The sequence below is a fragment of the Rhodococcus pseudokoreensis genome (genome assembly GCF_017068395.1).
In the GTDB taxonomy this organism is placed as follows: Bacteria; Actinomycetota; Actinomycetes; order Mycobacteriales; family Mycobacteriaceae; genus Rhodococcus_F; species Rhodococcus_F pseudokoreensis.
This window is the reverse complement of record NZ_CP070619.1, coordinates 5,443,140-5,904,512: the sequence shown is the minus strand read 5'-3', so window position 1 is coordinate 5,904,512 and position 461,373 is coordinate 5,443,140. Positions and strand designations below refer to the sequence as shown.

The following is a 461,373-nucleotide window of genomic DNA, read 5'->3' as shown; positions in this document are numbered from 1 at the left end:
ACAACGCTGTGCGCGGGGTGCAGGAGACGATGGCCGCCCAGTCCGCGTCCACCGCGGTCGACCCACCCGACTACCTGCTCGGGCGCATCCTCGAAGCCCTGCCCGGCACCGCCTCGGCACCCGCGCCGGTGGCTCTCGACGAGGTTCGTGCCCGCAGACGCAGGCGTCTCCTCGGCGCTCTCAGTGCGGCGGCCGCGGTGATCGTCCTCGCCGTCGGTGGCATCACCGTCGCCCAGCAGTTGCAGAGCGACGAAACCCAACCCGTGCCCGCGCAGATCCTCGCCGCCGACGACGTTCGCACGGCGGCAGCGCCGATCGCCGGTGGCGGTTCGGCGACCGTCGTGTACTCCAAAGACGTCGACGCCGGACTGCTGGTCATGAACGACGTCCCACCGCCCGAGCCCGGTTCGGTCTATCAGATGTGGCTGCTCGGGCCGTCCCACGAACCGGTGTCCGCCGGGATCATGGAGGCCGACGACGTGGCACCGTCGACGACCGCGGTCGTGAACGACATCGATCAGTCGACGGCGCTCGGGTTCAGTGTGGAACCGCCCGGCGGTTCCACCCAGCCCACGGGCGACATCTTCGCGACGGTGAACCTCACCTGACACGTGAGTGGCAAAGTGTGCTCCCGCACGCTTTGCCACTCACGTGGGGGTCAGGCGTTGGCGGCTTTGTATTCGCGGCGGCGGCGGTGCAGGATCGGTTCGGTGTAGCCGGAGGGCTGCGCGGTGCCGTCGAGGATGAGTTCCTTCGCGGCCTGGAACGCGATGTTGGTGTCGAAGTCCGGGGCCAGCGGCCGATACGTCGGATCACCCTCGTTCTGCCGGTCCACCACCGGCGCCATCCGCTGCAGCGAGGCGACGACCTGGTCGGCGGTCACCACATCGTGCCGGATCCAGTTCGCCAGCAACTGGCTGGAGATGCGCAGGGTGGCGCGGTCCTCCATCAGCGCGACGTCGTGGATGTCGGGGACCTTGGAGCAGCCGACGCCGGCGTCGATCCACCGGACCACGTAGCCGAGGATGGACTGGCAGTTGTTGTCGAGTTCCCCCTGCTTCTGCTGCTCGGTCCAGTCGGTGTTCGGGGCGAGGGGGATGGTGAGGATCTGCTCGAGGGTGGCCCGCGGCGCCCCCTTGAGCCGGTCCTGGACGGCGAACACGTCGACCTGGTGGTAGTGGGTGGCGTGCAGGGTGGCCCCGGTCGGGGACGGCACCCACGCGGTGTTCGCGCCGGCCTTCGGGTGGCCGATCTTCTGCTCGAGCATCTCGGCCATCAGTTCGGTCATCGCCCACATGCCCTTGCCGATCTGCGCCTTCCCCTGCAGGCCGGCGGCCAGTCCGACATCGACGTTCCAGTCCTCGTAGGCGGTGATCCAGGTCTGCTGCTTCATGGCGGCCTTGCGGATCATCGCCCCGGCCTCCATCGAGGTGTGGATCTCGTCGCCGGTGCGGTCGAGGAACCCGGTGTTGATGAACACCACCCGCTCGGCGGCTTCGTGGATGCAGGCGGCGAGGTTGACGGTGGTGCGCCGTTCCTCGTCCATGATCCCCACCTTCAACGTGTTGGCGGGCAGGTTCAGGACCTGTTCGACGCGGCCGAACAGTTCGGTGGTGAACGCGACCTCGTCGGGGCCGTGCTGTTTGGGTTTGACGATGTAGATCGATCCGGTGCGGGAGTTGTCCAGCGGCCCCGACGCCTCCGACCGGGTGAGGCCGTGGATGGCGCAGAGGGAGGTGAGCAGGGCGTCGAGGATGCCCTCGGGGACCTCGGTGCCGTCCGGGTGCAGGATCGCCGGGGTGGTCATCAGGTGCCCGACGTTGCGGACGAACAGCAGCGACCGCCCGTGCAACGTCAGGTCGGTGCCGTCGGGGGCGGTGTAGGTGCGGTCCGGGTTCAGCCGGCGGGTGAACGCCTTCCCGTCCTTGGTCAGCTCCTCGGTCAGGTCACCGCGGTTCAGGCCCAGCCAGTTGCGGTAGCCGATGACCTTGTCGTCGGCGTCGACGGCGGCGACGGAGTCCTCGAAGTCCATGATGGTGGTGACCGCGGATTCGAGGACGACGTCCTTGATCCCGGCCCGGTCCGTCTGGCCGATCGGGGAGGTGGGGTCGATCTGGATGTCGGCGTGCAGGCCGTGGTTGCGCAGCAGCACGCTGGTGGGGGTGGCCGGGTCGCCGAGGTAGCCGACGAACTTGCCGGGGTCGGCCAGGGCGGTGACGGTGCCGTCCGCCAACTCCACCCGCAGGGTGTCCCCGTCGACGCGGTAGCCGGTGGCGTCGGCGTGCGAGCCGCCGGTGAGGGGGGCGGCGGTGTCGAGGAAGGTGCGGGCCCAGGCGATGACCTTGTCGCCGCGGACCTTGTTGTAGGAGGTGCCCGGCTGCGCGCCGCCGTCCTCACCGATGGCGTTGGTGCCGTACAGGGCGTCGTACAGCGACCCCCAGCGGGCGTTGGACGCGTTCAGGGCGAAGCGGGCGTTGAGGACCGGGACCACCAGCTGCGGGCCGGCGGTCGAGGTGATCTCGGTGTCCACGTTCGCCGTGGACACCTCGAACGGGGCCGGGGCGGGCACCAGGTAGCCGATCGAGGCCAGGAACTGCCGGTACTCGGCCGGGTCGGGGGTGCCGGTGTGGTCGCGGTGCCAGCGGTCGATCTGCGCCTGCAGCTCGTCGCGGGTGGCGAGCAGGGCCCGGTTCTTCGGCGCCAGGTCCTCGAACACCTTCACCGCACCCGACCAGAAACCGTCGACGTCGATCCCAGTCCCCGGCAACGCCTCCTCGTTCACGAAGTCGTAGAGCACCTTCGCGACCTGCAGACCGCCGACCTCAACACGCTCAGTCATGAAATGACTCACCTTCCGCACTTGGCAAAACTTCCACGATGCGAAAACACAGTTTCGTATCTTGACATAGAGAAAACCGTGTCCATCGAGTTCTGTCAATAGCGGACGGCCGTACGGTTACAACTTCACATCCGTTCAGTGGTCTTCCTCGCCGATTCGGTGGACGTGGATCAGGTTGGTCGAGCCGATGGTGCCCGGCGGCGATCCCGCGACGATGACGACCAGATCGCCCCGCTGGTACCGGCCCAGGCCGAGGAGCGCGTGGTCGACCTGGTGGATCATCTCGTCGGTCGATGCGACGGGGTCGACGAGGAACGTCTCGGTCCCCCACGTCAGCGCGAGTTGAGCACGCACTTCCGGGAGCGGGGTGAACGCCAGCAACGGCAACGGTGTGTGCAGGCGCGCCATCCGGCGCACCGTGTCGCCCGACTGGGTGAACGCGACGAGGGCCGCGGCGCCCAATCGTTCCCCGATGTCGCGGGCCGCGTAGGACAGGACCCCGCCCTTCGTGCGCGGCACGTGCCCCAGCGGCGGAACGTGCGTGGACTTCTCCTCCACCGCGCTGATGATGCGGCCCATGGTGCGGACCGTCTCCATCACATGCTTGCCGACGGAAGTTTCGCCCGACAGCATCACTGCGTCGGCACCGTCGAGAACGGCATTGGCCACGTCGGACGCCTCGGCGCGGGTCGGCCGCGAATTCTCGATCATCGATTCCAGCATCTGCGTCGCGACGATCACGGGTTTCGCGTTCTCGCGGGCGACCTGGATGGCTCGCTTCTGCGCGAGCGGCACCTGTTCGAGGGGCAGTTCGACGCCCAGGTCGCCGCGGGCGACCATCACCGCATCGAATGCGAGCACGATCGCGTCGAGGTTGTCGATGGCCTCCGGTTTCTCGAGTTTCGCGATCACGGGGACCCTGCGGCCGACCCGGTCCATCACGGCATGGACGAGTTCGATGTCGGCCGCCGACCGCACGAACGACAGGGCGATGAGGTCGACACCGAGACGCAGTGCGAACTCGAGGTCGGCGATGTCCTTGTCCGACAGGGCCGGAACGGACACGTCCATCCCCGGCAGCGACACCCCCTTGTTGTTGCTGACCGGACCGCCCTCGGTGACCCGGCACACCACGTCGTTGCCGTCGACGCCGGTGACTATCAGTCCGATCTTGCCGTCGTCGACGAGCAACCGGTCGCCCGGCCTGGCGTCCTCGGCCAACTGCTTGTAGGTGGTCGACACGCGGTCGTGAGTGCCCTCGCATTCGTCGACGGTGATCCGCACGACGTCGCCGTCGGCCCAGACGGTGCGGCCTTCCGCGAAGCGCCCCAACCTGATCTTGGGCCCCTGGAGGTCGGCGAGGATGCCCACCGCCCGGCCGGTGCAACCGGATGCGTCGCGCACCCGGTGGTAGTTCGCTTCGTGATCGGTATGGTCGCCGTGGCTGAAGTTGAGCCGGGCGATGTCCATTCCACAGTCGACGAGTTCGCGGATGCGATCGCCGGTGGCCGTCGCGGGCCCGAGGGTGCAGACGATCTTCGCGCGCCGGGCCGACGCAGTGCCCTGCCGGCCGACCACCAGGATATCTTCGGAAACTGTTGCTGTCATAGGATTTTCGATTCCGTTCTAGGCGCTGCCGGTGTCGGCGTAGGAGACGGCGGCGGCGCGGACGTCGTCGATGCGGTACTTCGTGGCGGCTTCGACGGCCTTGGAGCGGTCGAGGGTGCCTTCGCCGGCGAGGGCGGACAGGACGGCGACGACGATGGATTCGGCGTCGACGTTGAAGTACCGGCGGGCGGCGGGGCGGGTGTCGGAGAACCCGAACCCGTCGGTGCCGAGGGTGGTGTACGACCCGGGCACCCACTGGCGGATCTGGTCGGCGACGGCGCGCATCCAGTCCGACGCCGCCACGAACGGGCCGGCCGCATCCGACAGCGCCTGGGTGACATACGGCAGCGGGGCGTCGGTGCCCGGATCCCGCAGCGCCTGCTGTTCGCGTTCGATGCCCTCGCGGCGCAGTTCACCCCAGGAGGTGACCGACCACACGTCGGCGGCCACACCCCACTCGTCGGCGAGCAGTTCCTGCGCCCGCAGACCCTCGGGCATGGTGACACCGGAGACCAGGATCTGGGCCCTGGGCGTGGAGCCTGCGGAATGCCCGTTGGACTGCGCGGAGCCTGCGGAGTGCCCGTTCAATGGGGCGGAGCTGCCCGATGCCGCGGACTTCTTGAACAGGTACATGCCCTTGAGGAGGCCCTCGACGTTCAGGTTCTCCGGTTCGGCGGGCTGGGAGTAGGGCTCGTTGTAGAGGGTGATGTAGTAGAAGATGTCCTCACCACCGAACCCGTCCACACCCTCGGTGCCGCCGTACATGCGGCGCAGTCCGTCCTTGACGATGTGCGCGATCTCGTAGGAGAACGCCGGATCGTAGGCCACCGCGGCGGGGTTGGTCGAGGCCAGCAGCAGCGAGTGCCCGTCGGCGTGCTGCAACCCTTCGCCGGTGAGGGTGGTGCGGCCGGCGGTGGCACCGAGCACGAAGCCGCGGGCCATCTGATCCGCGGCCGCCCACAGGCCGTCGCCGGTGCGCTGGAACCCGAACATCGAGTAGAAGATGTACAGCGGGATCATCGGCTCACCGTGGGTGGCGTAGGAGGTACCGACCGCGGTGAACGAGGCCGTCGAGCCGGCCTCGTTGATGCCCTCGTGCAGGATCTGCCCGATCTCGGACTCCTTGTACGCCAGCATCAGCTCCGCATCCACCGCGGTGTACAGCTGCCCGTTGCGGTTGTAGATCTTGAGCGAGGGGAACCAGGAGTCCATCCCGAAGGTGCGGGCCTCGTCCGGGATGATCGGCACGATCCGCTTCCCGATCTCCTTGTCCCGCAGCAGCTCCTTCATGATCCGCACCAACGCCATGGTGGTCGCGACCTGCTGCTTGCCGGAACCCTTCCGGACCACGTCGTAGGTGGAGTCCGCCGGCTGCGGCAACGGCGCCGGCGAGGTCCGCCGCTCAGGTAGGAACCCACCCAAGGCTTTGCGGCGGTCCAGCATGTACTGGATCTCCGGGGCGTCGGGGCCGGGGTGGTAGTACGGCGGCATCTTCGGGTCCTTCTCCAACTCGGCGTCGGAGATCGGGATCCGCTGCAAATCCCGGAAATTCTTCAGATCGTCGAGGGTCAGCTTCTTCATCTGGTGGGTGGCGTTGCGGCCCTCGAAGTGCTTGCCCAGGGTGTAGCCCTTGATGGTGTGCGCCAGGATCACCGTCGGCTGACCCTTGTGCGCCATCGCCGCCGCGTAGGCGGCGTAGATCTTGCGGTAGTCGTGGCCGCCGCGTTTGAGGTTCCAGATGTCCTGATCGGACAGGTTCGCCACCAGTTCCTTGGTCCGCGGGTCCCTCCCGAAGAAGTGCTCCCGCACGTACCCGCCGTCGTTGGCCTTGTACGTCTGGTAGTCCCCGTCCGGGGTGACGTTCATCAGGTTCACCAGGGCACCGTCGCGGTCCGCGTGCAGCAGGGCGTCCCACTCGCGGCCCCAGACCACCTTGATCACGTTCCAGCCGGCGCCGCGGAAGAACGACTCCAACTCCTGGATGATCTTGCCGTTGCCGCGGACCGGGCCGTCGAGGCGCTGCAGGTTGCAGTTCACCACGAACGTCAAATTGTCGAGGCCTTCGGTGGCCGCCACATGTGCGAGACCGCGGGATTCGGGTTCGTCCATCTCGCCGTCACCCAAAAACGCCCACACGTGCTGGTCGGCGGTGTCCTTGATGCCACGGTCGTGCAGGTAGTGGTTGAACCGGGCCTGGTAGATCGCGTTCATCGGGCCCAACCCCATCGACACGGTCGGGAACTCCCAGAAATCCGGGAGCAGGCGGGGGTGCGGGTACGACGGCAGCCCGCCGCCCTGGTCGGCGTGCGAGTGTTCCTGCCGGAACCCGTCCATCCGCTCCGCCGGGATCCGCCCCTCCAGGAAGGCGCGGGCGTAGATGCCGGGGGAGGCGTGGCCCTGGATGAAGATCTGATCGCCGCCACCGGGGTGGTCCTTGCCGCGGAAGAAGTGGTTGAACCCCACCTCGTACAGGGCCGCCGACGACGCGTACGTCGAGATGTGGCCACCGACACCGACCCCGGGGCGCTGCGCGCGGGTCACCATCACCGCCGCGTTCCACCGGATGAACGCCCGGTACCGGCGCTCGACCTCCTCATCACCGGGGAACCACGGCTCGTTCTCCGTCGGGATGGTGTTCACATAATCGGTCGACGTCAACGCCGGCAGCGCGACGTGCTTCTCCCCGGCCCGCTCGAGCATCCGCAACATCAGATACCGGGCACGAGTCGGACCGGACCGGTCCAACAAACCATCGAACGATTCCAACCACTCCGTGGTCTCATCCGGATCGATATCCGGCAGATACGACGCAACACCCTCACGGATGACGCGGGAGCCCGCGCGGGGGCGGTCGGCGGACGTGCTGGACTGTTCGAGCAAGGGATACTCCATCGTTGCGGGCGCGGGGTCGGGCGCCTGGGTGTCTGCCCGGGGTGAGGGCGGTGTGCATGATTAGGGCTTCGCGAGCGGCCATCCCGTGATCCGCTTGGGGCGCGGGGGCGCGTACGTGCGCACCTTCGAGGTCGAGAGTCCCAACCCTACAAGAGATTCCGCCAATTTCACAGCGGCACTGACTCCGTCGACCACCGGCACGCCGGTGCGTTCGCGGATTCGGTCGTCGAGTCCGGCCATGCCGCCGCAGCCGAGGCAGATCACCTCGGCCTTGTCTTCGCGCACGGCCGCTTCGGCCTCGTCGACGATCGCCTCGATCGTGCGTTCGGGGTCGGTTTCCAGTGCGAGGACGGGCAGACCGCTGGCACGCACGCTCGCGCACTTGGTGTCGAGGCCGGCGAGGCGGAGCCGGTCTTCGATGAGCGGGACGGTGCGGTCGAGGGTGGTGACCACGGAGTACTTGTGCCCCAGCATCATCGCGATGCTCGCGGAGGCCTCGGTGATGTCGACGACGGGTACGTCGAGCAGTTCCTGCAGACCCTCCCGGCCGTGTTCGCCGTATCCGGCCTGGATCACCGCGTCGTAGGGTTCGGGGTACGACCGCACCCGGTCCATCACCGCGATCGCGGCGAGATAGCTCTCGAAGTTCCCTTCGACGGATTCGGCACCGATCTCCGGTGTGAGCCCGACGATCTCGGTTCCGGGTGCTGCCGCGGCCTCGGCCTGCTTGGCGATGGCGTCCGTGATGGACGTGGTGGTGTTGACGTTGACGACGAGAATGCGCATCGAAATCTCCTGTCAGTGGTCGCCGTGGCCGCTGTCCACGGCGATCGACTCGCCGGAGACGTCCACGTACTGCCGGGTGCGGTCGCCGACGACGGCGTAGATGGCTGCCGCCAGGCCCGCTCCGATGAACCACGAGAAGGGGGCGAAAAGATGGAAGGCGGGGACGATCGCGAACAGGGTGCTGACGGTGGCGGCGGGTACGAGGGCGTACACCGCTCGCAGGTTGAATCCCTTGCGGTAGTAGTAGGTTCCGGTCGGGCTGTCCGAGTAGAGGGCGGGCACGTCGACCTTCGTGCGGCGGATGAACCAGTAGTCGACGAAGATGATGCCGAACAGCGGTCCGAGGACGGCGCCGAGGCCACCGAGAAAGTAGTTGATCACCACCGGGCTGTCGTAGAGGTTCCAGGGCAGCAGGACAACGCCGATGCAGGCGCTGATGATGCCGGCCTTGCGGAAGCTGATCTTCTCGGGGGCGAGGTTCGACAGGACGTACGACGGTGCGACGAAGTTCGCCATGACGTTGACGGCCATCGTGACGATGACGAGGGAGAGGCAGGCCAGCGACAGGAACAGGGTGTTCGGGATCGCCGCGACGATGTCGGTGGGGCTGTCGATGATCGTCCCGTCGATCTGGAACTGGGCGCCGCACAGGATGAACGCGATGACGGCGAACGCGAGAACGTTGACGAACAGGCCCCAGAAGTTGCCGCGCACGACGGCGGTCTTGGACGGGGAGCGTCGCGAGAAGTCGCAGAAGTTGAGGATCAGGGTGCCGTAGATCGACATCCACAGGGCCGCGCCCGCGAAGACCTGCCGCCACATCTCCCCACCCGAGGCGGGCTTGTCGGATGCCCAGGCGACGGAGAAGTCGGTGCGGAACAGCATCCACAGTGCCAGGGAGCCGACGGTGACCAGGATCAGCGGGCCCGCCAGGCTCTCGAACTTGCGGACGGCCTCCATCCCGTAGACGAGGACGACGATCTGAATGGCCCAGATCCCGATGAAGCAGATCCATCCGAGGCTGGACAGTCCGAGGATCGAGTTCTGGTCGAAGCGGCCGAGGGACGGGGCCACCGCGACGAGGAAGATCCGGAAGACGATCGACGCGAGGTAGGTCTGGATTCCGAACCAGACGATCGCGATGATCGCGCGGACGACCGCCGGTATCTGGGCGCCGCGGATGCCGAAGCTGATCCGGCTCATCACGGGAAAGGGCACGCCCGTCTTCTGCCCCATGAATCCGGCGTAGGTCATGGCGACGCAGACGATGACCGCGCCGATCATGAGCGACAGGATCATGTGGCCGCCGCCGAGCCCGAGTGCGAACAGGCCGATGGCGAACGAGTAGTTGGCGATGTTGTGTACGTCGTTGGTCCACAGCGTGAAGATGCTGTAGGAACCCCAGCGACGGCCTGCGGCCTTCGTCGGTGCCAGGTCCGCGTTGTAGAGCTTCGGACTCGTCGTCGTGTGACGGCCGGCGGCGGCAGTGTGGTCGACGGTGGTGGTGTGCCGCGAGACTGTGTCGTCTATGAGCATGTGCCTGTCCTTGCGTGGCGGCGAACGAACTTCCGTATCACGGAAAGCTTGTTCCATTGGTCCCTCCAAGTGTGAGCCAGGCAACAGTGGCCGGTCAATGATTTCCGCAGGATATATCTTGGTCGCGCACCGCCTCGAACACGACAAACCCGCTGTCGCACTGAATATTTCGATTCCAGTGCGGCAACGGGCGGGGTCGCGGCAGGGTCAGGCCAGTCCGCGGCTGAGCAGCCGTCCGCGGGGCGCCTCGTCGAGGTCGATCCGTTTTCCGGCCAGCCAGGTACTGCGCACGACGCCGGCGAGGGCACGCCGGTCGTACGCGGAGACGGGATTCTTGTGCTGCAGGGCGGCCACGTCGACGACGAAGGCCTCCTCCGGCGCGAACACCGCGAAGTCCGCCGCGTACCCGAGCGCGATATGCCCTTTCGTGTTCAGCCCGACCTGCTCGGCGGGGTTCTCCGCCATCCACCGGACCACGTCGTTGAGGCTGTGTCCCCGCCGCTTGGCCTCCGACCACACCGCGGACAGCGACACCTGCAGCGAGGCGATGCCGCCCCACGCGACACCGAAGTCGCCGATGTCGAATCGTTTGAGGTCGACCGTGCACGGGGAGTGGTCGGTGACGACGCAGTCGATCACGCCGTCGGCGAGGCCCTGCCACAGCAGTTCCCGGTTCCCGGCCTCACGGATCGGTGGGCAGCATTTGAATTGCGTTGCTCCCGAGGGGATTTCCTCGGAGACGAACGACAGGTAGTGCGGGCACGTCTCCACCGTGAGTTTCACGCCGTCCTTGCGGGCCGACGCGATCATCGGCAGCGCGTCGGAGCTGGACAGGTGCAGGATGTGCACCCGGCACCCGGTCCACCGCGCCAGCTCGATGACCTCCGCGATGGCGAGATTCTCGGCGCCCCGCGGCCGCGAGTCGAGGAAGTCGGCATAGTTCTCGCCGCCCGGTGACGTCGCGCGGTCGATCGCGTGTGCGTCCTCCGCATGCACGATCATCATCGCGCCGAAACTCGCGATCTCCTTCAGCGCCAGTTCGAGCTCCGCCGGATCCAACGGCGGGAACTCGTCGACGCCGGAGTGCAGCAGGAAGCACTTGAACCCGAACACGCCCGCGTCGTGCAGGGCACGCAGGTCCGGGACGTTGCCCGGCACGGCGCCACCCCAGAACCCGACGTCGACGTACGCCTGATCGGACGCGACCCGTCGTTTGACGTCCAGCGCCGCGGCGTCGACGGTCGGCGGGATGCTGTTGAGCGGCATGTCGACGATCGTGGTCACGCCGCCTGCGGCCGCCGCTCGGGTCGCGCTCGCGAAACCCTCCCATTCGGTGCGGCCCGGCTCGTTGACGTGCACGTGGGTATCGACGAGACCCGGTATCAGCACCTCGTCGTCGCCCAGTTCGACGACGACCTCGGCGTCGAGTTGGGCACCGAACGGTTCGATGACGACGATCCTGCCGTCGCGCACGCCCACGCTGCGCGCGACCTCCCCCGCCGCGGTGATCACCCGCGGGGCGCGGAACAGCAGATCGAGCGGATCAGACATCGTCGTCACGACCTGCGCCCGCGACACCACGCACCGCTGCCGCCACGGCCGGGGCGACGGCCGCGTCGAACACGCTCGGCACGATGTAGGTGGGGTTGAGCTCCGACGGGGACACCGAATCGGAGATCGCCCGGGCGGCGGCGATGAGCATGTCGTCGGTGATCTCGACGGCGTGCGCGTCGAGCAGACCCCGGAACACACCCGGGAATGCGAGCACGTTGTTGATCTGGTTCGGGGAGTCGGACCGGCCGGTCGCGACGACGGCGGCGTGTTTGCCCGCCGCGACGGGATCGACCTCGGGCACCGGGTTGGCCAGCGCGAACACGACCGACCGCTCCGCCATCGTCTCGATGTCGGACCCCGTCAGGATGTCCGGAGCCGACACACCGATGAACACGTCGGCGCCGGCCAGGGCGTTCTGCAGCGACCCGGACCGGGCCTCGGGATTGGTGTTGTTCGCGATCCAGGAGCGGAACGAGTCGGACGTGTCGTCGGGCGAGAGGATTCCGTTCCGCCCGCACGCCACGATGTTCGTCGCACCCTGCGCGACCAGCAGGCGGATGATGGCGTGCCCGGCGGCGCCGACACCGGAGACCACGATCTTCACCGTGTCGAGGCTCTTCTCGACCACCCGCAGCGCGTTGGTCAGCGCGGCGAGGACCACGATGGCCGTGCCGTGCTGGTCGTCGTGGAACACCGGGATATCCAGCATCTCGCGGAGCCGGGCCTCGATCTCGAAGCAACGCGGGGCGGAGATGTCCTCCAGGTTGATTCCGCCGTACACCGGGGCGAGCGCGCGGACGATCTCGACGATCGCGTCCGTGTCCTGGGTGTCGAGGCACACCGGCCACGCGTCGACGTCCGCGAACTGCTTGAACAGCGCCGCCTTGCCCTCCATCACGGGAATCGACGCGGCGGCACCGATGTTGCCCAGCCCCAGCACCGCCGAACCGTCGGAGACGACGGCCACGGTGTTGCGTTTGATCGTCAGCCGTCGTACGTCCTCGGGGTTCTCGGCGATCGCGGTGCAGACCCGGGCGACACCGGGGGTGTACGCGCGGGACAGGTCGTCGCGGTGCTTGAGCGGAACCTTCGGCACCACTTCGAGTTTCCCGCCGAGGTGGAGCAGGAACGTGCGGTCGCTGACCTTGCCCACGACGACGCCGGGCACGTCTGCGATCGCGGACGCGATCTGCTCGGCGTGCTCGACGTCGGACGCGTCGCAGGTCACGTCGATGACCATGTGGTCGGGGTGGCTCTCGACCACGTCCAGCGCGGTCATGGCGCCCTTCACGGAGGCAACCGCCCCCGCGAGGGTCGACGTGGTGCCCGCGCCGACCGGGGCCGTGACGCGGACGGTGATGGAGTAACCGGGACTGGGATTGGGCATGGGTGTTTCCTCGGGTTCGTCGAAGGAGTAGGGAGTGCGCTCGGTCAGCGGGGCGCCTGATCGGCGACGAGCGCCTGATGGGTCTGCGGAAGCGCGTCCCACCAGGTGCGTCGCGTCTCCGCCAGTGCCGTCTCGTCGAGATCGCCGAACAGCCGCAGCCGGGACAGACCACCGTCGGGGTAGACGTCGAGTCGCAGGTGGGTGGCCGCGGCGGCGGCGTCCAGCACGAACCGGTGCCGCGTGTCGGGTTGCACGGCGGTGCGCGCCAGCAGTTCGGTCCACGCGCCCTCGTCCGCGATGTCGGCGGTGCGCGCGTCGGCGGTGCTCAGCCGCACCCAGCCCGGCGCGTTCCCCACGTAGTAGCTGGTGTCGATCTCGACGTGCCGGGGACGGCCCGCCGCGGCGAGCGAGAACACGGCGAAGTCGTTGCCGCCCCCGCGACGCCGGGAGTTCTCCCAGCCCTCCCCCATGTTCCGGGCCCGGCCGGGAAGGATGATGTTGGCGGGCGAGGCGTAGAACGCGTCGGAGCAGCCGACGAGGCGGCCACCGTTCTCCGCGGCCAGCAGGTCCACGGTCCCGTCCAGGAACCGGGGGTCGGGCACGACCTCACCGTGTACGCGCAGACGCGCGACGCCGCCGTCGGGGTAGATCGAGAGGCGTACGTGCGTCCAGCGGTGCCGGTCGGCGACCGGATACGTGTTCTCCTTGTGTCCCTCGGCCGGGGACTTCTCGACGATGGTCTGCCAGTCGGCCTTCATGACGTCCTCGATGGAGGGGTAGCCCTCGATCGACGCCGCCTCGATGGAGACGAAGGGCGGGTAGTTGCCCTTGAAGTACGCGGTGTCCACGACGACGCCGTGGATGATGCCGGCGGAACCGAGGCGGACGATCGCGTAGTCGTGGCCGTCGTCGCGGCGGCGACGGGTCTCCCAGCCGTCGTAGACCTTGCCCTTGTGCCCGAAGTCCGCGGGATCGAAGAACGGAGCCTCCGCCTTGATGAGGTTCTCCCGCTGGGCGAACAGTTCGTCGTTGGCGGCGGAGACACTCCCGCCGAGGGCTCGGGAGGCGAGGTCGGGCAGGACAGTGAAATCGGAAGTCATGATTCTCCTCGTGTGCTGAGTGTTGCGAGTTCGTCGGACGATGCGGCGATCGTGCGGCCGATCCGGCGCAGGAGTTCCGCGGCATGTCCGATCGATCGGTGAAGGTCCGGTTCCAGGTCCGCGAGCGCGTAGGCCGCGGAGATGCCGGAGCTGTGTAATTGCATGTCGCTGAGCTGGTTTCGACCGCAGACGGCGAGGACGGGAAGTCCCGCCGCCCGCGCCTCGGTCGCGACGCCGATCGGGGCCTTGCCGTGCAGGCTCTGCGCGTCCAGCGACCCCTCGCCGGTGATGACGAGGTCGGCGGCGGCGAGCCGCCCGCGGAAGTCGACGAGACCGAGGACCGTGTCGATGCCGGGCCGGATGTCCGCACCCAGAACCGAGATCGCGCCGAACGCCGCCCCGCCCGCGGCGCCCGCCCCCGCGGCCCGGGTGTCGTCACGGCCCGTCGCGGCGCGCACGACCTGCGCCCACCGGGTCATCGCGTCCTCGAGAACGACGAATTGTCCGGCCGCCGCGCCCTTCTGGCCCGCGTACACGGCGGTGGCGCCGCTCGGGCCGAGGAGCGGGTTGTCGACGTCGCAGGCGAGCCGGAAATGCGCCGCCCGCGCCGCCGGGTGCAGGCCGGTGAGGTCGACCCGGGCGGCGTGGCGCAGTGCCGCCCCGCCCGGTGCGACGTCCCTGCCGTCGGCGTCGAGAACACGCACGCCGAGAGCCTGCAACAAGCCGGCACCGCCGTCGGTTGACGCGCTGCCCCCGAGACCGACGATGATCTCGCGGGCTCCCCCCTCCAGTGCGTGCCTGACGACGGTGCCGAGTCCGAATGTACTGGCGCCCAGAGGGTCCGGAGCGCCGCCGGGGAGCAGGACCAGGCCCACCGCCGACGCCAGCTCCACCACCGCGGTCGAACCCCGCACCGCGTACGACGAGGTCACGGGCAGCCCCGTCGGTCCCGTCGTGTCGACCGGTACCGGGGTCCACCCCGCGGCGACCGCGGCCGCGACCGTGCCGTCGCCGCCGTCCGCCACCGGAACGCGATCGATCACCCAGGACGGAGCACCGGCGGCGAGCCCGTCGGCCAGAGCGTCCGCGACTTCCGCTGCGGTGAGGGACCCCTTGAACTTGTCGGGTGCGACCAGTACACGTGTCACGGTGTCCCCTAGTCCAGCAGCATGAGGGCTGTGGGCGCGTGCTCCCAGCTCTCCGCCAGATCCTCGAACTCCGCGACGTTGTCGAGTTCGGTGCCCATCGCGATGTTGGTGACCCGCTCGAGGAAGACCTCGACCACCACCGGGACCTTGTGCTCGCGGGCGAGTTCACGGGCCTTCTCGAGGGCGCCGGCGATCTCGCCGGGCTCGGTGACCCGCAGCGCCTTGCAGCCCAGGCCTTCGGCGACCTTGACGTGGTCGACGCCGTACCCCTTCGGCACCGCGGGCAGCGTCTCGTGCTCGCTGCGCTCCTGGGTGTTGATGTTGTCGAAGCCCAGTTGCACGCAGAAGTCCATGTCGAACGCGCGCTGCGCCTGACGGATCAGTCCCAGGTAGGAGTTGTTCACCACCACGTGGATGTACGGCAGGTTGAACTGCGCGCCCACCGCCAGTTCTTCGATCATGAACTGGAAGTCGTAGTCGCCCGACAGCGCCACCACCGACGTCTCCGGCTCCGCGGCAACAACTCCCAGTGCGGCCGGGATCGTCCAGCCGAGCGGGCCCGCCTGCCCGCAGTTGATCCAGTTGCGCGCCTTGTAGACGTGCAGGAACTGGCCGCCGGCGATCTGCGAGAGCCCGATCGTACTGACGTACCTCGTGTCGCGGCCGAAGACGCGGTTCATCTCCTCGTACACCCGCTGCGGTTTGACGGGCACGTCGTCGAAGTGGGTCTTGCGCTGCATGGTCCGCTTCCGGGTGGCGCAGTCCTCCACCCACGTGCTGCGGTCTGCCAGCGTTCCCGCGGCCTTGCGCTCCTTCGCGACGGCGACGAACAGTTCCAGCGCCGCCTTCGCGTCGGAGACGATCCCGTAGTCGGGCGCGAACACGCGACCGATCTGGGTGGGCTCGATGTCGACGTGAACGAACTTGCGTCCCTTGCGGTAGGTGTCGAGGCCACCCGTGTGCCGGTTGGCCCAGCGGTTGCCGATGCCGAGGACGAAGTCGGATGCCAGCATGGTGGCGTTGCCGTACCGGTGCGCGGTCTGCAGTCCGACCATGCCGGCGGCGAGACGGTGGTCGTCCGGGATCGTGCCCCAGCCCATCAGTGTCGGCACCACCGGAACGTCCAGCAGTTCGGCCAATTCCACGAGCAGGTCCGCGGCGTCGGCGTTGATGATGCCGCCGCCCGCGACGATCAGCGGGCGCTCGGCGGCGCCCAGCATGTCGAGCGCCTTCTCCGCCTGCGCACGGGACGCGGCCGGCTTGTACACGGGCAGCGGCTGGTACGTATCGGGATCGAACTCGATCTCCGCCAACTGCACGTCGATCGGCAGGTCGATGAGCACCGGCCCCGGCCGACCGGACCGCATCAGGTGAAATGCCTGCGCGAACGCGCCCGGAACCTGGGCCGGTTCGAGCACCGTCATCGCCATCTTCGTGACCGGACCCGCGATCGACGCGATGTCGACGGCCTGGAAGTCTTCCTTGTGCAGGCGCGCGACCGGGGCCTGACCGGTGATCGCGAGGATCGGGATCGAGTCCGCCATCGCCGAGTACAGGCCGGTGATCATGTCGGTGCCTGCGGGTCCGGAGGTGCCGATGCAGATCCCGATGTTCCCGGCCTTGGCGCGGGTGAATCCCTCGGCCATGTGCGAGGCACCCTCGACGTGGCGGGCGAGGACGTGCTTGATCCCGCCGTGGTCACGCATGGCCGAGTAGAACGGGTTGATCGCCGCACCGGGGAGGCCGAACGCCTGGGTGGCGCCTTCGAGTTCCAGAATCTTGACCGCTGCGTCAGCGGCGCGCATACGAGGCATATCACTTCTCCATCGAGGATTACGAGTTGGATCGGGTTACTGGGAGGGGCGGCCGGACAGCCGCTCCACTCCGCGCAGCAGGCCCGAATGGTCGAGGCCGCCATCGCCGTTCGCACGGGCGGAGGCCATCAGCTGGGCGACGACGGCGCCGAGGGGTGTCACGACACCGGCCTCACGGGCGGCGCTGGTCACGATGCCGAGGTCCTTGTGGTGCAGGTCGATGCGGAATCCGGGTTCGAACGACCGGTCCAGCATCTTCTGCGCCTTCTGGTTGAGGACGGCCGATCCGGCCAGCCCGCCACCGAGTACCTCGACGGCGGCCGCGGTGTCGACGCCGTAGGCCTCGAGGAAGATGATCGCCTCGGCGAGGAGTTGGATGTTGCCGGCGACGATCAACTGGTTCGCGGCCTTCACCGTCTGCCCGGAGCCGTTCGGGCCCACGCGGACCACGGTCTTCCCGACGACGTCGAGGATCGGCTTCGCGGCGGCGAAGTCCTCGTCCTTACCGCCGACCATGATCGACAGGGCCGCGTTCTTCGCGCCTGCCTCACCACCCGAAACCGGGGCGTCGATCAGCCGGAAGCCACGCTCGGCCGCCTGCGCGGCGAGTGCGGTGGTGACGTCGGGCCGGATGCTGGAGAAGTCGATGATCAGGGCGCCAGCCGGGGCATGCGCGAACACACCGTCCTCACCGGCGAGTACGGCCTGGACGTCCGGCGAGTCGGGGACCATGACGGCGACGACGTCGGCACCGGCGACGGCCTTGGCGATGGAGTCGGCCGCGGTGCCCCCGGCCTCGACGAGTGCCGAGGTGCGCTCGGGCGAGCGGTTGTATCCGACCACCTGGTGGCCGGCCTTGGTGAGATGAACGGCCATGGGGCTGCCCATGATTCCGAGTCCGATGAATGCGATTGTGCTCACGAGTCTCCTCGATTCCGTCGAAGTGTGGTGGTGGGTGTCAGCGGCCGGCGCGGGTCGCGCGCTGCTCGCGGGGCAGCCAGTCGAACGTGTCGGGCCGTGTCGCCTTGTATTCGAGGCCGACGTAGCCGCGGTAGCCGTGCCCGGCCAGTCGCTTCAGGTAGCCGTCGATGTCGAGGGTTCCGGTGCCGGGTTCGCCGCGGCCCGGCGCGTCCGCGATCTGCACGTGCCCGATCCGGTCGGCGTAGGTGTCGATCGCGGCGCCGACGTCGTCGCCGTTGACCTCGAGGTGGTAGAGGTCCGCGAGGAGCCGGAGCGAATCGACACCGTGCTCGGCCTTCACCCGGTCGATCACGGCGATCGCCTCGGCCGCGGTCTTCAGCGGGTACGCCGGTGTGCCGCTGACCGGTTCGACGAGCACGACCGCACCGATACGATCTGCCGCCTTGCCCGCCTGGGCGAGGTTCTCGGTGGCCGTGTCGTCCTGGATCTTCGGATCCGTGCCGTCGATACGATTACCATACAGGGCGTTGAAAGCTTTGGTGCCCAGCCGTTCTCCGATACCGACGGTGACGTCGATGTTGTCGCGGAACGCCGACGCCTGCGCCGGGTCGGACAGCAGTCCGCGATCCCCCGCCGGCATGTTGCCCGCCGCGAAGTTCAATCCGGTGAGCTGCACTCCGGCGTTCCCGATCGCGGCCACGAAGGCATCGACGTCGCTGTCCTTCGGTACGGCGGTGTCGAACGGCCACCAGAATTCGACGGCGTCGAATCCGGCGTCCCGGGCGGCCTGCGGGCGCTGCAGGAGCGGCACGTCGGTCAGCAGGATCGAGCAGTTCAGGGTGTAGGCAATGTTGTCCATCGGCTGTTCTTTCGCTTTCGGGGTGTTCAGGAGACGGTGGTGTTGTCGGGCTCGGGCAGGCCGCGGTAGCGTCGCCAGCCGCCGTGATCGGTGATCTCGGTGAGCTCACCGGCCTTGCTCTCGAGCAGACCCGGTCGCAGCCCCACCGCGAGAACCGAACGGCCGTCGGACAATTCGATCACGGTGAGCTCGAGTTCCTCGGGCTCCTCGGGGAGGAAGTCGGTGCGGATGTCGCCGATCGGCACGTCGTAGAGTTCGCCCTCGATCGAGGCGCCGCCGGTCTCCGTCAGCAGGAGGGCCGGGAATTCGTCGCGTACGGAGAAGAATCGGTAGTTCGGCGCGGTCCGTACCGTGCCGAGGAACGTGTGCGCAGACACGTTGTGATGCAGGTTTCCGCCACGCATCGCTCCACCGTTGCAGAACAATTCGGCCATCTTGTCAGCTCCTTCTTCCATGGGCAGTTGCCGTCGTTACAGGCGTGTCTGCCAGTTCGATCGCGACCTGAAGCAGCGCTTCGCGGAGTCGCTTGGTGTTGGCGTCGAGTCCTTCACGCACCAGGTCCTGGGTGACCGGCCACGGGGTGTCGCTGATGACGTCGTGATCGGTGACCAGGGCGATGCAGGTGTAGGACATGCCGAGTTCCCGGGCCAGCGCAGCTTCGGGATACGGGGTCATGCTGATCAGGTCCCAGCCCTGGGCGGCGTACCAGCGGGATTCGGCGCGGGTCGAGAACCGGGGGCCGCGGATCGCGACCATCACGCCGCCGTCGTTGACCACCCAGCCGCTCCTGCGGAGCGTCGAGACCACCGCCTGCCGTCCGCGGACGCAGAACGGGTCCGCGAAGGAGATGTGGACGTCGTCGTCGTGGAACGTGTCGTCGGTGCGGCCGGTGCGGTCGACCAACTGGTCGGGGACGACGACCGATCCGACACCGATCGCCGGTCGCAGCGAGCCGGACGGGGTGGGAGCGAGGATCGTCCGGACTCCCAGGCTGTGCAGTGCCCAGATGTTCGCGCGGGCGTTGATGCGGTGGGGCGGGATGTTGCGGTGCCGCCCGGTGCGGGTCAGGTAGGCGAGCCGGCGGCCCCCGGAGGATCCCAGGACGATGTTGTCGGAGGTGGGACCGTACGGGGTGTCGACCGAGACCTGCTCGGCGTCGTCGAGCAGACCGTGATATCCCCAGGTACCGAGGAGCCCGACGGTGGGCTGGGTGTCAGGCATGGTGGTTCACCGTTCCTTCCGGGGTCCTGCTGACGGTCAGCGCTTCGGGCTTCTCGATCGCCGGCTGGGCCGGGGTGGTGGCGAGGTGTTCCTGCCCGGGGTGCGGGTGGGCGACGACGTCGTCCGGGTCGTCGGGCGTGATCGTCCCGTCGAGAACCGCCCGCATCTTGTCCTTGTCGAGCAGGCCCTCCCAGTTCGCGACGACGAACGTGGCCATGCAATTGCCGAACAGGTTGGTGAAGACCCGCATGGAGTCCATCAACCGGTCGGCACCGAGGAGCAGCGCGACGGCGGCCACGGGGAAAGCGCCGATCGCGGCGGCGGTGGCCGAGAGTGCGACGAACGCGGAGCCCGGCACGCCTGCCATGCCCTTCGAGCTGAGGATGAGGATGCCCATGATGGCGAGCTGCTCCCCGAATCCGAGGTCGACGCCCACAGCCTGCGCGAGGAACATCATCGCGAGCGACAGGTAGATGGCGGCACCGTCGAGGTTGAACGAGTACCCGGTGGGAATCACCAGTCCGACGACGGCGCGGTCGCAGCCGGCGTTGTCGAGCTTCTTGATGATGCGCGGCATGACGGCCTCGGACGACCCCGTGCCCAGCGCGAGCATGAACTCTTCCCGGCAGTACTTGACGAACTTCCAGGGATTGACGCCGGTCAGGAGCCTGACCACGGTGGCGAGAACGATGATGAAGAACAGGGCCGCGCCGTACGCCGAGAGCACCAGGATCCCGAAGGACTTGAGCGAACCGGCACCGTAGTTGCCGACCGTGTAGGCCATCGCACCGAAGGCGCCGAGCGGCGCCAGATACATGATGTAGCCGACGATGCGGAAGATGACGTGCAGCGACTGGTCGATCACGTCCATCAGGACCGGCGGGGCGGACTCACTGAAGGACGCGAGGGCGACGCCGAAGAGGATCGAGAACAGCAGCACCTGGAGCAGGCTGTTCGTGGCGAACGCGTCGAACACGCTGGTCGGAATGATGTGCATGACGAACTCGACGCCGCCGGGCATGTGACCGCCCTGCGTCTTCTCGTCCAGCGCGGAGGTGTCCAGCGTGGCCGGGTCGATATTGAGGCCACTGCCCGGCTGCACGAGGTTGCCGACCAGCAGGCCGAGCCCCAGCGCGCAGATCGTCGCGCCCATGAACCAGAGCAGCGCTTTGGCGCCGATCTGGCCGAGCGCCTTCATGCTGCCGACCTTCGCGATGCCGGTGACGATCACCAGGAAGATCAGTGGGGCGACCACCATTTTGATGAGCTTGATGAAGCCCTCGCCCAGTGGGGCCAGGTGATGCGAAAACTCGGGGAACAGGATGCCGGTGGCGATGCCCAGGGCAATTCCGATCAGGACCTGGACGAACAGCGATCTGTACCAACGCTGCTTCTTGGGTTTTGCAGCGATTTCGACTTCAGACACGGGGCCCTCCCTCGGGGCTTGGTGTTTTCCATATTATGGAAGTTGTATTTCGTATCTCGATATAGTGAACGCCGTCACACCGTGTTTTGTCAACCGATGTAGCGAAGGAATCGGCGCGATCCGCCGCAACCGCGCTATCGTCATACGGAGCGCCCTTTCCGCCTGACGGAAAGAATGGGGGGCTCCCGGGGGAGGCACCCCGAGGCAGTCAGAGGATGGAGCCAGACATGACGAACGGTCAGAACGCGGCCGGCGGCGTGCAGTCGGTCGAGCGTGCATTCGACATACTCGAGATCATGGCGAGCGCCGGTGGATCCATCGGCGTCAGCGAACTCGCCGAACTGGCCGGACTCCCCCTCCCGACGATCCACCGGCTGATCCGCACACTGATGAACCGCGGGTACGTCCGGCAGCTGCCCACCCGCCGGTACGCGCTCGGCCCCAAGCTCATTCGGCTCGGCGAGAGCGCCACCCAACTGATCGGCGCATGGTCACGACCGCACCTGTCCGAACTGGTGCGAGGCACCGGCGAGACCGCGAACATGGCCGTCCTCGACGGCACCATGGCCGTCTACGTCGCGCAGGTGCCGTCCGAACACTCGATGCGCATGTTCACCGAGGTCGGCCGCCGCGTCTACCCGCACTGCACCGGCGTCGGCAAGGCCATCCTCATGCAACTGTCGAACGACGCCGTGCGCTCACTGGTCGGCCGGACCGGCATGACGACGTACACCGAGAACTCACTGACGGACCCCGACCTGCTGATCGCCGACCTCGAACTGAGCCGAAACCGCGGATTCGCCATCGACGAGGGTGAGCAGGAGATCGGCGTCCGCTGCTTCTCGGTGCCGGTGCCGAACGCTCCGACACCCACCGCCATCTCCGTCTCCGGGCCCGCCGCCCGCGTCACCCTCGAGTCGGCCGACCACATCGTGCCGCTGCTCAAACGCGTCGCGAAGGAACTCGGCACCGAGTTCGACAAGAACGCGGCGCTCTAGGCGGGGTTTCGCCGTGGTGGGGCGCAGTGGTCGGGCCGGACAGGCGAGGGCCAGAAAATATACTTCGCTGCATTAAATCGAACAATTGATGAACGAGGGCAGTTTGCAGTAATTGCTCACTGTTGTCTCGGCCCCACACTTTGTGGACGTTTGGCTTTGTGGTGTGGACGATCGGTCCTGTATCGATAACGCATTTTCGGAACTATCAAAGGATGACATCTACAAATATCGCGCCTGAAACGCTGCCCCGACGACGCTCCGATCGCACTGGGTGGGCGGGGGTACTCATCCTCATGGCCACCAGCTTTACGCTGGTGGTCGCCGAATTTCTCCCGCCAAGTCTGCTGACACAGATAGCGGCATCACTTAACCTCACTGAGGGTCAAGCGGGACAAACGGTCACCGCGACTGCGTTTATGGGCTTTTTGGTCGCCCCCGTTGTCGGCATGATGTTTCCCCGGCTGGACCGTCGAGCGCTTTTAACTTGGGTTGCCCTTATCGCCGCAGTGTCCAACATAATGGTAGCCATCTCCCCCAACCTCGTGTTATTGCTCATTGCTCGCTTGATCCTTGGGGCCGCAATCAGCGGATTTTGGGCTATGTCGCTCGCGATGGTTTCCCGGCTCGTGGCACCGGAACGGCTGGGCCGAGGTCTTATGCTCGTGAACGGCGGCACCACCGTGGCCACAGTGGCCGGAGTGCCTCTAGGTGTCTATCTTGGCTCCGTGTTTGACTGGCGCGTGGTGTTCGTCGGTGTTGCCGCAGTGTCGGTGCTGGTCGCTGTGCTGTTGCGGGCCGTGTTGCCTGCAATCCCCCCTGCCACCACCACGGGATTCCGTGAGCTGGCGGACACCCTCAAAGTGCCCGGCCTGTCCTTGGGTCTGGTAGGTCATGTACTCACCGTCCTCGGCCACTTCGCCGCGTTCACCTACATTCGGTTGGCGTTCGAGCAAGTGCCCGGCATCGGCGCGGGCGGAATCGCTGGGTTGTTGGCGGCATTCGGTATCGGAGGCCTTGCCGGAAACGTCGTCGTCGGGCTGCTCGTAGATAAACATCTCAACCTGATGCGAGTGGTTGTACCTGCCTTTATCGGCTTTGGAATCGCTACGGTCGCGCTCTTCCCCGGACATTTCTGGGCAGTAACGGTGGGCTCGACAGCGTGGGGCATTGGATTTGGAGCTTGGTTGCTGGTGGTCAGTACATGGATCGGGCGGCTCGCCCACGATCGGATGGAGTCGGTAGGCGGGCTGATCGTGACCGGATTCCAGATTGCGATCACGCTAGGCGCTGGACTTGGTGGCGTGATTGCCGACAATGCCGGAGTCCAGGTGACGTTGATTGCCGCTGCAATTGCCGCTCTCGTGGGTGGAAGCATTTTCCGAATGGCCAGGACGGTTGCTGTAGCAGTCTGAAGGCGCAATCGCTACACGGCAGGAATTACGAGGGACCGTTGTTGTCCGCGCCAGAGAGCGGGCGCGGACCCGGTCTGCCGGCGAAAGGCGCGCCTGAAACCTGCCTCAGATTCGTACCCGAGGCGATGCGCTGTTTCTGCGATGCTGAGCCCGTCACGGATCAGAAGCATTTTGCTGGTCTCGATTCGAACTTCGGTCAAATACGATGCTGGAGTTTGACCTACCAGAGCGGTGAAGCGCTCCGCGAAGGCTGATCGAGACATGGTCGCTACCTGAGCCAGGCGTTTGACGGTCCAGGCATCCCCAGGGCTTGCATGCATCGCATCGAGTGCGCGAGCAATGAACGGGTCCGACACTTGGTGCAGCCAGCGCTCGGGAGCGCAGCCAAGCTCCACCCAGAGCCGGATTGCGGCAGAGACGATGGTTGTGGAGATGAGGCTGCACACCACCGAATCGCCTGCGCGACTGAAATCGGAAGCATTCGCTTGTCCGCTGAGCATCCCCTCGATGAGCATCGCCATATTCGGTTCGCGGACAGAAAACTCCCTCACCAGCAGAGTGTTGGGGAAAGAACCGAGAGTCTGAGCTGAGCCGCCGGACGGCAGAAACCACGCGTTGATGATGTTCGACTCGTCCGTAGCGCGGATCTCAGCTCGGTGCGCCCGGGGGTAGACGACTAGGTCACCGGTGGAAATCTCGGTTCGTTCCAGCCCAACCTGGAGTGCTGCAGTTCCTGCAGATATGTAAGAGAATCCCGCAGAGTCGTGCATCCACGCGACTCGTTCACCGGGCGTCAGCGACTCACGCTGTGCAGCCTGAACGGGCCAGTCCAGCGAGGCCAATGCGCGATCCAAGGCCCCTATCTGCCGAGGCTCGTTGTCTACTATTTTGAACACGCTAGAGCAACTTTCCAGTCGTCGGAGACTATTCCCTGGCGGCCTATTCAGCGGATGTGAGCCGCGCGATCGCCCGAGTTTTGAAGCCGTCCGCAGTGGGTCCGGATCACCCCGAGTATCAAGCGGACGCGCCCAGGCACGGCGATACCCTCGGGGGTTTTGAGCGTGCGCACATTAATTGTGCACAAATAGATAGTGTACACCTCATACCGCGAGCGGATGAACCGAAGGCGGCTCTCAGATCGCGTGTTCCGGACTGCGCAGGTTCAGACACGCCGACGCGTCGAACAATCAGCCGGCAGGGAAACTTGGGTAGGGCCGGACCACCGATCAACAAAGGTTGACGCGGTTCCTGTCATCAACTAAAGTTGATGGCTGTGAGGGACGATCCGAACCCGGCCACCGCGTTCGCTGCCGTCGTCGCGCTGCGGCGGCAGGCCGATCAGCTCGAGCGCGACGCCGTCACCGACGCACTGTCCGCCGGCTGGACCTGGGCGGACATCGGTCAGGCGCTCGGCGTCTCGGGTCAGGCGGCGCACAAGCGCCTCGGCCCGGGGCGATCCGCCGACAAGAAGACGAGGGGACCACGATGAAATTCGCCCGGGCCTGGCGCGACATGCGCACGATGAAGGCACTGTTCTCCGAGACGGAGGCCGAAGCCGACCGGCTCGGCGACCGCGAGCCCGGTCTCGAGCACCTGCTCCTCGCGTCGTTCGCACTGCCGGACGGAACGACGGCCCGGGTGTTCGACCGTCTCGGATCGAACCGGGACGCACTGCGCGAGGCGATCATTCACGTGCACGGCGAGGCCCTCACGGCGGCAGGCATGACCGACGTGGGTGCCACCACCAGCGCGCTGAGCCGCCCCCGCACCGGTCCGCTGCGGCTGACCGAACCGGCTCAGGGCGCGTTCCGCAACGCGGTGGCTCTCGCGAAATCGGAACGCCGGCCGATCGTCGGCGCCGACATCGTCGCGGCCGTGGCCACCATCACGCACGGCACCGCGGCGCGGGCACTGGAATCGCTGGGGCTCGTCCGATCCACAGTCGTCGACGCCGCGCGGGCGGAATCGGCACGATGAGCAGACGGCCCAGGATCGGTGATCGCCGCCTGCGCGGATAGGCTCGACACGTGGTTCTTCCCAGCGCGACTTCGGTGTCACCGGCAGATGTTCTCGGTTCCATGCGGGACGTCATCGACGGTCCGCTGCCCGACATCGCCGTCCGCTTCTCCAAATTCCTCGCCGACATCTGGCCGCACACCGCGCTGGTGATCTTCACCCGGGAATGCACGGGGCGTCCTCGCAAGGTCAGCGGCGACCCCGCGGTGGTCGAGCGGGTCACCATCGCCGAACTGGACGCGTTGCGCACCCGGATGACGGAAGGCACGCCGTTCGACGACCAGACCGTGGTGGCCGGCTCGAAGCGGAAGGTGTGGGCACTGCTCGACGCGACCGGCACTCTCCTCCTCGTTCTGCCGAAGCAACGGCAGCAGATCCGGGAGGTCCCGCTGGTGGCGGGCGCCTTCGGTGTCGTCGCCGTGTCGATCCGGCATCAGGTCGCGCAGGCGAGCCCCGCGTACCTGGCGGAATCGCGGGCCGCGTCGAGCGAGCGGGCCAGGACCATCGTGGAGTTGACGGACCTGCACGCCGCGACGCTCGAATCCATCCTGTCCACCCTGCGGTCCAACGACCTCGACGACCGGCGGTCGCGGATCACGGCGAGCGAGACGGCGTCGTCGGCGCTGATCACCCTGCGGTCCGCGGGCGAGTCCGACCGGATTCTCGCGGAGGAAGCTGTCACCACGGCGTTCGCCCGGTTGCAGGGCGAACTGCGACCACTGCTCCAGCACCGGCCCGTGCGCGTCGACTACGTCGATCCGCCGGTGGACGGTCGCGCGCTACCCGGTGAGGTGGCCAGCGCCGCGCGGGCCGTCGTGCGCAGCGCCGTCCTGGCGTTCGCGACCCAGTCCACCCTGGAGCGCATCCGCATCGCCTGGGACTGCGACGGCTCCAACCTCCTCGTCGAAGTCCGCGACGACGCCGAGGGCGCACTCGACACCGACGCGCTGGTGCGGCAACTGTCCGGACGGGTGCACACGCTCGGTGGCCGGATCGACGTCGAGTCGGTCGACGGGTGGGGGTCCCGGGTGGCGGTCGCGATCCCCCTCGACGTCCCTGCGGCACGACCCGACGAACAGCAACTGGGCGACCTCAACCCCCGCGAACTCGAAGTGCTGGGTCACCTGGCCACGGGTAAGAGGAACAAGGCGATCGCCGACAGCCTCGGCATCAGCGAGAGCACGGTCAAATTCCACGTCGCGGGCGTGCTGAAGAAACTCGGTGTCGCGTCCCGGGGCGAGGCGGGCGCGATCGCCCTCGAGGCCGGCGTCCGCGCCGACACCACCGGCAGGCACTGACCCCAGGTGAGTGGCGAAGTGTGCGGGAGCACGCTTTGCCACTCACGTCAGGTAATGCGGTCGGGGTGGGTGTAGAGGTTCATGGTGGTGCCGCGGAGGAATCCGATCAGGGTGAGTCCGGTGTCGTGGGCGAGGTCGATCGCCAGCGACGACGGCGCGGACACCGCGGCGAGGATCGGGATGCCGGCCATCACCGCCTTCTGCGCCAACTCGAACGACGCCCGACCACTGACCAGCAGCACCGTCCCGCGCAGCGGCACCCGATCCTGCTCGGTGGCCCACCCGATCAGCTTGTCGACCGCATTGTGCCTGCCGACGTCCTCCCGGACCGTCAGCAGTTCCCCGGACCGGGTGAACAACCCCGCCGCATGCAGACCCCCGGTGGTGTCGAACACCTTCTGCGCCGCCCGCAACCGGTCCGGCAACTCCGCGATCGTCGCCGCCGCCACCCGCACCGTGTCCGTGGCGGGGGAATGCCGGGTGCGTTGCCGGATCGCATCGAGGGACGCCTTCCCGCACACCCCGCACGACGAGGTGGTGTAGAAGTTGCGTTCGATGCCCATGTCGGGCAGGAACACCCCCGGCGCCAGGTCCACGTCGAGGACGTTGTAGGTGTTGACGCCGTGTTCGTCGACACTGTTGCAGTACCGGATCGACGCAATGTCGCCGCGCCCGGTGATGATGCCCTCGGTCAGCAGGAACCCCTGCGCCAACTCCACATCCGAACCGGGGGTCCGCATCGTCACCGCCAACGGGGTGCCGTTCACCCGGATCTCGAGGGGTTCCTCCACCACCACGGTGTCCGGCCGGGTCGAGTGCCGGGTGTCGGTGATCCGGGTGACCGGGGTCCGGGTCGTCACCCGCCCCACCGGTCAGCCCCGCCTCTGCAGGCGGATGGTGACCGCCTTCGACACCGGCGTGTTCGACTTGCGGGCGACGTGGTCGAGCGGGATCAGCGGATTCGTCTCCGGGTAGTAGGCGGCCACGTTCCCGACCGGCGTCGGGTAGGGCACCAACCGGAAATCCTCCGCCCGCCGCTCCTCCACGCTGCCGTCGGCCGTCGTCCATTCGGAGATCAGGTCCACCCGATCCCCCGCCGCGTACCCGAACGACTCCAGGTCCTCGGCGCTGATGAACAGCACCCGCCGTCCGCCCTTGACGCCGCGGTAACGGTCGTCGAGACCGTAGATGGTGGTGTTGTACTGATCGTGCGACCGCATCGTCTGCAGGATCAGCTTCCCCTCGGGCACCGGCACCCACGACAACTCACTGACCGTGAAATTGGCCTTCCCCGTGTTCGTTACGAACCGGCGCTCGTCCCGGGGTGGGTGCGGCAACCCGAACCCGTCCGGCCCACGCACCTTCCGGTTGAAGTCCTCGAACCCCGGGATCACCCGGGCAATGGAATCGCGGATCCGGTCGTAGTCGGCGGTGAACTCCGCCCACGGCACCGCATGCCCCGGCCCGAACAACGCCAGCGCGATCCCGCAGACGATCGCGACCTCACTACGCAACAGGTCACTCGCCGGGGGCAGGCTGCCACGCGAGAGGTGCACCATCGACATCGAATCCTCGACACTGACCTGCTGCTTCTTACCGGCCTGGACGTCCTTGTCGGTGCGGCCCAGCGACGGCAGGATCAGCGCGGACTGCCCGGTCACGAGGTGGGAGCGGTTCAGTTTCGTCGACACCTGCACCGTCAACGCACACCGGCGAAGCGCCGCCTCTGTGGTCTCGGTGTCCGGGGTCGCGGAGACGAAGTTGCCGCCCATCCCGACAAACACCGACGCCCTGCCGTCGCGCATCGCCCGGATCGAATCGACCGCGTCGAACCCGTGCCGACGCGGGGACCGGATGCCGAATTCGGTATCCAGGGCGGTCAGGAACGATTCGGGCATCTTCTCCCAGATGCCCATCGTCCGGTCACCCTGCACGTTGGAGTGCCCGCGCACCGGGCACACCCCGGCCCCCGGTTTGCCGATCATCCCCTGCAGCAGCAGCAGGTTCACCGCGTCCTGGATGGTCGCGACCCCGTGGGTCTGCTGGGTCAATCCCATCGCCCAGCAGATGATGGTCTTCTTCGACGCGATCAACGCGTCCGCGGTGGCCCGGATCTGCTCGAGCGTCAACCCCGTGGCCTGCACTACCGTGCCCAGATCGACCCGCCGCAGGTGCGCCGCGCACTCCTCGAACCCGGCGGTGTGCCGGTCGATGAACTCCCGATCCAGCACGGTGCCCGGTGCCGCGTCCTCGGCCTCGAGCAGCAACCGGCCCAACCCCTGGAACAACGCCTGGTCGCCGCCGATCCGGATCTGCAGGAACTCGTCCGCGATCGCCACCCCGTCCCCGACCACCCCGTGCACCTTCTGCGGGTCCTTGAACCGCAGCAACCCCGCCTCCGGGAGCGGGTTGATCGCGATGACTCTCGCGCCGTTGCCCTTCGCTTTCTCCAGCGTCGAGAGCATCCGCGGATGATTCGTCCCCGGGTTCTGGCCGGCGATCAAAATCAGGTCGGCGTTCTCGATGTCGGGAACCGACACCGACCCCTTCCCGATCCCGATCGTCTCCACCAACGCCGACCCCGAGGATTCGTGGCACATGTTCGAACAGTCCGGCAGGTTGTTCGTCCCGAACGCCCGGATCATCAGCTGATACAGGAACGCCGCCTCGTTCGACGTGCGCCCGGACGTGTAGAACACCGCCTCATCCGGCGACGCCAGACCGCGCAGTTCCCCGGCGATCAACGAAAACGCCGCATCCCACCCGATCGGCTCGTAATGCGTGGCCCCCGGCAGCAGGACCATCGGATGCGTCAACCGGCCCTGCTGCCCCAGCCAGAACTCGCTGCGACCCAGCAGATCCGCCACCGAATGCTCCGCGAAGAACTCCGGCGTCACCGTCCGGGTGGTGGCCTCCTCCGCGACCGCCTTCGCGCCGTTCTCACAGAACTCCGCATGCTTGCGGTGCCCCGGAGTCTCCGGCCACGCACAGCCCGGGCAATCGAACCCCTGCCGCTGATTCAGCTTCATCAGGGTCCGGACCGTCCGCACCGGACCCATCTGCTCCAGCCCGCGCTTGAGTGAGACCAACACCGCAGGAACACCTGCCGCATAGGACTTCTCGTGCGTGACGACGACGTCGCCCTCGTCGAAGGTGTACCTGTCGGTGATGTCGGTCATGGTCTCAGTTTCCTCGGGCTATCCACTCGGCGAGATGCGGGGCCTCGGTACCGATCGTGGTGCCGTCCCCGTGCCCGGTATGGACCACGGTCTCCTCGGGCAGCGCGAACAACCGGTCCCGGATCGATCCGATGATCGTCGGGAAATCCGAGTACGACCGACCCGTGGCACCCGGGCCGCCGGAGAACAGGGTGTCCCCGGAGAACAACGCCCCCACCTCGGGCAGGTACAGGCACACCGACCCCGGCGAATGCCCGGGTGCGTGGATCACCTGAATGTCGGTGCCCGCGATCGCGATCCGCTGCCCGTCCTCGAGACTCCAGTACTTCTCGCCCGGGTGGGTCATCTTCCACAGCACGTCATCACCCGGGTGCAACAACACCGGGGCGTGCAACCGCTCGGCCAGTTCCGGGGCCACGGTCACGTGATCGTTGTGCCCGTGCGTGCAGATCACCGCGTTCACGTGCCGGCCGCCGACCGCGTCGATGATCGGCTGCGCGGCATGCGCGGCGTCGACGATCACCACATCGGTGTCGTCCCCGACCAGCCAGATGTTGTTGTCGACACTCCATTCACCGCCGTCGAGGGCGAAGGTGCCCTCGGTGACGACCCGCTCGATCCGCAACGGCCCGCTCACAGCACGACCACCGAGCGCAGCACCTCACCGGCATGCATCCGGTGGAACGCCTGCTCCACCTCGTCGATCTTGATGCGCTCGGTGACGAACTTCTCCAGCGGCAACCGGCCCTGCTGGAACAGGTCCACCAGCATCGGGAAGTCGCGCTCCGGCAGGCAGTCGCCGTACCAGGACGACTTCAACGACCCGCCGCGGGAGAAGAAGTCGATCAACGGCATCTCCAACGTCATGTCGGGGGTCGGGACTCCGACCAGCACCACGGTGCCGGCCAGGTCGCGGGCGTAGAACGCCTGCTTCCACGTCTCCGGGCGACCGACCGCGTCGATCACCACGTCCGCACCGAACCCGCCGGTCAACTCCTGCACCGCCTCGACCGCGTCGACGTTGCCGCCGTTGATCGTGTGCGTCGCCCCCAGGTCCTTCGCCCATGCGAGCTTCGTCTCGTCCCGGTCGATCGCGATGATCTTGCTCGCCCCGGCCAGGCGGGCACCCATGATCGCCGCATCCCCGACCCCGCCGCAGCCGATCACGGCCACCGAGTCGCCGCGGCCCACGTTGCCGGTGTTCACCGCCGCACCAAGACCGGCCATCACCCCGCACCCCAGCAAACCGACGACCGCGGGGTCGGCGGACGGGTCCACCTTCGTGCACTGCCCCGCATGCACCAGGGTCTTGTCGGCGAACGCACCGATCCCCAACGCCGGGGTCAGCTCGGTGCCGTCCTCGAGCGTCATCTTCTGCGCCGCATTGTGCGTGTCGAAACAGTACTGCGGGCGACCACGCTTACACGCCCGGCACTGCCCGCACACCGCACGCCAGTTCAGCACCACGAAATCGCCGACCGCCACCGACGTCACACCCGCGCCGACACTCTCCACGATCCCGGACGCCTCGTGCCCGAGCAGGAACGGGAACTCGTCGTTGATCCCACCATCGCGATACGTCAGGTCCGTGTGGCACACACCGCACGCCGCGATATCGACCACCACCTCACCCGGACCCGGATCCGGAATATTCACGGTCGCGATCTCGACGGGGGCACCCTTGGAGCGGGCGATGACGCCTCGTACCTGCTGCGGCATTGGACTCATTCCTTCGGTCGATCAGTCAGTGCGGGATCGATGCATGGCTATATATGCACCTCTCCCGAGACCCTACGTTCCGGAGGATCACAGAGGGACTGATCGAAGTGAGAGGTCGACCTAGCCGGATTGCGAGCCCCTCGGGGCGGGGTCGAAAACCGTCGATCGCCGGAAACCGACGGTTGACAGGCTGCGGTATATACAGGACTATACATCTCGAACGAGTGAGGCAGACCACACTGAGTGCAGACGCCGGACGACGTCCGGCTCCGTCCGCACCCGCCTCGTGAGTACCCGTACACCGCATCGATCACGGAGTTCCGATGACCCGGAAAGATCCCCGCCCGACCGAGGAACCGCACCCGCCCGTTCCGGTGCTGCTCGACGGCTCCCAGCTCACCGTCGATCAGCTGACGACCCTGGCCCGGGAACCGGTCGTCGTCGCGCCCGACCCCGCCGCACTCGACCACGCACACCGTTCCTGGGAGACCGCGGTGCGCATCGCCGCGCGTCAGCCGATCTACGGACGCACCACGGGTGTCGGCGGAAACCGGGACACCTCCGTCTCCGACGGCGTCGAACAGGACCTCCGCCTGCTCCGCAGCCACGCGACGGGTTCGGGTCCCTCGCTGCCGGACCACGTCGTCCGCGCCGCCATGATCATTCGCGTCAACCAGATCCTCAACGGCGGATCCGGTCTGCACCCCGACATCGTGACGGCGCTGATCGATGCCGTCGCCGAGGACGAACTGCCCGCCGTGCACGCTCGCGGCGCCATCGGCACCGGCGACCTCAGCGCGTTCTCCGAGATCGCGCTCGGGCTGATGGGCGAGACACCGCTGCGGGACAGCCGGGTGGTGCCCCGGTGGACGGCGCACCAGGGTGACGCCCTCCCCCTCATCTCGACGAACGCGATGACCGTCGCGCTCGCCGCCACGGCCACCGACAGCGTGGCGAACTGGCTGGAGCATTCGCTGATCGTCGGCGTGCTGTCGCTGCTGGCGACGCGCAGTTCCGTCGAGCCGTTCGCCGCACGGGTGCAGGCGGCCCGCAGGCACCTCGGCCAGGAGGAGGTGGCCGGCCGGGTCCGGGAACTGCTCGCCGACCACGACATCCAGGCCGCCCGCGTGCAGGACTCCTACGGGTTCCGCGCCCTCCCCCAGATCCTCGGTGCCACCTGGCAGGCGCTGCAACGGCTGCGGGGAACCCTCGCGATCGAGATGAACTCGTCGTCCGAGAACCCGCTCATCTCCGTCGAGGACGACACCGTGTTCCACAACGGCAACTTCCACGGAATGCCGATCGCCCTCGCCGTGGACGAGGCGAAACTCGCGCTGTCGAGCGCGGCGCTGCTGTCGCAGTGCAGGTTGGCCAACCTGTCGGATCCGGCAGTCACCGGCCTGCGGCCGTTCCTGGCCGACGGTCCGGCAGGCAGCAGCGGCACCATGCTGCTGGAGTACACGACGTCCGCGGCCATCGCGGAGATCCGGATGGCCGCCGCACCGGGTTCCCTCGGACATACGGTCATCTCCCGCGGCACCGAGGACCACGCGAGTTTCGCGTCCCAGGCCGCCACCCAGCTCACCGACATCCTCGCGCAGTCCCGCATCGTCCTTGCGTGCGAACTGATCTCGGCGGTGCGGGCACTCGGCCAGCAGCACCGCGACCTCGACACGGACACCGAACTCGGCGCCTACCTGCACCGTGCGCGCACCTGCCTGGACCCCCGGACCACCGACCGCCCCCTGAGCGACGACCTGAAAGCTGCGGTGAAGTTCCTGGAACAGTTGCCGAATCCGGAGAAAGACACAGCTCGGTAGAGCAGTCCCACCGACACCGAACCTCCGGGCGCCTCACCTCCCGGACTACACGAAAGTAGCACGCGGATGATCACATTCGACAAAGTCACCAAGGCGTACCCGGACGGCACGACAGCGGTGAACGAACTGGACCTCGAGTGCCCCAGCGGCAAGATCACGGCCCTCGTCGGTCCGTCGGGCTGCGGCAAGACGACGTCGTTGCGCATGATCAACAGGTTGATCGAACCGACGTCCGGAACCATCTCCCTCGACGGCGAATCCACTGCGGATATGGACCCGGCGCTGCTGCGCCGGCGGATCGGGTACGTCATCCAGCACGCCGGACTGTTCCCGCATCGCACCATCGTGGACAACGTCGCGACGATGCCGAAGCTGCTGGGGAAGACGAAGAAGGAGGCCCGGACCCGGGCCATGGAACTGCTGGAGACGGTCGGCCTGGCCGCGCATTTCGCGGACCGGTATCCGTGGCAGCTCTCGGGTGGGCAGCAGCAGCGAGTCGGGGTCGCGCGCGCTCTCGCCGCGGATCCGGCGTTCATGCTGATGGACGAGCCGTTCAGTGCCGTCGACCCGGTGGTCCGGAGCCAGTTGCAGGACGAATTCCTCCGACTGCAGAAAGAAATCGGCAAGACGATCATCATCGTCACCCACGACATCGACGAAGCGCTCAAACTCGGCGACCAGGTGGTCGTGTTACGGACCGGCGGAGTCCTGGCGCAGGCGGCCACTCCCCTGGAGTTGCTGACCGAGCCCGCCGACGAGTTCGTCGCCGATTTCGTCGGACGCGACCGCGGCTACCGGTCGCTGGGTTTCGCGAACCTCGACGGTCGCGTGGAGACGGTCGCCGAACCCGTTGCCCGTCTGGGCGATTCGGCGAGCGAGGCCCTCGCGCGGGCGTCCGACGACTGGCTTCTCATCGTCGACCCGGCGAACAAGCCGATCGGGTGGGTTCAGCCGGCGAACGTCGTCGGCAGCATTCGCCCGGACGACGTGAATCTCAGCGGCACGGTCGCCGACGCACACGGGACGATGCGGGCGCTGCTCGACGCCGCCCTGTCCGCACCGAGCAAGCGGGGTGTGGTCGTCGACGGCGACGGGGTACTCGTCGGCACCGTGACGGCTCACGCGGCCGTGGCAGCGATCGAGTCGGCGGATCTCGCGGGGGCGGTGGCCCGATGAACTTCGAATGGCTGGGCCGCCAGTCCGACCGCATCGTCGAACTCGTCGGCTGGCACATCCTGCTCTCCCTCGTGCCGATCGTCGTCGGCGTGATCGTCGCGTTGCCCATCGGCTGGCTCGCGCACCGCAATCGCCGGATCAACCCGTACGTGGTCGGGACCGCCGGTCTGCTCTACACGATCCCGTCGCTCGCCCTGTTCGTCCTGCTGCCACCGATCCTCGGGACGAAGATCCTCGATCCGATGAACATCATCGTCGCCCTGACGATCTACACCGTCGCCATGCTGGTCCGCGTCGTCGCCGACGCCCTCGACTCGGTGCCCCAGGAAACCGTGCTCGCCGCGACGGCGATGGGCTACCGGCCGTATCAGACGCTGCTCAAAGTTCAGCTCCCGGTGGGTGTTCCCGTGATCTGCGCGGGACTGCGGGTGGCCGTGGTGTCGAACGTCAGCCTGGTCTCGCTCGCCGCTCTGCTCGGGATCCCGCAGATCGGTTCGCTGTTCACCCAGGGTTTCCAGTTGCGTTTCTACACACCCATCATCGCCGGTATCGCGCTCAGTCTGCTGCTGGCACTGGTTCTCGACCTCCTCATCGTGCTCGCGAACCGGCTACTCACCCCGTGGACCCCGAAGGTGGTCACCTCATGATCGACTTTCTGCTCGACGGTGCCCATTGGACAGGGCCCGAAGGTATTCCGGCACTGCTCCTCCAGCACCTGATGTACACGTTCCTCGCCCTGTTCGCCGCGGCGCTGATCGCAATTCCTCTCGGCCTGTATATCGGGCACACCGGGCGCGGGTCCGTCGTCGTCGCCGGTATGGCCAACTCGCTGCGCGCCCTCCCCACCATCGGGTTGCTGATCCTGCTGGTCCTCGTCATCGCGCCGTCGTTCTCGAGCAAGCTGGCCTACCTGATTCCGAGCCTGATCGTGCTGGTGCTGCTGGCCATCCCGCCGATCCTCACCAACACGTACGCGGGCATCCGCTCCGTCGACCCGGCCGCCGTCGACGCGGCACGGGGAATGGGGTTCCGGTCGATGCGCATCCTCACCGAGGTGGAGATGCCCTGTGCGCTGCCGTTGATGCTGTCGGGTGTCCGGAGCGCCGTGCTGCAGATCGTCTCGACTGCGACCGTCGCCGCGTACATCTCGCTCGGCGGCCTGGGACGACTCCTCATCGACGGCAAGGCGCAGAGCGACTACGCGCAGATGGCGGCGGGGGCGGTCCTGGTGTCGCTCCTCGCGCTCGCCTTCGATCTCGCGATCGGGTTCCTCACGGCGCGGGTCGTCTCGCCCGGACTCACCCGCCGGGTGCGCAGCAGCAAGCGCTCCGCGTCCGAAGACCCCGCGGTCGCGGCCCGTCCCACGTCCGTACCCGAGCCCTCGCTGATCTGAAGGACATCACCATGAAGAAGGCATTGATCGTCGCGTTGGCAGGCGCCACCCTGGTGTCGTTGACGGCCTGCGGGATCGGCAAGGACCCCCTCGCGGCCGACGGCGGCGGGAGCAGCGACGGCGCCATCGTCGTCGGTTCCGCGGACTTCCCCGAAAGCCAGCTGATCGCCACCATCTACGCGGAGGCGTTGCGGGCGAACGGCATCGACGTGACGGAGAAGCTCAACATCGGGAGCCGGGAAGTGTACGTCCCGGCCATCCGAGACGGTTCCATCGACCTGCTGCCCGAATACTCGGGTGCGTTGCTCCAGTATCTCGACAGCGCCACCACCGCGACCGCGTCGGACGAGGTGACCGAGCAGATCAAGGCGAAGCTTCCCGCCGGGCTCATCGCGCTGGAACCGTCCCCCGCCGAGGACAAGGACGTTCTCGCGGTGCGGCAGGAGACCGCGGACGAGTACTCGCTCGAGACGATCGAGGACCTCGTGCCCCACGCCGGCGAACTGACCCTCGGCGGCCCGCCCGAATGGAAGACCCGCGAGAACGGCGTCGCCGGCCTGAAGGACAGGTACGGGTTGACGTTCAAGGAGTTCCTGGCGCTGGACGCCGGCGGCCCCCTGACGCTCAACGCCCTGCTCAGCGGTCAGATCGAGGTCGCCGACGTGTTCAGCACCGACCCGGCGATGCGTTCGGAGAACCTCGTGGCCCTCGAGGACACCAAACACCTGTTCCTGGCCGAGAACATCACCCCGATCATCAACGAGAACAAGGCCGGCGACGACGTCCGCGCCGTGCTGGCGGACGTGTCGGCGGCGTTGACGACCGAGGATCTCATCGCGATGAACGAGCGGGTGGCCGACCTCGAGGACATGGGTGACATCGCCCGGGAGTGGTTGCAGGACAAGGGCCTGGCGTCCTGAACCTCCCCCGCGTCAGCCCAGTGCGTCGAACGTCGCCGTCGCGTACTGGGCGGTGCGGTCGGAGCCGAGCAGTCCCGGACCCATCTTGTTCATCACGTACGTCATGGTCATCCGGCGTTCGGTGTCGACGACGACCTGCGATCCGCCCCAGCCGCCCCAGAAGCAGATCCGCCCTTCGGGGACGAACGGCACCGACACGGGTGTCGGCAATCCGTAACCGATGCCGAACCGGATCGGCTGCCCCAGCGCCAGATCCACGCCGTTCGACTGCTCCTCGAAGATCAGCGAGATGGTGTCCGGCGACAGCAGGCGGACACCGTCGAGTTCGCCGCCGCAGGCCACCGCGGACTGGATCCGAGCGAGTGACCGGGCGTTGCCCTGACCGCCTGCCGCGCCGTTCTCCGCCCTGCGCCATGCGTCGGACCAGGACGCGGAGGCGTCCGGCCCGGGCCCGGTGAACGTCTTGACGATGACGCTGGCGGGGTCGAGGGACGCCAGGTCGATCGGCAACGGCGGCGGCGGGACTACGTTCGACACCCGGCCGAACTCCGACGGGTCCAGTCCGATGTGGAAGTCGGCCCCCAGCGGTCCGGCGATCTCCTCGGCCACAAAACGTCCCAGGGTGCGTCCGTCGACCCGTCGAATGACCTCGCCGATCAGATGGCCGTAGTTGAGTGCGTGATATCCGGACGCCGTGCCCGGTTCCCACCACGGAGCCTGGGCGGCAAGACGTTTCGTCGACTCGGCGAGGTCGAACGTGTCCTCGACCGTGATCGGCTGATCCCATCCCGACACCCCCGAGGTGTGCGAGAGGAGATGGCGGACCTCGACGCGCTCCTTGCCCGCGGCCGCGAACTCGGGCCAGTACTTCGCGACGGGCGCGTACACGTCCAGCAGACCGCGGTCGACGAGCATCAGCGCGGCGAGAGCGGTCACCGTCTTGGTGCACGACCACACGTTGGTGAGGGTGTCGCGCCCCCATTCGGTGGTGTGATCGGCATCGGACCATCCGCCCCACATGTCGACCACCGGCTGTCCGTCGAGGGTCACGACGATCGACGCGCCGAGCTCCTCACCGGACTCGAGATTGTCCTTCAATGCGTCCTGCAACGCCGCGAAGCGCTGGTCGCACACTCCTCCGAGCTCGGTCACCTGCGGTTCCTCTCCACCGGCCGACACAATATTGATATTGACATCGGATTCAAATGAGGTTCCCAGTCTGATCCCGGGACGGTGTGATGTCAATCACTTGCCGCTCGGGGCTCGTCCTCAGCCCGTCACCGGCAGCACCAGCGCCTGCCCCGGGTCGCCCGCGTCGATGGTGACCTGATGCGGCACCAGCCCGCCGCGGAAACTCGGATCGCCGCCGGCCACCACGAGCCGAACGCGGTGTCCCTCACCGAAGCGGTGGACGATCGCCGGCATCACGACCCGGACGGGCTCACCGGGTGCCACCATCCGCACCGGCGCGACCTGCCCGTTGATCAGCGTTTCGGTGCCGTCGGGGGCCACGTCGTACAGCTTGGTGAAGACCACCAGCGAGTCCTCGACACCGGTGACCGCGGGTGCGGCGGTGACGCGGACGTCGAGCACGGGCGCTCCGACCACGTCCAGCGGGGCATCGAGGATCCCCGACGACCACTCGGCCTCCGTTCCGGGCTGGACGCTCTGCGGGACCGGGGCGTTCGGCCTCGTGTCCGGCGCCTCGCGGTCGGTGGGGAGCCCGCCGGGCAGCGTGTGCAGCGTCTGAGCGCCGGCGACGATGCGGTCCCGGCGGTCGGTCAGCGCGCCGTCACCGGAGAGGTAGAGCGAAAAGCCCTGACCCACCGAGACATCCGAGGATTCGGCGTACGCGGGTGCGGCGTTGCCGGTGTAGTCGACCCAGTCGCGGAAGTAGCTGAACACCGGCCCGGTGCTCGCCCCGCTGTCCCGCAGATAGTGGTCGAACCAGTCGATGATCCGGCCCGTCTCGTACTGGGTGTCGGGGTTGAGGTCCTTCAGGTTGATCTCGCCCTCGGCGGGAGTGAGGTTGGAATGCCCCCAGCTGTGCCAGATCATCTTCACGTCGTTGCCCTGCGCCTGCAGCGTCTCGAAGGTGGCCTTCGATTCGTTGAGGTCGAACAGGGTGTCCTGCTGGCCCTGCATCAATAGCACCGGAATCTTCACGCGGTCGGCGTACGACACCACGGAGGACTGCCGCAGGAAGTCGACGGACGCCGGGTCCGGGAAACCCTGCACCGCGGACTGCGCCAGCGCGGGGCACGCCGGGTCCGCGAAGTTGGGGCATCCCAAGGCCCGCACCGGATCTTGCGCGTAGCCCTCCGGCCGGGGGTTGGTGGCGCCGACGGCCCCGAACGTCAGCGACCACACCACCTTCGACGCACCGGGAATCGACGTGCTGACCCCGGACGTCTGGCCGATGGTGTTGGGCGCGAGCGAGTAGCTGAGGTCGTTCCAGGTGATCATCGGGATGATCGTGTCGATCCGTGGGTCCACCGACGCCGCGGCGAACTGCACTGCCCCGCCGTAGGAGCCGCCGATCATCCCGACCCGCGGATCGTTCGCCTCGGCCGTGCCGTGGTGAGCTGTCGCGTCCTGCACCACGTAGTCGAGGCCCGGAACGGGAACGGTGTGCGCGGGATCGACGAACGCCATCCCGTCGCGGCCGCCGAGGAAGCTCACCAGTTCACTCGCCGCGCGTCCGTCGTACTCGGGGTTGTCCATGTGGATCTTGCAGCCCGAACCGCCGAAGCCCAGCCCGGAATAGGCGAGCACCGCATAGCCCCGGGAGGCGAGGAACGAGCCGATACCGGCCTGGTCGTTCTTGGAACCGCCGAAGCCGTTGGTGGTGAGGACAGCGGGGACGCGGTTCGACGCCGACGCCGCATCCGGTTTGTACACGTCGCCGATCACGTCGCACGGCACGTCGCGGTTCGGTCCGACGAAGACCTGGAAATGGAGCGTCGTCTTCGTGAACCCGCCCGCGTCGGCGGTCGCCGGAGCGGCCGCCGCGATCGGTGTCAAGACAGCGGCCGCGGCCACCGCCATCGTCAGCGTCGATCTGCCCACCCTGCGATTCACAGCCCACCCGCCATCCGTCACACAGTCCGGAGAACCTCCGAAGAGCGTAAACGCTCTTCGGCCGGGCGAGACGGCAATTCCCGGACGGCAGTACCGATCGGCGGTGCCGTTTATATTTGAGTCGTGCCAATATCCAAGCGCGCCGAAACATCACTGCTGACCGACCAGGTCTACGACATGATCCACGAGTCGATCATGAACGGTGATCTGCCTGCCGGTGCCCGCCTCCGGGTGCGGGATCTCGCCGAGCAGGTGGGAACGAGCGTGATGCCGGTGCGCGAGGCGATCCGCCGGCTCGAGGAAGCGGGATTGGCCGAGCGGTCACCGCACAAGGGGGCGGTGGTCAAGGGCCTCACCCTCGCCGAGTTGGTGCACGTCTACAATGTCCGCCGGTTGCTCGAGGTGGAGGCCGCCCGGCTCGGCGCGCAGCGGATCAGCGCTGCGGACAGTGCCCGGATGCAGGACGAGTTCGCGCTCATGCGCACCGCCCTCGACGAGCGGCGGGTGGTGGCCTATCTCGACCACGACGAGGCGCTGCTGACGATCCTGTACGAGGCCGCCGAAAATCCCGTGCTCGTCGAGACGATCCGCACGCTGTGGCAGCGCTGCCGGGCCTACAAGATCGTCGGCGCCGAGGGCACCGTCGACACGACCGAGGACGACTCGCTGTGGATGTACCAGCAGCGTCTCGTCGAGGCCGCCCGGGAGCACGACGACGCCGCGGCCGCCGCGGTCAACAACGATTCGCTCCTGGACGCGACCGCGAGGATCAAGGCCCAACTCGCGCAGCAGGACGGGAGCTAGGGCCCGGCCCACCCCCCAGGTGAGTGGCAAAGCGTCCCCGGGCACTCTTTCCCACTCACGTGGGGGGTTGGTCGAGCCGGCTGCGGTAGAAGAGCACCGTCACGGCGACCACCGCCTCGAGCGCGGCGGTCGCGAGGGCCGCCGCCATCGGAGTCGACAGCGACTGCCCCATCGGCGCCGACGCCGCCGCATGCATCGTGTGCCCGTGATGGCCGCCGCCCGAACCGGGACTCATCACGGTGAGGTGCAGCGCGATCATCCCGACGTTCATCAGCGCGACCAGCCCCCAGTCCCGCTGCGACCCCCGCATCCACAGGTGCCCCGCGCAGTACAGGCAACCGAGGATCATCGCGACAGTCACCAGCCCGACCATCGGCGACGACGCCGCATGCTCACCGAGCGTCGCGGCGTGGAGTCCGGCCGTGGCGACCGCGAGGGCCGCGGCCGCCCGCCGCCACCAGTGACTGGTGCGGCGAGCGGCCGTAGAAAAGGCCGTCGAGAAGACAGTGGTCACGACGTCTAGCCTTCGCAGCAGTGCTTCGCGGTGCTCGCCGGCAGGTCGAGCGCGGGATTGCGGTCGAAGAACCCCACGGGCTTGAGCTTGAACCCGGCGTAGTCGACGGGCATGACCGGCCAGTCCTCGGGGCGGGGGAAGTGCGTCAGCCCGAACGTGTGCCACAGCACCAGGTCTTCGCCGTCGATGTCCCGGTTGCCCGCCACGAAGGCCGGTAGACCGGCCTGGCCAGGGTGCTGGTTGACGAAGTCGCCTGCGGGGTAGCGCTCGGACTCGTCGTACTGGGTCACCCACAGGTGTTTGGTCGCGAACGCGGCGCGGGCGGCGATCGAACTCGACGGGTCGGCGAGGAGTACCGGTTGTCCCTCGGGGTGCAGGGCGTACCCGACATCCTGTCCGAGCCTGTTCTGCTTGGTGGGATTGGTGATGTGCCAGACCCGGGCCTTGAGGTTGTCGGCGGTGCGCTGCCCCTCGGATTCGGTGGTCAGCGTGGTCTTCTGGCAGCGGAAGGCATTGCCCCACGGGTTCTCCGGTCCCATCGGGACGGGCACGGCATCCACCTCCTCGACCGTGTTCACATTACCGTCGACGGCCATGTCGAGTCGAGCGGAGAAGAGGTGCTGGTGGAACGGGGCGCCGAGCCCGGGTGCCATCTGGGTGGAGAATCCCTCCGCGCCGCGGTACGCGGAGGTGAAGACGATTCCGGTGGCCTTCGCCTCGAGTTCGATGGTGCCGTCCAGGTAGAGGTACCAGTAGAACCCGTAGTCGTAGTTGCCGATGGTGAGGAAGAACGAGATGACGAGGCGACGCGAGCGGCGGGTCTCGGTCATGTCGTTGAACATGTCGGTGTGCTTCCACAGGACGCCGTAGTCCTCCTCGTGGAGGCAGATCGCGTTCTTCATCACCCGCGGGTCGCCGGACTCGTCGGCGATGGTGACGTCGAAGTACTGGATCTCGCCGAGGCAGTCGCAGCCGAGTTCGAGCGAGTTGGTGTACCGGCCGAACAGGTACTCCCCTTGGTCGAAGTAGTTCTGCCAGTAGCGAACCGGGGACGGATCGGCGTAGGGGACCACCATCTCGGCGATCGACGCACGGTAGATCACGGGGCGTTCGACTCCCCCGTCGTCGAACGAGAGCTGGTGCAGCGTCAGTCCCTCACGCACATCGAAGCCGAAGCGGAATTTCCAGTCGGCCCAGGTGATCTCGTTGCCGTCGACGGAGAAGCTGGCACCCTCGGGTTGCGTGATCTCGATCGGCTTGAGATCGGTGCGGGTGGGTGTCGCGTGCGGTTCGGCATTCCATTCGCCGCGCTCGGCGGGGACCGGCAGCTCGATCTCGTCGACCACCTTCACCACGCGACGCTCGGTGAGGTCGACGTAGGCCACCACCCCGTCGATGGGGTGCGCCCACGGCAGGTCCGCCTTGTCCTCCTGGTGGAAGGCGAGGACGCGGACGATGCGGTGCCCGACCTCGTCCTCGTGGCCGAACACACCGGCCGACAGGGGAACCGCCCGGACCTTCGACGGTTCGATGCCGCGCTTCGCCATCGCCGCGAGCCAGTCGGAGCTGCCGAGCAGGAACGCTTCGATGTCCTCGAACTCCTCGTCGAGGATCGGAACGTGACCGTCGGTGGCGGAATCGACGGTGGTCGAGCTGATCACGCGGTTCTCCGTCACCGACACGACGAGGTCGGTGCCGATGCCGGTGGACCGGTCGAGCAGCAGGATCCGGGCGCGCCGCTCGATGGGGTCGCCGGGGGTGAACGCGAGGACCGTGGACTTGTGCGGCTCGGCGAGCGCGACGAACACGAAGCGCACGTTCTCGCCGATCAGTCCCTCGTCGGTGAGGAGTGCTTTCGCCGAGCGGATCTCGTCCGCGGACAGCGGGGTGAGCGGGTGATCCGGGGCGGCGGACCTCACGGTGGCCGGGGTCTCGGTGGTGGCGGTACTCATCGTGCGATCTCCTTGTCGATGATGGTGTCGTTCGTGTGGTGCTGCGGTAGTGCGGTGTTCTGTCGTGCGGCGTGGGGCCGGAGTACTGCGACTGCTGCTCCGCCGGCGAAGGTTCCGACGAGCAGGACCCCGATGACGGCGGCGAGTGTGCTGGACCCGCCGACGAGGAGCGGGAGGTTGGCGACGGTCATGATCAGGAGCCCGGCCAGGCCGACGAGCCCGAGCAGAGGTGCGATCACCGTGTTCCACAGCCGCCGGTCCACCCGGGTCCGGCCGAAGTAGACGAGGACGGCCACGGACGTCAGGGTCATCAGGGCGACGATGCCGACCGAGGACACCCCGGCGAACCAGGCGAACACCTCGGTCACCGGGTCGAGTCCGGCGAAGGCGGACGCGAGGATCAGGACGAGCGCGGACACCGTCTGCACGACCGACGCGACGTACGGCGACGCGTGCTTGTCGTGCGAGCGGCCGCAGCCTGCGGGCAGGGCCGCACTGTTCCCGAGCGAGAAGATGTACCGGGAGAGCACGTTGTGGAAGGACAGCAGCGCGGCGAACAGGCTCGTGATCAGGAAGATCTGGACGAGGTCGCCGGCGATCGCGCCGACGTAGCGGGTGGCGGTCTCGGTGATCATGCCCTCCGGGTTCTCGGTCGCGATGGCCACCGCACCCTCGTCCCCCCACGCGCTGACCATCGCCCAGCTCGACAGCGCGTAGAAGCCGCCGATGACCAGCAACGCCAGGTAGGTGGCGCGGGGAATGGTGCGGCCCGGGTCGCGGGCCTCGTCACGGAAAACGGCGGTGGCCTCGAATCCGATGTACCCGGCGATGGCGAAGATCAGGGCGATGCCGGGCGCCCCGGAGAAGAACTCGCCGGGGTGGAATGCCGCCGTCGAGAAGCCCTCGTCACCGCCGCCGCGGAGGATGACCGAGGCGTCGATGACGAGGACGATGCCGACCTCGCAGACGAGCAGGACGCCGAGCACCTTGCCGGACAGGTCGATGTGCCGGTACCCGAGGATCGCGACGACGGCGGTCACGGCCAGGGCCCACACGTACCAGGGAAGTTCGGGACCGCCGTGCGCGGTGACGAAATCGTTGACGGCGGCCCCGATGTATCCGTAGACCGCGCCCTGGACGGCGGTGTACGACAGCAGCGCGAGGAACGCGGAGCCGAGACCGGCATGCCGGCCCAGACCCTGCGTGATGTAGGTGTAGAACGCGCCGGCGCCGGGGAGGTGCTTGGCCATCGCGGTGAATCCGACGGCGAAGAACAGCAGCACCACCGTGCAGACGAGGTACGAGGCCGGGTAGGCGGCGCCGTTGCCCGCCGAGATCCCCAGCGGGACGGTGCCGGCGATCACGGTCAACGGGGCCGCCGCTGCGACGACCATGAACACGATGGCACCGGGTCCGAGGGTGCCTGCCAGTCTGCGAGACGCGCCGTCGCTGACTGCACTCGGGTGCGGTGAGGCGTTGGTTGTCATGGCTTCCTTCGACTTTCACGAGGAGAGGGTCTGCGTGGGTGCTCCGCGGTGAGCTCCGGAACGAGCATGCGGCTGCGGGTTGTCGGCGCGGTTGCCGAAGTGTCACGGTTCGTCGACGGCAAATGAGAACGCACGCAGGGCTGTTCTCATTCGCCTCCGGCCACGGCTTCTAGAGCGCGATGTTGACGGACTTGCTCTGGGTGTATTCGGCGATGGCGCCCTCACCGAGTTCGCGTCCCCACCCGGACTGCTTGTAGCCGCCGAACGGCAGCGCCGTGTCGAACGCATTGTGGCAGTTCACCCACACCGTGCCCGCCTTGATCTCGGCGGCCACTTCGTGCGCGCGGGACACGTCCCGGGTCCACACGCTGGCCGCGAGGCCGTAGGGGGTGTCGTTGGCGGCCGCGCGGACGCCTTCCTCCCGGTTGAACGGCACCGCGACGGCGACCGGTCCGAAGATCTCCTCCTGGTACACGCTGAAGTCGCGGTTCACGTCGACCAGCAGGGTGGGCTCGACGTAGAAACCGGTGTCGCCGTGCCGCCGCCCACCGGAGAGGGCGCGGGCGCCGTCGGCGAGTCCGGCGTCGATGTAGCCGGTGACCTTGCCCAGCTGCTCCTGAGAGATCAGCGGGCCGATGTCGTTGGTCGGGTCGAGCCCGGGTCCGATCTTCTGCGACTTCGCGAAATCGGCTACCCCGGACGTGAATTCGTCGAAGATCCGATCCTCGACGAGCAGCCGGGTTCCGGCCGTGCAGGCCTGGCCGTGGTTGAACAGGAATCCGCTCGCCACACCGGGGATCGCGGCCTCGAGGTCAGCATCGGAGAATACGACCTGCGGGCTCTTGCCCCCGAGTTCGAGGGACACCTTCTTGAGGTTCCCCGACGCGGCGTTGACGATCTTCTTTCCGACCTCGGTCGAGCCGGTGAACGCGACCTTGTCGACGTCGTCGTGGCTGGACAGCGCCGCGCCGATGTCACCGAAACCGGTGAGCACGTTGAACACGCCGTCGGGGACGCCGGCCTCGGCAATCACCTCGGCGAGGAGCAGCGCGGTGAGCGGGGTCTGCTCCGCGGGCTTGAGGATCATGGTGTTCGCGCAGGTCAGCGCGGGCGCCACCTTGAACGCGGCCATCACCAGCGGGAAGTTCCACGGGATGATCTGCGCACACACGCCGACCGGTTCGCGGGTGGTGAAGGCGTGGAAGCGGGCTCCGGGCGCCCACGGCACCGACACCGGGATGGTGCGGCCCTCGATCTTGGTGGCCCAGCCGGCGTAGTAGAAGAAGATCTCCGCCGCCCACGTCACGTCGACGGCCTTGGCCACCGCCACGGACTTGCCGTTGTCGATCGACTCGAGCTGCGCGAACTGATCCGCCCGGGCGAGGATTCCCTCGCCGATCTTCCAGAGGATCCGCTGGCGTTCGGCCGGGGTGAGAGTGCGCCACGGCCCGGACTCGAACGCCCGCCGGGCCGCGGCCACCGCCCGGTCCACGTCTTCGATGCCGGCGTGCGGCACGGTCGTGATCACCTGTCCGGTGCCGGGATCGACCGTCTCGAACGTCCGCCCCGACGCCGAGTCCACCCAGCGGCCGTCGACGAACATGCGCTTCGGGGACGAAACGAAGTCGACGACCCGGGGGTCGAGGGCGGTGGGGGTGTGAACGACTGCAGTCATCATGTCCTCTTCGATGGAGTGAACGGAACTGTGAATGAATCCGGCTTCGGCAGAACACTTTTGGCGGGAATTTTCGCCTCGTCGTGCTGTGGCCCGAATCCACGATAAACCCCGGATGTGTCGCCGGTCACTACTAAATCCGGATGGGAATCCGGTCCTGCGGCATTCTCATTCGACTTTTCCGGCCGTGGCGGCGGCGATTCTCATTCGGGTTTTCCGGGTCGGTGCAGCTGACCCGCCCCGCGCGCAGGCGCCGGCACCGGAATCGGGAACGAATTCCCCGGCCATTCTCATTCGAGGTGACCGAAAATTAATTCCGATCCGCGCATCACGCTCGACTCCTGCGCTAGCGTGCAACTCATGCAGCCCGGCGTCGATCACGCGCGGGCAGGCGAGAAAGTGTGGAGAGCAGGTGCGTGGTGTCCGGTACACCGAGAATCAGAAGTAGATCACCGGTCGCCGGTCTCGAGCGCGCGCGTCTGAGTTTCGTCCAGGTGCTCGGGCAGTCGGTGTCCGCGGTCGCACCGTCGGCGGTGATGGTCACGCTGCCCGCGCTCGTCATCCCCGACGCAGGCCGGGCGACCATCGCGGTGTTCGTCGCCGCGGCGATTCTGATGACGGCGGTCGGCTACTGCGTCGGCCAGTTCGCCACGCGGATGGTGGCCGTCAGCGGTCTCTACAGCTACATCGTGAAGGGACTAGGGGCGGTGCCCGGATTCGCCGGCGGGTGGTCGCTGCTCGTCGGCTACGCGGCCGCCGCCATGGCGAGCACGCTCGGCGCCGCGAGTTACCTCGCGGCGCTGCTCGGCCGAGTCGGGCTTCCGGCGGGGTCGACGCTCATCGCGGTCCTCGCGGCGATCGTCGGACTGCTCGCCCTGATGCTGATGATCCGGGGGGTGCAGTTGTCGGCGCGGATCATGCTCGCCATCGAGGTCTTCGCCATCGTCGCCGCCTCCGCCGCGCTCGTGGTCGCGTTCGTCCAATCGGTCCGGGAGGGCGCGACCCCGTCCGCGGGCGGCGCGAAATCGGGGTCCGCGGTCGGGTTCGCCGTACTGCTCGCGATCACGTCGTTCGTCGGATTCGAGAGTGCGGGCACGGTGGCGCGGGAGGCCCGCAACCCGTTCGTCACCGTTCCGCGCGCCATCCGGTGGACCCCGATCGCCCTGGGCGTCCTGTACGTGTTCGCGGCCGCCCTGCAATTGCCGGAACCGGTGCGGCAGGGGGTCGACTCGCTGCCGATCGTCCTCACGTTGCCCGACCCGTCCGGCGCCGGTTCGTCGGCGCTGTCGATCGTGATGGAACTCGGCATCACCGCCTCCTGGTTCGCCTGCGTTCTCGGTTCGACGACCGCACTGTCGCGAACGCTGTTCGCGATGGGCCGCGAAGGTGTGGTTCCGACCGTGTTCGGCCGGACGCACCACCGGTTCCACACCCCGCACGTGGCGCTGGCGGTCGCGATGCCGGTGATCGTCGCCGTCCCCGTCCTCTTCCTGGTCGTCAGCGGTTCGAGCCGCGACGTCCTGATCGGGCTGCTCGCCGTGTCCGCCCACGGTTACGTCCTCGCGTACGTGCTGCTGTGCGTCGCGACGCCGGCGTTCCTCCGGCGGATCGGTGAACTGACCCGGCTGCCTCTGGTCATCGGCGCGCTCGCGGCGGCGGCGATGGTGGCGCTGGTCGGGTGGGCGGCGTTCTCGCGGACGTACGTCGCGGGCGCGGCAACCGCCGTCTACGTGCTTCTGATGCTTCTCGGCGCCGCGATGTTCGCGATCCGCGCCCGGCGATCCCCCGGAATCGGAGAACGGATGGGTGTGTACGACGAGGCCGTCGCCGACGACCTGCTGGGCCGCTACCGCCCGTGGGAGGTCCGCCGGTGAACGCCGACGACAGGGCCCTGTCGGGGCGGCAGCCGAAGGCCGTCACCAGCGCGCTGCGGGTGCTCGAGGAAGTGGCCCGCGCCGGTTCGGGTGTGACGGCGAAAGACATCGCGGCCCGCCTGTCGATGCCGTCGGCGACCACGTACCGGCTGCTCAACATCCTCGTCGGCGAAGGCTACGTGGTGCGGCTCCCCGACCTGTCGGGGTTCGCCCTGGGCCAGAAGATCGGTGTCCTCGTCGACGCCGCCGTGGTGCCCACCGTCTGTGCGGCGGCGCGGGCGGTCCTCGCCGAGCTTCGACTGTCGGTGCGCTTCGGGGTCCACCTCTTCTACTACACCAACGTCGCCGTCCGCACCGCCGACGCCGACCCCGAATACCCGCCGCCGGAGGACGAGTCGTTTCTCAACCAGCACCTGTACGCGTGTGCGGTCGGCAAACTTCTCCTCGCGGAGAAGTCGGAACTCGAATCCGTGATTCCCCGTTGGGAGCCGCGGGCGCTGACGGCCCGCACGATCGTCGTGCGGAGTGAATTGCTCGCGAATCTGGACCTGATCCGGAGCCAGGGGTTCGCCACCCAACTCGCGGAGCTGCGGGATGCGTCGGCGTGCGTCGCCGTCCCCGTCCGGTCCGGAGCGGGGGCGCTCGTCGGCAGTCTGGCGCTGTCGGGGCACGTCGATCACGAACACCTCATGCTGCGGCACGTCCCGTCACTGCGGGAGCACGCGGAACGGCTCGCCCCACTGATGGCCTGACGTCACCTGATACCGGCGCTTCGATCACGCCGCAGGTGAGTGGCAAAGAGTGCCGCGGCACTCTTTGCCACTCACGTCGACTGCGACTGCCGGGCGAGGCGACGGTCGTAGTCGGCCCGCCCGGCGGGGTCGACGGCGGTGAGCGCCCGCCGGTCGTCGACCAGCCGGCGGCCGAGGTCGAGGAGGCGCTCCGGGACCACGGCGTAGATCAGGTCCCACCCGGCGAGGTAGCGGGGCACCGCGGTTTCGGCGCGACGATGGTCGAGCGTCCGGACGATGGCGTCCGCCACGTCCTCGGGGTCGACGGTCGGCATCCCACCGCCCAGCGGCACCCCCGACGACAGCCCGGTGCGGACCGCGCTGGGAAGGATGGTGCTCACGCTGACACCGGCCGGAGCGAACTCGGCCCGGACGGCGGCGGACAGTCCGACGGCCCCGAACTTGCTGGCGTTGTAGACGGCCATCCCGGGCACGGGCAGTTTGCCGGCCATGGATGCGACGTTCACGATGTGGCCACGCCCGCGCTCGACCATGCCGGGCAACACCGTGCGCATGCCGTGCAGCGGTCCCCACACGTTGACGTTCATCGTCATCCGGCTGGTCTCGCCGGATTCGTCGAGGAACCCACCGAGCGGCATGACGCCGGCATTGTTGACCAGCACGTCGATGCGGCCGCAGTCCGCCAGCACGTCGTCGACGAATCGCCGCCACGACTCCGCGGAAGCGACGTCCACCGTGTACGCCCGGGCGCCGATCGCCGCCGCGGCTTCGTCGGCCACAGCACGATCGAGGTCGCCGATGCACACGGTCGCGCCCCTGGCCGCGAACAGTTCCGCAGTGGCGCGGCCGATGCCCCGCCCTCCCCCGGTCACGACGACGACCGCGCCGTCCAGGTCGATCTCGGGGTAATTCCGTCCGCTGAAGATTCCCATGGTTTCGGAGACTAGCAGTATCTGAGTTACGTCGGTAGCCCGAATTAGGTCACCGCTGCCACCCCGCGCGGCGCTGGGGTCAGGCTCGCACCACCGAGACCGAGGTGGTCGCGGAGCGTGCTGCCGGTGTAGTCGGTGCGGAAGAGTCCGCGTCGCTGTAGTTCGGGGACGACGAGGTCGACGAAGTCGTCGAACGTTCCCGGCGCCTGAGCCGCGGACAGGATGTACCCGTCCGCCTCCCCACCGAGGAATCCTTCTTCGATCTGATCGGCGATCTGCGACGCCGTACCGACGAACTGCGGCAGGAGTACACCCTGGGCGTACAGCTTGCCGATGTCGCGCAACGTGAGATTGTCGTTGACGCTGAGCCGGCGGGCCACGTCGAACAACCCCTGGGTGCCCGGCACGACGACATCCTCGATCGGAGCGTCGAGGTCGTACTGCGAGAAGTCGTGATCGGTGTGCACCGACAGCGTGATCAGGCCGGAGATGGGATCGGCCAGTTCGTTGTGGAACGCCTGCTTCTCTCGCGCGATCGACTCCGTTTCCCCGACGAACGGGACGAACGACGGGAAGATCTTGATGTCGTCGGGGTTTCTGCCGAAGTTCGAGGCGCGTGACTTCACGTCGTCGTAGTAGGCCCTGCGGCCTTCGCTCGTCGGGTCGATCTCGAAGATCGCCTCCGCCCAGCGGGCCGCGAAGTCCTTACCGATCGAGGAGGACCCGGCCTGAATGATCACGGGCCTGCTCTGAGGCGAGTGCGGAACCGTGAGCGGGCCGCGGGTCTTGAACCATTCGCCGTCGTGATCGACCGTCCGGACCTTGTCGGGATCGGCGAACACACCGGACGCCTTGTCCTGAACCAGGGCGTCGCGATCCCAACTCCCCCACAGCTTGAACGCGACCTCGAGGAATTCCTGGGCGCGGTCGTACCGCTCGTCGTGGCCGAGGTGGTTGTCGATGCCGAAGTTCTGGGCTTCCGCTTGATTGAGCGAGGTCACGACGTTCCAGCCCGCCCGGCCCCGCGACAGGTGGTCGAGCGTGCCGAAGATCCGCGCCACCTCGTACGGGTGGAAGTAAGTGGTGGACTTGGTGATCGCAAGTCCGATCTTCTCGGTGACGTTCGCCAGGCCCGCGGCCACCAGCGAGGGGTCGATGGTCGCCGACGCCTGCGTTCCACTGCTCAGCGGGACCCGGATGTCGTTGCCGTACCGAACGGGTGTGGCAAGGAGATCGGCGAAGAACAGGAAGTCGAACTTTCCACGTTCGAGGGTCTGTGCCACGCGCCGGTAGTAGTCCGGTCCGAGGTAGTCGGTCTCCGAGGCCGGGTGCCTCCATGCGGCGTGGGAGTGGGTGACGTGCGAGGCGATGAGGAAGCCGGCGAGGTGCAGTTCACGAGACATGATGTGTCCTTGATCGATCAGAAATAGCCGTTGAACGGCAGGGGTTCGGAATTGAGGAGATGGTTGCCCACGGCCGATGCCTTGTACGACGCCGGGTTGTGCAGGGAGATCGTGCGGATGTTGCGCCAGTGCCGGTCGAGATTCTTCGCGCGCGAGGCCGCGGACGCTCCGCCGAGCTCGAACAGTGCTGTCGCGGCCCGGGTCGCGATCTCGTCCACGTGCACTTTGGCCTGCGACGTGCGCAACGACGCCTGCGCGGCCAGCTCGGCGTCCGGCACCGCGTCGTCCAACGACGCGTACGCTGCGTCGATGGCGTCGGCCGCGGCCAGCGTCACGGACTCGGCGGCAAACGCCGTGCTGGCCAGCGTTCCTATGGAATTCTGCAACAACGGATCGCGGTTCAGCTCCGCCGACGGCCCATGACTGAACCCGCGGCTGCGACCCGCGACGAGTTCCACGGCATCCGACACGACACTGCGCAGGATGCCGCTGATCAACCCGTGCAGGTACAACTGCAGGAACGCGAATTGATACGACGGTTCCGGCGGCGCATCGAGGGGAATGCGTGACACGATGTCCGCCTCGGTCACCTCCACGTCGTGGAATCGTGTCGTCCCTGTTCCGGTGCGCCGCTGGCCGATTCCGTCCCAGTCGTCGACGATCTCGACGCCGTCCCGGTCGGTCGGCACGATGACCGACGCGACCGCGGTCCCGTCCACATCCGCCCAGACGCTGACGTAGTCGGAGAACAGTGTCCCGGTGCTGTAGAACTTCTCACCGTCGAGGAGGAATCGGTCGCCGCTCGAGGTGATCCGGGTGCCATATTTGAAGTTTCCGACGGCCTCGGATCCGCGCTCGCTGCTCGCGTTTCCGAAGATCTTCCCCTGCAGGATCAGGGAGATCCACCGGTCGTTCTCGAGACCCTGATATCCCGCGGCGGTGGCCTGGCGGAGTCGTTCTTCGACGAACCAGTAGTGAGTGCGGAGGATGTGCGCGACGATCGGGTCTGCCTCGGCGACGTCGATGATGACCGCGAACAGTTCACGGATGGTGAGTCCGCCGCCCCCGACGCTGGTGGGCAGCCGTAGCGCGCCGAAGCCCGCGCTCCGTAGAGCGTCGATCTGGTCGAATGGATTGGTGTCGTCCAGGTCGCGCGCACTCGCACCTTCCGCGATCGACGCCAGTAATTCGCGGTACTCGGCCGAGCCGGGCACGACCACGCCGGCAGCCTGGTGAATACGTTCCGAAATCGCAGTCATAAGTCCCCTTTGAATTCGCCTCAGGTTCTTGGTTCAGCCTTCAACGACGCCGGGGTGGATGTCACCGATTGGACTCAGCGTGACGCGAAGTGCGCGATCTCCACGACGCGTAGAAAACCGGGTCCGCCGAAGTCAGGCGATATCCGGCAGGCGGAAATAAGATGAGTGATGACGAAAAACCCGCCGGGCCTGCACCACCCGGTCGTCCTCGAAGTGTTCCCGTGAAGCCGGGCCTGCCCTCGATCCTCGCCGCGTGCGTGGTGGCGCTCGCGCTCCCGTGCTCGCATCCGGCGGTGGCCGACGCCGCGCCGGACTCCGCCGTCCGGTACGTCGCGTTGGGGGATTCGCGAGCCACCGGGTCGCCTCAGGATCTGCTGTCGATTCGGGACGGATGCTTCCGCACATCCGACGCGTACCCGCAGATCGTCGCCGACACCCTGAGTGCGGCATCGTACGTCAGCCGGGCCTGCGCGGCCGCGAAGACCGAAAACATCACGACAACACCGCAATTCACCGTGACCGGACCGCAGCCAACGCAGATCGGGGCGCTCCAGCCGGACACGACGCTCGTCACCGTCAGCATCGGCGGAAACGACATCGCATGGTCGTCGCTGGTCGAGCCCTGCTACACGCCCGCTCCTGGATTCGACGCGAAGTGTCGCTCTGACGCCACCACGGCCCGGCGCATGAACGACGCCCTCACCGTGCTCGGCCCGAAGGTGTCCGCGACCCTGGCCGCCATCGCCGCGAAGTCCCCCTCGGCAACCGTGCTCCTGGTGGGTCACGGCGGCATCTTCGGCGACCGCGGTTGCTGGCCCTACGTCCCCACGAGCGACGCCGACGCCGCCTTCGTCGTGCAGTTCTTCGTGAGAATGAACGACGTTCTCGCCGATGCGGCACGCGCGAACGGCGCCCGGTTCGTCGACGTGGCCGCCGCCGCGGTGGGGCACGATGCGTGCGCCGGACCCGATCGACGCTGGTTCGAGGGCCTCATCCCCCGGTCGTTCACGATGCCCCTGCACCCCACCCATGAAGGGCACGGAGCGATGGCCTCGCTCGTCGTCGCGGCCCTCCCCTGACCAGCGGGCATCGGCGGGCAGGCACTGCTGGACGCCCGACCTAGTGGCACACCCGGGGCCTATCCGGTATATCCTTCAAACGGGTCGTACGGTTTGTTATCCGGCAACGGACGTAACCGATACCGACACTCACATGAATAAAAACGATATCTGTTTCCCGGCACATGGATCGTCCACGGGCCGGGAACGGAAGGACCGCAGTGCTGTTGGCAGAAACGTCAGGAATACGGGCCCCCGTGGCCGCACCCCACCACGCGGAGTGGCGCGAGGTGGCCGCGTGCCGCGGAGTCGCATCGTCGGTGTTCTTCTCCCCCGACGGCGAACGCGGCCAAGCCCGTGCCCGCCGCGAGGCCAACGCCCGGCAGATCTGCGAAGAGTGCCCGGTGCTCGCCCAGTGCCGCGACCACGCCCTCACAGCGGACGAAACATACGGAATCTGGGGAGGGATGACCGAGGCCGACCGCCGACGCCACGCCCGCCGAACCCGCTCCGGCGGGCGGCGCTGACCGGCCTCCGGAGAGTGGTCTCGAACGTGCATGTAGCCGAGTCGAATACGACCGCGAGCTAGAACATGCCGTGGCCACCGAACCCACCGAAGTGGCCGAAACCGCCGAAGCCACCGAGGAACGGGCCGGACTCCACCCGCTCGGGCCCGTAGGTTCCCGGCCAGCCCCAGGGGAAGCCCGACTGCGGCACGTCGGTGACGGGCCCCGCATCCGGCACGACCCGGGCGACGGGCCTACCGACGCTGTCGGTTGCTGTTGCCGCGGAGGCTGTTCCGGCGCCGAGGGCGATGAGGGGTGCGATTGCGGCTGCGGCGATGGCCGCGCGGATTGCGAGCTTGTTCATTGTTCTCACCTTTCGTTTTCTGGAGCTGTGATCGGGTTGATGATCGATCGACCATTGATGTAAATTTTCGTCCGAACACGTCCCGGAGTCGCCACAGCCAGCAGGTGGTTGCGGGTGCTACCAGCCGTAATCTCGGTCTTCCAGGTAGCTGCAATTCCATTACCGGCCGCCGTGTGCAGGACCGCGTTGTGGCGTGTCGGCGGGGTGCCGATGACGTACCCTCGAAATCGATCACTTCGACGGTGATCGGGCGCTTTCTCACGGACGACGGGGAAACTCGAGGTCGACGATGGCCGAATCCGACCCTCCGGCGAAGACCCCGATACGGGTGATGCTGGCCGAGGACGACGTCCTGCTCCGCGAGGGTGTGGCGAGCCTGCTCACCCGCTCCGGCTTCGACGTCCTGGAGCAGACCGGCGACGCAACCACCCTCCTCGAACTGGTCCGCGAGAGAACGCCCGACCTGGTGGTGGTCGACATTCGGATGCCACCGACCCACACCACCGAGGGCCTCGACGCTGCCCGGGAGATACGCGAAGAGTTCCCCGAGGTCGGCATCCTGGTGCTGTCGGCGCACGCCGATGTCGAGCACGCGATGGAATTACTGGCCAGCGGCCGGGGAATCGGCTACCTGCTCAAGAGCCGCATCACCGACGTCGACGACTTCATCGACACCCTGCAGCGCATCGCCGCGGGAGCGTCCGTCGTAGATCCGGCGCTGGTGCAGGAGTTGGTTTCCGCCCGTCGGCGCAACGACCCGCTCGCGGCGCTCAGCACGCGGGAGCGGGAGGTCCTGGCCCTCATGGCGGAAGGACGGTCCAATGCCGGCATCGCCCGCCGACTGTGGGTCACCGAGGGAACCGTCGAGAAACATGTTCGCAGCATCCTGACGAAACTGAACCTCCCGGAGACCGGCGACGATCACCGACGGGTTCTCGCGGTCGTCACCTTTCTCGAGGCTCGCTGACCGGAGCCACGCGATCCCGGTCAGCGCGGAGCAGATCCCGGACGGCGTCCGACGACAGCTCGGTCTTCGACACGAATCCCACCGCGGGGCTCCCGGAGATCAGGTCGGCCAGGTCTTGCTCGGCGTGCGTGGAAATCAGGATCACCGCCGCTGCGAACGACTCGTCGAGTCGCTGCGCGAGGTCGAATCCGCTCTCCGCGCCGAGTTCGACGTCGACCAGAATGACGTCGGGCTGCAGTTCCGCGGCCGTCCGCACCGCGTCGGCGCTGTTCGACACCGTGCCGATCACGGGGATGCCCTGCTGCTCGAGCAGTCGCCGGGCAGTGTCCAGAAAACAAAGGCTGTCATCGACGATCAGGCATCGTGGACGACCGGGCTGCAACACCATGCCCTCCATCGTCGACCCGATACCGCCTGCTACGCATTCCCGCTAGCAGGTAAATACCGCGGGTGCCCGTCGTTCACTCGCCGGCTACCGGGATGGTGATGTCCAAAGTGGTGCCGTGACCCGGCGGGCTCGTGATCCGCAGGTGGCCGCCGAGGGCCTCGACCCGGTCCTGCAATCCGAGGAGCCCGGAGCCCGCGGCGGACGAGGCACCGCCGACGCCGTCGTCCCGGATCACGAGGTGCAGGGCGCCGTCCTCCGTTCCCAGGGACACGTGCACCTCGGAGGCTCGCGCGTGCTTGGCGGCGTTGGTGAGCGCCTCGGCGACCACGTAGTAGGCGGCTACCTCCACCGATTCCGCGCAGCGGTCCTCAATGGCGACGTCGAGGGTGACGGGGACCGCCGAGCGACGCGCCAGCGTCCGCACCGCCGATCCCAGCCCTCCCTTCGACAGGATCGCCGGATGGATTCCGTGCGAGAGCTCGCGCAGATCCTCCGACACCCCCTTCAGCCCCGACGCGACGGCCGACAACTGCTCCTTCACGTCCACCCATTCGGCAGGCACCGATGCCTCCGTCATCCGCACCTCGAGCCCCAGCGACACCAGTCGCTGCTGAGCCCCGTCGTGCAGATCGCGTTCCAGGCGACGCCGGGCCTCGTCGGAGGCCGCGACGATCCTCGCGCGCGAGGCGAGCAGTTCGGCACGGGTCACCGCATTCGCGATCGCGGTCGCGACGAGATCGGCGAAGTCACCGAGTCGCGCCTCGGTGTCCGGTGGCAGCGGCTCGGCGCGCCGCGATCCGACGATCGCCGCACCCCACACCCGGGAGTCCACGACGATCGGGACTCCCACGATCGATCCGAAGCCGCCTTCGCGAATGCGGGTCGCGACTTCCCCGCCGACGTGTTCGTGGTTGTCGATCCTGGCGGCACGGCCGGTGCGGAGAACGATCGCCCCGACGTCGTCGCCCTCCATCGGGATTTTGTCCCCGGTGACAGACATCCCGGTGATCCCCGGCTCGTATCGCACGGCGACCAACGTGCCCGTGCCGTCCCCGTCGTCGCGAAGAAGCACGGCGTTGACTACGTGCAGCCAGAGCGCGAGTTCCTCGGCGACAGCGGTGAACACTTCCGGTGGACTCACCCCACGCGCCGCCAGTGTCGCCACTCGGCGCAATGCGGCCTGGTGTGCGGCGAGGATCCCGAGTTCGTCGCGGCTGGCCTCGGCCTCGCGCCGGCGCAGGACAGCCTCGGCGGTCCGCAACCTGGCCTGACCGGCCATGAGGTTGGCCACCAGCGCGACGGGCAGGAAGACCAGGACGGCCACCCAGTCGCCGGGTTTGGTCGGAAGCAGGGACCCCGCCACCTGGAGGTGGAAGTAGACGTAGACGACTGCGCTCACCAACGTCGTCATCACCGACAGCACGAATCCCCAGCGGGCCGAGACCACCAGGACTCCGAGCAGGAACACCGCACCGAAGGCGTTCTGCGGCGCAACCGTGTCGAGCTGGTGCACCACAACGGTTTCCACGGTGATCACGGTGGCGGCGACCACGATTCCCAGCCACAGCGGCGGCGTGGTCGGGCGCACCAGGAGCGCTATCAGACGCGCAGGCATCTCTCGCGTGTCCGCGTCGACAGCCCCGAACGAGGAGGCGGCGTCGCGCCGCGACAGCGCTCCGATTGACCACCGTGACCACTGTCGCGTCATCGTGCTTGCTCGGATCAGTCGTGGAGTTATCGGACAGACCTCGATGTGCATCATATCGAGGTGACCCTCCCCGCCTCGACGGCTTACTCCGGTCAGTCGGCTGACACCGGCCGATGTCGCTACGCTGGGCACAGGCCGATGCAGTAGACCTTGGGAGGACGCGGTGGTAGCCGTACAGATACAGGTGGGTGATCTGGTGCAGGCGTCCGGTCACGCCGGCCCCTGGCTGGTCATCGAGGTCAGCAAGGGCATGGCTTCGCTGCAGCATCCCGACGGACATCGACTGTCGGTCCGGACGACGACGCTGTCCGTGGTGCACAAGGCGACGAGCCCGGCGGGCGAAGTCGAACCGCCCGCCCGCGATCAGCCGGGAGAGTCCCCCACGCTCTTCGACTAGCCGTCGATCGTCGTGACGATCGATGTGACCGCCGGGGTCCGCGGGGTCGAGCCGAACCCGAACCGGACGGGCGGATCGACCGGCGTCAGGGCGCCGAGGTTCTCGCCGCACCAGGTGGCGGACATTCCGGCCAGCCGCCGCTGGTCGACGGCGCCGTAGAACTCGCGACGCCCGTTGCCCGCGGTGCCACGGGTGCGCACACCGCGGAGAACGACGCGGGCGATCGGGTCGCTGACCGCGCAGAACCACGGCGCGCTCGCGACGGTCCGCGGCACCATGTTCAGCAGGCGTCCGAGCGGGGTGCGGTTCCCGACCTCGAACCGCACGTGCAGGTCGCCTGCCCGGACCGTCCGAGTGTCGCCGGACCGCGTGTAGTGGACGGGCGTGATCACCGTCCGGTCGAAGGTGTACGTCGCGGTGACGAAATCGCGGACGGCGTCCGACGGTGCGAGGAGCATGCGCAGGCCGTCGGCGTGTTCGACCATCACGTCGGTGAACTCCCCCAGCGGCGATCGGGACCAGTGGCCGACGACGATGCGGACACCCGACCCGGTGCCCAGTCCGGTGATCTCACCGTCGAAACGCCAACGGGTCATTCGGTGAGGTGCCGGTACGCCGCGGCGCTCCGATCCGACAGGACGGTGCGGAGAATGAATCGTGTTTGCGCCGTGATGTATTGGTCGACGGTGTACCGGGACGCGAAATGCCAGTGCTTGAGGGCCCACCCGTGCGCCAGCATCATCATGTCGAACGTCGTCAGGTCGACGTCGAGGTCGCCGGCGATCCCGGAGGCGATCGCGGCCTCGAGGGCGTCGTGGAGCGGCTTGGACGTCGCCACCTCGAGTTCCTTGATCCGCTCACGCCCGTCCTGGTCGAGGGTCCGGCTCTCCCGGTAGGTCAGCACGACGGCGTCCAGATTCTCGTCGACGATCTCGACGAACCGCCGGAAACCGGCGGCCAGCCGCTCGATGGGGTCGGTTCCCGCGGCGTCCATCGCGGGCTCGAGCTGATCGCGGAACGCGTCGAGGATGTCGACGATCGTGGCGAGGAGGATCTCCTCCTTGCCGCCGAAGTACTTGTAGATCAGCCCCACGCTCACCTGCGCCTCGTCGGCGAGCGCCTGCATGGACATCTGATGGAACCCGGTCCGCTGCATCACCGTGACGGCGGCGTCGAGCACCTGACGTCGACGCGAGCTGACGCGGACGGCGCGGACCGCCTCGTCGAGTGGAAGGGCGGACGTGTCCTTCGCCATGACAGATGACCTCTCCTTGGTGGCAGAACCTGTGGTGAATGGGTATTCACAGTATCCCGCGCGGGACCGGAACCGTCGTCCGGTCCGTGTCAGATACCGAGATCCTTCGCGACGATCGTCTTCATGATCTCGGTGGTGCCGCCGTAGATGGTCTGGATCCGCGCGTCCACGAACGCGCGCGCCACCGCGTATTCGCGCATGTAGCCGTACCCGCCGTGGAGTTGCAGGCACCGGTCGGCGACGCGGACCTGCAGTTCGGTGGTCCACCACTTGAGCCGCGCCGCACGGGCCGCTGTCAGCTCCCCGCGGACGTGCTGCCGGATGCAGTCGTCGAGGTAGGTGCGGGCCAGGTCGAGTTCCGTGGCCAGTTCCGCGAGAACGAACTGGGTGTTCTGGAATCCGGCGATCGGTTGCCCGAAGGCGCTGCGTTCCTTCACGTACGCCAGCGTCTGCTCGAGGACTCCTTCGGCGGCCGCGACGGCGCCGACGGACAGGGACAGCCGTTCCTGCGGCAGGTTGTGGACGAGTTGATAGAAACCCTGCCCCTCCTCCCCGAGCAGGTTGGCCACCGGAACACGCATGTCGGTGAACGTCAGCTCGCTGGTGTCCTGGGCGTGCAGCCCGATCTTCTCCAGGTTGCGGCCACGGGAGAACCCGGGCGTGTCCGACTCGACGACGAGCAGGGATAGCCCCTTGTGCTTGTCCGGCGACGTGCGCACGGCGACGACGAACAGCGTGCCGTTCTGGCCGTTGGAGATGAACGTCTTGCTGCCGTTCACCACGTAGTGGTCGCCGTCGCGCACCGCCGTGGTGCGGATGCCCGTGAGGTCGCTGCCGGTGCCGGGCTCGGTCATCGCGATCCCGAGGACGGTCTCCCCGGTGACGGTTCCCGGAAGCCACCGGGCCTTCTGATCCTCGGTCGTCATGTCCGTCAGGTACGGCAGCACGACGTCGTTCTGGAGGGAGAACGCGATACCCGCGGCGGCGGCACCCACCCGGTTGACCTCGTCGATGACGATCGCGTTGTAGCGGAAGTCCTCGACGCCGGGACCCCCGTACGCATCGGGGACCGGGAAGCCGAGCAGGCCCTGCTTACCCGCGTCGGTGAACAGTGCCGGGTCGAGGCAGCTTTCGCTCTCCCACTGCTCGTGCCGCGGGACGATCCGCTCGCGAACGAAGCTGCGGACGCTGTCCCGGAACTGCTGGTGCTCGAATTCGTATTCGATGGTCATGGTGCTCTCTCCTATCCGGGGGCGCCGGGGGTGACGAATGCCCCGCTCTCGAACTCCCTGCGCGCTGTGTCGGTTGCCTTGTAGTGCAGCTTCTTTCCCGTCGCCGACACGGGCAGGGATTCCACGAAGCGGTACGCACGGGGCCGCTTGAACTGCGACAGCATGGGGTGCCTGCGGCAGAAGTCGTCCAGGTCGTCGGCGGACGGGACCGGTGCGGTGGCGACGACGTACGCGACGACGACCTGTCCCCACTTGTCGTCCGGAACACCGACGACGAGCGAATCCGTCACCGACGCATGCTCGTTCAGCGCTTCCTCGATCTGCACGGGATGGACGTTCTCGCCGCCGGACAGGAGCATGTCGTCCTTGCGTCCGACGATCGTCACGAACTCCTTCTCGTCCCAGGTGGCGAGGTCGCCGATGTGCAGCCAGCCGTTCCGGAACTTCTGCTTCTCCTGCTCCGGGGCATCGAAATAGGCGTTGGCGCCCTTCGGGGAGCGGACGACGACCTCGCCGATCTCGGTTCCGTCCCTCGCGACCGTCTCGTGCGCGTCGGCGAGGCGGTCGTCGAACAACTTGACCACGGCGACGTCGTCGTCGATGCAGGCCCGTCCCGCGGTCCCGGCCATGTCGGGCAGATCGGTGGGCCGCAGGAAGGTGTTCCAGAAACCTTCGGTGCTGCCGTAGCCGTTGAAGATGCGCGGATTCAGCACCTTCTGGTAGTGCAGCGCCGCCTCCCGCTCGAGGGGCGCACCCATCGTGACGATGCCCTTCAGGGTGGACAGGTCGCGGGGCTTCTCCTCCTGGGCACGCGCGAGCATCGCCAGGTTGGTCGGGGCGCCGATCAGGAACGTCAGCCCGTACTCCTCGACGTGGTCGAGCGTGAGGTCGGCGTCGAAGCTGCGCAGCGCCACCAGAGACGCGCCGAGATAGAACGTGGGATTCGGTCCGGCACAGTACAGCCCACCGCGGTGAAACCACGGCGTCATGTTCAGCGTCTTGTCTTCCGCCGTCAGCGGGAAGTGCATGATCACGTCGTGGGCGCTGAAGATCTCGATCATGCTGTTGAGCGGGACGCCCTTCGGCATGCCGGTGGTTCCCGACGTGAACAGCCGGGTGGTCTCGTCCCACACCGTGCGGGTCACCTCCGGCGGCGACGCCGACTCGGCGACGAGGTCGTCGAACCGGATCACCTCGAAGCCGTTCCCCGGCAGGGGCTCTCCCGGACCGACGGCGACGACGAGCGCGGGCTTGTGGGTGGAGCGCGCCAGCGCATCCCGCACCATGTCGCCGATCTCGGTGTCGTAGACGAACACCGTGGGACGGTTCGCGTCGAGGATGTACGCCGTCTCGCCGGACGCGAGCCGGAAGTTCATCGGCGATCCGACTGCCCCGCAGGCCTGCCCGGCCAGGTACAGCTGGGCGAACTCCGGGCCGTTGAACAACTGGTAGGCCACGACGTCACCGGGACCCACACCCGCGCGGGCGAGTCCGGTGGCGAGCCGGTCGACCCGGTCGCCGAGTTCGGCATACGTCCAGCTCTCGCCGGTCGACGGGGACTGCATCGCGAGTCGATCGGCGTACCGGTGCGTGTTGCGCCGGAAGCCGTTCAGATAGGTGAAGTCGTGCTCGAAGTACTGACGATAGGCGTGAGCATCGTATGCGTACATGATGAGTCCTCCGTCCCGGTGCCGGTCAGCCGGCCATGGTGAGGCCACCGCTGACGCTGATCACCTGGCCGGTGATGAACGACGCGGATTCGGACGCGAAGAACACGACCGGCGCCGCAACCTCTTCCGGGCGCGCGAGCCTGCGGAACGGAATAGCTTTGACCAGAGCCTCTTTCAGCTTCTCCGCCTGCGCCTGGAACAGCGGTGTGTCGGTCGGGCCGGGGCACACGCAGTTGACGTTGATCCTGTGCCGGGCCATCTCCCGGGCCAGCGACTTCGACAGGGCGATCACGCCGCCCTTCGCACCCGCGTAGATGCTCTCCCCCGCGCTGCCGACACGGCCGGCATCGCTCGCGAGGTTGATGACCCGCCCACCGCCACCCGCCTCTACCATGCCGGGGAGGAAGGCACTGCACATGTGTACAGGGCCGAGGTAGTTGATGGCGACGACCTTCTCGGCGAATTCGGTGGTGGCGTTGAGGAACTGGTCGGTGCGGTCCCATCCCGCCGCGTTGACGAGGATGTTCGCGACCCCCACCTCGGCCGTCACCCGGTCACGCAAGGCGTCGACCTGCGTCCGGTCGGCGACGTCGACGGTCATCGGAAAGAGCCGGTCGGGCCTCTCGGCCGCGGTCTTCTCCGCGGCCTGCAGGTCGAGGTCGGCGACGACCACCCGGTCGCCCTGCTCGGCGAGCGCGAGCGCGATGGCGCGGCCGATGCCGGATCCTGCGCCCGTGACCACTGCGATGTTGTTACTCATGGTGTTTCTCCTTCCCGTGTGTGTCGGACTCAGGCGTTCACGTACTTGTTGAACTCGGGCTTGCGCTTCTCCGCGAACGCCGTCGCCCCCTCGAGCCCCTCGGGTGAATGCGTGAACAGGTCGAGCGCAGACATCGCGAGGTTGCTCAGTCCGGCCTGGTGGTCGGTGTCGGCGTTGAACGACTGCTTCAGGAAACGCAGGGTGGTGGGGCTCTTCTCCGCGATCTCCGCGGCGACGGCCTTCGCCTCGTCGAGCAACCGGTCGGCGGGGACGACCCAGTTGACCAGGCCCCAGCGTTCGGCGGTGACGGCGTCGTACTGACGGCAGAGGTACCAGATCTCGCGGGCCCGCTTCTCACCGACGACGCGCGCCAGGAACGCCGAGCCGAAGCCCGCGTCGAAGGAGCCCACCCGCGGTCCCGCCTGGCCGAACTTCGCGGTCTCGGACGCGATGGTGAGGTCGCAGAGAACGTGGAGCACGTGGCCGCCGCCGACGGCGATGCCGTTGACCGCCGCGATGACGGGCTTGGGGACGTCGCGGATGAGTTTGTGCAGGTTGCCGATCTCGAACATGCCGCTCTCGGTGGGGCCGTAGTCGCCGGTCTCCGCCCGCTGTTTCACGTCGCCGCCCGTGCAGAACGCCTTCTCCCCCGCTCCGGTGAGGATGATCGCCTGCACCGCGTCGTCGGCCCACGCCGAGCGGAACGCCTTGATCAGTTCCTCGACGGTCTTACCGCGAAATGCGTTGTAGCGGGCTGGGCGGTTGATCGTGACGATCGCCGCCGGGCCGTCGACCTCGTAGGTGATGTCTTCGTAAACGGTCACGGTGATTCCTTCCTCGGAAAAGGCTGTGATGAGTTTCGGTTCAAACGTTGTGAACCAGTATTCGATAAGAATGAACGTACATTCACACCCGGAGTGTGTCAAGGGTCACGACCGCTAGAGGAAGGCGCTGATCCCGGTCTCCGCCCGGCCGATCAGCAACTTCTGGATCTGGCTCGTGCCCTCGTACAGCGTCATCACCCGCGCATCGCGCATGTACTTGGCGACGGGGTACTCGTCGACGTAGCCGTACCCGCCGAACAGCTGGATCGCATTGTTGGCGGCACGAACCGCGGCCTCACTGCAGAAGTACTTCGCCTTCGACGCGGCCGTCCCGAACGGCTCCCCGCGCTCGATCAGGTCGGCCGCCCGCCAGGTGAGCAGCCGCCCGGCGTCGGCGTCGACGGACATGTCGGCGATCAGGTCCTGCACGAGTTGGAACGACGCGAGCGGACGGTCGAACTGCGTGCGCTCGCGGGCGTAGTCGACGGCCGCGTCGAGGCAGCCCTGGATGATCCCCACGCATCCGGCGCCCACCGAGACGCGGCCCTTGTCCAGCGAGTGCATCGCGATGGAGAAGCCCTGCCCCTCCGATCCGAGGAGGCAACTCGCAGGCACCCGCACGTCGGTGAACGACAACTCGGCAGTCGCCTGCCCGCGGAGTCCGAGCTTCCCGTGGATCTCGCGGGATTCGAAGCCGGGGGTGTCCGTCGGGACCAGGAAGGCCGAAACACCCTTGGGCCCCGGACCTCCGGTGCGCGCGAACACCAGGCACACCTTGGCCCACGTGCCGTTGGTGATGAAGATCTTGGAACCGTTGATGACGTACTCGTCGCCGCTGCGCACCGCCTTGGTCTTCAGGTTTCCGGGGTCGGACCCGTTGTCGGGCTCGGTGAGCCCGAAACAGGCGAGCGCCTCACCGGACGCGATGCGGGGCAGCCATTCGTGCTTCTGCTCCTCGGTGCCGTGCGAGAGGATCACCTTCCCCACCAGTCCCATCGACACCGACACGATGCCCCGGACCGCGGAATCCGCCCGGCCGAGTTCCTCCATCCCGAGGCAGTACGTGATGTAGTCGCCGCCCAGCCCGCCGTATTCCTCGGGAATGGTCATGCCGAAGAAGCCGATGTCGGCGAGTTTCCCGACGATCGCGGTGTCCACCGATTCGGCGCGGTCCCATTCGGCGCGGTGCGGGACGACCTCCTTGTTCAGGAAGTCGCGGGCCAGCTGCCGGAACTCCTTCTGCTCCTCGGTCAGTGTCAGGTCCATGGAATGCTCCTCGATGCCGCAGTGAATGCATGATCATTAGATTTGAGCGACTGCTCACAACAAATGAAGCATTATTCATTTCGGTGGAGGCGTCAACCCTCGGGGAGCGCAAAGGTCTGGTCCGGCGACAGGTCGCCTGGGTAGGCTCGGGACATGCCGGTCACCTGGTCGGACGACGTCGACGAGGTCATCCGCGACGACCTCACCAGCGGGTTCGCGTACGTCACGCCCGCGGGTGGCGCGGTGGTGGCCGCGGTGGCGCCCTTCGGGCTGCGCGATCGCGAGCAGGGCACCGTCGGATTCACCACCTCGCTGGGTTTCGGCCGCAAGCTCGAGCGCATCAAGGCGGAACCGCGGGTGGCACTCGCCTTCCATGCACGCGAGCACGGAGTCGGCGACTGCACCAGCCGGCGCTACGTGCTCGTGCAGGGTGACGCGACGTTCGATCCCAGCCCCGACCGGGACCTCCTCGACGCACTCGGCGAGCGCTCGGCCCCCTACGTGGGAGCGCCGCGGCGTGGCCGATTCTGGGACCGCTGGCTCAGCGCGTACTACACCGACCGGGTACTGGTGACGGTCGCGGTGACACGGGTGACCGCCTGGCCCGACCTGCGCATAACAGGCGAGCCCGAGGTGTACGGCGCACCGCTCCCCGACGCCGACGCGGCGCCACAGAAGCCGCCGAAGAAGGGCACCGGACCACGGGTGGATGCAGTGAAGACCGGTCAGCGCGCCCGGAAACTGCCGCACGTGCTGCTCGCCTACCGCGAGGCGGACGGCTATCCGACCGTCGTGCCCGTCGATGTGAACTCGGCGAGCCACGAGGGTGTGCGTCTGAGGGTCCCTGCCGGGGTGCCGCAGGGCGGTCGCCGCGCCGGCCTGCTCGCCCACGCGTACCGGCCCCAGCTCGTCGGCCTCGAGTCCCGTCAGAACACCGGCTGGATCGAGGTCACCGGCACCGAGGCGGTGTACGCACCGCACACGCAGGGCGGGTTCACTGCGCCGCCGAACAAGACGGTCCTGCTCCTGGCCAACGGATTCATGGCCCGCCGCGGCCTCGCGAAGGCACGAAAGGAAGGCCGCACCCAGGCGCTGGGTCGATGAGCCGGGTGACGCCGCCATTCACGGAGAGAATCTGCCCGGTTCACCCACCGCGCCAGACCGGCGAGGAACGACACGACTTGATCGCGCTACCTCCCCGGCACCCCGCCGCACGGCCTGCCAGCCGACGACGAAGGTTCCTCGAATATTGTTTCCGCGCATCGGCGGACACGCGGTCGCGTCCCTGGCACCTGCTACTGGCGGTAGATCTCCACGTGGGCGTCGGTGACTACGCCCGCATCCAAGGAGGGGGCACCCCAATTCGTGCTACAAGAACCAGTGGCTTGACCGGTCGTCGCGAATGAGCGACTGGACTGGCTGAATGGCCCGATTGCATAGAACGGAAAGGCGTTGGGGATTCCGTGGAGGCCCCAACAGTCGACGATCAGCGCGTACTCCCTGCCAGGGGGCGCATCGGTGTCATGGCAGGTCGCCGTCGCGCTGAAGGCATCCCGCTGAATGACGCAGTCCTGGGGCGCCGCCTGGGCGGTGCCGGAGCCGATGATCGCTGCGAAGGCCAGCCCCGATACGGCGGCGGTCGTGATGCGTGCCGCAGCGATAGTTGCGCTTCTCATTGAGATCCTTTCAGTAGCAGTATGTCTGGCGTCGAGTGGCCAGGCCCGGATGGACATCCTCTGGCAGGTACCGCAGGCCCGGCCGGTTCAGATGACGATCGGTGCACCGGTGACGAGGTCCCAGAGCCCCAGGCCCAGGAACAGCACCGCACCCACTGCCGACTGAACCGGATTTCCGTTCAGAAACCCCTCGGCACCCCAGGCAACCAAATCAGTGAAGACCTCAGACGAACCCATCGTTCCCGCTCCCTATTGTCGGTATAACCTGACACCCTGATCGTTTATACCGACTGGTCTGTTACGGACGTCGAACTCTCGGGCTTGCCGATTGGGCCGACCCACTCGCGGCGCGATGCCCGCCATCGGCCCACCCCGAGTGGCCACCGCCGACGAGATTTGGCGAAAAGCCTCGAGACCCCACAGTTCACCGCCGCCGGACTCGTCACGGTATTCTCAACTGAACCGAACCTTCGGTCGGCTCCTGTGGACGGCGCACCGATGCGGTGGAGTTCTGCACCTGGAAGGATTGCGCGCATGACTACGGCACGCCCCGCACGGAAGACCGGATCGCCCGGACGCCCCGGCTACGACCTCGACTCGCTGCTCGCTGTGGCCGTCAAGGTCTTCAACGACAAGGGCTACGACGGCACCAGCATGGAGGTGCTGGCCCAGCGCCTGGGAATCACGAAGTCGTCGATCTATCACCATGTGTCCGGGAAGTCGGAGCTCCTCGAACTGGCGCTGTCGCGCGCACTCAACGCTCTCTTCGCGGTCACCACCGAGGAGAAGGCGACGAGCGGCCGGTACATCGACCGCCTCGAGTACCTCGTCCGCCGCAGTGTCGAGGTCCTCGCCGCCGAACTCCCCTACGTCACGCTCCTGCTGCGCGTCCGGGGCAACACCGCCGTGGAGCGTCGCGCGCTCGCCCGCCGCCGCGAGTTCGACGCCTTCGTCAGCGACCTCGTGGTCGCGGCGGCGGAGGAGGGCGACCTGCGGCCCGGGATCGATCCCGCTCTCACCAGCCGGCTCGTGTTCGGCACGGTCAACTCGCTGATCGAGTGGTACCGCCCGCGCACCGGCGGGACGGTCGCCGACCTCGCCGACGCCGTCGTCGAGCTGACGTTCGACGGGCTGCGCCGCGCCTGAGCGAGACGTCACCCGTGCGCCCTACAACGACAGGGTGGATCTCGATCGAATCGCCCACCGTCGCGCCCGTTCGGACAGTTGGGTGTGCAGCCGCGCTCGGACATCGGCAGGCACTTCGCGTGCCCCGACACTCTCCAGAATCCTCGACAGTCGCCGGTCGAATCCGGGTGTCGTCATACCGAACCCGATCCAGATCTCGTCGGGCGGTGGACCACCGTAGGGCAGCCACCGGCACGCGAACTCGAGTATGGCTGCGTCCACCCTCTCCACTCCGGTAGCCACGGGTCAGACCGTGACGGCGAGGTTTTCGAAGATGGTGGCATTGGCCATGCCGCCGCCTTCGCACATCGTCTGCAGCCCGTAGCGGACGCCCTCGGCGCGCAGGTGATGCACGAGGGTGGTCGCGAGACGGGCCCCGGATCCGCCGAGCGGATGCCCGAGAGCGATCGCTCCGCCGAGCGCATTGACCCGGTCTTCCGGTGCCCCGGTGGCCCGCAGCCAGGCGCCGACGACGCTGGCGAATGCTTCGTTGACCTCGAAGGCCCCGATGTCGTCGAGTGTCAGGCCTGCGCGTTCGAGCACCCGTGCGGTGGCGGGGATGGGTCCGGCCAGCATCGCGACCGGGTCGTCGCCGACGACGGTTGCGGTGTGTACCCGGGCCAGCGGGGTCAGTCCGAGGTCGCGGGCCCGGTCGCCGGACATCACCAGCAGGGCCGCGGCGCCGTCGGAGATCTGTGAGGCGTTGCCCGCGGTGACGCGGCCGTCGTCGCCGAAGGCAGGCTTCAACTCGGCGAGCTTCTCGAGCGTCGTGGTTCGGCGGATCCCCTCGTCGGCGTCGAGTTTCGTTCCGTCCGGCAGGGTCACCGGCACGATCTCGCCGGCGAATCGGCCTTCGTCGATGGCCGCGGCGGCGCGCTCGTGTGAGCGCAGGCTGTACTCGTCGAGCCAGCCGCGACTCAGTTCGTACCGGTCGGCGAGGATCTCGGCGCCGCGGCCCTGGTTGAACTCGATGCCGTCGTAGCGTCGCCGAATCGCGTCGCTGTTCGGGTCACCGAGGCCGACGCGCCGCGCCGATCCCATCGGGATGCGGGTCATCGACTCGACGCCGCCCGCGACGACGACGTCGTACTGGCCGGCGATCACTCCCGCGGCGGCGAAATGCAGTGCCTGCTGGCTCGATCCGCACTGCCGCTCGATCGTGGTGCCGGGAACGGACTCGGGCCATCCGGCGGCCAGCACCGCGTTGCGTGCAATGTTGCCGGCCTGCTCACCGACCTGTCCGACGCATCCCCACACGACGTCGTCGACCGACGCGGCGTCGACCCCGGCCCGGTCGAGCAGCGCGGTCAGGACGGTCGCGGACAGGTCGACGGGGTGGACCTCCGCGAGGCCGCCCTTGCGGCGGCCGATGGGGCTCCGTACCGCTTCGACGATGACTGCATCACGCATGGTGTGTTCCTGTTCTCTCGTTCTCGGTGATCACGTCGCGGTCCAGACCGGGGCGCGGCGTTCGGTGAAGGCGGCAGCGCCTTCGCGGGCGTCGTCGGAGTCGAAGACCGGCATCACGATCTGCCGGGTCCGCTCGAACATCTCCGCGTGCGGCCAGCCGGGCGACTCGTCGACGACTCGCTTGCTGGCCCGGACTGCGAGCGGCCCGTTGCCGGCGATCTCCGCGGCCAGTTCGAGTGCCGCCGACAACACCTCGCCCTCGGGGGCCAGCCGGTTGACCAGCCCCAGCGGGTGCAGTTGCGCGGCGGTCATGGTCCTGCCGGTGAGCACCATCTCCAGCGCCACCGCTCGCGGCAGCCGTGCGGGCAGCCGGGTCAACCCGCCCGCGGCGGCGACGAGGCCGCGGCGGACCTCGGGCAGGCCGAACGTTGCGGTCGGCGCGGCGACGACGAGGTCCGCCGCCAGGACGATCTCGAAACCGCCTGCGAGCGCGGGACCGTCGACGGCGGCGATCAGGGGCTTGGCGGGCGGCGCCTCCACCAGCCCGGCGAATCCACGGCCCTCGACGCGTGGGCTCTCACCCCGCAGGAATGCCTTGAGATCCATTCCTGCGCAGAAGTATCCGCCGGCTCCGGTGAGCACACCGACTCGCAGCTGCGGATCGGAGTCGAGCAGGTGAACCGCCTCGGCGACCGCCTCCGCGACCGCACGGTCCACCGCGTTGCGGGCCTGCGGCCGGTTCAGCGTGACGACCAGAACCGACCCCACCCGTTCCGTCAGCACGACCGGCGTGGGCGCCTCCGCGGTCACCTCGGTGCCATCCGGATCGCACCGTCGAGGCGGATCGTCTCGCCGTTGAGCATGCCGTTCTCGATGATGTGCTCGGCCAGCGCGGCGAACTCGGACGGCTCGCCGAGCCGCTGCGGATGCGGAACCGACGCCGCCAGCGCGTCCCGGATGTCTTCGCGTGCATTGAGAAGGAGCGGCGTCGCGAACACGCCGGGCGCGATGGTGCACACCCGGATCCCGACACCCGCGAGGTCGCGGGCGGCGGGCAGTGTCATCCCCACGATGCCCGCCTTGGACGTCGCGTAGTTGATCTGCCCGATCTGACCCTCGTAGGCGGCGACGGACGCGGTCAGGACACACACGCCGCGGTCGCCGCCCAGCAACTCGTTCGCGGCCATCGCCTCGGCCGCGAACCGCAGCACGTTGAACGTCCCGATCACGTTGAGCCGGATCACCGACTCGAAGGGCTCGAGGTCGGCGGCCTTGCGGTCCTTGGTGAGCACGCGCATCGGTCGTCCGCGGCCTGCGCAGTGCACGACGGCCCGCACCGGGCCGCGCTCGGCAGCGGCGGCGAAGGCCGCGGCCACCGCGTCGCCGTCGGTCACGTCGGTCGGCACGAACCGCGCCGCGGGCCCGAGCGCCGCGGCCTGCTCGGCCCCCGGCGAACCGGGGAGGTCGAGCAGGGTGACGGTGGCGCCGGACTCGACCAGCCGGGTGGCAGTGGCGAGTCCGAGTCCGGATGCTCCGCCCGTGACGACGGCGTTGATGTCCTTGATCTGCATGGATGAACCTTCGATGTGGCCGGGCCCCAGCGGTGCCCGGAATGGTGTGGAGTGCGAGATGCCTAGAGCCCCATGGACTTCGAGATGACGCTCTTCATGACTTCGCTGGTGCCGCCGAAGATCCGGGTGACGCGGGCATCGGCGTACAGTCGCGCGATCGGGTACTCGGTCATATAGCCGTAGCCGCCGTGCACCTGCAGGCACTTGTCGATGACCCGGGCCTGCACCTCGGTGCAGAACAGCTTCACCTTGGCCGCGTCGGCGGGAGTGAGAGTGCCTGCGTCCAGGGCGATCAGCGCCTGGTCGATCAGGGCCTGCCCGGCCTGCAACTCGGTCGCGCACTCGGCGAGCACGAATTTCGTGTTCTGGAAGCCGGCGAGCGGCTTACCGAACACCATCCGCTCCTTGGCGTACGCGATCGCCAGGTCGACCGCGGCGGTGGCCGTGGCCTGCGCGGTGATCGCGATCGACAGCCGCTCCTGAGGCAGGTTGTGCGCCAGCATCTTGAAGGCGGCACCTTCCTCACCGAGCAGGTTGGCCGCGGGCACCCGGACGTTGTCGAAGGTGAGTTCGGCGGTGTCGCTCGACTTCATCCCGATCTTGTGCAGGTTGCGACCGCGGGTGAACCCGGGCATGCCGGACTCGACCACCAGCAGCGACAGGCCGTTGCGGCGATTCTCGGGATCCTTCGAGGTCCTCGCGACCACGATCACGAGGTCGGCGTTGATGCCGCCGGTGATGAACGTCTTGTTCCCGTTGAGGACGTAGTCGTCGCCGTCACGGACGGCGGTGGTGGTGACACCGGCGAGGTCGGAGCCGATGCCGGGTTCGGTCATCGCGATCGCGCTGACGAGCGCACCGTCGGCGAAGCCTGGGAACCAGCGGTCGCGCTGTTCCTCATTGGCGTATTCGAGAAAATACGGGAGCACGGTGTTCAAGTGCACCTGGAAGCCGCCGAGAGAGGCTGCCGCGTAACCGATCTCCTCGTACACGACGGTGTTGAACAGGAAGCTGTCGATGCCGCCGCCGCCGTACTGCTCGGGCACCTGCAGTCCGTTGATCCCGAGTGCCGCTGTCTTGGTGTAGAAGTCGCGGGGGATGCAGCCGGCCGCCTCCCAGTCGGGCAGGTTCGGGACGATCTCCTTGGCGATGAACTGGCGGACGACGTCGCGGAAGGCATCGTGGTCGTCGGTGAAGATGGTGCGTTGCATGGTGATTCCTTCGAAAATGGGTCGACGGCAATTGCCGTCGACGGATGTCAGCGGCCGAGTGCGACGACGCCGTCGGCGGCCAGCGCATCGAGCGCGTCGGTCGGGTAGCCGAGTTCGGCGATCAGTTCGGCGGTGTGCTGCCCCAGGTCGGGCGCACCTGCCGTGGGCAGCTTCGGGACGCTCTCGAGGTGCCACGGCGTGCCGAGAGCCGTCGCAGGCACGCCGTCGGGGCGGCTGACCTCGATGAAGAGCCCGGAGGCCTGGACGTCGGGGCTGCGCATCGCTTCGGGGTAGGTGTTGATCCGCCCGGCGACGACACCGTTGGCGGCGAGCACGTCCATCGCCTCGTCGCTCGTCATGTTCGCGAACGCAGCGCGCAACTCGGTGAGCAGGGCGACGCGGTTGCGGACCCGGCTCTCGTTGTCGGCGAATCGGGCGTCGTCGGCGAGTTCCTCCCGGCCCAGCAGTCGGCACAGTCGACGGAAGTGGACCTCGGAGTAAGCGGAGACGACGACGCTGCCGTCGCTGGTAGGCATGATGTCGGCGGCCGGTGCGACGGTCGGCTGACCGTTGCCCATGCGCCGTGGTTCGTTGCCGGTGTCGAGGTAGGCGCCCCAGTTCGGGGCCTGCAGATGAATCGCGACCTCGAGCAGCGACACCTCGACGGTGTCGCCCTCGCCGGTGCGCAGGCGCCTGATGTACGCGCCGAGGATTGCCTGGGCACAGACGTAGCCGGTGGCGGCGTCGACGATCTGGGCACCGACCTTCTGCGGCTCGCCGTCGTGCTCGCCGGTCACCCACATCAGGCCGCTCTCCGCCTGCGCGGCGATGTCGAGGCCGGCACGATTCCTGGACGGTCCGTGCAATCCGAACCCGCTCACCGTCGCGTACACGAGGTGCGGATGCGCGGCGCGCATCTCCTCCGCGCCCAGCCCGAGCTTGTCCATCACCCCGGGGCGCAGATTCTGCACCACGATGTCGGCGCCGGCGATCAGACGGCGGGCGATCTCCTGACCGCGCGGGTCCTTGAGGTCGAGCGCGATTGCCCGCTTGCCGCGGTTGTAGTTCTCCACCATGGCTTTACCGTGCGCACCGATTCCGCGTGCGGACTCGCCGTGCACCGGTTCGACCTTGATCACGTCGGCGCCGAGGTCCACCAGGACCTGGGTGGCGGCGGGGGCAGCGATGAATTGACCGAAGTCGATGACGCGGACGCCGTCGAGAGGCTTGTCGATCATGCGGTCTCCTCGGCACGCTTGCGGATGACGGTGATGTCCCGTTCGGGGTTGACCAGGAACACCGCGATCGCGCTACCGACGATCATCAGGATGCCGCTGATCAGGAAGCCGGTGCCGTAGCCGGAGATCTTGTCGGCCGCCCGGCCGACCGAGAAGCCGAGTACGAGTGGTGCGATCATGCCGGAGATACTCGACACCGCGCCGAGGCCACCGAGGACCATGCCGCGTTTACGGGACTGCACGACGTCGGCGATTGCCGTCAACGCCACGCCGTACGCCGCGGTGTTGAGCGAGAAGGCCAGGGACACGAGCAGGATCTGCAGCAGTCCGGCCGACACGATGGTGAACCCGACCATGGTGATACCGGCGCCTGCGATCAGGCCGGCCGACAGGTAGCCGCGCGCAACCTTCCGGGAGACGCCGCGGGAGACGAGGCGATTCGAGAACCACCCGGCGGCGATCGCACCGACCGCCGCGAGTCCGTAGGGAAGCATGACCAGCCGTCCGGTGGTCAGGGTGTCGTAGCCGAGGCCGTCTTCGAGGTAGACGGGGAGCCAGGACACCTTGAGCGTGGTGGACCAGTACGAGCAGAACATCAACAGCGCGATCCCGATCACGGTCCCGGTGCGCAGGATCGTCCGGTACGGGGCGTCGACGGTGTCGACGACGGTTGCCTTGGCCGACTCGGCGGTCTCGGTGGGTGCGCCTCGTCCGAGGATGATCCACGCGACCACCCAGACCAGACCGACCGTGATCAGGAGGTAGAACGCGGCGTGCCAGTCCCAGCGGACGATGATCCAGGTCAGTACGGGGGCAGCGATGAGGACGCCGAGCGAGGATCCGGCGGTGACGAAGCTGCTCGGCAGGGCACGCTTCTCCGGCGGGAACCAGGAGTGGACGGCGTGGTTGGCGAGGGCGAAGGCCGGGCCCTCGGCGAACCCGAGGATGAGCCGGCAGGCCACCAGGACGCCGAAGGTCACGGTGCCGGTCAGGGGCACCATGGTGGCTACCCAGAGCAGCATCAGTCCGGCCAGCAGCCATCGGATACTCACCTTGGACGACAGCCAGCCGAAGAACAGGGCGCCGGCGGCGAACAGCCAGAAGAAGCTGCTCTGGATCATGCCGAACTGTTGCGGCGTCAGGCCCAGATCCTTCTGGATCTGGACGCCGGCGAACGCGATGACGGACTTGTCCGCGAAATTGATGAGCATGAACACGACGAGCAGTCCGGTAATCATCCAGGCGCGGCGGGTCAGCGCCGATCTGGTACGCCGGGACGCTGCGGTTGTCGGCGTCGATATCTGAGTCATAGGGCCTCTTCGGGAACGAACCGTCGCGACATGTCTGCATGGCATGAACCAGTCCGGACGGATCTCGAAAGCGACCTCTAGGTGATCGATCCGGATCCCGCCGCAACGGTGTGATCAGGTACACACCATTCAAGTCCCGAGCATCGATCAGGTCAAAGACCAGAAAAGTAGGAGAAATACTGCAATTGCCTATGAGTTGGTGGTGCGTGCGTTGTCGTCGCGAATCCGGCGGTCGGACTCGGCCCGCGTCAGCTGCGCGGCCTCCACGAGGGAAACACCGGAGGACATGTGCACGGCGATGGACGCGGCGAACTCCTCGAAAGACGCTCGGGCGCAAGCGAGGAACTCCGACGACGCCTGGGTCATCCGGCCGGGACGGCGGACCACACCCATGCGGCGGGTGAGCCGCGGCGAGAGTTCACGCACCACCCCGCCGCGCAGCATCGCGTCGAGTCCGCTGCGCAGGGCCACGATCGAGACCCCGCCGCCCGCGAGAACGATCGGCAGCACGGCGCCACGCTGACGCACCTCCACCGCGACGTCGGGTTCGACACCGTGCAACCGTAGCGAGCGGTCGATGAAATCCCGCGTCGCCGTGCCTTTTTCGCCCATGACGAACGGAACACGGGTCAACGACTCGATCGGCACCGGGTCGGGCCACCGGGCGTCGGTGCCGGGCGGACACACCAGCACGAGCTGCTGATCGATCAGCTCCTCCCCGACGAGGTCCTCGGTCGGGAGGGGCAGCGCAAGAACGCCCAGCTCACACGCCCCCGACCGGACCAGCGACACGATGTCGGCGGTCTCGTCCCGATCTTCGATGTGGAACCGCACGTCGGGGTACTGCCGGCGGAACTTGGCGACCCACACCGACAGCGGATCCGAAGACAGGTCCGAGAGCGAGGCGATGTCGATCCGGCCGCCGCGCATCGCCCCGACGTCGCGCACGGTGTTCTCGGCCGATTCCACCTCCCGCAGGATGGTGCGTGCCGGGCCGACGAGCGCCTCCCCGGCCGGGGACAGCACGAGGCCACGGCCGACGCGATGGAACAACTCGACGCCCAGGTCCTTCTCGAGCTTGCGCACCGCCTGCGACAGCGAAGGCTGCGCCACACGCAACTGCGCCGCGGCGCGGGTGACGCCGCCGCAGTCGACTACAGCGAGGAAGTACTCCATCTGCCGCATGTCCATCCTCTGAATCTAGAGGTACCTCCGCCGCGGTGGGCGGCCGATAGGGTTCTCCCGAGAGTGTGCGGCGACCGGCCGAGAAGGGTATGCCGCCGGTAGTCGGGTGAACTAGCCTCCGCCGAATGAGTGTTGTTCTTCTGGTCCGTCACGGACAAGCATCCTTCGGCACCGACGACTACGACCGCCTGTCGCCGCGCGGCCGAGAACAGAGTCGCGCCCTCGGCACCGAACTGAATCGTCGCGGCATCGCTCCCGCCCGGACAGTCACCGGAAACATGAAACGCCAACGAGAGACGGCTCAGGAGGCAAGCGCGGCAGCCGCCTGGCACACGACGCACCCCGACGTCGATCCGGGTTGGGACGAGTTCGACGCGAGCGACCTGCTGGCTGCGAACGGTGAGCACGATCCGCAGGCGAAGACGGATTCGCGCGCCTTCCAGCGGCTGCTCGAGCGGGCGTCCACACGGTGGTCGTCCGGTGACCACGACGCCGACTACGCCGAGACGTTCGGTGCGTTCACGGCCCGGGTCGACGCGTCCCTCGACCGCGTTGCCGGAGGGCTCGAACGCGGGCAGACCGGTGTCGTCTTCTCCAGCGCCGGCGCGATTGCCTGGGTGACCGCCCGACTACTGGGTGGCGGCTTCCCGCAATGGCTCGCCCTGAACAGGGTCGCGGTCAATTCCGGCGTCACCAAGATCGTGATCGGCTCGTCGGGGACGTCCCTCGTGGCGTTCAACGAGCACGGTCATCTCCCGGACCCCTGGGTCACCTACCGGTGAGGCTGTCCGCCCGCTCATGGGCCACGATCAGCTCGACCCGCGAGTTGTAGCCGGTCTTCTTGTAGAGGCGGGTGAGGTAGGCCTCGACGGTCTTGCTGCTGTAGTGGAGAACCTCGGCGATCTGCCGGTTGCTGAGGCCGTCTCGGACCAGCGTGACGAGGTGACGCTCCACATCGGTGAGTGGTCCGGGCGCGCCCGCCTTGTCGACACGTCTGTCGAGGACGAGACCACGCGACCTGCCTGCGGCCTCGACCCGCTTCAGCCACAGCGTCGCGTCCATCTTCTTGAACAGTGCCCACGCGGCCTCGAGGTGGTCGGCGCCGTCCCGGCCGACGACGCCCAGCGCATGGTGGGCCCGCGCCGCGATGTAGTGCAGGCCCTGTTCCTCGGCCTCGAGAAGCACGTCGCGAGCGCGGTCCAAGTCACCGAAGGTGAGGGCATGGCCGATGCCGGACGCCATCCGGGCCGTGGGCGAACCGATGTTCTCCGCGAGGCGGCAGAACTCGTCCGCGACGCGCCCTGCGGCCTCGACCTCTCCCCGAGCGAGGTAACCCTCGACCAGGCTCGCGTGGGTGATGGTCCCGACCTCGTTCCAGCCACGGGCGCCCGCTTCCGACCGCAGTCGCTCCAGGACCGGGATGGCGTCCTCGCACCTGGACCTCGACACCTCGACCGACGCCTGCACCGCCTGCCAGACCGCGAAGTCGATCCGGCAGGAGGCCGGCGGCTTCGTCGCGGCCAGCACGGACACCGCACGCCGGAAATCGCCACGGCCCGTGAGGATCTGCACCTCCGCACATCGCAGGCGAGCCAGAGCGCTGCGCATACCCGAGAACTCGAGATGGACTGCCTCCCGCGCGATCGTCTCGGAAGCCGCGGTCCAGTCTCCGGTCGTGAACTCGGCGAGCGCGCGAGCCAGTACGGCTTGCCCGCCCAGGTTTCCGAATCCGGCGAGTCCGGCGGCGTCACCCGTCAGCAGCGCGTTCGCACGACCGGTCACGCCTGCTGTTGCGGCGTGGAGCGCCGCCGACTCCAACGCACCGGTGCGCGTGCCCACCGGGAGTTCGCGCTCGCCGGTTCCCAGGATCTCGAGCCGGTCGACGGCCTCGAGCAGATTCGGGAACGTTCCGACGGAGGCTTCGACCTGACCGAGGTACGTGTAGGCGACCACCTGGTCCGCCGGAGTCGAGTCGCGCACCTGTGACCACGCCGCCGCGGCCAGGACGCGCGCCTGATCCGTATCGCCCCAGGCGCGCCGACATCGCCGCGCGCTGTGCCAGGGAGGGCGTCGAGTCTCTCGCCTGCCCCGCCTCGGCGACCAGCAGGTCGAGAGCGCTCTGCGGATCGCCCATCGCGTTGTGGCAGTGCACGATCGTCGCCACGGTGCGGTCGCGGGAACGGCCCGCCGCGAGGACGCCGAGCGCTTTCCTGCCGGCTTCGATGGCCAGGGCCGGCCGCGCGCCCTTCCAATATGCCTCGGACTGCCTGCCGAGGATCTCGCCGGCGGCGGCGTCCGCGCGGGGCAGCAGGTCGAGCGCCCGGCCGTACCAGCGGGCGGCCGTACCAGCGGGCGGCCGTGCGCGGCGACGTGCGCAGCGCCCTGTCGGCGGCACGCAACGCCACCGTGACCGCGACCGTGTCGCCGCGCGCCGCACCCTCGGTGACGTGCCGGGCGCGCTCGAGGGCCGGCATGCCCAACTCGTGGTCGGTGCCCTCGATCCGCGCGGCAATCGCAGCATGAACACGGCGGCGCGCGGCCGGACCGATGTCGTCGTACAGCAACTCACCGATCAGTGGGTGGCCGAATTCGTACCATCCGGACCCCGTTGCCACCAGCGCACCGCGCGCGACCAGTGAGTCGAAGACGGCCCGGACCTCGCCCGGCGACCTCTCGGCCAGCTCGGCGAGGAGAGGAAGGTAGTCCAGATCCACCCGCCCGAACACCGAGACCAGACGACCCAGTGCACGGACGGCGTGATCCCCGGGAAGCAGCCGGTGGAGCAACGCCGCAGGGCGCGGGAACCGGGGCGGGGAATCGTCGACCAGGTAGCCGATCCCCTGTTCGATCCGGACCGCACCCGCAGTGCGCAACGCGTTCACCGTTTCCCGGACCAGCAGCGCGTTTCCCCGCGTCCGCTCGGTCAGATAACCGGTCAGTCGCTCGTCGGGCGCGGCGCCGAGCACCGACTCGATCAGTTCGCCGAGGGCCCGCCCCTCCACCGGCCGAAGCTCGAGGACCGTCTGTGCCTGTTCGCTCACGAGATGGCCGATCGTCGCGACCAGACGTTCGCCGGTCGTCCACGGCCGAGTCCGCGAGGCGAAGATCACGAGGAGCGGGCGGCCCGCCAGATGCCGGGCGGCGAGGGTCACTGCGACGAGGCTGTCCTCGTCCGCAAGGTGCGCGTCGTCCACGACCACGACGACCGGCGACGAATCCGTCATCGACTGCAACAGCGCCGTCACACCATTCGGATCACTCGGTACCGCAGTGTGGCCGTGGACTCCCACGAGAGTGCGCACCGTCGCGTACGGGATGTCGCGGTCGTACTCGTGCGCCGCGGCGTACAAGCACGTCCATCCGCGCCTGCGGGCGGCGTCGATCGTGCTCCGCAGGAGGTGTGTCTTGCCGGTGCCGGCCTCACCGAGAATCAGGTACGTCGAACCGGCACCGGCGCTCAATCGCTCTATGGCGCAGTCGAACACGAACTCGTTCACATCATCTAGGCGAGGCTCAGCCGAAGCGGCATGGCCTTCCATCCTCGGAGCGTGTTGTTGTGATAGCGACGTACGGGTGCCGCAAGTTCGACGCACTTCACCCGGGTCACGAGAACCTCGAGCAGGCATTCGGCCTGCAGACGCGCCGCGTGCTGACCCACGCACTGGTGGATCCCCATCCCGAAGGCCACGTGCCCCGAGGGATCACGCGAGAGGTCGAACCGATCGGGGTTGTCCCACCGGCGCGGGTCACGGTTCGCGGCGGCGTAGCACAGCAGCACCCTCGTCTCGGCCGGTATGACGGTCCCGGAGATCTCGACGTCGACGGACGTCTTGCGGAACAGCATCTGGACCGGCGATTCCCAGCGCAGCGCCTCGTCGAACGCGACTCGGGCGAGGTTGGGGTTCTGTCGAAGTGCCGCCCACTGATCGGGATGTGTGGCGAATCCGTAGAGCATCGCCGAGAGACCGTAGACGGTCGTGTCCACACCTGCCGACAACAGCGAACGCGTGAGGAGCGGCGCCAGTTCGTGCATGATGTCGCCGCGGTCGGCGGCGGCCCAGATCTCGCTGCCGAATCCTTCGGGCTTCAGTGAGTCCCGGGCACACTTCGCCGTGGCCCATTCCGCCAGCGCCTCGCTCCGGCATTCGCCCTGCAGGACCCGGTCGTTTCGCGGCCCCAGGGCATTGAAGATGTGATCCGCGTAGGGAACGAGATTCTCCCGCTGCTCCTCGTCGATCCCGGACGCGTCGGGAAAGAAGTTCACCGGAAACACGGCCGCGATGTCGTTGTATCCGTCGATCTCGATCGCGTCCCCGGCAGCCGTGCCACCGAGCAGGTTGTCGATCAGTGTCTCGGCCTGCCGTGTGCAGGCGTCCTTCATCGCACGCAATGCTCGTGCGGACAGGATCGTCTGCAGCACCTCGCGGGGTGCGTCGTGCTCGGGCGGGTCGGTCTGAAGCAGTCCCCGGGCCCGCCAGGGCTCGTTCAGGCCGACTCCGGAACCGGAAGTCATGCCCTGCCAGTTCGAGAGTGCGCTGTGGACCTCGTCGTAACGCCCGACGGCGTGGACGTTGTACCGGGGCAGGAAGACGACGGGCCCGGATTCACGCAGTCGCTCCTGGAACGGCAGCGGGTTTTCCAAAGTTTCCGACGAGAACGGGTCGTCGTCGAGGGACGGGGCTGTCGAACCCTGCCGTCCGGTGGTATCCGCAATCGACACTGTCAACCTCCTATAGATCCAGCACGAGTCGTTCGGTGATCGAACGTGACACACAGACGAACATCCGGTCCCCCTTGGCGCGCTCCGCATCGCTCAGGAGTGAATCCCGATGATCCGGAACACCGGCCACGACGCCGACTTCGCATGTGCCGCAGACTCCCTCGTTGCACGAGGACAACACGGGGACGCCGGCGGCGTCCAGGGCCTCGAGAACGGTCTGCTCGGTACCGACGGTGACAGTTCTGCCGGAGTGGGACAGTTCGATCGCGAAGGGCTCGGTGCGGACCGGTGGCGGCTGGGAAGGCGCCACGAACCGCTCGAACCGGACGGCCCATCCGGGCCAGTTCGTGGAAGCGGATTCGACCGCCGCCAGCAGTGGCTCGGGTCCACAGCAGTACACCTTGGCACCGTCCGTCGGCTTGTCGAGGAAGCCGAGCTGCAGATGACCCGATTCGTCCTGCGGCCACACCGTGACGCGGTCTCCGTATCGAGCCAGTTCTCCGAGGAAGGCCATGGAGCGACGCGACCGTCCGCCGTAGAGCAGGTGCCAGTCGATTCCCAGCTTCTCGGCTGCGGCGATCATCGTCATGATCGGAGTGATCCCGATGCCGCCGGCGATGAATTCGTACCGGCTCGCCGGAGCCAGACCGAAATTGTTCCGAGGGGTGCCGACACTGAGCATGTCCCCGACGGCCAGATTTTCGTGAATGAACTGCGATCCGCCCTTGGAGTTCGGCTCCCGCAATACGGCGACCTCGTAGGCGGAGGCATCCCACCGGTCGCCGCACAACGAGTATTGCCGCACCTGGGAACCACCGTCCGCGGTCGGTATGACCAGGTCGATGTGCGCGCCGGGCGTCCAATGCGGGAGCCGCCCACCGGTCGGCTCCTCGAGCCGCAGTTTCACGACGCCGTCTGCCACGACGTCCTTCCGCGCGACCTCGAGCGTCTGGTTTCCGGGTCGCCGGGTGACCGGCGATGCGGGCGAGGACGAGTCGGCACCATGCTGAGCAAGATGATTTGGCACGTCATGATCATGCGCGGCGCCTGCCGGTGCGATCAATGTCTCACTCACTATCAAGGCGATAGCCACACCGAACGGGCCCTGCACACGACAGTGTCCCCCTCACCTGGGTTACAGGTGAGGGGGACACGGGTGGGCCGTCACGGCGAAACCGACTCGCTTCGTGGGCGAGCGGAGCCGAACGCACTCAGCAGAAACCGACCGAGCGGTCAGGCACTGCGTCGTGCAGCCTGGCGGCGAAGTTCATTGCGCGCCAGCGCGTTCTTGTGCACCTCGTCGGGTCCGTCCGCGAACCGTAGCGTGCGGACGTACGCGGCTGCCGGTGCGAGGAAGAAGTCCTGGGAAAGTCCGCCGGCGCCGTGGACCTGGATGGCCTTGTCGATGATCCATTCGACGGTCGACGGCGTGGCGATCTTGATCGCCTGGATCTCGGTGTGGGCGCCCTTGTTGCCCACCGTGTCCATGAGCCAGGCCGTCTTGAGGACCAGCAGGCGCAACTGCTCGAGACGGACCCGCGATTCGGCGATCCAGTCGCGAATCACGCCCTGCTGGCTGAGCGGCTTGCCGAACGCCACGCGTTCGTCGGCCCGCTCGCACATGAGTTTGATCGCCCGCTCCGCGATACCGATGGCGCGCATGCAGTGATGGATCCGGCCGGGTCCCAGCCGGGCCTGGGCGATCCCGAAGCCGTCGCCCTCGTTGCCGATGAGATTCGCAACCGGAACCCGCACGTCGGTGAACTCGATCTCGGCATGTCCACCGCTGTGGTGGTCGTCGTAACCCAGGACCTTCATCGCGCGCGTGATGTGGACGCCGGGGGTGTCCCGCGGTACCAGGATCATGCTCTGCTGGCGATGCCTGTCTGCCGTCGGATCCGTCTTGCCCATCACGATCAGGATCTTGGCGTTGGGATTCATCGCACCGCTGATGTACCACTTGCGGCCGTTGATCACGTAGTCGCCGCCGTCGCGAACGATGCTCGTGGAGATATTGGTGGCGTCCGAGGACGCGACGTCGGGCTCGGTCATGGCGAAGGCCGAACGGATCTCGGCCTCGAGCAACGGGGTGAGCCATTCCTTCTTCTGCTGCTCGGTGCCGAACATCGACAGCAGTTCCATGTTGCCGGTGTCCGGGGCCGAACAATTCAGCGCCGCGGGAGCGAGGAGCTTGCTGCGGCCGGTGATCTCGGCCAGCGGCGCGTACTGCACGTTCGTCAGCCCGGCACCCTCGGCCCCGGGAAGGAAGAGGTTCCACAGCCCACGGCTGCGTGCCTCCGCTCTCAGCTTCTGCAGGATGGGAGACTCCGACCACGCGAAGCGGTTCTCCAGGCTGTCCAGCTCATCCAGGTACGCCGCCTCGGACGGGTAGACGTGCCCGTACATGAAGTCGACGAGTTCCTTGCGCAACTCGTCGGTCCGGGCGTCTGTCGAGAATTCCATCTACTTGTACTCCTTCAGTGAGTCGAGCCCGAGTTCGAGCAGCAACGGCACAGTGCTGCCGCTGTCCTCGAAACCCGCACCCAGGGTTTGACGATTGATGTGTCGATACCGGACGCCCTCGGAGATCGAGGCGAGCTTGAAACAGGCCAGACCGAGGTGGAAGCCGAATCCCTCCAGTTCGCGGCCGCTCTCGGCTTCGTACTGTTCGATGATCTGCTTCTCGGTGAGGTAGCCGGGTGCCAGCGTCGCGTCGTACATGGCCGGTTCCGTCGTATCCCGTTCGGACACGATCTTCGCTCGCCGCTGATAGGTGAGCATCAAGGCCAGGTCCAGGAGCGGGTCGCCCAGCGTCGCCAGTTCCCAGTCGATGACCGCGGCAGGCATGTCGTCGGCGCCGACGAGCACGTTGTCCAAGCGGAAATCACCGTGGACGATGCCGGCGTCCGACTTCGAGGGGACGGCCGCGACGAGTGCAGAGTAGAGCTCGTCGGCGCCGGGGAGATCGCGAGTGTAGGACGCGTCCAGCTGAGTCTTCCAGCGTTTCACCTGCCGTCCCAGGAAACCCTCCGGGCGACCGAAGTCGTTCAGGCCCACCTCTCGCGGTTCTACCCGGTGCAGCTTTGCGAGTGTGCGTACCAGCTCGACGGAGATGGCTCGGGTTCGAGCAGCACCGAGTGGCCTGAGCTCATCGGCGTACCGATAGGGCACGCCCTCTATCCGCTCCATGAGGTAGAAGTCGGTGCCGAGAACGTCCTTGTCGTCGCAGTAGGCGATCATCGCAGGCACCGGGACGTCGGTGGTGCGAAGTGCGCCTGCCATTCGGTACTCCCGGCGCATGTCGTGAGCCGTCGCCATGACCTCGCCCAGGGGCGCACGACGCACGATCCACTGTTTGGCACCGTCGGTGAGGTCGTAGGTCAGATTCGATTTCCCACCCTCGATCAGGCGGGCCGACAGCTCCCCTGCCACCAGGCCCGGTCGCTCCCCGGCCAGCCAGTCGGTGATTCGATCGAGGTCCAGCCCGGGCGGGGACTGGGGACGCGTCGTCTGTGTGTGCTCCATGTGAGACCTCACGCCCGTGCGAAGGCGGGGACTATCTGCTCGTAGCTGATAGCGCCTTCCTTCGCGTTTCCGAAGCGGACGGCGAGGTCGATCATGTGGTCGACCTGATCCTTGGGTGCCTTGAACATCGGTTGCAATTTCGGCGCCACCTCCTGCGCGTAGTGCTCCATGTAGGCCTTGGCGATTTCGGGTGCGTTGCCGTCGAAGGTGCCGGAGTTCAGGATTTCCGCTGCTTCGTCCTTCTGGGAGACCATCCATTCGCTGCCCTCCGACTGTGCTCGAAGCCAGTTCTTCAGAACGTCCTCGTTCTCCTGGGCAAAACTTTCGCTGGTCGAAATGCACAGCACTGCCTGGTTGCGCAATGTCTCGGGCATCGACGGCCTGCCGAAGTCGAGCAGCACCGATCCGCCTGTCTCCCTCGCGATGAACTGCCCCGAGCTCCATTGGACCGCGACGTAGCCGTCGAGTCGCCCGGCTTTCATGTTCGGGATCGCCGAGGCAGACGGGCCGGTCGCGAGATGGGTGACGTCCGAGGACTGCATACCGGCCAGTTCGAGAGCGAGGTCCAGTTGCAGATCACCGCCCGCGCCGATGGCGCTCACCCCGATCGACTTGCCTTTGAGCGACTGCATCTTCTCTTCGAACGTGGCGCCCTCGCCGGGCCAATTGCCGTTCGGGCCGACGACGATCCCGTAGGTGGTGGCCACGTTCTTCAGACCGATGATGACCGGCCGCTTGCCCTGGGTGCTGTTGGCGTGAGCACCCATCAGCAGCAGGGTGTCGGAGGTGTAGCCGTTGACAGCGCCTGCGGAGACGAGCTGCAGCGCCTGCACACCGCTCTGCGGGGTGATGAACTTCGGAACGTCGAGGTTGTTCCTGGCGAAGTCGTTGTTGGCAAGATTCACCGCATCGAGGAGGAAGCTGTCACCCGGAAATGACGCGATGCTGAACTGGGCGCCCCGGCCGGAGGCACCGGCGCCCAGTCCACCCCCGCAGGCCGCCAGCAACGAGGTGGCGCCGACCGCCGCCGTGCCGAGACCGAGATACTTCAACATCGACCTTCTCGAGATGTTGCTGTCCAATGCCCGCAGTTCTCCGAAGGGCGAGTCACCTTGCTTCGACCCAAACATTCGTACTCCTAGTGATTAGTGCATGCCTGGTGGCCTGACGATGTGCTGCCCCCGGTTTCCGCAAACTGGCTAGCGGCCGATCCCGGTGTGCTCCATCACCACTCGGCCGACGGTCTTTCCGTCCCCCAGGCTCTGCAGGGCCGCAGGCACCCCGTCCATCGAGACCCGTTGACTGACGAAGGGATCGATGGCTCCGGAGTCCGCCAACGCGCACAGTTCCTGGTGGCATCGATCGACCGCGCCGGGATTCTTCGTGTTGTAGAGCCCCCAGTGAATGCCCAGAATCGCGTAGTTCTTGACCAGAGCGTGGTTGAGCGCCGCGGTCTGGATCTCGCCGCCCGCGAAGCCGACGACGAGAATCCGACCCTCGAACGCAATGCATTTCGTCGAACGCTGGTAAACGTCACCGCCCACCGGGTCGTAGATGACGTCGGCGCCTCTACCGTCGGTGAATTCCTTGACGACCCCGACGAAGTCCTCCTGCCTGCGGTCGACGACGACATCGGCACCGAGTTGCCTGGCGTAGGCGGCCTTCTCCTCGCCGCCCACGACACCGACGACCCGGGCACCGGCGGCCTTGCCGAGCTGGATGGCCGCGCTGCCGACACCGCCGGCGGCCGCGTGAACCAGGAGGGTTTCCCCCTCCTGAATCCTGGCGAGCCGATGAAGCCCGAACCAGCCGGTCTGATACCCGATGAACAGGCAGGAGGCCTGCGCGTCGTCGAGTGAGGCGGGCGCCTGGTGGGTCGTGCTCTGGTCCATCAGGGCGTACTCGGCGAATCCGCCGTAGGGCAGGGTGGTCAGGCCCAGCACCCGGTCGCCGACCGCGGCCCGTACGACGTCCGGCCCGACCGCGACGACCTCGCCGCAGACTTCACGTCCGGGGGTGAAGGGCAGGTCGGGGCGCACCTGGTACTTGCCACGGCACATGAGCACGTCCGGGAAATTGGCTGCGCCCGCGAGGACCCGCACGAGGACCTGCCCTGCACCGGGTTCGGGAACATCACCCTCGACGAGTTGCACGACGTCGATCGGCTCGCCGAGTTGGGTGACCGACCAGGACTTCATGCGGCGGGGAATCGATGTGCTCATGCCGTCTCGAATTCGACGAGGGGCTGACCGGACGCGACGCTGTCGCCCTCGGCGACGTGGACTGCCACGACCGTGCCTGCATCTTCGGCGAGGATCGGGATCTCCATCTTCATGGCTTCGAGGATCATCAACGTCGACTCCTCCTCCACCCGGTCACCCGGTGCGACGAGGATCTTCCACACGTTGGCACCCATATCCGACTGAATCGTCTCTGACATCTCACGCACTCCTTCTGGCCAAGTTCTTTTGTCTCTGCTGGATCTTCTCGACCACACCGGTGTCGTAACGCCCGCTCGTGAACTCTTCCGAGCCGAGCACGTCTTCGAGGAAGGGCTTGTTGGTGACGAGCCCCTCGATCACGAACTCCTTGCAGGCCGCGAGGGCGCGGGCGTGCGCCTCCTCACGGGTCGCGCCGAACGCGCAGACCTTGGCCAGCAACGAGTCGAAGTGCGGCGTCACCTCGGTGCCGGCCGTATAGCCCGCGTCGACCCGGATACCGGGCCCCGTCGGCTCCTGCCACACGTCGATCGGCCCCGGGCGCGGGAAGAACCGTTTGGGGTCTTCCGCGCAGATCCTCAATTCGATCGCATGACCGCGCGAGACGGGGGCGAAGCCCGGGGTGGTGGTGCCCGACTGCGCGATGCTCAGCTGCTGCTCGACCAGATCGACACCGTGGGTCAGTTCGGTGATCGGGTGCTCGACCTGGATACGGGTGTTCATCTCGAGGAACACGAAGTCACCCGTGACGGCGTCGATGAGGAATTCCACCGTGCCCGCATTCCGATAGCCCACGGCCCGGGCGGCCGCGATCGAACTCTCGACGAGGCGCTCTCGCAGGGCCGGATCCAGGTGCGGGGCCGGGCTCTCCTCGATCAGCTTCTGGTGACGTCGTTGCGTCGAGCAATCCCGTTCTCCCAGAGTGACGATCGAACCGTCCTCCAGACCCAGGATCTGGATCTCGACGTGCCGCGCGGACGACACATACCGTTCGACGAAGACCCGATCGGAACCGAAGCTCCGCGCCGCCATCGACTTGGTGTTCTCGAACGCCTTGCGCAGGCCGTCTTCGTCGTGCGCGACGGCCATGCCGATTCCGCCGCCGCCTGCGGATGCCTTGACCATTACCGGATATCCGAGACGCCCGGCCTCCGCGACGGCTTCGTCGCCCGTCTCGAGCGCTGCACCGACGTCACCGCTGATCGGAACACCGGCAGCAGCCACGACCCGGCGCGACTCGACCTTGTCACCCATCACCTCGATGACCTCGGCGCTCGGGCCGACCCACGTCAGTCCGGACTGGGCCACCAGTCGGGCGAAGTCGGCGTTCTCGGCCAGGAATCCGTAGCCCGGATGCACGGCCGTCGCACCGGCTTGCTGTGCGATTCGGACGATCTGGGCACCGTCGAGGTACGCCTGCACCGGTGTGTCGCCCTCGAGCTGAACGGCGTGGTCGGCCTCACCGATGTAGGGCAGGTCCGCATCGACCTTGTGGTAGACGGCGACGGTACGGACACCGAGCTTGTTGGCGGTCGAGATGATCCGCCGGGCGATCTCGCCGCGATTCGCGACCAGCAGGCAATCTGGAAATGAGTTCATCACGTCGTCCTCAGTAACTCGTGGGCCAGGCGCGCAGCAGGTGCTCGCCGATGCCGTTGGTCCGGGCTCGGTAGTGGTCTTTCAGTGCGCCGAGGATGAAGTCGCGGGTCTCGGCGGGGTCGATGACCTGTTCGACGCCGAAGACGCGTGCCACGTCGTACGCGGTAGTCCCCTTGGCCATCTCGGCGAGCCGCTGCGCGTAGAGCTCGGGGTCGGATTCCGCGTCGACCCCGTGGACGACCGACACCGCGGACGTGGGATCCATGAAGCTCACCTCCGTGGACCACCAGCCTGCCGTCGTGTCGGCGGTCAGTCCGCCGCCCATGTTGATGTAGGCCTGGCCGTAGTTCTTACGAAGCGTGACAGCGATCTTCGGCACGGTCACCAGGGACAGGGCGTTCATCCAGTTGATGACCTTGCCGGCGATCTTGTTCCGCTCGGCTTCCAGCCCGATCAGGAATCCCGGCTGATCGACGAGGAACACGACGGGAATGTTGTAGGAGTCGCACAGAACCAGGAAGCTGGTCGCCTTGTCACACGCCGGACCGTCGAGCGCCCCGCCCTTGAACATCGGGTTGTTGGCGATGATGCCGACGCTCTGTCCGCCGATCCGGACCAGCGAGGTGTCCAGGCTCTTGCCGTAGCGTGCCTTGATCGGGAACACCGAACCGGTGTCGGCGACGATCTCGATCACCTTGCGTACGTCGTAGGTCTGGGTGCGGGTCTGGGGAACGATGTCGTTGAGTTCGGCGGCACGCTCACCCGATCCACTCGGGATCGGCGCGACCGGCGGTGTCTCACCGTTGTGCGAAGGCAGGTACGAGAGGAACCGGCGGATCAGTTCGATCGCTTCCTCGTCGGTGTCGGCGACGGCATCGGCGTAGCCGGTGACCTCGGCATGGACCTTCCAGCCTCCGAGTTCCTGGGCGTCGACCTGCTGGCCGGTGGCGCGGCTGACCAGTCCGGGGCTCGACACCGCCAGGACACTCCCCTTGCGGAAGACCGCGAAGTCGGCGGAGACGGTGTGCCAGGCGGCGGATCCGAAGCAGTATCCGAATGCTGCGGATGCCCAGGGGCTTTCGCGCTGACGGAGGAATCGCTTCTTGCTGTTGGCGGCGCCCATTCCGGTCCCGCCCATCGCGTCGGGCATCCGGACCCCGGTGGATTCGGACAGGTAGACCAGCGGCATCCCGACCTGGACGACGAGTTCCTTGAAATGGGACATCTTCTTGTTGCTCACCGGACTGCTCGACGACCCCTTGACGGTGAAGTCGTAGGCGATGACGGCTGCGCGCCTGCCGTCGACCTCGCCGGTTCCGGTCACCTTGCCGTCCGCGGGTGTCTTGTCGCGATCGGCGTCGACGGCCGAGGTCGTGAACAACCCGCTCTCCCGGAAGGTTCCGGGGTCGAGCATCAACGCGATCCGCTCGCGGGCGTTGAGCTTGCCCTCGGCGCGCCGCTGTTCCAGCTTCTTCGGACCACCCATCGCCAGCGCGGCCGCGCGGCGTTCTTCGTGCTCCTGCTCGCGGCTGAGCGTGGGTTCAGCCATCACTGTGTCCTGTGACATCTCTACTACCTTCCGTCTGCGTCGCGTGACGCCTGGTATGTCCGCTGTCCCTGCTCGAGAACCGCCCGTGCGGCGAGGGCCGCGTCCTCGAAGGCCGGGAAGACCGGGATTCCGCGGGTACGGGCGCGGTGCGCGTACGTCTTGATCAATGCCTCCGTCTCTGCGCTGCCGTCCGTCTTGAGCACGAGAAGCTGGTGGGTGTTCGACGCGGCCTCGTCGCGGGCACCGGCGATCGAGTCGATGACGGTGCCGGTCACGTCGCCGTGGGTTTCACCGAGGTTGCGCTGGATGATGCCCACGTTGAGGTGGGAGATCAGCACTGCCGGTTCGCTGCCGGCTAGCACCACCGCGAGAACGTCCTTCGCGATCGCACCGTTCTTGACGGCGAGCGTCCCCGCGGGCACGTCGATCGGGTTGCGCAGGCCGTTGCCCGGCGGTAGGCCCAGGCCGTCCAGTTCCTCGACCACCGAATCGGCGAGCGGCGGTGTCGCCAGTCCCTGCCGCTCGAGTGCGTCGGCGCCGAGGACACTCGCGCCGCCGCCGTTGCCGAACAGAACGGCATCGCGACCGTTCGGCTTGACCGTGAGGTCGAGGGTGGACAGGGCGTGCAGGGCCGTCGCGAAGTCCTCGAGCGAATCCACGAGGGTCATTCCGGCCTGCCGTGCAATCGCAGGCCACAGCCGGTGATTTCCCGCGAGGGCACCGGTGTGGCTGGTCGCCGCCCGCGAGCCTTCACTGGTTCGGCCACCGGCGAGAAGCACTACCGGCTTGCGCATTTCGGCCCGGGTCAGCACGTCGAGCACCTCACGTGCCGCGGCCAGCGACTCGAGGTACAGGCCGATGACCCGGACCTCGTCGTTCCGCAGGGCGGATTCGACGAGCTCGGCGGCGGTGACGTCGGCGCCGTTCCCGATGCTGACCACGCTGTGAAAGTCGATGCCGCGCAACGATCCGACGCGCAGGATGTCGACACTCAGCCCGCCGCTCTGCGAGACGACAGCCGTCGTTCCGGGCGTCAGAGGTGCTTCGGGCACGAACGAGAGGCGACCGGCCGAGGCGTGCGTGCCCAGGCAGTTCGGGCCGATCAGCCGAATGCCCGCGTCGCGGACGGTCTGGACCAGGGTCTCCTCGAGATCCTTTCCTTCCTCGACCTCACCGAAACCGCTGGAGATCACCTGGGCGAACCGAACTCGCCCGGCGCCTCGGCTCAGCGCCTCGCTGACACGGGTCGCGGGCAGCGCCACGAACGCGTAGTCGATCGGTTGATCGAGGTCTGCCAGCGACCGCACCGTGGGAAGTCCTTCGATGCTGTCCGCGGTCGGGTGGATCGGCACGATGGTGCCGTCGAAGCCGCCGCTCAGAATGTTCCGGATGAACCGGTTGGCGAGGTTCGGCCGCTGACCGCTGGCGCCGAGGACGGCGACCCTGCGCGGATGAAACAGCGGGGTGAAATCCGTGGCCCGGCCGTCACCACGGTCCCCGGGTGCGGATCCGGTGTCTTCCACCGGACCGACGACGAAACGTGCGTCCACGGCCACTGCCCGTGTTCCGGAAACGATGACCGGGTTCAGGTCGATCTCGATCACGTCGTCCGGCAGCGACTGCAGCAGACCGTTCGGTCCGGCGAGTCGCGAGATCAGCGTCACCAGCGACGGGATGTCTGCCTTCTCGCCACCGCGGGCTCCGTCGAGCACCTTCATGCCGCGCAGTTCGTGCAGCATGTCGAGGATCTGGTCGTTCGCGAGCGGTGCGAGACCGAACGCGACATCCTCGAAGACCTCGACCAAGACGCCACCGAGGCCCACCATGACGGTCCAGCCCAGCCCCGGGGCCCGAACGGCCCCGACGATCACTTCGTGACCGGACGGCACCATTTCCTCGACGAGCAGGCCCTCCAAGCGGTGCTCGGCGGCGGCCAGTTGCTCGCCCATACGTGCAGCGACCTCGTCGATCTCGTCGCGGCGCACCCCCACCCGCACGCCGCCGGCGTCGGACTTGTGGACGAGCGTGGACGAGATGGCCTTGACGACCAACGGCTCGCGAAGGTCGTCGGAAATCGACTGGCCGACAGCAATTTCGATGCCCCGGGGGGTGTCGATCCCGAAAGCGGAGAGCAGGGATTTACCTTCCGCCTCCGTGAACATCGCCGATTCTCGTTCCCGTGCAACGGAAATGAGTTCGGCGACTGCGTCCCGGGTGCATGGCTGTGCTGTATCGACTGACACCTGAAGTTCCTCACTGAACGTCGGATCCGGCGGCGATCTCGCTCGCTCGGCACGTATTCAGTGTGGTCAGCCGCACAGGGCTTGGGAAGGTCCGCAGCATTGGCGGGGTGATACGGGTGCGCTATCGGACCGTCGCCGACGGGTCCGCGGGTCCCGGTCGACAGCGCTGTCAGAAGTTCTTGGCAGATTCCCGCAACAAACCCAGGAATGCCTGCACCGCAGACGTCCGCGCTTCGTCATTCCTCACGATCGCGGAGATGCGGGCATGCGCCCACTCGAAGGGAAGGGGCACGAGCGCGACGCCGTTGCCGCTCACCGTCGAGCTGAGAAGTGTGTTCGCCATGCAGATCCCGACGCCGGCGCGCACCATGTTCTGCGACGCTTCGGCGTTGTTGGTGGCGTAGACGATCCTGGCTTCGATTCCGTCGAGTAGCTGCTCGAAGGCGGTACGGAGGATGCTGGTCTCCGCCGGGAAGATCAGTGGCTCACCCTCCAGGTCGGCGGCCTCGAAGCCGTCCTTGCTGGCGAGGCGATGATTCTCCGGGACCGCCAGCACCAGCCGGCCGGAGATCAGGTCGACGTGGTGCAGCAGGGCCTGCTCCGCCGGAATCAGATCGATTCCGGCCAGGCGCGTCACCAGACCCACGTCGAAGTGGCCGCTGAGGACGCCGCGGCTCACCATCCTCGAGGGACCTTCCTCCACCTCGAAACGCACATTGGGGAAGTCGCTCAACAGGCGCTTGACCACCCCGGGAAGGATCGTCTGAGATCCCGCGGGCACCGTGCCCAGGCGGACGGTGCCGAGTTTCAGGCCGCCGATGGCGCTGGCCTCCTCGCGCATCAGGTGTTCGGCCTGAACGGCGGCGACCACGTGCGGCAGGATCCGTTCGGCCGCATACGTCGGCCGAACTCCCTTGGCACCCCGAACCACGAGCACGACACCGAGGTCCTCCTCGAGCCGCTGCACCTGGTTGGTGATCGTCGGCTGAGAGATGTCGAGTTCCTTGGCGGCTTGACGGAACGATCCGGTCCGAAGCGCTGCTTCCAGATATCGCAACTGCTCGAATCTCATCGGTCTCCCTCGGTGCTGCTATGCGACGTGGCCCACATTACAGCTCGCCGGGTGCTCTCCGAACTCAGCGTCGGGCTGTCGCGGCAATCGACACGAAACCTCGAACTGACCGACGCGGGCCGGTCAGTTCACCAGGCCGTCGAGGCCTGTCGAGTCCCGCGAGAGGGAGCCGCCCTCGACGAGAATCGTTGTACCCGTAATGTATCCCGCGGCGGGCGAGAGGAGATCTTCACCGACCTACCTGGTCCACTTGGTGACCAGCTTCTGCAGGCCGGAGATCGAGACGTCCAGGACCATGGACAGCAATCCCATGGCGATCAGGATCGCGAAAGTTTCCGCGACCTGGAAATTGTTGGTCACGACGACGAGGCGCTGCCCCAGGCCGGTGTAGGCGCCGACCATTTCCGACACGACGGCGCCGAGCACCGAGTAGACCGCGCCGAGCCTCAGGCCGCCGACGATGGCAGGCAGAGCCGCGGGAATCTCGATCTTGAAGAAGCGCTGGGTCCGTGTCATGCCCAGCGACTTGGTCAACTGAGCGATGTCGTGGTCGATGCTCTTCATCGCACCCATCGTGCTGGTCATCAGAACGAAGAACACGACGCTGAAGGCGACGAGGGCCTTCGGTCCGAAACCCAGGCCGAACCAGAGGATGAAGATCGGTGCCAGGGCGGGACGCGGAAGGCTGTTCATCAAGGTCAGGAACGGTGAGGCCGCGGTGTGGAGCACCTGGACGCGTGCGAAGACGACACCTGCGAGGATGCCGGCGATCGCACCCGTCACCAGCCCGACCATCGCCCCGCTGAACGTCGCCGTCACATCGGTCCAGAAGACGCCGTCGCTCAGCTGGGCGATGAACGCGCGCGCGACATCGAGAGGGGCGGAGATCATCATCGGGTCGACGATCATGTTTCCGGAGACAAAGGCCCAGCCGGCGACGAAGAGTGCGAGCGCACCCACCCGAAGCGACCAGACGAGGATCTTTTCGTTGCGCCGGGCGCGACGCCGCTCCACGAGGATCGCGTTGTCGATGTCCGCCGGTTCGTCGTTGTTCGCGACTCCGCCGATCGACGCGACCGTGCGGGGCGCTTCAGTGATGGATTCCATGTCGGAACCTTCCCTTCGAGTCTTCTGAACAGCTGTGCAGGTCAGGCATCGAGCGGTCCTCGGACGAGCTCGACGTCGGCGGCCGAGGAGGTGTGGGGGCCGCCCGTGACCTGCAGGACGGTTCCCGTGATGAAGCTTGCGGCGTCGGAGCACAGGTACAGGCAGGCATCGGCGACTTCTTCCGGCCTTCCGACGCGTCCGAGTGCGAGATAGCGGCCGAACTTCTGCTCGGTTTCGGGAGATGCGAAACGAGACGCCGGTGTCAGCGTGGCGCCGGGTTCGACGCAGTTGACTCGAATGCCGCGATCCGCCCATTCCCAGGCCATCGTCTTCGTCAGCGAGGCGAGCCCTGCCTTGGCTGCCGCGTATGCGCCGCGGAGCGGGTGTGCGTGGTTGGCCGATCCGGATCCGACGTTGATGACGTTTCCGCCGCCCTGACGTTCGAAGACCGGCAGGCAAGCGCGGGCAGCGTGGAAGGCCCCGCTGAGATTGGTATCGATCGTCGCGTTCCAGGCATTGACCGACAGGTCCTCGAGGCGCGATGCGAAGTTGCCGCCGGCATTGTTGATCAGGACGTCGATCCGACCGAACCGCTCGAGGGCGGTCCGGACGAGATCTTCGGCAGTCTTCGGCTCGCGGATGTTGCCGGCGACGAGGGCGGCCTTCCGTCCGAGCGCTTCGACACTCTCGACTCTCGCCTGGAGCGTTTCGGCGTTGCGCCCGTGCAGGATCAGATCTGCTCCCGCTTCCGCGAACTTGTCGGCGAGCGCCGACCCGATGCCTCCGGAAGCGCCCGTCACTATGACGACCTGGTCCGTGAAGTCGAAAGTGGTCTGACCGACCTTGTTGATGGTGGCGGCTTCTCTGGTCACCTGACGTCCTCCTCGTTATTCGCACCCTGTGTGGGCAGCTTGTGACGCACTGGGAGCCGTTCCCGGCAAGGTGCGTTCGAGTTAGCGTCGTGCCATTCGGGGCCGCGGACAATGACTGAATCGCTATCAAGGCGATAGCCCCCGGGCGGGCCTCTTTTCCTTGACACTTTCGCCGACGTGTTCAACGATTCATAGGCCGATAGGGTGATATTCACCACAGGGTCATGCAGTCCGGATCCACCGTGGATTTTGTGCCGACTCAGCAGATCGTCCGGCACGGGAGGCAGCGATCGGTCGGCCCCGCACACACATCATCGGATTGACGGTGTCCGATTCATCTCTACGGTCAAACAGTGAGAGTGAGATTCTTGTGACTGGTCCAGCTGAAACTACGACGAGGCCCACTACCGCCAAGGGGGTCTCGGTCGAGTTCGAAAATGTCCGCCACGCGTTCCTCCACGGCAATCGACCGGTGCGCGTGCTGGACAACTTCAACCTCCGCATCGAGCCGTCCGAGTTCGTCAGCATCGTCGGTCCGTCGGGCTGTGGGAAGACCACGGCGCTCGGCATGGTCGGCAACCTCCTGAAGCCGCGCAGTGGAACCGTTCGCATCGACGGAGCGGAGGTGCGGCCCGGCAGCAATGACGCCGCTTTCCTCTTTGCGCGTGATGCGCTCCTTCCGTGGCGGCGGGTCCGCAGCAACGTCGAACTCGGCATGGAGGTCCGGGGCGTTCCCAAGGCGGAACGACGCGAGCGCGCCGAGGAGTGGCTTCGTCGCGTTCGTCTGCACGAGTTCGCCGACTCGGATGTTCTCCACCTGTCGCAGGGCATGCGCCAGCGCGTTGCGATCGCCCGCACCCTGGTCCAGAGCCCCGGCGTCCTTCTGATGGACGAGCCGTTCGCAGCCTTGGACGCCCAGACCCGCGCGATCCAGCAGGAGGAGTTCCTCCGGCTGTGGGAGGCCGAGCGACCGACGGTCATCTTCGTCACCCACGACCTCGAGGAGGCCATCCTGCTCAGCGACCGCGTCATCCTGATGGCCAGCAGGCCGGGCCGCATGGTGGTCGACATGAAGATCGAACTCGAGCGGCCGCGGCATCAGGAAATGCGCAGGTCCTCCGAACTCTTCAAATCCTATTTTCACGATATGTCCGCCCGGCTCCGGGCCGAAGTCGATCTCGCCGAACAGCGGATGATGGAAGAAAACCAGAATGACTGAAACTCTGCAGACTGCGACCACCGCCGATGGCACCACCATTGCCTATCAGCAATTCGGCCGGGGGTCACGCCTGATCACGTGCCTGCACTCCCTGGCATTGGACGGATCCTGGTATGCGCCTTTGGCCGCGGCTCTCGGCGACGACTACCGTCTGCTCGCGCCGGATTTCCGCGGGCACGGCATGACTGCGCGGGGAGAATCGGCCATCACTCTCGGTCTCATTGCCGCGGACGTCGCCGCGGTGTGGGACGCCGAGAACGTAGAGCACTCGGTGGTGCTGGGAATCTCCTTGGGAGGCATGGTCGCTCAGGCGGTGTCGGGCAGCTTCCCGGACCGGGTCGACGCGCAGATCCTGATGGCCACCCGCGGCGCCTATGATGAGGAGGCCACGCGCGGAACTTCGGCCCGCGCGGCCGAGGTTCGTGCACCGAACGGCCTCGAGCAAGCCGAGGAGATGACCATGCATCGCTGGTTCGGCGACGCATCGCGAAACGAGGCAGACCCGTTGGTTCGGAAAGCTCGCGAACAGTTCCTGAGCGCCGGCGGCAACACCATCGGCGCCTATTTCGACGCCATGACCGAGGTCGGCACGTTTCACACCGATTCACCGCCGCCGACCCTCGTGGTCGGCGGCGACGACGACCGAAGCACCCCTCGTGCGGTGATCGAACAGCTGGCCGCGTCCATCACGGGCGCCGAACTGCGTTTCGCCGAGGGCGGGCACCTCGCCGCCTTCGACAACCCCCGCGAAGTCGCCGCCACGGTGCGACCTTTCCTCGAGGGCCTCGACTGCTGGTAGCCACTCGGCCCACGTGCACACTGGTTCCACATACTGCTACGGAGACGACATGGATTTCACGCTCGATCGCGCGATGACAGAGGATGAGCTTCGCGCACACCTCGATTCGGCCCTCACGCCCGCGCTCCTGATGATGACGGCCCACGTCACGGGTGACGCAGGCGTACTGCGTACGGAATGGAAGCCCAACCGGGCGACGTTGCCTGCCAGTGGACTCGCACCCGAGACCGACGCGGAGATCAGAGCCTTCTGCCTGAAGCGCCTCGTACCGTATCTCGCCTCGCAGCGGGACTGGGCTGCGCTGCCCGACGATTTCCTGCGTGAGTCGATGTGCACCTGGCTGATGGACGTCGACATCGAGGACGCCCAGGCCATGGCCGCGGTGGCCTTCACCCCCGACGACAGCGATCCTCGCGGGCCGGAGTGGCATCTCGACGAGATCGCTCCCGACAGCGGACTGAGTGCCGTGGTCATCGGCGCCGGATTCTCCGGTCTCCTCGCCGGGCTTCGACTGAAGCAAGCCGGTGTGCCCTTCACGATCCTCGAGAAAAGCACGAACGTCGGTGGCACGTGGTACGAGAACAGCTACCCGGATTGCCGGACCGACGTCCGCAGCCACATCTACACGTATTCGTTCGTTCCGCACGACTGGGTCACGCACTTCGGCCGCCAGCAGGCCATCCACGAGTACCTGTACAACTTTGCAGCGAAGAACGGCCTCCTGGAGCACATCTCGTTCGGCACCGAAGTGACCGCGACCCGGTGGGACGAGAGCACCAGCACCTGGACGATCGACACCCGCACGTCCGACGGTGTCGTGGGCTCGGCCGAAGCTCAGATCGTCGTCAGCGCTGTGGGACAACTGAACCGGCCGATGATCCCCGCCGTCGACGGCCTCGACACCTTCACCGGGCCGGTAATGCACTCCGCGCAATGGGACCACAGCATCGATTTCGCCGGCAAACGCGTCGTCGTGATCGGAACCGGCGCCAGCGCACTGCAATTCGCACCAGCAGTCGCGAAGGAAGCGGAGCACGTCACGATCTTCCAGAGGAGTGCCCCCTGGTTGCGGTCGACGCCGGTGCTCCGGCAGGAGATCGACCCGGGCGAGCGCTGGCTCCTCACGAATCTGAAGCACTACCGCGCCTACTACCGTTTCTCCATCTTCCTCCCCCGCCTCATCGGCAACCTCCCGGCCGCAACGGTCGATCCGGACTTCCCGCCGACCGAGGTCTCGGTATCCGCGGCCAACGAGGCCCTTCGTGTCGAGCTGACCGACTACCTCACCGAACAGGCCGGCGACCGACTCGATCTGCTCGAGCAGATCATGCCCGACTACCCGCCCGCCGCGAAGAGGATCATCTGCGACGACGGCACGTGGGTTGCCACCCTCAAGCGGGACAACGTCCGCCTGGTGAGCCAGGCCGTGCACCGGATCGACAAGGACGGTGTCTGGATCGGTGACGAACACGTCCCCGCCGACATCATCTTGTTCGGAACCGGTTTCAAGGCTTCGGAATTCCTCGTTCCCATGACGGTGACGGGCATCGGCGGACAGGACCTTCACCAAACCTGGGGTATCGACGCCAGCGCCTACCTCGGCATCACGCTGCCCGGCTACCCCAACTTCTTCTGCATGTACGGCCCCAACACCAACACCGTCATCCACGGCAACCTGGTGTTCTTCCTCGAGTGTCAGGCCGCCTACATCACCAGCGCGGTCCAGATGCTGGCCAAGGGCGGCCACCGTTCGATGGCCCTGCGACCGGACGTGTTCACCGAGTACACCGACGAGGTCACCAAGGAGAGCGCCAAGCGCACCTGGGGCTGGTCGAAGACCCACAGCTGGTATCAGAACGCCGCCGGCCGTTCCACCATCATGTGGCCACTCCCGGCCCGGCAGTACTTCGAGCGCACCAGCGCGGTGCACGACGAGGACTACGACATCCACTGACCCGCACGACGCATTCATCCGCATCGTTCATTTCACCGGAGGCTATTTTGATCACCGAGACGACGGCAATTGTCGCCAACCTCGAAACCCGCTACCTGACAGGCGGTCCGGACGACGGCGTCCCCGTCGTGTTCCTGCACGACGGCGCGTGGGGCGGCAGCGCCGACGTGACCTGGGGGCAGGTCCTGCCCCTGGCCGCAGAGAAGTACCGGGTCATCGCCCCGGACTTCCTCGGCTACGGCGGATCCGCCAAGTCCGTTCGCCTGGACGTCTCACCGTTCGCCTTCCGGATCCGGCACGTCTTCGCGTTGCTCGACCAGCTCGGCATCGACGGTCCGGTGCACCTGGTCGGAAATTCGTTCGGTGGATCGGTGGGTCTGCGGGCGCTCGCCGACGGTGACTACCGATCCCGGATCGCCTCGGTCACCACACTCAGTGGCACCGGTGGCCCCTGGAAAGCGCCGGACATGGGCAAGCTGCGCGACTTCGACGGTTCGGTTGCCGGTATCGAAGCGTTCGTCGACCTGCTGTGCGACGACTTCTCCGGCAGGGCCGGCCAGGTGGACGCCCGGTACAGGTGGGCCGTCGCGCCCGGTCACTTCGGGTGCATGAGCGCTCCGCATCTGCCGGTACCCGAGGCACTGCGGAAGGAGCGCCCCGCCGATCCCTACCCCGCCACCCTTGCCGGCGTTCAGACCCCCGTGCTGCTCCTCGAGTGCTCCGAGGACGTGCTGCTCGAGGCCGGGTGGAGCAAACACCTCCAGGCCGAACTCCAGAATTCCCGTGCCATGGTCCTGCCGTACCGGCACTGCCCGAACATCACCCATCCGAAGGAGACGTGGGCCGTGATCGGCGAGTTCCTCGACAGCTGCACCGGCGGTACGAACTGATGCCGACCCCGGGCGGCACTGCCGCGGCCGCGTCCCCCGTGGGTTCGCTCGTTCTCACCGGCGGATCGTCCGGAATCGGCGCCGGCTTGGCGGGCGATCTGGCCGGCGAGTGGGACATCACCGTCGTCGATCGGGATCTGCCGGAAACACCTGCCCCCGGCGTGACGTACCTGCAGGGCGACATCACCACCGACGATGCGGTCGACACGGTCCGCAAGACCCTGACCGAGAAGGGCCGGGCCACGATCGACGGCATCGTCCACTGCGCGGGCATCGGCGCATTCGGCCCCTTCATGGAGATGCCGAAGTCCGAGTGGGAACGGGTGCTCCTGGTCAACCTTCACGGAACACTCAATTTCGTCCAGGGCGTCGCCGACATGGTCGCGGACGGCGGCAGAATCGTCCTGTTCTCGTCCGGGACGGTCTTCAAGGCCCCGGCGAGCGCAGCGGCGTACGCGGCGTCCAAGGCCGGCGTGATCGGCTTCGCCCGCAGCCTTGCCGCGGAACTCGGAGCCAGGAACATCACGGTCAACGTGATCGCCCCCGGGTTGGTGCTGACCCCACTCTCGACGGCGATCGCCGCAGGTGAAGAGGCCAACATCAACACGCGAGCGATCAAACGAGCCGCAACGGTCGAGGACTTCATCGGCCCGACCCGATTCTTCCTCTCCCCCGGATCCTCCTTCGTCACCGGGCAGACGCTCGTCGTCGACGGGGGTTCGATCCGCCGCTAGGCGGCGCCGCCCACAAGTCGCCTGCTCGACGGCCGCGTGACCGAATTCCGGATCGTCTCGGTCCCGCGGCCCGGGTGGCGGCGATACTCTGGGAAGGGTCGTCGAGAGGTAGGCGGATGACACCACGGTTCCCGGGGCGGCACAGGGGCGGATAGCGCGTTGGCAACCGACGGCGATCCGCTCCGCACACAGCGCGATACCGACACCGCGACGACAGATGAACTGCGCGCGGCCGGGTTCGACGATGCCCGGGAGATCGGGCGTGGGGGCTTCGGCGTGGTGTACCGCTGCAGCCAGTCCGCTCTGGACCGCGCGGTGGCCGTGAAGGTTCTCAGCGGCGACCTCGACGACGAGAGCCGGGCCCGGTTCCTCCGTGAGCAGCGGGCGATGGGCAGGCTGACCGGGCACCCGAACGTCGTGAGTGTGCTCGAGGTCGGCGTCACGCCGAGCGGTCGGCCGTTCCTCGTGATGCCCTACCATCCGCAGGACTCCCTCGACACCCTGATTCGTCAGCACGGTCCGCTCACCGACGCCGAGGCGTTGCGGCTGGGAGTGAAGATCGCCGGCGCGCTCGAGACGGCGCACCGGTTCGGCATCGTGCACCGCGACGTCAAACCCAGCAACATCCTGCTCACCGACTACGACGAACCGGCGCTGACGGACTTCGGCATCGCGCACATCACCGGCGGATTCCAGACCGCCACCGGGACCATCACCGGATCGCCCGCGTTCACCGCCCCGGAGGTCCTCGAGGGCGACACCCCGAGTCCGTCCTCGGACGTGTACGGCCTCGGGGCGACACTGTTCGCCGCGCTGACCGGACACGCGGCATTCGAGCGCCGCAGTGGTGAACAGGTGGTGGCGCAGTTCCTGCGGATCACCACACAACCGACGCCGGACCTCCGCGAGTCCGGCATCGATCCCGACGTGGCCGCCGTGCTGGAACAGGCCATGTCGCGAGACGCGCACCAGCGCCCGTCCGCGGCGACGTTGGGTGAAACGCTGCAGGACATCCAATTTCGCCGCGGCGATCCCGTCGACGCGATGGCGTTGGGCCCGGACCCCGATGCGGACGGACCGCCGGAGCGCCCCGCACGACCGCCGACCGGACGATCCACCGGTTCCTCGGGATCGCCGACCAACGGGAGCCTGCCCCTGGACCTGACGAGTTTCGTCGGCCGGCGAAAGGAACTCGCCGAGGCCAGGAAACTGCTCTCGGCGTCGCGGCTGGTCACGTTGACCGGAATCGGCGGTGTCGGCAAGACCCGACTGGCACTGCGCGTCGCGACCACCATCCGAAAAGCCTTCGACGACGGGGTCCGGCTGGTCGAATTGGGCGAACTGCGCGACGGGTCGTTGCTGGGAGAAGTCGTGGCGGCCGGGCTGGGATTGCGGCAGCGGTCGCCGAGACCGCTGCAGACCCTCGTGGAGTTCCTGGAGCCGCGCGACATGCTGCTGGTCCTCGACAACTGCGAGCAGGTGGTGGATGCGGCGGCAGACCTGACGGAGACCGTGCTGCGCACCTGTCCCGGTCTGCGGATTCTCGCGACCAGTCGCGAGACCCTGGACGTCGCGGGGGAAGCCGCCCTGCGCGTTCGCCCACTGGCACTTCCGGATTCGGACACGGAGCCGTCGCTGAAGAGCCTGCCCGGGTACGACGCGGTGACGTTGTTCGCCGAACGGGCCGCCACGGCGGTACCCGGCTTCGAGGTCACCGAGGACAATGCCGCCACGGTCGCCCGGATCTGCATCCGGCTGGACGGACTGCCGCTGGCCATCGAATTGGCGGCGGCGAGGCTACGCTCGATGTCGCCGGAACAGATCCTGGAGCGGTTGACCAACCGGTACGAGTTGCTGACCCGCGGAAGCCGGGGTGCGCCGACCCGGCAGCAGACGTTGCGGTGGAGCATCGACTGGAGCTACGACCTGTGCATCCCCGCCGAGCAGCAGCTGTGGTCGCGGCTGTCGGTCTTCGCAGGCAGCTTCGAGCTGGACGCCGCCGAGGAGGTGTCCATGTTCGACGCCGAACCGGCCGGTCTCATCGACCTCGTCGCGTCGCTCGTGGACAAGTCGATCCTCATCCGCGAAGGATCGGGGGCGGTGGTGCGGTTCCGGATGCTCGAAACGCTGCGCGAGTACGGCCGGGAGAAGCTCGAACAGGACGGCACCCTCCCGGACCTCCGGCGGCGGCATCACAGCTGGTACCGGCACTTCGCCCGCCAGGCCGAATCCGAATGGATCGGACCTCGGCAGGTCGCCTGGCTCGCCCGGCTCGAGCGGGAACAACCCAACCTGCGCGAAGCGATGGAGTACGGCCTGTCCACGGCTGCCGACTCGGCCGAGGCGGGGCTGGAGATCGCGACCGCGCTGTATCCGTTCTGGGTTTCGCGTGGGCTGCTCCGTGAGGGGCGCCGCTGGCTCGACCGCGCGCTGGCGCAGGAGGGAGAACACGACACCGCGCTCCGCGTCAAGGCGCTGCATGCGGCCGGCATCCTCGCCAGCAGGCACGAAGACCTGGAGCGGGCCGCCGAACTGATCGAGGAGGGGCGTGTTCTCGCCGAGACCCGGGGAACTGCATTCGATCGCGCGCTGATGGTTCAAGCCGACGGAGCGCACGCCGTGCACGGCGGCAACCCGGAGCGCGCCGTGAGTTCGTTCACCGAGTCCCTCGAGGTGTTACGCGGCGGGCGCAACCTCCTGGCGCACGTCACGGCCCTGCATGCGCTCGGATTGGCTCACGAGATCCTCGGGCACGCCGAGGATGCCACCCGCTGTCTCGACGAGGCGATCCGGATTACCGAATCACACGGTGAATCGGTGTACCTGGGCCGCTCGTCCCTGACGCTCGGGCTCGTGAGGTGGCGGGAGGGTGGCGACCGTGATCGCGCGGTGCAGCTGCTGCGAAAGGGACTCGAGCTGGCCCGCGTGGTCGACGATCCGTTCGGAGCCACCTGGTGCCTCGAAATCCTCGCCTGGATCTCGTCCCGCGAGAACGATTTCCACCGCGCCGCCGTCCTGCTGGCGGCGGCCGAGAGGCTTCGGCGGCGGGTGGGCACGTCCATCGTCCAGATCCCCGACCTGACCGAATCCCACAGGGAGTGCGAGCTCGTCACGCGGCGCTCGCTCGGTGCCCGGGCGTTCGAGACCGCGTCCCGCGAGGGCGAGGCGCTGGGCTTCACCGCCGCCGCCGCGTATGCCCTGGGCGAACGTCTGCCGGCCGCGCCGCGGCGCGGCGATCCCGCGGCGGCACTGACCAAGCGCGAACGCCAGGTCGCCGACCTGGTCGCGCAGGGCCTGACCAACAAGGCGATCGCCGCCCGCCTCGTGATCTCCCAGCGCACCGCGCAGGGTCACGTCGAGCACGTCCTCGCGAAACTCGGATTCTCCTCCCGGGCTCAGATCGCGGCCTGGGTCACGGAACTGTCAGCGGACCTGGGCGGCCCGAGACCCTGATGCCGTTCCGTCGCATGCTCTTCGGGCGATGGGAGTCAGCCGCCACCGCTCGGGCAGGATCCGGAAACCGAAGTGCACGGCGGCGCCGAATCGGCGGAGCCTGCGCTCGTCGGCGGCGGACCACTCCCAGCCGAGCTTGTCGCGGGCGACGGGAGGCAGCGTTCCCCGGGCGATCCAGACGAGCAGCCGTCCGAACGCGGGACCGACAAGGCGCCACACCACCTCGGGGATGCGATCGTCGGGACACGGCGTCGGCAGTCCACTCAGAAGCCGCGACCTGCGCACCGTCTCGGTCTTCTCGAGGACGGTGCCGACCATCTCGTTCCAGTAGTCCACGAAATCGGCGTACGTCTCGGGCAAATTGGTCGCCGACACCCCGTAGAGCGCGTACCACTGCTTCGACTCCTGATACAGCTGTTCCTTCTCGGCGGTGGTCAGCGGTTCACCGAAGTAGTCGGCCACCACGTACTGGGTGCCGAGGAACGTGGCGTGTGCCCAGAAATACGGCCCCGGGTTCAGCGCGTGGTACCGCCGTCCGTCGTCCGTGGTGCCCTTGATGTCCTTGTGCATGTCGCGGATCATCTGGGCCTCCGCGCCCGTCGGATCGTAGAGCGCCCGGATGATCGGCCCCGCGGAACGGGCGAGCCGGGCGAGTTCGTTGTCGAAGACGGTCGAGTGCTGCACGAGGGCGGTGTCGATGACGGGATGCATCACCTGCAGCGTGCCCGACCACGAGATGAGCAGCGCGGTTCGCCAGTCGCCGAACCGGTGCCACGTCAGCGAGTCGGGCCCGAGGGCAGGCGCAGTCGAACGACGTTGGGGCGGAAGCTCGGTGGTGGTCATGGCGATCTCCTGATGCCGCGAGGTGTGGAACGTGTTGCATTCAGGATGACTGTTGACATCACATGATGTCAACAGTTGGGCGCGAGGGCACCCCGATCGACACCGGGATCGGTGAGACGATGACGGAATGAGCGACAGCGACAACCCTCGTGGAGCGCCGCGCAGATGGCGTGGCCAGGAGCCCGACGACCGCCGCGCGGCGAGGCGCGCGGCCCTGATCGAGGCCGGCCTCCAGATCATGGGCACCGAGGGCACGGCGGCCACGACGATGCGGGCGACCTGCCGTCAGGCGAGCCTCACCGAGCGCTACTTCTACGAGAGTTTCGACAACCGGGAGGCGCTACTCGTCGCCCTCCTCGACCACGTCGTCCTGGGCGCGAGGGACACCCTGCTCGGGGCGCTCGAGACGGCCCCGGACGATCCGGGCCGGCTCGTCCGCCACGTCGTGAAGGCGTTCACCGGCTACATCGCCGAGGACCGGCGGCGGGGACGCATCATGTTCGTCGAGTCGCAGTCCGTGCCGGAACTGGCGCAGCGCGGCGAACAGCTGGTCGCCGAGTTCACCACCCCGATGGCCGCGGCACTGAAAATGCTGGGTGCCGACGGCACACCCCGCGACGCCGTCAACACCCAGCTGAACGCGATTGCCCTGTTCGGGGCCATCGCCTTCCTGTATCAGCGCTGGCTCACCGGCAGCCCGAAGATCTCGCAGAAGCGGATCGTCGAGCACATCGCACTCACCATCGAGGCGCATGTGCCGGTGAACAGCACGCCCTAGACCTGCGCGCGACGGACCAGGGGCCGCCGCATCGCTTCGAGGCCGACGACGATCACCACGGCGATCACCACGTGCATGGCGGCCAGTGCGATCGTGCTGGCGGTGTCGAAGTCGGCCTGAACGGTGAGCGCGATCGTCGCCAGCGGCAGCAGCGCGCCGATCACCTGGGCAGACCGGATGACCGCCACCCATTTCAGTGAGATGAGCGCGGCCAGTGTCATCCCGATCAACGTCGGAACCACCGTCAGGATGACGACGCCTCCGGGGGCGACGCTGCTGGTCGTGCCGGCATCGGTCATCTCGAACGACCCGCCGGCGGCGAGCCCGAGCAGCCAGATGACCAGGTTCGGGACGAGCGCTCCGAGGACGGTCGCGGCGACCGCCCAGGGCCGGCTCAGTTCGAGCGTCGCCGGGTTGATCCGTGAGGTCGTGGTTGCAGAAATCGTGGCTCCGGTGTCGGACATGATCTGTACTCCCTGTCGAGTGGCTCGAATTGCTACTGACCGATCCTGCAACCTCAACCATTGTTCGGGTCAAGGCGTGAAATCGAGGTCTTTTCGGTGGGACCTGACCATTAGACCCGCGGGATCCGCAAAACTCATCGCGATCGGCCCGAACCGGCCACCTGAGGGAAGATGGCCACTATGAACGCCGTCCCCACACCCCCTGACCGATCGCGCGCGCTCCGCAACCCGCTCCGCGTCCTCGCGCGGTGGCTGGGCACCCAGGAATGGGTGATGCGGATGGCGCCGGTCATCATCTGGCTCGAGTCACACCTGCGCGCGTGGACCGGGAACCGCGTGAGCCTCATCGGCATCGCCGGCCTGCAGTCCCTGCAGGTGACGGTCCCGGGACGCAAGAGCGGCACCCCGAGGACGACGGCGCTGCTGTGCATTCCGTACGGCGACGGATACATCGTCACCGGTTCCAACTGGGGCCGCCCCGAGCACCCCGCGTGGTCGGCGAATCTGCGTGCCGCGGACGAAGCGCTCGTCAAGGTCGGGGCACGGGAGTCCCGGATGCGCGTCCGCATGGTCACCGGCGAAGAACGCGAAAACCTGTGGAAATTCGTCGTCGACTACTGGCCCGGCTATCGCATGGAGCACCGGCGGTCCGGGGGACGCGAGTTCCGGCTCTTCATCCTGGAGCCCACCCGATCGGCTACGACGACGCGCGAATCCTGAAGATCGGCTCCACGAAGCGTTCGACGGTGCGACGCTCGGCGGCCGCGTCGGGCAGCGGCCACGTCAACAGGGCCAGGACGACCCGCACGATCCATCCCGCGGCCTCCTCGTCGGGCGCGATGCGGGTGAGCGAGATCGCCACCCGGCCGAGTTCGGGTGCGCGGGCCAGGTACTCGTCCGTGCTCCTCGGATGCGCCCCGGTGAACCACCGCACCAGGGCCGGCTCCGCGCGGATCGCCACCAGCGAGGCGAGAATCGCCTCCACGATCCGCTCCGAGTCCTCGAACGGTTCCAGCGCCTGCTCGACGTGGTCGGCCACGGCATCGGCGGCACGCGACATCACGGCCGCGACGAGCGTGCGCTTGCCCCCGGCGTACCGGTAGAGCGTGGCGCGTGAGCACCCGGCGCGCGCCGCGACCTCGTCCACGCTCACCCCGTCGATGCCCTGTTCGCGCATGAGGTCGGCGGCGGCGGCGTGAATCCTCTCGACCGCGAGCACCCGCCGACTGCCTCCGGTCAACCAGTCCGCCTGCTCCGTGTCCACGGCACCTCCGGAAACGTACTCGTTATTTTGTCTCACCATGAGACGGTTACTCTGCTAATTTTAGAACACGTTTCTCGATTGCGGGTTCGTGATCAGCATCGACTAACCCGCATCATCACGCACTGAGACACCGCGCGAACGCCGCTCTGATCAGCAGAATCTCACCTCGCCGGCCGCCCTTGACAGCACTGGACTCCGACGCGAACTGTGGTGATGTGCAACACGTTCTCGCCGACAAGGAGTCCTCGATGGCCCACTCGCCGACCGACGGAATCGACATCTTCGAGCCGGCCCACCTCGACGACCCGAACGAGCTGTACCGGATTCTCCGCGAGCACTCCCCCGTCCATCGCGTCGCGGGCACCGACTTCTTCCTCGTGTCCACGTGGGACCTCGTGGCCGAGGCCGCGAGCCGCACCGACGACTTCTCCTCGCACCTCACCGGCGTGCTGGTGCAGCAACCGGCGGGACCGCCCACGACGTTCGACATGAACGGCGACGGTCAGGCGATTCACGTGCTGGCCACCGCCGACGAGCCGACGCACCTGCACCATCGCAAGCTCGTGCTGCCCACCCTCGGTCGCCGCATCCGCGCGCTCACGCCCACCGTGCAGTCGCTCGTCGACACCTTGTGGGACGAGGGGCTGCGGGACGGGCGGATCGACTGGGCGGCCGAGATGGCCGACCGCCTGCCACTGACGATGGTGACACACCTCATCGGGCTGCCCGAGCAGGACGTCCCCCGGCTGCTCGCCTGGGCCTACGACAGCACGGAGATGCTGGGCGGGATCGTCGACGCGGGTCGCCTCGGCCGGCTGGTGGTCTCCGTGACCGAACTGGCCGCGTACCTGCGGGCCGAACTCGAACGGGCACGGTCACATCCCTCGGAGGATCTCCTGGGCGTACTCGCACACGCCTGCAATGCCGGGGAGCTGTCCGAGGACGTGGCGACACTGGTCCTGCTCCAGCTCGTCGGCGCCGGCGGAGAATCGACCGCGGGCCTGATCGCGAACGCCGCCCGCCTCCTGGCCACCCATCCCGGGGTGCAGACCCGGCTCCGGCAGGAGCCCGCGCTCGTCGACGCGTTCCTCGACGAGGCGCTGCGACTCGAATCCCCGTTCCGCGGGCATCACCGGCACGTGGTCGCCGACACCACCCTCGGCGGCGTCGACCTGCCCGCAGGCAGCCACCTGCTCCTGCTGTGGGGCGCGGCCAACCGGGATCCGGCCGCGTTCGAGAGGCCGGACGAGATCGTGCTCGACCGGCCGCACATCCGCTCCCATCTCGCGTTCGGCAAGGGTGTCCACTTCTGCGTGGGATCGGCGCTCGCCCGCATGGAGGCGCTCGCCGCCACCACCACACTGCTCGCGCGCACAGACCACTTCTCCCTCGCCGACGACGCCGAGACACGTTGGCTCCCCAGCCTGCTCGTGCGCCGCCACAGCGCACTCCCCCTGCGCATCGGGATGTCGAGCAGCCGCGATTGACATTGACGTCAATATCAATCCATACTGTGACCGTGACCACAAGCGAGGCTCAGCAGCGGGCTCGGTCGGCGCGTAAGGACAACGACGGTCCCCGCCGCCGCGAACTCCTCCGCGCCGCGAGCGCCTGCTTCGCCGAACTCGGGTACGACCGGACCACCGTCGAGGTGATCACTACCCGGGCGGAAGTGTCGCGGGCGACGTTCTACGCGTACTTCTCCTCGAAGGACGAGGTGTTCCACGCCGTCGCGGCCGATGTCTGCGAGGAGTTCCTCGAATCGCAGCACGTCGAAGGACCGGCGAGCGAGGACTTACGAGAGGTGCTGCGCACCACCACGAAAGCCTTCGTCGAGGCCGTCTACACCAACGGACGAGTCCTCGAACTGATCAGGCACCGCGCCGGGCTCGACCCCGAGGTCGGTCGAAGCTGGGCCACCGTGCAGACGCGGCTCATCCGCCGCTACACCCGGTTCATCGAGCGCATCAACGCCACCTGCGATGTCACGCCGTGCGCGCCACCCGCCCGCATCGCGCAGACCCTCGCCGACGCCCAACTCGCGGGCGCGGCCCGCCTGGTTGACGCGAGTTCCCGCGAACAGCGCCGGTACACCTCCGACCTGACCGCCATCTCCGAAAGACTCATCGGCTTCGCCTAGCAAGGACAATCCGCACAGAATCGGGAGTTCGGTATGCCCACTTCGCCTTCGAGTGACCCCACGGCACTGGAATCGGCCCTCGCCGAGATACGCGAACTCCAGGACGCCGCGTGGCCACCGGAGGTTCCGCGGTCCGTCGAGTACCCGATCGAGGGCCGCACCGTGATCGACTATCTGCGGCACTGGGCGATGCAGCGACCGCACACCGTCGCGATCGACTTCTACGGCCGCGACATCACCTATGCCGAACTCGACGAACTGTCGGACCGCTTCGCCGGCTGGCTGCGGCAGCGGGGCGCGTCGGCAGGCGACCGCATCGGCGTCCACCTGGCCAACTGCCCTCAATTCCACATCGCGATGCTGGGGATCCTGAAGATCGGTGCGGTCCACGTCCCGATCAACCCGTTGTTCCGTGAGCACGAACTCGCCTACGAACTCGGTGACGCCGGCGTGGAGATTCTGCTGACCCAGGATTCGTTCGCGGACATGGTCGAATCCGTGCGCGGCGAGTCGGCGCTGCGGCACGTCGCGGTCACGGCCCTGTCGGACCTGCTGCCCGCCGAACCCTGCGTCACACCGCCGTTCCCCACCGCGTCCGGGCCCACCGACTGGGCGGGGATCATGGAATCGCCTCGCGCCGATCCGATCCCGATGGATCCCGACGCGCTCGCGGCGCTGAACTACACCGGCGGCACCACCGGGATGCCGAAGGGCTGCAAACACACTCAGGCACACATGGTGTACACCGCCGCCACCGCGACACTGGCCGGGGGCAGGCAGGTGGGCGAGGCTCCCCCGGTCGTCCTCGGGTTCCTGCCCGTCTTCTGGATCGCCGGCGAGGACTTCGGCATCCTCGATCCGCTGATCAACGGCGGCACCGTCGTCCTGCTCACCCGATGGGACCCGGACGCCGCGGCGACCCTCGTCGAGCGCCGCGGTGTGACGTCGATGGTCGGCACCGTCGACAACTACGTCGAACTGATGGACCTGCCGGGTTTCGCCGAGCGAAACTTCTCCACCCTCGGCAACGCGATGGCCGTGTCGTTCGTGCTCAAACTCGACCCCGAGATCCGCGGCCGATGGCGCGACGCGACCGGGCACGTGCTCCGGGAAGCCAGTTACGGCATGACGGAGACGCACACCGCCGACACCATCACGCTCGGCTTCCAGACCGACGACGAGGATCTGCTCAGCGAACCCGTCTTCTGCGGGCTGCCGGTTCCGGGCACCGACGTGCTGGTCGTCGACGAGGCCGGGGCTCCGGTGCCGGTGGGGCAGCCCGGGCAGATCATCGTCCGCAGTCCGTCACTGCTCACCGGCTACTACGGCAAACCCGACGCCACCGCCGACGCACTCCGCGGCGGATGGCTCCACACCGGTGACGTCGGCAAGCTGAACGACAAAGGCGCACTGCACTATCTGGCCCGCAACAAGGAGATGATCAAGACCAACGGGATGAGCGTGTTCCCCTCGGAGGTGGAGGCACTGCTCATGCTGCATCCGGCGATTCAGTCGGCCGCGGTCGTCCCGAAACCCGATCCGGGCAAGGGGCAGGTGCCGTTCGCGTTCGTCCAGCTCCTGCCCGACCGTCAGGTGTCGGGTGAGGAACTGCGGGAGTGGGCCGCCCGGAACATGGCGACCTACAAGGTGCCCACCGTCGAGGTACTCGACGCACTACCCATGACGGCGACGGGGAAGGTCCGCAAGGCCGACCTGTTCGCCCTGGCCGAGGAGTACAAGTGACCCTGCTGGTCGCCAATCGCGGCGAGATCGCGCTGCGCATCATCCGCTCGGCCGAGGAGATGTCGGTCGACACCGTCGCCGTCTACGCGGAGGACGACGCGGACAGCCCCCACGTGCGCGCGGCGACCGACGCGGTCGCGCTGCGCGGCTCGGGACCGTCCGCGTACCTGGACGCTCGCGCCCTCCTCGACGCGGCCGCCGAGTTCGGTGCGACGGCGGTGCATCCCGGTTACGGGTTCCTCAGCGAGAACGCCGATTTCGCCCGCGCCTGCGCCGCCGCCGGACTCACGTTCGTGGGTCCGAGCCCTGAGGTACTCGACATCTTCGGCGACAAGTCGTCGGCACGCGAGGCCGCGGTCGCCGCGAAGGTTCCGGTGCTCGCCGCGACGAACGGCCCCACCGACCTGGACGGCGTCCGCGCGTTCTTCGCGGAACAACCGCGCGGCATCATGATCAAGGCACTCGCGGGCGGCGGCGGCCGCGGCATCCGTGCCGTCCGCAGCGCGGACCGGATCGAGGAGGCGTACCGGGCGTGCGCGTCGGAGGCGGAACTCGGGTTCGGCAATCCCGCAGTGTTCGCCGAGGCGCTGCTCGAGGGCGCCCGGCACATCGAGGTGCAGGTGGTCGCGGCACCGCAGGCGGGCGTGACGCGGGCACTCGCCGTCGGTGACCGCGACTGCAGCGTGCAGCGTCGCCACCAGAAACTCGTCGAGATCGCACCCGCGCAGGGGCTCGATCCCGGACTGCGCAGCGAACTCCACGAGGCCGCGGCGCGGCTGTGCGCCAGTGTCGGCTACCGGGGACTCGCCACCGTCGAATTCCTGGTATCCCCGGACGGATTCGTGTTCCTGGAGGTCAACCCGCGAATCCAGGTGGAACACACGGTCACCGAAGAGGTGACGGGAATCGACCTCGTCGCCGTGCAGATCGACATCGCGCGGGGAGCCGACTTTCGGGACCTGGCGCTGCCGGACGGGGTCGGCGCCGTCGGGCTCGACACGTCGGGCACACCCGCGCTCGCGCGGGGAATCGCCGTCCAGTCGCGGGTGAACATGGAGACGATGCGCCCCGACGGTCAGGCCGTTCCGGCCGCGGGCACGCTGTCCGTCTTCTCGCCGCCGACGGGACCGGGGGTGCGCGTGGACACCTACGGGCGGCCGGGGCTGTCGCCGAGCCCGCGGTACGACTCGCTCCTCGCGAAGGTGATCGTTCATGCACGCGGGCAGTCGTTCTCGGCCGCGGCGCGCAAGGCGGATGCGGCGCTCGCCGAGTTCGTCGTCGAGGGCGTCCCCACCAATATCGGCTTTCTGCGGGCGATTCTCACGGATCCCGGCTTCGCCGACGGCCTCGTGGGCACCGACTATCTCGCGGAGCGGATGGGTGTCCTCGTCGACGCAGCGCATGTGCATCATCCGGCGGAGGTCGCGTCGGACACGCTCGAGTTGCGGGCCGGCGAGGACGTCCTGCGTGCACACATGGCCGGGACGGTCGTGGAGTCTGCCGCCGAGGGGGCCGCCGTGACGCCGGGTGCGCAACTCGTGGTGCTCGAGGCGATGAAGATGCAGCACGTGCTCGTCGCCCCCACCGGCACGGTGGTCGAGCGGAATCTGGTGTCGCCCGGGCAGACCGTCAACGCCGGCGATCCACTGGTCGTGATCCGCCGCACCGGATCGGAGGCCGGCGACGTGGCCGACAGCGGGGTCGATCTCGATCGTGAGCGTGCCGATCTGGCGGAGATCCGGCAGCGCCACGAATACACCCTCGACGCCGCCCGGCCCGCCGCGATCGCGAAGCGGGCGAATCTCGGGAGGCGAAGCGCCCGTGCCAACATCGAGGATCTGGTCGACCCCGGCAGCTTCGTCGAGTACGGACCCCTCGTCCTCGCGGCGCAGCGCAGTCGCCGCTCCGAGCAGGACCTGATCGAGAACACCCCGGCGGACGGCCTGATCGCCGGCCTCGCCGCGATCAACGGGGACGTGTTCGGTCCGCAGAACGCGCAGGCGGTGGTGCTGTCGTACGACTACACGGTGCTCGCCGGAACCCAGGGCATGCGGAACCACGCCAAGACGGACCGGGTGATCGAACTCGCAGGGCACAAACAGGTTCCGGTCGTCCTGTTCGCCGAGGGCGGCGGCGGGCGTCCCGGCGACACCGACGCCGGGCCCGCCGCGGGCCTGGACCTGAACACCTTCCGGTCGCTGGCGGCGCTGAACGGGAAGGTGCCGCTGGTGTCGGTCGTGTCCGGCCGCTGCTTCGCGGGCAACGCCGCCCTCGCCGGGGTCTGCGACGTCCTGATCGCCACCCCAGACGCCAACATCGGCATGGGCGGTCCGGCCATGGTCGAGGGCGGCGGGCTGGGTGTGTACCGGCCGGAAGACATCGGTCCGGTGGACGTGCAGCGGCGCAACGGCGTGATCGATCTGCTCGCCCGCGACGAGGCGCATGCCGTCGAATTGGCGAAGACGTACCTGTCGTACTTCCAGGGGGTGCTCCCCGACTGGGAAGCCCCCGACGAGCGGCTGGCCCGTCACGTCGTCCCGGAGAACCGGTTGCGCGCCTACGACGTTCGCAGTGCGGTGGACGCGATCGCCGACGTCGGCTCGGTCCTCGAGCTACGCCGCGACCACGGCGTCGGGATCGTCACCGCGCTGATCCGGGTCGAGGGGGCACCGTACGGGTTGGTCGCGAACAGCAGTCATCACCTCGGCGGTGCGATCGACGCGGTCGCGGCCGACAAGATGGCTCACTTCCTGGAGTTGTGCGAATCGTTCGGCCTGCCGGTGGTCTCGCTGTGTGACACACCGGGATTCATGGTCGGCCCGGACTCGGAGAAGGAGGCCACGGTCCGCAGGTTCGGTAAGCTGTTCATCACCGGCGCGCAGATGACCGTGCCGTACGGAACCGTCATCCTGCGCAAGGGGTACGGCCTCGGGGCGATGGCCATGGCGGGCGGCTCCTTCCACGCGTCCGAGTTCACGGTCGCGTGGCCCACCGGCGAGATCGGCGCCATGGGCCTCGAAGGCGCGGTGCGCCTCGGGTTCCGGAAGGAACTCGAGGCGCTGGGCGACCCCGCCGAGCGGGACGCGGCGTTCACGCAACTCGTTGACGCCGCCTACCAGCACGGGAAGGCACTCAACGCGGCGACGATCTTCGAACTCGACGACGTGATCGACCCGGCCGATACCCGCGCCTGGATCGTGCGGCTCCGCCGCCCGTGAGCACTTATTAACCGCCGCAGGTTAATAAGTACTCACAGGCGCGTCAGCGCACGACCCGACCACGTGCCCGCCCGCACCTGGTCGATCACCGACACGACGTCGGCGATCGGGACCTCGTGGGTGATCGACTCGAGGCGGCTGGGTGCGAGGTCGGACGCGAGGCGGCCCCACAGGCGGCGCCGCTGGTCGATCGGGTACTGCACCGAGTCGATCCCGAGCAGGCTGACGCCGCGCAGGATGAACGGCAGGACCGTGGTCTCCAGCTTCGGTCCGCCGGTCAGTCCGCTCGCCGCCACGGCGCCGCCGTATTCGATGGTGCTGAGCACGTGGGCGAGGGTGGCGCCGCCGACGCAGTCGACCGCGGCGGCCCACTGGGCCTTGCCGAGGGGACGCGGTTTCGTGTCGGGTTCGGGGAGGCGTCCGATCACCTTGCTCGCGCCCAGCTGGGTGAGCAATTCCGCCTTCTCCGGCTTTCCGCTCGACGCGACCACCTCGAAGCCGGCCGCCGACAGCAGGTCGACGGCGACGGTGCCGACGCCGCCGCTCGCCCCGGTCACGAGCACCGGGCCGTTGCCCGGCTCGACGCCGCGGGACTGCAGTGCCTCGACGCTCATCGCGGCCGTGAAACCGGCGGTCCCGATCGCGGCGGCGGTGCGGGTGGACATGCCGTCGAGTTTCACCACCCAGTCGGCCGGGACGCGGGCGAACTGCGCGTACCCGCCGTGCCGGGCGGTTCCGATGTCGTAGCCGTGGGCGACGACCTTGTCACCGACCGCGAACTCCGGCGACTGCGACTCGGCGACCGTGCCCGCCACGTCGATGCCGGGCACGATGGGGTATTCGCGCACCACTCCGCCCTTCGGCGTCAGCGCCAGAGCATCCTTGAAGTTCACGCTGGAGTACTCGACCTGGATCGTGACCTCGCCCTGCGGCAGGAACGATTCGTCGACCGTCTCCTCGGAGAGGCCGATGGCGCCCTCGTTCTCGCGCGCGATCCAGGCGGTGAATTCCTTCATCAGCTTGCTCTCCTGACCTCGGGGGTGCGTCGAGTCCATCATGCGACAACTGCGCCGCGTCGACGATGCCGGGGCGAGGATCCCGGGATCAGAACCGGAGGAGAACCTTGCTCGACGACGACGCGTCCCTGGCCGACGCGAACGCGGTGAGCGCGTCGGCCACGTCGTACTCGGCCGTGATGATCGGATCGACCGCCAGCGAGCCGTCGGCGAGAGCGGCCACGACCTCGTCGATCTCGTCGTTGAACCGGAACGAACCGACCAGGTCCAGTTCCCGGGTGATCGCGATCGAGACGGGTACCGGCTGGTCACCGGAAGGAAGCAGTCCGACCATCACGACCCGGCCGCCGCGCGCGGTCCCGTGGATCGCCGACGACAGGCCGCGGTGGTTGCCGGAGCATTCGATGGTGACGTCTGCTCCGACCGCCGCGACCGCGTCGGTGTCGGTGGCCGTCAGGGTCACGTCCGCGCCCACGTCGCGCGCGATCTTCAGCGGGTACTCGTGCATGTCCACCGCCGTGATCTGCCCGGCGCCGGCTCGCTTCAGTACCGCCACCACGAGCGCGCCGATCGGCCCGGCACCGATGACCAGGACCGACCGGCCCGTCACGTCCCCGGCCCGCGCGACCGCGTGCCACGCCACGCTCGCCGGCTCGGCCAGGGAGGCGAGCCGCAGATCGAGGGCGTCCGGAAGGACCCGCAGCATGCGGGTGGGGACGGCGACGTGGCTGACGAACAACCCGTCCGCGTGCGGAAAGTGCGCCGCACTGCCCAGGTACGTGCACCCGGGGGAAATGTTGGGGCGGTCGGCGGGATACGTCGCACTGTCGCCGCCGGGTGTCGCGGGGTGGATGGCGACGGGGGTGCCGGGGCGGGGACCGCTGCCGTCCGTCGCGCCGATCAGCACCGTGCCCGACGCCTCGTGCCCGAGCCGCATCGGTGCGCGGAGGATCGACTCGCCTGCGGCGCCGTGCTGCCAGTAGTGGAGGTCGGATCCGCAGATTCCGCCGTAGGCGATGCGGATCACCGCTTCGTCCCGTTTCGGTGCGGCGATCGGCACGTCCTCGACGCGCAGGTCGTTCGCGCCGTGGGCGACGACCGCCTGCGCGTGCGTCGGAACCTCGACGGTGTCCGTGCCGGTGGTCTCGGTGGTGTTCATCGGTGAAGTCCAGTTCTGTCGGAGATGGGAGCTTGTCATCTGGTGACGGGTTCCGCGGTGGTGAGGAGTCCGAGTTCGTCCCTGCGCGGCATGCCCTCCCAGTCGCCGGACACGGTGCACGCGAAGGCTCCCACGGTCACAGCGGTCTTCAAACGGTCGCCGGGTGACTCCCCCGCGAGGCGGTCCGCGATGTATCCGGCGACGAAACCGTCTCCGGCCCCGACGGAGTCGACGACGTTCACCGGCACCGCAGGCAGGGAGTACGTCTCGCCGTCGACGATCGCCAGGCACCCCTGGTCTCCCAGTTTCAGGATGATTTCGCGGGGACCCAGGTCGCGGAGACGCGCGACGAGTTCTGCGGGTGCGCCGCCGCCCACCGCGATCGCGGCTTCGTCCTCACCGGCGAAGACGATGTCCGACAACGCTATCAGCTCGCGGAAGACGGGACCCGCTTCTTCCGGCGACCACAGCGCACGACGGTAGTTGAGATCGAACGACACCGGAATGCCCAGTGCGCGTGCCCGTTCGACGCAGTACAGGGTGGTCTTCCTGGCGCTGTCGGACAAGGCCGGGGTGATGCCGGTGACATGCAGCAGCGACGCCGACTCGAGCCGGTCGTCCGCGATGTCCGACATCGTGAGCCGCGACCCGGCGCTGCCGGTCCGGTAGTACCAGACACGGGTGGCGGTGGCGGTTCGCCGTTCCTTCACCATCAGTCCGGTCGGAGCGTCCGGGTCGCGGATGACGTCGGCGGTGATTCCCTCGGCCCGGAGTTCACGCTCGACCAGGTCACCCAGGCTGTCCCGGCCGACGCGCCCGATCCAGGCGACGTCGGCACCGAGCCGTCGTAGCGCGATCGCGAAGTTCGTTTCGGCCCCGCCGATTCCCAGGTGCAGCGTCGACGTGTGGGCGAGTGCACCGGTGTCCACCGCCCTGGTGAGTGCCATCGTTTCGCCGAACGTCAGTACCGTCATCACGCGACCGCCGGTTCTGCCACGACGCCCGTGAGGCGCCGGCATCGTTCGGCCAGCTGACCGAGGTCCCCGCCGCGGAGTGCGTCCCCGATCAGCGGGCCGCCGAGGCTGACCGCCGCCGCTCCGGCGGCGATCCACGCGGGGACGTCCTCGATGCTCACCCCGCCCGAGGGGACGACCTGGATGTCGGGGAAGGGCCCGCGCAGGTGCGCGATGTACTCCGGGCCGACCACCGACGCCGGGAACACCTTCACGGCTGTCGCACCCGCGTTCCATCCGCTCCACAGCTCGGTCGGGGTGAATCCGCCCGGGTAGATCGGGACGCCCGCACGCACGGCCGTGGCGATGACGTCGAGGTTGGTGGTCGGTGTCACGAGGAAGTCGGCACCCATGTCGAGGGCGGCGCGGGCCTGGTCGACGGTGGTGACCGTCCCGACCCCGATCTCGACGCCGTCCGGTGCGTCGCGCCGGATGCTGCGCAGGGAGTCGAGGGTGCCCGGCGTGCTCATCGTCAGCTCGACGGCACGAACTCCGTTCTCGGCGAGGACGGTCACCACCGGGGCGTACCGGTCGGCGTGCGCGGCGCGTAGCACTGCGATGACGGAGGAGGTCATGCCGCCGTCACCTCACGGTCGGTGGCGTTGGCGGCCAGCGTGAGGTCGCGGTCGCGGGTTTCCGGTGCCATCGTCGAGGCGATCAGAACGGTCACGGCCATCACGATCATGTAGACCGCGACGGGGATCCAGGAGCCGGAAAACGCCGTGACGAGGGCCGCGCAGATCAGTGGCGCGACTCCGCCGCCGAAGATCGACGCGAATTCACGTCCGAGAGTGACGCCGGCGTAGCGGTAGCGGGAGCCGAAGATTTCCGGGAAGTAGCTCATGGTGACACCGACCGCGCCCTGGCAGGCGAGGATGAAGCCGACGATCATCGCCAGCGTGATCAACAGGTGTGAGCCGGTGTTCAGGGCCAGGAACGTCGGCACGGGCAGGATGATGAGCGCGATCACGATCGAGAGGTACACCGGCTTGCGGCCCACCCGATCGGACAGACGACCGAACCCGTACGCCGCGATGCCGCCGCAGATGGCCCCGACCAGGAGCACCTTGGGAATGAAGGTGGGGTCGACGTGCACGTCGTTCTTGAGGTACGACGCCATGAAGACCTGATAGGTGTACGACTGCGCGCTGATGCCGATCGTCATGAACATGACGATGAACAGCGGCTTTTTGCCGTTCGCGAAGATTTCCTTGACGGGTGTCTTCGGAACCTGGTGCTGTTCCTTGAGTTCCTGGAACACCGGGCTCTCGGTCAATTTGCGGCGGATGACGAACGCGGCGATGGTGACGAGCAGGCTGCTGATGAAGACGAGACGCCAACCCCAGGACATGAGCTGTTCTTCCGGCAGGAGCTGCGCGGCGATCCACGCGACTGCGCCGAGAGCCGTGCCCAGCGCGGCCCCGGTCATCACCAGGGCGGCGAGCCGGCCTCTCTTGCCTATCTGCGCCGTCTCCGTCAGAAGGGTTGCACCACCGGACTGTTCGGCTCCCGCACCGAATCCCTGGAAGAATCGGCAGGCGACGAGGAGAGCGGGTGCGAGAAGTCCGACCTGACTGTAGGTGGGCAGCAGACCGATACCCAGTGTTGCGCCGCCCATCAGCATCAGGGTCGCGACGAGCACCCATTTGCGGCCGAGACGCTCGCCGTAGCGCGAGAAGAACAGGCCGCCGAGCGGTCGGGCGAGGAACCCGACGGCGTAGGCGCTGAAGCTCGCGAGGATGCCCGCCGCGGGCGAGATGTTCGGAAAGAACAGTGTGTTGAAGATCAGCGCCGAGGCGGTGCCGTAGATGACGAAGTCGTACTGCTCGAGTGTTGTGCCGATGAGTCCCGCCCACGCCGCCCGGCGGACCGCGGACGGGTCTGCCTGGGGTGTACCGCCTGCGCGGCCGGGTGTTTTCGGGTTCACCGTGGGGTCGAGTGTAGTGTCCATGGATTCCTCCATTGGTGGTTCCCGGAAATTCCGGGCAGGGGGTGAGAAAGTCAGATGGTCGCCCTGGACTGCAGCGTGATCGCGCCGAGGTCCGGGACCGGGGCGGATGCTTCACCGGCGGCGACAGCCGGCCCGTGGCGGACGATGATGTCGACGAAGTCCGCAATCCGCGAGACGAACTCGGTGTGCGTAGCGAGGACGCTGGGAAACAGGCCTCCGTCGACAAAGACGGAGCGAACGAATTCTGTAGTGGAAGCGGCGTTGTCGGCCATTCCTGCCAGGCGCGGTCGAGCGGGGTCGGTCATGGATCGGGCGTGTGGGCCGGGTTCGAAACCAGGCAGCGGGGCGATGCAGGCGAGATACGCCGCCACGGTCAGAGCAAGGAACTGCGGGACGTCACCGCGGCCGAGGTGTTCGAGTGCGGGGATCGGGATACGCTGCGCCAATTTGACCGATCCGTCGGAGCCGACCTGCGAGGTCCGGTGTCCCAGAGCGGTATTGGACCAACGCGAAAAGAGTTGCCGGATGTAGTCGTCCGTGTCGACCGCTTCGGGAACGGTGACTGTCGGCAGGTATTCGTCGCGCAGGATGCGGCGCGCCGCGTCCTCGACGAACGGTCGTGCCACGGACTCCGGGATGGTGGCACACCCGTCGAGTGCACCGAGGTACGCGATGAGCGAATGCGTCCCGTTGAGCAGCCGGACCTTCATCAGCTCGTACGGCTCGACGTCGTCGGTGAACAGCGCGCCGCCGTGCTCCCAGGCGGGACGGCCGGCGGCGAACTTCTCCTCCATCACCCACATCGTGAACGGTTCGGCGGGGACGGCGATCGTGTCCCGCACGCCGAGGTGCGTCAGGGCCGTCTCGTTGTATCGGTCCGAACTGGAAGGCACGATGCGGTCGACCATCGAATTGGGGAACGTCACGGACGCATCCATCCAGCCCAGTACCTCGTCACGGAGCGGCGCCCTGAAGGTGCCGACGAACTCGCGCACGAGCCGTTCGGTCTGCCGCCCGTTGGCCAGTAGGTTGTCGCAGCTGAGGATGGTGATCGGGGTGCCGTGCGTGCTCGCCCGCAGGGCCAGCGCGCGGGCGATCTGCCCGATCGTCGTGCGCGGCGTCGAGGACTCGGCGAGATCACGCCGGACGGCGTCGGAGTCGAGGTCGAGGGATCCGGTCTCGGGCGACACGGTGTACCCGTGTTCGGTCACGGTGATGGTCACGATCTTCGTTGCCGGATCCGCGATCGCGTGGACGACGGACTCCGGATCCTGTTCGGCCACCACGGTCCCGGTGTGGGAGCCGGGAACACTGACACGCGATCCACCGGGCGAGATCTCGACGACGCTGTAGAGCAGGTCCTGCGCGGTCATCGCATCGGCGACGGCGCTCGACCGGCTCGCCACACCGAGGATCCCCCACGGCCCGGGTTCGCGTTCCATTGCCAGCGCGGTGTAGACGGCCTGGTGGGCGCGGTGGAAGTTGCCGAGCCCCAGGTGCACGATCCCGGTGCCTTCCGGCACCCGCCGGTGGATCAGTGCCGCGGCTGGAACGTTTCGGCGTGAGAGTGGGTGTTCGGTCATGCTCGTCACCAATCCGTCATGGAGCCGTCGCGGCGCCGGGCGACCGGGAGGTAGGCCTGTTCGTAGGGATACTTCGCCGCGAGTTCCTCGTTCATCGTCACTCCGACACCCGGTGCGTCACCCGGGGTGAGGTGGCCGTCCGCGAACGACCACGCGTGCGGGAAGACCTCGCTGACCAGCGGGTCGTAGCCCATGTACTCCTGGATTCCGAAGTTCGGCGTCGCCAGTCCGAGATGCAGGCTCGCGCCCAGGGAGATGGGTGAGACGTCCGACGGTCCGTGCGGTCCGCCTCGCACCTGATACACCTCGGCGAGCGCAAATATTTTGCGGACGTGGCTGATTCCGCCGGCGTGGACGATCGCCACGCGAATGAAGTCGATCAGTTGCTCGGTGATCAGGTGCTGGCAATCCCAGATCGTGTTGAAGACCTCGCCGATCGCCAGGGGCGTCGTGGTGTGGTTGCGCACCAGACGTAACGCGTCCTGGTTCTCGGCCGGCGTGACGTCCTCGAGCCAGAACAGATTCACGGGCTCGAGCGATTTGCCCAGCCGCGCGGCCTGCTGCGGGGTGAGTCGATGGTGGGCGTCGTGCAGCAACTTGAGGTCGGGGCCGACGTGGTCCCGGACCGCCGCGAGTACCCCGGGCACATGATTGAGGTAGGCGTCCGTGTCCCACACCTCTTCGACCGGGAGTGCGCCGCGGCTCGCGGGCTCGTATCCCGCCGCCCCCTTGTGCACGCCGTAGACCGATTCGAGCCCGGGCACCCCGGACTGCACACGAATCGCCTGAAAGCCCTTCTCCCGCTTGGCATCGACGGAGTCGAGCAGCGCGGGCACGTCCCACCCGGTGGCGTGGGTGTACGACAGGACGCGGTCACGCACGGCACCGCCGAGCAACTGGTAGACGGGCTGGCCGAGCGTCTTGCCCTTGATGTCCCAGAGCGCCACGTCGACGGCGCCGATCGCGGCCATCGTGACCGGCCCGCGGCGCCAGTACACCCCACGGTAGAGGTACTGCCAGGTGTCCTCGATCCGGGTCGCGTCCCGTCCGATCAGCAAGGGAGCGACGTGGTCTCGCAGATACGACGCGACGGACAGTTCGCGGCCGTTCAGTGTCGCGTCACCGTAGCCGACGACGCCGTCGGCGGTGGTGATCTTCAGGGTGACGAAGTTGCGGGTGGGGCTGCAGACAAGCACGTCCGCGGCGATGATCTTGTCGGTCATGCCGGTGATCCTTTCGCTCCGACGGCGGGAGCGACGACGTTGCGCAACTGCTCCCCGCGTGCGAGTCGGGTGATGTTGTCGGTGATGTCGTCGACGCGGCCGAGGAACGTCTGCCGCGACACTCCGGAAGAATGCGGCGTCATCATGATGTTGGGGAGTTCGGAGAACGGGAGGGCACTGGGCGCACGTCGACCGTCGGCTCCGGGATAGTCGTACCAGACGTCGATGGCCGCGGCCGCGATGATCGACGAGGACAGCGCGTCGAACAGTGCCTGCTCCTGGACGAGAGGTCCGCGGCCCACGTTCACCAGCACACCGTCGCTGCCGAGCGCACGCAATTCCCCGGCGCCGATCATGCCCCGTGTCCGGTCGTCGAGCGGTGCGGACACCACGACCACGTCGGACTCGGCGAGCAGGCGCTCGAGTTGGGACACGTCGGCCGCCCAGGCCAACCCCTCACCCGTCGCATCGACGTTGCCCCGGCCGGTCACGGCCGCTCCCCTCGCGCCGAATGCCCGGAACAGATTCCACGCGGCGTTGCCGATGTGACCGAAACCGACGAAACCCACTCGCGCACCCTGCAGTGAATTCGACTGCGTGAGGCGGTCGTCGTAGACCGACGTCGCCCACACCCCGCGCCGCAGGGCCGCGTCCTGGGCGACGAAGCCGCGCCGAAGCATCACCGCGGCCGCCACGACGTACTCCGCGATCGACTGCTCGTGATGGAAGGTGTTCGCCACCAGCACGTCGGGGGCCAGGGCGTCGAACGAGATGTTGTCCGTGCCGGCGCCGGCGACGTGGACGAGGCGCAGCGTGGTCGCGGACGACGCCATCGACGGCGTGAACTTTCCCCCGACGTACACGTCGGCGTCGCGCAGATCCTCGATCAGGGCGGCCTCGTCGAAGCTGCCGTGCCAGGACAGTTGCGATCCTGCGGGAACCGCGGCATCGAACCGCGCCCGGTGTGGGATCAGATTACTGTCGGCAACAACGATTTTCATCTAACGGCTCTCTTTTCCGGGGCGAAACACCCGATCGTGCGCCGGTCCGGCCGACGCACGGACGACAAGTTGTGTGGGGAGGTGAAGTTCGCGGACGTCGGAATCCGGTTCGCTTGCGCGCTGGTACACCAGGTCGAGACTCAGCACGCCGGCTCTCGCCATCGGCACGTTGACACTCGTGAGCGCGGGGTTGGCGAGCTCGGCCAGCGGTGAGTCGTCGATGCCGACGACGCTCAGGTCGTCCGGGACCGAAAAGCCCATTGCGCGGACGCCGTTCATCACACCGATCGCCATCGGATCGTTGTGAGTGATCACGGCACTCGCACCGGTCGCGATCACACTCGCGGCCGCGGCATGACCACCCGCGAGGGTCTCCTGCTGCCAGCCGAGCAGGCTCAGCTGCACATCGCGGGACTTGCAGAATTCCTCGACCGCGGCGACGCGACGCTGATTCGACCAGGACTGCGGCGAGCCCTGGACGTAGGCGAGGTGTTCGTGCCCGAGTGCGACCAGGTAGTCGATGGTCTGACGGAGACCGTCCTCGGAATCCGCCACGATGCAATCGCATTCGGGCGAAGACCGGTTGACGAGCACCAGCGGGGTGTCGCCGGCGAGTTGCACGATGTCGGACGCGGGCAGTCGCGGCGCGCAGACGACGAGTGCGTCGACGCGACCCTGCAATTCGCCGAGGACCTCACGCTCACGATCTGCGCTGCCGTCCGTGTCGGTGAGGAGCACGGTCTGCCGCCGGTGCCACCCCTGAGCCTGCGCCGCCTTCACGAAACTCGCGAACACCGTGTGCCCGATGTCGGGCACCACGACAGCGACTGTGGTGGCCGTCGGCCTCACGGCGTCGTTGCGCGTCGGCGACGCCGCCCGGTAGCCGATCTCGTCGGCGGCCGCGATGATCCGCGCGAGAGTGTCCGGTCCGATCCGGTCCGGGGCACTGAACGCCCGCGATGCGGTGGACAGGGATACCCCTGCGCGTTGAGCGACCTCGGTCAAGGTGGGTGCCACGGTGCTACCGCCTCGCTGTTCGTTGTGACTGCCGACACACACTATCCACCGACTTGCGCAAGGTTGTCAATACTTGCGCAAGACTTGCGGTAACTGTTGTGCGTCGTGCGGGTTCACACGTCCAGGAGTGACAACAGCCGATCGGATTCGAACAGCGCGTCCCGGTCGAACGTGGATGTCGAGGCCAGGAGTTCGTTGGCGCCGGTGCGTGCCCTCAGCGCGTCGAGCGCGACCCTCACCTGGTCGGCGTCGCCGTGGATCGACGACGCGATCGTGGTGTCGACCTGTTCCCGCAGCCGCGGGGTCCAGGGCTGAGTGCGGATGTCCGCGACCGATTCGAGCGGCGGGAACTCGCCGGTCCGGCTCGATTGCGCCAGTGCCCACGCCTCCGGGAGCAGCAGTTCGCGGGCCCGGTCGTCGTTCTCGGCGATCATGACCTCGAGCGAGATCATCACGTACGGGTCCCGGTGTGCGGCGGAGGGGACGAAGCTGTCGCGGTACCGGTCGAGTTCCGGGATGCGCGCGCCCACCCCGTGGAGGATCGGACCGCCGACCACCACCGGCAGACCGGCCTTCGCGGCGAAGTCGAGTCCGCGGCGGGTCGCGAGAACGAACATCGGCGGCGGGTTCGTCACCTGGGGCCGGGCCGTCACGGCGGCCTTGCCCTCGAGGTAGTTCCGCACCTCGTCGAGGTCGTCCGCGAACGTGTCGGGGGCGTTGCGGTCGCGTCGCAGTGCCTCCCGCACCGGCTTCGTGAATCCGAGGGACCGTCCGACCCCCAGGTCGATGCGGCCCGGGTACATGGCCTCGAGCATGAGGAACTGTTCGGCCACCACCAACGGCTGGTGGTTCGGCAGCATCACACCACCCGAGCCCAGCCGGATCCGGCTGGTGCGGGCGCCGAGGGCCGCGAGCAGCACGGGCGGCGACCCGCTCGCGATGCCCGGCACGGCGTGGTGCTCGGCCACCCAGAACCGCTCGAATCCGAGGTGTTCGGCGTGCACCGCCCGCTCGATCGTCCCGGTCAGCGCGGCAGAGTCGGGCGCACCCCGGCGCGTGCGGGACCGGTCCAGAATCGACAGCTTCACCTTGGACGCAACGGCCGCCGCGGTGCGCATATTTCCCCGGAGGCCAGCAGGCGAAACGTCACAGCAGCGGCCGAGTCGATGAGGCGTCACGGCCGGGCCGCTGCCATACTGTCGCGCACGAAGTTCAACGGTCGTCGGGAGGTCAGTGGTGGGCAGCACGGAGGCGGTTCCGGACACTCCGGACGTCGATGCCGAGTGGAACGAACTCGACGCCGCCGAGGTCGGGTACTCCTCGCAGATGGAGGAATGTTCCGACTTCTTCCGTCAGCCCGAGCTCGCCCACCTGCCCGATTCCCGGCTGGACGAGGCGCTGCGGTCGCTGACCGTGTCGGGGCGGTACGAGCAGACCCGGGAGGAGATCGAAATCGGCGCCCAGCTGGCCTGGCGCAACCACGCCCGGTGTGTGGGCCGAAAACATTGGCGGACGTTGAAGCTTCTCGACGCCCGGCACGCCACCAGCGCCGACGAGATCGCGGAGGCGTGCTGGGAGCATCTGCGGATCGCGACCAACGGCGGTGCGCTGCGGTCCGTGATCACCGTCGGTCCGCTTCCTCTCGCCGACGGTCGCGAGTACAAGATCCTCAGCCCTCAGCTCATCCGGTACGCCGGCTACCGCAACGCGGACGGGACGGTGACCGGGGATCCCGCGCAGGTGGGCATCACCGAGGCCGTCACCAGGATGGGGTGGCGCGGCGCCGGAACACCATTCGACGTGCTGCCCCTGCTGATCAGCACCCCGGACGAGCCGCTGCGCTGGTACGACGTTCCCCCGGAGTTGGTGCTCGAGGTCGAGATCGAGCATCCCGACCATCGCTGGTTCGCCGATTTCGGTCTCAAATGGCATGCGGTGCCCGCCGTGTCGAACATGAGATTCTCCGTCGGCGGGCTGACGTATCCGCTGGCCCCGTTCAGTGGGTGGTACGTGAGCACGGAGGTCGGGGCCCGCAACTTCAGCGACCGGGACCGGTACGACATGCTGCCCGCCATCGCCGAAAAGCTGTGCCTGGACACGTCCTCGGAGCGGACGCTGTGGCGCGACCGGGCACTGGTCGAACTGAACCGCGCCGTGATCCACAGCTACCGGCAGTCCGGCGTGCACATGGTCGATCATCACACCGTCGCCAAGCAGTTCATCAGCCACGTCGAACGCGAGGAATCGCTGGGCCGCAAGTGCCCCACCGACTGGTCGTGGATCAACCCGCCGATGTCGGCGGCACTCACCCCGACGTTCCACCGGCTCTACGACGCACCCGACATGGACCTCCGCCCCAACTTTCTCCCGGCACCCGCGACGTCGGGTTGTCCGTTCACCGGCGGGAACCTGTAGGACGTCGGCCCTACCCGGTCAGCCGCGGTAGGGCGGAGCGACGCCCCAGCCCCAGTGCGGGACGGGTGCGTGCTCGACGACCTCGGCTCCCGGGCTCGAATTCTGCAGGGCCAGTCTGGTCCCCCACTCGACGCTCCACTCCCCCTTCGGATCGATAGACTCCGTGGATTCGTGCGTATGCGCCCAATGTGGGTGGCAGGTTCACGCTATGCCGCGTCAGCGGCGCTCCTCTTCACGGCAAGGGGTCGTGGCGGATATGCCCGGACTCCACACCCACTGCCTGCAGCCGAAATTTGATGGTTTGGATCGTCGAGGGCGAACCTGATATCTGGATGTCGTGGTCGGCCCAGTTCGAATAGCCCGCGACGACCGACCCCACTTTGCCGACCAAGACTTGATGCAGACCTGCCGGGATTTCGGATCGGCCCTCGTACCACCACGGATCGAAACTTTCCTCCACCACTGGCACTACCGTGAGCCACGCATTGGTTCGTGATAGTGCCCACAACATTTCGAGGTCGTAGAGATCGCACGGGTACCTTCCCGATACGAACAGATGTGTGCACCGATTACGCGAGTTTCGGGCCATGCTCATGAGTTGGGCACGCAGCGGAGCCGTCCCCGTCCCGACCCCGATCATGAGCCGATCGCGTTCAGGGGCGGAGACGATACCAAGTGAGCCGACGGGCGACCCGACTACCCAGGTATCACCGACCCGGGCGTTATCAACGATTGCGGAACTTACCCAACCACCCGGAATCCTCCGCACATGGAACTCGAGTATTCCATCGGCGCTGCACGGCGTCGCGAGTGACAGTTGACGCCACATCCGCGGACGGCCGGGCACCTGCACACTCACATACTGACCTGCTGCATAGGACATCGGCTGATCGAGTTGTAGCCTGACGATTGCCACATCGTGGAGCACCCTGCGATGTTCGACCACGGTCCCCACCCAACTCCGCGGCCCGGACTCCGCGCGGGCTGCATCCATCATCGCGTCAGAAATCAGCGTGATCACCTGTCGCCATGCGGCATCGACCTCTGCGGTCCACGTCTGCGGCGCACACACTTTCTCCAGTGCTGCGACCAGGGCAGTGCGAACCGCGGCGTAGTGCGTGTCGTCGAATCCGTACTTGCGGTGGTCTCGCCCTAGTTGGGCCAGGTACGGGAGCACACATTCCGGTGTGTCCAACCGATCTATTACGTAGCCGATGGCTCGGACCAGCCGATCGCGTTGCGTATTCATTGCGGCCGGAAAGAACTCCCGCATATCGGGATTGGTTCCGAACAACGCTGCATAGAATGCACTGGCAAGCGCGCCGGGACCGGCCGGGGACGCTGCAACCGCTCTGAAACTCGACCTCACGAGCGCGACAATATGGGGATCCATCGATACCTTCGTACTTGCTGCTCATACTTGCTGCTGCCGGTGCCGACTATCCGCAACCGAGATCCATCGACACGGGAACGCGTGTTCCACCTTCGTCGAGAGTGTCTGTGTTGCAACAATCGTCCTGCCCCCGCATAGAGTGACACGACCGTGTGGTAGCGGCTAGGCGATCTCGCGGGTTGCGTCGACGTCACCACCGTCCGAATCGCTCCTTCGACCGGTGGTCGTCCATCGAATGAACTCCGCGACCCTCGCGATCGCCCTGCGCGCCTCGGGCACCAGATCCGCTGCCAACTGAAAGACATGGAATTGTCCATCCCAGACTTCGAGCGCGGCCGGAACGCCAGCCTCCACAAGGCGATCGAACATCAATCGCGAATCGGGATACAGCAGGTCTCGGGACCCCGTCTGTAGGAGGACCGGAGGTAACCCGCGGAGGTCTGCGTCGACCGGGGACAGGGGCAGCCCCGACACGCCACGGGCACGGCGCTCCACTCGCTCGGCGAGAGCGGTCAATGCCAGCAACGCCGAGCCAGGAAGGACCGGGCACTGTGCAGACGCGGCTTGTTGTAACTTGCTTGTGGGGTCCAGGTCAGTGAGCGGCGACAACGCGACAAGGCCGGCCGGCCGTGGCAGAGCTAGGTCGGCCAGCGCGAGCGCCACCATGAACGCGAGGTATGCACCCGCTGAATCGCCTGCAATGACAATCTGTGTGGGCGAATATCCACGCGCAAGCAACCATTGATAGCCATCAACGCCGTCGCCTACCGCGTCATCGATCGCATGCGTCGGCATAAGCCGGTAGTTGACGCTGAGCACGCTGGCATCGGCGGACTGCGAAATTCGCGAGGCAAGTCGCCGATGCGTGTTGAGGCCACAAGACAGAAGGCCTCCACCGTGCAGGTAGAGCACCACACTGTGGAGATCGGCGTTATGAGCCTGGATCCAATCCGAGTCGCAATTCGTCAAGCGCACGCGACGATGCCCGACACCGTCGAGCGCGGGTAACACGCGCGCCGCTTGGTCAACCACTCGCGCGGCCCAGCTGGTGCTCGGAACTTGCGCCCACACACCGAGGGCCGGCTTTACAGTCACACGCAACACGTGCGCCAGCATCTTCGATTGAATGCTCTTGCCGTAGAAGATGTCCGGTTGAGTACATGAGCCCGGTTCGGGCCCGACAGCCAAGGTACGGCCCCGCGCCACATTTACGGGAGCCACCGTCGTCTGCCGTCCTATCGAACTGGCGGTTGCCATTGGAACTCCACTTCATGCAAACGGACGAGTCCGAGACTGAAGTCAACAGTCGTGAACCTCGCATTAACGCAGCTCCAACATATGGTGCACATCACGTTCGCGCATTACCCCAAAGGGGGTGAACCATACCCCAACGGGATATTGTTCATCGCCGAGCGCCCAGGTCATTCACCCCTCGAAATAGCTCCAGCCGACCCGTTCGCTGTGGTGGTCACCGCTTCACCTCGAGAGTTTTCGACAACCTCTTCGACCGTGCCCGCTGGCAAACTCGGTTTGCGGCTTCGCCCCTTCGCGACCGTCCCGACCCCGAAAGCTCCCGCTTCTGCGAACCGAGAGCGTCAGCGCCGCAACACTTCCGGTGTCACCTGACAACGCCGGGCCATCTCGGCATTGGCCACCCCGTCTCCCGCCCACAGCAAGGCGCGCGCCCGGATCACCTTCCGGCGCGGCAGTGTAGTCGACCCGTCTATCCGGTCCAGTCCAGGGATGATGGTTCGCGGCAGTGACGACAATCCGGTACCGGTTTCGCGTTGCGGCGATCGAAATGGCGACTCGGGAAGCCGAAAGGACGCAGTGTGGCGCAACGGGCCACCGGTACCGAACTTCAGAGGTGGCGCATCACTCGGCGGTGTGCAGAACTTTGTTCAACCACGCAATCATTTCGCTGACGACCTCCTCGCGATTGGTTTCAGTGAACACCTCGTGACGTGCACCCGAATACGTTCTGAGGGTGACGTCGGTAAGTCCGGCCTGACGATATCTTTCGACCAACGCGTGGACTAACGCGAGTTGACCGTTGACTGGATCCATCTCCCCGACAACGATGTACACGGGAAGCTCGCTGCGCATGCTCGCTACCCGTTGAGGATCCGCGATCTGGCGAGCACCCTGGAACATCGACTTGGCGCCGTCGATGTCGAGTCCGAAACCGCAGAGGGGGTCTGCGATGTATTGGTCGACCTGGTCCTCGTCGCGGGTCAGCCAGTCGAAATCGGTGCGGGGAGACTGAAACGCTGCGTTGAAAGTCGACAGGTCCATAGGTTCGTCCAGGTTCATCGCCGGTTCGAGGAGGTCGATCGCTGCGGTACCGGAGAGGACGACCACGTCGACCTCCACGCTGTGGTCGAGAAGATATTGCTGAGCTGCAAAGGAACCGAGGCTATGCGCAATCAGCACCAGGGGTAAAGTCGGGTGCTCATGCCTGGCGAATGCACCCACTCTGCCGAGGTCGTCGACGAGTGCGCCCCATCCGCTTACCCCCAGCTTGCCGAAGTCGGACGGACTTGCAGCGGTGGCGCCATGTCCGCGGTGGTCGTGTGAATATACGACGAAACCCTGTTCGGTGAGGGCGCGCGCGAGTGGGGCGTAGCGGCGTGCATGTTCGCCCACGCCGTGGGCGATCTGGACGATTCCCCGCGGGTGCCCTGCAGGTTCCCATCGATACGACGCCAACGCGACTCCCTCGGTGCTTGCCACATCGAGTCGGACCGGTTCTTCGATCATGTCGCAATACTCCTGATCAGCGATATCGAGCTGGGGATAATGGAAGGCAACCATCTGATTGCCGCTCATTCTTAACAGGCGGGGCCAGAAGTCGTTGTCCGGCGGACGCCGGGAGCGGCTGGAGCCATGCGCTTCGCCCGTCCAACACGTCCGCCGCTGCCGCGGTCAGAGCGAACAAGTATCACCTCGCCCTCGCGGAAGTCCTTTCGTGCGGTAAATCCAGACGGTTGCATCCCGTCATACTCCCACGGCCGTTTGATCTTAGGCTCAAATTCTTATACCAATTCGCAAATCAGCCCTCCACCTGGACACGGTGCCTGCCTTGCGCTCACCCGGCTCTTATCTTATGGAAGTGCACAGGTGGCCGCCACGCCAGGAGGTCCGTCACCCTCACAGCGGGAAACGTTCACCGCCGTTCCCGGACTCCGCGCGGGTACTCCTCCAGTACGAACAGTCGGCACGCATCTCACAGCGGTCGTCGAGTCGGCGTGAGGTCGCTGCGATACTGCCCCCGGGAGGTTTCGACCTGAAATCGATTGCTAAGCCGTCGACGCGATCGTCGACCGGTGGTCGCCCATGTTCCGCGACATCAGGACTCCGGCGAGGAGGAGAACACCCGCGATGGCGATGAACCATCCCGTGCGGTGCAGTCCGTCGTCGCCGATGACGTGACCGGCGGTAGCCTGCAGCACGACGGCCGACAGGTTCGCCCCGATGTACTGCACAGTGCGGTACATCCCGATCGCCGTGCCCACTTCCTCGACGGACGTGACCGAGCTGATCAGATTCTGATTGCCGATGTTGTTGAATCCGTTGGGGATTCCCAGCACCGCCGCCACCATCAGCAGCACGACGATCGGCGCGGTACTGCTTTCCACCGAGGCAAGGAGCACCCCGCCGACCAGCAGCGCGCACGTCCCGACGGTGAGCGTTCGGCGCACCCCGTGCCGCCGGTACGTCCGGGACGCGAGCAGCGTGGAGCCGATACCGACAACGGCGACGGGAAGCATCGTCAGCCCCGCCTCGGTGGCGCCCATCCCCCGGGAGTACTGCAGCCACTGTGGGATTCCGAAGAAGACGCAGTAGAAGGCCGTGTAGGTGAGGAGGGTCCGGGCGAGGGTCGCGCTGAGCGCGCGGTTCCGGGCCAGTGCCCGAACGTCGATGAACGGTTCGTCCGCCCGGCGTTCCCACTGGACGAACAACGCCAGCACCAGCGCCCACACGGGGATCAGCCACCACACCGGGTCCGTGGTGACCGACAGCAGGAACAGCATCGTGGACGAGACGAGCGCGAGGAACAGCAGGACCCCGACGACGTCGAGCGCGTGCACCAGTTGGCGTCGGCTGACCGACATCCCGCCGACGAAGCCGACGTTCGCGAACTTCGTGACTGCCACTGCGCTGAACAGGACGATCGGGAGGTTGATCCACATGATCGACTGCCAGCCGAACGCCCCCACCAGCAATCCGCCGAGCGTCGGGCCGAGTGCCACGACGGCCTGGCTGCAGATCGCGAGGGTCGTGATCGCGGTGCGCGGTTGCGCACCGTGCCGTTCCGCGTACCCGCGAATCATCGTCATCGCGTTGGGATACTGGGTGGCGGTTCCGATTCCGACGAGGATCCGGGAGAAGATCAGCCAGCCGACCGTCGGTGCGAGCAGACCTGCCACGGAGCCCAGCGCCACGAGGGCGAGGCCCCCGAGGTACACCTTCCGCGCTCCGAGGAGGGCGCCGAGTTTCCCCGCCATCGGCGCGGTGACGGCGGTGGCGATGTAGAGCGCGGAGATCACCCAGGTGATGCCGGACGAGGAGCCGAACTGGGCGGCGATGCCGACGATCGCCACCGCGATCATCGAGGAGTTCAGGGGTTGGAGGATGCTCCCGGTGGCGACGGATCCGCTGACCCGGAACGGTACGGACGGCGACTTCTGCGCGACAGCGGTGTCGGCAACGGTCGCGCTCACGAGTTCATCAGTGACTCCCGCTGCGGCGCCGACTCGGGGGTTGCTGCGAGTCGGCGGAGTAGCCGTCCGGCGATGAAGAGGAGGTCGCGTTCGGCCTCGGTGCATTCGGTGGCGAGCGCGGCCGAGAGCCATTCGCTCCGCCGCGACCGGTCGGCGGTGAGGGTCTGCAATCCCTGCCCGGTGATCGCGACGATGCTCGCCCGTGCGTCCTGGGGGTCCACGGTGCGGGATACCATCCCGGAGTCCTCGAGGATCGAGACGGTCCGCGCGATGGACTGCGGCGCCACCTGCTCGAGATCGGCGAGGGCGCGGGCGCTCATCGGACCTTCCCGGTCGAGATGCGCAAGGGCCTGCAACTGCGAGGGCGTGAGCAGGTGCCCCGACCGCTGGGTCCGGATGCGTCGGGTGAACATGACGACGTCCTCACGGAGTCGATCAGCCTTCTCGTCCATGCGTTCGCCTCTCGTTCGCCAAGCAATTTCATTAGCCAGTCTAGCTGTTTTATTTTCGCTGGTCAAACGCCCACCTGCAGTAACTACGTGCGCCCACTGCCGGGAATATTGCCAGCACAGCTGCCTAAATCGTCGTGGGCGGCCGGATTCATCCAGGTCGGGCGGGGTCGGCGAGTGTCTGACAGGAAACTCCAAGCCGATCGCTGGCAGTATGAGGACGGCGAACGCTGATCGAGATCCGAAAGAAGGTGGTCGTGACTCTCCGCACACGGACAGCCGGCATCGTTGCAGTGGTGGCCCTGACGTTCCTGGCCACGGCATGCACCATCGGAGACACCGGCACCTCGGAACCCCCGACCACCACCCAGGCCGCGCCCGCCACGATTGCCGTCCCCGCGGCCGACGGCGCGCCGATCAACCCGACCACCCCGATCGTGGTCACCGCCACGGGAGGCCGGCTGACCACCGTGACGGTCACGAATCCCGCGGACGCCGGCGCACCGCTTGCCGGTGCCCTCGCCCCCGACGGCACGAGTTGGACGAGCAGCGCGCCCCTCGGATTCGAGTCCACGTACACGGTCGTGGCCGACGCGGTGAACCCCGACGGCGCACCCGTCGAGCAGACGTTCACGGTGACGACGATGACGCCCGGCTCCACCGCGTACGCGAACGTCGTCCCGGCGCCCGAGGTCGTCGCGGATACGGGCATCGGCGTCGGCCAGCCCATGGTGTTCCAGTTCACCTCGCCGGTCACCAACAAGGCCGCGGTGCAGGAGCGACTGCACGTGACGACGACACCGCCGCAGCCCGGGGCCTGGTACTGGACCGACGATCAGAACGCGCACTATCGGGCCGCGAACTATTGGGCGCCGGGAACCAAGATTCACGTCGAGGCGGACGTGTTCGGCATCGACCTGGGCGACGGCGTCTTCGGCGCCGAGAACAATGCCGCCGACTACACCGTGCACGACTCGTGGGTCGCCAAGGCGGACGGAGCCAGCGAGGTGCTCACCGTGTTCCACAACGGTGTCCAGGAAACCTCGATGCCGATGAGTCTCGGCTCCCCCGACCACCCCTCGCACGAGGGCCCGCACGTGGTCTCCGACAGGCAGCAGAGCATCATCATGGACTCCTGCACGTACGGCGTCTGCGCGGGCGACCCCGACTACTACCGCGAGAAGGTCGACCTGAACCTCCGCATCTCGAACGACGGCGAGTTCGTGCACTCGGCGCCGTGGTCGGTCGGCGATCAGGGCAGCAGCAACGTCTCGCACGGCTGCGTGAACCTGGCTCCGGCCAACGCCCAGTGGATGTTCGACCACTTCGGTATCGGCGACGTCGTCGAGATCACCAATTCGGGCGGACCGATCCTGCCCGTGTGGGACACATACGGAGACTGGGAAGTTCCGTGGGCCGAGTGGCAGGCAGGTAACGCAACCGGATAGGAGGCGCTCGTGAGTTCACCATCCGCGGAATGTGTCGCGCAGCTGAAGGCGGTGCTCCCGTACCGGGTTCATTTGCCGGGCACCGACGACTACCGCGCGGCACTGGGCAGAGTCTTCTTTCCCGACGCCGCGCGACGCCGCCCGTCCTGCGTCGTCGAACCGGAGTGCGTGGAGGAAGTGTCCACCGTCATGCGGGTCGTGCACCGGACGGGTGGCACCGTCACCGTCCGCGGCGGCGGGCTGAGTTCCAACTGCGTCGCCGACGACGCCGTCATGCTCGACCTGTCTGCCCAGATGAACACGGCGCGGCCCGAGGACGATCGAGTGGTCGTGGCCGGCGGCGCCACCGTGGGAACCATGCTGGACGCCCTCGCCCCCACCGGCCGGGTGGTGCCGGTGGGGATCGTCGGGCATGCGGGTTTCGGTCTCGTCACCCGCGGCGGCGTCGGATACCTCACCCGCAGTCTCGGGTTGACCGTCGATCAGCTACTCGAGGTCGAACTCGTGCTGCCCTCCGGCGAAGTCGTCCACCTGTCCGATGCCAGCACCGGCGACGAGGCCGATCTGTGGTGGGCGGTCCGGGGTTGCGCACCGTGCTTCGGTGTCGTCACGTCGGCGGTGCTGCGCACGCATCCGCAGGGCCCGGTGTGGGTCGACCGGATGGTGCTCGGACTCGAAGCGCTCGCCACCTATTTCCGTATCGCCCCGACGCTTCCGCGTGACACGACGATGGGCGCGGTGCTCGGCTACAGCGCACTGTCCGCCGACGAACCCGTCCTCTTCGTCTACACCGCGTGCGCGAGCGAGGACGCATCCGACATCGACCGCGCCCGGGCCGCCGCCACCTCGGTGGCCGCCGTGTCGGGCAGCGTGCTGTACCGGTCCGAGACCTCGGGCGACTACCTCTCCGGGCTACCCGAATTCGCACCACCCGGAGCCGACGGCGATGAACCGGAACCGATCCGGCTGCCCGAACCGGGCGAACGCCGGGGCTCGTTCTTCGGGAAGGCCGTCTTCACCGGACCGACCCTCGACTCCCAACTCGCTGAAGCCCTGGCCACCCAGATCCGCGGGGCACCGACGCGGGAATGTCGAATCGACTTCCAGCACACCGGCGGTGCGCTCGCCGACGTGGGCGACAAGGACACCGCATTCTGGGGTCGCGGCGGCGAGTGGAACATCCCCCTCAACGCGATCTGGTCCGACCCCTACGACGGCGCCGCCTGCCTGTCGTGGGCGGGCGGCACCCTCGACGCGCTCGCACCGCACACCACCGGCGTCTACAGCGTCGAAGTCCGGCCAGGCTTCCCCGAGACCGGCGCCGAGATCGACGCGGCCTACGGCGGAAACCTCCGGCGCCTGCGAGAATTACGGCAGCGGCACGATCCGATGGGGGTGCTGACGCACTACCCGCTGTAGGAAGTGCAGTCGCATCGCTGCGGGCCGGGCGAAGGGAGTGAGTCAGCACCTTCTTGCTACTCGTCCGCCCCATCGATTGGATACCGGCGCGTGGTCAACAGGCTCACGTCAAGCCCGTCGTGGCTACCACCGAAGTTCGCAGGGTCAGCCGTGCGACAAGACGATCTTCCCGAATCCACTACCCTGCTCGAGATGTTTGTGAGCGGCCGCTGCTTCCGCGAGCGGGAACACGGCGCCGACAGGAACAGGGGGGATGGATTCGGCGTCCAGCAAATTGATGAGCCCGGCGAAGTCGTTGGGGCTACCCATCGTGGTCCCGATCAATTGGTACTGACCGAAGTAGAACGGGCGAACGTCAAGGATGGCGAGTTCGCTCTGCGAAGCGCCGAGTACGACCAACCGGCCACCGGGGCGCAGTGCCGAGATGGACTGCGTCCAGTTCCCTACGGAATCCAGAACAATATCGAAGCCCTGTCCGTCGGGAGTCAGTTGGCGAGCGGCATCAGGCCAGTCGGGGTCCGTGTACAGCACACCGTTCGCTGCGCCAAGTTCCTTCGCCTGCGTGATCTTGGCCGTAGTCGAGGACGTGACGGTGACATTCGCGCCTATCGCGGACGCCAGCATGACGGCCATCGCCGCAACACCACCTCCGGCACCGAGGACAAGGAGATTCTCGTCGGCGCGAAGGCGGCCACGCGTGAACAGGGCGCGGTAGGTCGTCAGACCGACCAGGGGAAGTGCCGCCGCCTGTTCCCAGCTCAGTCCTCGAGGCTTTGGCGCGACGCACTCCTGCGGGACCCGCACGAACTCGGCGTAGGTGCCTCGCTGATGGTCACCGAGAATCTCCCATTGCTCGCTCGGCGCGGCGTCACGATCGCCCCACCACAGAGATGGGAGCACGAGGACCTCCTCGCCGGTGTCCGTACGGATACCGGCGCCGTCTGCGCCGAGGATATGTGGAAGCGGTGAGGAGTATTTACCCTGTCGCACAAGGACGTCGTGCCAATTCAGGGCAGCCGCTTTCAGCCGAACAGTGACCCAGCCCGGGTTAGCGACGGGATCAGGGACTGCCTCCAGTTTCAAAACCTCTGGTTCTCCGAACTCGTGTAACACTACCGCTTCCACATTCAGCCCTTCGGTCATTCCATTTCATCGGTGTCAGTGCGAGAGGTGCCCGGCGACCGCCCTTCTCCCACATCAGTCCGCAACTCTCGTTGTCCGCCCGCCGGTTAGCGCGGGCTCGCGGCCCATTCGATGGGGCCCGCGACGATCGAGTGACTGGTGAGCTTGCGGCCGAGCACCGTCTGAGCTTCGCGCGCGGCCTCGATGACCCGGGGAAGGTCGAGACCCGTCTCGACGCCCATCTCGTGGAACATACTCACCAGATCCTCGGTGGCGATATTGCCCGTCGAGCCCGCCGGAACGGGGCAGCCGCCCAGCTCCCCGAAGCTCGATTCGAAGCTCGCGCAACCTGCTTCGAGTGCAGCGTACGCGTTGGCGAGGCCCTGACCACGCGTGTTGTGGAAGTGCGCGGTCACCTCGACGCCGGGCAGCCGGTCGAGCGCCGCCGCGAAGAATTCCGACGCGTACGCCGGATTGCACATGCCCGTGGTGTCGCCGAATCCGATCTCGGTGACGCCGGCCTCGGCGAACCGTTCGGCCAGGTCGAGGACGCGTCCCAGGTCGACCTTGCCCTCGAACGGGCAACCGAACGACGTCGCGATCACCGCGGCGCAGTCGAGTCCCTCGGCGACGATTCGCGTGGCCATGACGTCGTTGTCGGCCATCGTCTCGTCGACCGTGCGGTTGACGTTCTTCTTGTTGTGGGTCTCCGACGCGCTGACGAAGATCGCGACCTCGTGGAACTTGTCGCGCACCTTCAGTGCGTTGTCCAGCCCCTTGCTGTTGGGGACGAGCACCATCAGTTTGGTGTCGTCGGGTACGTCGATGCGACCGAGTACCTCCACCCCGTCCGCCAGTTGGGGGATCACGTCCGGCCGCACGAAACTGGCGACCTCGATCCGGGTGAACCCCGCCCGTCCCAGAGCGTTGATCAACCGCACCTTGTCGTCGGTCGGGATGTGCTCCGGTTCGTTCTGGAAGCCGTCACGCGGTCCGACCTCCCGGATCTGGACCCGCTGCGGACGTGCCATGGCGTTGACTCCTTTCCCCTCACTCCGTTGCGGACGCAAGGTCGTACTCCTCGAGATCGAATTCCAGCCTTTCGCGGTGCTCGGGTGCTGCCACGGCGATCATGCGCCGCGCACGCTCCCCGAGGGAACATCCGCGCAGTGCCGCGGCACCGTGTTCGGTGACCACGAAGTCCACGTGGACGAGCGGGGTGGGTTCCGCGCTCGTCTGGCTCCACCAGAATCCGTCGCCGGGCCGGATGTGCGGCGTCAGGTCGATCATCAGTAACTTCTCGGAAGGCCGAGGACGTGCTCGCCGAGGTAGTTGAGAACCATCTCCTGGCTGAGCGGAGCGATCTTGGTCAGGCGGGCTTCACGGAAGTAGCGAGCCACGTGGTACTCCTCCGAGTAGCCCATGCCGCCGTGAGTCTGCAGGGCGCGGTCCGCGGCCTGGAAACCGGCGTCGGCGCAAAGATATTTGGCCATGTTGGCCTCGCGGGCGCAGGGCTTCCCGTTGTCGTAGAGCCACGTCGCCTTGCGCAGGATGAGTTCCGCGGCGTCGAGTCGGGCGAGCGAATCGGCGAGCGGGAACTGCAGTCCCTGATTCATGCCGATGGGGCGGCCGAATACCTCACGTTCGTTGGCGTACTGGACGCCCCGGCGCAGCGCGGCCCGGCCGATGCCGAGGGCCTCCGAGGCGACGAGCATCCGCTCCGGGTTGAGGCCGTCGAGGATGTACCTGAAGCCCTTGCCTTCCTCGCCGACGCGGTCCTCGACGGGGATCTCGAGGTTGTCGATGAACAGTTCGTTCGACGTGACCGCGTTACGCCCCATCTTCTTGATCGGGCGGATGTCGATCTTCGAGCGGTCCAGGTCGGTGAGGAAGAGTGTCAGACCGTCCGTCTTCTTCTTCGCGTCCTCGAACTTCGTGGTGCGGGTGAGAAGCAGGATCTTCTCCGACTCCATCGCCTTCGAGATCCAGACCTTACGGCCGTTGACGATGTACTTGTCACCCTCGCGTCGCGCGAACGTGGTGATCTTGGTGGTGTCGAGGCCGGCGCCGGGCTCGGTGACACCGAAGCAGACGTGCAGGTCGCCATCCACGATCCGCGGGAGCGTGCGCTGCTTGAGTTCCTCGGAGCCGTGCACGATCACCGGGTGCATCCCGAAGATCGACAGGTGCATCGAACTCGCGCCGTTCATGCCCGCACCGGACGCGGCGACTTCCTCCAGCAGGATCGAGGCCTCGGTGATGCCCATACCGTGCCCGCCGTACGCCTCGGGCGTGGTGATGCCCAGCCAGCCGCCCTTGGCGAACGCGTCGTAGAACTCGGTGGGGAATTCGTGCGCGCTGTCCTTTTCCACCCAGTACTGCTCGTCGAACTTGCCCGCGAGCTCTCGCACCGCATCTCGGATCGTCGCCTGATCCTCGGTCAGATCAAAGTCCACAGCACGTCCCGTCGTCGTTGGTTCCGTTTGAAATACAGTGATAAAGGTTTGGACTCAAAATTTTTAGAGCCAAGAGAATATGTTGATGCCAAATCAAGGGCGCGAGCGCCAAAAGCAATTCAGGCCATCGACATCACACGCTGGGCCGACCACTTCGACACAGGTGGAGCCATCCTCGTATCAATTCGCTTGCACTGCTTGGGGATAACCTTATCGACCAGTGTCCCGCTGCCACTGCTCCTCACCGGCGCGATGTTCACCCCGAGTCATTTCATTCCCCACACGGGGGGCCGCTTCTCGAGGAATGCGGTGACACCTTCCCGGACATCGTCGGTGGCAAATGCGAGGGCAAGTTGCGACTGCAACGCTGCTAATGCGTCCGGCAACGACATGTCGCGCGTCTTGTTTATTGCATCCTTTCCGAGACGCATGAGAAGGGGCGACTTGCCCGCGAGCCGCTCCGCCCAGGTGCGGACTTCTGCATCGAAGTCCGCGTCCGGGATTACACGGTTCACGAATCCCAGTTCGAGCGCCTCAACTGCAGTGATCTTCTCGCCGCACATCATCAGTTCGTTCGCTTTGATCCGTGCGACGTTCCGGTAGATGAGGGCGGAAATCATGAAGGGAAACACTCCGACATTGATCTCCGGACAACCGAAGTTCGCCGACTCCTTGGCAAGGACGAAGTCGCAGGAAAGGGCGAGACCGAACGCGCCCGCCAGCGCGTCACCCCCAACCGCGCATATCACTGGCTTCCCGAGGCCCCCGATCATCTGATAGAGGCGCGGAAAGCGATCCAGACCTGCATATTTCGTAATTGTGGGGGTGCCACTCGCGAACGCCTTGAGATCCCCGCCCGCCGAGAATACTCTCTCGTGTGACGACGCGAGGACGACTACACGCACGCCGTCATTGTCGCGTGCGCGTTCGAGCGCAGCGAGGAGTTCGTCCAACATCTCGTCCGATAACGCATTGCGGGTTGCCGGGCTGTCCAGGGTGAGGACGGCGACATTCTTGTCGACTTCGTACCGTACAGAGCGCGTCATGTTCAATCCTTTCAAAGTGCTGTTCGAACAGGGCTGAGGCGCTGCTCTCACTGCGCCGTCGACGAACGAGCCGGCGCGGGCATTTCCCGACTTGATGCGGTAGATCTACAAAACGCCTGCAGTCGCGCCCAATTCGACGCCATCACTGTGCTCACGGGCAGTATCTGCTGCGATGAGAGCTTCAATCTGCGTGGAGCTGTATCCGAGGTTCGACAAGATCCGACGAGTGTCTGCACCTTGGTCTCTGGGGGTCTGGCGAATACTCCCCGGAGTGCGATCGAGCTTGATCGGTATGCCGATCCCGCAATAATCGCCCTTGTCGACGACCATCTTTCGATGCTGCACCTGAGGGTCACGGATGGCCTCGGCTATGTCACGAACCGCGGCGGCCGGCACACCACGAGCAAGCAGATTTTCTGCAAGTTCGTACCGATCATGTCGAGCAATTCGATCGGCGAGCAATGACCGCAACGTGGCAAGGTGCCGGATTCGACTGACATTGTCAGTAAACCGAGGGTCTCGTGCAACCTCTGGGATACCGAGAAGTGAAGTAAAGTCGTGGAACTGGCGATCGTTTCCCACACCCACGAAGATTTGGCCATCGCGAGCGTCGAAGGTGTCATACGGGGCCACCGTGGGATGGGCTGAGCCCGTACGCTGTGGCGTACGCCCATCGGTCAGGTGGGAAGCTGCGTGCGGATGCAGCAGCGAGATCGCCGTATCGAGCAGAGTGCAATCGACGAGCTGCCCCAGCCCGCTACGGTACCGATCGTTGAGCGCCAGGAGAATCCCACAGAAGGCGTAGATCCCGGTGACCATGTCGACGATTGGTACGCCCACCCGCACGCCGGGTCGGTCGGGTTCACCGTTGACGCTCATCAGACCGCTGTATGCCTGGACGACGGCATCGTAGCCGGGCATCCCGCCCATGGGTCCATCGATACCGAATCCTGTTATTCGGCAGTGGATCAGACGCGGATAACGGTCGCGCAGAACCTCATCGGAAAACCCCCACTTGGCAAGGGTTCCCGCCTTGAAGTTCTCGACCACCACGTCAGCGTCGGCAAGTAGATCGTCGAGGACTCGCTGGCCGTCTGCGGTAGCTAGATCCAGACAAATGTTCGATTTGTTTCGGTTGATGGCCCCGAAGTATGCACTGGTCCCGTCCCGAACGAAGGGCGGACCCCAGACCCGAGTTCCATCCTCTGCCGGCGGCTCGACCTTCACGACCTCGGCACCGTGGTCACCCAACATCTGGGCGCACAGAGGCCCGGCAAGAATCCGCGAAAGATCGAGAACGCGCAGTCCCGCGAGACTGCCACCATCGGCGATATGGGAGTTCACAGAACCCCTCCTTTTGTCCTAAATACGACATTGGACTTCGTATATATGTGAGTCACTCTTGCGCGACGCTCGGTCCGATGTCAACCCCACTTCGACGAGCGCCGGCCGGCAGGCGGTGGGGGTTGACGTGACTTGGACCACTACGTACGCTAGCAGCGTGTCTTAAATATGACATGTCTTTCCTAAATAGGAAACCCCACATCCCCCATCACTCATCCCCGCTCCGACCAGTCGGTCCAGCGAATGAGAGACGCGAGAAGGAATCGACGTGACCGAACAAATGACCGAGTCCACGGTTGACACACCGCCGATAACGCTGAGGAAGGTTCGTCAGGCCGTTGTAGTCGGCTCCGCACTCGAGTGGTTCGACTTCTATCTCTATGCCTCGATGGCAGCACTCGTCTTTGGCCCGATCTTTTTTCCATCCGACAATTCAGCGACCGCGACCCTTGCAGCGTTTGCCACTTTCGCCGTGGGATTCCTGGCACGCCCGGTCGGTGGCATCCTCTTCGGCGTCCTCGGAGACAAGATCGGGCGCAAGAAAGTGTTGTCCATCTCGTTCCTGCTCATGGGCGGATCCTCGGTACTGATCGGCCTGATCCCCGCATACGCCTCAATCGGGATTCTCGCGCCGGTCCTACTGGTACTTTTCCGCATCCTGCAGGGACTCGGCGCCGGGGCCGAAGTAGGCAGTGCGATGGCCGTGGCTTACGAGCATGCGAGTCCTGGATCGCGTGGACGCCAGGGCGCATGGACTGCATTCGGCGTGAACATCGGATTGTTCGCCTCCGCTATGGCTGTCGCTGGACTCACCAGCCTCGACCGAGAACTGTTGCAGTCCTGGGCTTGGCGGATCCCCTTCCTTGCGAGCCTCATTCTCGTTGTCTTCGGCTTCTGGATTCGCCGGCAAATGCCTGAAACTCCCGATTTCGAGCAAGTCGCCTCCACGGTTCAGGAGCAACCGAAGGCAAACCCGCTACGCGAATTGTTCAAGTCCGACTGGCGTGGTCTTGCCGTCGTCATGGCGATCACCTTCGGGTACAACGGTGTGAGCTACACCTTCAAGACATTCTCACTGTCCTATCTCACCGAATTCCGTGATTTAGCAGCGAATGTCGGCGCAGTCGGCATCATGCTGGCCAGCGGTTGCGCCATCGTGATCGCTCCTCTGGCCGGTCGCCTATGCGACCGAGTGGATGCTGTCCGAGTAATCTATTTCGGGGCCGCCGGGACCGCTGCAATGGCCTTCCCGTTCTTCTGGCTCCTGGACTCAGGAAAGCCTGTCTACATTTGGTGTGCGCTTATCCTGACCACCGGATTCGCAGTTCCTGCCATGCTCGCGGCCTCAGGGTCCTTCCTCGCCCGCCAGTTCCCCGCGAAAGTACGAACCTCAGGGCTGGGTACCGGACGAGAAGTTTCCGGAGCCGTCGCGGGAGCGTTGGCGCCCCTGGGCGCGCTGACGATGGTCACCATGTCCTCTGACCACGCAACGTGGGGAGTGTCCACCCTCTTCCTGATCGGGGCTGCCTTCATCGCCGTCGGATGCCTGTTCGACCAGCAACGACGGGTGAACGCACGAACTCTTGACAGCACACCAGAAGACCACGGTCATCAGTAACGCCAGGATCCCTCCCCTTGCGCGCGGTCGTTCTTCCTCGGCCGATGGACGTACTGTGAATCCGTAAACAACGAAGTAGTCGACAGGATGACCAGGATGACAGCGCTCGAACCGACCTACGGCGATGCAAAGGAACACCGCACGGTGTCCCGCGTCACGCGGATCCTTGAACTAGCGGCCTGCAATGATCGCGGTGTGCGACTCTCCGAAATCTCGGCAGAACTCGACGCCCCCCACTCATCCGTTCATGCTCTGGTCAAGGGATTGGTTGCGAATGGGTACCTACGGGACGATGGCGGCAACTACGTCATCGGCCCCGCCGTCCGGGCTCTGCTCGGCGCACGCCCCAACCTCGAGCGAGCCGCTCGAGCCGGCATGGAGAGACTGCACACGGAGTTCGATGAAACCGTCACCCTAGTCTCGCTGATCGGGGAATCGGTCGTATACACCGATGCCATCGAATCAACCCAACCGATTCGGTACAGCCCCACGCTCCGCGTCCGCAGACCGCTCTATCCCACCAGCGCCGGAAAGTGCTTCCTTGCCCACATGGGTGAGCGGTCTCGCGAGAACTACATAGCCGCTCATTTCGCCGATGAAGCGAAACGTCAGCAGGTTCGCGACGAATTGCGCGCGGTCACCGAACAAGGTGGTGCGATCAACCGAGCAGAGACACTTCCCGACCTCTACGCCGTGTCCGCCCCGATCTTCGATTTCGGACAGGTCGTAGCGGCTCTCACCATCGCCGGTCCCAGCAGTCGATTCGTCGGTCGCCTCGACGGCCTTTTGGTGGCAACGAAAGACACGGCAAAGATGATCTCAGCCCAACTCCAACAGGGCTAGGCACCACGTCAAGCAACGTAGGATCGGCAAGACATCCAGCGCTCAGGTGACGTGGTCGAGAGAAGGTGACGGACCACCACACCGCTGAGATCGCCAAAGTCCGACCCTGACCGACGATCTACGTACCGCTTGTCTTACTCCCGCGACGTGTCGCGGCCGGATCTAGTGGAGGTGGGGCCTCACCGGACCGTTGTCCCACTGATCGGATTCACGACGCGTTTCGATCAACGCCAGCAACTCGAACGCAAGCCTGAGTTCGAAGCGGGTGTCCGCGTTCTTGGCATCGATCCCGAAACGTTCGGCCATCTTTCCCAGGCGGTATTTCAACGTCGTCTTGCCGATGAACAGTGCTTCCGCAGTGCGGTCGTAGTGCCCGTCGGCAAGGACGAACGCCAACAGCGTGGGGAGCAGTTGCGCCGCACGGCCGGCGTCATGGTCCATCACCGGACGTAGCTGCGCCAGCACCATCCGCTCCGTCTGCGCCACGTCGGTCGCATCGAGCAGAAAGCGCAACGGACCGAGTTCGTCGTACACCACGGCGTCGACGTCCAGCCGCTGTGAGCGGTAGCCACCGCGCAGTGCGAGCTTGACACACGCGGTTGCAGAAACATGAGATTCGCACGGGGACCGATCCCGACGACGGGCTCGAAACCTTCGTCGCGCAGCCCCGCGTGAACGACGCGCACCACTCGATCGACAGTGTCGTCCCTGCCACCGGGAACAGCCACGACGAGAGTGCCTGCGCGGCTGGTGAGCAGAAGTCCGCCGATCCCGTGGCGTCTGACAATCGACGATGCTACGCCCGCGATGTCGGTCGAACTCCGGCCGCGCGCGCCGAACACCACGACCCGGCAGTCCTCGGTGACATCGACACCGAGGCGGGCCGCTCGCCGCCGAATGCCCGGCGTGATCTCGTGATCCAGGATGTCTCCCAGCAGATCGGCCGACACGCGGTCCTCGATCTCCCACTGGGAGCGAAGCTTGACCGATTCCAGGGCCAGTACCGTGGTGCCGTGCTCGATCGCCTGCAGTCGATACGAACTCGGGTTCCCCGGCCCGTACACAGTCAGCGATCCGACAACCTCCTCGCCGGCGCGGATCGGATACGTCGTCGCATCCGACGATCGCGCGTCACCGATCACGACGGAGTCGACGCCCGCAACGGTGGATTCGACGGTCAACGGGACGTCCAGCAGGTCCGCGAGAATCTCTGCGATTCCGGCAATTCCGACGCCCTGAGCGCTGGCGCCGGTCAACCGGCGGTGAACGTCCAACGATTGCGCAAGTGCGAGGTTTCGAGTCGCCGACCTGCTGGCCGCAGCCCCGGATGCTGAGGTCCGCGAGATGTGCGACCACCAGATCCCGGAACATACCGAGCTCATGGAATGGATCCGCACCACACCCGACCACTGGGACGGCGACGAGTTCCGCCGAGTACTCGCCGGACTCGAAAACTCGTCTTCCGACCTCTGCCCCCGGGATGCGCGCACGAATACCTCGCCCACATTGCCACCGCAAGCGGCCAACTCTATGACCGCATCGTCTCCCGCCTCGGCGACACAGACGCCGCAATCGTGACCGCACTCGCCAACGCCACCCAGAACCAGGTTCGTACTGGCGACGCCGTACTCGCAGACATCGTTCGGATACTCCGTCACCCGGAGCTCCACGAGGAATACGGTCTGCAGTAACTCTCGCCAGACTGCAGCGGGCATCCGTTCGGAGTCGCCCAACCACGAGGATTCGCAAGCCCGCGGATCGATAGCTCTTGCGGCCGTTCGTCGATAGATCCCGACATTACTGCCGATTGTCCGGCATGGGAGCCGTGCCACGAGATGGAGGTGCCGCTTGTCCGTGTCTATCCATCATGTTGGCAGCGACGACACACGGGCTACCTCTTCAGGTTGACCTCTTCCCCGCGCTCCCTACGACCCATTGTGAGCGCCGGGTTTCGGATGTGGTGGACGGCAGGCGACTACCAGTGACGACGAACTCTTCCCATCCGCCGAGAGGTGTTGTCGATGTCAAATCCATTGAGATTTACTCGGAGCCGGTTGACGTTCACATAGGCGTAGTAGAGTCGCGGAACGAGCATGACGTACAGCAACGCGATGTAGGCACTGATACCACCGGCTGCGTACGCAGCGACTCCCGAGAGACTGACCTCATCGGGTCTGCTCGTCACCATTCCGACCACGATGATCACCGCAGCGAAGACGCACGCGATTGTCGCGGCCATGAGGTGGCTGAGCTTTCATCGAGTGCATCTTTGTCGCTGTCACGGGACGTGTCGTCGTCATCGAACCACTCGGTAAGCTTCAACAGCAGCGATGACAGCTGAGCGAAGATTGTCAGGCTCGCTCCCGACAGCAATGAGACAGCCGTCAGTAGTACGCCGGGAAACGACAGCTCGACGTCTTTCCACGCCATCAGTCCGATGACGAGGAGCGGAACACGACGACACCGCGTGCTCCCCAGTCCGGCACAGGTCCCGTATCGGTGTCCTTGGGCACACCCTTCCAGTGACCGATGAAGACCGGGGCAAAAATTGAACCGGTCTCTGCATACCCGGAACCTGCGCCCCAAATAGGCTGAGGCCAAGGTGAAATGGCGGCGCAAGACCCTCGCACCACCTGCCATGACCACATCCACACTGAGCAGTCGTCCGCACCGCCCACGCGATAGTCACCGGAGAGCCGGATGATCGGGAAACCATCACGTCCGGTTCGGCGGGAGGCCGCGCGGAAAAGGATCTGCCTCACCAGGCACCTCGCCCCGCAGCCGCCTCATCTGCCTGGCCCACCGGCTATCGACGTATGACCATCCGCTACGTTCGCCGCGGCGAACACTTCGCCGGCTTCCTTCACCTCGCCGCCGCACTCACCTGCTTCAAGAAACTTCCCACATGAGACACGCTCTGAAGCGCATACATGCTGCCGGATCGATTCCAACTTGCGCTTACCGCTGACCGTCGACGAGGCGATGGGGGTCGTCGACCCGGCGCGCTAACGTGCATGTGGTCGTTATCCAGGGCCGATGGGTGCAGGTCGCGGATGCAGTGGGACGATCGGTCGATGGCCGCCGCGTCGAAGCCGGTGGGCGCCCTTTCGTCGGTCGGCCTCGGTCAGGCCGCCCCAGACTCCATACGGTTCACCCGCCGCCAGTGCGGTATCTCGGCACTGATCGAGCACGAGGCAGGACTGACAGATGTTCCGGGCCTGCCTTTCGCGCCGGGTACGGTTACGACCGCGCTCCCCTTCGGGCGAGAAGAACACCGATACGTCGACGCCGCGACACGCGGCACGTTGCCGCCAGTCCGTCTCCTCGGTGGTGAAGTGTCCATCGGTCAGTGGGGCGTCTCCGGGGGTTAGCACCGCGATTCCTTTACGTGATCGAACCTTGCGGGTGTCGGCGGGTTTCTGAATTTGTGTCATCGAATTATGTTCGGCAAGAATGTCTTTAGCAGCATTTTGCGACGCTGGGGTAGTTGCGGCGCCGCCGTCGTGGCCGGGGATACCGACACCAAAGATCAAACGAACCGATCCGACGGGACTTCGGCGCAGCGCGTCGGTGGTCCCATAGCTGGCATACGACAGTTCCATGAGGGTGGCAGAAAATCAGGTCATCCCTGAAAGGGCGGGGCCCTGTCAACCCCTGTCCGACCTGCTGTTTTGCTCGTTGTCGGCCTCCGTGCGGGCAACGCTGGGTGAGGGCCCCTTCGGTCAGGACGGAGCGCCCGCAGCGCCAGTGAGGACGAACGGTCTTGACCGTGGCCCGGCCCGGCGCAGACTGGTCACGGCTCGCGGAAACGATGAATTCGGTTGTGGGAGTAGACGGTCTCCAATGTGATGCGGGTGGTTTGGGACAGGCCGGGTTTCCTCGGCTGTCGGTCATCCCTTCGCCCGGCGGTGCGGGCATGGAGCGGTGCGCTGGCAATACGCGGGGTCATTCAGATCGGCGACCATGCCGTTGACACGGGGGTCAGACCTGATTGCGGCCGCGCGCGTGTTGCGTCCGGGGTGCTCACGCCGCCGCCGTGTGGTGGGCCAGCGCGCGGATCTGTCCGTCACGCAGCCCGTAGTAGACGAGGGTGAGCAGTTTGCGGGCCGCGGCGACCTTGGCGATGTTCCTGCCGCGGCGGGCCTCGATGCGTTTGCGGTCGACCGAGATCTTCGTGCCGGCCGGTTGCCGCTGGATGGCCTCTACCGCCGCCCAGCGCACCGGTTTGGAGCTCTGCTTGGTGATGTGCCCGCGGCGCACGACGGTGTCGGACTCGCGGTGCTTGGGCGTCAGGCCTGCCCACGAACACAGGTGACTGGGGGCGGTGAACCGGTGCACGTCACCGATCTCCGCGACGAAGACGGCACCGAGGGTGGGGCCGACCCCGGGCAGCTCCTGAATCGCCCGATAACCAGGATGGCCACGCAGCTCGGCGGCGATCCGGTCGAAGAATCGTCCCTCGTGCGCGTCGAGGACGTCGATCAGCTCGAGCAGCGACATCACCCGCTGCGCGTACGCGACACCGAGCGGCACCTGCGTCAGACGCTCACGCCCCTCGACGCCGAACAGGTCCGACACCGGGATCAACACCCCGGCCTTGGCGAGCACCGAGTGCACCTGGGCCTTCAGTCCCGACCGCAACGCGACGAGCTTGGCTCTGTAGCGCACCAGTTCCCGCAGTTCCCGCGTCGCCGGCGGGGCAATCCAGGCTTCGGCCAACCGGTTCATCCGCAACAGATCCGCCAGATCCCGGGCGTCGCGTACATCCTTCTTCACCCACCGGTACCGGAATCCCCTGACACCCAATGGATGCGCAAGGTGCACCGCGGCACCGGCCGCCTGCAGCGTGTCGGCCGCCGAGTACCAGCCATAGGTTGCCTCGAGCACCACCTCCGGATGCTCTCCGGCCTTCTCGAGCTGCAGGGCGAGTGAAGCGGGGTCGTTGACGATTCGCGCCACCGCGAGTTGCTCACCGGAATCGGTTTGCCGGACGATCACCGAGCGTTGCCGATGTAGATCGATCCCGACGAACTGTTTTCCGTCATACTCACTCATAGGGGCCTCCTCCGACGCGTGTGGATATGACACCCCCAGCATTCGCCGGGAACCACGAGGAGCGGGAGACCCCGCCCCTTTCATCGCATCAGGAAGTCCTGTGCTCATGGCAGGCGACAGCACCGGGGTGTGATTCTGCCCAGGTACTTTCCATCGCCGTGCTGGTGGTCGAGGCGAGCTTCCGCGCTTCCGGAGCTCGGGTGGGAGCCCCTCACGGGCGCAAACTCGCAAAGGCCTTGAATCTGGCGTGAAGCTGCGGGTGCCGGTATTCGTGGCGCCGCTGGGGCGCCGACTGTTGACCTGGTCGGTGCTGGGATCGCTCATCGGTACACGACACCTGGCCCCTGTCCGGGACCAGGTGTCGTGCCGCGGCTGACCCGACACCCTGCTGCCCGCGGGTTGAACGTCGTCGGCTCGGTGTTCGCTGGTCAGTGCAGCGAGTGGGACTCGGAAAAATGGGTGCAAGGCACCCGAAGCCCACCAGCAGGTGTGCGTTGATCCAACATGGCCGGATAGCAGCGAGGGGCCGGCCCGGCACCCTCAGTGGTCAAGGACCAACGTCCGGCCGGAGTGTCGGATTGGCAGCAACCTACTCGAGCTTGTAGTCCTTGAGAAGGGAACGCCCGATGATCATCTTCTGAATGTCGCTGGTGCCCTCGCCGATGAGCATGAACTTGACCTCGCGCATCAGCCGCTCGATCTCGTATTCCTTGGAGTAGCCGTAGCCGCCGTGGATGCGGAAGGAATCCTCCACGACCTCGTTGGCGTACTCGGATGCGAGCATCTTGGCCATGCCGGCCTCGACGTCCATCCGGCGACCGGTGTCCTTGAGCCGGGCGGCGCGGACCATCATCGTGTGGATGGTCTCCACCTTGGTGGCCATCTCCGCGATCCGGAACAGGATCGCCTGGTGCTCGGCGATGATCTTCCCGAAGGTCTTGCGTTGCTGGGCGTAGGCGATCGCGAGCTCGAAGCCGCGGATCGCCAGGCCACAGGCGCGGGCGGCGACGTTGACCCGGCCGACCTCGACGCCGTCCATCATCTGGGAGAAGCCCTTGCCCGGCTGCCCACCCAGGATCTGCTCGGCACCGATCTGGTGACCATCGAGGATGAGCTCGGTGGTCTCGACGCCCTTGTAGCCCATCTTTTCGAGCTTGCCCGGCACGGTCACGCCCTTGGCGGTCTCACCGAAGCCGGCTTCCTTTTCAACGAGGAACGTCGTCATGTTCTTGTACACCGACTCCGCGCCTTCGTCGGTCTTGGTCAGCAGTGCGACCAACGTCGAGGAGGCACCGTTGGTCAGCCACATCTTCTGCCCGGTAATCGCGTAGGAGCCGTCCTCCTGTTTGACCGCCTTCGTGGAGACCGCAGATACGTCCGAGCCGAGCGCGGGCTCCGACATCGAGAACGCGCCCCGCACCTCGCCGGTGGCCATGCGGGGCAGGTACTTCTGCTTCTGCTCCTCGGTACCGTGCTGCATCAGCAGATATGCCACGATGAAGTGCGTGTTGATGACGCCCGAGACGCTCATCCAGCCGCGCGCGATCTCCTCGACCACCAGTGCATAGGTCAGTAGCGACTCGCCCAGACCGCCGTACGCCTCGGGAATGGTGAGACCGAAGACGCCCAACTCCTTGAGCCCGTCCACGATCTCCTGTGGATAGGTGTCGGAGTGCTCGAGCTCTTGGGCCACCGGGATGACCTTTTTCTCCACGAACTGACGAACGGCCTTGAGGATCTCCACCTGGTCCTCGGAGAGGCCTTCGGTCTCGCACAACCGGGTCATCCCTTGAACCCCTTAACCATCTGCTTGGCGATGATCAGCTTCTGGATCTCGCTGGTGCCCTCGTAGAGACGGAAGAGCCGGCAGTCGCGGTAGAAGCGCTCGACGGCGACCTCTCGCATGTAGCCCATGCCGCCATGAATCTGGACGGCGCGATCGGCCACCCGTCCGACCATCTCAGTGCAGAACAACTTGGCGCTGGAGGGTGAGATGAGCCGGTCGCTGCCGTTGTCGTAGGCCCGGGCGGCGTCGAGCACGAGCGCCCGGCCGGCCTGCGCCTCGGCCTGGCTCTCCGCGAGCATCGCCTGGACGAGCTGGAAGTCAGCCAGCTTCTGGCCACCCTGAGAGTTGGTGGTTGCGTGCTGCAGGCTCTCGTCGATCAGGCGGAAGGCCATGCCGGTCGCCATCGCAGCGACGTGAATACGACCCTTGACCAGGGACCGCATGGCCGTACCGAATCCCTCGCCCTCGACCTCGCCGACGAGGTTTTCAGCGGGCACGCGCACGTTGTCGAAGAAAAGCTCCGAGGTGGCGGTGCCGCGCTGCCCCATCTTCGCGTCCTTAGGTCCGATAGTGACGCCCTGCGTGTCGGTGGGGACGATGAAGACGGAGATCCCCTTGGTGCCGCTCGTAGCGTTGTCGGTCCGCGCGAACACCATGAGCAGCTGAGCGGTGGCCGCGTTGGTGATGAAGCGCTTCTGACCGGTAATGAGGTAATCGTCGCCGTCGCGGACGGCCCGTGTGCGCAGTCCGCTGGGGTCCGAGCCCGCCTCGGCCTCTGTCAGCGCGAAGGACGCGACCAGCTGCCCGCTGGCCAGTCCCGGTAGGAAGCGCTTCTTCTGGGACTCGGTTCCGGCGTTGACCAGCACCTGCCCTGCGATGCCGTTGTTGGTGCCGAACATCGACCGGAAAGCCGGCGTCGTCCAACCGAACTCGATGGCCAGCAACGCGTCCTCGTAGGCCGAGAAGCCCATGCCTCCGTACTCTTCGGGCAGGGCATAACCGAAGAGCCCCATCGCCGCTGCCGTGGCACGGATCCCGTCGGGGATTCGGTCAGACGTCTCGATCTCGTCCTCGGCGGCCACGACGTCCTTGCGAACGAAGGCGCGAACAGCATCGAGAACGCCACTTAATTCTTCTGGTTCCACTGGAATCTCCTGGTTGTTGCTGGGGTGTGCGGCCGCGCCGCACGGTCGACGTCGGCGAAGCGGACGGATCAGGTGACGACCGCTGTAATGGTCTCCGCGACACAGACCGGCTTCTCCGCACCATCACTCCGGACGATGTGCCGCACCGTCAGCTTCGCCAGCGGCCCTTGACGGTCCAGCGCTACGAAGCTCGACGCGACCGTGAGAGTCGAGTTCACCAGGGCTGGCGCCGGGAACCGGACCGTCCGGCTTCCGTAGTTCAACCGGGCGGACCCCACGTCGAGCTGGTACACGTCGGCTGCCAGAGCGGGGATGAGCGAGAGCACCAGGTAGCCGTGAGCTATTGGGGCACCGAAGGGTCCCGTCCTGGCCCGGTCGACATCGACATGGATCCACTGCTCGTCTCCGGTGAGGCGGGCGAAGGCGTCGATGTCGTCCTGGGTGAGGGTGTGCGGTCGCGACGAGCCCAGGGGCTCGTCGAGCGCGGACACGATCTCGTCGACGCTGCTGAACACCCGAGGAGTCATGAGGCGACCCTCTCCAGCACCAGCGCCATCCCTTGGCCGCCGCCGATGCAGAGCGTCACCAGCGCATACCGGCCCGATCGCCGGTCGAGCTCGCGCGCGGCAGCCCCGATCAGACGAGCGCCCGTCGCACCGACCGGATGCCCGAGGGAGATGCCGGATCCGTTGGGGTTCACACGCTCCATGTCATCGGCTCCAAAGCCCCACTCCTGCACGACCGCCAACACCTGCGCTGCGAACGCCTCATTCACCTCGATCACGTCCAGGTCGGCCAGGTGCAGGCCGGCGCGCGCCAGCGCGCGCTCGGTGGCGGGGACCGGGCCGATTCCCATCAGCCGCGGCTCGACACCCGAGACGGCGGCCGACACGACACGGGCCAGCGGGCGCAGACCGAGCTCGTGGGACCGGTCGAGCGTGGTGACCAGACACAGAGCCGCGGCGTCGTTCTGCCCACTCGAGTTGCCGGCCGTGACCGTCGCGTCCGGGATGCTGGCGCGCAGCATCGGCTTGAGGGTGGCTAGCCGCTCGAGACTGGTGTCCTCACGAGGGTGCTCGTCGGTCGTCACCACCACGTCGCCGGCTCGACCCGGCACGCGGACCGGGACGATTTCCTGGTCGAAGATCCCGTCGTTCTGCGCGCGCACCGCCCGCGCGTGGGACTCGACCGCGAGACGATCCTGAGCCTCACGACTGATTCCGTAGCGGTCGCGGACGTTCTCAGCGGTTTCGACCATCCCGCCGGGAACGGGGTAGTGCTGTCCTCCGGCCGTGGTCCGCGCCCGCACGAGGGAGTCGTGCATTGTCACTCCCGTGCGATGGGCTCCCCAGCGGATGTCGGTGGAGTAGAAGGGCACATTGCTCATGCTCTCGGTCCCGCCGGCCACCACCAGATCCGCGATGCCGGTGGCCACCGACGCTGCCGCACTCAGAACCGCCTGCAGGCCCGAGCCGCAGCGTCGGTCGATCTGCTGGCCGGGGACCGTGACAGGCAGACCGGCGTCGAGCGCGACCACACGCCCGATCGCCGGGGCCTCCGCATTCGGGTTGCAGTTACCGAGGACGACGTCGTCCACGGCATCGACCGGGATCCCGGAGCGGGCCACGAGCTCCCGGAGCACCGTGGCACCGAGTTCGGCAGCCGTCACGCCGGCGAGCGAACCCCCGTATCGGCCGATGGGAGTACGCAATGGCTCACAGATGACGACGCTACGCATCCTGCTTTCCTTCTACTTCCAGGGTCGAGAATGTGACTTCCGACCGTTTGTCCTGCAGCCGGTAGGCAAAAAAGTTGACGTCCCTGCGGATCACATGAATCGTCCGCCCGTCACCTCAGCGACGGTCCCGGTCATGTAGGACGACATCGACGAGGCATAGAAGAGTGCGACGGACGCGATTTCGCTCGGCTCCCCGGCCCGCTTCATCGGGATCTCGGACATCTTCTGGTCCCAGGCGTGGGCCGGCATGGCCTCGGTCATGGCGGAGCGGATCAGGCCCGGCTGAATCGCGTTGACGCGCACTCCGTGGTGAGCCATCTCCTTGGCCGCCGCCTTCGTCAACCCCACGATGCCGGCCTTTGCGGCCGAGTAGTTGGTCTGCCCGACCATGCCCACCTTGCCCGACAACGAGGAGATGTTGATGATGGACCCGGACTTTGCCTCCCGCATGTGCGCCGCGGCCAGTCGTGTGCCGTTCCAGCAGCCCTTGAGATGCACCGCGATCACCTGGTCGAATTGCTCCTCGGTCATCGTTCGCATCGTCGCGTCACGCGTGATACCAGCGTTGTTGACGACGATGTCCAGCTGCCCGTGCCGATCGAGGGCTAGGTCGATCGCGTTCTGGACCTGGGCCGCGTCGACCACGTCACAGCCCGCGGCGGACGCGCGCGCACCGATGTCGAGGCTCTTCGCCGCGACTTCAGCGGCCGCTTCGTCGATGTCGGTGATTACCACCGAGGCACCATTGGACGCGAACAGCTCTGCGATGGCCAGGCCGATACCCTGCGCTGCGCCGGTAATCAGCGCGGTCTTGGAGTGGAGAAGGTTATTCATGAGACACCTGCTTGTGGGAGTTGGATTTCTTGCCGTGCGGTGGCGTGGACGGCCGAGGCGCGGAGCATGACTGGACTATTGCCCATCTATTGACCGACGACTGTGACCTGCTGGGTCTGCGCGGACGGAACCTGGTCGGACCAGGCGATCTTCTGTGCACTCGGCATCGGGCCGAGGTGTGTCGGCTCGACCTGGTCGGGGTACGAGCAGAGCTAGCCGGCGAACCGGGCGTCGGCGCCTACCCCGCACCGCCCGTTACTCGATCGGGTTCTCGCGATGGGCGCCAGCCACCACCGTCCAGCCATTCCGGACGTCACGAGGGCTGTCCCCACCGTCATCGGACCGCCACCTCGATCGGTTCCGAACGCTGCTGCGCGGCCCACTCCCGGATCAGGTGACTACTGGCGCCGAGCTGCGGCGGCGGCAACTTGTAGGACGGCGCGATGGTCGAGTAGTCGATCGGATGCCTCACCGTCGGCACGGAACGGCCATTGTGCTCGGTCTCGACCACCGGATCGAGTCCGAGGCGCTGTGCCATCGCCACGCCTCCCCCGATGTCGTTGATGGGGGCACACGGCAGTCCGGCGCCGGTCAAGATGTCGAACCACTCCTCCGCCGTATGCGCGGCGAGCGCCTCCACCAGCAGCGCGCGCAGCTCGACCCGATTACTGTTGCGGTTGCTCGGAGTATCGAAGCGCGGATCCTCGGCGAGCTCCGGCAGCTGGACCGCCTTGGCCAGCGACCGGAATTGGCCGTTGTTACCGGCGACGACGATGAGGGAGCCCTCGGCGGTGGGCAGCGGCGAGTACGGGAAGATGCTGGGGTGTTCGTTGCCCATCCTGGTGGGCACGACCCCGCCTGCGACATAGGCCTCGGTCTGGTTCGTCAGGCCCGACAGCGCAGACATCATCAGGTTGACCTCGACGTGCTGCCCCTCGCCCGACGCGGTGCGGTGCGCGAGCGCCGCGAGAATGCCGATGGCGGCATGCAACCCGGTCATCACGTCGAAGACCGCGACTCCGACTCGCTGCGGATCGCCTTCGGCTTCGCCTGTGATGCTCATGAGTCCCGCTGCCCCCTGCACCAACAGGTCGTAGCCGAGCAGGTGCGCTCCCTGCTTCGTCCCGAAACCGGTGATCGAATTGTAGAGAATCGTGGGGTTCGTCCTCCGGACCGATTCGTAGTCGAGCTCGAACTTCTCGAGGCCCCCATGCTTGAAGTTCTGCACGAAGACGTCGGCCACGGCCGCGAGTTCCTGCGCAATCGCGAGGTCGCCGGGATCGAGCAAGTCGAGCACCACCGAGTGCTTGTTTCTGTTGGCACTGAGGAAGTAGGTCGCCTCGTCGCCCCGATAGGGCGGGGCGAACGCTCGCGTGTCGTCCCCGGACGCCGACTCGATCTTCACGACCGTCGCGCCCAGATCGGCCAACAGCATCGTGCAATAGGGTCCAGCGAGGATCCTGCTGAAGTCGACGACGAGGATGCCGTCGAGCGGCCCTGTCCCCGCCGAAGGGACGTCGAGAATCTGCAGGATGCGCTCCTTGGCTTCCACGTGGCTCTCCTTTGATGTTGCGGCTCGGTCCACGACATTGCCACGCGGATTCAAGCATCTCCAATACTTAATAAAGAATGCACTCATGCTCAGGTGTCATAATTGAGGAATGGACCTGTCTGATATCCGCGCCTTCCTCGCAGTCGCCGAGGAACTTCACTTCACGCGTGCCGCGGAGCGTCTCCACATGGGACAACCGCCCCTGAGCCGGACCATCAAGGAGCTCGAACGCGAGCTCGGGTGTCAGCTCTTCGACCGGAGCACCCGGTCGGTCACACTCACGCCGCAGGGGCACGCATTCTTTCAGCCGGCCAAGAAAGTGGTGGAGGCCTTCTACGACGCCAGGTCCGCGGTCACGGACATCGGTCCCGGATCGATTGGCCGGGTTCGGATCGGCTTCTCCGGCGCCTCGACGTACCGCATGATCGGGCAACTGGCCCGCACCGTGAACGCCGAGTACCCCGGCATCGAGCTGGTGCTGGACAGCTCCACCTACGCCGATCAAGGCCTCAAGAAGGTGCTCAACGGATCGCTCGACTTGGGTATCGTCCGTTGGTTGGCCCCACCCCAGGGAGTGGCGTCTCGCGTCATTTCCAAGGAGGAACTAGTGATGGCGTTGCCCGCTCACCACCGCCTGGCGCACGAGTCCGAGATCGACCTCCGAGACCTGACGGACGAACCATTCCTGACCCTACCGGCGGACTCGGGATCGATCGTGCGCGAGAGCTTCGTGCGTGCCACACAGGCCGCGGGCTACGCACCTCGAATCGTCCAGGAGGCGCCAGATTCCTGGACCCTGATGGCCCTGGTCGCGGCGGGTGTCGGATGCAACCTAACGGTCTCGACTATCTTCGACAATCTCGTCACCCCCGGCGTGGTCTGCCGCCCTCTCAAACAAAGGATCAAGCCCTTGGAAGTGCGGCTCGCCTGGTTGAAGAGCAACCGAAACAGCGCGCTGAGGCAGGTCGTCAAGCTGTCAGTACGCGCGCTACCCGGGCCAGCCTCGGACGAGGACGAGAAGTCACCCCAGAACGGCTGATCCGGCGGTTTGTCCCGGAGCGCGTCGGGGAGCACCGCCCGGTCAGAGCTGCGAGGGCAGGTCGTCGATCAAGACCAGGTATTGAGAGGCGATCGAGAGCGTGATCGGCCCGTTGACCTCGCTCGCGGCCTTGGCCGCCAGCCAGTCGGGATCGGCGAGAAATGCCTTCCACTGGGTCTCCGGATCGTGTTCGTGCCGCAGGAGGTAGACGAGCACGTCGGGGTCATCGTTCGGATGCCAGTAGCCGACACTGTGCATACCGTGCCGCGCGAACAACGCGAGGGTGTGGTCGCGGAAGCGACGCAGGAGATCGGGCATGCGGCCGGGAGCGGCCCGGTAGGTGCGCAGTTCGTACACGGTGTTCCGTTCGGTCGTAGGTCCAGGTGGGTCAGTGCAGGCGGGCTGCGATGAGTTTGGACTCGAGGAACTCGTAGATGGCCTCATGACCGCCTTCGCGTCCCATGCCGGACGCCTTCACGCCACCGAAGGGTCCCGATGGGTCCGTGTAGAGGGCCCGATTGATGGCGACCATACCTGCCTCCACCTCGTCGGCGACCTGCAGCGCCCGTCCTAGGTCGCCACTGAACACGTAGGCCGACAGACCGTGGTCGACCGCGTTCGCGAAGTCTGTGGCCGCCCGATCGTCCGCTACTCGGTATGCGACAGCGATGGGTGCGAACAGTTCCTCTCCTGCCAACTCGCATTCCACGCCGACTCCGGTGATCACGGTTGGTTCCATGAAGTGTCCTGGACGCTCGAGAGCTGAACCGCCATAAAGGACTTCGCCTCCTGCGGCGACGAACTGGCGGATGATGGACACCGCTCGGTCGCGCTGTGCCGACGAGATGAGAGGTCCCATGGTCGTCCCTTTTTCGAACGGCGACCCGGGGGCGAGGTTGGAGGCGGCCTTGACGAACTTTTCGAGGAACTCGTCGGCGATGGAGTCCTGAAGGATGAGGCGGTTTGCCCCGATACAGACCTGACCTGCATTGCGGAACTTTGCGATCATCGTCTGTTCCACAGCCAAGTCGAGGTCGGCGTCATCGAGCACGATCAGGGGCCCGTTGCCGCCAAGCTCCATCTGCGATCCCTGCACGTGCGTCGCCGCTTGCCGCATGAGGATGGAGCCCACCCGGGTCGAGCCCGTGAAACTGACCTTCCTCAGACGCGCGTCCGCCATCAACGCCTCCGAGATGTCGGCGTCCCGGGTCGTAGGAAGGAACCCGATGACACCAGCCGGCAGCCCCGCCTCCACGAAACAGCGGACGAGCACCGCCGAGGTCAGCGGCGTCAATCCCGCGGGTTTGACGAGAGCGGTGCAGCCCGCCGCAAGTGCTGCGGCCAGCTTCCGTGCCGCGACGAGCAGCGGAAAGTTCCACGGCGAGATGAGGAGGCAGGGTCCGACCGGTCGGTATACGGTCTGCATGTCCCACTCGCCATTGAGCGAGCGGGCGAGATGGCCCGGCGTGTGACCGATCTGATCCACGTACCACCGGATATAGGCCACGGACGCGCCGACTTCGCCATGCGCCTCAGGCAGTGGTTTCCCGGCTTCGAGGGCCATCGTCGCAGCGAGTTCTGCGCCTGCTGCCTCGACGTTGTCGGCCGCCTGACGCAGGAGCCGCTGTCGTGGCCCCGCCGCGAGCGCCCCCCACGCCTTCTGTGCGTCCACGGCGTGGTCGAGCGCAGTCAGGGCATCGGCGACCGACGCGTCGGCCATCGTAGCCACCGCTTGACCGCTCGAGGGATCGTCGACCACGAAGGTCTGGGTGTCCTCAGCTTGGGTCCACTCACCGTTAATCAACAACTCCAACGGCCCGTCGTAGCGCTGGGTCCTCGCTGACTGGCCGGCACTGGCTGCTTTGTCACTCATCGGATAGTTCCTCGGGTCGGGGCGAACAACGATCGGGGAGGGCAGCGCTGTGCCCCGCCCACATGGTCGAGTGTGGGGCGGGCGGTCGTGGTGGCCGCCGATCACCCGCCCGATCACTCCGGCGGATTACTGCCCGCCCAGAATCCACCTCGCCGCGGCGGCGATCTGATCGTCGGCCTTCGCCGACCGGCCTGCAGCCAGGACGAACACGTGCTGCTGACCCTCGACCGTGACCAGCGTCGCGTCGACACCCGCGTTCGTGGCCCGCTCGACCAGACGCGTCGCGTCGGCGAATAGCACCTCGGTTGTGGACACGACGACATAGGTGCGCGGCAGTCCGGCGAGGTCAGCGTGCAACGCGTTGACGAGTGGGTTGTCGCCCTTGACCTCGTCGCCGAGATACAACGAGGTCATCAATTGGAGGATGGGCTTCGAGACGATGGCGTCAGTCGCTGCGTTGCGGTCGAGTGTGTCGCCCGTGTGCAGCTGGTCCACGAAGGGGGCGAAGAGCAGGAGCGAGGCGGGCAGCGCGAGGCCGTCGTCCCGCGCCTGCAGGGTTGTAGCGATGGCGAGGTTCCCACCGGCGGAGTCACCGCTGATGGTGAGCGCTGACGGCTCGACGCCCTCGACGTCGAGCAGCGCACGATAGACCGCCAGCGCGTCGTTCGTGGGCCCCGGGAACGGTGACTCAGGTGCGCGGCGGTAGTCGACCAGTACCACGCGCCCGCCCACCGCTTTCGCGAGGTGACCGGCGAATTTCCGGTGACTCGCGGCCGACCCGGCCAAGAATCCTCCACCGTGCAGGTGCATCACGACCGGGCGGCCCGCGCCTGCATCGGCGATCGCCGTCAGGGTCTCGACACCGCCGAGCTCCTTCTGCTCGAAAGTGACGTCTGTGGGCTCCCGGCCCGCGGACTGCCACTCGTCGAACATGTCGCGAAGCTCCGGCATCCCCATCTCCGGGTTCGCGGCCAGTCGCTCGGACCATCCGACGTACAGGTCACGGAGCTCGTCCTCGTTCTGATCACTCACGGCTCTTTCATCCTCTCGGGGTGCTACTGACGTATCGTCGGCCGGACGATACGTAACGTCGGGCTGGCACCAGCCGCGGTGGCGGCTGGGCATCATCGCGCGGCAGTCGATGCCGCTGGGCCGGGCGAGTCTGACCGCAGCTCGCCCGGCCCCTTCGTACGATCAGGCGATCTCGAAGGTGGCGTAGCCCTCGGCCTGCTCCTCCGCGAACTTCGCCCGGTAGGCCGGAAGCCCCGCGGGGTAGTTCAGCATCTGCATCCGCTTGCCCGGGATGTTGGCGCCCATGTACCACGACTCGGCCTTTGCGAACAGCGTGGTGTCCAGCACCTCGGCGATGTGGTCGCTCCAAGCGCCGTCGGCCTCCTCGGTCGACTCGATCCGCGTGTGACCGTTGCTCAACAAATGGTCCAGGAGTCCGACGATCATCTCGCCCTGGATCTCGGCGGACGTCGGGCCGATGGCGAAGCCGGACGGGCTTTGCGGACCGTAGACGAACAGCATGTTCGGGAACCCGGCGGTCGCAATTCCCAGATGGGCATCGACGCCGTTCGCCCACTTGTCGCGTAGGAGCGTGCCGTCCTCGCCGCGGATGTCGATCGCCGTGAGGCCGCCCGTGACGGAGTCGAAGCCGGTGGCCAGGACGATCAAGTCGAACTCGCGTTCGACGCCGTCGTTCGTGCGGATCCCACGCTCGGTGATCGACGCGATCGGCGTCTCCTTCAGGTCGACCAGGTGCACGTTGTCATTGTTGAACAGGTCGTAGAAGTTCTGTTCCAGCGACGGGCGCTTGACACCGAACGGGTGCGGCTGCACGGTCGGGGCGAGCTTCTCGGCCAGCGCCGGGTCGTTGATGCGCGCCCGGACCTTGTCCCTCCAGAAGGCGTAGGCGTAGTCATTGGACTCCTGGACGAACAGCGTGTCCTGGAAGGGTCCGAGCCAGAATCGGAAACCGCCGCCCTGCCACAGTTCCTCGTAGAGCTTGTTGCGTTCCTCCTCCGTCACGTCCACCGCGTTGGCGGGGGCGAAGTCGAAGTCGAGTCCGGCGAAGGTCTCGCCCCGCCGAGCGAGCCGCTCGTCCAGTCCTTCCTTGATGAACTTCTGCTCATCAGGGGTCAGGGTGCGCTGGCCCATCGGGAGGGCCAAGTTCGGCGTGCGTTGGAAGAGCGTGACCTCCGCAGCGTCGCGGCCAGCCTCTTGGAACACCTGGATACCACTGGCGCCGGTGCCGAGCACCGCGACGCGCTTGCCGGTCATGTCGACGCCTTCCTGTGGCCAGAGCGCGGTGTGGTGCGCCGCGCCTTGGAAGCTGTTTAGACCCGCCAGCGGCGGGGTGTACGGCTTCGAGGCAAAGCCCAGGCATGGTACGAAAAAGCGGCAGTGGACGGTGCTGCCATCGGAAGAGTGGACGACCCATTTCTTGGCCGCGCTGTCGTACTCAGCCGAGTTCACGCGCGTGTTGAAGCGGATGTCCTTGCTGAGGTCCAGCTTCTTGTCGATGTAGTGGAAATATGCGCGTACCTCGTCCCACGCGGGGTAGAGCTCGCGGTACTCCCACTCCTGCGACAGATCAGGGCGCGAGAACTGGTACAGCGATCCCTCGGTGTCGACGCGCGCGCCGGGATAGCAGTTCCAGTACCAGATACCGCCGAGTTCCGAGCCGGCCTCGAAGACCTTGACGGAGTAGCCGAGGCTGCGGAGCCGGTCGAGCTGGTACAGACCAGCGAAACCGCCTCCCACGACGAGGACGTCGAGTTCCTCGACAACTTCAGAGTTCGTGCTCATAACGATGTGCTCCTCTTTCTGGTGGAAAGCCTGGTGCCGCGCTTCGTGGCGGAAGCCCCGGCGTAGAAGGCCCCGGGCTCGTCTCCCTGTGACCGGAGGGCTGCGCAACGGCCGACGTCGAAGCGCGTGTGATCAAACGGATCACCCTCATTGACAACGCGACGTAAACGAACGATTCCCAGATTCTCAACGTGTCCTTGCTGTGTGCACCATCACAATGCCAGGACTGGTCTATGACGTCCAATACTTAGTCCCTCTAACTCTCATTCCCAAATGGAATGAGTTTCGCGACGCAGGAATCGCGCCGCATTCGTTCGCGTACAGGACTTTCCGGTCAAAAGGAAGCGGCGTCCACGGGCGACGATCGTGGACGCCGCTTCACTCGGTCCTCTGACAGACTGATTCCATCTCAGAGCGCCTCTGCCAAATATTGGCCGGTTGAATGCTCGAGACTGTCCTGCGTTGCGTGCCAACAAGATTTCCGATGCCCTGTGGGCTGCGATCGAATCCGCCCTTCCTTCTCCGGCGGGACGGAGGGACACCCGCGGAACGATCATCGGTTGACGCTGGAGAGAATCGTCTGGCGATTCCGTACCGGGTCTCCGTGGAACGATCTATCCGAATACTTCGTTGCGCGGCAGTCGATCTGGGAGCGTCACCGCCGCTGCTCGGACGACGGTACCTATAGGCGGATGTTCGCTGCGGCGCGGGCGGCCGCCCCCCGAAGGAGAAGGTAAGTTCGAACGCCTGCCGTCGCTTCGATCGACCCCCCGACCACGCACTCGGCCGCTCCCGGGTGGGCTGAGCACCAAGATCCACGCTCTCACCGACACGTTCTGTTGACGCTGCTGCTCTCACCGGGACAGGCGTGACAACCCCTACCCGGCGCCGCTGCTCGCGCACCGCGCTCGAGACACCGAAGGGTTTCCGACTGCTGGCGGACAAGGCGTACTCGCACCCGAATACCCGAAAGCACCTGCGGGAAAACAGAATCTCGCACACCATTCCCGAACGCAGTGACTAGATCCGGAGCTGCAACGCCAAGGGTCCGGACAGGGTCGACCGCGGGCATTCGACCACCTAGCCTCCAGAAGCATGTGGTGGGCCATGTTCGGAAGATTCAGCAGCTCAGCACTGCTTAACCAGGTCGGCTCCCTTTTCACCGATCATGACCACGGCGGCATTGATGTTGCCCGACACGATCGTCGGCATCACGGAAGCATCGATGACGCGGAGCTTGTCGACACCTCGAACACGGAGCTGTGGGTCCACCACGGCCATGTTGTCCGTACCCATTCGAGCCGTTCCGGAGAAGTGGAATCCGGTGTCGGCGGTGTCCTTGATGTAGTCGAGCAGGCTCCTGTCGCTGTCTCCCGCCGGGCCAGGTGCGATCTCCTGGACATTGAGTTCCCTGGGCATGGCCTTCGCGATGCGGCCGGCCAGTTTCATTCCGGCGAGGATCGTGCGGACATCCTCCTCCTCCGCGAGATGGTTGAACACGAACGATGGGCTGACCCGTGGATCCGAAGACGTGATCCATGCTCGCCCGCGGCTGAGCGGACGGTTCTGGTACATACCGAGCCGGAACCCCGAGAAATCGGCGAGGTCCCATCCCTGGTCGTCGGGCATGAAGGGCAGAAAGTGCAGCTGGAGGTCAGGCGCCTCGACAGTCGGATTCGTCTTGATGTAGGCGCCTGCCAGTGATGCGCCGATCGCGAGCGGCCCTGTGCGGCCGCCCAGAAAGAACTTCGCTCCTGCGATCGCCTGAGTGAGTGGGTTCCCGACCTTCGAGTTGAGTGTGTATTCACTCGTCGTGGTGTACTTCCGGCCAACCTGTACGTGGTCCATGAGGTTCTCGCCAACACCAGGCAGTGCGTGTACCACGTCGATACCCAGGTGTTGGAGGTGGTCTCCTGGCCCGATGCCAGAGACCTGAAGCAGTTGCGGTGTCTGGAGGGCACCGGCGCTGAGAATGATCTCCCGGTGGGCGCGGACGTGATGAATTCGTCCACCGTGTTCGTACGCCACCCCGACCGCCGACTTGCCCTCGAATTCGATCTTCGTCACAAGCGCCTCCGGGAGCACGTGCAGATTGCGGCGCTTGCGATTCGGAGCCAGATAGTCGAGTGAGGTCGACGATCGACGTCCCTTCCACGCGGCAAGGTCCCAGTAACCCGCGCCTTCGATGTCCGGCGCGTTGAAATCGTCGTTGCGTCGGGACCCCAACGCTTCTGCTGCCGCATCGATGAACGCGTCGGCGAGGGGATTCTTCCATCGCGCCAGTTCGATCCCGAGGGGGCCGCTTCCACCGTGGAAGCGACTCTCGCCGCGGTGATCCCGCTCGGATTTCTTGAAATACGGCAGTACGTCGTTATAGCTCCAACCGGTGGCACCCTGCTCTTGCCAGGTGTCGTAATCGAGCGGGGTACCCCGAACATGGACCAGCCCGTTGATGGCGCTCGACCCGCCCACCAGCTTGCCGTGCGGCAGGGCGTAAGATTTTCCGTTCAGGTGCGGTTCGGGATCGGTCTTGTGGTCGTACCACATGTACTTCTCGTTGAAGAGTATCTTCGCGAATCCCAGTGGTATTCGTGACCAGATGCTGCGGTCCCGTGGTCCGGCCTCGAGGAGGAGGACCGAAGTGCGCGGGTCCTCGGACAGTCGGGTCGCAACGATAGCGCCCGCAGAGCCCGCGCCGACAACGATGTAGTCGTAATGCGTGGATGTGCTTGACACAGCACAGCCTCCTTCGTGAATCGTCGAGAATCAGTCGTGCAGTTTGATCACCCCGGCCGGGCATGCTGCCGCGGCTCGGCGGACGGCGTCGACTTGCTCGGGTCCGGGGTTGTCCTCGATCACCACCACGACGCCGTCCTCGTCTCGCTGATCGAATACGTCGAATGCTTCCATGACGCACGCTCCGGCAGCGACGCACTTTTCTTCGTGAATCTTGATTTTCACTTTCGGCTCCTTCTTTGTTGTTTCAGCGTCCGGCTCAGTTCGTGGGGACGCACTTGAGCTGTCTGCGGTAAGGAATGAGCTGCTTGGCCGCGTTCTTACCCACTACGGCCTCCATCACTCCGTCACGAGTGAGGACGGCGACTATCCGGTTGGCCGCCGAGTCGTCGACGATGACTTCGAGGTCGGCGTCGGACCGGATGTGCCCGTATGCCTGCCACTTCGCCTCGTACTGGTCGGACCAGAAGAAGGGCAGATCGATGTCCGGGATGTCGGTTTCGGAGATTTGCGCCGCGACGATGTCGGCCTGTTCGCCGGCGCTGAGTCGGTGCTCGACCCTGACGTTCGCCCCGATTCTCGGGTGGAACCAGTTCGCGACGTCGCCGACGGCGAAAACCCTTTCTGCGGCGCGGCCTCTCTCGTCGCAGACCACCCCGTTGTCCACAACCAGGTCGCTGCCACTCAACCATTCGGTGTTCGGAATCGTTCCGATGCCGACCACGGCAACATCCGCGGCAACGTCGGAACCGTCTTCGAGTGTCACCGATCGCAGAGCGCCCTCAGGAGTGTTGTTCCAGCGGCTCACGCTTGTTCCGAAATGGAACCGCACTCCCCGTGCCTCATGGTCTTGTTGTATGCGGTCCGCCAGTTCCGATGGAAACTTACCGAGCAGGGGGCGTCCTGCCGGCTCGACGACGTGGACGATACATCCTCGCTTCACTGCTGTAGCAGCGACTTCCAGCCCGATGAAGCCCGCACCCAGGACCACGACGTGACATCCTGATCGCAGCCGTTCACGCAATGCGAGCGCATCATCGTAGGTCCTCAAGCTAAACGCATCACCAACGCGGTCGGTGGCTGCCAGCTGACGTGCGCGGACACCGGTTGCGACGATCAGATGGTCGTAGTCGGTTTCGCTGCCGTTCTCCAGAGCTACGACCTGACGTTTGCGGTCGAGTCCGACGGCCCGGACTCCGCGAAGCAGATTTATGTCGAGGCGTTCGACATCCGCTTCGGTGAGCAATTGAACGAACTCGAACCCCTCCTCGCCGAGCAGGAGTTGCTTCGACAGCGGCGGGCGATCATAGGCGAGTTGGGTCTCGTCGCCGATCATCTGGATCGTGCCGCGGTATCCGCGTTTGCGAAGCGATTCGGCAGCCGCTGAGCCGGCGGCTGACGCTCCGACGATGACCACTGTCCTGTTCTGAGTTTCCTTGGTCATGACCGGGCCTCGTCGGTATCCCATGCGACCAGAACCGACCGGGGGCCGCGCATCAATACTTCCTCACGCCAGTCGTCCGACGGATCGATCGCCCACAACCGCGGGAAACGGTCGAAGATCGCGGAAATGGCGACCTGCAGTTCCATCCGCGCCAGTTGACTTCCGGGGCAGCCGTGCGGGCCGAACCCGAACCGCAGGTGCGGAGTCTCGTCTCGGTCGATCTTCAGGTCGAGTGGATCGGTGTAAACGCGTTCGTCGAAGTTCGCCGGATGAACCGTCGGGTGGATGCCGTCGCCCTTGTTGACGGTGACGCCCCCGATCTCGACGTCCTCGTACGCGATGCGCACGCGGGTACCGGTACCTGCGGGAATGACGCGCAGAAACTCCTCGATGGCGCGCGGCAATTTGTCCCTGTTGTCGCGAAGATAGGCGTAGAGGTCGGGATCGTGGACCAGCCAGTAGAGGATGCCGCCGAGAATCGATGCGGTGGCGTCGTGTCCGGCCGTCAGGAGTGCAAATCCCGCTCCCTCCAGCTCTTCTTCGGTCCATTTCCCGGCGGCGGCGTCCGTGACGATCGCGCTGAGCAGATCATCCTGCGGATCGTCGCGCTTCTGCTTCGCGAGTCGGCCGAAGTAGCTGCTGACCTCGGCGATCTTCTTGTTGGCCTCCTCTTCGGTGGCGACGCGACCGTTCATCATGTCCAGCGCCGCGTCGAGGAAGTAGTCTTTGTCGTCCGGCGGAATTCCGATCAGGTGACTGATCACCGCCAGCGGGATCTGCTCGGAATAGTGCGCGACGATGTCCACACCCGGCCCCTGCGACTCGAACTCCTGAATGTAGTCCTGCACGATCTGCTCGGTGTGCGGCTTCATGGCCAGGACCCGTTTGACAGACAGGTGCCTTGTGAGCACTCGCCGCTTGGCGACGTGTTCCGGGCCGTCCATATGGATGAACGAGATCGGGAAAGGTTCCTTGTGGCCCTCGCTGTGACGCATGCGGGGGTAATTGTTTCCGCGATGCGCTGCGACCCCGAATCGGGGGTCCTCGAAGACCTGTCGCGCTTCCTGGTGGCCGACAGCGACCCAGGCGCGGCCTTCACCGAACGGCATTACGGCGGGAAGGACGGGACCGACCGAGTGCCGGAGCGCACGAAGTTCGCGTTCGAGTTGCGGGCCCTTGACCAAGTCCTGCCGGGCCTGCATCTCGTACGGCAGTGCAGCGGTCCCGGAATCGATACGGGTGTTCATTTCAGCTGTTTTCCTTAACTGTTTGCGTGCGTTCCACTGACATCGCCTCGACCGAATTCGTGTGTGTCCGACGGGTTGCATTGTCGATCCGTATTGCGATGGTCCCGGCGAGCAGCAGTAGAGCGGCCATCGCGTAGTAGGTGACATCCTGGGTCCCGGTCACGTCGGTGATGAAACCGGTGAGATAGGGGCCCGCGAATCCGCCGATACTTCCGATGCTGTTGACCATCGCGGTCGCTGCTGCGGCGGCGACACCGGCCGCGACGACCCTGGGGACCAGCGCGAAGACCGTGGGCGCGATGGCCGATAGTCCGAATGCGGCGATCGACAGCGTCGCGATGAGTGCGTACGGGTTGTCGACGAGCGCAGCTCCCAGGGCACCGACCGCACCGACCGTTCCGGATAGCAGGGTGACAGCTCCTGGACGGCCCGTCCGGTCCGCTAGCGAGGCCAGTACGAGTGCGCCGACGACGGCACAAATCCACGGTATCGAAGTGAGGACCGCCTTCGCCGGCGTGGACAGGTCTGTCCCGAGCTTGTTCTCGAAGCCTTCGACGATCGTCGGCAGGAAGAATGTCAGGCTGAACACTCCGAACGGGAGCGAGAAGAACGCGAGCGACAGCAGGAGGACGCGCGCATTCTTGATCGCGGCCAGTACCCCAGAGTTGTCGCCAGTCGGGTTGTCTTCTTCGGCTGCGATCGCGACGAGCAGGGTCGACTTCTCCCTGTCGTCGAGCCACCGGGCCTTCGACGGATTGTCGACGAGCAGTACCCATGCGGCGATACCGGCCAGGATGGCGGCGATGCCCGTGATGAGGATCATCGTGCGCCAGCCGGCCATGCCCGGAATGAGGTCCTGTGAGACGACCGCCAGCCAGGTCATCAGTGGGCCGCCGATGGCATTGGTGACGTACGGCACAAGCAGGAACAGCGAGAATGCCCACACCCGTCTGCTTTTCGGAATCCAATACATGAGGTAGACCAGGACGCCCGGTGCGAATCCCGCTTCTGCGACCCCGAGCAGGAATCGGGCAGCGATCAGCCATCCCGTAGACGGAACGAAGGCCATCAATGCTTGAACGATTCCCCAGGTGATGATGATTCGGGCGAGCCACATGCGGGCGCCGAATCGCTCGAGCGCGATGTTGCTAGGAACCTCCAGAAGGATGTAGCCGACGAAGAAAATTCCGGAGGCGAGTCCGAACGCGGTCGCGGTCATCTCCAGGTCGGCCGTCATCCCGTGCGGGCCTGCATAGCTGACAGCTATGCGATCGACGAACGAGACGAAGTACAGTAGTCCGATCAGCGGCATGACGCGCCACAGAACTTTGTTGACGATGGCCCGATCAGATTGCGGGCCTGCGGGTTTGATCATGGAATCTCCCGGAGAGGTGATTGGTGAGGGTGGTCCACCGAGCGACTGAACGTGGTGGCGCAATCTCGAAGGAGTTCAGTACCGGCTCGATCGACCTCGCGGTCGCTAATTGCCGAAAGTGGGGGTAACGACGATGTTGACGGCGCTTTGACCGGCGACAGATCCTCTTAACAGTTCGATGGCATGATCGAGATGGTCGAATCCCAGTACGTGTGTCCGCATGAGGTGAAGCGGCATCGAGTGCGATGCGATCAGTGCGGCGGCCTTCGCGTACGCCTCGTGCGTCTGGCCAAGCGAACCGACGATCCGAATCCCGCGTGTGGTTACGCGGTCGATCGGAAAATCCGGAACGGTCCGAGTCTTGATCCCGACCGTCACGAGTGTTCCTCCTGGACGGAGCATCTCGATGGCCTCGCCAAGGACGTGGGTTGCGCCCGGGGTCGTGTCGATGATGATGTCGAGACCCTCGCCGCCAGTGGCACCGTCGACCGCGGCACGCAGATCCTCGGTTTCGACATCAACGGTCACGTCAGCACCGAGCTGCCGCGCAAGTTCGAGCTTGTGGGCGTCCCGAGTCAGTCCCGTGGTCACGACCACGCCGGCTCCCGCAGCCTTCGCGGCGGCTGCGCAGGCCATCCCCCGCTGTCCCGTTCCCAGGATTCCGACCCGTGATCCAATAGTGGTGCCTGCGTTCATAACTGCCCACTGGATCCCTCCGGCCAACGGGTTCCACAGCGTTGCGTCGAGTGGACTCACGTCCGCCGGAAAGCGATAGAGGATCGCTTGGGGATGCACGTAGACGTGAGTGGAGTACCCTCCCCACAGTCCCGGTGCGTATCGAAGCGGGATGTACCCGTAGCAGTTCTGCTGGAAATCCCACCCGGTGCAGAACGACACGTCGTCGCGGCGGCAGGCAGGGCACGAACCACAGGACAGAAACGGGTTGACAGCCACCCGATCCCCCACCTTCAGGCCCGCCCGAGCGCTCGTCATCTCACCGAGCTCTTCGATGATGCCGACAATTTCGTGCCCGTTGATTCTCGGGTATCGGCTCATGTCGCCCGGAGCGTAGACCGGATCGACTCCTTCGAACGAGTCGATGTCGCTGGCGCACAAACCGTTCGCCTCGACTCGGATGAGCGCCGCCCCAGGCTCGATTACCGGGAGCGGAATCTCCTCGAAGTGTTGTTCGTAGGGCGCCGTCTGCACCAGCGCGGTGGCTGTAGTTGCCATGGTGTGGTTCCGTTTCTCGGTTTCGGTCTCCGGAGTGGCGTGTCAGGACTGCGCCATCACGGAGTTGAATCGTGTTTCCCTGTCGATGTATTCAGGGAGGCCAAGGATGTCCAGCAGACTGCCGGATGGATCCAGGCGTTCACGGATCGGATCCTGGGAATCGTCGAGTACTGACCGATATGCCTCGTCGAGCGCATTGGCAGCGGCCTCGATTCCGACGAGCGGCATCTCGACAAGCGAGTATCCCAGATCGACCATATCCTGCGCTCGGACCCCGCTGGGCGTCTCGACACAGACCGCCGGGCCCTCGATGGAGCGGACAACCCGGCGGTGGATGGCGAGTTGGTCGTCGACGTTCAGTTCACGCATCGGCCGCTCATCCGCAGTCATCAGCAGCGGAATCACGGCTTCGGCACCGGCCTCGAGGTACAGGTTGCACCGGTCGATGACTTCGTCGATCGAGATCCCGTCCGCATCCGTCCGCGCGATCACCATCGTTCCGAGGTCCCTGGACGCGTCAACGGCCGTCGCGACCCGGGCAACAGCCTCACCTCGAGCGGCGGCCACCCGCCCACCGATGTAGGGGCATCGCTTTGGGTTCACCTGGTCTTCGAGCTGTACTGCCGAGACTCCCGCACGTGACAGCTCCCGCACGGTCCGCCAGACGTTGTTGACGCCGCCGAATCCCGTATCGATGTCACAGATCACCGGCACACCGCATGCGTGCACGACACGGCGTGTCTGATCGAGGACCTCCGTCATCGTCAGCAGTCCCAGATCCGGTGCCCCCAGCAACGATGCTTCCAACGCGTATCCGCTGATGAAAACGGCGGGGAACCCTGCGCGCTCGGCGAGCTTGGCAGACAGGGCGTCGTAAACACCTGCCGCGACGGCGCCGTCGGCCAAGTGCTGCCGCAGTTCGTTGATCTGCATGCGATCTCCTCAAAGTGTGGAACAGTTCCACACATTGCTATACTTGTAACACGGCTCACAGCCAAAGGCAAGAAAAGTGTGGAACAGTTGAATGAGTAGGAGGTTGTGGTGCACGGACAGAGTCTGTTATGGGGAGTCCGCGAGTCGTACGTGAACTACGTGCGGTCGCTTCCGGACGGGGCTGTGCACTGCGCCGACGGTGTGCGGGCGCTCGACGACGTTGGTGGGCGCGCCGCCTGGGCCTTCGAACACGCCGAATCGGCTCCGATCGACGCCGACCCGGACGAGCTGAGGTTCCGTGGTGATCTTCGCTTTGCCGGTCACGGCGGGATGATGTTTGTCATGATCCTCGATCCGTGGATTTCTTTCACTGCCACCGGAGTCCGTATGACAGTCGTTGATCTCGACGCCTGGCCGGACACGTCGGTGCGGATGACGCTTGCCGAAAGCCTGCCGGGGTGGCGCCGGCAGGCTGACTGCCTCGCTGAAATACCGATCGCGCTTCACGAGGCCGGGTGCCAGGTGTTCGGCAACATCTATCCCGCGGGGACCCCGCTGTCCCCCGTCCGCATCTTGGACGAGGAGCCGACCGCGGCACTGCCGCGGGTGGGCGTCGGCCGTGAGTCACCCCCGCACGGAACCTATCCTGGACGAATCCACCCCCACACTTAAGGACGAACCACGACTATGTCTCGCCCAACGAAATCACTGGGCACCGTCACGGCGGTCGACGCTCTTGAGTCACGCCTCTCCGACGAAATCTTGGGTGGTCGGATTACACCTGGTAGCCGCATCAAGGAGTCGGTTGTCGCAGCCGAGCATCAGGTCGCCCGTCATACCGTCCGGGCTGCGTGCACCCGCCTCGCGGGCCGAGGGCTGCTCACCTACCGTGAGAACCACGGCTGGTCGGTCCCCGAGTTCGACCGTGACCAGTACGAGGACGTCCTCCTTCTCCGGGGTGCACTGGAGGATAAGGCCATGCAGGTTCTCCTCGAACGAAACGAGCGGCCCAGCGCCGAGAGCGAAGCTGCACTGCGCGCCATGCTCGCGGTCGACGAAGACGTCCCTTGGTCGAAACGTCTCGAACTGGATTGTGCGCTCCATCAGGCGCTCGTCGACCAAGTGGGCGGTCGGCGCCTGAGTCGCGCGTACTCCGACATTCTTCAGCAATTCCGACTATGCCGCATGCAGTCGGTCGAGTGGCTCGAGGGAATACCGCTAGAAGAGTGGAAGGCTATGCACGTACGGATGGTCGCTGCGCTGCGTGACCAGGACACACAACAGGTCCATGCATCGCTTCACGAGATGGCATCGACGCCGTGGGAGACGCACCTCCCGGTGGGTCAGGAGTTGCACTAGTCCGCCAATCCGACCCACCGGGGCGTCCAATGAACCTAAGGGGCCGAAGGGGGTGTGTACCCGACGAGCGCCACGGGTTCGAGGAATGCTTCGAACGAGAAGTCTCCCCATTCGCGGCCATTTCCGGACTTCTTGTGGCCACCGAACGGTGCATTGAAATCGATCAGATCGAGACCGCTTCCGTTGAGGAAGACCTGACCCGCGCGGATTCGGGAGGCGACAGAACGAACTTCGTCGATGTCCCCGCCCTGAACGTAAGCGGCAAGGCCGTACTCGGTGTCGTTCGCAAGGTCGATTGCATCATCGGTGTCCTCGTAGAACTGAATGACCAGCACCGGTCCGAAGATCTCCTCTCGGACAATTCTCATCGTGGGCGTCGCGTCCGCGAACACCGTGGGTTTGATGAAATACCCCGTTTCGCAACCATCGGGCTTCCCTGCACCTCCGGCAACGAGAGTCGCACCCTCCTCGATCCCAGCGCCGATGAGCTCCTGAATACGCTTCCACTGGTTTTCGTTGACGACCGGACCCGTGTAGGCATTCTCCCTCGGCGCCCCGACGGTGACTTCCTCCACCGATTTGCGCGCTGCAGCGAGCACTCGATCCCTCTGCGAGAGAGGGGCTATCATTCGAGACGGTGCCGAACAACTCTGGCCCGTGTTAAACATCAAGCCCTTGACGCCACGGCCGACAGCGCCCTCGACGTCGGCGCTCTCGAGGATGATGTTCGGACTCTTCCCGCCCAGCTCCTGATGAATGCGCTTAACCGAATCAGCCGAATTCCGAGCAACTTCGGCGCCGGCGCGGGTAGATCCAGTGATCGAGATCAGGTCGAGCTCGGGGTGTCGGCACATGGCAGCACCGACGGTGGGCCCATCGCCGAAGACAAGGTTGAACACACCTGCCGGTACACCCGCTGCATCCATCACCTCGGCCAGGATGCGGGCAGAGTATGGCGAGTACTCCGACGGTTTAATGACCACGGTGCATCCGACTGCCAAGGCGGGGATCACTTTCGTCATGACCGTCGACGCCGGCCAGTTCCACGGCGTGATCAGACCGCAGACCCCGATCGGTTCCATGCGGACCAGTGTCAGTCCTCGATCCAATTCGAACTCATAGGTCGCGAGGTTGTCGATGGCGATCTTCAAGTGCTGGTGCGGCAGCATGATCTGAGCTTCCTTGGAAACCCAGTCTGGAGACCCCATCTCTTCACTCACTGCCGCCGCGATGTCGTCGGATCGCCTCTCGAATTCTGCGAGGATCCGGCGTAGTAGCACCAGCCGCTCGTCTCGGGATGTCTTGGAGTACGTCTCGAAGGCCCGCCGTGCCGCCAGGGCGGCACGGTCGACGTCCCGTTCGTCTCCGAGCGCAATACGCCCTGAGGGCCGCTCAGTCGCGGGATCGACTACGTCCCAGTACTTGTTTCCTGCGGGCTTCACCCATTCACCGTCGATGTAGAAGGTCAGATAATCGCGCATCGTGCTCGTCCTCGTCCTCGTCTTGCTGGTTCGGTTTTCGCGTGGCGCTCGGAATTCTCCTGCTGCGAGAGATGAATTCATCGCAAGAACTCCGGCTGCGACCACATGGAGTCATGATGGCCCGTTATCCGACCATCCGGCATGTACACCGGCGCCGCAGCCTTGCACGTCGACGCCACATCGACCTTTGACGGATCATTGCGAGCGAGTAGATTTGGCTGAGATCACCCGTTATTCGAAAGTTGCAGGTAATGTATGTCAGACTCCACGCCTCAGATGGAGCAGTTCGACATCGACACCGTGCGGCACGAGGACCGTGGCGAATGGTGGGCAGACGTGCTGTCGAGAACGTGCCATCCGCTGGATCTGACGGTCACACCAAGTTCGTCACTGACACCGTTTCGAGCGCGAGCACGCCGCCACTGGCTCGACGACCTCAGTCTCGTCGATGCCGAATGCGATCCCTGCTCCGGGAGCACCCGTCCTGGACACATTGCCGACAACCGCGTTGCCGTCCTCCTTGTGTTGTCCGGCTGTGAAGCGATCAGCCAGGGCAACGAGACGACCCTGCTACGAGCGGGTGACGCCGTGCTGTGGGGCTCGCAGGAACCAATCGAGTTCGAGGTCCTCGAACCCCTCCACAAGCGAACTCTCCTGATACCGCGAGCCGCATTGGACGAAGTCTCCGGCTGGACGTGGCCAACCTCAGGGGTGACCCTGCACGGAGGATCTGCAGCGGTGCGTTTGTTGGCGTCCTATCTCGCAGCGCTCGCCGATTCATTGGGTGGACTCGATCCCTCTGCAATCTCGTCGGCCCGAAATGCCGCGTTAGATCTACTCATCGGTGCAGCCGCCACTCACGCGGGGGGCCAGACCTGCGGGTCCGAAACACTGCGATCGGAGATTGACAACTGGGTGGACGACCACCTCCTCGACCCCGGTCTCTCGATAAGCACCGCGGCAGAAGCACATTCCGTGTCGGTGCGAACGGTCCAGCGAACTTTCGGCATGTTTGGCGAGACGTTCTCGGGGGCGCTCAGAGCAAAGAGGTTGGCGCGATCGAGGGACGATTTGCGCGGCGCTACCGACTCGATCACCTCCATCGCGTGCCGATGGGGATTCTCGGACGCGAGCCATTTCTCCCGCCAGTTCAAAGCGAAGTTTGGAGTGGCACCAAGTGTGTACCGGTCCGAGGCGCGGTCGACCTCCATTCGATAGGTGACCGCGCCCCGGCCACGGCGGCAGCACCGCCGCACGATTCCCTGATCGACCGCTTCTCATCCACCGCAACCAGGAGGTCGCCACACTCGACCTGCTGCGATCGCTGTAGCGTCACCACTGCGATGGTGCCCGCGACAGTTGCGGTGATCAACGCCTGCATCTTCCATCTTCATCGCCTCGATGGTGGCGATGGTGTCGCCGGCGGACACCTGGTCGCCCTCTGCGACGGTGAGGGCGACGGCGAACGATGCGGCGACGTGGCAGGGTTGGAGCGGTCAACCTCTTCAGCGGCAGGGATCTCGCTGGCGATGGACCGGTCCCGCATCGCCACCGGCCGCAGTTGACCGTTGAGGAGACACATCAAGGTCCGCGTGCAACGTGACGTCGACGTCTGCGCGGCGGAGGGCTCGTCGGCCTCGGAGATCGCCTCTAGCCCACCTCTAGCCCGATCAGCAGCTCCACACCCTCATCGATCGCGACGCGATGCTCCTCACCGCGGCGCAGTCCGTAGAAGAACTGGTTCGCCAGGTAGAAGACGGTTCCGGATGTGCCCGGCGTATTGGGCCGCCGTCTGTTGTGCGGCGCGGCCGCGTCGGTCGGACAGCCCGGTAACGACGGGTGCCGTCGCGTAAATCCTGCAGCAGTGCCACACAATACCGCCGTGCGAGTGCCTCCTGATGCTCCCCCGCCCGAAGTTCCTCACCACAATTGAGTATGCGCCGCGGATCAGGGCGCGTCTGGCGACCGAGAAGGTCCTGATCGGCGACGCCCGATCCCGCGGGTGGGACCGGGAGGTCGAACGGCACGAAGCGACGTGCCGGCGGTTGCAGCACCTGCTCGACGACCTCGACGACGGCGAAACCCGATGAGGTTCACGAATGGTTGGGGCACAGCAGATCTGAAGCCATCGACCAGTCGTCGTCGGTGAGCCAGTCCCGTACCGATGCCGGGATTTGATCGGTGCCGGGATCGGTGCCGGTGACCAGCGGGCCGTCACCACATCGGGAGCAGCTGACCACCAGGGGAATCGTGGGGCTGACAGCGTGCGTAGTACCGCGCCTCGCGCAGCTCGCCGCGATCGCCGAGGTGCAACCAGATGGTCGCGAGATCGGCGCGGTGCGGGACGAGGTCTCGGCGGGTTGTGGGCTCGTATCCACAGGTCGGACACGCTGACGGTCCGGCCGTCGGTGACGAAAACGCCGCGGCGGGGGTCGGGAGCTTCCTGTCTTCGGGTTTCGGGGTGTCCGCGGTGAGCGTCTTCGGCGAACGAGGCGGGAGATCGCGGTAGAGGGTGAGCCCGGTCTTGTGGGTGATTTCGGCGATAATGGCGCCGCCCTCACGGAGTTGGGTGGCGTAGGCGAGTTGGGCACCGGTGACCACGCTGGGCCGGCCGGTGCGTCGTCCCTTCTCGGTGGCCGTGGTACGGGCGTGGGCGGCCACCGCATAGGTGCGTTCCATCTGCCCGAACAGCGCGAGCAGTACGACCGCCAGCTGACCATCGGGTCGTCCGGGTTCGTCGAGTCGATCCGGATCGGATCGGATCGGATGGGCCAGATTCCGGAATCCGATGCTGCGCTGGTGCAGGTCGTGGATCAGGTTCAGGGTGTCGCCGACGGTGCGGCCCAGCCGGTCCAGGGTGTGCACCACGACCACGTCGCTCGTTCGAGCGTAGCTGCAGTCGGTGGTGGCCGCCGGACTCTTTTTCCACGTAGACGTTCGCCGGGTTCCCAGCTTTGGTCTGCTGCGCGAATTCCTGTTTGGGCGTCGACAGCCGCGCGTACCCCACCTATGGAGCGTACTGAAAGTTAGGCCTGTACGACTTTTATGAGACGGGATTGTGGAATTAGCTTTGAGGCGCCAGGACTTGGGTGTTTGTGGAATCCGCCAGCGTCCCCGGCGCCGCCTCATTTCTGGAAATGAGACTGGACCCTGCTGAAAGCGTGACCCAGCACCTGATTCAGTGGGACTTGATCCTGCTGTTGAGAGCCGTGCCTGTGCGTGGTGGAGCTGCCCGGTGGCCAAGCATGGTTAGTCCGCTGAGCAGTCCCGCGACGACACCGAATGAGACAGCAAGAACAGTGAACGATGTAGATCCCAGCTCCGTCATTCCGAGTAGGAACGTACCGCTCGCGGTACCCGCGTATAGCGCCGAGTTGTTCCAGGAGACTGCAGGAGCGCGCAGGTCGCCCATTGTTGCCGTAAGGTACTCCTGACTCGTGCTGACGTAACTTGACCCAGCCGCAAACGTCGCCACCCATCCGAGCACGCTGACCCACACGACTTCCGAGCTGGTGGCGGCAAACAATCCCAACGCCATCATCATCCCGTAGCCCACATTCAACCCGAACTGACTACGACCGGATCGGTGAAAACGATCGACTAGATACCCGCCTAGTAGCGCTCCGATCATTGATCCGGCCCCAACTGCAGCGCCGACGAGGCCTAGTTGGGTAGTGCTTAACCCGAACCGATACAGGAACAAGGCACCGGCGAACGTGTAGGTGGCGTACCGGGCGGCCTGGGCGAAGAAGTTTGCGGACACCACCAAGGCGAAGTTGCTGTTCCTCCACAATCCGAGCGAGCCGACGATCACCCGCCATTTCCGGCGGTCTCGCGGTGGAATACGGGCTTCATTGTTCAATTTGAGGCTGATCAGGAGGATGACAACCGACGCGGCGAAGGCAACGGCAGCGAATACCCATCGCCAGCTTGCGGTGTCGGCGACGATGGCGCCGGCGGGTACCCCGAGGATCTGGCCCGCAGCGAAGAACGCGGCCACGCGTGAAACAGCGCGGCCGCGCTCTGCCGGGGCCGCTGTCTCGGTGACATAGGACCACACTGCGGGACCCATCATCGCCCCACCGGCGCCCGCCAGCACGCGACCGGTGATGAGGAGGGCGAACTGGGGCGCTGCTGTACAGAGCACTTCACCGCAGACGAACACGACGGCCCCGCCAAGGATGGCGGCCTTGCGGGTCAAGCCGTCCGAAAATGCTCCTACCAGCGGGCTCGTCGTGGCGTAGGTCAGCGCAAAGGCTGCCACCGACATCGCCGCAACCGGTGTGGTAACGCCGAACTCACTCGCCATCATGGGAATGAGGGGGGAAAGGACGAACATCTCGGCGCCTAATACGAAGAACAGCATGCTCACCAACGCATGTCTGCCCCACGGGGTTCGGAGGCTGCCTTCCTTTTTACTTGCGATTTCCACTTTTTCGGGTGCAGACTCAGTTGTCATGAGCCCTCCTTCGCTTGCTCCAGATTGCCGGCGGAAGTGGCCTCTCTGACCGGCACGGTGAGAGGCTCAGAGGTAACGGCGGGGTCTGACGGCACGCGTCCTCGGCCGCAGTACGGTGTTGCGTCATAGCCGTGAGAGCGTGCGCGATTTCCCGTCGGCCGCCCACGGTCTGATCATCGGAATCCATTCGATGACCTCGTACGAGAGCCGGATCATGCCGCGGTTCGCGGCCGCGGCGAGGTAGTCCTTGCGGTCGGGAGGGTGCTGGCCCCGTCCTGTGGTGTCGTCGGGGTAGCGGTATCGGACGAGCAAGAACGCAACATCAGACCTCTCCCTGAATGGTCGCCAGCGCGGGGTGGTCCCGTAGTTCGGCGAGGCGGGCGGCGTCGCGGCCGATGGTGTATCCGAAGACGAGGGCGGGCCCGATGTTGGCGCCGTAGCCCGGGTATCCGCCGCCGAAGATGCTGACGGCCGCGGAACCGGCCGCGAAGAGACCGGGGATCGGCTGGTTGTCGTCGTCGAGGACCTGGCTGTGCCGGTCGACGGCGAGGCCGGAGTAGGCGCCGAGGTCGCCCATCTCGATCTTCGCCGCGTAGTACGGTCCCTTGTCCAGCGGCTCGAGGTTCGGGTTGGGCTGGTGCTCCATGTCGCCCTTGAAGTGATGGAACCAGTTGGATCCGCGATTGAACTTCGGGTCCTCCCCCTTGGCAGCGCCCGAGTTGAACTCGGACAGGGTCTTCTTCAGCCCGGCGGCATCGACACCGATCTTGCGGGCGAGTTCCTCGACCGTGTCGGCCTTGTGGAGGAATCCGGTCTTCTTGAAATAGCCCTGCGGGATCGGCCACGGCTTCGCGTAGCCGATTCCGTACTTGTTCATGGCCTTCGAGTCGGCGATGATGTAGCCGAACGTCGCGTCCTGACCGGCGTTCTCCTGAATCATCGCCATCCCGAAGTCGTGGTACGAACTCGACTCGTTGGCGAAACGTTCACCCTTGCGGTTCACGGCGATCAGTCCCGGGAGCCCGAACGCCCGCAGGTGCGGGAAGATCCGCTGCTGTCCGCGCAGACCGGTGAACACCGTGACCGGCGCCCACGCGGCCGGCTCGTGGACGTCGGTGTCGACGTGCCCGCCGAGCGGCGCGGCCAGCCGCACATTGTCGCCGTCGTGCCCGACCGTCGGCGTGAAGTGGTTGTCGCCGTGCGGATCATGACCCCAGTACTCGGCGCGCAGGGCCGCGTCCGAGGAGTAGCCGCCTGCCGCGATGACGACACCGAGCCGCGCCTCCACCGTTCCCGCGTGCACGCCCCCGAGCACGGCGCCGGTGACCACCCCGCTCTCCGATTGCAGGATCTTCGTGACGGGTGTCTCGGTCCACATCCGAATGCCGAGCTTCGCGGCGGACGACACCATCCGCACCATCAGCGAATTGCCGTTGGTCCGGTCGAACGACCGACGGCAGAGCACCGTCTCGACCCACGTCTTGAGAAGCTTCTTCGACACGTAGGCAAACGATTTCAACGACTGGTTGGCGTGCAGGAACTGCGCGATGTCGGGTCCGACCTCGGGCATGTAACCGAAGACGGTGTACGTGTCGAGGTAGGGGCGCAACCGGAGCCGATTCTCGCCGAGCGTGCGCGCGTCGACGACCTTGCCGGAGATCGCCCGCCCCGACGGCTTCGCGCCCGGGGCGTCCATCTGATAGTCCGGGGCCATTTCCGGATAGACGAATTCGACGTCGGTGTCGCGTTCGAGCCAGTCGATCGCCTCGGGAACCTCGTCGAGGAAGGTGTCGACCATCTCGGCCTTGTAGCAGTCCTTGGCGAGTGCCCGGATGTAGGTTTCGATCTCCTGACGGGTGTCGCCCTGCGCGACGCCCTGCTTGTTGCCCGGCACCCACGCCCAGCCGCCCGAGATGGCGGTGGTACCGCCGAGCCACTGCGACTTCTCGGCGACGATGACGCTGTGGCCTTCGCTCGCGGCCTTGAGCGCGGCGGCCATGCCCGCGGCCCCGGACCCGATGACCAACAGATCGCATTTGACGGATTTCGAGCTCATGCTTCTTCTTTCCTTGCTGTTCGAGGACAGTCGTTCCTGCGGTATGTCGGTCGCTTGAATTCAGTAGTGTTGGTTACCGCGGGCAATCTGCCTTCTCCGGATATCGCAGAAGTTGGGGGACCGCGTTTGCTAGGGCGCGGCGTTGTTGAGAGGTCGGGCAGCGTAAGAGATGTGATCGGTGTATCGGACAGCGATGATTTCGATCTCGTCGTCAGGATGGACGTCCTGATCACCCCACAGTCGTGTGGCTAGACGTAGATTTTCATCGAGGTCGACGACACACACCCGGTAGGGCACGTCGTCGACGAAGGCGTTGGGTGCGGCGTGGATAGTGGTATACGAGTAGAGCTTGCCCCGGCCGCTCAGTTCTACCCACGCAACATCCTGATCCCAGGTGTGGGGGTCGATCGGTTTCGGCGGGAAGGTCGGACGCCCCGTCCTGGTGCTCGCAGTCGTGATGAATCTGCCTTCGCGGAGCGCGTCCCAGAATGGCTTGGTGGCTTCGGTGACTCTCTGGGGGTACGGATGCCGAGTGGGGACATCGACGATCGAGATCATCAGTGCACTCCTTCCAGGATATGGACCAGTGCGGCGTTGTAGTTGCCGAGTTCAGCACTGGTCAGGGCCAATTCGGCACCGGAAACTTGTCGCTCCGAGGCGGTGCCGCGTAGTTGTTCGAATGCTTCGACGAAGCTGTACAACGGGGTGATGTATGCCGGGTGGCCACGTGAGGTGAGACCGCCCGAGGTGCAGATCGGGATGTCGCCCCCGAGGCTGGTCCGGCCTTCGGCTGCGTATCGGGCTCCTCGACCGGTGGGCGTCAAACCGAGTGCCTCGCCGGCCAGGACTTCGACGATGGTGCACGGTGCATAGATTTCGGCTAGATCGATATCCGTAGGCGCGATTTTGGCGTCCTCGTACGCCTGTCGGCCGGCTGTTCGGGCGGCGGCGAGCGCCGTCATGTCATTCGGCACCTCACTGATCTGATGTGCGCCTTCATGATAGAAACCGCGACCGCGAACCCGCACGTACGGCTTGCCCAAAGACCGAGCAACCTCCTCCTCGGCTAGGACCAGGCACACTGCGCCGTCGCTGCGGGGCGGGACCTCGAAGAGTCCGAGAGGTTCCACGATCATCGGCTGGGCCAGGACGTCATCGAGCGTGATCGGCGTGCGGAACTGCGCCAGCGGATTCAGCTCGGCGTGCCGGCGGTTCTTCACGGCAACGGTTGCGAGTTCCTCACGGGAGGAGCCGTGGTCATGGATATATCGCGTAGCGTCCATCGCGTACCAGGCGATCGGGGTGATCCCGAACGGTGCCTGGAAGTCGACATCCCCGACCGCGCGCATCGAGCTCATCATGTGCTCTCGCGCCGTCACTGCTGTTTCGAAGTTCACTCCCAATGCCAGTGACACTTTCGAACGTCCGAGCAAGATGTCGTTGGCGGCATGTTCGAAGGCGAACCCGCCGGTCATCCCGTTCCCCAGCACCTCGGAGATGTTCCCCGCGCAGGGAAGGCGCAGGTAGTGGGCCATGAAGGTCGCGAAGTATTTCTGCGCCGTGTAAGGGCGGGGTTGCGCAAACGTCATCCCCTGGATGTCGCCCTTCTCGATACCGGCCTCTGCAGCGGCCTGCAGGACAAGACGCGCCAGGACCTCGTGCTCGAGGACCTGAACTGCCGCGTCCGGGGGGGTTTGCCATTTGCCGACGGGCAACGCTGCGGCCCCGATGATGGTCACGGTCTTTTCCACTGCGAATCCTTCTTCCTCTCGCCCTGATGGTCATGCCGGTATGGATGCGGCCACTTGACAGATGGGCTTGTGACTCACACCATATCAACGGAAGGACCAATGAACCAGTTGGCCGAAGGAGGCTTTTGTGACCCAGACGAACGGTAGAGATGTGTTCTGCCGCGATGACCTCGAAAAGCTGATCAATCCCACGGTGATCGCCGTGGTCGGCGCCTCTGCGACACCCGGCGGGTTCGGGAAGCGCACGATGGAAAACCTCAGTGGTTTCACCGGCCGGGTCTACGGGGTCAACCCGCGCTACGACACCGTCGAGGGCCGACCATGCGTTCCCACACTCCACGATCTTCCCGAAGTTCCCGATTGCGTCATCGTCTGTGTCGCACAGCATCTGGTGCTACAGACACTCGAAGACGCCGCCCACATCGGAGCACGCGGCGCCATCGTGTACGCCTCGGGATTCAGCGAAACCGGCGGTCACGAGGGCATCGCCGCACAGGAAGCCATCGCGGAGCTAGCGGCACGCACCGGCCTGCGGGTCGCAGGACCGAACTGCGTCGGTCTGATCAACGTCGCCACCGGCGGCGCGATGAACTTCATGACCGACTCTGGCTCGATCATCGACGGAGCGGCCGGCGGAATCGCGATCGTCTCGCAGAGCGGGGCGCTCGGTTACACCATTCTGCAGGCCGTCCAACGGGGGGTCGGCGTCAGCCACTACCTGGCCTCGGGGAACTCCGCAGACGTCGACGTCTGCGACTACATCGCGTACTTGGCCGACGAACCCACGGCCAAGGTGATCATCTGCATGATGGAGGGTGTCAAGAGCGGTAAGCGGTTCCTGCAGGCAGCTCGACGCGCTGACGCGGCCGGAAAGCCGCTGATTGTCTACAAGGCCGGCAATGGGGAGAAGAGCGGACTGGCCGCGATGTCCCACACCGGCACTCTGACCGGCTCGACCGCGGCATACGAGGCGGCGTGCGAACATGCCGGAGCCATCTGGGTCGACGACCTCGAAGCCCTTACCGAAATCGCGTCCTTCTTCGCCAAGAACCCCGCGGGCCCCTCTGCACCCGGTGTCGGCATCATGTCCACCTCCGGCGGCGCCGGTGTGATCAACGCGGACAAGGCCGAAGACAACGATCTCGACCTTCCCCCGCTTCACGCATCCACCCGGGAGGCGCTCACACAGGTCGTGCCGGCGTTCGGGTCGATCGGCAATCCGGCGGACCTGACCGCCGAGGTCCTCAAGGACGCGGCGACGTTCTCCCACTGCCTGGACGCATTCACTGCCGATCCCGGTCTCGGCGCGGTCGTGGTCCCGTTGGTGTTCGTACACGAGAGCACGACCGGTGTTCGGGCGCCCCTGCTCAGCGAGGCCGGGGCGCGCACCGAGACCGCGATCGCTGCGGTCTGGATGAACGAATGGCTCGAAGGCCCGGGCAGCCGCATGCTCGACAGCGATCCCAAGATCACCCTCTTCCGTTCCGCGGCACGGTGCATGCGCACCATCCGGCTCTGGCAGGACTGGCACGCCCGGCGACGCAGCATCGACAGTGACCGCCCCGCGGAGCGGATCTCGGACCCCCGGGCTGCCACCACCGCCCGCGAGATCCTCGCGGCAGCCGCAGACACCGGATCGTCGGCCGTGACCGAGCAGCAGGCCAAGGCCGTCCTGTCCGCCTACGGCATCGCCGTGCCACAGGAAGCGGTGACGACCACAGCGGAAGAGGCAGCGGCGTTCGCCGACCGCTTCGGTTACCCCGTCGTCCTCAAGATCGCCTCTCCAGATATCCAGCACAAAACCGAAATCGGCGGTGTCCGATTGAATCTCGGCTCCGCCGAAGAGGTGCGAGTCGCAGCAACCGAAATCCTCGACAACACTCGCATACTCGAGCCCACCGCGCGGATCGACGGCGTCAGTGTGCAAACGATGATCGGTGCCGGAGCCGAGGTGCTGCTCGGCGCCCAGATCGATCCACAGTTCGGTCCGATGATCACCGTCGGTTCCGGCGGCATCTTCGTCGAACTGCTCCGTGACGTGACGACCCAACTGACGCCGGTCACGGCGGTCACCGCGCGCCGGGCGATCGAGTCACTCCGCCTTCACAAGATCCTCACCGGACTGCGCGGCGATCCCGGCTACGACATCGACGCCCTGGTCGACGCCGTCACCCGGTTCTCGGAAATGGTCGATGACCTCGCGGACATCCTCACCGAGGTCGACGTCAACCCTCTCATCGTCGGCCGCACCGGAGCGATCGCCGCCGACGCGCTCGTCGCGTTGCACCACACCGCAGCAGTAACCGTCTAGGAGGAAACCTCACATGGGTAAATGCGCAGAAGAATTCGAGGTCGGTGAGGTGTCCGTCAGCCCCGGCCGCACCGTCACCGAAACGGACGTGGTCCAGTACTCGTGGATTTCCGGCGATACCAATCCGATGCACACCGACGCCGAATACAGCGCCCGGTCACCAGTCGGGCAGCGCATCGCCCACGGAACCCTGGGCATGTCCATCTGCACGGGTCTCAGCGCCCGAATGGGCCAATTCGACGGCACCTCCATCGCCGCGCTCGGCGTCGACGAGTGGCAGTTCGTCAAACCCGTCTTCATCGGAGACACGGTCTACCTGCGGACCACCGTCATCTCGGCCCGCGTCAGCTCCTCCAAGCCCGACCGTGGCGTGGTGGTCCGGCAGATGGAGCTGCTCAATCAGAACTGGGAAGTCACCCAGCGCGGTCTGATGAAAACCATGGTCTACAGCAAGGCCGGATTGGCGGCGGCCGAACTCGACAATCACACATCCGACACCCAATCCGACACCCAATCCGTCACCGAAGGAGCACACGCATGACGACCACCACCATCCGTCCGAACGCCAGCCTCGTCAACACCACCGGCCTCTCCGACGAGCAGCTCATGATCCGCGAGAGCGTGCTCGACATCCTCCAGGCCACCCTGCCGCTGGACAGCATCCGCGACCTCGACGAGAAGCGTCAGTTTCCAGAGGAGGCGTACCAGGCTCTCGCCTCGTCGGGCTTCCTCGGAATCCCGTTCGAGGAGGAATTCGGTGGCGCCGGGGGGAGCTACAAGGACCTGACCGTGCTCATGGAAGCCCTCGGCTACCATTACACCGGCATCGGCCAGGGCGTGATGACCACCCTGATCTATGCCGGCGGGCACGTCGCGAAGTTCGGTTCCGACGAACTCAAACGCCGCATCCTTCCGCAGATCATCGAAGGCAAGGTCAAGCTCGCGCTGGCGATGTCGGAGCCTGGTACCGGCTCCGACGTTGCAGGGCTGAAGACCAAGGCGGTCCGACAGGGCGACGGCTACGTCCTCTCCGGGGCGAAGGTCTGGATCACGTGCGCTCACGTGGCCGACTACATCGTGGTCATCGCCAAGACCGATCCCACCGCCCCGCGCCACCAAGGCTTGAGCACCTTCCTCGTCGACGCCAAAGCCCCAGGGGTGACGATCACCCCTCTGTCCATGCTGGGTCGCCGCACCACCCACGCCAACGAGGTAATCCTCGACAACGTCTTCGTTCCCGAGACGAACCTGATCGGGGAAGAAAACCAGACCTGGAAGAACATGATGAAGTGCCTGGCCGTCGAACGCCTGGCTCTGGCCTCCATCTCCGCCGGGCACTGCTTCCGGATCACCGAATACGCCCAGGACTACGCCAAGAACCGCATCCAGTTCGACCGCCCGATCTCCGATTTCCAGGTCAACCAGCACAAGCTGGTCGACATGCGCATCATGGCCGAGACCGCCCGCCAGTCCGTCTACCGCGTCGCCGAACTCCTCGACGCCGGACACGACGCCATCGAGGAAACCTCGATCGCCAAGATCGTCTGCACCGAGAACAACTTCAAGTGCGCCGACATCGGCCTGCAGATCCTCGGCGGCGCCGGGTACTCGATGGAATACGACATGCAGATGTTCTTCCGCGACTCCCGCGTCGGTCCCATCGGCGGCGGCACCAACGAGATCCAGCGCAACGTCATCGCGAAACGGATGGGGCTCTAACCGCCAAGCTCTGAACTAGGTAGCCCCACTGGCCCCGGCCCGGCGTAACTAGGCCGTAGTTGCGGCGCGTCCGGGGCGCGGCTAGGGGAATGAACCACCCAACGACGAGGGGCCGAAAGCGACCCCATATCCGGTCCCTGGTGATCGGTAGAGAGGCGAGAACAATGGGGCGAACGACACATGCCGCCCGATTCCGGAGTCGCGCCCGGTGGGGCGCCGCGATGGCGACACTGCTGATGCTGGTATCCGGATGCGGCACCGCGACCGGACACGACACTGGAGGAACGCCCGACAAACCGTTGGTTTTGCGGTACGCGGATTACACCAGCGCTCGCTCGGGTGACGGCTTCCGGGCGTTCGCCGCAGACGTCACCGACCACACCGACGGCCGGATCACGTTCGACGAATACTGGGGTGGCAGCCTGCTGACAGGCACAGACATGGCCTCGGGTGTACGAGGCGGGGTGGCGGATCTCGGTATGTTCACCGCCACCTACTATCCGAGCGAATTCCCGCTCACCGACTGGCTGTCCCGCCTCGGGAACCTGGCCGACACCGACTACCCCCGAGGTGTCATGCAAGCCAACGCCGCCCAGGCAGACTTCGCGATGTCTAGCGAACAGGTGAACAACCAATTCGAGAACCGTGGGATGAAGTTGTTGTTCTCGGCTCACCCGATCACCAACTACGACATCCTGTGCAAGACGCCGGTCACCACGCTCGCCGATGCGACAGGCAAGCGTATCCGGTCCGGCGGCGGGATGTGGGACGACGAGATCCGTGCACTGGGTATGACCCCGGTGAACCTGTCCATCGGCGAAACCTACGAGGGACTCGAGCGGGGAGTCATCGACTGCACTCTCGCCTCCCCCAAGACCGTGACCTCGTACGGGTTCTGGGAAGTCGCCAAGCATTACACCAATCTGCCACTAACGGGTATCAACGCCCAATATGTCGTGATGAACCAGGAGGTTTGGGATTCACTTGCGGTCGAGGACCAGCGCGTGATCTGGGATGCCGCCTACCTGTGGTTCCAGGGCTACCTCGAATACGAAGGCCTGGGACTGGAGAAGGTGCTCGTCGATACGGGTACCAACGAACATGGCTTGGCCCTCCACGATCCCGCCGACGACATGCTCGGCGCCGTAAAGAACCAGCAGGCCAAAGTTCGCGCATCGTTGCCTTCGACTGCCCCTGACCGAATCGAGTCGCCGGAACTGATACTCCGCGGTTACGAGGACACGATGGCTAAATGGCATGCCCGGCTCGCTTCGCTGGATCTGAGTCGTACCACCACGGACGGCGGTATCGATCTCACCGAGTACGCCGCCGAGGTACGCAGCGAGGTTTTCGACCGGCACAAACCGTAACCACGCCCTGTCACCGCCTCATTCGGGTCACACCCTCAACCGGCCCGAACGACTTCCGCTCATCGCCTGACCCCGCAACCACGCGGATGGGAGCCTGTCATGGAAGACCTTGACACCACTTCATCATCACCACTGAGTTCCTTCTCGAATAAAATGGCGCGATTCGCGGGCGCTGTGGCAGGAATCATCGTCCTGATCCTGACCGTTCAGATCGCCGCTGACGTTCTGGCCCGAAACCACTTCAACAAACCAATCCCCGGCACGCTCGAACTGACCGCGAATCTGTTCATGCCCTTGATCATCTTCCTGTCGTTGGCATACGCCGAATACGCCGGCGACCACATCAGGGCCACGATCGTCGTCGCTCGCCTCACCGGGCGCACCGCGAAGGCCACCGAACTCATCGGCCGGATCGTCACACTGCTCGTCGTGCTCGCGTTGACCTACTACGCCGTGATCGGCGCGACCTATGCCACCGAAATTCGGCTGGAGGCACTCGGCGCCATCACCCTGCCGGTGTGGCCGGTAAAAATCCTCGCCGCAGTCGGACTGGCGCTCTTCGCCGTGCAACTGCTCGCCTCGACCGCCGCGCCCAGCACCCACACGAAGACGAGGAATGACCATGGCTGACAGTCTTGTAACCGAATCACCGTCGGTGATTTCGCCGCACGCGGCAACTGGCGACAGTGCGAGGCGTCCCCGCGGCACTCGCACCGCCAACCGCCTACTGCTCGTTGTCGCCACAGCCACGGTGGTCACGCTGGTCGCTCTCGGGCTGATCGAGATGTCCGACCCCGTCATCGGCCTCGTCGTGATCGTGGCGACAATCTTACTGATGCTCGCCGGTGTCCCAGTTGGGATCGCGATCCTCGCGGCCAGTGGCTTGGGCTTGTGGAAGCTTGCCGGATTCGACGCGATGGCCGTCACCTTCGAAGACGTCCCGTTCGCAACAGCGGCCAGTTGGAGTCTGAGCGTCATCCCGCTGTTCATCTTCATGGGCATCGCGATGGGGAAGTTCAACCTGACAACCCGGCTGTTCGATGCGGCCCAGCAGTGGATGGGAAAGTTGCCCGGCGGTCTGGCCATCGCGACCAACTTCGCCGGCGCCGGTCTTGCCGCCGCGAGCGGCAGTTCCATCGCCATCTCCTACGCCCTCGGCCGTGTCACCATCCCCGAGATGTTGCGCGCGAACTACAAGCCGTCGCTGGCCGTCGGCGTGGTCGCTATGGCCGGCACCCTCGGCATGCTCATCCCGCCGAGTGTCGTCCTTGTCGTCTATGCGGGGGCCGCGGGCACCGCCATCGGCCCGCAGCTTCTCGCCGCGTTGATCCCGGGTCTCGTGCTGGCCGTTGCGTTCGCGGTACTCATCCTGGTCCGCTCGACTCTCGATCCCACTCTCGCCCCGCGGATGGAGTCGACCGAGATCACCTGGAAATCGCGTCTCGGCTCACTACCGGGCATCGCGCCCGTGACGGTGATCATCGCGGTGATCATCGGCGGAATGTACACCGGCTTCTTCACACCCACCGAGGCCGGCGCGTTCGGGGCCCTGCTGGCCGTGATCTTGGGCTGGCTGTTCGGTGGAGATCGCAACATCCGCAGGCTCGGGACGACACTGGTGGTCTGCCTGCGCGAGACGGTCGCGGGCGTGGCCTCGATCTTCCTGCTGCTAATGGGCGTGCACGCCCTGACCCGCGTGGTGGCGCTGTCCGGGTTGGCTGACATCATGGCCGACACCGTCACTAGTATGGGTCTGTCCCGCATCACCTTCCTTTTCGTCCTGATCGTCGCATTCCTCATTCTGGGCATGTTCATGGACAGCCTCGCGATGATCTTGCTGACCGTCCCGGTTCTCATGCCCGTACTGACCGTCCTGGACATCGACATGATCTGGTACGGCGTCTTCATGGTGATCCTCGTCGAGATCGGCCTCGTCACCCCACCAATCGGGATGCTCAGCTACATCGTGCACCGCCTTGCCCAGCACCCCGACGTCAATCTCGGTCGCACAGTGAATCTCTCGGATGTCTTCAAGGGCACCGCCTGGTTCATCATCGCCGGGCTCGTCGTACTGACCGCGCTCATCTTCTGGCCGGACATCGCATTGTGGCTGCCCGGACGATCCAACGCGGGATAACCCGCGACCATTCTAGCCCTCTCAATAATCTCAAGCCCTCTCAGTAATCGAGGAAGATCACATGACGACATCCGCAACGACACAAGCAACGGCACCGTCCGCGACGATCGAGAGTATTCTCACCGCACGCCACAGCTGCCGGGCCTTCCTGCCGACGCAGGTGCCCCGCACCGACATCGAGCAGATGCTCACCCTGGCCCAGCTGACCCCGTCCTGGTGCAACTCGCAACCCTGGCAAGTGCACATCCTCAGCGGCGAGGCCACCCGGCGACTGGCGGATGCTCTGCTCGACGGAGCCCGCAGAGGAGTGCGCCAACCCGATCTGGATCCACCACGTGACTACCTCGGCGTGTACCGTGACCGTCGCCGTGGATCCGGATACGCGCTGTACAACAGCCTAGGAATCCGCCGCGAAGATACCGAAAAGCGAGAAGAACAGCGGCTGGAGAACTTCCGTTTCTTCGGAGCACCGCACGTGGCCATCATCACCACCGACGAGCAACTCGGCACCTACGGCGCAGTGGACTGCGGCGGCTACGTCTCGACCCTTCTCCTCGCCGCCCACAGTCTGGGCATCGCGACCGTTCCGCAGGCCGCGATTGCGATGGTGTCCAACACAGTTCGTGAACATCTCGGGATTCCCACGGACCGTCGCATCGTGTGCGCCGTTTCGTTCGGATACGAGGACCAGACCCACCCTGCCAACAGTTTCCGGACATCGCGCGCACACCTGACCGAGGTGGTTGAGTGGATCGACCGGTAGGCGACTCGACAAACGACCGACCACAGAGAGATCCGCGGATTCAACCATGACTGTTCCCACTCCACCCACCCAGAACGCCGGCCCCCTTGCCGGGGTACGAGTTGTCGAACTACTCACCCTCGGCCCGGGCGCCCACGCCGGAACAATGCTGGCCGACCTCGGCGCGGACGTGGTGCTTGTGGCACGTCCTGGCTGGCTCGCTCAGCAAGACGGCGACCCGGACCACACCCGACGCGGACGCACCCTCGTCGAGGCAGACCTCAAGGATCCCGATGACCGCGACAAGGTCATGCGCCTGATCGACCGAGCCGACGTCTTACTCGAGGGATTTCGCCCCGGAGTGACCGAACGGCTCGCGATGGGACCTCGAGACTGTGCTGAGCGAAACCCGCGGCTGATCTACGCACGCATGACCGGCTGGGGTCAGACGGGTCCACGCGCGCACCAGGCCGGTCACGACATCAACTACATCGCTCTGACCGGACACTTGCACGCCATCGCCCGCTGCGGGGACAAGCCCATGCCGCCGTTGAACCTCGTGGGCGACTACGGCGGCGGATCGATGTTCCTGGCCCTGGGCATCGTCGCGGCCCTAGTTGAAAGGCACACTTCGGGCTGCGGTCAAACCATCGATGCGGCCATGGTCGACGGGGCAAGCATGCTCGGTCATTGGATGTGGGCGATGCGACCTCGTGGACGGTGGACCGATGTCCCTGGTACAAACATGCTCGACACCGGGCGGCCGTTCTACGACGTCTACGAAACCTCGGACGGCGGGTACATGGCGGTGGGGGCGCTGGAACCGCAGTTCTATTCGTCGTTCATCGCCGGGCTCGGACTCGACCTCGCCCAGATACCCGCCCAGCACGACAGTGATCGGTACGTCGAGTTACGCGACATCATTGCTGGCGCATTCAAAACCCGGACACGGCACGAATGGACCGAGACCTTCTCCGGCACGGATGCGTGCGTGACGCCTGTGCTGTCGTACGCTGAGGCCGCCCGTGATCCGCATCTTCAGTCCCGGGGCACCCTTTTGGAGCTGGAAGGAGTGACCCAACCGGCCCCGGCCCCCCGGTTCTCTCGCACCGACCGACGAATTCCAGCTGGACCACCACGAACCGTCACACCCATCGATGGCATCTGGACTCCGGTAAGGACGGTAGTTTGACCCTGATGAGAGCCGCGTTTGAACGGTCGGCCCGCACGTGCGTCGACGACGCCGGAGCTACAGTCCAACCCCTCGCACTGATGGCGATGGCAACTCCCACCGATTGACCCACAGAGACGCCAGACAGCCCAACGTGCGATTCGACCGCTGGGCTGTCTGGCATATTCACGTCGAACAATCTTGACGCTTCAGGTGATCGGTGCCAACGTGGAGATCACGGCACCACCGACGCCGTCGGCGCCGACTGTGCTGAGGTGCCCTCGATCCACCGGTTCTGAAGCTTCGCCAGATACCATTCGAGTTCGCCTTTCGCCGCGGAGGCATCACGCTTCCTCAGGGCATCGAGCAACCGAAATCGGGACTCGATGATGTAGTCGTCGGCGGACGGGCCCACTCGAAGTGTCAGGTCGTGGGTCAGCTCTAACAGCGGCTTGATGAGAATCGACAGAATCGGATTGTGTGCCGCCTCGGTCAGCATCTGATGAAACTCAAGATGCAGTTTCAGCTTGTCTCGCCAATGTGTGGCTGCATCGATCGCTGCGGTGCGCCGCACAATCTCCTCAAGAGCGTCGAACTCGGCTTCCGTTGCACGTTCACATACCCTGTCAATGATCAGGCTCTCCACGCCAATCCTCGCTTCGGTCAAATCCGTCAGCGAATATTGAGTGAGAGTCATCCCGTCCAGAATTCCCCGGGCCACAGCCTTCGACGTGGAATCCGAGACGAAGGCGCCGCCGCTGTGCCCTCCCTTGAGGGTCACCAAGCCGGAAATCTCGAGCATCCTCAACGCTTCGCGTAACGTATTTCGGCTGACGCCGAGTTGTTCAGCAAAAACTCGCTCACTGGGTAACTTTTCCCCCGGGCGCAGTTCGCCCGATTGAAGCAGGCCCCGAATCTGATCGATGATGTCGTCGAAGGCACGCCTTGTCTTCGCAGGCTCAAACTTCTGCTCCGCACCCATCCGATCTCCCTCCTGTCGCGATGACCACCACGCACGCATAGCTTCGACGGTGAATCAGTTGGGTCAAGCCTGGTTCAACCATTGACTGCGCTCAGTCTAGAGTGTCCGGCGCTGGAATGACACAACGCCGCCCTGTCAGATCTTCTCGACACCGGTCGGGGGCACCAGTCGCTTAATTCGAAGTGTTCGGGCACAGGCTTTGTCCTCTCATCACTTGTTGGCATCGAGTTGTCCACATAATCTTCACTTGGGCACGCTCGCGGACCGCTTGGCGATCACCGGCAGCGCCGGACACCCGATAAAGATCACTAAGACACATCGATTCCGACACACGGCCGCCACCAACCCTGCTCAACGCGCGCGTTCCATTGCACGTGATGATGAGATACTTCGGACATGTCAGCCCTGAAATGACCATGCATTATGCGGTGACGCTGTCGGAAACCGAAGAGCGTGAATTCCTCCGCTACAAGAAGGTCACCAGCGACGGCCGAACCCCCGGGATCGACACCTCGGATCTCTACGACTTCCTCAAGCTCGACAACCGGGCTGATCGCGTACCGCCGAACGGTTGGTGCACCCTCCCGCCGAAGCAATCCTGCGACAAGGGCAACGCGTCCTTGACCTGCCGAAGTTCGTAACCGACGCCACCCACGCCCCCGAACTCTCCCGGCAACTCGAGGAAACCCAGCGGTTCATCGAGATCCGCAGGGAGACATTCGCGGCCCGCTACGGAACGCAGATGAGCGAGGACAACCTCTGGCTACAAGGCCGCACCGACGAGGTCACCTCACTCAACCAGATCCTGCTCGCGATCACCGACGGCGCCGACCAACACGGAATCCGCGGCGCCAGAGTCCGAGACCAGACCGACTGACAGGAGTAGATATGCCCGAACACCTCCAACGAGCTGCGCGCCTCCGACACGCGTTTGGTTGTCGCGGACGGCGCGGCGCTAAGGCCGTCTGTGCTACCTGCCCCGTCCAACGTGAGTGCCACACCGTCGGCGGAGGTACGCGGTCGTCATTTCGCGGAAGTCGAACCCGAGCGCGAGCCGTCGGTTCGCCTGCGCACTCGCAACTGTTCCGCGTCATGCGGCGCCCCGTGCACCTCGCGCGCCTCAATCGATCGGTTCGCCGAGCGGTCGATCAGGAAAGTGAGTAGACCGCACATGGCGAACCCGACGACCATGAGCCCGTACACAATTCGCTGGCTGCCGAAATGATCGGTAACGAAGCCAGTGAGATAGGGTCCGAAGAAGCCGCCACTGCCGCCGATACTGTTGATCAGTGCGATCGCAGCAGCACCTGATGCGCCGACAAACAACTTAGGTGCGACGGCAAAGATGGTCGGAGCGATCGCCGCCAGTCCAAATGCTGCGATCGCGAGAGCGACGATCAATACATAAGGGTTCGTGCTGGTAACAGCGATGACCGAGCCAAGGACACCGAACGTACAGCCGATGACTGCGCCGAGCCCAGGGGAGTTGATCTTCGTCGCATAACGTGAGATCAGCAAGCCGCCGACGATGCCCAATGCCCAGGGAAATGCATTCAGCAATGTCTGCAGGCCATCGGACAATTCATCCCCATTCGAATCGCGAAACGTGGAGATGATCGTTGGCAGGAAAAAGATAAGACTAAACGAACAAAATGTCGAAGGGAAAAACGCAAGACCGAGCAGCAACACTCGGCGGTCTTTGAGCGCCGAGAACACGCCGGAATGATCACCGCCGGCCGCTTCGACGTTGCTTTCCTCCCGAGCTACCGCGCTCTTGAGTTCAGCACTCTCGTCGGGTGTCAGCCACGCGACTTCCTCGGGATCATTTCGGAGGTACACCCAGGTCGCGATTCCTGCTGCGGCACCGAGTATTCCGGAAACAAGGATGAGGAATCGCCAGGGTGTCATGTCGATGGGCAGCAATTCGCCGGTATCTTTGGTAAGAGTGAATAGCGGCGCCGCAACAGCATTGGTGACGAACGGCATTATGTAGAAGATTGACAGTGCCCACGCCATGACGCTGCGCGGGAACCATCGCAGCATATAGAAAATCACGCCGGGCACAAAACCTGCCTCCGCCGCTCCCACCAGTAATCGTGCCACGTACATTGCTTCGACGTTTGGCACGAAAGCTGACGCAGTCTGGACTACACCCCATGCCAAGATGATCGTAGTCAGCCATACCCTGGGACCGAGGCGGGTCAGCGCGACATTCGCCGGTATCTCCAGGAGGGTGTAGGTAATGAAAAAGAACCCGGCCGCGAGGCCCAGCTGGGTAGCCGTGATCCCAAGGTCGTGAGTCATGCCGTGGGGCGCCGCATGCGCGATTGCTATCCGGTCTATGTTTGCGACGAAGTATAGGAACGCCAGGAATGGCATTAATCTCCGCAATGCCTTCCGTATGCCATTGCCTTGTGTCCTAATGGTAGTCGCCGTCATCTCGATGATCCTGACTTTAGAGTGCGCGGAATATGAATTGGCGGTGGTTGGGCCTCAGTTGGAAAATCAGTAGCTTCTGCTGAGATGTAGTGCACGCTCTGCGATGTAGTTGAGCACCATCTGATTGTTGATGGGCGCAATTCGCTGCAGCCGAGATTCGATCCAATGTCGCCCGACGTGGTACTCGCGGGCGAACGAGTATCCACCGAATACCTGCATGGCGGCGTCATGTGCGCGAAATGATGCCTCGGTGGAGAGATACTTGGCTGCGTTTGCGATCAGTCCGATAGATGACGCCCCGTGTTCTTCGCACTCGGCGACGGCGTTGTACACAACCTGGGCGGCAGCCAGCAGTTCCAGATAACTGTTGGCTAGTGGATGTTGAACCGCCTGATTTTTGCCGATCGGGCGCGAGAACACGACGCGGTCCTGCGCGTAGGTAGATGCTGCCTCCAGTGCCCAGCGCCCCAACCCCAATGCCTCGGCGGCCAGGTAGAGACGCTCACCGTTGAGACTGTCGAGCAGGTGGTAAAACCCCATGCCCACCTCGCCGACGACCTCATCTCCTGTGACCAGGTGATCGTTGAAAAAGACTTCGCACGAGGCGAAGGCGTTGCGGCCGATCTTCGGGATCGGGTTGATCTCGATGGTGTCGGCCTTCAGGTCGGTGAGGAACAGTGTCAGCCCGTGACCTTTGCGCTGCCCGTCTGCGGGCTGCGATGTGCGGGCCAGAAGGAAAATCTTGTCGCCGCGCAATGCGCCACTGTTCCAGACCTTCGACCCGTTGATCAGGTAACCGTGCGAAGTTGGCGTTGCCTTTGTGCCGATCATCGTAGTGTCGGTGCCGGCGTCCGGTTCGGTAACGCCGAAGGTGACAAACAACCGGCCGGCCGCGATCTGCGGCAGGAACTCTTCCCTCTGCAGTTCGGAGCCATATTTGAGTAGGGTCGGCACGGTCAACAGAGGTGTGTGCACGCTGCTGCATGCATTGAGCGCACCGCCGGACGCGCCGACCTCTTCCAGTACTGCGATGAGATCGGACATCGATCCGCCACCGCCCCCGTACTCCTCCGGAATCGTGGTTCCTAGATAGCCAGCCGCAGCGAACGCGTTGTAGAACTCCTCGGGGAATGTGTGGTCGCGATCATGCTGGTCCCAATACGTAAGATCGAATTTCCTGCACAGTTCGCGCACCGCGCTGCGCAACTCTTTGTTCTGGGACTGGTGAGGGAACGGCTCCATTAATGTGGCCTCGCTGTTCGTCTTTAATTTTTGTGCACCCGATTTCGACCTGGTTGCGCCCACCTGCGCGAACCCGTACAGCGCTCTGGCGCGGGACGGACACCCCTGTGATGTAGCCGATAGAAACCAGCGACCGTGTCGCATGCAACATAAGGCGCCGAACCATCGGCGTCAAGACTGGCTCCAATCATGCCGCCAATAGATTCACCTATCCTTGACAGTGGGGGCGGGGGACTGCTTAGCTGGCAGCGGGCGCCGGTTTCGAGGTGCCATATCATCGAATATTCCTTGTACGACGTACATTTCGTTGCGGTCGGCCCAGGAACCTGACCATCTAGGGAACGTGCCTATGTCTGACGATGCCAGCCGTCCGCTTCGTGTAGGGCAGTTCTCGGCGTATTACGGCGACCGAGCGTCCGCCATCGCCGAACTCATTGCGAGCGATTGCGATATCCTCGCTGGCGACTACTTGGCCGAGCTGACGATGCTCGTACTGAGGAAGAACCAGCTCCGTGGCGGTGTGGGCTACGCAGAGGGGTTTCTCTCCCAGATAGGCGACAACCTCGGCGCCATCGCGGCGCGCGGCATCAAGGTGATCACCAATGCGGGCGGTCTCGATCCAGAGGCCTGCGCTTCCGCTTTGCGAGATGCTTGCGCCTCGGCAGGGCTGGACCTGACCGTGGCTGCAGTGACCGGCGACAATCAGCTAGACAGGCTGGAACACTTGCGCGACCGGGGTGTTCCGCTGGAGCACTTGGACACCACAGAGACACTGGATATCTCTACGACGCAGGTACTTACCGCCAACGCGTATCTGGGGGCTTGGCCGATCGTGGAAGCGTTGACGCAAGGGGCAGATATCGTGGTGTGTCCACGAGTGACGGATGCCGCGTTGGTGATCGGCCCAGCCGCGTGGCATTTCGGGTGGAAGCATGACGAGTGGGACAAGCTCGCCGGGGCATTGGCCGCGGGCCATGTGATCGAATGTGGCTGCCAAGCCACCGGCGGCAACTACTCACTGTTCGATCGACACCCCGACTTAGGTCTACCGGGTATGCCGATCGCAGAGATCGAGTCCGACGGCAGTTCCGTGATTACCAAGAGTGCCGCGTCCGGTGGCGTGGTGGACGGCGGAACCGTGCGCGCACAGTTACTCTACGAGGTGGGAAGTCCGCTCTACCACAACCCGGACGTTATTGCGGATCTGAGTTCGTGCACGGTAGCCGAGATCGCTCCGAACCGGGTGCGGGTCAGTGACACTAGAGGACTTCCGCCTACCGACAATCTGAAACTATCGCTGTCATATGAAGGGGGCTACCGCAATCAGGTAACCATCGGACTCACTGGTGGCCGTATCTCCGAAAAGGAAGCTTGGCTACGCAATCAGGTGATCGACGCTGTGGGCGATGAGACGCAGTTCGACAGCTTTCGCTGGACGAGGATCGGGCCGATGTCGAGTGACGGCGGAACCTATGACGAGTCGACAGCACTGGTGGTCATCAATGCCCGAGACCGCTCACGAGAGAAGGTTTCACGGGCCAAATTCTCTGACCGCATCACGCAGCTCGGGACATCCAGCATTCCCGGTTTCTACACCTTCACCCCGCCGGCCCGTGAGCGACTGGTTGGTATTCAGTGGCCGTGCCTGATCCCGAAGTCATCGGTTGCTGTCGAGGTGGTCATCGACGGCAAACGAACTCCGGTCCCCTGGCCGCCCGCACCCTCTGAGTCTTCGCGACGATCGAAGCGTGAATCGACCGTCACGGCAGTAAACTGGTCGGACGAGCCCACCAGCACAACGAGGTTGGACACGTTGGTGGGCACGCGGTCCGGCGACAAGGCCGGTACGGCGAACGTAGGCGTCTGGGTCGACAGTGACGAAGCGTTCGATTGGTTGCGAGCCTATTTGACCATAGAGACGTTTCTGAAGCTGGTCCCAGAGGCTGCGGCACTGAGGGTTGTACGGCACGAGTTCCCAAACCTCAACGCATTGAACTTCCTGGTGCACGGGTGGCTCGAGGATGGCGTCGCATCGTGCACACGTATCGATGCCCAGGCAAAAGGTTTGGGCGAGTATCTCGGCGCACAACACGCACCGATCCCAGACAAACTTCTTGCCAACTCCACGAGCAGCAGCTGACCAGGCGGCCCCACCGGAATTGAGGAGGCCTTGCCTCAGCGGGGCCCGCACCCTGTGCGACGAGCTCGAGGTCCTCGGCTACCGGTTGTCGTATCCGACGCTGACCCGGCAGATCCGTGACCGCAAACTCCGTCGATGTGCGCGGCCTCCGCGAACGCCACCGACCGGCCAAACGCGATCATCGACCATCCGCCCAGCGAGAAGACCCGTGGGTTGGGTCGATCAGCCCGAGTCCACCCACCTCCTGGGGGGTGGACTCGATGGCGCACCTGCTCGTTGGCCCCGGCGCCTTCGGGGCTGGCACGGAATCTTGGCGCAGCCATGACCCGACCGCACCTGGGGGCCAGGGAGGAAGGCTGGTCAGGCTTCGCCGGGCGCGCACCGCAATTTCCCGCCTGTAGTGCTGTGCGAGGCTCGTCGGTCACAAACTGGGAGGCAAAGCGCTCACGTAAACCTTGCAGCGGTGCCACACGATATCGCGGTGAGTACAGAGTCCGAGTACACCAAGTCTATACGTTCGGCGCATCGACTCGCTCTTTGAGTTCGGTCGCGTCGCACCGCCTCATCGAGGCGGTGACTGTAGTGCGCGGCTGCGAGGCCGAAGGCCGCATGTATGTGCTGGGCTGATGGGCCGCCGATCGGCGCCCACAGTACGGCGAAGTCGAGGATGTCGTGATCGGCAGCGGCTCCGTCGGCAGCCCAGGGGCGCCCAGCCGTCCTCGCGTGGCGTGGTGGTCTCGGATGTGCCTTGTTGTTGCTCATGCCAACGTGTCTCACTAGGTGGATTGTTGTTGGTCGCTTTCCTGGACAGCCTCCAAACGCCTACGCGACGCGATCGAAGATTCGCTTGATCCGACGTCGCATCATTATGGAAACGAGTTGGCCGACTAATTCTCTTTCATCAGGCGCCAATTCACGAGTTCGCCGCGCCGCGCCGATGATCTCGATGCAACGAACGTGGAGACGCTCGGACGACATGCCGAACTCCACCCACGTTCTGTCTGCCGGCGGCCACCCATATGGCGCCCACATGACGACGAACTGTGCGATTTGCCGATCAGTCCTGTCCATGACTTCTCCTCCACGGAATTGCCGCCACGATCCGTGGCGGTAGACAGTTTCGGTGCAATCAGGGCGAATCACTTGTCTGATATTGGGACACGGGACTCACCGGTGGATGAGGCACTGCTAGAGCCACCTGCGAGACATCCGGTTTGCCACCATCATGTGTGGAAGCTCGAGCTGCGGACAGTACAACCGGGGAAAGATTTCGGGTGTCAGCCCGGCAGGCGGTGGTGTCCGAATGCGCTACATCACAGTGCGGTCGATCAGCTGGATGCTGGTGGGCACAGAGAGTCAGGCTCCGCCATCCGGATACGTTGATCAGGAGAAATCATGGGTAACCCACGCGCAACCGTCGAGTTCGGGGCATTCCTCGCACCGTGGCACAAGATCGAGACGGATGCGAACACCGCGATTCACCAGGACCTGCAGCTTGTCGAGCACATGGACAAACTAGGATTCGCCGAGTTCTGGATCGGTGAGCATCACTCCGGTGGTGTGGAGATCGTGTCGTCTCCGGAGATGTTCCTCGCCGCCGCAGCTCAGCGGACGTCGCGGATCAAACTGGGGCTCGGCGTCGTCTCGCTGCCCTATCACCACCCGTTCATGGTTGCCGACCGGTTGGTGCTGCTCGATCACCTCAGCCGAGGGCGTGTCATATTCGGTGCTGGACCCGGTCAGCTCGCAGACGACGCCCACATGATCGGCATCGACCCGGTAGAGAGCCGGCGCAAGATGGAGCAGGCTTTCGACGTGATTCACCGTCTCCTTGACGGTGAGACGGTCACCGAGGAGACGGATTGGTTCAAGATCCAGGACGCCTACCTGCATGTTTCGCCGTACTCGACCATCGAGAAGGCCGTCACGGCCACGGTGTCCCCGACCGGTCCCAAGCTCGCGGGTAAGTACGGGGCAGGCATCCTCTCGCTCGCGGCCACGAACCCGATGGGTGTCGAGCTGCTCGCGGGCCATTGGGACCTCGCCGAGCAGATCGCAGCCGAGAACGGACGCACTGTTTCTCGTGACCAGTGGCGACTCACGGGCCTGATGCATGTGGCCGAGACCGAGGAGCAGGCACGAGCGGACTGCCGGCACGGACTGTTGGACCTGATGAACTATCTCTCGCACGTCACCCCGGGCTTCGATCCCGCCCCGGACGTCGACACTCTCATTGACGGCGTCAATGAGAGCGGACTCGCTGTCATCGGAACCCCGGAGATGGCGATCGCACAGATCGAGCGGTTGCAGGAGAAGTCCGGAGGATTCGGCAAGTTCCTCGTTCTGCACGGTGAGTGGGCTCCGCAGCCGGCGGCGCTGCGGAGCTTCGAGCTGATCGCAGAGCGGGTCGCACCGGAGTTCAGTGGCGCGCGCACTCCGCGACAGCGTGGCTACGACCAGGTAGTCAACAGCAACCGTGCCGGTGCGGATGCCACCGCCGCCGGCCAGGCCGCCGCTCAGAAGCAATTCGCGGCCGAACGCGCCGTGAGCGTGGGCTGATTTTCACTGCAGCGGGGCGGGGTTCGACTTCAATCGTCGAACCCCGCCCCGCTGTTGTGTGCGCCGGCGCCGGGTCGGCAAAGGTGTAGCGAAGTAGAACATCCTGTGACCCGCGGCACACCTACCGTTCGTAGCGATCAACGAGTCGGCATCGAAAGGATCATAAATATGGGAACTCTCGACGGGAAGGTCGCGCTGGTTACCGGCGGCGCACGTGGCCAGGGCCTGGCACATGCACACGCACTGGCGAACGAGGGCGCGGATGTCGTGCTGCTCGACATCTGTGAGCAAATCAGCTCGGTTCAGTATGGGCTGGCAACCGAGGCGGATCTCACGCTCGCAGCGAAGTCCGTTGGCGCGCTGGGTGTACGGGTCGCCACGCACAAGGTAGATGCCCGCTCGTCATCCGCCCTCGATGTGGCGGTGGAAGAGACGATTGCCACGTTCGGAAGCATCGACATCGTGGTGATCAATCACGGCATCTGGACGCGGGGAGCATTGTGGGATCTGACCGACGAGGACTGGCTCGACACCATCGATGTCAACCTCAACGGGGTGTGGCGGACGCTGAAAGCTGTAGCACCGCAGCTGATCAAGCAGCGATCTGGATCAGTGATCATCACGGCATCGGTCAACGGGGTGGAGGCGCAGGCCGGCGCCGCTCATTACACCGCGGCCAAGCACGGTGCGCTCGGCCTGATGAAAGCCGCCGCACTGGAATTCGCTCCCCATGGCATTCGGGTCAACGCAATTCTGCCCGGGTTTGTCGACACTGCGATGACAAACTGGCAGGGCTGCTATGACATGACCGGTGGAAAGCCGGGCTCAACCCGCGCCGATCACGAGGTCGCGGCGCGCCATTGGCACGCGATCGGAGGTCTGATCGAGCCCAACGAGATCAGCGGAGCTGTCGTGTTCCTCGCTTCCGATGCTGCGCGCCGAGTCACCGGAGTTGAACTCCCGGTCGACAGCGGCCACCTGGTCCTGTCCACCTTCAACCCGAACCCGAGCTGATCACCATGGCGGACAGTAAGAGCCTTCGGCGGTTGCTCGTCTCGGCGCTGAGCGCCAGCACGCTCGAGTGGTACGACTTCTTCATCTACGGGACCGCGGCGGCACTGGTCTTCAACAAGGTGTTCTTCCCTGAGGTCAGCCCGATCGTCGGCACGATCGCGGCGTTCGCAACCTTTGGTGTCGGGTTCCTGTTCCGGCCCCTCGGTGGAATCATCTTCGGCCACTACGGCGACCGTCTCGGACGTAAGTCCATGTTGGTCGTCGCGATGCTGGTGATGGGCGTGGCCACATTCCTGATCGGACTGATTCCGAGCTATGCCCAGATCGGAATCGCTGCTCCGGTGATTCTGCTGGTTCTGCGCGCAGTGCAAGGGATCGCAGTCGGTGGACAGTACGGCGGAGCCATGCTGATCGTGACCGAGAACGCCCCATCGAATCGGCGGGGCCTCTTCGGCAGCTTCGCGCAGGTGGGTCCGTCGCTTGCGGTGATCTTGTCCAATATCGTGTTTCTGGTCGTCGTCGCATCGATGAGCACGGAAGCGCTCCAATCGTGGGGCTGGCGCATCCCCTTCTTGCTCAGTGCGATTGTGGTCGCACTTGGTCTCTACATCCAGATCACCATCGAGGACTCGGACGAGTTCAAGCAGTTGCAGGCGCGTGCGGCCGAACAGAAGTCCGCGGATGTCCCGGTCCGGTCGCGGTCACCGATCGTCACGGCGTTGCGTGAGCACCCCCGCGAGGTTCTGCAGGCCGCTGGGATGATCCTGGTCGTTCAGGTGTACTACTACATCCTGACGGTGTTCCTCGTCTCGTTCGCCACCGAGGCGGGTGTGTCGAAGTCGACGGCACTGTGGGTGGTTCTCCTTTCCAGCGCGGTCACCGTCGCCTCGATTCCGATGTTCGCCCTGGTCTCGGACAAGGTTGGGCGCAAACGAGTTCTGGTGATCGCAGCGGTCGCGACAACCGCGTCAGCGTTCCCGTTCGTCATGCTCGTCGGTACCGGCAGCATCTGGTTGATGCTGGTCGCGGGCCTGCTCGCGGGCGTCACACTGGGCGCACTCTACGGCCCGATGGCTGCCTTCTACTACGAGATGTTCCCCGCCGAGGTGCGGTACTCGGGTGCATCCCTCGGTTATCAGCTCGGTGCAGTCCTCGGCGGCGGGTTCGCTCCCCTGATCGCGACGAGCCTATTTGCCTGGACCGGCACCGTGCTTTCGGTCGGTGCCTACGTGACCGCCGCGGGTCTTTTGAGCATCTGGGCGGTCGGTTCTGCCCGCGAGACCTATCGGCCGGCGGCGGCCAGCCGGTCGGAGGAAACGGTGGATGTGTCGTCGATCTGATCGTGATCCGGCCGCGGTCGAATCAGGATCTGGCGCGTCGCCGGCGGGGGGAGCTTCGGGGTCACTGAGTGGTGTGGCCCCGAAGCTCCTCGTTCACCAGATCGAGGTGATGTCCGTCAGGATCACTGCGGCCTGACCAGCCCGGTTGGGGGTTCGGGACAGGCGCGGCGCCGCACCCGGCTGCAGCACGCCGTCACGGTGGCCGATCGCCTGCCGGTGGGACACCTGAGGATGGCCGGAGACTTCGTCGAATGACAGCACGGGGGTCACGCAGGCGTCGAGCGAATCGAAGATCGTCTCCCACTCGGCGCGGGTCCGGGTCGCGAACGCAGTTGCGAACAACTCACGCAACTCCGGCCATTGGGACCGGTCGTCGCGATCGGGTGCCTCCTCGACGGCGAGACCGTCGAGGAGCGCCTGGTAGAACTGCGGCTCGATCGCTCCCACGGCCATGTAGCCGCCATCGGCGGTCCGGTAGCTGTCGTAATACGGCGCACCCCCATCGAGCACGTTCGCACCTCGCTCATCGGTCCAGTCGCCGGCGGCTCGCATCGCCCAGACCGAGTGGGTCAGAGTCAGGATTCCATCGAGCATCGCCGCGTCCACGACCTGGCCGCGTCCGGACCGCGTGCGCTCGACGAGCGCGGCCAGCAGCCCCGCGATCAGGAACATCGAGCCGCCACCGAAGTCGCCGACGAGATTGAGCGGCGGCAGCGGCGGACCTTCAGCTGGTCCGATCGCGTTCAGTACACCCGTGGCGGCGATGAAGTTGATGTCGTGGCCGGGTTTTGCGGCCCAGGGGCCGTCCTGACCCCACCCGGTCATTCGCCCGTAGATCAGGCCGGGATTGTCGTTGACGAGGGCGTCCGGGCCGAGGCCGAGCCGCTCGGCGACTCCCGGTCTGAAACCTTCGATCAGGATGTCGGCTTTCAGCGCGAGCGCGCGGACGTCATCGAGGTCATTCGGGTCCTTCAAGTTCGCACTGACTATTCGCCGTCCGCGCAGCGTCGGGTCCTGGGCCGGGCGACCGGAGGGGTCTGGGCGTTGCACGCGGACGACGTCGGCACCGAGGTCGGCCAGCATGAGTGCTGTATGTGGGGCGGGCCCCAGGCCGGCGAGTTCGAGGACTCGGATTCCGGCGAGGGGCCCGTGGTGCGCGTCGGTCACTTGATCAGGCATCCCGCGTCGACGGGCAGGGTGGCGCCGGTGATGTACCGGGCCTCGTCCGAGACCAGGAACAGCAGGGCATTGCTGACGTCCCGCGGTTCCACCCACGGAATCGGCAGGGCGTTCGTCGCCGCCGACGCAGGCTCGAAGTCCTCACGGGTCGGAGTCTCGAGGTCCGGGCGGAAGATTCGGTACGTGCCTTCGTTCTGGATCATCGGAGTGTCGACCTGGGTGGGGTGGATGGAGTTCACCCGGATGCCGTACGAAGCGAGCTCGTTCGCGAGGCTGCGCATCAGCCCGACGACGCCGTGCTTGGCGGAGACGTAGTGGGCGATGTGGGCGTAGCCCTTCAGTCCCGCCGCCGAACTGGTGAGGACGATCGCGCCGCCCTGGCCGCCCGCGATCAGGTGCGGGATGGCGGCCTTGGCCGTGTGCCAGACACCGGTGAGGTTGATGTCGAGCATCTGCTGCCACGTCGCTTCGGGAATCTCGTGCGCCAGGTGCGGATTGCTCGCGATACCGGCGTTGGCGGAGACGATGTCGAGTCGACCGAGTTCGGCGACAGCCCCGGTCACTCCATTCGTCAGGGCCTCGGCGTCGCGGACGTCAACGTCGAGCGTGACTACACGGCGACCGAGCTTTTCGACGAAGCGGGCGGTCTCGGCGAGTTCGTCGGCCGTCCCGGCGTCGTACGCGATGTCGATGATCTCGCGTGGGACATCCACCGCAATGATGTCCGCTCCTTCTTCGGCGAGGCGAATCGCGTGCTCTCGCCCCTGGCCTCGTGCCGCTCCTGTGATCAGTGCGACCTTGCCCTCTACTCGACCCACAACCACTCCTCTACTAGTACAGATGTTGTGTCGTACGACACATTGTCTCTGCGGGGGTGGGGCCCGGGTTGTCGCGTTTCGCGACAGTGCTCCGGGGGTGTATTCGATTGCGACATCCTCCGGGCCGCGATCGGTGTGTACTTCTACGTCACAGGCTGATTTCGGCGACTCCCGCGCCGGTCGGCTTCCGGTCCATTACTTCTGACGAAGGATGCACGTGAACCTTTCCAACATCCTCGTCCGCGTCGCAGCGCGCCAGCCCGACGCGGTCGCAATCCGATTCGGCGGTGACGAGCTGACGTTCGAGCAGTTCGTCACCATCTCCCGGCAGTTCTCGGCGTTCCTCGACTCGGTCGGTGTAGCACCTGGCGATCGGGTCGGGATCTACGCCTCCAACCGCCTCGAGTCCTTTTGCTTTCTCCTCGGGATCTGGATGTCGGGCGCGATCGCGGTGCCGTATAACCTGTCCGTCCCGCGGGGACCCCTGCGGCACGCTGTCGAAGACTCCGATCCCACGCTGATTGTGGTTGCCGACAGCGAGGTCGAGCTGATCCAGGACGTGTGCGACGGGCTTGGCGGCGCGGAGCGAATCCTGGCGGTGGGGCCGAACGCCGCAACAGCCGGCGCGACCTGGACGTGGCACGACGTGACGACGCTGCCCGAGCGTGAGGAGATTGTTCCTCGGCTCGACGGAGACGAAGCGCTGCTGATGTACACCAGCGGCTCGACCGGAACCCCCAAGGGTGTTCGGCAAACTCACCGGACCACTGGGGCCGCTGTCGACGCCACGATTGACATCTTCGGCTTGAACGCCGACGACAGCGCACTTGTGTGCACCCCCCTGTTCCATGTCGGCGGCCTGCAACTGATCTCGCTTCCGGTCCTGGTCGCTGGTGGGTCGGTCACGCTGATGTCGAAATGGGATCCGATCGGGTGGGTCGATCTGGCGCGGCGTTGGTCACCGAGCTATGTGGCGTTGGTGCCGACCATGGCGATCGATGTGGCCAATCGCATGAGCGGGGCGGAACCGGTGCAGCTGCGTAGCGTGCGGATCTGCGCGGTCGGTGGGTCGGGACTTCCGGAAGGTCCGCTGCGACGGTTCCGTGATGCAACCGGGATCTGCTCGGTCATCAACATCTATGGCCAAACCGAGCAGAACGGGTTGGCCGCAAGTGAACGAATCGGAGAGAACCCGCTGCCGGTGTGTTTGGGTCGGCCACTCGAACAGGTGGTGCAGTGGCAGTTGGTCGACCCGACCACTCAGCAGCGCGTCGCCGATGGCAGCGGTGAAATCGGCGAACTGCAGGTGCGCGGTGACGCTGTGACACCCGGGTACTGGAAGCGGCCTGACGCCGATGCCGAACGGTTCGTCGACGGCTGGTTTCGAACGGGTGACCTGATGAGGGTTCGGCCCGACGGGCAGCTCGAATACGTCGAGCGGATCGACGACATGATCATCAGCGGCGGTGAGAACGTCTATCCCCAGATGGTGGAGAACTACCTGGCCTCTTCCCCGGACGTCGCCGAAGTCGCAGTGATCGGCACGCCACACGAACGGTGGGTCGAACAGGTGACAGCGATCGTCGTCGCGTCCCGTTCGGGAGTGACAGTGTCCGACATTGCCGAGTTCTGTCAGCACCATCCCGATCTGAGGGGGCTGTCACGCCCCCGACGGATCGAGATGGTCTCTGCGCTGCCGCGAACCGGGAACAACAAGATCAACAAGCCGGAGCTCAAGCGGATGTTCCGCTGAGCCCGGACGATTGATAAACCCTGAAGGAGGGTGGTGCGCAGCGCGCACCACCCTCCTTCTGTTGCCGAATGTCGTTGCAGCCAATCAATCTTCGGGAATGGCGACGACGACCGTTCCGTCGATGACGCGCTTGCCGTCACCTCGGTCGACCCAGACGTCGCACAGTGCGCGGCGGTTGTCGCCGCCACCGGTCACCTCGAGCACCGTGCCGCCGGCGGTGACCGTGTCGCCGGCGCGGACGTTGTCGCGGAATCGGCACTTGATGCGCTGAAGGGCTGACCGGGTGCCGGCCCACGAGGTGATCATGTCGATGATGTACGCCATCGTCGAGCCGCCCTGATTGATTTCCCGGTCACCCATACCTGCGGCCGCCACCGCGTCCAGATCGAAGTGGATGGGGTTGGGGTCGTCGAGGATCAGTGCGATCTGTCGGATGTGTTCACCGTCGACCGAGTCCACGACGAACGACGGGATGGCAGAACCGGGCGTGATCTCGTTGGTGGACATCAGTTCTGCCCTCTCTTGAACAGGTAGACACTCGTCACCGTGCCGACGGCGTCGGTCGGGACGGTGGTATCGAACAGGGTCACCGTCACGGTGAGGCTGTCGAGGATTGACCCGTCTCTGGTGGTGCGTCGATCGATGTTGTCGATCGCGGCGGTTGTGCGGTAGGTGTGACCCACCGCCAGCGGCTGGATCTGGTCGATGCCGCAGGTCCCGAACAGCAGTGTGTCGGTGTCCCGCTTGTCCGCCAATGCGCACAATTCGTCGACACTGATGCCCATGCCGCGCAACGCGATGACGAGGAACCAGATCGAGTGAGCATGTTCATGTGCGTCGGGATCGTCGGCAGCGTGGAGCGCATGATCGGTGATCGCGGACTGATGCCGCGAGATGGTCGTGGTGTCTCCGGGCAGCCGGCGGCCGACAAGGCCGGGGTCCAGCTCCTTGACTGCGGTGGTCATGGGGATGTTCAAGCCTTTCGTGGATCAGTAGGAACGGGGCAGACCGAGGGTGTGCTGGGCGATGTGATTGAGGACCATTTCCGAGGACACCGGCGCGATCTGCTGCAGGCGCACGATCGACCACAGGTCGGCCAGTCCGTACTCGAGCGCCAAACCGTTACCACCGTGGACCTGGATGGCGGTGTCGAGGGCATGGTGCCCGGCCTTGGAGGCGAGATACTTCGCCATGTTCGCCGCTTCCCCTGCCGGCAGGCCTGCGTCGTAGAGCGCGGCCGCCTTCCACGTCATGCCGCGGGCTGCCTCCAGCTCGATCTTGGCGGCCGCCAGGGGGTGCTGGACCGCCTGATAGCTGCCGATCGGGGCCGTGCCCCACACGGTCCGTTCCTTGACGTAACGGCACGCCTTCTCGATGGCGTAGCGGGCGATGCCCGTGCAGATCACTGCACTCAATACCCTTTCGGGGTTCAGGCCGTCGAACAGTGGCATCAGACCCTTGTCGACTTCGCCGACGACCCGTTCGGCCGGGATGCGCACGTTGTCGAAGAAGAGCGTGAACTGGCGTTCGGGCGCGGACAGTGCCGTCGGAATGAGCTCGCGAGTCAATCCCTCGACGTCTGGGTCGACGACGAACAACGTCAGTTTTCCGCGGCCGGTCTTCTCGTCGGTGCCGGTCCGGGCCACGAGGAGGAAGTGATCACAGTGGTCGATACCCGAGATGTAGTACTTGGTGCCCTTGACGATGTAGTCGTCACCGTCGCGGGTCGCGATGGTGGACACGTTGTGTGAGTTCGAACCGGCGTCCGGCTCGGTCAGCGCGAAGACGAATTTCTTCTCGCCACTCGCGATTCCGGGAAGGTACTGCCGCTTCTGTTCCTCGGTGCCGTGCCGTCCGAACACGCTGCCCGCGATGCCCTGGGAGAGCACCATGGCCAGCTCCGGGCAGCCGCCCGCCGCCAGCTCTTCGCTGACGATCGCCTGTTGGGTCAGGCCGGCGCCGCTGCCGCCGTATTCCTCCGCGATGTTGAGGCCGAGGTAGCCGTTACGGCCGAGCTCGTCCCACAGGGCCTGCATCGGTGCGCCGGTCGCCGAACACTTCTGGTAGTAGTCGTGACCGTACTTGGCGACGATGCGGGCGACCGTCTCCCGCAGGAGCATTTCCTCGTCACCTGCGATGAGCGGCAGCGACGCGTCGAGTTGAGTTTCTGTCGAATGAGACACCATGGGTTCAGTGTGTGCCTCGAGGCGGGGTGGTGGATGTCGCAACCTGCGCCACCGCCAGGACGATCCTGTCAGAAATTGGCGGAATCGATGTCGATGCCGAGTGACCTGACCTTCCGGTACAGAGTGGATCGCGCGATCCCGAGCCGATCCGCGGCGAGGCGCTTGTTGCCGCCGGCGTCGCGGAGTGCATTCATGATGGCCTTCGCCTCCATCTGTTCGAGCCCCTGCAGTTGCCGGCGGGACGCCTGTACGCGGTGCTCGATCGGCAGGTCCTGCGCTCCGATGTACCGACGACTGCGGCCTGCGACGAGCTCACGAACGAGTGCGTCGAGCCCGGCGACATTGCGATCCCAGTCGATGCGGCTGAGTGCCTGGACTGCATCCGGCATCCAGCAGACCTTCTCGTTGGGCGGACTGTAGCGCTTGCTCACCGCCTCGAGCAGCAGCGGAAGATCGCCTGCACGGTCGGCGAGCGCTGGAACCTCGACAACTCGGTCGAACCAGTCCATCAACCGCGTGAGTGCGGTGACCGGTGTGCTTGTGGTTGCCACGACTCGGATCTGCCTGGCACGGGCCCGCGCGATCGCGGTTGCAGTCGCGCGCAGGGCATCTGGGTCGAGGGCCTCGATATGCCGGAGAATCAGCAGCGACGGATTCGGGCCGATGGCATCGGCGAGCGCGGTTCCCCAGTCCACACTCGTGGCCGATTGTGCCAGGGCGTCGACCACTGCGGTGCCGGACTCGTCGGCCAGCGCACGAGCAACGGCAAACTTTCCGACTCCGGGTTCGCCGGTCAGCAGCAGTGCGCGGGTGCCTGTGTCGGTCACCGCGTGGCACATCGCCCGCCAAGCAGGCGAAGTTCCGACGAGCTGTCCGAGCACGGGCGCGGTTTCTTGCGCATGACCGCTTCGAGACGGGTGGCTGGTGATCTTGAGCCGAAGGAGTGCACCAACGGTGGCGGGGCCGTCGGTCACCGGCAGCACGTCGACGCCGACCGCTGCTCCGTCTGCAAGCGAAACCGTCTTCTCGGGGACCGCATCAGCGCCGGATTGCAGCGTCCTGGCAGCGTGCTCCCACAGAATCGCCTGATCGGACGGCCCGAGGATACGGGCGGCCGCGGCGTTGCTGATGATGGTTTGCTCGTCGAGACAGATCACCGCGTGTCGGCTGTCGCGGTTGTCAGCGAGGAATGCCTCGAACAGAAGCTGTTCGCGGCGAGTTGCCAAGGTGGCGAGCGCCTGTGTGATCTGGGCTGCGACCTCGCACACCCAGGACAACATGATCGGGTTTGTATCGCTGTACCGGCAGGTCAGATTCAGCGTTCCGATCAGCCGTTTGGTGATCGGATGGTGGATCGGCGCGCCGGCGCAGGTGAGCTGCAGCGACTCCTCGAAGAAGTGCTCGGGACCGGCGACGAGCGCGGGACGCCCGGTTTCGAGGACCATACCGCCGCTGTTGGTGCCCACCGTGGTCTCGGCGAAGGAGTACCCGGGAAGCACGTCGTGCCGGTCCAGGCGCCGGGAGAAGCGGCTGTCCTCGACCCACCGCGCGACAACCCAACCGTTCGCGTCCGTCACCGTTAGGCTGCTCGACGAATCGACGAGGGCACCGCGCTTGGATTCGATCACCGGGACCGCCACGGACAACAGTTGCTCCGACGATTGCGGTTCCGGACGGAAGGTGGGTCGTGAGCGCTCCGGCTCGAGTCCGTACATCAGTGATCGTTTCCAGGACTGCGCGATCTCCTTGCGGACGATGCCCCGTTGGGCCGGGTCCGCGCCTTCGAGGAAGAGCTCACGCTCATGCAGCAAGGTACGAGTACGGTCGTCGAGCGACAAGACGGGCGCCCTTTCTTCGTTCTTCGTGGCCTGGGCTCGATGGCCCGCGGCACATGCCCCTTCGGGGCGTCGCCGACCACAAGCCCTCTTGGGCTGTGAGGTGCAGCACGTTCATGATGACAAGCTACTGACATGGCGTCAACAGTGCCGCGTCAGAACGCCGCGAAACCGGATGTCGCGATATGCACCGCCGCAGCCCGGCACCGGGCGCCGCTGTCCTGAACTGCAACACCCCCACCGCGCTGCGCTCCATACAGTGACCCCTGTCACCATCTGCACTACGAATCGAGGCCCACCATGACCGCCAACATCACGGCCGACACCGAGACCCCCACCTTCCGAGAGGCGATGGCACGATTCCCCAGCGGCGTCACCATCGTCACGACGGTGGACGAACAGGGTCGTCGGCGAGGTTTCACCGCGAGCTCGTTCTGTGCTTTGTCGATGGATCCTCAGTTGGTCCTCGTCTGCCTCGCCACCAGTGCGGAGTGCCACGCGAGTTTCGAGCGAGCGGAGACGTGGCTCGTCCATATCGCCGGAATGGAGCATGAGGCGATCGCCCGACGGTTCGCGACCCGCGGCGCCGACAAGTTCGCCGGCGACGACTTCACCCCCCACTCGTCGGGGCTGCCGCACCTCGCGGACGCTCCAGTCGTCCTCGAGTGCCGGGCGCACGCACGCTATCCCGGCGGGGATCACACGATCCTCGTCGGGGAGGTGGTGTCGGTCGGACTGGGCGAACCGACCCCGGTCGTCTACTACGACCGTACCTTCACTCCGGCGCCGCTCTCTGGCCAGAACTGATCGAAGCCCAAGCACTTCCCTTGCCCCAAAAGGAGATCACGGTGACGACATCGACAATCGAGACGGCGCTGACGGACCTTCGCGCCGGACGGCTGGTGGTAGTGGTCGACGACCCGAGCCGCGAGAACGAAGGTGATCTCATCGGCTGCGCGGCGGCCATCACTGCCGACCAGGTCGCATTCATGGTGCACCACAGCACCGGCATCCTCTGCGCCCCGATGTCTGCGGCGCGCGCCGACAAGCTGGACCTGCCCCAGATGGTCGGCGACAACACCGACTGCCACCACACAGCATTCACCATCACCGTCGACCACGTCGATACCACGACGGGTGTCTCGGCGGCCGACCGAGCCCGAACCCTCCGCGCCCTCGCCGACCCCGACTGCCACACCTCGGACCTGCGCCGACCTGGCCACGTGTTCCCACTCGTGGCCCGGGCCGGCGGCGTTCTCGAACGCGCCGGCCACACCGAAGCGGCGGTCGACCTACTGACCTTGGCTGGGCTTCCGACAGTCGGGGTGATCGCCGAGATCGTCGAGGAGTCCGGCGCGATGCGCGCCGGCCAGTCGCTCGAGAACTTCGTCGACGAACACCAGCTCACCAAGATCACCATCACCGACCTCGTCCGGTACCGACGCGAGCGGGCACCTTCTGTCATCGCGACCGGCAGCGCCGAACTGCCCACCGAGTTCGGTCACTTTCGGGCCCACGCGTACCGGGCCACCGACGACGACACCGAACATCTCGCGCTGACGGTCGGCGACCTGACCGCGTACACGAGCAACCCGGCCGGCGTACTCGTCCGGGTCCACAGCGAATGCCTCACCGGGGATCTGGCCGGGTCGCTGCGCTGCGACTGCGGAGTCCAGTTCCGTGAGTCGATGCGTCGCATCGCCGCAGAGGGGGTCGGCGTCCTCGTGTATCTGCGCGGACACGAGGGCCGGGGAATCGGGCTCGGTCACAAGCTACGCGCCTACACCCTGCAGGAGAACGGCGCCGATACGGTCGAGGCCAACGAGGCGCTGGGTCTGCCCGTCGACAGCCGCGACTACCGCGTCGGCGCGGAGATCCTCGTCGACCTCGGTGTGCGACGAATGCGTTTGATCACCAACAATCCCGAGAAGTACACCGGGCTCGATGGCTACGGCCTCGAGATCGCCGAACGGGTGCAGCTTCCAGTGCATACCACTCCGGAGAACGTGGCCTACCTGCGTACCAAGAGGGACCGGATGGGGCACCTGCTCGACATCCCTCCGGCGGTCGGGAACTGACGACAACACCTTCGCCGACACACGAATCGGGGTGACGGGTGAGCATTTCTGCTCCAAACCCGCCACCCCGATTCGTGTTGTCGGTCGAGACGGGCTACATCGACACGCCACCGTCGACGGGCAGAACCACACCGGTGATGTAGCTCGCTTCCTCCGATGCCAGGAATGCGACAGCGGCAGCCATCTCGGAGGGGTCGGCGAACCGCCCGAGCGGCACCGTCTCCGTCATCTCGGCGAGGCGCTCGGCCGGGATCGCTGCCACCATCGCCGTCGCGGCGTTCGGCGAGATCGCGTTCGCCGTGATGCCGAATCGTGCGGTTTCCTTGGCGACGGTCTTGGTGAAGGCAATGATGCCGCCCTTGGCGGCCGCGTAGTTTGCTTGTCCGACGTTGCCGTGCATGCCCGTGTAGGACGTAACGTTGACGATCCGACCGAAGCCGGCCTTCCGCATGTGGGGTACCACGGCGCGGGTGACGTTGAAGGTTCCGCCGAGGTGGACGTCGAGCACGGCCTTCCATTGATCGTCGGTCAGCTTCCACACCACTGAGTCGCGAGCGATTCCGGCGTTGTTGACCGCCACGTCCACGGACCCCCAGGTGTCGACGATGATGCCGACCCCCGACGCCACCGATGTCGGATCGGCCACGTCCATGGCCACCGGGAGCACGGTCTGCGACGGCGAGCCCCACGCCTTCTCCAGTTCGGACGCATCGCGGTCGGCGACCGCGACGCGTGCCCCGGCAGTACGGAAGAACTCGGCAATCGCCTTGCCGATGCCTTGGGCTGCTCCGGTGACGAGTACGGTCCTGGTTGAGAAGTCACAGGTCAGGTTCATTCGATGGCTCCTTGCGCCGATGATCAGAAGATGGTGTAGCCGCCGTCGACGACGACTTCGTTGCCAGTGTGAAATGTCAGGGTAGGGTCAGCGAGAAATGCTGCTACGGAATGGAATTCGTCTGGTGTGGCCCACCGCCGGACGGGCGTTCTCTTTGTGGTCGCGTCCACGAACCGCTCGTTCTCGCGCAGGGATTCGTTCATCGGGGTCGCCACCCAGCCGGGAATGAGAATGTTGCAGCGGATCTTGTGCCGGGCAAACTCCACGGCGAGGGTGCGGCCGATAGCACTCGTCCCGGATTTGCTGGCCGCGTACGCAGCCTGGCCGGCCCCGCCGTAGCGGGTGATCGTGGACGAGACGATGACCATTGCACCGCCCTCGCCTCGCTCGACGAGGTAGCGACCCACCTCCCGGGTCGTGAGGAACGTGCCGTCGAGGTTGGTTCGAATGACACGCTGCCAGTCATCCAACGAGGTCTCGAGGTACGGCTTGTCGTCCGCTATCCCCGCGTTGGCCATCAAGATGTCGATCCGGCCCATCGCCTCGACAGTGTCGGCGACGGCACGACGCACGTCGTCCTCACTGCCGATGTCACAGGCAATCGCTTGCGCGCGGACGCCGCGCCCGCGCAGGACATCGACGGCGGCAGCGCTACGTTCGACATTGCGCGCCCATATCGCGACATCGGCACCGGCCGCGGCCAGGCCTTCGGCCAAGCCCAGCCCGATGCCACCGTTTCCGCCGGTCACCACTGCAACACGCCCGGTCAAGTCGGCCATCAGATGTTCTCCAGAGTCGGAAGCGGAAGGTCGATCAGGCCTGTCAGGTGCGTTCGGTGAACGTCCGGACCGCCGAACATCAGGGTCGAACTCTTGGCGCGCTTGAGGTAGAGGTGGGCGGGGTGCTCCCAGGTGAATCCGATGCCGCCGTGCAGTTGCACGTACTCCTCCGCTGCATGCAGGGCAACCTCGGAGCACCACGAGTGGGCGACGGCGGTGGCGACGGCGAGATCGTCGCTGCCCGTGGCGAGGCAGTCCGCGGCGTACCGGGCCGCGGCCCGGGCCTGGTTGATCTGGACCCACAGGTCGGCCAGGCGGTGCTTGAGCGCCTGGTACGAACCGAGAGCCCGCCCGAACTGGCGTCGGACACGGAGATATTCGACCGTGGCCGTGAGGCAGTGTTCGGCGAGACCGAGTTGTTCGGAGGCGAGCAGCGCGGTGCCCGCGCGCAATGCTGCTGCGGTCGCGTCACCGGCCGGTCGGGTACCTTCCAACCGCTGGGCCGGTGCCGCGTTGAATTCGATGTCGACCAGCGGCCTGGTCTCGTCGAGTGACACCACCGGGGTGCACCGCACGCCTGCGGCAGCCGGGTCGACCAGGTATGTGTCCTCTCCGACGGGCACGAGCAATATGTCCGCTGCGGCGGCATCCGCCACACTCGCGACGGTTCCGGTGAGGGTGGAGTCGGTGACCGTGACGGTTTGCCGGAGGGGACGGAACCACGGTGCGCCCGCCGGGACCGCGACCGCCGCGATCGTCTCGCCGGTGGCCAGGTTCGCGAGGAGGTCGCCGGCACCGATCTCCTGGGCGTAAATGGTGGCGACCACTGCACTGCCCAGGTACGGCACCGGGGCGATCGAGCGACCCAGTTCCTCGAGTACCACGGCGGTCTCACGCCAGGTCGCGCCGGCGCCGCCGATGTCGTCGGGTAGCGCGAGAGCGGCGCCGCCGACCTCGACGGCGAGCGTGCGCCACAGCGCGCGGTCGATCGCGCTTTCGGACTCGGTGAGGGCGAGGACGGAGGTCCAGTCACAGGCCTTGTTCAAGACGTCCCGGACGGTCTCGCGCAGGAATTCTTCCTGCTCGGAGTAGAGCAGATCCGTGGGGGGACGTTCAATGCCGGTGGTCATCGTGGCAGCTCATTCCATGGGGTGGTGGTATCGGTGCGGCTTTCTGAGGGCAGGCCGAGGATTCGTTCGGAGATGATGTTGCGCATGATCTCCGAAGTGCCGCCCTCGATCGAGTTGCCCTTGGTGCGCAGGAATCGGTATCCGGCGGGACGGTTGTGTTCGTCGTCGAGGTTCGGGCGACGGAAACTCCAGTCGTCGAACCGGAGTCCCTGCTCGCCGAGAATATCGAGTTCGAGGCTCGACACCCTTTGTGCGAGTAGCGAGTAAGCGAGCTTGGACCCGGATCCCTCGGGACCCGGGGTCCCGGCCACTGCCTGCTGACGCAGACGTTCGGTGGTCAGGCGCATCGTCTCGGCTTCGACCCACAGCTGCACCAGCTTGTCGAAGGATCCGATGGTGCGGTAGGTCTCGTCCTGCCGCCACAGGTCGGCGAGAAATCCGATCGGTCCACCTTCGCGCGGTGCGGCCCCTGCGCCGATGGCGACGCGCTCGTTCATCAGCGTCGATTGGGTGACCTTCCACCCGGCGCCGACCTCGCCGAGCCTGTTGTCGTCCGGTACCCGGACGTTGTCGAGGAAGACCTCGTTGAACTCCGCTTCGCCGGTGAGCTGGCGCAGTGCACGGACATCGACGCCGGGTGAGCGCATGTCGCAGACGAAGTAGGTCAGTCCGCGGTGCTTGGGCACGGTGGGGTCGGTGCGGGCGATCAGCAGGGCCCAGCTCGCCTCATGTGCCAGTGATGTCCAGACCTTCTGTCCGTTGACGACCCAGTCCGTGCCGTCGGGTACCGCTTTGGTTCCCAGCGATGCGAGGTCCGAGCCCGCTGCGGGTTCGCTGAACAGCTGGCACCAGATCTCTTCGCCTGTCCACAGCGGCCGCAGCCACTGGCGCTGTTGTTCCGGCGTCCCGTGAGCGAGGAGAGTCGGCGCCGCCATACCGAGGCCGATGACGTTCCGGTGCGGCGCGTTGTCCGGAGCCCCGGCGGCCTCGAGCGCCGCGTCGACGATCGACTGTGCGGCGGCGTCGAGGCCGAGTCCGCCGCAGCCGATCGGGTAGTGCACCCACGCGAGGCCTGCATCGAAGCGGGCACGAAGGAAATCGATCCGGGGCATGGTGGCCGGATCATGCGTGTTCAGGAAGTCAGCCACATAGGTGGGCAGACCGTCTTCGGTGACGGGATCGCCTGCGGAGACCGCGGCGTCGGTGGTCGTGTCAGTCATACGGCTCGAATCCTTCTGTCAGCGATGTCCGTCCGACTCTCACACGACTCTGCGGTGGTCGGATGTCGCGCTCTGACACACGTCCAGTGGTGCAGACTGCGACATCCGGACCCCGCTCGTTCTTACTACCGTCTGCGGACGAGACAACGGATCGGAGACGCACAATGCCAATATCACCGGTGGTCTTCGCCACCCCTGGCGACCTGGTTGCAGCGGCGGGAACCACCTTGCCCAGTACCGACTGGACGGTAGTCGACCAACGGAGTATCAACACCTTCGCCGACGCCACAGGAGATCACCAGTGGATTCACGTCGATGCTGCTCAGGCGGCGAACGGACCGTACGGCGGCACCATCGCCCACGGGTACCTGACGCTGTCCTTGATCGGGCCGTTGGTCGCTGACGCGCTGTCGGTGCCCGGGGCGTCCTCTGTGGTCAACTACGGCCTCGAGAAGGTCCGCTTCCCCTCCCCCGTGCCGGTGGATTCGCGGATCAGGTTGTCGTCCACCGTCGCCTCGGCGAACAGGGTTCCCGGTGGTGTTCAAGTCGCGATCGAGGCGGTCGTCGAATGCGAGGGCTCCCCGAAGCCGGCATGCGTGGCGATCGTGGTCTATCGCTATCTCGACTGACCCGAATTCGACCCCTTTCACTCATTCACTCTCGGAAGGACCACTACCCATGACCCTGACCGGATCAGAGCGAGGGCGAGCGGCACCAGTGGCCGTCGTCGGTCTCGCCTGCACGCCGTTCGTCCCCGAACACGACGCCGTCCTCGACGAACTTGTCTACGACGTCGTGTCCCGCGCCCTCGGCGAGGCGGCGCTGCGCAAGCAGGACATCGGACTCACGGTGACCGCCTCGATGGACATCTACGACGGCCGAAGCATTTCCTCAGGTCTGACGAACTCGGCGTCCGGTGGTTACCTCCAAGACTCGTATCGGCTCGAGTCCGACTCCGGGACCGCGATTCTCGCGGCCGCAGAAGCGATCTCCTCGGGAGATGTCGAGGTCGCCGTCGCCGTCGGTGTCTACAATCCCGAGTCCACCAGCCGCGGCGCCCAGCGGCGCGCGTTCCTCGAGCAGATCTCGAATCTGGCCTTCGACCCGCACTTCGCGCGCCCCGTCGGCCTCACGGCCGAGGCGACGTACGCGCTGCACACGGCCTGGGCGCTCGAACACGACGTGGAAATCACCGAGTTGGCCGACATCGCGGCGGTGGAGATCAACAAGTCGGTGGGGCATTTCCGGTCGGTTCGTCGGGACCGTGTCACCGGCGCCGACGTGCTCTCCGCCGATCCCGCAAACGGTGCGCTGACCGAACTGATGCTGCCGGCACACGGCACCGGTGCCGTTGCGGTAGTGCTTGCCTCACCTGCCCGGGCGGCGCGCCTACAGGGCCGCAATGCCGTGATCACCGGTTTCGGACGGGGTACCGGCGGATACGTCCACGGTACGGAATGGCTGACCGACGTCGGTGCCTCGACGAGACACGCCGCGGCCACCGCATACCGGAATGCAGGCATTACCACCCCGGCAGAGGAGATCGATCTGCTGGAGTTCACCGCACCGACAGCCAGCATGTATCGGCCGCTGTTGGGCGCCCTCGGGCTGGACGGTCTCGCAGCGGACCGCATCAATCGCTGGGGGTCGACCGCGGGCATCTACCCCGGTTTGGCCAATGGGGCCGTGCGACTTGCGGACGCGCTCGACCGGCTTGACGAGGCGGAGGCCCAGACAACGGCGGTGGTGCATTCGGTCGACACCGTCACCGGTGCTGTCGCACTCGACAGCACCGTCCTCGTAGTACAGGGAGTGTGAAATGGCTCGACATGCAGTAGTCGGCGGTGTCGGCATCACCGAGGCCACTTCGCCACGCAAACAACAGTTCTCGTTCATCGAACTGTGCCAGCAGGCCGCCTGGCGGACGCTCGAGCACTCCGGCGCGACACCGGAGAGCATCGACGCCATCGTGGTCGGCAACATCGACGGGTTCGAGGGCACCGTGCTCGGCGGCAAGTACCGCTCACGGTTCCTCGGTCTCGGCGCGAACATTCCGCTGACGGTGGTCAACACCGGTGGCACGACAGGCGGAAACCTGATGCAGGTCGCGGCGCGCATGGTCAGTGCCGGCACCCACGAGCGAGTTCTCGTTGTCGGCGGCCCCACATTTTACGGGGTCCATGATCTCCAGTCCGCGATCAACACCAACTCCCCGATGGTGGTCGAGCAGCCTCTCGGCATGGGCGGATTTCACATGGGTGCCTTCGCTGCGAGTGCCTATCAGGCGCGGCACGGCATCAGCGTCTCCGATTTCGCTGCTGTCGCGGTCGCCGATCACGAGAAGGCCTCCCGCAACCCCTACGCCCACCTGCGATACACCCTGACTGTCGACGAGGTCGTCGGCGGCACCCCGTTGTCGTCGCCACTTACGCAGCCGATGGTGTGCCCGGTGTCGACCTCGGCGTGCGCCATGCTGGTGACCTCCGAGGAATCCGCACGTTCGCTTAAGACCACACCGGCAGTGATCCGAGCGATGGGCACCTCCGGTGACCCGTACCTCGGCGGCGGCAAGGGCGACTTCGGGGCAATGGAGAACCTCGCGATGCTGGCCCGACGGGTGTATGCGAAGGCCGGCATCCGCGATCCGTACCGCGAGTTCGACGTGGTCGAGGTCTTCGCCCCGTACGCCCACATGCAGCCGATGCAGCTCGAGGCACTTCAGTTGTGCTCTGCGGGAGAGGGAATCGATCTCATCAAGTCGCCGGACAGCCGTCAGGGTGGCAGTCTGCCGATCAACCTTTCCGGCGGGCCGAAATGCACCAACGCCGGGGTCGCGGGCGAACTCGCCCCGTACGTCTACGTGGCGTGGCAGGTGATGGGCGATGCGCCGGAAGAAATCCGGGTCGACGGTGCCCGCACCGGGTTGGCGCACGGCACCGGAGGAACCTTCTTCCAATTCGAGAACTTGGCAGTATTCGAACGATCGACCGAGGAGCACGCATCATGAGCGAGACCACCAGCACCATCGACCAGGCCGTGACCACAACTCCCGTGCACTGGGATCTCGATTACGACATCCATCTCGGTGAGACCTGGGGCCGGTTCATGCAGGGTCTGCGGGAGAAGAAGATCCTCGCCAACACCGGAGCCAAGTCGACGAAGGTCTACGTCCCGCCGCAGGCGTACTGCGAGGATTCGTTCGAGCGCAATGACGAGTGGGTCGAGCTCAGCGGCGAGGGTGACCTGGTCGTGTTCACCGTGGTGTGGCAGGGGTTCCGCGGGGGACCTAAGGCTCCATACGCCATCGGTGGTATTCGCCTGGACGGCGCCGACACCTTGCTGATGCATTACATCGTCGGCCTGGATTTCTCCGACCCGGCGGGGCTCCGGGCGCAGCTGCCGGCTGGGTCTCGGGTGCGGGCGGTGTGGGCCGAGGAGCGTACCGGGCAGATCCTCGATATCTCGCACTTCGAGCCAGCGGTATGACAACCCTGAAATGATTGTGGGCCCCTCCGAGCGGAGGGGCCCACAATCATTTCGGGGTCGTTGTCAGAGACGCTCGATGATCGTGGCGTTGGCCATGCCGCCACCCTCACACATCGTCTGCAGGCCGTAGCGCCCCCCGGTGTGCTCGAGGTTGCCGATCATCGTGGTCAGCAGGCGAGTCCCTGAGGCTCCCAGCGCGTGGCCGAGGGAGATCGCCCCGCCGCTCGGGTTGAGCTTCTTGGGATCGGTGTCGAGCTCCTTCTCCCAGCACAACGGCACTGGAGCGAATGCTTCGTTGACCTCGTAGGTGTCGATCTCATCGATACGCAGACCACTGCGCTCGAGCACCTTCCGGGTGGCCGGGATGACTCCGGTGAGCATGTACAGCGGATCGCTGCCGGTAACCGCGAAGGAATGGAACCGGGCGCGCGGGGTCAGGCCCAGCTCGGCTGCCTTGGTCGCCGACATGATCAGAACAGCGGACGCGGCGTCGGTCAGCGGCGAGGAGTTCCCCGGCGTGATCGACCAGTTGATCTGCGGGAACCGCTCGTCGTGCTCCGGGCGCGCGAACGACGGCTTCAGTCCGCCGAGGCCTTCTGCGGTGGTGCTTGCCCGCAGCGTCTCGTCTACGCGGTGGACCGAGCCGTCGGGCAGCGTGATCGGGATCAGTTCGCGCTCGAAACGACCAGCGGTATGCGCCTCGTCGGCGAGCCGGTGCGAGCGGGCCGCGTACTCGTCGAGAGTCGCGCGGTCGAGACCCCACTTCGCGGCGATGAGCTCGGCAGACACGCCCTGGTTGACCAGCCCGTCCGGGTACCGGTCCGACAACGGTCCCACGGTGGGGTCCTGGCCCTGCGAACTCGCGCCCATCGGGATCCGGCTCATCGACTCGACGCCGCAAGCCACGACGATGTCGTACGCCCCCGCGATGACACCCTGTGCGGCGAAGTGCGCGGCCTGCTGACTGCTGCCGCACTGACGGTCGACGGAGGTGCCCGGCACGGATTCGGGAAGCCCGGCTCGCAGTGCAGCGGTGCGGGCGATGTTGAGGGCTTGCTCACCGGTCTGCGACACGCAGCCCGCGATCACGTCGTCGATCAACGCGGGGTCGAAATCGTTGCGAGCAAGAAGGGCGCTGAGGGTTTGGGAGAGAACGTCTGCGGGGTGCACGCCGGAGAGTGCACCGCCCGGCTTGCCGCGCCCGGATCCGGTGCGAACGGCGTCCACGATCACTGCGTCGATGGTCACGAGAGAAACTCCTTGTTGGTGGGTGCCGGTCTGATTGATCGGCAGGGGTGATACCGCGTTGGGTGGGTCAGGCGTGCCAGAGGTTGGGCCCCGGGCGGGTCAATAGCAGCCGCGGAATGACGACTGTCCGTGACAGTTGAGTCACTGCGACTGTCTGGTCGGCGACGTCGTCGGCTGTGATCATCGTGTCGGCGTCGACATCGTCCCGGCTTGCCGTCATGTCGGTGGCGACGTAACCGGGGCACACGGCGACACCGGAGACGCCGTGGGCGTGTTCCTCCACGGTGAGGGTTTCGCACAGGGAGATCAGCGCGGCTTTGGTGGCCCCGTAGGCGGAGTTCAGCGGCTCTGCGCTGACCCCGGCCATCGATGCCATCGCGATGACGCGGGCACCCGTCGTCGAACCGGTACCTGTCTCTCGAAGCGTCGGCAGGAGCTGCTGGACGAGTTGATACGCGGACCTGACGTTGACGGTGAACAGCTTGTCCAGCTTGCGTAGCGGAAAGTCGGAGAACGGTCCGATCGCACCCATTCCGGCGTTGAGGACGAGCGCGTCGAGCCGATCGAAGGATTCATCGTGACGTCCGGCGAGTTCGGAGACAGCATCTTCGTCAGACATGTCGGCGGGAACCGCGAGGACCCGCCTGCCGGTCTTCTCTGCAAGATTCTCAGCGAAATCCTGCAGCGACTCCGGACGGCGGGCGCTGAGGGTGAGGTCCCACCCGCGGTGAGCGAGGGCGGTGGCAATCCGGGCGCCGATTCCTCGGCTTGCACCGGTGACAAGAGCGACCCGGTTCTCGGCGGTGGTCATCGGGGCGCCATTCGGATCGCTCCGTCAAGTCTGATCGTTTCGCCGTTGAGCATGGGGTTCTCCACGATGTGCCGGATCAGTCCGGCGTACTCGGCGGGCCGCCCCAGCCTGGACGGGTGCGGGACCTGAGCTTCGAGCGATGCGCGTGCGTCGTCCGAAAGTCCTTTGAGAATAGGGGTTTCGAACATGCCAGGGGCGATTGTCATCACCCGCACGAGTCGGTCCGCGAGGTCCCGGGCGATCGGCAGTGTCATCCCGACGATGCCGCCCTTGGAGGCCGAGTACGACGCCTGTCCGATCTGGCCGTCGTAGGCCGCGACCGACGCGGTGTTGACGATGACACCGCGTTCACCGTCGACGGCTTCGGTTCCGGCGACAGCGGGCGCTGCGAGGCGGATGACGTTGAAGCTGCCAATCAGGTTGACCTCGATCACTCGGCGGAATCGGTCGAGATCGAGCGGCCCTTTCGAGCTCAGGGTGCGGGCGGGATCACCGATCCCCGCGCAGTTGACGACAATTCGCAGGTCACCCCATCCCGCGGCGATATCGACAGCGGGTCCGACCTGGTCACTTTCTCGTACATCGGCGCCCACGAATCTCACGGCGCCGTCGAACTCGTGCAGACCGCTCAGGTCCGCCGACGGAAGATCGAGCGCGACGACACGTGCGCCTGCTCTGACGAGCTCCGCGGTGGTGGCCAGGCCCAGGCCTGACGCTCCTCCGGTGACCAGGGCAACGGTGTCGGGAGTGATGATCATCGGGTGGCTTCCATCCATTCGATATGTGCGGCCACAGTGCCGGCGTTCGGCTCGAACCAGCCCTTGTGCTGTGCGTAGTCGAGCATCGCGTCGAAACTGTGCTCCCACTGCGGGGTGGGGGTCGTGGGGTGAGCTGATCGCGCCGCCTCCCGAAGTGCTGCCACATCGAGTTTGACTGCATCGAGGGTCGACCCAGTGACGGCTAGATTCACGGACAGGAGCGCGTCGAGTACCGAACTCGGCGCCTGCCCGGAGTTGGTCGCCACGATCGACAGGCGGTGAAAGTCATCGGGTTCCCGGACCGTGGGCGGTCCGGGCGGCGTCACCTCTACGTACATCTTGTCTCCCGGGTTGTGAGCTGGTGCTTCGAGCCTCACATCCGACACCGGGTCGTGATCGTCGCATTTCGATACGCACGAGCGTGTGACCGCTGCGGACTGTCTCGATATGGGACATCGCGTGTGATCGGCGCCATATACGTTGGCGATCACTCTGGCATACACCCAATCAACAGGAGAGTGAAAGTGACACAGTCGATTCAACGACCCCAGTGGGCCGACCCTTCTTCGGGAGCAGCGAAACCTGTGGGCGCCGACGAGGCATTGGTGCTCGAGTTCATGGAGGCCCTCAGCAGCAATGACGCCAACCGTCTCATCGACTACTTCGCCGACGACACGATGTACCAGAACATGCCCCTGCCCGCCGCGTATGGACGCGATGCCGTCCATACGACGCTCGCCGGCCTGTTCACCGTGTTGCGCATCGACAAGATCGACACCTTCTACATCGCGTCCCGGGATGGGATCGTGTTCACCGAAAGGGTCGATCTGCTGACGGCGCTTCCCACCGGGAAGTCGTTCGAGTTGCCCGTCAACGGCATCCTGCACATCCAGAACGGCAAGATCGCCGAATGGCGTGACTACTTCGACCTGCGAAATTTCGAGGAAGCCGTCGACTTCGCCCTGGGTGGATAGTCCAGGTGTCCGCGGCACCGATCCGGTAAGGGAACACAGGTGTGGGTCCAGTCGACAGGACCCACACCTGTCTCGGCCGCCGAGGCCCCAATCCGAGGAGCAGACGGCTACGGTATCCCTATGACGGTCAATCATGCTCCCGATCGACGGGTCCGGCTCGATGCCGACGATCGTCGAGAGCGGATGATCGAGGCTGCGCAGCGCATCTTCGCTGACCACGCATACGACTCCGTCTCGACCGAGGAGTTGGCGCGCGCAGCAGGCACCACCCGCACGAATCTCAACTACCACTTCGGCAACAAGCGCAACCTCTACCTCGAGGTCGTGCGCCGCTTCTCCGCCCTGCCGTCGCACCTCCCGCGAGGAGTGGCACAACACGACGTCCCTGTCGCCGATGCCACCCGGGCGCTGTTCACTCGATGGCTGAACCTCGTGGAGGAGAACCGCGCGACATTCACCGCACTGATGCGAGCGCATCGAACCGCTGATGAGGAAATCGCAGCTCTCCTCAGAGGTAGCCTCGCCTCCTGGGAGGATCGCATTCTTGCGGTCACGGAGATGCCCGATTCGGAAGTCTCTCGCGCCCGGGTGCGCGCTTTCCAAGGAATGATCAGCGGCGCCACGACCGAATGGCTCGAGCACGGCACGTTGTCGAAGGACGAAGTCCTCGATCTTCTCGTCCGTGGTGCCGTCGCCCTCGCCGACTGATTCGCGATGTGGTGCCGCCGACCGCTCAGCGACACCGGATTCCGTGCTTGCTCGGGTCAGCCGACGAAGTCCAGGGCCCCGCGATTAATCATTCCGTAGGCCTGGCCGGAGCTGCCTTGGCGGTGGAACCGGGGTGGCGCTTCTGAACGCCCGCTCGAGGAGCATATCTCGGCGGATCGCCCTCGCACCGACAAGTCTCGGCGCTCTCTCAGTCGCTCGGGTCGCGTCCGTGGGTGCAACTGTGCCGATCGCTATCGCTTCCCGCACAGAACGCAGGTGCGGGTTCCAACCACCAGCTCCTTCGAGCCTCGAGTGCACCCCAAGCACTCCATTCGGCATCCTGCAGGCCAATCCGCGCTTCACCCAGTTCGTACAGGTAGCCGGCATCACAGACGGCCGTCGACTCCGCGATGTCCTTCCCGGTCCCGTGCCGCGGGACAACGGTTCGATAGAACTTCTTGCCCCCGCCTCCCGAATGATCCGGGAGGTAGTGTCGCCGAACCGAGTGGCGTCGATGGATCGCCTCTCGTGTCAAGCCGACGAGGTCGCCGCAACACCATTTGTTAGATCGAGCGTCGATGATGGTTAAGGACCTTGGCGGGGATCCTCCAAACGAAGGCCTGGCAGAGTGGACTTTCGAGCGTCGCAGCGACGGCCTTGTGATGGCGTGTGTGGCAGAGCCTGGGAGATCGCCCCCAACCACTTCGGCGCAGGGTGCGTTCAAGTGTTCGGCGGTGGCGGCCAGGCTCAAGCTGGAAGCTGCGCCTATCCCCACTGCGACGTCCACGAGGAGTCCCGAGCTTGCTGTTTCGAGTGGAAAATCAAGGCCGGTTTGCCGTATCACCAGGTCGACGGGCCTGGCAGTGGACTCGGATCGTTCCACACGTCTCGTCATACCAGCCCTTGGTCGCCGCGTACCGGAGCATCGCATCGAAACTTGAGTGCCAATCGCTTCCGTGTCCAGATCCTGCCGCCTGACGGAGCACATGGGCGTGGAGGAGTACCTCAGTGCCATCGATGGCGGCGACCAGGTTCGCATCGCGAAGAACTGCCAGCACCACGCCGGTAGCGGGCAGTTCTGGTACCTCAACGTGTAGGCGGCGTAAGTCGTCCGTCTCGCGAACATCCAGAGAGCTATCGGTAACATCCAGGATCACGGCAATTCGCTCCTTTGATTTTGACTATGCCGACTCGTCGGCCTCTGGCTCGCACGTAGCACGGGGTCGTCACGGTAACGTCCTACCCAACTAGAGTTGACCCCGTGTGATGGGCGGCACGGGTTTAGGCGGCTTCCGAGGACCTGGCGGTCCCCGCCAATCAACGTTCCCGTGGATCGACGAGCCCGACTTGTCAATACCCGACCGATACCGATGGAGGCAGCGATAGTCATGACGGTGGGCAGATCGACAGCTAACTCGGCCGATCTGCCCACTCATAGGTTGCCGACATGGAACGCCGAACCGCTATTCCGAGAATCCCCACCAGTCCGCAAGCACACCGTCATTCGGGATCACTCCTGCAGTAGCGCGTTCAACTTGTTCCCCCACAACGCGTCCGCGATCTCGATATCTGTCGCCCAGACAGGTTGCCACTACGCTCGATTCTCCAGTGCGGCCGACGGAGTTGCGCGTCGTGCAGTTGCCCAGTAGAGGGCCATCAACAGCGCAGCCACCGCAAAGAGCGCAGAACCGACATAACTGGCAACAGCGTAGCTACCCGTAGAGTCTCGAAGTGTTCCAAAGACGTACGGACCACTGAGTCCACCGACCGCATTGACTGCATACACGGCGGAGAAAAGAGTACCGAAGTGCTTTCGACCATGGTCCCGCAACATGAAGTAGGCAATGATATCTCCCTCGGCGCCTTGGCTCACCGAAACCGCCATGGCTGCGACGATGATCACGACAGGTACTAGCAGCGCGAAGTTGGCCAAGCCGATTGCGCCGACGGCTGAGATGAGGAAGATACCGATCGCCACCGGGTAGCGCGACACGATGTCGAGCAGCACGCCGGCCCCCAGGCGTCCGATGAGCACACCGACAGTGATCAACGTCGTGGCGGTTGTCGCCAACGCTACGCTGAAGCCGCCGTCGAGCATGATCGGCTGCATGTGTGCGAGGAATCCTTGTGTGGTCCCATATGCGAGCACCGAAGCGAGAGCAAAAATCCAGAAGCGGTATGACATGAGTATCTTACGTGGCGCGATGTCCTCTGCGGTGCTCGCATGCTCCGATACCCTGACACCTTCGACGTGGTCTTCTGGCCGCGTCTTGAGGCCGATGAGGACCGCTGGCAGAGCGATGACGAGGATACATCCTGCGAGAAGCAGATATCCGGCCTTCCAGCTGAAGGTATAGATCACAAAGGCGACCAGCGGTACTGCGATGAGAGGCATCGCCGCGCCCCCCGCCCCGACCAGGCCGAAGGCCTTACCCGCGCCCTTTTCGAACCAGCTCGCCACCGCTCGGTTGATGGGGACGATGTACCCGACCGCACCAAAGATTCCCATGAGAACCGCTAGCGCGTAGAAGGTCGCGAGATTGAGCGGGGTGAACGCGAAGACCACCAATACGACTGTGTAAGCTGCTAATCCGGATGCTACGACGCGCCGAGCGCCGTACCGGTCCGCAAGTCGCCCGGCCACCGGACTGAACGCCGCGAAGATAGCGGTGAGTAGAGGCGAGATGAGTACCTGATTTCTACTCCAACCTGTGGCCTCGATCGTGGGGTTGATGAAAACGCTCGCCGTAGTGAGGAGGAGAACCGGACCTGCTCCATAGGCGAGTGCGGCAGCGAGCACAACCGTCCAGCCGCGACGCCACTCCTCTCGCTCGGGAGGGTCGTACTGTACGTCGTCAGTAGCGTGAGATGTGTTGGTCTGCGTCATTGCAATGATTCCTTGTCTGGGCAACGGGCCCTCCGCGAGTTCGCGGACGTTTACGCCCTTGAGATCGCGAACGGTATACGCACACAGCCATGCGGAGTGCATGCGCTGATCGGAGAAAAGGTCGCGTGCACGACCTGTGTGTTGTGCGAGCTGTTGGCCGAATCGTTCATGACTACTCGATTACGGCACGCTGTCGAAGCTCGGCGAGATCCGCCGCCCTTAGTGCGAGCACTTCCGCGAGAACGGCCTCCGTGTCCTCGCCGAGTTGGGGAGCGGCCCCGCCCGCAGTGAATCCGTGGCCATCAACCTTCCACGGAACAGTAACTACCATCTGCTCTCCCAGCCAACGATGGCTGGTGACAGTCCCTACACCCCGTTCACTCGCCCGCTCGCCGAAGAGCGCCTCTTCGTATCCAACGACGCGAGCGGCCGGGACCCCTTGGGCACGCATGACATTGGCAACCGCATCAGCATCACGATCGACCGTCCACTCCCGTACGAGTGCTGTGATGCTCGAACTGGAAGCCATGTGTGGCGCATTCACGACCGCTCCGACGGCAGACAGTTCGCGTTCTGTGCGAGCCGCAATCGAGACCCAATTGTCGGTTCCTGCACAGGCGAAGGTGCCATGCAACGGTAGGCGCTGGTGTCTGTTCGCAGGTACCGGAACGTGTCCGTCCACCTGAGCCTGGATGATCGGTCCGGTCAAAACGCTGAGCAATGCCTCCACCTGCGATAGGTCGATGTAGCACCCCTGCCCGGTGCGTTGCCGTCCGACAAGCGCTGACAAGAGCGCGACCAGTGCATGGCCGGCTCCATTCGGGTCGCCAAGGGCAGGGTTGTACGTTCCGATCAGCCGATCGGAGTCGTATCCGACGAGGGAATCCAATCCGGCCAAGCCGGACATCACCGGCGCGTATCCCCTGATCCCGCTCAGGGGGCCGGTCTGGCCAAGCATCGACATCGAGACCATCACGAGGCCAGGGTTTGTCTGAGACAGGGATTCATAGTCCAGTCCCCTGCGAGCCAGCACTCCCGGCCGCATGTTTTCCACCACCACGTCCGACTCCGCAGCAAGTCGGCCGATCAACGCCGCCCCCTCTGTTGAGCCCATGTCGATAGCGACGCTGCGCTTGGCACGATTGAGCTGATTGAAGTACGGCGTGACCTCGAGTTCCGGCCCATCGACCGGGACCCCATTGCGAAGGGCCCGACCTCGCAATCTGGCTGGATCGGCGCGACTGCGGTGCTCCACCTTCACTACCTCTGCACCGAGGTCACGCAGCGTGGCGGTCACCATGGGCCCGGACCACACCCAGGACAGGTCGAGGACGCGGAGTCCAGCTAATGGCTGCTTGGACGATTGGGCCTCGGCCGCAGGCCAACCTGACACTCGAGTCCGGTCTTTCTCAGAAGCCTCTGTTCGGTAGAGATGGTATGGCGATCCAGGCAGGACCATCTGGTTCGGTCCAGATTCGAAGAACCCTCGGTGAGCGAACTGCTCCTCGGAGAGAGACTCCGCGATGGTCAGCACCGGTGCGACGGGAAATCCGTACTGTCGACCGACGGCAAAGACCTCGTCGCGTGTGCGGGCGCTCGTCCATGCCGTGAGATGCTTGTCGGCCTCGTCCGCGTGCAACCGGGCCACGACCCGTGGATCGGTGAAGTTGGCCGATCGAGTCCACTCCGGGCGCCCCAATCCGTCGAGAAGTCCGTCGTACTCACGCTGGGTTCGGCACATAATCGACACCCAACCGTCTTGGCAAGGGAACATCGCCGCAGGATAGGAGCCTCCTGACAGCGTCGCGCGTGGACCGTCACGCCGCCATGGGCGATCGTAGGGAAGAAAGTTGGATCCGATCTGACCGACGTAGTACGAGAGCACATCTGCCGCGGTTACATCCCAGTGCTGGCCCACATCGTCTACCTCTCCCACCGAACGCAGGAGTGCCAGTGCGGCAGCCGCAGCCCCCTCCGTTCCGGTGAGGTAATCCGCGAGGTCGAACGGCAAGGATAGTGGTTCCGAATCCGGCGACCCGATACCCCACGCCAGACCTGATGCCGCTGTGGCGATGATCGGTGCAAACGGCACTGCTGCCGCGGTGTTGTCGAGCGTCTGACGTAGTCCGCCGAGATCGACCACCGGGGTCCTTGGTGGGCAGACTTCCTGCACCGCACGCGTGATCGCTGTGAACTTACCGTCGGCAGCGTCATCGTCGCGTGAATCCACGACGACGACGCTGCAACGTCGAGCTATCTCAGCGAGGTCGGCACTGTCGAACTCAACGCTCTGCTTGCCGCGATTGAGCGAATTAGCCACGATATCGTCGAGGGCCGCCGGCACGTCAAGCACCAATGGCGCCTCGACTCTGACCACTGTCGCACCGAGTAGGGACAGGAGTCGTCCACAGTAAGCACCGGCTGCGCGGGCCGAGACCTCTAGCACCACGAGGTCCGTGAGCGGCCCGGAATTGCTCCCGACACGCGATAGCATCGTCACCCCTTCTTTGGATCAGCGAACGGACACAACCGACTCTCAGCTGCGTTCGGCGCGCAGGCGGTTGTACCGCTCGGTGGCCTCCGCCTGTGAGCGCGCGGTCGTCTCGGCACCTTCCTTTCCGCTTGCCAGCACCCGATCGACGCTGGCTTTGAGCGGCTCGAGTTGCCCGTTCACCCGTGGCATGACCTCCTCCGCAAAGAGTTCGTAGCTGCGCAAGGTGTTGGGCCACCGGGCGTAGTCGGACCCCTGGAACAGGTACGTTCCGAAACCGCCGGACTTCTCCTGGAGGCGGGTCAACTGCTCAACTGCCATCTCCGGCGTTCCGACCACTCCACGTCCGGATTCGTTGATTTCCTTCACGAGGCCGTCAATTGAGTCAAAGTTCTTGAGCGCCGTCGGGGCAATGTGCGACAAGTATTCAAGAAGCCACGGCATCCCGTAGGCAACGTCCTTCTTCGCCTGCTCGAATGTCTCCGCAATGTACATCGGACCGTGCAGTCGCCAGTTGTCGCGGCTCGGGACATGTCCGCTGGCGGCGGACTCGGTCTCGACGATCTCCCAGTGCCCCGCAAGCCGCTCGAGCCCGACGGGGTCGGTGGCCGCCAGCGACAGCAGACTTGTTCCGTACTTACCTGCGAGTGAAGGCCCGGTCGCCGACACCGCGCCCGTCACAGCGATCTCGAAGTTCGAGTACCGCGGCAGCTGAAGCACCGCATCCTGCAGTGTGAACCACTCGGTTTTCGCGGTGACCGTTTCGCCGGCGAAGAGACGCAGAATGACATCAAGCGCCTCCTCCATTCTGGCCCGTTGGGTTGAGGGCTCGATTCCGATCATCCTGGCGTCGTCGAGCAGTTGGCCCGGGCCGACGCCGAACATCATTCGGCCCCGCGTCATGTGATCGAGCTGAATGATCCGATCGGCCAGCACGAACGGCTGGTGATACGGCAGCGAAGACACTCCGGTGCCGAGTCGGATCCTCTCGGTGCACTGAGAGGCCGCCGCGATCATGAGCTCTGGCGAAGCGATCGTCTCGACGCCACCGGAATGGTGTTCGCCGTACCAGATCTCGTCGAACCCGAGCCGCTCGAGGTGGGATGCCAGCTCGAGGTCACGCTGCATCGCGAGATTCGGGTTTACACCGAACCGGTGGTATGGACCGAGGAACACGCCAAAGCGCATCCGGCGGGGCTCAGCATTCATTGCTGTTTCCTCCAGTAATTGGAATTTGTCTGAACTCGTGAAATGAAGGCGCCCGATACGGAGGCCTTGATGAACGGCAGCCACATTAGTCTACAAAATTGGCTCCAATCCTACAAGCGAAAATGACGCCTAGATCACAGACCGAGTCATACGGCGTCTAGGTCACTGAACGGGGGGTGGAGTGTGTGAAGTATCCGGCCGTGAGGCCGCCGTCCACCGGCAACATGGTGCCGGTGACATACGCAGCAGCTTCAGACAGGAGAAATAGGACGGCATTCGCCTGATCGCTCCCGGTGGACAACCTCGCCAGGGGTATCCGGTTGAGCATTGTGTCGCGAATGGCGTCTTCGGAGATATTGCGGCGCAACAGCGGAGTGTCCACCGGGCCGGGCGCGATCCCATTCACTCGGACACCACGCCCACCCCACTCGATCGCGAGAGTTTTGACGATGCCCGCCACTCCGAACTTCGTGGACACGTAGTGTGCTCGTCCGTGGTGTCCGCCCAATGAATCCACTGAGCCAACGGCCACCATCGCACCCTTCCCGCGCGGCAACATTCTGCGGCCGGCCGCCTGCAGGGTCAGGAAGGTGCCGGTGAGATTGACATCCAGGACATTAGCCCAGTTCGCTGGCGCCATTTCTTCAGCGGGCGCCGGCTGAGACAACCCGGCGCACGCGACGACCCCAGTGATCGGACCCATTTGGGCCTCGACCGAGTCGAATACCTCGTCAGTGGCGTCCGGATCACGAACGTCGAGCACGTACGCGCAGGAGGTAGGCGAGAGCTGCAGTGCGGCCGCTCGGGCAGCATCAAGATTGCGGTCCAGGACCGCAACTGCCGCGCCCTGAACAGAAGCAGCTTGAGCGATCGCCCGACCGATACCAGACGCGGCCCCGGTCACGACTATCACTGAGCCGGCAAGACCGAAATCGATCATCGCATGACCTCCATTACGGACGATACGCCGGAAAGATCCGGAACGAGTGCCATAGGAACGTCGACCCGTCGGCTTGCAAGGTATTCACCGAGGCCTTTCGCCTGCGGATCGATCCGGGTGCACGAGGACACACCCTTCTCCAAGTATCCGAACAGGACGAAGTTGAGGCCGTTGACGTTGGGGAACTCGAAACGCTCAACCTTGAGTTCAGCGGATTCGGGAATGAGTTCACGAAACCGATCAACTGTCAGGTGTTCCGATAGCCATGAGTATGCCTCCGCGCTCCGGGCCCACACTCCGAGATTCGCAGTACCGCCCTTGTCCCCGGAACGCGTGCCGACGACCTCACCCAACGGCACCCGCACTGTTGCGGTCTCACCGTCGTTGACGGATGACGCTGACGCAATGGATGCGGCAGGCGCCGAGGCAGGTTCACCGACGGGCCACACCTGCCACGAAACGTCGATCTGCCGTTCGTCGCCGATTCGCACCCGCGTATCGACATGCTTCTTCCCGATCAAGCATGGCCACTGCACCCCGAAAAGTCGCTCCCGCTGAGGCGGCGTGGTCATATAGAACCCCGGGATGTTCGAGATGCCGAGTTGCACAATCCTGTCGGCGAAGCCTGCGCGACTGACCTTTGCTCGATTCTTGTCACGAGCGGTGATCACAACCCACGCTGACACCTGCTCCTGGTCACCGTCCACCTCGGCAGCCGGTCCCACGACGGTCCAACGGAATGCCTCAAATGTCTCCGGCTTGCCGACTGCAGATTCCACTTCGCGACGCAACCAGGCGAGCTTCTCCGCTACGTGCATCCCGGTGAGCCCAACGGTGAGAGTGTTCCGGTACCCACCCTCGAAGGTCAGGGACAATTTGGTCGTGTCGTTCGGCGCCCTTCCACGCGTACCAGAGACGAGGACGCGGTCGACTCCATCCTGCTGGACCCGAACCGAGGTCAGATCCACGGTGACATCTGGGTTCAGATACTCCGTGCCACCGATCTCATAGAGCAGCTGCGCAGTCACCGTGTCGGTGTTCACAGTTCCCCCGGACCCAACTGGTTTGGTGATCACAGCGCTGGCATCCGCGCGGATCTCCGCGATGGGAAGACCGGGCAGGCCGAGGTCAGGAAACTCATGAAAGAGGGCGAACTGCCCCCCAGTGACCTGGGCGCAGCATTCGATGAGATGACCAGCGACAACCCCACCGGCCAGCATGTCGAAATCGTCGGGGCGCCACCCGAAATGCCAGGCCGATGGGCCCACAACCAGGGACGCGTCGGCCACTCGCGGGCATATCACGATGTCCGCGCCCGCTTCGAGTGCGGACACGATTGGCCACGCTCCGAGATACGCATTGGCTGTAAGTATCTCGGTGTCTTCGAGGGACAAGTCGTCACCGGTGTCAAAATTTCGGAGTGTGCCCTCCGGCCCGAGAATTGTCGAGAGATCTTCGCGAAGATCGTCACCTTCGATCCACGCCACCGACAGTTCGACACCGCGACGCGCGCATGCGTCACGAACTGCGGCCGCACAGGCCGCCGGGTCGAGGCCGCCGGCGTTGGTAACTACCTTGACCCCATCCTTGGCGATCTGCGGTAAGAACTGCTCGAGTTGCTCGACGAAGGCCGCTGCATATCCTGGTCCGCCGCGGAGTTGGTTCTTCCTCAGTACGAGCATGGTGAGTTCGGCTAGGTAGTCGCCGGTCAGGATATCGACCCCGGCATCGAGGAGTTCGCGCATGCCATCAGCGCGATCGCCGTGGTAGGCGACGAACTGTCCGACACGCAAGACTGAATTGGATACATTTTTGGCTCCCATATTGGAACTGTTGCATGTGAGACACCCCACCGTCAACCACCGAAAATGATTACGGAAGACGCCGTGCGACGACCACCGGAAATCGCCGAGTGTCCTCCCACGAATTGACCCGAAGACCGACTTCAGCACCGATCTCGGGTCCTCAACGACCACACTCCCACTTCGCAACCGCCAGATCGCGCTCAGTGTGCACGGCATTGCAGGGCGGCATCCTGCTCGCCGAGCTACTGGTCGCATCCAGCCCCAAACGCTGGTAGCGTTCGTGCGTGTCGACCGTCACGTAATTCCCCAGGGGTGTCCGTCACGTAATTCCCCATGCTCGGGTGTGCTGAGTTGAGGGTAACCCGAGTGGATAGGGGTTCGGATCAGGTTGCGTTGGCGGTGCGGTGCCCGGGTCGTTTGCGGGGCCGGTAGGACGGGCCGTCCATCAGGGTTTGATGGCTGGTGTTGATCAGCCGGTCGAGGAGGGACTCGGCGACGACCGGGTTCGGGAACAGCGGATACCAGTCCTTCGGGGCGCGGTTACTCGTCAGAATCAGAGGTTTGCCGGCGATCGCACGATCGGAAACCAGGTCGTAGAGGTCATCGGACTGGGTGGTGGTGTGCTCGCGCATCGCGAAATCATCGATAATCAACACCAGTGGCCGGGTGTATTCCCGCATCCGCTGACCGATGGTGCGGTCGGCATGGCCACCGGCGAGGTCGGCGAGCATGCGGGAGCACTTGACGAACCGCACGTCCCCACCTCGGCGAGCGACATGATGCCCAAGCGCTTGTGCCACATGTGTTTTGCCTACTCCGACGGGTCCGTAGAGGATCACGGACTCGCCGGCGTCGAGCCAGCGCAGGGCGGCCAGGTCCCGCAGCATCGCCGCCGGGAGTTTCGGGTTGGCGGTGAAGTCGAAGTCCTCGAAGGTAGCCTGCTGTTCGAACTTGGCCCGCCGCAGCCGGCGGGCCAGCGCCGCCGTTTCCCGGCGGGCGATCTCGTCCTCACACAGCACCTGCAGAAATTCGAGGTGTCCGAGCTGCCCGTCCCGGGTCTGGGCGAGCCGGGCGTCGAGGGTGTCGAGCATCCCGGTCAACTTCAACGTCTTCAGTGCAGCCCGCAGGCTGGGGTCGTGAATTGTCATGACCAGTCCCTTGTTCTTGTGAAAGTACTTGTTGTGCAGTGCATGTCATAGCAGCGTTCAACGCTTAGGCGGTGCGTTCGTTGTCGAAGGCGTCGGGTCCGCGCAGGAATGCCGGCGCTGGCGCCGCGGACACCTCGGCTTGTCCGTCGTGTTCGGTGCCGGCGGCGAGGATGCCCTTGACGGTGCGGTAGGTGGGGTCGCCGACCGCGAGGGCGCGGGCGCAGGCCGCGTTGAGGCGGGCGTCGTCGTAGCGGTCCCGCAGCCGGACTATGCCTTGGATCGCCCGGAGCCTGTGCAGGGCGTTGACCTGTGATAACTCGCCGACGATGGCGACGGCGCCGGGGCCGATCTGCTCGGCCTGCGCCCGGCACCAGGACACGGTCTGCAGTGTGTAGGCGATCTTGTGCGGTGGGTAGTGCTCGATGTTCGTCGATCGCCCCGACAGGTGCAGCACATGGGTGGCGACGACCTGCTCGGCGTGAAAAATTTGCACCATGTCGCCGCAGGTGCGGGCCAGCACCTGCTGGCCGATCAGCCGCCAGGGCACCGAATACAGGGCCTTGCCGGCCTTGACGTGACAGTCCGGGGCGACCTTGCCGACCTGGTAGAGGACCGATTCGAACGGTCTGGGGGGAAGTGCTGTGAGACTGCGCTTTTCGATGGCGTCGAACACAGCTACGGGTTGCGCGCCGTCGAGACCACGGTGATTGTGTCGGCCGTAGACGTCGGTGCACCAGGCCAGGGCGGCGTCCTGCATCTGCGGCAGCGAGGTGAACTCCCGTCCCTTCCAGAACGAGTCCCGGATGTAGGGCATCGGGCGTTCGATCCGGGGCTTGTCCTTGGGTTTGCCGGCGCGGGCGGGGTCGATCAGCACCCCGTAGAACGCGGCGAGTTCGGCGTAGGCGCGGTTGATCTTCGGGTCGTACAAATCCGGCCGGTCCACCCCGGTTTTGAGGTTGTCGCACACGATCCGGGCCGGGGTGCCGCCGAAGAACTCGAACGCCGCCACGTGCGAGGCGCACCACGAGGACTGGTCCATCCGCAACACCGGCTGCACGAACAGCAGCCGCGAACAAGCCAGGATGATCGCGAACGCCCACACCGCCACCCGCCGGTCGGTGGCCGGATCCCGCCACATCCCGAGCTTGCCGTAGTCGACCTGGGCCTCGTCACCGGGCGGGACCGCACCCCGCGGCACCGTCACCTTCGCCTCGGCGACCTTCTCGGCGAATTGCGCTGCCACATAACGTCGCACCGTCGATTCGGACACCACGACGCCGTAATCGTCACGCAGGCGTTGCGCGATCGTCGCGACCGTCACCGACGCGGCCAGCTGCCCGTCGATCCAGTCGTGGTGCGCGGCGATCGCCGGCCACGTCACCGCCCGCGCCGCCGGGTCACCGACCTCCGGGAACCACCCGGCGATCAACTCCCACCACAGCGTTTCGTCAAAATTCCCGCCCTCGCCAGGCGCCAACCCGGCCGCCAACGCGGGAGCCAAGTATTTCCGGATCGTCTTACGATCGATCCCCAGGGCCGTCGAGATCTGCACCTGGGACCGGCCGGCATGCCAATGCCGGAACAACTCCATCAGATCAATCATCGTCCACGTTCTCCTTGCCACCGTCAGGCCCCTTCCCGGGCCCGCCGTCGGTGGCCCAGTCAGGAGCGAACCTGCAGCAGCACCGGAACCCCGGCCGACACGCCCCGAGGGTGGGGAATTACGTGACGGCCGGGTGGGGAATTACGTGACGGACAAACCCCTCAACCTGGGGAATTACATGACCGCTGACAGTGCGCCGCCGCCATGGACGAGTCGGCCGAACCACCACCTGCACCGGTTGTTCCCGGCGCCGAGTTCGCGAATAACAAGCGATGCGAGAAGCTCTTCGATTTTCCCCATATCGCAGTCAGCAATAATGGCAACGGCGCTGCGACCACCAACGATGGGCGGGGACGAGCGCAGGGTGGACTACGCCGCCCAGTCAAGGGGCCTCCAGCGCCCAGCGCGCTGTACGTCCGGCGCAGTACCTCCGCACTTCCTCCACCACAGCGATTCGACTGGTCCCTCACCCTCAAGGGGCAGTCCGGAGCCGCCGGTGAACCGACTCTGCCGACGGCGACCCGGCGACGGCAAGCAATGGTCGATTTGATCGATCCGACCGCGGCAGTGCGCCCGCGGCTCGGCTTCGCATTCGCGTCAGTCGGCCGGCTACGGCAATCCCTCAACGACGACGGAATGCCAAAGGTACGGGTTGCTTGCGAACGGCCCACCGGCGGTGGGTGGTACGCGTCGAAATGATGGGGACACGTGACACACAGAACGGTGCGGGCCCATCCGGTTCACCGAGAACCTGTTTGAGCTATGCCGTAATCATGACGGGCACGTTGTACAGTTCGCACAACTCACAGGCCCGGACGAAAATTGACTCCCACCAGGTTCCCGATCTGGAGACTCCTTCCAGAGGGACTCGATTATTCCGCGACGGTCCGGCGGGAGTCAGCGTCGAAATCGGGAAGTGCGCCCAGCTGGTGACCCATTCGATCACGTTTGGTCCGCAGATACCGCAAGTTGTGTGGGGTGATGGCGCTGGGAAGCGCAACTCTGCCCACTATTTCGAGTCCGTAGCCCGCCAATCCACCGAACTTTGCGGGGTTGTTCGTGATCAGACGAAGCCGTCGCACCCCCAGGTCGCTAAGGATCTGTGCCCCGACCCCATAGCTTCGTGAGTCGACAGGAAGACCTTGCGCACTGTTTGCGTCGGCAGTGTCAAGGCCTTGTTCCTGCAGCGCATAGGCATGGATCTTGTTGGCGAGTCCGATGCCACGGCCCTCATGTCCGCGCAGGTACACCAGCACTCCACACCCTTCGTCTACGATCGTTCGAAGTGCCTGCTGCAACTGCGTTCCGCAGTCACATCGCAATGACCCCAGGACGTCGCCGGTCAGGCACTCGCTGTGCACGCGCACCAAGACGCCCTCCGGAGTGCGACTTACCTTACCGACGTCTCCGTGTACGAGCGCTAGGTGCTCGGTCGATCCATCGAGCCGCGAACGGTACGCAACAGCCCTGAAGTCTCCGAAAGTTGTTGGCATTTGCGCACTCGCAACCGGGATAACTATGTTCTCGGAAGCTTGGCGGTAGCGGACCAGATCGGCGATCGCGACTACTGGCAGGCTGTGCTCTTTCGCGAAAGCTGTCAAAGCGACACCCCGCAGCATTTCTCCGCTTTCATCCACGAGCTCGCTGATTACGCCAACCGGAGTCCGGCCGGCCAATCTCAACAGATCGACGGCCGCCTCGGTGTGACCTGCCCGAATCAGCACACCGCCTTCACGTGCGCGTAAGGGGAACACGTGGCCAGGGCGACGCAGCGCCCCTGGCGGGCAATCAGGGTCGGCCAGTGCTCGGACCGTGCGAGCGCGCGCTTGGGCGGAAACCCCCGTCCCAGATTCGATATGATCCACCGTGACGGTGAAGGCCGTGCCGTGCGCGTCCTGGTTGTCAGCAACCATAGGTGGAAGCCATAACCGATCTGCCCGGTCTTCGGGCATGGGCGTGCATACGATTCCGGTCGTATGCGCCACAATGAACGCCATCTGATCTGCCGTTATCGAGTCCGCGGCCGCAACGAGATCACCCTCGTCCTCGCGGTCGGCATCGTCCACGACGACAATCAACCGCCCTGCAGCCAGGGCACCAACTGCACGTTGCACTGCCTCGGCAGGCGTCAACCGCGCGCCTGCATCCCCGACTTCGGTTCCGCCATCCACAACTGGCCTCCTTCGCAGTACATCCTCACCCGTGTCGAGATCACGGGCGTCGATGTGACACTGAACTACTTCGGCTTGGTACTCGATTCGCGGAATCGCCACGATCCGCATCCAGAATCACACCAACGAAGGTGCCAGCTGATCTCGGCGAACCCGCCCCAGTTGGCGTACCGAACTGGACAACAATGCTGATCTGACTAGTCAACTCCGAGTTGAATCGCCTTTCGCCTTCGACAACGGCGCCGTCGTTGATGTGCCGGAGGCGAGGAAAATCGGACTCTTCGGATTGGTGGGGGCTTTCGCGGGCCAGCCTGTGAAGTTCTCCCTTTCGCGTCGACGCACCCCTTCAGGGCTAATACTGGTGCTGATACCGAAGCCGGGAATCGTTCTCCGCGAAGTACATTGCGATCACCTAGCAACTGGCGCACATCGTCGGTCATCCACTCCGTTGCGCCCAACTCTCGTCCGTTTTGCCTCTCACTGAAAGTTCGTCAGCGTGAAACGGCTGATGTGCAAGTAGCCCGCCGTCGACAGCGATTGTCTGCGCGGTGATGTACCGGGATGCAGCGGACCCGAGGAAGCACACGAGCTCGGCGATGTCGGCCGGACTTCCCGCATACGGAAGCAACACGTGACGAAGCACTCGACTATAGCCGTCATCGGTTCCATCACCGTGGTTCAGCAACGCAGCGGATTGCGCCGTCTGGATGAGCCCCGGCCTCACAGCGTTGCATCGCACACCATGGCGACCATAGGCCGTGGCCACGTACCGAGTCAACGCCTCGACTCCGGCCTTGGAGGCGCCGTAAGCCGCGAGTTCGTTGGCTCCTCCGCCGGCACGGGTCGAAGACATGTTGATGATCGACCCGCCACCCTGTTCGATCATTTTCGGGACGACGTATTTGCAGCCGAGCAGCACACCCCGCAAGTTGATCTCGAAGATGCGATCCCACTGGGCCGGATCTATGTCGGCCGCGGCCGTGTCACCAGCGTAGAGGTGGGTTGCCGCAGCATTGTTGTGCAGAATATCGATCCGGCCATAGCACTTGAGAGCGTCGGCAACAACCGAATTGAAGGACTCCGGTTCGCGTACGTCCAGATACTTGAAGTGCGCGCGACCACCCGCAGCACGGATTGCCTCAACCGTTCGTTCGCCAGCGTCTTGTGCGAGGTCCGCGACAACGACAGTCGCCCCTCGCGTTGCCAGCATTTCTGCCGTACGCGATCCGATTCCACCACCGGCGCCGGTGACAATCGCCACCAATCCGTCCACTCTGCTCATATGTCACCTTTCCAGTCCCTGACGATACATCATTGGCGCCAATATAGTCACCAGATGACGCTTTCTGTCACCGCCCACCCGTCACCTATCCGGATCGGAGGGCTCACTCGCGACCTGTGTGGCGTCGACGATCGCACCGAACTGAGCACCAATATCTCCGCCTGCGAACCTCAAGATGACCTCACCCGCGCCCTGCCGGGCATAGGCAGCAATACGGTCAGCCACCTTTGCAGCCGTTCCGGCACAGCTGTCTTCGAGTTCGTTGACTACAGACCATGGTGCGCGGTAGTAGTGCTCGGACCATTGCCGCAACTGCCCTTCTGCCCGCATCTCGTCGTCATGGACCGCAACGGTCAGATAGACAGCCGCATTTCGACCCGCACGAGTACCGGCCAGTTCATCTCGCCTGATGCCGTACTCCTGCGACGACCGAACGATTGGCAACCACCCGTCGCCGAGACGTGCAGCCAGTTTCATACCTCGGGGACCGCGAACACCCAGCCAGATCGGCGGGCCTCCTGGCCGCACCGGCTTCGGAAACAGGTCGACATTGCGAAACTGCCATCGGCTGCCGTTCACATCCACGGGCCCGTCGCTCGACCACAGAGCTCGGCACACCGCGATGATCTCCTCCAGCCTGTCGATACGATCAGATGACGAGATACCCAACGCGGCAAATTCTTTACGCGCCGGGCCATAACTCGGCCCTGGGCCCAGACCGAGGACGAGGCGCCCCTCAGCCAACGTGTCGACGGTGGCGGCAGCCCGCGCGAGCAACAGCGGATTCCACATCGGGGCCACCAGGACCGCGGTACCCACCGCAACGCGCGTCGTGCGAACGGCAAGCGCGGCGAGGACCGTCAACGGGTCGAAGCGAGGTCGGGCGAAAAGAGAGTCACCGACCCACACGGAATCGGCACCCAACCGCTCCATCTCGACACCCACACGGAGCACTTCAGCTATGTTCGACGTCTCCGAGCACTCGCGAACAGGCAGCAATACACCCAACCGCACAAGAGTCAACGGCCGACCCACCGGTGGATCGCGGCAGCGATCGTCACCAGATCATCCGCCCGGAGTCGACGGGAATCAGGGCACCGGTAACGTACTTGGCCTCATCCGAGACCATCCAGGCGACAGCGTCAGCGATCACCTCCGGTGACCGCCGGGGATCGCCCCCCAAGAGCGTGCGCGGCCCCTCCCCGAACACATATGGGTGATACTCCATCGATGCCTCGATATTGCCCCCCTCCAAGATTGCCGTGTCGACGCGTCCGGGGTTCACCGTGTTGACCCTGATGTCGTAAGGACCGAGTTCGTGGGCCAGCACCTTCATCAACATTTGGAGGCCACCTTTAGCGGCGCAATAGGCCACAGCGGAAGGCTGAGGCACCACGGCATTCACCGAGGAGGTGAACACGATTGACCCACCGTTACCGGAGCGGATCATGTACGGCACGAACGCTTTTGCCACCTTCCAGGCACCCGTCAACAGCACGTCGATGCTCTCCTGCCAGGACGCTTCGGGGAGATCCCAACTGTTACGATCCACCGTCCAGATCCCGTGATTGACGACCAGGGCGTCAACTCGGCCGAACTCAGCGGCGACGGTCTCGGCAAGCCCAGTCAACGCTGCAAGGTCGCGAGCATCACACCGCTCTGTGATACACCGTCGACCGAGCGCACGGACTTCATCACCGGTGGTGGTGAGCTCTTCGAACGTAGCGGCCGGCGCCCGCGTGTACCCGAATTCGTCACAGATGTCGAACGCGACGATATCGGCGCCTTCAGCGGCCAACTTGATCGCATGCGCCCTTCCCTGCCCGCGCGCGGCCCCCGAAATTACGGCAACTTTGCCGTCCATTCGCCCCATAATTGCACTCTCCTTCGACGTAGTTCTTCGGCCCGCCGGCGGCGCATGTGCGCCCCGTTCACACCGTGATTCCAAAGGCCTTGCCCCACTCGGTGCCCTCCAGCGCAATGCAGCGGTCGCGGCGGAACTCCCTTGATGAGGCACACACCCGCAACCGTCTATCGGCACAAATCGATGTGGGCATTCCCGAGCGGTCACCGTGGGCCCGCGTGTCACAGAGCTGCGCCGACAAATCGACTGCAGCCAAGCACGTTTCAGATCGAACCCCATGGCCAGTCGACCATCTCGGCTACAGACGTGTCAATAGCGCCTTCCCTGGCCCGCCGCCACACCCCTCTCCCCACCTGCGGCGCAGACGCCTCTCACGGCAGGCACCCTTGCATTGGCTCCTTTATTGGATACAATGTCCTGGCTATGCTTCGGCTGCACCCGCCGAATCTCATTTCCAACCGACCCCGCCGAACGGGTCGGAGAATGGAGCAACGTTGCTGAGCATCAACCTCACCGACGAGGAACAGGACCTGAAGAAGCAGATCGTTCTCTCGGAACGGGACGGTCATGTACTGGTCATCACCATGAACCGTCCCGAGCGCCGCAATGCGCTGGGTCGCGTCATGCGCCAGGGTTTGCGGGACGCCTTCGATGAGTTCGAAGCAGACCCCGACCTGCGTTGCGCGGTACTAACTGGAACCGGCGCGGCGTTCTCTGCAGGTGGCGACCTCAAAGAGATGTCAGATTCTGCAATGCGAGTTCCTCCCAAGGACTCCGACATCATGATCAGCAGCAACGGATCGGTTTCGAAACCGGTCGTGGCCGCAGTCAATGGTGTAGCCCTTGCCGGCGGCTTCCGGCTGGTGCAGAACTGCGATCTCGCCGTGGCTGCCGACACCGCGCGATTCGGTATCACCGAGGTTCTGCGGGGTCGGGGCGCTCCGTGGGCGGCTCCGTTGATCAACATCGTGCCTCAGCGGATCATGGCGCAGCTGCTGCTCACTGGAGAGCCCATCGATGCGCATCGCGCTTACGAAGTCGGCCTGATCAACTCGGTGGTGAGCGTTGAGGACCTCTTGCCTGTCGCCATTGACCTCGCCCAGCGCATAGCTGCCGCAGCGCCGCTGAGTGTCCGAGCGGCTAAAACCCTGATCGGGCTGTGCACCGAGATCGGCGTCACGCAGGCCGAGCAGAGCGCCAACCTGGCGTACGAGAGTGTCTACACCAGCAACGACGCACAAGAAGGGCCACGCGCCTTTGCCGAGAAGCGCGACCCGGTCTGGACCGGAACATAGCCCTTCTCCAAGTCAGCACCTCGCCGAGGCGACCCCACCAGCATTCGCGTCAAGCCATCAACGATTCCGAAACAAACGAGGTACTCATGGCCACCAAGCCCTACTTCTACCAGAAAGACCGGTTGGAGCTGCGCGACGCCGTACGCAAGCTGTGCAGCCAGTTCTCACTCGACTACTGGGAAGAGCACGATCGCACAGGTACTTTTCCCGACGAGTTCGCACAGGCTTTCGCCGACGCGGGCTTCAAGGGAATCATTATCCCCGAAGAATACGGCGGAGGCGGCGGAAAGATCGGTGATCTACTCGCCGTAATGGAGGAGGTAACTGCGAGCGGCGGAGGCAACAATGCCTCCAGCAGCATCCAGATCCCACTTCTCTGCGTCCCTTCGTTGCTAGCTTTCGGCACCGAGGAGCAGAAACGTGAGTTCCTGCCGAAGATCGCATCCGGCGAGCTGTTCGTCACGTTCGGCGTCACTGAGCCGGACGCCGGCACCGACACCACCCAGATCACGACCACCGCGACCCCGACGGACGGCGGTTGGCTGATCAATGGGACTAAGGTGTGGAACTCAGGCGCGCTCGTCGGCAACAAGGTGATGCTACTGGTCCGCACCTCGAAGACCGAGCCGGACGGCCGCAAGGGCGACGGCCTCACCCTGTTCCTTACCGATCTGCAGGTTCCAACGATCGCCATCAAGAAGATCCCGAAGATCGGGCGCAACGCAGTGGCATCCGCAGAGCTCTTCATTTCCGACCACTTCGTTCGCCCGGAGGAAGTCGTTGGGGAAGTGGGTAAGGGCTTTTATCACCTACTGCACAGTCTGAACGGGGAACGGCTGATCCTGAGCGCTGTTGCGCTCGGAATGGGCAGGTGGGCGGTCGAGAACGCGACCCGATACGCCAACGAGCGCGTCGTCTTCGGTCGCCCTATCGGCAAGAACCAAGCCGTGCAACACCCTCTCGCCCGTGGGCATCTGAATCTGTTAGCCGCATCGGAGGTGCTCAAGCGCGCCGCAGAAGAGTACGAGCTGAATGGCCCGGGGGCGATCGGCGGTCTCGCGAATGCCGCGAAGTACCTCGCCACCGAAGCCGCATTCGCCGCATCCGACGACGCCATGCAGGTGTTCGGCGGGTATTCCTTCGCCCGCGAATATCACATCGGACGGCACTGGATCGAGTCCCGATTGCAACGGATCGCACCGATCAACAACCAGATGATCTTGAACTATATCGCCGAGAGAGAACTCGGTCTGCCACGCAGCTACTGAAACCCTATTCCTCGCAACGCGGGAGCGCGCGGGAACGGCCACGGTTGATGGCCGGTCGAGAAATTCAGCAATCGGGAGTACGAACGTGACACACATCAGGCAACGCCGCGAAGAATGGTTCGCGCCGAGCCAGACGCTGGCAACAACATCGTCGGCACTGTCAGAGACGGCCCACTCGCCAGACCGCGCCGATCGCGAAACCGCTGCCGGAACGCCCGAGCCGTTGAAATGTGCTCTCATCGAGCTGCTCGGCCCGGAAAAGGTGCTCACCAGCGTCTCCGACTTGGTGCGGTATGCGTCCGACGCAAGCCCATATCGATTTGTGCCACAAGCCGTTGTCGTACCGAAAACGACAAAGGACATCGCCGCGCTGTTCCGCTTTGCGCACGAACACAGTCGGCACCTTGTCTTTCGAGCGGCCGGGACATCGCTGAACGGTCAGGCCCAGGCGGAAGACATACTCGTGGACGTCAGGCGCCACTTCGTCGGAATCGAGATGATGCCCGACAATCGTCGAGCGCGGATTTTACCCGGCACAACCATTGCCGGCGCAAACGTGGCCCTGTCCCGGCATCGGCGTTCGATGGGTCCGGACCCAGCGAGCGCCATCGCCTGCACGGTGGGCGGGGTCGTCGCAAACAACGCCTCGGGCATGACCGCCGGAACCACCCGAAACTCCTACTCGCTTCTCGAGTCGGTCACCCTAGTGCTCCCCTCAGGGACGGTGGTCGACACCGCTGACCCGGACGCAGATCCCACCCTGCTGGCATCCGATCCCGAACTCTGCTCCGGGCTGCTCTCACTCAAGTCCGAAATCGAGTCCGACGCCGACCTAGTCGCACTCATTAGGGCGAAGTATGCCATCAAGAACACCAACGGATACCGGCTCGACGCCTTCCTCGACGGCACCACTCCCGTGCAGATTCTTCGCGGTCTTGCCGTTGGCTCACAGGGCACACTCGGCTTCATCGCAGAAACAGTGTTCAACACGGTAGCGCTACAACGTCACCGTTCAGCGGCCCTCATCTTCTTCGCGGATCTGCACTCCGCAGCCGCAGCGGTGCCAGCGTTCACCGAGGTAGGTGCTATCGCAGTCGAACTGATGGACGGCAACACGCTACGTGCGTGCGCCGTGGTCGACGGAGTGCCGTCGGATTGGGGACAGCTGCCACGCTCGACCACCGCACTACTTGTCGAGTTCCGCGAGTCCGACCAGGGTGACCTCGACGAGCGGGAGAAGGCCGCAACCAGTGTGCTCGATTCACTGAAAGTGATTACACCCGTTCCGTCAGTGACGAACTCATTCACAAGGGACGCCAAGCAAGTTCACACACTGTGGAAGGCGCGAGAAGCGTTCGTCTCCGCGGTCGGCAAGGCACGTCCACCAGGTACGACTCTCATCACGGAAGACTTTGCGGTTCCGCCCGCCAGTCTCGCACAGGCGTGCGAGGAACTCCTCGAACTGCAGTCGAAGCACGGATTCGATGCCGCGGTGGCCGGCCACGCCGCGCACGGGAATCTGCACTTCCTACTCGCATTCGATGCCGCAAATCCCCTGGATGTCGAACGGTACGCCGAGTTCATGGAGGAATTCTGCTCGATGGTGGTCGGCACCTTCCATGGCTCACTGAAGGCCGAACACGCCACCGGACGCAACATCGCACCATTTGTCGAACTCGAGTGGGGCCAGCGAGCCACCGACATCATGTGGCGACTGAAGAAGACCATCGACCCGCACGGCATCCTCGCGCCCAGAGTCGTCCTCGACCGTGACCCGCGTGCCCACCTACGCGGCCTCAAGACAATTCCCGTTGGGGGCGAGATTGGTGACGACTGCATCGAATGCGGGTTCTGCGAGCCGGTATGTCCCAGCCGCGACCTCACGACGTCACCACGGCAGCGGATCGTACTCAGGCGGGAAATTCTGCGGCAGCCAACTGCGAGCCCGGTGGCGACAAATCTCCTCGAGACCTACGGGTACCAAGCTGTGGACACCTGCGCAGGCGACGGAACATGCAAACTCGCATGCCCGGTCGGCATCGACACGGGCGCGTTGATGAAGCAATTCCGCGCCGCCAGACACACCAGTTTCTCGGAACGTATTGCGCTGACTGCGGCCAACCGGTTTGGTGCAGCCGAACGCGGCGCTCGAACGGTGCTTCGCCTGGCGACAGCGGTAGGCGACCGACCCATGGGCACCGCAACTCGACTATTGCGCAGGATCTCAAACCCAGAGCTGATACCCGAGTGGCTACCGGAACTTCCCGGCGCAGCTCGACCGCTTCCTGACACCTCCGGAACTGCGAGACCGGCGGGTGTCTACTTCCCTTCCTGCGTCAATCGCATTTTCGATGGACCACAGCAGGGTGAGACATCACTTCCGACGGCGATTGTGGCACTCGCTGAACGAGCCCACCATCCGGTCGTGATCCCGACAGACGTTCGCGGGGCCTGCTGTTCAACTATCTGGGGATCCAAAGGTTTTGGCGATGGGCGGGATCTCATGGCGAACCGGATCATCGAACGTGCGCATCGATGGACGGATGGCGGCAGATTGCCGCTCATCGTGGATGCGACCTCATGCACCCTCGGACTGGTGCGAGAGATCGCACCATACTTGAGTGAAGACAACCGGCGGAAACATTCTGATTTGACAATTGTCGATTCCGTGTCTTGGGCGGCGGAAGTCCTTCTCCCGAGGCTCACGGTACAAACTACACAATCCACAGTCGTCATCCATCCGACGTGCTCCATGCGTCACCTGGGTGTCGTGGAGAGCCTGCAACAAGTCGCGGAATCGTTTGCCCTGTCGGTCACCACTCCTGCGTCGACCCAATGCTGCGGCTTCGCTGGCGATCGCGGACTCCTTCATCGGGAACTCACCGAATCCGCCACTACTGCTATGGCAGCGGAGATCGCCGCACACCATTACGACGCCTATCTCTCGGCAAATCGTATGTGCGAAATCGGGATGCAGCATGCGACCGGGGCAGCGTATCGCTCTGCACTTCTCGAACTCGAGCGCGCTACACGTCCGGGTAGCTAGCCATGGGGACCATCACACTTAGACCATGGTTCACTGCTCTTCGAGCCTTAGCATCGGGCCGCCGAAGACAACCCGAGGAGTTCCCCGCAATCGGCGACTGCGAGCGCGAGTTTCCTCGCCCGAGAACTGAGCTCGTATGCCGTCAGATAAGCAGTTGATGGTCACGGCGAGAACATCTGACACTCCCGCCTCTCCCTCGCCCGGCGAGGTCAACCACAATCCGAGGTTTTCCTCCTTCTCGAATAGACGTGAATCCCATGAACTCTCTCGAGTATCGCCAGTGGCGTCAACGGCGTCGTGCTGCTGGAATCGATGACAACCTCAAACGGAAGCATCCGGACGTCGAGGCAACTCGCATCATCGAGGAAATCCTTGTGCACTTCGGAATGACAACGCACCGGTTTATCGAGCGATTATGGCAAGTTGTTCCCGAGTCGAAATGTATCCGCGAAGAAATATGCGGTTTAGCCAACGCATACGCTCACCCTCGGCGGAACGGTTCCTCGCCAGTTCCGTAGGACCTCCGACAAAGTCGAGATTGAGAACCCACGCTGCACTAGCAGCCCAGTGTGACGCCGCCCGCGTCTGACATGTAAATGAGTCCGTCCGTGACGGTCATGATTCACGATCAACAAGGCAGAGTTTCAAGGGCAAGAGCAAGTTCCGAAGTACATTACCTCATCGAGTAGATAGAAAGCGGCAGCATGAATGCGACAACAACTCCGACCACGCAGCGCTTCGCGTCGGCATTCAGGGCACACCCAGGAGGCGTGTCGATCATAACCGGGGACTCGGGTGGCGGGCCCGTAGCGCTGACGGCGACCTCAGTGGCTTCTATCAGCGTCGAACCGCCCAGGCTTGTTCTCTCGCTGTCTGATTCATCCTCGAGCTCACCGACACTGCGCGAAGTAGACTCCCTGGTGGTCCATCTTCTGGACCTCGATGATCTATCACTCGCTCAGATGTGTGCAACCAGTGGTATAGATCGGTTCGCGGATACCTCGCTTTGGCGCCGAATGCCAACTGGAGAACCCTACTTTCACAACGCGTCGCACATCATCCGCGGCCAGGTGGTGATGCGCGTACGCAGCGCGAGTAGCACATTGGTCATCGTGGAAGCCGATGCGGTGTTTCGCGGGACAGGTCGCGATGAAGGCAGTGACCACTGCAGTACCCGACTGGTCTACCAAGACCGCACTTGGCACAGAATCGGAAGTAGTTCAGCTGTGCAGAAGCGAGATACCTCCCGAGAGTAGCCACCCCCGGGCAATCCACTTGTCACAACGACTCGAATTCGCACTCAGACGTGCTGATTTAGAGACGACAGTATAAAGATTCGCTCATGGTGCCAACCACAGAGGATCCGGCGGCGCGGAAGCGCAATGGACTGTGTCTCGAGGAGCTGCGACCTGGGCATGACGTGTTAACCGGGGAAGGGGTCTCCGCGGCAGGATTAACCCGCGAAGTACTCCAACCGGCGGCCGGCACGGCCCGTTGATGGCGCGCCGGTGGCTCCTCAGGTCAGCACAGAGACGGTACTCGACGTATCACCGGCTAGTACCGCTGGGATATGCACCCTCGCCCGTGGACGCTGCTACGAGAAGGACTACACCGACCTCGCTGACGCTGCTCGACGACCGCTGTCCCGCACTCAGTTGGCGTGAACTGCAGCTCGACGAACGTTAGACCCGAGAGGACTCGAGTCCCGCGGACTTGCGCAGTCGCTTTGCGGAGTCGGATCGAGCGTGGAGTGGCGAGACTTTGCTAATTTGTTCAGCGAGATCAGACCAAGTTGGAAAGTCGCTTCAGTGACACCCAGCGGTGCTCGCGGCACAGCTCGACGAGGCGTTCGTTGTCGTGTTCAGCCCAGGCCTCGACTTGATCATCGTGAGCCTTGCCCATCATCTCCGCACGCTCAGCCCAGATGCCAATGCCCATCACCATGTATGACATCGACATGTCCCACCACCGGTTAAGCTCACGTACAAGGAGCTGCTGGTTCGATGCATTGAAGAGCTGAAAGTGGAACTCCCGGTTGAGACGCATTGCCTCGGCGACCGACACGTTCGGATTCTTTATCTTCTCGTTGATGGCCCGGACGGAGCGCAGCTGCTTCGCCGTCGGCTTGGGGAGGGTGCTCAGCACCTGGGACTCAATAAGGTCGCGGAGCGTGTACATCTGCGTCATCTCATCGAGGTTGAAGCGTGTCACGACGTAACCCCGGTTGGGGCTGTGCGTGATCAGCCCGTCCTGACTGAGCGCGCGGAGGGCCTCTCGCACCGGTCCACGGCTCATGCCGATCCGATCCACGAGGTCGTCCTGGACGAGCTGCTGGCCAGGGAGTAGCTCGCGGGTGAGGATCAACTCCCTGATTGCGTCGCTCGCAGTGGTTACCGCTCCCCCTCGGTGACGCACCGAGTCGCCGCTCTCGTCGATCTCTCGTGTGATTTTGGCTGATGGCACGATCTCAACCCCCTGGAGACGATTCTGGCTCCGTTAGTGTAGCCGAAAATGGATCGTCGCTCTCACGGGCATAGAGCTGGGAAGCACTAGCGTCGGATCCGGGTTGCGTCCATCAGAGTGGTGTATGAACCGGATCCCAACCTGACCGGCGCGTCGTAACCCAAGAAGGCGGCCATCACGTGACTCTTCGAGAGACCGACCAAGTCACTCGGGTGTTGGACCACGCGATGACCACTGCCCACGATATCGACCTGCACCAGTTCCTGACCGAGCGGCTCTCCGACGCCAGCCCCGATCTGCTGCGCAACCTGCTGTCCACGTTCATCGATGCGTTGATGGGTTCTGAGGCCGACAGTCTCTGTGGTGCCGGCTTCGGCGAACGCTCCGATGCCCGCATCAACAGCCGGAACGGATACCGGCACCGCGACTTAGATACCCGGGCCGGCACCCTCGACGTCGCGATCCCCAAGCTGCGGTCGGGTTCGCACTTCCCGGACTGGTTGCTTGAGCGCCGCAAGCGTGCCGAGACGGCGCTGACCTCGGTCGTCGCGACCTGTTACCTGCTCGGGGTCTCGACCCGGCGGATGGAGAAGCTCGTCGACTCCGTTGGCATCACCTCGCTGGGGGTACCTCCCTGCACGTAGCCGGCTATAGGTGTTGTCAAGCGGGGCTGTGGCATGACGTCACGCCGCTCGCCGAAATGCGAGCGTAGTGGTGTGCGGCCTGGGTCGACCGGTGGTCGTGCTGCGAAACGGGGTGTCCAGCGCCCGTGCTGACGTATGCGACCTCACTCGGAGATGAGTGGGTCATCCGGCGATGTGCGGGCTGCTGCGAAAGGCGAAGGGCCGGGTGCCGGGCTTCGTACGGCGTGGCCCTCGTCCGAGGGTCCGCCACAGTGCTTGCAGCATCGATTCCGGTCCTTCGTCACCCTCCAGCGTTCCACCGTTCGTGGCCGAGCGGAAGATCCTCGGGGGGGGTGTTGGAGGTCAGGACTCCTCTCGCCGCCAGTAGCCCGGGTCGAATGCGACCCGGTCCCGCACCAGGGCGTAGGCGATTCGGTTGGCGCGGTGCGCCAACGCGCACCCAATGACCCTGTTCGGCTCGCCGCGCAGCTTCAAGTCCGCTGCGTACCGCTTCGCCGCTGGCTCGTTGTGACGCAAGCCGAACCCAAGCTCGATCAGCGCACGGCGCAGCGGCACGCTCCCTTCCCTGCTGATGTGTTGTCCGTCTCGACGCTTGCCGGCGGACTCGCACTGGGCTGGCACCAATCCAGAGGCTCGGTAGATCTGGGCCGGACCCGCCCATCGTGCCGGATCACCCAGAGCCCTGCATAATTACCGATACGTTCCGGTCCCCATCCGGGCACCGACATCAGCGTCGCGAACGGACTGGCCGGGATCAGTTCCGCGATCCGGGCTGTCGCTTCGGTGATCTGGGTTTCGGGATGCCCTGTCCTGCCAGCTTCAGTGAGGGCTTCAAGGTCGATCGCGTCGGTCTTCACCCGGCGCCGATTCCGTCGTCGCGCGGATCCAGTCCGCGTCCGATGCATCCGGCCTGCCGGTAGCGGGCGACGGCAAGTGCGGTGAATACGACGCTGAGGTGGGCTTCGATGGCGTCGCGGGTGTGATGGAACATCGGCCGCGCCCGCAGGTCGGTTTTCGACATGCGGAACGGCTGCTCGACCTGCCAGAGGTCGTGGTACTTCGCGATGACCTCGCCCGATCCCATGATCGAGGCGGGAAGACTGGTGACGTAGCCCTTCTTAGGCCGAACTCGGCCCAACAAGGGTATGACGATGTCGGGTTTACGCCGACAGGGGCCGCATCGTTGCTGGTGGCGCCCCCGGCATCGGTGGAAAGTTCGGCATAATCACAAGCCTTGCATCCAAGCCAGGAGCGAGTCCGGGGTGTGTAGTCACCTGCCACGACGTCCGGTTGACGTGTCCGTTCGAGAGCACGTCGTTTGATGTCGATGCCGGCGTGAAGGTAAATGCTGGTCGAGTCGAGCATTCTCTGCCTATCGGGCGAGATACCCACCGTCGACTGGGAGGACCGATCCTGTGATGAACGATGCGGCCGGCGACGCCAGGAAGACAGCAGCTGCAGCAACCTCCTCCGCGGTCCCCAGTCGCCCGAGGGGATGGGCAGCCGACAACGATTGGCGAGCTTTGTCGTCAGGTTCGCGAAGCAGCGGGGTGTCGATGAAGCCCGGTGCCACGGCATTGACCCTCACTCCGTCAGCCGCGTATTCGAGCGCGGCGCTCTTCGTGAGTCCGATCAATCCGTGTTTCGAGGAAACATATGGCCCTGCGCCCGGTGTGCCGACGAGCCCCATCACTGAAGCGATATTCACGATGCTCCCTCCTCTGGACATCGCGGCGAGTTCAGCGCGCATGCACAGGAATGCGCCGTCCAGATTGATCGACAGGAGCCGTCGCCACTCCGCGAAATCAGTTTCCGCAGTCGCGGCTTTGACAGGCATCCCGACGCCGGCGCAATTCACCGCGATATCGAGGGCACCGAAGTGCTCCAGCACCTGGTCGACCATGCCGCGCACCTGGTCGCCGTCGGTGACGTCGACGGTGAGGGCACTTCCAAGACAAGGAACCGCCACGATCGGCGCGATATCCGCAAGTACGACCCGAGCCCCCATCTCAGACAACTGCTGTGCACAGGCCGCACCGATCCCGGAGCCTGCACCGGTAATGAGGGCGACCTTCTCGGTCAGGTCGAGATCCATGTGCGCTGCTCCTTGCCTGTCATGGACATTTCGTCCTCGTGCATGCGAAACGACGCCAGGCACCTGCGGGTGACACATGGTCCGACGCCCCGATGTCCAGACGGACCAGTAATGTAAGCCGATCTCCCGCCACGTGAATGTCCCAACTTGCGACGGTCAACATGCTGGTCGGAGTTGCCGCCCATGGTGTCGTTGCATGGCAAGCTCCAGCTCGGCATGGCGCATATCTTGAATACATGGAGGTAGTCCGACAGTTCGGTCGCCTGTTCACTTCCCCCGCAATCATCGAAGCCTCAGGCGATGTCACCAGGGCAAGTCGTTCAGACCTTGGATCGGTGGCTCGACTTGGTCGAAAAGTACAAAGAAAGACATTCCGAAATTCGGCAACCCAACTCGATTCGCCGCGATCTCGAGGGTGAAGCTCTCGGATAAGCGGTAAACGCGTGTGTGGGAAGAACCAGCGTTGCAGGCGCCGGTAAGTGCCGCCAGCGATGAGTGGCTCCGCCTATTTACCTTGCCCAGGAGCGATGTGCACTTCCTGTTGCGTGCAGGAGTTTGCCGGCTCTCCCTGTCGATCCCCGCGAGACATCCCTGTTGCCTCATGTCAAGATGCCATCAATTTCGGCTACGGGGAGAAGTAGATCGTCAACGGTGGTTTCAACACCCAGATCGTGTTGAGTAACAACAGTTCTGCTGAAGCAGTCGTACCGTAGATAGCCGGGAACGGCAGGATGCTCGCGATCTCCTCCACGCGGTGACCACCCATTTGCAGGCCTTGTTGGGCACCGACCGGTTCACGGCCGCGCCGGTGGCGATGTCGGTGCCGTCAGCACGTAGCAGTGTTCACCGACCGCGTTGCCGCCGTCGTGTCCGATCAGGTCGATCTCGGGCGTTGCCGGGCACGACATCGTCCCATTGCGACCAGGTGCGGCTCGGGATCTGCGACTCGAGCAATGTGCCGGGTGTGGTGTGCGAACGGCCCCGCAGGACGTGCTTCTTGCGTTCGGGTGCCAGCCGCTTCCCGGCCGGCATTCCCAGCACCGCCCAGCAGAAGATCAACGCGGCAACAACGTTCGGTCCGTATATTGGTGGGCGCGCTGTCCGGGGACGTACCACCGTCGGGGTCGACGCTGCCCGTAATGCCTTGCGGGCGTGGTCGGGATGCCAGCCGGTCGTGGCGCACAGATCACCCCCGGATCGTCGCCTTTCGCGGCTTGTCGGCGCGCTTGTAGCGGGTCGCGATCGCCATGGTGACGGCTCTGCGTTCGGCCATGGTCAGTCCCATCCTCCGGCCCTACCCTCGACCACACACCGAACGTTGGTCGACACGCCGCGACGCGCATTCTCTCGTGAGGCAACGAAGGGGTCTACGCGGGCATTTTGGATGAGTCAACGCGGCATCTTGACAGGCTGTCAGTAGTGGGTCACTCTTGGCATGCGGCAACGTCTGCCGGTTCTCCGCCGCGTTCGGGGCCGTTCTCGAGGACGTCCGAATGGAGGGTGGATTGGTGAGCACGATTCTTTCGGCGCGGCCGGTTGACGATTATGCATCATCTGGTTCGAATCCACGGCATCTCAGGCGCACGGAGGACGATGCTGCACAGCTCCGTCGAGTGCGTGAAACCTTTCTCACGACCGGCTCCGCCGATCCCCGAACGATTCAGGCAGCCGGACTCTCGCCGTCCGTGCTCGACTCGTGGCGTAGGTGCATGCGTTACGGCCTGGACTCTATAGCGAGCCGACCGGTACACACCGGCGATGTCGACCTCGACACCCCCCTGACAAGGGTGGTCGACTCGATCATCAGGCAGCGCGAGGCCGTGCTCGAACAATCGATGTGCGGTCTCAATCTCACCGACAGCGAGGGGGTCGTGCTACGCCAATGGGTGCGCGATCCGGCACTCGGCCGGTGGTTCGAGCGTCATCACGTTCTGCCGTCGGTCTCTGTCGACGAAACAGCGGTCGGCACTACCAGCGGCATTTGCTTGCTGAATGAACGACCGACCATGGTCCGCGGTTTGGAACACTTCCGCGAAGAGTTCGCCAGTGTCACCTCAGCTGGAGTTCCCATCGTTCACCCAGTAACTCATCGTCTCGTCGGCTCACTCAACCTAACCAGTCGCTACGAGGACACCAGCCCGGTGCTGCTGTCCTGGGTCATGGATCTTGTGCGAGACGTTCAACGCGCTTATCAAGAAACGGCTACTCGGCGGGAACGAACACTGCTCGACGCTTATCTGACTGAGAATCGAGACACTCGCCACCCGCTGGTCGCCCTCAACGACCAGACGATCATTACCAACGCAACTGCAGCGCGTCTGCTCACCTCGGTAGATCAGGCCCTGCTCTGGGAGCATGCCTCCCGCGCGATCCAGGAGAGCAACCCGGATCCACGCCAGCTGGTCCTCACCGACGGAACGGTCGTGTCAGTTCGATGTCGGGAGGTATCCGGTGCCAGCGAGTCGGCTGGTGCAGTTCTGACAATCCGCCCCATCATGGAGCGCAAGACGCGCGAAGGTGCTGTCATACCCGCTCCCAAGCTGGCCGGACTCGTCGGTGACGGACCCCGGTGGCGGGAATTGTGTCGCCGGGCCGCGGCCGCCGTCGCTGGTCCCGTACTCATAATCGGGGAACCGGGCAGCGGCAAGGTCGCCGTCGCCAAGGCGATCGCCGGCGATGCTCCGGTGACAGTCTTGGACGCAGCGGAATCCACCGTGAACGGCGCGCAAGCATGGCTGCTCAGACTCGAACGCGCTGTCGAAGAGTCCACCGGCGCTATCGTAATCCGTCGCTGCGATGAGCTGCAGGATGCGGCAGCCATGTCAGTGGCAAATCTGATCGAGTCGCATCGAAACAGCACGGTCCGGTTCTTGGCCACTGCAACTCAATCGGCGGACCACGGACAGCGAGTTCTTTTGCATGCAGAGTTCTCGGCCATCCTCAAGGTTCCTGCCCTGCGTGATCGCCTCGAGGATCTGCCGGTCCTACTCGACGCACTGACCCGCAAAGCCAACCAACGCCTCGGCAGGGCGCCGGCCGACGTTCGATGGATGCCGGACGCAGTGCAGGCACTGTCCCGGTTGGAATGGCACGGGAACATCACCTCACTCGAGACGGTGGTCCTCCGGGTGCTACAGGGAAACAGCAATCGTTACATCAATGCCGGCGATCTCCCAACCGACGTGGTGGCCAGCGCTTCACGACGGAAACTTGCCAGGCTGGAGCAGGTCGAGGCGAACACCATTATCGCCGCCCTACGTGAGGCTAATGGCAACAAGAACCGCGCCGCCGAGAGCCTCGGCATCGCACGCTCAACTCTCTACCGCAAAGTCCGCGCACTCGGTATCGACCTCTCGACGTCCGCATTCTGATCATCTGACACACCTGTACCCGACAGGCGCAGGAAGCCGCCTGGCCGCTGCACCTGTGGCACGAGTAGGCAACCCTCGCCCTCGTCGCGGCTGCGTCCGTGGGGACGTGGAGGTGTGAGGCTGTGTCACAGAGCGAGACTGCTCCAAGGGTGTGGATGAAACAACCTACGGGGACCTAAAAGACGCGCATTCGGTCGCGAGTTTCAGAAGCCCTGGTGGCGCTGGATCCCCAGTGCCCACACCGCACTGACCACTCGGATGCTCCAGGAACCAATCGAGCTGTTCGTTCACAGCGACGGCAACCTCTGCGCCTGATCGGCGCCGTACCAATCATTTGCGCATTCGACTGGCGCGCTTTGGGACAACGTGCGCACCGTTGCGGAATTACGATCGATCGGACCGCCCCACCGCCCAACTGCGGCACCCTATGAAGGAGATATCATGGCAGACACCGAACCTGTAGTGGTTATTGCCAACTTTGTCCCCGTTCCCGGCAAGGAAGACGAAATCGAAACCGCACTGCGTAATGCCGTGGCGGCGACGCATCAGCACGACCGAGGATGTGAACTCTACGCGGCGCACCAAAGCATACGTGGACGAGAGGGTTTCGTCATTATCGAGAAATGGTCTTCCATGGAGGATCTCCAGGCTCATGGTGCCGGGAATGCCTTCGCCGCTCTGACCACAGATGTTGCCGATCTGTTGGCAGAACCGCTCGATGTCACCATCGTGAAGCCGATTCTGGCCGGCGACATCAAACTTGGCGCTTTGTGACTGATGCTCGCTGGCCCGATAGGCCACGGGCACCGTCGCAAGTTGCGTTGACCCGACATGTCGCCGTCACCGCACGGCGGCATGTCTGCCGTTCGGCCGATACAACACGCTGTCGCAACCCGACGACCATTGCAATCTTCCACCGAGCAACGAACTCCACGGAGCCGAGTAATAGTCGTGGTGACCCGACTTCCCTCCCGTTGCTCCGCTGCGGCCCAACGGGCAGCCAGCACGATGTGTGTGCCGGACGAGGCTCCGTTGGCGATGGGCACGACGGCGCCCTCGCACGCAGTTGCTCCCGTTTACGTTCATGCACAGTGCCTTTCACGTAGCGGTGTAGCTCCGTGTCGTTCTGCGGCCACCTCGGGTAACACCGCAGCGAGGTTCTTTGCGGAAATCCGGGTAAAATCCCGCCGGTCAAACTCATCGATAGGTGACGACCGTTCCGAGATCGTGCGTCGGCGAACCCGGTGGCACGCAGGGCGGATGCTCTCCGCTCGTCCTCCGCTCGTTCGCCGCCACCTCACCGATGACAAACGCGACCGGAACCGCGGCGATCACCGACAGGAGAGCGGTACCCGCATCGACAACCAAACGCAGGACGCCGATACAGTCGTCCAAGTTCTCTCGAATTCTCATAACTGACTGCTTCGCAACACTGACCACTTCCCAACTGGTCCGACAACGCAAGAGTTTCCCGACGCGTAGCCGGACATCATCACTCGAGTACGAACTTCCACTACAAGTGGTGACGAGGAGTCACCGGCTAACCACGACAGACACAACGTGGTCGGTCGTGGTCGTCGTGCAGGCACGACAACCAGGACCTACCACGAATCACTCAGACCTTGTGTGGGGCCGCCAGATGCTTCTCGAGAAACTCACCGATGCGTTTGGTGGAGGCCTGCCCTTCAGGCAAGAAGTTGAAGAGCGGCCAGATGTGCACCATCTGCTCGCCGATCTCGAACTCCACTTCGCCGCCGACCTCGCGAACTCGCCCCACCAAGCGGACCGCATCGTCGTGGAGACCCTCGTCGGTACCGACCAGCACGCGGAGCGGTGGTAGCCCCTTCAGATCCGCATACAGGGGAGACGCGAGAGGGGTGGACTTCGGATCCTTACCTCCGAGGTACGCACCCCCCATGGCCTGGACGAGAGCGGAGGCGGGAAGGGGATCCAGGTGAGCTCGCTCAGTCAAGGAGGCACCCTCTCCGGCCAGATCGACCAACGGTGAGCACGCAACCGCGGCATCGGGAGCCTCGTCGCCGTCCTCGCGAAGTTTGACGAGTGCGCCGATGGCGAGGCCTCCGCCAGCGGAGTCGCCCACCAACGCCACGCTTCGCACACCCTCCTGCCGCCGTACCCACCGGTACGCGGTGACCACATCGTCCAGGGGCGCAGGAAACGGGTGTTCGGGGGCCAACCGATAGTCGACCACCAGGACTCGCGCGCGCGCCGCCTTCGAGATTCGGTAGCCGAACTCTCGATACCCGCTGGCAGTCCCCATGCAGAATCCGCCACCGTGAACCACGATGACCACCTGATCGGGTGCGGAGTCCGGCGCGTCGACCCAGAACGCCGGCGTACCGCCGGCGTCCACTGCCTCGACCTTCGCATCAGCCGGCAACTCGAAGTTGGCCAGCACCTCGTCGTAGAGCCTGCGGTAATCGTCCATTGTGGCCTCGGGCTCCGAGACCAGGTGAGTGAGCAGGCCGCGTGCCCGGCTCAATTCGTGGCTAGTCATGTCCTCGCTCCTTGGATGTGGTGTCAGAGCTTTTCGAGCGCCGGCTTGACCTCGCGAGTGAACAGGTCGTATCCGGCTGCAGCCGTCTCACCCTTGATCCCGCCGTACTGGAACACCGAGATGACCTCGTAGTCACCGACTATGGCCTTGCGGGCTTCGTGCTTCGCGATCTGCTCGTCCGGAGTTCCCCAGATCTGTGCGTTGGCATATACGTCACAGACGGTTTCGATACCGAGTTGCTCGATGGCATCCTTGGCCGCGGCGTAGGACGCGTAACCCTTGGTGTGCTCGAAATGGCGGCCACCGAACTCGTAGTGTTCGACACAGGTCAGGTAATAATTGACGCAGGCTTCGTACGCGACTCGCCGTGCTTCGTCGGAGTCGTTGTGACAGTAGGTGAGGTCGATCATCATCGGCGGCGGAGCATCGTCGCCGTGCGTGTCGCGGTAGCTCTTGCGGTACTCCTCGATCATCGGCATGTGCATCGTTTCCATCGGGCCCTGGATAAACGCCAACATCGGCAGCCCGAGCTGGCCGGCGACGACCGCCGAGTCCGGGCTCATGGCGACCATGGTGGTCCGGCCTTTGAAAGTCGCCAGCGGCTTCGGGTGGACCGGGACCTTTGCCTGGGGGTAGAACTTGCCGTCGTTCTCGACGAAGCCGTCCTCGAGTCCACGAATGACCATTGCTGCCGCTTCGTCGAACCGCTCACGCGACTCGTTCATGTCGAGGCCGAAGCCCTCGTACTCGCGTCGCGCGAGTCCGCGTCCCATTCCGAACATCGCGCGACCGTCCGACAAATTGTCCAGCAGTGCGATCTTCTCGACGACGCGCATCGGGTCGTTCCACGGAAGGATCACTGCCGTGGTGTGCAACTTCGCGTTCTTCGTCCGGCCTGCCAGGTACGACAGGAACTGTGTGTTGTCCGGGCACATCGAGTAGCCGGGATCGAAGTGGTGCTCCACGCACCCGATGCTCTCGTATCCGTCCTCGTCGGCGCGTAGAGACAACGCGATCTGATCCTTGAAGATCGCGTAATCCGTTGATGCGTTGTTGTAGTTCTGGATGAGGTTGGTCATGTGGACTTTCACGTGCACTCCTTGTCACGGGTCGGCGGTGCGCGCCGAGTTTTCTGCTGATGGTGATGTGACCTGCCGGTCACTGCGAGTGCAGCCCTCAGGTGGATATGCCAAGTTTGACGGTGATCACTATCACCCGGATGTGCTGCTGTGTTCAGATTCGCAGCTCACAATCACTCCGAGTTGTCCCATCCCGCTACAGTTCACGGACCCGAGCAACACGTCCGGAGTGCGGATTTCTACAAGTCTCGTTTTGCTCCATACCGAGTGCCAGGCGTCGTTTTAGATTCACGTGGCCGTGTGGGCCATGGTCCAACAGTGCTGCAAACGAAGGAGGAGACCCGAGTGGGACGTCTAGACAACAAGGTATTTGCGGACCGGTGTCCGCTGCCCAATATGCATAAGGTGAGCCGGGACGCGGTTACCGAATTCGGTGGCATCGACATCGCCATCGCGAATGCTGGAGTCGCGAGCTCGGAGAGTCCTGGGAGCTGACCGAAGAGCAGTGACAAGAGGTGCCAGATGTCAACCTCACCGGGGTGTGGAAGACGACAAAGGCAGCGATTCCCTCGATGATCGAGCGAGGACAGCGCGGGTCGATCGTCCGGACCAGTTCCGTTGCCGGCTTGGTCGCCTACGCGAATCCGGCTCACTACACAGCTGCCAAACATGGCGTCGTCGGGCTGATGCTTGCTCTCGCGGTCGAGCTCGCACCGCACAACATCCGCGTGAACTCCGTCACCCCACGATGGTGAATACTCCGATGATCAACAACGATGCGACCTACAGCATGTTCTTCCCGCAGGCCGAGAACCTGAGCCAGGAAGAGGTAGCCACTGGGTTCATCCACATGAACGGGCTCCGGGTTCCGTGGGTGGAGCCGATCGACGTCAGCAATGCGGTGCTCTACCGGGTTTCCGACGACGCGCGCTACGTCACCGGCACCACGCATGTGCTGGATGCCGGAGGGTCCGCGCCGTACCGGATTCCTCATTCGGAAGAGGCCCCCGACGTCGAGGCGTGCGTGAGCGTGCGCCAGGCCCGGGGCGCTTACACGCAGTCAGGAACGATCACTGCCCGGCCCAACACCTCACCTCGGGAGAGACGCTCGTAGACGTCAGGTGCCTGATCGAGAGAGTACGTCTCGACCTCGACGCGAAGGCGCCCCGAGTGAGCCAGATCGACTACCTCCCATAGCTCAGATCTACTTCCCCAAAAGGTATTCCGAGCACTCGCCTCGAATGCCAGACGGCGATAGCCAACGGGAAGAGTGCCGTGCCCCACGCCGACGATGGCGATCTCGGCGTACGTGGCTGCCACGGCACCTGCAAGCGTGACGGTCTCTGGCGAGCCGACGAAGTCGAACACTGCGTCAGCGCCGCGTCCCCGGCTGAGGTCGGTGATCACGTCTTTTGCGCGTATATCACCGACAACCGCGTGATCCGCACCGACGTTGCGCGCCAACTGCAGTTTGTCTTCGGCGATGTCGACCGCGATGATCAGGGCTGCACCGAGTGCCCGGATGATCTGTATGGCCAGGTGTCCGAGCCCGCCGACCCCGATGACCACGGCGACACATCCTGCACCGAGCCTGGTCACTGCACGCTTGACGGCGTGGTAGGAAGTCAGACCCGCATCGGTCAGGGCTACCGCCTGTACGGCATCGAGCTCACCCAACGGGATGAGGTGGCGCTCGTGGTCGACCAAGAGATACTCGGCGATTGCTCCATCGACTGCAATCCCAGGGGGGTTCACCCCGGACGGATGCGTGCAATAGTTTTCCTGGCCTTCTGAGCAATTCCGACACAGCCCGCACCCCCATGGCCCATAGACCAGCACAGAGGTACCTGTGGGGAAGTGGTCGGCGCCCTCTCCCCTCGCAACCACCGTCCCCACGGCCTCATGTCCGAGAGTCAGCGGCAGGGGCCCATAGTGGTACTCGCTCGCAGGCGTCGACATGATGTGCAGGTCGGAGTGACACACACCAGCGGCGGTTACGCGGAGCAACACCTGACCGGCTCCCGGGACGGGAGTGGGGACGTCGACGATCTCGGGCGGAGCACCGAATTCGGTGTACTGCAGAGCTCTCACGTTGGCCGCTCTCCTGCTGTCAATGATGCTGTGCCTGAATCATGCGAACGAACTGATGGTGAAGTCGACGTAGACCAACCTGCCCATGGTCGACGGTACGAGAATGGGGCCTCCATGAATGTCGCACAATGCAACGCAGCACGACCGTGGGTGATTTCCTGCCGCGATCCGACGAGCTACGACGCACAAACATCCACCGCGCACGGCGACACCCATCTGTTCGGTCTGTCCGTAGATGTCGACTGCCGTGGTGATTCCGGTTGCCGCGACGAAGCGCTCGACCGGACCCGTCGGAAGCACCGAGGCGGTGTACGTCCCCCTGTAGTCGATCACCGCACGATCGGCCTCACCGACACCCCACACATCGATCGTCGCGTCGACAACAGTGGAGATGTTGCGGTGGGTCTGCTGGACGCCCTTCGGCTTCCCCGTGGAGCCGCTGGTGTACATCAGCAACGCGTTCCCGTCATCCAGTCGTGGGACGATCCGCGAAGTGCGTCCGATGCGACGACTTCCTCTCAGCTCCAACGCGCGGCCGGACGCTCGCCGGCTGACGGGACCTCGGTACGGGGAAGGTGCACTACCCGTCGGGCCACGTCGAGGCCGTCGCAATCGCCGCTGAACCGGCCGATTCCGGCGGTGTCCGTGAAGACGATACGTACGCCGGAGTCTTCCACGGCGTGGCGCAACGGCGCGCGAGGGATGGCGATCTTGAACGGGACCAGAACCGCCCCGGCCTTCCAGATCCCCAGCGCGAGAACGATGTACTGGACGCAATTGTTCATGTAGACGCCGACCCGGTCACCGGGCGTAATCGATTGCGCGACCATGAATGTGGCCACCGGCCGAGAGGTCGTCTAGTTCGCCGCAGGCCAGCGTGGTGTCATCGTCGTGCAAAGCGACTTTCGTCGAACGCGCAGATGCCACGTGTGGGAACGAGACCCCGATGTTTATGACGAGCCCTCACGGTGCGATCGATCGAAGCCGAAACGCGGGATGGGCGTACGCCCCGTCTAATTCGAAGATATGAGCGCCTCGCCGGACAACTATGTCGCAATAGAGAACACCTCAGCGCGATCTGACACCCCGGCGCGCATGATGAGAAGGATCCGGCCGCCGCGTACCGAAGGTGACCACGATTAGCACGGAAAAGAGGCCCAGTGACAACGGCACACGCGCACGCCGTAGGCGATAGCGTCCCGCGGGACGGAACGATCGAAGTCTCCACCGACGGACCGGTCGCTGTGGTGACGATCAGTCGTCCAGACAAACTGAACGCGATGACTCTCTCGATGATCCGTGAGTTTTTCGAAGTGACGAAACGGCTCGACGAGGATCCGGAGATCAGGGCTATTGTCCTCACTGGTGCCGGGGAGCGGGCATTCTCCGCTGGCGGCGACCTGAAGTCACTACTGCCCGCTGCCCTCGAGGCCGGCTGGGACATTCTCAACCCCGACCCCACCGCCCGGTTCTTGAGTGCGGTCTTCACGCCGGTGATTGCTGCGGTCCGCGGTGCCTGTGTCGGCGCCGGATTCGAGATCATGCTGGGCACCGATATCCGCATCGCCGGGACCGACTCCTCATTCGCGCTGGCCGAGGTGAAGTGGGGATTGATTCCGGGGTCGGGAACTAATGTGCGCCTCCCCCGTCAGCTCCCCTGGGCGGTAGCCATGGAACTGCTCTTGACGGGAAGCACCATTTCCGCCGACCGCGCGGCACAAGTGGGACTGATCAACCAAGCCGTCGAGCCGGAAAACGTGTTGAGGACAGCTATGGACATTGCACGACGCATTGCCTCGAACGGTCCGGTCGCCGTGCGTACGGCGAAGGAGATCGCCGTACGCAGTTTGTCGCCAGGTGATGCCTTCGCGCTCGAACATGCCTTAAACAGCCGGGTTCTCGGCTCTCAGGATGCTCGCGAGGGCGTCGCAGCTTTCCAGGAAATGCGCACCCCTCAGTTCACCGGTAGATGACCGAGAGTTCACTGTTCGCATACGAAAGAGAATTTCCCAATGTCGCCTGACTCGGAAGAACTGCTCAGCGCCGTCCGCGAAGCCGTCGCGGGCGTGACAAAGAAGTGGGATCGCACCTATTACATGGACTGCACTCGCCGGGGTGTCGCTCCGACTGAGATGTACGAGACCATGGCCCAGCAAGGCTTGTTCGCGCTCGGCGTCCCCGAAGCCCTCGGAGGCGCAGGTGGCGGACTGACCGCCACCGCTGCCGTGATGGAAGAGATGAGCCGTGCCGGCACACCGCCGATGCTGTTCTCGCTGACGTCCTTCGCTCGACAGTCGATCATTCGGCACGGAACACCGGAGCAGATTCGCCGGTTAGTCGAGCCTACCCTCACCGCGCAACAATCAATGTGCTTCGCCATCACCGAGCCGGATGCCGGGACCAACAGCTTCGCCATGCAGACGCTCGCCCGTCGTCAGGATGACGGCACCTACGTCCTCAGCGGGCAGAAGATCTTTATCTCCGGAGCGGACCAGGCAACGCACATCATGATCGTGGCACGAACCACACCAGCCAGCGAGGTCGCCAAGAAGAGCGAAGGCATTTCCATCTTCGTGCTACCGCGCGATACCCCGGGCGTATCCATGACCGCTATGAACATCGATTGGAAGGCACCGGAAAGACAATTCAGTGTCTGGTTCGACAATGTGGTGCTGCCGAGCGACTCGCTGATCGGAGTCGAAGGCAAGGGATTGTCGAGCATGTTCGATTCCCTGAACGCCGAACGGGTCGTCATCGCTGCCTGGACCCTCGGGTTGGGATACCTCGCCTTGAACAAGGCAGTTTCCTACGCCCGTGAGCGTTCCCCGTGGGGGGCTCCCATCGGGTCCTATCAAGGAGTCTCGCATCCGCTCGCCAGGGCGAAAGCTCAGCTGGAAGCCGCCCGCGCAATGAACTATCGGGCGGCCGAACGGTTCGATCGCGGCGAAGAAGCCGGTGATGACGCTAACATCGCCAAATACCTGGCGTCGGAGGCGTCTTACGCTGCCGTCGATGCCGCCATTCAAACTCACGGCGGTTCCGCATTCGACGAAGACAGTGATGTCATTACATTATTTCCGATGATAAGAATCCTGCGGGTGGCACCACTGAACAACGAAATGATTCTCAATTACATAGCCAATCACATGCTCGGTCTACCCCGCAGCTACTGACATCACCCAGTTCTGGACGGGCCCCACCGGCTGGAGCGCGAAAGATCCGGTTCGCATCCTCAGCATCGACGAAAATTGTTCTCGGAACAGAACACTTCGAGGGACGCTACGAGCTCGGCTGACGACACCCCAACACCCACGTCACCGCCGCCCACCCACTCCTCACTCGCGCAGCGCCTCGGCACCCAGGCGCCCGATAAGCACACCGACAGTGATCAAAGTTGTGGCGGCTGTCGCCAGGGCCACACTGAAGCTGCCGTCGAGCCAGTTGGCACGGCACTCAAGCAATCTCGAGCTCTTGAACCTGGGAAACGACACGTCCCTCTCGTCCTGTGGCGAGCCGAACGCGCCCGAGCCGAAACACGCTGAGGCCGCGTCCGATCGAGGAGACGCGAGCCGCTCCTCGGCCATCCGCTTCCACAACTCCCGGCGAGCCCGCTGCTTCGGGGTCTACCGGTCCTTTCCGCCACCGCATACGCGACCCAGCCTCGAGCATTCGGTTGAGAAGTTTTGCCAACTTCAGGTGAGTATCAACTCCATCGCAGCGCTCGGGGCGTTCCTGAGTCGATCGTCCAGAACTGGACCGATCGAGGCCAGGGCACCAGCGGTCGTCATGTCTGCGTGTGCGAATTCGACTGGATAGTCGGTGATCGTTCCGCTGACGAATGGACGCCAAGCCGACGCTGTCCGTTTCGGATCGAACTTCTCCACGCGCGCCGAGAAGAACAGCAGGTCACCGTGGTATATCGCAGGGCGGTATCCCTGTGCCCGCTCGGTGGCATGGAGGTAGTCCTCGTATATTCGCTCGAGTTGTCGAGGAGTGAGATACCCGAAGGGGCTCGACACGGCCCGCAGGAGCTCGGCTACCTCCTCGGCTGTGAGTTCGTCGAAGTCGCCATCGGTCGCCGGTAGCTCGATGCCGAACTCGCCGAGCAGTTCGGCCGGTGTCGGATCGGCAGCGGCCATCGCATGGTCGGTCAGCACGTAGCTGTCCATCATGGCAAGCAGCGCGACTTCTTGACCTGTCCTTTGCATTTCGATCGCGACGGCATGCGCGATCAACCCACCGAGCGACCACCCCAGCAGGTGGTATAGCCCGTCCGGTTGAACCGTACGGATCTCCCGGGCGTACCGCGCGGCGAGATCCTCGATCGACGTCGACTCGTCGAGGGTTTCGGTGAGCGCAGGCGATTGCAGGCCGTACACTGGCCGATGCGAGTCCAGGTGCTGCGCGAGTCCGCCGTAGCACCAGGACAGCCCGATCGCCGGGTGAATGCAGAAGAGGGGCGATTGAGTTCCGGGGGCGCGGATCGGCAGCAGCACCGCGAGCGCCGACTCGTCCAGTGAGGCTGGTTTCCCCGAGTCTGTGTGTGCTCGATCCGGTGGGCGAGAAGTTCCGGCGTGGGGTCGGTCAACAGCCACGGCACCGCGACCTCGACTCCGAGTTCGCTGCGTAGCGCCGCGACCAGACGAGTCCCGAGCAGCGAGTTCCCGCCGAGGTCGAAGAAGTTCTCGTCGGCCCCTACAGACTGCACCTCCAGCACCTTTGCAAAAACGGCGCAGATGGTCGATTCGACCGGTGTCCGTGGTAGTCGCGGCTGCGCTGTACCGGGAAACTCGGGTTCGGGTAGTGCGGTCCGGTCGAGTTGGCCGGCGGGTGTCAGCGGGATTTCATCCAGGAACGAGATCGCGGACGGCACCATGTACCCTGGGGACCTTGGTGGCAACGCGCGCCCGCACTGAGGCGGGGTCGGTGGCGCCGTCGGCGATCACGTAGGACACGGGTCGCGCCTACTCGCCGACGCCGTGCACGATCGTCACCGCGAACCGCACCTGTGGGTGACTCGTCAACGCGGTGTCGATCTCGCCGAGTTCGATGCGAAAGCCTCGAACCTTCACCTGGTGGTCGGAGCGCCCAAGGTATTCGAGGTCCAAATCCGCCCTGCGGCGCACGACGTCACCGGTGCGGTACATGCGAGCCCCGCTGCCTCCGAATGGGTTGGCCACGAATCGGTCCGCGGTCTGCGCCGCGTTTCCGACATAGCCGAGTGCCAGTCCCGGCCCGGCAACGTACAGGTCACCGCGCACACCCTCGGGCACTGGGTGCAGGCGTTCGTCGAGGATCATGATCTCGACGCCGCGAATCGGTCCGCCGGCTGTGACTGCCTCCCCCACGTGGAGGGCGTCGCTGATGGTCACCGCGACGGTCGCCTCGGTGGGCCCGTACGCGTTGAACATTCGACGCCCTGGCGCCCACCGATCGACGAGTTCGGTGCTGCAAGCGTCGCCACCGACCACCACGGTACGAACACAGTCGAGTCCGGTCGGGTCGACGGAAGCCAACGCCGCAGGGGTCACGAAGGCGTGCGTCACCTGGTATTGCCGCAGCAGCCTCGCGAGATCCTCACCGCCGTACACGTTCGCGGGAGTGAGCACCATGGTGGCGCCCGCGCCGAAGGCCAGCAGCAATTCGAGCACGGAGGCGTCGAAGCTGGGGGACGCAAATTGCAGGGTCGTCGATTCGGCTGTTACACCACGTCTCTCACGCAGTTCGGCGGCGAAGTTCGCGATCCCCTCGTGCGTCACGACCACCCCTTCGGACGGCCCGTCGAACCCGACGTGTAGATCAGGTACGCCGGATGCCGCGCCGACAGAGGCGCGCGTCGATGCTGTGGCCGTGACTGTCCGGGTGCCGCAGCCGTCGGTGGGTAAAATGGCGGGCGTCGACGGCGGAGAAGTCGGGGTTGGTCAACTCCACGGTCGGGCAGATCTCCCGCAAGTTGAAGCTCAAACCCCACCTCCAGGACCGGTTCAAACTGTCCGCTGATCCAGTGTTCGTCAACAAGGTCTACGACGTTATCGAACTCCATCGGAACACACCCGAGTTCGCGGTGGTGCAGTGCGACGAGAAGCTCAAAGTACAGGCGCTGGCGCGCCGCGATCGGCGTTCCCGATATTGCCGGCGTGGCCCGAGAGACGCACCCGCGACTACGTGCAGCACGGCACCGCGAGCCTCTTCGCGGCCTTCACCGTCGCCGATGGAACGGGCTGCCTCGCTGCGCCGCCGATGCCGGGCGACCGAATCTAAGCACCTCGTTCTCCAAAAGGTACCAGTAAACACACGACGGACTCGACATCAATCGGTCTGCGAAAATTACGGTACGCACGAGACCCCGCCAACAAGAAGTGGCGGCTTACCGCCCATCCTCGTTTCCACATCCACATCACCCCGACAAGTTCGAGTTGGATCAACCAGCCCGAACGGTGTTTCGGCGAAGTGACCGCGAACTTCTCCAACGCGGCCACGACACGAGCGTGCCATCCACGCCTGGATCATCGGGTGGAACGAGAAACCCAGACCCCCGATCCGGACCAAATCCGCCGAGGCAAACTATCAATCCCTCTGATGATTGATTGGATTGCCGTCGAGTGACCCTGGTGCGACGGCGTATGCAGTTTCACGGTCACGCCTGACGCATCCACCGGAAGTTCTGGACACGCCGAAACGGTTACTCTCGAGCTGATCCCGAACAAGCGTTGTAATTGCGGACAACCCATAAACGATATCCGGAGTGGTGCCGCCGTGCTGCAGTCGATCTACCTGGCGCCGCACAGCGCCCTTGAGTCGGTGGCTGAAATCGGCGAACTCAATTGAGAAGGCAATTGAAACGTCGTTGGGAGTCGCTCCTCCCAGCGGCTCCCAGAGGAGCGCATAGTCGAGAATATCGCTGTCAATGTCTTTGTTCCACATTGCCCGTCGGCCTCTCCCTCGCTGACCATTCACTCGATCTTGGGATCTGTTGAACTAGGCGCTTGTGCAAAAGCATACGTGTTCTCACTTACCCGGCAATGTGAGCCAAACGTCCGCTAGTCCACTGCCTTGACGCCGTGGCGCCCTAATCTTGCAGGGCAGCGATGGAATCGGCTCCTCAGAACACCCTCCGCGCCTTCATGCCCTCGAAGACGGGTGCGATACGAACCACGTCACCGGTCGTCGGAGCGTGCACCATCTGCCCGTTTCCCACGTAGATCGCGACATGCCCGGGACCTGCGGGCCCCCAGTTCCCGAACAGCAGATCTCCCGGCATCGCGTCCGCGAGTGGAACCTCCACACCGACATTCCATTGCATCTCGGAGGTTCGTGGAAGCGACAACCCCGATGTGGCAGCGTGGACGGCATAGGACGTCAGCCCGGAACAGTCGAAACCGCCTGCCGAGGGGCCATTCACGTTCCCGCCACCCCACACGTACGGGAGACCGAGGTACCGAATGGCGGCTTCGACGATCTTGCCGCCGATCCCGTCCGCCCCGCCTCCGAAGACTCCGAGAAGCGAGGCGTATCGCGATTCGGATGCGCGGATCTTCGCAACGTAGGGCTTCGTCTGGTTCTCGTAATCCGCTTCGCCTGAGGGCATACCGTGATGCGATCGAACTGCGCCGACGCCCGCGTTGTATCCCGCGATCGTGAGGTCCAGCGTGTCTCCAACCACCTCGCCCTGCGATTTCCACTGTTCGATCTGGTTGTACGTGTCGCAGAGGAGGTGGCCGGAGGCCATCACCGAGTCTGCGACGTCGAGGATGTCGGCCTTCCCGTCGCCGTCGGCGTCCTTGCCGTACGCCGCCCAGGTGGCAGGCATGAATTGCCCTGGTCCGCGAGCACCGGACGGTGACACCGGAGCGGTTGCGCCATAGCGGAATCCGTTCTCCGCGGCGTACAGCGCAGCGAGAACCGGTGCCTTCACGCCGTCGCAGATGGCGCCCGCCTTCTGGAACCACGGAACGAAGACGGCGATGGAACCGATGGCCGACGAAGTTGCGGCGGGAGAATCGAGCACCGACGGCACCAACCTCGGCAACGCGCCGTCACTCGCGCCCTTCGCGAGCGCGTCCCCCGTCGTCTGTGACGGCCCCAACGACGGGGAATACGGCTCCGTCGCGACCGGCTCAGAGGGCTGGGGACTCGCGTTGTCCTGAGGTTGTGGCTCCCGGGGTGGCAACGGATTCTGAGGCGGCGCCTGGTCGGGCACCGGGGGCAACAACGGCGCTACAGCGTCCTGAACGGCAACGGCCGCAGCGTCAACGGCTCGACGAGCCGGATCCTGAGCTTCGGGGGGTAAGCCCGCGATGGACTCGTCGATCTGCGCGCCGAGCGCCGGTGCGGCTTCCACGATCGATTGAACCTGTTGCGTCGCAATGCCTTGTGCGGGCTCCGGGAGATCGGCGCCATGCACGAAGCCCCCGATTGCCGCGGCTACCCCGACGATGATCGCCGAAGGATCAACAGACATTCGCTTCCTCCTGATTGTGAGCCAGACCCACTTGACCCCGAGATGTGACTCGAGTCTCTCGCGTCTGCTTTCCTCGCCGCGTCGCACCAGATGGTGGTTCGGATACTTCTTCGGAGGTACGGACCGGTCGGCAGAGATTGGACCGCTGCCCCCCACCTCCCCCCACCGGGGGGGTGAAGAGGGAGATTGGAGCGAACTTGTCCGTCAGCCCTATTTTTCGCCTTGTGACCTACCTAACATCACCCCTAAGCAAGTGATGCCCGACAACGGGTAGAGCCAGCAACAAATCGAAGCTAGGAGCAATCGTGCAGATCAGCGCCGCCGTAGTCCACGAAGTCTCGGGCGACTTCGCCATCGAGACCGTGTCCCTGAGCGAACCCACGGAACACGAAGTCCTCGTCGCGATCGCCGGCGTCGGCCTCTGCCACACCGACCTGGCAGTCAAGGAGGGCCATCTCCCGTTCCCCCTCCCGGGTGTTTTCGGCCACGAAGGCAGCGGCACGGTCGTGAAGGTCGGATCCGGGGTCACCAAGGTCGCTGAAGGCGACAAGGTCGCCATCAGCTTCAACAGTTGCGGCCAGTGCGCCCACTGCGAGAAGGGTGAGCCTGCCTACTGCCACAATTTCATGGCCTACAACTTCGGGGGCGTGCGCCCGGACGGCAGTTCCGCGATTACCGCCGGTGACACTGGGCTCGGCAGCAACTTCTTCGGGCAGTCCTCCCTCGCGACACATGCCATCGCTCATGAGCGCAATGTCGTGAAGGTTGCGGACGACGCCCCGCTCGAACTCGTAGGCCCGCTCGGCTGCGGAATCCAGACCGGCGCCGGTGCGGTGTTCAACTCACTCGACGTCGATCCTGGTTCGTCACTGGTGGTCGTCGGAGCAGGTTCGGTCGGCCTGGCATCCGTGCTCGCCGCCGTAGTCCGTGAGGTCGGTGTGATCATCGTCGTCGAACCACACGAGTCGCGGCGCGAACTCGCGCTCTCCCTGGGCGCCACACACGTCGTCGATCCCGCGGATGGCGTTCTCTCCGAGCAGATCCGGGCAATTGTTCCCGACGGCGTCGACTATGCGATCGACACGACGGCGCTCCTTCCCGTGCTGGACCAGATCCTGCAGTCACTGGGTGTCCGGGGGTCTCTCGGCCTCATCGGTGTCCCGGCCGACCCCACCGCCACACTTCCGATCGGAATGATGGCGACCCAGCTGTTCGGTCTCACGATCCGAGGGATCGTCGAGGGGGATGCCGACCCCGATACGTTCATTCCGTACCTCCTCGATCTGCACCGTCAGGGCAGATTCCCGTTCGACAAGTTGATCACGACGATGCCGTTCTCACAGATCAATGAAGCTGTGGCTGTCCAGCATCGGGGTGAGGCGGTGAAGGTCGTCCTCGTTCACGAATGATGGCCGGCTCCCCCTCGGATGCTCCGGAAACAGTGAGAAAGGTTGTTCGATGTCGGTAGATCTGAAAGACCGCCCGCCGAGGGCGAGCGCTGTCCGGAAGGCCATTCAGGTCGCGCCGACGGCTGTCGGGGCGTTCTACGCGACGTCGATGGAGACGTTCCGGTGCATGTTCAAGCGCCCCTTCCATGCTCGCGAGTTCGTTCAGCAGGCATGGTTCATCGCCGGCGTCTCGATCATGCCCGCGTTGCTCATGGCGATTCCCTTCTGCATGATGTTCGTCTACCAGATCAACATCCTGCTGGCGGAGATCGGCGCTGTCGACCTCAGCGGTGCAGGCGCGGGTGTGGCGATCATCCGTGAAATCGGCCCGGTGGTCACGGTTCTCGTCGTTGCAGGTGCCGGGTCGACCGCAATCTGCGCCGACCTGGGTTCCCGGACGATTCGCGAAGAGATCGACGCGATGAAGGTGCTGGGGATCGATCCGATTCAACGCCTGTGTGTGCCGAGGGTGTTGGCGTCGACTCTGATCGGGATGTTTCTGAACGGACTCGTGTCCGCGGTCGGCCTTGTGGGCGGTTACATCGCGACGGTGTACATGCAGGGTGCGTCTCCCGGCCAGTACGTCACGGCGATCTCGATCTTGACCGGACTGCCTGATTTCCTCGTCAGCGAGGTGAAGGCGGCGGTGTTTGGGATGCTTGCAGGGCTTGTCGCATGCCATCTGGGGCTCAACGCCAAGGGCGGGCCCAAGGGAGTCGGCGACGCCGTCAACCAGACCGTCGTGTTCAGCTTCCTGCTTCTCTTCCTCGCCAATTCGGTTATCACGACTCTCGCGCTGCACTGACAGCGCTCCACCATTAGCCGCGAAGTCGGCTGTCTACGGGAGAATTCTGTGTCGAAAGCTACTCGGGCCACCGGCGCGAGACCCAGGGTTGCCACGATCGCGCTCCGCGTGGTCGATGCACCGGTCGGCCACATGGAGGAGATGGGCAGGCAGCTCCATTTCTACACTCATGCTGTCACCGCCATTCCGCGCACCTTCCGGCGGTACCGGAAGGAAACGATCCGGCTGCTCGCCGAGGTCAGTATGGGCACCGGCGCCCTGGCGGTGATCGGTGGAACCCTTGTCGTCATTTCACTGCTCACTACCGCAGTGGGGTACGAGGTGGGCCAGCAGGGCGTGACCTCGCTCGGCCGCATCGGAATCGGCGCGCTGTCGGGGTTCATCTCGGCATTCTTCAACACCCGGGAAGCGATCCCCGTCATCGCGGGAATCGCGCTGACCGCGACGGTCGGTGCGGGTTTCACTGCGCAACTCGGGGCGATGCGAGTGAGCGAGGAAATCGATGCCATGGAGACGATGTCGATTCCGTCGCTGCCCTACCTGGTGACGACTCGCGTCACCGCCGGAGTCATCGCGGTGATTCCGCTCTACGCCGTGGCGTTGTTCGTCGGGTATGTCGCCACGCAGCTGGTTACCGAGTACCTCGGTGAGGCGAGCGGAACCTACCAGCACTATTTCAACGTCTTCCTCGTGCCGAGTGACGTCGCATGGTCGATGGTGAAAGTCCTCGCGATGTCCGTGGTCGTGATGTGTGTGCACTGCTACCACGGCTACAACGCGAAGGGCGGGCCTGCAGGAGTCGGGGTCGCGGTTGGACGTGCGGTGCGTACCTCCTTGATCGCGATCATGGTGATCGACCTTCTCGTCGGAATCGCCGTCTACGGTGGCTCGGCCGGCGCCGTGAAAGTGTCGGGCTGACATGGGTGGCCATATCGAAGAGCGGAGCCGCCTGGTCTATGTGCTCCTGGGTGTGTGTCTGGTGACGCTGATCGCGATCGCAACGGCCGTCTCCGTCGGCATCTACCGCGGATCGTTCCACTCGACCGTCCCGGTCAAGCTGTACTCGGCGCGGTCGGGCCTGATGCTCGAACCCGGGTCCGACATCAAAATGCGAGATGTCGTCGTCGGCAGGGTGGCGAAGGTGCAGTTGGTGGACGACCAGGCCGAAATCACCATGGACATCGACGGGAGCCGGACTTCGGCGATACCGGAGAACATCACGGCCGTGATCGATCCGACCACGCTGTTCGGACGCAAGTTCGTGACCCTCGTGCAACCGGAGCATCCCTCGGCGACCACCGTGTCGGCGGGATCCGTGGTTCAGGGCACCGCCGTGGCCACCGAGGTGAACGATCTCCTCGACTCCTTGGTGACGGTGCTGCGGACCGTGGAACCACAGAAGGTCAACGCGACGTTGAGTGCGCTGTCCACCTCGCTGCAGGGCCGCGGCGACCAACTCGGCGACATGATGGTCGAACTCGACACCTACCTGTCCGAATTCAACGGCAGCCTTCCCACGTTGCAGCGCGACCTGGTCAAGGGCGCGGAGGTCTCCGACATCCTCGCCGACGCCGCTCCGGATCTCCTCCGGACCGTCGACCATGTCAGCACCACGGGTGACACGGTGACCGAGAAGGAGCAGCAATTGAGCGCCTTCCTGCTCAGTTTCAGCGGTTTCGGCAACAGCGGGCGCAGCTTCTTCGAAGCCTCCGGTGACCCGTTGGAAAAGTCGTTGGATGCGTTGGAACCGACGACGGCACTCCTTGCACAGAATGCGCCGATGTACCCGTGCTTCCTTGCGAGTATGGATCAGACAAACAAGTACCTCGAGCGCACCGTCGGTGGAAGTGATCAGGCAGGCCTGAACATTCTCGGCACTCTGCTGATGGGTGATCCGCCGTACACGTACCCGGAGAACGCGCCGAAGAACGGTGCGGACGGCGCACCGCGGTGTTACGACCCCGCCCAGGCTCCCGGGCATACCGATTTCGACGACGGCAGCAAGGCCTACCAGACGGCGCACGGTATCGAGGATCTGATCGGTAACCCGTTCGCGCAGTTCATGTTCGGAGGTGTTCGCTGATGACGAAGGCACCGGGTATCAAGTTGCTGATCTTCGTGCTGGTCACCTCGTTGACGGGGTTCGGTGTGGCGACGGTGGTGGGAAATATGCGCTTCGGCAGCACACACACCTATCAAGCCGTTTTTTCGAACGCGTCCGGGCTGGGCAACGGCGAAGACGTCAAAGTCGGCGGCGTGCCGTTGGGCAAGGTGAAGGGGGTGGAGTTGGCCTCGGACGGCACGGCAGTCGTGTCGTTCTCTCTCTCCACCGAACGTCCCCTGACTGAGGGGACCACGGCCCGGATCAAGTACAAGAACCTGATCGGTGACCGCTATGTGGAGCTGTCGAACGGGCCAGGTGCCATCGGCGCGCTCGACGGTCCGATTCCACTCGCGCAGACCACTCCGGCGCTCGACCTCGACCAGGTGGTCAACGGTTTCCGGCCACTGCTGCAGGGGCTTGACCCGGATCAGACCAATCAGTTGTCCGCCTCGCTGATCGAGGTACTGAACGGCCAGGAAGCGAGTATCGGGCGTCTGGTGACTCAAATCGGGTCCTTGAGCAACACGTTGGCGGACCGTGATCAGGCGATCGGTCAGGTGGTGAGCAACTTCAATACGGTAGTCGGGACGGTGAACAATCGCGGTGACCAGTTCTCGGCATTGATCGACCAATTGCAGCGACTGGTCGCGGGCCTCGACGGTGACCGTGATCTGATCACCAATTCCTTGGGGAACATCGATCGTGTCACGAACAGCCTCGCAAGTGTTCTCGATCAGAATCGGCCGGCAATCGCGCAGGATGTCGTCGCGCTGGGTGATCTCGCGGGCAACCTCAACGCGAATACCGACACGCTGAACATGGTGCTGTCCACTCTGCCCGAGAACTACCGACTCATCGGCCGCGTCGCGGGTTACGGCAGCTTCGTGAACTTCTTCGTCTGTGGTCTCGCTATCAAGTACGCGTCCGGCCCAGGTCCCGGCGGCGTCACACCGATGTTCAAGGCTCCCGCAGAAAGGTGTCAGTGATGGCTCAGAAGTCCTTCCTCGAGCGGGATTCGTTCCGCATGGGCCTGATCGGAACAGCGGTGTTGATCGGGATCCTGTTCCTCGCGCTCAACTTCAACTCCATTCCCGGTATCAACAGGGCAACCACATATCACGCCGAGTTCGCCGACGCCAGTGGCCTCGCGGTCGGTGACACCACGCAGATTGCGGGTGTAGAGGTCGGCAAAGTAAAGGGGCTGTCCATTTCCGGGGGAAAGGTTGACGTCGAATTCGACGCGGACAGCGGTGCGGTTGGGCTCGGCGAGGACACGACCGCCGCGATCAAGGTCGAAACTGCTCTCGGTCGGCGGTACGTGGAGATCACTCCCGGACGACACGGCGAGCTCGCCGACGGCGCGACCATCCCCCTTGCCCAGACCAGCTCGGGATACGACATCACCCGCGCGCTCGAGGAAGTCACCGACAAAGTGTCGGAGACCGACACCGTCAACCTCTCCGGCGCACTCGAGCAGATCTCCTCGGTCGAGGACGAGCTTCCGCCGGACCTGCGGTCCTCCCTCGACGGCCTCTCCCGCCTGTCCGACACAGTGGCGAGCCGGGACGAGGAACTGCGTCAGTTGCTCGCCGGGGCGGCCAACGTGTCTCAGATTCTCGCGGACCGGGACACCCAGGTCTCCGCGCTGTTCGGCCAGGGCCAGTCGCTCTTCGCCGCGCTGAACAGCCGGGCGGACACCATCCATCGGGTGCTCGTGCAGTCACGTCAGGTGGCCGATGCGCTCACCGGCCTGTCCCGCGACAACGCATCCACACTCGGACCCACTCTCGAACAGTTGAAGACCCTGGTGGCGACATTGAACAGCAATTACGACAACATCAACGCCTCGCTGACCGGCCTCGAACATTTCACGAAGCAGGTCGGCGAGGCGGTGGGCAGCGGACCGTTCTTCGGGGTGCTGCTCCACAACATCGTCCCGGCCAATCTCTCCGGGCAGCTTCCGGGCAGTTTCGGAGGGCCGCGCTGATGGCATCGGTACGGGAAATGGCACGCGCACTGCCGGCGAAACTGCTCGCCGTGGTGATCGCGGTCGCCCTCGTCGGGCTGGTGACCGCCGCCTGGATCGAAAACCACTCCGTCAACCACGTCACGGCCTACTTCCGGAACACCACCGGCATGTACGTCGGAGACCGAGTGATGATCCTCGGTGTCGAGGTAGGCCGCATCACGACGATCGAACCGGACGGCGAGCGGGTCCGGGTGGAATTCGACTACGACAACGATTACGACGTTCCCGCGGACGCGAAGGCTGCGGTCGTCGCCCCGACCTTGGTGACCGGCCGCTACATCCAGCTGGCACCGGCATACTCGGGCGGACCGACCCTGTCCGACGGCGACGAAATCCCCCTCGACCGCACCGCCGTCCCGGTCGAGTTCGACGAGATCAAGAAGCAGGTGGTCAAGCTCGCCGAGGACGCCGGCCGCACCCCGGAGCACCCGGACGGTTCGCTCAATCGCTTCGTGAGCAGCACCGCCAGGACCCTAGACGGGACGGGCACGGCGCTGCACGACTCCCTCACCCATCTCTCTGACGCCGCCACCACGCTGAACGCAAGCGGCGAGGACCTGTTCGGCACTGTTGAAAACCTGCAGAAGTTCACGACCGCCCTCGCTGCCAGTGACCAGCAGATCCGGGCGTTCAGCAGCGAATTCGCGAACGTATCGGGGCTGCTCAACGCCAACCGGACCGAACTCGACGCGATGCTGAGCAGCATGCTGACCACGTTCCAGGAAGTGACGAAGTTCATCGAAGACAACCGTGGGGCGCTGGTCGAGAACGTCGGACAGCTCGAGGACATTACCCGGTTGCTCGTCGACCGCCAGGACACCCTGATGTCGATCCTGCACTCGGGACCGACGGCGCTGTCGGACTTCTACAACATCTACGATGCCGACGCCAACTCGCTCACCGGTGCCCTCGCCGTGCCCGAGATGCCGGACCCGCGCTCGCTGATCTGCGCACTCTTGACCACGGTCGACGCACCCGCAAATGAATGTGCTACGGCTGCAAGAGCTTTTGCCGCACCGTTGGCCAATGCCGCCGTGCGGCAGGCGGTACCTACTCCTGCCACCACCCCGGCTGCGCCGGGGGGTATGCCGGGCGCACCTGCACCGACCGATCCCGTCGCCTCCATCACCCAAAGTCTCCAGAACCTCATCCTTCCGGAGGGACCACGATGACGAACTCTATTCGGAGGTCGGCGCTCACGGCGACCATGCTCGTCGGCGTCGTGGCCGCGGCGGCCGGGTGCCGATTCGACGGGATCAATTCGATCGGACTGCCCGGCAACGCGGTCGGCGGTGACACGCACGAGGTGACCGTCGAGCTGGCGGACATCCAGAATCTGGTGGGCAACTCACCGGTGAAGGCCAATAACGTCATCGTGGGAAACATCAGCCACATCACCGGCGACAACTGGGGTGCCAAACTGACACTCGAACTCGACCCACAGGCCGAGATCCCAGCGAATGTCGGCGCCAAGCTCGCGCAAACCAGTGTGCTCGGCTCCCAGTACCTCGAGCTCACCGTGCCGCCCGGCGACGACGCAGTCGGCCTCCTCGCCGACGGTGACGTGATTCCCCTCGACCGCACCAGTCAATATCCGTCAACCGAGGAGGTGCTCTCGGCGCTCGCTCTCGTGCTCAACGGCAGTGGGTTGCAGCAGATCCGCACCGTGACCTCCGAGCTCAACCGCGTACTCGGTGGCCGGGAGGAATCGCTGCGAAGCCTGTTCGGCAACCTCGAGGAGTTCGTCGGCGGCGTCGACCAACAACGCGAGGACATCGTCCGGGCCATCGACGGGCTCGATCGCCTCGGTGCGGAACTCGCCAGTCAGAATCAGACGATCGACCGAGGGATCACCTCGATCGAGCCGGCTATGCAGATCCTCGACGAACAGCAGAAGCAACTCACCACGATGCTCGACGACGTGGGGCGGTTCGGTGAGGTCGCCACCGAGGTGCTCGAGAGCAGCCGCGAGGATCTCGATGCGAATCTGCGGTCATTGCAGCCGGTGCTTTCGCAGCTCGCTGCGGCCGGTGATCACCTGCCGGAAGCGCTGAAGATCGCCGGAACCATACCGTTCCCGGTCACGACCACCCAGCGCGCCGTCCGGGGTGACTACATGAATCTCTTCCTCACCCTCGACGTCAGCGCCGAGACGGTCGGCGGCAAGGTTCTCGGCAGTATCCCGCTCGACGAGTTGGCAGGACTGAACCCGGCCCGCCAAGCGGTGAATCCTCTGTTGGCACCCACAGGCGCAACAACATCCGGCGGACCAGCGACGTCCGCACCGCAGAACGGAGCACCGCGCTGATGAGATCGAAACTCGTCCGCTTCCAGCTCATCGTCTTCACAGTGGTGGCTGTTCTCGCCGTCGGCAACGCCGCGGTCAACTACCTCGGGCTCGAGCGGGTCACCGGGATCGGGATGTACACGGTCACGGCGGAATTCGACCGCGCGGGAGGCCTCTATGTGAACTCACTGGTGACCTATCGCGGCGTCGACGTCGGCGTCGTGAAATCGATCGACGTCGGCCCCGATCGAGCGTCCGCAGAATTACAGCTCGATTCGGACTTCGCGATTCCAGCCGACAGCCGGGCGTTCGTCCGCAGCGTCTCGGCCATCGGCGAGCAATATCTGGACATGGTTCCGGCGTCGTCCGAAGGCCCCTTCCTCGCGGACGGTGACGTGATCACCGAGGCGAACACCGAAATCCCGGTGCCCGCCTCCGAGGTCGTCGACAAGGTGAACGTTCTCCTGTCCGAGCTGCCCAAGGACGACCTCCGCGTCACCGTCGACGAGGCCTACACTGCCTTCAACGGGGCGGGACCGGCGCTGTCGCGGCTCATCGACTCCTCCCGTCCACTCATCGAACTCGCGCAGGCGAAGATCGGGACAACCCGAACCCTGCTCGACGACGCCGAACCGGTCCTCGCTGCCGGTGTCGACTCCCGCGCCGACATCGCGAGCTTCTCCCACGATCTGTCCTCGTTCTCCGAGCAGTTGGTGATGAGCGACGCACAGGTCCGCGGCGTCCTCGACAATGGGTCACAGTTCTTCGACACGGTCAGCGGCACTCTCGACGACGTCCGCCCCACCGTTCCGCTGCTGCTGGCAAACCTCCAGACGGTTGGTGAGGTCGCTCGCGTCAACATCCCCGGGATCCAGCAGATCCTGGTGATCTACCCGGCTGTGTCGGCGTCGATCAACTACATGCACCGAGGAGTCCAGACCGACGACCGGGTGTACGGTCAGGGCGCCCTCGACGTCAAACTCGGCAACTCCGCGAACCCGCTCCCCTGCACCGAGGGGTACCAGGAAACGCAGCGCCGCGACCCCAGCGATCTCAGCGCGGTCCCGGCACCGGAAAATTCCTACTGCAAACTCCCGCCGGCCGACCCCCGGGTCGCCCGAGGGGCACGCAACATCCCCTGTGCGACCGATCCCACCGTGCGAACAGCCGAGATCGAGAACTGCCCGGGCGGTCTGCCGTCCACTTGGCCGGGAATGCTGGCCCGGCCCGGACAACCGTATTCGCCGCCGCCGACGGACACCGGCGCACCGAACGCGGGCCCGATCGCGAGCCAACCCGCTCCCGGCGGTCCCGAACCCCTGACCGTCACACCGGCCTCATGGTCGAACCCGCAGGACTTCACCGGCGGCAACGGCAACACCAGCGTCCCGTACGACCCGATCACCGGGAACTTCCGGGCACCGAACGGCGATCTGTACTCGATCGCCAGCGTTTCTGCACCAAAGTTAGAGGAGGAATTGACATGGCAGGCACTACTGCTCCGGTAGAGGTCGAACCAGACCTCGATCAAGCCGGGAACGATGCCGCGGCCGCGATAGCCGACTCCGAGGTGCGTAAGAGTGCCCGAGGGTTCATCGTGACGACGGCGGCAGTCGTACTCGTCGCCGTCGCCGCCCTGGTCGTCGGCGGGATCTCGTGGACGAACCTGCGCGCCGAACAGACCGCACAGTCCCGAGACCAACAGGTCCTCGAGACGGCCCGCCAGGTGGTAGTCAATCTGGTCACGCTGCGGCATCAGAGCGTGGACGAAGACATCCAGCGCGTCGCCGACGGCACCACCGGGCCGTTCCGAGACCAGTTCACCAGCGCATCGGGAAGTTTCGGTGACGTGCTCAACCAGGGCCAGGTGGAGTCGACCGGCGAAGTGAAGGAAGCCGGCCTCGTCAAGGCGGACGACGACCACGCCGTCGTCCTCGCCGCCGTGACATCCACGGTGAAAAACACCGAGGCACCCGACGGGGAGATCCGGGTGTACCGCATGAAGGTCTCCCTCGATTCGGTGGACGGCCGCTGGCTCGTCTCAGATGTGGAGTTCGTGGCATGAGAAACACACTCGCCCAAATACCCCAGGCAGTCGCAACCTGGTCCCTCGCACGTCGGCGGGCCACCCGCTATCTCGCCGTGCTCGTCGCCGGTGGCCTCGTCGCGGTGGCCGCCGCCATCACCCTCCAGGTGCACGACCACCGCCAGGTCGACGCCGCGCAGACACAGGCGCGCGACCGCGCCACCCAACTGCTCGGCGACGTGTTGTCGTACGACTTCAACACCATCGACGCGCACTTCGCCGACATACTTCCCAGTCTCGGCGGCGACCTTCGCGGCCAGTTCGACAGCGTCGGCAAGGAGGTCATCATCCCCTCGGCGAAACAACGCCAGGTCGTCACGTCGGCGACCGTAGTCGAATCCTCCGTCGTCTCCGCGTCGGAAGACGCAGTGACACTGCTGTTCTTCGTCAACCAGTCGACCACCAGCACCGACAGCGCCGCACCGAAATTGGACGGCAGCCGCGTCCGAGTCGGCATGACCGAGCAGGACGGGACATGGGTCATGACGGAGATGACCCCGGTCTGACCAATTCCCCGAAACACGGGGATCAGTCGATGTTTTCGCAATCGTAGGAGGTAGTGGTGGGTGTCGAGGTATCCGTCGAAGGACTGACCAAGTCGTTCGGCTCGCAGAGAATCTGGCAGGACGTGTCGTTGACCCTCCCCACCGGCGAGGTCAGCGCGTTGCTCGGACCGTCCGGTACGGGAAAATCGGTGTTCCTGAAGTCGCTTATCGGTCTGCTCCGTCCGGAGCAGGGCTCGATCGTGATCGACGGCACCAACATTCTCGAGTGCTCGAGCAAGGAGCTCTACGAGATCCGCAAACTGTTCGGGGTGCTGTTTCAGGACGGTGCGTTGTTCGGATCGATGAATCTCTACGACAACGTCGCGTTCCCGTTGCGCGAACACACCAAAAAGTCCGAATCCGACGTCCGCAAGACCGTCATGGAGAAGATGGAACTCGTCGGCCTCCTCGGGGCCGAGGACAAACTGCCCGGCGAAATCTCCGGCGGTATGCGCAAACGCGCCGGCCTGGCACGCGCCCTGGTCCTCGACCCGCAGATCATCCTCGTCGACGAGCCCGACTCCGGCCTGGACCCGGTCCGCACCACCTACATTTCCCAGACGCTGATCGACATCAACGCCGAAATCGACGCAACGATCCTGATCGTCTCGCACAACATCAACCTCGCACGCACGGTGCCCGACAACATCGGCATGCTCTTCCGCCGGGAACTGGTGATGTTCGGACCCCGCGAAGTGCTGCTCACCAGCGACCAGCCGGTCGTCAAACAATTCCTCAACGGCACCATGATCGGCCCGATCGGAATGTCCGAGGAAAAAGACGAAGCCACCATGGCCGCCGAACAGGCGATGGTCGACGCCGGCCACCACGCCGGCGGCGTCGACGATGTCGAAGGCATCGTCCCGCAGATGAAAGCCACACCCGGCATGCCGTTCCGACAAGCCGTCGCCCGCCGCCAGGAACGCGTCCGGCACATCATGCACACCCTCCCCGAGAACGCCCAAATCGCGATCCACGAAAGTTTCGAGGAGAGCCTCGGCTCCTACGACGACACCGAGGAATTCCCGCTCTACGAGGAGCCGCTCGAATCCGTGTAAGCCACCGTCCGAATTCACGACTCGGCAACAAAGCACCGCAACCCAGATAGACGAGAGGAACCAGTCATGACCACGAACAACAATGCCTTCTTCATCGGAGGCGAATGGCATGCGCCCACCTCGAGTGGCGTGATCACGGTGGTCTCACCCAACGACGAACAGGTGGTCGGCCACGCTCCCGACGGCGTTGAAGCTGACATGGATGCCGCCGTCGGCGCCGCACGCCGCGCATTCGACGACCCGGCCGGATGGTCGCAGTGGGAGCCGGCGCGGCGAGCACAGGCGCTGGGGCGCCTGGCCGATGCGCTGGACAAGCGCGCAGTCGAAATGGTCCAGGCGGTGAGCTCCCAGAACGGCATGCCCGTCGCCGTCGCCGAGAAGTTGGAGGCGGTCTTCCCGCAAATCCTCCTCCGCTACTACGCCGGACTGATCGAAAACGACAGTTTCGAGGAGACGCGGCCGGGTCTCCTCGGCGGATCGACGCTCGTCACCAAGACCCCGATCGGCGTCGTCGGCGCCATCGTCCCGTGGAACTTCCCGCAGGCTCTCGCCGCCTTCAAATACGCTCCGGCTCTCGCTGCAGGGTGCACGATCGTCATCAAGCCGTCCCCCGAAACAGTCCTCGACAGCTACGTCCTCGCGGAAGCAATCGAAGAGGCGGACCTGCCGGCCGGCGTGATCAACATCGTTCCCGGCGGTCGCGAACTGGGCGCGTATCTGGTCTCACACCCGGGCATCGACAAGGTGGCGTTCACCGGGTCGTCGGCTGCCGGTCGTAACATCGCCGAGGCGTGCGGTCGGCTACTTCGCCCGGTCACGCTGGAACTGGGTGGAAAATCGGCGGCAATCATCCTTGACGACGCGAATCTGGATCTCGCCACCGTCGGGGAACAGCTGTTCGGTGCAACCATGTTGAACAATGGGCAAGTCTGCTACCTCGGCACCCGAATTCTGGCACCGCAATCGCGTTACCAGGAAGTGGTCGACACGTTCAGCGCCCTCGCCGGGTCACTGACCGTAGGAAGTTCCCTCGACCCCGCCACGATGATCGGGCCGATGGCGAGCGCCCGGCAGCGCGAGCGGGTGGAGTCCTACATCGCGAAGGGCAAGGGCGACGGCGCCCGCATCACGGTCGGTGGTGGGCGCCCCACCGACCTCGACAAGGGATGGTTCGTCGAACCGACCATTTTTGCGGACGTCGACAACAACTACAGCATCGCCCAGGAAGAGATCTTCGGCCCGGTGCTGTCGATCATTTCGTACCGCGACGACGAGGACGCCGTCCGCATCGCGAACGACAGCGACTTCGGCCTCGGTGGCACCGTCTTCACCGCCGATCACGACCACGGGGTCGCTGTTGCTCGGCGCATCCAGACCGGAACGGTCGGTATCAACGGCTACCTCCCCGACCCGACGGCACCCTTCGGTGGTGTCAAGGCCAGCGGCCTCGGTCGCGAACTGGGTCCGGAAGCCCTGTCCGCCTACCTCGTGCCGAAGTCGATCTACCTGTAAAAATTTGGTGCGGGTGCGGCGCTCGGGGCGCACCCGCACCGACAGACCACTCATCCCCACGGGGTATCTCCCTCACCCCCGAGGACGAGAAGGTGTCCGTTTTATACCTTCCCTCCCCCCTTAGATCGGTATTATGGTTAGGCCAATTACTCCCGGGCCTGTCTCCTGTCGAGGAGAGGCACCTGAAAGCAAGGATCCGCACATGGATGTCATGGAACACGCGGGAGCCATTCTCCCCGAGGACCGCTACAGTGCCAGCACCCTCGCGGCGTTCCGATCGAACGGCTACTGGCGTGACGAGAGCCTGGCCGAACATGTGGACCGCTGGGCCACGATCGACCCGGACTTCGTCGCTGTCACCGATGGCTACGGCGTCCTCACCCGAGGAGAGCTTCGCGGGCAGGCATACCGCCTTGCGGCCTCTTTGAAAAAGCTTGGAATCGAGCGGGGTGACCGCGTCCAGGTCCAGTTACCGAACTGGAACGAATTCGTCGTCATCTATGTGGCGCTCGCCAGGATCGGCGCCGTACTCGTGCCGACGATGCCCGTGTACCGGCACGATGAGGTCCGATACGTTCTCGAGCACTCCGGTGCCAAGATCTCCTTTGTCACAGAGGAATTCCGGAAGTTCCGGTACACCGACATGCTGGCCGAGGTCCGCCCGGAGGTTCCCGGACTCGAGCACGTCGTCGTCGTGCGCGGAAATGCGGGCGCCGACGAGATCGCGTTCGATTCACTGACCGCCGGTGAAGGCGTCCCCGGTGACGACGAACTCGGGCCACCCCCATCTGCCGATGCGGCCCATGCCATCATCTACACATCGGGGACAGAGTCGCGACCGAAAGGGTGCCAGCACACCTTCAACACGCTCTCTTTCACCGTCTACGGACTGGGTGGGCAGGTGATGGGTCTGAATCCTGACGATGTGATGTTCATGCCCTCGCCCGTCACGCATGCGACCGGGCTGGCCGTGGGCGTGGCGACGCCGTTGATCCTCGGCAGTGGGATCCATCTCCTCGACGTGTGGGAGCCGAACGAAGGCCTCCGGCGTATCGCGGAGTTCAAGACCACGGTCAGCATGGCCGCGACACCGTTCCTCCAGATGGCACTCGGGGCCATCGAAGATGGTGCCGACCACGACGTGACCTCGATGCGACTCTGGGTCAGCGCCGGCGCACCTATTCCTGAAATCCTTCTGACAGAGTGGAAGACGGCTCTGCCCGACTGTACGTTGCTCCCGGTCTATGGCAGCAGCGAAGGGCTACTGGTGACGGCGGTGCGTGTCGACGACCCCATCGAAAAGGTGCTCTCCTCCGACGGGCGCGCCTTCGATGGTGTCGATCTCGAGATTCGGGACGAGGAAGGTGCCATCGTAACGGCCGGCGAGGAAGGCCAGATCTTCTACGGAGGACCGGGGATCTTCCTCGGATACTGGCGCGACCCCGAGCGCACGGCTGCATCGGTCGACGATCGAGGGTTCCTCTCCTCAGGTGATTTGGGCCGCGTCGACGCAGATGGATATCTGCGGGTCACCGGCCGGATCAAGGACCTGATCATCCGTGGTGGAATGAACATCTCGGCACGCGAGGTGGAAGAACACCTACTGGCGCATCCGCAGATCATGGGAGCGGCCGCGGTGTCCATGCCCGATCCCCGCCTCGGCGAGAAGGTGTGCGCCTTCATTGTCGTCGACGGTCCCGCGCCGACACTCGAGGACTTGGCGGACTTCCTCCGGAACGAACGCAAAGCAATGATGCAGAAGATCCCCGAGAAAGTGGTCGTCGTCGACCAACTTCCCACCACCGCCACCGGGAAGATCCAGAAGTTCTTGCTTCGCAAGCAGGCGGCCGAACTGACCGGCAACGAGTAAGACCACAAGCTACCCGAAACAGGGGCTGCGCAACAATGTTGCAGCAGCCCCTGTTTCGCTGATGCCAGCTACATGATCACGAAGCGATTTCGCCCTAAGGGCGTACGAATATCTCTCGTAGAGATGACGTTTCATCGGGCGGCCTACGCGAGACTTGGATCACAGCGAAGATGTAGAGAATTCAAAACTGCGAGGAGACAGTGTGACTACCGTCGAACACGTATCGAGCGTTCCGATCCCGAAAAGCATCGCCGAGCAGATCGTCCTACCTGAGGGCCATAGAGACGAAGTTTCACTTTACGCGGCCTACGAGTGGTTGCGAACCAACAACCCGCTCGGGAAGGTGGAGGTCGAGGGCTACGATCCTCTGTGGCTGGTGACCAAGCACGCCGACATCATGGAAATCGAAAAACAACCCCAGATTTTCAACAGCGGCGGCGGAGAGGACAAGGGCTCCCATAATCCGATTCTCACGAATCAGGCGGGTGATGCCTTCACCAAGAGCCTGACCGGCGGCAGTCTCCGGATCCTCGACACGATCACCTATCTGGACCCACCTGAGCACACCGCAGTGAAGGATCTCGCCGCGGACTGGTTCCGGCCGGCGAACCTGAAGAAATGGGAAGGCATCATTCGGGAGCTGGCACAGGAATCGGTTGCGGAGCTTCGCCGATCGGGAACCGAGATCGACCTCGTCGAGAACTTCACCAAGTCCTTTCCGCTCCACGTGATCATGAGCCTCTTCGGTGTCCCGGAAGAAGACGAGCCGCGGATGATGGCGTTGACTCAGGACTTCTTCGGAGTCGCAGATCCCGACGAGCAGCGTGACGACGTCGAACCCCTGACCCCGGAAGCGGCAGCACAACAATTTTCGGCTGCCATCGCGGATTTCTACGCCTACTTCGACGCACTCGTCGAAGACCGTCGCGCGAATCCCCGCGACGACCTCGCGACTCTGATCGCGGCCGGGAAGGACGAGAACGGCGACTACTACCCGAAAACCTTCGCCTACGGCTGGTTCATCGCCATCGCAACCGCTGGTCACGACACCACGTCTACCACCTTGGCGACCGGTCTGCATGCGTTGATCGAGAACCCTGACCAGCTCGCCCGGGTACAGGCCGACCCCTCTCTGATCCCCGATCTGGTGAACGAGTCCTTGCGCTGGGCATCGCCGGTGAAGCAGTTCACCCGCCAGGCGTCCGTCGACTACACCCTCCGTGGACAGCAGATCAAGAAGGGTGATCGACTGGTGCTTCTCTACCAGTCAGCGAACCGCGACAGCGACGTGTTCGACTCACCCGACACTTTTCGCTTCGACCGGAAGCCCAACAAGCACATCGCTTTCGGGTACGGACCGCACATGTGCATCGGACAGCACCTTGCGAAGATCGAACTTCGAATCATGTTCGAAGAGCTGCTGCCGAAGATCGCCAAGTTGGAGCAGATCGGTGACGCACGCGTGCTCCAGACGAACTTCGTCGGCGGCCTCAAGAATCTGCCCGTCCGACTGGAACTTCACTGACTTGAAGGAAACGCAAATGAGCGAGATCACCTACGTACTGCCCGATGGAAGTGAGTCGACTATCGACGTCCCGTCCGGTCAGAGCATCATGGACGGCTCGGTCCGCAACAATCTCCCGGGGATCGTCGCCGAATGCGGTGGAAGCTGCTCGTGCGCAACTTGTCATGTTTTCCTCGACGAGGACTCCCAGGGGCTGTTCGACGAGGCCACGGACGAGGAGCGTGATCTACTCGAGTACCTCGATGGGGTGCAGGCACACTCACGCTTGTCGTGCCAGTTGATCGTCAACGATCGATGCAATGGACTCCGAGTCGTCGTACCCGACACGAACGGTTGATCTAGGTGGTGCGGCCGGACGAGGCGTCAGACTTGGCCATCTCCAAGTATCGGTAGATCGCCTCGGACCGGTTCATCGCTCCCAGCTTTCGCAGGATCTTTTTGACATGCGATTTCACTGTGAAGACACTGATCACAAGTACATCTGCAATTTCCGTGTTGGATTTGCCTGCCGCCAGGAGCTGGAACACTTCGCGTTCACGCCCGGTAAGTTCTTCCAAGCCCGGTGCGTTGCAGTGTGAGGGCAGCGCCGCCGGTGAGAATGATGCGGCACCGGCGGCACGCGGCTTTCCGAGCGCAACTTCTGAATTCGAGAGCACTTCCGCCTCGCGACTCTCCTGCTCCAGGCGTTCGACGATCAACCGCTTCTGCTTGGTCAATCGTTCGGACACCATTGCTCGTTCGAAAAGAGTTCCGAAGCTGCCGGCGAACGCATCGAGCAGGTCGCGTTCGGCGATACTCGGATTTCGGTCGTCTGCACGACTCGCGTGGATCAAGCCGATCACGCCGGTGGAGACGGCAATCGGGGCTACAACATACCCTCCGGCGCCGAAGTACGATGCACTCGCGAGGTTGATGGGGTTCGCCGCAGGCGACTGCCGATCCGGTAGCACGAGGACTGCGGTGCGCTTCTGCACGGCCCGTCCCTCCGGTGAGTCAGGCTCAATCGGTGCCGTGGCGAGTGAATCGATTTCGGGCGCAGCGCCTCTCTCGAACTGGGTCTCCACGATAGTCCAGGCATTGCTGTGGACCTCAGAGAGCAGCACTCGGTCAAGACCAGTCATCGCGGCGGCCTCGGCGCACACGCTCCTCGACAGGCCGGCCACTGTCTCAGCACCCCGAAGACGTCGAACAGCGCCTGCGAAGTCGGCGGCACCGACGACTGCCGACGAGGACGGTGACGAGTGCAGACGGTGGCGGACATCGCGGATTTCGACGAGAAGCCTTCCGAACGACACCTTCTTGTCCGACACGATCGTCGACAGTGCACTGAGCGCCGCTTCGGTCGCCTCGTCGAGCAGGGCGAGGACAAGACCGGGAGACACCTTCCGGGTGTCACTCGGAGGTTCGGGCCCCAGTCCGAAGTCGTTCCGCAAACGACCGAGCAGGGACACGGCCGCCTTCATGGCCTCGGCGTCGCCTCGCGCCTGAGCCGAGCCCTGTATACGAGATTGGCCATCGTTCACGGTTTTGATATCCATCATCGTCGGATCTGGTGGGAATAGAGTACCGCCGCTGCAGCCCGGGTCGGGACGCGCAGCTTCTTCAGAATGTGCTTGACGTGCGACTTCACGGTTCCCTCGGAGATCACCAGTGTCTGTGCGATTTGACTGTTGGTGGCGCCGGTGGCGATATGGGAAAGAATCTCGCGCTCACGGAACGTCAACACCGCGCTGACCTCTACCGCGGACGTCTGGTCGACTGTGGGCCGAGCGATGTGAGGATGCTCGTCAGGCTGGGGACGCAGGCCCAGCTCCGCCTTCTGAATGCGTTCGAGCAGCACATCGGTGGAATCGAAGGATGCCGCCAATCGTGATCTCTGCGCGCTGATTCGCTCCCTCAATATCGCTTGCTCGTACACGAGAGCGAAGAAGGTCGCGAACGCGTCCAGTCGGTCGCGATCGTCCGGATCGAGAGGGTCCCGCGCGCCGGGACGATCGGCATGGATCAGTCCGATTACCCGGCCTCTCGAGACGATCGGTGCAGCGACATAGCCCGAGGAGCGTGACGCGACCACTATTTCCTTCATCGTGCGTTCGTCTTGCGCTGGCGCTGCGACCAGGGCAGGCACACGACGGCGAACCAGTTCGGTCTCCAGTCGCGCTTCGGACAACGGAAACTCCGCGGAGTTCACGAAGTCCGAGAAGTCCATCGGTGACCCGTCGAATTCCGGCCGGACGTGAAGTCGCTGCGGTTGCCAGAGCGATCCGCTGATCGCCGAGATCATGGCGCGCGCGAAGGGAAGCGTCGAACAAATCGCCTCTGGTGCCGATTGGACGATGTCGCCGGATGCGAGATCACGCAGTCCGGCAGCGGCATCGTGTACAGCCGCCAACTCGGCGGCCCGGCGGATCGCCGCGCTCTCGGCGCATTGCTCCCGAAGATCTTCCATCCGGACCAGGAGAACACAGGCCTCCTCGATGTCGGTCTCTGGCAATAGACCCTCGGTCAGTGCGTTCCCGAGTTGATGTCGGGCTCCCGCGAGTGCGGCATACGCATCCTCTGGCCCGGACGCCTGGTATGCGGCCCCGAGGATCTTCGAAACGAGGTCTGTGCATTCGTGCGCGTCCTGAACAAGACCCTCATCCCGCACTTCGACTGATTGCTCTCTCCGAATCATTGCGCTCCGTAGTTCGGTCACCTCGCCGACGCTGATTGCGCCACGGGGCAGACGTTCCTCACCCAAACATACAGTGTATGTGACTGGCATCACTAAACACGAATCGCACGCGACGGGCAAGCGTCGAGCAGACACGACTTACGAACTGTGTTGCGGCCAATCACGTTGGCGAAGTGGTGATTCTGGAATTCACAGCGTCCAGTGACGCCGATGACCGGCAGTACGACACCCGACGTCGAAACAATGATACCATTGAAAAGGTACGACCGAATGGAGCGTCATGGATGCCGTAGTTTTGCGAGAGTTCGGGGAGCCGAACGTCCTGAAGATCGAGTCGATCGCCGATCCGGTGGCGAGCCCGGGCTGGGTGACTGTCCAATTGAAGGCTGCGGCCCTCAACTGGCACGATGTTCTCGTGCGACAGGGTAAGTACTCGTCGCCACTGCCGCACGTTCTCGGCGCGGACGGTGCGGGCATCCGCGCAGACACGGGTGAGGAGGTTCTCGTCCTTCCCTCACTGTGGTGGGGCGACCGCGAAGCAGCCCCGAGCGCGCAGTGGGAGATCCTCGGCGATCGCCAGCGGGGCACCTACGCCGAGTTGGTACGGGTGCCGGAGGTCTGCGTTGCCCCGAAACCGCGCGGGCTCAGCTGGGAGCAGGCCGCTGCCCTCCCCCTCGTCGGACTGACCACCTATCGGGCGCTGTTCACCCGCGGACGCCTCCGCGCCGGCGAGAATGTCCTCGTCCTGGGCGCAGGCGGGGGAGTTGCGACCATGGCCGTCATGCTGGCGTCTGCCGTGGGGGCAAACGTTACAGTCACGTCCTCCTCCCCGTCCAAGATCGCGCAGGCAGTAGAACTCGGTGCCGCGAACGGGGTGCTCTACAGCGACCCCGAGTGGCCCGAAGCCGCTCGTCACCACTCGCCCGACGGTCAGGGCTTCGATCTCGTCCTCGATTCCGTGGGGACGTGGGAACAGTCCATCGCGGCTTTGCGTCCGGGGGGCCGATTAGTCGTGCTGGGCGCATCTCGGAGCGAACTCGCCACTCTGAATGTCAGACCCTTCTACTTCGGCCAGTATGAATTGATCGGCACCACGATGGGGAGCCCGCAAGACTTCACCGGCCTTTTGGAACTGATCGATGCGGCCACCATTCCACCGGTGCCCATCGATACCGTGTTCCCGCTCGCAGAGGCGGCGGCCGCACACAAGCATCTCGAACAGGGAAGCGGGTTCGGGAAGGTCGTTCTCTCGCATCGTTGACAGTGATTCTCGCGCACTGGGCTGGTACGCATGCGGTCTATCATTTACCGCGACGCGGTTCGGTGACGACTACCGCGACACGATTCGGTGACGACGAGAGGCCGCGCAGTGGCGAGTGAATTTCCGACGTCTTCCGACGACGATCAGCCCGACGTGATCGACTGGATGCGCGCCGAATGGGTGGAACGGCAGGATTCGGCCGAACTGGAGTTCGTCACCACGATGGCGTTGCTGCGCACCCACCAATGGGTCGTCCGTGCGATGGACCAGGAGTTGCGCTCACTCCGGCTGTCGCGCAATGCCTATCTGATCCTGACCTCGCTACAACTCTCGGAGGGACGAACTCGTCCGCTCGGCAAGTTGAGCAAGTACCTCATGGTCCACCCCACCACCGTGTCGATGGCGGTCGAGCAACTCGTCAAGGCGGGACTCGTCGAACGCCGCGCACATACGACGGACCGCCGGACCGTTCTCGCCACTCTCACCCCGGCCGGCATGAAAGTGGTTGAGGAAGCAAACAACCGGCTCGCCGGGGGCCGCTTCGGCCTTGATTCGGTCGACGCCGAAACCCTGGAAGCGCTGATCGAGCAATTGCAACTTGTGCGTCGTGCCGTCGGCGATGTCGAAACCGGACACTGAGTCAACACGCACTTTCGGCGGCCTACATGCGGCGGCGAGACCAGCCCTGCACCCCTTGCCCTATCAAGTTTTACGTCCTACTATTCAAACCTAGAATAGTTCTTACTTGGCGAGGACCGGGCAGTCCAGCTTCTCAACGAACGACAACGCTCCCTCGCCGTGATCCCCCAGCCGAGTCACGCACAGGAGCAATCCCCATGGTTTCATTTGCATTCACCGACGAGCAGGAAGAGTTTCGGAAGACGCTGGCAGCGTTCAGTGATCGAGTTCTCCTCCCGGGTTATCGCGACCGGGCAGCATCAACCGAATTCCCTTTCGACATCATGAAGAAAATCGGCGACCTGGGTCTGCTGGGTATCGGCCTGCCCGAGCAGTACGGCGGTACCGGTACCGAAGATCCCGTTCTGCTCGGAATGGCCACCGAAACCCTCGCCTACGGCGACGTGAACATGGCGTCGGCGCCCGTCCAGATCGGGCTTGTCGCCTCCCAACTGGCGCTGTGCCGGGCCGAGATTCAGGAGCGCTACCTTCCTCCCCTCATCAGCGGTGAGCAGACCATCGCCATCGCCCTGACCGAACCCGGGTCGGGGTCCGACGCGAGTGCACTGACCACCACCGCAACGGCAGTCGAGGGCGGCTGGCGTCTCAACGGCGAGAAGACTGCAATTTCCTGGGCAATGAATGCCACCGCGGCGCTCGTCTACGCGCGAGAGCCCGGCTCCAGCCGTTCCCGAGGCGTCAGCTGCTTCGTCGTCCCGCTCGATGCGGAAGGCGTCAGCGTCAGCCACATGCCCGGTATGGGCTGCCTGCCTCTGGGCTGGGGAAGTATCCACCTGTCGGACGTCTTTGTTTCCGATTCTCACCTCGTCGGCGAACTCGGCAAGGGCTTCCACTCGGTCATGGACCACTTCGACTTCAGTCGAGCTGCCCTCGGCCTGATGTGTTTGGGCGCCGCAAAGCAGAGCCTGGAGGAAGCCGCCGCGTACGCCCAGCAGCGGGAAACGTTCGGTCAGCCACTTTCCGAGCACCAGGGGCTTGCGTTCCAGTTCTCCGAACACGCAACCTATCTGGAAGGTGCACGCTGGATTTGCTACCGCGCATTGTGGCTGCGTGAGACCTCCCAGCCGCACACCGCTCTGGCCTCGATGAGCAAGTGGTGGCCGCCCGTCGTTGCGAAGAACGCCATCGAGTTCGCGATGCGCGTACACGGAAATCTCGGGTACTCCACGGAATCACCGCTGCAGCAACGCTACCGCGACGTCACCGCTTACCTCGTCGCGGACGGCACCGCAGAGATCCAGAAGCGCATCATTGCGAAGGACATCTTCGCTCGCGGCACAGTTTCCCTCTGACATCACCCCCTGAACGGAGTACACGAATGGGTACGCATGAAATCGCGCCGCCGAAGGAACTGAAGGAAAGCAGTGCCCTGGTCGTGGGCGGCACGGCCGGGATCGGTCTCGCGACCGCGGTCGGCCTCGCCCAGGCCGGCGCTCCGGGCGTCGTAATCGTCGGACGCGGGGCGGAACGCGGAGAAGCTGCGCGAGAGCGCATTTCGTCCGTCAACTCGGCCTGTGAGGTGACCTTCCTCTCCGCCGATGCGACCACGGTTGAGGGCGCGGCGTATGTCGCATCCGAGGCGGAGCGGATCCTCGACGGCGTGGACATTCTGGTGTCCACAACGGCCGCCGACGTCCGGCCGGAACTCTTCGCGAACATACCCACGGACGATATCGCAAGGACATTCAACCAATTGGCTTTGCCGTGCATGTATCTCGCGAGCGAGATCGTGCCGCACATGACGGCGAGGAAGGGTGGCGTGATCATCAATGTCGCTTCGGATGCGGGAAAGACCGCGACGCCGGGCGAATCGGTGATCGGTGCAGCGAAGGCGGCAATCATCATGTTCACTCGCACGCTCGCCATCGAAGCCAAACGAAGCGGAATTCGCGCCAACGTCCTGACTCCCTCGCTCGTCAACGGGACCGGGTCGACCGAGCGGATCACCTCCGACGGATTCAGCGCCAAATTGTTCGCCAAAGCAGCCCAGCAAGCGCACCTCGGCGTTCCCGAATCCGAAGACCTCGCTGCGCTGGCGGTCTTCCTCGCCTCCCCCGCGGCACGCCGACTCACCGGGCAGGCGATCAGCGTCAACGGCGGAATATCCGCAGCCTGAGTCCGATCTGCCTCGGCCCTGACCGGCACTACGAGTACACGGCAAATGCTTTGTTGGAGCTGAAGACGTCGGTCGCCACGAGGTCCGACCATCGATGCCGGGTGGGGTTGGGTGAGTCGAAACGGCGAGATGGCCTTGCGTGCGGAAAGAATTGGACTTCTCACAGAACCAGTTCGATCGACACGAAGGGCATCTCTAGGCCGCAACTATTCCCACACCCGCCCGGTGACGGCCGCGGCGTTCGACGACCGCAACCTCCTCACCGCGGCTGGGCTGATCCCGGTACTCGGGTTGGCGCAGCACTGCGGCCTCGCTCACCTGGCGGACGAGCATCTGTCGGTGCCCACCGACAAGGGCGCACATGCTGGCCGGAAGTTGACCGCACTGGTCGCGGGCGCCCTCACCACCCTCGGCCACACGGGCCCGCGGATGCCGCCGGGGTCGGTGCTGTCTGAGACGACACACCGACCGGTGGATCTCCCGCGCCGAGGTCGCCGAGGAATCAACAAGGCGCCGTCGGGGTCGCTCCCCGGCGGCGCCCGGTTCCAATCCCATCCGCCGATACCAGCCAGTTCGCGGGAGAAACATGCCATGAGTGCTGAAATTGTCCGCGTTATCGCGGGCGTGGGAGACAGAGATGGGTAACTCACCGTTCCGGAACGGTGCACCGAGTACGCTGAACTTCTGGGAACCCGCTCCACGGTGGTCGGCACGCTCTGATCACATTTTCCGGTAGCAGTTCCCTTCAGCAGAGGCGCGTCAATGGAGTCAGGCTTCGGAGATGGCGGATGTAGACCCGGCGGGCACTGAACGCGACGTCGCTGCCTCGGTCGTCTCCGAACTGGAAGCCGAGGGGTTCGACGACGCCCACGAGGTAGGTCGGGGCGGCTTCGGCGCGGTGTACCGGTGCGTGCAGACCTCACTGGATCGCACAGTCGCGATCAAAGTTCTCGAGGGTGTCGAGCGTACCGACCGCGAACGCTTCGTCCGAGAGCAACGCGCTATGGGCCGGCTGTCCGGGCATCCGAACATCGTCCAAATCTTGCAGGTGGGCGTGCTGGCCGGGGGACGTCCATACATTGCGATGCCCTACCACGCCCGGGACTCGCTGGAAGCGTGGGTTCGCTGTCACGGGCCCTTGCCGTGGCCCGACGCTTTCCTGATCGCAATCAAGCTCGCCGGTGCCCTGCAAACTGCTCACGCCCTCGCAATCCTGCACCGAGACGTGAAGCCTGCCAACATTCTGATCACCGACTACGGCGAGCCTCAATTAGCTGATTTCGGTATCGCGCGGGTCGGTGGGGCCTTCAAAACCTCCACCGGAAATGTCGCGGGTTCGCCCGCCTACACCGCCCCCGAGCTGCTGCACGGGCAGGCGCCCGCACCGGCATCCGACATCTACGGTCTCGGATCGACACTATTCACGCTGATTTCTGGGCACGCTGCCTTCGAACGCCGAGCCGGTGAGGGCATGGTCGCCCAGTTCATCCGAATAACCAGCGTGTCGGTGCCCGATCTCCGAGTACAGGACTTTCCACGCGATGTGGTGACCGCGATTGAGCATGCGATGGCCAAATTGCCGGCTGATCGGCCCCCGACCGCTACAGCATTGGGTGACGAACTACGCGCGGTCTGCGAGATGCATGGGTTCACGGGGACGGCGATCGTGCGTCCCCTTGCTAAGTCCACCGGGTCCGCGCAACCGTCTCTCGAACAACCGAGGAAGGAGGTGAGTGATGCCAGACGGTCGACCGTATTGACCCCGCCGAGCGCCGCCACGAAGTTCCGGCCGCCGACCCCCAGTCGGCCACTGGTTGGACGCAGCAGACTGCTCGACACTCTGCGCGCCGGCGGGCGCCGCAGACTCGTCTTGATTCATGCGCCCGCCGGGTTCGGCAAGAGCACCCTGGCAGCACAGTGGCGGACTGAGCTCGAGACAACCGGCGTATCCGTCGCCTGGTTGAGTGTCGATCATGACGACAACACCGTTGTCTGGTTTCTCGCGCATCTGCTGGAGGCGGTCCGCCGTATTCGACCCGCCCTCGCACACGAACTGGGGCAGATTCTCGAGGATCATCCCCCGGATGCGGCCCGTTATGTCCTCAGTTCATTGGTCGACGAGATACACAACTGCGGCGAGCGGTTGGCGATCGTCGTCGATGACTGGCATCGCGTGAACGCCGCCGAAACGATCAGCGCCATGGGTTTCCTCCTCGACAATGGATGTCACCATCTGCAGCTCGTGGTTACCAGCCGCAGCCAGGCGGGGCTATCGCTGAGCAGGATGCGAGTGCGCGACGAGTTGGTCGAAATCGATGCTGAAGCGATGCGTTTCGACGCCGACGAGGCAAAGGCGTTCCTCCTCGATGTCAACGCCCTGCAATTGAGCGGATCGGAGGTTGCGGACCTGGTGGATTCGACAGATGGTTGGGCTGCCGCCCTGCAGTTGGCGTCGTTGTCGCTGCGCGGCAGGGATGATCCGGCAGAGTTCATCAGACATCTGTCCGGACGGCATCATGCGATCGGCGAATACTTGGTGGACAACGTCCTGTGCACACTAGAGCCTGATCTCCTCGACTTCATCATGTGTACAGCGATCACCGCGAAGGTCTGCGGTGATCTGGCGACCCAGCTGTCGGGCGTCCGGTCCGGCCAGGCGTTGCTCGAGGAAGTCGAAAGTCGAGATCTATTCTTGACCAGCCTCGACGATGACAAAGAGTGGTTTCGATATCACCACCTGTTTGCCGAGTTCCTTCAACGCCGACTCGAGCGGGACAATCCGACCAGGGTTCGACGATTACATCATGTCGCGTCGCAGTGGTTCGAGCTGCACGGAATGCTCAGCGAGGCTGTCGATCATGCAATGGCCGGCGAGGATTCCGAACGTGCGATCCACTTGGTCGAATCAGACGGACGGGAACTGATCGAAAACTCGCGGATGGCGACTCTGCTCGGCTTGATCGCGAAAATTCCACCTGCCGAAGCCCGTCTGCACTCGGAGCTCCAACTCCTGGTCGGGTGGGGAAACGTGCTGTTGCAGCGCCCAGCTGCCACGCACTCCGCCCTCGACTGCCTCACTTCCGCCCTTGATACGGAGTTGAGATCCGCTGAGGAGCAACGTATGGTCCGACGCGAGGCTGACCTGATACGCGCGGTGGGGAGGATCTTCGCGGATCAGGTTGAAGGCGTGTGGGATCTGATCGACGATATCCTGCAGCATCCGGACGAAGTGCGTCCATTCGTGACCTCCGGCGCGAGCGGTGTGGCGTCCTTCCTGGCGGTGCACAGTTTCGACTTTGCAGCCGCGCGCCGATGGCAGGACTGGGCACGCGATTACCACGAACGGACAGTCGGACCGTTCAGTGTCATGTACGGACATTGCATGGCCGGAGTGGCGGCCTACGAGGTTCTCGAGGTCGGCGAGGCCGAGCGCAAGTTCCGTACCGCATTGGATCTAGCCCGACAGACGGGTGCGCACAGCTACGCCGCTCGCCTCGCAGGCGCACTCCTGGGTTCCCTGCTCTACGACATGGGCGATGTCGATACCGCCGAGGAGTTGCTCGATCGCAGCAATGAGCTCGGCTCCGAGGGGGGCATCGTCGATATCCTGCTCGCGACCTACGGGGTGGGCTCCCGGATCAAGGCGCTTCGCGGTGATCGCGCGGCTACAGAGCAGCGCTTGGAGGAGGGAGCGGCAGTCGCTGCACGGCTTGGGGTTTCGCGGTTGAGCAAACATATTGTCAATGAACGAATCCGTGCCGGACTCCCAGTCGATCCCGTGACGAGCGCGAGTCTCAGACACTCCAGCCTCCCGGTAGAGCAGGGCGGCATCGCAGAGGTCTGCTCTCAACTCGACGAGGAGTCGTCGATACGGCTACTTCTTTCAGACCGATCGGACGCCGCAGCGCAACAGGCGTTGAGGCGGAGCCGTGTGCTGGCGGCGCGGGTCGCAAATCAGAAGAGACCTCGGGCTTTGGTCGTATTGACAGTGTTGGAAGTGTGCTGCCTTGCTTCGGCAGGACGGATCGACGAAGCCAAACAGACCCTTGCACCGTTGGTTTCGCAATGCGCTGCACTCCGCTTGCCTCGCATCCTTCTCGACGGCGGGCCAGCGGTCCTGGAGATTCTGTCAATATTGCTCGCTGACATACGTGCGGGTGAACCCTGGATACAGCGATGGCCCGACCTGACCGAACCTCTCCTCCTCGGCATCCTTGGCGACTACGTGAACGGCACGCAAGGTCCACCTCCGTGAATTGCGGCGGCGTAACCCCTTGTCGTCGTACCGGGAGCATATGACGCGCCCTCAGCCGTACTCGCCCGCCGCGCCCGATTCGAGTCGATCTACCTTTCCGGATCCGCCGCTCAGAATGTTCTCGACCTCGGAGTCGCGATTGTCGTGATGCCATTGGACCTCGCTGAGGCGGCGACATCGGCCTCGTGAGCTACTACAAGCAAGCTCGCCGCAACAGCACTGCGGAGCAACATTTTTCACGCCATTCGAAGCGTCTGACTGCCGATCTCGAGATGATGCGTGTGCTGGGATTGGACGACTACCTCAAACGAGAGGCGGTCGACGACGCAGCCACCGTCCGAAGACTCGTTCTCGTTCGCGCCGCAATTGGCAGCACCGTCGAGCGGACGACGACACCGTCGGGCAAGGACCGAATGTAGTCGATGAAGGAACGCTTCATTCCCCACCGCAGCTCGTTCGACGACCAGTCGCGATCAGGATTACCCATCTGCAGCGGCTCCTGACGAGGTCTTCTTCTCGCGTCGGGTCACCCAAGGCTTGGCGACGTAGTGTGCCGCGGCTTCCGTCAGGGGTGCTCGCGTCGCGCTTGCTCATACTGTCGACAAGGTCTACCTGGCGCTGTTTCCATTGCTCCAGTGTCCGAGTTGATCGAGCCAGTCGAGTGACTGCACCCGACAAAGGCCGCTCGGGCCAGCTCACGTCCTCGGTAGTATCAAGGACTCGCTGCAGCGAGTCGCGAACCCCCGCACTTGGCATAATCACCGTTCTGCCACGATTTGATACGCGGTCGACTCCAGACTTTGGCGAAGCAGAGGATGTCCTCGTATTCTGCTCGGTCGAACACAGGGACTGACCAGCCGCGATTTCTCGATAGACCGCGAGGCCCACGGCCTCGAGGCGTGCAGCGCATGGCTGTGTTCGGGTCCCAGGGGATGTGTCAACGGTGGCAGTTCGATGCTGTGACCACAGAATGCCGCCGTCCGGCCTTGCCATCCACGGGGTGAGAAGTTTATGGTCAGTCCATTAGCATGAGAGGAGATCAGGATGCCGATCAGAGTGGGATTGTCGGTCACGGATGCACTCCTCGTCCCGAAACCCGCAGATCGGCGACTGCTCCTCGATTCCGCCGCGGAGGCGGGTCTCGACCACATCACCGTCGGGGACCACATCAGCTTCCACGGCGGAACCGGGTTCGACGGCATGGTGTCCGCGACGTCGGTGCTGTCGACCCACGACACGTTGTCGGTGGTCATCGGCGTGTACCTGCTCGGACTGCGACACCCGATGCTCGCCGCCCGTCAGATCGCGACGCTGTCGCAGATCGCGCCCGGCCGATTGGTCCTCGGCGCCGGCGTCGGTGGTGAGGACCGCTCCGAGATCTCGAACAGCGGGGTCGACCCCAGCACCCGCGGCCGTCGCCTCGACGAAACCCTCGAGGTGCTGCGCGCCGTCCTCAGCGGCGAGGAAGTGACCCATCACGGCGAGTTCTTCACCCTGGACCGGGCACGCATCCTGCCTGCGCCGCAGCCGGCGGTGCCGATCCTCATCGGCGGCCGGGGCGAATCCGCCATCCGCCGCACCGCCCGCTACGGCGACGGCTGGCTGGGCATCTTCTGCACTCCGCGCCGGTTCGCCGAGACCCGTACCGCCATTCTCGATGCGGCAGCGAAGGAAGACCGGGCACCCGCCTCGTTCGGCGTCAACGTCTGGTGCGGGCTCGACAAGGATGCCGCGGTCGCGGACCGGCTCGTCGGCGAGAAGATGCAGGCGTTGTATCAGTTACCGCGCGACAAGTTCCGCCATCTGGCACCCGCCGGAACACCCGAGCAGGTGGCCGAGTGGCTGAACTCGTTCGTCGAGGCAGGTGCGGACAACATCACGCTGGTACCGGCAACCACGTCGATGGAGGCGGCCATCGAGCACGCGGCGTCCGTCCGCACACTTCTGCTCGCCCATCACAGCTGACCATGGCCCGGTAGAGACGGAAGCGAGGACCACGATGTCCACCTCCGACGCCGATACCGGCCGTAAGCGGCTGCCGCTCAGCGTGTTCGACGAACTTCTCGACGATGCCGCGGTCGCGATCGACTGCCTGTCCGCGATCGTCCGGGTCTGCTCGGAGGCCACCGGCAAGGCGGTGACCCTGTTCGATCGCCAGGGACACGTCGTCGCGTCCACCCGCCCGGAGGCCGGCAGGCAGACCACCTTCCCGCCGTTACGCGACATCGTGCGCGGGCACACCACGACGACCCCGCCCAGTGCGGACCCGGTGCTGCTGCCCGCCGAACTCGGCACCGGGTTGTCTCGCCGGAAGATCCTCAGCGCCGTCGTCGAGCGCGGAGAGCACCTCGGGTGGCTCGTCGTGGACGAACAGCCGACGCCGTTCCATCCCACGGACGAGTACGTGACGTTGCGCTGCGCCCGCCGCATCGGAGCCCAGTTCCTCACCCAGCGCCGCATCACCCGGGTCGCGTGGAACGCGAGATCGAACCTCGCCCGGCAACTCGTCCGGGGTTCCGGCGCCTGGAAAGACCTCGCGGCCGGCGCCGAGTACCTCGGCGTGAACGTCTACGCACGCCGCGCCCTGGTGTACGTGCGCGATTCCGAGGGCGCCCCCGAGGATCTCGACCGTTCCCTCGCCGAATACACCGAGCGCGCACTCGGCCAGGAGGTGCTGTCGACCCGGGGTTCCGAGGGGATCCTCCTGCTGATCGAGGCACCCGCGGGGGCGGCGTCCCCGGCGGTCGTCGGGCGCATCACGTCGACCCTCGAGGCCGCGGCCGCCGAATTGAGCCCGGCGAGCGGACTGATCGCCGGAGTGTCGTCGGTGTACGAACCCGATTCCTTCGCCCGGGCGTACCGGGAGGCGCGGGAGGTCGTGCGCTGCATCGACCGCTTCACTCACGGCGCGCGGCACCGCGTTCTCGCGGTCGACGACCTGGGACCGGCCCGGCTCTTCCTCGCGAACGGCGAGGTCTCGGCGATCCGGCACTTCATCGACGACATGCTCGGCCCACTCCTCGACGACGACGCGGCAGCGGCGACCGAACTGATTCGCACGCTGGCCGTCTGGTTCGAGCAGAATCGCGGGATGCGCCGCACCGCCGCCCGGTTGGGTGTGCACGAGAACACCGTCCGCCTCCGGCTGTCGCGGGTTCACACCCTCACGGGACTCGACGTCACCGGAGACGCGTCCCATCAATTGAGCATCCAGACCGCACTTCTCGTCCTCCGATTGCGCGACCACCCGGCCTTCCACCTCGAAAGCCGTTGCGCCGAAGCGCGGGACGACAACACCGTGCGCGCAGACGCGCTCCCCGACGAACGGAGATCCGCATGACCGACCCGCGCCGCCGCAAGGCACTCGTGACGGGCGCCGCACGCGACGGCAGTATCGGCAAGGCCATCGTGGCCCGGCTCGAGGCCGACGGGATGGACGTCGTCACCCTCGACCGTGCACCCGGGTGCACCTACCGGGCCGACATCGCCTCCGACGAGTTGCCGGCCCTCGACGACATCGACGTCTACGTGGCCAACGCCGGGCTGACGACGATGTTCGGCGCCGCACACAGCATGTCGATCGACAAGTGGCGGAAGGATCTCGACGTCAATCTCACCGGGACGTTCCGGGTGCTTCAGCAGTGCCTGCCGGGGATGCGCGAACGACGGTACGGGCGTGTCGTCGTCATCTCCAGCACCGCAGGCACGCAGGGCATGCCGGCGCAGGTCTCGTACAGCACCACGAAGGCCGGCCTGCTCGGTCTGGTCAAGACGGTGGCGGCCGAGAACGTCTCCCTCGGCATCACCGCCAACGCGGTCCTGCCCGGGATGACCGCGAGTTCCGGCATTCTGTCGATGCCACAGGACATCCAGGACGCGTGGCTCGCGTCGATGCCCAACGGATTCGTCGACCCGTCCGACATCGCGGACGCCGTCGCCTTCTTCGCCTCCCCCACCGCCCGCAGCGTCACCGGCCAGTTCCTCACCGTCGACGGCGGCGACGGCCTCAACACCCGCACCGTCACCTCCTCGGTGGTACAGCGCTGATCACGGCGTTCAGTTCACCAGCACGCCGCCGTCGACGGGAAGGCTCACCCCGGTCAGATATCCCGATGCGTCGCTCGCCAGGAACACCACCACCGCCGCGATGTCCTCGGGATCGCCGATCCGGCCGAGCGGTATCCGCGCGTCGATGATCTTTCGCTTGTAGTTCTCGCTGTAGTGCGCTGTCGCCTCGGACGGAAACACCCCCGGCAGAATGGCATTGACACGGATTCCGCTCGGCCCGAGTTGAGCGGCGAGGTCGCGGGTCAATCCGAGAACGGCCGCCTTGCTCGCGCTGTACGCGGCGGCGGGCATCTTCGCCGTCGTGAGAGCCATGACGCTGGAGACATTCACGATCGAACTTCCCCGGCCCATCACCCGCGCACACGCCTGGATCATCCAGTAGGAGCCGTGCAGGTTGACGTCGACGACGGACCGGAAGTGGTCGGGCGGGTCCTGCGTCACGTGATGGTATTCGCCGCCGGTGCCCGCGTTGTTCACGAGGACATCCACCCTCCCGAACGCCTCGACGGCGGCCTCGACCAGGCGATTACATTGGTCCGCCTCCGTCACGTCGGTGTGCACCGTGATCACGCGGGGGTTGTACTTTCGCACCTGGTCCGCGGTCGCCGCGAGTTTGTCGCCGCGCCGGGCGCCGAGGACGACGTCCGCGCCCGCCTGTGCGAGCGCGAGGGCGTATGCCACACCGAGTCCGGACGACGCCCCGGTCACGATCGCCACCTTGCCGTGCAAGGAGAATCGCTCCAGCGTGTTTCGGTTGCGGGCGGTATTCGACATACGAAAGCTCTACCACGCACCTCATGGCAGCCGAAGTAAGCACGAAGGAGCCGCTGTGGGTTTCTTCAGCGGCGATCGCTTTCGTGCTTGCGGCACCGCCGGACCGGACCGATTGTGGACTCGTGACGGAATTCGACGTAAGCACTCTGACCGCCCGCGCGACCGAGGCGGCCGGTCGCCGATGGCCGGGATCCGCGATATCGGCGCCCTCGGCGCTGCCTGGTGGCGTGTCGAGCCTGACCTACCGGGCCGTACTTACGCGCCCCGGCCTGCCCGACGCGGGCATCGTCCTCAAGATGGCACCCCCCGGACTGGAACCGGTCCGCAACCGCGACGTCCTCCGGCAGGCGCGGATCATCCGTCTCCTCGGCGCGGCGCCTGGCGTCCGGGTGCCGTCGATCCTCTTCGAGGAGAACGGAACACCCGAACGGCCACCGTTCTTCGGCATGACCCTCGTCGACGGACAGTCCTACGAACCGCTCCTCGACGAAGCCGACTCCCCGCCGTCCGCCGACACGGTTGCCGTCCGCGCCCTCGAAGCCGCCGGGATGCTCGCGCGGATGCAGAACCTCGACCCCGGCGCGCTGGGAGTCGGGGACGAACCGGTCGTCACCGTCGCGGAGGAACTTGCGCGCTGGCAGCGCCTGCTCGATACCGTCGATGCCGACATCGCGCCTCGTCACGCCGAACTGCACGCCGCGCTGGCGGACCGCATCCCGGCGCCGGTCGCACCCACCCTGCTCCACGGCGACTACCGACTCGCGAACATGCTGTTCGCCGGCGAAAACCTCGCCGCGATCATCGACTGGGAGATCTGGTCCGTCGGCGACCCCCGCACCGATCTGGCGTGGTTGCTGATGCACACCGACCCGGTCCACCGGTTCCGGCGCTCGCGGTCGGCGGCCGACGTTGCGGCAGGGACCGGGATGCCGTCGCGCGGCGAACTCCTGGCGGCCTATAGCGCCGAGCTGGACGGTCCGATTCCCGACCTGGACTGGTTCCTGGCCTACTGCCACTACAAGACGGCGTCGACGATCTCGGTGTTCGTCAAACGCAACCGGCGGCGCGCCGACCCCGACGCATCCCTGGTCGTCGCAGCCGACAGCCTCGCCGAGGTGGTCGAGCGCGGCCTTACCGTCCTCGGCGCACCGGTGGCACCTCAGGCGTAACACCGCGAGGTACCACCTCCGTGACACCGCTCGGTACCACCTCCGTGACACCGCTCGGTACCACCTCGACCACGATCTTCCCGATCGCGGCGCGGTCGTCGAGCGTACGCAGTGCGGTCGCCGCCTGGTCGAGCGGGAACGTGGCCCCGACGTACGGACGGATCCGCCCCTCGGCGGCCAGCGTCTCGACGGCGTCCCGGACCATCCGTAGCGTGCCGGGATACTCGGTTTCCATGTTGTCCATGGTGATTCCCGTGACGGTGAGATTGCGGTGGAGCAGGCGGTTGACCTTGACGGTGGGAATCGAGCCGCCGGTGAATCCGACGACGACGAGTCGCCCGCCCTGACGCAGCGCACGGAGCGAGTCGGTGAACCGGTCGCCGCCCACCGGGTCGATCACCACGTGCACACCGCGCCCGTCGGTGAGCCCGCGCACCTCGTCGAGCCACGGCCCGTCCGACCGCACCACCGCGTGCGCGCGGTGCCGGCGCGCGACCTCTTCCTTCCGGTCGCTGGACACGACCGCGATCGCTTTTACCCCGAACGTGTCCGCGAGGTCGAGCGCCGCGGTGCCGACCCCACCCGCCGCGCCGTGGACGAGCACGTACTCGCCCGGCCGGACCTGCGCCCGGTGCAGCGCGTACCAGGACGTCGAGTAGTTCATGTAGAGCGCCGCGCCTTCGACGAACGACATCGACGGCGGGATCTTCACCGTGTAGTCGGGTAACGCCAGGGCTTGCTCGGCGAGCGCACCGTGCCACACGATTCCGCCGACCCGGTCGCCCGGCCGGAAGTCGGTGCCGACCGGTGCCTCGACCACGACACCCGCGAACTCACTGCCACATACGTATGGTGTGGGCACGCCGTTCTGGTATTTCCCCCAGGTCTGCAGGGGGTCGATGAACGACAGTCCGGCGGCGTGCACGTCGACGAGTAGTCGCTGACCGTCCGCCCGGGGGTGGGCACCCTGCGGTTCGGGTACCTCTGCCAACGTCACGCCCTCCGGGCCGGTCAGTTCCTCGACGACGACTGCTCGCATGAACGTCACTCTCCTCGTGTTCAGTGGAAGTAGGCCACGACCGCGTCCGCGACGCAGGCGGGTTTGTCGTGACCCTCGATCTGGAAGGTCTGCCGGATCGTGAACCGATATCCGCCGTCGATCGGCCGCGCATCCTGCAATCGCGCCGACATGCGGATCCGCGAACCGACGCGGACCGGGTTCAGGAACCGCACCGTGTCGAACCCGTAGTTGAGCCCCAGCGAATGCCCGTTCATCTCGAAGACCTCGTAGAGAAACCTCGGCCCGAGCGAGAGTGTGTACATTCCGTGGGCGATCGTGCCGCCGAATCCGGCCTCCCGGCCCCGCTCGGGGTCGACGTGGATCCGCTCGAAGTCCTCGGTGTCGTGCGCGAACGCGGTGATGCGGTCCTGGGTCACGTCGTACCAGTCCGTCGTGCCGAGGTCGGTGCCGACCCGCGCGACCAACTCGTCGATCCCGTTCAGCTTCAGCATGGCCGCATGCAACCACGGCGACGACGCGCACCGCAGGAACCGTCGATCCGGCACTGGAGAAATCAACAGTGCGGCGCGGCAGCCTCGTGGCCGTGGGTGCCGCCGCTCCCTACCGTCCGATACATCAGGAAACCGAAGCGGAGGACGCCCCATGGACTGGACCATTCCCGACGATGTGCAGCAGTTCGTCACCGACCTCGACGCGTTCATCGATCGCGAGATCACCCCGCTCGAGGCCAAACACCCGCAGTTCTTCGACCACCGCCGCGAGTACGCTCGCACGGACTGGGAACGGGACGGGTTCCCCAAGCAGGAGTGGCGTGAGTTGCTGCTCGAGGCGCGGCGCAGATCCGACGCCGCCGGGTTCTTCCGGTTCCCGTTGCCCCGGGCGCTCGGCGGCAACGACGGGAGCAACCTCGCGATGGCAGTCGTGCGCGAGCACCTCCTCACCCGAGGCTCCGGTCTGCACTTCCCGCACGCCGACGAGGCATCGGTGGTCGCGAACCTCCCCCTCGCGCTCGTGTTGCACGAATACGGCACCGCCGAGCAGCGGGAGCGGTACCTCGAACCGCTGATCCGCGGCGACATCGAGATCGCGTTCGGTCTCACCGAGCCCGGGCACGGCAGCGACGCGACGTACCTGGAGACGACGGCCCGCCGTGACGGCGACGACTGGATCATCAACGGGGCGAAGCGCTTCAACAGTCTCGTCGACTGCTCCGAGGTCGACCTCGTGTTCGCGCGCACGTCGGGACAGGCCGGCAAGGCGGACGGGATCACCGCGTTCCTGGTGCCGACGGACGCGCCCGGGTTCTCCGTGCCGTTCAACCACTGGACGTTCAACATGCCCAGCGACCATTCGGAAGTCCATCTCGACGACGTGCGGGTCCCGGCGGGCGCAGTGGTCGGCGAGGTCGGCCGCGGTCTCGACTGCGCGCAGCTGTTCGTCCACGAGAACCGCATCCGGCAGGCGGCGTCGTCGCTCGGCGCAGCGCAGTACTGCATCGACGAGAGTGTCCGGTACGCGCAGGAGCGGGTCGTCTTCGGCAAGCCGCTGCACGAACACCAGGGCATCCAGTGGCAGCTGGTGGAGCTGCAGACCGACGCCGAGCTGATCCGCAACACCATCTACAAGACCGCGGCCATGATGGACGAACTCGGGAAGACGGCCGTCACCGACAAGGTCGCGATGGTGAACCTGCGCAGCAACCAGCTCGCGTGCCGCGCGGCCGACCGCGCCATCCAGATCCACGGCGGCGTCGGTTACACCCGCCACAAGCAGTTCGAGCACATCTACCGCCACCACCGGCGGTACCGCATCACCGAGGGCACCGACGAGCTCCAGCTGCGTCGCATCGCGAGCAGGATGTTCGATTTCGGGTCACCGAGAGGAACGGCTGTGGGAACCACGTAGCGTCTTTTGGTCTGTCCTTTACATTTGGACTGTCCATATGCTCTCATGCTGTGACGAGCGCCACTCATGTGACTCGCCCGCACCCCACGTCCACTGTTCGACCATCGACATCGATCGACAGGAGCTCCCATGAGCACAGCGTCCACGCGGCATTTGAACCGCTGGTGGTACGTCGTCACAGGCTTTATGACTCTGCTGTTCGGCACGACGGCGGTCAACGTTCTGTTCAACATCCTGGGCAAGCCCATGACCCAGGAGTTCGGCTGGGAACGAAGCGTTATAAGCAACGGTCTGTCCATCGAAACGGTGCTGGTGGGTATCAGCATCGTCATCCTGGGCTTCCTCATCGACCGGTACGGGCCCAAGATCCCCTCGGTTCCGATGTCGCTGGCGTTCGGAATCGGCCTGATGCTGATGTCCGTACTCCCGAACAATCAACTCGCCTTCTACCTGCTCTGTGTGGTGATCGGCGCCGGGGCGGGCGCCGTGAACCCGGTCGCGCACTCGACCGTGGTGAGTGCGTGGTTCCAGGACCGTCGCGGCATGGCGCTGGGCATCCTCATGGCCGGCCTCGGCTCGTGCGGTGTGCTGATGCCGTATCTGGCCAACTGGATGCTCGGCATCGGCGGATGGCGCCTGGCTTTCCTGGTCATCGGCGCCTTGTGCACGGTCATCCCGGCCGCCGTTTACGCCTTCGTCACCCGCATGCCGGCCGAACACGAGGCCGAGCGCATGGCCGCGCGTCAGCAGGGCCGGATGGCCGGGGAATCGCTGCTCACCGTGGCGAGGAAGTACCGGCAGTTCTGGCTGCTCTCCATCGCCATCTTCTTCGTGTCGTCGGCAACGTTCGGGCTGATGTCGCAGATCGTGCCCATGACCACCGACAAGGGCATCAGCCAGGGCACCGCCGTCTCGATCCTGTCCGTCCTCAGCCTGGCGTCGGTTTCCGCCCGCCTGCTGGCCGGCTACCTGCTTGACCGGTTCTACGCCCCCGCCATCGGCTCGGTCATCTTCGCATTGTGCGCGGTCGGCGTCTTCCTGATGATCACGTCGTCGCAGGTCGGCATGTTGTTCCTCGGCGCCGCCCTGATCGGCCTCGGCCTGGGGTCCGAGGGCGATCTCGCCGCCTACATGGTGAGCCGGTACTTCCCCAAGCACTCCTACGGCCGGGTGCTCGGATTCATCTACTTCCTGTACGCGCAGGGGTCGGCGTTCGGCATCTTCCTGCTCGGGCAGGTATACGGCGCCACCGGTTCCTACAGTGCCGGCGCGCTTCCGATCATCGCCCTGGTCGGCATCGCCATCGCGTGCCTGCTGATGATGGGTTCCTACCGCTTCACGCTGGACCACCGCGAAATCGGCGCCGACAATGTGACCATAGAACAGAAGGAGCACGTATGACCGACGCATTCCACGACGCCCTGGTAACCGGGGCCACCGATGACATGCCGGAGAGGTTCTTCGACCGGTTCATGTTCAACCTTCATCCTGACGGCGGCACCGCGCCGTCGGTGATCCTCGGCGCCGGGGTCTATCCACCGCGGAACGTCGTGGACGGTTTCGTCGTCCTCACCACGGAGACCGAGCAGCGTAACCTGCGCTTGTCCACCGAGCACGACGCGACCGACGCCGCCTCCGTCGGGCCGCTGAAGTGGGAGACGCTCGAGGACAACACGACCTGGCGAATCCAGCTGGGTGAGAACAAAACCGGACTCGAACTGGACCTGGTCTGGCGCGCCCGGGCACCGTATTGGCTCGGATCGGTGGACGTGGAGAACACCGACGGCAACGTCACGTCGTTCGACCATCTCTTCCAGCCCGGGCGCTACGAAGGCACCCTCACCCTCGACGGAACCACCACCGACGTCGGCGGGTGGTATGGCCTGCGGGACCGCTCCCGCGGGGTGCGCACCATGTCCGGCGGACAGGGCCTGCACATCTGGTACCAGGCGCAGTTCCCGGACCGCACGTTCGGGTTCCTGCTCGTCGAGGACCGCCGAGGTGGCCGAATTCTGCTGGAAGGCGCCGTCATGCACGACGACGGCCGACTCGACGACATCACCGACGTCCGGCACGACCTGGCGTTCACCGCGGGCAACGACCTCACCGGGGGGACGATCGAGGTCGTGACGGCCGGCGGCGCAACCTACCGCATCGGCGCGGACGCCTCCGCCGGCGGTGGGTACATGGCAGGCGGCGGCTACGGCGGACACCACGGCAAGGTCCGTGGCCGCGACTTCCAGGAGTTCGACGTCTATCCGCTCGACGGATCCGTGGGGCCGACAACCCTCGACTCGGCCCTGACCGACCGGTGCTGCTCGTTCGAGTGGAACGGGCAGACCGGCTACGGGATCTTCGAGTTCGCCCTGTCGCGGTCGTCGTCCTACACGTACCGCTCCAGCATCGCGACATAGTCCGAATCCGACTCTGCCCCTGCATCTACCGATAGATGCAGGGGCAGAGTGCTATTCGTACTGCGCTATTGCCGGAACGCGTCCAGGCCCTCGCTGGCCATCCGCACCATGTGGTCGGCCAGCCCGGCGGTGCGGGTCACCTTGGCGGGCCAATACGCGATCGAGAAGATCATGCCCAGGCAGGACTGGGTTGCCACCGAAACCTCCGCCGGTGACGCGGCGGGAATCGACCGCGCAACCGCGGCCTCCCACCCCTGGACGTACTGCTTGCGCCTGCGGTTGATCGCCTTCCGCCACGGGTCGACCAGCGACCGGTCTTCACGCTGGCTGACGTTCACGAGATGGCGGTGCCGGGCAGCATAGAGAGCGTGGTGGCGGATCATCCGCTGGAGATCTAGATCCGCATCCTCGTGCACGGGTTCGGTGGCGCCGATCAACTCGTCCATCGCCTCGTCGAACAGCGTGGCCAGAATCTCGTCCTTGCCCGAGAAATGACGATAGATGGCAGGACCACTCAGGCCGGCACGAGAGCCCAGCTCATCGACGCTCGTTCCGTGAAAGCCTTTTTCGTAGAACAGCTCTGCGGCGGTGTCGAGAATCTTCCTGTTCCGGTCCACAGCTGCATTCTAGCACTCGTTGTTAACGATCGTTATTATGGACCGATGACGTCACCAGCCGGAATCCCCTCATACCACCAGGTGGTTGCACTGCCCCGCGAGTGCGGGCCCGTGCTCGTTCCGTCCGCCTACGAGGACGAGAACGGCCACATGAACATCCGCCACTATTTCGATCTCGAGGCGCAGGCGATCGCGGAAGTGTTCGATCGGATGGGCATCACCGACGACTACCGCACCACTCGTGGCCAGGGGTTCTTCACCGCGGAGCATCACATCCGCTACTACGCGGAAGTCCACGTCGGCGATCGCATGTCGGTGCACGCACAGATCGTCGAACGCTCGGACAAGGTTGTCCACGCGATGGCGTTTCTCGTCGACGACACCACCGAACGCCTCGCCAGCACCCTCGAGGTCATCGCGACTCACGTCGATCTCACCAGCCGCCGAGTGGTCCCGTTCGCCGCCGACGTCGCGGACGCCGTCGACCGGGAACTGGCAGGCACCGACGTCGACTGGCCCGCCCCCGTGTGCGGCGCGATGGGCGTCCGCGCCAGGGCCGCGCGGTGACGGCGCAGGGTTGGCGGCCTCCCACCCTGCATCGACGCTCACCTTCTCGGTTCTCGCACTCGCTGTGCGTTTGTTGCCAGGGTGGTCGTGAGACACATCGTGGCAAGGGCGCGGGGAAGCGAGTGATGCATGATCGACATCGAGATCGGACGCACCCCGACCGGCGGGAGGCAATTCCCGATTGCCTTTCGGCTCGAGTTCATCCACCAATGGGATGCTGCGACCGCCCGGGGCGCCAGGACCAGGTTGCTGCGCGAGCACAACCTCAACCGGGCCACCGTGCGGCGTTGGCTGCGCAGCCGTGACGAGGGAGAATTCACGGGACTGACGTCGGTCACCCGAGAAGAGAGGTCGCTGCGCCGAATGGAGAACGCCGACCGTGCCGAACTTGCACGACTACGCAAGGAGAATGCGGCACTCAAACACAAGGTCGCCCAGGGTGAGGCCGTGCAGGAAATTCTGGGAAAAGCGTACGAGCTCTTGGAGGGGATTACCACGAGCTCGACGACCGACGACGAACCCGAGATCCCGCCGGCGCTGCTGAGCGCCACCGAGTACGCGAACTGGCTCGAACGCAACAAACTGTACTGATCGAGTTCGTCGACGAGCTCGCCGCAAACGGGATCGGGGTCCGCGCCGCGTGTGGGCTGGTCGGGCTGCCACGCTCGACGTACTACCGGCTCACCCGCAACTACCGGCACTACCGGCCGGTGACCGACCCGATACCGCAGAAGAAGCGACGGCAACCGGCCGCGCTGACCGCCGATGAACTCACCGCCATCATCGCTGTGCTCGAATCCGACGAGTACGCCGAACTGTCTGTGGTGCAGACGTATTGGCGGGCGTTCGACGCGGGAAGGGTCGGTTGCTCGGAGCGGACCTTCTACCGGGTCGCGACCGAACAGAACATGGTCGGCGATCGCCGACGCAGGAAATACGGTGGTGGCTCAACTCCTCGGCACAAGCCGATCGTGCACTGCGGGCGGGTCGGGGACTTGTGGTCCTGGGATGTCACCGAGCTACGCGGCCCCCGCACACAGGACCGCTACAAGCTGTATCTGGTGATCGACCTGTATCTGGTGATCGACGTGTTCTCTCGGTATCCGGTGGCCTGGAGGATCGAGTACACCGAGAACACCGACCTGGCGGTGCAGATGTTCGCGACCGCCATCGCCGAACACGGGGCGCCGGGGGTGGTGCACGCCGACAACGGATCGATCATGCGTGCCCACACCCTCGTCGATGCGCTTGCGGGCGACGGTGTGCTCACCTCGTATGCCCGGCCGCGGGTCAGTGACGACAACCCGTTCTCGGAGTCGCTGTTCAAGACCATCAAATACGACCTGAGCTGCCCGCTCGTGTTCGACAGCATCGACCATGCCCGCGACTGGACCGCCGAGTTTCTCCACCGCTACGCCACCGAACACCGCCACAGCGGACTCGGCCGCCACACCCCGGCGGCCATCCATGCCGGCACCGCTGCCCTCGACCGGCAACGGCGCCAGCAAGCGCTCGACCGCTACTGGTCGCAGCATCCCGAACGGTTCCGGGCCAGACCGGTAGCACCAGCCCTTCCCGGACCGACGGGAATCAACACCAACGTGTCTCAGACAGGTTGACAACTTCCGTGTGGGTGCCGACAGGGGGTGCGGGAGCGCAGAAGTAGTGCGTGCACCACCTGTATTTATCCAATTATGTTCGTGACCAACCGAATTCAGCAGGCAAGCATGTCCCGAAGCCCCGGCAGCCCACTACGGCTCGTCACACGGGCTCCGTGCGAGTCGATTTCGTCAAATCCCACTTTGTGCAGAAAAGCACGAACCCATCACCGCAGGTAGAAGCGTTTTTCGCACTCCCCCTTGAAAACGCTCGTTATCAGCGCTACCTTCGTCATAAGGTAAGACCAAAAGAACTTCGCGGGCGGCTCACGCTCCGCGGGCAACAGGAAAGGACCAACAGGTCGATGAGTGACTTCACGAGTGACTTCACGGATGTGACGTACGAGGTCGAGAACGGACTTGCCTGGATCACGATCAACCGGCCCGAGCGGTACAACGCGTTCCGTGCGCGGACGGTCGACGAGTTGGTGAAGTCGTTCAAGAAGGCTTGGGGCAGCTCCGAGGTCGGGGCGATCGCGCTCACCGGCGCCGGGGAGAAGGCGTTCTGCTCGGGTGGCGACCAGAAGCAGCGGATGGAGACCGGCGACTACGGCCCGTCCGACAGCGGTTTGTTCGAGGTCGAGGCTCTGCACCGCGTACTCCGCGACGTGCCCAAGCCCGTGATCGCCGCGGTCAACGGTGTCGCGGTCGGTGGCGGCCACGTGCTGCACCTGCTGTGTGATCTGTCCATCGCCGCCGACCACGCGATCTTCGGGCAGAACGGGCCGCGCGTGGGATCGTTCGACGCCGGCCTCGGCACCGGCTACCTGGCGCGGGCCATCGGCGAGAAGCGTGCGCGGGAGATCTGGTTCCTGTGCCGCCGCTACAGTGCCGAGCAGGCCCTCGACTGGGGTCTGGTCAACAAGGTGGTGCCCGGTGACCAGTTGCGGGCCGAGGTCCGTGCGTGGGCCGACGAGATTCTGCAGCTCTCGCCGACGGCGCTGAAGGTACTCAAGCAGTCGCTCAACGCCGACACCGAGCACTTCATCGCACAGGGCAACATGGCCTATTCGACGCTCAAGTTGTTCGGTGAGTCGGCCGAGGCCATCGAGGGAATCAGCGCGTTCAACGAGAAGCGCAAGCCCGACTTCTCGAAGTTCCGCGGGGCCTGACCGTTCGGGGAGGCGGGGCGTACACGCCTCGCCTCCCGTCGGCCGCGCTGATCGAAACCCTCCCCCTTAGCGAGAGAGCATCCGCCGCTATGCGTTTCACCCGAGAGCAACAGGAGTTCGCGGTCGCCGTCCGCGAGTTCTGCGCCGCCGAATGCAAGACTCTCCAGCAACGGGATGCGCTGACCGAGGGCGGCACACTGGCGAACAGCCCCCTCATCCTCGAGAAGTTCGCCGGCCTCGGCTGGCTCGCCGTCTCGCTGCCGGAGGAGTTCGGCGGGGGCGGCGCCGGAATGGTCGAGGAATGCATCTTCCTGGAGGAATCCGCCCGCGGCCTCGCACCCATCACCGCCTACTCCACCGGTCTCACGGCCGCGCAGACCTATCTTCGCTACGGCACCGAGGAGCAGAAGCGCACCATCGTCGGCAACATGGCCGCCGGCAAGCTCGAGGCGATCGCCCTCAGCGAGCCTGGCGCAGGCTCCGATCTCGGCGGCGTCCGGATCAAGGCGGAACTAGTCGACGACCACTACGTCATCAACGGGCAGAAGACGTGGATCTCCGCGGCCCACGTAGCCGAGCACATCCTGCTCCTGGCCCGGACCGACTCCTCCGGCAACAAGCACCAGGGTCTGACCCTGTTCATGGTGCCTGCCGACGTCCCGGGCCTCGAGATCCGCGAAATCCAGACCATGGAAGCCCGGACCTGCAACGACCTGTACTTCACCGACGTCGCGGTCCCGGCGAGCGCAGTCGTCGGCACACCGAACCAGGCGTGGCGCCACCTCATGCGCGGACTGAGCGTCGAACGTCTCATCATCGCGACGATGGCACTGGGCGGCGCCCAGCGTTCGCTCGACGACCTGATCGCGTTCGTCACCGAGCGTGAACAGTTCGGCCAGAAGATCAGCAGCTTCCAGGCCATCCGGCACCGGATCGCGGACCTCGCCACCGATATCGCCTTCGCGAAGTCCTTCGTGTACGAGGTCGCCGAGCGGATCGACGCGGGCGAGGAGGACAATCTCAACCGCGAGGGCTCGATGGCCAAGCTGAGATGCACCGAGATCGCGAAGAAGACCGCACTCGAGGCGATGCAGATGATGGGCGGCTACGGCTACACCCGCGAGTACGGCATGGAGGAGCAGGTTCGCCGTTCTCTGGCGCCACCGATCTACGGCGGTACCAACGAGATTCAGCGTGAGATCATCAGCAAGAGCCTGGGCCTGTAGCCCTCGTTCCCCATCGTAAGGACCATCGCATGACCACCACTCCCTTCACCTCCGACGCACTCGCGGGCAAGCGCGTCCTCATCACCGGCGGGGGCACCGGACTCGGCCGCGGCGTCGCGCGCCACCTCGTGGACCACGGCGCCGAAGTCCACCTGTGGGGCCGCCGTCCCGCCGTACTCGAGGAAGCCGCGGCGGAGGCGTCCGTGTCCCGGCCCGGTTCGGTCCACTGGCAGACCGTCGACGTGCGCAAAGCAGATCTCGTGTCGGCCGCGATGGACGAGATCTGGACGCTCCACGGTCCGCTCACCGGCGTGATCAACAACGCCGCCGCGAACTTCATCGCTCCCACCGAATCACTCAGCCCGCGTGCCTTCGAAGCCGTCACCTCCACCGTGATGAACGGGTCGTTCAATACCACTCACGCCGCGGGCCGCCGCTGGATCGAAGGCGGGACCAAGGGCGTCGTCCTGTCGACGCTCACCACCTGGGTCTGGAGCGGATCCGCGTTCGTCGTCCCGTCCGCGATGGCGAAAGCCGCCGTGCACTCGATGACGATGTCGCTCGCCGTCGAATGGGCGCGGTACGGGATCCGCCTCAACGCCCTGGCCCCGGGACCCATCCCGACGGACTACGCGTGGGAGATGCTCAACCCGACCGAAAAAAGTGCCGTCGGCGCGACCCAGGCCGACCAGGTGCCGATGGGCCGGATGGGCACGATGGAGGAACTGGCCAACCTCACCATCTTCCTGCTGTCGGATGCCTGCGATTACCTCACCGGCCAGACCATCGCCATGGACGGCGGCCAGATGCTTGCCGGCCCCGGCACTTTCGCCGGCCTGACATCGATGAGCAACGAGGACTGGGCCACCGCCCGGGAAAAGAGCAAGGCCGCCAGCGAAGCCGCCAAGTCGCAGCGCGGAGTCTGACCCCTCATCACACACCGGGCCTGCCAGTCGGTGACGACACGTCCCGGCCGGCAGGCCTTTCTCATGTGCGCTCGTAGTCCGCGCCCTATTCGCCGGAAGAGACATGACAACCGACAATTTCCAGGCACTTCCGTTCATCTCGGCGGGTGCCGAAGCACTGTTCCGGGTGGCTCCCGTGATCGGCGACGCCACTCACGGCAAGTCTCAGATGCAGACCGGACCGTGGATGTCCGACCACCGCGGCCTTCCGTGCCGCGGCGCTCTCGGTGTCCTGATGGACGACGTCACGGGATACCCGATCGCCGCCCGCATCCCGGCCGGACATTGGGCCGTCACGACGGAACTTCACCTCGACTTCTCACGAAACCCGGCGGTCGACGGTTCGATCCTCCATGCGGCGAGCAGCGTCGTCTCATCCGACGCGGATGGCGGCCTGGCAACCGGCCGGGTCGTCGACGAGTCCGGGCAGGTCGTGGCCATCGCCAGCGCTCGCCTCCGGTTCGTCGCCGCGGAGGTACAGACCGGAACCGCTCCCGACGACGTGCCACCCATCGGGCCGAGCGCGTCCTCGATCATCGAACTGCTCGGCGCCCACCACCGACGGGACAATGCCGCCGCAGGGCTGGAACTGGAGGCCGCCGAATCGCACTGCAATCCGCTCGGCAACGTCCACGGCGGCATACTCCTGTGCGCCTCCGAGATCGCCGGCCACTCTGCGGTGACACCGGAGGCCGAGTTCCAGACGACCTCGATCGCCATGGCGTTCGTGCGCCCCTGCCCGGGGACCGAGCCGCTCACCTTCGCTCCCCGGGTCCTCTACCGTGGCCGCAGCTTCGCCGTCGTCCAGGTCGTCGCGCGCAATCGAGACGGAAAGACCTGCACCACAGCGACGGTCACGTGCCATCGAGCCTAATTTTGTTTCGAACACACGAACACGGCCGGTAGCGAAGTCACTCGCTACCGGCCGTGTCGCCGCGTGATCACACCACCGACGGCGCCAGTTCCGCGGTCCGGTGTGCGGCGTCGAGGAAGGACCGCACGAGGGCCTCGTCGCGGTAGTACTGGTCGCCGACTCCGGCGACGGCGCGGCGCCGCCCGTATTCGTACAGCACCGCCAGCTTCCACAGGGCCAGCGCCGTGTACCAGTTCAGGTTCGACAGGTCGGCGCCGGTGGCCGCCGCGTACCGCTGGGCGAGTTCGTCCCGGGTCGGGTACCCGTCCTCGAGCACGGCGGTACCGAGGTCCTCGGTCGGTGTGCGTTCCTCCCCCACGACGGGATACGACGCGAGGAAGTAGCCGAGATCGAACAGCGGGTCGCCGATCGTCGCGAGCTCCCAGTCCAGCACTGCGGCAATACGTCCCGGTGAATCGGGAGCGAGGATGACGTTGCCGATGCGGTAGTCGTTGTGGATGATCGCCGCACCGGATTCGGCGGGCACATTGGCGCCGAGCCACGCGTCGATGTCTGCGAACTCCGGCGGCGGCGTCCCGTCCTCGGCCGCGACCAGCCTGCCCATGCGGCGCAGGTGACGTTCGTTGAATCCTTCCGGGCGGCCCAGGTCGCCCAGGCCGGCGGCCTGCCAGTCCACCGCGTGCAGTGCGGCGAGCGTGTCGATCAACGCCTCCCCGATCCGGCGTCGATCCGCCGGCGCACTCAGCGCGGACGGGGTCTCGGTGGTGACCACCGGCCCGGCGACGTAGTCCATCACATAAAACGGGACATCGAGCACGTCGCCGGTCTGGCCGACGGCGAGGACGTCCGCCACCGGCACGCCGCTCCCGGCGAGACCGCCGACGAGACGGGCCTCCCGCAGCATGTCGTGGGCGCCCGGTGGAATCGGCGGAGGAGGCGGGCGGCGGACGATCACCTGACGGACCCCGTCCGAAACGAGGAACGTCAGGTTGGAATGTCCGTCGCCGATCCCCGCGGTCGTGAGCGGACCCTCAGTGATCCCGCGGTCGCGCAGGAACGACTCCAGCGCACCGAGCGTGTCGGGCGTCCATTCCCAGGTCATGCGCTCGCCTCCATCCATGTCGTCATCAATCGATCCTTACTGGCCGGTGAAGCGTGGCGCCCGCTTCTCCTTGAACGCCGCAAGCGCCTCCGGCATGTCGGCGCCCCTGGTGAGCAGCGCCTGGCCCCGGTTCTCCAACTCCAGGGCCGCCGCATACGACGTCACTTCCTGGTTCCGCTGCAGCGCCCGCTTCGACATCCGGACGCCGCCCGGCGAATTCGATGCGATCGCCTCGGCCACCGCGACAGCCTCGTCGAACAGGTCCTCGCTCGGCACCACCCGGTTAGCCAATCCGATCCGGGCGGCTTCCTCGGCGCCGACGAAACGCGCCGTGTAGGCGATCTCCGCGGCCCGGCCGGGTCCGACGAGCCGGGTGAGCTGCCACGACGTGCCGAGCTCGCCGACGGACAGTCCGACCTTGACGAATGCCGCATTGAACTTCGCGGTGGGCGCCACGAGCCGGATGTCGCAGGCGAGCGCGAGCGCCAGCCCGCCCCCGGACGCGGCACCGTGAATCGCGGCGATCACCGGGAACGGCAGGTGGTGCAGCGCCGCCAGGCCCCCGGTCGCGGTCTCCTGGAACCTGAGGAACTCCCGCACACCCATTTCGGTGATCACGCTGATCTCGTCCAGGTCGAAGCCCGCGCAGAACACGCGATCGCCCGCACCGCGGATGATCAGCGCCCGCGCGTCCGTGTCGCGCAGCGCGTATGCGACGGTGTTGAACTCCTCGAACATCTTCACGACCATCGAGTTCATCCGGTCCGGCCGATTGATCGTGAGAACGACGATCTTGCCCTGCAGCACCTCGAGGGTGAGGGTCTCCAGCTGCGGCGGCACGTAATTGCTCAGCACCGCGGTATTCTCGCGCGTATCCGTCTGCGTCATCTGGATCACCGTCCCGTGAACGTAGGGCTGCGCTTTTCCTTGAACGCGGCCAGGGCTTCGGGCATGTCGTCGCCGCGAGTGAGCAATGCCTGCCCGCGATTCTCGAGTTCGAGCGCGGCGGCGTACGACGACACTTCCATGTTCGCGTGGAGCGCACGCTTCGACAGCTGCACACCGGCAGGGGAATTCGCACTGATGAGCCGCGCCATCGCGAGCGCCTCGTCGAGCAGCGACTCGGCGGGAACGACCGCGTTCAGCAGTCCGAGGGACTCGGCCTCCACGGCCTCGATGAAGCGGCCGGTGTAGGCGAATTCGGCTGCGCGTGCCGGGCCGATGAGACGGGGCAGGTGCCACGACGCGCCCAGATCGCCTGCGGACAGACCGATCCGCACGAACGCCGCGTTGAACCGTGCCGCCGGCGAACCGATCCGGATGTCGGCGGCGAGCGACAGGGACAGTCCACCGCCCGCGGCCGCGCCGTTGACCGCCGCGATCACGGGGACGCGGATGCTGCGGATCGCCGAGAGGGCGCGCGCCGCCAGTTCCTGCTGGTCCAGCATGCCCATCGGCGTCAGCGACGACAAACCTTCGGCGTCGTCGAGGTCGAATCCGCCGCAGAACGCCTTGCCTGCGCCGGTGAGGATCACGACGCGGAGGTCGTGTTCGTGATCCAGTTGCAGCGCAACCCTCTCCAGTTCGATGAACATGGTGTTCGTCATCGAGTTCATTCGTTCGGGGCGATTCAACGTCACGACGGCGATGCCGGGTTCCGGCCGGTCGAGCGTGAACGTTTCCCATGTCGTGGGCTCGGTCACGAGGTCACTCCTTCTCAATTCGACGATCCCAGTGGTCGCCGCAAGTCTTTTCGTTGTGGTCCGGACACCCGTCCGGCCGGGTCAGGTCCCCGCGGCGGCCTCGCGCACCGCACCCGAGCGCAGCCAGTCTGCGGCGCGGCCAGGGTCGATCCCCCAGTCGGTCAGAATCTCGGTGGTGTGTTCGCCCGGCAACGGCGGACGGCGATCTACTGCGGCCGCAGTGCGGCTGAATCGCGGCGCCGGCGCGGGTTGGACGAGACCGTCGACGTCGACGAACGCATCACGGGCGACATGGTGCGGGTGTGTCGGCGCCTCGTGGACGTCGAGGACGGGCGATATGCAGGGCGTGAGCCCCTCTCCCGCCTCGAGCCAGTCTGCGAGCGTCCGGCCGCGCACGGCGTCCGCGAAGATCTTCTTCATCTGCGGCCACTGCGATCGGTCGTTCTGCTCCGGGAGGTCGTCCGGGAGATCCAGCAGCGCAACGAGGTCGGCGTAGAAGTGCGGTTCCATCGCTCCGACGGCCAGCCACTTCCCGTCCGCGGTCTCGTAGGCGTCGTAGTAGGGCGCACCGCTGTCGACGATGTTGGTGCCGCGTTCGGGGTTCCACGTTCCGGTCTGCGCGAAGCCGAAGAAGGGCGTCGCGAGGAGTGCGGCCCCCTCGACCATCGAGGCGTCGACCACCTGGCCGAGTCCCGACCGCTGCCGTTCGAACAGCGCCGACAGCAACCCGAACGCGAGGAGCATTCCCCCGCCACCGAAGTCGCCGATCAGACTGAGCGGTGGTGTGGGCGGCTGGCCCTGCCGTCCGATCAACGACAGGGCGCCGCTGAGCGCGACGTAATTGATGTCGTGGCCGACGTGCTGAGCGAGCGGTCCGTCCTGACCGAAACCGGTCATGCGTCCGTAGATCAGCCCGGGATTACGTGCGGCGCAGTCGTCCGGTCCGATGCCGAGTCGCTCGGCGACCCCGGGCCGGAAGCCCTCGATCAAGATGTCGGCGTCCGCCACGAGCGAGAGCACCACGGCGGCGCCGTCCGGATGCTTGAGGTCGACTGCGAGTGAGCGGCGACCTCGGTGCAGCAGTTCGGTGCGAAAGTCGGCGTTCGGACCGACCAGTCCTGGATCTGCGGCGCGGTCCACGCGAATCACGTCGGCGCCGAGGTCGGCGAGGAGCATGGCACAGAAGGGGCCGGGCCCGATCGAGCCGATCTCGACCACCTTCAGGCCCGACAATGGGCCGGTGAACGAGCGTTTCATGGTGTCCTGCACCATCTACCCGCCTCTCGTCGGCTTTTGGTCTGATAATAATACCTTGAAATCGTTCGTGGTGGAATCCCCCCGCCGTCGAGGCCCGGTGTGCGCGCTGACGACCAGCACGACGGAGAGCAGTACGACCGCTCCCCCGATGACCAGGACGGGCGTGACGGGCTCGGACAGGACTACCGACCCGAGTGCAACAGCCACCACCGGATTCACATACGTATGGGTGGCCACCAGCGGCAACGGTGCGTGGTGCAGCAGCCACGCGTACGCGGTGAATCCGACGATCGAGCCGAAGACCACGAGGTAGCCGAACGCGCCCCACGCGCGGAGTCCGATCTCGCCGTGCAGTCGTTCCCCTGTCGCAACCGACGCGAGCGTCATGGCCGCGCCGGCCGCCAGAAGCTGGTACGTCGCACTGACATACACGTCGCGAGGCAGCCAGATTCGGGGCTTGATCCACGACCCGAACGACCAGGACACGCTGGACAACACGATGACCGCCACGCCGACGAGCGGGAGTCCTGCGTGCTCACGACCGTGCGGCAGCACCAGGACTGCGAGACCGATCAGCCCCACACCGACGCCGGCCAATTCGAGAACCCGTGGACGGTCACCGGACAGCGTGCGGTAGATGCAGATCCACAGCGGCACCATGGCCACGAGGAGCGCCGTCACCCCGGAGGGCACGCCGTGCAGCTGGCCGACCGAGGTCAGGCCGTTTCCGCAGGCGAGCAGCAGCACACCCAGGAAAGACGCGCCTGCCGTTTCCCGCCAAGAGAGGCGCAGCCGCCGCCAGCCGCCGCGAAAGGCCAGAAAGGCGGCCATCAACAGAGCGGCAAGGAGGAAACGTGCACCCATCGAGCCGAGCGGAGGGACCTCGTCGATCACCAGCCGGATCGCGAGATAGATCGATCCCCAGATCACATAGACGAGGAACAGCGCCAGCGCGATCGCACCCCGCCCGGCACGCGCCGGCATCACGACGCTCAGGCGAATCGCGGAGCGCGCTTCTCGAGGAAGGCGGTGATGCCCTCCTTCGCCTCTCCGTTCTCGAACAGGTCCTGCTCCTGGGTGACCTCGAACCGGAAGCCCTCCTCGAGCGGGGTGTCGAACGAGGCGTCGACCGTGCGGATGACGGCGCGCTGCGCGGGCAGCGACATCGTGCACAGCTCGGCCGCGAGCGCCTGCGCGGCGTCCGTGGCCGTGCCCGCGTCGACGAGCCGGTCGATCAGGCCGATCGCATGCGCCTCGGCGGCGAGGACCTGACGGGCGCTCAGCATGATGTCCAGGGCGCGGCCACGGCCCACGAGACGCGGAAGGCGCTGCGTACCACCTGCTCCGGGGATGAGGCCGAGCTTGACCTCGGGCAGACCGAACTTCGCGTCCGACCCGCCGACCCGGAGGGTGCAGGCCATTGCCAGTTCGAGGCCGCCGCCGAGCGCGAGGCCGTCCACCGCAGCGATCGAGATGCGGTCCGCAGACGCGAGTCGGTCGAGCGCCCCACGGAGTCGATCCCCGTACGCGGTGAACGACTCCGCGTCCACGGACGACATGTGCTTGATGTCCGCGCCTGCCGCGAAGAAGCCCGGAATGTCCGAGCGAACGACGACCACCTTCACCGACCCGTCGGCGTCGGCTGCGTCGAGTGCCGCATTCAGGCCGTCGATGATCGGCAACCCGAGCGCGTTCGCCGGCCTGCGTTGCAGCGTGATCGTCATGACGCCGGCGTCGACGTCGCTCCACGTGACTGCGGGCGTTGCGGTTTCCGACATGCACACCATCCTTCTCGGTCCAGTCCCATGTGAGTGGCAATGTGCACGCGGGCACACCGTGCCACTCACCTGAGGTATTGCACCAACCATACTAATTGTTGGACCGAAATGGAAGATCAGGGCCGACGCGGGAACTTCTCGAACTCGGGGCGCCGCTTCGCCTTGTACGCCTCGCGCCCTTCCTTCGCCTCCTCCGTCGAGTAGAACAGCAGATTCGCGTCGTGGGCGAGCTGCTGAATGCCGGCCATCCCGTCCTCCGCGGCATTGAAGCTCGCCTTCATGAGCCGCAGCGCGAACGGCGACAGCTGGAGCATCTCGCGGCACCACTGCACGGTTTCCCGTTCCAGGTCGGCGAGCGGGACGACGGTGTTGACCAGCCCCATCTCACGCGCCTGCTGTGCGTCGTACTGACGGCACAGGAACCAGATCTCCTTGGCCTTCTTCACCCCGACGAGTTCGGCGAGCAATCCCGCACCGTAGCCACCGTCGAACGAGCCGACCTTCGGGCCGACCTGACCGAACCGGGCGTTGTCCGCGGCGATGGACAGGTCGCAGACCAGGTGCAGAATGTGGCCGCCACCGATCGCGTAGCCGGCGACCATGGCCACGACCGGCTTCGGCAGGCGCCGGATCTGAATCTGCAGGTCGGTGACATGGAAACGGCCGACACTGCCCGACTTCCCCGGTTCGGTGAGGTAGCCGGTATCCCCGCGCACCCGCTGATCGCCACCCGAGCAGAACGCGTCGGGGCCCTCGCCGGTCAGCACGATGACACCGACCGAGGAGTCCTCGCGGGCATCGACCAGCGCCTCGGAGATTTCCATCAGCGTCTGCGGACGGAACGCGTTGCGCACCTCCGGCCGACAGATCGTGATCTTCGCGATCCCGTCGCCGCTGTGCTCGTATCGGATGTCCTCGAACTCACCCACTGCCGTCCAGGACACGAAATCCGTTGAATCACCGTTGTTCGTCATGATTCGATCATAGGCACACGTGCAAACGATCGTTATCGGCCGAGCCCGCAACGACGAAGGTGCGGCCCGGAGACCGGGCCGCACCTTCGGAATTGCCGTGGATCAGGACATCGTCAGGCCACCGCTGACGGACAGGGTCTGTCCGGTGACGAATTCTGCTGCATCGGAGGCGAAGTACGCCACCGCGGCACCGATGTCGGTCGCCTGACCGAGCCGCTTCATCGGCACGGCGCGGGTCATGCCGCCGATCACCTTGTCGGCGTCCTGGCCGGAGGTGTCCGCGAACTTGCGCAGCGCGGGGGTGTCGGTCGGGCCGGGGCACACGGTGTTCGCGGTGACACCCTTGGTCGCGATTTCACGGGCGAGGGTCTTGGTGAAGGCGATGACGCCGCCCTTGGCACCCGAGTAGACGGCCTCGAGCGACGAGCCGACGCGGCCGGCGTCCGAACCGATGTTGATGACCCGGCCGAAGCCGCGCTCGACCATGCCCGGGACGGTCGCCTGGATGACCCGAAGCTGGCCCTTGAAGTTGATGTCGAGGATCCGGTCCCAGAACGCCTCGTCGGTCTTCAGGAACGGCATGAAGTCGTCCCAGCCGGCGTTGTTGACGACGATCTCGACCGGGCCGAACTGCTCGGCGACCTGCTTCACCGCGGCCTGCACGGACGCGGTGTCGGTGACGTCGACGGGCACGGCGATCGCCTGGCCGCCGGCGTCGCGGATACCGGCGGCGGTCTCCTCGGCGACCTCCAGGTTGAGGTCGGCCACCGCGACGCGGAAGCCCGCTGCCCCGAGGGCGTCGGAGATGCCCTTGCCGATGCCCTGTGCACCGCCGGTTACGAATGCGACTCGATTACTCATGTTCTTCTCCGTCTTGTGGTGTTCGTGGTGGAAAGCGGTCAGCGCGGGCTCGCGGCCCATTCGATGGGGCCCGCGACGATCGAGTGACTGGTGAGCTTGCGGCCGAGCACCGTCTGAGCTTCGCGCGCGGCCTCGATGACCCGGGGAAGGTCGAGACCCGTCTCGACGCCCATCTCGTGGAACATGCTCACCAGATCCTCGGTGGCGATATTGCCCGTCGAGCCCGCAGGAACGGGGCAGCCGCCCAGCTCACCGAAGCTCGATTCGAAGCTCGCGCAACCTGCTTCGAGTGCAGCGTACGCGTTGGCGAGGCCCTGGCCACGCGTGTTGTGGAAGTGTGCGGTCACCTCGACGCCGGGCAGCCGGTCGAGCGCCGCCGCGAAGAATTCCGACGCGTACGCCGGATTGCACATGCCCGTGGTGTCGCCGAATCCGATCTCGGTGACGCCGGCCTCGGCGAACCGTTCGGCCAGGTCGAGGACGCGTCCCAGGTCGACCTTGCCCTCGAACGGGCAACCGAACGACGTCGCGATCACCGCGGCGCAGTCGAGTCCCTCGGCGACGATTCGCTTGGCCATGACGTCGTTGTCGGCCATCGTCTCGTCGACCGTGCGGTTGACGTTCTTCTTGTTGTGGGTCTCCGACGCGCTGACGAAGATCGCGACCTCGTGGAACTTGTCGCGCACCTTCAGTGCGTTGTCCAGCCCCTTGCTGTTGGGGACGAGCACCATCAGTTTGGTGTCGTCGGGTACGTCGATGCGACCGAGTACCTCCACCCCGTCCGCCAGTTGGGGGATCACGTCCGGCCGCACGAAACTGGCGACCTCGATCCGGGTGAACCCCGCCCGTCCCAGAGCGTTGATCAACCGCACCTTGTCGTCGGTCGGGATGTGCTCCGGTTCGTTCTGGAAGCCGTCACGCGGTCCGACCTCCCGGATCTGGACCCGCTGCGGACGTGCCATGGCGTTGACTCCTTTCCCCTCACTCCGTTGCGGACGCAAGGTCGTACTCCTCGAGATCGAATTCCAGCCTTTCGCGGTACTCGGGTGCCGCCACGGCGATCATGCGCCGCGCACGCTCCCCAAGGGAACACCCGCGCAGTGCCGCGGCACCGTGTTCGGTGACCACGAAATCCACGTCGGCGCGGGCGGTGGTGACCGCGCCGTATTCCAAAGCAGTCTTGATCGTCGACTCCCCACGCGAATCCGCGCGCATCGCGATGATCGAGCGGCCGCCGGTCATCGCCGCGGCCCGGGAGAAGTCCACCTGGCCCCCGACGGCACCGGCGTAGGTCGTGTTGCGCAGTTCCGCGCCGACCTGCCCGGTCAGATCCACCTCGATCGCCGAGTTGATCGACACGAACGACCGCAGCTGCGAGAGGACCTGCGGCGCATGGGTGTAGCTCGCCGGACGGAAGGCCACCGGAAGACCCGGAAGCCTGTCGTACAAGGCCGCCGTTCCGAGCGCGGCGCCCGTCACGTGCAGCCCAGGGTCGATCTCCTTACGCGCCCCGGTCAGCACGCCCCGGTCGATCAATCGGAGCGCCCCGTCGGAGATCATGCCGGAATGCATCCCGAGGTCCTTGTGACCCTCGAGAGCGGTGAGGACGGCGGACGGCAGCGTCCCGACGCCGATCTGGATCGTGTCTCCGTCCGCCACGAGTTCGGCGACGTTCCGCGCGATCGCCAATTCCACCGCGGCCGGCTCACGGTCCGGCGCGTCGAGCAACGGCCGGTCGGTTTCCATTACCGCAGCGAACCGCGACAACGGAATTCGTGGTGCGCCGAGTGTGACGGGCATGCGCCGGTTGATCTCGGCGATGAGAACCGGTGTGTGGTCGAGGGCGTCCGCGATGTAGTCGACACCGACCCCGAGCGAGCAGTTCCCGGCCGAGTCCGGCGGTGACACCTGCACGAACCCGACGTCGCATGGGAGCCGCCGTTCGGCGAACAGCCGCGGCAGCGCCCCATAGTGGCAGGGCACGATCTCGAGACGGGCGAGGCGGCGCAGTTCGCCGAGGCCACCGTAGGAGACGACGGAGAGTTCGTCGGGCAACTCGCTCGTCAACCGGCGATTCCAGGTCAGTCCCACGAACGCCCGGACCGGGCCGATCGACGACACCTGGTCGAGCAGGGCGTGGACGAGCGGAGTGGGTTCCGCACTCGTCTGGCTCCACCAGATTCCGTCGCCGGGCCGGATGTGCGGCGTCAGGTCGATCATCAGTCGATCCGCTGGATCAGGGTCGCCGTTCCCAGGCCGCCGCCGCAGCACATGGTCACCAAACCGATTTCGGCGTCACGTCGCTCGAGTTCCGCCACGATGGTGGCGATGAGCCGGGCACCGGTCGCACCGACGGGGTGACCGAGCGCGATCGCACCGCCGTTGACGTTGACCCGGTCCATGTCGGGCTTCAGTTCCCGCTCCCAGGCCAGGACGACCGAGCTGAATGCTTCGTTGACCTCGAAGAGGTCGATGTCGTTCATGCTCATTCCGTTGCGGTCGAGCAACTTCCGGGTGGCCGGGATCGGACCCGTCAGCATGATGATCGGGTCCACCCCGACGGTGGTCTGATCGAGAATGCGGGCCCGGGCCTGCAGTCCGTGCGCGTCGACGGCCTCGCGGGAAGCGAGCAGCACACCGGCCGCCCCGTCCGAGATCGGCGACGAACTGCCCGCCGTGATCCGGCCGTTCTCCCGGAACGCCGTCTTCAGCCCGGCCAGGCTGTCGAGGCTCGTGCCGGGGCGGAGGGTCTGGTCGGTGGACCGGGTCTCGCCCGCGAGGTCGAGGGGGATCATCTCGGCGTCGAAACAGCCCGCCTCGATGGCCTCGGTCGCCAGACGATGGGAGCGGACGGCGAACTCGTCCATCTCCTGCCGGGAGATCTCCCACCGGTCCGCGATGAGTTCGGCACTCTCGCCCTGGTTCACGAAGTCGTACCGGTCGCGCAGCGCTTCCGGCCACGGGTCGCCGTACAGTTCGGAGATCTTGGCCGGTGAGTTCATCGGCACGTGACCCATGTGTTCGACACCGCCGGCCACGACGACGTCGTGGGTGCCGGAACCGACCAGGGCGGCGCCCATCTCGACGGCCGTCTGGGCGGATCCGCAGCGGCGGTCCAGGACGACGGCCGGGACCTCCGGCGGGTAGCCGGCCTGCAACCAGGCGTTGCGGCCGATGTTGCGGGACTGCTCGCCGAACGGTGCGGTGCACCCGATCACGAGGTCCTCGACCGTCGCCGGAGCCAGTCCGCTGCGGCGGATCAGTTCCGTGTACACGGCGCCGAGCATGTCGTTGGGATGGGTGTCGCGGAACCAGCCGCGGTCGGGGTGCGACTTGCCCATGGGGGTGCGCGCTGCTTCCGCGATGATCACCTCGCGGGAGGAACGCTGGAAGGGGTTGCGCTTCTCAGCCATCAGATCACCGTCCCGCCGTCGACGGGCAGCACCTGGCCTGTGATGTACGCCGCGCCGTCGGACGCGAAGAACACGAAGCTGGACGAGATCTCGTCCGGTTCCGCCCAGCGGCCCAGCGGGATCCGCGCCAGCGTCTTGGCGGCGAGCTTTTCGTTGCTTCGGATGTTCTCCGTCATCTTGGTGGCGGCGAGCGGCGCGAGCGCGTTGACCGTCACCTGCTTCTTGGCGAGTTCACGCGCCAGCGACTTCGTGAGACCGATGATGCCCGCCTTCGCGGCACCGTAGTTGGCCTGCCCGATGGTGCCCACCAGGCCGGCCGCGGAGGTCACGTTGATGATCCGCCCGCTGCCGTCGGTGGGCAGGTACGGGAGGACGGCCTTGCTGCAGACGAAACTGCCGACGAGATGGATATCGACGATGCGGCGGAAGTCGTCTTCTTCGAGGTTCGGGAACATTGCGGGTGCGATGGCGCCGGCGTTGTTGACCAGGATGTTGAGCGTGCCGTCGTTCAGGGCGGCGGCCTGTTCCGCCGCCGCGGCGGCCGCCTCGCCGTCGCGGACGTCGAGAGCCGCGGATTTCGCCGAACCGCCCGCCGCGGTGATCTCCGCGGCCACGGCCGCAGCGGCGTCGCCGTCGACGTCGGTGACGAGCACGGCCGCACCTGCTCGCGCGTAGGCCTGCGCGACCGAGGCACCGATGCCGCTGCCGGCCCCGGTCACGAGGGCGGATTTTCCGGTGAGTTCGAACATCAGTAGCTCCTGGGAAGGCCGAGGACGTGCTCGCCGAGGTAGTTGAGAACCATCTCCTGGCTGAGCGGAGCGATCTTGGTCAGGCGGGCTTCACGGAAGTAGCGAGCCACGTGGTACTCCTCCGAGTAGCCCATGCCGCCGTGAGTCTGCAGGGCGCGGTCCGCGGCCTGGAAACCGGCGTCGGCGCAAAGATATTTGGCCATGTTGGCCTCGCGGGCGCAGGGCTTCCCGTTGTCGTAGAGCCACGTCGCCTTGCGCAGGATGAGTTCCGCGGCGTCGAGCCGGGCGAGCGAATCGGCGAGCGGGAACTGCAGCCCCTGATTCATGCCGATGGGGCGGCCGAACACCTCACGTTCGTTGGCGTACTGGACGCCCCGGCGCAGGGCGGCCCGGCCGATGCCGAGGGCCTCCGAGGCGACGAGCATCCGCTCCGGATTGAGGCCGTCGAGGATGTACCTGAAGCCCTTGCCTTCCTCGCCGACGCGGTCCTCGACGGGGATCTCGAGGTTGTCGATGAACAGTTCGTTCGACGTGACCGCGTTACGCCCCATCTTCTTGATCGGGCGGATGTCGATCTTCGAGCGGTCCAGGTCGGTGAGGAAGAGTGTCAGACCGTCCGTCTTCTTCTTCGCGTCCTCGAACTTCGTGGTGCGAGTGAGAAGCAGGATCTTCTCCGACTCCATCGCCTTCGAGATCCAGACCTTACGGCCGTTGACGATGTACTTGTCACCCTCACGTCGCGCGAACGTGGTGATCTTGGTGGTGTCGAGGCCGGCACCGGGCTCGGTGACACCGAAGCAGACGTGCAGGTCGCCATCCACGATCCGCGGGAGCGTGCGCTGCTTGAGTTCCTCGGAGCCGTGCACGATCACCGGGTGCATCCCGAAGATCGACAGGTGCATCGAACTCGCGCCGTTCATGCCCGCACCGGACGCGGCGACTTCCTCCAGCAGAATCGAGGCCTCGGTGATGCCCATTCCGTGCCCGCCGTAGGCCTCCGGCGTGGTGATGCCCAGCCAGCCGCCCTTGGCGAACGCGTCGTAGAACTCGGTGGGGAATTCGTGCGCGCCGTCCTTTTCCACCCAGTACTGCTCGTCGAACTTGCCCGCGAGCTCTCGCACCGCATCTCGGATCGTCGCCTGATCCTCGGTCAGATCAAAGTCCACAGCACGTCCCGTCGTCGTTGGTTCCGTTTGGACTTATATTACAAAAGGACAGACCAAATAGTCAACGGTCGATCATCCGACGGCAGGCAGGAGCGGCAGATCCTGCGCAAGGCGCTCGTTCCACACGCCCGGTCCGCCGAACAGCTTCTCGTCGAGCTTGGCGCGCTTGTAGTACAGGTGCAGGTCGTGTTCCCACGTGTAGCCGATGGCACCGTGCATCACGAGAGCACTGTCGGCCGCCTGCACCGCACTGCGCGGCACCTGCGCCTTGGCGACCGCGGCATGGATCGCACGGTCGTCGAGGCCGAGATCGACCGACGCCGCGGCGTAGTAGGCGATGGAACGTCCCGCCTCGACGGAGACGAGAATGCCTGCCGCAGCATGCTTCACGGCCTGGAACGACCCAATGGGGACGCCGAACTGGTGGCGCTGCTTGCTGTAATCCACCGCGAGTCGCAGCATGCGGTCCATCGCACCGAGCGAGTCGGCGGCCACGAGCACGGCCGCCCGCAGCCCCGCATCCTCGAGCGCGGCGGACGCGTCGACGTCGAGGCGCTGACCGGCAGCGTTGTCGAACCGGACGTCCGCGGCCGCGCGGGACGGGTCGAGGAGGCGCCGCGGTTCGACGGCGACGCCAGGGTCGTCGACGCGCACGAGATACAGAGCGGCGGTGCCGTCGGGGTCCGCGGCCGGAACGACCAGCAGTTTCGCCCGTTCGGCGCCGAGCACCGTCGCGACACGACCGGTCAGTGCCCCGGCCTCGCCGACGCGTACCGAGTCGGTGAAACCGAACGGACGGGTCGCGTCGACGGCGACCGCGGCGAACCCGCCCCCGGCCAGCACGTCGGTGGCGACGTCGACGGGCAGCAAGGGTGCCGCGAGAACCGACGCGGTCCAGGCACTCGACGGCGCGGTGTACCGGCCCAGCGTCTCGGCAGTCAATGCCAGTTCGAGCAGACCACCACCCTGACCACCAATTTTCTCGTCGAGACCGGCGGAGAACCAGCCCTCCTCGACGAATTTTTGCTCGAATTCGGCAGGATCTCCCGATTCACCCCACTTGCGGACATTCGCCGGAGCGGCGAACCGTCCAAGCCAGCCGTCGAGGGCTTCGGTGAACATTTCCTGCTCTTCTGACAGTTCCCAGCGCATTCAACTGGTCCTCTCGATGAGACGAAGAATAGGCTGCATGACAAGCGCAGCGAGAACCCAATGGTATATTAGGTCTGACCGTTAGACCAGAGAGGGCGGGGAGTCATGCCACCAGCCGTGCCGAACACCACCCGGAACGGACGTTCCTCCATTCAGTTGACACCGATGGAGGTACCGAAGGCGTCGGACGTCCTTGCCAACGAACTGCGCGAGCGCATCCTCAGCGGCGATTTCGTCGAGGGCACACCGCTGCCACCGGAGCGCGAACTCGTCGTCCAGACGAAGATGAGCCGCACCACGGTGCGCGAGGCCCTGCGCATCCTCGAAGTACAGGGACTCGTCCGCATCAAGGCGGGCCGGGCCGGTGGCGCCTTCGTTCAGCGACCGGGTGAACAGTCCATGGCCGACACGGTGGCACTGCTCATCCGTGGCCGTCAGATCCGCCTCGCCGCCCTGCTCGAGACCCGCGAGGCGATCGAACCGTTCTGCGCACAACTCGCCGCCCGCCACCGCACCGACGAGGATCTCGCGCGACTGGACGCCGCCAACGACGACATCGCCGGAGCAGGCGACGAACTCGACGACTTCCTTCAGGCGAACATCGACTGGCACGTCGCCGTCGCGAGCGCCAGCCACAACGAACTGTTGTCGGGTCTCATGATCTCGCTCTCGCGGGCCATCTACGCCGCGACCGAGAACGAAGGCTTCATCGACGACAAGGTCCGAGAGATCACCGTCAAGGCGCACCGCTCGGTGACCAGGGCAATTCGCGAAAAGGACGCCGAGGCCGCAGTACGACGCATGAGCAGGCACGTCCACTCGTACGCCGAGTCGATCAAGGACTTCGAGCAGCGCACCGACATCCCCCTCGACGAATAGCTTGTCCGTTTCCTGCTTCGACGACGAAGGCCCCACACCGTGCGGTGTGGGGCCTTCGTCGTACTCACGACGCTTCGGCGCTCGCTCCGGCCACCACTGCGCGGATCTCGTCGACGGCCTCCGGGTTCTCGGCACCCGACAGGTCCCCGGGATCGATGTCGAGCGCGGCGGCCCGCACGGCTCGGCGCAGGATCTTCGCCGACCGGGTCTTGGGCAGGCGCGACACCCGGTGAACAGCGCTCGGCGCGAACGGTTTCCCGAGTTCCGCGGCAACGCTGGCGACGAGTTCGGCCGAGATGTCGGTCGCGTCGGCGTCCGCGCGGGGAACCCAGAACGCCCAGACCGCCTCGCCCTTCTTCGGGTCGGGGACACCGACCGCCGCCGCCTCCGACACCGCCGGGTGCGCGGTCAATACGGCCTCGACCTCCGCCGGCGCGAGACGCTTTCCTGCCACGTTCATGACGTCGTCCGACCGGCCGCGGATGTACCACTGGCCGTCGTCGTCGACGAGGGCGTAGTCGCCGTGCCGCCACATGCCGGGGAACGTGGACCAATACGCCTCCAGGTAGCGTTCCTCGTCCTTCCACACCCCGCGCGTCATCGACGGCCACGGCTGCCTGCACACGAGTTCGCCCTGTTCCCCGCGCAGGGAGCGTCCCGCGTCGTCGACGACGTCGACGTCCATACCCAGGGACGGACCGCCCAGCGAACAGCTGCGGATCGGCTCCACCGGATACGGGGCGAGGAACGAGCCGCCGACCTCGGTGCCGCCGGAGAAGTTGATGATCGGCACCCGGCCGCCGAACACGTCCCGCGCGAGCCATTCGTACGAGTCCGGGTCCCACGGCTCGCCGGTGGACCCGATCGTGTGCACCGAGGACAGGTCGTACCGTGCCGCGACGTCCGTGTCCCGTCCGCGCAGGGTACGAATCAGCGTCGGTGAGACACCGAGCATCGTCACCCGGTGACGCTGTGCGAGCTGCCACAACCTCTCGGTGTCCGGCACGTCCGGCGAACCTTCGTACAGCACCAGGGTTCCGCCGTTGGCGTGGGTGCCGATGATCGACAGCGGGCCCATGATCCAGCCCATGTCGGTGATCCAGCAGAACACGCCGCCGGGCTTCAGGTCGAACGAGTACGCGACCTCGCTGGCCGTCTTCACGAGGAACCCGGCGTGTGTGTGGACGGCACCCTTCGGCTTGCCGGTCGTACCGGACGTGTATGCCAGCGCGAACGGCTCGCCCGCGTCCATCGCCTCCACCGGGCCCGGGTCACCGGCGTTGCCGAGGAGCTTGCCCCAGGAGATGTCACGGTCGGTGGAATCCACCGGGACGCCGACGTTCTCGACCACGACGACCGACTTCACAGTCGGGCACGACGCCAGCGCCTCGTCGAGGGCCGGTTTCATCGTCACGGACTTGCGCCGGCGGACCGTCCCGTCCGCGACGATCACCACCTTGGCGTCCGCGTCCTGGATGCGGGACGCGATCGCGCTCGGAGCGAACCCGGAGAACAGCGGGACCAGCACCGCACCGAGCCGCGCGACGGCATACACCGACACGACCGCCTCGGGGATCATCGGCAGGTAGAGGGCGACGGCGTCGCCCTTGCCGACGCCGAGTTCCCGCAGTCCGGCCGCGGCCCGCTCGACGTCCGCCGCGAGTTCTCGATACGAGAGGCTGCGGACCGTGCCGTCCTCGGCCTCGTGCGCGACGGCCGTCCGGTCGGCGACCGCAGGATCGGCGAGCCACCGCTCCAGACACGCGTCGACGACGTTGGACGTGCCTCCGACGAACCACTCCGGGTACTCGATTCCGCGTGAGGTGTCGAGCACCTCGCGGTACGGCGACCGGAACGGCAGCCCGAGGTCGCGGACCACGGCATCCCAGTACCACCGCACGTCGGCGACGGAGCGGGCGCGGAGTTCACCCAGGCCCGAGAGACCGTGGGCGCGGGCGAGCCGGGTGACGTTGGCGTTCTCGACGTACTCGTCGGTGGGATGCCAGGTGTAGTCGGACACGGTCAGCTCCTCGGCATTTCGAGCATGCGCTCGGCGACGATGTTGCGCTGGATGAAGGTGGAACCGCCGGCGATGGCGGTGCCGCGGGCCTGATATGCGAGCCGTTGCCACCGCGCCGTCTTCTGAGGCTCGTCGTCGAGGGCGAATTGCCCGCCCACCGGTTCGAGGGACAGCCGGAAGTCGGCGAGTTCCTCGACGAGGGGGCAGAAGAACAGCTTGCCGATGGACGTGACCGGCCCCGGTGGGCCGTCGTTGGCCGCGAGGGTGATGACGCGCTGACCGATGAGGTAGTGCACGAGGGCACGGCCGTAGAGATCGGCGACCTTCTGCCGGATCACCGGGTCCTCGCCGAGGGGGCGGCCCGCGTCGTCGGTCATCCCGGCGATGTCGGAGACGATGTCGTCGACGGCACGTTTGGTGTTGACGCGGCCCGTCGCGATCGCCACCCGCTCGTAGGCGAGTGTGCCCATCGCGACCTTCCAGCCGCCGTCGACCTCGCCGACGACGAGGTCGTCGGGGATGAACACGTCGTCGAGGAACACCTCGTTGAACTCCGCCTCGCCGAGCATGTGCGCGAGCGGCCGCACGGTGATTCCCTCGCTGTCCATCGGGACGAGGAAGTAGGTGATGCCCTTGTGCCGCGGACCGCCACCGGTGCGGGCGAGCAGGATGGCGTGGGCGGCGATGTGCGCGCGGCTGGTCCAGATCTTCTGCCCGTTGACCTTCCAGCCCCCGTCCACCTTGGTGGCCTTGGTGCGGAGGGAGGCGAGGTCGGACCCGGCATCCGGCTCCGAGAACAGCTGGCACCAGATCTCTTCACCGGTCAGGATCGGGCGAAGAAACCGTTCCTTCTGCGCGGGTGTCCCGAAGTCGATGATGGTCGGGCCGGCGAAATCCTCACCGATGGTGTTGAGGCGCTCGGGTGCGCCCACCCGGTCCATCTCCTCGGTGAAGATGGCCTTGCGGATCGGGTCGGCGGCCTGGCCGCCGTACTCCTTCGGCCACGACATCCCGCCGTAGCCGGCGTCGAAGAGCAGCCGCTGCCATTGCTGCCAGAACGGCACCTTGTCGACCAGATCGACGGGTTCCGGCCACGGCAGCGTCGGGACCGCTTTTTCGGCCCACTCCCGGACTTCTGCACGGAATGTGGCCTCGTCTGGGGAATCAGCGAGCTCCATTGCACCCTCCTCACGAATTTAGGCTCAATGATACTATAGGTCAGTCCAAAAAGGAGGCCCGGATGTCCGACCCACTCCCCGCCGGCGTCGTCGACCGCGTCGAATACGACGTCGAACGCGGCAAGATCCGCGAATTCACGCGCGCCACGTTCACCACCGATCCCGTCCACACGGATCCGGCCGTCGCACGCGACGCCGGGTTCGCCGACGTGCCGGCCACTCTTATTCACACGGTCGTCGCCGGACACCAGCGCGACCAGCGCGCGTTCGTCGACTCGCTGGGCCTGGCCCTCGCGCGGGTGGTGGTCGGTTCGGTCACGTGGACGTACCTGCGACCGCTCACCGCCGGCGACCACGTGGTCGGCAGCCGCCGCATCGTGGCCGACGAGCAGCGAGAAGGCAAGCGCGGCGGGACGATGCGCATCGTGACCCTCGAGACCGAGTACGTCGACACCGAGGGCGAACCCGTGGTCCGGCTCGAGGAAGTCCTGATCGAACGAGGAGAGCAGCGATGAGAACACCGGCCGAGGTACGCGTCGGCGACACTCCGGACGTCCGGGTGGTCGGCCCGGTGACCCAGACCGACATCGTCCGGTTCGCCGGGGCAGGAGGCGATTTCAATCCCCTGCACCACGACCCCGGCTTCGTGGCCACGTCGGGCTTTCCAGGCGTCATCGCGATGGGTCAGATGCAGGCCGGGATCCTGGCCGGATGGCTGTCCGACACGTTCGGTGTCGAGCATGTGCGCTCCTTCGGAGTCCGGTTCGTCGCTCCGGTCTTCATCGGCGACACGCTGACCCTGGGCGGCACGGTGGTGTCGATCGACGAGACCGACGGTGAGTCGCTCGCAACGCTCGATCTCGTCGCCTCGGGAGACAAGGGCCCGGTGGTCACCGGATCGGCGAAGGTCGCGGTGGCCTCGACCTGATCACCCTTCTCGAACAATACGGATGGGGGCGAAGCCGATCGGCTTCGCCCCCTTACCTATTCGATCAGCTGACGGCCTGCGCCCGTTCCCGGTCCGCCTCGATCTTCGCCGCAATCTGCGCACGCAGTACGTTCTTCTGGATCTTGCCCGTCGCCGTCGTCGGCAGCGCCTCGACGATCTCCAGCCGCTCCGGAACCTTCTGGATCGCCACCCCCTGCTCGAGCAGGTAGGTCTTGATCTTCTCGAGCGTGATGTCGTCGTACCCGGGCGCGGCGACGAGGTAGAGGCACACCGCCTCCCCGAGGCGCTCGTCCGGCATCGCGACCGCCGCCACAGCGCGGACCGCGGGATGAGCGGCCAGGAGGTCTTCGACCTGACGCACACTGATGTTCATGCCGCCGCGGATCACGATGTCCTTGGTGCGGCCGGTGACCCGTACGTAGCCGTCCTCGTCCATCCGGCCGAGATCCCCGGAGAGGGAGTAGCCGTCGGGAGTGAATAGCTTGGCCGTCTCCTCGGGATTGTGGAGATACCCGAGCATGTGCATCGCGCCCTTGTAGGCGACGTCGCCCTCCTCGCCGCGCGGAACCTCGTTACCGAGTTCGTCGACGATCTTGACCGACTGCAACGGCAGCGGACGGCCGTCCGAGGTGAGCGACCGCTCGGGCTCGTCGTCGACCGTGCACATGGTGGTCGTGACATTCTCCGAGCGGCCGTACAGGCTGAGCACCTGCAGGCCGGGGAACAATTCGGCCGCCTTCGTGACGAAGCTGGCGGGGATCGGCGCGCCGGCCGCCACCCACAACCGCATGCTGCCGATGTCGTGCACGGCGGGGTCGTAGACGTCCATGACCATCTGCAGGAACGTCGTGGCACTCACCGCGACCGTGCAGCCACGTTCCTTGATCTGCTCCATGCCCCGGACCGGCTCCCACACCTCGATGAGATGCGACGCCGCCCCGTGCATCAGCGGGAGGACGATGCTGGTGACAAGGCCGGTGGTGTGGGTGATCGGCGAGGGGCCGAACTGCACGTCGTCGGGTGTGTACGCGAACCCCTTGGCCAGCAGACGGGATCCGCAGGCGAACGTGTTGAACGTGTGGATGCAGCCCTTGGGACGGGACGTAGTGCCGCTGCTGTAGACGATGACGAACGGCTCGTCCGGACCGACACCGGGCCCGAGTTCCGCGATCGCCTCGTCGGGGCCGATCTCCGCGAACAGCGACTCGAACGACACCGCACGACCAGGCAACTCGCCGCTCCCGCGGACGACGACGACATCCTCGAGCGATTCGACGGCACCCAGGATGTCGGTGTACATGCCTGCGTAGTCGAACTTCTTGAAACTCTGCGGCGTAATCGCCAGCCGCACACCGGCATTACCGAGGATGTACTCGACGTCGTCGCGGCGGTAGATCGGCATGATCGGCACCAGGACGGCGCCCAGTCGCGACAACGCGACGGCGATGATCGCGAACTCGATCCAGTTCGGAACCTGCACCGACACGCGGTCGCCGGCAGAAATGCCGTGGCGCCGAAGGCCCACCGCAAGACTGAGCGCCTTGTCGCGCAACTGCCGGAAGGTGAGGCCCCCGCTGGTGTCGTCGGTCAGGAAGACACGGTCGCCCCGCTCGGCGACCTGAGCCTCGAGCATGTCGAAGAAGGTGTCGCGGTGCCACTGCCCGGTGGCATAGAACTCTCGGATCTGTTCGTCCGAATAGCGATCGGTGACCGATGCGAACGCCATGGGAAGCCTTCCTCTGTGCGCAGATATGGAGAGGGAAATAGAAACTCCGTGTTGGCCCTCACAATATAATGGTTAGACCGAAGTTGCAACGAGTTCCCCAAGCGGAGATCACCGCATGCTCCATACGGGAGAACGCTTTTCGCGAAACGCGGTAACGCCCTCGACGATGTCTTCGGTCGTGAACGCGAGAGCGAGCTGGGACTGCAGCGCCGTGAGCGCATTCGGCAGCGACATGTCCCGGGTGTTGTTGATCGCCTCCTTGCCCAGACGCATGAGCAGCGGCGATTTGCCCGCGAGCCGCCGCGCCCACGCCCGGACCTCTGCCTCGAAGTCGTCGTCCGGAATCACGCGGTTCACCAGCCCCAGTTCGAGCGCGTCCGTGGCCGTGATGAGCTCGCCGTACATCATCAGCTCGTTCGCCTTGAGTCGCCCGACGTTCCGATAGATGAGGGCGGAGATCATGAACGGGAAGACGCCGACGTTGATCTCCGGACACCCGAACCGGACCGACTCCTTGGCGAGCACGAAATCGCACGCCAGCGCGAGACCGAACGCGCCGGCCAGCACGTCGCCGCCCGCCGCACAGATCACCGGCTTCCCGAGACCGCCGATGAGCTGATACAGCCGCGGAAAGCGATCCAGACCGGCGTATTTGACGATCGTGGGTGTCTCGCTCGCGAACGCCTTGAGGTCGCCGCCCGCCGAGAAGATCTTCTCGTGCGAGGACGCGAGCACGACAACCCGCACGTCGTCGTCCCCGCGCGCACGTTCGAGTGCGGCGAGCAGCTCGTCGAGCACGTCGTCGGACAGCGCGTTGCGGGTTTCGGGGCGATCGAGAGTGAGCACGGCGATGTGCTCGTCGACGTCGTATCGCACGGGGTGCGCCATAGGGTCGATCCTTTCAATTTTGGTCTTACCATTCGACCCTAGTAGACGACGGGATCCGGGACAAGATCTTCCGCGGAACACGTGACGTATTTGGACTGACCATATACATTGTTGTGAGGTCGTGGACGGCACGGAAACGCCCCAGGTGACACCTCCTATACTGTGCGTTAGGTCACAGGATGGGCGACGGTGTCGTCGTCATCCGTGCGGCGGCCGCGGCGCGAGGAGTGGTGAGTGGTCATTTCGACGAGTTCGTTCGAGCTTGCCGAGCAGGCAGTCGCAGAGTTGCGGGAGCTTCTCGGGAGCGAGCCGAACCTGGTCCGGCTGGCGGACGGCGAGCCCGACCTCACGGTGATCCGTGCGTTCGCGGCCCGGAAGCTACGTGAAGGCGTCGCCTCCCCCGAGCACACCCTGCGCCTCGGGGAACTCGTGACGCGACTCGACGCCGCGAGCCGCGACGACATCGCCCGCCGACTGCGCCTCCACACCGCCCAGTTCGAGGCATTGCAGCGGGTCGTGCGTGCGCTCGACACCGGCTCGGACCGCATCGCCGAAGTCGTGACGCAGGAATTGTGCACGAGCCTGGGATACGGCAAGGCCATGTTCTCCGTCGTCCGCGGTTCCACCTGGTCGCCCGTCGCGCTGGCCGTCAACCCCGCACTGACAGAGGACTTCCACGAACTCGCCACGGCCATCGACGGACGCGAGATCTCGCTGCGCGACGCCCCCCGCGAGGCCGAACTGGTCCGGCGCCGTCGGCCTTACGCGGTGGACGGTGTCGACACCTACCGGCATACATACCGCCCACTCATCGATCTGTCGCGGCCCGCGGGATACATCGCGGTTCCCATCGTCGTCGACGCCCGCGCGGTGGCGATGATCCACGTCGACCGCCAGAGCGACAGCCTGTCCGACACCGACGTCCACATCGTCGGAGTGCTGGCGGGCGCGTGCGCCTCGTCGAAGGAACGCGCCAAGCTGCGTCGGCAGATCCATACCCGCAACGAGCACGTCGACGCCGAGATCCAGCGGCTCACGCAGGCACTGCGGCACCTCGAGCAGCCCCTGACGATGCCGGAACTCTCCACGTGCGACCTCCCCCGCTCCGGCGCGCAGAGCGGGGAGGACACGTCGCAGGCGCCGGCCATTCCTCGCGCGCACACCTTGACCGCTCGCGAGCGCGAGGTGCTCACACTGATGGCGACGGGAGCGACCAACGCGGCCATCTCCCGTCGCCTGTGCATTTCCGACGGCACCGTCAAATCCCACGTCCAGCGGATCTTCAAGAAACTCGGCGTCTCGACGCGAGCCGAGGTGGCGGCGCTGTGCGCCAACGCCAAGACGGTGTCCGGTGGCTGACGCGCCCCACCCCGACGAGAACACCACGGACACCGAGCTCGATCGCGCCATCGCGGACGTCCTGACCGAGATGCGGGTGGCCGACCCGGCACAGTCGACCGAACTCGGGAGACGCCTCGTCGACCTCCTCGACCGCAGAAACGCCGCCGACGCGAACCGGACCGTCGAGATCGGCACGATCGCGGCCGCCATCGATCGCGCCGTCCAAGCACTGGACGACGCCGCCTCGAGTACGGAACTGATGCACCGCGCGTGCGAACGCGTCGCGGAATTGTGCTCTGCGAAAAGGGTTGTGCTGTCCCGCCTCGACGGGGACCGGATCATTCCCGTGGCCTGGTTCAGCGCCGACCCCGGCACCATGCCGTCACCACCGGCCGAATTCGACATCGTGGACGGTTCGCCGGAAGAACAAGCGCTCGCGACGAACACGGTCAGCGTCGGCACCGACGTCCCCGCTGCACTGCAAGAACTGTTGGGCACCAACGGTTTCACGATTGTTTCGGTCGTGGTCGGCGGCGCCGCCGCCGCGCTCGTGCACATCGGAACACCCTTGGACGACACTCGCCGCCGCGCACTGGGGGTGTTCGCCGAAGTGCTCGGCGGGTGCTTCGAGCGAGTCGGTCTGGAATCGCGCCGTGAGCGCCAGAACGCGCTCCTGCACGACAGCGCCCGGCGATGGGCCGGCGACGCCGACGTCGACACGGCACCTCCCCGCGGCGCATCCGAACTCGCCCCGGCGCAGGCCGACCGCGACGCCGCCGAGCAGCGCCTGCTCGACCCTCTGACCGACCGCGAGGTCGACGTCGTCCGATTGATTCTCACCGGGGCGTCGAACTCGACGATCGCCGAGGAACTGGTCATCACTGTCGACACGGTCAAGTCCCATGTGAAACGCATCCTCCGGAAACTCGGCGCCACCAACCGTGCCGAACTGATCGCGAAGTATCAGCCCGGCACCCGGTGACAGAGCCGGTGGATACCCCTCAGGCGTCCGAGGACGGCACCGTCACGGTGACGGTGCCGACGTCCGGCGTGAGCACGAGCTGGCAGGCGAGACGCGAGCACGGCTGTACACCGTCGAGGAATTCGAGGAGGTCCTGCTCCTCCAGCGTCGGTTCGCCGAACGCCGCGATGGAATCGTCGTCCAGGAATACGTGGCAGGTAGCGCAGGAGCAGCTACCGCCACATTCGGCGACGATGCCGGGGAGGTTGTTGCGGACCGACCCGTCCATCACGCTCTGGCCGACGGGAACGTCGACGGACGACGTCGAGCCGTCCGGAAGCTGGTACACGACGGTGGGCATGGTGATCTCCTTCAGGTTGACCGGTGAACATCTGCGCGGCCGTCGCGCCGAAGCGGGAAGGTCCGGCCGCGTTCTCGGTACGAAAATTGTGTCGCCGGTCACTGGCCGGGCACATCACCACTTCGGGTGATTACCCCCCTCCCGTGGGGTGAATCTTGCCTCGCTGACCGCGAGGTGTGCTGGGGTGACCCGGCACACATCCCCCGTTAGGTGGACAACTTTCGATCAATGGTGTGATGCCCCTCACTCCTGTGGCTGACAGGCTGGAGTCACTCCAGTCGGCGAGGGCGCCGCGACGTTCGGCGCCGCACCACACTGCACCACGAAGGGGAATCGATGAGCACTACAGAGCAGGTCACGGAACTTATTCCGGACGCTGTCGCCCGTCAGATCGTTCTGCCCGAAGGACACCGGGACAACGACGCGTTGTTCGAGGCCTACCGCTGGCTGCGGGAGAACAACCCGCTCGGGCGCGCCGAGGTGGAGGGGTACGACCCGATCTGGCTGGTGAGCAAGCACGCCGACATCATGGAGATCGAGCGTCAGCCCGACATCTTCACCAATGCAGGCGGGGAGGACAAGGGTTCCGTCAACCCGATCCTGGCGAACCAGGCCGGCGACGCGTTCACCAAGAGCATCAACAACGGCAGCCTCCGCGTCCTCGAGACTCTCACCTACCTCGACCCGCCGGAGCACACCGCGATCAAGGACATCGCACTGGACTGGTTCCGGCCCACCAACCTCGCCCAGTGGGAATCGACCATCCGCGACCTCGCGAAGGCTGCCGTCGCCCGGCTATTGAAGACGGACGGCCGGATCGACTTCGTCAAGGACTTCGCCCTGCACTACCCCCTGCACGTCATCATGAGCCTTTTCGGGGTGCCCGAATCGGACGAGCCCCGCATGATGGCCCTCACGCAGGAGTTCTTCGGGACGGCCGATCCCGATGCCGCGCGGGAGGACGTCGAACCGCTCACCCCGGACGCCGCCGCCAAGCAGTGGGTGGCCACGATTCAGGATTTCTACGCCTACTTCGAGGCGTTGTTGCAGGACAGGCGGGCGAACCCGCAGGACGACCTCGCGACGATCATCTCGGTGGCCCGCGACGAGAGCGGCGAGTACTACCCGAACGAGGTGGCGTACGGCTACTTCATCGCCATCGCTACCGCTGGTCACGACACCACCTCAAGTACCCTCGCCGGCGGCATGCTCGAACTCGGCCGGAACCCCGAACTGCTCGCGAAGGCGAAGGCGGACCTGGCGCTCGCGCCGCACATCGTCAACGAATCTCTGCGCTGGGCGTCGCCGGTGAAGCACTTCATGCGTCAGGCGACGCAGGACTACACGATCCGCGGCCGGAACATCAAGAAGGGCGACCGCTTCATGATGCTCTACCAGTCGGGCAACCGGGACGCGGACGTCATTCCCAACCCGGACACGTTCGACATCACTCGCCGACCCAACAAGCACATCGCCTTCGGTTACGGGCCGCACATGTGCATCGGGCAGCACTTGGCCAAGATCGAACTCCGCATCATGCTCGAGGAACTGCTCCCCCACATCGAGTCGCTCGAACTTGTGGACGACACGAAGATGATCCAGACCAATTTCGTCGGCGGGCTCAAGAACATGCCCGTCCAGATCGAGTTCACCCGATAACACCATGGTCACATCACATGCGTCGCCCACCGTGGTGATCGTCGGGGCCGGGCATGCCGGCGGCACTCTCGCCGGCATGCTGCGGCAGCAGAAGTTCGACGGTCGCATCGTCCTGTGCGGGGACGAAACCCATCCGCCCTATCACCGCCCGCCGCTGTCGAAGAAGTACGCCGACGACGAGTTCGTGCAGTGGCTCAAACCGGAATCGTTCTACGCCGACAACGAGATCGACACGCTGCTCGGTGATCCGGTCAGCCGCATCGACCGGGACGCGCGTACCGCGACGACCGTGTCCGGAACGGTGCTGGAGTACACGACACTCGTGCTCGCGACAGGCGCCGCGCCGCGGACGCTGTCGCTCCCGGGAAGCGATCTCGAGGGCGTGCTCAGCCTGCGCACCCTCGCCGACGCCACAATGCTCCGCGAGGCAGTGCACACCGGATCGGCGCTGGCGATCATCGGCGGTGGCTACGTGGGACTCGAGGTCGCGGCGTCGGCCCGCGCCCGCGGATGCGACGTCACGGTGATCGAACGGGAGGACCGGGTGCTGGCCCGAGTGGCGAGCCGGGAACTGTCGACGGCTCTCACCGACTTCCATCGGAACCGGGGAACCCGCATTCTCACCGGGGCCGAGGTCCGGGGAATCAGCGGCTCCGACGGCCGCGTGGCCGGGGTCGAACTCGGTGACGGAACCGAGATCGCCTGCGACCTCGTCCTGGTCGGGGTCGGCGCCATCCCGAATGACGCGCTGGCACGCGAGTCCGGCCTCGAGTGCCTCGCCGGAATCGTCGTCGACGGCTCTGCCCACACGAGCGATCCGCATGTTCTCGCGATCGGGGACGTGACCTATCGACTGCACGACACGCTCGGGAAGATGGTACGGCTGGAGAGCATTCCGAGTGCGGTCGAGCAGGCGAAGCAGGCGGCGGCAGTCATCATGGGCGCCCCGCTCCCACCGCACGAGGTGCCGTGGTTCTGGTCGGATCAGTTCGACCTGAAGATGAAGATGGCGGGCATGATCGGACCGGACACGCAGGCGATCCTGCGCGGCGACGCCTCCGACACTTCGTTCGCACTGTTCCACCTCGACAGCGACGGGATACCGGTGGCCGTCGAGACCGTGAATGCCGCAAGCGAATTCATGGCCGGCAAGAAGTTCATCGGGAATCGCACCAAAGTCGACCGCACTGCCCTCGCCGATCCCGCGACACCGTTGCGGGAAGCCGCTCTCTGAGCATTCGATCCACGCCGGTTTTCCGGGGCCGGCCCCCACAGACATGGAGTCATTGACGATGGAAGCACTCGCAGCAGTCGCGAGAGAACCCCACACGGAGTTCTCGCTCGAAACGATCACCATCGACGAACCGAAGACCGGCGAGGTCCTCGTCGAAATCGAAGCGGTCGGCATCTGCCACACCGACCTCGCTGCCCGCGACGGCGCCCTCCCCACCGCGCTGCCCGCGGTCCTCGGCCACGAAGGCTGCGGCTTCGTCCGCGCAGTCGGCGACGACGTCACGAAGGTCGCCGCCGGCGACCGCGTCGCCATCACCTTCAACAGCTGCGGGACCTGCCCCTCGTGCACCACCGGGGCACCGTCCTACTGTCACCAGTTCATGCACCTCGCCTACGACGGAGTACGCGAAGACGGCACGGGTCCGCTGTCGACCACGGACGGCGAATCCCTGACCGGCCTGTTCTTCGGACAGTCCTCGTTCGCCACCTACAGCCTCGCGTTCGAACGCAACGTCGTGAAGGTTCCCGCCGACGTTCCCGCCGAACTCCTCGCTCCGCTCGGCTGCGGAATCCAGACCGGCGCCGGCGCCGTCATGCGCTCCCTCGACTGCCGACCCGGATCCGCGATCCTCGTCGCCGGTGCCGGATCGGTCGGGCTGGCCGCCGTCATGGGCGCCGTCGTGCAGGGCTGCACCACCATCATCGCCGTCGAACCGCACCAGTCGCGGCGCGACCTCGCCCTCGAACTCGGCGCGACCCATGTCCTCGACCCCGCTGCCGGTCCGCTGGCCGAGCAGGTCCGCGCGATCATCCCCGCCGGCGTCGACTACGCGATCGACACCTCCGGCGTCCCCGCCGTCATCGAATCACTCGTCGGCGCCATGACCTTCCACGGCAAGATCGGCCTCATCGGGGTGCCCGCCGACCCCGCAGCCTCGGTGCCGCTGAACATCATCAACTCCCTCGCCATGGGGCTGACGATCACCGGAATCATCGAGGGCGACAGCGTCCCCGACGAGTTCATCCCCGAACTCGTCGAGCTGTACAAGGCCGGGAAGTTCCCGCTCGACAAGCTCGTCACCACCTTCCCCTTCGCGAAGATCAACGACGCGATCGACGCCCAGCACCGCGGCGAAGTCCTCAAACCCGTGCTCCTGCACGACTGACGACCCCACCTTCCGAACCTTTCCGATAAGGACACCCCGATGACGATCGACTACCCCGATCTCTACATCCGCGGCGGATGGACCCGGCCCGCCGGCGACTCGACGATCCCGGTCATCTCCCCCACCACCGAGCAGCGCATCGGCTCCGTGCCGGAGGGCACCGAAACCGACATCGACGATGCCGTCGACGCCGCCCGCGCCGCGCTCACCCAGTGGGCGTCGTGGACCGCGGCCCAGCGCGCCGAGGTGCTGAACCGGTTCGCCGACGAACTCCAAGCCCGCGCCGAGGACACCTCCACGCGGGTCAGCAGCCAGAACGGGATGCCCATCACCCTTGCCCGGCAGTTCGAGGGCGGGTTCCCACCGGTCCTGCTGCGCTACTACGGCGACATGGCGGCGAACCAGGAAGACGAGATCCGGCCCGGCATGCTCGGCGGCTCCACACTCGTCACCCGCTCCCCGATCGGCGTGGTCGGCGCCATCGTCCCGTGGAACGTGCCGCAGGCCATCACGTTCCTCAAACTCGCCCCTGCCCTCGCCGCCGGCTGCACCGTGGTCCTCAAACCGTCCCCCGAAACGGTGCTCGACGCATTCCTGATGGCCGAAGCCGCCATCGCCGCCGGACTCCCCGCCGGCGTGGTCAACATCGTCCCCGGTGGACGCGACCTCGGCGCATATCTCGTGGCCCACCCCGGGATCGACAAGGTCTCCTTCACCGGCTCCACCGGCGCCGGACGCGCCATCGGCCGCACCTGCGGCGAACTGCTGCGCCCCGTCACCCTCGAACTCGGCGGAAAGTCCGCCGCCGTCGTCCTCGACGACGCCGACCTCGCCGCGAACATCGAGTCGTTCTACGCCGCCACCCTGCTCAACAACGGGCAGATCTGCTGGCTCGGCACCCGCGTCCTCGCGCCCCGCTCACGCTACGACGAGATCGTCGACACCATCACCGACCTCGCCAAGGGCCTGTCGGTCGGCGACCCGCTGTCCGACACCACCCAGATGGGACCGCTCGTCTCGTCCCGGCAGCGCGACCGCGTGGAGGGATACATCGAGAAGGGCCGCTCGGACGGCGGACGCGTCACCACCGGCGGCCGCAGACCCGCCGACGCCGAACACGGATGGTTCGTCGAACCCACCGTCTTCGCCGACGTCGAGACCGGCCACACGATCGCACAGGAAGAAATCTTCGGGCCCGTCCTGTCGGTCATCCCCTACACCGACGAGGCCGAAGCCCTCACGATCGCCAACCACTCCGACTACGGACTCGGCGGCTCCATCTGGACCGCGGACCCCGAACGCGGCGCACAATTCGCCCGGGGCGTCGCCAGCGGAACGGTCGGGATCAACGGCTACTCCAACGACCCGACCGCCCCCTTCGGCGGCATCAAGAACAGCGGCCTCGGCCGCGAACTCGGACCCGAGGGCCTCGCGAGCTACCAGCAGCTCAAGAGCATCTACCTCGACGTGCGATGACCCCGTGAGTGCGGCCGTGCGACACCACGCACGGCCGCACTCACACCCAGACGAGAGAACGGAAGACGCCGGTGACCAACGAAGAACTCGCCATGCTCGAATTCGCGGTCAAATGGGCACCCTTCGGCGGCGGCGACGAACACATCCTGCCCGAGTTCGGCGTATTCCCGACCGTGTTCTACCGCCGCCTGCAACGGCTCCTCCGCCACCACCCCACCGTCAACGACAGCGTCCGGCTACGGCTCGACGAACTGTGCACGACGAAACTCACGCCCGCACGCCCCAGCAAGCGCAAGTCGTATGCGCGTGCGCGTGCGGTGCACTGACGACATCACCCTCGGCAGACCGATCTCAGCCGAGACCGGCGATCCGGCGCCAGTGCGCGTGAGCGGTGGGGGTCCACTCGGCGCGTAGGTCCCGCAGTCGCCGGGCGGCTTTCAGCCCGCGCCAGTCCGGCAGCAGCACCTCGGGGAGCCGCGGATCCATGTACGGCATGCGCCGCAGCGCGTCCGCGAGTTGGAGGTGGGCGAACAGCAACTCGTCGCCCGGTTCGAACGTGCGCGCGTCGAAGCGGTCGAGCAGTTCGTCGTACTCCTTCTCGGCGGCCTCCAGATCCCATGAGCGGCGGACGAGTTCGTTCTCGGGAATCCCGGGGACGGCGAGCGTCCCGACGAACGAGACCGTATTGGCGGTCAGTCCGAGAGACTCGATGGTTCTCTCAGCTTCGGCGGCACGGTCGACGTGGGGGGTGACCCAGACGCCGGGTGTCGGGTTCCCGAATCCTGCCCACCGCAGCGCGGCATAGAGCTTCTTGCGGGTCGAGCGGTGCGACTCCGGAATCGGCACGTTCACGACGAGCCACCTGCCGTCCCACTGCGTGGTGTCGACGTCGGTGGAGAAGACACGAAGTTCACCTTCGGTGAAGAGCCGATGCGCCTTGTCGGTCAACGTCCACTGCGTTTCGCGTCCGTTCCGGTCGGCGGCGATCAGACCGGCGGAACCTGTGCGCGCAATCGCCTGCCGGGCGGCATGCTCCCCGTACCCGAGTCCCTTGAGGACGTAGAGAAGCGCGGCCGTCCGCACCGGCTGTCCGTACGGTTCGACGAGTTCGCCGAGCACCGTGACGAGGACCGACCGCGCGCTTCCGGTCGACGCCACTTCCTTGTCGGGGGTGGACGCCGGTTTCGCGTCGGACGGCTTCGAGTCAGACATGAGTGTCATCGTCGCGCATCAGGTCGACCGGCTGCCACAACACCCCTGCAGACCCTGGTCACCGATCGTCATCGACACCCCAGTCCCGGAAGACGGCCTCGGTGTCGGCGCCGGGTGTGCGGGGCGACGCATAGGTTGCGGGCGGTGCCTCGGCGAAGCGGGGCGCCGCGGCCGGCTGACGCTGTCCGAACGCGGTCACGACCGTGTTGCGCGCGGCGATGTGCGGGTGGTCCGGCACCTCGGCGAGGGCCAGCACCGGCGTCACGCACGCGTCGAGGTGCGCGAACGCCTGCACCCACTCCTCCCGACTGCGCGTGACGAAGACGTCGGCGAAGGTCTTCCGGAGCGTCGACCATGCCGACTCGTCGTACTGGTCCGGCAGACCCGCGGGGTCGAGTTCGAGTCCCGCCAGAAGCTGCGCATAGAAGACGGGCTCGACGGCGCCGACCGCGATGTACCGACCGTCGGCGCACTCGTACGTGTCGTAGAAGGGCGCCCCGCCGTCGATGACGTTGGTCCCCCGCCGATCGGACCAGAGCCCGTTCTCGGTGAGCGTCCAGAACATCGTCATGAGCGCACTCACCCCGTCGACCATCGCGATATCGACCACGTCTCCGGCACCTGTCCGCTCCCTCGCGTACAGGGCGCCGAGAATGCCGGTGACCGCCGGCATCGAACCGCCGCCCAGGTCGGCGACCAGGTTGAGCGGTGCGTGCGGCCTATCACCGTCCCGTCCGATGGCATTCAGCGCACCTGTGAGCGCAAGGTAATTGATGTCGTGCCCGGCATAGGGCGCGAGCGGGCCGTCCTGGCCCCAACCGGTAATCCTGGCGTACACGAGCCGAGGGTTCCGCTGACGGCACACGTCGGGACCGATGCCCAGCCGCTCCGCCGCACCCGGCCGGTAACCCTCGATGAGGACGTCGGCCTTGTCGACGAGCTTCAGGATCCTCGCCAGGTCGGCGGGGTCCTTCAGGTCGGCACTCACCGAGCGTCGATTACGCAGTCCCGCATCCTTGTCCACGGGCAGCAACTGCGTCACGCCCCCTGGACGCTCGATTCGCACGACCTCGGCGCCGAGGTCCGCGAGCTGCATCGCGGCGTGGGGCGACGGGCCGATCCCGGCGAGTTCGACGACCCGCAATCCATCGAGCACATGTTTCATCAGGAGCCTCCGAACGACGGACGACGTGGGTTCTCCCCACAATCAATGTTTGACAACTCTGGCTACTATCTATCCAATAACGTAATATCTCAAGTCAGGTCGCCGCGGCGCAGTTCGTCAGTCGTCGGGGTGTATCCGTCCACGAAGTCGAAGGGCTGGATGTGAACGAACTGGATCCGACCGTCATGTCGTCGCTGCGTGCGGCGGCCGATGACCCGGTCGCATACGCGCAGGCATGGAAAACGAAGCACGGGAACCGCGTGATCGGTTCTTTTCCGATGAACTTTCCCTCCGAGATCGTGCACGCCGCCGGTGCGTTGCCGGTGATCGTCCAGGAAAGCCGCACCCCGATCACGGAGGGACGCAACCTGCTTGCCGAGTTCTACTGCGGCTACACCCGCAGCGTCGCCGATCAGGCCGCGGTCGGTGAACTCGATGTCTTCGACGGCTTCGTCGCCGCCGATCACTGCGTGCAACTCCTCGGCGCCGTCGACGTGATCCGCTGGGCGCGGCCCGAGAAACCGGTGCACTTCGCGCAGTTCACCAGCGCGATGGACGATCCGTGGACCAAGCCGCGGGTCGCGGGGCGCGTGCACGAACTCAAGCTCGAGATCGAGGGTGTCGTCGGGGCGACGATCACGGACGAGTCTCTCGCCGAGAGCATTCGGCTGTTCAACACGAATCGACGCCTGCTCCGGGAGCTCTACGACCTGCGGCGCACGGGCCGTGCGCGCATCACTGCGAGCGACATGCAGGTATTGGTGAAGTCGAGCATGGTGATGGACATCGACGAACACAATGCCGCCCTGAACGGGCTTCTGGTCCGGCTCGACCCGAGTGCCGACGCACTCGACGATCTGGTGCGGTTGCATCTCTCCGGTCACTTCTGCCACGCCCCGCGCCCCGAGGTCCTCGATGTGATCGAGGAATCCGGAGTGATCGTCGTCGACGACGACCTGTACACCGGTTTCCGGTACATCTCGACCTACGTCCCCGAGCACGGCGATCCACTGGACGCGCTGTCGGAGTGGTACCTGGACCGTAACGACAACGCCCCCTGCCCGACACGGGTCACCGTCGGAGTCGACTGGGACACCTATTTGATCGACTCACTCGAGAAGAGCCGCGCGAACGGTGTCGTCGTCCTGATGGCGAAGTTCTGCGAACCCCACATGCTCTACTACCCGGAGTTGCGCAAGGCACTCGACGCGCACGGGATACCGCTGCTGCTCCTCGAGACCGAGCACGAAGGCAACCCCGTCGAGACACTCCGCACCAAGATCGAGACCTTCGTGGAGCGCATTCGCCGTCAGCTCGCACCCGTCCCGTCCTGAATTCGACTTTCACTCAGAGGAGTTCGCCATGGCGATCGAAGAGATCAGCAAGGAAAAGACCCGCCGCTTGTCGAGTACGCGAGTCGGCGGCAAGTTGGTGGCCGACTATTGGGAGAACATCTTCACCGCCAAGGAACGCGGGAAGCACGTCGTCTGGTACAACGGCGCCGCACTGAACCCGCTGTTCCAGGCCGCGGGCCTGGAATGGTGCCACGGCGAGGCGTTCGCCGCTCGACTGGCCGCCCAGCACCTCGAAGGGCCCGCCCAGGCCGCCGGCGCCGAGTACGGCTACATCGGTGAGCTCTGCTCGTATGCGCGAACACATCTGGGCTGCGCCGTGCTGACACACCAAACCGCGGCCGACCGGGAGACCGGCGTGGTCGGCATGGTCGACCAGCAGGAATTGGCGAGCAAACTGCCTGCCCCCGACTTCTTCGTCAACGGTTACGCCGGATGCAGCACCGGTCAGCAATGGGACGCGATGACGTATCGGGTGTTCGATCGCAAGCTCCCGCTGTTCAACGTCTCGATCCCCATGCTGTGGGGCAACAAACCCGACGCCGGGTACATGCGGGGCGAGGAGTGGACCGAGGTGAGCAAGTACGTCGAAGGGCAACTGCGCGAACTCATCGCCTTCCTCGAACACCAGACCGGCAGACCGTTCGACTGGGATGGACTCAGCGAGAGCATGTCCTACATCAAACGGGCCTCCGAGCTGCGCCTCGAAGGAATGGCGCTGTGCACGCAGGCACCCACGCCCGCGACCTACTGGGACTGGGTCGCGAGCATCGCCCCGATCAACTTCCTGCCCGGCAGTCAGGCGCTGGTGGACTATTTCGCCGGCGTGAAGGCCGAAATTCAGCAGCGGGTCACCGACGGGGTCAGCGCGGTCGCGGACGAACGCTACCGCGTGTATTTCGACGGCATCATGAACTGGAACAAGCTCGGCTTCCTCACCCGGAAGTTCGCGGAGTACGACGTCGCCGTCGTCGCCGGCCGCTACACCCACGAATCCTTCTGGCAGGAACCACAACTCATCGACGTCGACAATCCACTCCTGGGCATGGCGCAGCACTACCTGCTCTGCCCACTGAACCACGGATTGAAGAACCTGCAGGAACTCCTGCTCCGCCGGCTGGACGAATACGCGATCGACGGGATCGCGTTCCACTCGACGCGGACGTGCCGGGCGATGACCAATCCGCAGACGATGCTCGCCCGCGCTGCCGAGACGGAGCGCGGCGTCAAGTCGTTCTTCTTCGAAGGCGACGTCGCCGACGCGTCGTTCTACAACGACGAACTGTTCGACAGTCGACTGGAGGCGATGCTCGAGGCCATCGACGTGCAACGGATGAAGTCCGTGATCTAGATGGCTGCCACCTCCTCAGACAAAACCACACACGGTTGGTTCGTCATGGGCGTCGATCTCGGGTCCACCACGGCGAAGGCAGCCGTCGTGGACCAGGACGGCGCCCTGCGCGGATCGAGTGTCGTGCAGATGGGAGCCGTGAGCCGCGAAGCGGTCGCGCGCGCAATGGACGGGGCGATGGCGGCCGCCGGTGTCGCGCACACCGACATCCGGCGGACCATCAGCACCGGCTACGGGCGCAAGCTGGTGCCCGGGGCGAACCGGACGTTCACCGAAATCACTTGCCACGCCCGAGGCGCCGCCGCCCTGCACCCGGGTGTGCGGCTGGTTATCGACATCGGCGGACAGGACAGCAAGGCCATCATCGTCGACGACGACGGTCTCGTGGAACGGTTCGCCATGAACGACCGGTGCGCGAGCGGGACCGGCCGCTTCTTCGACGTGCTGGCGCGGGCACTGGAAGTCGACATCGGCGCGGTCGGCGAACTCGCGCTCGCCGGTTCCGACAGCCTCGAGGTCAGCAGTATGTGCGCGACCTTCGCGGAGACCGAGGTGATCTCACTACTGGCGCAGGGCCGCGAGAAGGCGGACATCGCCGCGTCGGTGCACAAAGCGGTCGCGGCGCGCACACTCGGACTGGTGGCGCAAGTCGGCAAGGCGACACCGACGGTGATGACGGGCGGAGTGGCGAAGAACCCGGCCGCGCGTCTTCACGTCGCGCAGGCGCTGGGCCACCCGGTGGAATTACTCGATCAACCACAGATCGCGGGTGCGTACGGCGCCGGACTGCTGGCCCGTGACGACTACGCGGGCACCGCTGAGGCGCCGACGTCGTCCGACTCCGCGACCGAAGAGCAGTTCCAGGCGAGCCTGTCGAGCGCGACTCCGCACTGCCAGGACTGCGACGGCAGGCCCGGCCATTCCCATCCGGGCACCGGCGAACCGGTGCCCCTCGAACTGCAGAGGAACATCCGATGACCACAGACACACCCGAAGTCTGGGTACCAGACCTGTCCGAGGCGACCGTCTACATCGTGGGCGGGACGAGCGGCGTAGGCCTGCAGGTCGCCCGTCAGTTGGTCCGGGCGGGCACCCAGCGCATCGGTCTGGTCGGCCGCAACACCGAACGCGGCGAGAAGGCGGCGGCGGAGATTCGATCACTCGCTTCGGGTGTCTGGGCCTTCTTCGCCGCAGGCGATGTGAACGAGCCCGCCGAGGCCGCGCGGGTGACCGAGGAACTGTCGGCCTCGCTGGGGCCTGCCGATGTCCTGATCAACAGCACGGTGAGCGCGTTCACGCCCCGACTGTTCCACGACACGCCCCCCGAAGCCGTTCCGTCGATCCTGCTGCAGCAGGCGCTCGGCCCGATCAACATGTGCCGGGCCGTACTTCCACACATGCGGGCGAAGCACGGCGGCGCGATCGTGAACATCGCCTCCGACGCGGCGAAGCATCCGACCCCGGGAGAATCCGTCATCGGCGCGGCCATGGCCGCCATCGTGATGTTCTCCAAAACCCTTGCGATGGAGGCCAAGCGCGACGGTATCCGCGTCAACGCGGTGACGCCGTCGCTCATCCGCGACACCGGCGCCTACGACCGTGTCATGGCCGAGCCGTTCAGCGCCAAGCTCTTCGCGAAGGCCACCGGACTGGCGTCACTGGGGGTCGCCGAGCCGGTCGACGTGGCCGACCTCGTGCTGTTCCTGTGCAGCCCTCAGGCCCGTCGGATCACCGGTCAAGCGGTCAGCCCGAATGGCGGTATCTCGGCGGGGTGAGGGCTCCTCAGCTCGCCCACACTATTTTGACGGATTCATAGCGATCAGCTCCACATATGTATTACATTGCGTGGTGACTGAGACACCACTTCGCAGCCGACTCCGGCTTCCTCGTCACGAGCACCTCACGCTCCACCAACTCCCCCACCCCGCACAGCCCGAAGGCAGGATTGCATCATGCCCCTCGAAAAGTCTCTTTGGCCGGCGACACCGAGCTCCGGCGTCCGCGACATCACCGTCGGCGACCTGCTGCGAGAGGCCGCGTCGGCGGTACCCGACCGCCTCGCCCTGGTCGACGGATCTCCCGATCCGGCCGACCGGCGAGAGTGGACGTACCGTCAACTCCTCGCCGACACCGAGAAGGCAGCCAGGGCACTGCTGGCCCACTTCGCGCCCGGAGACCGGATCGCGATCTGGGCGCCCAACAGTGCGGAGTGGGTCATCCTTCAGCAAGCGATCGCGATGGCCGGGATGGTGGTGGTGGGCGTGAACCCCGCCTACCGCGCCCACGAACTCGAGTACATCCTTCGCCAGTCCCGCTCGGTCGGGCTCTTCTACCGGGAAAGCTATCGCGGCGCGGACCTCACGGCGGTCCTGGCGGAAGTACGGCCGTCACTCCCTGAACTCCGCATGGTCGTGACGCCCAGCGAGTGGCAGTCCTTCATCGCGACCGCGGATCCGGCAAGTGACTTACCCGCTGTCGCACCCACCGCCCCGGTGCAGATTCAATACACCTCCGGAACCACCGGTTTCCCCAAAGGCGCACTGCTGCATCACAAAGGAATCGTCAACGAAGCCACGTTCGTGTTCGAGCGGGCCGGGCTGGTGGACCACGTCGTCTGCGTCAACGCAATGCCGATGTACCACATCGGGGGCGGTGCCGTAACCGAACTCGGGACGTTCGCGGCACACGGAACCTTTGTGGTGCTACCCGGCTTCGACGCCGCGCTCATGCTCGAGATGCTCGAGGCCTACCGCGGAACACACTCGCTGATGGTCCCGACGATGCTCATCGCGCTTCTCGAGCACCCGGACCGCGGAACACGCGACTTGTCGAGCCTCCACACCGTGCTGTCCGGCGCGTCAGCAGTTCCCCAGGCACTCGTCGAACGGGTGCTCGACGAACTCGACTGCCAAGTCACGATCCTGTTCGGGCAGAGCGAGATGCACGGCGTCATCAGCCAGACCCGAGTCACCGACGATCCGGCCGATCAGGCCACCACCGTCGGACAGCCGCTGCCGGAACTGGAAGTGAAGATCATCGACCCCGTCTCCCAGGAGATCGTCCCGATCGGTGAACAGGGCGAAATATGCTGTCGTGGCTACCAGACGATGCTCGGCTACTCCGAGATGCCCGACGAGACCGCCGCCACCATCGACGCCGACGGATGGCTGTACATGGGTGATCTCGCAACGATGGACGAACGAGGCTTCCTCCGCATCACCGGCCGCCTCAAAGACATGATCATTCGTGGCGGCATGAACATCTATCCCCGCGAGATCGAAGAACTGCTGTTCCGGCACGACGACGTGGCCGAGGTTGCGATCGTCGGGGTTCCGGACACCCGATGGGGCGAGCAAATCGGCGCCGTCGTGCGACCGGCGGACCCCGCCAATCCACCGGACCCGACCGAATTGAAAGCCTGGTGCCGCGACCGAATCGCGGCCCACAAGACGCCGTCGCTGTGGTACTTCACCGACGCACTCCCCATGACACCGTCCGGGAAGATCCAGAAATTCCGTGTGCAGCAGGAAATTGCGTCCGGTGCGCTCACCGCCGCACACCTCGATACCCAGCCGGCGCCGGAGTCACTGTCCAACAGCTGACCCGGACTCACGCGTACACCACGGCATCGACGTCCAGCCGCTGTGAGCGATAGCCACCGTGACGTCGGTGAGCCCGGTACTGGTCGACGAACGGCGTCAGGTCGAGCGGTGGCCGGCGAGCGCGAGCAGGGTACGCAGGTGCGCCAGCGCAGCGTCGGTCCGTTCCGGGTCGGCGATCGACAACTGCTGGAAGACCAGACCGTCCAGGGCGGCGAAGATGAGGTGCACGAAGTCCTGGTCGAGGTCCATCTCCCCGCATGCCAGTTCGTCGGCGAGGGCTTGCTCGAACGTCCGGTACAGCGACTGAACGTGTGGCCGCAGCTCCGGCCGCCGCCGTGATTCGAGGATCAGTTCGTACTGGAACGCGAGATCGTGGGGAAGCGTCTGCACCATCTCCACGATCCCTTCGAAGAGCGCGTCTAGGTCCCCGCTTCCCGGCCGTGCGCTGATCGCCGGCACGCTTTTGGCGAGCGAGTACTGCAGCGCCTCTTCGAGTAGCGCATCGCGGGTACCGAAATGGTGCGCGACGAGACCGTGCGCTACTCCGGCCTCGCGGGCGACCGCGCGATAGGTGAGATTGCGCAAGCCCTGTTCGGCCCCTACGCGCACCGCAGCTGCGAGAAGCGCCGTCCGCCTCTCGCCATAGCGAAGCGCCGGACGCGAGGCGGCCGATTCGACGGCAGACATGCCGCTCCTTTCCATGAGCTTCGAGAGCCGTGACGCCGGTGTCTCGCACCGCCCGGCAGATCCGGGACGCCCAGCTGTGACGGCTGCGATCTGCGTGCCATGAAGATTACGGCAGGTGCCCATCGGAAAGAAACCAAAGTTGTCCACTTGACCAATTTGTCGCGATGAGGCATATTCTGTGCCATCGCTCACACTTGTCCATTTGGACATGTTTGCTTCGACCGCTGCTCTGACACCTCCTCGTGTGCCTTTCGCCCTGCTCATTCGCTTCCAGGAGAACACCATGAACTACGACACCGATGTCGTCATCGTCGGCGGCGGCTTCGCCGGAATCACCGCCGCCCGTGAACTCACCCAGCGCGGTATCACCGCCACGATCCTCGAGGGTCGCGACCGGCTCGGCGGGCGCACCTGGACCCGCGACAGCGCCCTGGGCCGGAAGCTGGACTTCGGCGGCACCTGGGTGCATTGGACCCAGCCACACGTGTGGGCGGAGATCGGCCGCTACGACCTTCCCCTGGTGTCGAGCCCCACTGCCGAACGCGCGCTGTGGCGGGCCGACGGTCGAGTTCGCACCGGCACCGCCGAGCAACTGTTCGCCCTCATGGACCCGGGCATGACCGGGGTGCTGGCCGGCTCCGCGGAGCTACTTCCCAACCCGTACCAATTCCGGCCCGTCGGCGACGAGCTCGAGGCACTCGACCACTTCACCATCGCGGAGAAGATCGCCGCGCTGAACCTCGATCAGGAACAGCACGACCTGGTCGAAGGCTTCTGGGGCCTGTCCTTCAGCGGCCTGCCCGCCGTCGGTGCCTACACCCAGGCGCTGCGCTGGTGCGCGCTGACGGGCGGAAACTGGCAGCTGATGTTCGAAGCGTGCGCGACGTACAAGCTGAAGAACGGAACCAAGTCGCTCCTGGACGCGATCGCCGCCCAGTCCACCGCAGACGTACAGTTCAACTCGCGGGTCACCCGGATCGAGCAGGATGACGACGGCGTCACCGTCACCGTCGACGGCGGCCGGACCCTGACGGCACGCAAGGCGATCGTCACCCTCCCCCTGAACGTGCTGAACACCGTCGAATTCAGCCCGGCGCTGCCCAGTGACCTGGTCTCGGTCGCCACCGAGGGCCAGGCCTCGACCGGGGTGAAGGTATGGGTCCGCGTCAAGGGTGACATCGGCAAGGTCGCCGGACTCGGCCCCAGCTCCTGCCCTCTGAACTTCTTCCAGTACGAGTACGACATCGACGGCGACAGCCTCATCGTGGCGTTCGGCTCCGACTCCACGCGCATCGATGTCACCGACCGTGGCGCCGTCGAAGCCGCTCTGCGCGAATGGATTCCCGACCTGGACGTTGTGGCCGTCGACGGACACGACTGGGTCGCCGACGAGCTGTCCGGACAGACCTGGCCGATGCTGCGACCCAACCAACTCGCCGCCGTCCAGGAGTCCGCCGCCACCGAGCACGGCCACATCCGCCTTGCCGGCAGCGATTACGCCGAAGGCTGGGCGGGGTTCATCGACGGCGCGATCGAGAGCGCCAAGACCGCTGCAGCCCGCATTCTGCCCGAACTGGTCTGACCCACACCACCTCCGTTCTCCCTCCTCGAATGAAAAGGACCCCTGATGTCGTACTGCGCCGAACTGGTCACCTTCACCCTGTCGACGAGTGATGAAGAATTTTTCGCACTCCGCAAGGCAGCGATCACCGAAGTCAAAGTCGCCCATCCGAAATTGCTGTCGGTCCCCTTCTGCGCCAAGCGCGCCGACGGCAGCTGGGTCGATCTGTGGATCTACGAGAGCAAGGAAGCAGCCGACGCCGCCAACGCCGACGCCGCCAACCTCCCCGAGTTCATGAAGATGTTCGCCGTCATCGACGGCGTCGATATCGAAGTCACCGAATACCCCGAGTCCGCCGTCAGTCCGCTCGCCTGACACCACCGCCCACCCACTGCGAGGAAAAGTCATGAGCGAGAACTCTTCCGGAACACAACACCAATTGCACAAGACACTGCGCTGGTATCACGGTTTCATGCTCGCGCTGCCGATCGCCGCCGGATTGTTCGTCTCGGTCGGATACGTCATCGGCGCGCTCGGCGCGATTCCCGCCGCGGCAATCTGCGTGATCCTCTCGGCCGTCGCCCTTCTGCAGAACAAGATCTTCTCCGAAGTGGCGGCAATGTTCCCCGACAAACCCGGCGGGGTTGCCATGTTCGCGACCGAGGCGTGGAAGCGGTACTTCGCCCCACTCGGGCCGCTCGCCGCGTTCGGCTACTGGTGCGGGTGGGCGTTGGTGCTCTCACTGGTCGGGTTGACCATCGGGTCGCTGGTGCAGGCCCAGTGGTTCCCTGACGCGACGTGGACGCTGTTCACCTTGGCCGGCGTCGCGTTCGGATTCCCGCACCTGGTCTCGGCGATCACGATCGTCGCGTGCACGGTCCTCAACGTCGCAGGCATCAAGGTGGCCGTCAGGTTCAACCAGATCATCGGTGCCGCATTCATCCTCGTCCTTGCCGTTCTCGCGATCGGCCCGTTCGTCACGGGCCAATGGCACTCGGCGAATCTGACCTCCCACCTCGACGGTGGCTGGAAGACGTTCGTCGTCTGGCTGTATGTCACCGCCTGGGCGATCTACGGCTCGGAGTTGTGCGCCGTCTTCGCACCCGAATACAAGGACACCAGTCGCGACACCTCGAAGGCGCTGACGTCGATCGCACTGTTCATGGTCGGTGCGTACACGATCGTGCCGATCGCGACCACAGGCCAACTCGGGGAGGCTGTGATCACCGACAATCCCATCACCTACGGGGTGGCGAGTGTGCAGGCGATTTCCGGCGGTTTGTCCGGGGTCATCACCGCAATCTTGTGCGGTGCGTTGTTCCTGAGCATGGTCTCCTCGTCCGCCGATGCCGGCCGCGCCCTATACGGCATCGCGGCCGAGAAGATGTCCATCCGCCAACTCGATCAGCTCAACCGTGCCGGTGTCCCCAGCCGGGCACTGTGGATCACGATGGCCGTCAACCTGCTGATTCTGGTCGTCGTCGGCAACCCGGTCGCCATCCTCATTGCCAGCAATCTCGGCTATATTCTGGCGATCACCCTCGCCGTCAGTGGATTCCTCCTGCTGCGCAAGGATCGCCCGCTCTGGCCCCGCCCGATCCGGTTGTCGCGTAAGTGGATCCCGGTCGCGGCCGTCATCACCGTATTCAACGCCTTCATCCTCGTCGTCGGCGTCCTCAACCCCGACCTCTCCCACGCCGGCGGCTGGAAGGAAGTGCTACTCGGGGTCGGATTGCTCTCGGTCGGTGTGCTCCTGTTCCTCTATCGACGCCTGGTGCAGGACCGCGTCCCGGTTCAGTGGCGCGACACCTCTCCCCACATCCCGGCCGCAGCGGTGGCGCCTCCGTCGCGGGGGACGCTCCGCTGACGTGCTCATGTCCTCGAAAGGTGTTCCGAGTGGCCCGCTCCCCGAGCGGGCCACTCGGCGTTGCCGTGCCCGTGATTGTCACGCCTGATCATTTCTGCTGGTTGCAACGCGCGGAGGGCAAGGATCGATACACCGACCAGAGGTGAGGACAATGGTCGATCACATCGCCGCCCGGCAGGACGTGCGTGAGTTCCGGCAGGCCCTCGACGAGTTGTTCGCGTACCTGCTCGACGACGACCCCCACACCTCGGAATGGAACCGCGCGACGCTCCACCGGCTGACCACCCGCGTGCAGGACGCGACCTCCGCCCTGCGGCGGGGCGGGTTGCGGGTGCACTACCTCGGATTCGGGAGCGTGGCGATCTCCACGGACCTCGAATCCGGGTGACGCCTACCGTCCACTGCGGCGCACGTCACCTTGCTTACTTTGTGATCACAGATTACATTTAGGTAAGCATCGCGTAACGGCCGGGTTCCCTCGCGCCGATGTACGCCGATTCGTGGTGCCCACGACAACTCGATCCACAGACCTCTCAGGTGTGCCGCGGGACGAACTCCCTCCTCGCCTGCACGTCACGGTGTTCGGGTTCGACATCCCTGAGCTCAGCACGAAGGAGGATCATCTTGGCAAGAGTGGCGATGACTGGCCGGAACGCAACCCTGGCCGGCCTGGCAGCAATTGTGTTGTGGAGCACCATGGTCGGCATGATCCGACTGGTCACGGAGAGTCTCGGCGCCATCGGCGGCGCGGCCATGATCTACACGTGCTGCTCCGTCTTGTTGTTCCTCACCGTCGGGTGGCCCAAACTTCGCGAGTTCAACCGCGTCTATCTGCTGACCGGCGCTCTGATGTTCGCCGGATACGAAGTGTGCTTCGCCCTCGCGATCGGACTGGCAACCGACGCGCGCCAGGCGATCGAGGTCGGCATCGTGAACTATCTGTGGCCGTGCCTGACAGTCCTGTTCGCCATCCTGTTCACCGGTCAGAGGTCGTCGATCCTGTTCATTCCCGGCATCGGACTGTCGATCGCCGGGATCGCGCTGGTCCTCGGCGGTGACACCGGACTCGACCTGCCCGGGACCATCGAGAACATTCGCACGAATCCCCTGAGTTACGCTCTCGCACTCCTGGGAGCCGTCATCTGGTCCGCGTACTGCACCGTGACAAAGCTGTTCGCCAAGGGCAACAACGGGATTACTCCGTTCTTCATGCTCACCGCAGCATCGTTCTGGGTCCTGTACCTGTTCAGCGACACCGAACCCATCCACCTCACGCTGACCGGGGTGGTAGCGACACTGGTAGCGGCGTGCGCCATCGGCTTCGGCTACGCGCTGTGGAATGTGGGCATTCTTCACGGAAACATGACTCTTCTCGCTGCCGCTTCCTACTTCACGCCGGTCCTGTCGGCTGCGTTCTCTTCGCTGATGCTGGCTACCGCACTCGGTGTCACGTTCTGGGTCGGCACCGCCATCGTGTGCGTCGGCGCAACGGTGTGCTGGGTCGCAACGCGCGAACCCAAGAAGGCCGGCGAAACTACTCCCCCGGCAGCGGCGACTCCCGACCGCACCGTCACAGACGAACGACCGCGGGATCGCGCGGCAGTGCGCGTCGGCGGTCGACGTCACTCGTCGCGCGGCCCGAGCGCGCTGGGAATTCGCCGGCGCAAGCACGAAGCCGACGCGATCGACACCCACTGACTGCCGGTCGAGTGCCGGACTGTGCCGCGCGGCGGTGCCGGGAAAGGCCATGAGACACAAGAGAACCGTGCCCTTCGAAGTGAAGGACACGGTTCACGTGTAGTGCGTGAGATTCTGCTACACGGAGATCGTCTCCGCGGAAGCGGGCGACTTGGTGGTCTGGCCGAGCCCGGCGCTTTCGGAGAGGGACAGCCCCCGGGTCTCGGGTGCCCACATCTGGGAGATCACGGCACCGAAGAGGGTGACGCCGGCGGCGATCAGCATGGTGACGCCGATGCCGAGGCTGGTGAGGGACAGTGGCACCAGGAACGTGCCGATCGCAGCGCCGATGCGGCTGAGCGAGGACGCCAGTCCCACTGCGGATCCGCGGACTTCGGTGGGGAACAGCTCGTTCGGGTACACCCACTGCAGGATCTGGGAGCCGCCGATGAGGACCGCGTAGGCGGCGAAGAGAACCATGATGATCGCGCTCGGCGCTCCGGGGAAGAGTCCCAGCAGCAGCAGAGCGAGACCCGACCACACGAAGCTGTGGATCAGCAGCGGGCGCCGGCCCATCCGGTTGACCAGCAACAGCGCGACGATACAACCGACCATGAACAGGATGGTGATGGCGGCGGATCCGATGTGTGCGGCGTCGCCTTCGAGTTTGAGGGCACCGAGGATGGCCGGGGCAAAGGCGTAGACGGCGAACAGCGGAACCACCGAGCAGGTCCAGAAGAGGGTGATGAAGGCCATCCGCTTGCCGTAGCCGGAGCGGAGGAGTTCCTTGACGCCGACGTTGGTCTCTTCTTCTGCAGGAAGGTCGGCGACGGTGACACCGGGACCGTAGACCTTGAGCAACACTTCGTTGGCCTTGTCGATCTTCCCCTTGCTGACCAGCCACCTCGGCGACTCCGGGGTGCCGACCCGGGCCACGCAGATCAACACTGCGGGCAGTGCGGCACTGGCGAGCATCCAACGCCACGCGTCGTCTCCGGCGGTTCGCGCCAGGACCTCGCCGACGACGTACGCTGCCGCCGCGCCGACGAACCACATGGTGACGAAGGCACCCAGCAACGGACCACGGTATTTACGCGGAGCGAACTCCGTCATCAGTGACGTGGCGATCGGGTAGTCCGCACCCACGGCCATGCCCAGGAGCAGCCTCAGCACGATCAACCAGACGACGCCCTCCACGAAGAACTGCGCGACGGAGCAGGCGATGATCGCGACCAGGTCGAGGGTGAACAGCACCTCCCGGCCGAAGCGGTCGGTCAGCCAACCGCCCGCGAAGGCACCGAGCAGGATGCCGATCAGCGTGGACGCCGCGATCAGGCCCTGTTCGGCCGACGACAGGTTCCACTGGCCCGAGATCTGCACCATCGCGACACCGATGATCGAGAGGGCGTAACCGTCGAGGAACGGCCCTCCCGAGGAGAACACGGCTAGCTTCTTGTGAAATGTGGACAGTGGCGCGTCGTCCAACGGGTTGGTCGTCGTCATCTCGGACTCCTTGTTGACATACTTTCCGACCCGGACCTGATGCGGCATTCCTCGGTGGCGATATCGAGGTGGTCGGATTTGATTCAATTCCTGTTGAGACGCACGGCGATTCGAGAACGAGTGATTCTCGACCGGAGGCCGTGTCGGCGACCCGGCGATGCGAGCTGGCTTCTTTCACTACTTGCCGCACCCGCTGGTGTGGTGTGCGCCTCGTCACAGAACAATAATATGTAATCACAGATCACACAACCCCTCGGGCGTGCTTCCACGCCGAGGGCACAGCAGAAGGCACGACAGCTCACCCGGTCGCGGGCTCACCGTCTTCGGTGGCGCGACCGTCCGGCCGTTGTCGCTCGGGGGTCATACCCGGCCCGAGGGTGCAATGCTCGACGGCGATTCGTGCCGACGGCGTAGAGGTGCGTTTCGCGTTATACGGCGTCTGCCGACGCAGCCTGCTCGGTCGCCAGGAGCGCTTTGATGCGGTCGGTCGCGTCGAGGAGCGATTCCTCGTTGACCGCTGCGGCGAAGTCACCCGAGCGGTCCCGGGCAGCAGCAACGAGGCGCTCCTGGAAGCGCCACAGCGGGTCGTCTCCCCCGGAGTCCAGGCTTCCCTGCGCGCCCACGATCTTGTAGGCCCGGCAGTGGTTCCACAGGTTGCGGATCGTCTGCAGAAGAACAGGATTCGCGGCGGCCTCGTACAGGATCGACAGCAGGGCCTCATCGTGGTCGAGGAGGGCGACCACGCGTCCCTCGTCGACGGCGGCGCGCATCAGCGCGAATTCGGCCTGCATCCGGTCGCAGTCCTCGGCGCTGATCCGCTCTGCCCCGAGCCTGGCGGCCTCCACCTCGAGCAACCGGCGCACGTCGTAGACGTGCACCAACTCGGCGAGGGTCAGGCCCTTCACCACCGCCCCGCGGTGGGGCACGCGTTCGGCCAGACCGGCTTCCTCGAGGCGACGGATCGCCTCACGCACCGGCATCACGCTGGTGCCCACCTGCTCCGCGAGATCGCGCACCCGCAGACGGGCACCGGCAGGCAGATCCCCGTTCATGATCGACTCGTGAATCATCGAGTAGACCTGATCGGTCAGAAGTGTCGGCTCGGCGCGCTTGGACATGACCACAGATCACATATTAACCGGAGATCGGATCGGCCCTTGTGTGATCTGTGATTACATTTTAGGCTGGTGTGAGACGCAGGCACCGCAGCAGCACGCCCACCTCGGGTAATCCCCGAACACACGCCGTTCCGCCCGCACTGTGCACGCCCGCCGTAATCGGCTCGGGATCCACAACGGACCGGGCCTGCAGCTCGAGTTCCACGATCATGGAGGTACCTCTGATGTCCATCTCTACTCCCGTCGAGGACGTGACGGTACGCCGTGCACCCGGCTCGGCGCCGCTGATCACGGCGGCCGACCTTCCCCCGACCACGCACTTCGTCGACGGTGCGTTCGTCGACGCTGCTCCCGGCGACGTGTTCGATGTGATCGACCCAAGCTCGGAGAGCGTCATCGCGCAGATCCCGCAGGGCAGCACCGAGGACGTCGACCGTGCGGTGAGCGCCGCCGCAGCGGCCGCGGAAGCCTGGGCACGCGTGGTCCCCAAGGAGCGGTCGGAGATTCTGCACAAGATCGCCGACCGGCTCGCAGCCAACGCCGACCTGCTCGCCCGACTCGAATCCGCGAACGCCGGAAAGCCCCTCTCGGTCTCCCGTGACGACGTCGACGGCACCATCGACACCTTCCGTTTCATGGCCGGCGCTCTGCGCGCGACCACGTCCATGGCGGCCGGGGATTACGTCGAGAACCACCTGTCGGTGATCCTGCGCGAACCCCTCGGAGTGGTCGGGGTGGTCACCCCGTGGAACTACCCCCTGCTGATGGCCGCCTGGAAGATCGCCCCGATCCTCGCCGCCGGCAACACCCTCGTGATCAAGCCGTCGGAGCAGACCCCGCTGACGACCCTGAAGTTCGCCGAACTCGTCGCCGACCTGCTGCCCGCCGGCGTGCTGAACGTGGTCACCGGCCGCGGTTCGGTCGTCGGCGCCCGGCTCGCCGAGCACCCGGACGTGGACATGATCGCCCTCACCGGGTCGGTGGGCAGCGGCAAAGCCGTCGCCCGCGGCGCCGCCGAGACCCTCAAGCGGGTCCACCTCGAACTCGGTGGCAAGGCGCCGGTCGTGATCTTCGCCGACGCCAACCTCGAAGAGGCAGCTGAATCGCTGCGGGTTGCGAGCTTCTGGAACTCCGGGCAGGAATGCGGCGCGGCGTGCCGCGTCCTGGTCCACGAGTCGGTCGCCGACAAGTTCGTCGAACTGTTCGTCGCGCAGGTCCGCGAACTCGCCATCGGCGAACCCGGCTCCGGGGACGACATCGAGATCGGCCCGCTGGTCTCCAAGGCCCATTTCGATCGCGTCGTCGGATACCTCGACCGCGCCGCCCAGCAGGGCATCCGGGTCGCCATCGGCGGAACGGCGCTGGCCGGCAGCGGCTACTTCGTGGCACCGACGGTGCTCGCCGACGTCCCGGACGGCGCCGAGTGCTCCCGTGAGGAGATCTTCGGACCCGTCGTCACCGTCGAGACCTTCACCGACGAGGACGAGGCCGTGCGCCGCGCCAACGACGTCCCCGTCGGCCTGTCCGCTTCGGTCTGGACCGAGAACGCGCGCCGCAGTCACGACATCGCTGCGCGGCTGGATTCCGGTACCGTCTGGGTCAATTCGCACCTGGTGCTGGCCAACGAGGTCCCGTGGGGTGGATTCAAGGGTTCCGGTTACGGCCGCGACCTGTCGATCTACGCCCTCGACGACTACTCCCGCACCAAGCACGTCATGCACAACCACAGCCGCTGATTCGATCGGCACCACGAACCGACGTCGACGGTGCCGATCGAGTCCTGCGACAGCGTGCCGCCCACACGGTCATCCGTGTGGGCGGCGCGCTCTTTCAGGCGGACAGCGGATCCAGAATTCCCCGCACGGTGGAGCGAGAAGTGCGGCACACGTGTTCGAGAATGCGGAATGCGCTGTCACCGTTGCGGGTTTCGACCGCAGCGACGAGGTCGGCGAGATAGCTCCACCGGGACAGTCCGTGCCCGACGGCATCGCGCACCCAGAGGTTCTTGTAGGGACGGCAGGTGTCCCACATGCCCTGGATCAGTCCGGTGAGTACCGGGTTGTTGCCGGCGGAGAACAACGCCGACAGCAGTAGTTCGTCCTGAGCGACGGCTCCCGCGATGTCGCCGTCCGCGGCCGCCTTCTCCAGCAGCCGCCAGTGCTGTCTCATCGTCTCGACGGCCGCGTCGTCGGCCAGGACGGCGCCGCGGCGCGCGGCATCGGGCTCGAGCATGATGCGTACGTCGTACACGTATTCGAGTTCGTCGATGCTCAACTCCCGCACCGACGCTCCCCGGTAGGGCTCCGTGACGATCAGACCCGCCTGCTCGAGCCGCCGGAACGCCTCCCGGACGGGCATCACGCTGGTGCCCACAAGCGCGGCGACCTCCCGGATCCGCAGCTGCGTCCCCGGCGCCCAGTGACCCTGCGCGATGTGTCCGCGCAGGGTCTCGTATACCTGGTCCGCGAGCAGATTCGACGAAGAACCTTGCGGTGGCGTCGTTTTCATCTCCCGTAGAACGAGAGTGTTCGGCCTGCCCATGAGGACCTCCGAGTTGCGGCGAGATCGCCGGAGAGAGGTCACCGACGGTTACACCCACTGTAGCATCGGTTGTGATCACAGATCGAATCTATTGACGGTGGGTGTGATCCCGACTACGGTCATCGATAGCGTGAAAGACCGGATAGAAGCGGAGAAGTCATGAGCGCGTCTCTGACAGCGCACCCGTACGCACCCTCGACCGAGATGTGGGACTGGCAGTTGCATGCCCGCTGCCGCAACATGGACACCGACCTGTTCTTCTCCCCCGAAGGCGAGACACGGCAGGCGCGGCGCTATCGCGAAGAGTTCGTCACCCAGATCTGTCACTCCTGCCCGGTCGTGACCGAGTGCCACACGTACGCCCAGACAGTTCGTGAGCCGTACGGGATCTGGGGCGGCGCCACCGAGTCCGATCGTCGATTCTCGACCGGCCGCAAGCCGCACCGGCAGCCCGGAACGAGCACCGCAAGCGGAAGCGCCGCACGACCTCTGACCGTTTCTTCCCGCCATCCCAAGCCCGGACGGCAAGAGCGTCCCGGGGACTCAGCAGACTAGGCGAAGCCACGTAGCGCACGCCTCTGGGCCGGAGCAGCGTGCTCCGGCCCAGAGAACTCGCGCGACTACCGGTCGCTCGGTGCCGCGTCTGCCGGCACCGCGTACGACGCCTCGGTGTCGAAGTCTCGTGCCTCGTCGATGTTTCGGCCTTCGACGGAACCGGTCGACGTGCGCCCGGGGCCGAACTTGCGCCGAGCCTGGTATGCGATCAGGGTGACGGCGAGGGCACCCAGGCTGAGGGAGATCTGCGATCGCGTCGATTCGACGAAGAACATCGAGATCAAGACCGCGAGGATACCGACGACCCCGAGGATCGAGAGGTACGGGAAGAGCCACATCTTGAAGCGGAGTTCGCGGGCCTTCTCCCGGCCGAGCATCGACCGGAGCTTGATCTGGGAGAGCGCGATCATCAAGTAGACCATCAGGATCGTGGCGCCCGACGCGTTGACGATGAACGCGAACGCCGTCGTCGGCGAGAAGTAGTCGAGCGCAACACAGCCCAGCCCGACGCACAGCGCGGCCAGCAGCGCCCCGCGGGGGACTCCGTTCTTGTCCACCCGAGCGACCGAACGGGGTGCGTCGCCCTGATTGGCCAGCACGAACATCATGCGCGACGCGGTGTACAGACTCGAATTCAGGCAGGACAGCACCGCAACCAGGACCACCGCGTTCATGATGTCCGGGCCGCCCGGGATTCCCATGACGTTCAGGGCATCGACGAAGGGCGACTGGCCGACCTTGATGGAAGTCCAGGGGACGATGATCGCCAGGAGTAGGACGGAGCCGAGATAGAACACTCCGACACGTCCGATCACCGAGTTCGCGGCCTTCGCAACCGACTTCTCGGGTTCTTCGGACTCCGCCGCCGCGATCGTGGCGATCTCGGGGCCGACCATGGAGAAGACCGCGACGACGACACCGGAGAGAACGACGGTCCATCCGTTCGGTGCGAAGCCCCCGTGATCGGTCAGGTTGGAGACGTCGGCGCTGCGCCCGGGCCACAGGCCCACCACGAAGCACGCCCCGATTGCGAGGAACGCGATGATCGCCGCGACCTTGATGCCGGCGAACCAATACTCGAACTCACCGAAATTGCGCACCGACCGAAGGTTGGTGGCGACCATGGCGAGCAGCAACGCCGCCGCCATGGGCCACGAGGGAAGATCTATCCACCGCTGTAGGAGTTTGCCGCCGATCACGGCCTCGGCCCCGGCGACGACCACCCAGAAGAACCAGTACAGCCACCCGGTGGTGAATCCCGCGCGGTTTCCGAACGCCTTACGCGCGTATCCGGCGAAGGAACCCGTCGACGGGTCTGCCACGGCCATTTCGCCGAGCATGCGCATGACGAGAATGACGACGAGACCGGTGATCGCGTAGGAGAAGATTGCGGCGGGGCCCGAGGAGTTCAGCAGTGCACTGGAACCGACGAACAGTCCGGCCCCGATGACGCCGCCGATCGCAATCATTGTCAGGTGACGTTGCTTGAGACTCTTCTGGAGTGCGGGTGACGGGTTCATATCCAAATCAGACATCGGCAGCTCTCACGATCGATTCGACACACGTGGACGCGGGGAGGTCTGTCCGCATCCGCCGAGCGAGACTTCAACTCGCCCAGCGACTTCGATCAAGCTCGGCGGTAACGAGGCACCCGCCCAGGTGATGATCAAGTCCCGTATCTGGATGTGATCCATACAACACCCCAGAGGCGCTCCGCGACTATCGACAGATGCCAGAAGTAAACAGGTGCACGTCAGACATATGGATGATCATCAGACTGACCGCATGTTAATATATTAGTCATGAATCAGATCGGCCGGGCTGTTGCCGTTGCTAGCGTCGACGATTTCATGGCACGCACGCGCCGGCACCTGGGAGCGTCCGTAGTGCTGCTGGGCAGCGATTTCGAGATGATCGCCTACAGTGCCCGGTCGATCGAAGTGTCCGAAGATCACGCACAGTCCGTCGTCAGGCAAGCGACCGATGCGGACACCCGCACGTGGATCGTCGATTGCGGAATCGCGTACGCCACGAGGCCGGTTCGCACACCGGCGAACAGGAATACCGGCTCGAAGGCACGAATCTGCCTCCCCGTCCGGCACGGAGGAAAGACGTACGGGTTCTTGTTCGTCCTGCCGGACGACGACGGATCGATCGCCGACCGTGAACTCGAAGAAGTGATGCCGCTCGCGGCTCAGGCGGGTGCGCTGCTCGCCGCCGACGCATCGGGAAACGGGCACGTGGCAGGGGCTTTTGCGGACCTGCTGGAAGGCGATCCGGACAGGTCTTCGGCTGCCGCCGAGCACCTCCGGGCGTCGGAGAGCGTGTACGACTCCGAATTCACGATGCTCGCAACGGACAACACCTCGATCGATCGACGGTCGGGCGTCACGGCGGTGCCGATGGGACCGAACACGGCCGTCTTTGTAGCGCACCGGGATTCACCCTCTGTCACACTTCGCTCAGCTGTCGAAAGCTACTCCGCGGGGGGAAGCGTCGTCGGAGTCGGGGGAACCTACTCGGATCTTCGCGATGCCGGGAAGAGCTGGCGGCAGGCGCGACTGTGCCTCGACGTCATCGCACTCGAGCCCTCCAAGGGTCCGGTGGCGTACTGGGATCAACTCGGCGTGTATCGGCTGGCCGCAGTAGCATCCGCGGAACTCATCGCAGAAGCGGTCATCACCCCGGCGGTCAGGGCGCTGTTCGAGCACCGGAACCGAGACCTTCTCGCCACCGCCGAGACCTTCTTCGACAAGGGTGGCGACATTGCCGCGACGACCGATGCTCTGAGCATTCATCGGCAGACCCTCTACTACCGGCTACGTCGAATTCAGGAACTCACAACGCTGGATCTGTCGATCGGCCAGGACCGCTTGGAGTTGCACGTCGGCCTCTCGCTGGGAAGGCTGGTCGGGGCTCCGGGAACGGTGAATCCCTCATAGCCGCAAGGTACCCGGACGGTCGGTGAGCGCCCGGGTACTTGCGAACTGCGTTCGTGCTGCCGGCTGGGAGTCAGGCGGTGGGCAGCGTCGTGCGCGTGGTGGTGCTCAGTGCGGCGCTTTCCGTCAGTGCCATTCCGCGGGTCTCGGGTGCCATGATCTGCGACAGAACAGCGCCGAGGAGGGTGATGGCGGCCGCGATGAGCATCGTGGGGCCGATGCCGATACCGCTGAGCGACAGCGGCACCAGGAACGTGCCGACTGCGGCGCCGATGCGGCTGAGCGAGGAGGCCATGCCCACGGCGGAACCGCGAATATCGGTGGGAAACAGCTCGTTCGGGTAGACCCACTGCAGGATCTGACTGCCGCCGATGACCACCGCGTAGATCGCGAACAACGCCATGATGATCCCGCTCGGCGCTTCGGGGAACAGTCCGAGGATCAGGAGAGCGAGTCCGGACCAGAGGAAGCTGTGGATCAGCAGGGGTCGCCGGCCCATCCGGTTGACCAGAAGCAGCGCGACGACGCATCCCACGAGGAACAGGATCGTGATGACTGCCGATCCGAAGTGTGCGGCATCGCCTTCGAGCTTCAGTGCCCCGAGGATGGCGGGTGCGAACGCGTAGACGGCGAACAGCGGCACGATCGAGCAGGTCCAGAACAGCGTGATGAAGGCCATCCGGAGTCGTCCCGCACTCGACCGAGATCGACAGAGAAGACGTCTTTCTCCACAGAATTCATATCCCCGCCAACGCACTTCGGGACGGATGAGAGTCTGACGAAGTCGGAGGGTGTGCCAGACGAGGCTTCACCCCACGCTTAAACATCATAACTATATTTTATCTTGCCTCACCGTACCTGCCGCACAAGAAGTCGAGGCACCCCGTTCGGCAGCGGACCGTTCCGCGCTCAGCTGTCGGAAGCCGCGCCTCCCCTGTCGCCGTGGGCTCCCCTATCCGCGGAGGGCTCCCGCTCCGACGACAGGTAGAGCTGAACGATCGCCGCGTTGTACCGAGAGAACAGTGTCGCCAATTGCTGGAGATCCGCCTCGCTCCACTCGTCGAGCATCTCCGCAGTCCCATCGAGGCGGCGACGTCGCACCGCGTCCATCGCGTCGATTCCACGATCAGTCAGAGCGATGACACTGCGTCGACGATCAGTTGTTGCCGTCGTCCGCTCGACGAAACCGGCCTTCTGGACCGCATTGACCTGACGTCCAGTAGTCGACGGGTCCAACCCGAGCGCGCCGGCAAGCGCGCTGATATCCATCGGACCTCGGGCATCGAGCATCCGCAGGAGAAGATAGCCCGCGCGATCGACCTCGACGTAGAGGTCGCCGCGCCGGCGGATCATCTCGAGGTTCCGCACGAGCACCGCGGATTGAAATTCGATTGCCCCCAGTACGCGAGCCTTCTCGAGTGCCTCATCGATCGGTTCGGACATCACTCACCACTCTCAATTTAGCTTTGAGCCCATTTATCGGTATCATACCGCTATCCAAAAATACCGGTACGATACCGGTATATTCTCGCTTTGCTCATCGCCCCAAATGGAGTCGCCAGTGCCCACATCCACAGTCACGTCGAGGGTGCTCGATCGGGTCGCGCGACTGGACCCGGGCAGAGCCGCCTGGCGGAGTGCCGTGACCGCGACCGCAAGTCTCGGCGCTGCCCTGCTCGCCGGGTACGGATACTCAACCCTCATCGCGCCCGCGCACGGCGCAGCGTTGCCGATGATCACCGGCGGCGTCATGGCCATGCAGACTTCGTCTGCGATGGCTCATCCAGTGTGGGCGGCGCGTCTACGCGTCGCACTGTGGGCACCGCTGTTCTTCGGTAGCGGACTACTGATCCACAGCGTTGCAACAGCTTTGGGCGGGACCGCGGTGGAGATCGCAGCCTTCGCTTTGACGACCTTCATCGCAGTGGGTGTGCGCCGCTTCGGTCCCGACTTCAGCGTCCTCGGACTCACCGGATGGACGGGCTTCTTCATCAGCGCCTTCGCGGCCCCGTCGCTCGCCGAGACTGTCATACTCCTCGGAGGATTGCCCATCGCAGCATGCGTCACGTTTGCAGTCTCGATTCTGCTCCGGCCGCACCGTCCACAGAACACGCTGGCCCACGTGCTCCGAGCGTGGACAGCGCAGACTGACGCAATTCTCGCCGACGCAGACTCAATTCTGCTCCAGACGAGCGTGACCCGAAGACGCCGCACCTCCCAGCGGATGCTCAACCGGAGTCGGCGCCTCACCGAGATCTCCCTGCTCGCCGACGGCTGGCTCGGACAGGCCGACCCATTCCCCGAGACCACCCCGCACGGCATTCGGAGCCATCTGTTCCGGATGCACACAGCTGTCGATACCGTCGTTCGCACTGCGTGCGACGCAGCCGACCGCCTCGACGACTCACGCGGCCGCGCCGTCCGCAGAGTCGTGTCCGCACTGGCTCGCCACGATTCCGACCTTGCCATCACCCGCTCGGACCAACTCTTCGACGGCTGCGAGTCCGTAGAGCTGGCTCTCTTTGCCACCGACGCCATCGCGTTGGCCACACTTCGCAGAGACGACCCAGCATCGGACGAGCACCTCCTCGAGGAATTCGTTCCGGCAGCATCCATGACCCCCGACGGATCACTCGGCGGTTCCGCGAGCATCGCGCCGATGGTAAGACCACGAGGGGGTCCACGCACTGCGAGTTGGCATCTCGCAACACGTCAGGCAGTACAGGCCTCCCTCGCCGTCGCCATCGCGGCGGCCGCGGGACTCCTTCTGTCCGTCGACCATTACACCTGGGCCGCACTCACTGCGTTCATCATCTTCCTCGGCACCTCGACCCGCGGCGACATCGCCGCGAAGGCCATCTATCGAGCCATCGGGACATTGACAGGCATGGTGCTTGCCATTCCGATTGTACTTGCGACTGGCGCCCACCCCATCGTGGTGATCGGCATCGCGCTGCTGTGCTGTGCAGTCGGCTACTACCTGACGTCGGTGTCCTACGTCTACTTGATGCTCTGCACCAGCCTGGCGGTCTCCGAGATGTACAACGTTATGGGACAGTTCAATTCGGCATTCGCTGCGATTCGTATCGCCGAGGTCCTGGTCGGGTCGATCGTCGCGGTACTCGTGGCCACCCTCGTCATTCCAATCAGCACCACCGACGCGATTACCCATGCACGACAACAGCTCTTCCGATCGATCCGTGAACTTCTGAACACCGCCGCAGGCCATATCCATGAGCAACGACCAGTCGACCACCACGAATTGCTGAGAATGGGCAAGTTGGTCGAAGAACACACGCGTCAGCTCACCGTTGTCGCCGCGCCTCTGAGAGTGTTTCGCAGGGGGCGGTCGGCGACCGACATTCGTGTAGCACTCCGTAAATACGACGAATACTGCATACACACCCGTCGAGTGGTGAGCTCGCTTCCTGAGCACGGGGTGGGAGCGCTTGGAGAATGTGCCGACCTGCGCTGTCGACTACACGAGTCACTGGAAGCACTGTCCGAGAAATTGAGTATCGAAATGAAGCCGAAGAAAGCGAGCTAGTCATGCAACTCGAAGGAAAACGCATCATCGTGACCGGAGCAGCACAGGGCATGGGTGCCACGTGCGTGCGCGCCTACGTCCGAGAAGGCGCAGCCGTGGCCGCGATCGACGTCAAAGACGAACTCGGACAGCAAACCGCATCCGATGCGACCTCGACGGGTCCGGGGACCGCCTCATACCTCCACGCTGACGTTTCCGACCGCGCGCAGGTGAACGCCGCGTTCGACGAAGCAGTCCACCGCCTCGGCGGACTCGACGTCCTGGTCAACGTGGCGGGTGTGCAACGAGCTCGGCCCGCAGAAACATTCACCGACGAAGACCTCGACTTCCTCCTCGGTATCAACCTTCGCGGAACCGTCCTCACCAACCAGGCAGCATTCTCCTCGATGCGCGACAACCGATCCGGAACGATACTGAATTTCGGATCCGACGCCGGCCTCACGGCGATGCCGGGACTGGCAGCATACTCCGCAACAAAGGGCGCGGTCATGGCCTGGACACGCACCATCGCAGCAGAGTGGGGACCACTCGGAATCCGCGCAAATTCAGTGATCCCGGCGATCCAAACGCCCATGACCACCTCAGGCGCTTCCGAGCGAGACGACATCTATTCCAGCGTTCCCCTCGGCGGGAAACTCGGCGACCCTGAACTGGACTTCGCCCCCGTCATGGTTTTCCTGGCCGGTGACGGAGCACGTTTCATCACCGGCCAAGCCCTCGCCGTCAACGGTGGACTCGGCATGGTCCGATAAGCATCGACCGTCCGACCCGCCGTTGCGGCGCATGGGCACCTTCCGGACGCTGCTACTTCAAGTAGTCGCGAAAGGCTTTGGCAGCTCCGGCGACTGCCTGGTCGATCGCGAATTGGAATTCCTCGTCGAGCAGGGCTCGTCCGTTGAGCCCGTCGGAAATCCCGCGTTCCTGGGTCACGTTTGCCACGGTGCGTCGGTGGGTGAAAGTGTCGAAGCCGTTTCTGCCGTGGTAGGCCCCGGAGCCTGAGTTGCCGAGCCCGCCGAACGGCGCTCCCGGCAGGAAGGCGTGGGAGATGCCGTCGTTGCGGGTGACTCCGCCGCTGTTCGTGTGGTCGAGGAAGGTGCGAAACTCCTCCGTGTCCTCTCCGTACCAGTAGGACCCCAGCGGGGTGGGCCGTTCCTGCAGGTAGTCGACGACTTCTTGGATGGTTTCGTAGATGTAGATGGGGAGAATCGGTCCGAAGATCTCCTCGCGGGAGATCGTTGCCGTCTCCGGGACGTCGAGCAGGATCGACGGTGGAATGCGTCGTGATGCCCGGTCCGGCAGGTTGCCCAGTTCGGTCTCGGGGGCGACGACGATCTTGGTCGCACCCTTTGCCCGCCCGGCGCGCACCACCTTGACCGAATTGGTCACCGTCGCCGGAACACGTTGGGCGATAGAGGAAACCTTCCAGACCGCAAAGGGCCAGACGGGCCTCGATCACTACCAGGTCCGGCAGTACGCGGGCTGGTACCCGCACATCACCCTCTCGATGCTCGCGCACACCTTCCTCACCGTCACCCGCTCTAAAGGGGGCCCGAGAACCCTGCGACGACAGCGAGTTGATCGCACTGAGTGTGCCCGAGATCCGACGGCCGCTCTGCCACTTGATCTGGACGTATCTACCCGACCCGCGTCACGTCCTCGCACGCTCCCACTGGCGGCGCCGCCATCAACACCGAGCCCGACAATCCCACTACCGAGCCCGAGGACACCTGCCATAAACGCGACTGTAGTACTAAGCAATCGGCCCTATGTTCACAAAGGTGACTCGCACACGCCCTCTCTCCACGGCCACCGTCCACGTCTCCACGGCCACCGTCCCCGGCCGCCGCCGCGGTGTTCACGATTCTTCTCATCCTCTTGACCGGGAGAACCCATGCAGCAGGTCAAACAGTCGACGACCGCCACAGGACCGGTGTCATCGGTTCGGGACCCGGCGGGCAGTCGCGCCAAGGCACTTGCACATGTTGGGTGCTTGCGTAGCAACATTCGCGGGGACGTGGCTACTTCCCTACCGGACAGCGCTCCCGTGCCGGTGCGACAGCTATCTCGCGAAGGTCCACTCCCTCCAGTGAGACAGGACAGCATCGTCGCGATTATCTTCGACGTTCGGCGCTATGCGGGCTGGTCGGCAGCGTGAGCGAGTAGTGCGGTTCGCTCGGTGTCGGTGAGGGCCCGCTTCGCGCCGGTGTCCTTCTCCCACCACACCAGGACTGCTGTTGCGTAGGCAATTTCGTGTCCGTGTCGGCTGCTGATGCGTTCTTGGGTGGTGATGCTGGTGGTTCCGGCGTTTACCACGGTCGAGGTCACCTCCACCGGGGAGTCGTCGAGGGTGAGCTCATGGAGGTATTCCAGATCGAGGCGAGCAATGACGTAAAGGGGATCCGGCTGGGTGAGCGCGGCAGCGAGCATGTTGCCGCGAGCCTGGTCGAAGAGTGTGACGTGGACACCGTGGAACACGTGCTGCTGGGCATCGAGATCTCTCCACCGCAACGGGATCGTGGAAGTCCAGCTGAAATGTTCGCTCATTGCCACCCACCCGGAACATGTCGGGACGGCCGGATACGGGGCTCCGGCGCTGACCGTGGTGACCCCGGTCGGGTGCCGTAGTAGGTCAGGGGGCCGGCGAGAGCGACGGTGAGGCTGCCGATGGCAATCAACGCTCCACCCAGAACGGTGAGGCCGGCGCCGGTCAGTCCGTGTCCGGGGTGGTCGAGCCACACGATCGCGAGGACAGTGAGCATGGTGCCGGCCGTCGTCAGATGTGCACCGGTCATCGCGAGGTCAGCTGTGGTCTGGTCGAACATCCTCACCCGCTTCCCTGTCGGCTTGATCGGTCTTACGTCCGGTGACCCACTGCGTCCAGTCCATCGCAGTTCCGGGTCTGCCCCACACCACGATCACCCGGGCGGCGTCGGCGCCGGTGTTGCGGAAGTCGTGCGCGATGCCGGGTTTGGCGAGCATCGAATCGCCCGGCCTCAACTGGTGGTCGACACCGTCCATGCTCATGGAGGCGCTGCCGCTGACGAGGATGTAGAACTCCTCGAGGGCGTCGTCGCCGGTCGCAGGATGGACGTGGAGACCTTCGGAGGCGCCGGCGGGCAGATCCCAGGTGTGCACTGCCACCGGAAGCGAGGAATTCTTCATGAAGTGCCATTGAATGCGGGTGAGTGGGCTGCCCTCGTGCAGTGCATGGTTGACGGTCACCGCCCCTGCTCGTTCGAACATGCTCGACTCCTTCGTCGAAGGTGCTGTGCTGACCCGCCACCGCTGAGTGCTGGCGTTCGTCGGGGCCGCCGCGGTGGCGGCCCCGACGAATGCTTCGCTGGTCAGGCCTTGACGGCGCCGTAGCGCTCGTCGCGCCAGGCGAGTGCGGCCTTGAGGCCCTTCTCCGAGGCGACCTTGTCGAATGCCTGCTGCTCGGGTGTGTTGGCGCCGTTGAGGATCGCCGAGATGTCGATGTTGGCGTTGACGGCGGTGCGCAGTCCCTTGGCCTCGTAGGCGCGGTTGAGGGCCTGCTTGGTCAGCCGCAGGATCGGCAGCGGGGTCGGCGCGATGCGCAGGGCCAGTTCCCGGGCGGCGGAGTCGAGTTCGTCGTGTGGGACGACCTTGTTGATCAGCCCGAGCGAGAGTGCTTCCTCGGCGCCGATCTTGTCGCCGGTGAAGAGCAGTTCGTTGGTCTTCTTCTGTCCGAGGATGAACGGCATCAGCAAGGTGACCGGTCCGGAGCCGTACTGGATTTCCGGTTCCCCGAACTTCGCGTCCTCGGCGGCGACGACGATGTCACAGGCCATCGCGATCTCGCAGGCACCGGCCAGGCAGTAGCCCTGCACGACCGCGATGGTCGGCTTCGGGCAGGACCACACGCGCATGGTGACGTCGGAATCGCGGCGCAGCACCGGCAGCCATTCGAGCGGAGTTTCGGTCTTGTCTTCGATCTCGTCGTTGATGTCGAAGCCGGCGGAGAAGGCGCGGCCGTTCGCGGCGATGAGGACGACCTTGATCGAGTCGTCGGCGCCGGCCTGGGCGACGCGCTTGTCGAGTTCGAGGACGACCTCGCTGCTGATGGCGTTGAGTTTGTCGGGGCGGTTGAGGGTGATCGTGGCGATCGGGCCGTCGGTTTCGTAGAGCACTACATCGGACATGTCACTCGTTCCTTCGTCGAAATGGGTTAGTGCAGCCATCGGGGTCGGCCGTCGCCGTCGAGGCCGAGGAAACGCGAGGCCGCCCACTGGGGGTTGCGGTCCTTGTCGACCAGGGCGGCGCGGATGCCCTCGATGAAATCCGGGGTGCGGATGACGTCTCGGGTCAGGGCGAGTTCGGCATCGAGGCATTCGCGGAGGGTGCGTTGCTTGCCCCAGGCCAGCAGTTCGAGGGTCAACTGCAGGCTTTGCGGCGACAGCCGGGCCAGCACGGCGCGGGTGCCGGCCGCCCAGTCCCCGCCCGCGGCGGCCAGGCGCTCGTCGATCTCGGCGAGGGTGTCCGCGCTGAAGCACCAGTCGATCAGACCGCGGTGCTCGGCCAGCGTGCTCTCGGCGACCGGCGCCGGGCCGCTCGAGAGGGTGCGGAGGATCTCGTCGATCGGCTGATGGGGGTGATCGGCGAGCGCTGCCGGGACCAGTGCGATCGCGGCAGGATCGACGTAGTGGGTGGCCAACCCGGTGTAGAGGGCGTCGGCCGCCGAGACCCGGGCCCCGGTCAGCCCGAGGTAGACCCCGAGTGCCCCCGGAAGCCGGGAGAGGAAGTAGCTGGCGCCGACGTCGGGGAAGAACCCGATCCCGGTCTCGGGCATCGAGAGGGTGGCGTTGTCGCTGACCACCCGGAAGGTCCCGTGAATCGACAGGCCCAACCCGCCGCCCATGCAGATGCCGTCTATGAGCGAGATGAACGGGACCGGGTACTCGGCGATGCGGGCGTTGAGGCGGTACTCGGTGGCGAAGAACCGCTCGCTCGCCTCCGGGTCGCCGGCCAGGCTGTTCTCCTGGACGGCGCGGATGTCACCGCCCGCGCAGAACGCCTTCGGGCTGGCGCTGTCGAGCACCACGGCCCGAAGGCCGGCGTTCTCCCACTCGGTCAGCACCGTGTCGAGGGTGTCGACCATCTCGGTGGTCAGGGCGTTGAGGGCCGTGACCCGGTCGAGGGTGACGACGCCGATGTCGCCGCGCCGTTCGGCGCGGACGGTGTCGGCGCCGGCGGCGGTGGTCACGGTCGCTGCGTCACTCATGGGTGGGCATGGAGAAGTCGGCACGGACCTGGGAGTCGTTAGGCCAGCGGGTGGTGGCGGTCTTGTTGCGGGTGTAGAACCGGACGCCCTCGGGTCCGTGGATGTGGTGGTCACCGAACAGCGACCGCTTCCAGCCACCGAAGGAGTGGAACGCCATCGGTACCGGGATCGGGACGTTGATGCCGACCATGCCGGCCTTGACCTGCGCGAGGTAGGTGCGGGCGGTGTTGCCGTCGGCGGTGAAGATGGCGGTGCCGTTACCGAATTCGTGGTCGTTGACCAGTTGCAGTGCCTCCTCGAAAGACGCGGCCCGGACGATGGACAGGACCGGTCCGAAGATTTCCTCGAGGTAGATCCGCATGGTCGGGGTGACGTGGTCGAACAGGGTGCCGCCGAGGAAGAACCCGTCCCCACCGGCCGCCGGAATACTCTGCCGGCCGTCGACGACCAGCTCCGCGCCCTCGTCGACCCCGATGTCGATGTAGGAGGCGACCTTGTCGCGGTGCACCCCGGTCACCAGCGGGCCCATCTCCACGTCGGGTTCGGTGCCGGGCCCGACCTTCAGATCGGCCAGTGCGGCGATCAACCGCTCACGCAGGGCGTTCGCGGTGTCCTCGCCGACCGGGACGGCGACGGAGATCGCCATGCACCGCTCCCCGGCGGAACCGTAGGCGGCGCCCATCAGGGCGGACACGGCCTGATCGAGGTCGGCGTCGGGCATGATCACCATGTGGTTCTTCGCCCCGCCGAGGGCCTGAACGCGTTTGCCCTGCGCGGCGGCGGTGGTGTGGATGTACTCGGCGATCGGGGTGGACCCGACGAAGCTGATCGCCTCGACCTGCTGGTGGGTGAGGAGGGCGTCGACGGCGATCTTGTCGCCGTGCACGACGGTGAACACCCCGTCCGGCAGGCCGGCCTCGGTGAGCAGCTTGGCGAGTTCGACGCTGAGGGTGGGGTCCTTCTCGGACGGCTTCATCACGAACGTGTTCCCGCACGCGAGGGCGACGGGGAACATCCACATCGGGACCATGGCGGGGAAGTTGAACGGGGAGATCCCGGCGACGACGCCGAGCGGCTGGCGGAAGGTGACCCCGTCGACGGCGCGGCCGACATTCTCGGAGAACTCACCCTTGAGCTGTTGCGGGATGCCGCAGGCGAATTCGACGACCTCGAGGCCGCGGATCACCTCACCCTTGGCGTCGGAGAGGACCTTGCCGTGCTCGGCGGTGATGATCGCGGCGAGCCGGTCGGCGTGCTGATCGACCAGGTCGCGGAACCGGAACAGCACCCGCGCCCGGATGTGGGCGGGGGTCGCCGACCAGGCCGGGAACGCGGCGGCGGCCGAGGCGACCGCGGCATCGACGTCGGCGGTGGTGGCCATCGCCACCCGGCCGGTGACCTGCCCGGTGGCCGGGTTGTAGACGTCGGCGCGGGACTCGGCCCCGCGGGCGTCGACGCGGCCGGTGATGTAGTGGTCGATGTCGACCGGCGCACCGGACGCGGTGGCACCCGACGCCTGGGCGGGAATGGTGGCAGTCATGTGCAGTGTTCTCCTGGAGTCGTTTTCAGCCGTAGATCTGGGCGTAGAGGTCGCGGATCTCCGCGTCGGTCGGGACCAGCGGGTTGTTGTTCGGTGACCCGGAGGCCAGGGCCTGGGCGGCCATCAGTGGGATCAGCTCGTCCCACCGGCCCTTGTCGATGCCGTACGCCTTCGGGGTGGGCACGGCCACGTCCCGGCACAGCTCGGCCAGCGCGGCGACGAGATTGTTCGCGGCGACGGTGTCGGTGTCGCCGGCGGTCGCGACACCGAGGGCGCGGGCGCAGTCGGCGTACCGGGATTCGACGGCGCTCACCGAGAACGCGGTGACCGCGGGGAAGAGCATGGCATTGGACAGGCCGTGTGCGACGTGGAAGTGCGCACCGATCGGCCGGCTCATCCCGTGCACCAGGGCGACGGAGGAGTTGGAGAACGCGATGCCGGCCTGGGTGGCCGCGAGCATCATCTGCTCACGGGCCTCGGCGTCGGTGCCGTCGGTGTAGGCGCGGCGCAGCACCCGGCCGATCGTCGCGATCGCGGTCAAGGCGAGGCTGTCCGCGAACGGGTTCGCCTTCTTACTGACGTATGCCTCGATCGCATGGGTGAGGGCGTCGACGCCGGTGTCCGCGGTCAGCCGCGGCGGCATCGACACGGTCAGCTCGTAGTCGATCACCGCGGCGACCGGCAGGAACGCCAGGCCCGGGCACAGCATCTTCTCCTCGGAGGCACTGTCGGTGATGACCGTGAACTGGGTGGCCTCCGACCCGCTGCCGGCGGTGGTCGGGACCGCGATCACCGGCAGGGCGGGTCCGGTGTTGTTGCGGGGTGCCTTGTAGTCGCGCATCTGCCCGCCCTGGCTGCCGAGGATCCCGAGGGCCTTGGCGGTGTCCATCGGGCTGCCGCCACCGAATCCGATGACCGAATCGGCGTCGTGCTCGGCGATGGCGGCGACTCCGGCGTCGAGGGAGTCGGTGGTCGGGTCGGGGACGGTGCCGTCGAACAACCGCGGCGACAGACCGGCCGCTTCGAGGGTCTTGATCATCTGCTCGGCGGCGCCGATAGAGACGAGGAAGGAGTCGGTGACCACCAGCGGGCGGGTGAGCCCGAGGCCCGAGACGACCTCGCCGATCTCGGCGACGGCGCCGCCGCCGATCCGCATGATCCGCGGAAGTGCAATGGGTGCAGCCATAATCGGGTCTCCTGTCAGCGGTGGTTGAAGGTGGGCTTGCGCTTGTCGAGGAACGCGGCCATACCCTCGGTCTGGCCGTCGGTGGCGAAGGCCGCGTGGAACAGGCGCCGCTCGAACCGCATTCCCTCCGCGAGGGTGGTCTCGAACGCGGAATTCACCGCCTCCTTCGCCATCAGCACCGACGGGCGGGAGAACCCGGCGATCTTCTGCGCGATCGCGACGGCCTCCTCGATCAGGTCGTCGGCCGAGACGATGCGGGCGACGAGACCGATCTTCTCGGCCTCCTCTGCGTCGATGGTGCGCCCGGTCAGCACCATGTCCATGGCCTTGGACTTGCCGACCGCCCGGGTCAGGCGCTGGGTGCCGCCGGCGCCGGGCAGGATGCCGATGGTGATCTCGGGCTGACCGAACTTCGCGGTGTCGGCGGCGATGATCATGTCGCAGCTCATGGCCAGTTCCGCTCCGCCCCCGAGGGCGTAGCCGGCGACCGCGGCGATGATCGGCTTACGGGTCGTGGAGGCGCGTTCCCAACTGGCGGTGATGAAATCCTCGAGATAGACGTCGGTGAACGACTTCGGCTGCATCTCCTTGATGTCCGCGCCCGCGGCGAACGCCTTCGCGCTACCGGTGAGCACGACCGCACCGATACTGTCGTCGGCCTCGGTGACGTCCAGGGCCGCGGTGAGTTCCTCGGTGAGCTCGTTGCACAGGGCGTTGAGGGCCTTCGGCCGGTTGAGGGTGATCACCGCGACCGGACCCCGGCGTTCGACGATCAGGAAATTGTAGGTGCTCACGGTGTCGGTGGACGGCGCGCTGAGTTCGGCGATATCGGTCATTGATCTATCACTCCTTGTGGGAATCATTGGTGGACTGGGGTTGTCAGTGGTCGAGAATGATGCGGGCGTCGAGGGCCACGGCGGCGGTGGGGGTGACTGCGATCGGGTTGCATTCGATTTCGCCGATCTCCGGGTGCTCGGCGGCGTAGGCCGAGAGGGTCGCGACGAGGTTGGCGGCAGCGTCGACGTCGACGGCGGGCTTGCGGCGGAAACCGGTGAGCAGCGCGGACCCTCGCAGCGACAGCAACAGCTCACGCGCCTGGACTGCGGTGACCGGGCCGAGGGCGCAGCGGGTGTCCTCGAGCAGTTCGGTGTACACGCCGCCGATGCCGACGAGGACGATCGGTCCGAACGTCGGGTCGCGGCGCACGCCGATGATCAGCTCGACCGCGCCGGAGAGGTCGGCCATCTCCTCGATCGAGCAGACGGGGGGTGCCAGCCGCGCCTGGACGTCGTCCCAGGCTTCGACCAGGGCGGTGTGGTCGGCGATGTTGAGGATGACGCCGCCGTTGTCGGACTTGTGCTCGTCGCCGAGGGCCTTGAGGACGAGCGGGAACTGCAGTCCGGCGACCGCGGCCTCGAGTTCGGCGATGGTCGACACCTCGGCGGCGGGAACGAAGGGGATCCCGGCGGCGGTCAGGGCGCGGCGGGCCGGCCAGTACCCGGTCTCGGTCAGCGGGGCGGCGGGCTCGGGCAGCACCGGCAGCGGGTGCGCACCGGCCTGGGCACGTCGGCTCAGCCGGCTCAGCGCCCAGGCGGCGTGTTCGACGTTGCGGTACACGGCGATTCCGCTCTCTCGCATCGCCTGCGCGGGCTTGGAGTCGGCGAACATGGTCTGGGCGATGAAGCTGGCCTCGGACTCGGCGACGAGGGCACCGATGTCGTGACCGGCCTGAATCTCGCCGGGCGCGACCGCGGGGTCGTAGTCGCCGTAGCCGCCGAAGAAGCCGGTCATCAGGACCGCGTCGGCCTCGGGAGCGTCGATCAGCCGCTGGGCGACGCGGGCAAAGCAGGTGATGTCCTGCTCTCCGCCGCCGGCCAGGTCGATCGGGTTCGATGTTGCCGCGGTCGGGGGCAGTTCACCGGCCACCCGAGCGGAGAGTTCGGCCGAGAACTCCTCGACGTGCAGCCCGGCGTCCTCGAGGCTGTCGCTGGCCAGGGAGGCGTGGCCTCCGCCGTCGGCGAGCACGGCGACCCGCGACCCGGCCGGCGGGCGGGTGCGGACGAGGGCTTGGAGCAGGTTGGCCATCTCGAACGGGCTCGAGACCAGTTCGGTTCCGGTCGCTTCACACACGGCCTCGAGGACGACGCTGGAGGTCACCAGCGAACCGGTGTGCGAGGCGGCGCCGCGGGTGGAGGCGGCGCCGCGGCCCACCGACAGCAGCACGACGGGCTTGCCGGCATCGGCGGCGCGGGCGGCGGCGCGGGCGAACTTGCGGCCGTCCTTGAAGCCCTCGCAGTACACCGCGATCGCCGCGGTGCCCTCGTGGTCGACGCAACTGTCGATCAGGTCGGCGACATCGAGGTCGGCGCAGTTGCCCAGGCTGGCGAACCGGGCGACGCCGAGGCCCTGCTCGGTGAAGTGCTCGGCCAGGTCGATGGCGACGTTGCCGCTCTGGGAGATGATCGAGACGGACCCGGGCCGGAATTCGTTGACCGTGGCGTCGAGGCCGGTGGTGTTGTCGAGCACGCCGAGGCAGTTCGGTCCGAGCATCGGGATTTCGGCGTCCCGCAGACGTGCGACGAGGGCGTTCTGCCGGGCGAGGCCGTCGGCGCCGGACTCCCCCAGTCCTGCGGTGATCGCGACGATCGCCCTGACATTGGCGGCGATGGCGTCGTCGACCGCCTCGTCGAACCCGGCTGCCGGTACGGCGATGACCGCGAGATCGACGGGAGCATCCAGGGCGGTCAGGCTCGGCACCGCGGGGTGGTCGAGGATCGTCGGCCGAGTCTTGTTGATCAGGTATGCCGGTCGCCGGATCTGATCCCGCAACGCGCGCACCGCGAGCCAGTTGCCGTACTTGGCCGGATCGTTGCTGGCCCCGACGATCGCGATGGAGGACGGGTCGAACAGGGCGGTCAGGTCCCGCCGGGTGAGAGGCGGCGCGAGGGCGAGTGAGGTCATCGAGAGATCTCCGTCTTCGGAAGCGGGTGGGGGTGGTGGCAGCGGAACGAGTGGAAATGCTGCGGAAGTATGTGATGTGGATCCCAAAATAATATGGAATTATTGTGAGGTCAAGAGGGAAGGTTCCCGACCACGTGCCGGACGCTACGATCGGGAGGCGACCTGCGCATTCGAAGAATGCAGAAGAGATGCAGGTAGAGGGGTTGTGAACTGATGACTGCGGCGGACGTAACACAGCTGGGCGAGGATCCGCTCGTCACCGCGAGCCGGCGGCGCATCCTCGGGGCCGCCGAGCGACTGATCGGCGTGCACGGTATCGAGAAGGTGCGTTTGCGCGACATCGCGCAGGAGGCGGGAGTCTCGATCGGGAAGATTCAGCACTACTTCGACAACCGTGACCAGGTCATCGAGGCGATGCTCGGCGCGGCGAGCATGCGGCGTGTCGAGGAATGGGCCACGTTCGCCAACGACATCGACGATCCCGCCACGAAGATGGTCTCACTGCTCGAGCACGCCATCACCGACCGCGAGCGGTGCACGGTGTGGTTGGCGACGACGTCGGTGGCCAGCCGCAACGAACAGTTCATTCCGGACGTGGCGCGGATCTACGCGGCGTGGCGCGCGAAGCTTGTCGAGGTGATCGACGCCGGACGACATGATGCGGTTTTCCACCCGACCGCGTCCGCCGACGAGGTAGCGGACGGGATCATCTGTGCCATAGACGGTTTGATGACCGCCGTTGCTGTCGCCCTTCCCGACTACACCCCCGAGCGCAACGCCCGGATGCTCCGGCACATCGCCGGGCTGCTGCTGGGAACCAGGTTCGAAGCCGAGGGCGACAAGTGACGCTTCATAGGGCTGGGACCGGCCGCGACGGCTGATCACTGCCAGGCGAATACCGGCTGACCGACATGGGCGACGCGGGTGGGTCGCCGGCGCAGCACCACTTCGCGGAATTGGTAGAGGATGGCCGCCGTCGGGGCGTGGACGTCGACGTCGCGGAAGGGCCATTGCAGGATCGGCGCGTCGACTCGGGGGTCGGTGACGAATCGGGGGTCCGCGTCCACCTCGTCCATGGTGACGGTGTGCACGTGGGCGACCTCGGCGGGGTTCGGGTGCAGGGTGCCGGTGAAGTCGCCGATCCACACCACGAACGGGGTGATGACGTAACCGGATTCCGTTGCGAAGTCGTCGAGTTCGCCGATGATCTGGCCGTGATGGGCGTGGACCCCGAGTTCTTCCTCCAGCTCACGCAAAGCTGCTTCGGCGGCGGTCTCGTTGGGGTCGATACGCCCACCGGGAAAGGCGAACTGGCCGGGGTGTGCACGCAACGACGACGATCGTTCGGTCAGCCAGATCGCCGGTTCACCGTCCGTGGTCAGGACCGCGATACAGACCGCGGCGGCCCGGCGGCCGTCGAGGGGCAGTTTGATGGCCCGGAATCGTCCGATCGCTCGGGATAGTTCGAACCGGTTGAGCGTCGACATACTGCCCCCTTCTGGGACTTCGCATCCACCTCGGACGGGTTGGGCGGAGGCGGCCCGAAGCCGCCTCCGCCCAACGATTTACCTCTCTCAGGGCACCAACACGATCTTTCCCTGGACGTCGCCGGCAGCGAGCTTCTTGAGTGCGGTGTCGGCGTCGGACAGCGGCAGGACCGAGTCGATCTGCGGGCGCAGACCGGTGGTGTCGAGCAGGGCGAGGAGTTGCTGCAGTTCCTCACGGGTGCCCATCGTCGAACCGAGCACCTGCAGTTGGAGGAAGAACACTCGGTTCAGGTCCGACGGCGGGTTGGGGCCGGAGGTGGCACCGCAAGTCACGATTGCCCCACCCGGCTTCAGCGACTTCAGCGAGTGCGCCCAGGTGGCCTGGCCGACGTTGTCGATCACCGCGTCCACCCGCTCGGGGAGCCGCGCCCCGGACTCGAAGACCTGATCGGCGCCCAGCGTGAACGCTGCCTCCCGCTTGGCTTCGGTGCGCCCGGTGACCCACACTCGCAGACCCGCGGCCTTGCCCAGGGCGATCGCGGCCGTCGACACGCCGCCGCCTGCTCCTTGGATCAGCACGGTCGATCCCGGCGCCAGGTTCGCCTTGACGAACAACATCCGGTACGCAGTCAGCCACGCGGTCGGCAGGCACGCGGCCTGCTCGAACGTCAACGACGCCGGCTTGGCCACCAGGTTGCGGCGCGGGACCAGCACCTTCTCGGCCAGGGTGCCGTCGTAGACCTCCGAGAGCAGTGACCGCTTGGGGTCGAGGGTGTCGTCCCCGGTCCACCCGGGCGAGGTGATCACCGAGTGCACCACGACCTCGTTGCCGTCCTCGTCGATCCCGGCGGCATCCCCGCCGAGGATCATCGGAAGCTGGTCGGGCCGGATACCCACCCCGCGCAGGGTCCACAGGTCGTGGTGGTTCAGTGCCGCCGCTTTCACCGTCACCGTCGTCCACCCCTCGCGAGGTTGCGGGTCGGGACGCTCACCGACGACGAGGCCGGAAACAGGGTCGTCGGGATCGATGGCATTGGCGTAGGCGGCAAGCATGGTGGAACCTTTCGTATTTCAGTCGAGGGTTGATCCTCGACGACACCTGTACCCCGGCAAGGTGCGCGGGGTACAGGCGGGAGTCGTCGAGGTGATCAGACCTTTTCGGGGTTTCGTGTTTCGGTGAGCGGGGATTCGTTCGGGTCGGTGCTCGCACCGGGCGTGAGAGCGGACGGTGAACGCTCGCGGACGGTCTTGATACCGAAGGCGATGAGGATGACCGCCCACACTGCCAAACCTTGCAGCAGTGAGATTCGGGAGGTGCTGTCCCACAGCATAGTTGCAAGGATGAAGATGATGACAGCGGTCACCGCGATCGACAGGAATGGGAAGAGCCACATCTTGAACTCGAGCTTCCCGCCGTGCTCTCGCTCGTTCTTCTTGCGGAGGATGATCTGCGAGATGCAGATCATCAGGTAGACGAACAGGATCATCGCTCCCGAGGCGTTGATCAGGAACAGGAAGACACTGTCGGGGAAGAAATAGGCGACAGCTATGCACCCGTAGCCGATCGTGGTGCACGAGAGCACACCCCAGACCGGAACACCGCGCTTGTTCACCGAGGTCATCCACTTGGGGCATTCACCGTTCGAGCCGAGGGTGAACAGCATCCGCGAGGTCGAGTACAGGCCGATGTTCAGGCAGGAGAGCACCGCGATCAGGATGACGACGTTGAGGATGTCGGCGACACCGGGAATATTGAGCACCTGCAGCACGTGCAGGAACGGGGAGTCGCCGGTCGGGATCGAATCCCACGGAATGATGGTGACGATGATCAGCGAGGACGTGACGAAGAAGAACAGCACGCGGTAGATCACGGCGTTGACGGCGCGCTTGATCGCCAGGCCCGGCTCCTTCGACTCGGCGGCGGCCACGGTGACCACCTCGGCGCCGACCATGGAGAAAATGACGACAACGACACCGGAGAGCATCGGCAGTACCCCGTTGGGGGCGAGCCCACCGTGGGCCGTGAGGTTGGAGAAGTCGATGGTCGCGTTCGGCCACAACCCGAGGACGAACAGCACGCCGACCGCAACGAACGCGACGACGGCGGCGACCTTGATGCCGGCGAACCAGTACTCGAATCTGCCGAAGTTGCCGACCGACACCAGATTCACCAGGGTCAGTGCCAGCAGCAGCATGACCGACAGGAGCCAGGCTGGCACACCGTGGATCCACCGTTGCAGCAGCTGCGCTCCGACGACGGCCTCGAATCCGACGACGACCATCTGGTAGTACCAGTACAGCCAGGCCGTGGAGAAGCCTGCCCAGTTCCCCATGGCGTCACGGGCGTAGTCGGTGAACGAACCGGTCCGCGGGTTCGCGACAGCCATCTCACCGAGCATCCGCATCACCAGCAGGATCAGCACCCCGGTGAGGGCGTAGGTGACGATGGCGGCCGGTCCGACCGCACTGATGATCGCCCCCGACCCGATGAACAGTCCCGCCCCCATCGTTCCACCCAACGCGATCATCGTCAGGTGTTTCTGCTTCAACGGAGTGTGCAGCCCTCCGTGGGTGTCGTTGTCTTGCACGTGTTTCTCCTCATTGCAGGCGATACGGAGCGGAACCCGAGTCCCGGCGGCGGCTCGCTCCCGCTGGGCACCACTCGAGTCGAAGGATCTCTGCGCGGCCTGACAAGGTCTGTTTCGCGTCGGCCGCATCGGGGTGTGAACCAAGTCTCACTGCGTTCGGTGCAGATCACAACACCGAATTGGGCACACGCCTGTGCATATTTGCACACCGATCGGTTAGTGTGAGGCGTGATCGATGCCGACGACCTGCGTTATTTCCTCGAAGTGGCTCGGACCGGGCGCCTGGTGGCGGCGGGCAAAGGACTCGGTGTCAACCACTCGACCGTGGGCCGGCGGATCACCGCCCTCGAGCGGGCACTGGGGAACCGGCTGTTCGACCGAGTGCCGACCGGGTGGGTGCTCACCGACGCCGGACACGAGTTGGTGGTACAGGCGGAGTCGATCGAATCCGCGTTGCTCGCGGCGATGGAAGGGGCCGCCTCGGGCGGCGGGCGACTGTCGGGAACCGTGCGAGTCGCCACCCCGGACGGGTTCGGGGCGTTCATCCTCGCCCCCCATCTCGACGAGTTGTGCGCACAGAACCCCGACCTCGACATCGAAATCGTGACCGCCACAAGGCACGACGTTCTCGCAACCCGAGAGTTCGACGTCGCTGTGACCCTCGAACGGCCGTCGCCGCGGGCGGTGGACATCAGCGAACTCGCCGATTACCGCCTGGGTCTGTACGCGAGCGCGGGATACCTCGAATCGCATCCACGGATCTCCCACGTCCTCGACTTGCACGATCATCCGCTGATCGGGTACGTCGACTCGCTGCTCGACGTGCCGGCGCTGCGTATCCTCGACGAAGTCCTCCCCGGGCACCGCACGCGCATCCAAACCAACAACATCACCGGCCAGTGGACCGCCACCGCCGCCGGCCTCGGCGTCTCCGCCCTCCCGCTCTACGTCGGCGACCCGGACCCGACGCTCGTGCGGATACTGCCCGAAGAGGTCACCGTACTGCGCAAGTACTGGCTGATCGTGCCGCGAGAATTACAACGGCTCGCCCGGGTCCGAACCGCCATCGCGACACTGCGATCCATCGCCGCGAACCACGACAGCTTGATCACCCGCGTCGGATGACCAGTTCGAGCCGGTAGCTCTCTTAGAGAAACAGATACCACCAGTAGTTATCAAACTGGTCGCCTCGTCGCATTCTCCATTTTCCGCCATCGGGCTTGGCAATCCCATCAAGAAGAACGTAGCCGGTTGCAACACAATGGTTTCTGTTCAAATTTTTCTCCATTGCGGTACCGAAACGTCACCAGCGTTAACAGTTCCGTAACCGATTCAGGGTTTCCTCACACTATCTTTGGTTTCACACACGTTGCCTTCTAGTGCCGATATGGCACGCAAGCACTGAATCCGAGGAGTAGTCGATGATGTCCCCTGACCCCACCGCGTCCACCACGACGGTTTCCCCGTTCCGCGTCACGACGGAGTTCTGGAAGTCGTTGCCGCAGATGCCGACTTCAGAGTACCCCGGCACGGAAGGGTTCATCGACGACGTCTACGCCAACCCGGACGGTTCGGAAATGTCAGCCGGGTACTTCGGGCTGCGGCACACCGATGCCCCACTCGATTACCTCTACGAATACGACGAGATGAAGGTGGTGCTCGATGGCGAGTTCCTCCTCGAGAACCTCGACACCGGCCAGACGGAGGTCGCCAAGCCCAACGATGCGATCTTCTTCCCCAAAGGCTCGCGGATCCGATTCACCACACCCGCCGGGGCGCTCGCGTTCTACGTCGGTCACCGCTCGTTCGCGCCGTAGAACCGTGACACCGAGGACGGCCACCACCGGCGTGAGCAGGCGCGCGTAGCCCTCCCCCGGCGGTTCCGCCCGTACCTGCCCCGTCTCTAGCAATCGAGCAGATCTGGAGGACCTGCCTTGACTGAGGTTATCGAGGTGACCACCACATCCACGGCAGTGGCATCCGAACTGTCCGTCGTCGTCACCGGCACCACCATGCTGTGCGAGGACATCCGCGAGGTCGTGCTCGCACCCGTCGGCGGCGGAACGCTGCCCTCCTTCACACCGGGTAGCCACATCGCGGTCACCTGGAAACCGGGGTCGCGCAATTCCTACTCGTTGACCGGCCCCGCCATCGAACCGAACCACTACTCGATCTCGGTTCGACTGGATCCCGCCGGTGCCGGTGGTTCCCGATGGGTGCACAATCTGGCCGTCGGCGATCCGATCACGATCTCCGGCCCACGCAGCGCATTTGCCCCCGTCGCGTCTGCTCGCCACCATGTCCTCGTCGCCGGCGGCATCGGGGTCACCCCCATCCTCTCGCACGTACGGGCGGCGGTGCAGTGGGGCCGTTCGTTCGAGGTGATCTATTCCTTTCGCCCCGGATTCGGTGCTCATCTCCCCGAGTTGGCGTCGCTGTGCGACGGCCGTCTCACGACTGTGCATACGCCGGAACAGTTCTGGGACAACATGACGCCCGCGTTGTCCCGCCAACCGATCGGCACCCATCTGTACACCTGCGGTCCCGCCCCGATGATCGGTGCCGTGGCCGAAGCAGCGCTCGCGCGGGGCTGGCCGGTTCAGCGTGTCCACTCGGAACCGTTCTCGTCCGCGATCTCCGCTGCAGGTGAACCCTTCACCGCCACCCTCGCCCGCACAGGAACCACGGTGCCGGTCGGTCCCGACACCAGCCTGCTCGAGGCCCTTCTCGACAAAGGGGTCAACGTGCCGAATCTGTGCCGACAGGGTGTCTGCGGGGAGTGCAAACTCCCTGTGCGCAGCGGCCGGATCGAACACCGCGACCTGTTCCTCACCGACGACGAAAAGGACCGCGGTGACGCGCTCATGCCCTGCGTATCCCGCGCGGCCGGTGCACTGGAGCTGGACCTGTGACCACGGCACCGCCCGGCGGCGTCACACCCCGAACCCCGCGCACTCCCCAGCCCACATCAAATCCGCGAACGCAAGGAACACCAGCCATGACGAGCATCGACCATGACGCCGGAACGGCCACCAGCGCAGTCGGAATCACCGCCGCCAGCATGGATCTGACCGGACGCCACTACCTTCTGGTCATCCTCGGGGAGGCGCCCAGCGCCGCCGCCAAAGCAAAACAATGGGCTCGTGCACTTCACGACGCACAGCGGTCAATCTCGGAACACACCGCTTCCAGCGCCGCCACCGTGGGCGACCTCATCGCGTCGAGCACAGTCGGGATCCGCATCATGATCTGCGGACCCGAGTTCGAGGTGATGCAGGCCGTGGCGGCGGCACGGTCCCACGGGGTACTACCGTGCGAGATGTTCGTCCACATCACTCACGTGGACGCGATCCACGTGTACTGCCCGCACTGCGACACCGCCACCCGGACTATTGCCCAACCGAATACGACCGCGGAGTGCTCGGGCTGTCGTCGCGATCTTCTCGTGCGACCACACACGTCGTCGCATCGCGCGATGTACCTGGCATCAGTGGCCTGAGCTGCCGCCAAACCATTCCCCGAATCCACCCACCTTGTCTGGAGCGAAGCACCGTGATCGAACTACTCGAGAGTGACCTGAACTGCTTGCCCTGGCCATTCCCCGCCGGCGAGGACACCTTCCGGTACGCGGTCAACGTCGAGCCCGCGCCCCGCTACACACCGACCCCGGCCGGCGGCTGGGGGCGGCACGTCGTGGATCTCGGACTCGAATACGCATCAATGATGCAGCTCAAACGGGAGATCCTCGCGAAAGACCCAGGTCGCGTACAGATTCTGCCGCACATGATGCCAGCATGCTGGGACGTCATGCTCTTTCTGATGCGACAGATGGCCGACTCCTACCCGGACACCATGCAACTGACCCGAGACACCAACCGCTATCACTGGCGCAACACCCTGCTCGACATCGATCAGCACTTCGAGATGGGTGAGCTGTCCACGCTTCCGGAGGACCCGCTCACCTTCATCGGCTGCCAAGTTCCCGACGACATACTCCTGCTCACCGAACGCCACGACCAACTCTGGTTCGACGCTGCCTTCGTGACCTTCGCCGCCGACTGGTCGGTCAAATTCGATGTGGGCATGAACTTCAACGAGATTCACCGCCCAGTTCCCGGGTTGACGAATGGCGGAATTACCGGACGAGCCCAACAGTTCATGCGGCGACTCACAACCGATCGCATCTATCGACGCGTCAACTGGACCTTTGCCGCCGTCGGATCCCCCCAGCGCGACACCAGCCTCGAAACTCGACCCGAGTGGGAGCACGACTTCCCGGCACTCACCACCGCCGGGGACTACGGCCGCGTGCAACTACGGATCGAACTCGAACATCTCATTCGTCTTCCCTTGACCGGAGCGCTGGTATTCAATATTCATACCTACCTGACACCGCTGTCAGACATCGTCACCATTCCCGAGTGGAGCGAACAACTCGCCACCATCATCTCCGAACTACCGGCCGACATCGCCGCCTACAAGGGCATCGACAGCTACCGCCACGAGGCAGCCCGCTGGCTACGCGCCCACGTATCCGAACCGGTGTCCACATAGACACCCAGGAATCAGCCCGGCCTGGCAGCGGGCAACTGTTGCGGACCCTGCGGATTGCCACCCCAGATGGTTTCGGGGCAGTCATCCTCCCCAATTTGCCCCCTGCAGAGCAAAAGTGCGCTGACACGGGATTTCCACGGGATGCTGCGGAAATGTTTTTCAGCACCAACACCGCGAACCGGCAGGCCCACAGGCTCCGTCGGCCGGAGATACGGGGTGAACATTTGCGGTGAGCCAGTCCTCTCTTCCTTCGCCCGTATTGCGCGACGGCGCCCGCTGCACGCGGAATCAGGTGTAATCATGGGTCCCTGTTACGCGTGTTTACCGGCCAGTCAGGTCACTGAACTACCAATGCCCGCATCCTTGCTCGCAATTTGTGAACACCCCCGGGCCTGGCGGTTCGGTGGAAGAACCTGCGTCAGTCAGATGAGGTACCGAAACTCCTGTGTGCCCGGCGCAATGCGCTGCACCTCCAGTGGTGAGGCGTCCAGCCGCGCGAGGATCAACGGCAGAGTGTCGGCCTCCTGCAGTTCGATGCCCACGAGTGCGGCACCGAACTCGCGGTTGTTGCGCTTGATGTACTCGAACATGGTGATGTCGTCGTCGGGACCGAGCACCTGATCGAGGAACCGGCGCAGCGCGCCGGGCTGTTGCGGGAAGTCCACCAGGAAGTAGTGCTTGAGACCTCGGTGCACGAGGGATCGCTCGATGACCTCGTTGTAGCGCGAAACATCGTTGTTGCCACCCGAAATGACGCACACGACAGTCGTCCCCGGTGCGATCGGCAGTCCCGCGAGTGCGGCGACGGACAGCGCGGCGGCCGGCTCGGCGATGATGCCCTCGTTCTGATACAGGTCGAGCATCGCCGTGCACACCGCACCCTCGTCGACCCGAGTCATCGTGATCCGGTCGAGACGGGATACCACCGCGTACGGGATGTCACCGACGCGCTTGACGGCCGTCCCGTCGACGAACGGATCCACATCCGGCAGCGTCACCGGACCGCCCGCGGCGAGCGCGGCGGCCATCGATGCCGCACCGGACGGTTCCACCCCGACGATCGACGTGCACGACGACGTGGCCTGCAGGTAGGCGCCGATTCCGGCAAGGCAGCCACCACCGCCCACCGGAACCAGAACCAGGTCCGGTGCCGAGGGCAACTGGGCGAGTAGCTCGCGGGCGATGGTGCCCTGCCCCGCCGCGGTACGGGCGTCGTCGAACGGCGCAACCATCGTGGCCCCGGTGCGCGCGACGTCGTCAGCCGCGGCCTCCGCCGCCGCGTCGAACGTGTCGCCGACCGCAATGAGCTCGACGAACGCCCCGCCGTGAGCACGGATGCGATCCCGCTTCTGCTCCGGAGTTCGGGTGGGCACGTAGATCCGCCCCGCCACCCCCATGGCCCGGCACGCATACGCCACGCCCTGGGCATGGTTGCCCGCACTAGCCGTGACGACGCCCGCCTCACGTTCGCGAGGAGAAAGCTGCGCCATGACGTTGTAAGCACCGCGCAACTTGTACGAACGGACGCGGGTGAGATCCTCACGTTTGAGGTAGACCTCGGCACCGGTGAGTTCCGACAGACGCTCACAATATTCGAGCGGCGTCGGCGGCACGACCGTCGAGATTCGCTCCGCCGCCGCGTCGACGTCGGCCACACAGAGCGCGGGCAGATGCGCCGGAGCCATTGCCGGGGCGTGGTGGCAGGGCACCGTCTCGGCGCTCACGACTGCGGTCGCGGTTCTCGTGGCAGCCCGAGGACCTGTTCGCCGATCATGTTGTGGACTACCTCGTCGGTGCCCGCCATGATGTGCATGCCCGGCTCTCCGAGGACGAACTGATTCCACGCGAACGTGCCCCATTCGCCGGTGTCGGCAGCGAGCCGCGGACCGAGCAGATCGGTGACGAAGCGCGATGCCAAACGCAGGTTGTTGGACAGTGTCAGCTTCGCAAGTAGTGGAGACGCCGTCGGGTTGTCCCCGGCCCGGCGCCGTGCGCTGGTGACGTGCTGGAGATGCTTCGCCGCCCGGAACGCCATGACTACCTCGGCCAATCGCTGCCGGACGATGGGGTCGTTCTCCAGGCCGAGGGACCGGACCAGCGCGACCAGGCGCTCCCCGTTGGCCACACCGGCACCGCCCCGCCCCATCCCCACACCGATCGCGGTGCGTTCGATCTTCAACGTTTCCTGCGCCACCTCCCACCCCTGACCGCGGGCCCCGATTCGGTGGGAATCGGGGACGCGGACACCGGTGAGGAACACCTCGTTGAAGGAGGAGCCCCCGGTGATCTGCCGCAACGGCCGCACCTCGACGCCGGGTTGCCGCATGTCCACCAGGAACGCAGTCAGACCTTTGCGCCCGGACACCTGGGATTCGGTGCGGCACAGCGCGAGCCCGATATCGGCGTAGTGGGCATCCGACGTCCAGACCTTCTGGCCGTCGACGATCCAGGTGTCACCGTCCAGTACCGCCTTCGTCGTGAGACTCGCGAGGTCGGAGCCGGCTCCGGGTTCGCTGAACAACTCGCATCCGATGACATCGCCGCGAAACAGGCCTCGGACGTGTTGCCGGGCGATCTCCGGATCCGCGTAGCGGAGCAAGATCGGCGTCAGCACCCGGTCGAGCTTGAAGAATGCCTGTGAGGGAGTGTCGAACTGCGCCTCGAGCGCCGCGAAACGGCGCTGGGATGCGGCGCTCAGCCCCGCGCCCCCGTGCTCGACGGGCCCGTCGAGCCAGCCCAAACCGGCATCGAAGCGCGCGCGGCGGTAGGTGCGCGCGACGTCGAGTTCGGCACGCTCGACGTCGGGATCGGGGTCGTCCCAGATCGCTACCGCACCGTCATCCCCCTCGCCCCACACGAGTGCACCCTGCGTGCGACTGCGTCGGCGGCGATCGGCCAGAAACGACAAGGCTCTGTTCTCGAGTCCGTCGTCCGACAGGACACGTTCATCGTCGACCTTCATTGCACCCTCCGGGATTCGGGAGGCGACGTCGAGGCGTCGCTGCGTGTAGTTCGGTCCAGTAGAGAGGCGGCCACGACTTCGTGGTGCCTGCGCGGGTCTCCGAAGAGCGCGCGGGTGGAGATCGCCCGCCGGAAGTACAAGTGCGCCGGGTGTTCCCACGTGAATCCGATTCCGCCGTGGATCTGGATGCTGTCGGCAGAGGCGCGGTCGAACGCCGCCGACGCGAGCGTCTTGGCAATGGACGCGGCCGGCTCGGCGTCGGCCGAGTTCACCGTCAGACAGGACGCAGCGTAATACACTGCCGCACGCGCTGATTCGATCTCGAGATACATATCGACACACTTGTGCTTGATCGCCTGATACGAACCGATTGCCCGCCCGAACTGCGTGCGGGTCCCGGCGTATGTCACCGCGGTGTCGAGGCAGTACTGCGCTCCCCCGACCTGTTCGGCCGCCAGCAGCACGGCCGCACGGGTGAGGACGGCCTCGACCGTGGGCGCCGCGGCACCGAGCACTCCGACCGCGGTCGCCGGAACGTCGTGGAAGTCGAGCCGGGCCTGGCTCCGGGTGCCGTCGAGAGTCGCCATCGGCGAGCGGACGAGGCCGGGTAGCGGACCTTCGGCAGCGAACACCGACGAACCCTCGTCGGTGTCGGCGACCACGAGAACGAGATCGGCCGAGGCACCGTCGAGGACGTGGTGAACGGTGCCGTCCAGCCGCCAACCGTCCCCGTTCCGTGTCGCCCGCACCTGTGGTTTCCGCGCCGGGTCCCAATGACCGTCGGCGCCGGTGTAACCGAGCGTGCCGGTGATCTGCCCCGCCGCGAGGGCCGGAACCAGGCGCTCGCGCGCTGACGCGTCGCCGGCCCGCATCAGCGTGCCGATCGCGAGTGCCGTCGTGGCCAGGAGCGGTGACGGCAGGAGCGACTTGCCGAGTTCCTCCATCGCGACCGCGAGGAATTCGTAGCCCGCCCCGGCACCGCCCAGTTCCTCGGGGACGGTCAGTCCGGCCAATCCGAGTTGTTCGGCCATGATCTGCCAGGTTCGCGAATCGAGTGGTGTAGTCGTCTCGGCGAGCGTGCGCACCGCCGCCTCGCCGGCGTGGCGCTCACGGAATGCCGCGACGACGTCGCGCAGTTCGGCGAGTTCGCTGGGCCAGGTGTAGTCCGCAGTCGTGGTGGTCATCGGAGCACCGTCTATGCCGGCTCGGTGACGGTGGATGTCGTGACCACACTCTTGTCGAGCAGTGCGCGGATTTCGTCGTGGGTGAAGCCGGCTTCCCCCAGGATCTCGACCGAGTGCTCACCGAGAAGCGGTGCGTAGCCCCGGGGCTGGGCGGGCGTTCCGTGGAGCCGGAACGGCGTGTTGGGGACCGGGTAGCGACCGTGGATGGGGTGCTCGAGTTCGGTGATGGAATGGTTGTGCACCACCTGCGGTTCGGTGAAGACGTCCTCGAGCCGGTGAACGGGTCCGCACGGCACCGCGACCTGGTCGAGGCGTTCGAGCCAGCTCGCGGTGGTGTGCCCCGCGAAGATCGGGATGAGAATGTCGTTGAGCGCTCCACGGTTCGCGACGCGGTCTGCGTTGGTGACGAAGCGCGGGTCGTCGGCCAGTTCGGGGCGGTCGATGACCTTGGTCAAGCGCAGCCAGAACCGGTCGTTGAGGCACGCGACGATGAAGTCCTTGCCGTCGCCGCCCTGGTAGGGCTGGTACGGAGCGATTTGCGGATGTCCTCCGCCCTGCGGTCGTACGGGAACCTTCGTGCGGTCGTAGTGCGTCAGGATGTTGGCGAGCATCGCGATCTGGCCGTCCAGCAGATTCACGCTGACCTTCTGGCCGTGACCGTTGAGATCGCGGGCACGCAGCGCGGAGACGATCGAGAATCCGAGCAGGAAGGAGCCGACGAAGTCGGCCATCGGGACACCGGCCTTGATCGGTGGGCCGTCGGTCTCACCGGTCAGGCCCATGATCCCGCCGATGGCCTGTCCCAGCAGGTCCATGCCGGGTTGGTGGGCACGAGGCCCGTCTTCGCCGAACGCGGTCAGCTGGCAATACACCAGCTGGTCGTTGAGCTTGCCCATCGACTCGTAGTCGATCCCGAGGCGGGTGACGGCGTCCGGCCGGAATCCGACGATCATGACGTCTGCGTCGGCGACCAGACGCCGCAGCACGTCCATCCCCTCGGACTCGTGCAGGTCGAGTGTCAGTGACCGTTTGCTGCGGTTGACTCCGTAGAAGTAGGCGCTGTCGCCGACCCCGAACAGATTGTCGATGTATCGGAAGCTCTCCCCCGTCGGGGGCTCGATCTTGATCACATCGGCGCCCAGGTCACCGAGCAGAGACGCTGCATACGGGCCTGCGCCGACCTGCGAGAGGTCGACGACACGAACGCCCGACAGGGGAAGGCGATCACCGGGCATCTGGAGGTTGTCATCGTGCGGCATGTGAAGTCCTTCGATCCGTGGGGAGCGGGTGCGCTGCGGAGCATCGCGGGCACTTCCGATCCCTCAATGGTAGGGCCATTGACTCAATTCAGGTACACCCGAAGCAGAAAGTCAAGGCCTGACCAGGCCTTGACTTCACGGCAGCGATGGGGTTTCAATGGCACTACCAATGAAATCGGAGGTACGAGCGCATGACCGCACTGGTAGCGAAACGGCACCGGAGCGGAGCGGACGCGTCGAAACCGGGAATGATTGGCACCATGACCGAACCCGCCGACATCCAGTTCCGCCCGGCCCGGCCCCGCCGCGCCTTCGACGAGATCATCGACCAGGTGCGGGCCCAGGTTCGGCAGGGCAAGCTGCCACCGGGAAGCCGTCTGCCCTCGGAGCGCACACTCGCCGCCCAATTCGAGGTCAGCCGCAACACCGTGCGTGAAGCCATTCGGATGCTCGAAGTCACGGGCGTCGTGACCATCAAGAAGGGAGCCACCGGCGGAGCGTTCATCGCCCCCACCGATCCCGTCAGCATCTCGAAGGCATTGTCCGACAATCTCCTCCTGACGCGATACTCGCTGTCGGATCTGACCGAGGCCCGTGAGGAAATCGAGACCGTCGCGGTCACGACGGCCTGCGCCCGACGCACCGACGACGATCTCGCGCGAATGGAGGATCTGCTCCACAAGGCCGACGACCTCGCCGCCCGGGAAGACTGGAACGGCAAGACCGAGGCGATCATCGAATTTCATTGCCTAATCGGCGAAGCCACTCAGAACCCGATCATCGCGACGATGATGCGGTCGCTGATGGATCTGCTCACCGAGTTCACCCTGCGCTTCGGTGCCGAGGTACCGACCGGTGATGCCCTGCACAGCCCGCGCGCTCTGCTCGAGCACATTCGACGTCGCGACGCCGACGCGGCCGTGGCCGAGCTCGTTCACAACACCCGTCGGGTCCACCACATGTGGCTCGCCGACGCCGAAGAATAAGACACGTCTGATCGCTTCCGACCTGGCCGGCGTCCTCGGGACGTGGGTGGACCCGGCACGCCTTCACCACGCCGGGCGGTGGGTCGATCATGCGCACCACGAGAGGGAATCATCATGGATCTGAAGGTCACCCGCTACGAAATCCGCGACAACGGCGTCGCCACGGTGTGGCTCGACCGCCCCGGCCGCGGCAACTCCTGGACCTCCCGCATGAACGCGGAACTGCGCTGGACGATGGCCACCCTCGACGCCGATCCCACCGTTCGGGTCGTGGTCCTCACCGGCGGCGGCGACCAGTTCTGCGTCGGCGCCGACACCAAGGCACTCGACTTCTACACCGAGACCGACGAAAAGTATTCCGACACCGTCAACAAGCCCGACTTCGCCCGCCCCGGCCACGGGGTCAATCCCGAGTTCGACCACGACCTGGTGTGGATGTGGGGCCTGCGCGTCCCGCTGATCGCCGCCATCAACGGACCGTGCGCCGGTATCGCGGTCGCCCTGGCCGGCTACTGCGACCTCCGCTATGCGGTTCAGGGCGCCAAATTCACCACCGCGACCCCACGCCTGGGACTGCCCGCCGAGTACGGCCTGGCCTGGCTGCTGCCCCGCATCGTCGGATTGGCGAATGCCGCCGACATCCTCATCACCGGACGCATCCTGCGCTCCGAAGAACTACATCAGATGGGCTACCTGAACGGCGTGCATCCCCGGGACGAGCACTTCCTGGGCACGGTCTACGAGGTGGCCGACTATATCGCCACCCAGGTGTCCCCCGCCTCCGCGACCGGCGCCAAACGTCAGATCTACGCCGAGCTCCTGCACGCGAATGTCGGCACCGCCGTGGAGGATTCGAAAGCTCTCATCGAGCAGTTCATGCAGCAGCCCGATTTCAAGGAAGGCGTCGCCGCCATGGCCGAACGCCGCGCCCCGCAGTTCGCGGCGCCCGCCCCCGACACCCTGCCCGCACCTCCCGCATGAGCCTCCCGCCCCCTGCGCGACCGCACGAAACGGACCACACCTGATGACCACACCCTCGACCACAGTGGACGCCCACACCGACCCCGCCGACCCCGCCGCCGACGGTTTCCGGTGGAGCCGGGAGACCACCGACGACCTCGTGCACGGCCGCCCGTGCCGGGTCTACCGCCACCGGCGCACCGCCGTCGCGCAACTGTTGCTCGACGCCCGCCACTGGGGCAACCGGACCCACGTCGTGCAGGGTGAGCGCCGGCTGAGCTTCACCGAACACGAACACGCGGTGGCCCGGATCGCCGAACACTTCCGGACCCTCGGCGTCGGCAAGGGTGATCACGTCGCCCTGTTCGCCCGCAACCACGCCGAATGCACGATGGCGTTCTGGGCCGCGCACTGCCTCGGCGCCGTGGTGGACCTGTGCAACGCCTGGTGGAGCGCCGCGGAACTGGAAGGGGCCCTCGACACCGTCCGCCCGGTGGTGATCGTCCACGACGAGGACACCGCAGACCGTGTTCCCACCGGCATCACCGGAGTCGGCGTCGCCGACCTCGGTGAGTTGCTCCGCGGCGACACCGCACCCGACCTGCCGCTGCCCGACGTCGCCGAGGACGACCCCGCCCTGGTGCTGTTCACCTCCGGCAGCACCGGGGCGGCCAAGGGTGTGCTGCTGTCCCAGCGCTCGGTCGTCGGCAACATCCACAACCTGCTGCTGGCCACCCACCGCCTGCCCGGCGAACTCGACCGCCACGGCTCCGGCAGCGTCAACCTGGTCACCGTGCCGCTGTTCCACCTCGCCGGCGTGCAAGTAATGACCGCGGCGCTGGTCACCGGGGCCCGGATGGTGTACCAGGACGGCCGGTTCGATCCCGCGGAGGTCCTGCGCCTCATCGAACGCGAGCAGGTCACGACCTGGGGTGCCGTGCCCGCCATGGTCACCCGCGTCATGGAACACGACACCTTCGCCGCCGCTAACACCTCCAGTGTCCGGTCGATCCCCCTCGGCGGGTCCGCGTCCACCCCCGCCTTCCGGCGCACCGTTCAGGAACGGTTCCCGAACCTCAAGGGTGGCGGGGCCGGGTCGATGTACGGGCTGACCGAGGCCGGTGGCCTCCTCGCGATGGGCACCTCCCGCGAGATCACCGAACGCCCGGGCTGCGTCGGGAAGCTGCTCCCACCGATCGAGGTGACCATCGCGAACCCGGACGCCGACGGCAACGGCGAAATCCTGGTTAACTGCCCCGGCCTGATGAGCGGGTACGTCGACCCCGACCTGGACTCCCTCGTCGACGCCGACGGGTGGCTGCACACCGGCGACCTCGGCCGCCTCGACGACGACAACTACCTCTACCTGAGCGGCCGCTCGAAGGACATCATCATCCGGGGCGGGGAAAACATCTCCTGCGCCCACGTGGCCGCGGCCCTGACCACCCACCCCGCGGTCGCCGAGGCGATCGTGGTGGCGCTGCCGCACGCCGAACTCGGCGAACAGGTCGCCGCCGCCGTGACCATCCGCCGCGGCATCCCGGTCAGCACCGACGACCTCCGCGCCCACGCAGCACAAACGCTCGGCCGCTTCCAAATTCCCACCCGCTGGTGGCTGCGCAACGACATGCTCCCCACCAGCGCGTCCGGGAAGGTGATCCGCCGCAACGTCGAAGCGATGTGGCTCGAACGCGGCGCCACCGACCTCATCGAGATCGACAACTGACAACCCACCCGACAGATCGGCGCTCCCCATGACGACCCCTCCCCCAGAGACCGGGTCGACCGGTCCCCTCGCCGGCCTCCGAGTCCTCGAGCTCGGAGGTATGGGACCGGCGCCGTTCGCGGCAATGACTCTCGCCGATCTCGGCGCCGATGTCGTACGCATCGAGCGACCGGCAGCGCGCGATCGCCCGCCGCGGGACGGGTCGCAGATCCTCCACCGCGGGAAACGGTCTATCTGCCTGGATGTGAAGGACGACGCCGATCGTGCGACCGTGAAGGAACTCGCGGGCCGTGTCGATGTGGTGATCGAATCCTCGCGTCCCGGTGTTGCCGAGCGGCTCGGCATCGGCCCCGACGATCTGCACGCCGTCAATCCGCGGCTCGTCTATGCCCGGATGACCGGCTGGGGCCAGGAGGGCCCGAAGGCAGCGACCGCCGGCCACGATGTCGGATACCTCGCGGGGACCGGGCTCCTCCACGCCATCGGCGGTGAGGAACGCCCTCAGATCCCGCTCGCTCTCGTCGGCGACTTCGGTGGTGGTGCACTGTATCTCGTGATCGGCATTCTCGCGGCCGTGCACGAGGCCAGGCTCAGCGGCCGGGGACAGGTCGTCGACGGCGCGATCGTCGACGGCGCCGCGCATATGGGCACACTGCTGTACGGGATGCTCGACGCCGGCCGGTGGACGGACCGGCGGCAGTCCAACCTGATGGACGGCGGTACCCCGTTCTATTCGGTCTACGAGACCGCCGACGGCAAGCACATGACTGTCGGTGCGATCGAACCGAAGTTCTACGACGCCTTCGTCGAGATTCTCGCGCCGGATGAGGAACTGCCTTCTCGGCGGGACAGGTCGGCGTGGCCCGAACTCCGCGACCGCATCGCGGCACGGTTCCGGACTCGTACCCGGGACGAATGGACAACCCTGTTCCGGGGCACCGACGCCTGCGTCGAGCCCGTTCTGTCTCTCACCGAATCCCTCGACGACGATCACCTACGCGAGCGCGGAACCTATATCGACGTCGGCGGGATCCGCCAGCCCGCTCCCGCGCCGCGGTTTTCGCGAACGCCCGCGGCCGCCGTCACACCACCGTGCACTCCCGGCGACCACGATTCCCGCAGGGTGCTCGCGTCGTGGGACGTGCGGTAGCCACGCCGAAACGAGCTCGTCCGGCCAGGAAGTCAGTCCCTGACCGGACGAGCTCTCAGTGCCGGAACGTTACTGGCGCGCTACGTTGATCACCTTGATCTGGGTGTACTCGAGCAACCCGAGGACACCGAGTTCGGTACCGATGCCGGACTGCTTGGCGCCGGCGATGGGTACGTCCGGCGTCCGATCGCTGTGCTTGTTCACCCACACGGTTCCCGCCGAGATTCGGTGAGCGATCGCGGTGGCGGCGTCGATGTCCGTTGACCAGACCGACGCGGCCAAGCCGAACTCGCTGTCGTTGGCGCGGGCCACGACGTCGTCGATGTCGGTGTAGGGCATCACCGGGACCACGGGGCCGAATTGTTCCTCGACGACCAGGCGTGACGACTCGTCGATATCCCGGACGATCGTCGGTCGCACGAAATAGCCGGGACCGTCGACGACTCCTCCGCCGGGCATGACCTTTCCGGCGGTCTCCGCGTCCGCGAGGATTTCCTTGATGCGGTCGAACTGTGCCTGGTTCTGGACCGGCCCGAACTGTGTTCCCGGTTCCATGCCGTTGCCGACGATCGCGTTCGCCGCACGGGCAGCAAGTGCGTCGCAGAATCGGTCGTAGAGATCCGCGTGCACGTAGATCCGCTTGATCGCGCGACAGATCTGCCCACTGTTGCCGAAGGCGGCGTTGAAGACCTTCTCGGCGACCTCGTCGACATCGACATCGGGCAGGACGATCGCCGGGTCGTTGCCGCCGAGCTCGAGGGTCACCCGGGTCAGGCGTTCCGCCGCCGCAGCCATCACCTTTTTGCCCGTTTCCGTCGAACCGGTCAGGCTGACCTTCTGCAGTCCCGGATGCGCCGAGAGGTGCGGGCCGAGCTCGGGGCCACCGGAGACGATGTTCACCACACCGGCGGGGACGATGTCTGCGATCAGCCGACCGAGGTGGAGGGTAGCCGCGGGGGTCGTCGGGGCGGGTTTCACGACCATCGTGTTGCCGGCCAGCAGCGCGGCGGGGAGTTTGAACGCCAGGAGGAGCAGGGGGAAATTCCACGGCACGATGATGCCGATCACGCCGACCGGAACGCGGTGGATCTCGACCCGGCGCAGCTCGCTGTCGTCGATCACTTCCGGTTCGAGGGTCAGGCCGGCGAAGTAGCGGATGTACTCGACCGCTGTGTCGACCTCCCCGAACGCGGCGGCAAGCGGTTTTCCCTGTTCGCGGACGAGGATGCCGGCGAGTTCCTGACGGTGCTGCGCGATGGTGTCGGCGATCTGCGACACGATCCGCCGCCGCTCGTCGACCGGGGTAGCTGCCCAGCTCGGGTGTGCGGCTCCGGCCGCGGCCACGGCCCGGTCCAGCTGCTCGGGCGAGGCGGCAGGGACCGCGCTGAAGGTCTGCTCGGTGGCGGGGTCGATGACCGGAAGCTCCGTGGAGCCCGGCACGAGTGCGCCGTCGATCAGCAGTGCAAAGTCGTTCATCAATGGTTCCTCTAATTGGCGTGAATGGTTGTGCCCGCGCCGGGTTCGCAGTCGGCCGCAGTTCCGTCGGCGCCGTCGTCCGGCCGGGTCGGCAGGTTCGGAATCGCGATCGCTGCAACGACGATTCCGAGAATTCCGAAGAGCACGAGTGCGTATGCGGGTGCGATGGTGGAGACCTCCGCGACCAGCCAGGTGGAGACGAAGGGTGCTGCACCGCCGAACACCGCGTAGCTGATCTGGAACGGGAGTGCGCTGGCCGAGTACCGCACCTCGACGGGAAAGAGTTCGACGACTGCCAGTGCCGACACGATCAGCAGCGAGTACGCGGTGGTGGCGTACAGGGAGATTCCGATCGTCGCGGCGACGACGCCGTGCCGCAGGAGAATGAAGGCCGGCACCACCGCGATCGCCAGGGCCGCGGCGAGTGACACGGCCAGCGTCTTGCGTTGGATGCGGTCTGCCCACCGGCCGATGCCGACGATCAGCCCGATCCCCACGAGGTGACCGACGACCACGATCGTCAGGGCCGTCGACATCGGGTAGTTCTGAAACTTCACGAGGTAGGACATCATGAATCCGACCAGGATGTAGCCGGCGACGGATTGCATGGCGACCCATCCGAGGAGGGTGCACATCTGGCGGCGAACCGTGCGGAAGGCCTGCGCGAGAGGCGCGGGCGTTCCCGGCTCGGAATTCGCTCGGGCGGCGGTGAAGTCGTGCGAATCCTCGATGCTCATGCGGAGGTAGAAGCCGAGGACGCCGAGCGGTGCCGACAGGAGGAACGGCAGACGCCAGCCCCACTGGGCCATCTGCTGGTCGGTCGTCAGGGCCGAGACGACCAGGACGACCAGGGCGGCGCAGCACACCCCCGCAACGATCGACACGACGAGTTTGGAGGCGTTCCTGCCGCGTTCGCCGATCGCGGACTGCTCGACCACGAGAACGAACGCTCCGCTCTGCTCCCCGCCCGCCGAGAAGCCCTGCAGCAGTCGGCACACGAGCAAGAGTGTCGGTGCCGCCACGCCGACCGCCGCATAGGTCGGCAGCACACCGATGGCCGCGGTGGCGGCGCTCATCAGAAGAACCGCGATCATCAACGCGCGCTTGCGTCCCCAGCGGTCGCCGACGTGTCCGAAGACGACCGCTCCGATCGGACGAATCACGAACGCGACGCCGAACAAGGCAAACGTCGAGAGCAGAGCCGCCACGCTGTCGAACTGCGGGAAGAACAGTGTGGCGATGGTGACTGCGAAGAACCCGTACAGGGTGAAATCGTAGAACTCGATGAAGTTGCCGATCGCGCCGGCCCGGGTGACCTTGGTGATCTTGTCCGGAGCGCTCGTGTGCGCGGAAACGTCGACTGTGCTCATACATCGTCCGATCGAAGTGGGAAATGAAAAGAGTGAACGGCGCAGGACTATCGTGCGGTCAGGCCGCCGTCGACGGGCAACGCGATCCCCGTGACGAAGGACGACTCGTCCGAGGCCAGCCACAACGCGGCGTCCGCAATCTCACGGGGCTGACCGGCGCGGCCGAGTGGGACACCGGCGACGACACGCTTCTCGTTCTCTTCCTGGGAGAACCGTGCATCGACCTTCATGAAGTCGTTGTACAACATCGGGGTCGCCACCGGTCCCGGGCACAGTGCGTTCACGCGGACACCATCGGTCGCGTAGCGCACGGCCAACCCCTTGGCCAGACCAATGACGCTCGCCTTCAGTGCGGAGTAGACCGGGCTGAGCGCAGACCCGACGAGTCCGGAGGTCGATGCGGTGAAGATGATCGAGCCGCTCCCCTGCTGTCGCATGTGCGTGATCGCGCGTGCCGCGATCACCGTCGACTGTGTGAGGTTCACGTCGGTGGCGGTTCGGAATTCGTCGAGGTCGAGGGTCTCGACGTCGCCGGGGGCGGGCATTCCCGCGTGGCTCCACAGGACGTCGATTCCGCCGAGCCATGCGATCGCGTCGTCGGCGACGGTCCCGGCGATGTCGGCGTCGGACAGATCGGCGACGAACCCCTGTGCGTTGCCGCCAGCCGTGTTGATTCCGTCGACCACTTCCTTCAACCGGGCTTCGTCCCGGTCGACTGCCGCGATCCGGGCGCCTTCCTGCGCGAACCGTTCGCACCCGGCCTGGCCCATTCCCGACGCGGCCGCGGTCACGACCACGCGCTTGCCTTGCAGTCTCATCGCCATCTCCTCAAAGTTGTTCGTGTGGCACGGTTGTTCGTTTCGCACGAAGGGCCGGTCGGCCTTTCCCGATCCGGTCATTCCTCCGGCGCCAGCGTGACGGTGATTCCGTCGAGCGACTGAGCGTGCGCGACCTGGCAGGACAGTCGTGACGTCTCCGCGTCGAACCCTTCGGCTTCCTCGAGGAGTTCGATCTCGTCTTCGGAGCGCTCGCCGAGTCCCGAGACGACCTGCGGTTCCAGGTACACATGGCAGGTGGCGCAGGACGCGGTTCCGCCGCACGACGCCAGGAGTGGAAAATCATTGTCCCGCAGAGCTTCCATGAGGGTCTGTTCGGGTTCCCACTCGACCTGGCTGGGCGATCCCGCGCGGTCGATGACGGTGATGTTGTTGGACATGTCGTGAATTCCTAACGTGATATAGCGAGATCGTCGGTTCGGGTGGTCGCCAGCTTCACCGCTCGGTCTGCCGCGAGTACGGGATCGAGCCGGGCACCGGCGGCGATGAGCTTCTTTCCCGCGGCGAAGTCGCCGAGCGCATTGATCGTGTCCAGTGCGGCCAGGCGACCGTCGCGCAGGTAGAGAACCGCGAACTTGCCGTCGGCAGGATCGCCGCGCCGAACTACGTGGTCTTCCGACGAGCGCACCCCGGCGGTCTGCAGTCGGACACCGTGCTGGACGGTCCAGAACCACGGCACCTCCGCGACCGCGGCGTCGAGACCCAGTATGTGGCGAGCCGCGCTGTCTGCCTGCGCCATTGCATTCTGCACGCATTCGAGGCGCATACTGACACCTTCCCGGGGACAGGTGAAACGGGTGACGTCGCCGACGGCATAGATCTCGGGATCGGAGGTGCGGGCGTGCTCGTCGACGACGATTCCGTCGGAACAGTCGAGTCCGGCCGCCTCGGCGAGTTCCTGGTTGGGTAGCACACCGATACCCACCACGACGACGTCTGCGGGGATCGTCTCTCCGTCGCTGGTGACGACGCCTTCGACCCGGTCCGACCCCTCGATCCTTTCAAGGGAGCTACCGAAGGCGAACTGCACTCCCTCCGCAACATGGAGGTCCTCGAAGTAGCGACTCACATCTTCCGACGTGACACGGCTCATCGATCGATCCTGATACTCGAGTACGGTTGCGCTGCAACCGGATTTCACCGCCGCCGCTGCGACCTCCATCCCGATGTACCCGGCACCGACGATCACGAACCGCACGCCGGGGCGCAGCATCGCCTTCAAATTGCGGCCGTCTGCGCGGGTCTTCAAGACCTGCACGCCGGGCAGCGCTGCGCCGGGAACGTCGAGTGTCCGTGCCCGCGACCCCGTGGCGAGGATGAGTCGGTGATAGGGAATCGTGGAGCCATCGGCCAGGCAGATCTCCCGCGCGGATCGGTCGACAGCGGTCACCGCGGACCCGGCGATTCGCCGGATTCCCTTGTCCTCGTAATAGTCCTGTTTCCGAAGCGCGGGGGGCTCATGCGATTCCGCGCCGGCGAGCACGTCCTTCGAGAGGGGCGGCCGCTCGTAGGGGAGCCCGTCTTCCTCGTCGATCAGGATCAACTCACCTCGGTATCCGAGTTCGACGAGACGCGACGCGGTGTGGACACCGGCGTGCCCGGCGCCGACGACAACGATGGGTGTGGACATTGTCCTGCCTTCCGCGCGGTCCGGTCAGGCACCCACGGCATGCAGCAGGACGTGCATGCGCTCGGGTCCGACGGTGAGATTGTTGCCGTGCATGTACTCGATCGCGTGGTCGGGATCGATCGCGATCGACTCGAGCCGAGCCGCCAGTAGTTTGGTCGTCACCCGCAGCTCGAGGCGGGCGAGGGGCGAACCGATGCAGCTGTGGATGCCGTATCCGAACCCGAAGTGCCCTTCGGTGTCCCGGTCCATGTCGAACTCGTGCGCGCCGGGGAACTTCGTCTCGTCACGGTTGGCCGATGCGATGAGCAGCCGAACGACCGCACCCTTCGGAATGACGGTTCCGGCGATCTCGACGTCGTCCTTGGTGCGTCGCACGGTGCGGTGAACCGAACCGCGGAAACGGGCAAGTTCCTCGACGAATTTCTCCGCCTCGTCCGGGTTGGTGCGGATCCGCCCCAGGAGATCCGGATGGTGTGCGAATTCCTGGAACGCCATCGTCATCAACAGCGTGGTTGTGTCGTGGCCTGCGACGAACATGAACCCGCACAGTTCGCGGGCCTCCTTGTCGGAGAGCAGGCCTTCCTTCCACATCCGCGCGATGTGACCGCCGACAGCCTCGCTGTTCTCGCGGTAGAGACGCTCGAGGTTCTCCTGGAGGTAGTCGAAGAACTCCATGGTGTTCTTCTCGTCCTCGCCCGATCCCGGCGCATTCCGCGCGACGCGCGCGAAGTACGTGAACATCTCGTCCGACCAGAACTTCATTTTGTCGATGTCCGCAGCCGGAACGTCGAGGATGGCACTGATGGTCGACATGCTCAGCGGCATCGAGTAGGACGTCGCCACCTCGCCGCCGCCGGCCGCGATCATCTCGTCGAGATACCGGGCGGCATTCTCGCGGACGCGGTCTTCGACCATCGCCACCGATTTGGGGGTGAAGGCGCGTGCGACCACCTGCCGGAGGCGGGTGTGGTTGGGCGCATCGAACAGGGTCAGGAACGTCAGCGGCACCGGTTCGGTCACCTGGGAGGAGAAGACCTTGGGTGCGCGCAGAGCTTTGCGCACGTCCTGGTATCGGCTGACGAACCAGACGTCCTCGCCGGGTGTCTGCGCGCGGAGCACCGGGGCATGCTCACGCATCCACGCGTAGTGCGCATACGGCACACCTTGACTGCCGTCCTCGTCGATCACCTTGAACGCGGGAAGGTCTGTCGGCCACTCCAACTCGTGAGAGTAGGGGTGCGAGATCGCGGTGGACTCGGTGACGGTAGACATCGGCGTCCTTTCGTGGAAGCTGGTGTTGGACGCGGGGGCACCGATCGATAAGCGCCCGTCGTCCGGTCTGGGTGTGAGCATTCGACCGAAATGGCCGTAGGGACGGAGCGGATCCTGTTTTCGCTCCCGACTCCTGTGCTCTGCTCTATCAAGACTCCCAGGAGTGAAGCACGCCACAAATAGCACTTCCGGTAGGCGGAATAATTTGTATAAAAATGTGTTATGAGCTGCGGTTACCGTCGCGCGCAACCGGGGTGGCTGCAATGGCGCGCGCGATACTGGTGGCGACGGTCTGCATGGCGGGGACTGCCGTCAACACGTTCTCCTCACCCCGTGCGTAGACCACGGTCAGCGCCGCGATCACCGCGCCGTGTTCGCCCATGATGGGCACGGCAATTCCGGACCACCGCTCGATTCCGAAACCTGCCGCGTAGAAGAAGCGTTGCTGGCGCACCTCGGCCAGGATCCGGCGGAGCAGGACCGGGTCGGTGACGGTGCGGTCGGTGAGCTTGTCCAACGGCCCGGACAGAACCTTGGCCTGGTACTCCGGTGACGAAAATGCCAGCAGCACAAGACCGGTCGAACATCCGTGCAGGGGATACCGTTCGGCCATCCGGCCGGCATCGAGCGTCGAGTCCGGACTCGCCAGGCGTTCGAGAAACAACACCGATCCGGCGTCCAGGACCGCCAGACTGACGTGCTGACGCAGGATCGTCTGGAGGTCCTCCATGAACGGCAGCGCCGCCTCACGCAACGTCATCGTGTGCGAGCCGCGCGCGGAAATTTCCCACAGCCGCAACCCGATGCTGATCTCCTTGTTGGGAGCGCGTTCGAGTAGACCGTGTTTGACCAGCTCGTTCACCAACCGGTGCGTTGTCGTGAGGGGAAGGTCGGCACGATTCGCGAGCGTTGTGAGCGGTAGTGAGCGCGAATTGCGGTCGAAGGCACTGAGCAAACGCACCACACGTCCGATCACCGAGTCTCCACCGCTGTCCGGCATGATCGCAACACCTCTCCGACCGATACACGTGCAGTCTAGTGCGTGTCCCCTCGGCTTCGACCGGTGTTGGTCAGACGGCGACCGGCGCCACCCGATGTGGGTCCACCAGCTTCAGAATGTCGTCCGGCCAGGGCGTCGCACGGGTGTCGGCGGGGAGAACGTGCACGGAGGTGAACGTCCCGTGCGCGGCCCGGACTCGGGCCGCGCCGTCGAATTCTTCTCCGTAGACGTCGAATTCGAAGGTGATCGAGGTTCGCCCCACCGCCTGAATGCGGACGGTGGTGGTGACCTCCTGGCCGAACCAGAGCTTCGACGTGTAGTTCACCACTTGCTGGACTCTGGGCATGCTCGGAAAATGCTCCAGCAGACCCAACTGTCGGTACAACCGCACCTCGCATGCTTCCACCCACCGCAGGATCGATGAATTGTGATGATGCCCCGCCGCATCGGTGTCGGACCATTCCACCAGAGCGGACATCGTCGCCGATCGTGGCGGGAACTGCGTATCGGTGTCGTGGGTCATGGGCGATCCTCCGTAGTGGACAGGAAGGTGCCTTGCGCCGAGGTCAGGACGCGGCCCGTCGAGGTCTGCAGGGTGGCGTTCACCGTGGTGATCCGCCGGCCCCGGCGTTCGACCGTGGCACACAGCAGCACCGTGCCGTCGACTTCCGGCGCAAGGGGACGCTGGTATGCCAGCGTGAGGTCGAGTAGCTCCGGAGCCCCCGGGTCTTCGTGGGTTCCGGAATGACCGACCAGCGCGCGCATCGCGTGGTCGATCAGGCTGACGTGCAGTCCGCCGTGCACGACCCCGTGCCTGTTGCACAGCGCCGGGTCGAGTTCGGCGGTCAGCACCGAGGAATTTCCGTTCCGGGCGGTGTCCGTGATGCCGAAGATCTCGTCGAGGGACGGTAGCAGCGGGACACCACCCGTAGCGGATTTCGAGACCGTCGACGTCGGGGCCGAGGGCGGCGAGGGTGGCGATCCGGGGACGACGAGGAAGCGTGCGGTTCCCACGGCGATGCCGGCGTCGTCGGGCCCATGAATCCGGATACGGCTCAACCCGGTTCGGTGATTCGACGAGATCAGATCGCCCCGCGCGGTCACCACGGTTCCGGGCGAGGGCACCGGACCGACGGCGTCGAGGCGCAGGTCGACCGTGCGCACGTCGAGCCCCTGCGCGAACAGGCCGCCGAGCGATTGGGCCGCCGCGGAGTCGGCCGCCACACCCAACCAGCCGAGCGGAACGTCCGGTCCCGTAGCGAAACGGGGAAGGATCATCGCGGCCGTGGCCCAGTCGTCGCCGCGGGCCGTCACACGGCAACCGGTGAGCATCTCGGCCGGGTGGCGAGCACGGTGCCGCCCGATCTCGAAACCAGGCGCACTCACGGACAACGGTGCCACTTCCGGCTCCTTTCAGACACTGAGACTCGACAGCTTCGACCCGCCACACGACGCGCTCTCCAGAGCACCCCTCAATAGTCAACACATTTCTAGCGATAGTCAAATCTTCTGTAGACTTTTCCTGACTACCGAGCGTGACTCTCGGGGAGCGCGCGAATCAGCCGCCCTCCTGCTCGGCCCACACGTCCCACTGGGCCTGCGCGGTGTCGTGCCAGCGCTGATGGCTCGCGTCGAACGCGTCCACCGCGCGCACCGCAGGCCAATCGGAGGGCAGGAGCGACGCAGGCAGGTCCGGGTCCAGAAACGGGAAGCGACGCCACTCGTGCACGAGCTCCACCTGCGCGACGAAGGTCTCGGCCGACGTCAGCGGTGCCATCCCCGTGGTCCAATCGGTGAAGTGACGGTACTTCTCCGCCAGCTCGTCGAGATCCCACGCCGCAGAGATGAGGGTCCGGACATCATCGACCGGAACCCACGTGCCGACCCAGGCAAACGCCTTGGCCCGCAATCCCAGTTCGTCGAGGACAGCCAGGACGGCGTCTTCCTTGCCCGCGTCGGGGATTACCCAGAGACCCGGCGACGGCGATCCCATACCGAGCCACGTGAGCTGCGTCCGCAGTCGATGCCGCAAACTGCGCTGAGCCTCCGGAACGGCGACCGTGACGACCAGCCAGCGCTCGTCCCATTCCCGGTGTGCACGGAGAAACCCGTAGATTCTGTCGGCGCCGTCGCGAAGCAAGGTGGCGCCCTCCTCGGTCAGCGACCACCGCACCCGCCGGCCCGAGCGCTCGGACACGAGCAGACCCTCCTGCGCCATCCGGGAGATCGCCTGACGCGCCGCCTTCTGCTCCACGCCGATTTCCGCGAGCGCCCGCAGTAACGCCGACGTCCAGACCGCTTGCCCACGGGGACGGACGAACTCACCGAGAATGGTGAGGAGAGCGGACCTCGCACTGGCCGATCCGATGCCGAACGCGCGAACCCCCGCGTCGACCTCGAGGCCTGCCGCATTCGATTCCGGATACTGGACGTCGGCTTCGGTCATACTCTCACCTTCTCACGTGAAGCCCTCGACCTACCCGTCCTCCCAGGTTCGATAGGTCGTGAACTCACGTTCCGCCAAGCGCGGAAGGGCGTCGTTCACGCCGAAAGTCTTCGCATGCTCGGACTCGACATGGCGGCGGAACGCGTCCTCGTCGACGTACTGCTCGTAGAAGAAGAACGAGTGGTCGTCGTGAGGGTCGCGGTGCGCTTGATACAGGATGACCCCCTCCTCGGCGCGAGTCGGCGGAATCAGTTTGTCGATCGCAGCGGCGACAGCGGAGGCCTCACCAGGCTTGGCAGTCCATTTCACGGTGACGACGTAGGGCATGTGGTCGATTCCCTTCTCGCTACACGGGTGCTCGGTCAGCTCTTGGCGTCGACGACGACGGACACCGAACTCGGTCGTTCGTCGACGAAGTACAACGCGACCATTGCCACGACAGGCCCGGCCGCGAGTGTCGCGAACGCTGCCAGAAACGACTTGCCCGATGCTGCGAACACGGCGCCCACCGTGATGGGGACGAGCACGCTGCCTATGTTCCAGAATGCGTTGGTGACACCCGCTGACGAGCCGACGACGTGGCTGGAGACGAGTCGCGGGATCAGTGCCACGAGCAGGGGCAGGTAGCAGTACGCGGACAGCCCGAGGAAGGGTGCGGCGAGCAGGAATCCGATTGGTGTACTGAGCATTCCGAAGACGAGCAGTGTGATGGCGAAGCATCCGAGGACGATCATGGCGGGAACCCGCCGGGCACCGTTGAAACGGTCGGAGACGATGCCGATGAGGGGTTTGCCGAAGACACCGAGCGCGGCGAAGAGTGCCACAATGAAACCCGCGGTCGAGGGAGTCACCGAGTGGCCCTTGATCATCAGGGTGTTCGACCAGGTGATGAATCCGTAGGTTCCCCAGCATCCGCCGAAGCCGGCGACTGCGACGAGCATGAGATTACGGTTGCGCAGGATCGTCATGATCACCGCGCGGGTGGACCCGGAATCGGTTGCGGCGGCACGTACGTCCACGGGGCCGGATCGGAGCAGGAACCAGCACACCGCACCGGCAACGACGGACAGGGCGCCGAAGAGGTGGTAGGACGTTGTCCAGGCGAAGTGTTCGATCAGCATGGGAACGGTGGAATTCGCTACCACGACGCCGATCGACGTCGCCGACAGGAAGATACCCATCGCCTTCCCGAGCTCGTCGGGACGGAACCAGCTGGTGATGAGTTTGACGCCCGCCGCGTAGTCGGCGCCGGCGAACAGTCCGACAACCGCCTGAACCGCGATGCCGACGGTCGCCGAGGTGGTCGACCCGAAGATCATCATGAAGATTCCGGCGCCGACCAGGGACGTAGTGACGATCGTGCGCCCACCCAGGCGGTCACTCAGGAAGCCGTTGCCGGCATTCGAAAGGACGTACCCGATGTAGTACGCCGTTGCGAAGGATCCGAGGCTGGCCAACGGCACTCCGAGGTCCTCGCCGACGAACACCGAGGCGGGCCCCCACGTCGAACGATCGACGGACGTCAGGACCAGGGCCAGCCAGCACAGACCGAGGACGACCCACCGATACCGCGAGATCGCTGGTGAAGCTACGGCCAATCGTTCAGTCGTGCCTAGGGAGGTATCACTTTTCACGGCGCTGATCCTTTCGGGACTGTCGAACCGGACTCCGCTGGTTGCGTGAGTCACAGTAGGCCCGGGAAGTGAAATGGTCAACAACGCGGTTGCGATGCGCAAATGATTCGTAGCATGTCGTGGGGACGGCTCCGCCACTCGTGCGCCTTTCTGGTCGCGGGAACAACCAGAAAGGCGCACGGGCCCGGAGGGCCTAGACCTTTTCGCCGATCGCAGGGTCGCCGAACCGCGGCGGTCGCCCCTCGTTGTAGGCGGCGATGCCTTCTTTGAAATCGCCCTGACGCATGAAGTGACCGATGAGATCCTTCGAGCCGTCGATCGACTGTCGGGGTGCGAGGTGCAGAAGGTCCGCGTACATCTGCCGCTTCGCGGAGGTGACCGAGGCGGGAGAAACCTGGGTCGCAACCATCCGGGCCACCTTGTAGACCTCGTCCATGAAGTTTTCGCGCGGGAACAACCCGTTGAGGAAGCCCATCTTGTCGAGTTCCTCCGAGTAGACGATTCGTCCGGTGTACAGAATGTCAGCGGCGTGTGTGAGGCCGACGATGCGCGGGAGGATCCACGACAGTCCGTACTCCGCGGGAAGACCGAGACGAGGTGTCGACGTCGTAAATTTGATTCCCTCGGCGGCGAACCGGAAGTCGCAGAAGCTGGCGATGGCTGCTGCGATGCCCGCACATGCACCGTTGATGGCGGCAATCACCGGTACGCGCAGACCCCACTGCCAGATGACGTCGGTCTCGAACTCCGGGTTCACACCCGTCCCCGGTTGCGCGGCCGCGCTCGCGTCGACGGTATCCGCGTAGTCGTCCGTGCTCGTGGTGTAGAAATTGAGGGCCTTGGTGTCCGCTCCGACGCAGAACTGGTTGCCGCTGCCGGTCAGCACGACGACTCGCACCGTGGGGTCGTTGTCGAGAGTGTCCATGATCCAGCGGTACTCGGTATTCATGAGGTTCGTCCACGAGTTGCCGCGCCCGGGACGGTGGAACCACACTGTTGCGATCCCGTGGTCGTCGATCTCGTATTTCGTGACTTTGAGTTCCATCGTTGCCTTCTCTTGCCTTGTGCGGGAGGTTGTTCGAGGAGCCGGGCCTCGACTAGTCGAGAGGTTCGGGCTGCCACTGCTCCAGGACGTGCTCGGATTCGACGATCTCGCCCGTGATGCGGTGCGGGCTCGCCGAACAGAGGATGACGGCGGCCCGCGCCATCACATCGGGGCTCTCGGCTTCGGGGTCGTCCGCCTGGAGGACGCCGTGGAACACCGGTCCGGGCGTCGCCACCAACCTGGACGGCCGCAGGGCGTTGACGGTGATGCCGTGCTGGAGATTCTCGGCGGCGAAGCCCGTCGTCATCCTCTCGAGGGCGGCCTTGACCATCCCGTAGCCGGTAGTTGTTCCCTTGGCGTTGAATCGCGACGGGGGAACCTCGGGATGGCGTGATTCGCTCGAGGTGATGTTGAGCATCCAGCCCTCACCTCTCTCGCGCATCCCGGGGAGTGCGAGTTGGCTCAGGTGCATGGGGGCCTGAACCTGGATGTCGAACATCAACTGGAGTCGGCGCAGCGCGAGGTCGGCGCCGGGCTGGAAGAACGTGACGGCGGCGTTGTTGACCAGGATGTCCACCTTGCCGAAACGGCGCACGCTGTCGCGCATGATGCGCTCCCGGTCTTCCGGATTCGTCAAGTCTGCGACGATCGACAACGAGTCACCCCCCGCCGCGTGGATGGCTTCGGCGGTCTCCTCCAGTGTTCCGGGGAGCTTGCCCGGTTGCTCGGAACTCGAACGCGCGGTCACGATCACCGAGGCGCCTTCCCGCGCGAATTCCTCGGCGATGGCGGCTCCGATACCTCGGCTGGCGCCCGTTACCAGGGCTACCTTCCCGTCGAGAATGCCCATTTTCTTCTTCTCCTGTTTGTCGTGCGAAATCAGCAATGGTGTGTCCTTGTGGGAAGCGCTATCTCGCCATGCCGATTCCTCCGTTCACACAGATCGTCTGGCCGGTCATGAAGCGGGATCCGTCGCCGGCGAGGAACACCATGACGGGGGCCAGGTCGCGATCGGGATCTCCGAGATCGCCGCCCAGCGGAACCTTGGCGTAGACGCCCGCACGTCCCTCCTTCGCTCCGGCGCGAGTCATGGCGGTCTTCATCGCCGGAACGACGATGTTCGCGCGGACCCCGTGCTGGGCGAACTCCAGGGCGATGGTGCGGGTCCACGCATGTACCGCACCCTTGGTCGCCGCGTACCCGCCGAGTTGGCGGATCGCAGTCATACCGGCATCGGAACCGAAATTGATGATGTGTCCCCCACCGGAGGCCTTCATTGCCGTGAAAGCGGCCTGGTTGGTGTAGAAGGTGCCGCGCACATTGACGTTCAGGAGAAAGTCGAAGTCTTCCGGCGCGAGTTCTTCCGCAGGCTTGGCTCGTTGCACACCGGCAACGTTGACCAGCACGTCCAATCCACCGAGTCGATCCGCCGCCGCGGCGACGGCGTCGAAGACCTGGCCGCGATCGGAGACGTCCACAACCTGAAAAGTCGTGTCTCCACCGGTTTCTGCGGCAATCGAGTGTGCCGTCGCGCGGACGCGATCCTCGTCTACGTCCATCGCCACGACGCTGGCTCCTTCGCGCGCCAGGGCGCGCGCCGTGGACTCACCGACGCCCTGTGCGGCTCCGGTGACGATGATGCGCTTGTTTCGCAATTGCATCGCGTTTCTTCTTTCCTCAGCTGTAGCTTGTCGCGCGGGTTCGGATGTGTTTCAGGCTGCGCATTCGGCATCGAGCTGCCGGATGAGATCCGCCAGTGGGTCGGGTCGGCGTCGATGCACCACGTGGTCGGCGCCGTCGATCTGCACGAGTTTCGCGCCCCGGACTTCCGCGGCCAGGACGCGGGCGGCACGCGTGTGCCGTGGGTCTGTCGCCGTGCCGTAGGCCGACACGACCGGAACACGTATCCGCGCTGGGTGGTACGGCGCGGGGATGCCGTGAACGGCTGACCACAGTTCGGTTGCCCAGGCCGGTGCGCTGGCGAGAAACGACCCCTTCTTGTCCGACGGGAGTTCGTCCCATCGCTCCGTGCCCATAGCCCTGCGCATGAATGTCTCTGCAGCCCGGTCGAGTTCCCCACGATCGCAATCGAGACTCTCCGGCAGCGGGACTTCCGGCCACCACGGCGCCCACGGCATGGGTGCTTCGTAGGCCACGACACCGCGCACCAGATCCGGTGCCGTCGCGGCCGCAGCGAGCGCGATGACGCCACCGAAGCTGTGCCCCAGCACGACCGCGGGGTCGTCGCCCAGCACGGAGACAAGATCCTCGACATGCCCGGCGACATCGAGGGCGTCGTCGCCCGGGTGCCTCGACCGTCCATATCCGCGCCGGTCGTATCGCGTGACATTCAGGTCCGGCAGCCGATCCTCGACGCGCGCGAAGCTCGCCGACGAGTCCATCGATCCGTGCACGATGACGACGCGAGCCGATGTGGGAACCCTGTGGGCGTTCGGCCGCGTCGCGTTGTACAGGGGTGGCCGGCACCGCGCGATATCAGTCACGGGGCATCCCCAGGGACTTCTCCGCGATCGAATTCCGGACGATCTCATCGGTGCCGGCGAAGATGTGCACACCGGGCTCTCCCAGGACGAAGGAGTTCCACGAGAAGGTGCCCCATTCGCCGGTATCGGCGGCGAGCTTGGGACCGAGTACGTTGCTCACGAAATCCGCGACTTTGCGGAGATTGATGCTGAGCGCGAGCTTGCTCACCAATGGGGCGGGATCGCTGCGCAGGAACGGGGCGGCGACCATGTCCGTCCCCTGGGCGCCGAGTTGCCGGGCCGCCCAGAAGCCGGTCATGGCTTTGATGAGGTCCTGTCGGACGAGGGGGTCGTCCGAAACGCCCACACCGCGGACCATTTCGACCAGCCGCTCGCCGTTTGCGATGCCGGAGCCCGATTTCCCCATTCCGCCGCCGATTCCGGCGCGCTCGCGCGCGAGGATCTCGCGGACGATGTCCCATCCCTGGCCGATCTCGCCGAGCAAACCGGAGGCCGGAACATGAGCGTCGTCGAAATAGACCTCGTTGAAGGCAGCTCCGCCCGTCATCTGCTTCAGGGGAAGTACCTTGACCCCGGGTTGGTGCATATCGATGAGAAAAGCGGAGAACCCGGACTTTCCGGCCTCGGTTCCGGTACGGCAGAACACCACTCCGACATCGGCGAGGTGTGCATCCGAGGTCCACACCTTCTGCCCGTTGATCCGCCAGCCGGTGTCGTCTCGGGTCGCCTTGGTGCGCGCGGAGAACAGATCTGATCCGGCCTCGGGTTCACTGAAGAGTTCGCACGCCATCAGGTCTCCGCGGTGCAGAGCGCGGGGCACCTCCCGCTTGGTGTCGTCGTTCGCGTACTTCAAGATGACGGGGCCGACGACGTGGTCGAGCTTGAAGTAGTTGTCGGCGGGTACATCGAATTGGCGTTCGAGTCGGCGGTACAGCCGTGAATACTTCGACGGGAGACCACGGCCCCCGAACTCCGCCGGCCCGTCCAGCCAACCGAACCCCGCATCGAACCGCGTGCGGCGCCAGTCCCGGGCCTCGGCGAGTCGAGCCCGCTCCTCCTCCGAATCCGGCTCTTCCCACAGGTCCACACCCGTGTCTTCGCCCACGCCCCATGTCAGTTTCTCGCGCGCACCACCGCGTCTCGGTGCGTTGCGTTCCAGGAACGCGAGAACCTCGCGTTCGAACTCCGCCGGCGAGAGAGTGGCCGTTGTGCTCTGTGCGTCTGCTTCGATGGTCATCCGATCACCCCTGCTGTTCGAAGTGTTGAAATTCTGTCCTTGGCCCAGCCGAGCTCGGACAAGATGCTGTCGGTGTCCTGCCCGGGTTTCGGGCGCGGATGAGCGTGTGACGGCGTCCGGCCGAAGCGCGGTGCCGGTGCGGGTTCGAGGAATCCGTCGACGTCGACGAATGCATCGCGTTCCCGGTGATGGGGGTGCGTCTCGGCCTCGCCCGGCGACAGCACCGGCGCGAAGCATGCTTCCGCCTCGGCCATCACCGCACACCAGTCGTCCCGTGTTCGTTCGGCGAACGCCGCCGCCAGCAGCTTCTTGCGGCTCTGCCACTGGCTGCGATCGAATTGCGGGAACATCTGGTCCCGGTCGAGCCGCAGAACGTCGACCAACTGCTCGTAGAACTTCGGTTCCACCGCGCCGACGGAGACGTATCCGCCGTCGCGGGTTTCGTAGACCTCGTAGAACGGTGCGCCGCTGTCGAAGAGGTTCGTGCCCCGGTCATCCGCCCACCGCCCCACCGACCGAAGGTGGTGTACGACGGTCATCAGCAGCGAAGCGCCGTCGACGCAGGCGGCGTCCACGACCTGCCCGCGGCCGGACGCCGAGCGCTCGACGAGTGCGCCACAGATACCCACTGCGAGCAGCATCCCGCCACCACCGAAATCTCCGACGAGGGCCAGGGGTGGGACCGGCGCGTCGCCGGACCGCCCGATCGGCTCCAGTGCGCCGGCGACCGCGATGTAGTTGATGTCGTGCCCGGCCACCTGTGCCAGCGGACCGTTCTGCCCCCACCCGGTCATCCGGCCGTAGACGAGACCGGGATTCGTGGACAGGCAGTCGTCGGGGCCGAGGCCGAGTCGTTCCATGACCCCCGGGCGATTCCCCTCGATGAGCACGTCGGCGGTGGCGATGAGCTCCCGGACGAGGTCTCGACCGGCGGCTTCTTTCACATCCACGACGATCGACCGCCTGCCGCGGCCGAAGCTGTCCAGCTTCCGCGTCTTCTCGGGATCGGAGGTCGGGCGTTCCACGCGAATCACGTCCGCTCCCATGTCCGCCAGCAGCATCGCGCAAAACGGTGCCGGGCCCTGGCCGCCCATTTCGACGACCCGCACTCCCGTCAGCGTTCCGGTCACTTCGACCTCTCTTCCTCCGTCACCGGTGTGCGGTGCCATGGTCTGATTGGGGGTTACCCGACGTCAGGTTGCGCTGAGCTCGTCGACGAGGTCGGCGGCGCCGAGATCGATCCACTGCTGTCCCAGATCGCGCTTCGCCATCTTCCCGATTCCGCTCATCGGAAGCTGCTCTCGCCGGATCCACCACCGCTCCGGGATTTCGTAACGCGCGAGCAGTTGCTTGCAGTGGTCCGTGAGTGCCGCGATCGTGGGCAGGTCCGCGTCTGCGTGCGGTACGACCACCGCGCCGACAATTTCGCCGAGGTCGTCGTCCGGTAGGCCGAGCACGCCTGCCTCTGCAACGGCCGGATGCTTCAGCAGGGTGTTCTCGATGTTGGCGGACGCGATGTTCTCGCCGCCTCGGATGATCACTTCTTTTACGCGTCCGGTGACGTAGAGGTAGCCCTCGTCATCGATCCGCCCCAGGTCACCCGTGCGGATCCACCCGTCGGCGTCCTCGATCGGCCCCTCCCCGAGATATCCCTCCGGCACGTTGGGTGTGCGCCCGAGGATCTCGCCGACGCCGTTCTCGTCGGGATCGGCGATCCGCAGTTCGACAACCGGGAGGGCCTTTCCGACCCGGCCGGCGTGACTGCCGATCTCCGCGCCGGCGCCCGCGGCGAGCAACCCACCCGTCTCGGTGAGTCCGTAGAGACTTCCCACCCGCTTCTTGACGTTGGGGAACGCCTCTTCGATCCGCGACCGCATCGTGGCCGGGACTGGTGAGCCTCCCAGCGGGATCGAGCTGAGGGTCGAGGTGTCGTGGTCGCCGAGCGCGGGATGGTCGAGAACCCGCGACACCATCGTCGGGATGCTGCCCCAGGACTTCACCTTTTCGGTCTCGATCAGGCGCAGTACATCGGCGGGGTCGAACTTGCCGTCGAGCAGGACGAGTTTTCCGCCCTGGAGAAGGGTTCCGCAGCTCACCTGGACACCCGCGAGATGGAAGAGGGGAACCGTCTGCAGACTGGTCGTCCCGGGATGGTCGTCGGTGAGTTCGCTGGGGAGTCGCCGTGTCATGGCCAGCAGGTTGTGCAGGTTTCCGATGATCGAGCGCTGGGACTTGAGGATGCCCTTGGGCGCACCGGTGGTTCCCGAGCTGAACATGATGACGGCCGGGTCCTCCTCGCTGACGTGCACCTCGGGGAGTACCGCCGGGTCCCCGGCATCGACGATGGCGCGAAGCTCGGTGAAGGAGATGCGCGGCGCGGAGTGGATTTCGCGTTCGGAAATGACCAGCTTCGATTCGCTCTTCCGAACGAGCGCATCCACTTCGTTGTCGCTCCACCACGAATTACCAAGGGCAGCAACCGCTCCGAGTGACTGGATCGCCCAGAACGTCACGACCCACTCGATGCTGTTGAAGCCCAGCAGCAACACGCGATCGCCCTTGCCGAATCCGTATGCGGACAGGCGATTCGCCACTGCCGCGACGGCCCGCTCGTGGTCGCGGAAGGTCAGCCGCCGCGCACCTTGGACGAGCAGTTCCCGGTCACCCCACCGGCGCGCTTCGATGAGGAGGTCGCGGACGCGACGCGGCCGGTCCTTGTACATCAGGGACGGCCTGCCGTGCACTGTGCCCCGGACCACCTCGCGGCTCCACGTGACGTTGGTCGCCTGATCCGTATCCAGACTCATTGATGATTCCTTCCGAAGGTCCGGGCCCTGACAAGCCCGATTTGGGGATTCGGCGCGAGCCGCACATCGATGCGAGTGCGTCACGTCCAGTGACCCGAGCGCGGGCTCCACAATGGTTCTACCAATTGTTACCGCGGCGGGCATTCCTTGTCAATGCACGGCCGGGCATTTCGGACGAGGCGCTCCTGGCGCCTACGCCCCGTAGACAGCGTTCAGTTGCGCGGTGTCGTAGTACTCCTCGAACGACTTCACCCTGCCGTCCTCGAAGCGAAAGATCTGGACATATCTCCCCTGGTAGCTGAGGTGCTTGTCGCCCCAGACTCCGCGAGTCCGCACATCGACGTCGCTGTGCGAGCGCACCACGACGACGTCCGGATCCTCACCCGGGATGATGCCGTCGATGTACCAATCGAAGCGTCCCTGCATGTCGTCGTGAATCGGATCCCAGAACGCCCTGACCGCCGTCCATCCACGGTGCGACCCGATCTGGCATGTCGCCACATCGTTCGCCACATACGGCGTCAGAACCTCGGGCTCGTCCTCGACCCACAGCGCGTAGAACCGTTCCTTGTCCCTGAGATAGAGCGAGAAGAACTCGATGACGACGTCGATATTGCTGCGCGCGCGATCGTTTCGCGCGAGGGGCTCCGATGTGAGCGTCACACCGTTCACTACCGTGGTCATCTGGTGCTCCCGTCGTCGGCTGGGTCGAGTGTCGGAATGTGTGCCGGAACCGCGTCGAGGATGACGGTCTTGTTCTCCAGGAAGGGCCGCAGCCCGTCGACGCCGCCTTCGCGGCCGATTCCCGACTGCTTGAAACCGCCGAAGCCGATCCGCATGTCGCTGCGAAACACGTTGTGCCCGACAGTGCCCGATCGAAGACGTCGCGCAACGGCGTAGGCCCGATCCGGGTCGTGCGTGAAAACCGAGTTGTTGAGGCCGAAATCCGTGTCGTTGGCAAGCTCGAGCGCGTGCTCCTCGTTGTCGGCCGCGATGACGCTGAGAACGGGCCCGAAGATTTCCTCGCGGGCGACCGTCGCGGCGTTGTCCACCTCCGCGAGGACCGTGGGTTCGAAGAACCAGCCCCGCGTGAGACCGGCGGGCCGGCCGCCGCCGAACGCCAGTCGCGCTCCTTCTGCGACGCCGGTGTGGACGTACCGTTCCACCTTCTCGAGCTGGCGCCGAGTGGCGATCGGCCCCATGCCGGTGGCCGCATCGAACGGGTCACCGACGGTCACACCCGCGAACTCCGCGGCCAGTGCGTCGACGAGTTCGTCGTGTCGGCCACGGGTCACGATGACCCTCGACAACGCGGAGCACACCTGACCGGTCAGGAAGCAGGCGTATGCGGCGATATCGGCGGCTGCGGTCGCGACGTCGTAGTCGTCGAGCACGACAGCGGCCGACTTCCCGCCGAGTTCCAGGGTGATTCGCGCGATCCGGTCGGCGGCGATCCCGGCGATTCGCCGTCCGGCCGCCAGCGAACCCGTGAACGTGATCTTGTCGACGCCCGGGTGACGCACCAGCCGCTCCGAGGGACCGCGGTCGGCGGTCACGACGTTGAGAACGCCCGGTGGCAATCCGATCTGTTCGGCGATCTCCGCCATGACGTACCCCGCGCCGGGTGCCTCCGGCGACGACTTCAGGACCACCGTGCAGCCGGCCAGCAGGGCGGGTGCGATCTTGTACGCCATGATGTTGATCGCCGCGTTCCACGGGACGATCGCACCCACGACACCCACCGGCTCCCGGACCAGCAGCGCGAGACGACCACCTCCCGGCGGATCGTCGAACCGCTCCTCGAAAGAGAACGTGCCGGCGAGGTCGGCGTAGTAGTCGTAGACATCGCCGATGGTGCCGGCGAACGCATGGGCGACCGCATGAGTGCTGCCCATTTCGCTCGGCCAGATCTGCGCGATGTCGTCGACCCGAGCGCGTAGCGCAGCGCCCATCGCTCGCAGGTATCCCGCCCGCTCGTCGTGGGTCAGTCGTGGCCACGGACCGTCGTCGAAGGCGGCCCGCGCCGCGGCGACCGCACGGTCGATGTCGGCCTCGGTCGCATCCGCCACGCGCACGTAGACCTTCTCCGTCGACGGATCGATGACGTCGATGCCTCCGCCGCTTTCGGGGCGGACCCATTTCCCGTTGACGAACAAGCTGTCGGGATGTGCGATCGGCACTGATGTACTACGCATTGTCACTCCTGAGATCGGGGGAGGTCGTGGGCAGTGACCGCACTCCGGCATCGGACTCGGTGACCACCGTCATCTCCCGCGCGTTGGGAAGCCAGAACCACGCCACAAATATTTCGATGACCGCGACCGCCGTCACGTAGTAGGCGGGTGCGAGGGCCGAGAAGTTCGTGACCAGCCAGGTGGCGATGAGGGACGCGGTACCGCCGAACAGGGCAAAACCGAGTTGGTAGGGCAGGGCGCTGGCCGACGCGCGGACGTCGACGGGGAACAGTTCGACGACCGCGAAGCCCGCGGCGAGGTTCATCGGGTACAGGAGCGTCGTGTACCCGGCTATTGCGATGGTGGCGAATACCGGTCCGTGGCCGATCAGGGCGAAGGCGGGAACGGTCCAGACGGCGAGTCCGGCGGCGAGGGTGATCGCGAACCGCTTCCGTGTCACGGTGTCCGACCACCGGCACAGGACCATCACGAAGGGCGCGGCGATCAGGAACCCGAGCACCATGACGAGCAAAGCGGTGGTCATCGAGTACCCCTCGAATTTGACCATGAGGGTGGTCATGAAGCCGATCAGCATGTAGCCGGCGAGCGAGACCAGTCCCACCCACGCGAACAGCGTCAGCATCTCCTTCTTGACCGTACGAAAGGCCTGGACGAGGGGAACGTGTCGGCCGACCTGCTTGGCGACCTCCGCGGACGCCGCGGTGAAGGCCTCCGATTCCTGCAGCTTCAGCCGAAGGACCAGGCCGAGGACGCCGAGTGGCGCGCCGATCAGGAACGGGATCCGCCACCCCCACGACTGCATTTGATCGGCCGTCGTCACGAAGTTCATGACGAGGGCGACGATCGCGCCGCTCGCGACGCCGGCCATGACCGAAACGACCAGCCACGACCCGTTCCGGCCGCGTTCGGCGACGGGTGAGTGCTCGATGACGAGGACGTACGCTCCGCTCTGCTCGCCGCCGGCCGAGAAGGCCTGCATCAGTCGGCAGGCGAGCAGCAGGGCCGGTGCGGCGACGCCGATCAGTGCGTACGACGGGAGGAGACCGATCATGGCGGTCGACGCACTCATCAGCACGACGGCGATCAGCAGCGCCCGCTTACGACCCCACCGATCCCCGACATGGCCGAAGACGATGGCGCCGACCGGCCGCATGACGAAGGCACCACCGTATACACCGAATGTCGCGAGAAGTGCCGCCTGGCTGCTGTAGTCGGGAAAGAACTGCTGCGAGATGATGATCGCAAAGAACCCGTAGAGGGTGAAGTCGTAGAACTCGATGAAATTGCCGACCGCTCCCGCTCGCGTCGCCCGCGCTCGGATTCGTTTGGCATCTGTCGTTGCCGGTGTCGTCTCAACGCTCACGTGCTTCTCCGTTTCTCGGTCTACGATGCCAGAATTCCGTTGTCACGCAGAGCCTGAATCTCGTTCTCGTGGTAGCCCACTTCTCCGAGGATCTCGTCGGTGTGCTCGCCGAGCCGCGGTGCGTATCCCCACGGACCGGTGGCGGCATTCTCGAACCGGATGGGATTGTTCGGCACCTTGTAGGTGCCGTACTCGGGGTGGGTCAGCTCGGTGACCGCCTGATTCGCAAGCACCTGCGGGTCTTCGAGAGCGTCCTCGAGCCGGTGGATCGGACCGCAGGGCACCCCCGCCTCCTCGAGCTTTCGCAGCCAGTACTCGGCCGGATGCTTGCTGAAGATGGTCTGGAGCCGCCCGCACAGCTCGTCCCTGTTCTCGATCCGCTGGGTGTTGGTGGTGTAGGCGGGGTCTCGGAAGTCGTCGTACTCGTCGAGCATCGGGACCAGCTTGTTCCAGAACTTGTCGTTGAGCACCGCCAGGATGAAGTGCTTGTCGTCCGAACCGAGGAAGGGCTGGTAGGGCACCAACTGGGGGTGCCCGCCACCCTGCGGCCTGAACGGCACGCGCGTCTTGTCGTAGGCGGTGATGTAGTTCGCGAACGCCGCCACCTGGCCATCGAGGAGATTGATGCTGATCTTGTCGCCCACGCCGGTCTGATCGCGCAGCCGCAACGCCGCGCACACGCCGAATCCGACGAAGAACGATCCGACGAAGTCGGCGATGGGGACGCCCACCTTCACCGGACCGCCGCCCACCTCACCGGTCACACCCATCATGCCGCTCAGCGCCTGGGCGAGAATGTCCATGCCCGGCTGATCCGCGCGCGGGCCGCTTTCACCGAATGCGGTGATGGAACAGTAGATCAGGCGGTCGTTGATCTTCCGTAGCGTGTCGTAGTCGATTCCCATCCGCTTCACCGCGTCCGGGCGAAATGCCACGACGAACACGTCGGCGTCGCGGACCAACCGCTCGAGTACTTCGAGCCCCTCGCGGCTCTTCAGGTCGAGGGCGATGGATCGCTTGCTGCGGTTGACGCCGAAGAAGTACGCGCTCTCGCCGTGATCGAAGGCGCTGTCGACGTACCGGAAGCTGTCTCCCTGGAGCGGCTCGACCTTCACGACGTCGGCGCCGAGATCACCGAGAAGCGATGTGCCGTACGGTCCGGCTCCGATTTGTGACAGATCGACAATTCGCACTCCGGACAGTGGAAGTCGGCCTTCTGATCGTTCGGTTCGTCCGCCGAGCGGGTTGTGGTCGCGGTCTGACGAAATGGTCATCGATACCCCTACAGATCGTTGAGGAAGCGCCGCCGGTCGCGGGTGAGAATGCGCAACAACGAGGCGCGACATATGGTAGAACCATTAGAGGCGACTCCGCGAGGTCTGTCAACCAGCAGTTTCCGGGCGGCCTCACCGCACGACCCACACCGCACGCAGCCTGCGCCAACCAGCGGGCGAGAGGAGACATACGTGGCACACAACTTCGACAGTCGATTCGTCACCGTCGACGGACTTCGGGCACATCTCGTGACACCGGCAGACGCAACCTCCGGAAATGCCCCGGCTGTGCTCCTGCTGCCGATGATTACCGGGATCGGAGAACAGGTCCGGGAATTCGCGGAACTGATCGCCGGCGAGACAGGGGCGATCGCTCTCACGTGGGATCCGTGGCACGGGAAGAGTTCCGACGACACCCCCTTCGAGGAACTGCACGAGCTGCACGCACAGCTCGACGATGCGACGGTGCTCGACGAACAGCAGCGGCTCGTCGACTACCTGACGACCGAACACGGCGTCTCGTCCGTGGGCGTGATCGGGTGGTGCCTCGGTGGTCGATTCGCGCTGATTCTCGGCGCCCGCGATCCGCGAATCGAGAGTGTGGTCGCCTACCATCCCACCCTGCCGGGCGAGATTCAGCCTCATCACAGCATCGACGCCGTCGCGGCGGCAGCGGACATCCCGGCCCCGGTGATGGTGCACTACCCGGGCAAGGATTCGCTGGTCCCCCGCGAGAACTTCCTGAGCCTGCAGGCGGCGTTGCAGGGCAGGGACACCGACGCACCGACGATCGTCCATCTGTATCCGCGAGCCAAGCACGGGTTCAGTGATTCCCGACGGCACAACGAGCAGGTCAACGCCGATGCGTGGGCGATGTCGTGGCCGCAGACGCTCGATTTCCTCCGCGTTTCCGCCCGTCTGCGCGAACCGGCGGTGTAGCCCCCAAAGGCCGCGGTGTGCAGTGACAGTCGCTGACACCGCGGCCTTTCCGTATCGGTCGCGGGTGCGATCGGAGCGCCCGCTAGGCTCGCACCCATCCCGTGAACAGTCGCCTAGTTGTCCGGTAGATCGTTGCGAACTCACACCACACCGGGGCGTTCGGGCCCTTGTCGGCAACCGAGGCATTCACCTCGAGGATTCCGGAAGGCGAGCCCAGCCGGATCGGCGCTCCGTCCCGCGGTGTCCGCGCGTGGCGGTGAACCGCCGAATCGGGCAGTCGCGCCGCAACCGCCGCGCACAGCGCCCCTGTCAGCGGTAGCGCCCGATGAGCCTTCCCGTTGGACAGGAAGCGCACGGTCAGATCGACGACGCTCTCGTCGACTCGGTCGCCGGCGAGCGTCGTGTACGACTGGGGCGCGGCGACCAGGGCGATGAACGGGGTCATCCGGTTCTGCGCGGCCGACTGCTCGTCGGCCGCGAGGCCCATGCGCACCGATCCGGCGCGGCGGATCGCCTCCAACCGGGTCATCAGCCGATCATCGGCGTCGATCGTCTCGGGCAGTTCCGTGCCGTCCAGTCCCACCGCGGCCGCGTCGACGAACACCACCGGGTTGCCCGCGTCGACCAGACTCGCCGACAGTGCCGGCGCGCCGTCCACGACCAGGGCGTCGGTCGTGTGCCCGGTGGGGAGGAGCGAACCGGTACCCGCGCCGCCGGGGTCGAGGAAGTCCAATCGGATGGGCGCCCCGGCCCCCGCCACACCGTGGATCGTGTAGTCGCCCTGCTCGATCGCCCGGCCCGCCTCGACATCGAACGACGATGCAATGACCTTGCGGGTGTTGACGTTGTGTATCCGAACGGTGGTGTTGCCGTCCTCGGCGGCCACGAGGCCCTCGTCCACGGCGAACGGGCCGATCGCCGATGCCATGTTGCCGCAGTTGCCGACGTAGTCGACCGCCCGCCGGTCGATCTGGATTTGCGCGAACGTGTAGTCGACGTCCGCCCCCTCGATCGACGGCGGCCCGACGATGCATACCTTCGACAGCGACGACAATCCGCCGCCCATTCCGTCGAGTTGGCGTCCGTGGGGGTCGGGGCTTCCCATCGCGCGAAGGAAGATGGCATCACGCTGTGCCCGATCCGCCGGTAGGTCGCGCTCGTGGAAGACCAGTGCCTTGCTGGTGCCGCCGCGTATGAAGGCGGCGCGGTAATCGGTGTACATCCAGGTGGCCCCTCACTCAGAACGGCCGGGGGGCGAGCTCGGACTCCCCCACGGCGATCGACATTTCACCGACGGAATCGATCGCGATCGTGACGACGTCCCCGGCGGCGACCGGGCCGACGCCCTTGGGGGTGCCGCTCGCGATGACGTCGCCGGGCTGCAGGTCGACGACGGACGAGATGAATTCGATCGATTCGGCGATCGGCATGATCATGTCTTTCAGCCTTGCCTGCTGCCGCAGTTCCCCGTTGACGGACAGCCGGGAACCCAGTGTGTCGAGGGGTGGCACTTCGTCCGCGGTGACCAGATACGGACCGAGCGGGGTGAAGCTGCGGAACGACTTCCGCAGCGACCGGTCCTCCTCGAACTGGCCCGGTTCGATTCGCATCGTCAGGTCGATCAGACACGCATACCCGAAGACGTACTTCATGGCCTCCTCCCGTGGCACGTTGCGTCCGTGCCTGCCGATGATGACGCCCAGTTCGCATTCGTGGTCGAAGCGCCTGGTGGAGCCGGGCGGCAATGCGATCGGCTCGCCGGCGCCGCTCACCGAGCCGGCGGCCTTGAGAAAGAATCCGGTCTCGCGGGCCGTGCGTCCGCCCTTGGTGATCGCACGTTCCCCGATCTCTCCGATGTGCGCGTGATAGTTGGCCGGGATCGCGAACACCTGTGACGGAGCGGGGTTGGCCCCCCGCAGTGTGACGGTCGCGATCGACACGGTCGGTAGCGCATCTACGTCCGTCAGTCTGTCGGCGATCGTGGGCCAGTTCCGGATCACCCAGTTCATCCGCTGCTCCGGCCAGGTGTCGAACTCCGCGGGGATCAGAGAGGTGATGTCGCGGAGGTCGTCCCCCGCGACGATTCCGATGCGGTAGTCGTCGAAGCTCGCCAGTTTCATCGTGTCTCCTGTGTTTCCGGCACCGTCTCTTCGTGGTACGCATTGAGATATCGGAGAACCGGGCTGTCGTCGACGCGGAAGAGTCGCGCCTCGGTGGAGTGTGCGTTCAGGTGCCGGACCGCCGCCCACGGCGGGATCGCCAGGAAGTCGCCTGCGTTCCAGTCGAACTGCCTGCCGTTGACGACGGTCGTCCCGGCGCCCTCCACCACCCAGTAGACCTTGCTTCCGCTGTGCCGGTGGGTCACACCGGAGAAGCCCGGGCGCAATATCTGAATTTTCATCGACATCGACGGCAACGCCGCTCCGCCGTCGGTGGGATTCTGGTATTCGAGGATGACGTCGTCGGCAGGATCGGGGTCGAGGCCCCGTGCGCGGCCGAGCGCGATATCGGTTTGGTCTTTCGGGTAGACGAGCAGAGGGTTGACGGCCGGTCTCGGTGCCGGTCCGACCGGTCGGAGAATGCCGGAGCCGTACTCCTGCCACGACTTCTGCGGCTGACGGCTGACGGGCTGCGTCTCTTCCGGGTAGGGCTGGAAGAAGATGTTGTGCAGGTTCCGCATGAGGGACACATCGAGGACGTCGAGCCAGATCATCGGTTCGTCACCGGCGTGCACGTGGTCGTGCCAGGCCCACCCGGGCGTCAACACCAGGTCTCCGGCGTTCATCTCGTAGTTCTCACCGTCGACGGTGGTGCTGCACCCACTCCCGTGCATGACGAAGCGGAACGCGTCCGGTGTGTGACGGTGCGCGGTGGCGACCTCACCGGGGCGGATGTACTGGATCGACGCCCAGAAGGTGGGTGTCGTTCCGTATTCGAGGCCGGGATTGGCCAGCCGAAGAGTCCGGCGGTCACCTCCCGGTCGCAGGTCGAGCACGCGGCCGAGTTCCTCGAGATAGCCGAGCAGATCCGCCCACCGCCAGTGCATCGGCTGCATCGACGACTGGGGCGCCGGGGTGAAGAGCGGCGGGTCGTCGGGCTGCTGGATCCGGAGTCCGGCTTCCGCCAGGGTTGCGCGCAGGCGACGACGTTCGTCGGCGTCGCCGGCGACGGCAGTGTGAGAGTGCGTCATGGTGTTCTCCTCGCGACATCGGCACGTATTGGTAGAACCATTTTGGATGGTAATGCGGTCGACGTCGTTTCACAACAGCTCTCTTGACGTGACCAAATGGTTCTACCATACTCGGACTCAGTCGCCGATCTTTCGCTACGCAAGCGAATTCACGACGCGCACTTAACAAGAAAGGGTTGACACATGGCGAAACGAGTTCCCGTGTTGATTGTCGGAGGCGGCCCCGTGGGGTTGTCCCTCGCAGGCGATCTCGGCTGGCGGGGTATCGACACCGTCCTGGTCGAGGCCCGCGACGGTTCCGTTTTCCAGCCCAAGATGGACATGGTCGGTATTCGCACCATGGAGTTCTGCCGACGCTGGGGCATCGTGGACGATGTGGAGTCCGCCGGGTACAACCGCGCCCAGGTGCAGGACTGCGCGTGGGTGACGAACCTCAACGGGTTCGAGTTCGGCCGCGAGGCGTTTGCCGCGCCACAGGACGAACGGTCCCCTGCTCAGAGCCCCCAGCACCGGGAGCGCTGTCCACAGAACTTCTTCGATCCGGTCCTCACCCGCTTCGCGAACAGCACCGGGCACGCGGACATCCGGTACCGCACCCGGTTGCTCTCGTTCGTCGACCACGGTGACCACGTCACCGCAACGGTCGAAGCGCGCGAGACCGGCGAGGTCTACGACATCGACGCCGACTACCTCGTGGGTACCGACGGTGGCGACAGCACCGTACGCACGGCGCTCGACATCGCGATGAGCGGCGACGGCGCGCTGACGTACACGTCCAATGCGATCATCAGGTGCACCGGTCTTCCGAGCCTGCACACGACGGCGCCGGCATACCGCTACATTTTCATCGGACCGGAGGGCACGTGGGCCACCCTCGTCGCGATCGACGGGCGCGATCAGTGGCGCTTCTCCCTGATCGGTGACGGCACGCAGCGCGAGGTCAGCGAAGAGGAGATGCGCGCAGCGATCGTCCGTGCCGTCGGCCGCGAGTTCGACTTCGAGATCCTGTCGATGCTTCCGTGGGTCCGGCGGCAACTGGTCGCGGACAACTACCGCAAGGGACGCGTGTTCATCGCCGGCGACGCCGCCCACCTCACATCCCCGACCGGGGGGTTCGGCATGAACACCGGGATCCTCGACGCCGTCAATCTGTCGTGGAAACTCGCCGCTCGACTGCAGGGCTGGGGCGGCGAGGAGTTGCTCGACAGTTACGAACTCGAACAGCGTCCGGTCGCGGTCCGCAACATCACGGAGGCCGGCGACAACCTGAGAAGGATGCTCGAACCGCGTCTGACGACACCCGACCAGAGGATCTTCGCGCCCGACGACACCCCGGAGACCCGGGCGGCGCGAAAGGCCTTCGGCGACCACTACACCGAGATGATGAAGCGCGAGTGGCACAGCATCGGCATCCATCTCGGCTACGTGTACGACGGGTCCCCGGTGATCGTCCCGGACGGAACACCGCTCCCGGCGATGCAGGTGTCCAGCTATGCGCCCTCCGCCCGCCCGGGATCCCGGGCGCCACACGTCTGGTTGGACGCGTCACGATCGATCCTCGACGAATTCGGCCCCGGATTCGTTCTGCTCCGCTTCGACCCCTCAGCGGACTCGGCACCGTTGCAGGCCGCCGCCGATCGGGCCGGTGTCCCACTGCGGGTCGTCGACATCGACGACCCCGTGGCATCGGAGTTGTACGAGCGAGCGCTGGTACTCGTGCGCCCCGACGGTCAGGTCTCCTGGCGTGGCGACACCATCGTCGAGGACCCGGAAGCGCTCCTCACCCGCGTATCCGGACGCCGCGAGCATGCGCTGGTGCTGCAATGAGGAGCGACCAGATGAGCGACCTCGTCGAATCTCGAGCGGACAGCACGCTGGCCGAGTTCACCGCCGACGTCTGCCGCCGGCTGGCGTCCGGCCTTCTCGACCGCACCGGCGACGACCTGCGCGACCTCGTCGCGCAGGAGGTGGACGGTCTGCGGGCCGCATTGTCGGATCCGTCGTTCCTCGACACGGCCGACGCACCCTCCGACCCTCCCTTCGTCAGCCCCAAGGGGTATACGACGATCAACACGAACCCGGTCACTAGCCGGCGCAATCCGCTCGCGCCCCTGGTCACCATCGAGCACGACGGTGATGTCGTCGAGATGACCACCACCCTGTCGCTCCCATACCAGGGTCCGCGGGGACGCGTGCACGGCGGCTACGCGGCCGTCCTGCTCGATCATGTGCTGTGGCACGCCGTCCGCAGCCGTCTCGACTCGGTCAGCTTCACGCGCAGTCTCACGATCACCTACGAGCAGGCTCTCCCCATCGGGACGGAGCTGACGATGACGGGGCGGGTCACCGAGATCGACGGCCGCAAGACGTTTGCAGCGGGCGAGATCAAGGCCGGGGACGTCGTCTGTGTCCGCGGCGAGGGTCTGTGGGTGTCTCCCCGCCCTCGGACATGACAGCGTCGACCTCACTGCCGAGCCCCGGTTCCGCACCGTCAGGAAACTGCACGGTGCCGGGCCGGGGCTCGGTCCGCGCGACCATACGGGTCGGTAGAATCAGATCAATGGTCAAAACATTCGGTCCACTTAATCGAGGATGGGAACATGACTGAGTCCGCTGCCCTGTTCCAACGCCAAGCCGAAGGCTCGCCGATCTTCACCAAGGTCCAGACACGCCGGGGGTTCGAGTACATCTACGAGCAGATCAGCGGCGCGGTCGCCGAAGGGCAGCTCAAGCCGGGCGACCGACTTCCCGCCGAGCGCGAGATGGCTCAGATCTTCGGGATCGCCCGGCAGAGTGTGCGCGAGGCGCTGCGTGCTCTCGAAGCATCGGGACTGGTCGAGTCGCGACTCGGGGTGACCGGCGGCGTGTTCATCCGCACCGGCGACCCCACCGTCGTGTCCCGGGCGATGACCAATCTGGCCTCGCTCGGAGGCCTGTCCCACGCGAGTGTTCTCGAGGCGCGAATCATCCTCACGTCCGACATCATCCGGATGGCCTGCGAGCGCGCCACCGAAGAGGACTTCCAGAAGCTCGATGAGGACATCACGTTCACCGAGCAGCAGTCCAAGACCGAGGCCGGTCTCGAGCGAACCGCACAGATCATGGAGTTCTACCACATCCTCGCCAGTGCCACGCACAACGAGGTGCTGGTCATGCTGACCGATTCGCTGTCCCAGATTGTGTACCTGCGGCTCAATCGAGCCGGCCCCAAGCCCAGCAAGGACATCGGAAAAGTCCGCCGGCGCATCCTCAACCATCTGCGCGCTCGGGACGCCGACAAGGCGATCGCGGAAATTTCCCGACACCTGAAACGGCTCGAGAAAGTCCTGGTCGAGGCCGAGAAGGCGAAAGAACTCGAACTCGACGCGTCGAGCTGACAACACAACTCGAGACCCACCCCGCTCGGTCGCGGGTGGGTCTCGAGTTGTGCGTGGAGCGGCCGACTCACAATTGCATGGCGATGAACTTCGTCTCCAGGAACTCGTCGAGGCCTTCGCTGCCTCCCTCACGACCCAGTCCCGACATCTTCGCCCCACCGAACGGCGCGGCCGAGTTCGACACCGAGCCCTGGTTCAGACCCACCATTCCCGACTCCATTGCTTCCGCCACCCGGATCGCGCGTCGCAGGTCCTCGGTGAAGATGTAGGACACGAGGCCGTAGTCGGTGTCGTTGGCGTATGCGATCACCTCTTCCTCTGTGTCGAAGGGAATCAGCGGCGCCACGGGGCCGAAGATCTCCTCCCGCGTGACCCTGGCCGTTGCGGGGACATCCCGCAACACGGTGGGTTCGAAGAAGTAGCCGGGGCGATCCGGGCGCTTGCCACCGAGGACCAGTTCGGCACCGGCTTGGACGGCATCCCGGACGAGGTCGTCGACAAGTGTCTGCTGCTTCTCGTTGATGAGAGGACCCAAGGTGACACCTTCCTCGACGCCCCGACCCAGGAAGAATCCCGACATCCGATCGGCGAGTTTGACGGCGAAGGTGTCCATCACCGAACGGTGCACGTAGATTCTGTTTGCGGCCGTGCAGGTTTCGCCGGCGTTGCGCATCTTCGTCAGCATGAGACTGTCGAGAGCATTCTCGATGTCGGCGTCGTCGAAGACGATGAACGGCGCGTTGCCGCCGAGTTCCATCGACGTCTTCAGGACCTTTTGCGCGGCCTGTTCGAGCAGGTGGACGCCGACGCTCGTCGATCCGGTGAAGGACAACTTCCGCGCCTTGCCCGATCGGATCAGCGGCTCGATGACCTCGCGCGGCGACTTCGTCGTGACGACGTTGACCGCACCGTCGGGCACGCCGGCCTCGTGGAACAACTGGGCGAGCGCGAACATCGTCAGCGGGGTTTCACTGGCCGGCTTGACGACACAGGTGCATCCGGCGGCGATGGCCGGCGCGATCTTCCTCGCGCCCATGGACATCGGGAAGTTCCACGGTGCGACCAGGATCGCCGGACCGATGGGCTGGCGCGTGACGATCATCCGCCCACCCCCGGCCGGGTTGACCTGGTAGTTCCCCGTCACCCGTACGGCTTCTTCGGAGAAGTGGCGGACGAAGTCTGCGGCCAGGGTAATCTCGGCCTTGGCCTCGTCGATCGGCTTCCCCGCTTCGAGGGTCATGATGAGGGCCAGTTCGTCGGCGCGTTCGAGCATCAACTCATAGGTCTTCCGGAGGATGTCCGAGCGGTGCCGCGCCGTGGTGGCCGCGAACGACGGCTGCGTCGCGACGGCGACGTCGAGTGCGCGCATCGCGTCTTCGGCCGAGGCGTCGGCGACCTGGCAGAGTACCTGCCCGGTCGACGGGTCGAATACGTCCAGGGTGGCGCCGCCCGTCGCCGGGACCCACTGCCCACCGATGAACAACTCTTTCGGCACCGCGGCGATACCGGCTTGTTCCTGTTCCACTGTGATCGTCATCGAATGACTTCTCCTTCATGTCGCATCGAGAGCGATGCGGTCTACGGATCGACAGCCCCACGCCCTGGCAGCATGGGGGCAGAGTGCGCTCGGGTCAGCGGGCCACCAGGCCACCGTCCACCGGCAGGGGCACACCGGTGACGAACGAGGAGTCGTCGGACGCCAACCACAAGGCCGCATGGGCGATCTCGTGCGGTTGACCCGGGCGGCCCATCGGAATCGCGGAAACGAACCTCTGCTCGGTCTCCTCGACCGTGAACCGGGGGTCGGAGGTCATGAAGTCGTTGTAGAGCATGGGTGTTGCCACCATGCCCGGACACACGGCGTTCACCCGGATACCGTCCGTGGCGTACCTGACGGCCAGACCCCGTGTCAGCCCCACGATTCCGGCCTTGAAGAGGGAGTACAGCGGGCTCTGCGCGGAGCCGACGAGTCCGGACGACGACGCGGTGAAGACGATGGATCCACCCTGCTGCGCGCGCATCACCGTGACGGCCTCGCTGGCGAGCAGTGTCGACTGGGTGACGTTCAGCTGCGCTGCGCGCTGGTACGCGTCGAGGTCGAGGTTCTCGACTTCCGAGGGAGCGGGGATTCCCGCGTGGCTCCACAGCACATCGAGACCCCCGAGCCAGCGCGTCGCTTCCGCGAACGACTCGCGCACGGCGTTGTTGTCGGACAGGTCGGCGACGAAGCCGGCCGCCTTCCCACCGCTGGCATTGACTGCTTCCACGACCTCTTTGAGCGCCTTCTCGTCGCGGTCGATCGCGGCGACGGCCGCGCCCTCACGGGCGAACAGTTCGACGCCGGCCTTGCCCATGCCGGATGCAGCGGCAGTGATGATCGTGCGCTTGTTCGGTAGTCGCATTCTCGAAACCTCAGTTCTTCTCTGTACGTTGGTGATTTGATTGCACGGCGGGTGATTGGGTCCTGGACCGGTCACTCTTCGGGAGCGAGGGTAACGGTGATTCCGTCCAGCGCCGTCGACCGTTCGACCTGACACGACAACCGCGATCTCGCGGTGTCGAAACTCTCGGTCTCTTCCAGCAGTTCCTGCTCGTCTTCGCAGCGTTCCCCGAGTTCCGCCGTGACTCGCGGGTCCAGGAACACGTGGCAGGTGGCGCACGACGCCGTTCCGCCGCACGACGCGAGGATCGGGAGACCGTTGTCTCTCAGCACCTCCATCAGCGACTGGTCCGGCTCCCAGTCGAGTCGGTGATGTTCGCCGTCGCGATCGATGACCACGATGCGCGGGTCGGCAGTATCGGGCGCCTCGGGATCGAGGACGTCGGCACGGCGGATGTCGGTCATTTCGGTTACCTCGCTCACTGAGCAATATCGGTCTGTGATTGGGCTAATTTGATCGAAGGGTCGGCGGCGCGGGCCGGGTCGAGTGCTGCGCCCGCCGCGATCAGCTTCTTCGCCGGAACGAAGTCCTTGAGCGCATCGACCGTGTCGATGGCGGCGAGTCTCCCCTCTCGCAGGTACAGCACGGAGAACTTGCCTGCCAATGCGCTGCCCCGCACCACGATGTCGTCGCTCTCATGTCGCAGGCCCGCCGTTTGCAGGCGGGTACCGTGCTGGACCGTCCAGAACCAGGGAACTTCCGTCTTGACCTCACATGACTGCGAGACGACGTGGTTCGTCGCGGTGATCGCCTGGGCGACGGCATTCTGTACGCTTTCGAGCCGCTGCCCCCGGGGCTCGCCGTCGCGCAGACAACGCGCGACATCCCCGATGGCGTACACCTCGGGGTCCGAGGTCTGGCAGTGGGGGTTCACCAGAATCCCATCGTCGCAAGCGATACCCGCATCTGCCGCCAGCTGCTGGTTCGGAACCACGCCGACGCCGACGACGACGATGTCCGTGTCCAATGACGTTCCGTCGGAGGTGACTACGCGCTGCACCCGGCCGTCGCCCTCGAACGCCCGAACGCCGGCACCGAAGACGAAACGCGCTCCGTTGCTCCTGTGCAACGACTCGAAGTGGCGGGACACGATCTCGGACGTCACGCGGCTGAGGACCCGGTCCCGGAATTCGACGATCGTCACGTCGCATCCACGCGCGGCGGCGGCTGCCGCCACCTCGAGGCCGATGTAGCCGGCCCCGACGATCGTCACTCGGCTTCCAGCGGTCAGCGCCTTCTGCAGGGCGAGAGCGTCCGCGTGTGAGCTGAGGGTGTGAACGCCCGGCAGGTCGGCTCCGGGCACATCGAGCCGGCGCGGAGTCGAGCCGGTGGCGATGATGAGCCGGTGGTAGGAATGCCGCACCCCGCCGGCGAGTTCGATCTGCCGGGCGGCCCGGTCGATTGTCCGCACCGGGCGGCCGCTGATCCGTTCGATGTTGTTGTCCCTGTAGAACGTGTCCTTGCGCAGCAGGCTCAGGGCGGTCGGATCCGCCGACTTCAGCATCTCCTTCGACAACGGGGGCCGCTCGTACGGCGCGGTCTCCTCCTGGTCGACGAGGACGATTCCCCCGTCCCAGCGTAGTTCGGCCAAGCGGGCGGCCGCCTGGACCCCGGCATGCCCCGAACCGATGATGATGACCGGTTTATCCGACACCGCGCACTCCTCTCTACTCGGTGGTCCGAACGGACGCACCGCCACTACGACTGGGCGATCAGGTCCACGCGCAGCGTCTCCGGACCGGTCGTCATGCTGTTGCCCTTCAAGAACACGAGATCGTTGGGCTCGTCGAACGACACGGACCGAACCTTCTGCCCGAGCAGCTCCGCCGTCACTCGCGTTTCCAACCGTGCAAGGGGCGCACCGAGGCAGCTGTGCACGCCGTAGCCGAACCCGAAGTGGCCCTCGGTATCACGATCGATGTCGAAGATGTCCGCATGCGACCACACGGTGTCGTCGCGGTTGGCCGAGGCGATGAGCAGTCTGACGATCGAGTCGGCGGGAATGGTGACGCCTGCGATCTCGGTGACCTCCGTCGTTCGCCTGACCGCACGGTGAACCGGTCCGCGCATCCGCACGAGCTCCTCGACGAAACGCTCGGCATCTCCGGGGTTCTCGCGTAGGCGACCGAGGAGGTCGGGGTTGTAGCTCAGCTCTCGGAATCCTCCGCCGATCAACCGCATGGTCGTTTCGAAACCGGAGACGAAGATGAACCCGCACAGCTCGGTGGCCTCCTTCTCCGACAGCAGTCCGTCGTCCTTCCACATCCGGGCGATGTGCCCACCCACCGATTCGCTGCGGATATCGTAGAGACGCAGCAAATTGTCGCGGAGGTAGTCGAAGAACTGCAGCGTGTAGGCCTCGTCGTCGTCATCGCCCGGGGCGCTGCGGGACAGCCGAGCGAAATACACGAACATCTTGTCCGACCACAGTTCGACCTTCGCGAGGTCGTCGATGGGCACATCGAGGATCCCGCTGATCGTCGCCATGGTCAACGGTCGCGCATAGTTCTCGACCACCTCGCCACCGCCGGACGCGATCAACTCGTCCAGCTTGTCGGCTGCAACCTCCCGGACTCGGTCCTCCACGGCTGCAATCGCCTTCGGGGTGAAGGCGGCGGCCACGACCTTGCGGAGACGAGTGTGGTCGGGGGCATCGATCAAGGTCAGGAACGCGAGCGGCTGCTCGTCGTTGACCTGGGAGCGGAAGACTTTCGGCTTCCGCATCGCCCGGCGCACGTCCTCGTGCCGCGCCACCATCCAGACGTCGCCCCCGTCGTGCCGGACGCGCAGCACGGGAGCGTTCTTCCTCATCCACGCGTAGTGCGCGTAGGGCTCGCCCTGGGTTCCCTCCTCGTCGATGATCCGATACGGCGCGAGTCCGTCCGGCCAGTCGAGTTCGTGCGAGTACCGCGGAAGTGTGGGGTTCTCCAAGCCTGTCGGCATCGTGGTCCTTCCCTCGGGGTAGGCAGAATGAATAGCCCGTCATTGCAGCGTCTTTCGCTTGTGCGCCGCTGCGGCGGGTGGTCGTCAAAAGTCGTGTCTCAATACTGGCAAGCGTGACCGGCGACACAAATAGCGTTTTCACTCAGTGAAAATATCCGCAAAAGTGCTGGTCAGCGGTCTATTTTGGCACGCCGAATCCCGCCGAGGCAGTGCCCCGGCGGTCCGGTGTAGTGCGAACTATTCGATGTGCAGGGCTACCGTTCCGGTCAGCTCGAGACGGCGGCAGACCTCGTCGCGTAACGCTCCTCCAACGCGTCGTAGAAGGGTTTCGCGACGAGCCGCTGGCGCTCCTGCCAGCCCGTGAGCTGGTGGGCGACGGCGTCCAATGATCCAGTCGCCCGCAGTCCGTCGAGCACCTGCAGGGTGCCCTTGATCGCTCCTTGTAACGCAGCGTTCGCGAACAGCGCGATGGAATACCCCGTCAGGTCGTCGAGTGGCACGAAGGGCGTCTTCCCGCCTTCCACGAAGTTCACCAGCTGTGGGCACGCCAGACGCTCCGGCACGGCGTGCACTTCCTCGACCGTCTGCGGCGCCTCGACGAACGTGACGTCAGCGCCTGCCTCCCGATACGCGGCGGCACGGTCGATCGCGGCGTCGAAACCCTCGGTCGCGCGAGCATCGGTTCGTGCCACGATCACGAGGTCGTCGTCGCGCCGCGCGTCGACGGCCGCGTGTATCTTCTGCACCATTTCCTCGGTGCCGACCAGCTGCTTTCCGCCGAAATGACCGCAGCGCTTCGGAAACAGCTGGTCTTCGAGCTGGATTCCGTCCGCCCCTGCCCGCTCGAGGTCACGAACGGTCCGCCGCACGCTGACAGCGTTCCCGAACCCGGTGTCCGCGTCGACGATCAGCGGCAGGTCGGTCGCGTCGCGGATCGCGGCAACGTGCGCGGTCAGCTCGGTCAATGTCACCAACCCGATGTCGGGAAGACCCAGAAAGGTATTCGCAATTCCCGCGCCCGTCACGTACACCGCTTCGAACCCGACCTCCTCGACGAGTCGCGCGGTCAGGGCGTTCGCGGCGCCGGGAACCACGAGAAGCGGGCCCGTCGTGATCCGCCGCCGCAGGAGCTGTGTTGTCGTTTCAGCCATTTGTCGAATTCCTTCGTGTCGTCGAAATCAGGGCGCGACGTCTCTCGTCGCAGCTCACAGACCCATCCGCTGTGCGACCAGCTCGCGATGGTGCGCGGGCGTGCCGAACAGCGACGCATTACTCTTCGCGCGCCGGAAATACAGGTGCGCGGGGTGCTCCCAGGTGAAGCCGATGCCCCCGTGGATCTGAATGGTGTCGTAGGCAACCTGTACATACGTCTCGGCGCACAGCGCCTTCGCCATGCCCGCCTCGACCGCAAGGGTGGCGGGATCGTCGACGGCGACCTGCGCGACCCGGTAGGCGGCCGCCTTCGACAGCTCCACCGAGAGCAGCATGTCGGCAAGTTTCTGCTTGATCGCCTGATAACTGCCGATGACCTTGCCGAATTGGGAACGCGTGCGCGCATACTCGGCGGCCAGTTCGACCTGCCGCAAGGCGCCTCCGACGTCCTCGGCGGCGACCGCGACCGCTGCGAGGTCGAGCATGCGTTCGACGCCGATTGCCGCTCCGCCCTCGGCGCCGATCAGCCGGGCCGGCGTCCGGGAGAACACCATCGTCGATTGCTTACGCGTGCGGTCCATGGTGTCCATCGGCCGCACCGTGAGCCCCGCCGAACCGGCACTCACCTCGAACAACGACAGTCCCAGGTCTGTTCGGGCCACGACCAGTACGACGTCGGCGGTTCCGCCGTCGAGAACGAAAAGCTTCTCACCGGTCACTGCCCACCCGGTTGCGTCCCGCTCGGCTGTGATCGCGATACCATCGCCGTCCCACCGCCCGGAGCTCTCCGCCAACGCGACCGTCGCGATCACCGAACCGTCGGCAATCACGGGGAGCAGGCGGGTCTTGGCCTCCTCGTCACCGGATTCGAGCAGTAGGTTCGCTGCGAGCACGGCCGACGACAGAACAGGGGCACACACCAGAGCGCGTCCCATTTCCTCGAGCACGATCGACATTTCGAGCTGCGTGAAGCCCGACCCGCCGTACTGCTCGGGTATGGCGAGGCCTTGCAGACCGAGTTGCCCGGCCATCTGCGCCCACACCCGGCGGTCGTAACCGTCGTCGGTCTCCATGAGACGCCGGACCTCGTCCTCGCTGGACTTCTCTTCGAAGAACCGCCGGACTACCCGCCGGAGTTCGTTCTGTTCCTCGCCAAATACGGATGCCACGACAGTCGGCCTCTCTCGATTCCCAGCTCGTGATAAATGGTTCTACCTTAAGGTAGATCTGGTCATCGGTTCGGTCAACCCCGGGAGTCGCCGACACTGTGTACACACTTGGGAAATTCGCACCTGCGCAGGCAAATAGAGCGAACGCACATTTCGGTCTCCGACCCATCTCGCACAGACGCGGTGATTCACAGCTCTTGACTTTCGCGAGAAGACGCGGCTTAGATGTGACAGCGGTCATACCGCAGGCCGACGCCCGCAGAACTCGCGTTCACGCACGCCCAACCGCTCGTGATCGAGTATTGGCGCGCCCTTCCGATCATGACCGCAGGCTTTCTCCCACCCACCTGTCCCCGAACGAGGTGTTGGCACATGGCATCCCCCATCGACCACCGACCGCCCACCGATATCCGCACCGTGCGTCGAGCCGGAGCGATCGGCAACTTCATCGAGTACTTCGACAACGCGCTCTACGGCTTCTTCGCCGTCACCATCGCCCAGCTGTTCTTCCCCGAAGTGGACCCCGTGGTCGGTCTGCTGTCGACCTTCGCGCTCTTCGGGGTGTCGTTCGTCGTCCGGCCTCTCGGTGCGATCGTCTTCGGGCACATCGGAGACCGGTGGGGACGCAAGACCGTCCTCATCAGCTCGATTCTCATGATGAGTCTCGCGACTGCGGTCATCGGCATGCTGCCGACCTACTCGACGGTAGGAATTCTTGCACCGGTACTGCTCCTGCTCTGCCGGCTACTGCAAGGCTTCTCGACCGGAGGTGAGTCGACCACGGCCTTCGTTCTCGTCGTGGAGCATTCTCCCGTGGCGAGCCGCGCCCGCAACACCGCGCCTCTCGTCTCGTCCACTATCGGTGCCAGTGCTGCCGCATCGCTCATCGCAATGATCATCAGCTCTCTGGTGTCCACCGAAGTACTCAACGCATGGATGTGGCGCGTGCCGTTCATCCTCGCGATCCCGCTCGGCATCGTGGGACTCATCCTGCGGATGAAGGTAGACGACGCCGACGTCTACAAGGCGGCTGCCGAGGTATCCTCGGTGATCAGGAGCGATGAGAAGAACCACCGCTCCCCGCTCGTCCAGGCGTTCCGCGTGGCCAAGGTCAAGATGTTGGTCCTCTTCCTCTGGGTAGCCTTCAAGGCCACCATCGGCTACATCACCGTCGCATACATGGCAACCAACTTGATGCACTTCGAGGGCCACAGCAAGACCAGCGCGTTCGCCATCATCGTCATCGCACTCGGCATTGCGTGTGCAGCGATGTTTCCGATCGGTCGCCTCGCCGATCGGATCAGCAGAAAACACTTCGCGATGATCCTCGCTGCCGGGATATTGGTCTGGAGTTACCCCACCTTCGTCATGGCGGGCCATGGGTTCGTCGTCGCGACCATCGGGCTCACGATCTTTGCCACACTGCAGTTCTCGACCATGATTACCGGAGGCCTCGCCGTCGTCGAACTCTTTCCCGTCGACATCCGAGCCAGCGCGAGTGCTCTCCCCTATGCTCTCGCCTTCACGATCTTCGGCGGCACAGCCCCGCTGGTCGCCACGTGGCTGGCCTCCGAGTTCTCCCCCACCGCACCGGCCTTCTACGTGATGATCTGCGCGATCGGTGGATTCTTCGTCGGCTGGCTCGGCCTTCCGAATGCCAGCGAGATGGCAGTATTGTCCGAAGACGACGGCATCGAACTCGATATGACGGAGCGAGAGGTAGCGGAGGCGGAGCCGACTCGATGAACGAAGAATGATCGGATCAGCCCTACGCAGTGGCAATCGTTCACAAAGCGGGCTGCGAGCGCCCGAGGTGGATCGCTGTGTCAAGTACCGAGGGTGAATCCCTGATCAGCCGCGTGACGAGGGTGCTGGAAGCATTCGACCGGGACAACGAGTCGATGCCGCTCAGTACCCTCGCTCACCGCGCCGGACTGCCCATTCCCACCACGTACCGGCTCGTCACGGAAATGGTGAAGTACGGCCTCCTCGACCGTGCACCCGACAAGGACATCAAGATCGGGTTGCATCTGTGGGAACTCGCCTCCCACGGCAATCGGGGGGTCGGACTCCGCGACGCCGCCCTGCCCTTCATGGTCGATCTGCAAAGCGCAGTCCACGAGGTCGTCACCCTCGCCGTGCTGGACGGCGAAACAGCGCTCTTCCTCGAGCGACTCGCACCGGCCCAGACGACCCTGGAGGCCGGACGCATCGCTGAACGCCACCTTCTGCACGCATCATCGTCCGGGCTGGTCCTCCTCGCCTTCGCCTCTCAGGAGTTCCAGAACGAAGTGTTGTCCCGGCCCCTCGAGCGGCTCACCGACAACACCGTGACCAACCCGGACCAGCTTCGCCGACTCCTCGCCGACATCCGGCAACGACACTTCGTCTACGCGGACGGTTACGGCAGACCGGGGTGGACGGGAGTTGCCGTCCCCGTCTTCGGCCGAAAGCACGAGGTCGTCGCGTCCCTCAGCATCGTGTACCGCAGCCGTGACGAGAGCCCCCAGTCCCAGTTGGCGGCGATGCGCACCGCCGCCGCGGGAATCAGCCGGACCCTGACCGGCCCCCACTGACCCGCGGGCGGATCCCCGGACTCTAGTCCCCGATCCGATCCCCCGTCTCCGGGTGGAACAGGTGCACCGCTCCGTCTCGCTTGCGCAGTGAGACGGTGTCGGCGAGCCGGGCGGGGGTGCGGGTCAGGGACCGGGCGACGAGTTGGGTGCCGTCCCCGGCGATGTGGGTGTGGACGTAGGATTCGCTCCCGAGTTCCTCGACGAGGTCGACGATCACCTCGATGCCGCCGTCCCCGGTCGACAGTTCGAGCTGCTCGGGGCGCACACCGACCGTCACGGTCTCCAGGCCTGCCGCGTGCAGCGTCGACAGCTGGTCGCGTTCGAGCGGGAGCGTCGAGTTTCCGAGCCGCACACCGCCGCTGACGATGGGCATGGTCATCAGGTTCATCGCGGGAGAACCGATGAAGCCGGCCACGAAGGCGTTGGTGGGCCGGTCGTACAGCTCGGTGGGCGCCGAGAACTGCTGCAGCTTACCGTCCTTGAGGACGGCCACCCGGTCGCCCATGGTCATGGCCTCGACCTGGTCGTGGGTGACGTAGACGGTGGTGGTGCCGAGCCGGCGCTGCAGTGCCGCGATCTGGGTGCGGGTCTGGACGCGGAGTTTGGCGTCGAGGTTGGACAGTGGCTCGTCCATGCAGAACACCTGCGGTTCGCGCACGATTGCGCGTCCCATCGCGACACGCTGACGCTGACCACCGGACAGCTTGCCGGGCTTGCGGTCCAGGTAGTCGGTGAGGTCGAGGAGTTTGGCCGCCTCGGCCACCTTCTTCTTGCGTTCCTCGACGCCGACCCCGCGCATCTTCAGCGCGAAGCCCATGTTCTCGCCCACCGTCTTGTTCGGGTAAAGGGCGTAGTTCTGGAACACCATCGCGATGTCGCGGTCCTTCGACGGCACCTCCACCATGTCCTTGCCGTTGATGGTGATGGTGCCCTCGTCGATGTCCTCGAGGCCGGCGAGCATCCGCAGCGCCGTGCTCTTGCCGGAACCGGACGGTCCGACGAGGACGATGAACTCGCCGTCTTCGATCTCGAGGTCGAGCGTATCGACCGCCAGCGTGTCGGCGTTCTCGTAGATGCAGGATGCGCCCTTGTACGCGATGTCAGCCATGATTGCTCCTCTGGTGGGTACCGAAGTCGGGGGAAGTGGTTGCGGGGGTGATCATTTGATGGCGCCGAAGGACAGGCCGCGGACCAGTTTGTTCTGCGCGACCCAGCCGGCCAGGATGACCGGGAGCGCCGCCAGCGTCGCCGCCGCCGACAGCCGGGCCCAGTACAGGCCCTCACCGGTGATGAATCCGACGAGGAACACCGGAATGGTCTGCGCCTGGACGGCGGTGAGGTTGACGGCGAAGAAGAATTCGTTCCACGAGAAGATCACGCAGATCAGCGCGGTGGCCGCGATGCCGGGTGACACCAGCGGAAGGATCACCTCGCGCACCGACGTCCACAGGCTCGCCCCGTCCATGCTCGCGGCCTCCAGGAGTTCGCCCGGGACCTCGAGGAAGAACGAGCGCATCATCCACACCGCGATGGGAAGGTTCATCGCCGTGTACAGGATGATCAGCGCCCAGATGTTGTCGAGCAGGCCGATGTCGTTGACGATCACGTACAGCGGGATGATCGCGGCAACGATCGGGAGCATCTTCGTGCTGATGAAGAAGAACAGGGCGTCCTTCGTCTTGCGGACCGGCCGCAGTGACAGCGCGAACGCCGCCGGGACACCGAGCACCAGCACGACGATCGTCGACATGGCGGTCGCGAACGCCGAATTCAGCAGTGCCGTGCCGATTCCGCTGTCGAGGACCGCCTTGAACTGGTCCAGCGTGGGTGTGAAGAACAGCTTCGGCGGAGTCGTGTAGGCGTCGCCCTCCTGCTTGAACGCGGTGAGGACCATCCACGCCACCGGGAAGAAGAACCCGAGGGCCACGATCCACGCGACCACACTCCACGGGCTGAACTTGCGATGCTTGCGCGCCCGCTTCGTCTCCGGAGCGGCGGGAGCGGACTCCACCGGCGCCGCCGCAGTTTCGGTACTCATCACGCTGCCTCCTCGTTACCGGAAAAGCTCTTGAAGATCAGGCGCAACGCCAGGGTCGCGACGACAATCGTCGCGATCACGACGATGACGCCCATCGCCGCGGCCTGCCCGATGTCGAAACCGAGGAATGCGCGCTGGTAGATGTAGAAGGGAAGGTTGGCGCTGGCAGTGCCCGGCCCGCCCTGCGTCATCATGTAGATGGCGTCGAACGTGTTGATCAGGTAGATGGCGCCGAGCACCGCACCGAGTTCGATGAACCGGCGCAGGTGCGGGAGCGTCAGTTCGCGGAACATCGCGAACGGCTTGGCGCCGTCCACCCGCGCCGCCTCCAGGATGTCGCGGGGCATGGACTGCAGTCCGGCCAGGATCAGCAGCATCATGAACGGCGTCCACTGCCACACCAGGCTCACCATCACCGAGGCCAGTGGGAACTTGCTGACCCAGTCGACCTGCCCCACCCCGAACGGGGAGAGCACGAAGTTGACGATGCCGAACACCGGGTCGAACATCGTCGTCTTCCACAGCAGCGCACCGGCGACGGGTGTCACCAGGAACGGCGTGATGAGGAGGGTACGGACGATGCCGCGGCCCAGGAACGCGCGGTCCAGCAGCAGTGCGAGCAGCAGGCCCAGCACCACCGAGATCAGCACCGTCCCGACGATGAGGATCACGGTGTTGACCGCGACCTCGCGGAACTGGCTGTCCTGGAACACGTCCGCGTAGTTCTGCAGCCCGACGAACTCGCGGGAACCCGGCCGCACCAGGTTCCACGACTGCGTCGAGTAGTACAGCGTGAACAGGAACGGGATCTGGGTCACCACGATCATGAAGATCAGTGCGGGCAGCAACGGCCCCCGGCGACGCCAGCCCTCGGCCCGGGAGACGCTGTCGTCCTTGGCCTCCCGCAGTTCACGCACCCGGTCGGAGGTGCCGCCCGCGGTGGGTTTCTCGGCGATGGTTGTCATCGGTCCTCCCGGTATGTCGCGCCGACCACCTCGGCGTACTGCTGTGCCTGGGCGAGCGCCTCGGGCACGGTCTGCTGGCCTGCGATCGCCGCGCTGATCTGCTGGCTGACGCGGGTTCCGAGATCCTGGAACTCGGGGATCGCCAGGAACTGCACGCCCGTGTACGGAACCGGTTGCACGGTAGGAGCTTCCGGGGTCGCGTTCTCGATCGCGTCGAGCGTCAGCGGTCCGTACGCCGCCGAGGCCTCCTTGTACTCGGGAATCTCGTAGGTCGAGAGCCTGCTGCCCGGAGGCACCCGCTCCCAGCCGAGATCTTCACCGACCGTGCGTATGTATTGCTTGTCGGTCATCCACGAAATGAACTTCCAGGCCGCATCGGGGTTCTCGCTGCTCTCGGGGATTCCGAGTGCCCAGCTGTACAGCCAGCCGGAGTTGTCCTTCACCTCGATGGGCGCGGGTGCATACCCGATCTTGCCGACGACGGCGCTCGACGACGGATCCTCGAGCGTGGAGACGGCGGACGTCGAGTCGTACCACATCGCCACCTGGCCCTGAGACAACTGCGTGGCGCACTCGCCGAAACCGCTCGTCGCGGCGCCCGGCTCGCCGTAGTCGCGCACCAGATCGACGTAGAACTGGACCGCGCGTTCCACCTCGGGGCTGGTCAGCTGAGCGTTCCAGTCCTCGTCGAACCAGCGGCCGCCGAACGTGTTGATGACCGTGTCGAGGGGTGCCAGCAGTTCACCCCAGCCGGGCTTGCCGCGCAGGCAGATGCCGGCCATGTCCTCGGAGTCGAGTTGCTTCGCCGCCGCGGCGACCTCGGTCCAGGTCGGCTTCTCCGACAGGGTGATTCCGGCCTGCTCGAACAGGTCCTTGCGGTACATCAGGAACGAGGACTCGCCGTAGAACGGCACCGAGTACATGCTCCCGTCGTAGGACAGCGACTCCCGCAGGGTGGGAATGAAATCGGCCTCGTCGTATCCCTCCGTCGCCTGGGCGTACTCCGACAGATTCTTCAGCCAGCCGTACTGCGCCCACTGCGGGGTCTCGTAGTTGCTGATCATCACGACGTCGAACTCCCCGCCGCCGGTCGCGGTGGATGCCGTGATCTTCGCACGCGCCTGGTTCTCCGACAGCGTGACGAATTTCAGGTCGATGTCGGGATTCTCCTCCTCGAACTGCGAGGCCAGTTTCTGGGCGTCCTGCATCTGCGAGTTGGAGACCATCGCGATGGTGATGGTCTGGTCCGAGGCGCCCAGCGATCCGGCGCCCGCACATCCGCTGAGCGCGAGGGAGAGCACCCCCGCGCCGGCTACCAGCATCGCCGCCGGTTTCCTGTGTTTCTTCACCGATCTTCACCTCTCTTGCGTGGTGCTACTGATCGAGCAGCCAACGCGCGCATTCGATGTCGCAGACCAGCATCTTGGCCAGTCCGCCGTGGAGGGCACCCAGTGCCGCTTGGTGTTTGGCGACGCCACCCGTGACGAGGATTGATCCCCCGCACGCGCGGATGTCGTCGAGCGGAACGGACATGGCCCGTTCGTCCAGTGGGCCGCCGACCTCGGTGCCGTCGAGCCGGTAGAAGCGCCCACCGACTTCGCCGACCGCACCGAGGCCGGTGAGCACGGACAGCATGTCCGTGTCGATGAAGCTGCCTTCGAACAGGGTGGTCGACGTCGACACGGCGCCCGTGCCGAACATCATCATCTCCGCGGTCCGGCCCGCCTCGAGCGCCTTGGAGATGACCGAGTCGCCCCGCATGGATACCACAGTCGACGCGTCCGCGTACAGGGGAACGGGAAGCCGAACGGTGTTGGCCTGCAGCTGCTCTGCGCATCGACCGAGGACATACTCCGTTCCGGTCTGGTAGTTGATCGCACTCACCGCGCCGTCGAGCTGGACGACGGAGGCGCACGTGGCCGCGCCGGACGGCAGGCCCTGCGCGACGGCGACCGTCTCCGGCCCCCACGTGAATCCGAGGGTGTCGCCTTCCCGGATCCGGCGAACGAGCAGGGACGCGGCGGCGCGCCCGACGCCGGCGAAGCTGTTGTGGTCGTCGATCGCTCCGGTGGCGTCGACGGAATCTGCGACCACCACCGCCTCGAGGAGGTCGAACTTCTCCTCGAGCGCGCGCTCCTCGTCCGAACGCAGTGCATCACGCAGATGCGCGGGAGCCTGCACCTCGATGCGCACCAGGCCCTGGGCGCGGGCTCGCGCCACCAGCCGACCCGCGGTCGGGCGGGAGACGCCGAGGCGGGTGGCGACCTCGGCCTGGGTCATTCCGTCGAGGTAGTACAGCGTTGCAGCACGCAACGCGAGGCGCAGATCCTCCGTCGTGGACGGCGGTGGTGCCGCGATGAGAGACGGCGCCGGGGCCGTCGGGTTGGGGGACGTCACTGGTTCTCCTCGCCATGATCCCGGGCCCGTCGAGTGTGTCCTCGGCGCCTCGGGAATCCGTGAGCAAATGATCACTATGCGTTCTTCTGCTCAATACGCTAGCATCGAAGTGTGACCCACACAACACTCCCTTCGGATATCCCCAGGACAATGCGTGCCAGCGTGCTCGTCGAGCCGGGCGTGATCGAGATCCGGGAACGCCCCGTGCCCACTCCCGGCCCGGGCGACGTGCTGGTCCGCGTCGCCTCGGTCGGCGTCTGCGGATCGGACGCCCACTACTACCGCGAGGGCCGGATCGGTGAGTTCGTGGTCGACCAGCCGATCGTGCTGGGACACGAGGCGTCGGGCACCGTCGTGGGCGTCGGCAGCGGGGTCCCGGCGGCACGCATCGGGCAGCGAGTCTCCATCGAACCGCAGCGCCCCGACCCGGACACCGACGAATCCCGTCGCGGTCTCTACAACCTGTGCCCGCACATGCAGTTCTATGCCACCCCGCCGATCGACGGCGCGCTGGCCGAGTACGTGACCATCGGCTCGGCCTTCGCGCATCCGGTTCCCGACGAGATGTCCGAGGACGCGGCCGCACTGTGCGAACCGCTGTCCGTGGCCATCGCCACCACCCGCAAGGCCGGCGTCACGGCGGGTTCCCGGGTGCTGATCGCGGGCGCCGGGCCGATCGGCATCGCGACGGCGCAGACCGCCCTCGCGTTCGGTGCCACCGAGGTCATCGTCTCGGACCTCGATCCGCAGCGACGTGACGTCGCAACGAAATTCGGCGCCACCGCGGTGCTCGACCCGCGCGAGCAGGACGTCGCGGGACTGCACGTGGATGCGTTCGTCGACGCGTCCGGCGCCCCGAGCGCGGTCCTGGCCGGCATCGAGGCGGTGCGGCCCGCGGGAACGGTCGTGCTGGTGGGCATGGGCGCCCCCGAGATGACGCTGCCCGTCCAGACCATCCAGAATCGAGAGTTGGTGCTGACCGGGGTGTTCCGCTACGCCAACACCTGGCCGACGGCGATCGCACTCGCGCGGTCCGGGCGGGTCGACCTCGATTCGATGGTCACCGGAAGATTTCCGCTCGCCGAAGCGGAGCAAGCACTGAACGCAGACCGGGCGCCGGGCAGCCTCAAGGCCGTCGTACGCGTCCAGGAATGAGGAGAGACCGATGCAACTGAGCGCGCAGGCACTGCCGCACCTCGACGACACCGTGCAGGTGCCGAATTACGATCGCGACGACATCACCGTGGGCATAGTGCATTTCGGTGTCGGCGGATTCCACCGCGCGCACCAGGCGATGTACGTCGACCGCCTGCTGCGGCGCGGTCAGGCGCGCGACTGGGGAATCTGCGGGGTCGGGGTCCTGCCCGGCGACCGGCGCATGAAGGACGTCCTCGACGCACAGGACGGCCTGTACACGCTGGCGCTGCGGCACGCCGACGGCACCTGGGACGTCAGCGTCATCGGTTCCATCGTGGACTACCTCCTCGCCCCCGACGACCCCGAGGCGGTCATCGAGAAGATCGCCGCGGAGACCACCCGGATCGTCTCGCTGACGATCACGGAGGGCGGCTACAACTTCACCCATGACACAGGCGAGTTCGACGCCGAGAACCCCGACGTCGTGCACGATCTCACCGACGGCGCCGTCCCGCGGACCACGTTCGGTCTCGTCGTCGAGGCCCTGTCCCGGCGTCGCGCGCGCGGGTTGCCGTCGCCGACCGTCATGTCCTGCGACAACATTCAGGGCAACGGCGACGTGGCGCGCCGGATGTTCCTGGCGTACGCGGAATTGAAGGACCCGGACCTCGCCGAGTGGATGCGCGCCGAGACGTCATTCCCCAACTCCATGGTCGACCGCATCACGCCGGTGACCACCCCCGAGGTGACGGACGCGTTGTCGTCGCGCTTCGGCGTCGACGACCGGTGGCCCGTCGCGGCGGAACCGTTCACGTCGTGGGTGCTCGAGGACGCCTTCCCGCTCGGCCGCCCCGCGTTCGAGGACGTCGGCGTGCAGGTGGTCGACGACGTCGAGCCGTACGAACTGATGAAGCTGCGCCTGCTCAACGCCAGCCACCAGGGCCTGTGCTATTTCGGATACCTGGCCGGGTACCGGCTCGTGCACGACGTCGCCCAGGATCGTCTCTTCGCCGACTTCCTGCTGGCCTACATGGACGACGAGGCCACGCCCACCCTGGCGCCGGTGCCCGGGGTCGACCTCGACGACTACAAGCGCACGCTCATCGAGCGCTTCTCCAACCCCGAGATCCGCGACACCGTCGCCCGCCTGTGCGCCGAGTCGTCCGACCGCATCCCGAAATGGCTGCTGCCGGTGATCCGCGAGAATCTGATCGCCGACCGGCCCGTCCGCCTCTCGGCCGCGATCGTGGCGAGCTGGGCCCGGTACGCCGAGGGCGTCGACGAGGACGGCGACACCATCGACGTCGTCGACCAGTTGAAGGACTCCCTCGTGCCGATCGCCCGCAGCCAGCGCGAGAACCGCACGGCGTTCATCGAGAACCGCTCCGTCTTCGGCGATCTCGCCGACAATCCGCGTTTCGTCACCGCGTATCTCTGGGCGCTGGACTCACTGCACGCTGCCGGCGCACGGAGGACACTCGAGGCCCTGCGTGAGAAGGTGCAGTCATGAGTCTGATCATCGGTGAAGCCCTCGTCGACATCGTCACCGCGAGCGACGGCACCACCACCGAATACGTCGGTGGCAGCCCGCTCAACGTCGCGGTCGGTCTCGGCAGGCTCGGGCGCCCGGTCGAATTCGTCACCCGGATCGGTGACGACACCCGGGGTGCTGCGATCGTCCGGCACCTCGAGCAGTCGGGGGTGAGCCTCGCGGCGGGCAGCGTCACCGCGCAGCGCACGGCGACCGCGCACGCCACCCTCGACGCCGCCGGATCCGCCACCTACGAGTTCGACCTCGAGTGGGATCTCCCCTCTCCCAGCGGTGCGTCGGCCCCGCCGCTCGTGCACACCGGTTCCATTGCCGCCGTGCTGGAACCCGGATGCGACGTCGTCGCCGACATGCTCGACCGCCGGCGCTCCTCGGCGACCATCAGCTACGACCCCAACGTGCGCCCGGTGCTGATCACCGACCGGGTCCGCGCCCGGCAGCGGATCGAGCACCTCGTGTCGATCTCGGACATCGTCAAGGTCAGCGACGAGGACCTCCACTGGTACGACCCCGACCGGGATCCGGTCGCCATCGCCCGCGAGTGGCTGGCCCGCGGACCGGCGATGGTCGCGGTGACGAAGGGCGCGGAGGGCGCCTTCGCGGTCTGCGCGGCCGGACTCGTCGACGTCGCGGCCCGCACCGTCGACGTGGTCGACACCGTCGGCGCGGGCGACGCGTTCATGGCCGGACTCCTCGACGGATTCTGGTCGCACGGCTTCCTCGGTGCGGAGAGCCGCGCCGCCCTCCACGCGATCGGTCCGGACGAACTGCGGAACGTGCTCGACAACGCCGTGCTGATGTCGGGTCTCACTGTCGCACGCGCCGGAGCGGACCTCCCCACCCGTGACACGCTGGACCGCGCGGCGGGCGTCCGGCAATGACCCTCGTCGCGGGCATCGATTCTTCCACCCAGTCGTGCAAGGTGATCGTCTGCGACGCCGCGACCGGCGACCTCGTCCGGGAGGGCAGGGCGTCGCATCCGGACGGCACCGAGGTCGATCCGCAGGCGTGGGCGGCGGCCCTCGACAGCGCCGTCGCAGCGGCCGGCGGACTCGACGACGTCGCGGCGGTTTCGGTCGGAGCGCAACAGCACGGCATGGTGTGCCTCGACGACACCGGGACGGTCGTGCGTCCGGCGTTGCTGTGGAACGACACTCGCTCCGCAGGCGCCGCCGAACAACTGGTGGAGGACCTCGGCGGTCCGGACGCGTGGGCCGACGCCGTGGGTGTCGTGCCCCTCGCGGCGATCACCGTCAGCAAGCTGCGCTGGCTCGCCGATTCCGAACCGGCGAACGCCGACCGGACTTCCGCGGTGTGCCTGCCCCACGACTGGCTCGCCTGGCAGCTCACCGGCCGATCCGACCTCGGCACCCTGACCACCGACCGCGGCGACGCCAGCGGCACCGGATACTTCTCCGCCGCAACGGATTCCTACCGCCCCGACCTGCTGTCGCTGGCACTGCGGGGGCGCACGGCCGCTGTGCCGCGCGTCGCCGGACCGGCCGAGCGGATCGGTGAGACCCGCTGGGGTGCCGCCGTCGGACCGGGCACCGGGGACAACGCCGCCGCAGCCCTTGCTCTCGACGCCCGGGAAGGCGACGTCGTCGTCTCCGTGGGAACGTCGGGTGTCGTGTCCGCGGTGTCCGTGACACCGGCGAACGATCCGGGCGGTTTCGTCGCCGGATTCGCCGACGCCACCGGACGCCAGCTGCCGCTCGTGTGCACGCTGAACGCCGCCCGGGTCCTCGACGCGACCGCCTCGCTGCTGGGGGTCGATCACGACGAGCTGTCGCGGCTGGCGCTGTCGGCGCCGTCCGGCAGCGGCAGCCTGGTGATGGTGCCGTACTTCGAGGGCGAACGCACCCCCAACCGCCCCGACGCCACCGGCTCCGTTCACGGTCTGCGGCTGGCCAATTCGACACCTGCCCACCTCGCCCGCGCGGCCGTCGAGGGGCTGCTGTGCGGCCTGGCGGAAGGCATCGACCACCTGATCGCCCAGGGCGTCACGGTGCGCCGGATCCTCCTCGTCGGCGGCGGCGCCCGCTCACAGGCACTGTGCGAACTCGCGCCCGCCATCTTCGGGGCGCCGGTCCTCGTGCCCCGGCCGGCGGAATACGTCGCGATCGGCGCGTGCCGTCAGGCGGCCTGGACCCTGGCCGGGACCCCGGAGCCGCCGCAGTGGAGCCAGACGTCCGCCCGGCGCTTCGACGCCGACCCGGCACCCGACGTGCGCGAGCGGTACGCGGAGGCCAGGGGATAGGCGCTTCGCGCCCGTGCGCGGTTACCGAGTCTCTGGACTCTCTAACCACGCACGGGGCGGCTACGCCACCTTCACCAGCATCTTCCCGACGTTCGCGCCGCGCATGAGCTGCAGGAACGCGTCGACCGAGTTCTCGATGCCGTCGACGATGGTCTCGTCGTGCACCACGTCGCCGGACGCGAGCCACGGTCCCATCTTGGCGGCGAACTCGGGGAACACGTGGGTGTAGTTGCCGAGGGTGAAGCCCTCGAGGGTGAGCCCGCGGCTGATGATGTTCACCATGTTGTCAGGGCCGGGCGTGCGCTCGGTGGCGTTGTACGCCGCGATCGCGCCGCACAGTGCGGCCCGCCCGCCGGGGCGCATGACGTCGAGGGCGGCCTCGAGGTGGTCGCCGCCGACGTTGTCGAAGTAGACGTCGATGCCGTCACCCGCGAGTCCGCGGAGTTGCTCGCGCACCGGCGCCTGCTTGTAGTCGAAGGCGGCGTCGTATCCGTAACGGTCGGTCAGCAGCGCGACCTTCTCCGCGGACCCGGCGGATCCGATGACGCGGGACGCACCCTCGAGTCGCGCGATCTGCCCGGCGGCGGTCCCCACCGCACCCGCGGCTCCGGAGATGAACACGGCGTCGCCGGCCTTCAGGTGGGCGATGTGCACGAGTCCGACGTAGGCGGTGAGCCCGGTCAGGCCGAGAATCCCGAGGTACGCCGAGATCGGTACTCCCGGAATCTCTTCGACCACGCGGAACGCCGAGGCGTCGCCCTGCGCGACGTCGCGCCACCCGAGGTCGTGGACGACCACCGAGCCGACCGGGTGTGTGGCGGCTGTGGATTCGACGACGCGACCGACGGCGCCGCCGGTCATCGTCTCGCCCAGCACGAACGGCGGGATGTACGACTTCACGTCGTTCATCCGGCCACGCATGTAGGGATCGACCGACACGAACTCGTTGTGCACGCGCACCTGCTCGGGCCCGAGCGCGGGCAACTCGACGGTGGCGGTGCGGAAGTCGTCCTGGGTGGGCCAGCCCACCGGGCGATTGATCAGCTGGATCTGGGTGCTCGGCGTCATGGTGTTCCTTTCGATACTTCTGAGGTCACAGCGCCAGTCCGAGCGCGAGGAGGAGTACGGCGAGCAGCGGCAGCGTCCCCTGCGTGATCGCCGCGCGAGCCTTGTCGGGCGACGACAGCAGGAGCACGAGCGCCGCGAGCAGCATGGATCCCGCGCCGGCGAACACGAGAGCCGATCCGACCGCGGTCGCGCCGATGGCGACGGCGACGATGCCGACTGCCGTCACGATCGCCAGGAAGAGATTGTAGAAGCCCTGATTGAAGGCAAGCTCTTTGGTCGCGGCGGCCTCTTCGGCGCTGGTCCCGAACGTCGCGCGGGTGCGCGGAGCGGTCCAGAGGACGGATTCGAGCACGAAGATGTACACGTGCAGCGCACTGGCGAGTGCGGCAAGAACAAGACCCGCGGCAACCATACGAAACTCCTCCTCGTTCTGAACTGACCATTTCAATATATACTGAAATGGTCGTTTCACAACCACGAGTGAGGATCGTCATGCCGCGCACGCAGGACTTCGTCACGGCCGAAGTGGTCGGCCGGGCCCGCGACCTGTTCTGGGACAAGGGCTTCGAAGCAACCTCGATACCCGACCTCGAGCGCGTCACCGGTTTGAACAGGTCGAGCCTGTACAACGCGTTCACCAGCAAACGCGGACTCTTCGACGCCGCCGTCCACGACTACCTGGACCGGGTGGTGCGCCCCCAGCTGCGCATCCTGACCGACGAGCCGACCCGCCCCGACGCCGCCGCGCGCTACTACCGCAGCCTCGCGGACGCCCTCGCCGCCCTCCCCGACGACGCCCCCGGTCGCGGCTGCCTGCTCCTCAACAGTGCCGCCGGTTTCGCCGCACACGACGACGCGCAACGGTCCGTCGTCGAGAGCTACCAACGTGAACTGTCCGGGGCCCTCACCCACGCACTCCGCGCCCACGACCCCGACGCGTCGGCCGCCACCCTGCAGCACCGGGCCCGGCTCCTGACGTCGCTGTCCGTCAGCGCACTCCTGCTGTCGCGGGTCGACCGCGACGAAGCTGTCGCGGTCGCGAACACCGCCGTCGAGCAGCTCGAGGAGTGGCGCCCGTAGGTGAGTGGCAAAGAGCGCCCCGGCACTCTTTGCCACTCACGTGGGGGTCAGGCGCTGGTCACCCAGTCGGCCATGACGTCCGCGAGTGCTTCCGCGCCCCGATTGCAGTCGTCGGCCTCGGCGAATTCGTCGGGCGAGTGGGACACCCCGGTGGGGTTGCGGACGAACATCATCGCGGTGGGCACCTTCGCCGACAGGATTCCGGCGTCGTGGCCGGCCGCGGTGGGCAGGACGGGGATGTCGCCGAGGTGAGCGAGTGAGCGGCGCAGTCGCTCCCGGGTGTCGTGCGGGAACTCGACGATCGGTGTGACCGATTCGGCGTCGACCTCGAGACCGATGCCGTCGGCGGCCGCGTAGGCCTGCGCCTCGGCGGTGATCTGCTGCACCAGTTTCGTCAGCGTCTCCTCGTCGGCGGCCCGGGCGTCGAGCCACGCCCGCACCTCCGACGGAATGGCATTGGCGCCGTTGGGTAGTACCCGCACCTTGCCGAACGTGGCGACCGCGTCGTGCAACGTCGCGGCGGACCGTGCGGTGTGGACCGAGGACGCGAACGCGAGCATCGGGTCGCGGCGGTCGACCAACCGGGTGGCGCCTGCGTGGTTGGCCTCCCCGGAGAACACGAACTGCCACCGGCCGTGCGGCCAGATCGACGAGGCCACGGCGATGGGGCTGTCGATCAGGTCGAGGGCACGCCCCTGCTCGACGTGCAGTTCGACGTACACGCCGACACGGTCGACGAGGTCGGGGTCCTCGCCGAGATGCTGCGGGTCGCGGCCGGCGGAGATCAGTGCCTCGCCGAGGCTGATGCCGTCGTTGTCCCGCAGCGCGAGGGCGCGGGCGGGTGCCACCGCCCCCGTCGACAACTGCGAGCCGACGCAGGCGACACCGAACCGCGCACCCTCCTCGTCGGAGAACGCCGTGACCGCCACCGGACGCGTCGGCACGATCCCCCGTTCTCGCACGAGGTCGATCGCCGCGAACGCCGACACGACCCCGAGGGGTCCGTCGTAGGCGCCCCCGTCGGGCACGGAGTCGAGGTGCGACCCGGTGACGAACGCGTCGCGCGGATCACCCGACCACCCCTCGGGCATCCACCAGGCCCACAGGTTGCCGTTCCGGTCTTCCTCGACGCTCATCCCCCGCTGCCGGGCGCAGTCGCCGAACCATTCGCGCAGCGTCATGTCGGCGTCGTTCCACGCGAAGCGGCGGTACCCGCGCGTCGACTTGTGCTGTCCCACATCGAGAATGGTCGCCCACAGCGAATCGAACGAAGTCATGTATTGGGTCCTCTACTCGTAGGGGTAGGCGCTTCGCGCCCGTGCGTGCCGCCTACAGTGCTCCCGGAATCCAGGTGGTTCCGGCGAGGGGCACGCGGGCCATGGCAGACGCCTCGACGGTGAGGGCGACGAGGTCCTCGGGTTCGAGGTTGCGCAGGTGCGACTTGCCGCAGGCGCGGGCGAGGGTCTGCGCCTCCATGGTGAGCACCCGCAGGTAGTTCGCGAGCCGGCGGCCGGCTTCGACGGGGTCGAGGTTCTTCGACAGTTCCGGGTCCTGGGTGGTGATCCCGGCGGGGTCCTTGCCGGCCTGGAAGTCGTCGTAGAACCCGGCGGCGGAGCCGAGTTCCTCGTACTGCTTCGCGTAGCGGGGGCTGTTGTCGCCCAACGCGATCAGGGCGGCGGTACCGATCGCGACGGCGTCCGCACCGAGGGCCATGGCCTTCGCGACGTCCGCGCCGCTGCGGATCCCGCCGGACACGATGAGCTGCACCTTGCGGTGGACTCCGAGTTCCTGCAGCGCCTGGACCGCCTGCGGGATCGCGGCGAGGGTGGGGATGCCGACGTGCTCGATGAACACGTCCTGGGTGGCGGCGGTGCCGCCCTGCATGCCGTCGACGACGACGACGTCGGCGCCCGCCTTCACGGCGAGTTTCACGTCGTAGTAGGTGCGGGTGGCGCCGACCTTGATGTAGATCGGCTTCTCCCAGTTGGTGATCTCGCGCAGTTCGATGATCTTGATGGCGAGGTCGTCGGGGCCGGTCCAGTCCGGGTGCCTGCACGCCGACCGCTGGTCGACGCCCATCGGGAGGGTGCGCATCCCGGCGACGCGTTCGGTGATCTTCTGCCCCAGCAGCATTCCGCCGCCGCCGGGCTTGGCGCCCTGTCCGAGGACGATCTCGATGGCGTCGGCCTTGCGGAGGTCGTCGGGGTTCATCCCGTACCGCGACGGCAGGTACTGGTAGACGAGGTTCTTCGACTGTCCCCGCTCCTCGGGGGTCATGCCGCCGTCACCGGTGGTGGTGGACGTGCCGACCTCGCTGGCGCCGCGGCCGAGGGCCTCCTTCGCCTGCCCGGACAGCGCGCCGAAGCTCATGCCGGCGATGGTGATCGGGATGTCGAGGTGCAGCGGGAACTTCGCGTTGCGGTCGCCGAGGACGACGTCGGTGTCGCACTTCTCCCGGTACCCCTCGAGCGGGTACCGCGACATCGACGCCCCGAGGAACAGCAGGTCGTCGAAGTGGGGCAGCTTCCGCTTGGCGCCCCAGCCGCGGATGTCGTAGATGCCGGTCTCGGCGGCCCGCTGGATCTCGGAGATGACGCCGCGGTCGAAGGTCGCCGATTCGCGCAGGGCCGGGTTCGGGGTGTTCATGACGTTCTCCTAGTAGGCGCTGGCGTTGTCGACGTGGAAGTTGTAGAGCTGGCGGGCGGACCCGTAGCGGGTG

General features: G+C 65.6%; 407 protein-coding genes and 10 pseudogenes (2 of these 417 running past the window's edge). 162 read left to right on the top strand and 255 right to left on the bottom strand.

Annotated elements, in window-relative coordinates; genetic code table 11:
* Positions 1-608, top strand: the 3' portion of a protein-coding gene (locus JWS13_RS32120) for an anti-sigma factor (RefSeq protein ID WP_206009353.1). Its footprint begins 130 nt before the window's first position; the window shows 608 of its 738 coding nt (coding positions 131-738); its start codon lies beyond the left edge, outside the window; it ends in the stop codon at positions 606-608.
* Positions 609-658: 50 nt separating this feature from the next.
* On the opposite strand, the gene JWS13_RS32115 is transcribed toward JWS13_RS32120, so the two are convergent.
* The 15 genes from JWS13_RS32115 to dctA all read right to left on the bottom strand — a co-directional run bounded on the left by JWS13_RS32115 (position 659) and on the right by dctA (position 21,091).
* Positions 659-2,839 carry a malate synthase G gene (locus JWS13_RS32115; RefSeq protein WP_206009352.1) on the bottom strand — a complete coding sequence of 727 codons (2,181 nt, stop codon included), beginning with the start codon at positions 2,837-2,839 and terminating at the stop codon, positions 659-661.
* Between the two features lie 135 nt (positions 2,840-2,974).
* Positions 2,975-4,447, bottom strand: a complete 1,473-nt coding sequence (gene pyk / locus JWS13_RS32110; RefSeq protein ID WP_206009351.1) for a pyruvate kinase — start codon at positions 4,445-4,447, stop codon at positions 2,975-2,977.
* A gap of 18 nt (positions 4,448-4,465) precedes the next feature.
* Entirely contained in the window at positions 4,466-7,339 is a 2,874-nt protein-coding gene (gene aceE / locus JWS13_RS32105) for a pyruvate dehydrogenase (acetyl-transferring), homodimeric type (protein WP_206009350.1), read from the bottom strand.
* 60 nt (positions 7,340-7,399) lie between these two features.
* The gene (locus tag JWS13_RS32100) at positions 7,400-8,125 is read right to left on the bottom strand and encodes an aspartate/glutamate racemase family protein (RefSeq protein ID WP_206009349.1); all 726 of its coding nucleotides are present in this window, start codon (positions 8,123-8,125) and stop codon (positions 7,400-7,402) included.
* Positions 8,126-8,137: 12 nt separating this feature from the next.
* Positions 8,138-9,661, bottom strand: coding sequence for an NCS1 family nucleobase:cation symporter-1 (locus JWS13_RS32095; RefSeq protein WP_206009348.1), 1,524 nt, complete (start codon positions 9,659-9,661; stop codon positions 8,138-8,140).
* 207 nt (positions 9,662-9,868) lie between these two features.
* Positions 9,869-11,212 carry an allantoinase AllB gene (gene allB, locus JWS13_RS32090; RefSeq protein WP_206009347.1) on the bottom strand — a complete coding sequence of 448 codons (1,344 nt, stop codon included), beginning with the start codon at positions 11,210-11,212 and terminating at the stop codon, positions 9,869-9,871.
* Positions 11,205-12,602: an NAD-dependent malic enzyme gene (locus JWS13_RS32085; RefSeq protein ID WP_206009346.1), complete on the bottom strand. Its 1,398-nt coding sequence runs from the start codon at positions 12,600-12,602 to the stop codon at positions 11,205-11,207. Before JWS13_RS32085 ends, allB begins: the two co-directional genes overlap by 8 nt.
* Before the next feature lie 44 nt (positions 12,603-12,646).
* Positions 12,647-13,702 (bottom strand): allantoicase, encoded by a 1,056-nt coding sequence (alc, locus tag JWS13_RS32080; RefSeq protein ID WP_206009345.1) that lies wholly within the window; start codon positions 13,700-13,702, stop codon positions 12,647-12,649.
* Positions 13,699-14,850 carry a glycerate kinase gene (locus tag JWS13_RS32075; RefSeq protein WP_206009344.1) on the bottom strand — a complete coding sequence of 384 codons (1,152 nt, stop codon included), beginning with the start codon at positions 14,848-14,850 and terminating at the stop codon, positions 13,699-13,701. The genes alc and JWS13_RS32075 overlap by 4 nt, the downstream gene beginning before the upstream one ends.
* 8 nt (positions 14,851-14,858) lie before the next feature.
* Entirely contained in the window at positions 14,859-16,664 is a 1,806-nt protein-coding gene (gene gcl, locus JWS13_RS32070) for a glyoxylate carboligase (protein ID WP_206009343.1), read from the bottom strand.
* 36 nt (positions 16,665-16,700) lie between these two features.
* Positions 16,701-17,585, bottom strand: a complete 885-nt coding sequence (locus tag JWS13_RS32065; RefSeq protein WP_206009342.1) for a 2-hydroxy-3-oxopropionate reductase — start codon at positions 17,583-17,585, stop codon at positions 16,701-16,703.
* Positions 17,586-17,622: 37 nt separating this feature from the next.
* Positions 17,623-18,444, bottom strand: a complete 822-nt coding sequence (locus JWS13_RS32060) for a hydroxypyruvate isomerase family protein (RefSeq protein WP_206009341.1) — start codon at positions 18,442-18,444, stop codon at positions 17,623-17,625.
* Positions 18,445-18,470: 26 nt separating this feature from the next.
* Positions 18,471-18,878, bottom strand: a complete 408-nt coding sequence (locus tag JWS13_RS32055) for an allophanate hydrolase-related protein (RefSeq protein WP_072951000.1) — start codon at positions 18,876-18,878, stop codon at positions 18,471-18,473.
* Between the two features lie 4 nt (positions 18,879-18,882).
* Complete coding sequence (locus JWS13_RS32050) at positions 18,883-19,665, bottom strand: MTAP family purine nucleoside phosphorylase (protein WP_206009340.1); 783 nt, start codon at positions 19,663-19,665, stop codon at positions 18,883-18,885.
* A complete protein-coding gene (gene dctA, locus JWS13_RS32045; RefSeq protein WP_206009339.1) occupies positions 19,658-21,091 on the bottom strand; it encodes a C4-dicarboxylate transporter DctA in 1,434 nt (477 codons plus the stop codon). The genes JWS13_RS32050 and dctA overlap by 8 nt, the downstream gene beginning before the upstream one ends.
* A 227-nt stretch (positions 21,092-21,318) precedes the next feature.
* On the opposite strand from dctA, the gene JWS13_RS32040 reads away from it, so the two are divergent.
* Together JWS13_RS32040 and JWS13_RS32035 are read left to right on the top strand one after the other, a co-directional pair.
* Positions 21,319-22,089 carry an IclR family transcriptional regulator gene (locus JWS13_RS32040; RefSeq protein ID WP_087558769.1) on the top strand — a complete coding sequence of 257 codons (771 nt, stop codon included), beginning with the start codon at positions 21,319-21,321 and terminating at the stop codon, positions 22,087-22,089.
* A 293-nt stretch (positions 22,090-22,382) separates the two neighbouring features.
* Positions 22,383-23,501 carry an MFS transporter gene (locus JWS13_RS32035; RefSeq protein ID WP_241032426.1) on the top strand — a complete coding sequence of 373 codons (1,119 nt, stop codon included), beginning with the start codon at positions 22,383-22,385 and terminating at the stop codon, positions 23,499-23,501.
* Positions 23,502-23,512: 11 nt separating this feature from the next.
* Here JWS13_RS32035 and JWS13_RS45685 read toward each other — a convergent pair whose 3' ends face one another.
* On the bottom strand, positions 23,513-24,343 hold the full coding sequence (locus JWS13_RS45685) for a helix-turn-helix domain-containing protein (RefSeq protein WP_241032425.1): 831 nt from the start codon (positions 24,341-24,343) through the stop codon (positions 23,513-23,515).
* 431 nt (positions 24,344-24,774) lie between these two features.
* On the opposite strand from JWS13_RS45685, the gene JWS13_RS32025 reads away from it, so the two are divergent.
* From JWS13_RS32025 to JWS13_RS32015, 3 genes are all read left to right on the top strand, one after another.
* Positions 24,775-24,990 carry a hypothetical protein gene (locus JWS13_RS32025; RefSeq protein WP_206011828.1) on the top strand — a complete coding sequence of 72 codons (216 nt, stop codon included), beginning with the start codon at positions 24,775-24,777 and terminating at the stop codon, positions 24,988-24,990.
* Positions 24,987-25,478, top strand: coding sequence for a Clp protease N-terminal domain-containing protein (locus JWS13_RS32020; protein WP_206009337.1), 492 nt, complete (start codon positions 24,987-24,989; stop codon positions 25,476-25,478). Before JWS13_RS32025 ends, JWS13_RS32020 begins: the two co-directional genes overlap by 4 nt.
* A gap of 101 nt (positions 25,479-25,579) precedes the next feature.
* Complete coding sequence (locus tag JWS13_RS32015) at positions 25,580-26,815, top strand: helix-turn-helix transcriptional regulator (protein ID WP_206011827.1); 1,236 nt, start codon at positions 25,580-25,582, stop codon at positions 26,813-26,815.
* A 47-nt stretch (positions 26,816-26,862) separates the two neighbouring features.
* Here the strand turns inward: JWS13_RS32015 and fdhD are convergent, their stop codons facing one another.
* The 4 genes from fdhD to JWS13_RS31995 are packed head-to-tail and all read right to left on the bottom strand — an operon-like array spanning position 26,863 to position 31,713.
* Positions 26,863-27,684, bottom strand: a complete 822-nt coding sequence (fdhD, locus tag JWS13_RS32010; RefSeq protein ID WP_206009336.1) for a formate dehydrogenase accessory sulfurtransferase FdhD — start codon at positions 27,682-27,684, stop codon at positions 26,863-26,865.
* Between the two features lie 3 nt (positions 27,685-27,687).
* Positions 27,688-29,994, bottom strand: coding sequence for an FdhF/YdeP family oxidoreductase (locus tag JWS13_RS32005; protein ID WP_206009335.1), 2,307 nt, complete (start codon positions 29,992-29,994; stop codon positions 27,688-27,690).
* A 4-nt stretch (positions 29,995-29,998) separates the two neighbouring features.
* The gene (locus JWS13_RS32000) at positions 29,999-30,631 is read right to left on the bottom strand and encodes an MBL fold metallo-hydrolase (RefSeq protein ID WP_206009334.1); all 633 of its coding nucleotides are present in this window, start codon (positions 30,629-30,631) and stop codon (positions 29,999-30,001) included.
* Complete coding sequence (locus JWS13_RS31995) at positions 30,628-31,713, bottom strand: S-(hydroxymethyl)mycothiol dehydrogenase (protein WP_206009333.1); 1,086 nt, start codon at positions 31,711-31,713, stop codon at positions 30,628-30,630. The genes JWS13_RS32000 and JWS13_RS31995 overlap by 4 nt, the downstream gene beginning before the upstream one ends.
* A gap of 323 nt (positions 31,714-32,036) precedes the next feature.
* Between JWS13_RS31995 and JWS13_RS31990 the strand changes: the two genes are divergently transcribed.
* The 5 genes from JWS13_RS31990 (at position 32,037) to JWS13_RS31970 (ending at position 37,022) form a co-directional block, all read left to right on the top strand.
* On the top strand, positions 32,037-33,533 hold the full coding sequence (locus tag JWS13_RS31990) for an aromatic amino acid ammonia-lyase (protein WP_206009332.1): 1,497 nt from the start codon (positions 32,037-32,039) through the stop codon (positions 33,531-33,533).
* Between the two features lie 66 nt (positions 33,534-33,599).
* Positions 33,600-34,709, top strand: coding sequence for an ABC transporter ATP-binding protein (locus JWS13_RS31985; protein WP_206009331.1), 1,110 nt, complete (start codon positions 33,600-33,602; stop codon positions 34,707-34,709).
* On the top strand, positions 34,706-35,356 hold the full coding sequence (locus JWS13_RS31980; RefSeq protein ID WP_072937263.1) for an ABC transporter permease: 651 nt from the start codon (positions 34,706-34,708) through the stop codon (positions 35,354-35,356). Before JWS13_RS31985 ends, JWS13_RS31980 begins: the two co-directional genes overlap by 4 nt.
* Positions 35,353-36,102 carry an ABC transporter permease gene (locus JWS13_RS31975; protein ID WP_206009330.1) on the top strand — a complete coding sequence of 250 codons (750 nt, stop codon included), beginning with the start codon at positions 35,353-35,355 and terminating at the stop codon, positions 36,100-36,102. Before JWS13_RS31980 ends, JWS13_RS31975 begins: the two co-directional genes overlap by 4 nt.
* A gap of 11 nt (positions 36,103-36,113) precedes the next feature.
* A complete protein-coding gene (locus JWS13_RS31970) occupies positions 36,114-37,022 on the top strand; it encodes an ABC transporter substrate-binding protein (RefSeq protein WP_206009329.1) in 909 nt (302 codons plus the stop codon).
* Positions 37,023-37,034: 12 nt separating this feature from the next.
* On the opposite strand, the gene JWS13_RS31965 is transcribed toward JWS13_RS31970, so the two are convergent.
* Together JWS13_RS31965 and JWS13_RS31960 are read right to left on the bottom strand one after the other, a co-directional pair.
* On the bottom strand, positions 37,035-38,174 hold the full coding sequence (locus JWS13_RS31965; protein ID WP_206009328.1) for a serine hydrolase domain-containing protein: 1,140 nt from the start codon (positions 38,172-38,174) through the stop codon (positions 37,035-37,037).
* A gap of 117 nt (positions 38,175-38,291) precedes the next feature.
* Positions 38,292-40,070 carry a CocE/NonD family hydrolase gene (locus JWS13_RS31960; protein ID WP_206011826.1) on the bottom strand — a complete coding sequence of 593 codons (1,779 nt, stop codon included), beginning with the start codon at positions 40,068-40,070 and terminating at the stop codon, positions 38,292-38,294.
* Between the two features lie 162 nt (positions 40,071-40,232).
* On the opposite strand from JWS13_RS31960, the gene JWS13_RS31955 reads away from it, so the two are divergent.
* Entirely contained in the window at positions 40,233-40,907 is a 675-nt protein-coding gene (locus JWS13_RS31955) for a GntR family transcriptional regulator (RefSeq protein ID WP_206011825.1), read from the top strand.
* Between the two features lie 55 nt (positions 40,908-40,962).
* Here JWS13_RS31955 and JWS13_RS31950 read toward each other — a convergent pair whose 3' ends face one another.
* From JWS13_RS31950 to JWS13_RS31935, 4 genes are all read right to left on the bottom strand, one after another.
* Positions 40,963-41,421: a hypothetical protein gene (locus JWS13_RS31950; protein WP_206009327.1), complete on the bottom strand. Its 459-nt coding sequence runs from the start codon at positions 41,419-41,421 to the stop codon at positions 40,963-40,965.
* A 5-nt stretch (positions 41,422-41,426) separates the two neighbouring features.
* Positions 41,427-43,373, bottom strand: a complete 1,947-nt coding sequence (locus tag JWS13_RS31945) for a primary-amine oxidase (protein ID WP_206009326.1) — start codon at positions 43,371-43,373, stop codon at positions 41,427-41,429.
* A complete protein-coding gene (locus tag JWS13_RS31940; protein ID WP_206009325.1) occupies positions 43,370-44,860 on the bottom strand; it encodes an APC family permease in 1,491 nt (496 codons plus the stop codon). Before JWS13_RS31940 ends, JWS13_RS31945 begins: the two co-directional genes overlap by 4 nt.
* Before the next feature lie 169 nt (positions 44,861-45,029).
* Positions 45,030-46,535 (bottom strand): aldehyde dehydrogenase family protein, encoded by a 1,506-nt coding sequence (locus JWS13_RS31935; protein WP_206009324.1) that lies wholly within the window; start codon positions 46,533-46,535, stop codon positions 45,030-45,032.
* Positions 46,536-46,954: 419 nt separating this feature from the next.
* Between JWS13_RS31935 and JWS13_RS31930 the strand changes: the two genes are divergently transcribed.
* Together JWS13_RS31930 and JWS13_RS31925 are read left to right on the top strand one after the other, a co-directional pair.
* Entirely contained in the window at positions 46,955-48,409 is a 1,455-nt protein-coding gene (locus tag JWS13_RS31930) for an APC family permease (protein ID WP_206009323.1), read from the top strand.
* On the top strand, positions 48,406-49,161 hold the full coding sequence (locus tag JWS13_RS31925; protein WP_124391604.1) for an IclR family transcriptional regulator: 756 nt from the start codon (positions 48,406-48,408) through the stop codon (positions 49,159-49,161). Before JWS13_RS31930 ends, JWS13_RS31925 begins: the two co-directional genes overlap by 4 nt.
* Positions 49,162-49,232: 71 nt before the next feature.
* Here the strand turns inward: JWS13_RS31925 and JWS13_RS31920 are convergent, their stop codons facing one another.
* From JWS13_RS31920 to JWS13_RS31910, 3 genes are read right to left on the bottom strand one after another with little or no spacing between them, the layout of a single operon-like run.
* Positions 49,233-50,093 (bottom strand): SDR family oxidoreductase, encoded by an 861-nt coding sequence (locus JWS13_RS31920; protein WP_206009322.1) that lies wholly within the window; start codon positions 50,091-50,093, stop codon positions 49,233-49,235.
* Between the two features lie 44 nt (positions 50,094-50,137).
* A complete protein-coding gene (locus JWS13_RS31915) occupies positions 50,138-51,496 on the bottom strand; it encodes an LLM class flavin-dependent oxidoreductase (RefSeq protein WP_206009321.1) in 1,359 nt (452 codons plus the stop codon).
* Between the two features lie 17 nt (positions 51,497-51,513).
* The gene (locus JWS13_RS31910; protein WP_206009320.1) at positions 51,514-52,755 is read right to left on the bottom strand and encodes an acyl-CoA dehydrogenase family protein; all 1,242 of its coding nucleotides are present in this window, start codon (positions 52,753-52,755) and stop codon (positions 51,514-51,516) included.
* Between the two features lie 221 nt (positions 52,756-52,976).
* On the opposite strand from JWS13_RS31910, the gene JWS13_RS31905 reads away from it, so the two are divergent.
* Entirely contained in the window at positions 52,977-53,834 is an 858-nt protein-coding gene (locus JWS13_RS31905) for an SGNH/GDSL hydrolase family protein (protein WP_206011824.1), read from the top strand.
* 236 nt (positions 53,835-54,070) lie between these two features.
* On the top strand, positions 54,071-54,340 hold the full coding sequence (locus JWS13_RS31900; protein ID WP_374229524.1) for a WhiB family transcriptional regulator: 270 nt from the start codon (positions 54,071-54,073) through the stop codon (positions 54,338-54,340).
* A 58-nt stretch (positions 54,341-54,398) separates the two neighbouring features.
* Here the strand turns inward: JWS13_RS31900 and JWS13_RS31895 are convergent, their stop codons facing one another.
* The gene (locus JWS13_RS31895; RefSeq protein WP_206009319.1) at positions 54,399-54,683 is read right to left on the bottom strand and encodes a hypothetical protein; all 285 of its coding nucleotides are present in this window, start codon (positions 54,681-54,683) and stop codon (positions 54,399-54,401) included.
* Between the two features lie 289 nt (positions 54,684-54,972).
* Between JWS13_RS31895 and JWS13_RS31890 the strand changes: the two genes are divergently transcribed.
* Positions 54,973-55,650, top strand: a complete 678-nt coding sequence (locus JWS13_RS31890; protein WP_206009318.1) for a response regulator — start codon at positions 54,973-54,975, stop codon at positions 55,648-55,650.
* On the opposite strand, the gene JWS13_RS31885 is transcribed toward JWS13_RS31890, so the two are convergent.
* Both JWS13_RS31885 and JWS13_RS31880 read right to left on the bottom strand, forming a co-directional pair.
* A complete protein-coding gene (locus JWS13_RS31885) occupies positions 55,628-56,047 on the bottom strand; it encodes a LytR/AlgR family response regulator transcription factor (protein ID WP_206009317.1) in 420 nt (139 codons plus the stop codon). The genes JWS13_RS31890 and JWS13_RS31885 overlap by 23 nt on opposite strands.
* Positions 56,048-56,111: 64 nt before the next feature.
* Complete coding sequence (locus JWS13_RS31880; protein ID WP_206011823.1) at positions 56,112-57,653, bottom strand: GAF domain-containing sensor histidine kinase; 1,542 nt, start codon at positions 57,651-57,653, stop codon at positions 56,112-56,114.
* Positions 57,654-57,909: 256 nt separating this feature from the next.
* Between JWS13_RS31880 and JWS13_RS31875 the strand changes: the two genes are divergently transcribed.
* Positions 57,910-58,143, top strand: a complete 234-nt coding sequence (locus JWS13_RS31875; protein ID WP_206009316.1) for a hypothetical protein — start codon at positions 57,910-57,912, stop codon at positions 58,141-58,143.
* Here JWS13_RS31875 and JWS13_RS31870 read toward each other — a convergent pair.
* From JWS13_RS31870 to JWS13_RS31840, 7 genes are all read right to left on the bottom strand, one after another.
* The gene (locus tag JWS13_RS31870) at positions 58,140-58,739 is read right to left on the bottom strand and encodes a hypothetical protein (RefSeq protein WP_206009315.1); all 600 of its coding nucleotides are present in this window, start codon (positions 58,737-58,739) and stop codon (positions 58,140-58,142) included. The genes JWS13_RS31875 and JWS13_RS31870 overlap by 4 nt on opposite strands.
* A complete protein-coding gene (locus tag JWS13_RS31865; RefSeq protein ID WP_206009314.1) occupies positions 58,736-59,398 on the bottom strand; it encodes a TetR/AcrR family transcriptional regulator in 663 nt (220 codons plus the stop codon). The genes JWS13_RS31870 and JWS13_RS31865 overlap by 4 nt, the downstream gene beginning before the upstream one ends.
* A gap of 89 nt (positions 59,399-59,487) precedes the next feature.
* Entirely contained in the window at positions 59,488-60,630 is a 1,143-nt protein-coding gene (locus JWS13_RS31860; RefSeq protein WP_206009313.1) for an acyl-CoA dehydrogenase family protein, read from the bottom strand.
* An 11-nt stretch (positions 60,631-60,641) separates the two neighbouring features.
* Positions 60,642-62,303 carry a class I adenylate-forming enzyme family protein gene (locus JWS13_RS31855; RefSeq protein ID WP_206011822.1) on the bottom strand — a complete coding sequence of 554 codons (1,662 nt, stop codon included), beginning with the start codon at positions 62,301-62,303 and terminating at the stop codon, positions 60,642-60,644.
* 22 nt (positions 62,304-62,325) lie between these two features.
* Positions 62,326-63,060, bottom strand: coding sequence for an SDR family NAD(P)-dependent oxidoreductase (locus JWS13_RS31850; RefSeq protein ID WP_206009312.1), 735 nt, complete (start codon positions 63,058-63,060; stop codon positions 62,326-62,328).
* Positions 63,061-63,089: 29 nt separating this feature from the next.
* On the bottom strand, positions 63,090-63,884 hold the full coding sequence (locus JWS13_RS31845; protein ID WP_087560424.1) for an enoyl-CoA hydratase-related protein: 795 nt from the start codon (positions 63,882-63,884) through the stop codon (positions 63,090-63,092).
* A 114-nt stretch (positions 63,885-63,998) separates the two neighbouring features.
* Positions 63,999-65,150: an acyl-CoA dehydrogenase family protein gene (locus tag JWS13_RS31840; RefSeq protein WP_206009311.1), complete on the bottom strand. Its 1,152-nt coding sequence runs from the start codon at positions 65,148-65,150 to the stop codon at positions 63,999-64,001.
* A gap of 153 nt (positions 65,151-65,303) precedes the next feature.
* Here JWS13_RS31840 and JWS13_RS31835 point away from each other — a divergent pair, with 153 nt between their 5' ends.
* Positions 65,304-66,254: a hypothetical protein gene (locus tag JWS13_RS31835; RefSeq protein ID WP_206009310.1), complete on the top strand. Its 951-nt coding sequence runs from the start codon at positions 65,304-65,306 to the stop codon at positions 66,252-66,254.
* Between the two features lie 191 nt (positions 66,255-66,445).
* Here JWS13_RS31835 and JWS13_RS31830 read toward each other — a convergent pair whose 3' ends face one another.
* The gene (locus JWS13_RS31830; protein ID WP_206009309.1) at positions 66,446-66,826 is read right to left on the bottom strand and encodes a hypothetical protein; all 381 of its coding nucleotides are present in this window, start codon (positions 66,824-66,826) and stop codon (positions 66,446-66,448) included.
* Between the two features lie 87 nt (positions 66,827-66,913).
* Positions 66,914-67,063, bottom strand: coding sequence for a hypothetical protein (locus tag JWS13_RS31825; RefSeq protein WP_206009308.1), 150 nt, complete (start codon positions 67,061-67,063; stop codon positions 66,914-66,916).
* A gap of 297 nt (positions 67,064-67,360) precedes the next feature.
* Here JWS13_RS31825 and JWS13_RS31820 point away from each other — a divergent pair, with 297 nt between their 5' ends.
* On the top strand, positions 67,361-67,972 hold the full coding sequence (locus JWS13_RS31820) for a TetR/AcrR family transcriptional regulator (RefSeq protein WP_012689589.1): 612 nt from the start codon (positions 67,361-67,363) through the stop codon (positions 67,970-67,972).
* Positions 67,973-67,993: 21 nt separating this feature from the next.
* On the opposite strand, the gene JWS13_RS31815 is transcribed toward JWS13_RS31820, so the two are convergent.
* The 8 genes from JWS13_RS31815 to JWS13_RS31780 form a co-directional block, all read right to left on the bottom strand.
* A complete protein-coding gene (locus JWS13_RS31815) occupies positions 67,994-68,233 on the bottom strand; it encodes a hypothetical protein (protein ID WP_206009307.1) in 240 nt (79 codons plus the stop codon).
* A gap of 24 nt (positions 68,234-68,257) precedes the next feature.
* A complete protein-coding gene (locus JWS13_RS31810; protein ID WP_206009306.1) occupies positions 68,258-69,421 on the bottom strand; it encodes a thiolase family protein in 1,164 nt (387 codons plus the stop codon).
* A 30-nt stretch (positions 69,422-69,451) separates the two neighbouring features.
* Complete coding sequence (locus JWS13_RS31805) at positions 69,452-70,231, bottom strand: crotonase/enoyl-CoA hydratase family protein (protein ID WP_206009305.1); 780 nt, start codon at positions 70,229-70,231, stop codon at positions 69,452-69,454.
* On the bottom strand, positions 70,228-70,992 hold the full coding sequence (locus tag JWS13_RS31800) for an SDR family NAD(P)-dependent oxidoreductase (protein ID WP_206009304.1): 765 nt from the start codon (positions 70,990-70,992) through the stop codon (positions 70,228-70,230). The genes JWS13_RS31805 and JWS13_RS31800 overlap by 4 nt, the downstream gene beginning before the upstream one ends.
* A 62-nt stretch (positions 70,993-71,054) precedes the next feature.
* Positions 71,055-72,203 (bottom strand): acyl-CoA dehydrogenase family protein, encoded by a 1,149-nt coding sequence (locus JWS13_RS31795; RefSeq protein ID WP_206009303.1) that lies wholly within the window; start codon positions 72,201-72,203, stop codon positions 71,055-71,057.
* A gap of 47 nt (positions 72,204-72,250) precedes the next feature.
* A complete protein-coding gene (locus JWS13_RS31790; RefSeq protein WP_206009302.1) occupies positions 72,251-73,441 on the bottom strand; it encodes a CaiB/BaiF CoA transferase family protein in 1,191 nt (396 codons plus the stop codon).
* Positions 73,438-74,751: an MFS transporter gene (locus tag JWS13_RS31785; RefSeq protein WP_206009301.1), complete on the bottom strand. Its 1,314-nt coding sequence runs from the start codon at positions 74,749-74,751 to the stop codon at positions 73,438-73,440. Before JWS13_RS31785 ends, JWS13_RS31790 begins: the two co-directional genes overlap by 4 nt.
* A gap of 189 nt (positions 74,752-74,940) precedes the next feature.
* Positions 74,941-75,942: a LysR family transcriptional regulator gene (locus JWS13_RS31780; protein ID WP_206009300.1), complete on the bottom strand. Its 1,002-nt coding sequence runs from the start codon at positions 75,940-75,942 to the stop codon at positions 74,941-74,943.
* Between the two features lie 119 nt (positions 75,943-76,061).
* Here JWS13_RS31780 and JWS13_RS31775 point away from each other — a divergent pair, with 119 nt between their 5' ends.
* On the top strand, positions 76,062-76,718 hold the full coding sequence (locus JWS13_RS31775; protein ID WP_206009299.1) for a histidine phosphatase family protein: 657 nt from the start codon (positions 76,062-76,064) through the stop codon (positions 76,716-76,718).
* On the opposite strand, the gene JWS13_RS31770 is transcribed toward JWS13_RS31775, so the two are convergent.
* The 15 genes from JWS13_RS31770 to JWS13_RS31700 all read right to left on the bottom strand — a co-directional run bounded on the left by JWS13_RS31770 (position 76,705) and on the right by JWS13_RS31700 (position 94,842).
* Entirely contained in the window at positions 76,705-77,718 is a 1,014-nt protein-coding gene (locus JWS13_RS31770) for a helix-turn-helix transcriptional regulator (RefSeq protein ID WP_206009298.1), read from the bottom strand. The genes JWS13_RS31775 and JWS13_RS31770 overlap by 14 nt on opposite strands.
* The gene (locus tag JWS13_RS31765; protein ID WP_206009297.1) at positions 77,715-79,433 is read right to left on the bottom strand and encodes an AAA family ATPase; all 1,719 of its coding nucleotides are present in this window, start codon (positions 79,431-79,433) and stop codon (positions 77,715-77,717) included. The genes JWS13_RS31770 and JWS13_RS31765 overlap by 4 nt, the downstream gene beginning before the upstream one ends.
* 5 nt (positions 79,434-79,438) lie before the next feature.
* Positions 79,439-80,656 carry a cytochrome P450 gene (locus JWS13_RS31760; protein WP_241032423.1) on the bottom strand — a complete coding sequence of 406 codons (1,218 nt, stop codon included), beginning with the start codon at positions 80,654-80,656 and terminating at the stop codon, positions 79,439-79,441.
* A gap of 10 nt (positions 80,657-80,666) precedes the next feature.
* On the bottom strand, positions 80,667-81,683 hold the full coding sequence (locus JWS13_RS31755; protein ID WP_206009295.1) for a PDR/VanB family oxidoreductase: 1,017 nt from the start codon (positions 81,681-81,683) through the stop codon (positions 80,667-80,669).
* Positions 81,684-81,889: 206 nt separating this feature from the next.
* The gene (locus JWS13_RS31750; RefSeq protein WP_206009294.1) at positions 81,890-83,119 is read right to left on the bottom strand and encodes an acyl-CoA dehydrogenase family protein; all 1,230 of its coding nucleotides are present in this window, start codon (positions 83,117-83,119) and stop codon (positions 81,890-81,892) included.
* A complete protein-coding gene (locus JWS13_RS31745) occupies positions 83,120-84,181 on the bottom strand; it encodes a phosphotransferase family protein (RefSeq protein WP_206009293.1) in 1,062 nt (353 codons plus the stop codon).
* A gap of 8 nt (positions 84,182-84,189) precedes the next feature.
* Entirely contained in the window at positions 84,190-85,236 is a 1,047-nt protein-coding gene (locus tag JWS13_RS31740) for an ABC transporter substrate-binding protein (protein ID WP_206009292.1), read from the bottom strand.
* A gap of 144 nt (positions 85,237-85,380) precedes the next feature.
* Positions 85,381-86,379 (bottom strand): NADPH:quinone oxidoreductase family protein, encoded by a 999-nt coding sequence (locus JWS13_RS31735; protein ID WP_206011821.1) that lies wholly within the window; start codon positions 86,377-86,379, stop codon positions 85,381-85,383.
* 20 nt (positions 86,380-86,399) lie between these two features.
* The gene (locus JWS13_RS31730; RefSeq protein ID WP_124391633.1) at positions 86,400-86,621 is read right to left on the bottom strand and encodes a biotin/lipoyl-binding carrier protein; all 222 of its coding nucleotides are present in this window, start codon (positions 86,619-86,621) and stop codon (positions 86,400-86,402) included.
* A 1-nt stretch (position 86,622) separates the two neighbouring features.
* The gene (locus JWS13_RS31725) at positions 86,623-87,999 is read right to left on the bottom strand and encodes an acetyl-CoA carboxylase biotin carboxylase subunit (RefSeq protein WP_206009291.1); all 1,377 of its coding nucleotides are present in this window, start codon (positions 87,997-87,999) and stop codon (positions 86,623-86,625) included.
* A 10-nt stretch (positions 88,000-88,009) separates the two neighbouring features.
* A complete protein-coding gene (locus JWS13_RS31720) occupies positions 88,010-89,548 on the bottom strand; it encodes an acyl-CoA carboxylase subunit beta (RefSeq protein ID WP_206009290.1) in 1,539 nt (512 codons plus the stop codon).
* Between the two features lie 23 nt (positions 89,549-89,571).
* Positions 89,572-91,791, bottom strand: a complete 2,220-nt coding sequence (locus tag JWS13_RS31715) for an acetate--CoA ligase family protein (RefSeq protein WP_206009289.1) — start codon at positions 91,789-91,791, stop codon at positions 89,572-89,574.
* Between the two features lie 169 nt (positions 91,792-91,960).
* Positions 91,961-92,863, bottom strand: coding sequence for a LysR family transcriptional regulator (locus JWS13_RS31710; RefSeq protein WP_206009288.1), 903 nt, complete (start codon positions 92,861-92,863; stop codon positions 91,961-91,963).
* 237 nt (positions 92,864-93,100) lie between these two features.
* Positions 93,101-93,970: an ABC transporter permease gene (locus JWS13_RS31705; RefSeq protein ID WP_206009287.1), complete on the bottom strand. Its 870-nt coding sequence runs from the start codon at positions 93,968-93,970 to the stop codon at positions 93,101-93,103.
* A 41-nt stretch (positions 93,971-94,011) separates the two neighbouring features.
* Positions 94,012-94,842: an SDR family NAD(P)-dependent oxidoreductase gene (locus JWS13_RS31700; protein WP_160100115.1), complete on the bottom strand. Its 831-nt coding sequence runs from the start codon at positions 94,840-94,842 to the stop codon at positions 94,012-94,014.
* 472 nt (positions 94,843-95,314) lie between these two features.
* Between JWS13_RS31700 and JWS13_RS31695 the strand changes: the two genes are divergently transcribed.
* From JWS13_RS31695 to JWS13_RS31670, 6 genes are all read left to right on the top strand, one after another.
* Entirely contained in the window at positions 95,315-96,061 is a 747-nt protein-coding gene (locus JWS13_RS31695) for an ABC transporter ATP-binding protein (RefSeq protein ID WP_206009286.1), read from the top strand.
* Positions 96,054-96,860 carry an alpha/beta fold hydrolase gene (locus JWS13_RS31690; protein ID WP_206009285.1) on the top strand — a complete coding sequence of 269 codons (807 nt, stop codon included), beginning with the start codon at positions 96,054-96,056 and terminating at the stop codon, positions 96,858-96,860. The genes JWS13_RS31695 and JWS13_RS31690 overlap by 8 nt, the downstream gene beginning before the upstream one ends.
* A 49-nt stretch (positions 96,861-96,909) precedes the next feature.
* Complete coding sequence (locus JWS13_RS31685) at positions 96,910-98,814, top strand: flavin-containing monooxygenase (protein WP_206009284.1); 1,905 nt, start codon at positions 96,910-96,912, stop codon at positions 98,812-98,814.
* 47 nt (positions 98,815-98,861) lie between these two features.
* On the top strand, positions 98,862-99,704 hold the full coding sequence (locus tag JWS13_RS31680; RefSeq protein WP_206009283.1) for an alpha/beta fold hydrolase: 843 nt from the start codon (positions 98,862-98,864) through the stop codon (positions 99,702-99,704).
* Positions 99,704-100,438, top strand: coding sequence for an SDR family NAD(P)-dependent oxidoreductase (locus JWS13_RS31675; RefSeq protein ID WP_206009282.1), 735 nt, complete (start codon positions 99,704-99,706; stop codon positions 100,436-100,438). The genes JWS13_RS31680 and JWS13_RS31675 overlap by 1 nt, the downstream gene beginning before the upstream one ends.
* 159 nt (positions 100,439-100,597) lie before the next feature.
* Positions 100,598-103,891 (top strand): protein kinase domain-containing protein, encoded by a 3,294-nt coding sequence (locus JWS13_RS31670; RefSeq protein ID WP_206009281.1) that lies wholly within the window; start codon positions 100,598-100,600, stop codon positions 103,889-103,891.
* Here the strand turns inward: JWS13_RS31670 and JWS13_RS31665 are convergent.
* Positions 103,862-104,734 carry an oxygenase MpaB family protein gene (locus tag JWS13_RS31665; RefSeq protein WP_206009280.1) on the bottom strand — a complete coding sequence of 291 codons (873 nt, stop codon included), beginning with the start codon at positions 104,732-104,734 and terminating at the stop codon, positions 103,862-103,864. The genes JWS13_RS31670 and JWS13_RS31665 overlap by 30 nt on opposite strands.
* 127 nt (positions 104,735-104,861) lie before the next feature.
* Here JWS13_RS31665 and JWS13_RS31660 point away from each other — a divergent pair, with 127 nt between their 5' ends.
* Positions 104,862-105,512 carry a TetR/AcrR family transcriptional regulator gene (locus tag JWS13_RS31660; RefSeq protein ID WP_206009279.1) on the top strand — a complete coding sequence of 217 codons (651 nt, stop codon included), beginning with the start codon at positions 104,862-104,864 and terminating at the stop codon, positions 105,510-105,512.
* Here JWS13_RS31660 and JWS13_RS31655 read toward each other — a convergent pair.
* Positions 105,509-105,976 (bottom strand): DUF6069 family protein, encoded by a 468-nt coding sequence (locus JWS13_RS31655; protein WP_206009278.1) that lies wholly within the window; start codon positions 105,974-105,976, stop codon positions 105,509-105,511. The two genes, JWS13_RS31660 and JWS13_RS31655, sit on opposite strands and share 4 nt — an antisense overlap.
* A gap of 180 nt (positions 105,977-106,156) precedes the next feature.
* Here JWS13_RS31655 and JWS13_RS31650 point away from each other — a divergent pair, with 180 nt between their 5' ends.
* The gene (locus JWS13_RS31650; RefSeq protein WP_420855031.1) at positions 106,157-106,696 is read left to right on the top strand and encodes a nitroreductase family deazaflavin-dependent oxidoreductase; all 540 of its coding nucleotides are present in this window, start codon (positions 106,157-106,159) and stop codon (positions 106,694-106,696) included.
* Here JWS13_RS31650 and JWS13_RS31645 read toward each other — a convergent pair.
* Complete coding sequence (locus JWS13_RS31645; protein ID WP_206009276.1) at positions 106,674-107,279, bottom strand: TetR/AcrR family transcriptional regulator; 606 nt, start codon at positions 107,277-107,279, stop codon at positions 106,674-106,676. The genes JWS13_RS31650 and JWS13_RS31645 overlap by 23 nt on opposite strands.
* A gap of 209 nt (positions 107,280-107,488) precedes the next feature.
* Between JWS13_RS31645 and JWS13_RS31640 the strand changes: the two genes are divergently transcribed.
* From JWS13_RS31640 to JWS13_RS31625, 4 genes are read left to right on the top strand one after another with little or no spacing between them, the layout of a single operon-like run.
* Entirely contained in the window at positions 107,489-108,727 is a 1,239-nt protein-coding gene (locus JWS13_RS31640; RefSeq protein WP_206009275.1) for a cytochrome P450, read from the top strand.
* A gap of 26 nt (positions 108,728-108,753) precedes the next feature.
* Positions 108,754-109,380 (top strand): TetR/AcrR family transcriptional regulator, encoded by a 627-nt coding sequence (locus tag JWS13_RS31635; protein WP_206009274.1) that lies wholly within the window; start codon positions 108,754-108,756, stop codon positions 109,378-109,380.
* A gap of 33 nt (positions 109,381-109,413) precedes the next feature.
* Positions 109,414-111,123 (top strand): AMP-binding protein, encoded by a 1,710-nt coding sequence (locus JWS13_RS31630; protein WP_206009273.1) that lies wholly within the window; start codon positions 109,414-109,416, stop codon positions 111,121-111,123.
* Entirely contained in the window at positions 111,120-114,341 is a 3,222-nt protein-coding gene (locus JWS13_RS31625) for an acetyl-CoA carboxylase family protein (RefSeq protein WP_206009272.1), read from the top strand. Before JWS13_RS31630 ends, JWS13_RS31625 begins: the two co-directional genes overlap by 4 nt.
* Positions 114,342-114,373: 32 nt before the next feature.
* Here the strand turns inward: JWS13_RS31625 and JWS13_RS31620 are convergent, their stop codons facing one another.
* The 10 genes from JWS13_RS31620 to JWS13_RS31575 form a co-directional block, all read right to left on the bottom strand.
* On the bottom strand, positions 114,374-115,357 hold the full coding sequence (locus JWS13_RS31620) for an MDR family oxidoreductase (protein WP_206009271.1): 984 nt from the start codon (positions 115,355-115,357) through the stop codon (positions 114,374-114,376).
* 88 nt (positions 115,358-115,445) lie between these two features.
* Positions 115,446-116,516, bottom strand: coding sequence for an L-idonate 5-dehydrogenase (locus JWS13_RS31615; protein WP_206009270.1), 1,071 nt, complete (start codon positions 116,514-116,516; stop codon positions 115,446-115,448).
* 35 nt (positions 116,517-116,551) lie between these two features.
* A complete protein-coding gene (locus tag JWS13_RS31610) occupies positions 116,552-117,490 on the bottom strand; it encodes a sugar kinase (RefSeq protein ID WP_206009269.1) in 939 nt (312 codons plus the stop codon).
* Positions 117,490-118,104: a bifunctional 4-hydroxy-2-oxoglutarate aldolase/2-dehydro-3-deoxy-phosphogluconate aldolase gene (locus tag JWS13_RS31605; protein WP_206009268.1), complete on the bottom strand. Its 615-nt coding sequence runs from the start codon at positions 118,102-118,104 to the stop codon at positions 117,490-117,492. The genes JWS13_RS31610 and JWS13_RS31605 overlap by 1 nt, the downstream gene beginning before the upstream one ends.
* Complete coding sequence (locus JWS13_RS31600) at positions 118,101-119,480, bottom strand: MFS transporter (protein WP_206009267.1); 1,380 nt, start codon at positions 119,478-119,480, stop codon at positions 118,101-118,103. Before JWS13_RS31600 ends, JWS13_RS31605 begins: the two co-directional genes overlap by 4 nt.
* A 50-nt stretch (positions 119,481-119,530) precedes the next feature.
* A complete protein-coding gene (locus tag JWS13_RS31595; protein WP_206009266.1) occupies positions 119,531-121,063 on the bottom strand; it encodes a mannitol dehydrogenase family protein in 1,533 nt (510 codons plus the stop codon).
* Positions 121,064-121,068: 5 nt separating this feature from the next.
* Positions 121,069-122,286 carry a D-mannonate dehydratase ManD gene (gene manD / locus JWS13_RS31590; RefSeq protein ID WP_206009265.1) on the bottom strand — a complete coding sequence of 406 codons (1,218 nt, stop codon included), beginning with the start codon at positions 122,284-122,286 and terminating at the stop codon, positions 121,069-121,071.
* On the bottom strand, positions 122,283-123,287 hold the full coding sequence (locus tag JWS13_RS31585) for a 2-hydroxyacid dehydrogenase (protein ID WP_206009264.1): 1,005 nt from the start codon (positions 123,285-123,287) through the stop codon (positions 122,283-122,285). Before JWS13_RS31585 ends, manD begins: the two co-directional genes overlap by 4 nt.
* Complete coding sequence (locus tag JWS13_RS31580; RefSeq protein WP_206009263.1) at positions 123,288-124,304, bottom strand: LacI family DNA-binding transcriptional regulator; 1,017 nt, start codon at positions 124,302-124,304, stop codon at positions 123,288-123,290.
* A gap of 113 nt (positions 124,305-124,417) precedes the next feature.
* Entirely contained in the window at positions 124,418-125,392 is a 975-nt protein-coding gene (locus JWS13_RS31575) for an LLM class flavin-dependent oxidoreductase (RefSeq protein WP_206011820.1), read from the bottom strand.
* Between the two features lie 238 nt (positions 125,393-125,630).
* On the opposite strand from JWS13_RS31575, the gene JWS13_RS31570 reads away from it, so the two are divergent.
* Positions 125,631-126,719 (top strand): nitric oxide synthase oxygenase, encoded by a 1,089-nt coding sequence (locus JWS13_RS31570; RefSeq protein ID WP_206011819.1) that lies wholly within the window; start codon positions 125,631-125,633, stop codon positions 126,717-126,719.
* 232 nt (positions 126,720-126,951) lie between these two features.
* On the opposite strand, the gene JWS13_RS31565 is transcribed toward JWS13_RS31570, so the two are convergent.
* From JWS13_RS31565 to JWS13_RS31545, 5 genes are all read right to left on the bottom strand, one after another.
* The gene (locus JWS13_RS31565; RefSeq protein ID WP_206009262.1) at positions 126,952-128,112 is read right to left on the bottom strand and encodes a globin domain-containing protein; all 1,161 of its coding nucleotides are present in this window, start codon (positions 128,110-128,112) and stop codon (positions 126,952-126,954) included.
* A 162-nt stretch (positions 128,113-128,274) separates the two neighbouring features.
* Entirely contained in the window at positions 128,275-129,369 is a 1,095-nt protein-coding gene (locus JWS13_RS31560; RefSeq protein ID WP_338050685.1) for an alpha/beta hydrolase, read from the bottom strand.
* Between the two features lie 618 nt (positions 129,370-129,987).
* Entirely contained in the window at positions 129,988-130,941 is a 954-nt protein-coding gene (locus JWS13_RS31555; RefSeq protein WP_241032421.1) for an alpha/beta fold hydrolase, read from the bottom strand.
* Between the two features lie 470 nt (positions 130,942-131,411).
* Positions 131,412-132,836: an MFS transporter gene (locus JWS13_RS31550; RefSeq protein WP_206009261.1), complete on the bottom strand. Its 1,425-nt coding sequence runs from the start codon at positions 132,834-132,836 to the stop codon at positions 131,412-131,414.
* Positions 132,833-133,288, bottom strand: coding sequence for a MarR family winged helix-turn-helix transcriptional regulator (locus JWS13_RS31545; RefSeq protein WP_124391670.1), 456 nt, complete (start codon positions 133,286-133,288; stop codon positions 132,833-132,835). The genes JWS13_RS31550 and JWS13_RS31545 overlap by 4 nt, the downstream gene beginning before the upstream one ends.
* Before the next feature lie 248 nt (positions 133,289-133,536).
* On the opposite strand from JWS13_RS31545, the gene JWS13_RS31540 reads away from it, so the two are divergent.
* Positions 133,537-134,733, top strand: a complete 1,197-nt coding sequence (locus JWS13_RS31540) for a L,D-transpeptidase (RefSeq protein WP_206009260.1) — start codon at positions 133,537-133,539, stop codon at positions 134,731-134,733.
* A gap of 9 nt (positions 134,734-134,742) precedes the next feature.
* Entirely contained in the window at positions 134,743-136,152 is a 1,410-nt protein-coding gene (locus JWS13_RS31535; protein ID WP_206009259.1) for an FAD-binding protein, read from the top strand.
* A 144-nt stretch (positions 136,153-136,296) separates the two neighbouring features.
* Here JWS13_RS31535 and JWS13_RS31530 read toward each other — a convergent pair whose 3' ends face one another.
* The 6 genes and pseudogenes from JWS13_RS31530 to JWS13_RS31505 form a co-directional block, all read right to left on the bottom strand.
* Positions 136,297-137,277: a quinone oxidoreductase family protein gene (locus JWS13_RS31530; RefSeq protein ID WP_206011816.1), complete on the bottom strand. Its 981-nt coding sequence runs from the start codon at positions 137,275-137,277 to the stop codon at positions 136,297-136,299.
* A gap of 104 nt (positions 137,278-137,381) precedes the next feature.
* Entirely contained in the window at positions 137,382-138,305 is a 924-nt protein-coding gene (locus JWS13_RS31525) for a hydroxymethylglutaryl-CoA lyase (RefSeq protein ID WP_206009258.1), read from the bottom strand.
* 19 nt (positions 138,306-138,324) lie between these two features.
* Positions 138,325-138,486 (bottom strand): annotated as a pseudogene (locus tag JWS13_RS31520) (acetyl-CoA hydrolase/transferase C-terminal domain-containing protein); the annotation flags it as partial.
* Positions 138,487-138,563: 77 nt separating this feature from the next.
* A complete protein-coding gene (locus JWS13_RS31515; protein WP_206009257.1) occupies positions 138,564-139,730 on the bottom strand; it encodes an acyl-CoA dehydrogenase family protein in 1,167 nt (388 codons plus the stop codon).
* A gap of 266 nt (positions 139,731-139,996) precedes the next feature.
* Positions 139,997-140,776, bottom strand: a complete 780-nt coding sequence (locus JWS13_RS31510) for an enoyl-CoA hydratase/isomerase family protein (protein WP_206009256.1) — start codon at positions 140,774-140,776, stop codon at positions 139,997-139,999.
* A gap of 105 nt (positions 140,777-140,881) precedes the next feature.
* The gene (locus JWS13_RS31505) at positions 140,882-142,120 is read right to left on the bottom strand and encodes a CaiB/BaiF CoA transferase family protein (protein WP_206009255.1); all 1,239 of its coding nucleotides are present in this window, start codon (positions 142,118-142,120) and stop codon (positions 140,882-140,884) included.
* Between the two features lie 280 nt (positions 142,121-142,400).
* Here JWS13_RS31505 and JWS13_RS31500 point away from each other — a divergent pair, with 280 nt between their 5' ends.
* Both JWS13_RS31500 and JWS13_RS31495 read left to right on the top strand, forming a co-directional pair.
* Positions 142,401-143,738 (top strand): MFS transporter, encoded by a 1,338-nt coding sequence (locus tag JWS13_RS31500; protein ID WP_206011815.1) that lies wholly within the window; start codon positions 142,401-142,403, stop codon positions 143,736-143,738.
* Positions 143,739-143,834: 96 nt separating this feature from the next.
* Positions 143,835-144,581 carry an IclR family transcriptional regulator gene (locus JWS13_RS31495; RefSeq protein ID WP_206009254.1) on the top strand — a complete coding sequence of 249 codons (747 nt, stop codon included), beginning with the start codon at positions 143,835-143,837 and terminating at the stop codon, positions 144,579-144,581.
* 162 nt (positions 144,582-144,743) lie between these two features.
* Here the strand turns inward: JWS13_RS31495 and JWS13_RS31490 are convergent, their stop codons facing one another.
* The 11 genes from JWS13_RS31490 to JWS13_RS31440 form a co-directional block, all read right to left on the bottom strand.
* The gene (locus JWS13_RS31490; protein WP_206009253.1) at positions 144,744-145,049 is read right to left on the bottom strand and encodes a helix-turn-helix domain-containing protein; all 306 of its coding nucleotides are present in this window, start codon (positions 145,047-145,049) and stop codon (positions 144,744-144,746) included.
* Positions 145,022-145,963, bottom strand: coding sequence for a CdaR family protein (locus JWS13_RS31485; protein ID WP_206009252.1), 942 nt, complete (start codon positions 145,961-145,963; stop codon positions 145,022-145,024). The genes JWS13_RS31490 and JWS13_RS31485 overlap by 28 nt, the downstream gene beginning before the upstream one ends.
* A gap of 820 nt (positions 145,964-146,783) precedes the next feature.
* On the bottom strand, positions 146,784-147,011 hold the full coding sequence (locus JWS13_RS31480) for a hypothetical protein (protein WP_206009251.1): 228 nt from the start codon (positions 147,009-147,011) through the stop codon (positions 146,784-146,786).
* Positions 147,012-147,604: 593 nt separating this feature from the next.
* On the bottom strand, positions 147,605-148,183 hold the full coding sequence (locus JWS13_RS46545; protein WP_420855030.1) for a WhiB family transcriptional regulator: 579 nt from the start codon (positions 148,181-148,183) through the stop codon (positions 147,605-147,607).
* A 421-nt stretch (positions 148,184-148,604) separates the two neighbouring features.
* Positions 148,605-149,636, bottom strand: coding sequence for an IS110 family RNA-guided transposase (locus JWS13_RS31470; protein ID WP_206009250.1), 1,032 nt, complete (start codon positions 149,634-149,636; stop codon positions 148,605-148,607).
* A gap of 589 nt (positions 149,637-150,225) precedes the next feature.
* Positions 150,226-151,422, bottom strand: coding sequence for an acyl-CoA dehydrogenase family protein (locus JWS13_RS31465; protein WP_206009249.1), 1,197 nt, complete (start codon positions 151,420-151,422; stop codon positions 150,226-150,228).
* Positions 151,419-152,567 carry an acyl-CoA dehydrogenase family protein gene (locus JWS13_RS31460; RefSeq protein ID WP_206009248.1) on the bottom strand — a complete coding sequence of 383 codons (1,149 nt, stop codon included), beginning with the start codon at positions 152,565-152,567 and terminating at the stop codon, positions 151,419-151,421. The genes JWS13_RS31465 and JWS13_RS31460 overlap by 4 nt, the downstream gene beginning before the upstream one ends.
* 68 nt (positions 152,568-152,635) lie before the next feature.
* The gene (locus tag JWS13_RS31455) at positions 152,636-153,094 is read right to left on the bottom strand and encodes a MaoC family dehydratase (protein ID WP_206009247.1); all 459 of its coding nucleotides are present in this window, start codon (positions 153,092-153,094) and stop codon (positions 152,636-152,638) included.
* Positions 153,091-154,305 carry an acetyl-CoA C-acetyltransferase gene (locus tag JWS13_RS31450; RefSeq protein ID WP_206009246.1) on the bottom strand — a complete coding sequence of 405 codons (1,215 nt, stop codon included), beginning with the start codon at positions 154,303-154,305 and terminating at the stop codon, positions 153,091-153,093. The genes JWS13_RS31455 and JWS13_RS31450 overlap by 4 nt, the downstream gene beginning before the upstream one ends.
* Positions 154,306-154,395: 90 nt before the next feature.
* A complete protein-coding gene (gene fabG / locus JWS13_RS31445; RefSeq protein WP_206009245.1) occupies positions 154,396-155,139 on the bottom strand; it encodes a 3-oxoacyl-ACP reductase FabG in 744 nt (247 codons plus the stop codon).
* A gap of 334 nt (positions 155,140-155,473) precedes the next feature.
* The gene (locus JWS13_RS31440; RefSeq protein WP_241032419.1) at positions 155,474-156,691 is read right to left on the bottom strand and encodes a CaiB/BaiF CoA transferase family protein; all 1,218 of its coding nucleotides are present in this window, start codon (positions 156,689-156,691) and stop codon (positions 155,474-155,476) included.
* Between the two features lie 109 nt (positions 156,692-156,800).
* On the opposite strand from JWS13_RS31440, the gene JWS13_RS31435 reads away from it, so the two are divergent.
* Positions 156,801-157,730, top strand: a complete 930-nt coding sequence (locus tag JWS13_RS31435; RefSeq protein WP_206009243.1) for a LysR substrate-binding domain-containing protein — start codon at positions 156,801-156,803, stop codon at positions 157,728-157,730.
* A gap of 42 nt (positions 157,731-157,772) precedes the next feature.
* Here the strand turns inward: JWS13_RS31435 and JWS13_RS31430 are convergent, their stop codons facing one another.
* The 4 genes from JWS13_RS31430 to JWS13_RS31415 form a co-directional block, all read right to left on the bottom strand.
* Positions 157,773-158,087, bottom strand: coding sequence for an NIPSNAP family protein (locus tag JWS13_RS31430; RefSeq protein ID WP_241032418.1), 315 nt, complete (start codon positions 158,085-158,087; stop codon positions 157,773-157,775).
* Positions 158,088-158,118: 31 nt separating this feature from the next.
* Positions 158,119-159,720 carry an aldehyde dehydrogenase family protein gene (locus tag JWS13_RS31425; RefSeq protein WP_206009241.1) on the bottom strand — a complete coding sequence of 534 codons (1,602 nt, stop codon included), beginning with the start codon at positions 159,718-159,720 and terminating at the stop codon, positions 158,119-158,121.
* Between the two features lie 9 nt (positions 159,721-159,729).
* Positions 159,730-160,635: an alpha/beta hydrolase gene (locus tag JWS13_RS31420; protein WP_206009240.1), complete on the bottom strand. Its 906-nt coding sequence runs from the start codon at positions 160,633-160,635 to the stop codon at positions 159,730-159,732.
* Between the two features lie 162 nt (positions 160,636-160,797).
* Positions 160,798-162,417, bottom strand: a complete 1,620-nt coding sequence (locus JWS13_RS31415; RefSeq protein WP_206011813.1) for a flavin-containing monooxygenase — start codon at positions 162,415-162,417, stop codon at positions 160,798-160,800.
* A 278-nt stretch (positions 162,418-162,695) separates the two neighbouring features.
* Between JWS13_RS31415 and JWS13_RS46540 the strand changes: the two genes are divergently transcribed.
* Positions 162,696-163,154, top strand: coding sequence for a transposase (locus tag JWS13_RS46540; RefSeq protein WP_420855029.1), 459 nt, complete (start codon positions 162,696-162,698; stop codon positions 163,152-163,154).
* 391 nt (positions 163,155-163,545) lie between these two features.
* Here JWS13_RS46540 and JWS13_RS31405 read toward each other — a convergent pair whose 3' ends face one another.
* The 7 genes from JWS13_RS31405 to JWS13_RS31375 all read right to left on the bottom strand — a co-directional run bounded on the left by JWS13_RS31405 (position 163,546) and on the right by JWS13_RS31375 (position 171,385).
* The gene (locus JWS13_RS31405; RefSeq protein ID WP_206009238.1) at positions 163,546-165,153 is read right to left on the bottom strand and encodes a GMC family oxidoreductase; all 1,608 of its coding nucleotides are present in this window, start codon (positions 165,151-165,153) and stop codon (positions 163,546-163,548) included.
* A gap of 30 nt (positions 165,154-165,183) precedes the next feature.
* Positions 165,184-165,378, bottom strand: coding sequence for a ferredoxin (locus JWS13_RS31400; RefSeq protein WP_206009237.1), 195 nt, complete (start codon positions 165,376-165,378; stop codon positions 165,184-165,186).
* Between the two features lie 34 nt (positions 165,379-165,412).
* Positions 165,413-166,597, bottom strand: coding sequence for an NAD(P)/FAD-dependent oxidoreductase (locus tag JWS13_RS31395; RefSeq protein WP_206009236.1), 1,185 nt, complete (start codon positions 166,595-166,597; stop codon positions 165,413-165,415).
* Positions 166,594-167,844 (bottom strand): cytochrome P450, encoded by a 1,251-nt coding sequence (locus JWS13_RS31390; RefSeq protein ID WP_206009235.1) that lies wholly within the window; start codon positions 167,842-167,844, stop codon positions 166,594-166,596. The genes JWS13_RS31395 and JWS13_RS31390 overlap by 4 nt, the downstream gene beginning before the upstream one ends.
* A gap of 1 nt (position 167,845) precedes the next feature.
* Complete coding sequence (locus JWS13_RS31385) at positions 167,846-169,219, bottom strand: MFS transporter (RefSeq protein ID WP_206009234.1); 1,374 nt, start codon at positions 169,217-169,219, stop codon at positions 167,846-167,848.
* 105 nt (positions 169,220-169,324) lie between these two features.
* Positions 169,325-170,452 carry a zinc-dependent alcohol dehydrogenase gene (locus JWS13_RS31380; RefSeq protein WP_206009233.1) on the bottom strand — a complete coding sequence of 376 codons (1,128 nt, stop codon included), beginning with the start codon at positions 170,450-170,452 and terminating at the stop codon, positions 169,325-169,327.
* Between the two features lie 42 nt (positions 170,453-170,494).
* Positions 170,495-171,385, bottom strand: a complete 891-nt coding sequence (locus tag JWS13_RS31375) for an isocitrate lyase/PEP mutase family protein (RefSeq protein WP_206009232.1) — start codon at positions 171,383-171,385, stop codon at positions 170,495-170,497.
* 108 nt (positions 171,386-171,493) lie between these two features.
* Between JWS13_RS31375 and JWS13_RS31370 the strand changes: the two genes are divergently transcribed.
* Both JWS13_RS31370 and JWS13_RS46535 read left to right on the top strand, forming a co-directional pair.
* Positions 171,494-172,057 carry an HtaA domain-containing protein gene (locus JWS13_RS31370; RefSeq protein ID WP_206009231.1) on the top strand — a complete coding sequence of 188 codons (564 nt, stop codon included), beginning with the start codon at positions 171,494-171,496 and terminating at the stop codon, positions 172,055-172,057.
* A gap of 15 nt (positions 172,058-172,072) precedes the next feature.
* Positions 172,073-172,744, top strand: coding sequence for a GntR family transcriptional regulator (locus JWS13_RS46535; protein ID WP_206009230.1), 672 nt, complete (start codon positions 172,073-172,075; stop codon positions 172,742-172,744).
* 35 nt (positions 172,745-172,779) lie between these two features.
* On the opposite strand, the gene JWS13_RS31360 is transcribed toward JWS13_RS46535, so the two are convergent.
* Positions 172,780-174,225 carry an aldehyde dehydrogenase family protein gene (locus JWS13_RS31360; protein WP_206009229.1) on the bottom strand — a complete coding sequence of 482 codons (1,446 nt, stop codon included), beginning with the start codon at positions 174,223-174,225 and terminating at the stop codon, positions 172,780-172,782.
* Between the two features lie 276 nt (positions 174,226-174,501).
* On the opposite strand from JWS13_RS31360, the gene JWS13_RS31355 reads away from it, so the two are divergent.
* The gene (locus tag JWS13_RS31355; protein WP_206009228.1) at positions 174,502-175,443 is read left to right on the top strand and encodes a helix-turn-helix domain-containing protein; all 942 of its coding nucleotides are present in this window, start codon (positions 174,502-174,504) and stop codon (positions 175,441-175,443) included.
* 64 nt (positions 175,444-175,507) lie between these two features.
* Here the strand turns inward: JWS13_RS31355 and JWS13_RS45675 are convergent.
* Positions 175,508-176,055: pseudogene (locus JWS13_RS45675) on the bottom strand (biotin/lipoyl-containing protein); the annotation flags it as partial.
* A gap of 68 nt (positions 176,056-176,123) precedes the next feature.
* On the opposite strand from JWS13_RS45675, the gene JWS13_RS31345 reads away from it, so the two are divergent.
* Positions 176,124-176,315, top strand: coding sequence for a hypothetical protein (locus JWS13_RS31345; RefSeq protein ID WP_241032416.1), 192 nt, complete (start codon positions 176,124-176,126; stop codon positions 176,313-176,315).
* Between the two features lie 124 nt (positions 176,316-176,439).
* On the opposite strand, the gene JWS13_RS31340 is transcribed toward JWS13_RS31345, so the two are convergent.
* From JWS13_RS31340 to JWS13_RS31315, 6 genes are all read right to left on the bottom strand, one after another.
* Positions 176,440-177,093, bottom strand: a complete 654-nt coding sequence (locus JWS13_RS31340) for a recombinase family protein (RefSeq protein ID WP_241032415.1) — start codon at positions 177,091-177,093, stop codon at positions 176,440-176,442.
* A gap of 310 nt (positions 177,094-177,403) precedes the next feature.
* On the bottom strand, positions 177,404-178,684 hold the full coding sequence (locus JWS13_RS31335; protein WP_206009227.1) for an MFS transporter: 1,281 nt from the start codon (positions 178,682-178,684) through the stop codon (positions 177,404-177,406).
* A gap of 123 nt (positions 178,685-178,807) precedes the next feature.
* Entirely contained in the window at positions 178,808-178,996 is a 189-nt protein-coding gene (locus JWS13_RS31330) for a hypothetical protein (protein ID WP_206009226.1), read from the bottom strand.
* 10 nt (positions 178,997-179,006) lie between these two features.
* Complete coding sequence (gene chcC2 / locus JWS13_RS31325) at positions 179,007-180,740, bottom strand: 4-oxocyclohex-2-ene-1-carboxylate 5-dehydrogenase (protein WP_206009225.1); 1,734 nt, start codon at positions 180,738-180,740, stop codon at positions 179,007-179,009.
* 129 nt (positions 180,741-180,869) lie between these two features.
* Positions 180,870-181,298, bottom strand: a complete 429-nt coding sequence (locus tag JWS13_RS31320; RefSeq protein WP_206009224.1) for a Zn-ribbon domain-containing OB-fold protein — start codon at positions 181,296-181,298, stop codon at positions 180,870-180,872.
* Positions 181,298-182,491 carry a thiolase family protein gene (locus JWS13_RS31315; protein WP_241032414.1) on the bottom strand — a complete coding sequence of 398 codons (1,194 nt, stop codon included), beginning with the start codon at positions 182,489-182,491 and terminating at the stop codon, positions 181,298-181,300. The genes JWS13_RS31320 and JWS13_RS31315 overlap by 1 nt, the downstream gene beginning before the upstream one ends.
* A gap of 127 nt (positions 182,492-182,618) precedes the next feature.
* Between JWS13_RS31315 and JWS13_RS31310 the strand changes: the two genes are divergently transcribed.
* From JWS13_RS31310 to JWS13_RS31275, 8 genes are all read left to right on the top strand, one after another.
* Positions 182,619-184,802, top strand: a complete 2,184-nt coding sequence (locus JWS13_RS31310) for an acetate--CoA ligase family protein (RefSeq protein WP_206009223.1) — start codon at positions 182,619-182,621, stop codon at positions 184,800-184,802.
* Between the two features lie 13 nt (positions 184,803-184,815).
* On the top strand, positions 184,816-185,343 hold the full coding sequence (locus JWS13_RS31305; RefSeq protein ID WP_206009222.1) for a MaoC/PaaZ C-terminal domain-containing protein: 528 nt from the start codon (positions 184,816-184,818) through the stop codon (positions 185,341-185,343).
* Positions 185,340-186,521, top strand: coding sequence for an acyl-CoA dehydrogenase family protein (locus JWS13_RS31300; protein WP_206009221.1), 1,182 nt, complete (start codon positions 185,340-185,342; stop codon positions 186,519-186,521). Before JWS13_RS31305 ends, JWS13_RS31300 begins: the two co-directional genes overlap by 4 nt.
* Before the next feature lie 164 nt (positions 186,522-186,685).
* Entirely contained in the window at positions 186,686-187,891 is a 1,206-nt protein-coding gene (dctP, locus tag JWS13_RS31295; RefSeq protein WP_206009220.1) for a TRAP transporter substrate-binding protein DctP, read from the top strand.
* Positions 187,892-188,044: 153 nt separating this feature from the next.
* Positions 188,045-188,521, top strand: coding sequence for a TRAP transporter small permease subunit (locus JWS13_RS31290; protein WP_241032413.1), 477 nt, complete (start codon positions 188,045-188,047; stop codon positions 188,519-188,521).
* Entirely contained in the window at positions 188,514-190,028 is a 1,515-nt protein-coding gene (locus tag JWS13_RS31285; protein WP_241032412.1) for a TRAP transporter large permease, read from the top strand. Before JWS13_RS31290 ends, JWS13_RS31285 begins: the two co-directional genes overlap by 8 nt.
* A gap of 61 nt (positions 190,029-190,089) precedes the next feature.
* Positions 190,090-190,791 carry a nitroreductase gene (locus JWS13_RS31280; RefSeq protein ID WP_206009219.1) on the top strand — a complete coding sequence of 234 codons (702 nt, stop codon included), beginning with the start codon at positions 190,090-190,092 and terminating at the stop codon, positions 190,789-190,791.
* Between the two features lie 46 nt (positions 190,792-190,837).
* Complete coding sequence (locus JWS13_RS31275) at positions 190,838-191,962, top strand: CaiB/BaiF CoA transferase family protein (RefSeq protein WP_206009218.1); 1,125 nt, start codon at positions 190,838-190,840, stop codon at positions 191,960-191,962.
* Positions 191,963-192,176: 214 nt separating this feature from the next.
* On the opposite strand, the gene JWS13_RS31270 is transcribed toward JWS13_RS31275, so the two are convergent.
* Positions 192,177-192,923, bottom strand: a complete 747-nt coding sequence (locus JWS13_RS31270; protein WP_206009217.1) for a FadR/GntR family transcriptional regulator — start codon at positions 192,921-192,923, stop codon at positions 192,177-192,179.
* Between the two features lie 571 nt (positions 192,924-193,494).
* Here JWS13_RS31270 and JWS13_RS31265 point away from each other — a divergent pair.
* Positions 193,495-193,800 carry a hypothetical protein gene (locus tag JWS13_RS31265; RefSeq protein WP_206009216.1) on the top strand — a complete coding sequence of 102 codons (306 nt, stop codon included), beginning with the start codon at positions 193,495-193,497 and terminating at the stop codon, positions 193,798-193,800.
* A 146-nt stretch (positions 193,801-193,946) separates the two neighbouring features.
* Here JWS13_RS31265 and JWS13_RS31260 read toward each other — a convergent pair whose 3' ends face one another.
* Positions 193,947-195,302, bottom strand: a complete 1,356-nt coding sequence (locus tag JWS13_RS31260; RefSeq protein ID WP_206009215.1) for an MFS transporter — start codon at positions 195,300-195,302, stop codon at positions 193,947-193,949.
* Positions 195,303-195,428: 126 nt separating this feature from the next.
* Positions 195,429-196,667, bottom strand: a complete 1,239-nt coding sequence (locus JWS13_RS31255) for an acyl-CoA dehydrogenase family protein (RefSeq protein WP_241032411.1) — start codon at positions 196,665-196,667, stop codon at positions 195,429-195,431.
* 286 nt (positions 196,668-196,953) lie between these two features.
* Here JWS13_RS31255 and JWS13_RS31250 point away from each other — a divergent pair, with 286 nt between their 5' ends.
* The 4 genes from JWS13_RS31250 to JWS13_RS31235 all read left to right on the top strand — a co-directional run bounded on the left by JWS13_RS31250 (position 196,954) and on the right by JWS13_RS31235 (position 203,657).
* On the top strand, positions 196,954-198,744 hold the full coding sequence (locus JWS13_RS31250) for an acyclic terpene utilization AtuA family protein (RefSeq protein WP_206009214.1): 1,791 nt from the start codon (positions 196,954-196,956) through the stop codon (positions 198,742-198,744).
* A 1,395-nt stretch (positions 198,745-200,139) separates the two neighbouring features.
* Entirely contained in the window at positions 200,140-201,303 is a 1,164-nt protein-coding gene (locus JWS13_RS31245; RefSeq protein ID WP_206009213.1) for an LLM class flavin-dependent oxidoreductase, read from the top strand.
* Positions 201,304-201,471: 168 nt separating this feature from the next.
* Positions 201,472-202,317: a mycofactocin-coupled SDR family oxidoreductase gene (locus JWS13_RS31240; protein ID WP_206009212.1), complete on the top strand. Its 846-nt coding sequence runs from the start codon at positions 201,472-201,474 to the stop codon at positions 202,315-202,317.
* Between the two features lie 5 nt (positions 202,318-202,322).
* On the top strand, positions 202,323-203,657 hold the full coding sequence (locus JWS13_RS31235) for an MFS transporter (protein WP_206009211.1): 1,335 nt from the start codon (positions 202,323-202,325) through the stop codon (positions 203,655-203,657).
* 93 nt (positions 203,658-203,750) lie between these two features.
* Here JWS13_RS31235 and JWS13_RS31230 read toward each other — a convergent pair whose 3' ends face one another.
* Together JWS13_RS31230 and JWS13_RS31225 are read right to left on the bottom strand one after the other, a co-directional pair.
* Positions 203,751-204,836 carry a CaiB/BaiF CoA transferase family protein gene (locus JWS13_RS31230; protein WP_241032410.1) on the bottom strand — a complete coding sequence of 362 codons (1,086 nt, stop codon included), beginning with the start codon at positions 204,834-204,836 and terminating at the stop codon, positions 203,751-203,753.
* On the bottom strand, positions 204,821-205,654 hold the full coding sequence (locus tag JWS13_RS31225) for a mycofactocin-coupled SDR family oxidoreductase (protein ID WP_206009209.1): 834 nt from the start codon (positions 205,652-205,654) through the stop codon (positions 204,821-204,823). Before JWS13_RS31225 ends, JWS13_RS31230 begins: the two co-directional genes overlap by 16 nt.
* A gap of 211 nt (positions 205,655-205,865) precedes the next feature.
* Here JWS13_RS31225 and JWS13_RS31220 point away from each other — a divergent pair, with 211 nt between their 5' ends.
* On the top strand, positions 205,866-207,407 hold the full coding sequence (locus JWS13_RS31220) for a class I adenylate-forming enzyme family protein (protein WP_241032409.1): 1,542 nt from the start codon (positions 205,866-205,868) through the stop codon (positions 207,405-207,407).
* 84 nt (positions 207,408-207,491) lie between these two features.
* Here JWS13_RS31220 and JWS13_RS31215 read toward each other — a convergent pair whose 3' ends face one another.
* From JWS13_RS31215 to JWS13_RS31200, 4 genes are all read right to left on the bottom strand, one after another.
* Positions 207,492-207,914, bottom strand: coding sequence for a MaoC family dehydratase (locus JWS13_RS31215; protein WP_206009207.1), 423 nt, complete (start codon positions 207,912-207,914; stop codon positions 207,492-207,494).
* Complete coding sequence (locus tag JWS13_RS31210; RefSeq protein ID WP_206009206.1) at positions 207,914-208,372, bottom strand: hypothetical protein; 459 nt, start codon at positions 208,370-208,372, stop codon at positions 207,914-207,916. The genes JWS13_RS31215 and JWS13_RS31210 overlap by 1 nt, the downstream gene beginning before the upstream one ends.
* Positions 208,373-208,396: 24 nt before the next feature.
* The gene (locus tag JWS13_RS31205) at positions 208,397-209,554 is read right to left on the bottom strand and encodes an acyl-CoA dehydrogenase family protein (protein ID WP_420855058.1); all 1,158 of its coding nucleotides are present in this window, start codon (positions 209,552-209,554) and stop codon (positions 208,397-208,399) included.
* Between the two features lie 107 nt (positions 209,555-209,661).
* Positions 209,662-211,431 carry a sigma-54-dependent Fis family transcriptional regulator gene (locus JWS13_RS31200; protein WP_206009205.1) on the bottom strand — a complete coding sequence of 590 codons (1,770 nt, stop codon included), beginning with the start codon at positions 211,429-211,431 and terminating at the stop codon, positions 209,662-209,664.
* Between the two features lie 297 nt (positions 211,432-211,728).
* Here JWS13_RS31200 and JWS13_RS31195 point away from each other — a divergent pair, with 297 nt between their 5' ends.
* Positions 211,729-212,235: a flavin reductase family protein gene (locus tag JWS13_RS31195; RefSeq protein ID WP_206009204.1), complete on the top strand. Its 507-nt coding sequence runs from the start codon at positions 211,729-211,731 to the stop codon at positions 212,233-212,235.
* 20 nt (positions 212,236-212,255) lie between these two features.
* Positions 212,256-213,506, top strand: coding sequence for a bifunctional 3,4-dihydroxy-2-butanone-4-phosphate synthase/GTP cyclohydrolase II (locus JWS13_RS31190; protein WP_206009203.1), 1,251 nt, complete (start codon positions 212,256-212,258; stop codon positions 213,504-213,506).
* A 94-nt stretch (positions 213,507-213,600) separates the two neighbouring features.
* On the opposite strand, the gene fabG (JWS13_RS31185) is transcribed toward JWS13_RS31190, so the two are convergent.
* From fabG (JWS13_RS31185) to JWS13_RS31170, 4 genes are read right to left on the bottom strand one after another with little or no spacing between them, the layout of a single operon-like run.
* Positions 213,601-214,341 (bottom strand): 3-oxoacyl-ACP reductase FabG, encoded by a 741-nt coding sequence (gene fabG / locus JWS13_RS31185; RefSeq protein WP_206009202.1) that lies wholly within the window; start codon positions 214,339-214,341, stop codon positions 213,601-213,603.
* Positions 214,342-214,364: 23 nt separating this feature from the next.
* Positions 214,365-215,120: an SDR family NAD(P)-dependent oxidoreductase gene (locus JWS13_RS31180; protein ID WP_206009201.1), complete on the bottom strand. Its 756-nt coding sequence runs from the start codon at positions 215,118-215,120 to the stop codon at positions 214,365-214,367.
* Positions 215,120-216,250, bottom strand: a complete 1,131-nt coding sequence (locus tag JWS13_RS31175; protein ID WP_206009200.1) for an acyl-CoA dehydrogenase family protein — start codon at positions 216,248-216,250, stop codon at positions 215,120-215,122. Before JWS13_RS31175 ends, JWS13_RS31180 begins: the two co-directional genes overlap by 1 nt.
* Positions 216,247-217,470: an acyl-CoA dehydrogenase family protein gene (locus tag JWS13_RS31170; protein WP_206009199.1), complete on the bottom strand. Its 1,224-nt coding sequence runs from the start codon at positions 217,468-217,470 to the stop codon at positions 216,247-216,249. Before JWS13_RS31170 ends, JWS13_RS31175 begins: the two co-directional genes overlap by 4 nt.
* Before the next feature lie 164 nt (positions 217,471-217,634).
* Here JWS13_RS31170 and JWS13_RS31165 point away from each other — a divergent pair, with 164 nt between their 5' ends.
* From JWS13_RS31165 to JWS13_RS31150, 4 genes are read left to right on the top strand one after another with little or no spacing between them, the layout of a single operon-like run.
* Entirely contained in the window at positions 217,635-218,099 is a 465-nt protein-coding gene (locus JWS13_RS31165) for a MaoC family dehydratase (protein ID WP_206009198.1), read from the top strand.
* A gap of 49 nt (positions 218,100-218,148) precedes the next feature.
* Complete coding sequence (locus JWS13_RS31160) at positions 218,149-219,288, top strand: beta-ketoacyl-[acyl-carrier-protein] synthase family protein (RefSeq protein WP_206009197.1); 1,140 nt, start codon at positions 218,149-218,151, stop codon at positions 219,286-219,288.
* A 1-nt stretch (position 219,289) separates the two neighbouring features.
* A complete protein-coding gene (locus JWS13_RS31155; protein ID WP_206009196.1) occupies positions 219,290-220,477 on the top strand; it encodes a thiolase family protein in 1,188 nt (395 codons plus the stop codon).
* Entirely contained in the window at positions 220,474-220,956 is a 483-nt protein-coding gene (locus tag JWS13_RS31150) for a Zn-ribbon domain-containing OB-fold protein (protein ID WP_206009195.1), read from the top strand. Before JWS13_RS31155 ends, JWS13_RS31150 begins: the two co-directional genes overlap by 4 nt.
* 63 nt (positions 220,957-221,019) lie before the next feature.
* Here the strand turns inward: JWS13_RS31150 and JWS13_RS31145 are convergent, their stop codons facing one another.
* The 4 genes from JWS13_RS31145 to JWS13_RS31130 all read right to left on the bottom strand — a co-directional run bounded on the left by JWS13_RS31145 (position 221,020) and on the right by JWS13_RS31130 (position 224,111).
* Positions 221,020-222,204, bottom strand: coding sequence for a thiolase family protein (locus JWS13_RS31145; protein WP_206009194.1), 1,185 nt, complete (start codon positions 222,202-222,204; stop codon positions 221,020-221,022).
* Positions 222,205-222,271: 67 nt separating this feature from the next.
* On the bottom strand, positions 222,272-223,015 hold the full coding sequence (locus tag JWS13_RS31140) for an SDR family NAD(P)-dependent oxidoreductase (RefSeq protein WP_206009193.1): 744 nt from the start codon (positions 223,013-223,015) through the stop codon (positions 222,272-222,274).
* Positions 223,012-223,773, bottom strand: a complete 762-nt coding sequence (locus JWS13_RS31135) for an SDR family NAD(P)-dependent oxidoreductase (RefSeq protein ID WP_206009192.1) — start codon at positions 223,771-223,773, stop codon at positions 223,012-223,014. Before JWS13_RS31135 ends, JWS13_RS31140 begins: the two co-directional genes overlap by 4 nt.
* Positions 223,770-224,111, bottom strand: coding sequence for a hypothetical protein (locus JWS13_RS31130; protein ID WP_061698660.1), 342 nt, complete (start codon positions 224,109-224,111; stop codon positions 223,770-223,772). The genes JWS13_RS31135 and JWS13_RS31130 overlap by 4 nt, the downstream gene beginning before the upstream one ends.
* A gap of 186 nt (positions 224,112-224,297) precedes the next feature.
* On the opposite strand from JWS13_RS31130, the gene JWS13_RS31125 reads away from it, so the two are divergent.
* The 3 genes from JWS13_RS31125 to JWS13_RS31115 all read left to right on the top strand — a co-directional run bounded on the left by JWS13_RS31125 (position 224,298) and on the right by JWS13_RS31115 (position 226,552).
* Positions 224,298-224,747, top strand: coding sequence for a limonene-1,2-epoxide hydrolase family protein (locus tag JWS13_RS31125; RefSeq protein WP_206009191.1), 450 nt, complete (start codon positions 224,298-224,300; stop codon positions 224,745-224,747).
* 120 nt (positions 224,748-224,867) lie between these two features.
* Positions 224,868-225,455, top strand: a complete 588-nt coding sequence (locus tag JWS13_RS31120; protein WP_206009190.1) for a TetR/AcrR family transcriptional regulator — start codon at positions 224,868-224,870, stop codon at positions 225,453-225,455.
* 956 nt (positions 225,456-226,411) lie between these two features.
* Positions 226,412-226,552 (top strand): hypothetical protein, encoded by a 141-nt coding sequence (locus JWS13_RS31115; protein WP_206009189.1) that lies wholly within the window; start codon positions 226,412-226,414, stop codon positions 226,550-226,552.
* A 494-nt stretch (positions 226,553-227,046) separates the two neighbouring features.
* On the opposite strand, the gene JWS13_RS31110 is transcribed toward JWS13_RS31115, so the two are convergent.
* The 11 genes from JWS13_RS31110 to JWS13_RS31060 form a co-directional block, all read right to left on the bottom strand.
* Positions 227,047-228,342: an MFS transporter gene (locus JWS13_RS31110; RefSeq protein WP_206009188.1), complete on the bottom strand. Its 1,296-nt coding sequence runs from the start codon at positions 228,340-228,342 to the stop codon at positions 227,047-227,049.
* A 172-nt stretch (positions 228,343-228,514) separates the two neighbouring features.
* Complete coding sequence (locus tag JWS13_RS31105) at positions 228,515-230,836, bottom strand: CaiB/BaiF CoA-transferase family protein (protein WP_206011807.1); 2,322 nt, start codon at positions 230,834-230,836, stop codon at positions 228,515-228,517.
* Positions 230,837-230,878: 42 nt separating this feature from the next.
* Positions 230,879-232,126, bottom strand: coding sequence for an LLM class flavin-dependent oxidoreductase (locus JWS13_RS31100; RefSeq protein ID WP_241032408.1), 1,248 nt, complete (start codon positions 232,124-232,126; stop codon positions 230,879-230,881).
* A gap of 73 nt (positions 232,127-232,199) precedes the next feature.
* Complete coding sequence (locus JWS13_RS31095) at positions 232,200-232,982, bottom strand: SDR family NAD(P)-dependent oxidoreductase (RefSeq protein ID WP_206009187.1); 783 nt, start codon at positions 232,980-232,982, stop codon at positions 232,200-232,202.
* Positions 232,979-234,805, bottom strand: coding sequence for an acyclic terpene utilization AtuA family protein (locus JWS13_RS31090; RefSeq protein WP_241032407.1), 1,827 nt, complete (start codon positions 234,803-234,805; stop codon positions 232,979-232,981). The genes JWS13_RS31095 and JWS13_RS31090 overlap by 4 nt, the downstream gene beginning before the upstream one ends.
* 365 nt (positions 234,806-235,170) lie before the next feature.
* The gene (gene istB, locus JWS13_RS31085) at positions 235,171-235,935 is read right to left on the bottom strand and encodes an IS21-like element helper ATPase IstB (RefSeq protein ID WP_206009186.1); all 765 of its coding nucleotides are present in this window, start codon (positions 235,933-235,935) and stop codon (positions 235,171-235,173) included.
* 64 nt (positions 235,936-235,999) lie between these two features.
* On the bottom strand, positions 236,000-237,538 hold the full coding sequence (gene istA, locus JWS13_RS31080) for an IS21 family transposase (RefSeq protein ID WP_206009185.1): 1,539 nt from the start codon (positions 237,536-237,538) through the stop codon (positions 236,000-236,002).
* An 872-nt stretch (positions 237,539-238,410) separates the two neighbouring features.
* Positions 238,411-239,709 (bottom strand): bifunctional 3,4-dihydroxy-2-butanone-4-phosphate synthase/GTP cyclohydrolase II, encoded by a 1,299-nt coding sequence (locus tag JWS13_RS31075; RefSeq protein ID WP_206009184.1) that lies wholly within the window; start codon positions 239,707-239,709, stop codon positions 238,411-238,413.
* Between the two features lie 436 nt (positions 239,710-240,145).
* Entirely contained in the window at positions 240,146-240,991 is an 846-nt protein-coding gene (locus JWS13_RS31070) for an SDR family NAD(P)-dependent oxidoreductase (protein ID WP_206009183.1), read from the bottom strand.
* An 81-nt stretch (positions 240,992-241,072) separates the two neighbouring features.
* Positions 241,073-242,005 (bottom strand): LLM class flavin-dependent oxidoreductase, encoded by a 933-nt coding sequence (locus JWS13_RS31065; RefSeq protein WP_241032608.1) that lies wholly within the window; start codon positions 242,003-242,005, stop codon positions 241,073-241,075.
* Positions 242,006-242,048: 43 nt separating this feature from the next.
* Positions 242,049-242,855, bottom strand: coding sequence for an SDR family oxidoreductase (locus tag JWS13_RS31060; protein WP_206009182.1), 807 nt, complete (start codon positions 242,853-242,855; stop codon positions 242,049-242,051).
* Between the two features lie 494 nt (positions 242,856-243,349).
* Between JWS13_RS31060 and JWS13_RS31055 the strand changes: the two genes are divergently transcribed.
* The 4 genes from JWS13_RS31055 (at position 243,350) to JWS13_RS31040 (ending at position 249,720) form a co-directional block, all read left to right on the top strand.
* Complete coding sequence (locus tag JWS13_RS31055; protein WP_206009181.1) at positions 243,350-244,150, top strand: enoyl-CoA hydratase/isomerase family protein; 801 nt, start codon at positions 243,350-243,352, stop codon at positions 244,148-244,150.
* Positions 244,151-244,236: 86 nt separating this feature from the next.
* Positions 244,237-245,418 (top strand): acyl-CoA dehydrogenase family protein, encoded by a 1,182-nt coding sequence (locus JWS13_RS31050; protein ID WP_206009180.1) that lies wholly within the window; start codon positions 244,237-244,239, stop codon positions 245,416-245,418.
* Between the two features lie 85 nt (positions 245,419-245,503).
* Positions 245,504-248,464, top strand: coding sequence for an FAD-binding and (Fe-S)-binding domain-containing protein (locus tag JWS13_RS31045; protein ID WP_241032406.1), 2,961 nt, complete (start codon positions 245,504-245,506; stop codon positions 248,462-248,464).
* Positions 248,465-249,168: 704 nt separating this feature from the next.
* Positions 249,169-249,720, top strand: a complete 552-nt coding sequence (locus JWS13_RS31040; RefSeq protein WP_206009179.1) for a flavin reductase — start codon at positions 249,169-249,171, stop codon at positions 249,718-249,720.
* Positions 249,721-250,246: 526 nt separating this feature from the next.
* On the opposite strand, the gene JWS13_RS31035 is transcribed toward JWS13_RS31040, so the two are convergent.
* On the bottom strand, positions 250,247-250,927 hold the full coding sequence (locus tag JWS13_RS31035) for a GntR family transcriptional regulator (protein ID WP_206009178.1): 681 nt from the start codon (positions 250,925-250,927) through the stop codon (positions 250,247-250,249).
* Between the two features lie 227 nt (positions 250,928-251,154).
* Between JWS13_RS31035 and JWS13_RS31030 the strand changes: the two are divergent.
* A pseudogene (locus tag JWS13_RS31030) lies at positions 251,155-251,550 on the top strand (transposase); the annotation flags it as partial.
* A gap of 363 nt (positions 251,551-251,913) precedes the next feature.
* Here JWS13_RS31030 and JWS13_RS46630 read toward each other — a convergent pair.
* The 3 genes and pseudogenes from JWS13_RS46630 to JWS13_RS31015 all read right to left on the bottom strand — a co-directional run.
* Positions 251,914-252,368 (bottom strand): annotated as a pseudogene (locus tag JWS13_RS46630) (transposase); the annotation flags it as partial.
* A 110-nt stretch (positions 252,369-252,478) separates the two neighbouring features.
* Positions 252,479-252,724: pseudogene (locus JWS13_RS31020) on the bottom strand (transposase); the annotation flags it as partial.
* Positions 252,725-252,943: 219 nt separating this feature from the next.
* A complete protein-coding gene (locus JWS13_RS31015) occupies positions 252,944-253,666 on the bottom strand; it encodes an SDR family NAD(P)-dependent oxidoreductase (RefSeq protein ID WP_206009177.1) in 723 nt (240 codons plus the stop codon).
* Positions 253,667-255,174: 1,508 nt separating this feature from the next.
* On the opposite strand from JWS13_RS31015, the gene JWS13_RS31005 reads away from it, so the two are divergent.
* On the top strand, positions 255,175-257,037 hold the full coding sequence (locus JWS13_RS31005; protein WP_206009176.1) for a sigma-54-dependent Fis family transcriptional regulator: 1,863 nt from the start codon (positions 255,175-255,177) through the stop codon (positions 257,035-257,037).
* Positions 257,038-257,478: 441 nt separating this feature from the next.
* The gene (locus JWS13_RS31000; RefSeq protein ID WP_206009175.1) at positions 257,479-257,811 is read left to right on the top strand and encodes a putative quinol monooxygenase; all 333 of its coding nucleotides are present in this window, start codon (positions 257,479-257,481) and stop codon (positions 257,809-257,811) included.
* An 841-nt stretch (positions 257,812-258,652) separates the two neighbouring features.
* Here the strand turns inward: JWS13_RS31000 and JWS13_RS30995 are convergent.
* Both JWS13_RS30995 and JWS13_RS30990 read right to left on the bottom strand, forming a co-directional pair.
* Positions 258,653-259,555: an alpha/beta hydrolase gene (locus tag JWS13_RS30995; RefSeq protein ID WP_206009174.1), complete on the bottom strand. Its 903-nt coding sequence runs from the start codon at positions 259,553-259,555 to the stop codon at positions 258,653-258,655.
* Between the two features lie 23 nt (positions 259,556-259,578).
* Positions 259,579-260,646: an LLM class flavin-dependent oxidoreductase gene (locus JWS13_RS30990; protein WP_206009173.1), complete on the bottom strand. Its 1,068-nt coding sequence runs from the start codon at positions 260,644-260,646 to the stop codon at positions 259,579-259,581.
* A 503-nt stretch (positions 260,647-261,149) separates the two neighbouring features.
* Between JWS13_RS30990 and JWS13_RS30985 the strand changes: the two genes are divergently transcribed.
* Positions 261,150-261,389 carry an SDR family NAD(P)-dependent oxidoreductase gene (locus JWS13_RS30985; RefSeq protein WP_206009172.1) on the top strand — a complete coding sequence of 80 codons (240 nt, stop codon included), beginning with the start codon at positions 261,150-261,152 and terminating at the stop codon, positions 261,387-261,389.
* Between the two features lie 8 nt (positions 261,390-261,397).
* Positions 261,398-261,748, top strand: coding sequence for a hypothetical protein (locus tag JWS13_RS30980; RefSeq protein ID WP_206009171.1), 351 nt, complete (start codon positions 261,398-261,400; stop codon positions 261,746-261,748).
* On the opposite strand, the gene JWS13_RS30975 is transcribed toward JWS13_RS30980, so the two are convergent.
* The 3 genes from JWS13_RS30975 to JWS13_RS30965 form a co-directional block, all read right to left on the bottom strand.
* A complete protein-coding gene (locus JWS13_RS30975; protein ID WP_420855057.1) occupies positions 261,685-262,617 on the bottom strand; it encodes an NAD(P)-dependent alcohol dehydrogenase in 933 nt (310 codons plus the stop codon). The two genes, JWS13_RS30980 and JWS13_RS30975, sit on opposite strands and share 64 nt — an antisense overlap.
* A gap of 147 nt (positions 262,618-262,764) precedes the next feature.
* Positions 262,765-263,181: an AMP-binding protein gene (locus JWS13_RS30970; protein ID WP_420855027.1), complete on the bottom strand. Its 417-nt coding sequence runs from the start codon at positions 263,179-263,181 to the stop codon at positions 262,765-262,767.
* Between the two features lie 62 nt (positions 263,182-263,243).
* On the bottom strand, positions 263,244-263,567 hold the full coding sequence (locus JWS13_RS30965; protein ID WP_338050684.1) for an AMP-binding protein: 324 nt from the start codon (positions 263,565-263,567) through the stop codon (positions 263,244-263,246).
* 318 nt (positions 263,568-263,885) lie between these two features.
* On the opposite strand from JWS13_RS30965, the gene JWS13_RS30960 reads away from it, so the two are divergent.
* Positions 263,886-264,698, top strand: a complete 813-nt coding sequence (locus JWS13_RS30960; protein WP_241032404.1) for an enoyl-CoA hydratase/isomerase family protein — start codon at positions 263,886-263,888, stop codon at positions 264,696-264,698.
* 39 nt (positions 264,699-264,737) lie between these two features.
* The gene (locus JWS13_RS30955; protein WP_206009167.1) at positions 264,738-265,898 is read left to right on the top strand and encodes an acyl-CoA dehydrogenase family protein; all 1,161 of its coding nucleotides are present in this window, start codon (positions 264,738-264,740) and stop codon (positions 265,896-265,898) included.
* A 519-nt stretch (positions 265,899-266,417) separates the two neighbouring features.
* Here JWS13_RS30955 and JWS13_RS30950 read toward each other — a convergent pair.
* The 6 genes and pseudogenes from JWS13_RS30950 to JWS13_RS30935 all read right to left on the bottom strand — a co-directional run bounded on the left by JWS13_RS30950 (position 266,418) and on the right by JWS13_RS30935 (position 271,186).
* On the bottom strand, positions 266,418-267,221 hold the full coding sequence (locus tag JWS13_RS30950) for an alpha/beta fold hydrolase (protein WP_206009166.1): 804 nt from the start codon (positions 267,219-267,221) through the stop codon (positions 266,418-266,420).
* A gap of 113 nt (positions 267,222-267,334) precedes the next feature.
* Positions 267,335-267,601: pseudogene (locus tag JWS13_RS45660) on the bottom strand (phosphopantetheine-binding protein); the annotation flags it as partial.
* Positions 267,602-267,689: 88 nt separating this feature from the next.
* Positions 267,690-268,552 (bottom strand): annotated as a pseudogene (locus JWS13_RS45655) (AMP-binding protein).
* Complete coding sequence (locus JWS13_RS45650) at positions 268,525-268,689, bottom strand: hypothetical protein (protein WP_241032632.1); 165 nt, start codon at positions 268,687-268,689, stop codon at positions 268,525-268,527. The pseudogene JWS13_RS45655 and the gene JWS13_RS45650 overlap by 28 nt, the downstream one beginning before the upstream one ends.
* Positions 268,690-269,292: 603 nt before the next feature.
* Complete coding sequence (locus JWS13_RS30940; protein ID WP_206009165.1) at positions 269,293-269,649, bottom strand: hypothetical protein; 357 nt, start codon at positions 269,647-269,649, stop codon at positions 269,293-269,295.
* Between the two features lie 178 nt (positions 269,650-269,827).
* Positions 269,828-271,186: a C40 family peptidase gene (locus tag JWS13_RS30935; RefSeq protein WP_206009164.1), complete on the bottom strand. Its 1,359-nt coding sequence runs from the start codon at positions 271,184-271,186 to the stop codon at positions 269,828-269,830.
* Positions 271,187-271,491: 305 nt separating this feature from the next.
* On the opposite strand from JWS13_RS30935, the gene JWS13_RS30930 reads away from it, so the two are divergent.
* The 16 genes from JWS13_RS30930 (at position 271,492) to JWS13_RS30855 (ending at position 288,792) form a co-directional block, all read left to right on the top strand.
* Positions 271,492-272,595, top strand: a complete 1,104-nt coding sequence (locus JWS13_RS30930; RefSeq protein WP_206009163.1) for an NAD(P)-dependent alcohol dehydrogenase — start codon at positions 271,492-271,494, stop codon at positions 272,593-272,595.
* Between the two features lie 49 nt (positions 272,596-272,644).
* Positions 272,645-273,439, top strand: a complete 795-nt coding sequence (locus JWS13_RS30925; protein ID WP_007299700.1) for an MlaE family ABC transporter permease — start codon at positions 272,645-272,647, stop codon at positions 273,437-273,439.
* A gap of 132 nt (positions 273,440-273,571) precedes the next feature.
* Positions 273,572-274,357: an MlaE family ABC transporter permease gene (locus tag JWS13_RS30920; protein WP_225927779.1), complete on the top strand. Its 786-nt coding sequence runs from the start codon at positions 273,572-273,574 to the stop codon at positions 274,355-274,357.
* Between the two features lies 1 nt (position 274,358).
* Positions 274,359-275,522, top strand: a complete 1,164-nt coding sequence (locus JWS13_RS30915) for an MCE family protein (RefSeq protein ID WP_206009162.1) — start codon at positions 274,359-274,361, stop codon at positions 275,520-275,522.
* Complete coding sequence (locus JWS13_RS30910; RefSeq protein WP_007299697.1) at positions 275,522-276,529, top strand: MCE family protein; 1,008 nt, start codon at positions 275,522-275,524, stop codon at positions 276,527-276,529. The genes JWS13_RS30915 and JWS13_RS30910 overlap by 1 nt, the downstream gene beginning before the upstream one ends.
* Entirely contained in the window at positions 276,529-277,530 is a 1,002-nt protein-coding gene (locus JWS13_RS30905; protein ID WP_206009161.1) for an MCE family protein, read from the top strand. The genes JWS13_RS30910 and JWS13_RS30905 overlap by 1 nt, the downstream gene beginning before the upstream one ends.
* A gap of 17 nt (positions 277,531-277,547) precedes the next feature.
* A complete protein-coding gene (locus JWS13_RS30900) occupies positions 277,548-278,744 on the top strand; it encodes an MCE family protein (RefSeq protein ID WP_241032403.1) in 1,197 nt (398 codons plus the stop codon).
* Entirely contained in the window at positions 278,741-279,880 is a 1,140-nt protein-coding gene (locus tag JWS13_RS30895; protein ID WP_206009159.1) for an MCE family protein, read from the top strand. Before JWS13_RS30900 ends, JWS13_RS30895 begins: the two co-directional genes overlap by 4 nt.
* On the top strand, positions 279,880-281,367 hold the full coding sequence (locus tag JWS13_RS30890; protein ID WP_206009158.1) for an MCE family protein: 1,488 nt from the start codon (positions 279,880-279,882) through the stop codon (positions 281,365-281,367). Before JWS13_RS30895 ends, JWS13_RS30890 begins: the two co-directional genes overlap by 1 nt.
* A complete protein-coding gene (locus tag JWS13_RS30885; protein ID WP_007299692.1) occupies positions 281,343-281,924 on the top strand; it encodes a hypothetical protein in 582 nt (193 codons plus the stop codon). Before JWS13_RS30890 ends, JWS13_RS30885 begins: the two co-directional genes overlap by 25 nt.
* Positions 281,921-282,451: a hypothetical protein gene (locus tag JWS13_RS30880; protein ID WP_007299691.1), complete on the top strand. Its 531-nt coding sequence runs from the start codon at positions 281,921-281,923 to the stop codon at positions 282,449-282,451. The genes JWS13_RS30885 and JWS13_RS30880 overlap by 4 nt, the downstream gene beginning before the upstream one ends.
* Positions 282,452-282,507: 56 nt before the next feature.
* On the top strand, positions 282,508-283,548 hold the full coding sequence (locus tag JWS13_RS30875; protein WP_206009157.1) for an ABC transporter ATP-binding protein: 1,041 nt from the start codon (positions 282,508-282,510) through the stop codon (positions 283,546-283,548).
* A 66-nt stretch (positions 283,549-283,614) separates the two neighbouring features.
* A complete protein-coding gene (locus JWS13_RS30870; RefSeq protein ID WP_206009156.1) occupies positions 283,615-285,060 on the top strand; it encodes an aldehyde dehydrogenase in 1,446 nt (481 codons plus the stop codon).
* A 202-nt stretch (positions 285,061-285,262) separates the two neighbouring features.
* Positions 285,263-286,930 carry an AMP-binding protein gene (locus JWS13_RS30865; protein WP_206009155.1) on the top strand — a complete coding sequence of 556 codons (1,668 nt, stop codon included), beginning with the start codon at positions 285,263-285,265 and terminating at the stop codon, positions 286,928-286,930.
* A 202-nt stretch (positions 286,931-287,132) separates the two neighbouring features.
* Positions 287,133-288,455, top strand: coding sequence for a cytochrome P450 (locus JWS13_RS30860; RefSeq protein ID WP_007299687.1), 1,323 nt, complete (start codon positions 287,133-287,135; stop codon positions 288,453-288,455).
* Positions 288,456-288,471: 16 nt separating this feature from the next.
* The gene (locus tag JWS13_RS30855; protein ID WP_206009154.1) at positions 288,472-288,792 is read left to right on the top strand and encodes a 2Fe-2S iron-sulfur cluster-binding protein; all 321 of its coding nucleotides are present in this window, start codon (positions 288,472-288,474) and stop codon (positions 288,790-288,792) included.
* Between the two features lies 1 nt (position 288,793).
* Here JWS13_RS30855 and JWS13_RS46105 read toward each other — a convergent pair whose 3' ends face one another.
* Together JWS13_RS46105 and JWS13_RS30845 are read right to left on the bottom strand one after the other, a co-directional pair.
* Positions 288,794-289,996 (bottom strand): LuxR C-terminal-related transcriptional regulator, encoded by a 1,203-nt coding sequence (locus JWS13_RS46105; RefSeq protein ID WP_275957310.1) that lies wholly within the window; start codon positions 289,994-289,996, stop codon positions 288,794-288,796.
* Complete coding sequence (locus tag JWS13_RS30845; RefSeq protein WP_241032402.1) at positions 289,993-291,153, bottom strand: helix-turn-helix transcriptional regulator; 1,161 nt, start codon at positions 291,151-291,153, stop codon at positions 289,993-289,995. Before JWS13_RS30845 ends, JWS13_RS46105 begins: the two co-directional genes overlap by 4 nt.
* A 259-nt stretch (positions 291,154-291,412) precedes the next feature.
* Here JWS13_RS30845 and JWS13_RS30840 point away from each other — a divergent pair, with 259 nt between their 5' ends.
* The 10 genes and pseudogenes from JWS13_RS30840 to JWS13_RS30795 all read left to right on the top strand — a co-directional run bounded on the left by JWS13_RS30840 (position 291,413) and on the right by JWS13_RS30795 (position 303,510).
* Positions 291,413-292,393 carry a quinone oxidoreductase family protein gene (locus tag JWS13_RS30840; protein ID WP_206009153.1) on the top strand — a complete coding sequence of 327 codons (981 nt, stop codon included), beginning with the start codon at positions 291,413-291,415 and terminating at the stop codon, positions 292,391-292,393.
* Between the two features lie 108 nt (positions 292,394-292,501).
* Entirely contained in the window at positions 292,502-293,032 is a 531-nt protein-coding gene (locus tag JWS13_RS30835) for a MarR family winged helix-turn-helix transcriptional regulator (protein ID WP_007299682.1), read from the top strand.
* Between the two features lie 197 nt (positions 293,033-293,229).
* Positions 293,230-294,384, top strand: coding sequence for an acyl-CoA dehydrogenase family protein (locus tag JWS13_RS30830; protein WP_206009152.1), 1,155 nt, complete (start codon positions 293,230-293,232; stop codon positions 294,382-294,384).
* Between the two features lie 26 nt (positions 294,385-294,410).
* On the top strand, positions 294,411-295,208 hold the full coding sequence (locus tag JWS13_RS30825) for an SDR family NAD(P)-dependent oxidoreductase (protein ID WP_206009151.1): 798 nt from the start codon (positions 294,411-294,413) through the stop codon (positions 295,206-295,208).
* Between the two features lie 150 nt (positions 295,209-295,358).
* Positions 295,359-295,604 (top strand): annotated as a pseudogene (locus JWS13_RS30820) (IS1380 family transposase); the annotation flags it as partial.
* A 385-nt stretch (positions 295,605-295,989) separates the two neighbouring features.
* Entirely contained in the window at positions 295,990-299,463 is a 3,474-nt protein-coding gene (locus tag JWS13_RS30815) for a serine/threonine-protein kinase (RefSeq protein ID WP_206009150.1), read from the top strand.
* 185 nt (positions 299,464-299,648) lie between these two features.
* Entirely contained in the window at positions 299,649-299,882 is a 234-nt protein-coding gene (locus JWS13_RS30810; protein WP_206009149.1) for a hypothetical protein, read from the top strand.
* 625 nt (positions 299,883-300,507) lie between these two features.
* Complete coding sequence (locus JWS13_RS30805; RefSeq protein WP_206009148.1) at positions 300,508-301,428, top strand: LLM class flavin-dependent oxidoreductase; 921 nt, start codon at positions 300,508-300,510, stop codon at positions 301,426-301,428.
* A gap of 34 nt (positions 301,429-301,462) precedes the next feature.
* Complete coding sequence (locus JWS13_RS30800) at positions 301,463-302,803, top strand: PucR family transcriptional regulator (RefSeq protein ID WP_206009147.1); 1,341 nt, start codon at positions 301,463-301,465, stop codon at positions 302,801-302,803.
* Entirely contained in the window at positions 302,800-303,510 is a 711-nt protein-coding gene (locus JWS13_RS30795; protein ID WP_206009146.1) for an SDR family oxidoreductase, read from the top strand. The genes JWS13_RS30800 and JWS13_RS30795 overlap by 4 nt, the downstream gene beginning before the upstream one ends.
* 9 nt (positions 303,511-303,519) lie before the next feature.
* Here JWS13_RS30795 and JWS13_RS30790 read toward each other — a convergent pair whose 3' ends face one another.
* Positions 303,520-304,305 carry an SDR family NAD(P)-dependent oxidoreductase gene (locus tag JWS13_RS30790; RefSeq protein WP_206009145.1) on the bottom strand — a complete coding sequence of 262 codons (786 nt, stop codon included), beginning with the start codon at positions 304,303-304,305 and terminating at the stop codon, positions 303,520-303,522.
* Between the two features lie 122 nt (positions 304,306-304,427).
* Here JWS13_RS30790 and JWS13_RS30785 point away from each other — a divergent pair, with 122 nt between their 5' ends.
* Positions 304,428-305,474, top strand: coding sequence for a phosphotransferase family protein (locus tag JWS13_RS30785; RefSeq protein WP_206009144.1), 1,047 nt, complete (start codon positions 304,428-304,430; stop codon positions 305,472-305,474).
* On the opposite strand, the gene JWS13_RS30780 is transcribed toward JWS13_RS30785, so the two are convergent.
* Positions 305,437-306,513 carry an NADPH:quinone oxidoreductase family protein gene (locus JWS13_RS30780; RefSeq protein WP_206009143.1) on the bottom strand — a complete coding sequence of 359 codons (1,077 nt, stop codon included), beginning with the start codon at positions 306,511-306,513 and terminating at the stop codon, positions 305,437-305,439. The genes JWS13_RS30785 and JWS13_RS30780 overlap by 38 nt on opposite strands.
* Before the next feature lie 20 nt (positions 306,514-306,533).
* On the bottom strand, positions 306,534-306,986 hold the full coding sequence (locus tag JWS13_RS30775; RefSeq protein WP_206009142.1) for a MaoC family dehydratase: 453 nt from the start codon (positions 306,984-306,986) through the stop codon (positions 306,534-306,536).
* Positions 306,987-307,137: 151 nt separating this feature from the next.
* On the opposite strand from JWS13_RS30775, the gene JWS13_RS30770 reads away from it, so the two are divergent.
* The 3 genes from JWS13_RS30770 (at position 307,138) to JWS13_RS30760 (ending at position 310,814) form a co-directional block, all read left to right on the top strand.
* A complete protein-coding gene (locus JWS13_RS30770; protein ID WP_206009141.1) occupies positions 307,138-308,400 on the top strand; it encodes an acyl-CoA dehydrogenase family protein in 1,263 nt (420 codons plus the stop codon).
* Positions 308,401-308,529: 129 nt separating this feature from the next.
* Entirely contained in the window at positions 308,530-309,801 is a 1,272-nt protein-coding gene (locus JWS13_RS30765) for an MFS transporter (RefSeq protein WP_206009140.1), read from the top strand.
* On the top strand, positions 309,798-310,814 hold the full coding sequence (locus JWS13_RS30760) for an Rv3169 family protein (protein WP_206009139.1): 1,017 nt from the start codon (positions 309,798-309,800) through the stop codon (positions 310,812-310,814). Before JWS13_RS30765 ends, JWS13_RS30760 begins: the two co-directional genes overlap by 4 nt.
* Positions 310,815-310,879: 65 nt before the next feature.
* Here the strand turns inward: JWS13_RS30760 and JWS13_RS30755 are convergent, their stop codons facing one another.
* Positions 310,880-311,431, bottom strand: a complete 552-nt coding sequence (locus JWS13_RS30755) for a TetR/AcrR family transcriptional regulator (protein ID WP_206009138.1) — start codon at positions 311,429-311,431, stop codon at positions 310,880-310,882.
* A gap of 45 nt (positions 311,432-311,476) precedes the next feature.
* On the opposite strand from JWS13_RS30755, the gene JWS13_RS30750 reads away from it, so the two are divergent.
* The 7 genes from JWS13_RS30750 to JWS13_RS30720 all read left to right on the top strand — a co-directional run bounded on the left by JWS13_RS30750 (position 311,477) and on the right by JWS13_RS30720 (position 317,833).
* Positions 311,477-311,998, top strand: a complete 522-nt coding sequence (locus tag JWS13_RS30750; RefSeq protein WP_206009137.1) for a thioesterase family protein — start codon at positions 311,477-311,479, stop codon at positions 311,996-311,998.
* Positions 311,999-312,127: 129 nt separating this feature from the next.
* Positions 312,128-312,589 (top strand): hypothetical protein, encoded by a 462-nt coding sequence (locus JWS13_RS45645; protein WP_241032401.1) that lies wholly within the window; start codon positions 312,128-312,130, stop codon positions 312,587-312,589.
* Positions 312,590-312,708: 119 nt separating this feature from the next.
* A complete protein-coding gene (locus JWS13_RS30740) occupies positions 312,709-313,617 on the top strand; it encodes a DDE-type integrase/transposase/recombinase (RefSeq protein ID WP_241032400.1) in 909 nt (302 codons plus the stop codon).
* Between the two features lie 344 nt (positions 313,618-313,961).
* On the top strand, positions 313,962-314,768 hold the full coding sequence (locus tag JWS13_RS30735; RefSeq protein ID WP_160099962.1) for an enoyl-CoA hydratase-related protein: 807 nt from the start codon (positions 313,962-313,964) through the stop codon (positions 314,766-314,768).
* 89 nt (positions 314,769-314,857) lie between these two features.
* Positions 314,858-315,994 carry an acyl-CoA dehydrogenase family protein gene (locus tag JWS13_RS30730; RefSeq protein WP_206009136.1) on the top strand — a complete coding sequence of 379 codons (1,137 nt, stop codon included), beginning with the start codon at positions 314,858-314,860 and terminating at the stop codon, positions 315,992-315,994.
* A gap of 29 nt (positions 315,995-316,023) precedes the next feature.
* Positions 316,024-316,920 carry an SDR family oxidoreductase gene (locus JWS13_RS30725; protein ID WP_087560771.1) on the top strand — a complete coding sequence of 299 codons (897 nt, stop codon included), beginning with the start codon at positions 316,024-316,026 and terminating at the stop codon, positions 316,918-316,920.
* 103 nt (positions 316,921-317,023) lie between these two features.
* Positions 317,024-317,833, top strand: a complete 810-nt coding sequence (locus tag JWS13_RS30720; RefSeq protein WP_206009135.1) for a PaaI family thioesterase — start codon at positions 317,024-317,026, stop codon at positions 317,831-317,833.
* Positions 317,834-317,900: 67 nt separating this feature from the next.
* Here the strand turns inward: JWS13_RS30720 and JWS13_RS30715 are convergent, their stop codons facing one another.
* From JWS13_RS30715 to JWS13_RS30650, 14 genes are all read right to left on the bottom strand, one after another.
* Entirely contained in the window at positions 317,901-318,935 is a 1,035-nt protein-coding gene (locus JWS13_RS30715; RefSeq protein ID WP_206009134.1) for a phosphotransferase family protein, read from the bottom strand.
* A gap of 36 nt (positions 318,936-318,971) precedes the next feature.
* On the bottom strand, positions 318,972-319,823 hold the full coding sequence (locus JWS13_RS30710) for an enoyl-CoA hydratase/isomerase family protein (protein ID WP_206009133.1): 852 nt from the start codon (positions 319,821-319,823) through the stop codon (positions 318,972-318,974).
* A 5-nt stretch (positions 319,824-319,828) separates the two neighbouring features.
* Positions 319,829-320,638: an enoyl-CoA hydratase/isomerase family protein gene (locus tag JWS13_RS30705; RefSeq protein ID WP_206009132.1), complete on the bottom strand. Its 810-nt coding sequence runs from the start codon at positions 320,636-320,638 to the stop codon at positions 319,829-319,831.
* An 81-nt stretch (positions 320,639-320,719) separates the two neighbouring features.
* Positions 320,720-321,910, bottom strand: coding sequence for a CaiB/BaiF CoA transferase family protein (locus JWS13_RS30700; protein WP_206009131.1), 1,191 nt, complete (start codon positions 321,908-321,910; stop codon positions 320,720-320,722).
* Complete coding sequence (locus JWS13_RS30695; RefSeq protein WP_206009130.1) at positions 321,911-322,882, bottom strand: EamA family transporter; 972 nt, start codon at positions 322,880-322,882, stop codon at positions 321,911-321,913.
* Positions 322,883-322,887: 5 nt separating this feature from the next.
* The gene (locus JWS13_RS30690; RefSeq protein WP_206009129.1) at positions 322,888-323,673 is read right to left on the bottom strand and encodes an enoyl-CoA hydratase-related protein; all 786 of its coding nucleotides are present in this window, start codon (positions 323,671-323,673) and stop codon (positions 322,888-322,890) included.
* Between the two features lie 116 nt (positions 323,674-323,789).
* Positions 323,790-324,647, bottom strand: a complete 858-nt coding sequence (menB, locus tag JWS13_RS30685) for a 1,4-dihydroxy-2-naphthoyl-CoA synthase (RefSeq protein WP_206009128.1) — start codon at positions 324,645-324,647, stop codon at positions 323,790-323,792.
* Positions 324,648-324,749: 102 nt separating this feature from the next.
* Positions 324,750-325,508, bottom strand: a complete 759-nt coding sequence (locus tag JWS13_RS30680) for an SDR family NAD(P)-dependent oxidoreductase (protein WP_206009127.1) — start codon at positions 325,506-325,508, stop codon at positions 324,750-324,752.
* 38 nt (positions 325,509-325,546) lie between these two features.
* On the bottom strand, positions 325,547-326,470 hold the full coding sequence (locus JWS13_RS30675; protein ID WP_206009126.1) for a hydroxymethylglutaryl-CoA lyase: 924 nt from the start codon (positions 326,468-326,470) through the stop codon (positions 325,547-325,549).
* Positions 326,471-326,489: 19 nt separating this feature from the next.
* Entirely contained in the window at positions 326,490-327,728 is a 1,239-nt protein-coding gene (locus JWS13_RS30670) for an acetyl-CoA hydrolase/transferase family protein (protein WP_206009125.1), read from the bottom strand.
* Entirely contained in the window at positions 327,728-328,921 is a 1,194-nt protein-coding gene (locus tag JWS13_RS30665; protein WP_206009124.1) for a thiolase family protein, read from the bottom strand. The genes JWS13_RS30670 and JWS13_RS30665 overlap by 1 nt, the downstream gene beginning before the upstream one ends.
* Positions 328,921-329,670, bottom strand: a complete 750-nt coding sequence (locus JWS13_RS30660) for an SDR family NAD(P)-dependent oxidoreductase (protein WP_206009123.1) — start codon at positions 329,668-329,670, stop codon at positions 328,921-328,923. The genes JWS13_RS30665 and JWS13_RS30660 overlap by 1 nt, the downstream gene beginning before the upstream one ends.
* Entirely contained in the window at positions 329,670-330,836 is a 1,167-nt protein-coding gene (locus JWS13_RS30655) for an acyl-CoA dehydrogenase family protein (protein WP_007299648.1), read from the bottom strand. Before JWS13_RS30655 ends, JWS13_RS30660 begins: the two co-directional genes overlap by 1 nt.
* Before the next feature lie 72 nt (positions 330,837-330,908).
* Entirely contained in the window at positions 330,909-331,988 is a 1,080-nt protein-coding gene (locus JWS13_RS30650) for an acyl-CoA dehydrogenase family protein (protein ID WP_206009122.1), read from the bottom strand.
* Between the two features lie 117 nt (positions 331,989-332,105).
* On the opposite strand from JWS13_RS30650, the gene JWS13_RS30645 reads away from it, so the two are divergent.
* The gene (locus JWS13_RS30645; protein WP_007299646.1) at positions 332,106-332,867 is read left to right on the top strand and encodes a FadR/GntR family transcriptional regulator; all 762 of its coding nucleotides are present in this window, start codon (positions 332,106-332,108) and stop codon (positions 332,865-332,867) included.
* Positions 332,868-332,931: 64 nt separating this feature from the next.
* Here the strand turns inward: JWS13_RS30645 and JWS13_RS30640 are convergent, their stop codons facing one another.
* Together JWS13_RS30640 and JWS13_RS30635 are read right to left on the bottom strand one after the other, a co-directional pair.
* On the bottom strand, positions 332,932-334,887 hold the full coding sequence (locus JWS13_RS30640) for an AMP-binding protein (protein ID WP_206009121.1): 1,956 nt from the start codon (positions 334,885-334,887) through the stop codon (positions 332,932-332,934).
* Between the two features lie 2 nt (positions 334,888-334,889).
* Complete coding sequence (locus JWS13_RS30635; protein ID WP_124393359.1) at positions 334,890-336,065, bottom strand: acyl-CoA dehydrogenase family protein; 1,176 nt, start codon at positions 336,063-336,065, stop codon at positions 334,890-334,892.
* Positions 336,066-336,127: 62 nt separating this feature from the next.
* Here JWS13_RS30635 and JWS13_RS30630 point away from each other — a divergent pair, with 62 nt between their 5' ends.
* Both JWS13_RS30630 and JWS13_RS30625 read left to right on the top strand, forming a co-directional pair.
* A complete protein-coding gene (locus tag JWS13_RS30630) occupies positions 336,128-336,580 on the top strand; it encodes an FAS1-like dehydratase domain-containing protein (RefSeq protein WP_206009120.1) in 453 nt (150 codons plus the stop codon).
* Positions 336,577-336,993 carry a MaoC family dehydratase gene (locus JWS13_RS30625; RefSeq protein WP_206009119.1) on the top strand — a complete coding sequence of 139 codons (417 nt, stop codon included), beginning with the start codon at positions 336,577-336,579 and terminating at the stop codon, positions 336,991-336,993. The genes JWS13_RS30630 and JWS13_RS30625 overlap by 4 nt, the downstream gene beginning before the upstream one ends.
* Positions 336,994-337,057: 64 nt before the next feature.
* Here the strand turns inward: JWS13_RS30625 and JWS13_RS30620 are convergent, their stop codons facing one another.
* Entirely contained in the window at positions 337,058-338,740 is a 1,683-nt protein-coding gene (locus JWS13_RS30620) for an AMP-binding protein (RefSeq protein WP_206009118.1), read from the bottom strand.
* Positions 338,741-338,848: 108 nt separating this feature from the next.
* Positions 338,849-339,628, bottom strand: coding sequence for an enoyl-CoA hydratase/isomerase family protein (locus JWS13_RS30615; RefSeq protein WP_206009117.1), 780 nt, complete (start codon positions 339,626-339,628; stop codon positions 338,849-338,851).
* Between the two features lie 234 nt (positions 339,629-339,862).
* Here JWS13_RS30615 and JWS13_RS30610 point away from each other — a divergent pair, with 234 nt between their 5' ends.
* Positions 339,863-340,987, top strand: coding sequence for a helix-turn-helix domain-containing protein (locus JWS13_RS30610; protein ID WP_206009116.1), 1,125 nt, complete (start codon positions 339,863-339,865; stop codon positions 340,985-340,987).
* On the top strand, positions 340,980-341,951 hold the full coding sequence (locus JWS13_RS30605) for a helix-turn-helix transcriptional regulator (protein ID WP_206009115.1): 972 nt from the start codon (positions 340,980-340,982) through the stop codon (positions 341,949-341,951). Before JWS13_RS30610 ends, JWS13_RS30605 begins: the two co-directional genes overlap by 8 nt.
* 19 nt (positions 341,952-341,970) lie before the next feature.
* On the opposite strand, the gene JWS13_RS30600 is transcribed toward JWS13_RS30605, so the two are convergent.
* Positions 341,971-342,291: a 2Fe-2S iron-sulfur cluster-binding protein gene (locus JWS13_RS30600; protein WP_206009114.1), complete on the bottom strand. Its 321-nt coding sequence runs from the start codon at positions 342,289-342,291 to the stop codon at positions 341,971-341,973.
* 336 nt (positions 342,292-342,627) lie between these two features.
* Here JWS13_RS30600 and JWS13_RS30595 point away from each other — a divergent pair, with 336 nt between their 5' ends.
* The 5 genes from JWS13_RS30595 (at position 342,628) to JWS13_RS30575 (ending at position 348,151) form a co-directional block, all read left to right on the top strand.
* Complete coding sequence (locus tag JWS13_RS30595; RefSeq protein WP_206009113.1) at positions 342,628-343,950, top strand: cytochrome P450; 1,323 nt, start codon at positions 342,628-342,630, stop codon at positions 343,948-343,950.
* 4 nt (positions 343,951-343,954) lie between these two features.
* Positions 343,955-345,184: an NAD(P)/FAD-dependent oxidoreductase gene (locus JWS13_RS30590; RefSeq protein WP_206009112.1), complete on the top strand. Its 1,230-nt coding sequence runs from the start codon at positions 343,955-343,957 to the stop codon at positions 345,182-345,184.
* 58 nt (positions 345,185-345,242) lie between these two features.
* Positions 345,243-346,349 carry an NAD(P)-dependent alcohol dehydrogenase gene (locus JWS13_RS30585; RefSeq protein WP_206009111.1) on the top strand — a complete coding sequence of 369 codons (1,107 nt, stop codon included), beginning with the start codon at positions 345,243-345,245 and terminating at the stop codon, positions 346,347-346,349.
* Positions 346,350-346,388: 39 nt separating this feature from the next.
* Positions 346,389-347,825, top strand: coding sequence for an aldehyde dehydrogenase (locus JWS13_RS30580; RefSeq protein ID WP_206009110.1), 1,437 nt, complete (start codon positions 346,389-346,391; stop codon positions 347,823-347,825).
* A 71-nt stretch (positions 347,826-347,896) separates the two neighbouring features.
* Positions 347,897-348,151 carry a hypothetical protein gene (locus JWS13_RS30575; RefSeq protein WP_206009109.1) on the top strand — a complete coding sequence of 85 codons (255 nt, stop codon included), beginning with the start codon at positions 347,897-347,899 and terminating at the stop codon, positions 348,149-348,151.
* Between the two features lie 25 nt (positions 348,152-348,176).
* Here the strand turns inward: JWS13_RS30575 and JWS13_RS30570 are convergent, their stop codons facing one another.
* A complete protein-coding gene (locus JWS13_RS30570; RefSeq protein WP_206009108.1) occupies positions 348,177-349,046 on the bottom strand; it encodes a PaaX family transcriptional regulator in 870 nt (289 codons plus the stop codon).
* Between the two features lie 49 nt (positions 349,047-349,095).
* On the bottom strand, positions 349,096-350,202 hold the full coding sequence (locus JWS13_RS30565) for a CaiB/BaiF CoA transferase family protein (protein ID WP_206009107.1): 1,107 nt from the start codon (positions 350,200-350,202) through the stop codon (positions 349,096-349,098).
* 161 nt (positions 350,203-350,363) lie between these two features.
* Here JWS13_RS30565 and JWS13_RS30560 point away from each other — a divergent pair, with 161 nt between their 5' ends.
* From JWS13_RS30560 to JWS13_RS30540, 5 genes are all read left to right on the top strand, one after another.
* Positions 350,364-351,536 (top strand): 2-hydroxyacyl-CoA dehydratase subunit D, encoded by a 1,173-nt coding sequence (locus tag JWS13_RS30560; protein WP_206009106.1) that lies wholly within the window; start codon positions 350,364-350,366, stop codon positions 351,534-351,536.
* Between the two features lie 28 nt (positions 351,537-351,564).
* Positions 351,565-352,905, top strand: a complete 1,341-nt coding sequence (locus JWS13_RS30555) for a 2-hydroxyacyl-CoA dehydratase subunit D (RefSeq protein WP_206009105.1) — start codon at positions 351,565-351,567, stop codon at positions 352,903-352,905.
* Positions 352,906-352,950: 45 nt separating this feature from the next.
* Positions 352,951-353,883, top strand: a complete 933-nt coding sequence (locus JWS13_RS30550) for an acyl-CoA dehydratase activase (RefSeq protein ID WP_206009104.1) — start codon at positions 352,951-352,953, stop codon at positions 353,881-353,883.
* The gene (locus tag JWS13_RS30545; protein ID WP_206009103.1) at positions 353,880-354,680 is read left to right on the top strand and encodes an SDR family NAD(P)-dependent oxidoreductase; all 801 of its coding nucleotides are present in this window, start codon (positions 353,880-353,882) and stop codon (positions 354,678-354,680) included. The genes JWS13_RS30550 and JWS13_RS30545 overlap by 4 nt, the downstream gene beginning before the upstream one ends.
* Positions 354,681-354,857: 177 nt before the next feature.
* Complete coding sequence (locus JWS13_RS30540) at positions 354,858-356,507, top strand: AMP-binding protein (protein ID WP_206009102.1); 1,650 nt, start codon at positions 354,858-354,860, stop codon at positions 356,505-356,507.
* A gap of 96 nt (positions 356,508-356,603) precedes the next feature.
* Here JWS13_RS30540 and JWS13_RS30535 read toward each other — a convergent pair whose 3' ends face one another.
* A complete protein-coding gene (locus JWS13_RS30535) occupies positions 356,604-357,194 on the bottom strand; it encodes a TetR/AcrR family transcriptional regulator (RefSeq protein ID WP_206009101.1) in 591 nt (196 codons plus the stop codon).
* A gap of 283 nt (positions 357,195-357,477) precedes the next feature.
* On the opposite strand from JWS13_RS30535, the gene JWS13_RS30530 reads away from it, so the two are divergent.
* The 5 genes from JWS13_RS30530 to yddG all read left to right on the top strand — a co-directional run bounded on the left by JWS13_RS30530 (position 357,478) and on the right by yddG (position 362,320).
* A complete protein-coding gene (locus tag JWS13_RS30530) occupies positions 357,478-358,776 on the top strand; it encodes a flavin monoamine oxidase family protein (RefSeq protein ID WP_206009100.1) in 1,299 nt (432 codons plus the stop codon).
* Between the two features lie 45 nt (positions 358,777-358,821).
* Entirely contained in the window at positions 358,822-359,130 is a 309-nt protein-coding gene (locus JWS13_RS30525) for a hypothetical protein (protein ID WP_206009099.1), read from the top strand.
* Positions 359,131-359,161: 31 nt separating this feature from the next.
* On the top strand, positions 359,162-360,622 hold the full coding sequence (locus tag JWS13_RS30520) for an APC family permease (RefSeq protein WP_206009098.1): 1,461 nt from the start codon (positions 359,162-359,164) through the stop codon (positions 360,620-360,622).
* A 151-nt stretch (positions 360,623-360,773) separates the two neighbouring features.
* Positions 360,774-361,010 carry a hypothetical protein gene (locus JWS13_RS30515; RefSeq protein ID WP_206009097.1) on the top strand — a complete coding sequence of 79 codons (237 nt, stop codon included), beginning with the start codon at positions 360,774-360,776 and terminating at the stop codon, positions 361,008-361,010.
* A gap of 251 nt (positions 361,011-361,261) precedes the next feature.
* Positions 361,262-362,320, top strand: a complete 1,059-nt coding sequence (gene yddG / locus JWS13_RS30510) for an aromatic amino acid DMT transporter YddG (RefSeq protein ID WP_206009096.1) — start codon at positions 361,262-361,264, stop codon at positions 362,318-362,320.
* A 117-nt stretch (positions 362,321-362,437) separates the two neighbouring features.
* On the opposite strand, the gene JWS13_RS30505 is transcribed toward yddG, so the two are convergent.
* Positions 362,438-363,802: an MFS transporter gene (locus JWS13_RS30505; RefSeq protein ID WP_206009095.1), complete on the bottom strand. Its 1,365-nt coding sequence runs from the start codon at positions 363,800-363,802 to the stop codon at positions 362,438-362,440.
* 428 nt (positions 363,803-364,230) lie between these two features.
* Entirely contained in the window at positions 364,231-364,920 is a 690-nt protein-coding gene (locus tag JWS13_RS30500; RefSeq protein ID WP_206011799.1) for a GntR family transcriptional regulator, read from the bottom strand.
* A 224-nt stretch (positions 364,921-365,144) separates the two neighbouring features.
* On the opposite strand from JWS13_RS30500, the gene JWS13_RS30495 reads away from it, so the two are divergent.
* A complete protein-coding gene (locus JWS13_RS30495) occupies positions 365,145-366,656 on the top strand; it encodes an aminobutyraldehyde dehydrogenase (RefSeq protein ID WP_206009094.1) in 1,512 nt (503 codons plus the stop codon).
* A 94-nt stretch (positions 366,657-366,750) separates the two neighbouring features.
* Here JWS13_RS30495 and JWS13_RS30490 read toward each other — a convergent pair whose 3' ends face one another.
* The gene (locus tag JWS13_RS30490; protein ID WP_206009093.1) at positions 366,751-367,428 is read right to left on the bottom strand and encodes a GntR family transcriptional regulator; all 678 of its coding nucleotides are present in this window, start codon (positions 367,426-367,428) and stop codon (positions 366,751-366,753) included.
* Positions 367,429-367,620: 192 nt separating this feature from the next.
* On the opposite strand from JWS13_RS30490, the gene JWS13_RS30485 reads away from it, so the two are divergent.
* Positions 367,621-368,016, top strand: a complete 396-nt coding sequence (locus JWS13_RS30485; protein ID WP_206009092.1) for a WhiB family transcriptional regulator — start codon at positions 367,621-367,623, stop codon at positions 368,014-368,016.
* Positions 368,017-368,081: 65 nt separating this feature from the next.
* Here the strand turns inward: JWS13_RS30485 and JWS13_RS30480 are convergent, their stop codons facing one another.
* Positions 368,082-369,551 carry an amino acid permease gene (locus JWS13_RS30480; protein ID WP_206009091.1) on the bottom strand — a complete coding sequence of 490 codons (1,470 nt, stop codon included), beginning with the start codon at positions 369,549-369,551 and terminating at the stop codon, positions 368,082-368,084.
* A gap of 267 nt (positions 369,552-369,818) precedes the next feature.
* Between JWS13_RS30480 and JWS13_RS30475 the strand changes: the two genes are divergently transcribed.
* Positions 369,819-370,958, top strand: a complete 1,140-nt coding sequence (locus JWS13_RS30475; RefSeq protein WP_206009090.1) for a PucR family transcriptional regulator — start codon at positions 369,819-369,821, stop codon at positions 370,956-370,958.
* Positions 370,959-371,028: 70 nt separating this feature from the next.
* On the opposite strand, the pseudogene JWS13_RS30470 reads toward JWS13_RS30475, so the two are convergent.
* Both JWS13_RS30470 and JWS13_RS30465 read right to left on the bottom strand, forming a co-directional pair.
* Positions 371,029-371,658: pseudogene (locus JWS13_RS30470) on the bottom strand (MFS transporter); the annotation flags it as partial.
* A 206-nt stretch (positions 371,659-371,864) separates the two neighbouring features.
* The gene (locus JWS13_RS30465) at positions 371,865-372,398 is read right to left on the bottom strand and encodes a MarR family winged helix-turn-helix transcriptional regulator (protein ID WP_206009089.1); all 534 of its coding nucleotides are present in this window, start codon (positions 372,396-372,398) and stop codon (positions 371,865-371,867) included.
* A 118-nt stretch (positions 372,399-372,516) separates the two neighbouring features.
* Between JWS13_RS30465 and JWS13_RS30460 the strand changes: the two genes are divergently transcribed.
* Both JWS13_RS30460 and JWS13_RS30455 read left to right on the top strand, forming a co-directional pair.
* A complete protein-coding gene (locus JWS13_RS30460; RefSeq protein WP_206009088.1) occupies positions 372,517-374,502 on the top strand; it encodes an FUSC family protein in 1,986 nt (661 codons plus the stop codon).
* 2 nt (positions 374,503-374,504) lie between these two features.
* A complete protein-coding gene (locus tag JWS13_RS30455) occupies positions 374,505-375,254 on the top strand; it encodes an SDR family NAD(P)-dependent oxidoreductase (RefSeq protein WP_206009087.1) in 750 nt (249 codons plus the stop codon).
* A gap of 52 nt (positions 375,255-375,306) precedes the next feature.
* On the opposite strand, the gene JWS13_RS30450 is transcribed toward JWS13_RS30455, so the two are convergent.
* On the bottom strand, positions 375,307-375,867 hold the full coding sequence (locus JWS13_RS30450; RefSeq protein WP_241032606.1) for an aldehyde dehydrogenase family protein: 561 nt from the start codon (positions 375,865-375,867) through the stop codon (positions 375,307-375,309).
* Here JWS13_RS30450 and JWS13_RS30445 point away from each other — a divergent pair.
* Positions 375,857-376,045, top strand: a pseudogene (locus JWS13_RS30445) (IS701 family transposase); the annotation flags it as partial. The gene JWS13_RS30450 and the pseudogene JWS13_RS30445 sit on opposite strands and share 11 nt — an antisense overlap.
* 587 nt (positions 376,046-376,632) lie before the next feature.
* On the opposite strand, the gene JWS13_RS30440 reads toward JWS13_RS30445, so the two are convergent.
* The 9 genes from JWS13_RS30440 to JWS13_RS30400 form a co-directional block, all read right to left on the bottom strand.
* Positions 376,633-377,046 (bottom strand): acyl-CoA thioesterase, encoded by a 414-nt coding sequence (locus JWS13_RS30440; RefSeq protein WP_206009085.1) that lies wholly within the window; start codon positions 377,044-377,046, stop codon positions 376,633-376,635.
* Entirely contained in the window at positions 377,043-377,324 is a 282-nt protein-coding gene (locus JWS13_RS30435) for a hypothetical protein (protein ID WP_206009084.1), read from the bottom strand. The genes JWS13_RS30440 and JWS13_RS30435 overlap by 4 nt, the downstream gene beginning before the upstream one ends.
* Positions 377,302-377,745: a cupin domain-containing protein gene (locus JWS13_RS30430; RefSeq protein WP_206009083.1), complete on the bottom strand. Its 444-nt coding sequence runs from the start codon at positions 377,743-377,745 to the stop codon at positions 377,302-377,304. Before JWS13_RS30430 ends, JWS13_RS30435 begins: the two co-directional genes overlap by 23 nt.
* A gap of 101 nt (positions 377,746-377,846) precedes the next feature.
* On the bottom strand, positions 377,847-378,662 hold the full coding sequence (locus tag JWS13_RS30425; protein WP_206009082.1) for an enoyl-CoA hydratase/isomerase family protein: 816 nt from the start codon (positions 378,660-378,662) through the stop codon (positions 377,847-377,849).
* A 26-nt stretch (positions 378,663-378,688) separates the two neighbouring features.
* Complete coding sequence (locus JWS13_RS30420; protein WP_206009081.1) at positions 378,689-379,741, bottom strand: enoyl-CoA hydratase/isomerase family protein; 1,053 nt, start codon at positions 379,739-379,741, stop codon at positions 378,689-378,691.
* Positions 379,734-381,281, bottom strand: a complete 1,548-nt coding sequence (locus tag JWS13_RS30415) for a CoA-acylating methylmalonate-semialdehyde dehydrogenase (protein ID WP_241032399.1) — start codon at positions 381,279-381,281, stop codon at positions 379,734-379,736. Before JWS13_RS30415 ends, JWS13_RS30420 begins: the two co-directional genes overlap by 8 nt.
* A gap of 25 nt (positions 381,282-381,306) precedes the next feature.
* Positions 381,307-382,467, bottom strand: coding sequence for an iron-containing alcohol dehydrogenase (locus tag JWS13_RS30410; protein WP_206009080.1), 1,161 nt, complete (start codon positions 382,465-382,467; stop codon positions 381,307-381,309).
* Positions 382,468-382,481: 14 nt separating this feature from the next.
* Positions 382,482-383,261 carry an enoyl-CoA hydratase gene (locus JWS13_RS30405; protein WP_206011797.1) on the bottom strand — a complete coding sequence of 260 codons (780 nt, stop codon included), beginning with the start codon at positions 383,259-383,261 and terminating at the stop codon, positions 382,482-382,484.
* A gap of 85 nt (positions 383,262-383,346) precedes the next feature.
* Positions 383,347-385,428, bottom strand: coding sequence for an acetate--CoA ligase family protein (locus JWS13_RS30400; RefSeq protein ID WP_206009079.1), 2,082 nt, complete (start codon positions 385,426-385,428; stop codon positions 383,347-383,349).
* Positions 385,429-385,641: 213 nt separating this feature from the next.
* On the opposite strand from JWS13_RS30400, the gene JWS13_RS30395 reads away from it, so the two are divergent.
* Entirely contained in the window at positions 385,642-386,274 is a 633-nt protein-coding gene (locus tag JWS13_RS30395) for a TetR/AcrR family transcriptional regulator (protein WP_206009078.1), read from the top strand.
* A gap of 35 nt (positions 386,275-386,309) precedes the next feature.
* Here the strand turns inward: JWS13_RS30395 and JWS13_RS30390 are convergent, their stop codons facing one another.
* The 3 genes from JWS13_RS30390 to JWS13_RS30380 form a co-directional block, all read right to left on the bottom strand.
* Positions 386,310-386,915: an NUDIX hydrolase gene (locus tag JWS13_RS30390; protein WP_206009077.1), complete on the bottom strand. Its 606-nt coding sequence runs from the start codon at positions 386,913-386,915 to the stop codon at positions 386,310-386,312.
* A gap of 87 nt (positions 386,916-387,002) precedes the next feature.
* A complete protein-coding gene (locus JWS13_RS30385; RefSeq protein WP_206009076.1) occupies positions 387,003-387,968 on the bottom strand; it encodes a zinc-binding dehydrogenase in 966 nt (321 codons plus the stop codon).
* Between the two features lie 95 nt (positions 387,969-388,063).
* Positions 388,064-389,503, bottom strand: coding sequence for an amino acid permease (locus tag JWS13_RS30380; RefSeq protein ID WP_241032397.1), 1,440 nt, complete (start codon positions 389,501-389,503; stop codon positions 388,064-388,066).
* A 228-nt stretch (positions 389,504-389,731) separates the two neighbouring features.
* Between JWS13_RS30380 and JWS13_RS30375 the strand changes: the two genes are divergently transcribed.
* The 5 genes from JWS13_RS30375 to JWS13_RS30355 all read left to right on the top strand — a co-directional run bounded on the left by JWS13_RS30375 (position 389,732) and on the right by JWS13_RS30355 (position 394,057).
* Positions 389,732-390,628, top strand: a complete 897-nt coding sequence (locus tag JWS13_RS30375) for a LysR family transcriptional regulator (protein WP_206009075.1) — start codon at positions 389,732-389,734, stop codon at positions 390,626-390,628.
* Positions 390,629-390,924: 296 nt separating this feature from the next.
* A complete protein-coding gene (locus JWS13_RS30370) occupies positions 390,925-391,320 on the top strand; it encodes a cupin domain-containing protein (RefSeq protein WP_206009074.1) in 396 nt (131 codons plus the stop codon).
* 117 nt (positions 391,321-391,437) lie between these two features.
* Entirely contained in the window at positions 391,438-392,415 is a 978-nt protein-coding gene (locus tag JWS13_RS30365) for a PDR/VanB family oxidoreductase (protein ID WP_206009073.1), read from the top strand.
* An 86-nt stretch (positions 392,416-392,501) separates the two neighbouring features.
* The gene (locus JWS13_RS30360; RefSeq protein WP_206009072.1) at positions 392,502-393,002 is read left to right on the top strand and encodes a dimethylamine monooxygenase subunit DmmA family protein; all 501 of its coding nucleotides are present in this window, start codon (positions 392,502-392,504) and stop codon (positions 393,000-393,002) included.
* A 53-nt stretch (positions 393,003-393,055) separates the two neighbouring features.
* A complete protein-coding gene (locus tag JWS13_RS30355; protein WP_206009071.1) occupies positions 393,056-394,057 on the top strand; it encodes a heme-dependent oxidative N-demethylase family protein in 1,002 nt (333 codons plus the stop codon).
* A gap of 422 nt (positions 394,058-394,479) precedes the next feature.
* Here the strand turns inward: JWS13_RS30355 and ilvA are convergent, their stop codons facing one another.
* The 4 genes from ilvA to JWS13_RS30335 are packed head-to-tail and all read right to left on the bottom strand — an operon-like array spanning position 394,480 to position 399,462.
* Complete coding sequence (gene ilvA / locus JWS13_RS30350; RefSeq protein WP_206011795.1) at positions 394,480-395,742, bottom strand: threonine ammonia-lyase IlvA; 1,263 nt, start codon at positions 395,740-395,742, stop codon at positions 394,480-394,482.
* 35 nt (positions 395,743-395,777) lie between these two features.
* Positions 395,778-397,019 (bottom strand): acyl-CoA dehydrogenase family protein, encoded by a 1,242-nt coding sequence (locus JWS13_RS30345; RefSeq protein ID WP_206009070.1) that lies wholly within the window; start codon positions 397,017-397,019, stop codon positions 395,778-395,780.
* On the bottom strand, positions 397,016-398,203 hold the full coding sequence (locus tag JWS13_RS30340; RefSeq protein WP_206009069.1) for an acyl-CoA dehydrogenase family protein: 1,188 nt from the start codon (positions 398,201-398,203) through the stop codon (positions 397,016-397,018). Before JWS13_RS30340 ends, JWS13_RS30345 begins: the two co-directional genes overlap by 4 nt.
* An 11-nt stretch (positions 398,204-398,214) precedes the next feature.
* A complete protein-coding gene (locus tag JWS13_RS30335) occupies positions 398,215-399,462 on the bottom strand; it encodes a CaiB/BaiF CoA transferase family protein (RefSeq protein WP_206009068.1) in 1,248 nt (415 codons plus the stop codon).
* A gap of 191 nt (positions 399,463-399,653) precedes the next feature.
* On the opposite strand from JWS13_RS30335, the gene JWS13_RS30330 reads away from it, so the two are divergent.
* The 4 genes from JWS13_RS30330 (at position 399,654) to JWS13_RS30315 (ending at position 404,284) form a co-directional block, all read left to right on the top strand.
* The gene (locus tag JWS13_RS30330) at positions 399,654-400,448 is read left to right on the top strand and encodes a FadR/GntR family transcriptional regulator (RefSeq protein WP_160100976.1); all 795 of its coding nucleotides are present in this window, start codon (positions 399,654-399,656) and stop codon (positions 400,446-400,448) included.
* Positions 400,449-400,562: 114 nt separating this feature from the next.
* A complete protein-coding gene (locus JWS13_RS30325) occupies positions 400,563-401,429 on the top strand; it encodes an enoyl-CoA hydratase-related protein (protein ID WP_206009067.1) in 867 nt (288 codons plus the stop codon).
* 43 nt (positions 401,430-401,472) lie between these two features.
* Complete coding sequence (locus JWS13_RS30320; RefSeq protein WP_206009066.1) at positions 401,473-403,134, top strand: class I adenylate-forming enzyme family protein; 1,662 nt, start codon at positions 401,473-401,475, stop codon at positions 403,132-403,134.
* A gap of 28 nt (positions 403,135-403,162) precedes the next feature.
* Positions 403,163-404,284, top strand: coding sequence for a CaiB/BaiF CoA transferase family protein (locus JWS13_RS30315; RefSeq protein WP_206009065.1), 1,122 nt, complete (start codon positions 403,163-403,165; stop codon positions 404,282-404,284).
* A 69-nt stretch (positions 404,285-404,353) separates the two neighbouring features.
* Here the strand turns inward: JWS13_RS30315 and JWS13_RS30310 are convergent, their stop codons facing one another.
* The 23 genes from JWS13_RS30310 to JWS13_RS30200 all read right to left on the bottom strand — a co-directional run bounded on the left by JWS13_RS30310 (position 404,354) and on the right by JWS13_RS30200 (position 428,373).
* Positions 404,354-405,760, bottom strand: a complete 1,407-nt coding sequence (locus JWS13_RS30310; RefSeq protein ID WP_206009064.1) for an aldehyde dehydrogenase family protein — start codon at positions 405,758-405,760, stop codon at positions 404,354-404,356.
* A gap of 11 nt (positions 405,761-405,771) precedes the next feature.
* Positions 405,772-407,130 carry an MFS transporter gene (locus JWS13_RS30305; RefSeq protein ID WP_206009063.1) on the bottom strand — a complete coding sequence of 453 codons (1,359 nt, stop codon included), beginning with the start codon at positions 407,128-407,130 and terminating at the stop codon, positions 405,772-405,774.
* A gap of 47 nt (positions 407,131-407,177) precedes the next feature.
* Positions 407,178-407,948, bottom strand: coding sequence for an SDR family NAD(P)-dependent oxidoreductase (locus tag JWS13_RS30300; protein ID WP_206009062.1), 771 nt, complete (start codon positions 407,946-407,948; stop codon positions 407,178-407,180).
* Positions 407,949-408,025: 77 nt separating this feature from the next.
* Positions 408,026-408,346: a 2Fe-2S iron-sulfur cluster-binding protein gene (locus JWS13_RS30295; protein ID WP_206009061.1), complete on the bottom strand. Its 321-nt coding sequence runs from the start codon at positions 408,344-408,346 to the stop codon at positions 408,026-408,028.
* Between the two features lie 11 nt (positions 408,347-408,357).
* Positions 408,358-409,596: an NAD(P)/FAD-dependent oxidoreductase gene (locus JWS13_RS30290; RefSeq protein ID WP_206009060.1), complete on the bottom strand. Its 1,239-nt coding sequence runs from the start codon at positions 409,594-409,596 to the stop codon at positions 408,358-408,360.
* A gap of 24 nt (positions 409,597-409,620) precedes the next feature.
* Entirely contained in the window at positions 409,621-410,868 is a 1,248-nt protein-coding gene (locus JWS13_RS30285; RefSeq protein WP_206009059.1) for a cytochrome P450, read from the bottom strand.
* A gap of 220 nt (positions 410,869-411,088) precedes the next feature.
* Positions 411,089-411,868, bottom strand: a complete 780-nt coding sequence (locus JWS13_RS30280; RefSeq protein WP_206009058.1) for an IclR family transcriptional regulator — start codon at positions 411,866-411,868, stop codon at positions 411,089-411,091.
* A 70-nt stretch (positions 411,869-411,938) separates the two neighbouring features.
* Positions 411,939-412,391 carry an acyl-CoA thioesterase gene (locus JWS13_RS30275; RefSeq protein ID WP_206009057.1) on the bottom strand — a complete coding sequence of 151 codons (453 nt, stop codon included), beginning with the start codon at positions 412,389-412,391 and terminating at the stop codon, positions 411,939-411,941.
* A complete protein-coding gene (locus tag JWS13_RS30270; RefSeq protein WP_206009056.1) occupies positions 412,388-413,269 on the bottom strand; it encodes a PaaI family thioesterase in 882 nt (293 codons plus the stop codon). The genes JWS13_RS30275 and JWS13_RS30270 overlap by 4 nt, the downstream gene beginning before the upstream one ends.
* Positions 413,270-413,426: 157 nt before the next feature.
* Entirely contained in the window at positions 413,427-414,314 is an 888-nt protein-coding gene (locus JWS13_RS30265; RefSeq protein ID WP_206009055.1) for a PaaX family transcriptional regulator, read from the bottom strand.
* A 30-nt stretch (positions 414,315-414,344) separates the two neighbouring features.
* Positions 414,345-414,641, bottom strand: coding sequence for a putative quinol monooxygenase (locus JWS13_RS30260; RefSeq protein ID WP_206009054.1), 297 nt, complete (start codon positions 414,639-414,641; stop codon positions 414,345-414,347).
* Between the two features lie 35 nt (positions 414,642-414,676).
* On the bottom strand, positions 414,677-415,912 hold the full coding sequence (locus JWS13_RS30255) for an MFS transporter (protein ID WP_241032396.1): 1,236 nt from the start codon (positions 415,910-415,912) through the stop codon (positions 414,677-414,679).
* Positions 415,913-416,141: 229 nt separating this feature from the next.
* On the bottom strand, positions 416,142-416,993 hold the full coding sequence (locus tag JWS13_RS30250) for an enoyl-CoA hydratase-related protein (protein ID WP_206009053.1): 852 nt from the start codon (positions 416,991-416,993) through the stop codon (positions 416,142-416,144).
* 52 nt (positions 416,994-417,045) lie between these two features.
* Entirely contained in the window at positions 417,046-417,879 is an 834-nt protein-coding gene (locus tag JWS13_RS30245) for an SDR family NAD(P)-dependent oxidoreductase (RefSeq protein ID WP_206009052.1), read from the bottom strand.
* 22 nt (positions 417,880-417,901) lie between these two features.
* The gene (locus JWS13_RS30240) at positions 417,902-418,654 is read right to left on the bottom strand and encodes an SDR family NAD(P)-dependent oxidoreductase (RefSeq protein WP_160100762.1); all 753 of its coding nucleotides are present in this window, start codon (positions 418,652-418,654) and stop codon (positions 417,902-417,904) included.
* Between the two features lie 51 nt (positions 418,655-418,705).
* Positions 418,706-419,497, bottom strand: coding sequence for an alpha/beta fold hydrolase (locus JWS13_RS30235; protein WP_206009051.1), 792 nt, complete (start codon positions 419,495-419,497; stop codon positions 418,706-418,708).
* Positions 419,490-420,734, bottom strand: coding sequence for an acyl-CoA dehydrogenase family protein (locus tag JWS13_RS30230; RefSeq protein WP_206009050.1), 1,245 nt, complete (start codon positions 420,732-420,734; stop codon positions 419,490-419,492). Before JWS13_RS30230 ends, JWS13_RS30235 begins: the two co-directional genes overlap by 8 nt.
* The gene (locus tag JWS13_RS30225; RefSeq protein ID WP_275957309.1) at positions 420,731-421,903 is read right to left on the bottom strand and encodes a CaiB/BaiF CoA transferase family protein; all 1,173 of its coding nucleotides are present in this window, start codon (positions 421,901-421,903) and stop codon (positions 420,731-420,733) included. The genes JWS13_RS30230 and JWS13_RS30225 overlap by 4 nt, the downstream gene beginning before the upstream one ends.
* A gap of 24 nt (positions 421,904-421,927) precedes the next feature.
* Positions 421,928-423,541, bottom strand: coding sequence for a class I adenylate-forming enzyme family protein (locus JWS13_RS30220; protein WP_206009049.1), 1,614 nt, complete (start codon positions 423,539-423,541; stop codon positions 421,928-421,930).
* Between the two features lie 192 nt (positions 423,542-423,733).
* Entirely contained in the window at positions 423,734-424,225 is a 492-nt protein-coding gene (locus JWS13_RS30215; RefSeq protein ID WP_206009048.1) for a nuclear transport factor 2 family protein, read from the bottom strand.
* Complete coding sequence (locus tag JWS13_RS30210) at positions 424,222-425,736, bottom strand: aldehyde dehydrogenase (RefSeq protein ID WP_206009047.1); 1,515 nt, start codon at positions 425,734-425,736, stop codon at positions 424,222-424,224. The genes JWS13_RS30215 and JWS13_RS30210 overlap by 4 nt, the downstream gene beginning before the upstream one ends.
* The gene (locus JWS13_RS30205) at positions 425,729-427,099 is read right to left on the bottom strand and encodes an MFS transporter (RefSeq protein ID WP_206009046.1); all 1,371 of its coding nucleotides are present in this window, start codon (positions 427,097-427,099) and stop codon (positions 425,729-425,731) included. The genes JWS13_RS30210 and JWS13_RS30205 overlap by 8 nt, the downstream gene beginning before the upstream one ends.
* Before the next feature lie 20 nt (positions 427,100-427,119).
* The gene (locus tag JWS13_RS30200; protein WP_206009045.1) at positions 427,120-428,373 is read right to left on the bottom strand and encodes a CaiB/BaiF CoA transferase family protein; all 1,254 of its coding nucleotides are present in this window, start codon (positions 428,371-428,373) and stop codon (positions 427,120-427,122) included.
* A 192-nt stretch (positions 428,374-428,565) separates the two neighbouring features.
* On the opposite strand from JWS13_RS30200, the gene JWS13_RS30195 reads away from it, so the two are divergent.
* Positions 428,566-429,312: a dienelactone hydrolase family protein gene (locus JWS13_RS30195; RefSeq protein WP_241032395.1), complete on the top strand. Its 747-nt coding sequence runs from the start codon at positions 428,566-428,568 to the stop codon at positions 429,310-429,312.
* Positions 429,313-429,394: 82 nt separating this feature from the next.
* Here JWS13_RS30195 and JWS13_RS30190 read toward each other — a convergent pair whose 3' ends face one another.
* From JWS13_RS30190 to JWS13_RS30180, 3 genes are read right to left on the bottom strand one after another with little or no spacing between them, the layout of a single operon-like run.
* On the bottom strand, positions 429,395-430,534 hold the full coding sequence (locus tag JWS13_RS30190) for a 2-methylaconitate cis-trans isomerase PrpF family protein (RefSeq protein ID WP_206009043.1): 1,140 nt from the start codon (positions 430,532-430,534) through the stop codon (positions 429,395-429,397).
* 16 nt (positions 430,535-430,550) lie between these two features.
* The gene (locus tag JWS13_RS30185; RefSeq protein ID WP_206009042.1) at positions 430,551-431,432 is read right to left on the bottom strand and encodes a fumarylacetoacetate hydrolase family protein; all 882 of its coding nucleotides are present in this window, start codon (positions 431,430-431,432) and stop codon (positions 430,551-430,553) included.
* The gene (locus JWS13_RS30180; protein ID WP_206009041.1) at positions 431,429-432,502 is read right to left on the bottom strand and encodes a cupin domain-containing protein; all 1,074 of its coding nucleotides are present in this window, start codon (positions 432,500-432,502) and stop codon (positions 431,429-431,431) included. The genes JWS13_RS30185 and JWS13_RS30180 overlap by 4 nt, the downstream gene beginning before the upstream one ends.
* 201 nt (positions 432,503-432,703) lie before the next feature.
* Between JWS13_RS30180 and JWS13_RS30175 the strand changes: the two genes are divergently transcribed.
* The 3 genes from JWS13_RS30175 (at position 432,704) to JWS13_RS30165 (ending at position 435,879) form a co-directional block, all read left to right on the top strand.
* On the top strand, positions 432,704-434,329 hold the full coding sequence (locus JWS13_RS30175) for an FAD-dependent oxidoreductase (protein WP_206009040.1): 1,626 nt from the start codon (positions 432,704-432,706) through the stop codon (positions 434,327-434,329).
* An 11-nt stretch (positions 434,330-434,340) separates the two neighbouring features.
* The gene (locus JWS13_RS30170; RefSeq protein WP_206009039.1) at positions 434,341-434,955 is read left to right on the top strand and encodes a PaaI family thioesterase; all 615 of its coding nucleotides are present in this window, start codon (positions 434,341-434,343) and stop codon (positions 434,953-434,955) included.
* A 147-nt stretch (positions 434,956-435,102) separates the two neighbouring features.
* Positions 435,103-435,879, top strand: a complete 777-nt coding sequence (locus JWS13_RS30165; RefSeq protein WP_206009038.1) for a FadR/GntR family transcriptional regulator — start codon at positions 435,103-435,105, stop codon at positions 435,877-435,879.
* Between the two features lie 67 nt (positions 435,880-435,946).
* Here the strand turns inward: JWS13_RS30165 and JWS13_RS30160 are convergent, their stop codons facing one another.
* The 7 genes from JWS13_RS30160 to JWS13_RS30130 form a co-directional block, all read right to left on the bottom strand.
* Positions 435,947-437,416, bottom strand: a complete 1,470-nt coding sequence (locus JWS13_RS30160; RefSeq protein WP_206009037.1) for an NAD-dependent succinate-semialdehyde dehydrogenase — start codon at positions 437,414-437,416, stop codon at positions 435,947-435,949.
* A gap of 94 nt (positions 437,417-437,510) precedes the next feature.
* Positions 437,511-438,281 carry an SDR family NAD(P)-dependent oxidoreductase gene (locus tag JWS13_RS30155; RefSeq protein ID WP_061042879.1) on the bottom strand — a complete coding sequence of 257 codons (771 nt, stop codon included), beginning with the start codon at positions 438,279-438,281 and terminating at the stop codon, positions 437,511-437,513.
* A 71-nt stretch (positions 438,282-438,352) separates the two neighbouring features.
* A complete protein-coding gene (locus JWS13_RS30150) occupies positions 438,353-438,724 on the bottom strand; it encodes a 2Fe-2S iron-sulfur cluster-binding protein (protein ID WP_206009036.1) in 372 nt (123 codons plus the stop codon).
* A gap of 14 nt (positions 438,725-438,738) precedes the next feature.
* Positions 438,739-439,974, bottom strand: coding sequence for an NAD(P)/FAD-dependent oxidoreductase (locus tag JWS13_RS30145; RefSeq protein ID WP_206009035.1), 1,236 nt, complete (start codon positions 439,972-439,974; stop codon positions 438,739-438,741).
* A gap of 44 nt (positions 439,975-440,018) precedes the next feature.
* Positions 440,019-441,263 carry a cytochrome P450 gene (locus JWS13_RS30140; protein WP_206009034.1) on the bottom strand — a complete coding sequence of 415 codons (1,245 nt, stop codon included), beginning with the start codon at positions 441,261-441,263 and terminating at the stop codon, positions 440,019-440,021.
* A 266-nt stretch (positions 441,264-441,529) separates the two neighbouring features.
* Entirely contained in the window at positions 441,530-442,414 is an 885-nt protein-coding gene (locus JWS13_RS30135; protein ID WP_206009033.1) for an isocitrate lyase/PEP mutase family protein, read from the bottom strand.
* Positions 442,415-442,468: 54 nt separating this feature from the next.
* On the bottom strand, positions 442,469-443,584 hold the full coding sequence (locus JWS13_RS30130; RefSeq protein WP_206009032.1) for an acyl-CoA dehydrogenase family protein: 1,116 nt from the start codon (positions 443,582-443,584) through the stop codon (positions 442,469-442,471).
* Between the two features lie 372 nt (positions 443,585-443,956).
* On the opposite strand from JWS13_RS30130, the gene JWS13_RS30125 reads away from it, so the two are divergent.
* Positions 443,957-445,330 carry an MFS transporter gene (locus tag JWS13_RS30125; RefSeq protein ID WP_206009031.1) on the top strand — a complete coding sequence of 458 codons (1,374 nt, stop codon included), beginning with the start codon at positions 443,957-443,959 and terminating at the stop codon, positions 445,328-445,330.
* 77 nt (positions 445,331-445,407) lie between these two features.
* Complete coding sequence (locus JWS13_RS30120) at positions 445,408-446,160, top strand: IclR family transcriptional regulator (protein ID WP_206009030.1); 753 nt, start codon at positions 445,408-445,410, stop codon at positions 446,158-446,160.
* A gap of 22 nt (positions 446,161-446,182) precedes the next feature.
* On the opposite strand, the gene JWS13_RS30115 is transcribed toward JWS13_RS30120, so the two are convergent.
* From JWS13_RS30115 to JWS13_RS30095, 5 genes are read right to left on the bottom strand one after another with little or no spacing between them, the layout of a single operon-like run.
* Positions 446,183-447,268, bottom strand: a complete 1,086-nt coding sequence (locus JWS13_RS30115) for an ABC transporter ATP-binding protein (protein WP_206009029.1) — start codon at positions 447,266-447,268, stop codon at positions 446,183-446,185.
* A 51-nt stretch (positions 447,269-447,319) separates the two neighbouring features.
* Positions 447,320-448,198 carry a carbohydrate ABC transporter permease gene (locus JWS13_RS30110; RefSeq protein WP_206009028.1) on the bottom strand — a complete coding sequence of 293 codons (879 nt, stop codon included), beginning with the start codon at positions 448,196-448,198 and terminating at the stop codon, positions 447,320-447,322.
* Positions 448,198-449,163: a carbohydrate ABC transporter permease gene (locus tag JWS13_RS30105; protein ID WP_206009027.1), complete on the bottom strand. Its 966-nt coding sequence runs from the start codon at positions 449,161-449,163 to the stop codon at positions 448,198-448,200. Before JWS13_RS30105 ends, JWS13_RS30110 begins: the two co-directional genes overlap by 1 nt.
* Positions 449,160-450,485 carry an ABC transporter substrate-binding protein gene (locus tag JWS13_RS30100; RefSeq protein WP_206011792.1) on the bottom strand — a complete coding sequence of 442 codons (1,326 nt, stop codon included), beginning with the start codon at positions 450,483-450,485 and terminating at the stop codon, positions 449,160-449,162. Before JWS13_RS30100 ends, JWS13_RS30105 begins: the two co-directional genes overlap by 4 nt.
* Positions 450,486-450,537: 52 nt before the next feature.
* A complete protein-coding gene (locus JWS13_RS30095; protein ID WP_206009026.1) occupies positions 450,538-451,560 on the bottom strand; it encodes a sugar-binding transcriptional regulator in 1,023 nt (340 codons plus the stop codon).
* Between the two features lie 150 nt (positions 451,561-451,710).
* On the opposite strand from JWS13_RS30095, the gene JWS13_RS30090 reads away from it, so the two are divergent.
* From JWS13_RS30090 to JWS13_RS30075, 4 genes are read left to right on the top strand one after another with little or no spacing between them, the layout of a single operon-like run.
* On the top strand, positions 451,711-452,715 hold the full coding sequence (locus tag JWS13_RS30090) for an NAD(P)-dependent alcohol dehydrogenase (protein WP_206009025.1): 1,005 nt from the start codon (positions 451,711-451,713) through the stop codon (positions 452,713-452,715).
* 10 nt (positions 452,716-452,725) lie between these two features.
* Entirely contained in the window at positions 452,726-454,207 is a 1,482-nt protein-coding gene (locus tag JWS13_RS30085; RefSeq protein WP_206009024.1) for a mannitol dehydrogenase family protein, read from the top strand.
* Positions 454,204-455,127: a carbohydrate kinase family protein gene (locus JWS13_RS30080; RefSeq protein WP_206009023.1), complete on the top strand. Its 924-nt coding sequence runs from the start codon at positions 454,204-454,206 to the stop codon at positions 455,125-455,127. Before JWS13_RS30085 ends, JWS13_RS30080 begins: the two co-directional genes overlap by 4 nt.
* On the top strand, positions 455,124-456,506 hold the full coding sequence (locus JWS13_RS30075) for an FGGY family carbohydrate kinase (protein WP_206009022.1): 1,383 nt from the start codon (positions 455,124-455,126) through the stop codon (positions 456,504-456,506). The genes JWS13_RS30080 and JWS13_RS30075 overlap by 4 nt, the downstream gene beginning before the upstream one ends.
* Positions 456,507-456,566: 60 nt before the next feature.
* On the opposite strand, the gene JWS13_RS30070 is transcribed toward JWS13_RS30075, so the two are convergent.
* Positions 456,567-457,574: an NADP-dependent oxidoreductase gene (locus tag JWS13_RS30070; RefSeq protein WP_206009021.1), complete on the bottom strand. Its 1,008-nt coding sequence runs from the start codon at positions 457,572-457,574 to the stop codon at positions 456,567-456,569.
* Positions 457,575-457,599: 25 nt separating this feature from the next.
* Complete coding sequence (locus JWS13_RS30065) at positions 457,600-457,986, bottom strand: DUF1304 domain-containing protein (RefSeq protein ID WP_206009020.1); 387 nt, start codon at positions 457,984-457,986, stop codon at positions 457,600-457,602.
* Between the two features lie 80 nt (positions 457,987-458,066).
* On the opposite strand from JWS13_RS30065, the gene JWS13_RS30060 reads away from it, so the two are divergent.
* Complete coding sequence (locus JWS13_RS30060) at positions 458,067-458,654, top strand: TetR/AcrR family transcriptional regulator (protein WP_206009019.1); 588 nt, start codon at positions 458,067-458,069, stop codon at positions 458,652-458,654.
* 47 nt (positions 458,655-458,701) lie between these two features.
* Here JWS13_RS30060 and JWS13_RS30055 read toward each other — a convergent pair whose 3' ends face one another.
* The 3 genes in view from JWS13_RS30055 to JWS13_RS30045 are tightly spaced (at most 52 nt apart) and all read right to left on the bottom strand, a layout consistent with a single transcriptional unit that may run on beyond the window.
* Positions 458,702-459,931 carry an allantoate amidohydrolase gene (locus JWS13_RS30055; RefSeq protein ID WP_206009018.1) on the bottom strand — a complete coding sequence of 410 codons (1,230 nt, stop codon included), beginning with the start codon at positions 459,929-459,931 and terminating at the stop codon, positions 458,702-458,704.
* A 52-nt stretch (positions 459,932-459,983) separates the two neighbouring features.
* A complete protein-coding gene (locus JWS13_RS30050; RefSeq protein ID WP_206009017.1) occupies positions 459,984-461,300 on the bottom strand; it encodes an FMN-binding glutamate synthase family protein in 1,317 nt (438 codons plus the stop codon).
* A 9-nt stretch (positions 461,301-461,309) separates the two neighbouring features.
* Positions 461,310-461,373, bottom strand: the 3' portion of a protein-coding gene (locus tag JWS13_RS30045; RefSeq protein ID WP_206009016.1) for a GltB/FmdC/FwdC-like GXGXG domain-containing protein. The gene runs 635 nt beyond the window's last position; the window shows 64 of its 699 coding nt (coding positions 636-699); its start codon lies off the right edge, out of view; its stop codon occupies positions 461,310-461,312.

Excerpts from the sequence above, each read along its gene's own strand:
- JWS13_RS32115 (WP_206009352.1), bottom strand. The coding sequence starts at position 2,839 with ATGACTGAGCGTGTTGAGGTCGGCGGTCTGCAGGTCGCGAAGGTGCTC.
- pyk (WP_206009351.1), bottom strand. The coding sequence starts at position 4,447 with ATGACAGCAACAGTTTCCGAAGATATCCTGGTGGTCGGCCGGCAGGGC.
- aceE (WP_206009350.1), bottom strand. The coding sequence starts at position 7,339 with ATGGAGTATCCCTTGCTCGAACAGTCCAGCACGTCCGCCGACCGCCCC.
- JWS13_RS32100 (WP_206009349.1), bottom strand. The coding sequence starts at position 8,125 with ATGCGCATTCTCGTCGTCAACGTCAACACCACCACGTCCATCACGGAC.
- JWS13_RS32095 (WP_206009348.1), bottom strand. The coding sequence starts at position 9,661 with ATGCTCATAGACGACACAGTCTCGCGGCACACCACCACCGTCGACCAC.
- allB (WP_206009347.1), bottom strand. The coding sequence starts at position 11,212 with ATGTCTGATCCGCTCGATCTGCTGTTCCGCGCCCCGCGGGTGATCACC.
- JWS13_RS32085 (WP_206009346.1), bottom strand. The coding sequence starts at position 12,602 with ATGCCCAATCCCAGTCCCGGTTACTCCATCACCGTCCGCGTCACGGCC.
- alc (WP_206009345.1), bottom strand. The coding sequence starts at position 13,702 with ATGACTTCCGATTTCACTGTCCTGCCCGACCTCGCCTCCCGAGCCCTC.
- gcl (WP_206009343.1), bottom strand. The coding sequence starts at position 16,664 with ATGCCTCGTATGCGCGCCGCTGACGCAGCGGTCAAGATTCTGGAACTC.
- JWS13_RS32060 (WP_206009341.1), bottom strand. The coding sequence starts at position 18,444 with ATGGACAACATTGCCTACACCCTGAACTGCTCGATCCTGCTGACCGAC.
- JWS13_RS32055 (WP_072951000.1), bottom strand. The coding sequence starts at position 18,878 with ATGGCCGAATTGTTCTGCAACGGTGGAGCGATGCGTGGCGGAAACCTG.
- JWS13_RS32050 (WP_206009340.1), bottom strand. The coding sequence starts at position 19,665 with ATGCCTGACACCCAGCCCACCGTCGGGCTCCTCGGTACCTGGGGATAT.
- JWS13_RS32040 (WP_087558769.1), top strand. The coding sequence starts at position 21,319 with ATGACGAACGGTCAGAACGCGGCCGGCGGCGTGCAGTCGGTCGAGCGT.
- JWS13_RS32035 (WP_241032426.1), top strand. The coding sequence starts at position 22,383 with ATGGCCACCAGCTTTACGCTGGTGGTCGCCGAATTTCTCCCGCCAAGT.
- JWS13_RS32020 (WP_206009337.1), top strand. The coding sequence starts at position 24,987 with ATGAAATTCGCCCGGGCCTGGCGCGACATGCGCACGATGAAGGCACTG.
- JWS13_RS32015 (WP_206011827.1), top strand. The coding sequence starts at position 25,580 with ATGCGGGACGTCATCGACGGTCCGCTGCCCGACATCGCCGTCCGCTTC.
- JWS13_RS32005 (WP_206009335.1), bottom strand. The coding sequence starts at position 29,994 with ATGACCGACATCACCGACAGGTACACCTTCGACGAGGGCGACGTCGTC.
- JWS13_RS31995 (WP_206009333.1), bottom strand. The coding sequence starts at position 31,713 with ATGCCGCAGCAGGTACGAGGCGTCATCGCCCGCTCCAAGGGTGCCCCC.
- JWS13_RS31990 (WP_206009332.1), top strand. The coding sequence starts at position 32,037 with ATGACCCGGAAAGATCCCCGCCCGACCGAGGAACCGCACCCGCCCGTT.
- JWS13_RS31985 (WP_206009331.1), top strand. The coding sequence starts at position 33,600 with ATGATCACATTCGACAAAGTCACCAAGGCGTACCCGGACGGCACGACA.
- JWS13_RS31980 (WP_072937263.1), top strand. The coding sequence starts at position 34,706 with ATGAACTTCGAATGGCTGGGCCGCCAGTCCGACCGCATCGTCGAACTC.
- JWS13_RS31975 (WP_206009330.1), top strand. The coding sequence starts at position 35,353 with ATGATCGACTTTCTGCTCGACGGTGCCCATTGGACAGGGCCCGAAGGT.
- JWS13_RS31970 (WP_206009329.1), top strand. The coding sequence starts at position 36,114 with ATGAAGAAGGCATTGATCGTCGCGTTGGCAGGCGCCACCCTGGTGTCG.
- JWS13_RS31960 (WP_206011826.1), bottom strand. The coding sequence starts at position 40,070 with ATGGCGGTGGCCGCGGCCGCTGTCTTGACACCGATCGCGGCGGCCGCT.
- JWS13_RS31945 (WP_206009326.1), bottom strand. The coding sequence starts at position 43,373 with ATGAGTACCGCCACCACCGAGACCCCGGCCACCGTGAGGTCCGCCGCC.
- JWS13_RS31940 (WP_206009325.1), bottom strand. The coding sequence starts at position 44,860 with ATGACAACCAACGCCTCACCGCACCCGAGTGCAGTCAGCGACGGCGCG.
- JWS13_RS31935 (WP_206009324.1), bottom strand. The coding sequence starts at position 46,535 with ATGACTGCAGTCGTTCACACCCCCACCGCCCTCGACCCCCGGGTCGTC.
- JWS13_RS31920 (WP_206009322.1), bottom strand. The coding sequence starts at position 50,093 with ATGGGAATCTTCAGCGGACGGAATTACCCCGAGATCGACCTGGACGGC.
- JWS13_RS31915 (WP_206009321.1), bottom strand. The coding sequence starts at position 51,496 with ATGTCTCGTGAACTGCACCTCGCCGGCTTCCTCATCGCCTCGCACGTC.
- JWS13_RS31910 (WP_206009320.1), bottom strand. The coding sequence starts at position 52,755 with ATGACTGCGATTTCGGAACGTATTCACCAGGCTGCCGGCGTGGTCGTG.
- JWS13_RS31895 (WP_206009319.1), bottom strand. The coding sequence starts at position 54,683 with ATGAACAAGCTCGCAATCCGCGCGGCCATCGCCGCAGCCGCAATCGCA.
- JWS13_RS31890 (WP_206009318.1), top strand. The coding sequence starts at position 54,973 with ATGGCCGAATCCGACCCTCCGGCGAAGACCCCGATACGGGTGATGCTG.
- JWS13_RS31885 (WP_206009317.1), bottom strand. The coding sequence starts at position 56,047 with ATGGAGGGCATGGTGTTGCAGCCCGGTCGTCCACGATGCCTGATCGTC.
- JWS13_RS31880 (WP_206011823.1), bottom strand. The coding sequence starts at position 57,653 with ATGCCTGCGCGTCTGATAGCGCTCCTGGTGCGCCCGACCACGCCGCCG.
- JWS13_RS31870 (WP_206009315.1), bottom strand. The coding sequence starts at position 58,739 with ATGACCCGTTGGCGTTTCGACGGTGAGATCACCGGACTGGGCACCGGG.
- JWS13_RS31865 (WP_206009314.1), bottom strand. The coding sequence starts at position 59,398 with ATGGCGAAGGACACGTCCGCCCTTCCACTCGACGAGGCGGTCCGCGCC.
- JWS13_RS31860 (WP_206009313.1), bottom strand. The coding sequence starts at position 60,630 with ATGACCATCGAATACGAATTCGAGCACCAGCAGTTCCGGGACAGCGTC.
- JWS13_RS31850 (WP_206009312.1), bottom strand. The coding sequence starts at position 63,060 with ATGAGTAACAACATCGCAGTGGTCACGGGCGCAGGATCCGGCATCGGC.
- JWS13_RS31840 (WP_206009311.1), bottom strand. The coding sequence starts at position 65,150 with ATGGACCTGACACTGACCGAGGAGCAGAAGGAGTTCCGGCAGCTGGCC.
- JWS13_RS31835 (WP_206009310.1), top strand. The coding sequence starts at position 65,304 with ATGCCGGTCACCTGGTCGGACGACGTCGACGAGGTCATCCGCGACGAC.
- JWS13_RS31830 (WP_206009309.1), bottom strand. The coding sequence starts at position 66,826 with ATGAGAAGCGCAACTATCGCTGCGGCACGCATCACGACCGCCGCCGTA.
- JWS13_RS31825 (WP_206009308.1), bottom strand. The coding sequence starts at position 67,063 with ATGGGTTCGTCTGAGGTCTTCACTGATTTGGTTGCCTGGGGTGCCGAG.
- JWS13_RS31820 (WP_012689589.1), top strand. The coding sequence starts at position 67,361 with ATGACTACGGCACGCCCCGCACGGAAGACCGGATCGCCCGGACGCCCC.
- JWS13_RS31810 (WP_206009306.1), bottom strand. The coding sequence starts at position 69,421 with ATGCGTGATGCAGTCATCGTCGAAGCGGTACGGAGCCCCATCGGCCGC.
- JWS13_RS31800 (WP_206009304.1), bottom strand. The coding sequence starts at position 70,992 with ATGCAGATCAAGGACATCAACGCCGTCGTCACGGGCGGAGCATCCGGA.
- JWS13_RS31795 (WP_206009303.1), bottom strand. The coding sequence starts at position 72,203 with ATGCAACGCACCATCTTCACCGACGACCACGATGCCTTCCGCGACGTC.
- JWS13_RS31790 (WP_206009302.1), bottom strand. The coding sequence starts at position 73,441 with ATGATCGACAAGCCTCTCGACGGCGTCCGCGTCATCGACTTCGGTCAA.
- JWS13_RS31785 (WP_206009301.1), bottom strand. The coding sequence starts at position 74,751 with ATGACTCAGATATCGACGCCGACAACCGCAGCGTCCCGGCGTACCAGA.
- JWS13_RS31780 (WP_206009300.1), bottom strand. The coding sequence starts at position 75,942 with ATGGACATGCGGCAGATGGAGTACTTCCTCGCTGTAGTCGACTGCGGC.
- JWS13_RS31775 (WP_206009299.1), top strand. The coding sequence starts at position 76,062 with ATGAGTGTTGTTCTTCTGGTCCGTCACGGACAAGCATCCTTCGGCACC.
- JWS13_RS31750 (WP_206009294.1), bottom strand. The coding sequence starts at position 83,119 with ATGGAATTCTCGACAGACGCCCGGACCGACGAGTTGCGCAAGGAACTC.
- JWS13_RS31745 (WP_206009293.1), bottom strand. The coding sequence starts at position 84,181 with ATGGAGCACACACAGACGACGCGTCCCCAGTCCCCGCCCGGGCTGGAC.
- JWS13_RS31740 (WP_206009292.1), bottom strand. The coding sequence starts at position 85,236 with ATGTTGAAGTATCTCGGTCTCGGCACGGCGGCGGTCGGCGCCACCTCG.
- JWS13_RS31735 (WP_206011821.1), bottom strand. The coding sequence starts at position 86,379 with ATGAAGTCCTGGTCGGTCACCCAACTCGGCGAGCCGATCGACGTCGTG.
- JWS13_RS31730 (WP_124391633.1), bottom strand. The coding sequence starts at position 86,621 with ATGTCAGAGACGATTCAGTCGGATATGGGTGCCAACGTGTGGAAGATC.
- JWS13_RS31725 (WP_206009291.1), bottom strand. The coding sequence starts at position 87,999 with ATGAACTCATTTCCAGATTGCCTGCTGGTCGCGAATCGCGGCGAGATC.
- JWS13_RS31720 (WP_206009290.1), bottom strand. The coding sequence starts at position 89,548 with ATGGCTGAACCCACGCTCAGCCGCGAGCAGGAGCACGAAGAACGCCGC.
- JWS13_RS31710 (WP_206009288.1), bottom strand. The coding sequence starts at position 92,863 with ATGAGATTCGAGCAGTTGCGATATCTGGAAGCAGCGCTTCGGACCGGA.
- JWS13_RS31705 (WP_206009287.1), bottom strand. The coding sequence starts at position 93,970 with ATGGAATCCATCACTGAAGCGCCCCGCACGGTCGCGTCGATCGGCGGA.
- JWS13_RS31690 (WP_206009285.1), top strand. The coding sequence starts at position 96,054 with ATGACTGAAACTCTGCAGACTGCGACCACCGCCGATGGCACCACCATT.
- JWS13_RS31685 (WP_206009284.1), top strand. The coding sequence starts at position 96,910 with ATGGATTTCACGCTCGATCGCGCGATGACAGAGGATGAGCTTCGCGCA.
- JWS13_RS31675 (WP_206009282.1), top strand. The coding sequence starts at position 99,704 with ATGCCGACCCCGGGCGGCACTGCCGCGGCCGCGTCCCCCGTGGGTTCG.
- JWS13_RS31665 (WP_206009280.1), bottom strand. The coding sequence starts at position 104,734 with ATGACCACCACCGAGCTTCCGCCCCAACGTCGTTCGACTGCGCCTGCC.
- JWS13_RS31660 (WP_206009279.1), top strand. The coding sequence starts at position 104,862 with ATGAGCGACAGCGACAACCCTCGTGGAGCGCCGCGCAGATGGCGTGGC.
- JWS13_RS31655 (WP_206009278.1), bottom strand. The coding sequence starts at position 105,976 with ATGTCCGACACCGGAGCCACGATTTCTGCAACCACGACCTCACGGATC.
- JWS13_RS31650 (WP_420855031.1), top strand. The coding sequence starts at position 106,157 with ATGAACGCCGTCCCCACACCCCCTGACCGATCGCGCGCGCTCCGCAAC.
- JWS13_RS31645 (WP_206009276.1), bottom strand. The coding sequence starts at position 107,279 with ATGGTGAGACAAAATAACGAGTACGTTTCCGGAGGTGCCGTGGACACG.
- JWS13_RS31640 (WP_206009275.1), top strand. The coding sequence starts at position 107,489 with ATGGCCCACTCGCCGACCGACGGAATCGACATCTTCGAGCCGGCCCAC.
- JWS13_RS31630 (WP_206009273.1), top strand. The coding sequence starts at position 109,414 with ATGCCCACTTCGCCTTCGAGTGACCCCACGGCACTGGAATCGGCCCTC.
- JWS13_RS31620 (WP_206009271.1), bottom strand. The coding sequence starts at position 115,357 with ATGAAGGAATTCACCGCCTGGATCGCGCGCGAGAACGAGGGCGCCATC.
- JWS13_RS31615 (WP_206009270.1), bottom strand. The coding sequence starts at position 116,516 with ATGAACACCACCGAGACCACCGGCACGGACACCGTCGAGGTTCCGACG.
- JWS13_RS31610 (WP_206009269.1), bottom strand. The coding sequence starts at position 117,490 with ATGACGGTACTGACGTTCGGCGAAACGATGGCACTCACCAGGGCGGTG.
- JWS13_RS31605 (WP_206009268.1), bottom strand. The coding sequence starts at position 118,104 with ATGACCTCCTCCGTCATCGCAGTGCTACGCGCCGCGCACGCCGACCGG.
- JWS13_RS31600 (WP_206009267.1), bottom strand. The coding sequence starts at position 119,480 with ATGGACACTACACTCGACCCCACGGTGAACCCGAAAACACCCGGCCGC.
- JWS13_RS31595 (WP_206009266.1), bottom strand. The coding sequence starts at position 121,063 with ATGACCGAACACCCACTCTCACGCCGAAACGTTCCAGCCGCGGCACTG.
- manD (WP_206009265.1), bottom strand. The coding sequence starts at position 122,286 with ATGACCGACAAGATCATCGCCGCGGACGTGCTTGTCTGCAGCCCCACC.
- JWS13_RS31585 (WP_206009264.1), bottom strand. The coding sequence starts at position 123,287 with ATGAAAATCGTTGTTGCCGACAGTAATCTGATCCCACACCGGGCGCGG.
- JWS13_RS31570 (WP_206011819.1), top strand. The coding sequence starts at position 125,631 with ATGGAGGAATGTTCCGACTTCTTCCGTCAGCCCGAGCTCGCCCACCTG.
- JWS13_RS31565 (WP_206009262.1), bottom strand. The coding sequence starts at position 128,112 with ATGGATCCCCATATTGTCGCGCTCGTGAGGTCGAGTTTCAGAGCGGTT.
- JWS13_RS31560 (WP_338050685.1), bottom strand. The coding sequence starts at position 129,369 with ATGGCAACCGCCAGTTCGATAGGACGGCAGACGACGGTGGCTCCCGTA.
- JWS13_RS31555 (WP_241032421.1), bottom strand. The coding sequence starts at position 130,941 with ATGAGCGGCAATCAGATGGTTGCCTTCCATTATCCCCAGCTCGATATC.
- JWS13_RS31545 (WP_124391670.1), bottom strand. The coding sequence starts at position 133,288 with ATGGACGAGAAGGCTGATCGACTCCGTGAGGACGTCGTCATGTTCACC.
- JWS13_RS31525 (WP_206009258.1), bottom strand. The coding sequence starts at position 138,305 with ATGGCACGTCCGCAGCGGGTCCAGATCCGGGAGGTCGGACCGCGTGAC.
- JWS13_RS31510 (WP_206009256.1), bottom strand. The coding sequence starts at position 140,776 with ATGACGCGCTCTGTACGGTACGAAGTCGACAAGAATGTCGCCGTCCTC.
- JWS13_RS31500 (WP_206011815.1), top strand. The coding sequence starts at position 142,401 with ATGACCGAGTCCACGGTTGACACACCGCCGATAACGCTGAGGAAGGTT.
- JWS13_RS31495 (WP_206009254.1), top strand. The coding sequence starts at position 143,835 with ATGACAGCGCTCGAACCGACCTACGGCGATGCAAAGGAACACCGCACG.
- JWS13_RS31490 (WP_206009253.1), bottom strand. The coding sequence starts at position 145,049 with ATGGTGCTGGCGCAGCTACGTCCGGTGATGGACCATGACGCCGGCCGT.
- JWS13_RS31485 (WP_206009252.1), bottom strand. The coding sequence starts at position 145,963 with ATGAGCTCGGTATGTTCCGGGATCTGGTGGTCGCACATCTCGCGGACC.
- JWS13_RS31480 (WP_206009251.1), bottom strand. The coding sequence starts at position 147,011 with ATGGCGTGGAAAGACGTCGAGCTGTCGTTTCCCGGCGTACTACTGACG.
- JWS13_RS46545 (WP_420855030.1), bottom strand. The coding sequence starts at position 148,183 with ATGGAACTGTCGTATGCCAGCTATGGGACCACCGACGCGCTGCGCCGA.
- JWS13_RS31470 (WP_206009250.1), bottom strand. The coding sequence starts at position 149,636 with ATGAGTGAGTATGACGGAAAACAGTTCGTCGGGATCGATCTACATCGG.
- JWS13_RS31465 (WP_206009249.1), bottom strand. The coding sequence starts at position 151,422 with ATGACCCGGTTGTGCGAGACCGAAGGCCTCTCCGAGGACCAGGTGGAG.
- JWS13_RS31455 (WP_206009247.1), bottom strand. The coding sequence starts at position 153,094 with ATGACTCCTCGGGTGTTCAGCAGCGTCGACGAGATCGTGTCCGCGCTC.
- JWS13_RS31450 (WP_206009246.1), bottom strand. The coding sequence starts at position 154,305 with ATGCGTAGCGTCGTCATCTGTGAGCCATTGCGTACTCCCATCGGCCGA.
- fabG (WP_206009245.1), bottom strand. The coding sequence starts at position 155,139 with ATGAATAACCTTCTCCACTCCAAGACCGCGCTGATTACCGGCGCAGCG.
- JWS13_RS31435 (WP_206009243.1), top strand. The coding sequence starts at position 156,801 with ATGGACCTGTCTGATATCCGCGCCTTCCTCGCAGTCGCCGAGGAACTT.
- JWS13_RS31415 (WP_206011813.1), bottom strand. The coding sequence starts at position 162,417 with ATGAGCACGAACTCTGAAGTTGTCGAGGAACTCGACGTCCTCGTCGTG.
- JWS13_RS46540 (WP_420855029.1), top strand. The coding sequence starts at position 162,696 with ATGAGTTTCGCGACGCAGGAATCGCGCCGCATTCGTTCGCGTACAGGA.
- JWS13_RS31395 (WP_206009236.1), bottom strand. The coding sequence starts at position 166,597 with ATGACCAAGGAAACTCAGAACAGGACAGTGGTCATCGTCGGAGCGTCA.
- JWS13_RS31390 (WP_206009235.1), bottom strand. The coding sequence starts at position 167,844 with ATGAACACCCGTATCGATTCCGGGACCGCTGCACTGCCGTACGAGATG.
- JWS13_RS31385 (WP_206009234.1), bottom strand. The coding sequence starts at position 169,219 with ATGATCAAACCCGCAGGCCCGCAATCTGATCGGGCCATCGTCAACAAA.
- JWS13_RS31380 (WP_206009233.1), bottom strand. The coding sequence starts at position 170,452 with ATGGCAACTACAGCCACCGCGCTGGTGCAGACGGCGCCCTACGAACAA.
- JWS13_RS31375 (WP_206009232.1), bottom strand. The coding sequence starts at position 171,385 with ATGCAGATCAACGAACTGCGGCAGCACTTGGCCGACGGCGCCGTCGCG.
- JWS13_RS46535 (WP_206009230.1), top strand. The coding sequence starts at position 172,073 with ATGTCTCGCCCAACGAAATCACTGGGCACCGTCACGGCGGTCGACGCT.
- JWS13_RS31360 (WP_206009229.1), bottom strand. The coding sequence starts at position 174,225 with ATGCGCGATTATCTGACCTTCTACATCGACGGTGAATGGGTGAAGCCC.
- JWS13_RS31355 (WP_206009228.1), top strand. The coding sequence starts at position 174,502 with ATGGAGCAGTTCGACATCGACACCGTGCGGCACGAGGACCGTGGCGAA.
- JWS13_RS31345 (WP_241032416.1), top strand. The coding sequence starts at position 176,124 with ATGCTCCCCCGCCCGAAGTTCCTCACCACAATTGAGTATGCGCCGCGG.
- JWS13_RS31335 (WP_206009227.1), bottom strand. The coding sequence starts at position 178,684 with ATGACAACTGAGTCTGCACCCGAAAAAGTGGAAATCGCAAGTAAAAAG.
- chcC2 (WP_206009225.1), bottom strand. The coding sequence starts at position 180,740 with ATGAGCTCGAAATCCGTCAAATGCGATCTGTTGGTCATCGGGTCCGGG.
- JWS13_RS31320 (WP_206009224.1), bottom strand. The coding sequence starts at position 181,298 with ATGATCTCGATCGTCGATGTCCCCACTCGGCATCCGTACCCCCAGAGA.
- JWS13_RS31305 (WP_206009222.1), top strand. The coding sequence starts at position 184,816 with ATGGGTAAATGCGCAGAAGAATTCGAGGTCGGTGAGGTGTCCGTCAGC.
- JWS13_RS31300 (WP_206009221.1), top strand. The coding sequence starts at position 185,340 with ATGACGACCACCACCATCCGTCCGAACGCCAGCCTCGTCAACACCACC.
- dctP (WP_206009220.1), top strand. The coding sequence starts at position 186,686 with ATGGGGCGAACGACACATGCCGCCCGATTCCGGAGTCGCGCCCGGTGG.
- JWS13_RS31290 (WP_241032413.1), top strand. The coding sequence starts at position 188,045 with ATGGCGCGATTCGCGGGCGCTGTGGCAGGAATCATCGTCCTGATCCTG.
- JWS13_RS31285 (WP_241032412.1), top strand. The coding sequence starts at position 188,514 with ATGGCTGACAGTCTTGTAACCGAATCACCGTCGGTGATTTCGCCGCAC.
- JWS13_RS31280 (WP_206009219.1), top strand. The coding sequence starts at position 190,090 with ATGACGACATCCGCAACGACACAAGCAACGGCACCGTCCGCGACGATC.
- JWS13_RS31275 (WP_206009218.1), top strand. The coding sequence starts at position 190,838 with ATGACTGTTCCCACTCCACCCACCCAGAACGCCGGCCCCCTTGCCGGG.
- JWS13_RS31270 (WP_206009217.1), bottom strand. The coding sequence starts at position 192,923 with ATGGGTGCGGAGCAGAAGTTTGAGCCTGCGAAGACAAGGCGTGCCTTC.
- JWS13_RS31260 (WP_206009215.1), bottom strand. The coding sequence starts at position 195,302 with ATGCCATTCCTGGCGTTCCTATACTTCGTCGCAAACATAGACCGGATA.
- JWS13_RS31250 (WP_206009214.1), top strand. The coding sequence starts at position 196,954 with ATGTCTGACGATGCCAGCCGTCCGCTTCGTGTAGGGCAGTTCTCGGCG.
- JWS13_RS31245 (WP_206009213.1), top strand. The coding sequence starts at position 200,140 with ATGGGTAACCCACGCGCAACCGTCGAGTTCGGGGCATTCCTCGCACCG.
- JWS13_RS31240 (WP_206009212.1), top strand. The coding sequence starts at position 201,472 with ATGGGAACTCTCGACGGGAAGGTCGCGCTGGTTACCGGCGGCGCACGT.
- JWS13_RS31235 (WP_206009211.1), top strand. The coding sequence starts at position 202,323 with ATGGCGGACAGTAAGAGCCTTCGGCGGTTGCTCGTCTCGGCGCTGAGC.
- JWS13_RS31230 (WP_241032410.1), bottom strand. The coding sequence starts at position 204,836 with ATGCCTGATCAAGTGACCGACGCGCACCACGGGCCCCTCGCCGGAATC.
- JWS13_RS31220 (WP_241032409.1), top strand. The coding sequence starts at position 205,866 with ATGCACGTGAACCTTTCCAACATCCTCGTCCGCGTCGCAGCGCGCCAG.
- JWS13_RS31215 (WP_206009207.1), bottom strand. The coding sequence starts at position 207,914 with ATGTCCACCAACGAGATCACGCCCGGTTCTGCCATCCCGTCGTTCGTC.
- JWS13_RS31210 (WP_206009206.1), bottom strand. The coding sequence starts at position 208,372 with ATGACCACCGCAGTCAAGGAGCTGGACCCCGGCCTTGTCGGCCGCCGG.
- JWS13_RS31195 (WP_206009204.1), top strand. The coding sequence starts at position 211,729 with ATGACCGCCAACATCACGGCCGACACCGAGACCCCCACCTTCCGAGAG.
- fabG (WP_206009202.1), bottom strand. The coding sequence starts at position 214,341 with ATGAACCTGACCTGTGACTTCTCAACCAGGACCGTACTCGTCACCGGA.
- JWS13_RS31180 (WP_206009201.1), bottom strand. The coding sequence starts at position 215,120 with ATGGCCGACTTGACCGGGCGTGTTGCAGTGGTGACCGGCGGAAACGGT.
- JWS13_RS31175 (WP_206009200.1), bottom strand. The coding sequence starts at position 216,250 with ATGACCACCGGCATTGAACGTCCCCCCACGGATCTGCTCTACTCCGAG.
- JWS13_RS31170 (WP_206009199.1), bottom strand. The coding sequence starts at position 217,470 with ATGACTGACACGACCACCGACGCCGCGGTCTCCGCAGGCGATCCCGTC.
- JWS13_RS31165 (WP_206009198.1), top strand. The coding sequence starts at position 217,635 with ATGCCAATATCACCGGTGGTCTTCGCCACCCCTGGCGACCTGGTTGCA.
- JWS13_RS31160 (WP_206009197.1), top strand. The coding sequence starts at position 218,149 with ATGACCCTGACCGGATCAGAGCGAGGGCGAGCGGCACCAGTGGCCGTC.
- JWS13_RS31155 (WP_206009196.1), top strand. The coding sequence starts at position 219,290 with ATGGCTCGACATGCAGTAGTCGGCGGTGTCGGCATCACCGAGGCCACT.
- JWS13_RS31150 (WP_206009195.1), top strand. The coding sequence starts at position 220,474 with ATGAGCGAGACCACCAGCACCATCGACCAGGCCGTGACCACAACTCCC.
- JWS13_RS31140 (WP_206009193.1), bottom strand. The coding sequence starts at position 223,015 with ATGACCACCGCCGAGAACCGGGTCGCTCTTGTCACCGGTGCAAGCCGA.
- JWS13_RS31135 (WP_206009192.1), bottom strand. The coding sequence starts at position 223,773 with ATGATCATCACTCCCGACACCGTTGCCCTGGTCACCGGAGGAGCGTCA.
- JWS13_RS31130 (WP_061698660.1), bottom strand. The coding sequence starts at position 224,111 with ATGTACGTAGAGGTGACGCCGCCCGGACCGCCCACGGTCCGGGAACCC.
- JWS13_RS31120 (WP_206009190.1), top strand. The coding sequence starts at position 224,868 with ATGACGGTCAATCATGCTCCCGATCGACGGGTCCGGCTCGATGCCGAC.
- JWS13_RS31110 (WP_206009188.1), bottom strand. The coding sequence starts at position 228,342 with ATGACGCAGACCAACACATCTCACGCTACTGACGACGTACAGTACGAC.
- JWS13_RS31105 (WP_206011807.1), bottom strand. The coding sequence starts at position 230,836 with ATGCTATCGCGTGTCGGGAGCAATTCCGGGCCGCTCACGGACCTCGTG.
- JWS13_RS31095 (WP_206009187.1), bottom strand. The coding sequence starts at position 232,982 with ATGATCGATTTCGGTCTTGCCGGCTCAGTGATAGTCGTGACCGGGGCC.
- JWS13_RS31090 (WP_241032407.1), bottom strand. The coding sequence starts at position 234,805 with ATGGGAGCCAAAAATGTATCCAATTCAGTCTTGCGTGTCGGACAGTTC.
- istB (WP_206009186.1), bottom strand. The coding sequence starts at position 235,935 with ATGACAATTCACGACCCCAGCCTGCGGGCTGCACTGAAGACGTTGAAG.
- istA (WP_206009185.1), bottom strand. The coding sequence starts at position 237,538 with ATGATTGATCTGATGGAGTTGTTCCGGCATTGGCATGCCGGCCGGTCC.
- JWS13_RS31070 (WP_206009183.1), bottom strand. The coding sequence starts at position 240,991 with ATGAGCAGAGTGGACGGATTGGTGGCGATTGTCACCGGCGCCGGTGGT.
- JWS13_RS31060 (WP_206009182.1), bottom strand. The coding sequence starts at position 242,855 with ATGGACGGCAAAGTTGCCGTAATTTCGGGGGCCGCGCGCGGGCAGGGA.
- JWS13_RS31050 (WP_206009180.1), top strand. The coding sequence starts at position 244,237 with ATGGCCACCAAGCCCTACTTCTACCAGAAAGACCGGTTGGAGCTGCGC.
- JWS13_RS31040 (WP_206009179.1), top strand. The coding sequence starts at position 249,169 with ATGAATGCGACAACAACTCCGACCACGCAGCGCTTCGCGTCGGCATTC.
- JWS13_RS31015 (WP_206009177.1), bottom strand. The coding sequence starts at position 253,666 with ATGGATCTCGACCTGACCGAGAAGGTCGCCCTCATTACCGGTGCAGGC.
- JWS13_RS31000 (WP_206009175.1), top strand. The coding sequence starts at position 257,479 with ATGGCAGACACCGAACCTGTAGTGGTTATTGCCAACTTTGTCCCCGTT.
- JWS13_RS30995 (WP_206009174.1), bottom strand. The coding sequence starts at position 259,555 with ATGACTAGCCACGAATTGAGCCGGGCACGCGGCCTGCTCACTCACCTG.
- JWS13_RS30980 (WP_206009171.1), top strand. The coding sequence starts at position 261,398 with ATGATCAACAACGATGCGACCTACAGCATGTTCTTCCCGCAGGCCGAG.
- JWS13_RS30955 (WP_206009167.1), top strand. The coding sequence starts at position 264,738 with ATGTCGCCTGACTCGGAAGAACTGCTCAGCGCCGTCCGCGAAGCCGTC.
- JWS13_RS30940 (WP_206009165.1), bottom strand. The coding sequence starts at position 269,649 with ATGTGGAACAAAGACATTGACAGCGATATTCTCGACTATGCGCTCCTC.
- JWS13_RS30935 (WP_206009164.1), bottom strand. The coding sequence starts at position 271,186 with ATGTCTGTTGATCCTTCGGCGATCATCGTCGGGGTAGCCGCGGCAATC.
- JWS13_RS30925 (WP_007299700.1), top strand. The coding sequence starts at position 272,645 with ATGTCGGTAGATCTGAAAGACCGCCCGCCGAGGGCGAGCGCTGTCCGG.
- JWS13_RS30920 (WP_225927779.1), top strand. The coding sequence starts at position 273,572 with ATGGAGGAGATGGGCAGGCAGCTCCATTTCTACACTCATGCTGTCACC.
- JWS13_RS30915 (WP_206009162.1), top strand. The coding sequence starts at position 274,359 with ATGGGTGGCCATATCGAAGAGCGGAGCCGCCTGGTCTATGTGCTCCTG.
- JWS13_RS30910 (WP_007299697.1), top strand. The coding sequence starts at position 275,522 with ATGACGAAGGCACCGGGTATCAAGTTGCTGATCTTCGTGCTGGTCACC.
- JWS13_RS30905 (WP_206009161.1), top strand. The coding sequence starts at position 276,529 with ATGGCTCAGAAGTCCTTCCTCGAGCGGGATTCGTTCCGCATGGGCCTG.
- JWS13_RS30900 (WP_241032403.1), top strand. The coding sequence starts at position 277,548 with ATGGCACGCGCACTGCCGGCGAAACTGCTCGCCGTGGTGATCGCGGTC.
- JWS13_RS30895 (WP_206009159.1), top strand. The coding sequence starts at position 278,741 with ATGACGAACTCTATTCGGAGGTCGGCGCTCACGGCGACCATGCTCGTC.
- JWS13_RS30890 (WP_206009158.1), top strand. The coding sequence starts at position 279,880 with ATGAGATCGAAACTCGTCCGCTTCCAGCTCATCGTCTTCACAGTGGTG.
- JWS13_RS30885 (WP_007299692.1), top strand. The coding sequence starts at position 281,343 with ATGGCAGGCACTACTGCTCCGGTAGAGGTCGAACCAGACCTCGATCAA.
- JWS13_RS30880 (WP_007299691.1), top strand. The coding sequence starts at position 281,921 with ATGAGAAACACACTCGCCCAAATACCCCAGGCAGTCGCAACCTGGTCC.
- JWS13_RS30870 (WP_206009156.1), top strand. The coding sequence starts at position 283,615 with ATGACCACGAACAACAATGCCTTCTTCATCGGAGGCGAATGGCATGCG.
- JWS13_RS30865 (WP_206009155.1), top strand. The coding sequence starts at position 285,263 with ATGGATGTCATGGAACACGCGGGAGCCATTCTCCCCGAGGACCGCTAC.
- JWS13_RS30855 (WP_206009154.1), top strand. The coding sequence starts at position 288,472 with ATGAGCGAGATCACCTACGTACTGCCCGATGGAAGTGAGTCGACTATC.
- JWS13_RS46105 (WP_275957310.1), bottom strand. The coding sequence starts at position 289,996 with ATGATGGATATCAAAACCGTGAACGATGGCCAATCTCGTATACAGGGC.
- JWS13_RS30840 (WP_206009153.1), top strand. The coding sequence starts at position 291,413 with ATGGATGCCGTAGTTTTGCGAGAGTTCGGGGAGCCGAACGTCCTGAAG.
- JWS13_RS30830 (WP_206009152.1), top strand. The coding sequence starts at position 293,230 with ATGGTTTCATTTGCATTCACCGACGAGCAGGAAGAGTTTCGGAAGACG.
- JWS13_RS30825 (WP_206009151.1), top strand. The coding sequence starts at position 294,411 with ATGGGTACGCATGAAATCGCGCCGCCGAAGGAACTGAAGGAAAGCAGT.
- JWS13_RS30815 (WP_206009150.1), top strand. The coding sequence starts at position 295,990 with ATGGCGGATGTAGACCCGGCGGGCACTGAACGCGACGTCGCTGCCTCG.
- JWS13_RS30805 (WP_206009148.1), top strand. The coding sequence starts at position 300,508 with ATGCCGATCAGAGTGGGATTGTCGGTCACGGATGCACTCCTCGTCCCG.
- JWS13_RS30800 (WP_206009147.1), top strand. The coding sequence starts at position 301,463 with ATGTCCACCTCCGACGCCGATACCGGCCGTAAGCGGCTGCCGCTCAGC.
- JWS13_RS30795 (WP_206009146.1), top strand. The coding sequence starts at position 302,800 with ATGACCGACCCGCGCCGCCGCAAGGCACTCGTGACGGGCGCCGCACGC.
- JWS13_RS30790 (WP_206009145.1), bottom strand. The coding sequence starts at position 304,305 with ATGTCGAATACCGCCCGCAACCGAAACACGCTGGAGCGATTCTCCTTG.
- JWS13_RS30780 (WP_206009143.1), bottom strand. The coding sequence starts at position 306,513 with ATGCGAGCAGTCGTCGTCGAGGAACTGACCGGCCCGGAGGGCGTGACG.
- JWS13_RS30775 (WP_206009142.1), bottom strand. The coding sequence starts at position 306,986 with ATGCTGAAGCTGAACGGGATCGACGAGTTGGTCGCGCGGGTCGGCACC.
- JWS13_RS30770 (WP_206009141.1), top strand. The coding sequence starts at position 307,138 with ATGGACTGGACCATTCCCGACGATGTGCAGCAGTTCGTCACCGACCTC.
- JWS13_RS30765 (WP_206009140.1), top strand. The coding sequence starts at position 308,530 with ATGAGCACAGCGTCCACGCGGCATTTGAACCGCTGGTGGTACGTCGTC.
- JWS13_RS30760 (WP_206009139.1), top strand. The coding sequence starts at position 309,798 with ATGACCGACGCATTCCACGACGCCCTGGTAACCGGGGCCACCGATGAC.
- JWS13_RS30750 (WP_206009137.1), top strand. The coding sequence starts at position 311,477 with ATGACGTCACCAGCCGGAATCCCCTCATACCACCAGGTGGTTGCACTG.
- JWS13_RS45645 (WP_241032401.1), top strand. The coding sequence starts at position 312,128 with ATGATCGACATCGAGATCGGACGCACCCCGACCGGCGGGAGGCAATTC.
- JWS13_RS30735 (WP_160099962.1), top strand. The coding sequence starts at position 313,962 with ATGAGTGACTTCACGAGTGACTTCACGGATGTGACGTACGAGGTCGAG.
- JWS13_RS30730 (WP_206009136.1), top strand. The coding sequence starts at position 314,858 with ATGCGTTTCACCCGAGAGCAACAGGAGTTCGCGGTCGCCGTCCGCGAG.
- JWS13_RS30725 (WP_087560771.1), top strand. The coding sequence starts at position 316,024 with ATGACCACCACTCCCTTCACCTCCGACGCACTCGCGGGCAAGCGCGTC.
- JWS13_RS30720 (WP_206009135.1), top strand. The coding sequence starts at position 317,024 with ATGACAACCGACAATTTCCAGGCACTTCCGTTCATCTCGGCGGGTGCC.
- JWS13_RS30715 (WP_206009134.1), bottom strand. The coding sequence starts at position 318,935 with ATGACCTGGGAATGGACGCCCGACACGCTCGGTGCGCTGGAGTCGTTC.
- JWS13_RS30710 (WP_206009133.1), bottom strand. The coding sequence starts at position 319,823 with ATGACGCAGACGGATACGCGCGAGAATACCGCGGTGCTGAGCAATTAC.
- JWS13_RS30700 (WP_206009131.1), bottom strand. The coding sequence starts at position 321,910 with ATGGTGCAGGACACCATGAAACGCTCGTTCACCGGCCCATTGTCGGGC.
- JWS13_RS30690 (WP_206009129.1), bottom strand. The coding sequence starts at position 323,673 with ATGTCGGAAACCGCAACGCCCGCAGTCACGTGGAGCGACGTCGACGCC.
- menB (WP_206009128.1), bottom strand. The coding sequence starts at position 324,647 with ATGACGAACAACGGTGATTCAACGGATTTCGTGTCCTGGACGGCAGTG.
- JWS13_RS30680 (WP_206009127.1), bottom strand. The coding sequence starts at position 325,508 with ATGAGTAATCGAGTCGCATTCGTAACCGGCGGTGCACAGGGCATCGGC.
- JWS13_RS30675 (WP_206009126.1), bottom strand. The coding sequence starts at position 326,470 with ATGGCACGTCCGCAGCGGGTCCAGATCCGGGAGGTCGGACCGCGTGAC.
- JWS13_RS30670 (WP_206009125.1), bottom strand. The coding sequence starts at position 327,728 with ATGATCGACCTGACGCCGCACATCCGGCCCGGCGACGGAATCTGGTGG.
- JWS13_RS30665 (WP_206009124.1), bottom strand. The coding sequence starts at position 328,921 with ATGGCTGAGAAGCGCAACCCCTTCCAGCGTTCCTCCCGCGAGGTGATC.
- JWS13_RS30660 (WP_206009123.1), bottom strand. The coding sequence starts at position 329,670 with ATGTTCGAACTCACCGGAAAATCCGCCCTCGTGACCGGGGCCGGCAGC.
- JWS13_RS30650 (WP_206009122.1), bottom strand. The coding sequence starts at position 331,988 with ATGCGCTGGGAACTGTCAGAAGAGCAGGAAATGTTCACCGAAGCCCTC.
- JWS13_RS30635 (WP_124393359.1), bottom strand. The coding sequence starts at position 336,065 with ATGGAGCTCGCTGATTCCCCAGACGAGGCCACATTCCGTGCAGAAGTC.
- JWS13_RS30630 (WP_206009120.1), top strand. The coding sequence starts at position 336,128 with ATGTCCGACCCACTCCCCGCCGGCGTCGTCGACCGCGTCGAATACGAC.
- JWS13_RS30625 (WP_206009119.1), top strand. The coding sequence starts at position 336,577 with ATGAGAACACCGGCCGAGGTACGCGTCGGCGACACTCCGGACGTCCGG.
- JWS13_RS30620 (WP_206009118.1), bottom strand. The coding sequence starts at position 338,740 with ATGGCGTTCGCATCGGTCACCGATCGCTATTCGGACGAACAGATCCGA.
- JWS13_RS30615 (WP_206009117.1), bottom strand. The coding sequence starts at position 339,628 with ATGGCGCACCCCGTGCGATACGACGTCGACGAGCACATCGCCGTGCTC.
- JWS13_RS30600 (WP_206009114.1), bottom strand. The coding sequence starts at position 342,291 with ATGCCCACCGTCGTGTACCAGCTTCCGGACGGCTCGACGTCGTCCGTC.
- JWS13_RS30595 (WP_206009113.1), top strand. The coding sequence starts at position 342,628 with ATGAGCACTACAGAGCAGGTCACGGAACTTATTCCGGACGCTGTCGCC.
- JWS13_RS30590 (WP_206009112.1), top strand. The coding sequence starts at position 343,955 with ATGGTCACATCACATGCGTCGCCCACCGTGGTGATCGTCGGGGCCGGG.
- JWS13_RS30585 (WP_206009111.1), top strand. The coding sequence starts at position 345,243 with ATGGAAGCACTCGCAGCAGTCGCGAGAGAACCCCACACGGAGTTCTCG.
- JWS13_RS30580 (WP_206009110.1), top strand. The coding sequence starts at position 346,389 with ATGACGATCGACTACCCCGATCTCTACATCCGCGGCGGATGGACCCGG.
- JWS13_RS30570 (WP_206009108.1), bottom strand. The coding sequence starts at position 349,046 with ATGACACTCATGTCTGACTCGAAGCCGTCCGACGCGAAACCGGCGTCC.
- JWS13_RS30565 (WP_206009107.1), bottom strand. The coding sequence starts at position 350,202 with ATGAAACATGTGCTCGATGGATTGCGGGTCGTCGAACTCGCCGGGATC.
- JWS13_RS30555 (WP_206009105.1), top strand. The coding sequence starts at position 351,565 with ATGGCGATCGAAGAGATCAGCAAGGAAAAGACCCGCCGCTTGTCGAGT.
- JWS13_RS30550 (WP_206009104.1), top strand. The coding sequence starts at position 352,951 with ATGGGCGTCGATCTCGGGTCCACCACGGCGAAGGCAGCCGTCGTGGAC.
- JWS13_RS30545 (WP_206009103.1), top strand. The coding sequence starts at position 353,880 with ATGACCACAGACACACCCGAAGTCTGGGTACCAGACCTGTCCGAGGCG.
- JWS13_RS30540 (WP_206009102.1), top strand. The coding sequence starts at position 354,858 with ATGCCCCTCGAAAAGTCTCTTTGGCCGGCGACACCGAGCTCCGGCGTC.
- JWS13_RS30535 (WP_206009101.1), bottom strand. The coding sequence starts at position 357,194 with ATGTCTGCCGTCGAATCGGCCGCCTCGCGTCCGGCGCTTCGCTATGGC.
- JWS13_RS30530 (WP_206009100.1), top strand. The coding sequence starts at position 357,478 with ATGAACTACGACACCGATGTCGTCATCGTCGGCGGCGGCTTCGCCGGA.
- JWS13_RS30525 (WP_206009099.1), top strand. The coding sequence starts at position 358,822 with ATGTCGTACTGCGCCGAACTGGTCACCTTCACCCTGTCGACGAGTGAT.
- JWS13_RS30520 (WP_206009098.1), top strand. The coding sequence starts at position 359,162 with ATGAGCGAGAACTCTTCCGGAACACAACACCAATTGCACAAGACACTG.
- JWS13_RS30515 (WP_206009097.1), top strand. The coding sequence starts at position 360,774 with ATGGTCGATCACATCGCCGCCCGGCAGGACGTGCGTGAGTTCCGGCAG.
- yddG (WP_206009096.1), top strand. The coding sequence starts at position 361,262 with ATGACTGGCCGGAACGCAACCCTGGCCGGCCTGGCAGCAATTGTGTTG.
- JWS13_RS30505 (WP_206009095.1), bottom strand. The coding sequence starts at position 363,802 with ATGACGACGACCAACCCGTTGGACGACGCGCCACTGTCCACATTTCAC.
- JWS13_RS30500 (WP_206011799.1), bottom strand. The coding sequence starts at position 364,920 with ATGTCCAAGCGCGCCGAGCCGACACTTCTGACCGATCAGGTCTACTCG.
- JWS13_RS30495 (WP_206009094.1), top strand. The coding sequence starts at position 365,145 with ATGTCCATCTCTACTCCCGTCGAGGACGTGACGGTACGCCGTGCACCC.
- JWS13_RS30490 (WP_206009093.1), bottom strand. The coding sequence starts at position 367,428 with ATGAAAACGACGCCACCGCAAGGTTCTTCGTCGAATCTGCTCGCGGAC.
- JWS13_RS30485 (WP_206009092.1), top strand. The coding sequence starts at position 367,621 with ATGAGCGCGTCTCTGACAGCGCACCCGTACGCACCCTCGACCGAGATG.
- JWS13_RS30480 (WP_206009091.1), bottom strand. The coding sequence starts at position 369,551 with ATGTCTGATTTGGATATGAACCCGTCACCCGCACTCCAGAAGAGTCTC.
- JWS13_RS30475 (WP_206009090.1), top strand. The coding sequence starts at position 369,819 with ATGAATCAGATCGGCCGGGCTGTTGCCGTTGCTAGCGTCGACGATTTC.
- JWS13_RS30465 (WP_206009089.1), bottom strand. The coding sequence starts at position 372,398 with ATGTCCGAACCGATCGATGAGGCACTCGAGAAGGCTCGCGTACTGGGG.
- JWS13_RS30455 (WP_206009087.1), top strand. The coding sequence starts at position 374,505 with ATGCAACTCGAAGGAAAACGCATCATCGTGACCGGAGCAGCACAGGGC.
- JWS13_RS30440 (WP_206009085.1), bottom strand. The coding sequence starts at position 377,046 with ATGAGCGAACATTTCAGCTGGACTTCCACGATCCCGTTGCGGTGGAGA.
- JWS13_RS30435 (WP_206009084.1), bottom strand. The coding sequence starts at position 377,324 with ATGTTCGACCAGACCACAGCTGACCTCGCGATGACCGGTGCACATCTG.
- JWS13_RS30430 (WP_206009083.1), bottom strand. The coding sequence starts at position 377,745 with ATGTTCGAACGAGCAGGGGCGGTGACCGTCAACCATGCACTGCACGAG.
- JWS13_RS30425 (WP_206009082.1), bottom strand. The coding sequence starts at position 378,662 with ATGTCCGATGTAGTGCTCTACGAAACCGACGGCCCGATCGCCACGATC.
- JWS13_RS30420 (WP_206009081.1), bottom strand. The coding sequence starts at position 379,741 with ATGAGTGACGCAGCGACCGTGACCACCGCCGCCGGCGCCGACACCGTC.
- JWS13_RS30415 (WP_241032399.1), bottom strand. The coding sequence starts at position 381,281 with ATGACTGCCACCATTCCCGCCCAGGCGTCGGGTGCCACCGCGTCCGGT.
- JWS13_RS30410 (WP_206009080.1), bottom strand. The coding sequence starts at position 382,467 with ATGGCTGCACCCATTGCACTTCCGCGGATCATGCGGATCGGCGGCGGC.
- JWS13_RS30400 (WP_206009079.1), bottom strand. The coding sequence starts at position 385,428 with ATGACCTCACTCGCCCTCGCGCCGCCTCTCACCCGGCGGGACCTGACC.
- JWS13_RS30395 (WP_206009078.1), top strand. The coding sequence starts at position 385,642 with ATGACTGCGGCGGACGTAACACAGCTGGGCGAGGATCCGCTCGTCACC.
- JWS13_RS30390 (WP_206009077.1), bottom strand. The coding sequence starts at position 386,915 with ATGTCGACGCTCAACCGGTTCGAACTATCCCGAGCGATCGGACGATTC.
- JWS13_RS30385 (WP_206009076.1), bottom strand. The coding sequence starts at position 387,968 with ATGCTTGCCGCCTACGCCAATGCCATCGATCCCGACGACCCTGTTTCC.
- JWS13_RS30370 (WP_206009074.1), top strand. The coding sequence starts at position 390,925 with ATGATGTCCCCTGACCCCACCGCGTCCACCACGACGGTTTCCCCGTTC.
- JWS13_RS30360 (WP_206009072.1), top strand. The coding sequence starts at position 392,502 with ATGACGAGCATCGACCATGACGCCGGAACGGCCACCAGCGCAGTCGGA.
- ilvA (WP_206011795.1), bottom strand. The coding sequence starts at position 395,742 with ATGGCTCCGGCGCATCTGCCCGCGCTCTGTGTGGCCGACGTCGACGCG.
- JWS13_RS30345 (WP_206009070.1), bottom strand. The coding sequence starts at position 397,019 with ATGAAGGTCGACGATGAACGTGTCCTGTCGGACGACGGACTCGAGAAC.
- JWS13_RS30340 (WP_206009069.1), bottom strand. The coding sequence starts at position 398,203 with ATGACCACCACGACTGCGGACTACACCTGGCCCAGCGAACTCGCCGAA.
- JWS13_RS30335 (WP_206009068.1), bottom strand. The coding sequence starts at position 399,462 with ATGCCGCACGATGACAACCTCCAGATGCCCGGTGATCGCCTTCCCCTG.
- JWS13_RS30330 (WP_160100976.1), top strand. The coding sequence starts at position 399,654 with ATGACCGCACTGGTAGCGAAACGGCACCGGAGCGGAGCGGACGCGTCG.
- JWS13_RS30325 (WP_206009067.1), top strand. The coding sequence starts at position 400,563 with ATGGATCTGAAGGTCACCCGCTACGAAATCCGCGACAACGGCGTCGCC.
- JWS13_RS30320 (WP_206009066.1), top strand. The coding sequence starts at position 401,473 with ATGACCACACCCTCGACCACAGTGGACGCCCACACCGACCCCGCCGAC.
- JWS13_RS30315 (WP_206009065.1), top strand. The coding sequence starts at position 403,163 with ATGACGACCCCTCCCCCAGAGACCGGGTCGACCGGTCCCCTCGCCGGC.
- JWS13_RS30310 (WP_206009064.1), bottom strand. The coding sequence starts at position 405,760 with ATGAACGACTTTGCACTGCTGATCGACGGCGCACTCGTGCCGGGCTCC.
- JWS13_RS30305 (WP_206009063.1), bottom strand. The coding sequence starts at position 407,130 with ATGAGCACAGTCGACGTTTCCGCGCACACGAGCGCTCCGGACAAGATC.
- JWS13_RS30300 (WP_206009062.1), bottom strand. The coding sequence starts at position 407,948 with ATGAGACTGCAAGGCAAGCGCGTGGTCGTGACCGCGGCCGCGTCGGGA.
- JWS13_RS30295 (WP_206009061.1), bottom strand. The coding sequence starts at position 408,346 with ATGTCCAACAACATCACCGTCATCGACCGCGCGGGATCGCCCAGCCAG.
- JWS13_RS30290 (WP_206009060.1), bottom strand. The coding sequence starts at position 409,596 with ATGTCCACACCCATCGTTGTCGTCGGCGCCGGGCACGCCGGTGTCCAC.
- JWS13_RS30285 (WP_206009059.1), bottom strand. The coding sequence starts at position 410,868 with ATGTCTACCGTCACCGAGTCCACCGCGATCTCGCACCCCTACTCTCAC.
- JWS13_RS30280 (WP_206009058.1), bottom strand. The coding sequence starts at position 411,868 with ATGCCGGACAGCGGTGGAGACTCGGTGATCGGACGTGTGGTGCGTTTG.
- JWS13_RS30275 (WP_206009057.1), bottom strand. The coding sequence starts at position 412,391 with ATGACCCACGACACCGATACGCAGTTCCCGCCACGATCGGCGACGATG.
- JWS13_RS30265 (WP_206009055.1), bottom strand. The coding sequence starts at position 414,314 with ATGACCGAAGCCGACGTCCAGTATCCGGAATCGAATGCGGCAGGCCTC.
- JWS13_RS30260 (WP_206009054.1), bottom strand. The coding sequence starts at position 414,641 with ATGCCCTACGTCGTCACCGTGAAATGGACTGCCAAGCCTGGTGAGGCC.
- JWS13_RS30250 (WP_206009053.1), bottom strand. The coding sequence starts at position 416,993 with ATGGAACTCAAAGTCACGAAATACGAGATCGACGACCACGGGATCGCA.
- JWS13_RS30240 (WP_160100762.1), bottom strand. The coding sequence starts at position 418,654 with ATGCAATTGCGAAACAAGCGCATCATCGTCACCGGAGCCGCACAGGGC.
- JWS13_RS30230 (WP_206009050.1), bottom strand. The coding sequence starts at position 420,734 with ATGACCATCGAAGCAGACGCACAGAGCACAACGGCCACTCTCTCGCCG.
- JWS13_RS30225 (WP_275957309.1), bottom strand. The coding sequence starts at position 421,903 with ATGGCACCGCACACCGGTGACGGAGGAAGAGAGGTCGAAGTGACCGGA.
- JWS13_RS30220 (WP_206009049.1), bottom strand. The coding sequence starts at position 423,541 with ATGAGTCTGGATACGGATCAGGCGACCAACGTCACGTGGAGCCGCGAG.
- JWS13_RS30215 (WP_206009048.1), bottom strand. The coding sequence starts at position 424,225 with ATGACCACGGTAGTGAACGGTGTGACGCTCACATCGGAGCCCCTCGCG.
- JWS13_RS30210 (WP_206009047.1), bottom strand. The coding sequence starts at position 425,736 with ATGCGTAGTACATCAGTGCCGATCGCACATCCCGACAGCTTGTTCGTC.
- JWS13_RS30200 (WP_206009045.1), bottom strand. The coding sequence starts at position 428,373 with ATGACCATTTCGTCAGACCGCGACCACAACCCGCTCGGCGGACGAACC.
- JWS13_RS30190 (WP_206009043.1), bottom strand. The coding sequence starts at position 430,534 with ATGTACACCGATTACCGCGCCGCCTTCATACGCGGCGGCACCAGCAAG.
- JWS13_RS30185 (WP_206009042.1), bottom strand. The coding sequence starts at position 431,432 with ATGAAACTGGCGAGCTTCGACGACTACCGCATCGGAATCGTCGCGGGG.
- JWS13_RS30180 (WP_206009041.1), bottom strand. The coding sequence starts at position 432,502 with ATGACGCACTCTCACACTGCCGTCGCCGGCGACGCCGACGAACGTCGT.
- JWS13_RS30170 (WP_206009039.1), top strand. The coding sequence starts at position 434,341 with ATGAGCGACCTCGTCGAATCTCGAGCGGACAGCACGCTGGCCGAGTTC.
- JWS13_RS30165 (WP_206009038.1), top strand. The coding sequence starts at position 435,103 with ATGACTGAGTCCGCTGCCCTGTTCCAACGCCAAGCCGAAGGCTCGCCG.
- JWS13_RS30160 (WP_206009037.1), bottom strand. The coding sequence starts at position 437,416 with ATGACGATCACAGTGGAACAGGAACAAGCCGGTATCGCCGCGGTGCCG.
- JWS13_RS30155 (WP_061042879.1), bottom strand. The coding sequence starts at position 438,281 with ATGCGACTACCGAACAAGCGCACGATCATCACTGCCGCTGCATCCGGC.
- JWS13_RS30150 (WP_206009036.1), bottom strand. The coding sequence starts at position 438,724 with ATGACCGACATCCGCCGTGCCGACGTCCTCGATCCCGAGGCGCCCGAT.
- JWS13_RS30140 (WP_206009034.1), bottom strand. The coding sequence starts at position 441,263 with ATGCCGACAGGCTTGGAGAACCCCACACTTCCGCGGTACTCGCACGAA.
- JWS13_RS30135 (WP_206009033.1), bottom strand. The coding sequence starts at position 442,414 with ATGGCTGAAACGACAACACAGCTCCTGCGGCGGCGGATCACGACGGGC.
- JWS13_RS30125 (WP_206009031.1), top strand. The coding sequence starts at position 443,957 with ATGGCATCCCCCATCGACCACCGACCGCCCACCGATATCCGCACCGTG.
- JWS13_RS30115 (WP_206009029.1), bottom strand. The coding sequence starts at position 447,268 with ATGGCTGACATCGCGTACAAGGGCGCATCCTGCATCTACGAGAACGCC.
- JWS13_RS30110 (WP_206009028.1), bottom strand. The coding sequence starts at position 448,198 with ATGAGTACCGAAACTGCGGCGGCGCCGGTGGAGTCCGCTCCCGCCGCT.
- JWS13_RS30105 (WP_206009027.1), bottom strand. The coding sequence starts at position 449,163 with ATGACAACCATCGCCGAGAAACCCACCGCGGGCGGCACCTCCGACCGG.
- JWS13_RS30100 (WP_206011792.1), bottom strand. The coding sequence starts at position 450,485 with ATGCTGGTAGCCGGCGCGGGGGTGCTCTCCCTCGCGCTCAGCGGATGT.
- JWS13_RS30090 (WP_206009025.1), top strand. The coding sequence starts at position 451,711 with ATGCGTGCCAGCGTGCTCGTCGAGCCGGGCGTGATCGAGATCCGGGAA.
- JWS13_RS30085 (WP_206009024.1), top strand. The coding sequence starts at position 452,726 with ATGCAACTGAGCGCGCAGGCACTGCCGCACCTCGACGACACCGTGCAG.
- JWS13_RS30080 (WP_206009023.1), top strand. The coding sequence starts at position 454,204 with ATGAGTCTGATCATCGGTGAAGCCCTCGTCGACATCGTCACCGCGAGC.
- JWS13_RS30075 (WP_206009022.1), top strand. The coding sequence starts at position 455,124 with ATGACCCTCGTCGCGGGCATCGATTCTTCCACCCAGTCGTGCAAGGTG.
- JWS13_RS30070 (WP_206009021.1), bottom strand. The coding sequence starts at position 457,574 with ATGACGCCGAGCACCCAGATCCAGCTGATCAATCGCCCGGTGGGCTGG.
- JWS13_RS30065 (WP_206009020.1), bottom strand. The coding sequence starts at position 457,986 with ATGGTTGCCGCGGGTCTTGTTCTTGCCGCACTCGCCAGTGCGCTGCAC.
- JWS13_RS30060 (WP_206009019.1), top strand. The coding sequence starts at position 458,067 with ATGCCGCGCACGCAGGACTTCGTCACGGCCGAAGTGGTCGGCCGGGCC.
- JWS13_RS30055 (WP_206009018.1), bottom strand. The coding sequence starts at position 459,931 with ATGACTTCGTTCGATTCGCTGTGGGCGACCATTCTCGATGTGGGACAG.
- JWS13_RS30050 (WP_206009017.1), bottom strand. The coding sequence starts at position 461,300 with ATGAACACCCCGAACCCGGCCCTGCGCGAATCGGCGACCTTCGACCGC.